Below are 445,460 nucleotides of genomic sequence, written 5' to 3' on the forward strand. Positions count from 1 at the left end.
CTCCCCGTCCGGCCAGCGGATGTCGAAGGCTGTGGACATCTGCGGATTCGCGGCGGACAGGCTCATGGCGGCATATGAGCCCCTCTTGCCTGCGCCGGTCAAACCGGCTTGAGGTGGTGTCCCCGGCGGCTGACCCAGGACCCTCCATGCCCCGAATCCTCTTCGCCGAAGACGACGACTCCCTGCGGGGCTTCCTCGCCCGCGCCCTCGAGCGCGCCGGGCACGAGGTCGAGGCCTGCGCCGACGGTGAGGAAGCGGCCGAGCATATCGACCGGGACTGGGACCTCCTGCTCACCGACATCGTCATGCCGGGCATGGACGGGATCGAGCTGGCCCGCCTGGCCGCCGAGCGCCATCCGGGCCTGCGCATCATGTTCATCACCGGCTTCGCCGCCGTGGCCCTCAAGGCCGAGGAGACCGCTCCGCCCGGCGCCCGGGTGCTGGCCAAGCCGGTCCACCTGCGCGAGCTCGTGGTGGAGGTGGAGCGCATGCTGGCCGCCTGAGCCGTGGCGATCGCGGTCTTTGGCCGCTTGCGCAGGGCCCGCCCCGCCGGTATATCCCCGCCTCCGCTTCCCGACCGGGAAGCCGACCCCGGACGTGTAGCTCAGCGGTAGAGCACCTCGTTGACATCGAGGGGGTCACAGGTTCGATCCCTGTCACGTCCACCATTTTTCCCGATTGCATCCGCTAGGGGCGCGCGCCCTCACCACCACTTCCGGTCCGCGAACAGGGCCTCGAAGTTGCGGTGGTAGAAGTTTTCCCGAAGCGGCTCGCCTGTCCCCGCCAGGGTCCGCTCGTAGCGGCCGATGGGATCGTCCGTGCCCTCGTGGTGCGGGTAGTCCGAGGCGAACATCAGCATGTCCGCCGCGCCGCTCGACAGGAGCCAGCCGATGTCCTCGCCGGCGAAGGGCGTGACCTTGACCTGGCGCTGCATGTACTCGGACGGCAGGAGGGTCAGGGCGGAGAAGTCCTGCCGGCGCCGGAAGGCGCGGAAGGACTGGTCCAGGTGCTTCAGGAAGGAGACCACCCAGGAGGCGCCCAGCTCGACCACGGCGACGCGCAGGCGGGGGAAGCGCTCGAGCACGCCGTCGAAGATCATGGCCGCCAGGAAGACCTGGGCCTCGAAGGGCATGCCCATGTAACTGACGGCGTCGGCGGGGGCGTCGCCATTGCGGTGGACCGGCGTCTCGCGGCCATTGTTGAAGACCGCCCTGGGCACGGGCTCGTAGGGCGCGCCGCGGGCCCCGATGTGCAGGGTGACGGCCAGGCCCAGGTCCTGGAGCCGCGCCCAGACCGGATCGTAGGCCGGATGGCTGAAGCCCATCCCGTCCGGGGGCGGCAGGGTGTCGACCAGCACCGCGGGCAGGCCGAGGGCGGCGATGGTCTCGACCTGGGCGAGGGCGGAGTCCGGGCCGTCGGCCAGGCGGAGATAGCCGACCCCGCCCATGCGCCGGTCTTCCGCGCAGAAGTCGGCGAGGCCCCGGTTCAGGGCCCGGATTCCGCCGGCCAGGACCTCGGGATCGCTCGCGGCGATCACCTGGTTGAAGGCCTCTGTCGGGAAGACGAGGTAGGCGCCAAAGCCCATCAGGTCGTTGGCTCGGCGGCGCTCGGCGGCGTCAAAGGCGCCCAGGCCATGCCAGCCCTTGAACTTCATGGACATGAATTCGGCCTCGGCCTCGGCCCGCAGGGTCGCATCGCCTCGGCGCGCCTCGGCGCGGGCGACCGCATCGGCGGCCAGGGCCCGGACCCGGGCGTCCTTGCCGGCGAAGGGGACGAGGCGGGGACGGATGTCGGGATCGGCGAAGGCCGGGAGCCAGTCCGCGTGCTCCATCATGTGGGTGTCGGCGTCGAGGATGAGCGGCCTGTGGGCGTAGGGCATGGGGTTTCCTCCAGCCTGGTCGCCTTCGACGGCGCCTGGGCGGCCATAGTGTTCCCCGAAATCCTGCGGCTTGAAAAGCCGGCGCTCAGGATTTCCGGGCGAGGGCCGCCACCGCCTCGGCCGCCCGGTCGAGTTCCGGGCCGGTGACGGCGGCGAGGTCGATGCGGCCCGCCTCCGGCCGTTGGTGCTGGCGCGAGGACCGCCGGTAGGCGGGGTCGTAGTGGGTCTCGACGAGGCCGAGGGCCACGGGCTCCAGGTCGCCGGCCTCGAGCAGGGCGCGCCATTCGGACAGGCGCCTGGCGCCGGGCTTGCTGGGCAGGCGGGAGAGCAGGGCCATCAGGGCCTCCACGTCCCCGGCGGTCTCGGCATAGACCCCGGCAAGGTAGGCGGCGCGGGCCTCGGGCGGGGCCTCCAGCCGGATCGAGGGGGCTCCGGTCATGGCGGTCCAGACGGCGGGGGCACCATGCGCTCGCCCACCTTGCTGGATTCCGCCTCGATCACCACGGGCCGGGACGGGTCGAGGGCCTCCAGGACGCCGAGGAGCCGGCTCTCGAACATCTTCTGGGCGGGCTGGGGCTGGCCCGGCAGGGCGCCCAGCAGGGAGCCCCGGTGTTCGGCCAGGCCTTCCAGGTCCAGCACCTGGACGCCCAGGGCCGGCAGGCGCCTCAGCACCTCGGTCTTGCCCGAGCCCGTGGGGCCGTCGAGCACCAGGGCGCTGAAGCCGGGTGGGGAATCGTAGAGCCGGGCCGTCACCTCCCGGCGATAGGTGCGGTAGCCGCCGGCCAGCACGCCGACCCGCCAGCCGACCTGTGACAGGATGTGGGCCATGGCGCCCGAACGCATGCCGCCCCGCCAGCAGTAGACCAGGGGCCGGAAACCGCCTGGCTGGTCGGCCAGGGCGCCGAGCAGGTGGGCGGAGATGTTGCGGGCGACGTAGGCGCCGCCGACCTTGCGCGCCAGGAAGCGCGACTTCTGGACATAGAGGGTCCCGACCTCCGCCCGCTCGGCGTTGTCGAGGACCGGCAGGTTCACCGCGCCCGGCACGTGGTCCTTGGCGAACTCGCCGGGGCTGCGCACGTCGATCACCATGTCGAAGCTCGCCCGTGTGGCGGCGTCGGCGGAGGCGACGGTCTCGGGTCCGCTCATCGGGCGGGCCTCGTCCGGCGCGAGGGGAAATGACGGTCGCAGGTCATGGGCCGCTGGTATACACCCGCCCCGGGACAGTCTGAACAGGAGGCTCGGGGCATGGCGGAATCCGCGACAGGGGCGCAGGGGCCGGTGCGCCTGACCAGCCTGGCCCATGGCGGCGGCTGCGGGTGCAAGATCGCGCCTGGCGTCCTGCAGCAGATCCTGGCCGGCGCCCCGGCCTCGGCGCCCTTCGCCAGCCTGATGGTGGGGACCGAGACCTCGGACGACGCGGCGGTCTGGCGGCTGAACGACGAACAGGCCCTGATCGCCACCACCGACTTCTTCATGCCCATGGTCGATGATCCCCGGGACTTCGGCCGGATCGCCGCCGCCAACGCCCTGTCCGACGTCTACGCCATGGGCGGCAGGCCCATCCTGGCCCTGGCGATCGTGGGCATGCCCATCAACGCCCTGCCGGTGGAGACCATCCGCGGGATCCTGGCCGGAGGGTCCGAGATCTGCGCCGAGGCGGGGATTCCCATCGCCGGCGGCCACTCCATCGACAGCGTCGAGCCCATCTATGGCCTGGTGGCCCTGGGCCTGGTCCACCCCGACCGGGTCATGACCAACCGCGCCGCCCGGGCGGGGGACGAACTGATCCTCGGCAAGGCCCTGGGGGTGGGCGTGCTGTCGGCGGCCTTCAAGCAGGGCCGGCTGGACGCGGAAGGCTACGCCGCCCTGGTGAGCTCGACCACCCGGCTCAACACCCCGGGGCCGGACCTGGCGGCCCTGGACGGGGTCCACGCCATGACCGACGTCACCGGCTTCGGCCTGCTCGGGCATGGGCTGGAGATGGCCCGGGGCGCGGGCCTCACCCTCCGGATCGATCCCCTGGCGCCCCACCTCCTGCCCGGCGCGGAAGCCCTGGCGCGGGACGGCGTGCGGACGGGCGCCAGCGTGCGGAACTGGGACAGCTACGGCGCGGACGTGGGGGGCGCGGAGGCCCTGGAGCCCTGGCGGCGGGACCTGCTGAGCGATCCCCAGACCAGCGGCGGCCTGCTGGTCGCCGTCGCGCCGGAGGCGGCTGCGGGGGTCCTGTCGCATCTGCGGTCGGCGGGTTTCGAAGCCGCGCGGGTGGGCAGGTTCGCCGAAGGGCCTGGACGGATCGTGCTGGCGCCGGGCGCCTGAGGCCTCAGCCGAGGTCGAGGACCTCGGCGATCCGGGGATCTGCGAGCACCTCCGCTGGCGCCCCGCACATCAGGATGCGCCCGGCCTCCATCACCACCAGCCGGTCCGCGAGACCGACCGCCTCTTCCAGGTCGTGGGTGACCAGCAGGACGGGCGGCCCCCCTGCGCTGCGCAGGGCGGCCAGCTCGTCGCGGACCTTCCGTCGGGTGCGGCGGTCCACCGCCGACAGGGGCTCGTCGAGGAGCAGGAGCGAGGGCCGGCGCGCCAGGGCCCGGGCGAGGGCCACCCTCTGCTGTTGCCCGCCCGAGAGGTTCGATGGCTTGCGGTCCTCGAGCCCGGGGAGGTCCAGGGCGGTCATCAGGCGCAGGGCCGCTGCGCGCCTTTCGTCCCGGGGCAGGTCGCCCATGGCCATCTCGACATTCCCCATGGCGGTCAGGTGCGGCAGCAGGGCGTAGGACTGGAAGACCAGGCCCGTGCGTCGCCTGTGCGGTGGGACGAAGATCCCGGCGGCGGTGTCCAGCCAGGTCTCGCCGGCGCAGATGATGCGCCCTTCGGCGGGCCGGACCAGGCCGGCGAGGATGCGCAGGAGGGTGGTCTTGCCGGCGCCGGAGGGCCCGGTGAGGGCCAGGACCTCGCCGGGCGCCAGCTCCAGGTCCGCCGCCACCCCGATGGGGCCGCCGCGACGGATCGACAGGCTGAGGGCGGTTTCACCGGTCATGGCGCGCCAGCCGGGAGCCGAGGGCCTGGACCGCGATGATCGCCGCCACGGAAACGGCGACGAGGGCCGCGGCCAGGACGCCTGCGCCCGCATCGTCGAAGGCCTGGACCTTGTCGTAGATGGCCAGGGCCGCCGTGCGGGTCTCGCCGGGGATGGACCCGCCGATCATCAGGACGACCCCGAACTCGCCCATGGTGTGGGCGAAGGTGAGTATGAAGCCGGTCAGGACGCCGGGCCAGGCCAGGGGCGCCTCGACGGTCCAGAAGGTGCGCCAGGGCCCCAGGCCGCTGACCCAGGCCGCCTCGCGCAGCTCGGGCCGGATCGCCTCGAAGGCCCGCAGGGCCGGCTGGACGGCGAAGGGCAGGTTGGCGACCAGGGAGGCGGCCACCAGTCCCTCGAAGCTGAAGACCAGGCCCTGGCCGAAGACGGAGGACCAGAGGCGGCCCAGGGGGGAGGCCTCGCCCAGGGCGGACAGCAGGTAGAAGCCCAGGACGGTGGGGGGCAGGACCAGGGGCAGGGCGATGAGCCCCTCCAGCACCGCCCGGCCCCGCCGGACCTGGAAGGCCAGGGCCCGGGCGATGAGGACGCCCATGGGCGTCAGGAGGCAGGCCGTCCAGAGGCTCAGCTTGAAGGACAGGGCGAAGGCGACGGCGTCCATGGTCAGCCGGCTCCCTCGGGGGCGAGGCCAAAGTCGCGCAGGACGGCCCGGGCCTCCCCTGAGCGCAGGAAGGCGAAGAAGGCGCGCGCCTCCCGCCCGGCCCCGCGCAACACCGCCGCGGTCTGCGCGAGGGGCGCGTAGAGGGCGGGATCGAGGCGGCCGTGGGCGCCCGCTCCGGCCAGCTCTGGGGTCAGGGCCAGGGACAGGGGGACCAGGCCCGCTTCCGCCCCGCCGGTCAGGGCGAACCGCGCCGCCTGGGCTGCGGAGTCCCCCAGCACCAGCCGGGGCTCGGCCAGGCCCCAGACGCCCAGCGCCCTGAGCGCCTCTCGCGCCGCCCGGCCGTAGGGGGCGTGGTCGGGGTTGGCGATGGCGAGCTTGCGCAGGCGTCCGTCCCTGAGGGCCCGGACCAGCTCGGCGCCGGCGCCCGTCGCCCGGACCGGAGACCCCTTGCGGGCATAGAGCACCAGGCGGCCGCGGCCATAGTCCATTCCAGGACCTTCCGCGCGGCCCGAGCGGACCAGCCGCTGGACGAGGCTGGCATCAGCGCTGAGGAAGACCTCGAAGGGGGCGCCGGCCTCGATCTGGCGGGTCAGGGCTCCCGAGGAGCCGAAGGTCAGGCGCACGGGGCCGCCCCCGGCGCGGCGGAACCGGCTGGCGATCAGGGGCAGGGCGCCGGTGAGGTCCGAGGCCGCAGCGATGAGGGGCCCCCCTGAGGCCCAGGCGCTGGACGGCGCCAGGGCAAGGAGGCCGGCCAGGGACCGCCGGGTGAGGGACACGCAGGAACTCCGGGGCGCGGGTGGAAGACGAGGGCCAAGGCTATTCGGCTTCCGGGTCCGGCGAAAGCATCCCCGAAAAGGGGCGCCCGCGGGCGTGAAATATACGACTAGCCCAACGCGACCCTACGTCACATAGTCGAGGCATTTCCGGTACGGGGAGTGCACTGAATTCTCCCTGACCGCCTGATCGGGAGCGAAACAGATGAAGTCCAGATATCTTGCAGGCGTTTCCCTGCTCGCCGCCAGCCTGGCCCTGGCCCCCGCAGCCTTCGCCGCGGACGCCGATACCCCCCCAAACACGGTCGAGGAGGTGGTCGTCACCGGCTCCTTCATCGCCGGCACGCCCGAGACCGGCGCCTTGCCGGTGGACGTGGTCGGCGCCGCTGAACTGGCCCAGCGCGGCTCGCCCAGCATGGTCCAGTTCATCAAGACCATTCCCTCTTCAGGCGCGGTGATCGGCGAGAACAACCGCTATGGCTCCGGCAGTGGCGGCGCCACCATCAACCTGCGCAACCTGAACTCCGCCTCCACCGGCGGGCGGACACTGGTCCTGCTCAACGGCCGCCGGGTCCCGGTCTCGCCCCAGATCATCAACAGTGTCGACGTCAACCTCCTGCCCATCGCCGCCATCGGCCGGGTCGAGGTGCTGAAGGACGGTGCGGCCGCCACCTACGGCTCCGACGCCATCGCCGGCGTGGTCAACTTCATTACCCGGACCGATCTCGACGGATTTGAGATTGGCGGGAACTACCAGCTCATCGATGGCTCTGACGGTGACTACGACGTCAGCCTCGCCTGGGGGCGCAAGGCGGATTCCTATGACATCCTGATTGCGGCGGGCTATCGCCACCGCTCGCAGCTGCCGATCCAGGAGCGCGACTGGGCCCTGCTCACCGGTCCGGAGGGCTACCTGGTCAACCCGCTGGGCGGATGGGCCGGCACCGGCAACCCTGGCCAGTACCAGTTCGCCGCCGCCGCACCGGTCGGGTCGGCCAACACGGGCTTCACCGCCGCCGCCTTTGCAGGCGCCCTGCCGGACATCGGCTGCGCGGCCAATGGCGGGGCTCCCTACATCCTGGGTTCGGCGGTGGTTTCCCCCACCTCCTGTAACTTCCAGTACTCGACCTTCGACCGTCTGGTGGAAGACGAGGACCACTGGCAGATCTTCGGCCAGCTGAACGCCGACCTGACCGACACCCTCTCGGCCCATGTCGAGGTGCTCTACGCCGGTCACGATACCCCTCAGCAGGGCTGGGCGGTGACAGGCCCCAACCAGTTCCCGGCGCCGATCCTGGCCTCGGGCGCCTCGCCGGGGGGCGGCGTTTCGCCGATCCCGGCCTCGGGTACGGGCGAGCAGTCGCGTTTCTACATTCCCTCGACCAACCCCGGTCTCGTCACCCTGCTGAGCCAGATCAACGGCGCCAACTGCAATGGCCCGGTCTTCCCCTACGGGATCGACGCGGCGTCCTGTGCGACCGGCCTGACCGCGGCCAGGGCGGGCGCGACCAACGCCGGCCTTTACGGCGTGGCCACCTCCAACACCGCCTGGCGGCCGATCGGCTTCGGGGGCAACGCCTCCGAGCCTGACAACCGCAGCCACTACAGCTACCGGATCGAGACCTGGCGCATCGCCGGGGGACTGAAGGGCGAGTTCGGCGAGGGCGTGCCCGTTCTCGGCGGGGTGAAGTGGGAGGCTTCGGCCACCTACCAGGAGCAGGATTACAACTACAACCTGGAAGACACTTCGGTGAACCGGCTCCAGCTCGGCCTGCGGGGCTACGGCTCGCGCGAGGGCAATGCCGACCAGTGCACCGCGGCCGAGACGGCGAACTTCACCACCAACGCGGGCAACGCCGCCCTGGGATGCTTCTATTTCAATCCCTTCGCCAACGCCTTCCAGCAGAGTACGTCGAACGTTGCGGCCAACCCCTTCTACGTGGCGAACTCGACGGTCCCGGGCTTCAACGAGGCGGCGGCCAACCGGTCCTCCGTCGTTGGCTGGATGATCGAGAAGCAGTTCAATGAGATCCAGTCCCGACTGTTCGCCGTCGACTTCGTCATGACGGGCGATACCGGACTCAAGCTCTGGGGAGAGGACGCCATCGCCTGGGCCGCCGGCGCACAGTGGCGTTATGACCGGGTGCAGCAGAACCCCGACGCCCTCTACAGCGCCCTGGCGACACCCTGTGTCGACAGCGCGCCCTTCGGCGACTCCATGCCGGCCTGCCCGACCACGTCGAACGGGCCCTTCCTGTTCAACGCCAACCTGCGGCCCTACGACGTCGAGCGGAAGATCAGCTCGGTCTTCGTCGAGACCCGGATCCCGGTGACCGACGACATCGAGGCCACCCTGGCGGCGCGGTACGAGAACTATGAGGGCCTGGGCTCCACCACCAACCCCAAGCTGGCCGTTCGCTGGCAGGCCCTGGACTGGCTGGCCTTCCGGGCCTCCCTGTCCGGCACCTACCGGGCGCCTCCGCCCACCATCACCACGTCCAACTTCACCCGCGGCCTGACCAACGCCAACGGGACCTACAGGGCCAACGACCTCTACGGGAACCCGGACCTCGACCCGGAGACAGCGACCACCTACGACTTCGGCCTGCTGTTCAAGTTCGCGAACTTCAGCGCCACGCTCGATTACTGGCAGTTCGACTTCAAGGATGGCCTCACTTCGGAGGCTACGGCCGACCTGATCACCCTGATGTTCCCGGCCAACTCCCAGACCGGCAACTGCGGCAACGCAGCCTATGCCGGGCTTCAGGCCCGGTTCACCTTCGACCAGGGCGTCTGCGGCCGCAGCAACATCCTTTCGTACCGGACCCAGTACATCAACGGCGGCCCGGTGAAGACCAAGGGGATCGACTTCCAGGCCAACCTCACCGTAGGCGAGGTGCTCGGCGGAGATCTCTCCGCCGGGGTCGACGGCACCTACCTGATGGACTTCGACGAGACGCCCTATTCGGTCGAGGGACTGCCGGTCGCCCAAGGTGTGATCAAGCGCGCGGGCACCTACCGGGCCTCGATCTTCACGGGCTACAACCGGATCCGTGGCAACGGCTTCATCAACTGGTCCTCTGGCAACCACAACCTGCGCTGGCAGACCCGTTACGTTTCCTCGACTGTCCAGATTGAGGCCACGCCGATCGCCATCGCCAACAACGTCAAGGGCCCGGTCAAGATCGACGAGTACTGGCAGAGCGACATCACCTACAAGGTCGAGCTGCCCTGGGAGACCACGGCGACCCTCTCGGTGATGAACGTCTTCGACGCCGATCCGTCCTTCGCCATCGGCACCCAGTACAACTACGATCCGGGCAGCGGAAACCCCCTGGGCCGGGTCATTTCCCTGGGCGTGAAGAAGCGGTTCTGATCCGCCGCCTTCCTCCGGAAACAGGAAAGGGCGCTCCCGCGGGAGCGCCCTTTTTTGGTCCGAGATCCCCTCCCGGGTGAAGCGTCAGGGCCTCGCCTTCCGGGGGAGGGCGGCGGCCTCCTCGGGGGTCAGCCGTGTGATGGCGCGAACCGGGCATCGGTCGATACCGACCGGGCCCCGAACGAGTACGGTGGCGTCCACCGGATCGCAGATGGAGGAAGAGCCGCGGCTGTCGATGGCGATGCGGCTCTCCCAGTCGAGGTCGGGGCAGCGGCCCATCATTTCGAGCCGGAAGACCTCCTTGCTGCGGACCCTCAGGTAAAGGGTCTTGTCGTCCGGTGCAGCGAAACCCCGGATGTCCCGGTTGAAGAAGCAGGCGCGCTCAGGCTTTGCGGCTTCGGCCTTGGCGGCCTCGGGCGGGCTGGAGGCGGGCGGGCTTGAGGCGGGCGAGGCGGACTGGCCCTGGGCGAAGGCGGCGCCTGCCACTCCGAGGGTAAGGGCTGCGGCCAGGATGAGCTTGGGGTTCATGCAGGGGCTCCTTCGATTTTCGTCGTTTCCTTACCATTCTCTCTTGGGCGGGATAATGGCGCCCTTCGGAACTCCCCGGTTACCGCAGGTTCTCGCGCCCCGGATCCAGGAGCGCCGCCAGGTCTGCGGGCAGGGGGGAGGGCGCGCCCAGGACCCTTGCAGCGACATGCTCGCCGAGGAGGGGGCTCCAGGTCAGTCCCCGCGATCCCAATCCGCCCAGGACGAAGAGGCCGAGGGCGCCGGGGATCCCGCCCGCCAGGGGCAGGTGATCCCGGGTGGTCGCCCGGACCCGGGCGCGACCGCCGAGAGGGCGGGCCTCCAGCGCGGCGGCGAGGGCCGGCCGCGCCTGGGCCAAGGTCTGCAGGTTGGCCTGATGGTCCGCCTCGGTGACTTCGGTCCCGGTCTCGCCGCGCCGGAAGGTGGCGCCGAAGAGGAAACCCTGCGCGGTCGGGGCAAGGTAGCCTCCCCAACCCGCGCCGCGCAGGAGCGCTGCGCCCCCGCCCTCGACCCAGCTCGCCTGTCCTCGCACCGGCAGGACCGGCGCCTCGGTCCAGAGCCCGGAAAGGTCGGCGCCGGTGGCCAGCACGACCCGCCCGAAGACCCGGGTCTCGCCGCCCGCCATCGTCAGGCGCCAGCCATCCGGGATCGGCGCCAGGCTCTCGACCCGTCCGGCAAGGGGGTCGGCGCACCAGGCGACCAGGACCTTGCGCGGGTCCAGGCTCAGGGCGCCGGGCTGGTCGAGGCCGGTCCGGTCGGTGGCCTCGCCCAGACGGGCGGAGGCTCCGGCGGGGTCCAGGACCTCCAGTACGCCCTCGGGAAACAGGTCTGAGCCGGCGATCCGGGCGAAGCGCGCCGGATCCCGCGCATTGGCCGCCAGCTGCAGCACCCCACGGGCAAGGATTGCATCCGGCAGGCCGGAATAGACGTCCAGCGCCCGCAGGAAGGCCTGGGCGGCCAGCCGCGCGACAGGGCCCAGGCCGGCATCGAGGCGCGGGGTGACAAGCCCCGCCGGATTTCCGGATGCGCCGGCGCCGGGCGCCCCGGCCTCGAACTGGACCGTCTCCACGCCCAGTGCCTCCAGGGCGCGCCTGACCGAGGCGCCGGCGATCCCCGCGCCGATCACCGCCACGGGGCCGGCGGGGGGCGGATCGCCGCCCGTCCCGGGCCGGCGGGCCTCAAGCCGCTCGCGCTTGCGGCCATGGCCTGGCGCCCGGCGAACCTCGAACCCGGCGGCCTCCAGCCCGCGCCGCACGGCGCCCGCCACGGTGAAGGTCCCTGCCTGCGCGCCCGGCGCCGACCGTGCGGCGACCGCCTGCAGGACTTCCTCGCGCCACATGGCGGGATTGAGGGCCGGGGCGAAGCCGTCGAGGAACCAGGCGTCTGCGCGACCCTCCCAGGCGGCCAGGGCCTCGCCGGCCTCCATGAGGGCGAGGTCCAGGACTGCGTGGACTTCGGGCAGCTCGATCCGGTGAAAGCCCCGCCGCGCCTCCGGCCACCGGTCGAGGAGAAGATTCGCGAGGGGGGCGAGCGCAGGCCAGGCGGCCAGCGCCCGGGCGGCGTCCGCCTTCGGCATGAGGTGGGCCTCGACGCTGAAGACGTGCAGCCTTCCCCCCGGCGGCCCCTCGCGCCGCCAGAGGTCCAGCAGGGCCAGGATGTTGAGCCCGGTCCCGAAGCCCAGTTCCCCGACCGTGAACTGTCGCCGCCCCGCCCAGGCGTCCGGCAGTCCGCAGCCCTCGAGAAACACCGTCCGGGCCTCCGACAGGCCGTCGTCGGCGCCGAAATAGGCATCGCCGTAAAGCACGGAGCGCGGGCGTCCGTCCTCGGTCCAGGCGATCGGCGAAGGGGTCGCGGTCATGGGTGGCGACCTAGTCCCGGCGCGGCTCCCCCTGCAAGGGCATCCTTGAGGGTGCGCGTCCCGCGCCGAGGGTTTACAAGGGCCGGCAGGGGAGACCGCCGTCCATGTCCAGCACCGTTCCGGCTTTCGATTTCCGCCGCCTGCGCTTCGACCTTCCCTCGGTCGGTGGATACGGGACGGCCATCGAGATGGGCCCCCCGGACCGGCCGGTGGACATCGTCTTCTCCCACGCCAATGGCTTCAACGCCCTGACCTACCGCTCTATCCTGGGCCCCCTGACCGACCGGCTGAGGATCGTCGCCGTCGACCAGCGCGGGCACGGCCTGTCCGGCCTGCCGCCCCGTCTCGAGGACCCGGCCCGCAACTGGTACGACCTGGTCCCGGACCTGAAGGCCGTCCTGGAGGTCCTCGACATCCGCGACGCCGTCCTGGGCGGTCATTCCATGGGCGGCACGATCAGCCTGATGGCGGCGGCCGAGAGCCCCGGGCGGGTGCGCGGGATCGCCCTGTTCGACCCGGTCATCATGCCGCCCGGCTTCGCCGCCGAGAACCAGAACCGTCCCCTGACCGGTGACAATCCCCTCCTGCAGGGCGCCCTGCGCCGACGGCCTGTGTTTCCCAGCCGGGAGGCCGTCCTCGCCTCCTACAGCGGCAAGGGCGCCTTCCGCGCCTGGACCCCCGACATGCTGGCGGACTACGTCGAGGACGGTTTCCACGACACGCCCACGGGCGAGGTCGAGCTGAACTGCCAGCCGGCGTGGGAGGCCTCGAACTTCGCCAGCCATGGCCATGACCCCTGGCCCTCCTTCCAGGCGGCGGCGGTCCCGATCCGGATCCTCAAGGCGGAGACGGGGTCGACCTGCCGCTCCGACGGCCACGAGGCGGCCCTGACCGCCGACGGGCGGATCCGCCTGGAGGTCATTCCGGGCACGACCCACTTCCTGCCCATGGAGCGGCCGGATCTTGTCCGTCAGACCCTGGCCGACCTGCTCTAGGCGCAAGGTTCGGGGACAGCGGAGAGGTCATTCACCCTTTCCGCCGCGCGGCGCGCGTCACCTCCCCCAAAGGCGAGCTCCGACCGGAGGCCGGTGAGGGGCCGTGATTGCTAGAGACCGATCCCGGCGATCGCCCGGCTTCGGAACTCCTCCTGGGCGGCTTCGGTGATGTTCACCACCTTTCGGGCGTCGAGGTCGAAGCTGATCACCACCGCCTCGGCGCTGGCCCAGGGCAGGCCGGTCACGGGATCCAGCATCCAGTGGAAGACCCGCCGGGTCCGGGCGTTGCAGTCTGCAAAACCTGAGCGGACCTCCAAATGGTCGCCGGCGACCGGCCAGCCGTGGTGGGCGACCCGGTACTCCAGGACGGCGCCGCCGATCCGCCGGGGCGGCTCGCCGGGCGCAGCCTCCGGCCCGGGCCGGGTCGGGCCGAACAGCCGGGCCACGCCGTCGGAAACCCTGCCGATGAACATCTCCGGCCGCATCCGGCCGAAGACGTCCAGCTCATCGGCGCGGACGGTCCCGAGGCCGATCCGGGTCATGCCGTTCGCCTCGGCGAAGGCGAGGCTGGCCCGGGTCTCCTGCAGGGGCGACAGGTCGATGCTGCGGGGGGCGGCGAAGTCCGGGACCTCGACGGCCAGCGGGGCGCAGGCGGCGCGGATCCGCCCTGGCCAGGGAAAGGGCCGCAGGTCCGAGGCGGTGGCGTGCTCGACCCGGATGCGGAAGGTGGCCGCCGGCGTTCCGTCGGCATGGCGCAGGATCACCAGGAGATCGGCGTCGGCCTCGCCCAGGGCGACCACGCCGCCTGAGGCCCACAGGCAGGCGCCCGCCGTCGCCTCGCGCAGGAAACGCATGTGCAGGTCCCGGATGAGCAGGGTGGCCCCGCCGCTACGGGCGAAGGCGTCGGGCATGCCCATCCTCCGCGATAGGCCAGCCAGGGCCTCCATCGCCTTGGTCACCCAGAAGCGGACGTTCAGGTGACCCATCTCGTCGCATTCCCAGGTGTTGACGCCGCCGCTCCACACCTCCACCGTTTCTTCCAAGACCGGCTCCCCTTCGCCGCGATCGCCCGATTCCCCGGAGGTTAGGCCCTGAAGCCCGAGGCGGCCAGTTCCCAGACCCGCAAGCCGCCCGCGCCGGGCGGCTTTACGCGCCTGGCCCACGCCCTGATCGCTGCGGCCGTCCTGGTGCTTCTGCCCAGCGGCCTGCAGATCTTCAACGCCCATCCGGCCCTCTACACGGGCGAGACCTCGCGCTTCGGCTCAGCCTGGATGGAGATCGGCTCGCGGGAACGGGGCGAGGATATCGAGGGCTACCTGCGGCTCGGCGGACGCGAGTTCACGACCACCGGCGTCCTGGGATGGTCCGGCGCCCCGGGTGAGCGGGAAAAGCGGGCCTTTCCCGCCTGGACGACCCTGCCGGGCTACCAGTCCCTGGCGACCGGGCGGAACTGGCACCTGGCGGCCGCCTGGGTCCTGGGCCTGGCCCTCGCCGGGTATCTGGCCGTGGGCCTTGCGGGCGGAAGGCTCTGGCGCACGCTCCTGCCGACGCCAGGCATGCTTGCGCCCAGGGCCATCCTGGCCGACCTCGTCGCCCACCTGAAGCTTCGGCCCCCGGCGCCGGAGGGGGGTTACAACCTCCTGCAGAGGCTGGCCTACCTCATTGTGGTCGCCTTCGTCCTGCCGGCGATGATCCTCTCGGGTCTCGCCATGTCCCCCGCCGTCCACGCCGCCGCGCCCTGGACGGGCGACATCTTTGGCGGTCGCCAGTCCGCCCGCTCGGCCCATTTCCTTGGAACGCTCATCCTGGTCCTGTTCTTCACCGCGCACATGGTCATGCTCCTCCTGAGCCAGCCCCTCCAGCGCCTGCGCACGATGACCCTCGGCCGCCGGGGGGACCCGTCATGAGCAGCTCGCGCCGCACCTGGCTGAAGGGGCTCGCCGCCACCGGGGCCGCCGCCCTTGCCTCGGCCTGCGACCGGATCGCCGGAGACCCCGCGGTGCGCGCGGGCCTAAGGGGCGCCGAGCGCCTCAACCACGGTCTTCACCGGGTGCTCTTCGACCGTCGAACCCTGGCGCGCGAGTATCCGGACAGCGCGATCTCGGCCGTCTTCCGCGCCAACGGTTCCATTGACCCGGGCGATCCGCTCTACCGGCGACTGGCCGCTGGCGGGTTTGCGGACTACCGCCTGGTGGTGGACGGCCTGGTCGAGCGGCCCCTGTCCCTGGATATCGCCTCCCTCCGGGCCCTGCCGTCCCGAAGCCAGGTCACCCGGCATGACTGTGTCGAGGGCTGGTCCGCCATCGCGCGCTGGACAGGGGCCCGGCTCGCCCCGGTCCTGGAGCAGGCGGGGCTGAAGCCGGAGGCTCGCTTCCTGGTCTTCCACTGTTTTGACACCCTGGACCCCGAGGCCGGCGCGGATGGCCGCTATTACGAGAGCATCGACCTGGTGGACGCCCTGCATCCCCAGACTCTGCTCGCCTACGAGATGAACGGCTCGCCCCTCAGCATCGCCCATGGCGCGCCGGTCCGGCTCCGGGTGGAGCGCCAGCTGGGCTACAAGCACGCCAAGTATGTCTCGCGGATCGAGGCCGTCGCCGACTTCAGCCACATCTCGGGCGGCAGGGGCGGCTTCTGGGAGGACCGCGGCTATGAGTGGTACGCGGGGATCTGATCGACCCCCGCGCCCGTGATCTCAGCCGGCCTTGGCGAACAGGTCCGCCCAGCGGCGCTTGCGGCGCGTCTTCCAGGAGCCCCGGTGCCAGGCGTCCGAGGCGATGAGCGGGACCACCGTGGTGGCCTCGGCGAACACCATCTGCTCCCAGGTCACGTCGACCTTGCCCCAGGAGCAGGCCTCCTTGAGGGTCGAGGACGAGCAGGCGCCATCGCGCACATCGGCCACGGTGATCTGGACCGCGTACTTGTGCATCTCGGCCTCGTGCCCAAGGATCTCCGCGCAGACCACCGTGTCCTGGGCGAAGTTCTTGGGCACTCCGCCGCCGACCATGAACAGGCCCGTCGTCCCCGCCGCCAGCTTGATGTCGGTCAGTTCGCGGAAGTCGGCGATGGCGTCGATGGTCAGGTAGGGCTTGCCCGCCTTCATGCGCTCGACCTGGTGCTTGACCAGGCCGAAGCCGGCCGAGGAGTCGGTGAAGGCCGGGCAGAAGATCGGGACGCCCTCGTGGAAGGCGGTCTCGATCAGGGAGGCGGGCTTGCGGGCGTTGCCGGCGGCCAGCCAGCGGCCCATCTCGTGGATGAACTCACGGCTGGAATAGGGCCGCGGCTCCAGCAGGTTGGCGATCTCGTAGATCGCCTCGTCGCACTTCTGGAGCTCTTCCTCGTCGATGTAGGTGTCGTAGATGCGGTCGATGTAGAGCTCGCGCAGGTCGCGGTCGTCCACGTTCGACTGGGCCTGATAGTGCCGGAAGCCCAGGGCCTCGAAGAAGTCCATGTCGATGATGGAGGCGCCCGTCGAGACGATGGCGTCGATCATCCCGTACTTCACCATGTCCCGGTAGATGTGCATGCAGCCGCCGGCGCTGGTCGAGCCCGCCAGGGTCAGCCAGGTCGAGCAGTCCGCATCCTCAAGGGACATGGACCAGATATCCGCGGCGCGGGCGGTGTCGCGGCTGGTGAAGCTCATGGCCCGCATGGCGTCGATCACCGGCCGGGCGTCGTACTGGTCGATGGCCACATGCTCGACCTTGGACGAGAGGAGCTCTTCCTTGCGGTTCGTGTTCGGGGTTTCAGCGTTCATTCTCTTCAGGTCTCCGGAGAGGTGAGCGCCCGTCGCAAAGGGAAGGGCGCGGTCGGGACGGAGCGACCGACCGCGCCAGGAAAGGGCGGCGCCTTGCGGCTACTTCTTGCGCCGCTTGCGGCCTCGGGCCTTGGACAGGCGGACCACGTTCTGGACCTCTGAGCGCGGCGACGGGATCGAGCGCCGGGCCAGGCCGAACATGGAGGCCGCCGGAGCGTCGTCACAGGCCACCGTCTCAATGGCGCCGAAGCCGTTGAACCGGGTGGCCATGGTCACGCCGTAGGCGCCCAGCATGCCGATCTCGATGAAGTCGCCTTCATTGACATCCTCGGGCAGCCAGAAGGGGCCGGGCATGTGATCGATGGCGTCGCAGGTCGGGCCGTAGAAGCGGAAGGGCCGCAGGGCGCCCTCCATTTCCCGGACCTCGCCGCCGGCCGACCGGATCGCCTTGACCGGGAAGGGCCAGCGGGCGTGCGCGGCGTCGAACAGGCCGCCGTAAGCGCCGTCGTTGAGGTAAAGGGCGTCGCCCTTGCGCAGCTCCACGCAGGTGAGGATGGAGGAGGCCTCGGCCACGAGGGCCCGCCCCGGCTCGCACCACAGCTCGGTGGTCTCGTGCACCATCATCTCGGCAAAGCCGCGCTGGATGGCGTCGAAATAGTCCTCCAGGGCCGGCGGGGTCATGCCGGGATAGATGGACGGGAAGCCGCCGCCGACATCGACCACATCCGCCAGGACGCCGGCGCGCACCAGGGCGCGCGAGGCCTGGGCCATGGCCGCGTTGTAGGCGGTAGGCCGCATGCACTGGCTTCCGACGTGGAAGGACACGCCCATCAGGTCCTGGGTCGCCCGGCGGGCGGCGAGCAGGAGCGAGGGCGCCTGGTGCTGGTCGACGCCGAACTTTCCGGCCAAGGAATAGGCCGCGCCCTCGGCCTGGACCGCCAGGCGGACGATCAGGTTCAGGTCCTTGGCGCCTTCGGTGACGGCGAGGATCTTCTCGAGCTCTTCCTGGGAGTCGAGGGCGAAGGTCCGCACGCCATGGTCGAAGTAGGCGGCGCGGATCGCCGCCCGGCTCTTGACCGGATGCATGAAGGCCAGCCGCGCATCAGGCGCATGCGCCCGCACGAGCTCGATCTCGGGAACCGAAGCCACGTCGAATGCGGAGACGCCGTTCGCCGCCAGGGCCTGGATGACCCACGGAGACGGATTCGCCTTCACCGCATAGAAGACGTCGCCCTTGAAATTGTCCTGGAACCAGCGCGCCGCTAGGGCCGCCGCAGCCGGTCGCGCAATTGCGACGGGATGCTCAGGCGACCGCTCACGGACCAGGTCCAGGGGCGTATGGTACGTCTGCACCTCACGCAACCCCCAACGGATTGTTGAACCCAATCCGGCGTTAGCAGCGCTTTTGAGGACATCGGGTCCGCCGGAGCGCGGTGCATTAGGGCCTGACGCCCCCCATGTAAAGTGACAATTTCCCCCTGATTTGCTTGCTTGGCGCTGCAGGCTGGACCGGCGCCGCCGTGGCGTGCGAAGAAGCGGCCGCAGGGGCCGCGGGGCGGCCCGCCTTGCGGACACGAGGACAAAGCCACGCATGGCCGACCAAGCGGTTCTGTCGATCCGGAACGTGTCGCGGACCTTCGGGACCCGCCGCGCCCTGGACGACGTTTCACTCGACGTCCGCCGGGGCGAGATGATCGCCCTGATCGGGCCGTCAGGGTCCGGGAAGTCGACCCTCCTGCGGTCGATCTCGGGGCTCCAGGTGATCGATCCCGGCGCGGGCGTCATCGAGGCCTTCGGAGCGCCTGTCCAGTCGGCGGGCCGCGTCTCTTCCCGCGTCCGTGAGGCGCGGATCCGGATCGGCTTCATCTTCCAGCAGTTCAACCTCGTCGGACGGCTGTCCCTCTTCACCAATGTCGCTCTTGGCTCGCTGGGGCGAATCCCCTTCGTCCGGGGAATGGTCGGCGCCTGGCCGGCCGAGACCTCCACCGCCGTCATGGCCGCCCTCGCCCGGGTCGGTGTCGCCGAGTATGCGGCCCAGAGGGCCAACACCCTGTCCGGCGGCCAGCAGCAGCGCGGGGCCATCGCCCGCGCCCTGGTCCAGAAGGCCAAGATCATCCTGGCCGACGAGCCCGTGGCCTCCCTTGACCCCGTTTCCGCCCGCAAGGTCATGGAGATCCTGCGCGACCTGAACCGCACGGACGGCCTGACCCTGGTGGTCACCCTGCACCAGGTCGACTACGCCATGCGGTACTGTGACCGTGTGGTCGCGCTCAAGGCCGGGCGCATCGTTTACGACGGTCCCGCCGAAGGGCTGGACAAGGACCGGCTCATCGACATCTACGGGCCGGAATTCGAGGACGTCTTCTGGGAAGGAGCCCCGAAATGAACCGCACCCTCCGGGACGGCGCCCTGAACCGCCGGGGCCTGCTCACCTTCGCCGGGGCCGCAGTACTGGCCGGCTGCACCCCCGCCAAGTCGCCCTCCACCGACGGCGCCGACGGCGTGCTGAAGTTCTCCATCGTCGCGCCCGAGAGCGCATCGAGCCTGGAATCCTTCTGGCGTCCGATCATCGCCGACATGGAGAAGGCCACCGGGCTGAAGATCGAACCCTACATCGGGGCCAACTACACCGCCCTGGTCGAGGCCATGCGCTTCAAGCAGACCCACTTCGGCTGGTTCACCAACCTGTCGGGCCTTGAGGCGATACGCCGGGCCAATGGCGAGGTCTTCGCCCGTACCTTCGATCCCGGCGGTGACGACGGCTACAACTCGGTGATCCTGGTCCCGGCCTCCAGCAAGACGACGCTTGAGGACATCCTGCGCTGCGACAAGACGCTGAACTTCGGGATCGGCGACGCCAAGTCCACGTCGGGCACCCTGGCGCCCAAGACCTACCTCTTCTCGCCCAAGGGCATCGATATCCAGACCTGCTTCAAGACCCTGAAGTCGGCCAATCACAACACCAACCTGGTCGGCGTCGCCAACGGCGTGCTGGACGCGGCCACGGGCAACACCACCAGCCTGCGCCTCCAGCGCGAGCGCGACATCGAGCGCAAGGCCAAGGGCGAGCCGACCCTCGGCGACAAGGTTCGCGTGGTCTGGACCTCCCCGCGCCTGCCCGAGGACCCCATTGTCTGGCGCAAGGACCTCGATCCGGCGATCAAGGAAAAGCTGCGCCAGTTCTTCCTCACCTACGCCCAGGGCGAGGGCCCTGAGGCCGAGCGCCAGAGGGGCCTGCTGGCCAAGATCTCCATCGGCGGCTTCAAGCCGGCCGACGACAACCATCTCCTCCGGGTCCGCGAGATGGAGGCCACCGAGAACGTCCTCCAGGCCGAGCGCGGGGGCGACCCCCGCCGGATCGCCGACGCCCGCAAGGCCCTGGACGCCGTCAAGGCCGAGGAGGCCGCCCTCCAGGCCCGCACCGGCCTGCCTGCAGACGCGACCTGATCCATGACCCAGACCGCGCAGGCCGTCCTCGCCCCGCCTTCCAAGCCCTTTGGACAGAGGGTGTTCGACATCGTCCTCTGGGGCGGGATCATCGTCCTCCTGATCGCCTCCTTCGGACCGGCGGAGATTTCCAAGTTCCCGCTCCTGTTCTCGAACTCCGAGAACATGCGCCAGTTCGCCTCCGGCTTCCTGAACCCCGACTTCTCCAACTGGCGCGACCTGGTCGAGAAGATGTGGCTGACCGTCCAGATGGCCATCTGGGGGACCTGCCTGGCCATCCTGTTCGCGGTGCCCCTGGGCCTGCTGGGCGCCCGGAACGTCACGCCGGCCTTCATCCAGTTGCCTGTCCGCCGGATGATGGACCTGATCCGCTCGGTGCCGGACCTCGTCATCGGCACCGCCTTCCTCGTGGCGGTGGGCCTGGGTCCCTTCGCCGGGGTCATGGCCCTGGCCCTCAACACTGGCGGCGTCCTGGCCAAGCTCTTCGCCGAGGCCGTCGAAGCCATCGACCGCGGTCCTGTCGAGGGCGTGCGGGCGACGGGCGCCGCCCGGCTTCAGGAAATCGTCTGGGGCGTCATTCCCCAGGTGGCGCCCCTGTGGACCTCCTACGCCCTCTACCGGTTCGAATCGAACAGCCGCAGCGCCACCGTGCTGGGCCTGATCGGCGCGGGCGGCATCGGCCAGATCCTTTTCGACAGCATGAACAGCTTCAACTACTCGCTGACGGCCGCCATATCGATCGTCATCGTTGCAGCCGTCACCCTGATCGACCTGCTCAGCCAGACCATCCGGGCGCGCCTCCTCTGAAGGGGGCCCCTTGGCGCGCAGTCCAGGTCATCGGACCTTGAAACTGGAGAAGGCCGGGAGTTGAAGCTGACAATCTCCCGGGTTCTCGGCCTTGCAGTCGCCGGCGTCATCCTCCTGGGTCCGTCCACCGGGATGGCCTCGAATGTCGCCCCTGGCGCCCCCGAAGTGCGGCTCAAGGGCCGACTGCTCGTGGATGGCGTCTGGCAGACGGCCTCATCGGCTGGGCCGGAGGACGACGATCACCTCGGCCTCATCCGTGTACGGCAGGCCTTCCTGGGGCTGGATGCAAAGTTCAATGATCGCCTGTCCCTGAGGTTCGAGGGCGGCGCCGCCAACAATGACGCCTTCGTCTGGGATGAGGCGGCGCTCGAGTACCGCCACTCTCCCGGGGTCCTGGTCACGGTGGGCAATCTCAAGGCCGCCGCACTCGAGAACCTCACATCGACCCGGTCGATCGCCTTTCTGGAGCGTGGTCCCTTCGGCGATCTCATCACCGACCCCTTCCTCGCGTCTGTCCAGGTGCGGGCGAACCGGGGTCCGCTGGCGGCGACCTTCGCGATCCAGGGTGAGAGCTTCAACAACCTCGGCCTGGACTTTGGCGGTGGTCCTTCGCCAGGAGCGACTGACAGGCTTGGGGCCACACTCCGGCTGGCCGGCGCGACGCCCACTGGGGACACGCGACGCCTTCATGTCGGGGCCTGGGCGCGTGTGCGGGACTTTGGAGGCGGCGCCGCCCGCGCCTACGCCGCCCGCCCGGGGACCTCTGCGGGAAGGGCAGGAGATTGGTTGGGAACGGGTCCCCTGGCGGACCGCGATTTCACCGTCGGGATCGAAGGGGCCTATCTGGCGGACAGGTTCTGGGTCCAGGGCGAAGCCGGGTACCTTAAGGCCGGCCGGGGAGGCTCCGCGCCTTCCGGAGCAGATCCCTGGATCCTTGCGGGCTATGTCTATGCGGGATGGAGCGTATCCGGCGAGCCGCGCGGCTACGATTCTGCTCGCGCCCTCGTCACCGCTCCGAGGATCAGCAACCCCCTTTCCAGGGGCGGCGCGGGCGCCGTCGACCTCCTTGTGCGCTACGACTTCGCTGACCTGACGGAGGTGGGTCGATCAGCGACAGGCGCAGAGGCGCTCGGGGCTGCTGGAAAGGCTGGGGTATACCAGGGGCTCACGCTCGGCGCGGTCTGGCGTCCGGAGCCCGGCTATCGGCTCCTCCTGAACCTTTCACAGGCGAGGGTGGTGAATGCGCCCCGCCAAGCTGACATCACCCTCCGCCTCCTCCAGATTCGCGCCCAGTACGATTTCTGAAGGCGGGTTTCAGCAAACTGTCATGTCGGCGAGGCAAGGTTGTCATTGGCGCAGGCGACGGGTGCGAGCGAAGGTTCAGCGCACGCTCAAGAGCCCAAACCGGGCGCTGAGTCTTTCGGAAGACCGGCGGCGTCCATTGGACGCCGCCGATTCTGCAGGGATCGGTGTTCTGGTGTGGCGTGTCCGGCGACGGAAGCGTGGTGAAGCCCCTCGCGACCGGCTAAAGGGAGTCTGAGCCCAGGCTCGCGACCCGTCGGGCCATGCCCTCAGCTTCGGATCCGGTCCAAACCCCTCGGGGACGTCTGGATCCGAGGTGAGCCGAAACAGGAGATTTTGAGTGAAGACGCCTCTTCCGATCAGGACCCTCGCCGCCGTCGCCGCAGGCGTCGGGCTGGCCGCCGGCCTCGGCGCCGCCCCCGCCCACGCGGCCCGCGACTATGTCTGGGCCGCCGGCTCCTCCACGGTTTTCCCCTTCGCCACCCGGGTGTCCGAACAGTTCGCCCGCAAGACCGGGATGAAGGCGCCCAAGGTCGAGAGCCTCGGCACTGGCGGCGGCATCAAGCTCTTCTGCTCCGGCGTGGGCGACGGCTTTCCCGACATCGCCACGGCCTCCCGCCGGATGAAGCGCTCCGAGTTCGACGCCTGCGCCGCCAAGGGCGTGAAGGACATCATCGAGTTGAAGATCGGCTTCGACGGCATCGTCGTCGCCGTGGACAAGCGGGCGCCCGACTACGCCTTCACGACCTCCGCCCTCTATCTCGGCCTCGCCGCCAAGGTGCTGCGTTACGGCCAGTACCAGGCGAATCCCTACAAGACCTGGCCCGAGGTCGGCGCCGGTCTGCCCAAGGGGCGGATCCAGGTCTACGGCCCGCCGCCGTCGTCTGGCACCCGCGACGCCTTCGTCGAGCTGGCCATCGAGGCCGGCGCCCTGAAGTATCCGGTGAACAAGGCCCTGAGGGACAAGGACGAGAAGCGCTTCAAGGAAATGGTCGATCCCCTCCGCAAGGACGGCTGGATCGACTCCGGCGAGAATGACAACGCCATCGTCCAGACCCTCACCAAGACCCCCGGCGCCCTGGGCGTCTTCGGCTGGTCCTTCCTCGAGGAGAACATGGACAAGGTGAAGGGCGCCTCTGTGAACGGCGTGAAGCCCTCGCTGGCCTCCATCTCGGACGGCACCTACCCCCTGGCGCGGTCACTCTTCGTCTACGTGAAGAAGTCGAACCTTGGCGTCACCAAGGGGCTGCGCGAATACATGTCCGAGTTCGTCTCCGACGCCGCCACCGGCAAGGGCGGCTACCTGAAGGATCGCGGCCTGATCCCGCTTCCCGCCGCCCAGCACGAGGCCAACAAGGCCGCCGTGCGCACCCTGACCCCCATGGCCCGACCCGCAGCCTGACCCGCCGCCGTCCGCCATTGGCGCCTGCGCCGCAGACTTCCGGGTCTGCGGCGCTCTTCTTTTTCGGAGACGGCTCCGGTCAGGTCTCTTCGCGCTGGCGGCGAAGCCGGGTCAGGCGACGAAGCCGGCGCCAGAAGCGGGTCTTCTCCGGCTCGGGCCAGGGCTGGAGGTTGCGTACGAAGTCCTCGGCGCAGGCGCGCCAGGAAAAGCCCTCGGCGAAGCGGCGCACCGCGCCCCGATCCAGCTTCAGCGCCTCCAGGCAGGCCTCCCTCAGCCCCTCGGTGGCGGTCAGGGCCAGGACCCCGGCGCCGGAGCCCGGGAGGATGTCGATGGGACCGGGCGCGGGATAGGCGGCGACGGGGGTCCCCGTGGCCATGGCCTCCAGGATGACCAGGCCGAAGGTGTCGGTCAGCGACGGAAAGACGAAGACATCGGCGCCGGCGAAGTGGGCGGCCAGGTCCTCCCCGAACCGCGCCCCGCGGAAGATCGCCCCGGGATACCGGGCCTCGAGCTCCTCGCGCTGGGGTCCGTCCCCGACCACCACCTTGGACCCCGGCAGGTCGAGGGCCAGGAAGGCCTCGATGTTCTTCTCCACGGCCACCCGGCCGACGGAAAGGAAGATCGGGCGCGGCAGGCCCTCGTAGACGTCGGGATCTCCGGACCGGCGCGGGCGGAACTGCTCCGTATCGACCCCCCGGGACCAGGCGGTGATGTTCCGGAACCCATGCTGCTCCAGCTCGTCGCGCATGGTGGGAGTGGCCACCATCAGGCGTCCGGAGGGCTTGTGGAACCAGCGCATGTAGGCGTAGCCGGCCGACAGGGGCAGGGGCAGGCGCGCTGAGACATACTCCGGGAATCGCGTGTGGTAGCTGGTGGTGAAGGGCAGCTTCCACTCCACGCAGATCCGCCGGGCGGCCAGGCCGATGGGCCCCTCGGTGGCGATATGGATGGCCTCGGGCTCGAAGGCCTTGAACCGCTCGCGGACCGGTTCGTAGGCCCCCACGGCGACCTTGATCTCGGGATAGGTGGGCAGGGGGAAGCTGCGGAACTGGTCCGGCGAGATCACATCGACCGTATGGCCCATGGCGCGCATCTCGGCGATCACCCGGGTCAGTGTGCGCACCACGCCGTTGACCTGGGGCTCCCAGGCGTCGGTGGCGATGAGGATCCGCATCGGCCTGCGGCCGTCGATCTCGGTCCGCACGCTCTCGCGCACCCGGCGCATGGACGGCTTGCGCGGCGGCAGGCCCTCGGTCTGGAGGCGGGTCCAGAAGGCGCCCATGAGGGCGTCACGCGTCGGGAAGTGGCGATAGACCGTCCGCTCCCCGACGCCGGCCATCCGGGCGATCTCGGCGAAGTTGGCCTCGTCGAGACGGCCCTCCTCTAGCAGACGCCCGGCGGCGTCGAGGATGCGTGTCTCTGTCTGGGCCTTCTGCTGGCCCCTGGAGAGACTTTCCGGCAGGTTCCTGAGCGTCGACATGGCAGAGCCATTGTCACCAAATCTGACGAAAGGTCAATGGTTTGGACTCAGGCGGCGAGGCCTGATGCAGGCTCGACCAGCCGGGGCGCCAGCTGGCGGCTGGGCTGAAGGCGCACTCGGCTCCAGTCCAGGAGGACCAACTCCCCATCCTCACGCTCGGCCACGGCGGTGCAGCTCTCCACCCAGTCGCCGTCGTTCACGTAGAGGATGTCGTCGAACCGCCGGATCTCGGCCTTGTGGATGTGACCGCAGATCACGCCGTCCACACCCCTCCGGCGGGCCTCCTCGGCGACCGCCTCCTCGTAGTTCTCGATGAACTGGACGGCGTTTTTCACCTTCAGCTTCAGGTAGGCCGAGAGGGACCAGTAGCCAAATCCAAAGCGCCGCCGCCAGCGGTTGAAGACCGTGTTCACCGTCAGGAGCGTCCGGTAGGACCAGTCGCCGACAAAGGCCAGCCAGCGGGCGTGGCGCAGCACCCCGTCGAACTCGTCGCCATGGGTCACCAGGAACCGCCGCCCGTCGGCGGTCTCGTGGATGGCGTCCCGCATGACCAGGACGTCGCCGAACCGGTGACCGATGAAGTCCCGCGCCGCCTCGTCGTGATTGCCGGGGACGTAGATGACCTTCACGCCCTTGCGGGCCAGCCTCAGGATCTTCTGGACCACGTCGTTGTGCGCCTGGGGCCAGTACCAGCCATTGCGCAGCTTCCAGCCGTCGATGATGTCGCCGACCAGGTAGAGGGTGTCGAACTCCGCCGTCTTGATGAAGTCGAGCAGGAGTTCCGCCTGGCACCCCTTGGTGCCCAGGTGTACGTCGGAAATGAAGACTGTCCGGTACCTGTGTTCGCCGTGCGGCATCATCTTGCGCCCCCCGGGTAGCCGTGTGTGACCGCTCGCTAGGCTGATTGCATGTCAGTCGGATGACGTCTGCGAAGACCGTTGCCATCTGGGCCTGCGGGCGACAGAAGCAAAGGCATGAAGCCGCCCGAGTCCGCCGCCCTCACCCTGCGATCCCAGCGGACCCGACAGAGGATCCTGGAACGCGTGGTCGAACTCCTGTCGGAGACCGGCCTGGCCTCAGCGACGCCTGCGGCCATCGCCGCCCGGGCCGGGGTCGCCCGCACCGCCTACCTCTACCATTTCCCGGACCGGTCCGCCCTGCTCGCGGCCCTGGTCCCGCATCTCCAGGAAGGCATGTCGCGCCTGTTCGACGCCGCCGGCCGCCCGCCGCCCGGCGTGGACGCCTCCGACCACGCCATCGACACCTACTGGGCCCTGCTGTTCGAGCCGCCTTTCCTGGCCTTCGCCGAGTTGAGGTCAGCGGCCCGCGCCGACGGTGAAGTCGCCACCGCCATCGAGGGTCTCCTGGCGGACTTTGACGCCGGCCGCCTGGGCGGACGCTTCGGCGCCGTCGCCCAGGCCGGAGAGGACCCCCGGTTCCAGACCAGCCGGGACCTGGGCCGTTTCCTGCTGGAAGGGCTCGCCCGGGGCGGCCTGTCCTACGACGCCGACAAGCGCCGCCGCCGGCTCATCGCCGTGGTCAAGCGCGCGGTCCACAGCCTGAACCGGAAGGGCGGGGTCCACGACCTCTGGCCGGGTTAGTTCCGGCGGCGCTCCGCCTCGGTCCATGCCCGGATCCGCGTCTCCAGCCTGTCCAGCGGCAGGGGTCCCGCCAGCAGGACGGCGTCGTGGAACCGTCGGATGTCGAAGCGGTCGCCGAGGTCACGCCGGGCTCCCTCGCGCAGGGCGACGATCCGCATCTCCCCGATCTTGTAGGCCAGGGCCTGGCCGGGCCAGGACACGTATCGCGCCAGCTCCACGTCGATGTTGAGGGGCGAAAGCGCGCTGTTCTGGGTGAAGCAGGCGCGGGCCTTATCCAGGCTCCATCCTTTCCAGTGGATTCCCGTGTCGGCCACGAGCCTGCAGGCGCGCCACATTTCGTAGGACAGGCGGCCGAACCGCTCCCAGGGGTCACGGTAGATCCCCATCTCCCCGCCCAGCTTTTCGGCATAGAGGCCCCAGCCTTCAGTAAAGGCGGTGACGTCGGCGTTGCGCCGGAACTCCGGGACGCCGGGCGCCTCCTCGGCCAGGGCGATCTGCAGGTGATGGCCCGGGACCGCCTCATGAAGGGTCAGGGCGGGCAGTTCGTAGAGGGGGCGCTGGTCAAGGTGCGAGGTGTTGACCATGTAGCCGCCGGACACCCCCCGGGCGGCCGAGCCGCCGAAGTAGCGCCCGGTGGTGTAGGTCGCCTCGATGTCCGCCGGCACCGGGCGGACGCCGTAGGTCAGCCTCGGCAGGGTGGCGAACCAGGCCGGCAGTTCATTGTCGATCCGCTTGGCGATCCGCGAGGCCTTCTCCAGCAATTCCTCCCGGCTTTGGGCGTAGAAGCGCGCGTCGGTGCGCAGCATGGCGAGGAAGGCCGGGAAGTCGCCCTTGAAGCCGGTCTCGGCCATCACCCCTTCCATCTCGCGGCGGATCCGGGCCACCTCGTCCAGGCCGATCTGGTGGATCTGGTCCGGCGTCAGGCTTGTGGTGGTGTGGTCGGCGACCAGCCAGCGGTAGTAGGCCTCGCCCCCCGGAAGGCTCCGGGCGGCCAGGCTCTTGCGGGCGGCGGGCAGGTACTCGGACTCGAGGAAGTCGACGTACCGGCGGCGGGCGGGCTGGACGCCCTCGCGCACGGCGACCTGGGCTTCCTTGAGGAGGGAGGTCCGCACGGGCTCCGGCATCGTGGTGGGCAGCCGTGACAGGGGCGTAAGGAGAGGATCGCCTTCCAGCGGCAGGTTCGCCATCCGGCGCGCCCGCTCCAGGACCTGGAGGACCGTGGACCGGGGCTGGGTGAATCCCGCCTTCACCCCCCGCCGCGCATTGGCGATGTGGGCGTCGTACCAGGTAGGCGCAGCCTTCAGGCGGGCGATCCACGCCCGTGCGTCGGCCTCCGAGCGTATGGGCAGGCCGCCGGCCACATAGCCGAGGGTCTGGTCGAAGCCCCCGTCCGAGCTGAAGGGCATGCGCGCCTCGTCGAAGCCCAGGCTGTCCAGCCGGCGGGAGAGGGTCCAGTCGAGGAAGTCGCGGTTGAGGGCGTCCTCGACCGCCAGGCCCGCCGCCGGCAGGCGCGCCAGCCGGTCCCGGAACGCAGACAGGGCCGCCTTGCGCCGGGCGTCGGCCGCAGGGCTCGGGTCGGGCAGGCGGGCCAGGGCCTCCCGGTCGCCCCGGCGACCGGCCTCGAAGGGATCATCACCCAGGGACCAGGCCTCATAGTCGGCGATCAGGGCGTCCAGGGCGGGCGAAGCCGCCCTGGCCGGACCCGCCATGGGGGCCAGGAGGAGCAGCCAGGCGCAGGTCAGTCCCCAAAGCGTCCTCATCCTGCAAGCCCTCCGCCGGCATTGTCCCGGCGTCCTTCCTACGCCCCTTGCCCGGGCGCGCCAATGCGGGCCATGGTTCGGCCGAGGGGGAGGGTTTTCCATGAGCTTCATCACGCGCCGCAGGGCCGTCGACCAGCGCCCGGCGGCCCAGGGCGACCACGAGCTTGCGCCGACCCTGCGCTGGCCGCACCTGGTCGCACTGGGGGTCGGCGCCATCGTCGGCACCGGCATCTACACCCTGACCGGCGTGGGCGCGGGCCTTGCGGGCCCGGGGGTCATCCTGTCCTTCGCCATCGCCGGCGTCGTCTGCATGCTGGCCGCCCTCTGTTATGCCGAGATGGCCTCCCTCATGCCCCATGCGGGCAGCGCCTATTCCTACTCCTACGCGGGCATGGGCGAGTTGGTCGCCTGGGTGATCGGCTGGAGCCTCATCCTCGAATACACCGTGGTCTGTTCCGCCGTGGCCGTGGGCTGGTCCGGCTACGCCCAGGGCTTTCTGGAGGCCCGCGGCCTTGTCCTGCCGCCCGGCCTGGCCAGCGGCCTCCTGACCGGCGAGGCGGGCGGCTTCATCAACCTGCCCGCCGTGCTGATCACCCTGGCCGTCGCCGGGGTCCTCCTCATCGGCGTGCGCGAGAGCGCCAACGCCAACATCGCCCTGGTGGTCCTGAAGCTGGCGGCCCTCGCCGCCTTTGTCGTCCTCACCCTGCCGGCCTTCGATCCGGCCCGGTTCAGCCCCTTCCTGCCCTTCGGCTTCGCCGCCCATACCGGACCCGATGGCGCGCCCCAGGGCGTCATGGCCGCCGCCGCCCTGATCTTCTTCGCCTTCTATGGCTTCGACGCCATCTCGACCGCCGCCGAGGAGGCCAAGAACCCTGGCCGGGACCTGACCCTGGGCATCATCGGCTCCATGGTCGCCTGCGCGGTGATCTACATGGCCGTGGCCGCTGCGGCCCTCGGCGCCTCGCCCTGGCAGGCCTTCTCGAAGAGCGACGAGCCCTTGGCCTTCATCCTTCGGTCGGGCGGGCATGAGCTGGCCGCCGTCCTGATCGCCGCCGCCGCCGTCATCGCCCTGCCCACCGTCATCATGGCCTTCATGTTCGGCCAGAGCCGGGTCTTCTTCGCCATGGCCCGGGACGGCCTCCTGCCCCGCGGCCTCGCCCGGGTCAGCCCCCGCGGCGCGCCAGTGCGGGTGACCCTGTTCACCGCAATCCTCGCCTCGGTCATCGCCGGCGCCGCGCCCCTCAAGCTGATCGCCGAGCTCGCCAACGCCGGCACACTGGCCGCCTTCGTCGCCACCGCCCTGTCCATGATGATCCTGCGGATGCAGCGCCCCGACCTGCCCCGGCCCTTCCGCACGCCGCTCTGGTGGATCGTCGGGCCCCTGGCCGCCGCGGGCTGCCTCTACCTCTTCTGGAGCCTGCCCGCCCTGACCCGCTGGCTCTTCCTGGGCTGGAACCTGGTGGGCCTGGCCGTCTACCTGGCCTGGAGCCGCCGGCACAGCGTGCTGGCGGGAAACTAGGGCCGCCGAACAAGGGCGTTGCCGCAGGAGCAGGACCCGGATGTCGTCGGACCCGAGTTTCGAATTGAACTCCGAAGGGCTGTTTCGGGCCCTGGAGTTGCTTGAAGGGCGGGGCGCTTCACGGGGCGCCTCCACCAGCTTGCCGAAGTCATTACCCCATGTGGGAATCGGCGAGAGGGAAGCCCTGGAGCGGCTTGCCCCAGGGGTTCTCGGCCGTGCGACCTATCTCGATGCAGGCCATGCGATGGCGCACATGGATCCGCCGACGCCATGGATCACCTGGGCCGTGGCGCTCTGGAGCGCCCGTCTCAATCAGAACCTGCTGCATCCTGCGACCGCCCCGTTTGCCAGGGAAGCCGAAGCGTGCGTCGTCGAATGGTTGGCGCCATTCTTCGGAATGAACGGCGGCCACATGACCGCCGGATCGAGCCTCGCCAATCTGACGGCCTTGTGGGCGGCGCGGGACCTGCGGGGCGTCAGGAAGGTGGTCGCCTCGTCGGCTTCCCACCTCAGCGTCCGCAAGGCTGCCCGGATCCTGGGTCTCGAATACGTAGAAGCGGCTGTTGATCCGCGCCACCGACTGGATCCGGCCACCCTGCCAGGTGACCTCTCCGACGCCTGCCTTGTCCTTACCGCCGGGACCACAAGCGTTGGGGCCGTGGATCCCCTGGCCGGTATCGACCGGGCCGGCTGGACGCATGTTGATGCGGCTTGGGCGGGCCCGCTGGCCCTGTCCGGTCGATACCGGAATCGTCTTTCCGGCGTCGACCAGGCCGACTCTGTCGCCGTGTCGGCGCACAAGTGGCTGTTTCAGCCGAAGGAGTCCGCGCTCGTCCTGTTCCGGGACACGGAAGCGGCCCACCACACCCTGGGCTTCGGTGGCGCCTACCTTGCGGCGCCGAATATTGGCGTCCAGGGGTCGCACGGCGCGGCGGGAACCTTGCTGCTGGCGACTCTTCTGGCGTGGGGACGCGAGGGCATGGCCGCGCGGATCGAACACTGCATGGACAACGCCAGTCGGCTGCAGGCCTTCATCAGCGCCCACCCAGGCCTTGAAGGCTTTCCGGATGGTGGAACGGGCGTGATCGTCTTCCGGCCCGCGTCCCGGAAAGTCGAGGCCTTCTCCGCCGCGCTTCCCCAAGGCCTTGCATCCCCGGCGAACCTCAACGGCGAGGCCTGGCTGAGATGCGTTGCCGCCAACCCCAACGCCGACATGGAAGGGATCCTGGCGGCGATTGACGAAGCGGGCCGGCGATGAGGGCGTCTTCGCCCAACACCAGGACAGGGTCGGCGATCCGGCCAGCCAGGGTCAGGTCGTGATGAAGATCCTGATGGTCGATGTCGACGGGGTCCTGGTGCGCTCGCATCCCGTGGGCTGGGCCAGGGACCTTGAGGCGGACCTGGGCCTTTCGCCTGCCGTCCTCCACGCCGAGTTCTTCGAGGTTCACTGGGCGGAGATCGCGGTCGGCAGGGCGAGCCTGCCCGCCCGCCTCGGCCCGGTTCTCGAACGGTGCGCGCCCCATCTGACCGCCCGCGAATTGATGGACTACTGGTTCCAGCACGATGCGGACCTGGACGCGGCCTTCCTCGCCCAGCTCGAGCCGCTCCGGAATACGGGGGTCGACCTCCACCTCGCCACCAACCAGGAGCACGAGCGCGCCGCCTTCCTCTGGAAGACCCTCGGCCTGCAGGACCATTTCACCGCCATGCACTATTCGGCGGATGTCGGCTGGGCCAAGCCCGATCCGGGCTTCTTCACCACGGTCGCCGCCCGGACGGCCCATGCGCCCGCAGACCTGACCCTGGTGGATGACCGGCCGGACAATGTCGCCGCCGCGCGCCAGGCCGGGTGGGGCGGCCTGCACTGGGACGGAGACCGGACCCTGGCGGACCTGCTGGCGGCGGGGGGCTAGGCCCGGCCGAGGATGTCGACGGTCACGCCCTCCGGTCCCCGCCGCAGGGCTGTGCGGACCCCGAAGGCGCGGGCCAGCACGTCGGGGACCAGGGCGACTTCCGGCGGTCCGTCTGCGAGGAGCTTGGCTCCCCCCAGCACCAGGATCCGGTCGGCGATCCGGGCCGCCAGGGTCAGGTCGTGCAGGGTCAGGACGACGCCGCAGCCTGCCCTCGCCCGCCGCACCAGGGTCGCGGCCGCGTCGATCTGGCAGCCGGGGTCGAGGCCCGCCAGGGGCTCGTCGGCCAGCAGCCAGTCGGGCTCTCCCGCCAGCACCCGGGCGATCATCACCCGGGCGCGCTCGCCGCCGGACAGGGTGGAGGCGTCCCGGTCCGCGAGGTCGGCGGCGCCGGCGTCGGCGAGGGCCGCCTCGATGATCCGGGCGTCCTCAGCCGACAGCCCCCGGGCGCCGATGTGCGGTACGCGGCCCAGGCCGACCAGGATCCGCACCTCCAGGGGCCAGGCGATCTCGGGCGTCTGGGGCAGGAAGCCGATCCGCCGGGCCCGGGCGGCGGGGGCGAGGGCGGCCAGGTCCGCGCCGTCCAGGAGGACCCTGCCGGAAGCGGGCCTGAGCAGGCCGCAGAGGCCGGCCAGGAGGGTGGACTTGCCCGCGCCGTTTGGGCCGAGGAGGACAGTGACCTCTCCCCGGTTCAGGGACAGGTCCAGCCCGGCCAGGATCTCCCGCCGGCCGCGCTCGAGGGTCAGTCCCTGGGCTTCCAGAACACCGCTCATCCCAGCCTCCGCCGCAGGGACAGGAGGAGGAAGAGGAAGAACGGGCCTCCCAGGCAGGCCATGGCCACGCCCAGCCGGACCTCTGCGGTGGAGGGGATGATCCGGACCGCCAGGTCCCCCGCCAGCACCACAGCCGCCCCGCCGAGGGCCGAGGGCCAGAGCAGGCCTGAGGGGCGGGCGCCCACCAGGTGGCGGAGCAGGTGGGGGGTGACGAGGCCCGCAAACCCGATCACCCCGGCCACCGCCACCCCGGCGCCGACCGCCAGGGCCGTCCCGGCGGCCAGCAGGACGCGGGTGCGCGACAGGTCGATCCCCAGGCTGGCGGCGCCCGCCTCGCCCAGGGTCAGGGCGTCCAGGGCCCTTCCGGTCAGGGCCAGGAGGACGAGCCCGGCGAGGATGAAGGGCCCGGCGAAGAGAAGGTCCTGGGGGCTGCGGTCGGCCAGGGAGCCCATCAGCCAGTCGATGATCCCGTTCACCGCCCAGGGGGTGGGAGCGAGCGACAGGGCCAGGGCGACGCCGGCGCCGGCGATGGTGTTCAGCACCACGCCCGCCAGCAGGAAGACGGTCATGGAGCTCGCCCCCCCGGAGAGGGCCAGGAGGAGCCCCACTCCCGCCAGGGCCCCGACCATGGCGGCCAGGGGCTGGAGCAGGGGAATGGCCAGGGGCAGCCAGAGGGTCAGGACGGCCCCCAGGGCCGCGCTGGCGGAGACCCCTAGCACCCCCGGATCGGCGAGGGGGTTGCGGGTGAAGCCTTGCAGGGCCGCGCCGGACAGGCCCAGGCCCGCCCCGATCAGCACGGCCAGGACGGTGCGCGGCAGGCGCAGCTGGAGAAGGATCGCCCAGAGGGGGTCCTGGGGGTGCGCCAGCATGTCCCCCAGGGGGAGGGGTGTGCGACCCACGATGAGGCTTGCGACCGACAGGGCCGCAACCAGGGCGATGAGGCCGATGATGACCATGCCCCGCCGGCTCATGCGCGCCGCTCCAGGGCCCGGTCGCGGATGGCGGCCAGCCGGCCCGCCGCCTCGATCAGGGAGGGGCCGCCGCAGAACAGCAGGCGCTCCGGGATCTCGGCGGTCAGGACCCGCTCGCCGAGCCGGTCGAGGGCCGGGTGGCGGGTGATGCGGTCCGGGCGTCCGGCCGGCCCGCCGCCCCCGGCGCGGACGAGGATCTCGGGCGGGGCGGTCAGCAGGGCCTCGACGGGCGCCGGGGTCCAGCCGGTCAGTCCCAGCCGGGCGGCGGCGTTGACGACGCCCAGGCGCCGCAGGAGGTCGTCCGGCAGGGAGCCCGGGCCCGCTGCAAGTCCTCCGGAGAGCAGGACCAGCATCTCCCGTCGCCGCCGTCCGGGCGCGGTCGCCGCCGCGAGGCCCGCCTCGATCCGGCCGGCCAGGGCCTCGCCCCGCGCGGGGCGTCCGACCCGGAGGGCGACCTGGCGAACCTGCGAAAGACTTTCCGCCACCGTGGCCGGAGCCCCGAAGGCGGCGACCTCGACACCCATTCTCTGCAGGGCGCGCCGGGTGGCGAGGGCGGTGTGGGTGCTGGCGAGCACGAGGTCCGGGCGCAGGAGGAGGACCTCCTCGGCGGTCTCGCTGGTCACCGGCAGGTTCGCGGCGACCAGTGCGATGGTCGAGGCCTCCGGGTTCCGGGACAGGCGGCTGATCCCGGCGATCTGGCGGCGGTCCGCCAGGTGAACCAGCAGGGCGTCGAGGCAGGGATTGAGGGAGACGATCCGCCGGGGCGCGGCGGGCGAGGCCCCCAGGCCGGCCGCCGCCGCCAGCCCCGCTGCGGCCTGACGCCGGCTCACCCCCATTGCATCCCGGTTGCCCATGATCAGAACCGCGCCCTCAGGCCCAGGGTCGCGACCCGCCCCGGGGCGCCGTAGCCCCGGACCGTCTCGGGCGATTCATCGGTGACGTCTTCGATCCGTCCGTATACAGAAAATACGGTTCCCAGCGGGAGCTCGGCGCGCAGGCCGACGGTCAGGCGGGACTTCAGGGGCGGGCCGCCCCACAGGTCGCTGAGACTTTCCCCGGCATAGTTCAGGGACAGGCCCAGCCGAAGGTCGCCGGCAAGGGTGCGGCTGACGTCCAGGGAAGCCATGTCCTTCGGGCGCCGCGCCAGGTCCTTGTCGGGGGCGCCGTCCTGGCCCTCCAGGCGCGCCCGGGTGCGGGTGTAACTGGCGTCGAGGTCGAACCCCCCGAGCTTGCCTGAGGCCGCCGCCTCCAGGCCGACGGCCTGGGTCCGGTCCAGGTTGGCGTAGTAGCCGTATCGGCCCCCGGCGCAGTTCGGGTCCCCGCCGCCCGAGCAGGTTGCGAAGTTGATCTGGTCCTCCGTACGCCGCCCGAACAGGGTGAGGGACACCAGGAGGCCCCCGGTCCTGTGTTCGAGGCCCAGGTCCCAGCCGACGGCGGTCTCAGGCTGCAGGCCTGCGTTCCCGTACTCGCTGTAGAGCTGGTAGAGGCTGGGCGCCCGGAAGCCCTGTCCCAGGCTGGCGCGCACGACGGTCGCCCCGCCGCCCGGACGCCAGGCCAGGGCCGCCTGTCCGGACCCATGGCGCCCGAAGGACTCATGCTGTTCGAGGCGCCCCGCCAGGGTCAGGGTCACGTCCGCCATCGGAGTTCCCAGGGCCTGGACGTAGGCGGAGTCGACCCCGGTGGAGCGGCTCAGGGGCTCAGGTTCCGGGTTCCAGGGCGAGGGGGAGGCGATACGCATCCGGCTGCGCTCGCTCTCGGCCCCGACGGTCAGTCGCCAGGCCGGGCTTAAGGTCGCCTCGCCCTGGTACTCCCAGCGCTCCACCCGGCCCTCGGCGCGGAAGGTCAGGTCGGTCACCGCCTGGTCGGGATCGTAGGTGCGCCGCCGGGTGTCGGTGACGGCCAGGCCCAGCCGGTTCTTCATCCGGCCCCCGGCCAGAGGGAAGGTCAGGCCCGCATAGCCCAGGGCCTCCCGGGTCCGACCCCGCTCACGGGTGTCGGCAAAGACGTAGGCCGGGGCGGGATAGCCGTCGAAGGTGTTGCGGGCGTCGGACCAAATGGCGCGGAGGTCCAGTTGCACCGCCTCCGAGAGGTCCGCCGTGATCCGGCCCGAGGCGCCGGTGCGGCGATATCCGTCGCGCTCGGTCCCGCTCCGGGCCGCCGAGACGCCGTCGGTGGAATAGGAGTCCGCCGCCAGCCGCCAGGCCAGGGCGCCGGACCCGCCGCCGACCCCGGCCCGCAGGTAGGCGGTCCCCAGCCCTCCAGCCTCGGCGGCGGCCTCGCCGGAGAACGTCCCCGGCGCCGGCAGGCCGGTTTCCAGGCTGACCACGCCCCCCATGGCCTGGCCGCCCCAGAGGGCCGACTGGACGCCCCGCAGGACCTCGATCCGCCGGATGTCGCCCACCAGCAGGTTGGCCGCATCGTAGGCGCCGCCGATGACCGAAGGATCGTTCAGCCGCACGCCGTCGATGACGAACAGGGTCTGCTCGGCCTCGGCGCCCCGGATCCGCACCGCCGTCACGCCGCCGGGGCCGCCATTGCGAGTCACCCCGACCCCGGGGGTGGTGGCGAGGAGATCGGAGACCACCAGGGCTTGTCGGTCCCGGATCGTCCCTTCGGGGATCACCGTGACGCTGCGACCGCTCTCGGAGGCGGCGACGGGCACGCGGTTGGCGACCACCACCACCGGCTCCACCGGCGTGTCCACCGCGGCGGCCAGGACAGCCGCCCCGGCCAGGCTTGCAAGACTCATCGCGCCCTCCTTCGAGCGACAGGCGACCGCGTGCGCGGCCGCAACAGGCGTTCCCGGTCCGAGAATGCGGACCGGTCATGACTGTCGCCGGTCGGGAGAGACCCCGTCCTCCAGGCGCACCCCGGCCCGTCGGATGACGACGGCGTCAGGCAGGTCTCCTGGCTCGCGGGTCACTGTCCCTTGCGCGTCGCCTTCCCGGCCCGGTTCCCGAAGGTTCCCGGCCAGTGGCCTCGTGACGCGCGGACTCGCCGCTTACAGTTGCGGGGGCAGCCCGGGCCTTGCACCCGAGTTCCCTTTTCATCTCCCTCTCGGGAGAACCTGACGCAGGGCGAGGGGTAGTCCGTGCCCCCGCGCGGGTCAACGCCCGGCGTCCGAAAGGGGTTGCGCGGTGCGCCCGCCGTGCGCCATCACCCTGCAGACAGTCCTTCCGGAGCCCCAGCATGACCTTCCGCGCGCCCCTGCAGAGCCTCGACCTGGCCCTCGCCGCCGCCGGGCTTCCGGACCTGATCGCCGCCGGCTACCCGGACCTGGACCCCGAGACGGTATCTGCCGTCCTCGACTCCGCCGCCGCCTTCGCCGAGGCCGAGCTCGCCCCCCTCAACCGTGACGGCGACCGGATCGGCGCCCGGTTCGAGAACGGCGTGGTCACGGGCGCACCGGGCTTCGCCCAGGCCTACAAGGCGTTTGCAGCCCAGGGCTGGAATTCCCTGGCGGCGGACCCGGAGTTCGGCGGCCAGGGCCTGCCCAAGGTGCTTGAACTGGCGGTCTTCGAGATGGTCCACGCCGCCAACATGGCCTTCGGCCTCTGCCCCATGCTGACCCAGGGGGCCATCGAGGCCCTGACCCTGCACGGGACCGAGCGCCAGAAGCGGATCGTCCTGCCGCGCCTCGTCTCGGGGGAATGGACGGGCACCATGAACCTCACCGAGCCCCAGGCCGGCACGGACCTGGCCGCGGTCACCGCCCGGGCCGAGCCCGACGGCGAGGGCGGCTACCGGATCACGGGCCAGAAGATCTACATCACCTGGGGCGACCATGACGCCGCCGAGAACATCTGCCACCTCGTCCTCGCCCGTCTGCCGGACGCCCCGCCCGGGGTGAAGGGCATCAGCCTCTTCCTCGCCCCCAAGCGCCTGATCGACGACGAGGGCCGCCTTGGCGCCGCCAACGCCCTCCGACCGGCCTCCATCGAGCACAAGCTGGGCATCCACGGCTCGCCCACCTGCGTCATGCTGTTCGAGGGCGCCCGGGCCGAACTGGTCGGCGAGGCGAACAACGGCCTCGCCCACATGTTCGTCATGATGAACGCCGCCCGCCTGCAGGTAGGCGTGCAGGGCGTCGCCATCGCCGAGCGCGCCCTCCAGCAGGCCCTGGCCTACGCCCAGGACCGGGTGCAGGGGCGTCCAGCCCTGGGCGGCGAGGCCATCTTCGGCCATCCCGACGTTCGCCGGAGCCTGGGCCTGATGCGCGCCAAGGTGGAGGCCGCCCGGGCCATATGCCTCCTGACCGGCGTGCTGGCCGACCAGGCGCGCTTCGCCCCTGACGACGCCGCCCGGGAGCTCGCCCGCGGCCGGCAGGAGCTCCTGACCCCCATCGCCAAGGCCTGGTCCACGGACATCGGCGTCGAGGTCGCCTCCATGGGGGTGCAGGTGCACGGCGGCATGGGCTTCATCGAGGAGACCGGCGCGGCCCAGCATTACCGCGACGCCCGCATCGCCCCGATCTACGAGGGCACCAACGGCGTCCAGGCCGTCGACCTGGCGGGTCGCAAGCTGTCCATGATGGGCGGCGCCCTGATGCCCGACCTCTGCGCCGAGATGGCCGCTGACGCCGCCGCCCTCGCCGGCGAGCCGGGGCTGGAAGGGGTGGGCCGCCGGCTGGCCGCAGGGGTCGCGGCTCTCTCCGCCGCCACGACCTGGATGCAGCAGAACCGGGGTGCGGACGCCCTGGCCGGCGCCACCGCCTTCCTGCGCCTGTCCGGGGATGTAATCGGCGGCTGGATGCTGGCGCGCCAGGCCGTCCTGGCCCGCACCCGCGCCCCGGCGCTGGCGGACTCCCGCGCCGCCCTCGCCCGCCTCTTCGCCGACCAGGTCCTGGCCCAGGCGCCCGGCGTCGCCGAAGGCGTCATGGCCGGCGGCGCCGACCTCGCCGCCCTGGACGCCGCGGCCCTGGCGGGCTGAGGGGGTCTGCAGAGCCGCCGTTGACCCCCTCCGTCCCGCTGCGCGGTCCACCTCCCCCTGATGGGGAGGAATGAGAGCGCTAATTGCTCCCCCAAGGGGGAACTCCGACCGAAGGTCGGTGAGGGGGTCAAACCCCCTCGCCGCAGACCCCTCCGGCCCGCTGCGCGGTCCACCTCCCCCTGATGGGGAGGAATGAAAGCGCTAATTGCTCCCCCAAGGGGGAGCTCCGACCGAAGGTCGGTGAGGGGGTCAAACCCCCTCGCCGCAGACCCCCTCCGGCCCGCTGCGCGGTCCACCTCCCCCTGGGGGGAGGAATGAGGGAGTCGTTCGACGCCCCGCGCCTAGAGCCTCAGCGGGGCGGCGTAGCCGGTCAGCTCCAGGTAGCCCCTGCCGCCCGGGATGCGTACGGCGCCTTCCCAGTAGACCGGACCCCCGGAGGGGCGGCTGTCCAGTTCCTGGTCGTCGAACAGGGGGGTGAGGGCCCACCGCCGCTCGCCCGCCGGGGTCATGAGGCGAACGGTGGGCGCCACGGGGTAGACCGCCCCGGTCCGCGGCGAGCGCCAGGTGCGGCCGCCCTCGAAGGCGACGGCGCCGTTGGGCGCGGTCCAGAGCCGGCCATCGGCGGACCTCAGCGAGCCCCCGGTCCAAAGGGCCCGTCCCCGGGCGTCGCGTACACGGAAGGCGGTCAGCGCCCCGCCGTCATCGAGGTTGATGCCGGCCCAGTCCCAGCCCACGGCCGCGGGATCGAGGAGGGTAGAGGACCATTCCCGGTCCAGCCAGGCCCGACCCCGGACCGGTCGCCGGCGCCCGTCGCGCTCGAGCACCCCTCCGACCTCCAGGTGGGGCAGGGTGTAGTACCAGCTGGCCTGGCCGGGCTGGGGGCCCTTCCGGCTGTAGCCCGCCTGCCCTTGCAGCAGGACCGGCTGGGTGGGGGTCAGGGCGAGGTCCAGGGTGAACCCTTCCCCACCGGCCAGGGCCTGCATGCGGCCCGAGGGTTCGCGGCGCAGGCGCCAGCCGTCGAGGACGATGTCCATGTCGCGCTCGGACGCCTCGGCCAGGCCGAAGCCCTGCCGGGCGATCCTCTGTCCGTGCAGGAGGCGGCCCACCTTGGGGTCCGACAGGGCGGCGTGGGCGAACAGGACCTGCCGGGGCGCGAAGCGGCTTGGATTGTCCTCGCCCAGGCCGGTCCGGGTGCGGAAGAAGGTGATCTGGAAGCCCAGCGGACCCTCCGACCCCTCCAGCCAGCCCGTGATGTACCACCACTCCGTCCGGAAGCCGGGATGGGCCCCGTGGTCGCGAGGGAAGACCAGCGGCCGACCGGGGACGACCGGGCTGAAGGCTGGCGCGGCCGCCGCCCCGGAGGCGGGCAGGGCCGCTGCGGCGCCGGCGCCGAGCAGGAGCCTTCGGGTCATCTGCTCCATGTCACCAGTCCTCCCGGACGGCTCGGACTGCGTCGGCGGACAGGGCGCTGCGCCCGGCCAGCAGGGCGGTGAGGGACGAGGCCAGGGTCAGGGCCAGGGCCAGGGCGAGGCCGCCCAGGAGGCCCCAGGGCCAACGGGTCTCCATGGTCCAGTTGAAGGACTGGGGGTTCACCACCTGGATCAGCACCTGCCCCATGGCTGCGCCGAGGGCAAGGCCGGCCACCGCCCCCACGGCGCCCAGGAAGGCGCCCTCCAGGGCCAGCATGGCCAGGATCTGGCCCCGCCCGGCGCCGACGTGGCGCAACATGCCGAACTCCCGTCGCCGGGCGAGGGTCTGGGCCGAGACCGTGGCGGCCACGCCCGCCACCCCCACGAGGACGGCGACGGCCTCCAGGGCGTAGGTCACCGCAAAGCTGCGATCGAAGATGCGAAGGGCGGCGCGGCGGATCTCCGCCGACGGCGCGACCTCGGTCTGGGCGGCGAGGTCCGGCGGCAGGGCCTTGCGAATCCGGCCGAGGACCTCCCCCTGGTCGGCGCCGGGCTGCAGGAACAGGCCCGCCTCGTTGGCCCCGGCGTCGCCGGTGATCCTCAGGTAGTCGGACCGCCGCAGGGCGACGGCCCCGAACTGGCGGCCATAGTCGCGCCAGACCCCGGCGACCTGAACCTTCACCGTGCGCCCCGCCAGGGGCAGGTCGAGGGTGTCGCCGGGCGACAGCCGGTAGAGGCGGGACAGGGGCTCGGAAATCCAGGCCGGAGTTGCACCTTCCGCCGCCCTGCGGGGAGCGCCGCGCCAGGGCAGGTCCGGCGTCCCCTCCGCCGGGGCGGGGACCGCCAGCAAGATGACGGGGGGGCGGTCGGCGGCGAGGCGCAGGGTCACGGATCGCCGCGCCTCCATCGACTTCACACCGGGCAGGGCGGCCAGGGCGGACTGGAGCGCGGGATCGAGGCCCGCCGTCTCGGCATCCGCCACCCGCAGGTAGACGTCGGCGGGCAGGATGGCCCCCAGCCAGTCATCCACCGAGCCCCGGAAGCTGGCGACCATCATGCCCATGGCGGCCATCAGGCTGGCGCTGGCCACCAGTCCGCAGAGGGCGACCGCGGCCTGGTCGGGGGCGCCGGCCAGCCTTGCGGCGGCCAGACGGACGGGAACCGGCGCCGCGATCCGGGTCAGGGGCGAGATCATCCGCCGGGCCAGCCAGGGCATGGCGGCGACCCCCGCCGCGAGGATCAGGGCGATGGAGGCGTAGCCCAGCAGGGGCAGGCCGGCGATGGGCGGTGCGAAGGCCGCCGCCAGGCCGGCGGCGCCGAGGGCGATGGCCGGGACGAGGGGCGGACTGCGGCCCGGATCGCCGGATTCCCCGGCGGATTTCAGCGCCTGGGCCGGCGGGATCCGGGCGGCGTCGAGGGCGGGCAGCAGGCTGCCCGCCAGGGCGACGGCCAGGCCCAGAGCTCCGTGCAGGAAGGCCCATCCCGGCGAGATGTCGAGGGCGGGCCGGCTTTCGCTGAAGAAGCCGCCGCCGAGGTCCCCCCCAGGAGGCTGAGGACCGCGCCCGCCAGGCCCGCCCCCGCCGCCAGCCCGAGGCCCGCCCCGAGGACGCCCAGGACCGCACCCTCGGCCAGGACCTGGAGGAAGAGGCCGCGCCGGGGCAGGCCCAGCACCTGCAGCAGGGCGAAGGCCGGTCGCCGGCGTGCGATGGACAGGGACTGGGCCGAGAAGACCAGGAAGCCGCCCGTCAGCAGGGCGACCATGGCCAACATGCCGAGATTGACCCGGTAGGCCCGGGAGAGATCGCCGCTCCTCCGGCTCTCGGCCTCGGGGGTGGAGAGCCGGGCGTCGGCGGGCAGGAGGGCGGCGACGGCGCGCTCGGCCTCACCCCGGCTCACCCCGGGGGCGATGCGGAGGTCCAGGCGGTTCAGCCGCCCGATTCGGTCGAAGGCCTGCTGGACGGCGGCGATGTCGCCCACAGCGAGCCGGCGTCCGGCCTCAACGGATGGCAGCCCGCCGGCGACGGGCAGGTCGATACGCCGCCCGCCCTCGCGCACCTCGAGGACCTTGCCGACGCCGCCGATCAGGGCCGGCGACAGCCAGACCGCATCCTCGCGCCCGGGACCCGCCGCAGCGCCGAATCCTGCGCCGGCGCCTGCGGCCAGGGCCGGTGTGACCCGGGCCGCCCGGAGGGGGTCGAGGCCAAGGACGGTGAGGCTGCGCCCGTCCGACGTTCGCGCAGCGATCTCCACGACAGGGCTCGCGGCGGAAAGCGCGGGAAGCCGGGCGATCCGGGGGTAGAGGGCCTCGTCGAAGCCCCGGGCCGAAACCGCCTCGACGCGAAGGTCCGCCCCGCCGCTGACGCTGCGGACGGCGGTGTCGAACTCCGCCAGGGCAGAGCGGTTGACGAGGTGGACGGCGAATCCGAGGGCGACCCCGACCGCGATGGCCAGGACCGCGACCAGGGTCCGCACCGGGTGGGCCCGCCATTCGCCGCGGACCATCCAGGACAGAAGGGTCCGCGGAAGCGCCGCGTCAGGCGGCACGGCGCGCCTCCAGGCCCTGCCGCCCGAGGAAGAGGGTGCGGTCCGCCGCCTCCGCCGCACGGGCCGAGTGGGTGACCAGGAGCACCGCCGCCCCGCGGGTCCGGGCGGCCTGGAGGAGGAGCCCGAGGCTCCGCTCCGCCGTCTCCGGATCGAGGTTGCCGGTGGGTTCGTCCGCCAGGATCAGTCCGGGCCTGTGGACCAGGGCGCGGGCGATGGCGGTGCGCTGGAGCTCGCCGCCGGACAGCCGCGAGGGCAGGTCCGACTCGCGCCCGCCCAGGCCGACCGCCGCCAGAATCTCCGCCGCCCGGGACAGGGCTTCGCCGGAAGGGGTCCCAGCCAACACAAGGGGCAGGGCGGTGTTCTGGGCCAGGGTCAGGTGCGGGAGGATGTGGAAGGCCTGGAAGACAAAGCCCAGGTTCTCGCGCCGAAGCCGGGTGCGCCCGGTCTCGTCCAGGCCCGAGAGCGCGCGTCCGGCGATCTCGATCTCGCCGGCGTCCGCCGAGTCCAGGCCGGCGATCAGGTTGAGCAGGGTCGACTTGCCGGCGCCGGATTCGCCCATCACCGCAGCGACCTCACCGGCGGCGAGGTCGAGGTCCAGGCCTTCGAAGAGGACCCGGCCTCCGGGAACGGACTTGGCGAGGCCTCGAATCCGGAGGGGCGGGGAGGTGGTCATGACCCTATCTAGGCCCGGCGCCGCCCGGGGGGAATATCCCGCCGCCGGGGTGCGCGACCCGCCCGGCCGGTGTAAGGGGCGGTCTGAGGAGATCGTCCATGCACCTGGCCCGCTTCCCCCGCGCCCGCTTCGCCCACCTTCCGACCCCGCTGGAGCCCCTGCTGCGCCTCAGCCAGGCCCTCGGCGGGCCGACCCTCTGGGTCAAGCGCGACGACTGCACCGGCCTGGCCGGCGGTGGCAACAAGACGCGAAAGCTGGAGTTCCTGGTGGGCGAGGCCCTGGACGCCGGCGCCGACACCCTGGTCACCCAGGGGGCGGTCCAGTCCAACCATGTCCGCCAGACTGCGGCGGCGGCGGCCCGTTTCGGGCTGGCCTGCGAGATCATCCTGGAGACCCGCGTCGCCACCCAGGCCGAAGACTACAACCTGTCGGGCAATGTTCTGCTGGACCGGCTGCTGGGCGGCGGCCTGAGGCGGGTCCCGGCGGGCAGCGACATGAACGCCGCCCTGGCCGAGGTCGCCGACGAGGTCCGCGCCCGAGGTGGGCGGCCCTATGTCATCCCCGGCGGTGGATCCAATGCGGTCGGGGCCCTTGGCTATGCCGAATGCGCCCGCGAGCTTGTGGCGCAGGCTGACGCCCAGGACCTGAAGATCGACCGGATCGTCACCGCCACCGGCAGCGCCGGCACCCACGCCGGCCTGGTCGCCGGCCTGGCGGTCATCGGCGCGGACATCCCTGTCCACGGGTTCGGGGTGCGGGCGCCGAAGGACCGGCAGGAGGCCAATGTCCACGCCCTGGCGGAGGCGACCGCCGACCTGCTGGGCTGTGGAGACCGCGTGAGGCGGGACATGACCGTCGCCGACTGCGACTATGTGGGCGAGGGGTACGGGATCGCCGACGAGGGCGTCTTCGAGGCCCTGCGCCTGGCGGCCCGCACCGAGGGCCTGCTGCTGGATCCGGTCTATACGGGCAAGGCCATGAAAGGCCTGGTCGATTACGCGCGTCGCGGCCGGTGGGCCGGCGAGACGGTGGTCTTCCTTCACACCGGCGGGGCCCAGGGCCTGGCCGGCTACACGTCCGTCCTGGAGGGGCATCTCGAATGAGCCGCGTTCTCGGCGTCCTGGGGGGCATGGGCCCCGCCGCCACCCTCGACTTCCTGGGCAAGCTCTTGGCCCTGACCCCGGCCCAGAAGGACCAGGATCACATCCGGGTCATCGTCGACATCAACCCGCAGGTGCCGGACCGCAACGATCCCTTCGCCCGGCCAGGGCCGGTCCTGGCCGAGATGGCGGGGGGTTTGCAGGGGGCTGGCGCCCAGGTCCTGGCCATCGCCTGCAACACGGCGCACGCCCATGCCGACCTGATCAGCCGGGCTTCGGGACTGCCCCTGGTGGACATGATCGAGACCGCCTCCCGGGCGGCCCGGGACTCCGGCGCCCGGAGGGCGGGGGTGCTGGGCACGAAGGACGCCGTGCGCCTTTACCACGAGTACATCGCCGCCCAGGGCATGGGCCTGGTGACCCTGTCGCGGGACGACCAGGCGCGGTTCATGGACCTGCTTGGCAAGATCAAGGCGGGGGATGTCGGGCCGGCGGTCCGTGAAGGCATGGCGGACCTCGCACGGGCGCTCGTGCGGGAAGGCGCCGAGGCGGTGATCGCCGGCTGCACGGAGGTTCCGCTGGTGATGGGCCCGGCCGACGCCGATGTTCCGTTCATCGACGCCGGCGAAGAGCTGGCCCGGCGCTGCGTCTCGGTCTGCCTGGGACTGGAGCCCCTGCCCCAGGGTCGCTGAGACCCCGCGTCAGGGCTTCAGCTTCTTCGGCAGGGCCTCGGCCTGTTCGGGGGTCAGCCGCTCGATCGACTTGAGGATGCAGCGGCGCGGGATCGGCCCGCCGACCCCGATGTTCAGGTCCATCGGCTTGCAGATCTGGCTGGAGGCGCCGAGCGGCTCAAGGATCAGCGGGTCGGAATTGGTCACCCCTGCGAAGCAGGAGCCGCTGAAGGTGAACTTGTACACCTCCTTGCGCCGCACCGAGTAGTAGAGGGTGTCGGGGGCGGCGATCCTGTGCCCACCCAGGTCGGTCAGCCGGAAACACGGCGAACTGGGTGTGCGGGGAGCGTCAGACTTCGGGGCGGAAGCCGCGAAGGCGGGCGTAAGGGCGGCGGTCACCAGGGCCGCGGAAACGGCGACGGCTCGGAAAATCATCTCAGGTCACACTCCCCTAGGGTCGTCGGCCATCCCCAGCCGCAGTCAAATCGCCTGCGGGGCCTTATCTCGTCAAGAGAAGGTGTTGTCGCGGCCCGTGTCCGCAGGGGCTGGCGGCCCGCCGATCCGCCGGGTTAGGAGGAGGGCATGACCGCCCATGTCTCCCCTGAAAGCCTGCCCGTCTGGCGCCTCGACGACCTCTATGCCGGCCGCGAGGATCCCCGGCTGGAGGCCGACCTCGCCGCCGCCGCCGCCGCCAACACCGATCTCCTGGAGCTGAAGGGCCGCCTGATCGCGGCCCGGGCGGACGCCGGTGTCCTCGGCGACCTGCTGGACCGGGGCGTCACGCACTACGAGGCGGCCACCAACGCCCTCTGGCGGGTGGGGGCTTATGCCGGGCTTGCGGCCTCCACCGCCCGAAGCGATCCGGACTGGGCCCGGTTCGAGGCCGACATCCGGGCGCGCTCGGCCGCCATCGGCGCCGATAGCCTGTTCTTCACCCTGGAGATCAACGAACTGGAGGACGCCGAGGTTCAGGCCGCCCTCGCCGCCGTTCCCGCCGCCGCGCGCTGGCGCCCCTGGCTTCGCCGGGTCCGCGCCTTCCGCCCGCACGAGCTGTCGCCGGACCTTGAGCGCATGCTGGTCGACCGGGGCCCGGCGGTGGCCAACTGGACCCGGCTGCACGACGAGACCCTGGCGCGGATGCAGGTGCGCGCCGGCCGTAGCCGCATGACCCTGCCTGAGGCCCTCAACGCCCTGTCCGACGCCGATCCGGCCCGGCGGCGGCGGGTGGCCGCGGGCCTGTCCACCGCACTGGGCGAGGCGGCGCCGACCCTGGGCCTGGTGCTCAACACCCTGGCCTTCGAGAAGCAGGTGGAGGACCGCTGGCGGCGCTATCCCGACCCCGCCGCCCCCCGGCACCTGGCCAACGAGGTGGACCCCGAGGCCGTCCAGGCCCTCGAGACGGCGGTGTCTGCGGGCTACGAGCGGGTCAGCCACAGGTACTACCGGCTGAAGGCGAAGCTGATGGGCCGCGCCGCCCTGGACCACTGGGACAGGAACGCGCCCCTGGACACCGGCGCGCCCCGTCTCTGGTCCTGGGCCGAGGCCCGCGAGGTGGTCGAGACCAGCTTCCGCGACCTGGCCCCGAAATTCGCCGACAGCGCCCGGGACCTCTTCGAGCAGCCCTGGATCGACGCCCGGCCCCGGGCCGGCAAGCAGTCAGGGGCCTACTCGCACCCGGTCATCGCCCCGCACCATCCCTATGTCTTCATGAACTACATGGGTGAGCGCCGGGACGTCCTGACCCTGGCGCACGAGCTGGGCCACGCCGTCCACCAGAGGCTGTGCTCGCCCCTGGGGACCCTGCTGGCCGACACTCCCCTGACCCTGGCGGAGACCGCCTCGATCTTCGGAGAGGGCCTGGTCTTCGAGCGCCTGCTGGCCGAGGCCGGGCCAAGGGAGCAGCTGGGCCTCCTGGCGGGACAGATCGAGGACGGCCTGAACACCGTGGTCCGGCAGATGGCCTTCCACCGGTTCGAGACCCGTTTCCACGCCGCCCGCCGCGACGGCGAGCTGTCCGCCGAGGCCATCGGCGGGCTCTGGCTGGAGGTTATGGGCGATAGCCTGGGCCCCGCCATCCGGCTGAACCCGGGCTATGAGCACTACTGGGGCTACATCAGCCACTTCGTGCACTCGCCCTTCTATGTCTACGCCTACGCCTTCGGCGACCTTCTGGTCCGGGCCCTGATGGAGAAGCGGCGCGAGGACCCGCAGGGCTTTGTCCCGCTCTACGAGGACCTGCTCGCCTCCGGCGGGGTGCGCACCTGCGTGGAGGCGCTGGCCCGGTTCGGCCTGGACCCCCGCGAGACGGAGTTCTGGGCGGCGGGCGTGCGCCAGCTCGAGCGCCGGGTCGACGCCTTCGAGGCCCTGGTGGGCTGACGCGCCGCGTTCCCCTCTGGAGGAGGAATCACAGCGCCAATCACGTTCCCAAGGCAGGCAATCCCCATCTCAGCAGACCCCCTCCGGCCCGCTGCGCGGTCCACCTCCCCCTTGGGGGAGGAATTAGAGCGCCAATTGCTCCCCAAAGGGGGAGCTCCCGGCGAAGCCGGGTGAGGGGGTCAATGGCCTCCCAGAAGACGCCCGCCGCTGACCCGCCTACCGGTGGCGATAGGCCGGGGGCAGGGGACCGCCGAGGTCCTTGTAGCGATCCCGCAGCTCGGTCTGGCGGGTTGTCAGGTCCTGGGCCTGGCCGCGGATGTAGACCGCCCTGGGCGTCGAGAGGGGCTCGAAGGGGTCGCCCGACCAGATCACCAGGTCGGCGTCCTTGCCCGGCTCCAGGCTTCCCGTACGGTCGCCCACCCCGAACATCCTCGCCGGGTTGATCGTCACCGCCGCCAGGGCCGCGTCCCAGGGCAGGCCCCAGGCCACAGCGGTCCCGGCGCCGTAGCGGGTCTCGCGGGCCCGGTGCGCGGCGCCTTCCGGGCCGGTGAAGGCCAGGGTCACGCCGGCGGCGTGCAGCCGGGCGGCGTTCTCCAGGGTGGCGCCCAGGATCTCGAAGCTCTCCGGCCGGTCGGTGATCGGATTGATGAGGACGGGCGCGCCCGCCCGGGCGATTTCCGCCGCCGCCATCCAGCCTTCTTCCGCGCCTTCGAGGATGAGCTTCAGCTTCTCTTCCCGGGCCAGTTTCAGGACGGCGCGGATGTCGGCCGCCCGGTGGACCCGGGCGATGAGCGGGGTGCGTCCCTGGGCCAGCGGGACCAGGGCCTCGAGATCGGCCTTGGACAGGCCAAGCTCTCGGTAGCTTCCCTTTTCCCAGGCGCCCCGGTTCGCGGCGTAGGCGCGGACGTCGGCCAGGACCGCCTTGAGGGCGGCGACCTGGGCGCCCCGCGCCCCGCCCGCCGACCGCGCCCCGGCCTTGCCGAAGGCTACGACCACACCGACGCCGCCGCGCACGACCATGTCCTCGCCACCATTCAGGCGGATGACGGCGCCCTGCCCGGCGAACAGGGTGTTGGGCCGCGGCCCGCCGCTTCCGCCGGAGGTCAGGCGGTCATCTTCCACGTCTCCGTCGTCCTCGTGATAATCCCAGCCGGCTCCTGCGGGCTGGGGCAGGACCACGGCGCTGGTGAGGCCGCCGGTCCGCGCCACGGGGATCAGGGTCGAGGCGGGATCCAGTCCCTCGCGGATATCAAAGGCTGCGCCGATCTGGGGATTGTCGACCGAAAGGTCATCGCCGAGGGCGCTGATCTCGACGGCGCCCAGCAGGCTGCCCGTCGCAAAGAGGCCGGGAGTCACCACGGCGCCGGAGGCGTCGATCACCCGGGCGCCTGCGGGCGGCGCGCCGCGACCGACCGAGACGATCTTGCCGTCCCGGATGACGACCACGCCCTGCTCCAGGGTCCCGGCTGGGCCGGCGGTGAGGATCCGGGCGCCGGTGATGGCGAGGGTCTCCGCCGCAGCCGGCAGGGCGGCGGCGAAGGCCAGGAGGGCGGCGATGGGGGCAAGACGGCGCATCAGCGGACTCCCTCGCCAGGTTGGCCAAGGTCGAAGTCCGATCTTGGCTGGTATCTCGGGTCCCGGCGGTCCCAGGCGAGGGCGCCGTCGATGAAGACTTTCTCGGTCCGGGCGTAGACCGAGAAGGGGTTCCTGTCCCAAAGGACGATGTCCGCCCGCTTGCCGGCCTCCAGGGTGCCGGTCTGGTCGAGGATGCCCAGGGCCTTGGCGGGGTTGGCGGTGATCCAGACCATGGCTTCGGCCTCGGTGATCTGCAGCCCGGCGGCGCGGCCGGCGGCCAGGGCGACCGCCGCCTCCTGGTTCAGCCGCTGGATCAGGTCGGGATCGTCGGACTTGATGATCGCGCAGGCGCCGGCGGCCTGCAGGAGGGGGACGTTCGCCTCCACGGAGTCGTACATTTCCAGCTTGGCGCCCCACCAGCCGGCCCAGGTGGCCGTGCAGATGCCATTGGCGGCCAGGATGTCGGCGATCTTGTAGGACTCCACCGCGTGGTGGAAGCTGGTGATGCGGTAGCCGAACTCCTTGGCGATATCGATCATGATCGCCATCTCATCGGCCCGGTAGCAGTGGTTCTGCACCAGGATCTCGCCCTTGAGGACAGCCGAGAGGGTGTCCATGCCGAGGTCGCGCCGGGGCGGTTCGGCCTTTTCGCCGCGCCCGATCTTGGCGCGATAGTCGTCCCACTTGCGTGTGTACTCGGCGGCCTCGATCCAGGCGGCGCGATAGCCGGCGACATTGCCCATCCGGGTGGAGGGCGCCCGCCCGCGGGAGCCGTAGACGCGCTTGGGGTTCTCGCCGCAGGCCATCTTGAGGGTGTAGGGCGCGCCCGGGAACTTCATGCCCTGGACGGTACGGGACGGCACGTTGCGCAGGGTCACCCCGCGACCACCGATCAGGTTGCCGGACCCGGGCAGGACCTGGACCGTGGTGACGCCGCCAATGCGCGCGGTATTGAATCCGGGGTCCTGGGGCCAGACCGAGTGTTCGGCCCAGACCTGTGGCGTGGTCGGATTGGTCAGTTCATTGCCGTCTGAGTGTGCGGCCACGGAGGGCGAAGCATAGACGCCCAGGTGGGAATGGGTGTCGATCAGGCCGGGTGTGACCCACTTGCCGCGGGCGTCCACGACCTGCAGGCCCTGCGGCGCCTCGAGGCCTTCGCCGACGGAGGCGATCTTGCCGGCCCGGACGATGACCGTGGCGTTCTCCAGGGCCTTGCCCGTCCCGGTGTAGGCCCGGGCGCCGACGATCGCGAAGTCCGTCGAGGGCAGGGGGCGGTAGGTCGAGGGGAAGGCGTCGGCCCGGGCTCCCGGATCCAGCCCGGCGGGCAGGGCGCGGGCGGGTTGGGGCTTCGAGGCCCCCTTCTCCGCAGCCCCGGCGCCAGGCGTCGAGGCGCAGGCCGATAGGGCCAGGGCGGCCAGGCTGGCCGCAAACACTCCGGATTTCAACATGACCCTCACCCCCGGGCGAACTTCAAGGCCGCCTATCAATCACGGGCGGCGCCCCGCGCCAAGCCGGAAGGCGCTTGCCATTTTCCGGGGGTCCTTTAGTCACCCGGTCGCTATGTCCGATGACCTGACAGAAGGCCAGACGGCCGTCGTGCCCGACGGCTTCGTGATCAACCTCTGGCAGCGCGGCTTTGGCCGCACGGTGGGGCCGTTCTATTCGTCCCGGGACACCTCGACCAACATCGAGGTCATGGCCTTCCGGGTCGAGGAGCATCACGCCAACGGCATGAACAACTGCCACGGCGGCATGCTGATGAGTTTCGCCGACATGGCCTGGGGCCGGGTCATCTCCAACCAGCGCGAGGTGGGCTGGGTCACCGTCCGGCTGGTGACCGACTTCATTTCGCCGGCGCTGATGGGGGACTGGGTCGAGGGGACCAGCGAGATCATCGCCGAGGATGGCGACATCTTCACCGTCGCAGGCCGGATCTGGTCGGGGGACCGGATGCTGATGACTGGCACTGGGGTTTACAAGGGAATCCGGTCGATCCGCCGCAAGGCGGGCTACCGGGAGGCGCAGGAGTAGGACATGGCCATCGATCCGGCGATCAAGGAAGGCGCGCCCGTCGGCTATTACGACGACCGTCCGATCCATACGGAGCCCGGGGCCCTGCCCCCCGAGGTCCAGGCGCCCCTGGCGCCGTTCCGGGGCCGCGAGCCGGACTCGCCGGACTGGTTCCGCAACGCCCTGGCCCAGGCCCCCGAGCGCAGCCACGTGGACTCCCTTGGCGCCCGGATCGAGATGCTGGTCTGGGGCCAGCGCGGCAAGCCCGGCCTCCTGCTGGTGCACGGCAACTCCGCCCATGCCGACTGGTGGAGCTTCATCGCTCCCTACCTCGCCCAGGACTTCCGGGTCGCCTCCATGTCCCTGGCCGGCATGGGGGACTCCGACTGGCGCGAGACCTACGCCTTCCAGGACTTCGCCGCCGACGCCGAGGCCGTCGCCCGGGCCGCGGGGCTCTACGACGCCGGCAAGCCGATCTACATCGGTCACTCCTTCGGCGGCTCCCAGGTGTTCTTCGCGGCCGCCAGCCATCCCGAGCGCATGCGCGCCGCCATCCTGGTGGACACCGGCTTTGGCGGCCCGCCGCCGGACTCCGCCGAAGGCAAGCGGATGGCCGAGCGCATGGCCGAACAGGCCCGCAACATTCCCACCGGCGATCGCGCCCAGCGCGTCTATCCGACCCTTGAGGAGGCGCTCTCGCGCTTCCGCCTGATGCCGCCCCAGGCGGCCGGCAACCTCTTCATCGCAGACTTCATCGCCCGTCGCTCGCTCAAGCCGGTCACCGGCCCAGACGGCCATGAGGGCTGGAGCTGGCGTTTCGATCCCAACATGTGGGCCAAGCTCGACCGCAGCGTCATGAGCGGCCTGATGGACGGTGGGCCGCCCAAGGTGGATCTCCCCCTGGTCCACATCTACGGCGATCGGTCGGCCATCATCAGCCGGCGGAAGGAGGGGGGAGCCTCGCCCCTTCCCCCGCACACCCTTGAGATCGCCATCCCCGACTCCGCCCACCACATCATGATCGACCAGCCGCTGGCCCTGATCTCCGCCCTGAGGGGTCTGTTATCTGTGTGGCCCGGGCCCGCTGCGGCCGGCTGACGCGCGCGCCGGGCTTGAGCGGCGCGGCGTGAGCGTGTAACCCCTGCCTGACCCTGGGTCCGAACGAGAGAGTCCCCAATGGCTTCCGAATATCACCGCGGCGAAATGGACATCAGCGAGCAGGTCGCCACCTACGGCGTCTTCATGTTCCTCACCAAGTGGGGGTCCCTGGCCATCGCCGCCCTCCTGGTCCTCTTCACGGTGTGGTTCTGCACCCCGGCCGGCTTCATTCCCGGCTTCATCTCGGCCCTGGTCCTGACGGTGATCGGCATCATCGCCCTCCGCGACAAGCCCGGCGCGGGTCACTAGGCCGGGGCTAACCGCGGTCCGTCAGACGGGCGCGCAATGGGAGGGCCGGTCCAAGCCATGGCCGTCATCGCCGTCATCCGCGAGACCCACCCCGGGGAGACCCGTGTTGCAGCCACGCCGGAAACCGTCCGCAAGCTGATCGCTGCGGGCTTCGAGGTCGCTGTCCAGTCGGGCGCCGGTCTTTCGGCCTCCTGTCCCGACGCTGACTACGCCGCCGCTGGCGCACGGCTTGCCGGATCCGCAGCCGACGCCGTCAAGGGCGCGGACATCCTCTTTGGGATCCGGACACCCTCCGCCGAGGCCCTGTCGGCCCTGAAGAAGGGCGCCATCGTCGCAGCCTCGCTGAACCCCCATCAGGATCGCGCAGGCCTCGAGGCCCTGGCCGCCCGGGGGGTGGACGCCTACGCCCTGGAGTTCATTCCCCGCATCACCCGGGCCCAGGTGATGGACGTCCTGTCCTCGCAGGCCAACCTTGCGGGTTATCGCGCCGTGATCGAGGCCAGCACCGCCTATGGCCGCGCCCTGCCGATGATGATGACCGCCGCCGGCACCATCGCCGCCGCCAAGGTCTTCGTGATGGGGGTCGGCGTCGCCGGCCTTCAGGCCATCGCCACGGCCCGCCGCCTCGGCGCCGTCGTCACCGCCACCGACGTCCGTCCCGCCACCAAGGAACAGGTGGAGTCCCTCGGCGCCAAGTTCATCGCCGTCGAGGACGACGAATTCCGCAACGCCCAGACCGCCGGCGGCTACGCCAAGGAAATGAGCGCCGAGTACCAGGCCAAGCAGGCCGAACTCGTCACGGGGCACATTGGCAAGCAGGACATCGTCATCACAACGGCCCTGATCCCGGGCCGGCCGGCGCCGCGCCTCGTCACGGCGGCCCAGGTCGCCGCCATGAAGCCGGGCTCGGTCCTGGTCGACCTCGCCGTCGAGCAGGGCGGCAATGTCGAGGGCGCCCGGGCCGGCGAGACGGTCGAGACCGCCAACGGCGCGAAGATCCTGGGTATTCCCAACCTCCCGGGAAGGGTCGCGGCTGACGCCTCGGCCCTCTTCGCCCGGAACCTCCTGGCCTTCTCGGGCCTGCTGCTCGACAAGGACGGGGCCCTGGCCCCGGACCTCGAAGACGAAATTCTCAAGGCCGCCCTGGTCGTCAGCGGCGGAAAGATCGTGCACCCGGCCCTCGCCGGGTCCTGACGGAGGCGCCCATGGACGTCGATCCCACAGTCTTCCGGCTGGCCATCTTCGTCCTGGCCATCTTCGTCGGCTACTACGTGGTCTGGAGCGTCACGCCGGCCCTCCACACGCCCCTGATGGCGGTGACCAACGCGGTGTCCTCTGTGATCATTGTCGGCGCCCTGCTGGCGGCGGCGGCCCAGGCCGCACCCGGCGCGGGCGCCGGCGCCGTCATGATCTCCAAGGGGGCGGGCGCCCTGGCGGCGGCCCTCGCCGCGGTCAACATCTTCGGGGGCTTCCTGGTCACCCAGCGGATGCTGGCCATGTACAAGAAGAAGGATCCGGTGAAGAAGGACGCCGCCAAGTGAGCGCCAACCTCGCCGCCATCCTCTACCTCGCCTCGGGCGTCCTCTTCATCCTCGCCCTGCGCGGGCTCTCCAGCCCGGTGACCAGCCAGGCGGGCAACCGCAACGGCATGATCGGCATGGCGCTGGCGGTGGGCGTGACCCTCGTCACCCTGTTCAGCCAGGGCAAGCTCGACGGACTGACCGTGGGCCTGATCCTGGCCGGGGTCGGGGTCGGCGGCGTCATCGGCGCGGTGATCGCGCGCCGGGTGGCCATGACCTCCATGCCGCAGCTGGTCGCAGCCTTCCACAGCCTGGTCGGCCTCGCCGCCTGCCTGGTCGCGGTGGCCGCCATCTACACCCCGGGCGCCTACGGCATCGGCGCCCCCGGCGCCATCCACGGCGTATCCCTGGTGGAGCTGTCCCTGGGCCTGGCCATCGGTGCGGTGACCTTCACCGGTTCGGTCATCGCCTTCGCCAAGCTGAACGGCAACATGTCGGGCGCGCCGATTCTGCTGCCCGCCCGCCACGTCCTGAACATCCTGATCGGTCTCGCCCTCGTCGCCCTGATCGGCGTGCTGGTGGTCAGCGGCGGCTCGGCCCTCTGGGCCTTCTGGGCCATTTTCGCCCTGGCCCTGATCCTCGGGATCACCCTGATCATTCCGATCGGCGGCGCGGACATGCCCGTCGTGGTGTCCATGCTGAACAGCTATTCGGGCTGGGCGGCGGCGGCCCTGGGCTTCACCCTCGAGAACGTCACCCTGATCATCACCGGCGCCCTCGTGGGCTCTTCAGGGGCGATCCTGTCCTACATCATGTGCAAGGCGATGAACCGCAGCTTCGTCTCGGTCATCCTGGGCGGCTTCGGCGCTGACGACAGTGCGGCGGCGGCCGGCGGCCGGGTGGAGACGCGCCCGGTCAAGCAGGGCTCGGCGGAAGACGCGGCCTTCATCATGAAGAACGCCTCCAAGGTGATCATCGTCCCGGGTTACGGCATGGCCGTCAGCCAGGCCCAGCACGCCCTGCGCGAAATGGCCGACAAGCTGAAGGAGGAGGGCGTCGATGTGAAGTACGCCATCCACCCCGTCGCTGGCCGCATGCCCGGGCACATGAACGTCCTGCTGGCCGAGGCCAATGTACCCTACGACGAGGTCTTCGAGCTCGAGGATATCAACGCCGAGTTCCCGACCGCGGACGTGGCCTTCGTCATCGGCGCCAACGACGTCACCAACCCCGCGGCCAAGACCGACCCCACCAGCGCCATCTACGGCATGCCCATCCTGGACGTCGAAAAGGCCCGGACGGTGCTGTTCGTGAAGCGCGGCATGAGCTCCGGCTACGCCGGCGTGGAGAACGAGCTCTTCTTCCGCGACAACACCATGATGCTGTTCGGCGACGCCAAGAAGATGGTCGAGGGCATCCTCAAGTCCCTCTGAGCCGGCGCGCAGGTCTCTGTCTTGCCGCCTTGGCCCAGCAGGTCCATGCTGCCTCCCATCAACAGGGAGGCAGGCCATGCGCAGTTTTGTAAGCGGGCTTTTGCTCGCATCGGTTGTTCTGGTTTCAGCTTGTTCCGGGCCCAAGGCTCCGGAGACTCCGGCGGCGCCCGCCGCCTTCACCATCCCCCTCAATCCCAACACCAACGGGGTGCTGGAATCCCGGTCCGCACGGATCACCCTGGGCAAGGGCCCCCAGGCCTATTCCGCGGACGTCGCCATGACCCCCAGCTGGTGGGTGGCCTCCGACGGCTTCAAGATCGTCTGGTTCTCCGGCATGAGCCAGACCAAGCGCTACTTCCAGTTCAGCGGGGAGACGCCCGGCGAGGCTGCGCGGCCCAAGCTGCTCAAGTCGCCCGAGGAGGCCGTCCGCGAAGTGAAGGTCGCCTTCGACGGCGGACCGCCGGTCGCCGTGCGACCCGAGGCGACACGGGCGGTCTTCAAGCCGCCACCTGGCGCAAAGGCCGTCACCTCGGTGGAAATCGCCTTCGGACCGGCCGATGCACCTGGCCTCTACGCCTGGAAGTCGCCCTCGCCATGAACCCGGAGGGATCGTGGTGACCGCCACCGGTGACGCCCCTCCGTCGCGGGGGGAATGGGTCCGCATCCGCGACCGGCGGCTGCGCATCGTCCGGGAGGGGCCCTGGGAAGGCGACTCCGGGCCTGGCCGCCTGGTGGTGATGGAGTGCGGGGCCTTTGGCTGCGCCCCGGACTGGCACCTGGTCCAGATGAAACTGTCTGACCTCGGCGTGCGCAGCCTGGCCTACGACCGGGCGGGCCTCGGCCTGTCGGACCCGGGCCCCGACCCCCGGCATGGGCGGGCGATCGCTGACGATCTCGAGGCGCTGCTCAGCCAACTCGGCGATCCCTCGCGCCTGGTCCTTGTCGGGCATTCCATGGCCGGCCTCTTCCTGAGGGTCCTCGCGCCCCGCCTGAACGATCGGCTGGATGGACTGGTGCTTGTGGACGCCGTGACGCCGGAGGCGGTCGATCATCCGGCCGCCGCCCGGATGATCGGCGGCTTCCGCAGCGCCATGTTCCTGCTGGACCGGGTCGCGGGCCTGGGCGTCATGCAGCCCTGGGCGATGGTTGCCGGCGACCGGATCGGCCTGCCGCCAGCGGTCTCGCTCGAGAAACGCCGGATCTACGCTTCAGCCTCCCACGCCCGGGCGTCGGCGCGTGAGGTGCAGCAATGGCTTCAGACTGCGGAACAGGGGCGGAGCGAAGGGCCCTTCGACCCTAACCTCCCCGTCGCCGTTGTGACGGCCGGGGCCGTGCTCCTGCCGCCGGAACTCCAGCGCATCCAGAACGCCCCGGCCGAGGCCTCCCGTTCGGGATACCTGGACCGGGTGGAAGGCGCCGGACACGCCAACCTTCTCGGACCCCGCTATGCGGAGCGGGTTGTCCGGGGCGTCCAGCACGTCCTGGCCTAGTCCCTGACGCCGGACTCCGAAGCGATTTCACCGCAGGCCGCCGCCAGGCGCGCCCGGGCCAGGCCGCGTAGGCGAACGCCTGAATCTTCCCCGGAGGCCAGCCGGGTTCCTGCCTCGGACACCACGGCCGGAAGGCCGCCGCGGAAGGTGGGGGGAACCTCCGCCAGCGTCGCCCGGGTCCTCGGTGGCAGGCTCGACATCCGGCCGGCGAGGCGCGTCACTGTCACCGGCCGGACCGCCTCGACCTCGAACCGGCCGTCCAGGACGCCGACCTCGCCGGCGCCCAGCGCCAGGTCAGGAACGCCTGCCCGCGCCATCTCCCCCGCCGTCCTTCCCCACAGGATGTCACGGGCGTCGGCCTGGACCTGGGCCCCGGCCAGGCTGGCCTGGACCTCCCCGGCGTCGACCAGCCGCAGGCGAAGGGCCTCCAGGGCTGCAGTACGGGCGGGGCGAACCCCGCCGCCGGCCGCCAGGCAGGCCGCGCCCAGCACTCGGCGGGCGGCATCGGGGCCCGCCTGCCGGAAGGCCTGTCGGTCAAGGGCGAGGCCGAAGGGTGTTGCGCGGACCTCGGACGTCAGGGCGGCGGCCCCGGAGGCATCATGGGCGACGCAGGCATCCGTCACCGCCCCCTGGAGGCGGGCGTGACGGGCCCGGCTGCGGGCGAAGCGGGGGTCTTCATTGGCCGGGTCCTCGATCCAGGTCTCGCCGGCTTCGGCCAGCCACTCGCGGATCTCCGCCCGCCCGACGGCGAGCATCGGTCGGAGCAGGAAGACGCCCCGACCCTCGGGCCAGGCGGGCGAAGGGCCCCATTCCCGGGGCGACGGAGTGGTTCCCCCTTCCGCCCGCATCAGGGCCGCCTCGGCAAGGTCATCGGCGGTATGGCCCATCAGGAGGACCCGGGCGCCCGCCGCGCGGGCGGCGTCGGCCAGCAGGGCGTGCCGCGCCCTGCGCGCGGCGGCGGGAAGCCCTGACGCCGGATAGGGACCCCGCCAGGCGAGCGCCCGGAAGCCGGCGCCCAGCCGGTCGGCGGCAGCGGCGCAGGCGGTGGTCCATTCGGCGGATCCGGGCTGGAGCCCGTGGTCGACGGTCAGGACCAGGAGGGGCCGGCCATGCCGCCGGGCCCAGCCGGCGGCGATCCGCGTCAGGGCCAGGGAGTCCCCGCCGCCGGACAGGGCGACGGCCAGGGGCGCGCCCGGACCGACGTCGAGCCGGGCGTCCAGCCGCCCCTCGACCCTTTCGTCGAGACCGGGGGTCAGGTCCCGCACTGGGACTGGGCGGCGACCGCCGCCGCCCGCTTGCGCGTGCCTTCCGGCGCGGTCGGATACCGGGCCGCAAGCTCGCCGAGGGCCTGGCAGGATTCCGAGGTCTTCCCGATCCGCCCAAGGGCCCTGGCGAGCTCCACCACCGCATCTGGCGCCCACCAGGTGGAGGGCCATCCCTTCAGGGCGGTGATGTAGTCTGCAGCGGCGTCGGCCCAGGCGGCCTGCTGTCCCCGGGCCCGGCCGCGAAGATAGGCGCCTTCCCCAGCCTTCGGGTCCTGGGGAGAGGCCGCAAGCCAGGCCGTGAGCGTGGCCTCCGCCCCCTGCGCATCTCCCGACTGGAGCTGCTTGCGCCCGCGGGTCAGGCCATCCTCTGCGGGGGTCGAGGGAGTCGCGGGGGTCGCCCGGACGGGCGCAGGGCTCGCTGCAGGCTGAGGGCCGGCGGCGGCCGGCGTCGGACCCCGTCCCGCTTCCAGGCCGGTCACCCGGTCCTGCAGGCCCTTGAGGTCGCCGCGGGCCAGGTCGGCGGCGCGGGTCGCCGCCTCAAGCTGGGCGTTGACGCCCTGGAGGGCTTTTTCAAGGTCCGCGACGCGCTCGGAAAGCTCCTTAAGGCGGACGTCCCGCGGATCTTCGGCGACAGGCGCCGCGCGAAGCTGGGACGGCTCCGCCAGGGCGAGGGCCAGGGCGAGCATCACCGGCGCTGAAAGCCACGGCGCGCGCATGGGACTAGCGCGCCCCTGCGACGATGGCGGTGCGCGCATTGCGGTTGCGGCGGAAGGCCTCGTCATCCGCACCCGGGTCGACGGGCCGCTCCTTGCCGAAGGAGACCGTCGAGATCCGCGAGGGCGAAACCCCGAGGCCGACAAGGTAATCGCGGACCGCCGTGGCCCGGCGCGAGCCCAGGGCCAGGTTGTACTCCCGGGTCCCACGCTCGTCGGCATTGCCCTCGATGCGGACCTGGACGGCCGGATAGCGGTTCAGCCAGGCGGCCTGGCGCTCCAGGATGGCCGCCGCCTCGTCGCGCACCTCGTACTGGTCCACCTCGAAGAAGATCCGGTCGGTGACATTGATCACGAAGTCCTGGACTGAACCCGGCAGGGCCCGGCCCGTAACGGCCGTCGCCGGCGCCACCGGCTGGATCGTCCCGGACCCGGCGGCGGCATTGGCGTCGGGGCCCGCAGCGGCCTCGGGCGTCGCCTTGGTCTCGGGCCCGGCCTTCGGGGTGGACTGGCAGCCCGCAAGGATCGCGGCGGCGGCCAGCAGGGGGGTCCAGCGCAGGACGGCGTTGCGGTTCATTCGGGTATCCTCTCGAGGCAGTTGGGAGGGGTCAGTTGATGAGGGGCGACCAGGCCGGGTCCGAGGCCCCGCCGGAATAGGGAGCCGGGTTCAGGATGCGGCCGGTGACGTCCACGGTCCAGAGGCGGGGTTCGCCTCCGGCAGCCTGCCGGCTGAACAGGATGACGCGCCCGTTCGGCGCCCAGGTCGGTCCTTCGTCCATGTAGCTGGAGGTCAGGGTTCGCTCATCCGACCCGTCGGGGCGCATGACGCCGATGTGGAACTGGCCGCCGCCCTGCCGGGTGAAGGCGACCAGGTCGCCCTTGGGGCTCCAGACCGGCGAGGTGTAGCGCCCTTCGCCGAAGGAGATCCGCCGGGCCCCGCCGCCGTCAGCGTCCATCACGTACAACTGGGGCGAGCCCCCGCGGTCGGAGTTGAAGACGATCCGCCGGCCGTCCGGCGAGAAGGCCGGCGAGGTGTCGATGGCCGGGTCCGAGGTCAGGCGGCGGCTCTGCCGGTTCACCAGGTTCATCACCCAGATGTCGGAATTGCCGTTCCGCTCCACGGCGAAGGCCACCTGGGACCCGTCGGGCGAAAAGCGCGGCGCAAAGACCATGCCCTGGAACTGGCCCAGGCTCTCCCGCCGGCCGGTCTCGAGGTTGAGCAGGTAGACCGATGAGCCCTCCGGCCGCAGGGCCATGTAGGTGATCTCCTGGCTGGACGCCGAGAAGCGGGGCGACAGGACAATCTCGGATCCGTCGGTGAGATAGCTGGGATTGGCGCCGTCCTGGTCCATCACCGCCAGCCTAAGCTTGCGGTCGAGGCGCCCGCCGGTCTCCGAGACAAAGACCACCCGGGTGTCGAAATAGCCATTTTCGCCTGTCAGTCGCTCGTAGACGGCGTCCGAGATCTTGTGCGCCACCCGGCGCCAATTCTCGGGCGTGGAGGTGAACTGGAGGCCCAGGAGCTGCTGGCCGGCCGGGATGTCCCAGAGGCGGAAGTCCACCTGCAGCCGTCCGTCCACCAGGCTTGCCTGCCCGTTGACCAGGGCCTGGGCGCCCAGGGTCTTCCAGGCTCCGAAATCCGGCTCCGTAGCGGCTTCGGTCTGCCGTCCCGCCGGGTCGATGGGGGCGAAGAGGCCCGAGCGGGCCAGGTTCTCGCTGATCACCCGGGCGATGTCGGCGCCCCTGTCGCCGCCAAAAGCAGGGACGGACAGGGGCAGGGGACGGATGTCGCCGCGGTTGACGTCCACCTCGATCTCGGCGCGAGCGGGCGCCGGGGCTGCGGCGAAACCGCCCAGGGCGAGGCCGGCGACGAGCAGGGCGAGGGCGGTCTTTCTCATGAACAGGCCTCCCGGGCGTTGAAGTTGACGGCGATCCTCTGGCCGGCGGGGCTGGCGAGGTCGGGGAAGGGGGCGGCCTGGTGGACTGCGCGGATGGCGCGCTCGGCCGCCGCGCGGGCCACGGCATTGTCCGACCGTTCCAGGCCGCCGGCCTCCACCGGGCCGGACAGGTCGCCGGCGGGCGACAGGCCGAAGCTGACCCGGACCCGGACGTCCCGGCCGCCCTCGACCCCGCAGTTGGGGTTCCAGAGTTTCTGGAGTTGGTCCTGGAGGCCCGCCAGGGCGGCGGCGCTGGGTCCCGACCTGGCCCCGCCCGAGGGCGCCGCGGGGCCGGGGCGGTTTCCGGTCAGTCGCGAGACCTGGCCGGCGAGGGCGTCGAGGTCCAGGCCTCCGGCCGGCCGGCGCGGCGTCGCGGCGGCGGGGGCGGTCGTCGCCGGGCGGGAGGCGGCCGAGGGTGCGGCTGGTGTCTTCTGGAGGGGCTGAGGCCGTGCGGCGGTCGTCGTTCTGGGGACGGGCGCCGGCGGTTCTGCAACCCGGCGCGCCGGGCTGGGCGCCGGCGTCGGGGTGGGAACGGGCGGCGGCGAGACGGGTTCAGCCGGGACCGCCTCCGCTGTCGCCGGTTCGGGGGGCGCCGGCGCTGCGGGAGGCCCCGCCGCAGCCGCCTGGGCGGCGGCCAGGTCCCCGGAGGTCGCGAGTCGCACGGTGACGGGCGGCCCCTCGCCCGCCGGATCGCCGGCAGGGGGACGGAGGAGGATCACGGCCGCCAGCACGCCCAGGTGCAGGAGCCCCGAGGCCAGGACAGCCGGACTGGGGCGCACGGAGGTGTTCACGGCGGCGGCGTCTCCGCCGGGACCGGACCGGCGGGCGGGCCGCCGGTGTCGGTGATCAGGCTGACGCTCTTGAAGCCGCGCACCGAGAGGGCCGCCATCACCCGCGCCACGTCGGCATAGGCCGCCCGGCCGTCGGCCCGGACGAAGACCTGGCGTTCGGCATTCCCGACGGCGGCGTCGCCCAGGGCCGGGCCAAGGGCCTCGAAGGCGACCTGCCGGTCCTGGACAAAGACGGACCCATCCGCCCGGATGGAGACCGCCAGGGGAGCCTCGGTCTCGCGGATCGCCCCGGCCTCGGTGCGGGGAAGTTCCAGGGGCACGCCTGCGGTCAGCAGGGGCGCCGAGATCATGAAGACGATCAGCAGGACCAGCATGACGTCCACCAGGGGCGTGACGTTGATCTCGGACAGGGCCGAGCGCCGGCTCCGGCCGTAGCGCCGCCGACGGCCGCCGCCGCCGGCCCCGGAAAAGGCGTCATGGGCGGAAAGGGCCATGGCTCAGACCTTCGAGGCCAGGCGCCGCTGGACGGCGGTGGAAAGGTCGTCGGCGAACCCCTCCAGCCGGGCGGCGTAGCGGCTGACCGCCGTGGAGAAGTGGTTGAAGGCGATATAGGCCGGAATGGCGGCGATAAGGCCCAGGGCGGTGGCGAAGAGCGCCTCGGCGATGCTGGGGGCCACGACGGCGAGGTTGGTGTTCTTCTGGACGGCGATGGCCTGGAAGCTGTGCATGATGCCCCACACCGTCCCGAACAGGCCGACGAAGGGAGAGGCGGTGGCCACGATGGCCAGGGCCGACAGGCCCGTCTCCACCCTGAGGGCCTCACGGGCGATGGCGGCGTCGAGGACCCGGTCGATCCGCTGCACGAGGAAGGCCGCCTGGCCTTCGGACACGGGCCCCTTGGCGCGGACCTCGCGCCACTCGAAAAGCGCCGCCTGGAGCATCCGGTGCAGGGCGTGCGGCGGGTTGTCGCCGGCCTCCAGGGCGATGTCCTCGAGGCTGCGACCCGAGGCGGCCTCCGCCTCGAAGGCGTCCGCCGCCCGGTTCAGGCCGCGCAGGCGCACCGCCTTGTCGAGGATCACCGCCCAGGACGCCAGCGAGGCGAGGCCCAGGAAGATCATCACCGACTTCACCACCCAGTCCGCCCGGGCGAACAGGGCGACGAAGGAGAAGGTCTCCGGCGTGATGGCGGCGGGCTCCATGATTGCTCCCGGTTGTGTCGTGTCAGGCCCAAATCGTATGTCTTCGACACCTGCTCGCGCAGGAGCATGGCGAAGATTGGGCCGCACCTAACCGAAGAGGGGCGCCAGTTTGGTTAACATTAGCTTCGAGGGCCGGGCCGGACGACCGGAAAGGTCGATGCAGGCGGCCTCCACGACGGCCTCGCAGAGCCGCTCCTCGCCCCGCCGGATGTGCTGGCGGAAGAACAGCCGCGGGCCGCGTATCCGTTCATAGAGGGTGCGGACTTCCAGCGCGTCGTCGATCCGCGCCGGCCGACGGAAGTCGATCTCCATCCGTACGACCGTGAAGGCCGTCGGGCGGTCGCCGTCGAGGAGGTCGGTGTGAGACACCCCCGCCGCCCGCAGGGCGTCGCTGCGGCCCCGCTCGAAATAGCGCAGGTAATTGGCGTGGTAGACGACGCCGGTGAAGTCGGTGTCCTCGTAGTAGATGCGGAACGGCAGGATATGCTCGCGCCCCTCGTACCGCCCGCTGGTCGGGACGTCGCGGTCGTCAGTCGGCATCGCCGTCTCCTTCGAAGAGCCCGGCCTGTCCGGCTGGAGGCGGCGAGGGCGGCGGGGTCAGGCCGAGGTGCTCGTAGGCCCGGGCGCAGGCGACCCGCCCCCGGGGCGTGCGCTGGATGAAGCCCTGCTGGAGCAGGTAGGGCTCGATGACGTCCTCGACCGCGTCCCGGGCCTCGGCGATGGCGTAGGCCAGGGTTTCCAGCCCGGCCGGGCCGCCGGCATAGTTCTCGATCAGGGCCTTGAGATAGCGGCGGTCCAGGCTGTCCAGGCCGGCGGGGTCCACCTCCAGCCGGGCCAGGGCCCGGGCGGCGGCGGCCTTGTCGATGGCGGCGGCGCCCTCGGCCTCGGCGAAGTCTCGCACCCGCCTCAGCAGACGCCCGGCCACCCGCGGCGTGCCCCGGGCCCGGGCGGCGATCTCGCCGGCGCCGTCTTCGGTCAGGTTGAGCCCCAGCCGCCCCGCCGCATGGGCCAGAACCTTCCTCAACTCGTCGGCGGAGTAGAACTCCAGCCGGATCGGGATGCCGAACCGGTCCCGCAGGGGGGTGGCCAGCATCCCGGCCCGGGTGGTCGCCGCCACGAGTGTAAAGGGGGAAAGGTCGATGCGGATCGACCGGGCCGCCGGCCCCTCGCCGATCATCAGGTCGAGGACATGGTCTTCCATGGCGGGATAGAGGATTTCCTCCACCGGCGCCGCCAGGCGGTGAATCTCGTCGATGAACAGGACGTCGCGCGGCTCGAGGTTGGTCAGTATGGCCGCCAGGTCGCCGGCCTTGGCCAGGACCGGCCCTGAGGTGGCGCGGAAGTTCACCCCCAGCTCCCGGGCGATGATCTGGGCCAGGGTGGTCTTGCCCAGGCCCGGCGGGCCGAAAAGCAGGACGTGGTCCATGGCCTCGCCCCGGCCGCGTGCGGCGTCGATGAAGATGGAGAGGTTCGACTTGGCGGCCGCCTGGCCGACGAATTCCGACAGGGTCTGGGGCCGCAGGGCGCGGTCGCCGGGCTCGGGCGGCCCGGGTTCCCCGGAGACCAGGCGGGTCACCGGCCCATCTCCTTCAGGCCCGCCCGGACGAGGTCGGAGACGGCGGCGTCAGGGCCTAGGGCCGCAGCGGCCTGGTCGACCAGCCGGCGGGCCTGCATCTCGGCCACGCCCAGGCCCATGAGGGCGGCCACGGCCTCGCCCGCCGCGGAGACGGGGGCGGGACCGGGCGCCGGCGCGGCGGCGACGCCGGCGGCGCTGAAGCTTGCCGAGCCGATGGGCTTGCCCTTCAGTTCCACCAGGATTCGCTGGGCCAGCTTGGGACCGACGCCGCTGGCGCGGCCCACCTGGGCCTTGTCCTCCCGGGCCACGGCCTCGGCGAGGGCGGCGGGGGGCAGGACGTCCAGCACGGCCAGGGCCGCCTTGGGCCCGACCCCCTGGACGGATTGCAGGAGGACGAAGGTGGCCCGCTCGTCGGCGTCGAGGAAGCCGTAGAGGCGGGGGCCGGCGCTTTCCGACCACTGGGTCTCGACCCTCAGGGCGACGGCCTCCCCGGCGGCGGGCAGGCGCGACAGGGTCCGGGCGCCGCAGCGCACGACCCAGCCGACCCCGCCCACATCGATCAGGGCCTCTTCCTCGGTGGTCTCCAGGACCCTGCCCGCCAGCCGCCCGATCATGCGGCAAGCCTTCCCCGGGTGCGGGCATGGGCGTGGGCCACGGCCACGGCCAGGGCGTCTGCGGCGTCCGCCGTGGCCCCGGCGGACCCGGGCAGGATGCGGGAGATCATGAAGGCGACCTGGTCCTTGTCGGCCGCCCCCGTTCCGACCACCGACTTCTTGACCAGCCGCGCGGCATACTCGGCCACCGGCAGGCCCGCCTTCGCCGGCGCCAGCAGGGCCGCCGCCCGGGCGTGGCCCAGCTTCAGGGCCGAGGCGGCGTTGTTGTTCATGAAGGTCTCCTCGATGGCCGCCTCGTCGGGTGACCAGTCGGCGACCACGGCGCTGATTCCCTCGAACAGGGCCAGGAGGCGCTCGGAGAAGGGGGCCTTCTCGTCCGGGGCGATCACCCCGTGCCCGAGGTGCGAGAGCCGGTTGCCCTCGACCCGGATCACGCCCCAGCCCGTTTTCCGGAGGCCGGGGTCCAGGCCGAGGATTCGGAGGGGAGCGGGACTCATGCGGCCTTCCCGGCGGTTGTTCGTGATGTGTTCCTAGGCGGGTTCGCGAGCGGAGGGAAGGGGGCGCTGCAATCCGCATCTCCAGCGCCGTCTGCCTGTTTCCTGGGCGGAATCGCGTTCGAACCGCGGCGGAAATGTGACACATGCAACAAAACTAGACGACAGCGCGCAGCTTCTCTAAGGAGCGCCCGCAGGAGTTTGTTAAGTCAAACTACGGACCGGGCGCGCTATTGCGCGCGCCTGTGTGCAATCCTTTCATGGAGTCTTTCGGGACATGGCTTTCAGGCACGCACTTTTGAGGACGACCGTCATCTCCGGTCTCGCCGCCCTGGCGTTTGCGCCGTCGGCGCTCGCACAGGAAGCGACTGACGTGGACGAACTGGTCGTCACCGGCTCGCGCATCAAGTCCAGCGCCTACACCTCGGCCTCGCCGATCCAGGTGATCACGGGCGAGACCCAGACCCTCCAGGGCCTGGTCGATACCGCCGAGGTCCTGCAGCGTTCGTCGCTCGCCTCCGGTTCGTTCCAGGTGAACAACCAGCTGACCGGTTTCGTCACCACCGGCGGTCCCGGCGTGAACACCATCAACCTCCGCGGCCTCGGCTCCAACCGGAACCTGGTCCTGCTGAACGGGCGCCGCGTCGGCCCCGCCGGCACCCGCGGCACGGTCGGCCCCGTCGACCTGAACGTCATCCCGCAGTCGGTTGTGAACCGTATCGAGATCCTGAAGGACGGCGCCTCGTCGATCTACGGCTCCGACGCCATCGCCGGCGTCACCAACATCATCACCAACGATCGGATCGACGGTGGTGAAGTCCAGATCTACGGCAACATGGGCGAGCAGCGCGGCGGGGAAACCTTCCGCATCAACGGCACCTGGGGCAAGACCTTCGACCGGGGCTACCTGAACATCTCGGGTGACTATTACGAGCAGAAGGTCCTGCGTCGCGAAGATCGTGACGACACGGCCTGCGCCGCCGACTACCTCGTCGACCCGGCCACCGGCCAGCGCGTCGACTACAAGAACACCGAGGGCGGCACCAAGTGCTACAACCTGTTCGCCAACACCCTGCGGACCGGATCCTTCGGCGACCTCGTCTACACCCTTCCGGGCATCACCTACCCGACCGCCGCCCAGGGTAACGCGGGTTCGAACGCCACCATCGCGGTGCCCGCCGGCTTTGCCCGGAGCGCCCGCGCCGGCTTCCCGCTGACCTATCCCTACGCCGAGCAGGAAGACCCGCTCTTTGGACGCGCCTCGATCCTCAGCCCGGTCAAGCGCTACACGATCTACGCCACCGCCGGGATCGACCTGACCCCGAACATCGAGGGCTATACCGAAGTCCTGCTGAACCGGCGCGAGTCGGCCCAGTACGGCGTGCGCCAGTTCTTCCCGTCCCTGGCCACCGCCTGGATCCTCGGCAACCCGAACAACCCCTATGGCGCAAGCCTCGGCAGCCAGCTGCCGATCATCCCGATGAAGTCCGACCGGGCCCAGACCGTCGACTACGCCCGGGTCCTTTTCGGCATGAAGGGTGACATCTCGGGCCTTGGGTTCCTGGATGGCTGGTCGTGGGACGCCTTCGTCCAGCATTCGCGTTCCGACGCCGACTACGGTGTGGACGTGATCTACAACGACCGCGTCCTGGCCGTGACCACCGGCGCCCTGGCCTGCGATCAGACGCGGATCACCATCTCGGGCGGGCAGTGCTCGTCTATCCCGACGGGCATTCCGCTGACCTCGCAGCGTGTCCTCGCCGGTAACTTCAACGCCGCGGAAAGCGCTTTCCTCTTCGGCTATGAGATCGGCAACACGGTCTACGAGCAGACCCAGTTTGAAGCCTCGATGACCGGCGACCTGTTCCAGCTGCCCGCGGGCGGCGTGGGCACCGCCATCGGCGTCAGCTACCGCAAGGACCGGATCGACGACCAGCCCGGCATCAATGAGCGCTCGGGCAACTTCTGGGGCTCCAGCTCCGCCGGCCGTACCCGCGGCGGCGACACGGTGAAGGAGGTCTTCGCCGAGTTCAACGTGCCGGTGCTGAGCGGCGTCCGTTTCGTGGAAGCCCTCGATCTGACCCTTTCGGGCCGTTACACCGACTACGAGAGCTACGGCTCCAACGAGACCTACAAGGTCGGCCTGAACTGGGCGATCGCCCCCTGGCTCAAGATCCGGGCTTCCGACGGCACCTCCTTCCGGGCGCCGGCGCTCTACGAACTGTACCTGGCCAACCAGACCAGCTTCCTGGGCCAGACCTCGGTCGATCCCTGCATCCGCTACGAGGAGAGCTCCAACGAGTTCATCCGCACCAACTGCGCGGCGGCCGGCGTTCCCCAGGGCTACACGGCGGCCGGCACCTCCAGCGCCACCATTGTCACCGGTGGCGGCGCCGGCGTCCTGGAGGCCGAAACCTCCAAGGCCCGCACCTTCGGCATCGTCTTCACGCCCAAGCAGTTCGACCTGTCGGTGGCGGTGGACTACTTCGAGATCGAGGTGAACGACGAGGTCCGCCAGTTCGGCGCCTCCAACATCACCTTCCAGTGCTATTCCCGCCAGGACTTCCCGAACAACCCGTACTGCGGCCTGATCACCCGGGCCACCGGAGCCACGCCGCAGATCACGACGATCAACAACAGCTATGTGAACGTCGCCAGCCAGAAGAACCGCGGCATCGACCTGAACATCCGCTACGTGAACGAGTTTGACTTCGGTCGCCTCCAGATCGAGGGCGAGTTCACCTGGCAGCTGGAAGACAAGACCCAGCTGCTCGGTTCCTCCACGGTCGAGGACTTCAACGGCACGACCTACGGCTATGACGGTCCGGACTTCACCGGTAACGTCAACGCCCGGTTCAGCAAGAACGACTGGACTGTCTTCTGGGGCATGAACATCATCGGCAAGGGGTCGGATACCGGCTACCTCGGCCGGGACGAGTTCCTGAGCACCCGTTACTCGACGACCTGCCGCAATTCGGCTGGCGCCGTGGCGCCCTGCACCACCCTGCTGGCTTCTGCGGCGACGGCGGGCGGCCTGACGGTGATCGGGACCCCGATCCTCTACAAGCAGTACACCGAGTTCTACATGACCCACGACCTGACCGTCCGGAAGCGGATGGACAAGTGGACCCTGCAGGGCGGTGTGCAGAACCTGTTCGACGAGCGTCCGCCCGCGGGCTCGGCCGGCCAGTTCCGGATCGGCACCGCCGCGCTCAACGGCTACGACATGGTGGGCCGCAGCGTGTTCCTGCGCGCCGGCTACAAGTGGTGATGACGGCCGGGGTCTGATCCCCGGCCACTTCGGGACTTTCGGGGCGGCGGACTTCGGTTCGCCGCCCTTTTTCTTTGCCCGGGATACGAGCCTAGGGCCGCCCGATCCCCGCGATCTGGTGGTCCGGCCCCTTCCGCACGACAAGGTCCGCCACCGGCCGTGCACGCACGATGTGCTGGCGCAGGTTGGGCAGGTTGACCCCTTCCCAGACCCGGCGCGCCAGGTCGGCGACGGCGTCGCGGTCCATGGTCCTGAAGCGGGCGTAGAAGGAGGCCGGGTCGTGCTCGGCCGCCTCCCAGAACCCCAGGAACCGGGCCACGTACCAGGCCTCCAGGTCGGCCTCTTCGGCATCGAGATAGAGCAGGAGATCCAGAGGGTCTTCCGGGGCCGGCGCCTCGGCGCGGAGATGCAGGTTCAGCCCCTCGGCGATCAGGATGTCCGGCCGGTCGATGCGGCGCGCGAGGGCCGGGTCGATGTCGTAGGTGACATGGCTGTGGACCGGAATCTCGATGGGCCCGGAGGGGATGGCCGCCAGGGCGGCCAGCATGCCGGGGGTGTCGAAGGTGTGCGGCCAGCCCTTGAGGTCGAGGGCGCCTTCGGCCTGAAGGACCGCATTGGGCTTGAGGAAGCCGTCGGTGGAAATGACCTCCACGGAGAGTCCGCGTTCGGACAGGCGCCCGGCCAGCCGGGTGGCGAGGGTGCTCTTGCCGGCCGACACGGCGCCGGTCAGGCCGGTCACGAGGGTCCTGCCCGCGGCCCTCGCGGCTTCGAGCCGGGCGGCGAGGTCGTCAATCCCCGGATCGGGCGTCATGCCCCCAGCCGGGTCCAGAAGCGGAAGTCCGAGAGGCCCTGGAAGACGAGATCGGTCGGCAGGCCCACCGCCCTCGCAAGGCTGACCGCCAGGCCGAACAGGACGGTGGAGGCCCCCGGCAGCAGCAGGAGGACGGCCAGGACGATCAGGGGCGCGACGGGTTCGATCCGGGACGCCGCGACCCGCACCCGGACAGGCAGGAAGGGCCTCAGCACGCCGAAGCCGTCAAATCCGGGCACGGGCAGGAGGTTCAGCACAACGGCGGTCGCCTGCAGGAAGGCGAGGAAGGCGATGGCCGCGGCCAGGGTCTGGTACGCCTCCCCGGCCGGCCAGAAGGCGAGGGGCAGGGACAGGGCGACCAGCACCAGGAAGGAGCCGGCGGGCCCCGCCAGGGAGGCCGCTGATCGCCAGAGGGGCCCGCGCATCAGGTCCTCCCGCAGCCAGACCGCCCCGCCCGGGAAGCCGATCCCGCCCAGGGCCAGGGCGATGAGCGGCCAGATCAAGGTGGTGTGCAGGTCGGCGTACTTGCGGGGATCGAAGCTCAGATAGCCCTTGTCCTCGACCGTGTGGTCGCCGCCAAGCCAGGCGATCCAGGCGTGGCCGAACTCGTGGACGGCCACCGCCAGGACCCATCCCAGCATGACGAAGATGAAGGTCAGCGGCGGCCAGTCCTGCGCCGTCATCAGCAGGGCCGTGACGAGGCACCCGAGGAGGATCAGGACGGCGGGGTTGCCGGATTTGGCGGCGGCGCGGGCCATGCCGGAGCTCCGTCAGGCCCCGAAGGCTTCGAGGTCGGCGTCGGAGATGTCGTAGTTCCCCCAGACGGTCTGGACGTCGTCATCGTCCTCCAGGCCGTCGATGAGCTTGAGCAGGGTCCCGACGGCGTCGCCCTCCACGGGGGTCAGGCTCTTGGGCCGCCAGGCCAGGCCGGTGGACTTGGCGGCGCCCAGCGCGGCCTCCAGGGCCGCCGCCACCTCGTTCAGCGCCTCGAAGGCGGCGAAGACCACGTGTTCCTCCTCGTCGGACTCCACGTCGTCGGCGCCGGCCTCGATGGCCGCCTCCATCATGGCGTCCTCGCCGCCGGCCGAGGCCGGATAGACGATGCGGCCCACCCGGTCGAACATGAAGGAGACCGATCCGGTCTCGCCCAGGTTGCCGCCGTGCTTGGAGAAGAGCGAGCGGACATTGGCCGCCGCCCGGTTGCGGTTGTCGGTCAGCACCTCGACGATGACGCCCACGCCGCCCGGGCCGAAGCCCTCGTAGCGGATCTCCTCGTAGGAGGCGGCGTCGGCGCCCGAGGCCTTCTTGATCGCCCGCTCAATGTTGTCCTTGGGCATGGACTCGGCCCGGGCGTTCGCCACCGCCAGGCGCAGGCGCGGGTTCATGGCCGGGTCGGGCATGCCGGTCTTGGCGGCGACGGTGATCTCGCGCGACAGCTTGGAGAACAGCTTCGACCGCTGGGCGTCGGCGCGGCCCTTGCGGTGCATGATGTTCTTGAACTTGGAATGTCCGGCCATGGGTCCCTGCGGGCAGAAGGCGATGCGAGGCGGTTTCTAGCCGCCCGCACTCCGCCTGACCAGTCCGGGTGCGGGGCGTCGGGCGTCAGCTGGGCCGCCGCTGACCCCCTCCGGCCCGCATTCGCGGTCCACCTCCCCCTTGGGGGAGGAATAAGAGCGCCAATTGCTCCCCCGAGGGGGAGCTCCCGGCGAAGCCGGGTGAGGGGGTCCGCTGAGCCGACCCCTACCGCCGCCGGACCACCGGATGGGAGGAGGACAGGCCGCCGTCCACCGCAATGGCCTGGCCGTTCACGTAGGAGGCGTCGTCGGAGGCCAGGAAGAGGCCGGCGTGGGCGATCTCCGAGGGCACGCCGTAGCGCGTCAGGGGGTTGAGCTGGCCGATCTTGGCCTCATTGCCGCGGGCGCGGGCGCCGTCGAAGATGGGCTTGGTCATGCCGGTCTCGATCAGGCCGGGACAGATGGCGTTCACGCGCACGCCCGTCCCGTAGAGGTCGTTGGCCGCCGTCTGGGCCAGGTTGATCACCCCGGCCTTGGAGGCTGAATAGGGCAGGCCGCCGGCGCCCGAGCGGATGCCGGCCACCGAGGCCGTCATGACAATGGAGCCCTGGCCCCGCGGGACCATCACCCGGCTGGCGTGCTTCACCGCCAGGAAGGGGCCGATCAGGTTGACCCGCAGGACCTCGGCCCAGTGGGCGGCGTCCTGGTCCTCGCGGGGGACCGCGCCGCCCGAGATGCCGGCGTTGGCCCAGATGGCGTCGAGGACGCCATGCTCGGCGACGGCCCGGTCCACCAGCCCGGCCACGAAGGCCTCCTCGCCGGCGTCGCCGACCAGGGCGACCACGGTCCCGCCGGCCTCTCTCACCTGCCGGGCGGTCTCCTCGGCGGTGTCGAACTTGTCGGCGATGACCAGCTTCGCGCCCTCGGCGGCGAACAGCAGTGAGGCGGCGCGGCCGATTCCCGAGCCGGCGCCGGTGATGATGACGGATTTTCCGGAAAGACGTCCCATGGTCAGGCTCCTTGAAGGGGTCAGCCGGCGCGGGCGGCGGCGGCGAGGATGGCGTCGGCGACAAGGCCGAAGAGGGCGGGGGGCAGGTCGTGGCCCATGCCCTCGATGATCCGGAGCTCCGCCCCGGGGATCTTGGCGGCGGTGTCCCGCCCGCCTTCGGCCGGCAGGAGGGGATCATCCGCCCCGTGCAGGACGACGGCGGGGGCGGTGATCCGCGCCAGGCGCGCAGAGCGGTCGCCCGTGGCGCCGACCGCCCGCATCTGGCGGCTTGACCCGGTCGGGTTCCAGGCGCGCTCAGCCTCGGCCCGGGCCCGCTCCGCCAGGGCGCCTTCGGGCCAGGGATAGGCGGGGCTGCCGATCACCAGGGCGTTCTCCACCGCCGCGGCGACGTGGGCCTCGGGGTCGGTGCGGAAGTCCGGCGTCGGCTGGGTCAGGACCGCCATGGCCCGTGGGGTCGCCTGCGGCAGGCCGGGCGCCGAGGAGGTGGACATGATGGAGGTCACGGACAGGGTGCGCCCGGCATGGTCGGCGGCGATGACCTGGCTGATCATGCCGCCCATGGAGACCCCCGCCACATGGGCGGCGGTGACCCCGGCGGCGTCCAGCACCGCCATGGCGTCGGCGGCCATGTCCTCCAGGGTGTAGGCGTCGCCTTCCCCGAACCAGGCGGACAGTCCGGTGTCCCGGTTGTCGAAGCGCAGGGCCCGGTAGCCGGCGTCGACCAGGAGGGCGCAGAAGGCCTCCGGCCAGCGGGTCATCTGCGAGCCCAGGCCGTTGACCAGCAGGATGGCCGGGGCGCCGGGATCGCCGAAGCTCTCCCAGCAGATCCGCACCTCGCCGTTCTTCGCAAAGGGCATCGGCGGCCTCGCCTCAGGGAACCAGGACGACCCGGCCGACGGCGGCGCGGCTCTCGATGTAGGCGTGGGCGGCGGCGGCCTCCGACAGGGGGAAGGTCCGGTCGATCACCACCTCCAGCTCGCCCCGGGCGGCGTCGTCGATCAGGCCCTGGATCATGTCATGGACCCGGTCGGTCATGATCTCGGCTCCGAGGAAGACCCCGGACAGTCCGCGGTTGCCGCCCATCATGGAGCCGACGTCCACCACCATGGGCTCGCGCCCTGCGGCGCCCACCATGGACACCCGGCCACGATAGGCGAGGCTGTTGATCGAGCCCTGCAGGGTGGAGCCGCCCACGGAGTCCACCACCACGTCGGCGCCGTGGTTGTCGGTCAGGCGACGGACCTCGCGAGGCACTTCGTTCACCCGGTAGTTGATCCCGGCCGTCATCCCCAACGGCTTGAGGCGCTCAAGGCGCTCGTCCGAGCTGGCGGTGGCCAGGATCATCTTCGCCCCCGCCCGGCGGGCCAGCTGGATGGCGGCGACGCCGACGCCCGAGGCGCCCGCCTGGACCAGGACGATCTCGCCCGCCTTCATCCGCCCGTACTCGAACAGACAGTCGTGGGCGGTGCCAAAGGTTACGGGGATGGCCGAGGCCTTGGCGATGTCGTAGCCCTCGGGAACGGGCCAGCAGTTGCGGGCCGGCACGCTGCGCAGGGCGGCGTGGCTGCCGAAATTGTTCACGGTGGCGACCTTCTGGCCGACCTTCAGGTGGGTGACCTCGGCGCCGACCTCGATGATCTCTCCGGCGGCCTGGTAGCCGACGATGTGGGGTTTTGTGACCAGGGGTCCGCCGAAGCGGTTCAGGGTGTCGCCGCCCTCGATGGCGATGGCCTCGACGCGGATGATGACGCCCTTGGGATGGCAGGCCGGATCGGGGACGTCCTCGTAGCGCAGGACCTCGGGTCCGCCGTTCTCGTAATAGACCGCCGCCTTCATGGGCCTGGCTCCTGGTTGTTGTCTCCCTGTCCTTCCGACTTGTCACGGGCCGGGATCGCGGGCAAGCCCGCAGGGGTGGGGACAGGAGAGGGAGGCGCCCATGGACCTGGCCAAGCCGCGCGTGGACATCGGCATGTCCACCAACAACCTCGACGCCGTGCTGGCCTTCTGGCAGGGCGAGGCAGGGGTCCCCTTCGATCACCTCCTGCCCATCCGGCGGGGCCAGAACCAGCACCGCCACGACGCCAACGGCTCGGTGCTCAAGATCAACGCCTATGCCGAACCGGTCCCGGCCGGGGAGCCCACCGGCTACCGCGAGCTCTTCCTGGCGCGGGAGGGCCTCGCCCAGCCCCGTCCCCTCGCCGATCCGGACGGCAACCGCGTGACCCTGGTCCCCCCCGGCTGGCGCGGGATCACCCAGGCCGGGATCCGCCTGGCGGTGCGCAGCCTCGCCGCCCATCGGGCCTTCTACGCCGGCGCCCTGGGCCTGGCAGAGGAAGCCTGGGAAGGCGGCGCGGCCTTCCGGGCGGGCGAGACCCTGCTCATCCTGGAGGAAGCCGCTGACGCTCCGTCGGACGCGACCATGCCGGGGACGGGCTGGCGCTACATCACCTTCCAGGTCTTCCGCGTCGACGCTGACCACGCCCGCGTCCTCGCCGCCGGCGGCCGCGAGGCCATGCCCCCGACCACCCTGGGGACGACGGCCCGGATCTCCATGGTCCGCGACCCCGACGGCAACTGGATCGAACTGTCCCAGCGCGCTTCCATCGTGGGGACGCTGGAGGCCGGATAGGCGCGCAGACGACGGCCCTTCAGCAGACCCCCTCCGGCCCGCATTCGCGGTCCACCTCCCCCTTGGGGGAGGAATGAAGACGTAATTGCTCCCCCAAGGGGGAGCTCCCGGCGAAGCCGGGTGAGGGGGTCAACGGCCGCTCAGCGGAATCACCTAGCCCGCGAAGGCGCACACCGCGGCGATGACCTGGTCCTGCACGTCGGGCTCCAGGTAGGGGTGCATGGGCAGACTGAGCACCTGGTCGCAGAGGGCCTCGGTGACGGGCAGGCCGCCGGGTGCGGGATAGCCGGCGTAGGGGCCCTGGCGATGCAGGGGCAGGGGATAGTAGACGGCGGTCGGGATCTCGGCGGCCCTCAGGTGGGCGGCGAGTCCATCGCGATCGGCGCACTTCACCGTGTACTGGGCCCAGGTGCTGCGGCCGCCGGGGATGACCACGGGGGTCTCAACCGCACCTTCCAGGCCCGCGGCGTAGCGGTCGGCCACCCGGTTCCGGGCCTCGATCTCGTCGGGGAAGATGGCCAGCTTCTGGAGCAGGATCGCCGCCTGCAGGGTGTCCATGCGGGCGTTCATGCCGATCCGCATGTTCAGGTACTTCGGGTCATGGTCGAAAGTCCGGCCCTCCACATCGGACTTCACCGCCTGGCCGTGCACCCGCAGGCTGACCAGCAGGTCGTGCAGCCGGGCGTCCTTGGTCAGGACCGCGCCGCCGTCGCCATAGGCGCCCAAGGGCTTGGCCGGGAAGAAGGAAGTGGTGGCGACGTCCGCCCAGTGGATGGGGTGATGGCCGTCGAGAGTGCAGCCGAATCCCTGTGCGGAGTCGGCGATCAGCTTCAGGCCATGCCGGCGGGCGATGTCCGCCAGGGCCGGATAGTCCGCCGGCTGGCCGAACAGGCAGACGGCCATGATGGCCCGGGGTGTCAGAACGCCCTCGGCCTTCACCGCGACGATCGCGGCCTCGAGCCGCTCCGGGTCCAGGGTGAAGGTATCCGGGCGGACGTCCACGAAGACCGGCGAGGCGCCGACCAGGGGCATGACCTCGGCCGTCGCGGCGAAGGTGAAGGAGGGGCAGAAGACGGCGTCGCCCGGCCCGATTCCCCAGGCCATCAGGGGCAGCTGCAGGGCCTCGGTCCCCGACCCGCAGGACAGGACAAAGGGCGCCTCGCCAAACTCGCCTAGGGCCTTTTCCAGCTCGGCGATCTCGGGACCCATGATCCAGGCGCCCGAGCGGACGACCTTGAGGATGGCGTCCTCGAGGGGCTGGCCCAGGCGCTGGCGCTGGGCCTGGAGGTCGATGAAGGGAATCGGCATGACGCACCCCAAACCGGAAACAGGCGGGCGCTTCTTAAGGGCGCCCGCCCGCATCCGCCAGACACGCTTGTTTTCGCATCGTTTCGGCGCCCGGGGGGGTCGCCTCAAATCTGCTTGGCGCGGCCTTCCCAGTAGGGCGCGCGGACCTTGTTGCGCTGGATCTTGCCCGCCGCCGACCGGGGCAGGTCGGTGACGAAGTCGAGGCTGCGCGGGACCTTGAACGAGGGCAGGGTGCGGCGGCCGAAATCCAGGATCTCGCGGGCGAGTTCCTCCGAGGGCGCGTAGCCTGGCTTCAGGAGGATGACCGCCTTCACCTGCTCGCCCCACTCGTCGTGGGGCACCCCCACTGTGGCGGAGTCGGCCACGGCGTCGTGCTTGATCAGCTCGTTGTCGACTTCCTGCGGGTAGATGTTGACCCCGCCGGAGATGATGGTCTCGGCGCTGCGGCCCGTGAGGAAGAGGTAGTCGTCCTCGTCGAAATAGCCGACGTCGCCCATGGTGAAGAAGCCGTCCACCCGGCTGGCGTTGGTCTTGGCTTCGTCCTTGTAATACGAGAAGCCGCCGCCCGGGGGCAGCTGGTGGTAGATGCCGCCAGCCTGGCCGTTAGGCAGGTCCTTGCCGTTCTCGTCCAGGATCCGGACCTGCAGGAGGGCCGGGCGCTTGCCGACGCTGCCCGGCTTCTTCAGCCATTCGTGGGAATCGATCGCGAAGCCCGCGCCGCCTTCGGAGCCGGCGTAGTACTCGGACAGGATGGGGCCGAACCACTCGATCATCGCGTGCTTGACCTCGGGCGGGCAGGGCGCGGCGCCGTGGACGATGTACTTCACGTGGTCGACCGGGTAGCGCGCCTTGACCTCGGCGGGCAGGGCCAGAAGCCGCTGGAACATGATGGGCACCAGGTGCAGGTGCGTCACCCTGCGCTCGTGGATCGCCTTCAGGACCTGCTCGGAGTCCCACTTGTCGATAAAGACCAGGGGCGCGCCGGCGCCCATGGCGGCGCGGACGTCGAAGGCCAGGGGTGCTGCGTGATAGGCGGGGCCGGCGCAGAGCTGGACCGAGGTCTCGCTGTCGTAACCGCGCATCAGGTACATGGCTGGCGGGGTCGCGATGGCGTTGGGCCGGTGCACGCCCTTGGGTCGCCCGGTGGTGCCCGAGGTGTACATCATGGCGTTGCCGAGGACCGGGTCGTCGATGTCGCTTCCGTCGAAGGCGTCGAGGGCGGCCTGGTAGGCCTCGAAACCGTCGATCGCGCCGTCGACCGCCAGCCTGACCAGGAGGTCCGGGCATTCGGCGGCGGCGGGGCCGACGGCGGCCACGCGGGCGTCGCCCACCAGGGCCTTCGCCTCGCAGTCGCGGATGATGTAGGCGATCTCCTCGGCGGTCAGGTGCCAGTTGACCGGGGTGATGCGGATCCCCGATCGCAGGGTGGCGGCAAGGACCTCGACGAACTCCACCCGGTTCGAGCAGACCAGGGCCAGGGAGTCGCCGGCCTTAAGGCCCCGGGCGCGCAGCAGGCGCGCCAGCTTGTTGGCGTTGGCGTTGACCTTGGCGAAGGTGTGGGGCGTGCCATCCGGGTCGTAGACGGCGATCTTTCCGGGGGTGCGGGCGGCCCAGCAGGCGGTGGTCATTCCGACCTGGCCGGCGGCTTCCAGGCGCGCCATGAACTCAGGGTTCAGCAAATCGTTCATTCAAATTCCTCCCTGGAGCGCCGCATTCTTTGGCGTGCGCCTCCAAACCCAAATCACAATCGTCGAGGCGCTGTTGGGGCGACCGGAGCCGCAATAGACCCCGCCCGGGAAAACTCCCGACCTTCAGGGGCCACAATAGACAGCGGGCGGCGCCGCCGACAACAGGTCGCGGCCCCTTCGGAAGATGTCAGGCGCCCCGGGGCGCCGCCCGGCGCCAGGCCAGGGCTCCGGCCGCGGAGGCCGTGGCCGAGGCGAAGGTTCCCCAGGCGATGTCGATGAGGCTGACGTGGACCGGCCAGACCGCCAGGGTGGCCTGGTTGGTCAGGTCGTAGGTTGCGTAGGCGAAGGCGCCCAGGGCGGCGCCCCGCAGGGCGGCGGCCCTCGGCCCGCCCCCGGCCAGGACGGCCGGCCGTACGGCCAGCAGGACCAGCCCGGTCACGTACATCAGGTAGAAGGCCCCGGCGGCGTCGAGCCTCAGGCCCGGCGCGAGCAGGGCGCCAAGGGCGGGCTTGTAGAGCCGCTCGAACATCTGGGTCAGCCAGAGGGCGTCCAGAACGCCGAAGGCTGCGCCGACGCCCAGCCAGGTCAGAACCCATCGCATGTCGAACCCTCCGGAAGATCAGGGGCGCAGGCTGCACCAGACCGGCCCCGGCGGCGAGTCCTCTCTTGCGCCGGGCCCTTGCATACCTCAGGTCTCTGGGGTCAATGGGGCCGCCGGAGCGCCCGGCCAGGTCTCCAGGAGCCTCCCCTTGCCCGACGTCGCCCCCGACGCCCCGCCCGCCCGCCGCATCGTCGTGATTGGCGGCGGAGTCGCCGGACTCTCCGCCGCCTGGCGGCTCGGGGAGGTCGCGCAGGTGACCGTGCTGGAGGCCGACGACCGGCTGGGCGGCCACGCCAACACCGTCAATGCGCCGGGCCCGCGCGGCGAGACGCCTGTGGATACGGGCTTCATTGTCTACAACGAGGACAACTACCCCAACTTCACCGCCCTACTGGCGCACCTGGGCGTCGCCAGCCAGCTGGCGGACATGGGCCTGTCGGTATCCCTCGACGACGGCGGCCTTGAGTACTCGTCCAACGCCCTCCTGGCGCAGAAGCGGAACCTGCTTCGCCCCCGGTTCTGGCGGATGGTCGCCGATATCCTGCGCTTCTACCGGCGGGCGCCCGACGACCTGAAACGCCTGGAGGGGACGGGAACCTCGCTGGACGACTATCTCCAGGGCGGTGGGTTCGGCCCGGCCTTCCGGGATGACCACCTCCTGCCCATGGCCGCGGCCATCTGGTCGACCCCGCTGGAACGGATCGGCGACTACCCGGCCGCCTCCCTCATCCGCTTCTTCCTGAACCACGGGATGATGACCGTGACCGGCCGCGGGCTCTGGCGGACCGTGACGGGCGGCAGCCGGTCCTATGTCCGCCCGCTGGTCGCCGCCACGCGGGCCGAGTTCCGCACCGGGGCAAGGGTCGCCGGCCTGTCCCGCTCGGCCGAAGGCGTCCGCGTCCGGCTGGCCGACGGCGGGACCCTCGACTTCGACGAGGCGGTCCTGGCGGTGCATGGCGACACCGCCCTGTCCCTCCTGGACGATCCCAGCCCGGAGGAGACCGCCCTTCTGGGCGCCTTCCGGTATGCTGCCAACCGGGTGATGCTGCATCGCGACCCGGCCCTGATGCCACGCCGCCGCGCCGCCTGGACGGCCTGGAACCACATCGGCTACAGCGACCGGCCGGGCGAAGGCCCGGTAACCTACTGGATGACCTACCTCCAGAGCCTGAAGGGTGCGGGCGACCTGTTCGTCACCCTCAACCCGCCCGAGGGCTTCCAGCCCCAGGGCCTGGTGGCCGATATCCCCTACCAGCATCCGCTCTATGACGGCGCCGCCATCCAGGCCCAGGCGAGGCTCTGGTCCCTGCAGGGGGTGAGGCGCACCTGGTTCTGCGGGTCCTATTTCGGGCACGGCTTCCACGAGGACGCCCTGCAGTCCGGGCTCGCCGTCGCCGAGGGGCTGGGCGCCCCGCGCCGGCCCTGGAGCGTGCCGAACGAATCCGGGCGAATCCACCTGCCCGCCCCGCAGGCGGGGACCTGACCTCCATGACTGCCTCGGGCATCTACGCCGGGGTCGTCACCCACGCCCGCCTGCGGCCGCGCCCTCACCGGCTGCGCTATCGCATCTTCATGCTTTTGCTCGACCTGGACGAGCTGCAGGGCCTGGACGCCCGCCTGAGGCGCTTCGCCGTGGGGCGGTTCGCCCTGACGGGATTCACGCCCAGGGACCACCTGGACCACACTGGCCGGGACCTGCGCGGCCAGGTGGAGGCCATCCTGGCGGACGCCGGGCTGGAGGGGGGCGGCCCTGTCCGGCTGCTGGCCATGCCGAGGATACTGGGCGGGGTCTTCAACCCCCTGACGGTCTGGTTCCTCCACCGCCGGGACGGCGCCCTGTCGGCGGTGCTGTACGAGGTCCGGAACACCTTCGGTGAGAGCCACAGCTACCTGATCCCCGCCGCCCCGGGAGACGCCGAGGTCCTGTCCCAGTCCATCGACAAGGGCTTCTACGTCTCGCCCTTCATGGACATGGACCTCACCTACGCTTTCCGGATCCGCCCGCCGGGCGAGAAGGTGGCGGTCTCGATCAATGTCTCCGACGGCGAGGGCCCCGTGCTGGCCGCCGCCTTTTCGGGTGAGCGGCGTGAGATGACCGACGCCAACCTGCTGTCCGCCTGGCTGCGGAATCCGATGACCAGCCTCGGCGTCCTGGCCGCCATACACTGGGAGGCGCTCTGGATGTGGCTGAAGGGAGAGCCCATCCGCCAGCGTCCGCCGCCGCCTGCGACCCCGGTCACCCTCGCCCCGGCGGCGGTCCAGGAGGCGTGACCTGGGTCCGGGCGTGAAGGTCCCGGCCATCCCCGCATTGAACCCGGGCTGATCCACCCCACCTCTACGCGGGTTCCGAGGGGCGTGGAGGCGAAGGTGGTCGATTGGGTTCTCGCGGTCATCGCCGCCGGCGGCCTCGCGGGCGTGGCCGCCCTCATGTTTGCGGAGAACCTGTTCCCGCCCATTCCCTCGGAGGTCATCCTGCCCTTGGCCGGATACGCCGCGGCCCGGGGAGATCTGCCCCTGGCCGGGGTGATCCTCGCCGCCACCCTCGGCGCCGTCGCCGGGGCCTCGGTCTGGAAGGCCGCCGGCCGCCGGATTCCCGAGGCCGGACTGCGGTCCTGGGTCGACCGGCATGGACGCTGGCTGGCCCTGGAGGTCCGCGACCTGGACAGGGCGAAGGCCTTTTTCCAGCGCTGGGGCGGCCTGGCCGTCTTCCTGGGCAGGCTGGCGCCGGGGATCCGGACCCTGATCTCCCTGCCTGCAGGGATCCTGCGCATGCCTTGGGGGCGCTTCCTGGCCTGGACTACCGCCGGGACCTTTCTCTGGACCCTCGCCCTGACCCTGGCCGGCGCCGCCCTCGCCTCCCGCCACGACCAGGTGGCGGCCTGGCTCGATCCCGTCACGGAGATCCTGCTGGGGCTGCTCCTCGCCGCCTACCTCTGGCGGGTGTTCCGGCGTAGCCGGCGCCGCGACGCGGCCTGACACCCCTTTCCACCGGCGCCTCCCCGTGCTTTGCAGGGAGAAGCGAGAGGGAGGACGGGCATGGCTTCGCGAAAGGGCGTCTGCCTTGTGGTCGGCGCCGGTGACGGACTGGGATCCGCGGTCGCGCGGGCCTTTGCGGCCGAGGGACTGACGATCTGCATCACCCGCCGCGCGCGCAACCTCGACCGGCTGGAGGCCCTGGCTGACGAGATCCGCGCCGCCGGCGGGGAGGCCCATGCCTTCGGTTGCGACGCCCGGGAGGAAGCCGAGGTGGTCGCCCTTTTCGACCGGATCGAGGCCGAGATCGGCCCGCTCGAGGTCGTCGTCTTCAACATCGGCGCCAATGTCCGCTTCCCCATCGTCGAGACCACCGCCCGGGTCTTCACCAAGGTCTGGGAAATGGCCTGCTTCGGCGGCTTCCTGGCGGGGCGCGAGGCGGCGCGGGTGATGGCGCCGCGCGGGCGCGGGACACTGATCTTCACGGGCGCGACGGCGTCCATCCGGGGGCGCGAGGGCTTCGCCGCCTTCGCCGCCGCCAAGGCCGGCCTGCGCGCCCTGGCCCAGAGCCTGGCCCGGGAGCTGGGCCCGCAGGGCGTGCATGTGGCCCACGTGGTGATCGATGGCGCCGTGGACGGAACCTTCATCCGGTCCATCCGCGGGGAGGTCGACGACCTCCTCGCCCGCGACAGCATCCTGAAGCCCGCCGACATCGCGGCCGCCTACCTCCAGTTGCACCGCCAGCCGCGCTCGGCCTGGACACACGAGATGGACCTCCGGCCCTGGTCGGAAACCTGGTAGGCCGGAGAGGAAACCGCCCATGACCCGCACCGTCGACTTCATCTTCGATTTCGGAAGCCCCAACGGCTACCTGTCCTGGAAGGTGCTGCCCGGGATCGCCGCCCGGACAGGGGCCAAGCTCAACCTGATCCCGTGCCTGCTGGGCGGGATCTTCAAGGCCACCGGCAACCAGTCCCCCGCCCAGGCCTTCGGGAGCATCCGGGGCAAGCTGGCGTACGAAAACCTGGAGACCCAGAGGTTCGTGGCCCGGCACGGCCTGACGGCCTACCGCTTCAACCCGCACTTCCCGGTCAACACCCTGCTGATCATGCGCGGCCTGGTGGCGGCGCGCCGCGCCGGTGTGGAGGACGCCTACCGCGAGGCCGTGCTGTCAGCCATGTGGGAGCAGGGCCTGAAGATGGACGACCCCGAGATTGTCGCCGGGGTGCTGGCGGGGGCGGGCCTGGACGCCCGGGCCCTGCTGGAGGCGACCCAGGACCCGGAGGTCAAGGCCGAACTGGTCGCGAACACCGAGGCGGCGGTGGCCCGCGGGGTCTTCGGGGTGCCAACCTACTTCGTCGGCGACGAGATGTTCTTCGGCAAGGAGAGGCTGGGCCAGGTGGAGGAAGAGCTCCTCAGGGCGCCGGCCTGACGGCGGCTTGCCAGGCCCGGGCCGAGGCCCGAGACTTGTCGCCATGCTGATCCGTCCCCGCCTCGTCCTTTCGCTGCTGGCCGTCCTCCTGTCGGGATCGCCCGCCATCGCCGCCGACCGCACCGATCCTGCGCGCCTGTCGGCCATCACCCGGGAACTGGCCTCGGACGCCTACGGCGGACGGGCGCCCGGGTCGCCCGGCGAGGGCCTCACCGTCGCCTACCTGGAGCGGGCCTTCCGGGACCTTGGCCTGGAACCCGGGGGCGAGGGCGGCGGCTATACCCAGGCCGTGCCCATGATCCGCACCCAGCTGGCGGCCGATGGTCGCTACGCGGTCGCGGCGCCCAAGGGCGAGGTCGTGCTGGCCCCCGGGCGCGACATCTCTGTGATCTCACTCCTGCCCGTTGACCGCGTGACGATCGATAAGGCCCCGATGGTCTTCGTCGGCTACGGGGTCACGGCCCCGGAACGGGGCTGGGATGACTTCAAGGGCGTCGACCTGAAGGGCAAGGTCGCCGTCTTCCTGATCAATGACCCGGATTTCGAGGCCGCCGCCTCCGATCCCGTCGCCGGCCGCTTCGGCGGCCGGGCGGCGACCTATTACGCCCGCTGGACCTACAAGTTCGAGGAGGCGGTCCGGCGGGGCGCCGTGGCGGCGCTGATCGTCCATCAGACCGAAGGCGCGGGCTACGGCTGGTCGACGGTTCTGGCGTCCGGCGGCGAGGGCTACGATGTCGCGCGGCGGGACCCCTCCGCCGATCGCCTGCCCCTGCAGGGGTGGCTCTCGGCCGAGGCCTCGATGCGGCTCTTCGCCGCCGCCGGACTCGACCTGGAGGCGCTGCGCCGCCAGGCCCGCACCTCAGGCTTCCAGCCCGTGGCGATGAAGGGCCTGTCCTTCTCGGCTTCGGTCGGGGTGACCTTCAGCCGCTTCGAGAGCCGCAATGTCATTGCCCGCCTGCCGGGGCGCAGCCGGCCGGCCGAGAGCGTCATGATCGCCGCCCACTGGGACGCCTATGGCGAGGGGCCTCCAGATGCGCGCGGGAGGCGTATCCGCCCCGGCGCGGTGGACGACGCCCTGGGCGTGGCCGGGGTGCTGGAGGCGGCGCGCCTGCTCTCCGCAGGGGGCCGGCCTGAGCGATCGGTCCTGTTCGCCCTCTGGACGGCGGAAGAGCGCGGCCTCCTGGGATCGGAGTACTTCGGGTCCCACCCCACGGCGTCCCTGGACAAGATGGCCGCCAACCTGACCCTCGACGTCCTCCAGACGGCGGGACCGGCCCGGGACGTCGTCCTGGTCGGCGCGGGGCAGTCGGAACTGGACGACCTCCTGGCAGAGGCTGCGCGACGCCAGAAGCGGACGGTCACGCCCGACGCCCGGCCCGAGCGGGCCCTGTTCTTCCGGGCCGATCACTTCAGCCTCGCCCGCCGGGGGGTTCCGGCCCTCCTGCTGATGGGGCTGGGCGGCGGCGCCGACCTGGTCCAGGGCGGCCGGGCCGCCGGCGACGCCTGGGTCACCCGCTACACGGACGACTGCTACCACAAGGCCTGCGACGCCTGGAGTGCGGACTGGGACCTCCGGGGCGCCGCCGCCGACGTCGACCTCGTTGTCGACATGACCCGTCGCCTTACCCGTCCCGGGGCCTGGCCGGACTGGCGTCCAGGCTCGGAATTCCGAGAGATCCGGGCGAAGACGGCGGCCTCCCGCCAGCGCTGAGGCTGTCGGACGTTGCGGAAACCCCTGATCAGGGCCATCTTTGCGCGCTGGCCGCGACTCCGCGGCGAACGACCGGAGCCTCCGACGTGAACTTCTCCCGCAAGACCCTTTCCCGCGCCCTGCTCGTCGCAGTCGCGCCCCTCTTCCTCGCCGCCTGCGGCGTGAACGCCATCCCGACCAAGGAAGAGGCGGCCAAGGCCCAGTGGGCGGAGGTCCAAAACCAGTACCAGCGCCGCGCCGACCTGATCCCCAACCTCGTCGAGACGGTGAAGGGCTACGCCGCCCAGGAGCGGAACACCCTGACCGAAGTCACCCAGGCCCGCGCCTCGGCGACCCAGGTCAAGGTGGATGCCGACACCCTGACCGATCCGGCCAAGTTCCAGGAATACTCCGCCGCCCAGGACAAGCTGTCGGGCGTGCTCGGCCGCCTCATGATGATCCAGGAGCGCTATCCGGACCTGAAGTCCAACCAGAACTTCCTGGCCCTGCAGTCCCAGCTTGAGGGTACCGAGAACCGGATCTCGATCGCGCGCCGCGACTACAACGAGGCCGTGCGGAACTACAACCTCGAGTTCAAGACCTTCCCGAACTGGTTCTGGACGGTCGTGCACCGCAACTCCAAGCCGATGCAGCTGTTCGCCGCGAATGAGGCCGCCCAGGCGGCGCCGACGGTGAGCTTCGCCCCGGCCGGACCCGCGCCGCAGGCGCCTGCGACCGCGCCTGCGCCGGCCCAATGATCCGGAACCGGGGCCCAGGACCGCTCCTCGTCGCGGTCCTGGCCCTCGTCGCCTTCGCCGGGGCCGCCCTGGCGGCCCCGACCTTCCCGCGCCTGACGGGACGGGTCGTCGATGAGGCCAACCTCCTGTCGCCTGAGGTGGAGCGGTCGCTGACCGCCCGTCTCAAGGCGCTGGAGGATTCCACCGGGCGCCAGATGGTGGTCGCCACCATTCCGGACCTCCAGGGCTATCCCATCGAGGACTACGGCTACCAGCTGGGCCGGGCGTGGGGGATCGGCGACGCCGAGCGCGACGACGGTGTCCTGCTGATCGTTGCGCCCAACGACCGCAAGGTAAGGATCGAGGTCGGCTACGGTCTCGAGCCCATCCTGACTGACAGCCTGACCTCGGTGATCGTCCAGACCCGGGTCCTTCCCGCCTTCCGGAGCGGGGACATGGAGGCGGGAATCGTCTCCGGCGCCGAGGCGGTGGCGGCCCAACTCGCCCTGCCGGAAGGCGAGGCGAAGGCCAATGTCCGCAAGGCCAGCGAGGCGGCCCAAAAGGGGGGCGGATCGCCCCTCGTCACCCTTCTTGTCCTGATTCTGATCTTCTGGGTCCTGGCCTCGGTCATGCGAGGCGGTGGGCGTTCCGCCCGGGCCTTCCGGCGATCCGGCCTTGGCGCTCCCGTCATCCTTCCGCCCATGGGCGGGGGTTGGCGCGGCGGCGACTGGGGCGGGGGCGGATTCGGCGGCGGAGGATTTGGCGGCGGCGGCGGCGGCTTCGGCGGCGGCGGATCTTCGGGGAGCTGGTGACATGCTGACGGAAGCCGAGCAGGAGCGCGTCGAGGCCGCCGTGGCCCGCGCAGAGGCGCAGACCCGCGGGGAAATCTTCTGCATCATCGCCCCGGACTGCGGCGACTACCGTGAGACGCCGCTGGCGGTCGCCGCCTTCGCCGCCCTGGCCGCGCCCGCCCTCCTGCTGGCGGGGGGCATCCAGGTCACCGTGCCCGGCCTGATCCAGGGCGGCTGGACAGCTGCAGCGGTGGGCGCCGCCGCCGGGGTGGCCGCCCGGGAGGCGGTCGTCGGCGTCATCCTCCTGCAGGTCTTCCTCTTCATCCTGGTCCTCATGCTCGCCTGGCTTCCGCCGGTGCGGAGGTTCCTGACTCCCGCGAGCCTCAAGCGGGACCGGGTGCGCCGGCGGGCCTACGAGCAGTTCCTCTCCAAGAACCTGCAGGCCACCCGGGAACGCACCGGCGTGCTTATCTTCGTCTCGGAGTGGGAGCACATGGCCGAGCTCATCGCCGACGAGGGCGTCGCCTCAAAGGTGGACCCGGCGGTCTGGGACCAGGCCATGGCGCGCCTGATCCAGGGCGTGAAGGAAGGGCGCGCCGCCGAGGGGTTCGAGGCGGCCGTGGAGATCTGCGGGGCCGTGCTCGCCGAGCATTTCCCGCCCCGGGAAGGCGACAATCCCAACGAACTTCCGGACCACGTGGTCGTGATCCGCTGAACGCGGTCTGGCGCCCGGGCCCTGCGCCGCCTACATCGGCCTAAGGGAGATCCTGGAGGACGGGCATGGCCTATTCATTGAGCGTCAACGGTCGGAGCCGGCGGGTCGACGTCGAGCCAGACACCCCTCTTCTCTGGGTCCTCCGCGACACCCTGGGAATCCTTGGCCCCAAGTTCGGCTGCGGCGTCGGCCAGTGCGGTGCGTGCACGGTCCACATCGATGGCGCACCCGTCCGCGCCTGCTCCCTGCCCGTGGAGGCGGTGGGCAAGGGCAAGGTCACCACCATCGAGGGGATCGGCCAGAGCGAGGTCGGGGCCCGGGTCCAGAAGGCCTGGTCCGAACTGGACGTCGCCCAGTGCGGTTACTGCCAGCCGGGCCAGATCATGTCGGCGACGGCCCTCCTTGCCGCCAATCCCCGGCCCAGCACCGAAGAGATCGACGCAGCCATGAACGGCAACATCTGCCGCTGCGCCACCTACATCCGGATCCGCGCCGCTGTGCGCCGTGCGTCCGGCCAGCCCGAGGAGGCCTGACCATGGCGGATGGCGCGCAGACCGGCGCTTCGCGGCGCGATGTGATCCAGCTGGCCGCCGCCGGCGGCGGCGGGCTTGTCCTGGGCTTCAGCCTGGCCGGGAAGGGTGAGGCCGCCGCCTCCGCCCCCTCGCGGCTGAACACCTACGTCACCGTCCGTCCCGACGGCTGGGTCGAGGTGGTGAGCAAGAATCCGGAGATCGGGCAGGGGGTGAAGACCTCCATGCCCATGATGATCGCCGAGGAACTGGACGCCGACTGGTCAAGGGTGCGGACCCTCCAGGCGGACTCCGACCCCGCCCTGTACGGCCGCCAGTTCGCCGGCGGCTCTATGTCGACGCCCCTGCACTGGGACGAACTGCGCCGGGTCGGAGCGGCCGGCCGCGCCCTTCTGGTGGCCGCCGCGGCCAAGGCCTGGGGTGTGGAGCCCGCGACCTGCACCACCGAGCCCGGGCGCGTGGTCCACAAGGCTTCGGGACGCTCGGCGGACTATGGGTCCCTGGCCACGGCCGCTGCGGCCCTGCCGACGCCGGATCCGCGCACCCTCAAGCTGAAGGACCCCAAGGACTTCCGGATCATCGGCCGGCCCATGGCCCAGGTCGATACACCTTCCATCGTCACGGGCAAGCCCCTGTTCGGGATCGACATGGTCCTGCCGGGCATGCTGTTCGCCACCTACGAGAAGGCCCCGGTCTTCGGCGCGGGTGTGGAGTCGGCCGACCTGGACGCCGCCCGGGCCGTGAAGGGCGTGCGCAAGGCCTTCATCGTCCAGGGCGCTGGTGCGCCGGAGGGCCTGTCCCCCGGCGTCGCCGTCGTGGCTGACAGCTGGTGGCGGGCCAGGAAGGGCCGCGAGAAGCTGAACATCCGCTGGAAGGCGCCTGCCGAGCCGGGCCTTTCGAGCGCGGACCTTGAGTCGCGCATGGCCGGGACCGCTCGCTGGAGCGTCGACCGGATCGAGCGTCACGACGGGGATGTCGACGCCGCCCTGAAGGGCGCCGCCAAGCGGATCGAGGCGGCCTATCACTATCCCTACATCGCCCACGCCCCCCTGGAGCCGCAGAACTGCACGGCGCACTTCAAGGATGGCCGGATGGAGATCTGGGCCCCGACCCAGAATCCGGAGTCCGGCCGGCAGCTGGTGGCCAAGATCCTGGGCCTGAAGCCCGAGGCCATAACCGTTCACATCGTCCGTTCGGGCGGCGGCTTCGGGCGCCGGCTGTCGAACGATTACATGGTCGAGGCCGCCTGGATCGCCCGTGAAGCCGGCGCGCCCGTCAAGCTGCTCTGGACGCGCGAAGACGACATGCGGCACGGTTTCTATCGTCCGGCGGGCTGGCACATGTTCGAGGGCGGGCTTGACGCGTCGGGCAAGGTCATCGCTTGGCACGACCACTTCCTGACCCCGGGCCAGGGCGTCCAGGTCGCCCGGTCCGCCGGCATGTCCGCCACGGAGTTCCCGGCCCGGTTCGTGCCCAACTTCCGTTACGGCCTGTCCATCCTTCCCAGTCCCGCGCCGACGGGCCCCCTGCGGGCGCCCGGCTCCAACGGCATCTCCTTCGCGGTCCAGGGCTTCATCGACGAGCTGGCGCATGCGGCGGGGGCCGATCCCCTGGAGTTCAGGCTCCGGCTCCTTGGCGACGCCGGCATGGTGGGAACCCCCGGGCGCGACGGCTATGACGCCGGGCGCATGCGGGGGGTCCTGAAGAAGGTGGCCGAGGTCTCCGGCTGGGGCCGGACGAAGATGGCGCCCGGTCAGGGCCAAGGCGTCGCCTTCCACTTCAGCCACCTGGGCTATTTCGCCGAGGTGGTGCAGGTGCGGGTGGCCAAGGACGGCCAGGTCAAGGTCGAGAAGGTCTGGGTAGCCGGCGACGTCGGCCGCCAGATCGTCAACCCGTCAGGCGCGATCAACCAGGTCCAGGGATCCGTGCTCGACGGTCTCTCCGGCGCCCTGGGGCAGGCCATCACCCTTGAGGGCGGCGCAGTGGTCCAGGGCAACTTCGACGACTACCGCCTGATGCGCATCTCCGAGGCTCCGCCGGTGGAGGTGCACTTCGTGCTCTCCGACAATCCGCCGACGGGCCTGGGCGAGCCCGCCCTGCCTCCGGCGCCTCCGGCCCTGTGCAACGCCATCTTTGCAGCGACGGGCAAGCGCGTCCGGCGGCTCCCGGTGGATCCGGCCCAGCTCGCCTCCGGCTGATCCCCCCCCGGCTGCCGTCCCGCTCAGCGCGGGATGTAGGTCCGCAGGACGTCCTCGATGATGCGTTCGAGCTGCTCGAGCGTATTGCAGGTCTTGGCCACGTGGCAGAACCGCTCATAGCGGTTCATCACGCTGTCGCCCTGGCTCCAGTAGCTGTCGGGCTCGGGGTTCAGCCAGATCACGGCGCGTGAGCGCTGCTGGATTGTCGCCAGGATGTCGAGGCGGGGATTGGCGTAGTTCGTCCGCGCGTCGCCCAGGATGATCACCGTGGTGTGCCGGTCGATACGGTCCAGGTGTTTCTCGGCGAAATCCTCCAGGGCGCGTCCATAATCGGTCTGCTGGAAGCCGATCTGCTTGAGCACCTCGAAGATGGCGGTCTCCACCGGGTGATCGTCGAGCACCTGGTTCACGCTGATCAGCCGCCCCGAGAAGGCGAAGGCGTCCAGGCGATCGACCACCTCGTTGAGGGAGTAGAGGAAGGTCAGCAGGAACTGGGCGGCGGCGGCCACCGACTTGGAGACGTCGCAGATGGCGACGATGGACGGCTTGTCGACCTTCTTGGTCTTGAAGACGATGTCGAAGGGCATGCCGCCGTAGCCCATGGACTTGCGAAGCGTCCGGCGGACATCCAGGTGGCCGGTCCAGGCGACGTTCCGGCGACGGGAGTAGCGGTCCGCCAGGCGCTTGGCCATGCGCTTGACCAGGGCCTGCATCATGGCGAGGTCGACAGGGTCGATGCCGCCCTCTGCGTTAAGCGCCTTGCGGGCCAGCATTTCCTCGCGGAGCATCTTGCCGCTGCCGGCGGCGTACAGTTCGTGCTGGCGCTCCACATAGGCCGCGGCCTGGGCCGCCAGGGCCTTGCGGGCGGCTTCGAGGCGGTCGGCCGCGGCTTCGCCCGGGCCGCCGAGGCGTCGCGCCGCCGCCAGGATCCGCTCGATCTCGGACAGGCCCATCTCCTCCAGCAGGCGACGGGTCAGGCGGGCCCTCTGGGTCGACAGGCGGATCTTCGAGACCTCCGCCCGTTCGGCGGCGGCCTCCATGGCCTGGGCCAGGGCCGCGCCGTCGCCGTCGAGAAGCATCCGGGCGAGGTCAGAGTCCTGCGCCTCCGGCGGCAGGCCCTCCAGGGGATCACTCCCGGCGCCGGCGGGGGGCGGGGCGGGGGCGACCGCGTCGCTGCGGCGGTCGAAGAAGGTGTCGAAGACGCTCTCGAACCGCGTCACCTCGTCGCCGGACTTGGCCAGGGTGGCGCACAGGGCGTCCCGGAAAAGCTCGCGATTGGCGAAACCCACGACCTCCACCGTCCGATGGGCGTCGATCGCCTCCGCCGGGGAGACCCGAACGTCCGCGGCCCGCAGGGCGCGGAAGAAGTCCTCGAGCGCCGCCTGCATCGGGGCCTCAGCCCGCCGCCTGGCGGACGAGCTCGGCGATCTGCGGCTCCACCGCGGCGATGTCCTGCTCGAACTTCAGGAGCACGTTCAGGGTGTCGCGGACCACCTCGCCCTCGAGGGCGCCGGCGTTGAGCAGGATCAGGGCCCGCGCCCAGTCCACCGTCTCGGAGATGGACGGCGACTTGCGCAGGTCCAGGCCTCGAAGGGACTGCACGAAGCTGACCAGCTGAGTGTTGAGGCGGGCCTCGATCCCCGGCACCCGGCTGGCCACGATCCTCTGCTCGAGGGCGGCGTCGGGCAGGGGGATGTGCAGGTGCAGGCAGCGCCGCTTCAGCGCATCGCCCAGGTCGCGGACATTGTTGGACGTCAGGAAGACGATCGGCGGGGTCTCGGCCTTCAGCACCCCGATCTCGGGGATGGAGACCTGGTAGGCCGACAGGACCTCCAGCAGGAAGGCCTCGAAGGCCTCATCCGACTTGTCGATCTCGTCGATGAGCAGGACGCACCCGGCCCGCTCCTGAAGGGCCTTCATCAGAGGCCGCGGCTCCAGGAAGGGCTCGGAGAAGAAGAGGTCCCCCATGCCGTGCAGCCGGTCCATGGCCGCGTCCATGTCGGGCGCGTCGGACAGGGCCACGCCCATCCGGTCCTTCAGGATCTGGGTGTAGAGGAGCTGCTTGCCGTACTTCCACTCGTAGAGGGCCTTGGACTCGTCCAGGCCCTCGTAGCACTGCATGCGGATCAGGGGCAGGCCGAGCAGGGCGGCGGTGGACAGGGCCAGCTCGGTCTTACCGACGCCCGCCGTACCCTCGACCAGGATGGGCTTCTGCAGCTTGACGGCCATGTACAGGGCCGTGGCGATCCTGCGGGAGGCGATGTAGCCGACCCCGGCCAGGCCGGAGACCAGGGACTCGACAGAGGCGAGGTGAGGCGACTGGGCGGCGTCGAAGGCCGCGTCCGGGGAAGAAGTCAAAGCATCAAACTTTCAGTCTCGACGGCGAATATCCGCCGGCGCGGAGAACAATGGCGGCAGCTTGCCCGGGCGGCGGGGGCGGGGGCAAGCGCCGAATGCGGGTCAGCCAAGCCCGTAAGGCCGGTAGGGCCCCAGGATCAGCTGCTCGAATACGCCCATGCCGCGGACCGGCGCCTCGCCAGGAAGCGTCAGGGTCACGTGCGACAGGGCCTGGATGTGCAGGTTCTCCGGGCTGAGGAAGTTCACCTTCGAAAGGTCAATGTCCTCGCGATCCACCGCCAGCTCGCCCTTGTAGCCGCCATGGCGCCATTCCGGGTGGCCATAGCCGATCCCACGCATGAGGAAGGTCAGGAAGGGCTGGAAGCTGACCTTCGCCGACCCCTGGGCCAGGGGGATGGAAAGGGTCGCGCTGGCGATGTGCCTGGTCCCCGGGATCATCACCACGTCCTCCATGGCCGCCTCGGAGGTGTGGCGTCCGCCACTCGGGCCGGCGCCGTCCGGCAGGATCACCGCCCGGGTGTTCCAGGGCTCGCCCTCGCTGTCGGCATTGACGTGGAAGAAGACGCTTCGGTCCTCGAAATTCAGGGGCGTCCACTGCCAGAAGAAGCTCGGGATGCGGTTGGGCACGATGGGCTGGGGGTCGGGGGCGCCGACCGGCCGGACGCCCCAGGAGCGGTCCCGCGTGCCCACCGAGCCTGGCGCAAGGGTGCGGCGCACGCCATCCACCTCTATCCAGCCGGACACCCGGACGTTCACGGTCAGGCGGGTGTAGTCCATGAAGGCCCGGGGGCCGTTACGGTAGACGAAGCGGGGCTCCTCGATGGGGAAGGTGCGGCCCTCGAAGGTGAGGTCGGCGGCGATGCCGTGGCTGGCCTCGACGACGACCCGCAGGACCTTCAGCGGTTCGACCACCTCGATCCGGATCGGGCCGGCCGAGATGTCCATGCGCTCCATGTTCAGGACCCGCGAGGCGTGCAGGCAGTGCTCGATCCCGTCACGGATCACCGAGAAGTGGGCGTCGGCGATGTTGAGGTGCGGATAGACCCCGAAGCCGATGGCGAAGAACTCGGTTCCGTCCGGCTGGTACCCGTTGAAGAAGTACCGGTCGTAGAAATTCCTGTCCGTTCCCGAGAAGGCGATGGGCTCTGGGGTCTGGTGGATTGGAAAATCGTCGCCTTTGGTCAGCATGGGCCCTCCCTGACGGGCCCTCGCCCGCCTATCTCTCGCTCCGGAAGCGCCGCTTGCGGGCGCCTTCCGACAGGCAGTATCAGTTGAAGCACAGCAAGGCGACACCCGGCGCAGGACCGCCGCCGGCGCCTTTGGAGGACGCAATGGCCCATGAAGACCTGAGGATACCGGACGAGTACGCCCAGACCCTCGTAGACCCTGTCGCCTATGCCGACGGACGGGTCTTCAGGACCTATGACTGGCTGCGGGCGAACCAGCCCCTGGGTCGGGCCGAGGTGGCCGGCGTGGATCCCTTCTGGGTGGTGACCCGTCATGCGGACATCCTGGAGATCAGCCGCCAGAACGACCTCTTCCTGAATGGCGACAAGTCCCCGACCCTCGTCAGCCAGGAAGCGGACGCCCGGATCCGCGAGATGATGGGCGGCAGCCCGCACCTGCTGCGCACCCTCATCCACATGGATGCGCCCGACCATCCCAAGTACCGCGCCCTGACCCAGGCCTGGTTCATGCCGCAGAACCTGCGGAGCCTTGAGGGGCGGATCCGCGAGATCGCCCGGGCGTCGGTGGAGAAGATGGCCGCCACCGGTGGGCGCTGCGACTTCGTCCGCGAGGTGGCGCTGCACTATCCCCTGCACGTGGTGATGGAGATCCTGGGCGTGCCGGAGGCGGACGAGCCGCGGATGCTCACCCTGACGCAGGAGCTCTTCGGCGCCGCCGACCCGGAGCTTGGCCGCGCCGCCCGCGGCGAGGACGAGTCCATCCCCGCGGCGGCGGGCGCCGAAGGCCGCCGGATGGACCTCGGCGTCATCACGGACTTCTTCAACTACTTCAACGCCCTGTCCGCCGACCGCCGGGCCACGCCCCGGCAGGACCTGGCCAGCGTGATCGCGAACGCCCAGATCGACGGGCGGCCGATCTCCGAGCTGGAGGCGATGAGCTATTACATCATCGTCGCCACGGCCGGCCATGACACGACCTCATCCTCCACCGCCGGCGCCTTCTGGGCCCTGGCGGAGCGGCCCGGGGAACTGGCCAAGCTGAAGGCGGACCCCTCTCTGATCTCCGGCCTGGTGGACGAGTCCATCCGCTGGACCACGCCGGTGAAGACCTTCATGCGCACGGTCGCCGCCGATACCGAGATCGGTGGCCGCGCCATGTCGAAGGGCGACTGGCTGATGCTCTGCTACGCCTCCGGAAACCGGGACGAGTCCGTCTTCCCGGATCCCCACGAGTTCCGGGTCGACCGCTCGCCCAACAAGCACCTGGCCTTCGGCTATGGCGCCCACCTGTGCCTGGGCCAGCACCTTGCGAAGATGGAGATGCGGATCCTCTGGGAAGAGCTGATCCCGCGGCTGAAGTCCCTGGAGCTCGACGGGACCCCGGCCATGAGCCAGGCGGTCTTCGTCAACGGCCCCAAGACCCTGCCCGTCCGCTTCGAACTGGCCTGAGGCGGTGACTTCGGCGGACCTCGCGCCCCGCCTGGCGGCCTACGCCGCCAGCCGCATGCCGGGGGCCGCCGGCGTGGAGGTCCGGGACCTGTCCCGGATCTCCGGCGGCGCCTCCCGCCAGACCTACCGCTTCCGGCTCGCCTGGACGGAAGCGGGCGAGCGCCGTGAGCGTCGCCTGATCCTGCGCCGGGACCCGCCGGCCAGCCTGATCGACACGGAGCGGCGGGTGGAGTTCGCCGCCTACAGCGCCTTCCACGGCTCCGAGGTCCCGGTGCCGGAGATGATCTGGCTGGAGGAAGGGACCGAGGCCCTCGACCAGCCCTTCTCCGTCGCCGAGGAGATCACCGGCTTCGAGGCGGCCCCCGCCTTGCTCTGGACGGAACCCTACCTCGCCTCGCACGAGGCGCTGGCCCGCACCAAGTGGACCATCCTCGGCGAGATCGCCCGGGCGGACCCCTTCGCCCTCGGCCTCGACGCGGTCATGCCGCCTCCGGAGCCGGCGGCCTGCGCCTTTCGGGAACTGGACATGTGGGAGAAGGTCCTGGACGAGGACCAGGCCGAGCCCTTGCCCATCACCCGTGCTGCGATCCGCTGGCTCAGGGCCAACCCGCCACCGGCCGCCCAGAAGATCGGCGTTGTCCATGGCGATTTCCGGACCGGCAACTTCCTCTACGACCGCCAGGGCGGGATACACGGCGTCCTCGACTGGGAGATGGCCCACCTGGGCGATCCGCTCGAGGACCTCGGCTGGAGCCTCAACCCGGTCTGGAACTTCAAGCGGAACCTGGCGGGAGGGCTGGTCCCGGACGCCGTCGCCATCGCCCACTGGGAGGCCGGCAGCGGCCTTACGGCCGACCCCGCCGCCGTGCACTGGTGGACCCTCTTCAACTGCGTGAAGGGCCAGGCGATCTGGATTTCCTCGGCCCGCGCCTGGATCGACGGCGGCAACCGCGAGCCGATCATGGTGCTGCCCGCCTGGGGCATGCAGAACGCCCAGGACCGCGCCATCCTCAAGGTCATGGATCGCCTGTGAAGCCCGAAGTTCCAGCCGTCCTCGCCGAACTCGCCGGCCTTGTCGCCCGCAACGCCGTCCCCGACGTCGATCCCGCAGAGCGCGCCGGCGCCCTCGGGCTCTCTGCGGCCCTGCTGGGCATGGCCGCCGAGGCCTGGGACGGGGCGGCCCAGAGGCTGGTCGAGGAGAACCGCGCCCTGCGCGCCCTGTTGTCCGCGGCCGGCGACCTGGCCGGGCGGGACGCCTGGCTGGCCGGTGGCGTCGACGACGACCTGAGGATCTCGGTCCTCTCGGCCGCGAATGCCCGCCTGCGCGCCGCCCTCGTCGACCTGCACGCCGCGGTGGAGCTCGATTCGTCTCCCGAGGCCCGGGTTCTCGAGGCGCAGATCTGGGATGAACTGCGCCGTTCCACCGAGCGCCGCCTGATGTCCGGCGCCTTGGCTTAGGGCCAGGCCTCCCGCCCGCTATCGACATCCCGACCCGGCTGGGCTTTCCTGTGCGCCCCGTCATTTCGCGGGGGTCCGCCCTTGGGTGGGCGCATCATCACAATACTGGCCGCCAATACTGGCCCGAGACGAAGGGGGACGAATTTCCGATGGCCCGAATCCTGCCTGAACCCACGCCGGAGACCCGGCATTTCTGGGAGGGGTGCCGCGATGGCGAGCTTCGCCTGCAGCGCTGCACGGACTGCAAGAACACCTATTTCCCGCCGCGGGCCTTCTGTCCCTCCTGCGCCTCGCGACAGGTCGAGGTCTACGCCGCCAGCGGCCGCGGCGTGCTGTGGTCCTACGTGATCAACCACCGCCCCCGCCAGGACATGGGGACAGAGCCCTACGCCATCGCCGTGGTGAAGCTTGAGGAAGGCCCGACGATGATGACCAACATCGTCGGCTGCCCGCAGACCCCCGAGGCCCTGGTCCTCGACATGCCCGTGAAGGTCCGCTTCGAGAAGCAGACCGATGACATCTCCCTGCCGCTCTTCGAGCCGGCCAAGTCCTGAGGCGGAACACGACCATGAAGCAGAATTCTGTTGCGGTCGTCGGCGCCGCCGAGACCACCAAGATGGGCAAGATTCCGGATGTGTCCGTGATCGGCCTCCACGCGGACGCCGCCCTGAACGCCATGGCGGACGCCGGCCTGAAGCCCTCGGACATCGATGGCGTCGCCACGGCCGGGATCTCCCCGGTTGAACTGGCCCACTACCTGGGCATCAAGCCGACCTATGCCGACGGCACCAGCGTGGGCGGATGCTCCTTCATGCTGCACGTCCGGCATGCGGCGGCGGCCATCAACGCCGGTCTGGCCAAGACCATCCTGATCACGCACGGCGAATCCGGCCGCAGCCGGGTGGGCGCAGGAGGCTTCGGCCGCGCGCCGTCCAGCCTGATGGGCCAGTTCGAGATGCCCTATGGCGTCACCAGCCCGCCGACCATGTTCACCGTCCCGGTCCTTCGCTACATGAAGACCTACGGCGTGACCGAGGAGGACCTGGCCAACGTGGCCGTGGTCCAGAGGGAATGGGCGGCCCTGAATCCCCGGGCCAGCTTCAAGGACCCGATCACCGTCAACGACGTCCTGAACTCGCCGATGATCGCCTGGCCCTTCCGGATGCTGATGTGCTGCCTGGTCACCGATGGCGGCGGCGCCCTCATCCTGACCAGCGCCGACCGGGCCAAGGACTTCCCGCAGAAGCCTGTCTACATCCTGGGCACGGGGGAAAGCGTCGAGACCCCCCTGGTCTCGCAGATGTACGACTTCACCTCGTCCACGGCCTTCAAGATCTCGGGCAAGAAGGCCTTTGAAGAGGCGGGCATCACCCACGCCGACGTCGATCACCTGATGATCTACGACGCCTTCGCCCACCTGCCGCTCTATGGTCTGGAGGACCTTGGGTTCTGCAAGCCTGGCGAGGCCAAGGACTTCATCCGCGAGCGCAACACCGCCATCGGCGGCAAGCTGCCCCTCAACACAAATGGCGGCGGGCTCTCCTACATGCACTCGGGCATGTACGGCATGTACGCCCTCCAGGAGAGCGTGCGGCAGATGCGCGGCACGGCGGCGGCACAGGTGAAGGACGCGAAGATCAGTATCGCCCATGGGGTCGGCGGCATGTTCGCCGCCTCGGGGACGATCGTCTTCACGAACGAAAAATAGAACCTGGAAAAGGACTTACCGCACTCATGCTGCATCTTGTGCTGCAGGGCCCGGGGTGCAGCATGAACGGGCGGATCCTCGCCGCCCTTGCGGCGGGGGTTCTCTTTCTGCTGGCGTTCGGACTTCCGGCGGAGGCCGCATCGCGGCCTCCGGACCTCGTGCTGGACGGCGCGGTTCGCCGGACGGATCACCAGACCTTCCGCGAGATTCCCTTCCGGGTTCCACCGGGGGTCGATCGTCTGCGCGTGGAGCTCTCGCACGACGGCGCGACGAACAAGACCGTCCTCGACCTTGGTGTCCGGGACCCCGAGCGGCTGCGTGGCTGGAGCGGCGGCGCACGGACGAGCTTCGAGATCGGCGAGTCGGGCGCCACGCCGGGCTATCTTGCCGGGCCCCTGCCGCCGGGTCGGTGGAAGATCCTCCTCGGCGCGCCCAATGTCCGTCCGGACGCCACGGCGCTCTACACCGTCCGGATCTGGTTCGGGCGGTCTGCGAAGGGACCGGATCCGGTGTTCAGCCCGCCCGTCCGGGAGGCCGCGGCCTGGTACCGGGGCGACCTGCACCTTCACACAGCCCATTCAGACGGCCGCTGCGCCTCGGTGACAGGGCGACCCGCCCCCTGTCCGGCCTTTCTCACCTTCCAGGCCGCCCGCGAAGCCGGCCTCGATTTCATCGCGCTCAGCGAGCACAACACGACCTCCCAGGCGGCCGTGGTCCAGGAACTGTCCGCCTATTTCGATGATCTCCTGGTCATCCCCGCCCGCGAGGTGACGACCTTCGAGGGGCACGCCAATGTCTATGGAACCTGGGCGCCGCTGGATTTCCGGATCGGACGGGGCGACGCCGCAGGCCTGAAGGCTCTGCTGGATGCGGCCGAAGCCGAGGGCGCCCTGGTGGCGCCCAACCATCCCGGCCTGCCCTCGGGTGAGATCTGCATGGGCTGCGGCTGGACCGCCGCGACCGACTGGTCGCGCATCCCGGCGCTTGAGGTCATCAGTGGCGGCGCCCCCGCCCTGGGAATGGACGGAGCCTTCTCGGGTCTGGCCCTCTGGGACCGGCTGCTCAGCCAGGGACTTCGGGTGACAGGGATCGCCGGTTCCGACACCCACGATCCCCTCCGGACCGATCCGGCGGCTCCGCGTATCGGAAGGCCGGCGACGGTGGTGTTTTCTGATGGACTCTCGACGCCTGGCGTCCTGGCCGGGATCCGGGCGGGTCGGGTCTTCATCGATCTTGCAGGCGATGCCTCCGGGGTCCGTCTGGACTATGCCGCGACGACGGCGGAGGGCGGTCGCGCGGTCATGGGCGGGCTCCTGTCCGCCCCGCAGGATTCCATGCTCGACGTCGAGGTGACCCTTGTCGGGTCGCCTGCGGGCGGCCGGCTCAGGTCGGCGGGTGGCGTCACGCCCATCGACCTGCCTGTCGCCGGATCCGTTGTCCTGCCCAGGATCAAGGTCCTGCCCGGGGCCCGCTGGTTCCGGTTCGAACTTGTGGGCGCAGATGGCCGCAGGCGACTGATCGGCAATCCGATCTATCTCACGCCGGGAGCGCCCAACTCCTGAAGAATTTGTTAATCTGGGCTTGCTAGCTCCCAAGGCCGGGCCTACCGGCCTTGGGGATCCCGAGGGGGGGATTCGGAGCGGTCATGGGATTTTCGTCGGACTCGCGCGCGCGTTTCAACCTGGAGCAGGTGTCCATCCTGCTCCTGGAGGAAACCCCGCTGGGCATGTCGGTGCTGGTCCAGATCATGAATGGGTTCGGCGGCCGCAAGCTTCATCGCTGCGACAGCGTCGAGAAGGCGCAGAAGATCGTCCGGGAAACCGAACTCGACCTTCTGATCGTTGACGCCATGGCGTCTGGCGGCGGCTATGATTTCGTCCACTGGCTCAGGAGCTCGGGGATCCGGCCGAACTGCTATGCGCCCGTCCTCCTGACAGCGGCGCACACGCCTGCAGCGGCGATCGTGAACGCTCGGGACTGTGGCGCACATATCGTCATGGCCAAGCCGCTCACGCCCAAGGCCGTGCTGGACCGCATCATCTGGGTCGCCCGTGCGGGGCGCAGGTTCGTTGAGAGCGACAAGTTTGTGGGACCAGACCGGCGCTTCAAGGACGCCGGGGTTCCGAAAGGCGTTGGGGCAGGGCGGCGGCGAGAGGATTCCGCCCAGGGAAGAGACTAGGGTTCTGTCCGAGATCTTTTTCGGTGGGCCCCGGAGCGTACAGGAAGGCTGGTATTGATGAGTGACTCCGCCAAGATTCATGTTCCGGACGTGCCCCTGGGGCGATTGATCCGAATGCCGGGCGGCAAGACGGCGGGCCAGGCGATCGCTGATGCCGAGCAGGGTCTCGCCTCGCTGCAGGGCGAAAGCATGGCGGAACTCAACCGCGTCCTGGTCAAGGCGGAAGAGCTCAACGCGAGGGCCGATGGCAAGTTTAACGCCCTGGTCGTGAACGCCTTCTATGACCTGATCAATGGCGCCATCGGCCTGCCGACCGCCGGAAAAGACCGGGCCATCGATACCATGCTGGTGAGCCTCGCCGACCTGCTGGACTATTATCGGACCTCCGGCGACTGGGACGACAAGTCCGTTCAGGTCCACCTTTCGACCTTCAAGCTCCTCCTGAGAACCGAAGGCATTCGCGACCCGGAAGGCACCGACATGATTCTCTCGGGCCTCAGGAAGGTTAGCCGGAAAGCCGCCAAGGGCTGATCGCCGGGTGGACCCTTCAGACGCGGCCTGCCAAGATCAGGGTGGTGCTTCCGGAGGCCACAGATGAAGACCCGCGCCGCCGTCGCCTTCGAGGCAAAACGCCCGCTCGAGATCGTCGAGGTCGACCTGGAAGGCCCGCGCGCCGGAGAGGTCCTGGTGGAGATCAGGGCGACCGGCGTCTGCCACACCGACGCCTACACCCTGGACGGGCTGGATTCCGAAGGCCTGTTCCCCTCCATCCTGGGCCATGAGGGCGCCGGGGTGGTGCTGGAGGTGGGCCCGGGTGTCACCAGTGTACGCCCCGGCGACCATGTCATCCCGCTCTACACGCCGGAATGCCGTCAGTGCAAAAGCTGCCTGTCGCGCAAGACCAACCTCTGCACGGCCATCCGCGCGACCCAGGGCAGGGGGGTGATGCCCGACGGCGCCAGCCGCTTTTCCTACAAGGGCCAGGCCATCGCCCACTACATGGGCTGCTCGACCTTCGCCAATCACACGGTCCTTCCGGAAATCGCCGTCGCGAAGATCCGGCCCGACGCCCCCTTCGACAAGGCCTGCTACATCGGGTGCGGCGTCACGACGGGGGTCGGCGCCGTGGTGAACACCGCCGGCGTGGAAGCCGGAGCCAACGTCATCGTCTTCGGCCTGGGCGGGATCGGCCTCAACGTCATCCAGGGCGCGCGCCTTGTGGGGGCCGGAAGGATCATCGGGGTCGACATCAACCCCGCCCGGGAGGCCTGGGGCCAGCGCTTCGGCATGACCGACTTCGTCAATCCCCGCGAGGTGGAGGGCGACCTTGTCCAGCACCTGGTGGCCCTGACCGACGGCGGCGCGGACTACACCTTCGACTGCACCGGCAACACCGACGTCATGCGTCAGGCGCTGGAGGCCTGCCATCGCGGCTGGGGCGAGAGCATCATCATCGGCGTCGCCGAGGCGGGCCGGGAGATCGCCACCCGTCCCTTCCAGCTGGTCACCGGGCGGGTCTGGAAGGGCACGGCCTTCGGCGGCGCCCGGGGCCGGACCGATGTGCCGAAGATCGTGGACTGGTACATGGAGGGGAAGATCCAGATCGACCCCATGATCACCCACGTCCTGCCGCTCGAGCGCATCAACGAGGCCTTCGACCTCATGCACGCCGGCGAAAGCATCCGCAGCGTCGTCGTTTTCTGACCGACGGCCAGAATCCAGTTTGGGAGGACCAGGATCCTCCGGGGGGAACACTCATGATCAAGACCCGCATCACCGACATGCTCGGCATCCAGTATCCCATCATCCAGGCGCCCATGGGATGGATCGCCCGCTCGGCCCTGGCCTCGGCCGTGTCCAACGCCGGCGGCATGGGGATCATCGAGACCTCGTCAGGCGACCTGCCCGCCGTCCGCGAGGAAATCCAGAAGATGAAGGGGCTCACGGACAAGCCCTTCGGCGTCAATATCGCCCAGGCCTATGTGCGCGACGCGGATATCGTCTCCTTCGTGGTCGACCAGGGTGTGAAGTTCGTGACCACCTCGGCCGGGGATCCCAACCGCTATTGCGCGGCCCTCAAGGAAGCGGGCCTGACCGTCTTCCACGTGGTCCCGTCCCTGGCGGCGGCGATCAAGGCCATCGAGGCGGGAGTGGACGGCCTGGTCGTCGAAGGCGGCGAGGGCGGCGGCTTCAAGAGCTCGCGCGAGGTCTCGACCATGGTTCTCCTGCCCCTGGTCTGCTCCAGGCTGGATGTGCCCATCGTGGCAGCGGGCGGAATCTCGGACGGTCGCGGGATGGCGGCGGCCTTCGCCCTGGGCGCCGAAGGGGTCCAGATGGGAACCCGCATGGTGTCGGCCGCCGAGAGCCCCGTGCACCAGAACTGGAAGTCCGCCATCGTTGAGGCGAAGGAGACGGACACCGTCTTCCTGAACCGCTTCGGGCCGGGACCGGCCTGCCGGGCCCTGCGCACCGAGAAGACCACCCTCCTGGAGAAGGAGCCAGGCGAGAACGGCGTCGCGCCCGAGTTCCGGCGGTCGCAGGAACTCTACTTCGGCGGCGACATGGAGGCCTCCATCGCCCTTTCGGGCCAGGTGGCGGGCCGCATCGATTCGGTGAAGCCGGTCGCCGAGATCATCTCCGAGATGGTCGGGGAGTTCGAATCCATCATGGACGGCCTCTCGGCGCGCTACGCCCGCGCCCGGGCCTGACCCCGGCCTGCCCCGGGGCGCCGGATCAGGCGGCCAGGGCGGCCATGGACGTGCGGGGGTCGGCATAGCTGGCCTCGTCCCACAGGGCGTCCCATTCGGCCCAGCGGGCGGAGGCCTCGCGCAGGCGGGCGTCGTCGCGCACCAGGACGATCTCGCCATGGGCCTCGTCCCAGACGACGGTCAGGTCGCAGAGCCGGAGGTCGGGCGGGTCCAGCCGGCCCTGGCGAACCAGCTCCTGCGCCATGGCTTGCGACAGCCTGAGCCGCAGGCGGCCTCCGGCGAGGCGCTCGGCCCGGTCGGCGTGGCGGATCACCGCCTCGATCATCTCGGGGGTGGCGGGGTGAAGCGGCCGTCGCGCATCGAAACGGAAGAGGGCGTCGGGACGGGCGGGGCGGATCGACTGGACATTCTGCATCTTGAGGACCTTTCCTGGGGCTCGCGCCTTGCGGTGAGGTCAGATTGCGCTGGCGCTGCGCCAGAAACGGTCGTAGGTTTTTGGTCTGTTCTCATTTTCGGGGCTGAGGATGCGACACGAGAAGGCGGCGAGGCTGCTTGAACTCGCCCGGCGGCTGGCCGCGTCCGCCGAGGGCCTGACCCTCGACGAGATGGCGGCGGCCATGCAGGTCTCGCGCCGGACGGTCGAGCGCATGCGCGACGCTGTCCGCGAGGCCTTTCCACAGATGGAGGATATCGCCGATCCGCCGACCCTGCGGTTCCGCATTCCCTCCGGGCTCGACGGCATCTTCCAGGCCCCGACGGCCGAGGAGTTCGCCGCCCTCCGGGCGGCGGCGGATCACTTCCGCCAGTCGGGCGCCACCGCCCGCGCCGGCGCCCTGGGCGCCCTGGAGTCCAAGGTGCTCTCGGCCATCCGGTCGGGGGTGCGCCGGCGGCTGGCGCCGGACATGGAGGCGCTCCTCGAGGCTGAGACCATGGCGGTGCATCCCGGCCCCCGGCCCTTCGAGGACGAGGCGGTGCTGGGCGCCGTGCGTGAGGCCATTGTCTCCCTGCAGAGGCTGAGGTTCCTCTACGATGGCGGCTCGACGCCGGGCCGGGAGCGCGAGGTGACCCCCTACGGTCTCCTGTTCGGCCGCTCCAACTACCTTGTCGCCGCCGAGACGGGCTCGGATGAGCCGCGCAACTGGCGCCTGGACCGGGTGCGGGACATCCGGGTGGTTCCCCTGCCGGGCGGGCGGCCCGCCGACTTCTCCCTGGCCGCCTACGCCGCGCGAAGCTTCGGCATCTACCAGGACGCCCTCGAGGACGTGGTCCTGCACATCCTGCCGCACGGGGCGGAGGAGGCCCTGGGCTGGCGCTTCCACGCCACCCAGACCCTCGAGCGTCAGGCGGACGGCTCGGTCATCGCCCGCTTCCGCGCGGCGGGCATGCGCGAGCTGGCCTGGCACCTCTTCAGCTGGGGCGACAAGGTCCGGATCCTCGCCCCGGAGCGCCTTCGCGCCCAGATGGCCGAGGAACTGGCCGCCGCGGTCCGGGCGCATGGGACGCCCTGAGGCGGGGGATCAGGCCTTCTTCAGCGCCGCCAGGACCGCCTCCGGACGGATCGGCAGGCGCCGCACCCTCGCCCCGACGGCGTTGAAGATGGCGTTGCCGATGGCCGGGCCCACGACGGTGGTCGCCGGTTCGCCCAGGCCCACGGGGACGTGGTCGCTGTCCACGAACTCGATCGAGAGATCGGGGACATCGCTCATCCGCAGGGGGCTGTAGGCGCCCAGGTTGGTCTCCTGGATCCGGCCGTCCCTGAAGGTCGCACCCTCGTGCAGGGCCAGGCTGAGGCCCCACAGGGCGGCGCCCTCCATCTGGGCCAGGGCGCCGTCCGGGTGGATGATGGCGCCGGCGTCCACGGCCAGGTGCAGTTTCTCGACCTTGACCTCACCCGTCTTGCGGTCGACCCGCACCCGGGCGGCGCAGGCCGTCCAGGTGGGCATGTCCCGCTCCTGGCCAAAGGAGGTGGCGAGGCCCAGGCCGACGCCGGCCGGAAGCTTGCCGCCCCAGCCTGCGGCCTTGGCGACCCGCGACAGGACGGCGGCCTGGCGCTTGGCTCCCCCCACGGAGTTGGGCGCAGAGCCCGCATTGCGCCCTGCGGCGTCCAGCATCTTCAGCCGGAAGGCGAGGGGGTCCTGGCCGGTGGCGTGCGCGGCCTCGTCCATGGCGCACTCGACCGCCCAGTTGGTCCAGCCCGGGCCCACCGAGCGCAGCCAGCCCGGTCGGAAGGCGCGGTTGGCCAGGTCGTTGGACAGGGCCCGCACCCGGTGGGCGCCGACGCTGTACCAGTGGTTGGCCCCATTGATCGCGAAGGGGTCAAAGGGCCGGTCGTTGGCCCCCTTGGGCATGAAGAACGGCGCCATCACTTCGGTCGGCCAGCCGGCGGCGGCGGCGTGGTCCATGGCGGTCACGCGGCCGCCCTCGCCGAACGCCATTCGCACCCTTTGCACCGAGGGCGAGCGGAAGCTGTCGAAGAGGGTGTCGTCCTCACGGGTGAAGACCAGCTTGACCGGCTTGCCCAGGGCCTTGGCCGCCAGGGCCGCCGGCACGGCGTAGTCCCCGTTCAGGCGTCGGCCGAAACCGCCCCCGAGCAGGTAGGTCTTCAGCACGATGCTGGCCTCGGGCCGGCCCAGGGCCTTGGCCAGTGTGGGCAGGATCAGGGACTGCCACTGGTTGCCCGTGTGGATCTCGAAGACGCCGTTGCGCTCGAAGGCCAGGGCGTTCAGCGGCTCCATCTGGAAGTGCAGGGCCGCGTCGGTCGTGTACTCCGCCTCGAGCTTCGACCTGGCCGAGGCGAAGGCCGCGTCGACGCCCGGGTCGGCCACCACGAGGGAGCCGGCGGACTCATCGGCGATCAGGGCGCGGCCCCTCGCCTCGAGGTCGGCGTCGGAGACCTTGGCCGTGGGCCCGTTCTCCCAGGCGACCTTGAGGGCCCGGACGGCCCGGTCGGCGGCGACGAAGCTGTCACCCAGGGCCAGGACCCAGCCGGGGACGGTGCCTGACGGGTCGTCCAGCACCAGGTGGCCGCGATAGCCGGGAACCGCCCTTGCGGCCGACTCGTCCACCGAGGTCACCTTGGACTCGTTTCGCGTCGGCGGCAGGACCGGCCGGGCGTAGACCATGCCGGCGATCTTCGCGTCGAGGCCGAACACGGCCGAGCCGTTGGTCTTGGCGGGAATGTCCCGCGCCTGGAACTCGCCGCCGATCAGGCGCCGCTCCGAGGTCGGCTTGATGGGCAGGGCGGCCAGCTCCTTGTCGGTGAAGCCCGCTCGCAGTCCTCCCTTCGCCACGATGTCGCCGTAGCTGACCGAACGCCTGCCAGCGAAGACCGCGCCCTTGCGGGCGATGCAGGACGAGGCCGGGACGCCCAGGATCCGGGCGCCGCCTTCGATCAGGGCGATGCGGCCCGCCGCGCCCGCCTGGCTCAGCATGGGATAGCTCTGCCAGACCGACCAGGACCCGCCGGTGACCATCAGGCCCCACTTGGGATCAGTGTCCACGTGGACGATGCGGACCTTGTCCCAGTCGGCCTCGAGCTCGTCGGCGACGATCCGGGCCAGGGCGGTGCCGACGTGCTGGCCCATCTCGGCCCGGACAACGTTCACTGTGACCATCCCCTGGGCGTCGATGGCGTACCAGAGGCTGGGCTCGAAGGCGGGGGCGCCTGAGTACGGGCCCAGGGAGACGGCGGCCTCGGCCGCCGCAGCGAAGCCGAAGGCCGCACCGGTTGCGCCGGCGGCGATCAGGAACCGGCGACGGCCGGGGTTCGGGAGCAGGGGGCGGTTCATGAGCGCACCTCCGCCTTGCGGGCCGCACCGCGTCCGGCGCCCTTGCGGGCGGCCAGCTTCACCGCCTTGCGGATGCGCACATAGGCCATGCACCGGCACAGGTTGCCGTTCATGGCGGTCTCGATCTCGGCGTCCGAGGGGTTGGGGTTGGCCGCCAGGAGGGCCGCCGCCTGCATGATCTGGCCGGACTGGCAGTAGCCGCACTGGGGCGCCTGGGCCTCGACCCAGGCCGCCTGCACAGGGTGGACCCCGCCGGCGCCAAGGCCCTCGATCGTCGTCACCGACAGGCCGTCGACGGCGCTGACTGGCGTAAGGCAGGCGCGGATGGCCTGGCCGTCCACGTGGACGGTGCAGGCGCCGCACTGGCCGACGCCGCAGCCGAACTTGGTCCCGGTCAGTCCCAGTTCATCGCGAAGCACCCAAAGAAGGGGCGCGTCATCTGGCCCGGAGGCCTCCACCTGCCGACCATTGACCTTGAACTTCGCCATGGCGAGAGCCCCTTTTCCTGAAGTTTCCTTCCCCAAGGGCAGGCTGCGCCCGGGCCGGGCGTCTGTCCAGTCCCCGGAGAGGAGTCAGGCCCCTATCAGCGCCCGATCAGCCCCCGATCAGCCCCTGAACAGGCCGACCAGGTCCCCGACCCAGGCCTTGACCGCGTCCTTCTTTTCCGTCGACGTGCGGCCGTGGCGCACCGCCACCAGGTCGAGATCAGGCGCCACGACGGTGAACTGGCCTTCGTGCCCGTTGGCCGAGAACGATCCGGGGCCTCCCAGGTCCAGCCACCAGTGCGCCCCGTACCGGCCATCGGTGACGCCCGCCTGCTGGAAGGTCGGGGTCCGGGCATAGTCCACCCAGCCCTCGGGCAGCAGGCGCCGGCCGTCCCAGACCCCGTCGCGCAGGTAGAGGAGACCAAAGCGGGCGAAGTCCCGCGCGCTTGCGAAGCAGAAGGACGAGCCGATGAAGGTCCCCGCAGGGTCGAACTTGGGGATCGGCGTCCTCATGCCCAGGGGCTCGAACAGCCTCTCCCGCATGAAGTCCCCGAAGTCGGCCCCCCGTCGCCCGAGGGCGTCCGAGAGGATCCGGCAGAGGATGTTGGTCGTGCCGGACGAATAGCTGAAGAAGGTCCCCGGGGGATGCGCCAGGGGCTGGCTGGCGGCATAGTGGGCCACGTTCGCTTTCCCCGATCCCCACATCATCTCGATTGTGTCCGAGGCCTTCCCGGGCTCGTAGACCTCGTCGAACTTCAGTCCGCTGGACATGCGCAGCAGCTGGTCGGTGTTGATGGCGCCCCGGGGATCGCCCGGCGTCCGCCATTCCGGAACCGGGGCCGGCGCCTGGATGTCCAGGAGGCCGTCGCCCACGGCGATCCCGAACAGGGCGTGGGTGAGGCTCTTGGCCATGGACCAGGAAAGACAGGTGGCGTCGGGTCCATGCTCGGGCCCGTACCGCTCGACAAGCAGTCGGCCGCCCTGGACCACCACCACGGCATGGGTCTCGTCGAAGTCCTTGAGACCATGCGCCAGGTGGGCCTCCAGGCGGCTCCTGTCCACATGTCCGGGAAGGTCCCCCGACGTCCAGTCCGACGTCGGCCAGGGGGTCCCCGCCGGCTGGGCGGGAAGCGGGAGGAGTCCGGCCATGGCGCTCACGCGACCAGGGCCCGGACTTCCTCGACCTCCTCGGGGGTCAGGATCCATTCCGCGCAGCGGGCGTTGGCCTGCACCTGTTCAGGGCTGGTCGCCCCGGCGATCACCGAACTGACAGCCCCATGGCCCAGCAGCCAGGCAAAGGCCAGGTCAAGGATCCGGCGTCCCCGCTGCTCCGCCCAGTGCTCAAGGGCCTCGAGCCGGTCGAAGTTGCGGTCGTTCAGGGCCGCCTCGCCTCGCTTGCCCCAGGCGGCCAGGCGGGTGCCCTGCCGGGGCGGCTCGCCGCGATGGTACTTGCCGGTCAGGAAGCCGCTGGCGAGGGGGAAGTAGGGCAGTAGGCCCAGGCCGAACCCTTCGCAGGCGGGCAGGACCTCACGCTCCACGCCCCGTTCCAGAAGGCTGAAATTGTTCTGGGCCGAGACGAAGCGCTCCAGCCCGCCGGTCCGCGAGGTCCAGTCGGCGTCGGCGATCTGCCAGCCCGTGAAGTTGGAGTTGCCGATGTAGAGCACCTTGCCGGCGCGGACGAGGTCATCGAGGGCCCGGAGGGTCTCCTCGATGGGGGTGTCCGGGTCGGGTACGTGCATCTGGTAGAGGTCGATGTGGTCGGTGTGCAGGCGCTTGAGGCTGTCCTCCACCGCCTTGACGATGTAGCGGCGGGCGCCGCCGCGCAAATAGGCGCCGTCGCCCATCGGGTTGGCGAACTTTGTGGCCAGGACCGCCCTCTCACGACGGCCCTTCAGCGCCTCTCCGAGGAAGACCTCGGACTTGGAGCCGCCGTAGATGTCGGCGGTGTCGAAGAAGTTGATGCCGGCGTCCAGGGCGGCGTCCACGACCATCCGCGTCTGGGCCTGGTCGATGCGCATGCCGAAGTTGTTGCAGCCCAGGCCGATGAGGCTGACCTTGAGCCCGCTGTTTCCAAGTCGTCTGAGCTGCATGGCGTCCTCCCGAGACCGTCCGAAGGGCCAAGCCTAGGTCAGGCCCGGGGGCTGCGCCAGAGGGGCCAGGGACGGAAGGGAGATCAGATCGCCCGCGCCAGCCTCAGGGTTTCGGCGTTCTCAGCGGCCGCCCGCCTGAGATTCACCGCCTCGAAATCGATGGCGGACTCGCGTTCAAACTCGCCGAAGGCGGGGGACTCTTCCTCGGTCTCGAGGGGAGCAAACCAGGGACGATAGTTCATCACGACCTCCCAATCCGGGTGCGGGACCCCAGTTAAGGGTCGTTAACCTTTTCCCGCCAAGGGGCCGCTGGGGACTCTCACGGACTCTTGAAGTCGGGGACGCCCATCGACCCTCCCGGGAATTTCAGGGTGCAGCGGCAAGACGGCTGGCCTTGCCCGTGATCCGCCCCTAAGAATGGAGTGAACGCCCGATGCGGGGCGGCGAAGGACCGGGATCCACGCGAGACTCCGGCCCCGTCACGCCGGGCGACCTGGGAGGAAACGGGTCTTGCAGCCAACGCGTACCGAGGGTCCCGACTACTATCACAAGGTGGTCGACTGCCAGTGGGCCTGCCCGGCCCACACGCCTGTACCGGAATACATCCGCCTGATCGCCGATGGCCGGTACGACGACGCCTACATGATCAACTGGAAGTCGAACGTCTTCCCAGGCGTTCTCGGCCGTACCTGCGACCGTCCCTGCGAGCCCGCCTGCCGGCGCGGCCGGGTCGAGGAGGAGCCGGTGGCCATCTGCCGGCTGAAGCGCGTCGCCGCCGACAACAAGTCCGATGTCGGGCCCCTGATGCCGCCGGTCGCCGCCAAGCGGAACGGCAAGCGCGTGGCCCTGGTCGGCGCCGGCCCCGCCTCTCTCACAGTGGCGCGTGACCTCGCCCCCCTGGGCTACGAGCTGGTCCTGTTCGACGGCGAGCCGCGCTCGGGCGGCATGATCCGCAGCCAGATCCCGCGCTTCCGCCTGCCCGAGGAAGTGATCGACGAGGAGGTCGGCTACGTCACCCGCCTCGGCGGTGTCGAGCTTCGCCTTGGCCAGCGCATCGAGAGCCTCAAGGGCCTCTTGTCCGAGGGCTTCGACGCGGTGTTCGTCGGGTCTGGCGCACCCCGCGGCCGCGACCTCGATATCCCGGGCCGCAAGGAAGCCGCCGCTAACGTCCATGTCGGCATCGACTGGCTCTCCAGCGTCTCCTTCGGCCACATCGAGAAGATCGGCCGGCGGGTCATCGTCCTGGGCGGCGGCAATACCGCCATGGACTGCTGCCGCACCTCGCGCCGCCTCGGCGGCCAGGAGGTCAAGGTCGTCGTCCGCTCGGGCTTCGAGGAGATGAAGGCCAGCCCCTGGGAAAAGGAGGACGCGATCCACGAGGATATCCCGATCCTCAACTTCCGCGTCCCCAAGGCCTTCACCCACGAGAACGGCCGCCTGACCGGCGTGACCTTCGAGATCGTCCGGGCGGAATTCGACGACAAGGGTCGCCGCAGCCTCGTGCCTTCGGGCGAGCCTGACGAGCACCACGAGTGCGACGATGTCCTGGTCGCCGTCGGACAGGAAAACGCCTTCCCCTGGATCGAGCGGGACATCGGCCTGGAATTTGACCGCTGGGACATGCCGGAAGTGAATCCGGTGACCTTCGAGTCCACCCGCAAGGGGGTCTTCTTCGGCGGCGACGCCGCCTTCGGGCCGAAGAACATCATCTGGGCCGTGGCGCATGGCCACGATGCGGCGGTCTCGATCCATCGCCACTGCATGGGCGAGGACGTCCATGACCGCCCGCCTCCGGGCTTCTCCCTTGTCTCCCAGAAGATGGGCATTCACGAGTGGAGCTACGACAACGACATCTCTCTGGATCTCCGGCACCGGGTGCCCATGCTCGACAAGGCCGAGGCCCTGAAGAACGTGCGGGTCGAGGTCGAGCTCGGCTTCGATTCCCGGCTTGGCTTCGCCGAGGCCCAGAGGTGCCTGAACTGCGACGTCCAGACGGTCTTTGCGGACAACCTCTGCATCGAGTGCGACGCCTGCGTCGACATCTGTCCGGTGGACTGCATCACCTTCACCGAGGACGGCGAGGAGGCGGACCTGCGGGCCCGCCTGAAGGCGCCGGCCGTCAACCTCGACCAGGACCTGCTGGTGTCCGGGGCCCTGGCCACCGGACGGGTCATGGTCAAGGACGAGGACGTCTGCCTGCACTGCGGCCTCTGCGCGGAGCGCTGCCCCACCGGCGCCTGGGACATGCAGAGGTTCACGCTTGAGATGACCCACGCCGACCAGATGGGAGGCGCCGCGTGACCGCCCCCCTCGCCGCCGTCAACGACTTCGTCGTCAAGTTCGCCAACGTCAACGGCTCCGGCTCGGCCAGCGCCAACTCCATGTTCGCCAAGGCCGTCCTGCGGATGGGCGTGCCGGTCGCCGTGCGCAACATCTTCCCGTCAAACATCCAGGGCCTGCCCACGTGGTTCGAGGTCCGGATAACCGAGGCCGGCCATCTCGGCCGCCGCGGCGGCGTCGACATGATGGTGGCCATGAATCCCCAGACCTGGGACCGGGACGTGGCCGAGATCGAGCCGGGCGGCTACCTGTTCTACGACTCGACCAAGCCCATGCCGCCGTCGAAATTCCGGCCGGACATCAACGTCATCGGCGTGCCGCTGACCGCCATCTGCAACGCCGCATACACGGTCGCGCGCGAGCGGCAGCTGTTCAAGAACATCATCTACGTGGGCGCCCTCGCCACCCTGCTGGGCATCGAGATCGGCGTGGTCGAGACCCTGCTGGCCGAGCAGTTCGAGGGCCGCGAGCGGCTGATCAAGGCCAATGTCGACGCCCTGCACATGGGCCGCGACTGGGTGAGCGACAACATGGGCCCCCTGGGCCTGCAGGTCCGTCGGGCCGACGCCGTGGGCGACCGGATCTTCATCGAGGGCAACCAGGCCGCCGGCCTGGGCGCGGTGTACGGCGGCGCCACGGTGTGCGCCTGGTATCCCATCACCCCCTCGACCTCCCTGGCCGAGGCCTTCACCAGCTATTGCCAGGAGCTGCGGGTCGATCCCCAGAGCGGCCAGGCCAACTTCGCCATCGTCCAGGCCGAGGACGAGATCGCCTCCATCGGCATGGTGATCGGAGCCGGCTGGAACGGCGCCCGCGCCTTCACGGCCACCTCCGGGCCGGGCGTCTCCCTGATGACCGAGTTCATCGGCCTGTCCTACTTCGCCGAGATCCCCGCGGTGATCTTCGACGTCCAGCGGGGCGGCCCCTCCACCGGCATGCCGACCCGCACCCAGCAGGCGGACCTGATCGGCGCCGCCTACGCCAGCCACGGCGACACCAAGCACCCCATGCTCCTGCCCATGGACCCGGGCGAGTGCTTCACCTTCGGAGCCCTGGCCTTCGACCTGGCCGACCGGCTCCAGACCACCGTCTTCGTCATGCTGGACCTCGACATGGGCATGAACGAGTGGCTGGTTGAACCCCTGAAGTGGGACGAGAGCCGCCGCATGGACCGCGGCAAGGTCATGACCTACGAGGAGCTGGAAGCTGGCCGCGACTTCGGCCGCTACCTTGACGTCGATGGCGACGGCATCCCCTTCCGCACCTATCCCGGCGTCCACCCGAACCGGGGCGGTTACTTCACCCGCGGCACCTCGCGGAACCCCTACGCCCGATATTCGGAGGAGGGGTCGGTCTATGTCGACAACGTCCAGCGCCTGCTGCGCAAGTTCGAGACCGCCAAGACCCTGATCCCTGCGCCGGTCCTGACCCGCGCCAGCCAGCCCACCCGCGACGGCGTGATCTATTACGGCTCCACCGGACCGGCCATGCACGAGGCTCTCGGGCTGTTCGAGGCCAAGGGCCGCCGGCTGGACGCCCTGCGCGTGCGTGGCTTCCCCTTCAACGCCGAGGTGGACGACTTCCTCGCCTCGCATGACCGAATCTTCGTGGTCGAGCAGAACCGCGACGCCCAGCTGCGGACCCTGCTGATGGCCGAGAATGGCGGCGATCCGGACCGGCTGATCCCGGTCCTGCACTTCGACGGCACGCCCATCACCGCCCGCTTCATAGTCTCCGCCATCTCCAGTCTCATGGACGCAACCCAGCCGCCGGGCTCGCGCCCGCTCCGGGAGGCCGCCGAATGACCTACATCGCCAAGCCCAAACTGCATCACCCCGCCCTCACGCCGAACGGCCTGGGCTTCCTGCGGCGCGACTACGAGGGTTCGGTCTCGACCCTCTGCGCCGGGTGCGGCCACGACTCCATTTCCGCCGCCATCATCCAGGCGGCCTATGAGCTCGACCTACCCCCCCACCGGGTGGCGAAGCTCTCGGGGATCGGCTGCTCGTCGAAGACGCCGGACTACTTCCTCGGCAATTCACACGGCTTCAACACCGTGCACGGCCGGATGCCGTCGGTGCTGACCGGCGCCAACCTGGCCAACCGGGAGCTGATCTACCTGGGGGTCTCCGGCGACGGCGACTCCGCCTCCATCGGCCTCGGCCAGTTCGCTCACGCCATCCGGCGCGGGGTGAACATGACCTACATCGTCGAGAACAATGGTGTGTACGGTCTCACCAAGGGCCAGTTCTCGGCCACCTCCGACCGCGGCTCCAAGTCCAAGAAGGGCGTGGTCAACCATGACGCCGCCATCGACATGGTCAGCCTCGCCCTCCAGCTGGGCGCCACCTTTGTCGCCCGCTCCTTCTCCGGCGACAAGGCCCAGCTGGTGCCCCTGATCAAGGCCGCCATCCGTCATCCCGGGCCGGCCTTCATCGACACGCTGAGCCCCTGCGTCCAGTTCAACAACCACGCAGGGTCCACCAAGAGCTACGACTATGTCCGCGAGCACAACGAGGCCGTGAACCGCCTCGACGTGATCGCCGACCGCAAGCCCATCGAGGTCGACTACGAGCCCGGCACGACCATTTCCGTGACCCAGCACGACGGTTCGGTCCTGTCCCTGCACAAGCTGGCCGACCATTATGACGCCACCGACCGGATCGCCGCCATGGCCTACCTGGCCGAACGGCAGGCCGCGGGTGAGATCGTCACGGGGCTTCTGTACCTGAACCCGGACCCCGGCGACCTGCACGGCGCCCTCGGCACGACGGAGCGTCCGCTGAACAGCCTCTCCGACGCCGATCTGGTGCCGGGGCAGGCGGCGCTCGACCGGATCAACGCCGGCCTGCGCTAGGGTTGGCCACAGACGGGGAGGGACAGGCATGCTCAGCTGGCGGATCGGCGAGGTGACGGTCACCCGCGTGGTCGAGATGGAAATGCCGGTCGTCCACAATCCCCTGCGGGCCTTCCTCGCCGAGGCGACGCCGGAGGCTCTGCGCGAAATCCCCTGGCTCTTTCCGCATTATGTGACGCCTGAGGGACACCTGCGCCTGTCCATCCACGCCCTGCTCGTCGAGGCGCCCGGCCTGCGGCTGGTGGTGGACACCTGCATCGGCAACGACCGTCCGCGGAGCCTTGTCGGCGGACAGGCCCTGTCCACGGACTTCCTGAAGTCCTTCGAGGCGACCGGCTGGACCCGCGACAGCGTCGACGCCGTCGTCTGCACCCACCTGCACGTGGACCATGTGGGCTGGAACACCATGAAGGAGGGCGACCGCTGGGTCCCGACCTTCCCGAAGGCCCGATACCTGATCGGGCGGCGGGAATACGACCACTGGAGCGCCGAGGGCGACGCCGAGCAGCAGGCGATCCTGTCGGACTCCATCCGTCCGGTCTTCGACGCGGGGCTCGTCGACCTGGTGGAGATGGACCACGTCATCTCCCCGGAGATCCGGCTGGTCCCGACCCCCGGCCACACGCCCGGCCATGTCAGCGTCCGGATCGAGTCCGGCGGCGAGGTGGGCCTGATCACCGGCGACATGGTCCACCATCCCTGCCAGATGGCCCACCCGGAGTGGTCGCCGCCCTTCGACAGTGATCCGGCGGCCTCCGCCGTGATGCGGCGTGAGGTCTTCGAGGGCGCCGCCGACCAGCCCATCCTGGTCATTGGCACCCACTTCGCCGCCCCCACTGCGGGGCATGTGCGCCGGGACGGGGACGCCTATCGCTTTGACGGGGCGCCCTCCGCTTCGCCGGAGGCCTGAGCGTCTGGCCCCCAGGCGCGGGTGGTCCCATATTCGCGGGGCGAATCGCGCGCAGGACGCGGGAGGCCTTCCATGAGCCAGGCCCTGGCCCACATTGACGGCAGGCCCATCGGGCCCGGCCAACCGCCTTACGTGGTGGCCGAGATGTCCGGCAATCACAATGGTGAGCTCGGCCGCGCCCTCGACCTGATCTCGGCGGCGGCGGACGCCGGGGCGGACGCGGTCAAGATCCAGACCTACACCGCCGACACCATCACCCTCGACCACGATGGCCCGGGCTTCCGGATCGAGGGCGGCCTCTGGGACGGCCGTCGCCTGCACGAGCTGTATGCCGAGGCGCACACCCCCTGGGACTGGCACGCGCCGATGTTCGAGCACGCCCGGAAGGCCGGGGTGACGCTCTTCTCCTCGCCCTTCGACTTCACCGCCGTGGACCTGCTGGAGAGCCTGGGCGCCCCCGCCTACAAGATCGCCTCCTTCGAGCTTGTGGACCTGCCCCTGATCCGGCGCTGCGCGGCGACGGGACGGCCCCTGGTCATGTCCACGGGCATGGCCTCGCCGGCGGAGATCGCAGAGGCGGTGGAGGCGGCGCGCGGGGCCGGGGCGAAGGACCTGATCGTCCTGCACTGCACCAGCGCCTATCCCGCCCCCATGTCCTCCATGAACCTCGCCACCCTGCCGGACATGGCCGCGCGGTTCGGGGTCCTGGCCGGCCTGTCCGACCACACCCTGGGCACGGCCGCGTCCGTGGCCGCGGTGGCGCTCGGGGCCTGTTTCATCGAAAAGCACTTCACCCTCAGCCGGGCTGACGGGGGCGTGGACTCCGCCTTCTCCCTCGAGCCGGCCGAGCTCGCCGAACTGGTCTCCAGCTGCCGGGGCGCCTGGGAGGCCCTGGGCGGGGTGGCCTATGGTCCCGGCGAGGCCGAGGCGGGAAACGCCGGCATGCGGCGCTCGCTCTATGTGAGCGCGTCCGTCCGCAAGGGCGAGGTCCTCACCGCCGCCAACATCCGGTCGGTCCGGCCGGGCCATGGCCTCGCGCCCCGGCATTACGACGCCGTCCTCGGCCGCCGGGCGACCCGCGACATTCCCTTCGGCGAGCCCCTCGACTGGTCGATGGTCGAAGGCGGCGAGGCCGGCTGAGGCGGTTCAGGCGTCGGCTTCCCGCCGCGCGAAGGGCAGGGCCAGGATGTCCGCCGAGGTGAAGGCCGGGTTCCCGGGATAGAGGGCGGCGTAGACCCGCTCCACGAAGGCGAAGTCCCCCGGCAGGTCCACCGTCCACCGGAACGCGCTGCGGTCCGGGGCCTGAACGAGGTCTCCCCGCCGGAAAGGCGCTTCAGGCCGGTAGAGCCAGGGCGTCACGTGCTCGCGGTCGTAGGCCGAGGCCGCCTCCGCCGCCGCCCGACGCAGGGCCTCCACCGTGAAGACCTCGACGTCCAGCCCGCGGGGGAAGGTCCGGACCTGGCCGTTGGAGGCATAGTCCAGGCCCCGCTCACGCCGCAGGGCGACGCAGGCGTCGATGACCGTGGGGTCCGCCAGGGGACAGTCGGCGGTCAGGCGCACCAGGTCGCCCTCAAGGCCGAGGACCTCCACCGCCTTCAGGAAACGGCCCAGGACGTCGTCCAGCGGGCCGCGGACGACCTCCACCCCCGCCCCGGCCAGGGTTTCCGCCAGCACGTCGTCCGACGGATCCTCGCTGGTCGCCACGACGATCCGGTCGAGTTCCCGGCAACGGCGCAGGCGTTCGATCTGGCGCAGGATCATGGGCTGGCCCAGCAGGGGCTTCAGGACCTTGCCAGGCAACCGGCTGGAACTCATCCGCGCCTGCAGAATCGCCGTGGTCACGCCCGCCTCCCGTGGTGTCGGGGACCATCAATAGACCCGCGGGGGGCCGGCGCAAGTCGCCCTCCGGCCGCGCACCCACCGCGACCTCGACCGCGACTCGGGTCTAGACTGGCCCGGCGAGGGAAGGGGATGGGACCCATGCTGGTGCTTCTGGGCGTGCTTCTGGTGGTGGCGGGCTTCGCCGTTGGCCTGAACCCCCTGCTGGTCGTCCTGGCCTCGGCCCTGGCCACGGGGCTTGCGGCAGGTCTGTCGCCCCTCGAGGTGCTGGCCGCCTTCGGCAAGGCCTTCAACGAAAACCGCTATGTCAGCGCCGCCTGGCTGATCCTGCCGGTGATCGGCGTGCTGGAGCGGTCTGGCCTGCAGGAGGCGGCGCGGGGCCTGATCGGGCGGCTGAAGACCGTCACCTTCGCCCGTCTCATGCTGGCCTACCTGCTCTTTCGCCAGGGGACGGCGGCCCTGGGCCTGGTCTCCATCGCCGGCCAGACCCAGACCATCCGCCCCATCATCGCCCCCATGGCCGAGGCGGCGCGGGCGACCGAGACGGGGGTCGAGGCCCTGTCCCCGGCCGAGACCCAGAGGGTCCGGGCCTTCGCGGCCGGCACGGACAACATCGGCCTCTTCTTCGGCGAGGACATCTTCCTGGCCATTGGCTCCATCCTGCTGATGGTCGGCTTCCTCGAGCAGAACGGGATCACGGTGGAGCCCCTGCACCTCTCGGTCTGGGCCATTCCCACCGCCATCGCCGCCTTCCTCGTGCACGGCGCCCGAATCCTCGTGTTCGGCCGAAGGACGCCGCGGTCATGATCGGTCTGACCCAGGTCTACGCCCTCGCGGGCCTCGTCTTCGCCGGCTTCGCCGTCCTCAGCCTGAGGGATGCGGCCAATCCTCGGCGGCTTCGCAACGCCCTGTTCTGGGGCCTCTTCGCCCTCTCCTTCCTAGCGGGAGACCGCCTGGGCGACCTGGGCAACGGCGTCCTCGTGCTGGTCATGGCCCTGACCGCCGCCCTGGGCCTCGGGCGCAGCGGGTCCGGGGCGGCGGATACCGAAGCCCGGGCGGCCTCGGCCCGGACCCATGGCCTGAGGCTCTTCTGGCCGGCCCTGCTGATCCCGGTCCTGGTCCTCGCGGGAAGCCTCGGCGTGCGCCATGGCGGGCCGGCCCTGGCCGCCCTGGTGGACCCGAAGCAGGCGACCCTCGTCTCGCTCAGTTTCGCGGCGGTGGTCGTTGCGGCCCTGTCGGTCCGCCTGTTCCGCCAGCCGGTCCTGTCGCCCCTTACCGAAGGTCTGCGCCTGGCCGACACAGTGGGCTGGATGGCCCTCCTGCCCCAGATGCTGGCGGCCCTGGGCGCCGTCTTCGCCCTGGCCGGCGTTGGCGCCGTGGTGGGCGAGACCGTCACCCGGGTCTTCTCCATGGACACCCGCCTGGCCGCCGTCGCGGTGTACTGCCTGGGCATGGCCGGCTTCACCGTCCTGATGGGCAACGCCTTCGCCGCCTTCCCTGTGATGACTGCGGGCGTGGCCCTGCCGGTCCTGGTCAAGGTCTACGGGGGCGACCCGGCGGCCATCTGCGCCATCGGCATGCTGTCGGGTTTCTGCGGGACCCTGCTGACGCCGCTGGCCGCCAACTTCAACCTCGCCCCCGCCGCCCTCCTTGACCTGGACGACCGTTTCGCCGTCATCCGGGCCCAGGCGCCCACGGCGCTTGTCCTCCTCGCCGTCAACACGGTCCTTATGCATGTCCTCGCCTTCCCGGCTCACCCCTGAGATCGCCGCCGGCTTCGCCCGGATCGCCCTGGGCCATGTCACCCGGCCCTGGCCCTACAAGCTGGACCAGGTCCTGAGCTCCGAGGCGGACCTGGCGGAACCCCGCCGCCTCCATCCCATCTTCTTCGGCAGCTTCGACTGGCACTCCTGCGTGCACGGCTACTGGCTGCTGGCCGCCGTCCGTCGCCGCTTCCCGGACCATCCGGTCGCCGCCGAGATCGACGCACGCTTTGCAGAGGCCTTCACGGAGCCGAACGTGGAAGGCGAGCGGGCCTTCCTGCGGCGGCCCATGTCACGGGGCTTCGAGCGGCCCTATGGCTGGGCCTGGCTCCTGAAGCTGCAGGCGGAGCTGACGGGCGCACCCGGCCCCTGGGCCGGCCGGCTGGCCCCCCTGGCGGCTGACTTCGCAGACCGCTTCCGCGCCCACCTGCCCCTGGCGACCTATCCCGTCCGGACGGGTGTGCACTCCTCCACCGCCTTCGCCGTCGCCCTGGCCCTCGACTACGCCCGCGTCGCCGGGGACCGGGACCTGGAGGCCCTCCTGAAGTCCAAGGCCCTGTCCTGGTACGGCCAGGACCGGGACTGCCAGGCCTGGGAGCCCTCGGGCGAGGACTTCCTTTCGCCCGCCCTGATGGAGGCCGAATGCCTGCGCCGGGTGCTGCCGGCCGAGGACTTCCGCGCCTGGTTCGCCGGCTTCCTGCCCCGGGCCGCCGCAGGGGAACCCGCCAGCCTCTTCACTCCCGCCAGCGTCAGTGACCGCAGCGACGGCAAGATCGCCCACCTCGATGGCCTCAACCTCAGTCGGGCCTGGTGCTGGCTCAGCCTCGCGGGCGCCCTCGATCCGGCGGATCCCGCCGCCCCGGCGGCCCTCGGCGCCGCTGAGCGGCACCTCGACGCCAGCCTGCCGCACGTGGCTGGCGACTACATGGGCGAGCACTGGCTGGCCAGCTTCGCCCTCCTGGCCCTCACGGCGGGGGAGGGGCGGTGAGCGAGGCCCCCCTCGAGACCGCCATCCGGCAGGGCATGGCCCTTCTGGCCGCCCGGCCAGACCTCGCCGAGGCCCAGGCCAATGAGATCCTGGCGGCCATCCCCGGGCACCCCGCAGGCCTGTTGATCCGCGCCTCGGCGCGCCGTCGGCTGGGTCGGGCCGCCGAGGCCCTGGCGGACCTGGAGCCCCTGGCCGCCGCCCAGGCGACCTGGCCCCCGGCCCACCTCGAGCTCGGCCTCGCCCGCGGCGAGACGGGGGATTCGAAGGGCGCCGTGGAAGCCCTTTCCCGCGCGGTCGCCCTGGACCCGGCTCTGGTCGAGGGCTGGACGGCCCTGGCGGTCCAGCATCGCCTGCTGGGTCATGCCCAGGCCGCAGGTCGCGCCGAGGCCCGGGCCCTCAGCGCGGCGACCCGGGACCCGGTCCTGCTTGAGGCCGGGGCGGCCCTCAACGAGGGCAAGCTGGCGGTGGCTGAGCATCTTTTGCGCGATCGCCTCCGGGCCCGCCCGGACGATCCGCCCGCCCTGCGCATGCTGGCCGAGACCGCCACGCGCCTGGGGCGTTACGAGGACGCAGAGGCCCTGCTCCGCCGTTGCCTCGAACTGACGCCGGGGTTCATTCCGGCCCGCCACAACCTGGCGGTGGCCCTCTACCGCCAGACCCGGGCGGCCGAGGCCCTGGCCGAGACTGAGGTCCTGCTGGAGGCGGATCCGCGCCACCCCGGCTATCGCAACCTGCAGGCCGCCGCCCTGGGCCAGCTGGGCGAGTACGACAGGGCCATCGCCGTCTTCGAAAACCTGCTCGCCGACTACCCGGTCCAGCCCAAGGGCTGGATGAGCTATGGCCACGCCCTCAAGACGGTGGGCCGGCAGGACGCCGCGGTCGCCGCCTACCGCCGGGCTCTCGCCCTGTCGCCCGGCCTGGGCGAGGCTTGGTGGAGCCTGGCCAACCTCAAGACCTTCCGGTTTGCGCCGCAGGACCTGGACGCCATGCGCCAGGCCCTCGCCGGCGGGGACCTCTCGGACGAGGACCGGTTCCACCTGGACTTCGCCCTCGGCAAGGCCCTGGAGGACGCGGGCCATGACGAGGAATCCTTCTCGGCCTACAGCCGAGGCAACGCCCTGCGCCGGGCCAGCCTTGACTACGACGCCGACGAGACGCACCGGCACGTCCTGCGCTCCCGGGCCCTGTTCACGCCGGAATTCTGGGCCGCAAGGCAAGGGTGGGGCTGCCCTTCGCCGGACCCGGTCTTCATACTCGGCCTGCCCCGCGCCGGCTCAACCCTGGTGGAGCAGATCCTGGCCAGCCATCCGGAGGTGGAGGGCACCATGGAACTGCCCGACATGCCGGCCCTCGCCAAGCGGCTGGGCGGGCGCACCCGCCGCGACCAGGACTCCGCCTATCCCGACGCCCTTGCCGACCTCGATGCGGACGCCTGCCGCACCCTGGGCGAGGAATACCTGGCCCGCACCGCCCCCCAGAGAAAGACCGGCCGGCCCTTCTTCATCGACAAGATGCCCAACAACTTCGCCCATGTGGGGCTGATCCGGCTGATCCTGCCGAACGCGAAGATCATCGACGCCCGGCGCCATCCGCTGGGCTGCTGCTTCTCGGGGTTCAAGCAGCACTTCGCCCGGGGGCAGGCCTTTACCTATGACCTGACGGACCTGGGCCGCTACTACGCCGACTATGTCGACCTGATGGCCCATTTCGACCAGGTCCTGCCCGGCGCCGTCCACCGGGTGATCTACGAGCGCATGGTGGCCGAGCCCGAAGCTGAGGTGCGGGCCCTGCTGGACTCTTGCGGCCTGGAATTCGACCCGGCCTGCCTGAGGTTCTACGAGAATGACCGCGCCGTTCGCACCGCCAGCTCCGAACAGGTCCGCCGGCCCATCTTTACCGAGGGCCTCGACCAGTGGCGGCGCTTCGAGCCCTGGCTCGGGCCGCTGAAGTCTGCACTCGGGTCCGTCCTGAACGCCTATCCTGAGGCGCCTGCGCCACAGGAAAGACCCTACGATCATTCGGGAGATTGACAGCCCGGGGCCTGCGGACGGTTAGTGCGGGTGACGATTCGTGACTGTCTGACAACAGGATCCGTACTTCCATGACCCGTGCGACGCCTCCCGCCCGCCTGACGGCCCTCCTCCTGGCCTCAACCATGCTGGCGGGCGCGCCCTCGGCCTTCGCGGCGGAGGACGAGGCCGCCTCCGTCGAGGAGCTCGTCGTCACCGCCCAGAAGCGGGCCGAGAACATCCAGGACGTCCCGGTGGCGGTGACGGCCCTGTCCACCCGCAAGCTCCAGGAGCTCCACGTCGAGAGCTTCGACGACTACGTGAAGTTCCTGCCCAGCGTCGCCTACCAAAGCTCGGCCCCGGGCTTCTCGACCGTCTACATGCGCGGCGTGGCCTCGGGTGGCGATGGCAACCACTCCGGCTCCATGCCCAGCGTCGGAACCTACCTCGACGAGCAGCCCATCACCTCCATCGGCGGAGCCCTGGACCTGCACGTCTACGACGTGGCCCGGGTCGAGGCCCTGGCCGGCCCTCAGGGAACCCTCTACGGCGCCAGCTCCCAGGCCGGCACCATCAAGATCGTCACCAACGCCGCCGATCCCACGGGCTTCGCCGCCGCCTACGACGTCGGGGCCAATACGGTCAGCGATGGCGGGCCCGGCTATTCCCTGGAGGGCATGGTCAACATTCCCCTCAACGACCGCATGGCCGTCCGCCTCGTCGCCTGGAACACCCATGACGGCGGCTATATCGACAATGTGAAGGGGACCCGGACCTATCCGACGTCCGGCGTCACGATCAACAACAACGCCCGCGCCAGGGACGACTACAACGAGGTCGACACCTGGGGGGTGCGCATCGCCGGCCTGGTGGACCTGAACGAGAACTGGACGATCCGGCCCACCTTCATGAGCCAGGACACCCGCTCCGACGGCATCTTCGCCTACGACCGGACCCAGGGGCCGATGAAGGTGACCCACTACCTGCCGGAGTCCGGCCACGACCGCTGGCACCAGGCGGCCCTGGCGGTCGAGGGGCGGATCGCCGACTTCGACCTTGTCGTCTCCTCGGCCTACATGGATCGCCGGATCGACTCCCAGTCGGACTACACCGACTACTCGTTCTTCTACGACACCCTCTTCGGCTCGGGCGCCTACATCACGGACGCGACGGGCAGGGTGATCGATCCGACCCAGCGGATCACCGGCCGGGACCACTTCACCCGGGTCTCCAACGAGATCCGGCTGTCTTCGCCGCAGGACCAGAGGGTCCGCTTCGTGGTGGGCGCCTTCCAGCAGCGCCAGACCCACTTCATCGAGCAGAACTACCAGATCACCGGCATCGGCCCGGACATCACGGTCACCGGCTGGCCCGACACCCTGTGGCTCACCGAGCAGCAGCGGATCGACCGCGACTACGCCGCATTCGGCGAGGCCTACGTCGACCTGACCGAGAAGCTGACCCTGACCCTGGGGATGCGGGCGTTCAAGACCGACAACTCCCTCGAAGGCTTCTTCGGCTTCAGTGATGGCTACTCGTCCCGCACCGGCGAAGCCGCCTGCTTCGCCCCTGGCAAGGTCGGCCGTGCGCCGTGCACCAACCTGGACAAGCGGGTCAAGGAGACCGGCCAGATCTACAAGATCAACCTCAACTACAAGTTGAGCGACGACAAGCTGGTCTACGCCACCTACTCCCAGGGCTTCCGGCCGGGCGGCATCAACCGGCGCGCGACGCTTGCGCCCTACGAGGCCGACTATCTCTACAACTACGAGCTGGGCTGGAAGACGGAGTGGGCGGACAATTCCATCCGCTGGAACGGCGCAGTCTTCTTCGAGACCTGGAAGGACTTCCAGTTCTCCTACCTGGGCGCCAACTCCTTCACCCAGATCCTCAACGCTGGCCAGGCCGAGATCAAGGGCGCGGAGACCGAGGTCAGCTGGGCGGCGCCCGTCCAGGGCCTCACGGTCACCGGAGGCGCCTCCTACACGGACGCCTACCTGACCGAGGCCTACTGCGGCACGACGGACGCCCAGGGCAAGCCGATCAAGACCTGCGCCGATCCCCAGGCGCCTTCGGGAACCGCCTTGCCGGTGACGCCCAAGCTCAAGGCCAACGCCCGGGTGCGGTACGAGTTCGACCTGTCGGGCTTCGAGGCCCACGTGCAGGCGGTCGGCCTCTACCAGAGCGAGGCTTGGCCGGACCTGCGGCTCGAGGAGCGCGGGATCCTGGGCCAGCAGGACGCCTTCGGGTCGGTGGATGTCGCGGCGGGCCTCGCCCGGGGCAACTGGCGGGCTGAACTGATCATCAGCAACCTCTTCGATGAGGTCGGCGACAAGTACCGCTACGCCCAGTGCACCCCCACGGTCTGTGGCGGACGGACCTACTCCGTCCCGATCCGTCCCAGGACGATCGGCCTGAGCTTCGGCCAGAAGTTCTAGGGTGTCGCCGGCGGGATCGCCGGCCGCGGCGGCTGCGGCCCTGCGGGAGGGACGGCTGGTCATTCTTCCGACCGAGACCGTCTATGGCCTGGCGGCGGATGCCGGGAACCCGCGCGCCGTGGCGGCCGTCTACGCGGCCAAGGGCCGCCCGGCCTTCAACCCGCTGATCGCCCATGTCGCCAGCGTGGAGGCCGCACGGGAGATCGCGGTCCTCAGCCCCGACGCGGAGATCCTGGCCGCCGCCTTCTGGCCGGGTCCCCTGACCCTGGTCCTGCCGGTCCAGCCGGGCGGGCGTGTCTGCGACCTGGCGCGGGCAGGGCTCGACACGGTCGCCGTGCGGGTTCCCGCCCACCCGCTCGCGCGGGCCGTTCTCGAAGCCTTCGGCGGACCGGTGGCGGCGCCCTCGGCCAACCGGTCAGGCCGGCCCAGCCCCACCACCCTCGCCGCGGCGATGGCCGAGACGGGGGATGAGGCGGCCATCGCCCTGGATGGCGGTCCCTGCGAGGTCGGGCTGGAGTCCACGGTCGTGTCCCTGCTGGACCAGCCCCGCCTTCTGCGACCCGGCCGGGTGACGCGGGGCGAGATCGAGACCCTCGTCGGGCCCCTGGCCGAGGCCGAGGCCGATGCGCGCCGCTCGCCGGGCCGGCTGACCCGCCATTACGCGCCGGAAGCCCCTGTCCGGCTGGAAGCTGACGGGCCTCGGCCCGGCGAGGCCTTCCTGGCCTTTGGGCCGGCCCCGGCTGGCGGCGAGGTGCTGAATCTCAGCCCGACGGGCGACCTCGTGGAAGCGGCGGCCAACCTCTTCAGCTTCCTGCGGGAGGCCGACCGGCGCGGCCCTTCGGGCATCGCCGTCGCGCCCATCCCCGAGGCCGGCCTGGGCGAGGCCATCAATGACCGTCTCCGCCGCGCGGCGGGCGCCATCGGCTGAGCGTGTCGCTCTGGCCTCGGCGGCGCCGAGCGCCTACCTTGCCGGGCATGACCACCAACCCTTCCGACGCCCTGCTGAGCCGGCTCAAGGCCCTTGTCGGGCCCGACGGCTGGACGGATGACCCGGACATCCTGGCGCCCCGCCTGGTGGAGTGGCGCGACCGATGGAGCGGGCGCACGCCCCTGATGCTGTCCCCGGCCACCCCGGAAGAGACCGCCGCCATTGTCAGCCTCTGCGCCGCCGAGGGCGCGCCCCTGACCCTCCAGGGCGGCAATACGGGCCTGGTGGGCGGCCAGATCCCGCAGGGCGAGATCCTGCTGTCCACTCGGCGGCTGCGCGCCATCCGCGACGTGGACCCGGTGGACGACGTCCTTGTGGCCGAGGCGGGCGTGACCCTGGCCGAGGTGCAGGCCGCCGCCGCCGCGGCGGGGCGGCGGTTCCCCCTGAGCCTGGCCTCCGAGGGGACTGCGACCCTGGGCGGCGTGATCTCCACCAATGCCGGCGGCGTCGCCGTGCTCCGCTTCGGGACCGCCCGCGACCTGGTGCTTGGCCTGGAAGCCGTGCTGCCGAACGGGGAGATCTGGCGCGGGCTGCGGCGGCTGCGCAAGGACAACACCGGCTACGACCTCAAGGGTCTGCTATCCGGGGCCGAAGGCACCCTGGGCGTGATCACGGCGGCCAGCGTCAAGCTCTTCCCCCAACCCGCCGGCCGGGCCGTGGCCATGGTCGGCCTCGACAGCCCCCAGGCGGCCCTGGACCTGCTCACCCGCGCCCGCCGGGCTGTCGACGCGGGCCTGGAGGCCTTCGAGCTCATGGCGCGCCAGGGCGTCGTCTTCGCCCTCAGGAACATCCCGGGCCAGAGGGACCCCCTGACGACAGACCCGCCCTGGCGGGTCCTGCTGGAAATCGCCTCTCCCGATCCCGAAGAGGCTGGACGGCGGATGGAGTCCCTGCTGGCCGAGGCCTGCGAACACGGCGTCGCCGGCGAGGCGGTGATCGCCGCCAGCGAGGCCCAGGCGGCGGACTTCTGGTCCCTGCGCGAGAACCAGTCCGCCGCCCAGAAGCCCGAGGGGGCGACCTGGAAGCACGACATCTCGGTGCCGGTCAGCCAGGTCCCGCGCTTCATCCACGAGGCCTCCGAGGCCATGGCCGCCTTCGCGCCGGGCTGCCGGATCAGCGCCTTCGGCCACGTGGGCGACGGCAACATCCACTTCGACGTCCTGCGCCCCGAGGGGGGTGACGATGCGCCCCACCGGGTCCGACGCGCCGAAGGACAGGCCCGCGTCCACGATATCGCCATCGCCCTGGGCGGTTCGGTCTCGGCCGAGCACGGCCTGGGCGTCATGAAGGCGGACGAGGCCCGTCGCCAGAAGGACCCCGCCGAGATCGCCCTGTTGTCCGCCATCCGGGTCGCCCTGGATCCGGGCCGCATCCTCAACCCGCGCGTGCTATTCTGAGAGTCGCACCATGCTGATCCTGCTTTCCCCCGCCAAGGCGATGGACTTCACGCCGCCCCCCGTACCGGCGCCCATGACCCGCCCGGTCCTGGAGGCCGAGACCGCCCGGCTGGCGGAATCCACGCGCCGTCTCTCCGTGGCCCAGCTCCGGGCCCTGATGGACCTGTCCGAAAAGCTGGCCGTGCTGAACCGCGAGCGCTTCCAGGCCTTCGATCCCCACGCCGAGGGCGCCCTGCAGGCGGCGTTCGCCTTCAACGGCGACGTCTATGCCGGCCTGAAGGCCCGCGAGCTGGAGCCGGAGGCCCTGGCCTGGGCCCAGGACCATGTCCGCATCCTCTCGGGCCTCTATGGCGTGCTGAAGCCCCTCGACGGCATCCAGCCCTACCGGCTGGAGATGGGTTCGCCCCTGCAGACCCGCCGCGGCAAGTCCCTCTACGCCTTTTGGGGCGACCGGCTTGGCCGGGCCCTGGCGGCGGAACTGGAAGGGCGCGCCGACCCCGTCGTCGTCAACGCCGCCTCGCAGGAATACGCCTCGGCCGTCGACCGCAAGGCCCTCCGGGCCCGGGTGGTGGAGGTCCGCTTCCTCGAGGAGAAGGACGGCCGCGCGAAGATCATCAGCTTCTTCGCCAAGCGCGCCCGGGGCGCCCTGGCCCGCTTCGCGATCGACAACCGCATCGAGCGCGCCGACGACCTGAGGGCCTTCGACCGCGACGGCTACCGTTTCCAGGCCGGGGACTCCTCGGCCGATCTCTGGGTCTTTTCCCGGCCCCAACCCGCGCCAGTCGGCGCCGACAAGGAGTAGGCCCATGGCCGTCGACTACAAGCTGGAAGGCCACGTGGCGGTCATCACCGGCTCCACTAGCGGCATCGGCCAGGCCCTCGCCTCGGCCCTGGCCGAGCAGGGGGTCAATGTGGTCCTCAATGGCCTCGGCGACCCGGCAAAGATCGAGGCGGATCGGCAGGCCCTCCAGGCCCGCACCAACGCCGCCGTCCGCTACCACCCCGCCGACATGACCCGCCCGGAGGAGATCAAGGACCTGATCGCCTACGCCGTGCGCGAGTTCGGGCGGCTGGACATCCTGGTCAACAACGCCGGCATCCAGCACGTGGCGGCGGTGGACGAGTTTCCCGAGGAAAAGTGGGACGCCCTGATCGCGGTGATCCTGACCTCCACCTTCCACGCCAGCCGGGCGGCCATTCCCATCATGAAGGCCCAGGGCCGGGGGCGGATCATCAACATCGCCTCGGCCCATGGCCTCGTGGCCTCGCCCTTCAAGGCGCCCTACGTGGCGGCCAAGTTCGGGGTGGTGGGCTTCACCAAGGGCCTGGCCGTGGAACTGGCCCGGACCGGAATCACCGCCAACGCCATCTGCCCGGGCTATGTGAAGACCCCCCTGATCGAGGCCCAGATCGTCGACCAGGCCAAGACGCGCGGCATTCCCGAGGACCGGGTGATGGAAGACGTCATCCTGGCCGCCCAGCCCACCAAGAAGTTCGTCGAGTACGAGCACCTGGCCGGCATGCTGCTCTATCTCGCCTCCGACGTCGGCGCCTCCGCGACGGGCGCGGCCCTGTCGGTGGATGGAGGCTGGACCGCAACCTGACGACGCAAGGTATCTTTTTAAAAAAGGTACCTTGTCACGACAGATACCTTGCGATAGACACCTCTTCATCAGAAGGAGGCATCTGTCTTGCCCGAAGCCGTACAGGTTCAGCTGAAGAGGGGGGTCCTGGAGCTTTGCGTCCTGGCCCTTCTCTCCCGCGCCGACGCCTACGCCTATGATATCGCCGCCCGCCTCGCGGTCGCGATCGACATGGGCGAAGGCACGATCTACCCCCTTATGCGCCGGATGCAGTCCGAAGGACTGGTCGACACCTACCTGGTCGAAAGCCCCTCCGGCCCCCCCGCAAATACTACCGGCTGACCCCCGCGGGTCGGACCAGCCTCGCCGCCCAAAAGGCCGAGTGGCTGTCCTTCTCCGCCTCCGTCGGCGAAATCCTTGGAGACGAAAAATGAGCCGTGAGCTCTTCCTGGGCCGGTTGAGGACCGGACTCGCCGGCCTGCCGCCGGAAACCATCGAGGACTATGTGGCCGACTACGCCGCCCACTTCGACGAGGGCGTCGCCGCCGGTCGCAGCGAGGCGAACGTCGCAGCCGGCCTCGGCGACCCCGCCCGCCTGGCGCGGGAGCTGAAGGCCGAGGTCGGCCTGAAGCGCTGGGAGGCGGAGCGGAACCCCTCCGCCGCCGCGACCGCGATCTTCGGCCTCCTGGGCCTGGGGGCGATCGACGTCCTGATCCTCCTGCCCATTCTCCTGCCGATCCTCGGCGTCCTGCTTGGCTTCGCCATCACCTCGGTGGTGGGCTTCGGGGCCGGAGCCTTCGTCTTCGTCAGCGGGGCCTTCTTCGACGCCGTCCGTGAGATCGCTGCTGTCATGTTCGCGGGTCTCGGGGTCATGGCCGGAGCCGTCTCGCTCGGCGCCCTAACGGCCCTGGTCACCGTGGGCCTGGTCAACGCCCTGGTCTGGTATGGCCGCCTGCACCTGAAGCTCCTGAAGCCGGCCCTCGAAGCTGGGGAGGCCCGCACGTGATCCGCACCCTCGCCATCATCGCCGCCGCCGGGTTCGTCCTCTGCCTCGGGGCCCTCTCGGCCGCTGTCGGCCTCGCCGGCGGCTCCAAGGGCCTGCACGACAAGATCACCCAGTTCGCCAAGGAAATGGATATCCAGATCGAGACCGAGGCGGGCGACGAGATCATCCTCGGCGTCGCCGAGGGGCCCAGCGTCACCCGCAAGCTGGCCTGGGACGGGACCGACACCCTGGAGATCGACGCCTTCGCCGACGTCACCTATGTCCAGGGCCCGGCCCGGACCGTCAGCCTGGAAGGTCCCGCCGCCCTCCTCGACAAGATCACGATCAAGGACGGCAGGATCGACTTTGAAGGCGGTCGCTGGAAGGGCGGCGCCCTGAAGGTGGTGATCGAGGCGCCTGGGGTCAGCCATTTCGACATGGGCGGCGTCCAGGACCTGAAGATCACCGGCTACGACCAGGATACGCTCGAGGTCAATCTCAGCGGCGCCGGTCGTGTCACGGCCACCGGCAAGACCCGCAAGGCGAGCCTGGCGATCTCCGGGACCGGCGCGGCCAACCTCGCCGCCCTGGAGATGGACGAGGCCGAGGTCGACCTCTCCGGCGCGGGCAAGGCCACCCTGGGCCCGAAGCAGTCCGCGAAGATCGACGTGTCCGGCATCGGCGAGGTCGAGCTCACCCGCCGGCCCGCCCAGCTGGAGCAGAATATCTCTGGCGCCGGTCGGGTCAGCCAGCCGGGTCTGCCCGGCTAGCGGACGAGACGATCCTTGGGGTGGAAGGGGGATCTGCATCAACCCTTCCGCCCCTCTGGTCGCCAGATCCCGTGCGGCCCTCCCGACACCTTCGCGCCCCACCGACCCCGGACTGGCTGCGAGCCCCCGGCGGTGACCTCATCCAGCTCGAATTTCCCGCGCTGTACTGCTGATCCGGCTTGACGCCCGACGCCGCCTTGCGGTCCTTCATTCCCGACACAACACAAGGGAGGATGACCCATGGCCTATCGGCCTTTTGATCTGACGGGAAAGGTGGCCCTGGTCACCGGCGGCAACGGCGGCATCGGCTTCGGCATGGTGGAGGCCCTGGCCCAGGCCGGGGCGGACGTGGTCATCTGGGGCTCCAACGGCAAGAAGAACGCCGCCGCCGCCGAGGCGCTGAAGGACGTAGGCGTGCGGGTGCTGACCCAGGTGGTGGACGTGGCCGACGAGAACGCCGTACGCGAGGGCATGGCCGAGGCGGTGCGCCAGATGGGCCGGATCGACACCGTAGTGGCCAACGCCGGCATCGGCGGCGGCGCCTCCTCCTTCGCCGATTTCCCCACCGAGACCTACCGGCGCGTGCTGGCGGTCAACCTGGACGGCGTCTTCTTCACCTTCCGCGAGGCCTGCAAGCACATGGTCGAGCGGGCCGACGGCGGCGACAAGGCGGGCGGGTCCCTGGTGGTGATCTCGTCCCTCTCGGCCTACGACGGCGCCCCGCGCAACGAGGCCTACGCCGCCACCAAGGGAGCGGTGATCTCCATGATCCGCGCCATCGCCGTGGAGCACGCCCGCTACGGCGTCCGCGCCAACGCCGTCCTGCCGGGCTGGATCGCCACCGACATGACCGCCGGGGCCCAGGGCAACGACAAGTTCAACGACGCGGTGATCCGCCGCGTGCCTGCGCGCCGCTGGGGCCAGCCCGCCGACTTCGGCGGCATCGCCGTCTACCTGTCCTCGGACGCCTCGGCCTTCCACACCGGCGACAGCTTCCTGATCGACGGCGGCTACGGGATCTTCTGACCCGGCGCCCGTCAGACCTTGTCGAGGGCCTGGAGGACGTCCTCCGCCAGGTCCTCGGCGTCTTCCAGGCCGACGCTCATCCGCACCCAGCCCTCGGTGAGGCCGATCTCCAGCCGCTCTGACTCCGACATGGAACGGTGGGTCGTGGTGCTGGGATGGGTGGCCATCGACTTGGCGTCGCCCAGGTTGTTCGAGATGTCGACGATGCCCAGGGCGTCGAGGAAGGCCCAGGCGCGCTCGCGGGTCCCGAGGTCGAAGGCCACGACGTTGCCGGGACCCGTCATCTGGCGGGCGATGAGGTTGGCCTGGGGATGGTCCGGCCGCCCCGGGAAGACCGTCCTGCGAACGGCAGTGTGACTGCATAACGCTTCGGTCACCCTCACGGCGTTGTCCGCCTGCCGGCGGACACGCAGGTCGAGGGTCTCCAGCCCCTTCAGCAGCACCCAGGAATTGAAGGGCGACAGGGCCGGGCCCGTGTGCCGCAGGATGTCGCGGTAGGCCTCGCCCATCAGCTCCGCCCCGCCGAGGATGGCGCCGCCCAGCACCCGGCCCTGACCGTCAATGTGCTTTGTGGCCGAGTAGACGACGATGTCCGCCCCCAGCTCCAGGGGCTTCTGGAAGACCGGGGTGGCGAAGACGTTGTCCACCACCAGCCGGGCGCCGGCCTGCCGGGCAAGGGCGGCCACCTCGGCGATGGGCGTCACCTCCAGCAGGGGATTGGCCGGGCTCTCCACCAGGAAGGCGCGGGTGTTGGGCCGGATGGCGTCGGCCCAGGCGGCGGGGTCCGTGGCGTCGACGAAGGTCACGTCGACCCCGAAACGCGGCATCCACTGGGAGAGGATCCACCGGCAGGAGCCGAACAGGGCGCGGCCTGCAACCACGTGGTCCCCGGCCCGGACGAGCCCCTGCAGGGCCACGTGTACGGCCGACATGCCCGAGGCCGTCGCCCGGCACATCTCCGCCCCCTCCAGCAGGGCGAGGCGGTCCTCGAACATCTGCGTCGTGGGGTTTCCGAAGCGCTGGTAGATGAAGCCGGGGTCCTCGCCGGAGAAGCGCCGGTCCGCCGCCGCGGCGCTGTCGTAGGCGAAGCTCTGGGTCAGGTAGAGGGCCTCGGAGATCTCGCCATAGGGCGAGCGCGCCATACCGCCGCGCACCATCCGGGTCTGGGGGCGCCAGTCCTTGGGGTCTTGGGTCATGGGCGGTCTCCGTGTCAGGAGCCCGCTTCAACCGCGACGGGCGCCGCAGGTCAAGCGGCGCGCCGGTTGGCCTTGCCATTCCCCGGCCGTGCGGCGAGTGTCCCCCCATGTCCGAGACGTCCGGCGCGGGGATTCTGCCCTGCCAGTCCCTTGAAGCCCTGATCGCCAGCGAGGCCATCGCCGCCGACCGGCCCTTCGATCCTGACCAGGTCCAGCCGGCCAGCCTGGACCTGCGCCTGGGCGTCCGGGCCTGGCGGGTGCGCGCCTCCTTCCTGCCGCGTCCCGGCCGCACCGTGGCCGACCGGCTGGCGGACGTGATGATGCACGAGATCGACCTGTCGGCCGGCGCCGTGCTGGAGCGGGGCTGCGTCTACATCGCCGAGCTGCAGGAGCGCCTGGCCCTGCCCAAGGGGGTCTCCGCCCGCGCCAACCCGAAGAGCTCCACCGGACGGGTCGACGTCTTCGTGCGCCTGCTCACCGATCACCAGCCGGCCTTTGACGACGTGGCCGACGGCTACCGGGGCCCGGCCTTCGTCGAGATCGCCCCCCAGACCTTCCCGGTCCTTGTCCGCGCCGGAACCCGCCTCAACCAGCTGCGCCTGAAGCGGGGGGACCCGCCGCGCCTGGCCACCCTCAGCGTGGGCGTCGACTTGGAGAGCGAGGCCGTCGCCGGTTTCCGCGCCCGCCGCCACGCCGGCGTGGTCGACATGGACCGGGTCGGCGGCCATGACCCCCGGGACTTCTGGGAGCCCCTGACGCCCCGCCGCGGCGAACTGCTGCTCGATCCCGGCGAGTTCTACATCCTGGCGTCCCGCGAGGCGGTGGAGATTCCCGTCCTGCAGGCGGCGGAAATGACCCCCATCGACCCTTCGGTGGGCGAGTTCCGGGTGCACTACGCCGGCTTCTTCGATCCGGGCTTCGGCGCCGCCGAGGCCGGGGCGACGGGCTCCCGGGGCGTGCTGGAGGTGCGCAGCCACGAGACGCCCTTCCTGCTGGAGCACGGCCAGACCGTGGCGCGCCTGGTCTTCGAGCCCCTGACCGAGAGGCCCTCGCGCCTGTATGGCGAGGGCGGAAGCCACTACCAGAGGCAGGGTCTCAAGCTCTCCAAGCACTTCCGGCCCTGGAGCTAGCCCCCCGGGCGTCTCAGAGCCGGTCCCGCACCGGCAGCTTCATGGTCGAGAACCGGTCGTCCAGGTGCTCGATCTCGAGGAAGCCCGAAGAGGCGCCAAAGGGCTTGTAGATCGAGAAGGTCTTGGCGATCCCCAGGGTGGCGGCGCTCTCCAGGGGCGAGACGAAGCTGCAGTCGCGGTCCAGCCAGTGGGGCTGGCTCATCCAGTAGGACAGCTGGTCGCGGGTGAGGGCGTAGAAGCCCGAGTGCGGGTTGCGCGCCCGCTGGAAAACGCCCTCCCGGCCGAAGGGCGAGCCGTACAGGGTCTCCTCATCCGTCACGTGGCGCTTCATGTCGGCGGCCAGGGCCGGCGCCAGGTCGCCGTCGATGTAGGTCTTCGGGGCGTGGCCCGCGGGGTTCAGCTCGACCCGGTTGGGCATGAGCACGCGACGGGGGCCGAAGGTGCGGTTGAACCAGACGATCTTGTCGACAAAGGCCGGGTCGTTGATCTTCAGGTCGTCCTCGCTGAAGACGAACAGGTCGTAGAGGTTGCGCCAGGCCGCGAAGAGGCCCTGGGCGGTGAAGCCCAGCATGCGCGGCTGGTCGAGGGTGTGCTTGGCCACCCGCACCCCCATGGCCGTGCAGAACTCCGGCGTCATCAGGTGTTTTTCGTTCGCCGTGGTCACGACGATATCCACGGTGTCCTCGGACCGTGGGCCCATGTGGAAGGACCGCGAGCCCACGTCCAGCATGGCGCTGGGGCCGAAGTGCGCCCGCCAGCTGCGGATCGCCGCCTCGACCGCCGCCTTGCGGTCCGCCTCGCGGCTGCCATCGGTGGAGGCGTGCCGGGGCTTGGCCTCGGCGGCGAAGTAGTGAGCCAGGATGACCAGGATGCGCATGGGACCCGCCGTATGAAGTCCCCTGTTACCTACAGGCCCCCGCGCCCGGGGGAAAGCCGCGGCCTTGAGCCCGGCCGCCGCCGGCTGTAAGGAGACGAGGCGCGCGGGCGTAGTTCAGAGGTAGAACGCAAGCTTCCCAAGCTTGATGTCGGGGGTTCGATTCCCCCCGCCCGCTCCAGTCCTCCCCACCGTTCGGAGCCAAGGTCGGCATGCCGATCGAACTGCCCCTCGCCGGCGTATCCACCTTCCTCGCCTTCCTGGATGCGGCCATCACCCATTTCGGGCTCAAGGGAGGGCGGGTCGAGGAATCGAACCCCGCCGTCCTCTGGGTCTACCAGCGGCTTCCACCGGCGCTGTTCATCGCCCTCTTCGCCCTGACCCACGGAGCGCTCTCCCTGGTCGGCTTCCACCTCTTCGGTCCTCCCGCCCAGTGGGGCTTGGCCGCGGCAGGCCTTGCCCCGGTGATCTGGAATATCTGGCTGCTCTTTCTGACCCGTAAGGCGGGCTAACCCGACCTGCCGGATCAGGGAGTGGGCGTCCGAACGGCCCTGAGGATCTCCGCCCAGGAGGCCAGCTTGAAGTTCTGGGCGTTGGGGGCGTTATCGCCGTCCTGGGCGATGAAGAGGCCGTCTGGATAGGCGCGGCTGAAGCGGCCCAGGGCCAGGGCTATGCCGTCGGTCTCCTCGGTGGAGCCCAGCTCGCCGCCGGAAATCCGGAAACGTCCTGCGGGCGTGAGCTCGGGCAGGCGATATAGGGCGTAGGCGTTGTCGCCCTGGCTGGAGACCACCAGCCAGCCCCCCGTGCGGCCTTCGGCCGCCAGGGCCAGGCCCTCGACATCCGGGACCAGCTGGACCCCGTCGGCGCGGATCGCCAGGCGACCCTCCGCTGGGGCGCCGGGCCGGGCGTCGAACACCCAGACCCCGGCCCTCTCCTCGCCGACGTATAGGGTGCGGGTGCGGTTATCGACCACGCAGCCCTCGGCCTGGGACGGAACCCCCAGCTTCCGGACGACTGTGCCGGATACCTTGTCGCGTCCCAGGTCCAGGCGGACCTGGACGACCTGCCCGTCCTTGAGCACCGAGAATGCGTGCACCTGTCGGTCGATCACGGCAAGGCAGACGCCATAGGCCTCACCCGCACCGCCCTCGGCCTGTCCCAGGGGCAGGAGGGCGCCGGTGCGGGTGTCCAGCCGGTAGACCTTCAGGAGGGCCCGGGCCGGATCATTGCGGTCGGAAGCCACGACCACCACGCCCCGTGCGCCCAGGTCGACAAGGTCGACATTGTTCACGCGGCCGGCCGGGTTGAAGTGAACGCTTTCCCCCGACAGGCGATAGACGTGCAGGCCCGCCTTCTTGTCGGTTCCGACGACCAGGCTCTTCTCCGGGTTCCTGGGATCCCGCCAGATAGCGGGATCGTCGGCGGCGTCGTCTGCCACGGTGCCGACCGGTACGGTCTGGCCCCGGGCCGGGACGCTGGCCGTCTGGGCCTGTACGCCCCCGGCGACGAGACCCGTCGCCAGAACGCCCAGAACCAGCCCCTTCAGCCGCGCCGTCATCATCAGAACGAGACCCGAACGCCGCCGGCATAGCGCCGCCCAAACCGCTCCCACTCGATGGTGTAGCTGTCGGTGAAGCCCGTTGGGATGCCGGTCGCCGTCAGGAGGTTGCCGGGCTCGGCGAAGCGCCGGCCGGGGTTGTTCAGGAGGTTGGTGGCGTCGAAGTAGAGCTCGACGTTCTTGTTCACCTCGTACCGGGCGGAGAAGTCCAGCTCGTCATCCTCGGCCCAGTAGGTGTCGCCGGCGTCCGCCAGGTCATCGGCGTAGCCGTCCAGCCATTCGGAGCGCTTCTGGTAGCTGAGGCGCAGGGATACCCCATACTTCTCGTAGTAGCCGCTGACGTTGTAGACTTGGTCAGAGGTCCCCGGCAGGCGCAGCTTGCGGGCCGGGATGGCGCCGATGGCGGGCTTGAGCACCTTGCTGTTGTTGAAGGTGGCGTTGGCGCTGAAGCCGAAGCCTCCCATCCATTCCGGAACGCCAAGGCCGTCCACCCAGGGGTCCAGCTGGAACTGGGCGGCCAGTTCCAGGCCCGCCAGGCTACCGTCGCCGCCGTTGGTGATGCCCGAGTAGAGATAGCCAGAGCGATCGATCCCATTGCTGTTCAGGGCGTCGGAGCCGAAGGTGCGGGTCTGGCGGTAGAGCACGTCCTCCACGCGCTTGAAGAAGACGCCGGCCATCAGGTAGCCCTGCGGCTCGACATACCACTCGAGGTAGGCGTCGAAGCCGTGGGCCAGCTCGGGCCGGACCGCCGGGTTGCCGCCCGAGATGCTCTGGTTGGCGTCGTTCACCGTCACGTTGGGACGCAGCTGGTCGTAGTCGGCCCGGGCCGCGCCGCTGTTGTAGGACAGGCGCAGCTTCTTGGTCTCGTCCAGGTTCACATTCACGTGGAGGCTGGGGAAGACCAGGGTGCGGTCGGATTCGGCCGTGATCGGGCCGGTCACACCGGCCACGGTCGCGACGGCGGTCCCCCGATTTTTCAGGTTCTCGACCCGAACGCCGCCGATGGCCGAGCCCCAGTCCCACTTCACCGTACCCATGGCGTAGCCGGCGTAGACCTGCTCGCGCACGTCGTAGATGTTCCCGGTCACCGGGTTGAAGGTGTAGGCCTTGCGCGCTGCGCCCGCCGCCGTGCGCATCTTGTCAGCGTCGAAGTAGCGGAAGGTGTAGTCCATCGGGATCTTGCCGAGGAAGGCCTGGTCCAGGGAAAAGGCGTTGTAGTCGGTGGGAATGCCGATGGCGGTGAACTGGGCGGCCTGGTTCAGGACCAGGTTCTTCTCGTCGACGACCTTGGTGCGCTGGTCAAACTGGAAGCCAACCCGGAAGGTGGCCTCGCCACCGAGGAACTCGGCCTCCTTGGCCACCGAGATCCGGCCCGTGTAGGCGGTGGTGGTGTCGACGGCGTCCAGGAGGGTCAGCGAGGTGAGGGGCTTGGTGAAGGTGTCGATGTTCGTCACCGGCGTTCCCGCCTGGTACCGCGTGGGGCTGGACAGCTGCAGGGTCGTCGACAGCAGCAGGCGCGACCGGTCGGGGTCAGAGAAGTCGTAGGCCACGGTCGGGCGCAGGGTGCGGGTGCTGGGGCTGTCCCAGGTCGTCTCGCCGACCACCGAGCGGTCGTCCTTGGACTCGGTGTAGTTGGCCAGCCAGTTCAGCGACCAGCCGTCTCCGAAGCCGTGATCCCCTTCCAGGGTGTTGGTGAAGATCGACTGCTCGAAGGCCCGCAGGGTCGAGCGCTGGCGAATGTCGATGCCGTAGACGGTCCCCTTCATCGGGGTGTTCCCGATGCAGATGTCGGCATAGCCCGTATTGGTCGGGGTCGGGTTGGGGGCGGTGGCGCAGGCATCGGTCAGGGGCTGCAGGTCCGACTGACGGTCGTCGAGGTCAAAGCGGTAGTTGTCCCGCATCTCGTCGTCGGTGAAGGTCGTGTAAATGGACCTCAGGGAGATGTGGTGGTCGCCCTGGCGCCAGTCCCCGCGGCCGGAGACCGACCAGTTCTTGCGGGTCAGGCGGTAGAGCTTGTTCTCGGCTTCATGCGCCCAGAAGCGGGTCAGGTTGCCGGGCCGCTGGTCCTGGGAGACCCGCTCGTAGTCGGTCTCGAAGTTGTCGGTCACCATGTCCCGCTGGAAGTATGAGGCGGAGACGACAAAGCCGACCTCGCCGTCGCCGAGGTCATAGCGGTTGGAGGCGACGCCGTAGGCTTCGTACTGGGGCTTGTCCCCCAGTTCGGCGATCCCATACCCCGCCTTGGCCCCGAGCTTCAGGCCGGGATAGTCGAAGGGCGAGCGGGTGATGATGTTGACATTGCCCGACACGGTCTCGCCCGGCATGTCCGGCGTCACGGCCTTGGACACGATGATCTGGGAGGCGATGGCCGACGGCACGGCGTCGAACCGGGCGTCGCGGCCTTCGGGACTGACGACGTTGATCCCGTCGAAGCTCAGGGTCGTCCAGTAGTTGGGCGCGCCGCGGAGGCTGACATAGCGGGCCTGGCCCTGGTCGCGCTCCACCGCCACGCCGGGCAGGCGGCTGGCGGCCTGGGCGATGTTCTGGTCCGGCAGGCGACCGACGCTGTCCGAGGCGGCGACCGCCACCAGGGAGTCCGAGGCCTTCTGGGTGCGCAGGGCCGCAGCTTCGGATTCCGCGATCGGCCGGGAGGCGGTGACGATGACCTCGCTGACGGCGCCGGCGTCCTGGGCCCGGGCGGCGAGGGGAGAGAGAAGGGCGGTGGTGCAGACCAGCGCAAGACGAAGCGCCGCCGGGCGGGAGATGAAGGTCATCGCAAGCATCCTGTCGGGTGGGGGGCGCTCTACGGCGCCATTCGTCCCCCGGATGCCCAAGCTTCTTGACGCCTGCGCGACAGATCCTTGACGGTTTGACTACAGCGGGTCTTGCGGCGAATCCGCCTACCCCATCGCCGCCTTCGACCCTGCCTCCACCTTGGCGCGCGGGATCAGGCGGATGGTGGAGGTGGCCTTGGCCAGGACCTCGCCGGCGGCGTTCAGGAGGCGGCCCTCGGCGAAGCAGGTCGACTTGCCGGCGCGCTCGATCCAGGCCTCGGCCAGGACGAGGCCCGGCCGGGCGGGTGCAAAGAAGCTGACCTTGAGCTCCAGGGACATGGGGGTCATGTCGCCGCCGCCCGCCATGGCGGCGTGGGCCATGGCCGCGTCGATCCAGCCGCAGATGAAGCCGCCCTGCACGACGCCGCCCGAATGGCACATGTGGACGCCGGCCAGGTACTCGATCGCCGCCCGGCCGGGCTCGAAGGTGACCAGCCGCTGCTGTCCGAGCGTCTTCTGGAGGTCCTGTAGGGGCGGGGCTTCGGGCATGGCGTTTCCCTCCGGATCATGCGTCAGGCCGACTTAATGCAGGACGCGGGGCGGGCCGTCGAGGGGGAGGCCCTGCGGCGTAACCTTCTCGCAACCTGGGGACGCTAGGCAGGAAGGCACGAAGCGAAATCCGGGCCGCGAATGGTTCCTCTCAGCCGCGAACTTGTTGTTCTGGTCATCGACGACAATGTCGGCATGCGCAGCATCATGACGGCTGTGCTCCGCGCCCTGGGCTTTTCGGAAATCCGGCTGGCCGACGACGCGATCGAGGCCCAGAAGATCATTCCCCACGTCAAGCCGGACCTGATCATCACCGACCTGAAGATGCCGATCCTCGACGGCGTGACCTTTGTCCGCAACCTACGCGCCGACGAGTCCAATCCCTTCAGCGAGGTCCCGATCATCGTCGCGACGGGCCATACCGAAGAAAAACACGTCAAGGCCTGCATCGCGGCCGGCGTGGACCAGTTCCTGGCCAAGCCCATCACCGGCCGGGCCCTGGCCGAGCGGATCACCCGGGCCCTGTCTCCGGACCGGCAGTTTGTCAGGGTCGGCGACTACAATGGCCCGCACCGCCCCATGGGGCGCAACTACCCATCCGCCGACGTCGAATAGTCGCCTCCGGTCTCAGGGCGTCGGCGCTTCGGGCATCAGGCCCTCGGACTTCAGCTGATCGTAGGCGGCCTTCTGCAGGCCCCTGGCCTGGGTGGGGGAGAGCCCCAGTTCGTAGGCCGCGACCTCCCGTTCGCCAAAGGTCCTGGGGTCCATGCCCGTGACGGCGCCGAAGATCACGAGGGCGCTGAGGTAATAGCCGGCCGCGCTGGCGTGGTACTGGTCCCATCCCCACAGGTCGACCTTGCCGAAGGCGACCCCATCGTAGGGGTTGGGGTCGGCGACGCCCGTCTCCATGGCCCGGTTCCAGGCCTCGCCCACGGGAAGCACCCCGCGGACAGACTTCGAGGCCGCCCGGGCCCGGTCGTAGCCCGCCCGGACGTCCCGGGCCATGGCGGCGATGGGCTTGCCCTTCCAGGGGCTGGGCTTGAGGTAGGTAAGGTCCGCCCGGGACCAGGTGGCCTGGTAATAGATCCTCGCGGAGGGATTCTTCTGGGCCAGGATGTCCGAGAGCTGGCGTCCGGACTCGATCAGCCGGGTCGGGTCCCCCGGGCGTTCAAGGTCCAGGGTGGACTGGCCCTGGAGGATGACCACGTCCCAGGGCCGGTCGATCAGGGGCATGCGGTTGGCGAGGTGCCAGTCGAAGTTCTTGCCGGGCGAGGTCTCGAGGCTGACCTTGTAGTCCAGCCGGGCCTGGGTGGTGAGCACCTTGAAGATGGCCGGAACGCCGCCGATGCCTTCCCGGTTCAGGTCGGTCACCTGTTCGGGACGGTAGCGGAGCACCGGGGAGGTCGCCCCGAAGGTGAAGCTGTTGCCGACGAAGAGGATGCTCTCGGCCCAGGCTGCGGTCGCGGCCAGGCTTAGGGCGAGGGCGGCGAGGACAGGGCGAACGGCGCGCATGGGGGTCTCCGGGATTGACGCTCCAAGAGACCATGTCCCCCGCCCTGCGGCAATTCGCCCGGCGCCAAAGAAAAAGGCCCCCCGGCGAGGTCGCCGGAGGGGCCCTGGAAGTCGGACCTGAGGTCCGGGATCAGTAGCCGTTGATCCGGGCGTAGCGGTCGCGGTGGTAGCTCTGGCTGCCGAAGGCCGCCTCGGCCGCGCGGGCGCGCTTCAGGTAGAAGCCCGAGTCATGGGCATCGGTCATGCCGATGCCGCCATGCATCTGGACCATCTCGTTGGACACCAGGTGGAAGACGTCGCCCATCTTGGCCTTGGACAGGGACACCAGCTCGGCGACGTCCGGGCTGTCGGCGTCGATGGCCTGGAGGGCCGCCTCGACGGCGCTGCGGGCCAGCTCGAGATCGGTGAACATCTTGGCGGCGCGGTGCTGCAGGGCCTGGAAGGAGCCGATCACCTGGCCGAACTGCACACGGACCTTGAGGTAGTCGAGGGTGGTCTCGAAGGCCTGGTTGGCCGAGCCGAGCATCTCGGCGGCCAGGGCCGCGCGCACGCGGTCCAGGGTCTTTTCCAGGACGTCCCAGCCCTTGTCGGCGGCGCCGAGGACGGCGTCGGCGCCCACTTCGACCTTGTCGAAGGTGATGTTGGCCGCGCCGCGGTTGTCAGCGAGGGCCAGGCGCTTGCGGCTCACGCCCTTGGCGTCGGCGGGGACCAGGAACAGGGTGATCCCGTCCTTGTCGCCCGGCTTGCCGGAGGTGCGGGCGGAGACCACCAGCAGGCTAGCGGCCAGGCCTTCGATCACGAAGGTCTTGGTCCCGCTCAGGCTGTAGCCGGCGCCGGACTTGGTCGCGGCCAGGGCGACCTTTTCCGGGGCGTGGTGGGGGCCTTCGTCCACCGCCAGGGCGCCGACGACCGTGCCTTCGGCGATCTTCGGCAGCCACTCGGACTTCTGGGCGTCAGAGCCGCCGAGGACCAGGGCCGAGGCGGCGCCCACGCCAGAGGCGATGAGCGGAGAGGCGGTCAGGGTCCGGCCCAGTTCCTCGAGGATGAGGCCCATGGACAGGTAGCCGAAGGCCGAGCCGCCGTACTCTTCCGGGATGATGACCCCGGCCCAGCCCATCTCGGCCATCTCGTTCCAGGCGTTTGCGTCGTATCCGATCTCGACGCCGGAATCGCGCATCTTGCGGAAGGCGGTGACCGGGCTCTTTTCCTGGGTCCAGCTCTTCGCGGCGTCGCGGAGCATGCTCTGTTCTTCGTTCAGAACGGCCATTTCAGATAATCCTTAATCTCGTCGTGTCGGTGGATGTCAGTTGTGCTGGGTAAGGTCGGGCAGGCCGAGGATGCGCTTGGAGATGATGTTGCTCTGCACCTCCTGGCTGCCGCCGTAGATCGTGAAGGCCTTGCCGCCCAGCCAGCCGCGGACGGCGCCGAGCTCCTCGGCCTTGAAGGCGTCGCCTTCCCAGCCGAGGCCCTGGTGGCCCATGATCTCGAGCGTGAGCTCGTGGCGCATCTGCATCCAGCTCGTGCCGGCGTTCTTCATGATCGAAGTCGCCGCGCTGGGGCCGGAATTGCCCTTGCTCTCCAGCATGGCGCGCACGGCGGTCTGCTGGAAGGAACGGCCCTCGATCTCGTGCTGGACGACGCGGGTGCGAAGGTCGGGGTCGGAGATCCGGCCCTGCTCGTCCACGCCGACATACTCGCGGGCCAGGTCCACCAGGGACCGTCCGCCCATGCCGCCGCCGCCGCCGGCGCCGGACAGGCCGCCGCGCTCGTGCTGGAGAAGGCGCTTGGCGATGGTCCAGCCGCCGTTCAGCGGCCCGACCAGGTTCTTCTTCTCGGCGCGGGCGTCGGTGAAGAAGGTCTCGCAGAAGGGCGAGTTGCCGGCGATCAGCTTGATCGGACGCACTTCGACGCCCGGCTGGTGCATGCTGAAGAGGACGAAGGAGATGCCTTCATGCTTCTTGGTGGTGTCGGTGCGCACCAGGCAGAAGCACCAGTCGGCGTACTGGGCGCCTGACGTCCAGATCTTCTGGCCGTTGATCAGGAAGTGGTCGCCCTTGTCCTCGGCCCGGGTCTGCAGGGCCGCGAGGTCCGAACCGGCGCCCGGCTCGGAGAAGCCCTGGCACCACTGGACGTCGCCGCGGCAGATCAGCGGGATGTGCTCCAGCTTCTGGTCCTCGGTGCCGTACTCGAGCAGGGTCGGGCCGAACATCATCACGCCCATGCCGCCGATCGGGTTGTAGGCCCCGGCGCGGCCGAACTCCTGCTGGATCACCCGGGCCTCAGCGGCCGAGAGTCCGCCGCCGCCGTATTGGGCCGGCCAGGTGGGGGTGCCCCAGCCCTTGGACCCGACCGCCTTGCGCCAGGCTTCCTGGGCCTCGGTCGGCTTGGAGCGCTCCTCGCGCATCATCGGGTTGGGCCGGCCCTTCAGCTCGGCGGGGAAATTGGCCTCGACCCACTCGCGAACTTCCTTGCGGAAGGCCTCGGGATCGCCGCCTCCAAAATCAGCCATGAAAAGTCTCCTTCAGAAATCGGGCTCAGCGCGACTGGGTCAGGTCGGGCAGGCCGAGGATGCGCTTGGAAATGATGTTGTTCTGGACCTCGTTGGAGCCGCCGTAGATCGAGCCGGCCTTGCCGGAAAGCCAGCCGCGGACCGCCGAGAGCTCGGCCGCCGCGAAGTCCTGGCCCTCCCAGCCGAGGCCCTGGTGACCCATGAATTCCAGGGTCAGCTCGGCCCGGTCCTGGGCGATCTTCATGTTGGCGTTCTTCATGATCGAGGTCGTGGCGCTGGGGCCGGAGTTGCCCTTGGCCTCCTGCGCCGCGCGGCGGACCGTGGCCTGCAAGGCGGCCTGGTCCATCTCGTTCATGACAATGCGGGTGCGCAGGTCCGGGTCGGCCAGGCGGCCCTGGTCGTCCTCGCCCACATACCTCTTGGCGACCTGGCCCAGGATGACCTTCTGGGCGGGACCGCGGCGGGCGCCGTCCATGCCGCTGCGCTCATGCTGGAGCAGGCGCTTGGCCACCGACCAGCCGCCGTTGAGCGGGCCGATCAGGTCGTCCTTGGGCACCTTCACGTCGGTGATGAAGGTTTCGCAGAAGGGCGAGTTGCCGGCGATCAGGCGGATCGGGCGGGCCTCGACGCCGGGCTGGCGCATGGAGAAGACCACGAAGGAGATGCCTTCATGCTTCTTGGTGGTGTCGGTGCGCACCAGGCAGAAGATCATGTCGGCCCACTGGGCGCCTGACGTCCAGATCTTCTGGCCGTTGACCAGGAAGTGGTCGCCCTTGTCCTCGGCCCGGGTCTGGAGCGAGGCCAGGTCCGATCCCGCGCCGGGCTCGGAGAAGCCCTGGCACCAGCGAATACGGCCGTGGACGATGTCGGGGATGTACTTCTGCTTCTGGGCCTCGGTGCCGTACTCCAGCAGGGTCGGGCCAAACATGCTGACGCCCATGCCGACGATGGGGTTCACGGCGCCGATGGCCGCCATCTCCTGCTGCAGCACCCGGGCCTGTTCGCGGGAAAGCCCGCCGCCGCCGTACTGGGCCGGCCAGGTCGGGACGCCCCAACCCTTGGCGCCCATGCGCTCCTTCCAGAGGGCGAAATCGCCCTTCGGCGGCTCGGGGGACATGACCATCGCCTCGAGCGCGGCGAGATCTTTGCGGAGGGAGGCGGGGAAATTCGCCTCAAGCCAGTCGCGGGCCTCGGCCCGGAAGGCGTCGAGTCCACTGTCGCCAAAATCGGCCATCAGAAATACTCCCTAAAATTCAATATCTTATCCCCAATCATACCATGCAGGCGCGGTTTCGCGAGTCGATTATTTCGGATCGGGCAGGCCCAGGACCCGCTTGGAGACCACGTTGAGGTTGATTTCCGATGTCCCGCCCTCGATCGAGTTCGCCTTGGCCCGCAGCCAGGTGCGGACGGCGGCCAGCTCGGGGGCGGAGTAGCCCTCGCCTTCCCATCCGAGGCCGGCCGTCCCGAGAGACTCGACGATCAGCTCGTTCCGCTCCTGGGCGATCTTGGCCCCGGCGTACTTCATGATCGAGGTGACCGCCGACGGGCCCTGGTTGGACTTGGACTCATCGGCCGCCCGGCGGACGGTCTGCTGGAAGGCCTGGGTCTCCATCAGGTGGTCGATGATCCGCCGGCGCAGGTCGGGATCGGCCAGGCGGCCGTCCTCATCGAGGCCGACATAGTCCAGGGCCGCCTCGCGGACGGTCAGGGCCGAGACCGGTGCGCCGATGGAGCCGCCGCCCAGGCCCGCGGAGATGTTGTCGCGCTCGAACTGGAGCAGGCGCTTGGCCACCGTCCAGCCGCCGTTGAGGGGGCCGAACAGCTGGTCCTTGGGGACCTTCACGTCGGTGAAGAAGGTCTCGCAGAAGGGCGAGGTGCCATTGATCAGCTTGATCGGGCGGACCTCCACCCCGGGGGTGCGCATGTCGATCAGGACGAAGGAGATGCCCTCGTGCTTCTTGGAGGTGTCGGTGCGCACCAGGCAGAAGCACCAGTCGGCGATGTTGGCGCCCGAGGTCCAGATCTTCTGGCCGTTCACCAGCCAGTGGTCGCCCTTGTCCTCGCAGCGGGTCTGAAGGGAGGCGAGGTCCGAGCCCGAACCCGGCTCTGAATAGCCCTGGCACCAGCGTACGGATCCGGTGACGATTCCCGGCATGTGCTGGCGCTTCAGGGTCTCGGTCCCGTACTCCAGGAGGGTGGGCCCGAACATCATCACGCCCATGCCGCCGATGGGGTTGCGGGCCCCGATCCGCGCCATCTCCTCGGCCAGGACCCGAGCCTTGGCGCGGGACAGGCCGCCGCCGCCATAAGCCGCCGGCCAGGTGGACACGCCCCACCCCTTGGCGCCGATGCGTTCGCGCCAGAGCCGGGCGTCATCGCTCTCCTTGCCGCCGCCCATGGCCGCCATCTGGGCCGCAGGGTCCGCCGCAAGGGCCTTGGGAAAGTTCTCGTCCAGCCAGGCCTTCGCCTCCGTCCGGAAGCCCTCGAGGTCTTCGCCGCCGAAATCCGCCATCTGTCCCGCCTTTCCTGAAAAACCGCGCGTCCGCCGACCCCTAGGCGGGGTCGGGAAGCCCGAGCACCCGCTTGGAGATCACGTTGAGGTTGACCTCGGAGCTGCCGCCCTCGATCGAGTTCGCCTTGGCTCGCAGCCAGCCGCGCACCGCACCGATTTCCTGGGGCGCATAGTCTTCGCCGGTCCAGCCCAGGCCCTGGCTGCCCATCATCTCGACCACCAGTTCCGAGCGCTCCTGGGCGAAGCTGGCCACTGCATACTTGATGATCGAGGTCGCCGCCGAGGGGCCGTTGGAGGCCTTAGCCTCCGCCTCGATGCGCCGGATCGTCTTGTAGAAGCAGTCGAAGTCCATCTTGTTCCGGGTGATCCGGGTGCGCAGGTCCGGATCGGAGAGGGCCCCGGTCTCGTCGGTCCCGACATAGTTGCGCGCCATGACGCCGAGGTCGCTGGCGGTCCCGCCCGCGCTTTCGCCCGGGCCAAAGCCGCCCGAGATGTTCTGGCGCTCGTACTGCAGGAGGCGCTTGGCGATCTGCCAGCCGCCGTTGACCTGGCCCACCAGGTTTTCCTTGGGGATCTTCACGTCGGTGAAGAAGGTCTCGCAGAAGGGGCTTTCGCCAGAGATCAGCTGGATGGGCCGGGTCTCGACCCCCGGCGACTTCATGTCGATGAGCACGAAGGAGATGCCCTCATGCTTCCTGGAGGTGTCGGTGCGCACCAGGCAGAAGCACCAGTCGGCCTTGTTGGCGTAGCTGGTCCAGATCTTCTGGCCGTTGATCAGCCAGTGGTCGCCCTTGTCCTCGCAGCGGGTCTGGAGGGAGGCCAGGTCCGAACCCGCGCCGGGCTCGGAATAGCCCTGGCACCAGCGGGCCTCGCCACGGATAATCCGCGGCAGGTGCTCCAGCTTCTGGGCCTCGTTGGCGTATTCCAGGAGGACCGGCCCCAGCATCCACAGGCCAAAGGAGGAAAGGGGGGTGCGATAGCGGCCGCGGGCCAGTTCCTGCTCGACGACCCGGGCCTCCTCGGGGGAAAGGCCGCCGCCACCGTAGGCCGCCGGCCAGGTCGGTGCGGTCCAGCCCCTCTCGGCGACCCGCCGCATCCAGACGATCTGGGGGTCCTCAGAGCCCAGGAAGGCGCGACCGCCCCAGATGGCTTCGGGGTCGGTCCGGGCGTCGGCTTTCCGCAGTTCGGCGGGATAGTTGGCCTCCAGCCAGTCGCGGACCTCTGTCCGGAAGGCCTCAAGGGTCTCGCCGCCGAAATCCGCCATGGGAAATCCTCCGCTCTCAACCGAAGCCCGCACCGGGCGCGCGACACATTAGCGGTCGGCCCGCCGGGAGCAAGACATTCGCGGGCTGGGTTTGATACGTCGGAGGTTGGAACCCATCTCTTAACCTTGGCAGACTAAATCACGGGTCCTGTTCCATGCTTCACAGGTTCGAGATGGCGTTGAGACGCGAGTTCAAGCCCGCCCTCCTTGCGGCCGCCCCCCTGGCGGGCGCCCTGCTGGTCATGGCGGCGGGGGCCATGCTCATCGCCTCCGGCGCCACGCCGTCGTCTCCGGAACGCTTCATGCGCCTGTCCCTGGCGCTTCCTTCGCCGGTGATCGAGATCAGCCACTTTGCTTCGAGCGTCCTCGGCCTTGTCCTGGTCATGCTTGCCTTCGGTCTCAGGGCGCGCCTGGACGCCGCCTGGGCGGCCAGCATCGCCGTCCTCTTCCTCACGGCGATCCTGTCCCTCTCCAAGGGCCTGATCTGGGAGGAGGGGCTGATCCTTGCGGCGATCGGGACCTTCCTGGCGCCCCTCCGCGCCGCCTTCCCCCGCAAGGCGGCCCTGTCGCAGATGGAGGTCTCGCCCGGCTGGCTCCTGTCGGCGGGCGCCGCCGTGGCGGGGGCGGGCCTGCTGGGCCTCTGGTTCTTCCGGCATGTCAGCTACGAGGACCAGCCCTTCTGGAGCACCATGGTCGACGGCGACGTCGCCCGGTCCATCCGGGCCTGGGCCGGTGCGGCCCTGGCCTTCCTCGGATTCGGCGTCTGGCGGCTTGTCGCCACCGCGGCGACCCCGAGGGTGATCGGCGAGGACGACCCCGACTTCGAGCGCGTGCGCGCCATCCTGGCGGCCTCCGAATCGGCTGAACCCCTGTCCAACCTGGCCCTGTTCGGGGACAAGCGGTTCCTGTTCTCGGAGTCCGGGCGCAGCTTCATGATGTTCGGCGTCCGGGGCCGATCCTGGATCGCCCTGGGCGGCCCCGTCGGCCAGCGCGACGAGCGCCTGGAACTCCTCTGGCGCTTCCGGGAGATGGCCGACGCCCACGCCGCCCGGCCGGGCCTGTATGGGATCGGGCCGGACGACCTGCAAGACGTCGTGGAGCTGGGCTTCTCCATCCAGAAGATCGGCGAATGTGCTCGCCTGCCGATCCAGGACTTCGCCTTCGAGGGACAGACCCGGGCCAAGATCCGCCGGGCCTGGCGCCAGGTGCGCGATGGCGGCGCCGAGTTCGAGGTCATCCCCCCGGGCGGCATAGACGCTATCCTGCCGGAACTCGCCGCCATCTCCGAGGAGTGGCTGGCCCGCCAGTCCGGCGGCGACAAGTCCTTCGCCCTGGGCGGCTTCAATCCAAGTTACCTGAGGGAGTTCCCGGTGGCGGTCGCCCGTTGGGAAGGCCGCATCGTCGCCTTCGCCAACCTCTGGCCCACCGCCAGTCGCGACGCCTTCTCCATTGACCTGATGCGCTACAACTGGGCGGCGCCCAAGCGCATCATGGACTTCCTCTTTGTCGAGCTGATCGGCTGGGGCCGGGAGCAGGGCTACGCCTATCTCGACTTCGGCAACGCCCCCCTGGCGGGGCTGGAGGACCGGCCGCTTGCGCCGGTCATGACCCGCGTCGGCCGCCTCATGTTCGACCTTGGCGAGGACGTCTACAACTTCCAGGGCGTGCGGAGCTACAAGGACAAGTTCCACCCTAACTGGGAGCCCCGCTACGCCGCCGCACCGGCCAAGTGGGCGATCGCCGTCCTCCTTGCAGACGTCAGTCTCCTGTCGTCTGGCGGGTTCGCCGGGCTCACGCGCCGCCCGAAGAAGTCCGAGGTTCCGGCGCCGAAGAAGGCCGAGCCCCCTGTCGAGCCCCTTGTGGCGGAGGCCCTAGCCGCCAGGGACCCCGCCCCTCGCACCGCCTGATCAGCGCCCCGGCGGTCCGGTGGTGACGCCGAAAAGATTCACCAGGTGGACCAGAAGGATCAGTGACGCCGTCGCCGCAGCGGCCATGAGCGGCCGCCAGGGGATCATCCGCGGTCCCTTCAGGAAGTCCGGAGGGCGGGCGCCGCGCCAGCCTGCAAACACCGTGAGGCCGAGACTCGCCGCCAGGGCCGCCAGGGTGGTCGGTAGGTCCATTTGCCGAATCTCCAGGCCGCGGCAGGCGCCGCGACAACTATCCACAAGGTGTCGAGCGACGGGGCGCCCAACGCGTTAACCCCGCGTTTACACCCGAAAGCCGGCTCGGTAGACCAGACCGTGGCGATTGGGAGAGCGATTCGCATGACGGCAGGGGCGCCATGGAGCGTCAAGGGTATCGACCCCAGGGCCCGCGAAGTCGCCAAGGAGCTTGCCGCCAGGGCGGGCATGACCCTCGGCGAGTGGCTCAACCGGTCGATCCTTGAGGGCGAGGCGCCGCCGCCGGCCGCGGGTCCCGCGCCGCGCCGCCCGGCCGTGCCCGACCCCCGCGACCCGTTTGACCGGCCCGAGGACGAACTGCGCCGTCTGGCCATGGTGCTTGACCGACTGGCCGACCGCCTTGACGGCTCAGAGGCCCGCACGGGCGCAGCGATCTCCAGCCTGGAATCCACCGTCCGCGCCACCCTGGGCCGCCTCGAGCAGGCCGTCGCCGCGCCCCCGCGCCCCGAGCCTCGCCCCGAGTCTCGTCCCGAGCCCCGCCAGGAATCCAGGACTGACCGGTACGAAGGCGTGCTTCGGGCGCTGGAGGGAGCCCTCGGGCGCCTGGCCTCGCAGATGCAGGAGGGAGAGGCGCGCACACGCGACACCCTCCAGGATTTCCGTCTCCGCCTCGAGCGCGCGGAATCCCGCCCGGCGCCCCCGCCCTCCGGCGTCGACCAGATCGCCTTCCGGGTGGGCGAGATCCAGGATCGCACCGCGGCGGCCATGAACACCCTTCGCGAGGCCTTTGACGGCCTCGACCAGCGGCTGGCCCATCTTGAGGCGTCGGCGGGCGAGGGGATCGAGGGTCGGCTGCGCGAGATGTCCTTCCGCCTGGGCGAGCGCCTCGACGCCGCCCGCGAGGAAATGTCCCGCGAGCTGTCCGAGACCTCGGGCCGGCGGATGTCCGAACTGGAACGGGCGCTCTCTGACCTTTCGGGCAAGGTGGCGAGGCTGGAGAGAGAGGCGTCGGGCCGCGCGCCCTCCTTGGCGCAGGCCCCGGCGCAGGACGCCGACCGTCGCCCCGCCGAAGAGGCGGAACGCATCAGCGAGATCCTTCGCAGCCGGCTCTCCCGGGCCGATCCGGACCAGGCGGCCTCGATCGCCCGGCTCGGGGACGAGATCACACGGATCGGCGACCGGCTGGGTGTCCGCCCTGAACCCGTGGCCGCCTCGCCGGAAACGGGGGAACCGGGCCTTTCGGGCGCCGAGGGGATCGCCCTTCGGATCCGCCAGAGCGAAGACCGGACGGCCCGCCTCCTCGAAGAGGCCCGCCAGAGGCTCGACGCCCATTTCCCTCCGCTCACCGCGTCCGTGGCCCCGGCGGATGGGGATCGGGCGACGGCGGACGCGCGTCTCCTGTCCCTGTTTGACGACGAGGATGAACCGGCCTCGACAGCCGGTCCTGCGGAAGGGGCCCGCGACCCTGAGCCCAGGCGTTCTGACCTGGATGGCCGCGGCGAGGACTGGCCCCTGGATCTCCTGGCCGAAGCCCGGGCGGCCAACGCCCGCAGCGCCGCTAGTGGGCAGGATCGTGCCGACGAGGCGACGGATGAGCCTGAGGCGCCTTCCCTTCCGGGGTTTGACCTGTCCTCGTCCCGACCTGCGCCGCGACCCGCCCTGCGACCCCGTCGCTTCGCCGGCCGGGACGGCCTCACCTCCCTGGCCGTTCTCTGCATTTCCGTCTCTCTGGTGGGCTACGGCGTCCTGAGTCTCTTCGAGGGAACGCCGGGCGAGGCCCCTCCCGCGGGGACCTCCCCAGCAGCATCCGCCCGCACCCAGCCGGGCGTCCTGGCGGCGACGCCGGCCCCAGCCGTACGCGCCGCGGTGGTCCTTGCGCCGGCGCCCGCCTCGGCGGCTCCGCCCCCGGGAACGCCAGCCGCGTCGACGGCGGCGTCGCGGGCTGCGCCGGCGGGGCTCGAGTCCCGGTTCCGCCGGGCAAGCGACGACCTCAAGGCTGGCCGGCCCGGCGCCGCCGCCGAAATCCGCGCCCTGGCCGAGGGAGGATACGCCCCGGCCATGCGGGTTCTTGCCGGCCTGGTCGAGCGGGGCGAGGCCGGCCAGGCCCGCGACCCTGGCCTTGCGCGATCCTGGCTTCGCCGCGCCGCCGAGTCCGGCGACCGGGTGTCCATGCACGCCTATAGCTACGACCTCATGAACGGAACCAACGGCCCCCGTGATCCTTCGGCCGCCGTGGGCTGGCTCCGCCGCGCGGCCGAGGCCGGCTTGGTGGACAGCCAGTTCAATCTCGGCGCCGTCTACGAGCGCGGCATGGGCGTGCCCCAGGACCTGCGCCAGGCCTTCATCTGGTACTCGCGCGCCGCGGATGGCGGGGATGGCGAGGCCCTTCGCCAGGTCGAGCGGCTGCGCCCCGTCCTCACGGCCTCGGCGTCGCGCTCGGTGGATGACGTGCGGATGGCCCAGAAAGCCCTGGGCCGGCTGGGATACTGGTCGGGACCGGTCGACGGGGACCTGACCCCCCAACTCCGGTCCGCCATCGAGGCCTACCAGAAGGACCAGAAGGCGCCCGCCACCGGTTTCCTTGACGACGCCACGCTCAAGCGCCTGGCCATGCTCGGCCGCTAGGGCCACCGCGGAGGACGGGGACGCTGGACGTCTATCTCCCCATCGCCGAAGTCTCAGTCAACGCTCCCCTCCTGGTCGCCGCGGGCGCCCTCGTGGGTTTCATCTCGGGCATGTTCGGCATCGGGGGCGGCTTCCTGATGACCCCCCTTCTGGTCTTCCTCGGCGTGCCCGCCCCTGTCGCGGTCGCCAGCATGGCGGGACATGTGGCGGCTTCCTCGACCTCCAGCGTCCTGGCCTATTCCGCCAGCCGGGGAGTCGACTTCCGGATGGGCGCCGTCCTGGCCGCCGGCGGGGCGGTCGGGTCCCTGGCCGGGGTCGAGGTCTTCCGCTGGCTCCGCCTGGCCGGACAGGCCGACCTCGCCGTCGCCCTGGCCTATCTCGTTTTCCTGGGCGTGATCGGGACCCTGATGCTGTGGGAGTCCGTGGGCGCCCTGGCCCGCCGGCGACGGGGCGATGCCGACCCTGCGCCGGCCCAGAAGCGTCCGGCCCTGCTCTACGGACTGCCCCTGAAGATGCGGTTCCCGCGCTCGCGCCTCTACATCAGCGTGCTGCCGCCCCTCGCCCTTGGCGCCTTCGTGGGCCTGCTGTCGGCTGTGATGGGCGTCGGCGGCGGCTTCATCCTCGTCCCGGCCATGATCTACCTGCTGCGCATGCCTGCAGGCGTGGTGGTGGGGACCAGCCTGTTCCAGATCATCCTGACCACCTCCCTGACCACCCTGCTCCAGGCGGGGCGCAACCAGACCGTGGACATCGTGCTGACCTGCCTCCTCGTCCTCGGCGGCGTCATCGGCGCCCAGCTGGGCGCCCGGGCCTCGGCGCGCTTCCGGCCTGAGGCCCTCCGGGTCCTGCTGGCCCTGATCATCCTGGCCATAGGCCTCTCCATGGGCCTGCGCCTGGTGCTGACCCCGGCCGATCCCTTTGTCCTCCTTTCGGCGGAGGGCTGACCATGGCCGACCTGCCGCCCGTCCAGCTCGCCGCCGACCTGACCAACGCGAACATCGAGGTCAACGCCGGCTATTCCGGCGCCAGCATCTCGGTCTTCGGCGCGGTCTTCGGGGCCTCAGGTACGCCTTCCGACGTCGTGGTCGTGGTCCGCGGGCCCGATCAACCCCTGTCCATCGCCCGGCGGGAACGGCGCGCCGGTCTCTGGCTCAATGGCGGCCCCCAGAAGGTCGAGGGCGCGCCGGGCTTCCATCTCACCGCCTCAAACCGGGACCTGGAGCGCATCGCAGGCCCCGGCGTCCTGCGGGCGGCGGGCGCCGGCCTCGGCAGCCTGCCGGTCTCCACGCCGGGCGGTGGGGATTTCACCCGCGCCGTCGTCCGCCTGAAGCAGGGAGAAGGCCTCTATGCCGAGGACCCTGCCGGGGTCGACTTCGTCGACCGGGGCCTCTTCCGCGCCCGCATCGAACTCCCCGTCTCGGCGCCGGTCGGACGCTACCGGGTCGACGTCATCCTGTTCCAGGGCGGCCAGGCCGTGACCCGCCGCAGCCGGGAGCTGACCATCGAGAAGGTTGGTATCGAGCGGCTCATCTCCGGTTTTGCCCACCAGCGTCCCTGGGCTTATGGTATGGTCTGCGTACTGATTGCGCTCGCCGCCGGCTGGGCGGCCTCCGCGGCCTTCAGGAGGGTGTGATGCCCGTGGCCCCTGCACCGGTCTTGATCCTGGCCCTCTTCGGCCTGGCTGGCTTTCCGCTGGCGGCGGGTACCTACGCCTTCGGGCCGGCTGACCTGCGATTCATGGCCATCCACATTCTCCTGACCTGGTCCGCCGTGGTCCTGGGGTTCCTGGGGGGCATCCGCTGGAGCCAGGAGTCCACGCGGGATCCGCCACGCTTCCTCAGGCTCGCCGGCGCCATGCTGCCGCCCCTGGCGGGCGGCGGGCTGCTGCTGGCGCGGGACTACCTGGCCGCCGACTGGATCATCGGCGGCTTCATCGCCGCCTACCTCGCCGCCTGGCTGTTCGACCGGGCGCCGGAGACCCTGTCGCGCTATCCCGCCCTGATGACCCTCCTGACCTTCTCCGCCTGCGTCTCCCTGGCCCTGGCCCTCGAGAAGGCCCTGCGCATCTAGCTCCGGTCCGGCCGCAGCGACCGGGCGCCGGCCGCGTGGACCCGGCTATCCCCCAGGGCCGCCACGATGGGCGGCCGAGCAAACAGGCCCGCAAAGGCGGGGTCCAGGACGTTCAGGCCTCCGGTGAAGGCCCCGTAGGCGGGCAGGACGGCCCGCTCGCCATCCGTCACCAAGCAACGGCGCCGGACCGCGCCCCTGAGCGTGGCGATGCGGGCGCAGGGGTGCAGGTGCCCCGCAATCTCGCCGGGCGCCGTTCCCGGGTGCGGCTCATGACGCAGGACCAGGTCGCCAAGGCGGACCTCGTCCGCCGCCTCGCCGGGAAGGTCTGCGTCGGGCTCCGGATCGTGATTGCCCGTGATCCAGACCAGGCTGGCGGACTGCGCCAGGGCCTCAAGCGCATCGCGGTCGGGGTCGGACATCCGCCGCGACGCCTCCCGGTCGTGGAAGGCGTCGCCCAGGAACAGGATCTGGCGCGGCGACTCCGCCAGCACGTCGAGGGCCAGGCGGCGCAGGGTCTCGCGGGTGTCGAGGGGCGGCAGGAGCTGGCCCCGACGGGCGAAGGCCGAGCCCTTCTCCAGGTGCAGGTCGGCGACGACCAGGACGGCGCGCGCAGTCAGCAACAGGGCGCCGGAGGGCAGGAGGCGCGTCGCCTCGCCCGCCAGGGTCAGGTCCATGGCCCCGCCTTCGGCCGCCCGCAGGCCCAGGATCTGTGCCGGGCTCATGGCAGGGCCTCGGCGATGAGCTCGCTTTCGGCCTCGGCCAGGATGGCGTCGCCCGCCTGGCCCGGCGAGCGCTCCTTGCCGATCTCCATCAGCATGGGCACGGCGAAGGGCGACAGGCGGTCCAGGGCCACATGGCGAATCCGTCCGGCCACCCGCGCCAGGAGGTCCCCCAGCCGGGCGGCGTCGATCATGCCGGCGGCGGCTTCCTCCCGGGCGCAGCGCAGGAGCAGGTGGTCCGGCTGGTGGCGTCGCAGGACGTCGTAGATCAGGTCGGTGGAGAAGGTGACCTGCCGTCCGGTCTTCCGGGGCTCGCCCGGGAACCGCCGCTCGATCAGGCCGGCGATGATGGCGCAGCCCTTGAAGGCCCGCTTCATCATGAAGCTCTCGGCCAGCCAGTCCTCAAGGTCGTCGCCCAGCATGTCCTGGGCGAACAGGTTGTCCATGTCGAGGCCGTCCAGGGGCTTCAGCGACCAGACGGCAAGGGCGTAGTCATTGCAGACAAAGCCCAGGGGCTGTGCCCCCGCCCGCTCCAGGCGACGGGTCAGCAGCATGGCCAGGGTGGTGTGGGCCAGTCGCCCCTCGAAGGGATAGGCCACCAGGAAGTGCCGGCGGCCCCGGGGAAAGGTCTCCACCAGCATCTCGTCCTCGGCGACGATCCGCGAGCGGCGGCGCTGGAGGTCGAGCCATTCGCGCACGTCCGGCGGCAGCCGGGCCCAGGCCGTCTCGTCGGACATCATCCGGCGGACCCGGGCGGCGAGGTAGCTGGACAGGGCGAACTTCGAGCCGCCCCATGAGGGCATGTTCGGATCCTCCGACCGCGCCGGCCGGACCAGGACGTCCATGCCGGTGATGGCCGCCAGGCTCCATACCTGCCCGGCGAAGACGAAGGTGTCGCCCGGGTCGAGCATCTCGAAATAGCCTTCCTCGATCTCCCCGATCTTGCGCCCGCCCACCAGCCGGGCGCCCTGGACCACACGCACCGAAAGGACGTCCGGCGACAGGATGGCCCCCAGGTTCAGCCGGTGCCGCCGGGCGGTCTCGGCGTTGCGCACCCGCCAGAGGCCGTCGGGTCCCTGCACCATCCGACGGAACCGGTCGTAGGACGACAGGGCGTAGCCGCCGGTCGCAGTCAGGTCGAGGGTGCGCGCGAAGTCCTCCGGCGACAGGTCGCGGTAGGGGCCGGCCCGCCGGACCTCGTCGAACAGGTCCGCCTCCGGGACCGGCTCGGCGCAGGCGCAACCCAACAGGTGCTGGGCCAGGACGTCGAGGGCGCCGGTGCGGGCCGGATCGCCGTCCAGCCGGTTCTCGGCGATGGCCTCCCGGGCGGCCTGGCACTCCAGGGTCTCGAACCGGTTGGCGGGCACGAAGAGGGCGCGGCTGGGCTCATCCAGGCGGTGGTTGGCCCGGCCGATCCTCTGCACCATCCGGCTGGCGCCCTTGGGCGAGGCCAGCTGGATCACCAGGTCCACGTCGCCCCAGTCTATGCCAAGGTCCAGGGTCGAGGTGCAGACCACCGCCTTCAGCTCGCCCCGGGCCATGGCGGCCTCGACCTTGCGCCTCTGCTCGGCGGCCAGGCTGCCGTGGTGCAGGGCGATGGGCAGGTTGTCCTCGTTCAGCTTCCAGAGCTCCTGGAAGGCGAATTCGGCCTGGAAACGGGTGTTGACGAAGACCAGGGCCGTCCGGGCCTCGCGGATAGCCTGGTAGACCTCGGCCATCGCGTGCTGGGCGGTGTGGCCCGCCCAGGGCGTCCGGCCCCCGGACAGGAGCAGATCCACCTGCGGGGCCGCGCCCGCTGGCCCGCGCACCAGGTCCACGGGGCGGTCGCCGTGCCCCAGCCAGCGCCGGATGACGTCCGGGTCGTCCACCGTGGCCGACAGGCCCACCCGCCGCGCCCGGGGCGCCAGGGCCGACAGCCGGGCCAGGCCCAGGGCCAGGAGGTCTCCCCGCTTGGAGGCGTGCAGGGCGTGGATCTCGTCGACGATGACGCAGGCCAGGTCCTCGAAATAGAGGCGCGAGCCTTCCCAGGCGCAGAACAGGGCCAGCTGCTCGGGCGTGGTGAGCAGGATGTCGGGGGGCCGCACCTTCTGCCTCTGGCGCCGGGCGATCCCGGTGTCGCCGGTCCGGCTCTCGGCGATGACGTCCAGCCCCATCTCGCGGATCGGCCGGGCGAGGTTGCGCTCGACGTCCACAGCCAGGGCCTTGAGCGGCGAGATGTAGAGGGTGTGGACCCCGCGCCGCGCCTCCCGCGGCCGCCCGGCCAGCTCCACCAGGGTGGGAAGGAAGCCGGCCAGGGTCTTTCCGCCCCCTGTCGGGGCGATCAGCAGGGCGTCACGGCCCGCCTGCGCCTGGGCGACCATCTCCAGCTGGTGGGCGCGCGGCGACCAGCCCTGGGCCGCGAACCAGTCGGCGAAACGGGAGGGCAGGCGAGGGGAATCCGCGGCGGCGTCGGCCATGCCGCGGTTCTAGCATGTTCCCCTTCCGTTTCGAGGGGCAAATACTGTCCTAGACAGGACACCCTAACCGGCGGACTAGGACAAAAGTGGAATTTGACTCACTCGCATAAGTCGAGTCAGGATGGTCTCATAGGCTAGGAGGAAGCAATGGCCGACGAGAACGATATCGCGCGTGGTATTGAGCAGATAGCGATAGCCAATGGCGGCCTCTGCACATATAAGCGGGCGTACAAAGAGATACCGAATTACGTGAATCTCAACGCGACGAACACTGCAGCATCAGCGACGCGCCCAGGTGAACAGATGTGGCATCAGCTCGTTCGCAACATCAAATCCCACGATACGACGCCCGGAAACTTCATCTACGCAGGGCGGCTTGTACACATCCCTAAAGTAGGCTTCCGTATTCCATGACACACTAACTGAACCGGTGCTTGTAGCCGGGTTTGAACCACTTCAGTTCCGTCCCGCTGGGTGCATCCTTGTCCCAGACGAACCAAGCGTATGCAGTGGTCCCGCTTCCTGCCTGGACAGCGCCTACCGGATAGAACGTGATCCGTTCCGAGAACACCCACACGCGACTCGGCGGCGTCTCCGAGAAGATGGTATTGGCGCGATTACTGCCTTCAAGGAAGGCTAACCGCAGCAAGAGCGCGAACTTGCGACGCGCCAGTCGAACACCGCTGCGCACGAATGCCTCGGCGGCATTGTAAGGCGGATTGGTTACGATGTTATCGGCGCACCAATCGGCTTTGATGAAATCTACGCCAGCCTCGCCATAGCCACGGTCATACAGATCGGAGCTATGAACCGAGCGCGCTGTCGTCTCCAGAACCTTCGACATTGCCCCGTTGCCGCAGGCGCTCTCCCAGATATCGCCGTCAAAACGCTCATTGTCGATCAAGGCGTGCGTAGCCCACGCTGGCGTTGGGAAAAAGTCAGGTCCGTCCAGATCGGCAAACCGCTTCATGGTCGGCTTGAATCCGCCGTTCAGGTTGTAAGTGGCGTCCGTCACGGCGAGCATCCTCAATCAAGTGGAAAAGGATAACAGAATCATAAACTTATAAAATGGTTAATAGGGAGCTATCATTGACCCACCCTCTGGCGAACCTAGCGCGTTAGCCCGGAAAGTAGGGCAATGCCGCCCCTCAGGCGTCCGCCAGGTTCTCGATCCGGGTCGCCCAGTAGTCGGCGTCATAGTCCGGGTCGCCGGTCAGGTAGCGCCAGAACCGGACCCGGTTCAGCAGCTCCAGCCGGCCCGTATCGTTCTCGTACCAGGGCTCCTGGGTCATGAGGATCTGCTCGACCGAGGGCGGCAGGGGGCCCTTGAGGTAGAAGATCGGGCGCTGGGCGTCCTGGGGCTTCAGGGTCGAGACGTCGAACTGGCGGACCTGGGAGCGCGAGGGATTGATGCGCACCTTGAACATGGTCCGGGTGCGGTCCGAGACGTTCACTCCGCCGCCATGCCAGATGCCCGAATGCAGGAAGAGCAGGGTCCCCCCCTCGCAGACCATGTGCTGCTGGCCGCGGATGTTCTGGTAGCGGGCGATGGCCGCTTCGCTGACCTTGCGCAGGTGGCTGCCGGGCAGGAAGCGCGTGCCGCCCATCTCCCGGGTCACGGCGTGCGGGTAGTACATGATCTGGATGTCGAAGGCCCGCCGGGGGTCGATGGTGGAGTCCTGGTGGTAGTGCTGGGACACGTTCTCGCCGCCGCTGGCCTCGTGGTAGGCGGGCGGGAAGGTCACGTGCAGGAAGTGGTGGTCGAAGACCGGGTCCTCGCCCACCAGGCTTCGGATGGCGCCGGCCACCCGGGGCAGGTCGAGGAGGCGCTTCAGGGCCGAGCCGTCGGGATAGGCCTGCGCCAGGGGCACGCCCGCCGGGGTCTGCGGCACGCCGGCCCGCGCCAGCATCTCGCCGTAGGTGCGCCTCATCTTCTGGCCGGGGCGGGGCGGATCGATGTCGCCCATCTCCTCCAGGAACTGGCGGTTGATCTCTTCCGGCACGACGCCGTCGAAGCGAAGGAACCCGCGGGCGGCGAAGCTGGCCATGGCCTCGGCGGGCAGCAGGGGCAGGTTGTTCATGCGCCGGTCTCCACGATCTGTTCGAACAGGAACTCGTACTTGAGGTAGGCGAGGTCGAACTCCTCGCCCTTGGCGTGGGGCAGCAGGGGCGAGACCTGGATCAGCCGCCAGCCATCGCGCAGGGCGTGCAGGCCGGTCGGATAGGGCGGGGCGTCCTCGTCGCCGGCCATGCGGCGGGTCTCTCCCGTCCCGTCCCACAGGGACCAGCCGACCACGACCGAATCCAGGGCCGAATTGGCCAGGTAAAGCGCCAGCACCTTCTGTCGCAGCATGCGTCCTCCCGCGTGGCGGCCAGCATGGTCAGGCCCGCGGCGCGAGTCCAGCCTTCAGCCCTCGCCGAGGAAGTCGCGGGTGGCCTCCAGGGCCTCCACCAGGGTGACGCGCTGCAGGACCACGCCCTCCGGCAGGGCGCCGAACAATCGGGTGGGGGTGGCGGAGTCCAGCATGACGAAGACCCCGCGATCGTCGGCCCGGCGGATCAGGCGGCCGAAGGCCTGGGCGATCCGGCCCCGGGCGATGGCGTCGTCCCAGCCGCTCCCGAAGCGGGCCCGGCGCGCCTTGTGCAGCAGGTCCGGCCGCGGCCAGGGCGCGCGGTCGAAGACCAGCAGGCGCAGGCTGCGGCCGGGCACGTCCACCCCGTCGCGCACCGCGTCCGTGCCGAGGAGGCAGGAATCGAGCTCGGCCCTGAAGATGTCCACCAGGGCGCCGACCTCCAGGGGGTCGACGTGCTGGGCGTAGAGGGACAGGCCCCGGTCACCCAGGGCGGCGGCGATCTGCTCATGGACGGCGCGGAGCCGGCGGATCGCGGTGAACAGGCCCAGCCCGCCGCCGCCCGCCGCCAGGAACAGCTCCCGCAGGGCGGCCCCGACCTGGCGGGCGTCGTTCTTGTTCACGTCCGTGACCACGAAGGCCCGGGCGCAGGCGGCGTAGTCGAAGGGTGAGGCGAGGCGCAGGTGGGCCGGCGGCGAGGCCAGCCGGCGGCCGCCCGATCTCAGCTCGGCCAGGTCGAAGGGATCCTCTGCGGCGCTGTCCGTCAGGGTGGCGGAGGTCACGAGCACCCCGTGCGCCGGCTCCAGCACGGTGCGGACCAGGGGCTCGGTGGGATCCACCCAGTGACGGCGGAAGGCGGCGTCGGCCAGCCGGCCGTTGATCACCACCCCCTCGAACCAGTCGACGAAGTCCGGATCCTCGCCCGCCACCTCGGCGTCCAGGGTGGACAGCATGCCGCGCCAGGCGGGCAGGGTCATTCGCGCCCGGCGGTCCAGGCCCCGCAGCACGCCCTCGATCCGGCCCCGTTCGGCGCCGGTAAGGGTCTCGGCGCCCTGGTCCAGCAGGTCCTCCAGCGTCCGCGTCAGGGCCAGCAGGGGGGCCTCGATGTCCGCCAGGGCCGAGGCGACCGCCCGTGCGGCGGCGATGGCCTCCGGAAGGGCCGGGCGAGCGGCGCAGGCGGGCGCCAGGTCGGTGGGCTCGGCGCGGGCCCGAAGCTGGACCGCCATGGCCGCCAGGAAGGCCTCGACGGGTCCCTGCGGCGCCTCGGGGTCTCCCGAGGACAGCCGGCCGCTCCAGCCTTCGGACGGCAGGCGGCCTGCGGCGTGGACCACGTCGTTCAGCGCCTGCCGGGCGGGACCGTCGGCGCCCACCAGGTCGGCCAGCCGCGCTTCCAGCCCGCGGCCCCGGCGGCCGCGCCGCTCGGAGCCCCGGATCCAGCGCCTCAGCTCGACCGTCTCCTGGCCCGACAGGGCCGTGGAGAAGGCCGCGTCGGCGGCGTCGAACAGGTGATGGCCCTCGTCGAACACCACCCGGCGAAGGCGGGTGGTCTCCGGATCGTCGGGCGCGCCGCGACCCGCCCGCGCGCCGTCGAAGGCCGCCTGGGACATGACCAGGGCGTGGTTGGCGATGACGATGTCAGCCCGGCGTGAGGCGCGGATGGCCTTCTCGACGAAACAGGTCCGGTAGTGCGCACAGCCGGCGTGGATGCACTCTCCCCGCCGGTCGACCAGGTTGCCCGCCGCCGCCTGCCCGGCGGGCGGGACGGCGAACAGGCCCGGCAGCCAGGCGGGGAAGTCGCCTCCGGTCATGTCCCCGTCCCGGCTGGTGCGGATCCAGCGCGCGGTGAGCCCCAGGCCGATCAGGTCCGCCGCGCCCAGCTGGGCGGTGTTCACCAGGTCCTGGAAGTTCAGGAGGCAGAGATAGTTCTCGCGGCCCTTGCGCACGACGGCCCGGCGCGCCCGCTCGGCCGGGTCGGGAAAGAGGACGGCGCTCTCGCGTTCGATCTGCCGCTGCAGGGCCCGGGTGTAGGTGGAGATCCACACCGAGGGGCCGTTCGCCTCGGCCCAGAGGGAGGCGGGGGCGAGGTAGCCCAGGGTCTTGCCGATCCCGGTTCCCGCCTCGGCGAGCAGCATGTTGGGTTCGTTCTCGCGGTCGCGCGGCCGAAAGACGAAGGCGGCCTCGCGGGCGTACTCGGCCTGGGCCGTACGGGCCTCGTCGAGGCCGGCTCGCTCCAGGAGTTCGCCCAGCCGGCGGACGGCGGCCTCAGGCGAGACCGGGACGCTTCCCGGATCGCCCGGCGGTCCTGGGTCCTCCCACTCCTCCAGCCGGGCCCAGACGTCGAGGCCCGAGCTGCGGAAGGCGTTGGAGACGGGGCGGGACCGCAGGGCGGCCACCACCGGCTCGCCCCAGGCCCAGCCCCCCCGGGCCAGGGTCTCGGCCACGGCCAGGGCCTCCTCGCGGGAGGGGGTGGGGGTCTCCGCGAGTTCGTCCAGCAACCTTTCGGCGACCCGGGCGAGGGCGATGGCCATGGCCTCGGGACCCAGGGGCTCGGGCTCTCCCAGGGCCAGGGCGAGGCCGGCGGCGGAGGGGGCGGTGAAGGCGCCCGGCCGGACGAAGGCGAAGAGCTCCAGCACGTCCAGCAGGCGTGGCGAGCGCGGCGGGGCGGCGGCGCCCAGCCGGCGGGCGGTGAGGGCCGCATGGGCCACGAGCAGCCGGTCCTGAGCGAACCGCTCCCGGGCCTCGGGCGGCGCCAGCCGGACGGCGCCCACGGCGCCGGTGAGGGCGGCCTTGGGGCCCGGCAGGACGACGAGGGCGGGGGGAAGGGTCACGGGGCCAGACCTAACCCAGGCCGGCGGGAAACGGAACGCGCCGTCGTGCGCCGTGGATCAGGCCTCGGCGCGGGAGAAGAGGCGGATGATCAGAACGCCGGCCAGGATCAGGGTGATCCCGGCCACGGCGGGAAAGTCCAGCTTCTGGCGGAAGCCGATCCAGCCGATGGCGGTGATGGCCAGGATGCCGACCCCCGACCAGAGGGCGTAGCCGATCCCCATGGGAATGGTTTTCTGGGCCTGGGACAGGCAGTAGAACGACAGGCCCACGAGGGCGATGGCCCCCGCCGAGGGCAGGGGACGGCTGAAGCCCTCGGAAAGCTTCAGCAGGCTGGTGCTGACGATCTCGGTGGCGATCGCTGCGCCCAGCCAGGCGTAGCCGCTCATGATCCCGCCGGTCCGGGAGGCGGCGCTGTGCGGTCGCGCCCGAAGTTGGGTTCGGCGCTTTCCTGGCCGGCGATGATGATCCCCCGGCGGATGTCCCGGGTCCGCGAGAAGAGCTCGAAGAGCTTGTCCCCCTCGCCCCAGCGGATAGCCCGCGACAGGGCCTGGAGGTCCTCGGTGAACCGGCCCAGGATCTCAAGCACCGCGTCCTTGTTGGCCAGGAAGATGTCGCGCCACATGGTCGGGTCGGAAGCGGCGATCCGGGTGAAATCGCGGAAACCGCCGGCGGAGTACTTCATCACCTCGGCCTGGGTCACCTCTTCCATGTCGGCGGCGGTGCCGACGATGTTGTAGGCGATCAGGTGGGGCAGGTGGCTGGTCACCGCGAGCACAAGGTCATGGTGGGCGGCGTCCATCACGTCGACCTGGGCGCCGAGGGCGGTCCAGAAGTCGCTCAGGCGGGCGACGGCTTCCTGGTAGGCAGGGGTTTCGTCTGCATCCGGGGTCAGGATCACCCAGCGGCCGCGGAACAGTTCGGCAAAGCCTGAGGCGGGTCCGGACTGCTCGGTCCCGGCGATCGGATGTCCGGGGACCAGGTGGATCGAAGCGGGAATCGCCGTGCGAAGGGCCTCGGCCACGCTGACCTTCACCGATCCGACGTCGGTGACGGTGGCGCCCGGCTTCAGGGCCGGCGCGGCGGCGGCGGCGGCTGGCCCCATGGCCTGGACGGGCACGGCGAAGACCACGAGGTCGGCGTCCCGGACCGCCTCGGCCACGTCGGCGGTGACGAGGTCGGCATAGCCCAGGGCGGCGATCTGCTCGCGATGTGCGGCGCTGGCGTCGGCGACGGCCACGGCGCGCACGGCTCCGGCCGCCCGCGCCGCGCGGATCACCGAGGACCCGATCAGGCCGCAGCCCACCACGGCCAGCTTCGGATAGATCACGGGCGCGGCCCCATGAAGTCCGCCAGGGCGTCAATCACGGCGCGGTTGTGTTCCTCGAGGCCGATGGTGATGCGCAGGTGGTCGGGCAGGCCATAGCCGGTCACCCGGCGCGGGATCAGGCCCCGGGCGCTGAGGAAGGCGTCGGCGTCGGCCGCTGTCCTGCCGGGGGTCTGGGGGAACCGGGCCAGGACGAAGTTGGCGCTTGAGGGGGTGGTCTCCAGTCCCAGCCCGCCAAGCTGCTGGGCCAGCCAGGGCCGCCAGGTGCGGACCAGCTCGAGGGAGCGCGCCTGGAAATCCTCGTCCGCAAGGGCGGCGATGGCCGCGCGCTGGCCGGGGATCGAGACGTTGAACGGCAGGCGGATGCGGTCGATCGCCTCGGCCATCTCCGCGGGCATGTATGCCCAGCCCACCCGCAGGGCGGCCAGGCCGTGCAGCTTGGAGAAGGTCCGCGTCATGATGACGTTCGAGGCGTTGCGGACCAGGTCGACCCCGTCCTCGAAGTCCGGGTCCTCGGCGAATTCGGCGTAGGCCCCGTCCAGGACCAGGACCACGTCGGCAGGGAGGGCGGCGTGCAGCCGGCGAATCTCCGAGCCGCCGACGACCGTGCCGGTGGGGTTGGCGGGGTTGGCGATCCAGACGACCCGCGTGCGCTCGTCGACGCAGTCGAGGACCTCGTCGACGTCGATCCGAAGGTCGACCTCGCGGGCCATGCGCACCTCGCCCCCCGCGGCGCGGGTGGCGATGGCGAAGGCGCCGAAGCCGTGCTCGCCCTGGACGGCGTTGTCGCCTGGCTGGATGAAGGTCTGGCCGATCAGCTGGAAGATCTCGTCCGACCCACAGCCGAAGAGCAGGTTCTCGGGCTCAAGTCCGTATCGGGCGCCGATGGCCTCGCGCAGGGCGTTGCAGCGTCCGTCCGGATAGAGGTGCAGCTCGTCGATGGCCGAGGCGAAGGCCTCCCGGGCTGCGGGGCTGGAGCCGAGGATATTCTCGTTGGCCGACAGCTTCAGCGGGTGCGCTACCCCTTCCACGGCGGCCTTGCCGGGAACGTAGGGCGAGATCTGAAGGATGCCGGGCTTGGGAAGGGGACGGTCGGTCATGGCGAGGCCTCAGAGGTCCAGGGGCGCCGAGGCGGCCCCGATTACGCCAGTCAGGCGTCCGGGCGCCCGGGCCAGGCGCTCGTCGTCCGACTGGTAATAGCCGACGAGCTCGAACAGGCGCAGGCCGCCGGCGTCGGCCATCAGTTCTGCGGCGACCCCGTCCTTGCTGAGGGTCTCGACCAGCCGGCCCGGCGGGCCGGGGGCGTCGGTGACCCAGTAGGTGCGGTCCCCGCCGGTCGGTCCGATCTCCACCTCGGCGGCGGCCAGGGCTGTCGGGCGTCCCCAGGCGTTCAGGCAGGGCAGGGCGGCGAAGACCCGCAGGGTCGGTTCGGCAAGCAGGCGGCCCCACCAGGGCGTGCGGGAGTCGAGGGCCAGGACCGCGACCCCACCCGGGGTGCGGGCGGCGGCGATGGCGTCCTCGGGACGGCTGGCGGTGGCGAAGGGCGGGGCGGCGCCAAACCGCATGCGGGCGGCTTCACGCACGCCTTCGGGCGTCTGTCCGCCGAAGACGGAGACGTGGTAGGGGCCCTGCCGCGACAGGCTGTCGCTCATCAGTTCGCGCCAGATGCGCACGATGAGGCTCGCCGGGGCGGCCTTGCGGGGACGGGCGAGCAGGTTGCGCAGCACCTCGGCCTCGCGCGGGGGGCGCAGGGCGAAACGCCCGCCCTCGCCCGCCGCCGCCTTGGCCGCCGCCACCTCGCTGGCGAGGGCTGCCCGCTCGTCGATCAGTTCGAGCAGCCGTCGGTCGACCACGTCCAGGCGCGCGCGCACGGCCTCGAGGGAGCGTGCGGTCGGCTTGGGGTCGGAGGCGTCCATGGAGGTCCCGGGCTCGTGGAGGCTTGGGCGATAGGCCATTGCGTCCGGCGGCGCAACACCGCGCCTATTGGCCGGGGCGGTAGGTTCGGGCCACATGACCCCGGATCTCATCCGGCCAGAAATAGACGGGTCGCAGGTCGCCGCTCAGGTAGCGGGGCGCCTGGTCGGTGAAGTGCCTGGAGGCGGGCGAGCTGGAGGCCCCGCCCGCAGTCACGGCCCGGGCCCGCACCCGCGGCCCGAACTCCACCACGGCCACGAAGCTGTTGCCGCTGGTCCCGTAGAGCCGCTTCTGGCCCTCCGGCCGGCGGGCGCCGAACGAGGCGAGGGCCCCCCAGCGCGCCGAGGGGAAGGGGGCCGCCAGGCTCGGCGCAGCGTCGCTGAAGGCCTGCTGGATTTCGCCGGTGCGGCGCTGGAAGCGGTTGACCTCGCCCCAGGGAACCCTGCGGCTCCCGAAGTCGGCCTGCAGGCGGTCGGAGGCTTCCGAGAGGGCCTCGAGCTTGCGGCGCGGCGGGATCCGGCTGGCCATGGCCTCCCATGTGCTCAGCCCCTCCTTCCGGGCGATCGCCTCGGCCTCGGGCCAGAGCAGGTCACCCCAGAAGACCGCCAGGGTCAGGGCCTCCGACTGGGCCGACCAGCGCCGGTTCCAGCCTCTCAGCAGGCGGATGTCGTCAGCCAGCTTCAGCCGCAGGGGCTCTGCGCCCGGGGCCGCGTCCCAGGCCGCCTCCAGCCCCGGAAGCAGCTGGTCGAAGGCCGGCAGGCGCGTGTTGAACGCGCCCTGGGCCAGGCTGTCGAGGGTGAAGGTCTGGCCCGCCTCGAGCAGCTGGACGGCGTTGGCGCCCCGGGGGTTGGGGCCCACCGTGTCCATGTAGCGGGGGAAGGCCTCGCGCCGCGGGCTTTCCGGCCCGGCCGCGGTCCAGGGCCAGTCATTGGTGTTGTAGACCCATCCGCCCTTCGGGGACTTGACCGCAGGCAGTTCGGACAGGGCGTGCAGCCCCTTCCAGTCCGTCGCCGGGTCCGACCCATTCACGGTCCCGGTGTAATCGAAGCGGTTGTCCCGCCTGGGAACAAACTGGGGGTGCAGGTAGGCGATCACCCCGTCGGCGTCGGCATAGAGGGTGTTGTTCGAGGAATTCCCCTGCAGGGCCGTCGCCTTCATGAATTCATCGAAGTTGCGGGCCCGGGTGCGCAGGAAGGACTGGCTGAGGGCCTCCACCGGCCGGTTCATCATGGCGAAGGCGACCCAGCGGTCCCCCGCCTTTCGGACGACAGGCCCATGGTGGGTGAAGTGCACCCGGAAGGTGCTGCGCACCAGGGCGCCCTGGGGGGTCCGCCAGTCCACGGGGAGGGTCCGGGTGATCACCGGCCGCTCCTCTGCGCCATATCGGTAGGTCAGCCTTCCGCCCCGGTTGATCACCTGGACCGAGAACTCGTCCACCGAGTCCACGCCACTGGAGGTGTGCATCCAGCCGACACGGGGGTTGAAACCTTGGTAGATGAAGAACTGGCCCCAGGTCGCGGCGCCGTAGACGTTGAGGCCGGCGTCCGAGGTCACCTGCTGCTCGGCCCGGAAGTAGAAGCTGGTGTGCGGGTTGATCAGCAGCAGCGGGCGTCCGCCCCAGGCCCGGGAGGGACCGATGGCGATGCCGTTGGAGCCGCGCGGCTCCTCAAGGCCGGCGGGCGCCGCGCTGGCCAGCACCCTCGGGCGGTCGGAGTACAACTCGGCGAGGTCGTCGAGGGAGATGCGCTCGATGTCGCCGCCGATGCTGCCCTCGGAGAAGCTCAGGGCCATCCAGGGCTCGAACCGCGTCAGGACCCGCGGGCGGGTCTGCGGGTGCATGGACAGGTAGTAGTTCAGGCCGTCCGCCCAGGCGTCCATCAGCTTGCGCAGCCAGGGCGGGCTCTTGGCGTACTGGGCCTTCAATGTTTCCGGGTCCGTGTAGAGGCGGGCCCGCAGGTCCTGCATCAGGGCGGCCTCGCCCTCGGCCTCGGAGAGCCGTCCCAGGGCGGTGAGGTAGTTGGTTTCAATGCGCGGGAAGTCATCCTCGGCCTGGGCGTAGATCATGCCGAAGACGGCGTCCGCATCGGTCTTGCCGCGGATGTGGGCGATCCCCCAGTCGTCCCGGACGATGGTGACCCGCCGGGTCGCCTCGCGCCAGCGCAGCATCTCCTTGGACGGGGTCGCCGACGCGGTGAGCCGCGTCCCTAGCGGCGGCGTCTCAGCGGCCGCCGCCGCCGGCTGGGCGAGGACCAGGGCGAGGGCCGGGACGAGGGTCAGGAACAGGCGGCGGAGCATGGCGGACACCTCAGGGAAGCAGGGGCGAGGCTAGGACCCGGGCCGCCGGGCGGCAAGACGCTTGCGCCCGTCCCGCGCCGCCGTCATGACAGGCGCGCCGCAAGGTGCATATCCGGGGAACCAAATGACTGAGCCGCGTTCAGAGACCCATGTCGACGTGATCATCGTGGGGGCCGGCCTGTCGGGGATCGGGGCCGCCCGCCACCTGAAGACCACCTGCCCGGACCGCAGCTTCATGATCCTGGAGGGCCGGGAGACGATTGGCGGAACCTGGGACCTGTTCCGCTACCCCGGCATCCGCTCGGATTCCGACATGTACACCCTGGGCTATTCCTTCCGGCCCTGGACCGAGGCCAAGGCCATTGCCGACGGTCCTTCCATCCTGCGCTACATCCGCGACACCGCGCGGGACGAGAAGGTGGAGGACCGGATCCGTTTCAGCCACAGGGTCACAGGCGCGGCCTGGTCCACTGCAGACGCCCTCTGGACGGTGTCGGTCGAGACGCCCTCGGGGCCGTCGGTCCTGACCTGCAGCTTCCTGTTCCTGTGCGGCGGCTACTATTCCTACAAGGGCGGCTACACTCCGGATTTCGCCGGCATGGAGCGGTTTGGCGGCCGCATCGTCCATCCCCAGGCCTGGCCGGAGGACATGGACTATGCCGGCAAGCGGGTGGTGGTGATCGGCTCCGGCGCGACCGCCGTGACCCTGGTCCCGGAGATGGCCAGGACGGCGGGCCACGTGACCATGTTGCAGAGGTCGCCCACCTACATCGTCGGGCGGCCCGGCGAGGACGCCCAGGCCCTGAAGCTGCGCCGCCTCCTCCCCGAGAAGATGGCCTATGGCCTGATCCGCTGGCGGAACGTTCTGATGGGCATGATCTTCTACCGCCTCGCCCGGCGGCGTCCCGACCGTGTGAAGACGGCGATCATCGACCAGGTCCGCCAGACCCTGGGGCCCGACTTCGACGTCGATACCCACTTCTCGCCCCGCTACAATCCTTGGGACCAGCGGCTTTGCCTGGCCCCGGACGGCGATTTCTTCCAGGCCCTGAAGGCTGGCTCCGCCTCGGTGGTCACCGACGAGGTCGCGACCTTCACCGAGACCGGCCTGAAGCTGAAGTCCGGGGCCGAGCTGGCCGCGGACATCGTCGTCACCGCCACCGGCCTCAAGCTCGAGGCCATGAACGGCCTCTCCCTGAGCGTCGACGGCGCACCCATCCGGCCCGCGGAGACCCTGAGCTACAAGGGCATGATGTACTCGAACGTCCCGAACCTGGCGTCGGCCTTCGGCTACACCAACGCCTCCTGGACGCTGAAGTGCGACCTGACCTGCGAGTATGTCTGCCGCCTGCTGAACCACATGCGCCGCAAGGGCCTTCGCCAGTGCACCCCGGTGCTGGAAGGCGAGACGCCGGAGACCGCCCCCTGGCTGGACTTCACCTCCGGCTATGTCCAGAGGTCGATCGGCGAGTTCCCGAAACAGGGGGTCACCGCCCCCTGGCGGCTCCACCAGAACTACGCCCTGGACCTGGCCGCCCTGCGGTTCTCGGGTCTTGAGGACGGCGTGATGCGCTTTTCCAACCCCGTCGCCCGGGCGCGCCAGGCGGCCTGACCTGGCTAACCGGCGAGCCGGACCTGGCCGCCGAAAAGGTCTAGATCCAGGCGTACGTCATCTCCGCCGGACTTGCCCATCAGGACGGCGGCCATTCCGCCCGCCGCTTCGACGGGGGACAGGACCCCGTGTCGGGCCAGGGTGACCAGGAGGCTCGGCGCCTTGGCGGCCGTCACGGAAAGGCGTCCTTCCAGACGGCCCTCGGGTCCCGCCTTCAGGCCCGGCGAAGCCAGGGACAGGCGGGCCGGTCCCGCCGTCACCCCGGCCTCGCGAAGTTCAAGGCGTCCGCCCTTGGCGCCCCAGGCCGCGAGGGCCGGGGCCGTGCCTGCGCCCCGCAGCGCCGAGGCGTGATCCAGTCGGGCGTCCACCGCTGCTGACACCGCGCCCCCGCCTCCCAGGTCGGCGAGCAGCCGCCCCGGGGTCGGGGCGCCATCCTCCAGCCTCAGGAAGAGCGCCGCCTGGTCGTCCGGGCCGGGCCGGACATGGAATTCGAGCCGCCCGGCCGAGGCCAGGGCGAAGGGCCGGGCGCCCGGTGCGGGCGAGAAGGTCAGCTTCAGGCCCTCCAGGGACAGCCGGGGTGGTCCGGACTTGGGCGCGACCAGGCTGGCGAGGAGCCTCTGGCCCTGGACCTCGACACCTCCGCCCTGGGGGCGCTGGAAGGTCAGGCCCTCCGGGGCCGCCGCCAGCCAGGACCGCGGCGCGTGCAGGAAGGCCTGGGTCTCAAGGCGGGGAATCCGGACCGAGGTCCCGCCGGTCGCGACCCGGAGGTCCGTAAGGTCAAGGTTCAAGCGGAAGGGGTAGCCGTACAGGCGCTTTGCCGACCACTCCACGGACACGCCTTGGGCGGCCAGCGACCGCACCCCGGCTTCCAGGCGCCGGTCGACCTCGCGGGCGGCGAGCCCCCAGGCGAGGCTCCAGCCGATCACGGCGATCCCGGCGATGACAAAGGGCCCCCAGAGGCCAAGGCGAAGGGGTTTGCGCGGGCCGGGCGGCTGGGGCATGGAGATGGGATCGGAAGGCGAGGGCATGCGGTCGGCGATGTCGGCGGGTTGTTGGGTGTTCGGTTACGGTTCGCTGATGTGGCGCCCGGGATTCGACTGGGTCGAGCGCCGTGCGGCCATACTACAGGGTCGGCGTCGCGCCTTCTGCATCTATTCCGTCCACCATCGCGGAACGCCTGAGCGGCCGGGCCTGGTGCTGGGTCTGACCCGGGGCGGCTCGGTGCGCGGGATCGCCTACCGGGTGCAGGAGGAACTCTGGCCCGAGGTGCGCGCCTACCTGCGCGAGCGCGAGCAGCCCACCGAGACCTACATCGAGGCCGAAGTGACCGTGCGGCTGGAGGCGGGGGCGCGGGTCTCCTGCCTGACCTTCCTGTCGGACACCGGCCACCCCCAGTGGGCCGGCAGCCTGTCTCCCGAGGTCCAAGCGGACCTGATCGCCGGGGGGCGTGGACTGTCCGGCCGCAACATCGACTACCTGGCGGACCTTGTGGCCCACCTCCGGGAGGCGGGAATCCGCGACCGGGGCATGGAGGCCCTCCTGTCCCGGGTCGAGGCGCTGGAGCGCGGCTAGAGGCCCTCGGCGAGCAGCCTGTCCGAGGCGGTCTCGATCCGCTCCTGCAGCAGGCGCATGAACTCCGCCCGCTTCAGGCCCGGTGGGATGGGCTCGAGGAACTCGTAGACGATCACGCCCGGACGCCGCAGGAAGCCATGCGCCGGCCAGTGGACGCCGGCGTTGGTGGCCACCGGATGCACGGGGACTTCCAGCTCGCGGTAGAGGCCCGCGACGCCGGGCTTGTAGTCCGGCGGGGCGCCGGGCGCCTTGCGGGTGCCCTCCGGAAAGATGACCAGCTGTCGGTCGCCCAGGCGGAACTGCTCCCGGGCGCGGCGGACCATGTCGCGCAGGGCGGTCGCCTGTCCCTGGCGATCGACGACGATCGACCCGATCTTCAGGGCGATCCACCCGAAGATCGGGATGATCAGGAGCTCTTTCTTGAAGACGAACAGAGAGCCCCGGAGCACCCCGAACTGGACGAAGACGTCCAACATGGTCTGGTGCTTGGGGGCGATCAGGCAGTCGCCCGTGGGTATATTCCCGACGCCCCGGATCTCGACTCGGATGCCGCAGATCACCCTGAGCAGCAGGTTCACCGACCGGCTCCAGAACCGCATTGCGGCCAGCATCCAGCTTCGCGGCGCGGCCAGCAAGGGGACCAGGGCGATCGCGTAGAGGACCGACCAGAGGTAGAAGACGACGGCGAAGAGGAAAGATCGGACAAAGATCAAGGGGTGGCCTTCCGGGGAGCGTCGCCGGCGGGTCCGAGGCGCCGGACCATCTCGCGACCGAGGACGGTCATGTACTTCGAGTACTCGCGGATCATCAACCGGGCGCCGGCCCGGCTGCGCCACCAGCGCCGGGCGTCGACCACTGGGGTGGCGGCGGCGTAGGGTTCCAGCCGGACGTCCGGCAGGGCGGACTTCAGCTCCAGCATGGCCCGGGGCATGTGGTAGTCCGCGGTCACGATGATCAGGCTGCGGAACCGCATGGCGCGGGCCCATTCCGCGGTCTCGCGGGCATTGCCGAGCGTGTTGGCTGCGGTGAAGCCGAGGTCGACGCAGCAGTCATAGAGCCGCCGCGCCGCCTTGCTGACCAGCCGGATGTCCTCACGGCTGGCCTCGCGGTTCACGCCCGAGACCAGGAGCCGGCGAGCGAGTCCCGCCTCGAGCACCGCCATCCCGCGGTCCAGCCGGGCGTTGGAGCCCGCCCCCGTCAGGACCACCACCCCGTCTGCAGGTGCGGGCAGGGGCGCCGGGGTCAGCCGGCTGACCCGGTCGGCGAAGGCGAACAGGCCCGCCGCCCAGATCAGGAACGCCACGAGAAGGGCGGAAAGGGTCCTCACGGCTCCAGCTCCTGGACCCGGCGGGCGGCGGTGGCGAAGGCGCTGACCAGGGCGACCAGCAGGGCGCCGGCCATGAGGGCTGCGAGGAGTCCCGCCTGGGCCGCCAGCCCGCCCGCTTCCGCCCCCGCGCCCGAGAAGGCCGCCGGCCTGGCGATGGCGGCGGCGACAAGGCCTCCCGCCAGCACGCCCACGGCGAGGTCGATCGCGACGGCGCCGCCGATCGGCGCCAAGCAGGAGAGCGGCGAGGCGCCCATCCGGATCCGGGCCCTGACGCCAGCCTCGCGCCGGCTCGCCTCGAAGCCCGCCGCAAGGACGCCGGCCGCCGCGAGCCCCGCCGCACAGAGCATCAGGGCGCCGATCAGGGGTGCGGCCAACCGGCTCCGCAACTCCTGCGCGGAACGGCGCCAGCCCTGGTGGTCGTCGACGACAGCGTCGATCCCGGCGGTGTTGAGGGCGTTTGCAAGGTCCTGCCGGCGGGCGGGCTGGCGCGGGTCCAGGTCGACAGCGATCAGCCGGGGCAGGGTCGCCAGGTCGGGTCCGCGGGCGCCGGCGGTCCAGGGGGCGAGAAGAGCCCCGACGCGCACGCGGTCCAGGGCTCGCGCCTCAGCCACGCCTGGCGTTCCGGCCAGCACCTCGGCGGCGCGGGCGGCGTCGGCGTCGGCGCCAGGGGCTGGGCGGAGGGCCACGGTCATCTCGCCGGCCAGGCGGGTCCGCCAGCCCTCGGTCCGATCCAGGGCGGCGTGTCCGGCAAGGCCGGCGAGGCCCGCCAGGGCGGTGAAGGCGGCGGCGAGGACCACTGTGGCCAGGCGGGGAGCGAGCCGACGCCTCATGCCCCAACCTCCCCGCGGGCTTCCGGGAGAGGGCGCCCGCGCACCAGCTCCATCCGGCGGGGCGCCGGCGCGAGGTTGGGATTGCGGCTGGCCAGGACCAGGGTCGCACCCTGGCGGTTCAGCTGCAGCAGAAGGCGAAGGACCCGCCGGGCCGCCTCGGGGCCCATCCAGCCGACGGGCTCGTCCGCCAGGATGATCTCGGGCCGGCCCGCCACGGCCCGCGCCACGGCCAGCCTTTGCTGCTCGTCATGGTCAAGGTCGCGGGGCAGGGCGTCCGCCCGGCTCCCCAGGCCCATCCAGTCCAGGAGTTCACGGGCGTCCCGGCGACGGGTCTCGGGCCTGACGCCGGCGATCTGCATGGGCAGGGCGGCGTTCTCCGCCACGGTCATGTCCTCGATGAGGTCCAGGTCCTGGAAGACCAGGCCCATCCTGCGCCGGAGGCGCGCCCGGCCTGCGCCGGTCAGCCGCCAGGGATTGAGGCCCAGCACCTCCACCCGTCCCGTCGCCGGCCTGAGGGTCAGCCCGGCCAGTCCCATAAGCAGGCTCTTGCCGGCGCCCGCCTCGCCGTGGACCAGCAGGAAGTCGCCCGGCGCAAGGTCAAGGTCCACGCCCTCCAGGCCCGGGACGCCGGCGCGCCGGGGCGCAGCCGCCCCGGCGAGGCGCAGGGCGGAGGCGGGGTTCGGGGCAAGGGGCGCGGCGTTCGGCAAGGCGGTCCCGGGAGGTTTGGCCGTCACCCTAGCACAGGGCGCGGGCGCCCTGCAGCCCAGGAGGCCGCAGCTGTGGAAGAGCGGTCGGGAGGGCTCGGCGGGCGGGCTGTGATCTGTTAACCTTGAAGGTGTATCCCTGTCCCTGGTGTCCCGGAACGGGGCGAAAGACGACGGCCCCGCGCGCTGAACCATGATCCTGACCTGCCCCAGATGCGCCGCCCGCTACGCCGTGGACTCCGACCAGATCCGGTCCGGCGGCCGCACGGTCCGGTGCGTCTCCTGCGGGAACAAGTGGAAGGCCCGTCCCGAGGACGGCGAGCCCGAACCCTGGGAAGCGCCGCGCGCGGCTCCCGCCCCCAAGGCGTCGCCGGAACCGCCGCCCGAATCCCCTCCGACCGAGCCCGAGCCGCCTCTGGCCGAGGAAGCCTTCCCGAACGTTGACCCGGTGATCCCGGCCCTCACCGCGACGCGGAAGCCGCCGCGGCGGACAGGGCCCCCTGCACCCCTGGTCTGGGCGGGGCTCGCTGCGATCCTGGCCCTGATCGCCCTGTGTCTCGCCCTGTTCCGGAACGAGGTGGTCCGCCTCTGGCCAAAGACCGCCGCCCTCTATGCTGCGGCGGGCATGTCCGTGAACGGGGTCGGCCTGCTGATCGAGAACGTCCGCCTGGCGCCGGCGGTCCAGAACGGCCAGGCCGTCCTGGGCGTCTCTGGCCGGATCCGCAACGAGCGCGACAATCCAACCCCCGCCGCGCCCCTCCAGGTGACCCTGTACGACGCGAGTGGGACGGAGCTGGCCCGGCTGGTCGCCAAGCCGGTCGACGCCATCCCGCCGCTGGAGAGCCGTTACTTCTCGGTCCTGGTCCGGAACCCGCCCCCCGGAGTCGCCGGAGTGGCGCTGGCCTTTGTCTCCCACCCGTCGGAACACAAGGCTGAGGCCGGGAAGGCCCAGGGTCCCGCACCCGCAGGGGCGCATGAAGCCCCGGCGTCCCACACTCCCGCCGCCCCGGCGGCGCAGGGTCCTTCGCCCAAGGCGCCCGCGGCTGGGGCGCCCGCGGCTGGGGCGCCCGCGCCTGAAGAGACCCAGGTTGCGCCTGCCGCCGCCGCCGTTGCTCACACCCCCGCCGCCCCGGCCCATGACTGAGGCGGCCGGGCCTGAGCGCCTGATTTCGGAAACCGAAGTCGCCCGCGCGGTCAACGACCTCGCCGACCGCCTGGCGCCCCGCCTCTCCCCGGACGCCGTGGTGGTCTGCCTCCTGACCGGCGGCCTGTGGTTCGCCGCCGACCTGACCCGGGCCCTCGCCGTCCGGGGCCGTCCCCTCGCCTTCGACGCTCTCTGGCTGACCGCCTATGGGGACAAGACCCGGCATTCGGGGATCACGACGGTCCTTGCGGGCCTCCGGCGTCCGGTCCTGGGCCGGCAGGTCCTGATCGTCGATGACGTCCTGGAGTCCGGCCTCTCCCTGGAGGCGGCCCGGCGCCTGGTCCAGGCGGCCGGCGCATCAGAGGTCCTTACCGCCGTCTTCGCCCTCAAGCCGGCTCCGACGCCCGGCCGCCGCCCGCCGGACGACTTCGCCTGGACGGCCCCGGACCGGTTCCTGGTCGGCTATGGCATGGATGCGGCGGGCGCCCACCGGACCCTGCCCTGGATCGGCGCCCTGCCTCAGGCCTGATCGAGCCAGGGCGGCCGGGTCTCGCGGGCCAGCATGTCGTCGTAGGTCGGCCGCGGGCGGACCACCGCCCATTCCGCACCCCGCACCAGGACTTCCGGAACCAGGAGCCGGCTGTTGTACTCGCTGGACATGGAGGCCCCGTAGGCTCCGGCGCTCATGAAGGCCACCAGGTCCCCGGCCTCGAGGGGCGGCAGTTCGCGGTCCCGGGTGAAGGTGTCGCCGGTCTCGCAGACCGGGCCGACCACGTCCGCGATGGCGGTCGGGCCGGACCTCGGCCGGACGGGCCGCAGGTCGTGGTAGGCGTCGTACATGGCCGGCCGGATCAGGTCGTTCATCGCCGCATCCAGCACCACGAACCGGCGTCCCTCGGGCCGGAGGTGGATGTGCAGGACCTCGGCCAGAAGGATCCCCGCGTTGGCGGCGATCACCCGGCCCGGCTCGAAGGCGAGGCCGACGTCCAGTCCCTTGGTCACCCGGGCGACCATCTCGGCGTAGTCGGCCGGAGAGGGGGGTTCCGGTTGGTTGAAGTAGGGCACGCCCAGGCCGCCCCCGAGGTCGAGCCGCCGCACCTCCAGGCCCCGGGCGCGAAGGCGCTCGACCAGCTCGCGCATGCGGCGGAAGGCGGCCTCCATGGGCTCCAGGGCGGTGATCTGGCTGCCGATGTGGCAGGTCAGGCCGACCGGCCGAAGCCAGGGGTCGGCGGCGGCCTCGGCGTACAGCCTCTCGGCCTCGGAGAAGGACACGCCGAACTTGTTGTCCGCCCCGCCCGTGGCGATCTTGGCGTGACCGCCCGCCGTGACGTCTGGGTTCACCCGGAAGGCGATCCGGGCCGGCTGGCCCAGCCCGCCGGCCACCCGGGCGATCAGCCGCATCTCGGGCTCGGACTCGACGTTGATCTCGGAAATGCCGGACTGCAGGGCGAAGGCGATCTCGCCCGCCTGCTTCCCCACCCCGGAAAAGACGATCCGCGAGGCGGGAACACCGGCCGCCAGGGCCCGGCGGATCTCGCCCTCCGAGACCGTGTCCGCCCCGGCGCCGAGACGCGCCAGGGTGGCCAGGACCGACAGGTTGGGATTGGCCTTCACGGCGTAGGCGACCAGGGGCGCGCCCCCATCCTCCCCCTTCAGGCCCGCCTCGCGGAGGGCCGAGGCCAGGACGTTGAAGTGCCGCTCCAGGGTGGCCGAGGAGTAGACATAGACGGGCGTGCCGACAGCCTTGGCGATCTGAGAGAGGGGAACCGCCTCGCAGTGAAGCTCGCCGTCGCGAAGCTCGAAATGGTTCATTGCGGGCGCGGTTCCGCCGCCTTGGCTGGCGGGGCGGCAAGGGGCGGCAGGGGCTCGGCGTTCCGGTCCCGCGGGTCGGCGGTGTGCAGGGTCTGGCCCGGCTCGGAACCGGCGTCGATGTCCCGGGCCTCGCCGGGGCGGGCCTCGGGGCGCTCCAGACGGCCCAGCTTTCCGCAGGCCGAGACTGCAGGCAGGGCCAGCAAAAGGCCAGAAATCAGCAGGATCCGGGCTCTCATGACAGTCTCTCCCGCCAGAGGGCGGCCTGCCGGCGCACCTGGTCGGGCGCCGTGCCGCCGAAACTGGTCCGGCTGGCGGCCGAGGCGGCGGGCGTCAGGACGTCGTAGACCGCCGGGGTGATCCCCGGGCTCAGCGCCTGCAACTCGGCCAGGGGCAGGCCGGGCAGGTCGACGCCCAGGGCCTCGGCCCGCTTCACGGCGGCGCCCGTCACGTGGTGGGCGTCCCGGAAGGGCATGTCGAGGGTCCGGACCAGCCAGTCGGCCAGATCCGTGGCCGTGGAGAAACCGGCGCCTGCGGCGGCGGCCATCCGCTCGGCGACGGGCTCCAGGTCCAGGACCATGCCGGTCATGGCCGCCAGGGACAGCTCCAGGGCGTCGAAGGCCTCGAAGGTCGGGACCTTGTCCTCCTGCATGTCCTTGGAATAGGCGAGCGGCAGCCCCTTCATCACCAGGGTCAGCTGGGTGAAGGATCCCATCAGCCGCCCGACCTTGGCGCGCACCAGCTCGGCGGCGTCGGGATTGCGCTTCTGCGGCATGATGGACGAGCCGGTGGAGAAGGCGTCCGACAGGCGCACGAAGCCGAACTGGGGCGTGGTCCAGATCACCAGCTCCTCGGCAAGGCGCGAGAGGTGGACGCCGCACAGGGTCGCCGCCGCCAGGGCTTCGAGGGCGAAGTCGCGGTCGGACACGCTGTCCAGCGAGTTGGCCGTCGGCCGGTCAAAGCCCAGGGCGCGGGCGGTGGCGTCCCGGTCGATGGGGAAGGGCGAACCGGCCAGTGCGGCGGCGCCCAGGGGGCATTCGTTCATCCGACGGCGGGCGTCGGCGAAGCGTCCGGCGTCCCGGCCGAACATCTCCACGTAGGCCATCAGGTGGTGGCCGAAGGTCACGGGCTGGGCGGGCTGCAGATGGGTGAAGCCCGGCATGAGGGTGTCGGCATGCTGTTCGGCGCGGTCCAGCAGGGCGCCCTGCAGGCGCTTCAGCTGGGCGACCGTCCGGTCGCAGGCGTCGCGGACCCAGAGCCGGAAGTCCACGGCCACCTGGTCATTGCGGCTGCGCGCCGTGTGCAGGCGTCCCGCCGCCGGCCCGATCAGCTCGCGCAGCCGGGCCTCCACGTTCATGTGGATGTCCTCGAACTCGTCCCGGAAGGGGAAGGTCCCGTCGCGGATCTCGGTGGCGATGGCGTCGAGACCGCCCTGGATGGCCGCCTCGTCCTCACTTGTAATCACGCCCTGCATGCGCAACATCGCGGCGTGGGCGCGGGAGCCGGCCAGATCCTGGTCAGCAAGCCGCCTGTCGAACCCGATGGAGACGTTGATCGCCTGCATCAGGTCCGCCGGACGGGTCGCGAATCGACCGCCCCACATGGCCTGGCCTCCCGGCGAGGCGGTGTTCGGATCGTCTGGGGAGTCTTCGGTCATCATGAGCCAGGAAAAGGAAGCGGGATCTCCCAGGCTGGGCGTCCTGAGGATCGCCCTCTGGTGCGCCGCCCTGGTCGGCGTCGCCGGGGTTCTCTACATCATCGCCCAGGCTTCCATAACCCCCCGGGCGAAGGGGGGGCTCACGGACCTCACCCGGGGCGAGATGTCCCGCCTGATCCTGCCCGCCGAGGCCGCGCCGGCGCCGGTGACCAGCTTCCTCGACGCCGAGGGCAAGCCCGTCCGCATCGGCGACTTCCGCGGCAAGGTGGTGGTGGTGAACCTCTGGGCGACCTGGTGCGCCCCCTGCGTGCTCGAAATGCCCACCCTGGCCAGGCTGGCCGAGGCCCAGAAGGGGCGGGACGTCGTGGTCCTGGCCATCTCCATTGACCGGGAGAAGGACGCCGACAAGGCCCGGGCCTTTATCGGCAAGAATGCGCCCCTCGCCTTCTACCACGACCCCAAGTCGAGCCTGCCCTTCTCGCTCAAGCCGCCGACGGCGGCCATGCCCACCACCCTGATTTTCGGTCGCGACGGCGTGGAGCGGGCGCGCATGCTGGGTGAGGCCGACTGGGCCGGGAAGGACGCGGCGGCCGTGCTCGACCGCCTGGTCGACGAGAAGTAGCCAAAGACGGTCGCGCCGACGGCCCAGGGAGGACTCCAAATGACTTCGCAGGATGACCGCACGCCGGTGCTCATCGGGGTGGGACAGGCCGCCGAGCGACCGACCGACGCCGACTACCGGGCCCTCTCTCCCGCCGACCTGGCCGGCGAGGCGGCCCGGGCCGCCCTGGCCGACGCCCAGGCCTCGGGCGACCTGGCCGGGGCCCTGGACGTCATCGTCGCCATCCGCCAGTTCGAGATCTCCTCGCCCGGCGCCAAGCCGCCTTTCGGCGCCTCCAACAATTTCCCCCGCTCAGTGGCCAGGCGCATCGGCGCCGACCCGGCCCGCGCCATCCTTGAGATCACCGGCGGACAGGGGCCCCAGCGCCTTGTTGGCGAGTTCTGCGAGGCCATCGTCCGCGGCGAGGCCGAGGCGGTCCTGCTGGTCGGTTCCGAGGCCATGTCCACCGTCCTGACCCTGAATGCGAAGGGCGAGACCCCGGACTGGTCCGAGACCGTAGAGGGCGCGGTGGAGGACCGCGGCTACGGGCTGGAGGGCATGTTCACGCCCTCGATCCTGAAGCACCGGATCACCGGCGCCATCCCCGCCTACGCCCTGTTCGAGAACGCCCGCCGCGCCCGCCTGGGCCTCGACCGGCCGACCTACGCCCGGAAGATGGGCGAGCTCTTCGCCCCCTTTACCCGGGTGGCCGCCGCCAACCCCTATTCCGCCTCTCCGGTGGAGAAGACCGCCGAGGAGCTAGTCACGGTCAGCGACAAGAACCGCATCGTCGCCGATCCCTTCACCCGCATGCTGGTGGCCCGGGACCAGGTGAACCAGGCCGCCGCCGTCATCCTGACCTCGGTGGGCAAGGCCCGCGCCCTCGGGGTGCCCGAGGACCGCTTCGTCTACCTGCACGGCCAGGGCGACGCCAACGAGCTGACCATCATGGAGCGGCCGGACCTGTCGGCCAGCCCCTCCGCCATCGCCGCCGGCCGCAAGGCCCTTGAGCTGGCGGGCAAGACCGTCGACGACATGGCGGTCTTCGACTTCTACTCCTGCTTCCCCATCGCCGTGTTCAACATGATCGACGGGCTGGGCATCGCCGCGGACGATCCGCGCGGCCTGACCCTGACCGGCGGCCTGCCCTATTTCGGCGGGGCGGGGAACAACTACTCCATGCACGCCATCGCCGAGGTCGTCCCGGCCCTGCGCCAGCGGCCGGGGGCGTTCGGTTTCATCGGCGCCAATGGCGGCATGCTCTCCAAGTACTCCGCCGGGGTCTATTCCACGACGCCCGCCGACTGGAGCCGGCCTGAGGCCCGCAGGGCCAAGATCCCCTACGACCCGGTCCCCGGGCTGGAGGTCGACACGGCGACGGGCGAGGCGACGGTGGAGACCTACACCACCACCACGACCCGCTCGGGGCCCGCCATCGTGGTCATCGCCCGCCTGCCGGACGGCCGCCGCGCCGCCGCCAACCAGGCCTCGGAGGCCGCCTTCGCGGAGCTGGCCGCGCGCGAGCCCATCGGCCGCCGGGTCCGCCTGGAGACCGACGCCGAGGGCTTCAACCGCTTCACCTTCATCGACTGAGGGCGTCGAGCTCCGACAGGCGCGCCCGGCTCCAGGGGCTGTCCGGCCGCTCGGCCAGGCGCTCCCGAACCAGGACCCGGGCAAAGCCGGTCTCGCCGCCGCGGAGGGCTGCGACCAGCAGGGTGCGCTGCCAGGCGTCGCGCTGGGCGTGGCTGCCGCCGAACACCGACAGGAGTCGCCGCACGGGCGCGAGGAAGGCGACGCTGACCGCGAAGTCCCCTTCCGCGAAGGCCAGCACGCCGCGCGCCGCCGCCAGCCCTGCTGCGCGGAGGGCCTGGGCGTTGGTCGCCGCCGGGTCCGGGCTTGCCGCCGCCTCGGCCATGCGATCCACGAGGGCCCGCGCCCGGTCCAGGCGACCCGCCCCGCAGTGGGCCAGCACGGCGTGCAGGTCGTTGAAGGCGTACCAGGCGCCCTCGTCCCTCAGCGCCCATTCGTCCGAAAGCCGGTCCCAGCGCCCGCCGGCGTCCACCCCGTCCAGCTTCAGCCGCCAGAGCAGGCCCGCCGAATCGATCAGGGTCATGGCCAGGGGATCCGGCCCCCCGTCCCAGACCGTCGCGTCGTACAGGGACAGGGCCCGCTCCGGCCCGTCGGTCTCCAGGGCGAAAAGGGCCGCGTGCCAGGCGGTGTGGACCTTCAGGAAGTGGTCATGCCCCCAGTGCGCCCGGCGCGCCTCCAGCAGGTCGAGCCCCGCCTGCGAGCGGCCCTGCATCTCCAGGGCGTGGACCAGGGCGTGCTGGGCCCAGACGTCCCGGGGCGCGCCGTCCAGGGCCTTCCGGGCGGCGCCCTCGGCGGCGGGGTAGTCGCCCAGCTCCTCCAGCCCGAAGGCCTGCATGCCCGACAGGTAGGGATAGGCCGGATCGCTGGGGTCCCAGGCCCCCAGGGCCTCGGTCGGCCGGCTGCGCAGGCGCTCGGCGTCCCCCAGGAAGAAATCCAGCTGGTGAGCGGCGTTCAGGGCGATGGGGTCGTTTGGCCAGGCCTCCAGCACGCCGTCCAGCCGCCGGCTCGCCCCGGCCCAGTCGCCGGCCGCCCAGGCGCGGATCACCCCTAGGTGGGCGGTCTCGCGGGCGTCGGCCGGCGCGATCTCGCCCATCCGCTTCACCGCGGCTGCGCCGGGTCCCCGCTCGGAGGACATCAGGCCCAGATAGGCCCCCAGCATCCGCGCCAGGGCGCAGTCCGGGTCGGCCGCGGCGGCCTTGAGGAAGCCCATGGCCTCGGGCTGCATGGCGTAGAGGGCGGCGACCGCCTCGCCCAGGGCCTCGACGGCCTTCGGGTCGCCCCGTGTCTCCAGTCCGAACCGGTCCTTCATGCCCGCGGGTCCCTCCAGAACCGGTTGATCTTGCCATGCGCCCGGCCCCGGTCCAGAGGAGATCGCCGCCCCGCATCGAGGTGCCCCATGCCCGAAGGCCCCGCCTTCTCCGAACAGACCCGCAGCGCCGCCCTGGCGCTGATCGCCCAGTACGGCGAAGACGCCGAGGTGATCGCCACCCTGCGTGCGGCCGAGTTCGCGGCCCTCGGCGACCGCAAGGGCCTGGCCGACTGGGACGACATCATCGCCTGCGTCGCCGCCATGCAGGCCGGCGGGACGGGCGGCGCGACCCTCAACTGAGGGCCGCGCCAGGCCGCATCAGTTCCCGTAGCGGAAGATCGGGTCGTCCAGGTCGATCTTCGGCAGCTCGTCCTTCTCGCGCCAGTAGTCCTGGCTGTGGCGCCATTCCGGCTTGTTTCCCGCCTTGGGCAGCAGGTGGCCGCCGCGCTGGAGGTAGCCGGGGTTGAAGTCCTCCGGGTCCATCCGGGGGCCCAGGGTCATGTCCTTGTCCTCGGGGCGCAGCTCGGGCGTCACCCGCTTCACGCCCTTCTTCTTCATGTGGCCCAGCAGCCGGCAGACGAAGTCGCCCAGCAGGTCCACCCGCAGGGTCCAGCTCGCGCGGAAATACCCGAACACCCAGACCAGGTTCGGCACGCCCGTGAACATCATGCCGCGGTAGGTGACGGTCTTGGACATGTCGAGGGGCTTGCCGTCTACGGTCATCTCGATGTCGCCCAGCACGCTGAGATGGAAGCCCGTGGCGGTGATGACCACGTCGGCCTCGATCACCTTTCCGGACTTCAGCTTCACGCCCTCCGGCACGAAGCGGTCGATCTCGTCGGTCACCACGCTGGCGTGGCCGTCGATCACCGCCTTGAAGAGGTCGCCCTCGGGGACAAAGGCGATCCGCTGGCTCCAGGGACGGTACTTGGGCGTGAAATGTTCCTGCACCGCCTCGTCGCCGAGGAAGGCGCGGACACCTGACAGGAGCTCGTTCCTGACGGTCTCGGGCTCCTCGAAGGAGCGCCGGGTGAACTCGCCGCCATCGAACAGGATCTTCCGTCGGACGATCTCGTGGATCCAGGTCTCGTCGATCTCCAGCTGGCGCAGGATGTCGGCCAGCTCGTTGGCGTTCCGCCCCGGGATGAAATAGGTCGGCGAGCGCTGCAGCATGGTGACGTGGGCGCACTTGCCGGCGATGGCGGGCACCAGGGTGGCCGCCGTGGCGCCCGAGCCGATGAGAAGAACCTTCTTGCCGGTCAGGTCCAGGTCCTGGGGCCAGTTCTGCGGATGCACGATCCGGCCCTTGAAGTCCTCCAGGCCTTCCCAGTCGGGGGTGTAGCCGACGTCATGGCGGTAATAGCCCTGGCACATCCACAGGAAGTTGCAGGTGAAGGTCACCGTCTCGTCGGTGTCGAGCCGCACCGCCTCCACCGTCCAGGTGTTGTCCAGGCTGGACCAGGCGGTCTTCACGATCTTGTGGCGATAGCGGATGTGACGGCCGATGTCGTTTTCCTCGATCACCTCGCCCATGTACTTCAGGATCTCCTCGGCCGAGGCGATCGGGGCGTTGACCCAGGGCTTGAAGCGGTAGCCGAAGGTGTAGAGGTCGCTGTCCGAGCGGATGCCGGGATACTTGTGGGTGCTCCAGGTGCCGCCAAAGGTCTCCTGGGTTTCCAGGATGACGTAGCTCGTCCCCGGCGTCTGGGTCTTCAGGTGATAGGCCGCTCCGATTCCGGAAATGCCGGCCCCGACCACCAGGACGTCGAAATGCTCGGTCTTGGTGGCCGCCCCTCGGCTCAGGGTTTGCGTCGCGCTCATGGTTTTCCTCACCTGTTCGAACCCGCTGTCCTGGGTCGGGGGCGTCCCCGGTCCCGGCATCCTGCCCCTGTTGGGGGGGGAGAGGGGACAGGGTGCGGTCCGGAGACGCAGGTCCAGCATGCAGACCATGCCGCAAGCCCCTCATTGATCAAGATCAATAAGGGCCTGGGCGAGAATGCAATGGGGGTTCAGCCCCTCAGGCGGGCGCCTGTCGCCTTCCCGGCCGCCGCGACGATCCGCGCCGAGAGGGCCTCGATGTCGGCCTCGGTCAGGGTCTGCTCGCGGGGCTGGACGCGCACCTCGACGGCAACCGACTTGAAGCCCTCCGGCACGCCGGGGCCCTGGTAGACGTCGAAGATCCGGGCCTCCGCCACCAGCGCCTTGTCCGCCGCCAGGATGGGCCGGACCAGGTCGCCCGCCGGCGTCGCTTCCGGCAGGAGGAAGGCGAAGTCCCGGGACAGGGGCATGAGGGGCGAGGGCTGGAAGGCCGGCCGGGTCTTGACGTCCCGCCGCTTGGGCTCGGGCAGGAGGTCCAGGTGGATCTCGAAGCCCAGGACGGGCCCCTCGACATCCAGGGCCTTGAGGGTCGCCGGGTGCAGTTCGCCGAACTCGGCGATGACGGTCTTCGGGCCCAGCTGGAGGCGGGCCGACCGGCCGGGGCTCCACCAGGGCGAGGACTGGCCCTGCACGACCTGCAGCGGCGGGGCGGCCAGTTCGGCCAGCAGGGCCTCAAGATCGCCCTTCAGGGCGAAGAGGGCGTCCTCGTCCCGCCCGTCCCAGCGCCGGGGCGCGTGCGGGGCCAGGACGGCGGCGATCACCGCAGACTGGTCCCCGGGCTGGTCGCCGCGATAGATCGGACCGATCTCGAAGAGGGCGGCGTCGGGATACCCGCGCCGGGCGTTGCGTCCCGCCGCCTCGACCAGGTTGGGCAGGACGGAGGGCCGCATGCAGTCCAGGTCCGCCGCGATGGGGTTGGACAGGACCAGCTCCGGCGCGCCGCCGCCGAAGTGCTCGGCGGTCGACCGCTTCATGAAGCTCCAGGTCACGGCCTCGGCGTAGCCGGCGGCGGCCAGCGCCCTCCGGGCCGTGCGCATCCGGCCCTGCCGGACGGTCAGGACGCCGCCGGGTGTGGGGGCATGGGCGGCAGGGGGGTGGACGGCAGGGCGCCATAGCCGGCGATCCGCGCCACCTCCTCGACCAGGTCGGCCTTGCCCTCGACGTCCCGGCGCCAGGACGGCGGGGCCACCCGGTCGCCCTCGAGCCCGAAGCCCAGGGCCTCCAGGATGGCGTCGATCCGCGCCCGGTCCAGCGAGAGGCCGGACAGGGCCTCGACATAGCCGCGGTCAAAGGTGAAGGCGTCCGGCCGGGCGGGCGCCTGGCCCGCCAGGATCGCCTCGGAGGGCTCGCCGCCGCAGATGTCGAGGATCAGGCGGGTGGCCAGCTCCAGCCCGGGCAGCAGGCTCTCCGGGTCCACGCCCCGGGCGAAGCGGTATTGGGCGTCCGAGGCGATCCCCAGGGTCCGCCCGGTCTGGGCGATCCGGATGGGGTCGAACCAGGCGCTCTCGATGAAGACGTCGGTCGTGGTTTCCGAGCATCCGGTGGAGGCGCCGCCCATCACGCCGCCCAGGCCAAGGGCGCCTGAGGCGTCGCCGATGACGCAGATCTCGGGTCCGGCGGCGTAGGTCTTCCCGTCGAGGGCCTCGACGGTCTCGCCCTGACGGCCCAGGCGCGCCTCGATCCAGCCGCCGGTCAGCCTGCCGGCGTCGTAGACGTGGAGGGGCCGCGCCCGGTCGAAGGTGATCAGGTTGGTGATGTCCACGAGGGCGCTGATCGGACGCAGGCCAATGGACTTCAGCTTCTGCTGCAGCCAGTCCGGCGAGGGGCCGTTGCGCACGCCGCGGATCAGCCGGCCGGCAAAGGCCGGACAGGCGCCGCTGTCGTCCAGCCGGATCTCGACCGGGCAGGGGAAGGCGCCGGGGACGGGGGCGATGGCGGGGGTCCTGATGGTCCCGAGGCCTGCGGCGGCCAGGTCCCGGGCGATGCCGTCCACGCCCAGCCAGTCGGGACGGTTGGGCGTGACCTCGAAGTCGACCACCGCCTCCAGGCCCAGGGCCTCTGCGGCCGGGGTCCCGACCACCAGGTCGCCATCCAGCTCCAGGATGCCGTCGGACTCCTCTGCGGTCTGCAGCTCGGCGGCCGAGCACAGCATGCCGTTGGACACCACGCCCCGGACCGGGCGGGCCTCCAGCACCACCCCGTTGGCCGGGATGCAGGCGCCGATGGGGGCATAGATGGTGGTCAGGCCGGCCCGGGCGTTGGGGGCCCCGCAGACGATTTCCTTGCGTCCATCGACCGTGTCCACCTGGCAGACCCGAAGGCGGTCGGCGTTGGGGTGCTGCACGGCCTCGACGATGCGCGCGACCGAGAAGTCGGCCAGGCGCGCGCCGGGATCGTCGACGTGCTCGACCTCCAGGCCGGCCATGGTCATGGCCTCGACGACCTGGTCGACGGTGGCGGCGGTGTCGAGGTGCTCGCGCAGCCAGGAAAGGGTGAACTTCATCGCAGTCCTCCTAGCTCAGGCCCGAGGCGGAATTCGGGGCGGCGAAGGCCGAGAAGCCATAGTGCGCCAGCCAGCGGCCATCGGCGGCGAACATGTCGCGCAGGTCGGGCATGCCGTACTTGAGCACCCCCAGGCGATCGACCCCACAGCCGAAGGCGAAACCCTGCCAGACGTCCGGGTCCAGTCCGCAGTTCCGCAGGACATTGGGATGCACCATCCCGCAGCCGAGGATCTCCAGCCAGTCGGCGCCCTCGCCGATCTTCACCTCGCCGCCGGAGCGATCGCACTGCACATCCATCTCGGCCGAGGGCTCGGTGAAGGGGAAGTGGTGGGGTCGGAAGCGGGTGGTCACCCGGTCGGTCTCGAAGAACCGGGCGATGAAGGTCTCGAGGGTCCACTTCAGGTGACCCATGTGGATGCCCTTGTCGATCACCAGGCCCTCGATCTGGTGGAACATGGGGGTGTGGGTCTGGTCGGAGTCCTGGCGGAAGGTGCGGCCGGGCACGATGATCCGGATCGGCGGCTCCTGGCCGCTGGCGATCCAGCCCGGCAGCTTCTCGTTCGTCCTGTGCATGACCCGCACCTGGACGGGCGAGGTGTGGGTGCGCAGGACCTTGCGCTCGCCGTTGGCGTCCGGCGGCAGGAAGAAGGTGTCGTGCATCTCCCGCGCCGGGTGCTTGGGCGGGAAGTTCAGGGCGGTGAAGTTGTTGAAGTCGGTCTCGATGTCCGGCCCCTCGGCGACGCCAAAGCCCATGTCGGCGAAGACCGCAATCATCTCGTCCATCACCTGCATGGTCGGGTGCACGCCGCCTCGGCGGCGAGGCGGGGCGGGCAGGGACAGGTCGACCCGGTCGGCGGCGAGGCGGGCCTCCAGCTCGGCCGCCTCCAGCTCGGCCTTGCGGGCCTCCAGGCGGGCGGCCAGCCGGTCGCGCATCTGGTTGATCTGGGGGCCGAGGACCTTGCGTTCCTCGAGGCTCACAGAGCCCAGGGTCCGGGCCAGGAGGGTGACGTTCCCGGACTTTCCCAGGATGGCTACCCGGGCCTCGTCCAGGGCGGCGAGGTCGGCGGCCGCCTCGATCCGGGCCAGGTTCGAGCTTTCCAGTTCGGCGATGTCAGTCATGCGCGTCGCTCAGCAGCAGAAGGGCTTCAGTGGGGAGGGGCGCCAGCAAAAAGCCCCCCGGGCGCGCCGGGGGGCTTCTGATTGCAGCGAAGCCGTGGGGCTCCGGGCGTCAGGCCAGGGCGGCGCGAACCTTGTCGGCGATGGCCTTGAAACCGACCGGGTCGTTGCCGGCGATATCCGCCAGCACCTTGCGGTCCATCTGGACCCCGGCCAGTTCAAGGCCGTGGATAAATCGGGCGTAGGTCATGCCTTCCAGGCGGGCCGCAGCGTTGATCCGCTGGATCCACAGGGACCGGAAGCTGCGCTTGCGCACCTTGCGGTCGCGGTAGGCGTACTGGCCAGCCTTGTCCACCGCGGCCTTGGCGGCGCGGATGGTGTTCTTGCGGCGGCCATAGAAGCCGGCGGCCTTCTCAAGAACCTTCTTGTGACGGGCGTGGGCGGTGACGCCCCTTTTCACACGTGCCATGCGTCAGGTCCTCCGATCAAAGGCCGTAGGGCAGGAAGATGCGGATGATCTTGGCGTCGGCCTCGGTCATCACCTTCGTGCCCCGGTTCTGGCGGATGTACTTGGCGTTGTGGCTGATGAGGCGGTGGCGCTTGCCCGCCACGCCGGCCTTGAGCTTGCCGGTCGCGGTGAGCTTGAAGCGCTTCTTCGCCCCCGACTTCGTCTTCAGTTTCGGCATTTCACGTCGGAACCTTCCGGCCCCGTCCTCTGGAGTATTGATGAGCCGCCCTGGCATGCCTTTGGCCAGGCGGCTCCGAAGGGGCGGGTGAGTACGCCAAAAGGGGCCAAGGGGCAAGCCCTCAGGGCGAGATCGCCCGTGCCCCGAATTCCTCCCCATCAGGGGGAGGTGGACCGCAAAGCGGGCCGGAGGGGGTCAGCTGAGCCGCCGTTGACCCCCTCACCCGGCTTCGCCGGGAGCTCCCCCTTGGGGGAGCAATTGCTTAGTCATTCCTCCCCATCAGGGGGAGGTGGACCGCGCAGCGGGCCGGAGGGGGTCTGCTGAGGCGCCATGGTCCCCTTGCCGCTGTCCCGACCGGCTCTACGCTCCGGTGGGCCTGGGCTCGTAGGTCCGCGACCTAGACTGAGAGCGCCGGCGCCCTGCGACTTGCGGAGATGGCCAGGAAGATGGCCGGGATGACGATCAGGGCGCCCATTATGAAGGGGCCGTTGATGTTGATGGGGAAGACGAGCCCCGCGCAGAAGGGGCCGACCACCCTGGCCAGGGCGCCGCAGGCGTTGTTTAGCCCCAGGATCTGGCCCTGCCGATGGGGGTCGGCGGTCCGCGTGATGATCGAGCCCACATTGGGGAAGGCCACCGACTGGCCGACGGCGGTCACGCACATCAGGACGATGGTTGCAGCGGTCCCGGTGGAGAAGACCTGAAGGCCTGCCCCCAGGACCGTCAGGGCCATGCCTACGGTCAGCATCCGCGCCTCGCCATAGCGTTCGGAGAGGGGACCGGTCAGGAACATCTGGGCGAAGGCCGCAGAGACGCCCACGAAGGCGAAGCAGACCCCGATGTCCCGGGGCGTCCAGCCGAACCGCTCGCTGGCCCAGAGGCCGAAGGTGGACTCGATCCCGGTGAAGGCGAAGCCCACGAGGAAGGTCAGGAGCATGAGCCGCCCCAGGACCGGGTTGTTCACGACGTCGCCGATGGCCGACCAGCGGTTGACCCGGTGCGCTCCGCCCTCGCGCCGGTGGTTGCTCTCGCGGATAAAGAGAATGATGGCCGCCACGCAGACGGCGGCCAGCCCCGAGGCCACGAAGAGGGGAATGCGGAAACCCGCCGGCCCGGCGTCGGGATGGGCCAGCAGGCCGCCCAGCGAGGGGCCGACGATCATGCCCACGTTCCAGGCTGCGCCCTGGTAGGCCATCTGCCGGGTGCGCTGCTCGGGCGGGGTGACGTCTGACAGGTAGCCCTGGATGACCGCGCCATTCCCGGCTGCGAGACCGCCGACCAGCCGGATCAGGAAGGCGGCCAGGATGTTGGGGGCGAAGGCCAGGGCGAGGTAGCACAGGCAGTTGCCCATGATGGTCGAGATCAGGATCGGCTTGCGCCCGTAGCGGTCGGACAGACGGCCCCAGAAGGGCTCGCCGAAGAAGGACCCGATCGAGTAGGCCGAGAAGATCAGGGCGATCTGCCAGGCCGGGGCGTCAAAGGACTTGGCGTAGAAGGGCAGCAGCGGGACGATGATCCCGAAGCCCAGCATGTTGATGAAGATCACCGCGATCAGGGCCATGGCCGCAAAGGGCGGCGTGGACTTCTGCTGGGTTGCGGACTCCGGCATGGCGCGGTTGTTAGGGCCGACCGACCGGAGGAGCAAGGGCGGGCGACGACGAATGCCGCCGCCGCCCGGTCAGGAGTCTATTTGGGCGCCAGGATCATGATCATCTGGCGGCCCTCCATGCGGGGCTCGTACTCGACCTTGGCGACGGGCTCGAAGTCGGCCTTCACCTGCTGGAGGAGCTTCATGCCCAGCTCGGGGTGCGCCAGTTCACGGCCACGGAAGCGGAGCGTCACTTTGACCTTGTCGCCTTCGCCGAAGAAGCGGTGCATCGAGCGCGCCTTGACCTCATAGTCATGGATGTCGATGTTCGGCCGCAGCTTGATCTCCTTGATCTCGACGACCTTCTGGCGCTTCCGGGCCTCGTTCTTCTTCTTCTGCTCCTGGAACTTGAACTTGCCATAGTCCAGGATCTTGCAGACGGGCGGGTCGGCGTTGGGAACGATCTCGACCAGATCGAGACCCGCCTCCTCGGCGGCCTCAAGGGCGGAGGAGGTGGGCATGACCCCCTGCTTCTCGCCATGCTGGTCGATCAGCAGGACCCGGGGAACGCGGATGTCTTCGTTGATGCGCGGACCGTCTTTGACGGGCGGCGCCTGCATGGGCCGGCGAATAGGCTTCTGCTCCTCGAGCTGTTGAAAGAGGCGTCGGCGGAGGAACCCCCCGCCGTAGGGGATATATGACCGTCCGGGCCCCGCCGATCAAGCGGAGCCTTGATCCGGCAGCAGGCGGTCGGCCGCCTGCTCCACCGTCCCGGCGTCCAGGGCGGCGAGGTCGTCGGCCTGGACGACGATCACATGACCCCTCGGGGCGGAGAGCGTCGGGTCCGACGCCCGCGAGAACAGCACGACCGTAGGGGCGCCCGCCGCCGCCGCCAGGTGCAGGGGGCCGGTATCGTTTCCCACCACCAGGGCGGCGCCCGCGCCGAACCGTGCGACGGTGGCGAAGTCGGTCCGGCCGGTCAGGTCCCGGGCCTGGGGCAGGTGCTTCTGGATCTCCCGGCCCAGGGCGCTTTCCTGGGGGCCGCCGATCACCAGGACGTCGAACCCGCGGTCGTGCATGCGCCGGGCCAGCCGCCCGTAGGCGTCCGCCGGCCAGCGCTTGTCCAGCCGGTGGGCCGAGCCGCCGGGGATCAGCAGGATGTAGGGCTTCTCCGGCCGCCGCCGCCGGTCGCGGGGCGTCCCGCCGATCCAGGACAGGTCCGGCGGGGGCGCCGACAGGGGCGAGGTCGGAGCGTCGGGCCAGATCCCCGCCGACTTCAGCTGGTCGGCCTGGCGCTCCAGGGTGTGCATCTGGTCCTTGCCCGGCGTGCGGTGGGGCAGGGCGCAGCCCCGGGCGACGCCGGACCATTCCGGGGGAAAGGGTCTCAGGAGGTGGAAGATCCGCTCCGACGCGGCAGAGGTCTGCAGGTCGTACACCCGGTCGTAGCGGGCGCCCTTGAGCCGCCGCCGGAGGGCCAGCCAGGCGCCGGGGCCCACGGGCCTCCCGTCGGTCTCGACCTCGTCGAAATAGGGACAGGCCCGGGCCAGGGCCTCGAAGGGCGGTGTGGTCAGGAGGGTGACCTGCGCCTTGGGGTGAGCCTCGCGGATGCGCTTCATGGCCGCCAGGGCCAGGACAAAGTCCCCCAGCGCCGACAGCTTGATCACCAGGACCTTGCGGATCTCGCGGCTCATTTCCCGTCTTCCCGCGACGACACGAGCTGCTCATACACCGCGAGCGTCGCCGCGCACATGGCGTCGTTGGAGTAGAGGCGCGTGGCGCGCTCCCGGGCGGCGGCGCCCAGGGTTTCCAGGCCCTCGCGCCCAAGGTCGATCGCCCCGGCCATGGCCGAGGCCCAGGCCGCCGTGTCCCCGGGCGGCGCCCGCCACCCCGTGCTTCCGGGCAGGACGGTCTCGGTCGTGCCGCCGTGGTCCGAGGCGATGACAGGCCGCCCCATCACCTGGGGCTCGACCGCGGCCCGCCCGAAGGATTCCGGAACAAGAGTGGGCAGCAGGGCGACGTCCGCCGCCAGGAAGGCCGCCGGCATGTCGTCGCAGTGCCCGACCAGCCGGACCACCCCCTCCAGGTCGGCGGCCCGTACAGCCGCCTCGAGGGACTGGCGAAAGGCGGTCCGGCCCTGGTCGTCGCCGGCGAAGATGACCCGCAGGTCCCGTCCCTCGCCCTTGAGCCGAGCAGTGGCGGCGATGATCGTCTCATGGCCCTTGATGGGCGTCAGCCGCCCGGCCAGCAGGAAGACCAGTGGGCCGTCGAAGGCGTCCGCCAGGCCCCAGGCCTGGCGCAGGGCCGCAATGCGCTCCGGGGCTATCCGGGCGGGGTCGAAGCGGGTGAGGTCCACGCCCCGGGGGATGGCGACGACCTTGTCGGGGGCGATCCCGTGCTCGGCCAGGACGTGGGCGCGGGTGTAGTCGGAATTGGCGATCACCCGGTCCACCCGGGTCATGACGGCGTTGTACCAGCGCTTCAGACGGCCCTTCGCCAGGTAGATGCCGTGATAGGTCGCCACCGTCGGCAGGCCCTCGGCCCGGGCGGCCCAAAGGGCCGGGAAGGCCGGCGCCCGGGACCGTACGTGGACGAGGCTCACCCCCTGCTTGCGGATCACCCGGCGCAGGGCCCCGGCGGTCTTCAGCATGACCAGGGGGTTCTTGCTCTGCATGGGCAGGCGGACCAGCTCGCCTCCCGCCGCGGCCAGGGCCGTCTCCATCCGTCCGCCCCGGCTGGCCACGAGGGCCCGGCCGCCGGCCGCGACGACGGCGCGGGCGACGTCGATCGTGGTCTGCTCGGCGCCGCCGGTCTCCAGCTCGGGGACCACCTGCAGCAGGGTGAAGTTCGCGGGAAGGCTCACCGCGTCCTGATAGCGCAGCCCTGCGCCCGGCGCTATGCAGGGGCCATGCAGGAGACATCCGGACACCTGGAACGCGAGGCGGGGGTTCCCCTGGCCTGGCGGGCCGTCGAGGGGCGGGGCCCCACGGTCGTCTGGCTGGGCGGCTTCAAGTCGGACATGACCGGGACCAAGGCCCAGGCCCTGGCCGACCAGGCTGTCGCCGCCGGCCGGGCCTTCCTGCGCTTCGACTATTCCGGGCACGGGGAGTCCGGCGGGGCCTTCACCGACGGCACGATCGGGTCCTGGCGGGCCGACGCCCTGGCGATGATCGATACCCTCACGACCGGCGACCTGGTCCTCGTGGGCTCGTCCATGGGCGGCTGGCTGGCCTGCCTCTGCGCCCTCGCACGGCCGGAGCGGGTGAAGGGCCTGGTCCTCGTCGCCCCCGCCGCTGACTTCCCCCAGGCCCTGATGGCCCCGGAAATGACCGAAGCCGACCGCGCCGCCCTGGCCCGGGACGGGGTCTGGATGCGGCCGTCCGAGTATGGCGACCCCTATCCCATCACCCGCCGTTTCCTTGAGGAGGCGGCGAACTGGAGCCTCCTGCCCGGGCCGGTGGGGATCGATCTGCCCGTGCGGATCCTGCAGGGCGGCGCCGACCCGGACGTGCCCTGGCGCCACGCCCTGGCCCTGGCCGAGGCCCTGATGGCTCAGGACCTGGTCTTCAGCCTGGTCCGCGATGGCGACCACCGCCTGTCCCGGCCGCAGGATATCGAACGGCTGCTGGCCTTCGTGGACGAGCTCTGCGGCTAGCTAGCCGCCCGCAGCGAGGATGGCCGCCAGGCCCTCGCGATAGGTGGGATGGGCGGGGCGCCAGCCCAGGGCGGCCTTGGCCCGGGCGTTGGCGACGCGCTTGCTCTCGGCCCAGAAGCGCCGCGCGGCGGGGGTCAGGGCGTCGAGGTCCAGGGGGGTCTCGGGCGGCGGCTCGGCGCCCAGCAGGCGGCAGGCCTCCAGGGTCACGTCGGCGGCGGGCGCCGGTTCATCGTCGCAAAGGTTGAAAACGCCGGTCCGGTCCGGCCTTTCCAGGGCGGCGGCGAGGCCGACGGCGATGTCGTCCACGTGGATCCGGCTGAACACCTGCCCCGGCGCCGTCATCCGGCGGGCGGTCCCGTCGCGCACCCGGTCCAGGGCCGAGCGGCCGGGGCCGTAGATGCCGGGAAGCCGGAAAACGGCCAGGGGCCGGCCTGTCGAGGCCCAGGCCGCCTCCGCCGCCACCCGCCGTCGGGAGGTCTCGGAGGCGGGGGCCGTGCGGCTGGTCTCGCGGACCCAGCGCCCGCCGCGGTCGCCGTAGACGCCAGTGGTGGAGAGGTAGCCGACCCAGCCCGGTCCGGACCCGGGGGCGAGGTGCGGAGCGAGGGCTTGGAAGCCTGGGCAGAGGCCGGTCTCCGGGTCGGGGGCGGCGGTGACGAGGAGGGCGTCGGCGCCTCTCAGGGCCGTCTCCAGGGCGTCGTGGTCGTGCACCGACACCGTCTCGACAGCGTCCCGCCAGGTGTCGGGGAGGGGGGTGCGCACCGTCGCGGTGATGTGCAGGTCACCGGGCGCCCGCGCGGCCAGGGCGCGGGCCGAATACCCGAAGCCGAAGACGAGGAGCCTCACGCCCCCAGGAGGTCCTTCAGCATCGCCCGGGCGCCCTCGGCCAGGTCGGGCCGCCTGAGGGCGTAGGCGACGTTCGCCCGCAGGAGCCCCAGCTTGTCGCCGCAGTCGTAGGTGGTCCCCTCGTACTCCAGGGCGTGGAAGGCCTGGTCGGCCATCAGGTCGGCCATGGCGTCGGTCAGCTGGATCTCGCCGCCGGCGCCCTTCCGGTGCCGGGCCAGGCGCTCGAAGATCTCCGGCTGCAGGACGTACCGACCGGAAATGAAAAGATTGGACGGCTCGGTCCCCGGCGCGGGCTTTTCGACCATACCGGTCATTCGGTTCAGCCGGCCCTTCTGTCCGTCGAGGGCGACGATGCCGTACTTGTGGGCCTGGCCCTCCGGCGCCGGCTCGACGACGACGATGTTGCCGCCGACCTGGTCGTAGGCCGCCGTCGCCTGGGCCAGGGCGCCCGGCTCGGCCATCATCAGCATGTCCGGCAGCATGACGGCGAAGGGCTCGTCGCCGATAATGTCGCGGGCGCACCAGACGGCGTGGCCCAGGCCCAGGGGCGCCATCTGGCGCACGAAGCTCATCTCGCCGGGCTTCGGCAGGTCGCGGCGGATGTCGGCCAGGATGTCCAGCTTGCCCTTGGCCTCCAGCTGGGCCTCGAGCTCGACGTGGTGGTCGAAATAGTCCTCGATGGCGCCCTTGCCGCGGCCGGTGACGAAGACGAAGTGCTCGATGCCCGCCGCCCGGCCCTCCTCGATGATGTAGGACAGGATCGGCCGGTCGACGACGTTCAGCATTTCCTTGGGCGTGACCTTGGCGCCGGGCAGCACCCGCGTGCCCAGCCCCGCCACCGGCAGCACCGCCTTGCGCACCTTGCCTGACATGGACGCCTCCGTTTCCGGTCCCTCCCTTAGTCGAGGGCGGCGGTTCCTTCCAGAACGATCGCGGCCCGGCCGCCGATCCAGGTCCCGTCGGCCTCCGCCGAGACGGTGATCCGGCCGGCCCGGCCCACGGCCGCGCCCTGGCTGGCGACATAGCGCGGCGGCAGGATCCCCTCGCCGATGAGCCAGAGGGCGAGGCCGGCGTTGAGGCTGCCCGTGACCGGGTCCTCGGGCACGGACAGGCTGGGGCAGAAGGCGCGCACCTCGAGCTGGGAGGCGCCGCCCGGCGGATAGAGGGCCGCGACCCCCAGCTCCAGGTCGCCCAGGGCCCCAAAGTCGGGGGTCAGGGACAGGACCCGCTCGGGGGACTCCAGCAGGACGGCGCACCAGCCCGGTCCGTTGTCGATCCAGCGCCCGGCCCGGATTGCGCCCTCGGGAATCCCCAGTCCACGGGCGATCTGCGCCGTCACCTGCGGCTCCAGGGGCCCGTCCTTCAGGAGGGGCGGGGCGGCGAAGGCGAGGTCCTCGCCATCGATCCGCACGGGCACCAGGCCCACCCCGCATTCCTGCACCACGCGCCCGGGCGTCCTCGGCTGGCCGCCGGCCGACAGCCAGGCCCGACAGGAACCGAGGGTCGGATGGCCGGCGAAGGGCAGCTCCCGTTCCGGGGTGAAGATCCGCACCCGGTAGTCGGCGCCGGGATCGGTCGGCGGCAGGAGGAAGGTGGTCTCGGACAGGTTCGTCCAGTTGGCGAAGGCCGCCATCTGGGCGTCGGTCAGGCCCTCGGCGCCATGGACCACCGCCAGGGGATTGCCGTTCAGCGGCCCCGAGGCGAAGACGTCGACCTGCTGGAAGCGACGGAGGGTCATGGGCGTTCCCGCGCCGCCAGGCGCCCGGCGACGAGGGCCGCGACGTCCGGGTCGTGGTGCGGGTCTTCGGGGTCAGCGAGGCCCCGGGCCGCGCCGTCCGCGTCCTGGGCCAGGCGGTTCTGGCTCATCTTCCACTTGCCGCGGATTTCGGTGATCTCGATCTCAAGGCCGACAATGCCCCGCAACATGGACTCGATGTAGTCGGCGGGGGCGTCCGACGGCGCCCAGGGCGCCGGTCGGCGGGACTCCTGCGCCGCCGTCAGGGCGGCGACGTGGGCCGCGAGCCAGTCGCGCTCGGGCCGCAGGGTCGGGACGCCGCGCACCTGGACCATCTCGTAGTTCCAGGTCGGGGTGACTCGCTCCGTCTCGGCCTTGGAGGGATACCAGGACGGGGTCACGTAGGCCTCCGCCCCCTGGAAGACCACCAGGCAGTCCGGGGTCCCGGCGAGGGCCTCCAGGTGGGGGTTGGGCCGGGCGAGGTGGCAGGTGAGCCGCAGCCGCCCCTCCGCCTCGGCGACCAGGAAGGGCAGGGGCGAGGCCATGGGCCCCTCCGGCCCGGCGGTGACCAGCAGGCCCAGGGGATGGCGGGCCACCAGGTCCCACAGGACCTCGGGGCGGGTCTCCTCGAAGACTTCCGGCAGGTACATGGCCGCCCCCTATTCCACCGTCACCGACTTGGCGAGGTTGCGGGGCTGGTCGACGTCGGCGCCCTTCTGGACGGCGACATAGTAGGCCAGCATCTGGATGGGGACGGCGTAGACCAGGGGGGCGACGATGTCGTCGCAGCCGGGGGCGACGATCAGGCGGACCCCGGCCGGGGCGCGGCGGGCGCCCTCCTCGTCCGTGATGAAGATGACCGGGCCGCCCCGGGCCATGACCTCTGCGGTGTTCGAGACGGTCTTCTCGAAGAGGGCGTCGGAGGGGGCCAGGACGATGACCGGGGTCGCCTCGTCGATCAGGGCGATGGGGCCGTGCTTCAGCTCGCCGGCGGGATAGCCCTCGGCATGGATGTAGCTGATCTCCTTGAGCTTCAGGGCGCCTTCGAGGGCCAGGGCCGACATCACGCCGCGGCCGAAGTAGAGGACGTCCCGGGCCTTGGCGAGTTCGGGCGCCAGGGCCCGGATCGGCTCCTCGAGGGCAAGGGCGGCCGAGATCAGGCGCGGCGCCTCCAGCAGCAGCCTGGTCAGCCGCGCCTCCTCGGCGGCGTCGATCCGGCCCTTGGCGGACGCGGCGGCCACGGCCAGGGCCGACAGGGCGGCCACCTGGCTGGTGAAGGCCTTGGTGGAGGCCACGCCGATCTCCGGCCCGGCATGGGTGGGCAGGAGGATGTCGGCCTCGCGGGCCATGGTGCTGGTGTGGACGTTGACCACGGCCGCCGTTGACAGGCCCTGCTCGCGGCACCAGCGCAGGGCGGCCAGGGTGTCGGCGGTCTCGCCGGACTGGGAGACGACGATGCACAGCGTGCCCTCGCGCACCGGCGGGGCGCGGTAGCGGAACTCGGAGGCGACATCGATGTCGACGGGGATCCGGGCCAGGGATTCGAACAGGTAGCGGCTGATCAGGCCGGCGTAATAGGCCGTGCCGCAGGCCACGATCTGGATCCGGTCGACACGGCTGAAATCCAGGCCGTCGGGCGCCCGGGCCCGGCCGGAGACCGGGTCGAGATAGGCCGACAGGGTGTGCTGGCAGGCGCCCGGCTGGTCATGGATCTCCTTCTCCATGAAGTGCCGGTAGTTGCCCTTCTCCACCAGGGCGGCGGCGGGAGGGATGATGCGGATCTGCCGGGTGACCGGCCGGCCTTCGGCGTCGAAGATCCGCGCCGTGGTCCTGTCGATGGCCACGTAGTCGCCCTCGTCGAGGTAGGCGATGCGGTTGGTCATCGGGCCGACCGCCAGGGCGTCGCTGCCCAGGTACATCTCGCCGTCGCCATAGCCGACCACCAGGGGGCTGCCCCGCCGGGCGCCCAGGATCAGCTCGTCCTCGCCGTCGATCAGGACCGCGAGGGCGAAGGCGCCCCGCAGGCGGTCGAGGGTCGACTTCAGGGCGTCGAGGGGGGCCAGGCCCTGCGCCAGGGCGCGGTCGATCAGGTGGGGGATGACCTCGGTGTCCGTCTCGCTCTCGAAGGTGCGGCCCTCGGCGGCCAGCTCGGCCTTCAGCTCGGCGAAGTTCTCGATGATGCCGTTATGAACCAGGGTCACCCGCCCCGCCCGTTGCGGGTGGGCGTTGGTCTCGGAGGGGGCGCCGTGGGTGGCCCAGCGGGTGTGGCCCACCCCGGTCAGGCCGTCGAGGGGCTGGTCCCGCAGAACATCCTCAAGGGCCCGGATCTTCCCCCGGGCCCGGCGACGGTCAACCCGGCCATCGGCGACCATGGCCACGCCGGCGGAATCATAGCCGCGGTATTCAAGCCGCCGCAGGGTCTCGATCAGTCGCTCCTGGACGGGCGCCCTGCCGACGATTCCGATGATGCCGCACATGGGCTGGTCCTCTCTTCCGGGGTCCCTTTCCGCCTGGCCCCTGGAGGGGCTAGACTGTGGGGACGGGCGGGGTTTAGCACCCGCGCCGACGGCGTCGACTAAATCCGGGTTTCGAATCGTTTCGGATCCGGTCCCCAATATGGCGAAAGCTTCGGAAGGCCCCATGAGCAAACGCGCCTTTTTCGGCACCGACGGTATCCGCGGCGAGGCCAACACCCACCCCATGACGGCCGAGGTGGCCCTGCGGGTCGGCCTTGCGGCGGGCAGGTTGTTCCGATCCCGCGAGGAGCGCCGCCACATGGTGGTGATCGGCAAGGACACCCGCCTGTCGGGCTACATGGTCGAGCCGGCCCTGGTGGCGGGCTTCACCAGCGCGGGCATGGACGTGCGCCTGCTGGGCCCCATGCCGACCCCCGGCGTGGCCATGATGACCCGCTCCCTGCGGGCCGACCTGGGCGTGATGATCTCGGCCTCGCACAATCCCTGGACCGACAACGGCATCAAGCTGTTCGGGCCCGACGGCTACAAGCTTTCGGACGCCCGGGAGCTGGAGATCGAGGCCCTGATGGGCCAGTCCCTGTCCGAGGACCTGGCGCCCGCCACGGCCCTGGGCCGGGCCGCCCGGGTGGACGACAGCCAGGCCCGCTATGTCGAGATCGCCAAGGCCACCTTCCCCCGCCGGCTGAGCCTGTCGGGCCTGCGCATCGTGATCGATTGCGCCAACGGCGCCGCCTACAAGGTCGCCCCCGCCGCCCTCTACGAGCTGGGCGCCGAGGTCATCCCCGTGGGCGTGGCGCCCAATGGCATGAACATCAACGAGGAGTGCGGCTCCACCCATCCCGAGGCCATGATCAAGGCGGTCAAGGAGTACCGGGCCGACATCGGGATCGCCCTGGACGGCGACGCCGACCGGCTGGCCATCTGCGACGAGAAGGGGCGGGTGGTCGACGGCGACCAGATCATGGCCCTGATCGCCGACAACTGGGCCCGGCGGAACCGGCTGGCCGGCGGCGGCGTGGTGGCCACGGTCATGTCCAACCTGGGCCTGGAGCGGTTCCTGGGCGAGCGCAACCTGCGGCTCGAGCGCACCGCCGTGGGCGACCGTTCGGTGATGATGCGGATGCGCGAGGGCGGCTACAACCTGGGCGGCGAGGCCTCGGGCCACATCATCCTGTCGGACTTCTCCACCACCGGGGACGGCCTCCTCGCCGCCCTGCAGGTGCTGGCCGTGCTGAAGGCCGGCGACCGGCCCATGAGCGCCCTGGCCCGCCAGTTCGAGCCGGCGCCCCAGAAGCTGGAGAACGTGCGCTTCACCTCGGGCAAGCCCCTGGAGTCCGAGGCGGTCAAGGCGGCCATCGCCGACGCCGAGCACAGGCTGGGCGCCGGCGGCCGCGTGCTGGTGCGCGCCTCCGGCACCGAGCCCCTGATCCGGGTCATGGCCGAGGGCGACGACGAGACCCTGGTCAGCCAGGTGGTGAGCGAGATCGCCGGGGCGGTCCGCAAGGCCGCCGCCTGATCGCCGCGGCGGAAGGGGCGCGCCCATGGACCCCGCCCTCGCCGGCTTCCTGATGGTGGCGGTCTTCACCGCCCTCATCATGTCCGGGCGGCTCGCGCCCGCCCCGGCCCTGATCCTGACCCCCCTGGCCTTCGGCCTGCTGGCCGGCCACGGGACAGACCTGGGGCCCATGGCGGTGGACGGCCTGCGCGAGGTGGCGCCGACCGGCGTCATGCTCCTTTTCGCCATCCTGACGTTCAGCGTCCTGACCGGGGCGGGCCTGTTCGATCCCCTGGTGCGCGCCATCGTACGCCGGGCGGGTGGCGACCCCCTCAAGGTCAGCCTGGGGGCGACGGCCCTGGCGGCGGTGATCTCCCTCGATGGGGACGGTTCGACGACCTACCTGATCACCTGCGCAGCCATGCTGCCCCTTTACCGGCGGCTGGGGATGAGGCCCCTGCACCTGGCCTGCCTGCTCATGCTGGTGAGCGGGGTGATGAACCTCTCGCCCTGGGGCGGGCCGACGGGCCGGGCGGCGGCGGCTCTGGGCCTGGACGTCTCGGCCGTCTTCCTCCCCCTGCTTCCGGCCATGGCCGCGGGGCTGGCGGCGGTCTTCGGACTGGCGACGGTGCTGGGCCTGTCGGAGCGCCGGCGACTGGGGGTGCTGGACCTGCGCGAGGCCGAGGCGGAGCCGGAGGCCGAGGCCGGGCGGGCCCCGCGCCTGCTCCAGATGCTGAACTTCCTGATCCTGGCGGCCCTGATGGCGGGCCTCATCGCCCCGGCCTTCGGGGTGAAGACCCTGCCCCTCCCGGTGCTGATGATGACGGCCTTCGCCCTCGCCCTGACCCTCAACCATCCCCGGCCCGCCGACCAGGCCGCCCAGGTCGCCGCCCACGCTCCGGCCGCCCTGTCCGTGGCCTCGCTGATCTTCGCTGCGGGTGTGCTGACCGGGGTGCTGAAGGGGACCGGCATGGTGGACGCCATGTCCTCAGCCCTGGTCGCCGCCATCCCCGAGGCCCTGGGCCCGCACCTGGCGCCGGCTGTCGCCGCGGCCAGCCTGCCGGGAACCTTCTTCCTGTCGAACGACGCCTTCTACTTCGGCATGCTGCCCGTGCTGGCCGAGGCCGGCGCCGTGCACGGGATCGCCCCCGCCGACATGGCCCGGGCGGCCCTGATGGGCCAGCCCTTCCACCTCCTGAGCCCCCTCGTCCCCTCCACCTGGCTGCTGGTGGGCCTCGCCCGCGTGGAGATGGGCGCCCACCAGAAGTTCACCGCCCTGCCGGCGGCGGGGGTGTGCCTGGCCATGGCCCTGGCGGCCATGGCGACGGGGGGGTTCTGAGGGGGTCAGGCTGCGTCGGCGATCCGGATTTCGAGTCGCAGTCCCGCCGCCGTCGCAAGGTTGACCAGGGCGTCGAGCGAGAACTTCCCAAGCTTTCCCCGGAGCAGGTCGTTCAGCCTGGGACGGGTGATCCCGAGCCGCGCGGCGGCGGCCTCCTGCGACAGGTTCCAGGATCGCACTCTCCGCGCCACGGCGGAGAGAATCTCGGCCCGCGCCTTGAGGTTCGCCGCTTCGGCCGGGGTGTCGGCGAGGGCGTCGAAGACGTTCTCGAAGGTCTGGATTTCCATCATCACCGTCTCCAGGCCCGCAGCCTTGCCGCTGCGAGGTCAAGGTCCTTCTGCGCCGTCTTCTGGGTCTTCTTCTGGAAGGCGTGCAGGACAAGGATACGATCCTCCAGCCTGGCCAGGTAGATCACCCTGAAGGCCCCCGAAGCGTCCCGAATGCGGATCTCCCGCACGCCGGGTCCAATCGTACCCATAGGCTTCCAGTCGTCGGGATCGAGACCCTGCTGCAACTGGTGCAACTGGAAGCCCGCAGTGGCCCGCGCCGACTCCGGGAATTCCCGAAGGCGCGAAAGGCTGTCTCCCAGAAAGACGACGGCTTTCACGAGATCAGTGTATCGAAAGCGATACTGGCCGGCAAGGGGACCTACGCCCGCCCCACCGACGCGTACCGGAATCCCAGGGCCCGGACGTCCGCCGGCTTGTAGATGTTGCGCAGGTCCACCAGCACGGGGGTGCGCATCAGGGTGCGGACGCGCTCGAGGTCGAGGGCGCGGAACTGGTCCCATTCGGTGATGATCACCAGGACGTCGGCGCCGTCGGCGGCGGCGTAGGCGTCGGGGCGGAAGTCGACACCGGGCAGGAGGTGGCGGGCCTCGGCCACGCCCTCGGGGTCGAAGGCCTGGATGCGGGCGCCCAGGGCCTGGAGGGCGGGGAGGATGTCCAGGGACGGGGCGTCGCGCATGTCGTCGGTGTTGGGCTTGAAGGTCAGGCCCAGGACGCCGACCGTGCGGCCGGCCAGGTCGCCGTCGACGGCGGCGGCCACCTTGGCGGCCATGGCCTTCTTGCGCGCGTCGTTGACGGCCACGGTGGTCTCGATGAGGCGGACGGGCGAGCCGGCGTCCGTGGCGGTGCGCACCAGGGCCAGGGTGTCCTTGGGAAAGCAGGAGCCGCCGTATCCGGGGCCGGCGTTGAGGAACTTGCCGCCGATGCGCTTGTCGAGGCCGATCCCCTTGGCCACCTGCTGGACGTCGGCGCCGACGGCCTCGCAGAGGTCGGCCATCTCGTTGATGAAGGTGATCTTCATGGCGAGGAAGGCGTTGCCGGCGTACTTGATCAGCTCGGAGGTGCGCCGGTCGGTGAACTGGATCGGCGTCTCGTTGAGGAAGAGGGGCCGGTAGAGCTCGGTCATGACCGGCCGGGCGCGCTCGTCGTTCAGGCCCACCACCACGCGGTCGGGGCGCTTGAAGTCGTCGATGGCCGCGCCCTCGCGCAGGAACTCGGGGTTGGAGACCACGGCGAACTCGGCGTCGGGGCGGCGCTCGCGGATGATGGCCTCGATCTCGTCGCCCGTGCCCACCGGGACGGTGGACTTGGTGACCACCACGGTGAAGCCGTCGATGAGGTCGGCGATCTCGGCCGCGGCGGCGTGGACGTAGGACAGGTCGGCGTGGCCGTCGCCCCGGCGCGAGGGGGTGCCCACGGCGATGAAGACCGCGTCTGCGGCGCGCACGGCCTCGGCCGCCTCGGTGGTGAAGGCCAGGCGCCCGGCCTGGACGTTGCGGGCGACCAGGGTGTCGAGGCCAGGCTCGTAGATGGGCATGCGCCCGGCCTTCAGGCCCTCGATCTTGCCGGCGTCCTTGTCGATGCAGGTGACCTGGTGGCCGAAGTCGGCGAAGCAGGCGCCCGAGACGAGGCCCACATAGCCCGTGCCGATCATGACGACGTGCATGGCGCTCAGATCTCCTGGTTGTAGGCGCCGATCTCGGGGCGCCGGGCGAGGCGGGGTTTGACCTCTTCGCGGAAGAGGGCGCGCATGTCGGCCTCGGAGCGGGTGCTCTCGACGACGACGACGATCTCGGGCTTGTTGGAGGAGGCGCGGACCAGGACCCAGGAGCCGTCCTCCAGGGCCACGCGGACGCCGTTGACGGTGATGACTTCGGTGATGGCGCGGCCGAGGATGCGGCCGCCGTCGCGGGCCAGGGCCTCGTATTCGGCGACGATCCCCTCGACCACGCCGTACTTGGCCTCGTCGGCGCAGTGGGGCGACATGGTCAGGCTGGTCCAGGCCTGGGGCAGGGCTTCCTTGAGTTGGGACAGGCTCTTGCCGGGATTGCGGTCGAGCATGCCCAGGATGGCGGCGGCGGCGGTGAGGCCGCAGTCGTAGCCGCGACCGAGAGGGGCGTTGAAGAAGAAGTGGCCGGACTTCTCGAAGCCGGCCAGGGCGCCGATCTCGGCGGTCTTGCGCTTGATGTAGCTGTGGCCGGTCTTCCAGTAGAGGGTCTGGGCGCCGTTGGCGGCCAGGACCGGGTCGGTGGCGAAGAGGCCGGTGGACTTCACGTCGACGATGAACCGGGCGTCCGGGTGCAGGCCTGACAGGTCGCGGGCCAGCATCAGGCCGATCTTGTCGGCGAAGATTTCCTCGCCCCGGTCGTCCACCACTCCGCAGCGGTCGCCGTCGCCGTCGAAGCCGAGGGCGAGGTCGGCGTCGAAGTCGCGCACCGCTTGGCCCATGGCCTTGAGCATTTCGTGGTCTTCGGGGTTGGGGTTGTAGCGCGGGAAGGACCAGTCGAGGTCGCAGTCCATCTCGTAGACGACCGCCACGCCCATGCGGCGCAGGGCCTCGGGGGCGAAGGCGCCGGCCGTGCCGTTGCCGCAGGCGCAGACCACCTTGAGCGGGCGGTTTACCCGGACCCGGGCGGAGACGTCGGCGATGTAGCGCTCCGCCATGCCGGGGACGTGGGTGAGGGTCCCGCCGGGGCGGGCGACGCCGAGACCGCCCAGGACGATCTCCTTCAGCCGGCCCATCTCGTCGGGGCCGAAGGTGAGGGGCGGGGAGACGCCCATCTTCACGCCCGTCCAGCCGTTCTCGTTGTGGCTGGCGGTGACCATGGCCACGGCGGGGGCCTCGAGGTCGAACTGGGCGAAATAGGCCATGGGCGAGAGGGCGAGGCCGATGTCCAGCACCTCGCAGCCGGCGGCCAGGAGGCCCAGGGTCAGGGCCTGCTTGATGGACTGGGAGTAAGACCGGAAGTCGTGGCCGACGACGATGCGCTTCTGGCCGAGCTCGTGGATGTAGGTTCCCAGGCCCAGGCCCAGGGCCTCGACGCCCAGGAGGTTGATCTCGGACCCGAACAGCCAGCGGGCGTCGTACTCCCGGAAACCCGTGGCCTTCACCAGGGGCAGGTTCTCGTGGTCGGGGGTCTGCGGGACGAGGTCGGCGCGGGGGAGAGGCGGCATCGGCGCTCCAGTTCGATTCCGCGCCGCTCTTACGCCTTCAGGCCGCCTGCGGCCAGTGCAGTGGGGTCACATCACCCCGGCGCGGAGCAGGTCGTGGACATGCAGTATGCCCACCGGCCGGCCCTCATCCAGGACGAAGAGGACATTCACGGCGGGGGGCGGGTCGGTCATCAGGGCCAGGGCTTCGGAGGCCAGCCGCCGGGGGCCGACCACCTTGTTCGGGCCCGGGGTCATGACCTCGCCCGCGGTGCGACCGATCAGGCCGTCCATGTGCCGGCGCAGGTCGCCGTCGGTGATAACGCCGAGCAGCCGGCCGTCGGCGCCCTGGACGCCGACGCAGCCGAACCGCTTTTCGGTCATGACCAGCAGGGCTTCGGCCATGGAGGCGTCGGGGCCGACGAGGGGAATCTGGTCGCCGGCGTGCATCAGGTCGCCCACCGTACGCAGCATGGCGCCCAGCTTGCCGCCCGGATGGAGGGTGCGGAAGTCGCCGGCGGTGAAGCCCCGCCGCTCCAGCAGGGCCACGGCCAGGGCGTCGCCCAGGGCGATCTGCAGGGTGGTGGAGGTGGTCGGCGCATTGACGTCGCCGGTCGCCTCCTCGGCGGTGGCCAGGGCCAGGACCACGTCTGCGGCCCGCCCGAGGGCGCTGTCTGAGGCGGCGGTCAGGGCGATCAGCGGGATCTCGAAGCGCCGGGAGTAGGCCAGGACGTCGGCCAGCTCGCGGTTCTCGCCCGACTTGGAGAGGGCCAGGATGACGTCGTCCCGGCTGATCATGCCCAGGTCGCCATGGCTGGCCTCGTTGGCGTGGACAAAGCTGGCGGGGGCGCCGGTCGAGGCGAAGGTGGCGGCGATCTTGCGGGCCACGTGGCCGGACTTGCCGATGCCGGTGCAGATGATCCGGCCCCTGGCGGCGGCCAGGATGTCGACGGCCCGGGCGAAGGCCTCGCCGAGGGCCCCGGCCTGGAGCTCCAGGGCGCCGGCGGCCTGTCGCAGGACCCGGCGGCCCGCCTCGATGTCCTGGTCGCTCATTTCGCGGGCTCCGCAGGCGGCGGCGGGGCGCCTTCGGTCGCAGCGCGGGCGGCGGCCACGGCCTCGCGCGCCTTCTGCAGGCGGGCGTTGTTGGCCTCGGCCTCGCGGCGCATGGCGGCCTGGACCTCGGGGCGCTGCTGGACAGGGACCGAGCCGAAGGGGCCGGGCGAGCGCGCGCCGAGACCCTGGGGCCAGACCATGGCCAGGGCGATGAGGGCGGCCGCGACCAGGGTCAGCCCGCCGAAGAAGAGGCGATCGCTCATGTCCCCCCTCATACCGACTCGCAGGCCCCGAGGCCACCGGCGCCCGCGCGGCGCCTTGACGCGCTTCCCCGCCGGCCCTAGCCCGACCCGGACATCCCGGACGGAGACCGCCATGCCCACCCTGATCCTGCTGCGACACGGCCAGAGCCAGTGGAACCTGGAGGACCGTTTCACCGGCTGGGTGGACGTGGACCTGACCGCCGAGGGCGAGGCCCAGGCCCGCAAGGGCGGCGAGCTGATCCGGGCGGCGGGCCTTCAGGTCGACCGGGCCTACACCTCCGTCCTGACCCGGGCGATCCGCACCCTCTGGCTGGCCCTGACGGCGGCGGGCCAGGTCTTCGTGCCCGAGACCAAGGACTGGCGCCTGAACGAGCGCCACTACGGCGGCCTGACGGGCCTCAACAAGACCGAGACCGCCGAGAAGCACGGCGCCGACCAGGTGCGGATCTGGCGGCGGTCCTACGACACCCCGCCCCCGCCCCTGGCGCCCGGCGGCGAGTGGGACTTCTCCCGCGACCGCCGCTACGCCGGCCTCGTCCTGCCGGACACCGAGAGCCTGAAGACCACCCTGGAGCGGGTGGAGCCCTACTGGACGGCAGAGATCGCCCCCCGGCTGGCGGCGGGCGAGACGGTGCTGGTGGCGGCCCACGGCAACTCGCTGCGGGCCATCGTCAAGCTGATCTACGGGCTGTCTGCAGACGGGATCATGGAGGTCGAGATCCCGACCTCGAATCCGCTGGTCATTGACCTCGACGCTGCGCTGAAGCCGCTCGCCGCGCGCTATCTCGACGCGGACCGGGCCCAGGCCCTGCCGAAGGCCCCTTGAGCCGCGAAGCCGAAATCGACGCCATGCGGCGAGCCATCGCCCTGGCGCGGCCGGGCGTGGGGCGGACGGGGGACAACCCCTCGGTCGGCTGCGTGATCCTGGGGCCGGAAGGAATCCTGGGCGAGGGCGCCACGGCCGAGGGCGGACGTCCCCATGCCGAGGAACTGGCCCTGGCGGCGGCGGGGGAGGCGGCCCGGGACGCGGTGGCCCTGGTGACCCTTGAGCCCTGCGCCCGGCGGTCCGGGGTGGGGATCGCCTGCACCGACCGGCTGATCGCCGCCGGCGTTCGGCGCGTGGTCATCGCCTGCGACGACGCTTCGGTCTTCGCCGCGGGTGACGGGTCGGCCCGCCTGCGGGCAGCGGGGATCGAGGTGGAGACCGGCCTCCTGGAGGCCGAGGCCCGGGCGCTCTACGCCGGCTACCGACCCGCCTCCTAAACCGCCCATTAATCGCCGGGCCCCACTGTGAACACTGAACCAGGGGACCCGCAGCCAGGGCATGTCTCTGCCGACCACCCATCTCCAGGATATCCCGCCGATGTCGCAGGCGGAGGTGGATGATGTCTGCCGCAAGCACGGCCGGTTCATCTCGGGGCTTCCGGGCGGCCTGCGGGGGAACCTGTCCTGGCGCGACCTGTCCGGACTGAAGCTTGCGGCCCGAGACCTGACCGGCGCCGACCTGACCGGCGCCCTGCTCTTCGGGTCCGACATGCGAGGCGCCAAGCTGGACAGCGCCAACCTCTATGGCGCCGACCTGCAGAACGCCGACCTGACCGGGGCCTCCCTTCGCCGGGCCGACCTTCGGGGCGCCTGCCTGCGGAACGCCAACCTGACCAGCACCGACCTCTTCGAGGCCGACCTTCGCGAAGGCGCCATGGCCCTGGGCGACCGCAAGCTGGGCCTGAGGATGGTGGAGCACGTTCACCGGACCGAGGATGACCAGGGCCCGAACCTGACGGGCGCCAACCTCGCCCGCTCCAAGCTGTCAGGCCTGGAGGCGGTTCGCGCCGACTTCACCGGCGCCGTGCTGCGGAGCGCCCGCCTGGTGCGGGCCCAGCTCAAGCACTGCGTCCTGACGGGGGCGGACCTTACCGGCGCCGACCTTGTCCAGGCGGATCTCAGGGGCGCCGACATGCGCGACGTGGTCCTCCTGGGCGCCAACACCCAGGCCTGGGACATCAGCAAGGCCGATCTCCGGGGCGCCCTGACCAATGACCCGACCGTCCAGGCCTCAGGCGAGGTTTCGCTGGACGTCCAGGTGCGCGAGCACGCCCGCTGGTGTTCCTCTGGTGGAGCGGCGGGGACGCCCTCCGTCTTCGATGGCGCAGACCTGCGGGGGCTGAAGAGCCTGAGGGGATTCAACCTCACAGCGGTTTCAGCCCGGCGGGCCGTCTTCTACGGGCTCGACATGGAGGGGATCCAGCTCCAGGGCGCGAGGCTCGAGGGGGCGGACCTGCGCGGCGTGAACCTGAGGCGGGCCGACCTGCGCGGCGCCCGCCTGACCGGGGTGATGATGTCGGGGGCCGACTTGCGGGGCGCCCGCCTGGAGCCCCTGGTGCTGGAGGGGGGAAGGCTGCTGCCCACCGACCTGACCTCGGCCGACCTGCGGCGGGTGAACTTCTCGGGCGCGGACCTGCGCTCGGCCATCCTGAACGACGTGGACCTGCGGCAGGCGACCCTGACGGACGCAAACCTCAAGGACGCCCAGATGGAATTCCGCGAGAGCTTCGGCCTCAAGGGGGCGCCTGGAAGCGGTCTCCGGGGCGGCGGCGCCTGATGCGGAAAGGGCGGCGCCCTGCGGCGCCGCCCCCCGTAACTCCAGTCAGTTGGCCGCCGGTCAGGCCGCCTTCTCGCCCTCGATAAGGGGGGCGGAGGCAGTGGCGATCTCAATGCGCCGGGGCTTCAGGGCCTCGGGCAGTTCACGGCGGAGGGAGATCGAGAGCAGGCCGTCGGCGAGGCCAGCCTCGGTCACGACGACATAGTCGGCCAGCTGGAAACGGCGCTCGAAGTCGCGCTCGGCAAGGCCGCGATGCAGGAACCGGCGCTCGGCGTCGTTGGCCGTCTTGCGACCCTGGACAGTGAGCAGGTTCTCCTTGACCTCGATGTTCAGTTCATCCGGCCGGAAGCCGGCGACCGCGATCTCGATGCGGTAGGCGTTCTCGTCGGTCCGCTCGATGTTGTAGGGCGGGTAGCCGGAGGCCTGGTCGACCGTGGCGGTCTCCAGGAGTTGGGCGAGGCGGTCAAAGCCGACCACGGAGCGATAGAGGGGGGAAAAGTCGATCGTGCGCATGTGCGTTCACATCCTTCTTGACGAAGCAAGGTTGCGTTTTGGGGTTCGGGACCTGTGCGCGCCGAAGCCTCGCACCGCCCGGAAGGCCCGGATGTCCGGCGCCTCCGGGCAAGACATGGGAAGGGCGGGGACGGGTTCAAGGCCCCGGCCTGCAGCCAGGAGGTTTCTTCGGGACGTTTCGTCGGGGCGTTTACAAGACCGCGCGGCGGCGGCATTGCAGGGGCGGACAAGGGGGGCCGGCCATGGACGGACTGACGGAACTGACAGACAAGGTGCGGGCGCATTTCAGCGCCGGCGGCGCCAGCCTGGACCATTCGATCCGGCTCGACCTGCGGGGCGAAGGCGTCATCCGGGTGGAGGGCGCGACGGTCAGCAATGCGCCGGACCCTGCGGACCTGGTGATCAGCGTGAGCCGCAAGGACCTCGAAGCCCTGGCCCAGGGGAAGCTCAACCCCATGACCGCCGCCATCACGGGCCGCCTGAAGGTGTCGGACATGGGCCTCGCCATGTCGCTCATGCCCCAGGTCAAGGCCCTGCTCGAAGCCCGCACAGGAGAGGCGTGACATGACCCAACCCGCTCCCCTCACGGCCCTGCCGGACGCGCCCATTCCGCCAGGCGGCGGCGCTGAGTGGTTCGAGGGGGACGGCGGCGCGCGGCTCCGGGCGGCGCTGTTCCGACCGGAAGGCCGCCCCCGGGGATCCGTCATCCTGTCGACCGGCCGCACCGAGGCCATCGAGAAGTACTTCGAGGTGGTGCGCGACCTGCAGCAGAGGGGCTTTGTCGTCCTGGTCAACGAATGGCGCGGCCAGGGTCTGTCGCACCGCGATCTTCCCAACCGGCGCAAGGGGCACGCCCGGGGGCTGGATCCCTTCATGGCCGATTACCGGGCCCTGCTGGTCGCCTTCGAGGCCCGGCTGCCCAAGCCCTGGATTGCCGTCGGACATTCCATGGGCGGGTGCCTGACCCTGGCCGCCCTGGCCCGCGGACAGGCCGCCAGGTTCTCGGGCGCCGTGCTCTGCGCGCCCATGCTGGGACTGCGCCTGCCGCGCTTCGCCCGTGTGCTGTTGGCCTTCCGGATGCTGACCGGCGCCGCCGGCGACTGGGCCCAGCCGCCGGGCGATCCCGCAGCCGAGCCCTTCGAAGGCAATGTCCTGACCCACGACCCGGTGCGGTACAAGCGGGGCAAGGACCTCGTGAAGGCCAATCCCGACCTTGTACTGTCATCGCCGACCTGGGGATGGCTGGACTTCGCCGTCCGCGCGACGGACTGGCTGGCGCGGCGGGAGAACCTGGCCGGGGTCGCCCCGCCAGTGATCATCGTCTCGGCGGCCCTGGACCGGCTGGTCAGCAACACCGCCCAGGCGACCGTCGCCAGCCTGCTGCCCCAGGGGCGCCTGGTCACGGTGGAGGGCGCCGAGCACGAGATCCTGATGGAGACAGATCCCCTGCGCGGCCAGTTCTGGACGCACTTCGACGCCCTTGCCGATCAGGTCGCGCCGAAAGACCAGGTCTAGTCTGCAGCGGATTTCAGGAGCGGCAGGGCCTCTTCCAGGCAGGCCCGGTCGCCGGCGATGGCGATCTGCCCTCCGTTCGGCCCGATCGGCCGGCCGGCCCAGTCCGTGACCACGCCGCCGGCTCCGGCCAGCAGGGGCGCCGCCGCCTCGATGTCCCAGCATTTGCAGGCGCGGGACTCCACCACCAGGTCGATCGTCCCCGCAGCGACCATGGCGTAGGCGTAGGCGTCGCAACCCAGCCGCGCCAATCGCGCTGCAGCGCGCACCCGGTCCCAGGCCGCCCGCTCATCGGCTTCGAAATAAGCGGTGGGGTCGGTGGAGGCGATGATCGCCTCCGAAAGCCCGAAGCAGGGGCGCACCCGAAGGGCCCGGCTGTCCCCACCCCGGACCAGCCGGGAGCCGGCCGGAGAGCCCAGGAAGACCTCGCCCAGGTAGGGCTGGCCAATGGAGGACAGGACCGGCTCGCCCCGCCAGCGAAGGCTGATGAGCGTGGTCCAGACAGGAAGCCCTGCGATGAAGGCGCGCGTGCCGTCGACGGGATCCAGGACCCAGACGAACTCTTGCTCGGGCCGGTCCTCGCCATACTCCTCGCCGATCACGCCATGTTCCGGGACGACCTCCGCAAGGCGCTGGCGGATCGCCGCCTCCGCGCCCCGGTCCGCCATGGTGACAGGATCGAACCCCGCCTCGCCGCCCTTGTCCTCGAGGCCATGATCGGACCGGAAGAGGGGAAGGATGGCGTCGGCGGAGACGCGGTTGAGATCGAGGAGGAGCTGTTCCAGCGCCTCGATGCGCTCAGGTGAGATCATGCCGCGTCTTATCCTCCTGGGGCGCGGAAAGTAAGGCGCCCCCATCGGAAATCACGAGCTCCGGCAGGTCCTCGAAGAAGTGGAGCAGTGGGGTCTGCATGGCGTGGGCGATCTTCCAGAGGCGGGAGGCGGCGATCCGGTTGGCGCCGCTCTCGTACTTCTGGATCTGCTGGAAGCGCACCCCACAGGCGAGGGCGAGCTGGTGCTGGGTCAATCCGAGCTGCCGGCGACGACGGCGGATCCTTTGGCCGATGTGGGCGTCGATGATGGCGTCAGGGGCCCGTGCGCTTGTGGTCATGATCCCGTTCTCAATCCCTGTCCCTGTCCCGACACCGCCACAGGGTTGTCCCAAAACGGGAATCTCCCGATCGCCTGCGCAAATCCTGCGCCAGTGTCCGGATTGCCGCCGGCGCAGGGCGCGGGGTAGGGTCAGGCGTGACGGACTCAGCGCGACCTTCCCGGCTTCAGGATCTCGTCTGGCGTCTCGAGGCCCTGGCCTTCGACGCCGTGACCTTCCTCGCCCGTCTCTTTCCAATCGACGCCGTGTCGGATTTCGGCGCGGGCCTGGTCGGCCTGCTCGGTCCCCTGACCTCCACGCACAGGGTGGCGGAAACCAACATCCGGATCGCCTTCCCCGACCTGCCGACGGCCGAGGTCGACAGGCTCCTCAAGGCGCAATGGCGGGCCCTTGGGCGATGGGCGGCGGAGTTCCCGATCCTCGACAAGATCATTGCCGATCCCTCCCGCGTGGAGGTGGTCAATGCCGGCCGCCTGGAGGCCATCGCCCGGAACCGCGAGAGCGTCGTGTTCATTTCGGGACACTTTTCGTCAATGGAGATCATGCCCGCCGTGATCATCCATGCGGGCGTCACCTGCCAGATCACCTATCGCGCAACCAACAATCCCCACGTCGACGCCCGCATCCGCAAGAGCCGGTTCCGATACGGCGTCCGCCTCTTCGCCCCCAAGGGCGGCGACGGCGCCCGGGAGCTCATCCGGGCCCTGTCGCGGGGGGAGTGCGTGGCGCTGATGAACGACCAGAAGTTCAACGGCGGCATCCTGGCGCCCCTTTTCGGGGTCGACTGCCATACGGCGCCCGGTCCCTCCAGCTTCGCCCTCCGGTTCGGGATCCCCCTGGTGCCCATGTCGGTGCAGAGGGTGGAGAAGGCGCGCTTCCGGGTCATCGTGCACGACGACATCCGCCTGGAGGACACCGGTGACCGCAACGCCGACATCGCCGCCGGGGTGCGGCGGGTGAACGCCTTCATGGAATCGCGAATCCGGGACCGGCCCGAGGAATGGTTCTGGGTCCACAAGCGCTGGCCCAATGAGGTCTATCGCCGGAGCCGGGACTGAACGGCGATCAGGCGGGTGCGCGCACGCCCAGCAGCAGCATGGGGTCAAGGCGCCGGTCCCGCCACTTCATCCGCCAGCAGAGGTGGGGCCCGGTCGCCCGTCCCTCGTGTCCGACGGCGCCGATGACCTGTCCGCGCGCCACCGTCTGCCCCTGCCGGACGCCGACCTTCGACTGATGCAGGTATGCGGTGACCAGTCCCTGGCCGTGGTCGATCATGGTCAGCCCGCCCTCATAGTGCAGGCCGGTCTCGGCGAAACATACCCGGCCCGGTGCAGGCGCCAGGATGGGGGTCCCATCGGGCGCCGCCAGGTCGGCCCCGTAGTGCGGGGGCATGGGCTCGCCATTCAGGATCCGCTGTCCGCCGAAGCGGCCGGACACCCTGTACTTCGCAAGGGGCGGCGAGAAGCCGCCGGAGAAGTCCTCGGTCGGCGCACGGCTGGCCCAGCCCTTGGTCTTGCGCTCGGCTTCGGCTACAATCCGCGCCAGCAGGGCCTCGCCCTGGGGCCTGACCTGTTGTGGGGGCAGGCCGTTGATCCTCTGGATGTCGAACCCGCCTGGCGCGACGGCCAGCATACGGGAGGTCGACCGCCCGTCGGTGTCCGCCACCGTGACCCGGACCTGCGCCGGGCTGTCCCGGTCCAGGCCGATGACGAAGAGGCCCGAGGCGGCGGCCTCGCCCATCGCTTCCCCGTCCAGCGAGATGCGCGCCCTCGGCGCCGTGCGCCCGATCAGGGTTCCACCCTGTCGCACCTGTCCGGAGAGGGCGAGGGGCGGGGCGCCTGCGCCCGCCGCCAGGGCGGGGCCCGCCCAGAGCCCGCCACTGGCCAGGGCGCCCAGGACGAGGCGTCGGTGCGGGACGCGGTTCAGGGGTTCAGCCCACGCCAGCGGGCCAGGGCCTCGGCCGGACCGGCATAGGCTTCCTGGTGCACGGCGCTCCAGTAGCGGAGGGCCTCCAGGGGAATCCGCACGCCGGAAATGGCGCACATGACAAAGCGTCCGGGACGCACGACGGTGAAGTCGCCGTCGCCGTAGTTGATCAGGGCCAGGTCCGGGCCACCGGTCTTGTCGGGCGCGTTCATGATCCCACTCTAGCGATCCGGGAGTCTGGCGAAAAGGCGCCCGATCAGAAGAGGTCGCCCTGGCGCGGCGCGCCCGCCGGCGGCTCGATCACCGCCCCGCGCTCGGTATCGGCGAAGACCAGGCGGACGGCCTCGCCGGCGGTCAGTCCTGCACCCTGGCGGACCAGGGTCCCATCCGCCCTGTGCACCCGGGCGAAGCCCCGGGACAGGGGCGCGCCGGGATCCGCCGATTTCAGCCGCGCCGTCAGGGCGGCCAGGCGCTCTTCGGACCGGGACAGGGACCGTTCCAGGGCCGGACGCATCCGCAAGGCCAGGGCGGAGAGGGTTTCCGAGCGGGCCTCCCGCGGGCGGGTGAGGAGCCCCGGCTGCAGCCGGCCGGAGATCCGGGCGAGTTGGGTCTCGTGCGCGCCGACGTTCCGGGTAAGGCCGGCCGAGAGGCGACTGCTCGCCATGCCCAGCCTCTGCTCGGCCAGCTCCACCAGGTCTGGCGCCCGGGCCAGGGTGCGTCCCAGGGCCTCCAGCCGCACCTTGCGTTCAGAGACGATCCGCCCGCCCGCCCGGTGCAGGCGGCCAGTGAGGTCCGTAAGGGTTCCCCGCAGTTCGGACAGGACCGGTGTGGCCATCTCGGCCGCCGCCGTGGGCGTGGGCGCCCGACGGTCGGAGACGAAGTCGATGAGGGTGGTGTCGGTCTCGTGGCCGACCGCCGAGACCAGCGGGATCCGGCTGGCGGCCACCGTCCGGGCGAGGGCCTCGTCGTTGAAGGGCCAGAGATCTTCCACCGAGCCGCCGCCCCGGGCGACGATCACCACGTCCGGCCTGGGCACGGGGCCGTCGGCGGGCAGGTCGTTGAAGCCGCGCACCGCGGCGGCCACCTGGGCGGCGGCGGCGTCTCCCTGCACGACCACCGGCCAGACCAGGACGTGGCAGGGCCAGCGGTCGCGGATGCGGTGAAGGATGTCGCGGATCACCGCCCCGGTGGGCGAGGTGACGACGCCGACCACGGCGGGCAGGGCGGGCAGGGGCTGTTTGCGGGACGCCTCGAACAGGCCCTCGGCCGCAAGCCGGGCCTTCAGCCGCTCCAGCTGGGCCAGGAGGGCCCCGGCCCCGGCGGCGGTCATGCTCTCGATGACGATCTGGTAGCGGGAGCCCTGGGGGTAGGTCGTGATCTTACCCGTGACGATCACTTCCAGGCCCTGTTCGGGCCGGACGGACAGGTTCCGCACGGAGCCCTTCCAGACCACCCCGTCGATCACCGCCCGCTCGTCCTTGAGGGACAGGTAGACGTGGCCGTTGGAGTGGTGCGTGACCTTGGAAAGCTCGCCCTTCAGCCGGACGAAGCCGTAGCGGTCCTCGAGGGTGCGCTTGAGGGCGAAGGCCAGCTCGGAGACCGAGTAGGCGCGCGCATTGTCCGAATCATCCGGCGCGGAATCTGGATCCAGTTCGCTCATGAACGGAAAGGGACGCGCCGGACGGCCGCAAGGCAAGCCCCAAGGCCGGCCCCCGGTCGCGACGCGCCCCCCATCCCCAACGGATGCCGGACCTAGATGTAGCGCCGCAGGCTGCGGGCCAGCTCATTGGCGCCCGAACGCTTCTTGGCCTGGGCCGGCTGGTAGGCCACCCGTGCATGCTCGACGCAGTAGGGGCTTTCGCTGGCCCGGCGACCACAGAAGGTGAAGTCGTCGCTGGAGGGATCGCCGATGGGCCACTTGCACATGTGCGCGCCCAGGGTCAGCACCGTGGCGGCGCCGGGGGCCTCCTCCACATAGCGGACGGGCGGCTGGGGCGCAGGCGCCGCGGCCGCCAGGGGCGGCGGGGCGATGCGGCGCGGCGCAGCCGGGGCCGCCGCCTGGCGGGCCGGGCGCGGCGCCTTGAACACCGGGCGCGCCGGCTTCGAGGGCGCTGCGCGACCGGAGAGGCCCAGCCTGTGCACTTTGCCGATCACCGCATTGCGGGTCACGCCGCCGAGTTGCTTGGCGATCTGGCTGGCGGACAGTCCGTCCTGCCAGAGTTTCTTGAGCAGCTCGACCCGCTCGTCGGTCCAACCCATGGTTTGCTCCACCATCCGGCCCGGCTTGAGCGCAAGGCGCCGCCGGGATCAATATGTTGTGCCGGAGCTTACGCCCAACCCTGTCCGGCCACCACATATCGTAACGGAAGCAGATCAGACCACAATCGGCGCCATGAAGTCCATCCACAGGAACTATATATGGATCGGGACTGTCAGATCGGGCAGGCGGCGACCTCGAGCTGGAGCAGGGCCAGGACCCGGCCGAAGCCGATGTACTGGCCGGCCATCATGGACAACTCCAGGAACTCCTGGTCGGTGAACAGGCGGCGCATGTTGGCGACGTCGTCATCGGAGATGTTGTGGTGGTCCACGGCCATCTTCTCGGCGAAGTGGATGGCGGCGCGCTCCCGGGCGCTGAAGCCGGACTCGTCGACCCGGTCCACCCCCGAGGCGGCCTCTTCCTCGCTGACCACCTCGGGCGCCATGCGCACGGTCTTGCAGAGGACGCAGCCATTCAGGGTGGCGATGCGCAGGCGGATCAGTTCCTTCAGTCGGGGCGGCAGGACGCCCGCGCCGCCGGTATGCCAGGGGTGGTAGAAGCCCTGGTAGGCCTGGACCAGGTCCTCGGCCGGGGCGAAGGCGCGGGCGAAGTGGCGGCCGAGCCAGTTTTCCTCGGGCGTCGCATCGTGGATGGCCTTCATGTAGGGCGGCAGGGCCTCGGGTTCGGTGAGGGGCAGGCGGGACATGGGCGGGACCTCCGGGTTTGCGCCCTTCAGGCTAGACCGCTGAGGCCGCCGCGCAAGTCTGACGAGACCGCTTGCCTCTCGCCGCGCGCAGGCGCAAACCAAGCCCATGAGCGATGCCGTCCTTCCCTCCGCGCCGCCGACGCCTCCCGAGCCCCGGGCTTACCGGGGCGTCAACTGGGCCGGGTTCCGCACCCTCTACCGCCGCGAGGTCATGCGGTTCTGGAAGGTCGGCATGCAGACCCTGGCTGCGCCGGTGGTCACCTCCCTGCTCTACATGATGGTTTTCGTCGTGGCCGCCCATGGCGCCCGTCCGCCGGTGCACGGATATGATTACGGCGCCTTTGTGGCCCCCGGCTTGGTCATGATGGCCATCCTGAACAACGCCTTCGCCAACTCGTCGTCGTCCCTGCTCCAGGCCAAGATGAACGGCCTGATCGGCGACTTCCTGACCCCGCCCCTGAGCCCGGTCGAGCATGTGGCTGCCTTCGGCCTGGGCGCGGCGACCCGCGGGGTCATGGTCGGCGCGGTGACGGCCGCCGTGATCGCGCCCTTCTCGCATCTCCCCATCAGCCACCCCTGGGCCATCCTCTACTTTGGACTGGGGGCGGCCCTCATCCTGGGCCTGCTGGGGATCATGGGCGGCCTCTGGAGCGAGAAGTTCGACAACATGGCGGTGGTGACCAACTTCATCATCATGCCCATGACCTTCCTGTCGGGCACCTTCTACCTGGTCGAGCGCCTGCCGGAGCCCTTCCGGACCCTCAGCCACTACAACCCGTTCTTCTACCTGATCGACGGGTTCCGGTACGGCTTCCTGGGCTATGCCGAGGGCTCGGTCCTGGCCGGGGCTGTGATGACGGCGGGCCTGGTGGTGGCCCTTGCAAGCGTCTGTCTCTGGATGTTCGACACCGGCTACAAGATCAAGAGTTGAGCCCGCAAACATTGACATTTCCGCCCTCCCGGCGGAGAAGTCGGCCCCTTCCGGTCCCCGTCGCCCCGCGGCGGGGACGTTACGTTTTGGAGGGTTCCCGATCGTGACCCAGAAGACGCAGCCCGAGGGCCTCAACGTTCCCGCCGACCACTTGATGGGTGTGTACAGCCGCACGCCCCTGGCGTTCGAGCGAGGCGAGGGCGTGCGTCTCTACACCACGGACGGTGAAGCCTACCTGGACGCCCTGGCGGGCATCGCCGTGAACGCCCTGGGCCACTCGCACCCCAAGCTCATCGCCGCCCTCAAGGCCCAGGCCGACAAGCTCTGGCACGTGTCCAACATCTTCACGATCCCGGAGCAGGTGAAGCTGGCCTCGGCCCTGACCGACAAGACCTTCGCCGACGTGGTCTTCTTCACCAACTCGGGGACCGAGGCCATCGAGTGCGCGATCAAGGCGGCCCGCAAGTTCCACTGGGCCCGCGGCCAGGAAGAGCGGATCGACATCATTGGCTTCGATGGCTCCTTCCACGGCCGCACGCTTGCGGCGGTGAACGCCTCGGGTAACGCCAGCTACCTCGAGGGCTTCGGACCCCGGATGCCTGGCTTCGTCCAGCTGAAGTTCGGTGACCACGAGGCCCTGAAGTCCGCGATCGCCTCGCCAACAACGGCGGCGGTCATCCTCGAGCCTGTCCAGGGCGAGGGCGGAGCCCGGGCGGTTCCTGACTCCTGCCTGCGCGAGCTGCGCGCCCTTTGCGACCAGCATGGGGTCCTTCTGATCCTCGACGAGGTCCAGTGCGGCTTTTCGCGGACTGGCAAGCTGTTCGCCCATGAGTGGGCCGGGATCGAGCCCGACATCATGGCCGTGGCCAAGGCCCTGGGCGGCGGTTTCCCGATCGGGGCCTGCCTGGCCACAGCCCGCGCCGCCTCGGGCATGACCCCCGGATCCCATGGCTCGACCTACGGAGGCAACCCCCTGGCCATGGCCGTGGGCCTGGCGGCGGTGGAGGAGCTGGCCTCGCCCGCCCTGCTCGACCATGTGGCCGAGGTCTCCGGCTACTTCACCCAGCAGCTGGAGGGGCTGAAGGCGCGCAATCCGGACGTGATCGAGGAAATCCGCGGCCGGGGCCTGCTGATCGGCCTGAAGCTGAAGACCCCTAACCGCGAGTTCATGCAGCACGCCCGGGACGAGAAGCTGCTGATCGCCGGCGGCGGCGACAACTGCGTGCGCCTCCTTCCGCCCCTGGTCATCTCGGTCGACGAGGTGCGCGAGGTGGTGGAGAAGCTCGACCGGGCCTGCGCCCGCGCCCGCGGGGCCTGAGGCGGCCATGTCTTCCCGCGAAGGCGACGCGACCCCGCCCGTGCGTCATTTCCTGGACCTCTGGTCCCTGGAGGCGACGACCCTGCGCCGTATCCTCGACGACGCCGCGGCCCGCAAGGCCGCGCGCGCCGGCTGGACCCAGGGCCGGGTCGACGCCGACGCCCCGGGCCGCGAGCGCACCCTGGCCATGATCTTCGAGAAGAACTCCACCCGGACGCGGTTCTCCTTTGATGCGGCCATGCGCCAGCTCGGCGGCGACGTGATCATCTCTACGGCCTCGGACATGCAGCTGGGCCGGGGCGAGACCATCGCCGACACCGCGCGGGTGCTGTCGCGCATGGTCGACGCCGTCATGTTGCGGTCGAACCGCCACACCGACCTGGAGGACCTGGCGGCCAACTGCGCCGTTCCGGTGATCAACGGCCTGTCGGACACCGGCCATCCCTGTCAGATCCTGGCGGACCTGATGACCTTCGAGGCCCATCGCGGCCCTGTGAGGGGAAAGACCCTGGCCTGGGTGGGCGACGGCAACAATGTCTGCGCCAGCTTCATCCACGCCGCGCCCCTGCTGGGCTATCGGCTGAACATCGCCTGCCCAGAGGGTTATTCGCCGGACCCGACGGACCTGGCCCGGGCCGCCGCCCTCCAGGGAGAGGTGTCGGTCACCCGCGACCCGCGCGAGGCCGTCGCCGGCGCCGACTGCGTCATCACCGACACCTGGGTCTCCATGGGCGATACCGACAAGGCCGAGCGCATGGCGGCCCTGGCGCCCTTCCAGGTCGATGAGGTCCTGATGGACCTGGCGCACCGGGACTCCGTCTTCCTGCACTGCCTGCCGGCCCACCGGGAGGAAGAGGTCACCTCGGCGGTGATCGACGGCCCGCGTTCGCGGATCTGGGAGGAGGCCGAGAACCGGATCCATGCCCAGAAGTCGATCCTGGCCTGGTGCTTCGGGGCGATATGAGTCGCCCGGTTTCCCTGGAGGCGGTCGATGACGACCGGGTCTTCCCCTTCCAGATCGAGGGCGAGGCCGTGCGCGGGCGGCTGGTCCGCCTGGGTCCGGCGGTGGACGAGATCCTGTCGGCCCACGCCTATCCGGACCCGGTCGCCAACCTCTTGGGCGAGACCTGCGCCCTGGCGGCCCTGGTGGGCTCCAACCTCAAGTTCGAGGGCCGGCTGATCGTCCAGGCCCAGGGGAATGGCCCCGTCCGCTACGTGGTCTGCGACTATGACACGGCCGGGTCGCTGCGGGGCTATTGCCGCTTCGACCCCGACGAGATCGCCGCCCTGGCCGCCGGCTTCCAGCGTCCGGGCGCGCGCACCCTGCTGGGCGACGGCCTCTTCATGATGACCGTGGACCAGGGCCCGGACATGGACCGCTACCAGGGCGTGACGGCCATCGAGGGCGAGACCCTGGCCCTCTGCGCCGAGCAGTACTTCGCCCAGTCGGAGCAGACCCCCACCCGCATCCGGCTGGCGGTGGGCCAGGCGGATTCCGGCGACGGCCCCCGCTGGCGCGCCGGCGGGGTGCTGATCCAGAACATCGCCGGGGATGACGCGCGCGGCTCCACCGAGGAGCCCTGGCGACGGACCGAGGCCCTGTTCGAGACCCTGGGCGAGGACGAGCTGATCGACCCCCTCCTGCCGGCCGGCGAGCTCCTGTTCCGGCTGTTCCACGAGGACGGCGTGCGGGTCTTCGAGCCCCAGCCCCTGAAGGCCGCCTGCCGCTGCTCGCAGGCGCGGATCCTGGGCCTCCTGGCCTCGTTCAGCGCCGAGGAGCGGGCGGACATGGTCGAGGCCGACGGCCGCATCCGGGTGTCCTGCGAATTCTGCTCCCGCGTCTACGAGGCCCTGCCGTCGGATCTGGACGGCCAAGGGGGCTGACGCCGGGGCGCCGGTTCCCACCCGCCGGTTTCGGCGCCATGCTGCCCTCCAACGACACGGGAGGACGCCATGACCCTGCACACCAAGCTCTGTGACCTTCTGGGGGTGAAGCACCCCGTCATGCTGGCCGGCATGGGCGGGGTCTCCTACGCCGAGCTCGCCGCGGCGGTGACCAATGCGGGGGGCTACGGCGTCCTCGGCATGGCCGGCCAGGGTCCGGACTTCATCCGCGAGCAGATGCACCGGGTGCGCACCCTCACCGACGGCCCCTTCGGCGTCGACCTGCTGGCGGCCTCGCCGGAAAGCCTGACCGCCGCCGTGGACGTGATCATCGAGGAGGGCGCCTCGTCCTTCGTCGCCGGCCTGGGCGTACCCATGCCGATCATGGAGAAGCTCAAGAAGGCGGGCCTGAAGGTCATGGTGGTTTGCGGGGCCGTGAAGCACGCCGTCAAGGCCGAGCAGGCGGGCTGCGACGCGGTGATCTGCCAGGGCGGCGAGGGCGGCGGGCACACCGGCCTGGTCGGCGGCCTGCCCCTCATCGCCCAGGCGGTGGAAGCGGTGAAGATTCCCGTGGTCGGCGCCGGCGGCATCTACGACGGCCGAGGCCTGGCCGCCGTGCTGGGACTGGGCGCGGTGGGGGTCTGGGTCGGCACCCGCTTCATCGCCTCGCCGGAGGCCCATGCGGGCGACCTCTACCGCCAGACGATCGTGGAGGCGTCGGACGAGGATTCCATCCGCACGCGCTGCTACTCAGGCAAGCCCATGCGGGTGCGCAAGAACCCCTATGTCGATGACTGGGAGAGCCGTCCGTCCGATATCCAGCCCTTCCCGATGCAGGCCATGCTCTCCAGCCAGGCCGGCGTGATGGGCGGCATCGGCGGCCAGATCGAGGGCCTGGATCCTGACCGGTCCTGCTTCGCCATGGGCCAGTCGGCCGGCGGGGTGCATGAGGTCCTGCCCGCAGCAGAGATCGTCGCGCAGATGGTCTCGGGTGCAGAGGCGGCGATCGACCGGATGACGGCCCTGCGGGCTGCGGGGGTGAAGGCGTGAGCGGCCGGCTGGAACGACGCGTCGCCTTGGTCACCGGCGGGGGTTCGGGCATCGGGGCGGCGACCTGCCGCGCCCTCGCGAAGGAAGGCGCCATGGTGGCGGTCACCGACCTGTCGCCCGAGGCGGCCCTGTCCGTCGCCGACGCCATCCAGGCCGCGGGCGGCCAGGCCAAGGCCTTCACCCACGACGTCACCTCTCCCGAGGACTGGGAGCGGGTGGTCGGCGAGGTGGACGCCGCCTTCGGGCGGCTCGACATCCTGGTCAACAACGCCGGCATGACCACCGTGGGCAACGAGCTGATGAGCCACAGCCTCGAGAACTGGCGAAGGACCCTGGCGGTCAACCTGGACGGGGTGTTTTACGGCCACCGCTACGCCGGACCCCTGATCCTGAAGGGCGGTCGCGGCGGCTCGGTGATCAACATCTCGTCCATCATGGGCAAGATCGCCACCCCCGGGGCGGCGGCCTACTGCGCCTCGAAGGGGGCGGTGCTCATGCTGACCAAGGCCGCCGCCCTGGAGTGGGCGCCCTTGGGAATCCGGGTGAACTCGGTCCACCCCGGGTATGTGGAGACGCCCCTCGTCCACAACATCCTGCGCGAGGTGGAAGACGGCAACGCCGTCCGCGAGACCCTGGTCCAGCAGCACGCCCTGGGCCGGCTGGCCGAACCCGCCGAGATCGCCAACGCCATCGTCTTCCTGGCCTCGGACGAGTCCAGCTTCATGACCGGCTCGGAGATGGTCGTGGATGGGGGATACACCGCGCGCTAGGCCGTTGACCCCCTCACCCGGCTTCGCCGGGAGCTCCCCCTTGGGGGAGCAATTGGCGCTGTCATTCCTCCCCATCAGGGGGAGGTGGACCGCGAATGCGGGCCGGAGGGGGTCAGCGGCGACGTGGATTGACCCCCTCACCGACCTTCGGTCGGCGCTCCCCCTCGGGGGAGCAATTGCGCTTGGGTGTTTCTCCGCGCAGCTTAGGCCGCCCTGCGGAAGGGCTGCCGTTTCCACTGGACCAGGGAGCGCCAGGCCCACTCGAAGGGGCCGTAGCGGAAGTGGGCCAGCCAGGGGCGGCTCCACAGGAGCATCAGGGCCCAGACGCCAGCCACCACCCAGAGCAGTTGGAACCGTGACAGGTGGCCGAACAGGCCCAGGCCGTAGCCGCAGAAGACCAGGCTCGTGATCACCGAGGTCATGAGGTAGTTGGTGAAGGCCATCCGCCCAGCCGCCTCCAGGCGCGAGACGAGGCCCCGCAGGACGCCCGCGCGGACAATCAGCAGCAGGACCGAGGCGTGGGCCAGGGCGATGAACGGCCGGGTGAGTGACTGCCAGACCAACAGTTCGTGGGTCCGGAGAGGCTCGAAGCCGGACTGGTGGATCAGCCAGGCCAGCATGGCTGTGAAGGGCGCGGCGCAGGCGTATCCGAAGAGGATCAGGATCAGGTAGGACCGGGTCGGCCAGCCGAGGGAGAAGAAGCCCATCCGGAACAGGCCCATGCCGATGAGCATCTGGCCCACCGCCTCCGGACCCGCGTCGAAGGGGATCGCCACCTGGAGCGCGAGGGCCACCGGGGCCCTTGCCTGCAGGGCCTCCAGGAACCCGCCCCGGAACAGGGCGGTCGCCTGCTCGGCGAACCCGGGCGGCGCAATGAAGCCCTGCGAGGCCTGGGCCCAGGCCTCGCGGATCGCCGGTCCGGCCCCGGGGGCCAGGGCCGCTGCCTGGAGCGCCTTCAGCTGTCCGGCGTCGGACATGTGCCAGGCGAACAGGGCGGCGAGCACGGCTCCGCCCAGGCCGATCAGCAGGCGCGCGTCGAGCCTGCGGAAGGGAAAGACCAGGGCCCCGGCCAGGGCGTAGGTGACCAGGATGTCGCCCAGGAAGAAGAAGTAGGCATGGATCATGCCGATCACGAACATCCAGAACAGCCGTCGGTAATGGGTCTGGACGGGCCCGAGGCCACCCCCGGCTTCCGCCCGGCCGGCGATCAGGACCGCCGAGGCCCCGAACAGCATGGTGAAGAGGGCGCGCATCTTGCCGTCGGTGAAGACGTTGTTGACCGCCCAGGTCCAGAGGTCGGCGCCGCTGGTCCCTCCGCCGTACACGGGATTGAGGTAGGCGTAGGCGGGCAGGGCCATGGCGACGATGTTCATGAGCAGGATGCCGAGGACGGCCATCCCCCGCACCACGTCGATCGACAGGATCCGGTCGCCGGACCCTTCAACGGTCCTCTCTGCAGGGGGCATGACCTCTTCCCTTCTTCCCGGGAAGCAGGCTCTGTCGCGCTGACTTCGCTGTCAATTCCCAGCTTTGTGAGGGCTCAGCCCTGCGGGCGTGACAGGAATCCGATCGGGTCCTGGATGAATTCGCCGAAGCCGGTCAGGCAGCCCTGCCAGACGCCGACATGCTCGCGCACCTCGTCGCGAGTCATGCGGCCGTTGAGGAGCGCCGCATACATCACGCTGGGCTCCCCCGACGGCGTCATGATCCCCCGACAGGTCAACTGGCTGCGGTTGTAGTCGTTGATCTGCGCCAGGTTCACGCCCTTGCGGGAAAAGGCGCTGAACAGGGCGATGGCCTTGCAGGCCGTGAAGGCCTCGTCGCAGCCGACCATCTGGGCCCCGAAGCCTCCGCCCGGCGTCGTGACCTTCATGAAGATCTGCCCCTGGTCCTTGCGGAGGATCTCAGCCTTGGCCTCCATGGCCCCGAGGACGGCGATGACGTCCGCCGGGCGGCGGGCGTCGAAGGCCGGGGCCTTGGCGGGTGCGGGCTTGGCCGTTGCCGCCTCTGCAGAGACGGGGGAAAGGGCGCACGCCGCCAGGGCCAGCGCCAGAACCCCCGTCGAGGCCGCACATGAACGGAACTTCCCGAACACGCTGTGGTGATCGGAGCCCTGCGCCAGTTCCCTTGTCATTCCCGGATCCCTAGATTCAATCGTGCCAAACGGAGGATGCCATGGCTGCCCTGCTTACGGTCGGACTTCTTGTTATTCTCGCCCTCGTGGTCGTCCTGTCGACCATCAAGATCGTGCCCCAGGGCCGGGAGTTCACGGTAGAGCGCTTCGGCCGCTACATGCGAACCCTCAAGCCGGGCATCAACATCCTGACTCCCTTCGTGGAGACGATTGGCGCCAAGATCAACATGATGGAGCAGGTCCTGGACGTGCCCCGCCAGGAGGTGATCACCAAGGACAATGTCACCGTCCAGGTCGACGCCATCGTCTTCATCCAGGTCATGGACGCCGCCTCTGCGGCCTACCGGGTGACCAACCTCGACTACGCCATCACCCAGCTTTCCATGACCAACCTGCGCACGGTGGTGGGGAACATGGAACTGGACGAGGTGCTGAGCCAGCGCGACCAGATCAACTCCCGGCTCCTGGCCGTCATCGACGAGGCCACCAGTCCCTGGGGCGTGAAGGTGGCGCGGATCGAGATCAAGGACCTGCTGCCGCCGCCGGACATCTCCAACGCCATGGCGCGCCAGATGAAGGCCGAGCGCGAGCGCCGGGCGGTGATCACCGAGGCGGACGGCGAGAAGCAGGCGGCGATCGCCCGGGCCGAGGGCGCCAAGCAGGCGGCCATCCTCGAGGCTGAGGGGCGGCGCGAGGCCGCCTTCCGGGACGCCGAGGCCCGGGAGCGCTCCGCCAGCGCCGAGGCCGAGGCGACGCGCATGGTCTCCGAGGCGATCTCGACGGGCGACGTCAACGCCATCAACTACTTCATCGCCCAGCGCTACGTGGACGCCTTCGCCAAGCTGGCCGAGAGCCCGCAACAGAAGACGGTGATCGTGCCCGCCGAAATGTCCGCCATGATTGGATCCCTCGCCGGGGTCTCGGAACTCGTCAACGGCGCCCGCGGCGGCGCCCGGGAGGGCTGACATGGGCGGCGTGATCGAACTCCTCGCCGCTCAGCCCTTCTGGTTCTGGGCGGGCCTGGCCGTGGCGCTCCTCGCCATCGAGGCGGGTACGGGCACGGGCTGGCTGCTCTGGCCCTCCGCCTCCGCGGGGGCCGTGGCCCTGCTCGCCTTCGTGCTGGATCCCGGCTGGACCGGGCAGGCGGCCTTCTTCGCCGTCCTGACCCTGGTCACGACCTTTGGCGCCCGCCGCTACTTCCCCCGGGGCGGAGCCGCGGCGTCCGGGGACATCAATGACACCTCCACCCGCCTGGTCGGCCAGGCGGCCCGGAGCGTGGAGGCCTTCCATCATGGCGAGGGACGGGTTTCCCTGGACGGCAAGGAATGGGCCGCACACCTGGAGGGCGGCGGCGCACTGGCCGCGGACGCCGAGGTGGAGGTCACGGGCGTCCGGGGTTCGATCCTCGAGGTCCGCCGCCGGCGCTGAGGGCCTCGAGGCTCAGGCGGAGATCGCGCAGGAAGGCAAGGCCGTCCCGCAGATAGTTGTCATTCAAATCAGTTTTCAGCCGGTCGGTTCCGGGGCGGAGGGCTGCGGCGGCGCTACGGGCCCGGTCGGCGCCCTCCGGGGTCATGAAGACCTGCTTGCGCCGCCCATCGCGGTCGTCCCCGACGATCCGGATCCATCCCAGGGCTTCCAGGCGCTGGAGCAGGTGCGTCACCGCACCCCGGGTCATTCGCAGCCTGTCGGCGATCTCCGCCGGAGACGCGCCGTCGCCAAAGCGCAGGAAATCCCGAAGGACTTCAAACTGTGTGTAGGACATGGGCTCAGGCAGCCTGGCCTCCACCGCCCGTCGAAGGGCGTCCTCGGCGGCTCCGAGTTCGTACAGGACCTCCAGGTGGGGGGGATCCGCAGACCGGGTCCGGATCGTCGCCGCGGGCATCTGGCCTCCAATGGTTGCATCGACAACTATCGGGTGCGCTGTGGTGCGTCGTCAAGCGTCGAAGGGCCCCTCGGTGAGTCCTCGCCGCGCGAGGGCGTCGGCGCGCTCGTTCAGTTCATGGCCGTTGTGGCCCTTGACCCAGCGCCACTGCACCTCATGCCTCTGTCGGGCCTCGTCCAGGCGGCGCCAGAGGTCCTCGTTCTTCACGGGCTTGCGGTCGGCGGTCTTCCAGCCCCTGGCCTTCCAGTTCCGCACCCATTCGGTGATGCCGGTCCTGAGGTACTGGCTGTCGGTGTGCAGTTCGATCCGGCAGGGCCGTTTCAGCGCCTCGAGGGCGCGGATCGCCGCCATCAGCTCCATCCGGTTGTTGGTGGTCGCCGGATCGCCGCCGAAGAGTTCCCGCTCATGGTCGCCCCAGAGGAGGACGGCCCCCCATCCCCCCGGCCCGGGATTCCCCGAGCAGGCGCCGTCCGTGTAGATCACGACGTCAGGGGTCATGCCGCGGGGCCGAAGAGCAGAAGGTCGGCGGATTCCCGGTGGACGGCGAGCTTGCGTTCGTACTCGAGGGGCGACTTCGGGCGCACCAGGGCGCCTTCGGGTACCGGCCCCCAGTCCGCCAGCCGTGTCAGGAAGAAGCGCATCGCCGCACCCCGGGCCAGGATGGGCAGGGCGGCGCGCTCGGCGGCGCTGAGGGGCCTGCGGGACTCGTAGCCGGCCACCAGGGCCCGGGCGCTGGTGACGTTGAAGCTGCCGTCCGCCTCAAAGCACCAGGCGTTGAGCGCGACGGCGATGTCGTAGGCCAACAGGTCGTTGCAGGCGAAGTAGAAGTCGATGGCGCCGGCGAAGGCCTCGCCCCGGAAGAAGACGTTGTCAGGGAAGAAGTCGGCGTGGATCACGCCTTCGGGCAGGCCGGAGGGCCAGGCGGCGTCGAGGGCGTCGAGGTCGGCCCGGATCGTGGCGGCGAGGCCGGGCTTCAGGGCCTCCGCCGCCGCCTCGAGGGGCGTGAAGAAGGGCCGCCAGGCCGCATGGCCCAGGGTGTTCTCGCGCGTCAGGGCGAAACCCTCCGCCGCCAGGTGCAGCCAGGCCAGGCCCGCGCCGGCTTCCCGACAGTGGGCGGCGTTGGGCCGGCGGACCGACAGGCCGGGCAGGAAGGTGACGATGGCCGCCGGCTTGCCCCGAACGACCTTCAGGGTCCGTCCCTGGCGGTCGGCGACAGGCGCCGCCCCGGGGAATCCGCGGGCGGCCAGCCAGGTCAGGAGGTCGAGGAAAAAGGGCAGGTCGTCGGCCCGGACCCGCTTTTCGTAGATGGTCAGGATGAACCGGCCAGTCTCGGTCTCGAGGAGGAAGTTCGAGTTCTCGACCCCTTCGGCCACCCCCTTCAGGGACAGGGGCGCGCCAATGTCGAAGTCGGCGAGCAGGGTCGCCAGTTCCTCGTCGGTGATGTCGGTGTAGACGGCCATGCGCCCGGATTGGGCGAGCCGCGAGGCCGGGTCAAGCCAGTTCGTCGAGGCGCCGGAAGCCGGAAATCCCAAGACCCGCTGGGTTCCCGGCGGATCGCTTCAAGCCAGCAGGGCCCGGGGCAGCTTGAAGCTGACGGTCTCGCGGGCGGCGCCGACCTCCTCGACGGTGACGGCGAAGGCGCTGGAGAGTTTGCGGATCACGCCCTGGACGAGGTCTTCGGGCGCCGAGGCGCCTGCGGTGACGCCCACGGTCCGGGCGCCTGCCAGCCAGGCAAGGTCCAGGTCGTCGGCATCGTCGATCAGGAAGGCCTTCGGGGCGCCGGCCCGGAGCCCCACCTCCACCAGCCGGACGGAATTGGAGGAGTTGGCCGAGCCGATCACCAGCAGCACGTCGCACTCGCCGGCGATGGATTTCACCGCCTCCTGGCGGTTGGTGGTCGCGTAGCAGATGTCGTCCCGGTGCGGCGCAGCCATGTCCGGGAATCGCGCTTTCAGCGCCTCGACGATCTCGGCCGTGTCATCCACCGACAGGGTGGTCTGGGTAACGTACGCCACGCCGCCGGCGCCTCCAGGGACGAAGGCCCGGGCGTCCTCAAGGGTCTCGATCAGCACGACCGCCCCCTCGGGCAACTGGCCCATGGTCCCGACCACCTCGGGATGGCCTGCGTGACCGATGAGAAGGACCTGGCGGCCGGCGGCGTAATGGCGAGCGGCCTCGACGTGCACCTTGGAGACGAGGGGGCAGGTGGCGTCCAGGAAGGTCATGCCCCTCGCCTTGGCGCCATCCGTGACCGAGCGCGGGCTGCCGTGGGCGGAGAACACCACCGGCCGGTCATCCGGGCATTCCTCGAGGGTCTCGACAAAAACGGCGCCCATGTCCCTGAGGCGGGAGACGACGTGGCGGTTATGGACGATCTCGTGGCGCACATAGACCGGCGCCCCGAAGCGCTCGAGGGTCGCCTCCACCACCTGGATGGCGCGGTCGACGCCCGCACAGAAGCCCCGCGGGGCGGCCAGTCGGACGGTCAGGACGGCGGGGGCGGCGGGGTCTGCGCTCATGACCTCTATCTAGGGTCTGACCGGCCGCGTTGCAGCCGTAATCTTTGTTCAGTATCAGAGGGCCTCGCCGCGCCTTCCGCGCGACGCCTGCCCGGACGACCCGATGCGCAAGAGCTCCCTGATCGCCGCCTTCCTCCTGGCCTGCGCCTTCGCCGTGCCGGCGACCGACGCCCTGGCCCAGTCCCGCCGGAATCCGGATGAGGAGCAGGCTGAAGCGGCGGCCCGCAAGCGCAAGCGCGACGCCGAGTTCGGCGACAACCAGGCGCCCCTGCCGCAGCTTCGCAACGCTGGGCCCTGTCCCTTCGTAAAGGTGCTCTACGACGCCGGCCGCTATGTCGAGTTCACCGGGGGGCGCGAGGCCTCGGCCGAGGTGGCCTGGTCGGGCGAGATCCAGAAGATTTCCGCCGGGTGCGAGTACCAGGACGACCAGCCCATCGCCGTGGCCATGGACGTCCTGTTCGCCGTCGGGAAGGGGCCCAAGGCCAGCGGCAACAGCAAGACCTATCGCTACTGGGTGGCCGTCACCCAGCGCAACCGCCTGGTCATCGACAAGGTCTACTTTGACCTGCCGGTCCGGTTCGAGCCTGGCCAGGACCGCCTTTACGCCATCGAGCGGATCGACGGGATCGTCATCCCCCGGGCGACCCTGACGACCTCCGGCTCCAACTTCGAGATCCTGGTCGGCTTCGACGTCACGCCGGCGATGGCCGAGTTCAACCGCCAGGGTAAGCGGTTCCGCCTCGACGCGGGCGCCCAGACCGCCGCCTCGGGAAGCCGGACCCCGAAATGATCGGACTGAGGGGCGCGATCGACCATCGCCTCGCCGAGGCGTTCCGGGCGCTTGACCTGCCGCCTGAACTGGCGCGTGCGACGCCGTCGGACCGCCCGGACCTGGCGGATTTCCAGTGCAATGGCGCCCTCGCCGCCGCCAAGCGGGTAGGACGCAATCCCCGGGAGATCGCGGCGGGAGTCGCTGAGGCCCTGGCCGCCGCCCCGGAGTTCGCCGGCGTGGAGATCGCGGGCCCCGGCTTCATCAACCTGCGCCTGTCTGACGCCGCCCTGTCCGCCCGCGCTGGCGAAATCGCCTCGGAGCCCCGGGTGGGCGCCCAGACCGTAGAGACGCCCCGGCGTGTGCTCATCGACTACGGCGGCCCCAATGTGGCCAAGCCGATGCACGTGGGCCACCTGCGCTCGTCCATCATCGGGGAATCCCTGAAGCGTCTCTACCGGTTCCGTGGCGACGAGACGGTGGGCGACGCCCACTTCGGCGACTGGGGCTACCAGATGGGCCTGTTGATCGGCGCGGCCATGGACGCCGACCCCTGGATCCGCGCCCTGGTGGAGGACCTCAACGCCGCCGGGACCGAGCTCTCGCCCGCAGCCGAGGCCGCCGCCTTCGCCGGCCTGGAGGCGCGCATCAGCCTCGCTGACCTCGACCGGATGTACCCGGAGGCCGCTGCCCTCGGGAAGACTGATGAGGCCTACCGCAACCGGGCCCGGCGGCTGACCGCCGAGCTCCAGTCCCGCCGGCCCGGCGCCCTGCTGCTCTGGCGGCACTTCGCCCGGGTGACCCAGGTCGCCCTGGCCCGGGACTTCCACGCCCTCGGCGTGGACTTCGACCTGTGGAAGGGCGAGAGCGACGCCGATCCCCTGATCCCGGAGATGGTCGCCGACCTGGAGGCCCGCGGCCTGCTGGAGGACGACCAGGGCGCGCGAATCGTCCGCGTGGGCCGCCAGGGGGACAAGCGGGACCTGCCGCCCCTGCTGGTGGTGTCCTCCGAGGGCTCGGCCATGTACGGGACGACGGACCTCGCCACCATCCTGGACCGCCGCCGGACCTTCGATCCGGAGCAGGTCCTCTATGTCGTCGACCAGCGCCAGGCCGACCATTTCGAGGTGGTCTTCCGGGCCGCCGTCCTGGCTGGCTACGCCGCCGAGGGCCAGCTGGAGCACATCGGCTTCGGCACCATGAACGGGACGGACGGCAAGCCCTTCAAGACCCGCGAGGGCGGGGTGCTGAAGCTGAACGACCTGATTGAGATGACCCGCGACCGGGCGCGCGACCGCCTGCGCGAGGCGGGCCTGGGCGCCGAGCTGGCTCCCGAAGCCTTCGAGGCGACGGCGCACCAGGTAGCCGTGGCGGCCCTGAAGTTCGCCGACCTGTCGAACTTCCGCGGAACTTCCTACGTCTTCGACCTCGACCGGTTCACCAGCTTCGAGGGCAAGACCGGCCCCTACCTCCTCTACCAGGCGGTGCGCATCAAGTCGGTCCTGCGGCGGGCGGCGGAGCAGGGGCTGCAACCCGGCGACATCCGCATCGAGGACCCGTCTGAGCGCGAACTGGCCCTGCTGCTCGACGCCTTCGACGACGCCCTTTCCGAGGCCTACGAGCGCCGGGCGCCGAACTTGGTCGCCGACCATGCCTACCGGCTGGCCCAGGCCTTCTCGCGCTTCTACGCGGCCTGTCCGATCCTCCCGGCCGAGGGGGAGGTGCGGGCCTCCCGCCTGGCCCTTGCCGGAGTGATCCTGCGGCAGCTGGAGCTCTGCCTGGATCTGCTCGGACTTTCGGCGCCCGAGCGCATGTAGCGCGCGCCAGAGGCCCCCTGCCTGTGGACAAGCCGCGGGGCGGGCGGCGACTCATTGACTCCCCTGGGGCCATCGCGCAGGGTCCGCTCGACTCTCGCGGGAGAGACCGGGTTCGCCCCGGAGCCGAAGGCGCAACCGCCCCGGAAACGCTCAGGCAAAAGGACCGCGAAGGCGAAGGAACGCTGGAAAGCAGCGCCGGGTCCGTCCCGTCGCTCGCCGAAGGAGCAAGGCCTGCCGGAGACCCTCCGGGACGGCTGAAATCTCTCAGGCGCCAAGGACAGCGGGGGCGAAGCGCATCGGCGGGTCCGGTGCGTGGTCGTCTTGTCGTCGCCGGGAGTCCTCATGAGCGAACCCGAACTCAAGCGCACGCCCTTGCATGGCGCCCACCTGTCTGCAGGCGCGCGCATGGCGGGCTTCGCCGGCTACGACATGCCCATCCAGTACCCCGACGGGGTCATGAAGGAGCACGCCTGGACGCGGACCTCCGCGGGCCTGTTCGACGTCTCGCACATGGGCCAGGCGCGGCTGTCCGGCGAGGGCTGGGCGGCGGCCTTTGAGGCCGTGACCCCCGGGGACTTCGCCGCCCTCAAGCCGGGGCGGCAGAAGTACTCCGTCCTGCTGAACAGCGAGGGCGGGATCCTCGATGACCTCATGGCCGCCCGTCCGGATGGCGAGGGCCTGTTCATCGTCGTCAACGGCGCCTGCAAGGATGAGGATTTCCGGTTCCTGGAGGCGCGCCTGCCCGCCGGGGTCCGCCTGACCCGCCTGGAGGACCGCGCCCTGCTCGCCTTGCAGGGGCCGAAGGCGGCGGCCGTGCTGGCGGCGCATGTCCCCGGCTGTGTGGACATGGCCTTCATGGACAGCGCGGCCATGACCGGTTTCGGCGGCGTAGACCTGATTGTCTCGCGGTCGGGCTACACCGGCGAGGACGGCTTCGAGATCTCCCTGCCGGCCGCCGAGGCCGCCCGGGCCTGGGACCTGCTGCTGGCCGACGACCGGGTCCGGCCCATCGGCCTGGGCGCACGGGACTCCCTGCGGCTCGAGGCGGGGCTTCCCCTCTATGGCCACGACGTAGATCCCTCGGTCAGCCCGGTGGAGGCTGACCTGTCCTTCGCCATCTCACCCTCGCGCCGGCGGCGCGGCGACTTCCCCGGTGCAGCGCGCATCCTGGGCGAGCTTTCCGGTGCGCCGTCCCGCGTGCGCATCGCCATGAAGGTGCTGGAAGGCGCCCCCGCCCGGGAAGGCGCCGTGATCGTCGACGCCGGCGGCTCAGAGGTTGGCGTCGTCACCTCCGGCGGCTTCTCGCCCACCCTGGGCCATCCCATCGCCATCGGCTTCGCCCCGCCCGCCCTCTGCGCCCCGGGCCAGAGGCTGGGCGTGGTGGTCCGCGGCCGCACCTGGCCGGTCGAGACCCTCGCCCTGCCCTTCGTCCCCCACCGCTATGTCCGCCGGCCCTGAAAGGACCTTTCCCATGCGCTTCACCAAGGACCATGAATGGGTCGCCCTGGACGGCGACGTCGCCACCATCGGCATCACCGCCTACGCCGCCGAGCAGTTGGGCGACGTGGTCTATGTCGAGACGCCGGAGCCCGGCCGCGCCCTGAAGGCCGGCGAAGGCATGGCGGTGGTCGAGAGCGTCAAGGCCGCCTCGGACGTCTACGCCCCCCTATCGGGCGAGGTGGTCGAGGCCAACGCCGACCTCGCCGGCGCGCCGGAGACGGTGAACGCCGAGCCTGAATCCGGCGGATGGTTTGCGCGGGTGCGCGTCGCCGACCGCGCCGAGTACGACGCCCTTATGGACCGCGACGCCTACGACGCCTTCCTGGAGACCCTCTGAGCCATGCGTTACCTGCCGCTGGACGAGGCGGACCGCCGCCACATGCTGGGTGTGATCGGCGCCCCCGACGTCGACGCCCTCTTTGCCGACGTTCCTGCGCCGGCCCGCCTCTCCGCCCCGGTCGACCTGCCCCGGCACGCCGGGGAGATCGAGGTCGAGCGCGAGCTCGCGGGCCTGGCGGCCCTGAACCGTCCTGCGGGGGCGGGACCCTTCTTCTGTGGGGCGGGCGCCTATCGGCACCATGTGCCGGCGACGGTGGACCACATCATCCAGCGGTCCGAGTTCCTGACCAGCTACACGCCCTACCAGCCCGAGATCGCCCAGGGCACCCTGCAGGTGCTGTTCGAGTTCCAGACCCAGGTCGCCGCCCTGACCGGCATGGAGGTGGCCAACGCCTCGCTCTACGACGGCTCCACGGCCTGCGCCGAGGCGGTGATGATGTCCCGGCGGGTCACCCGCCGGCGCAAGGCCGTGCTGTCGGGCGGCCTCCACCCCCACTATGCCGCGGTCACCCACACCATCGCCACGGCGGAGGGCATGGAGATCGCCCGCCGGCCGGCCGCCGTCGACGCCGAGGCGGACGTCCTGGCCGCCATCGATTCGGACACCGCCTGCGTGGTGGTCCAGACCCCCAACGTCTTCGGGACGGTGACGGACGTCACCGCCATCGCCGCGGCCGCCCACGCCGCCGGCGCCCTCCTGGTGGTGGTGACCACCGAGGCCGTGGCCCTGGGTCTCCTGAAGTCCCCGGGGGAGATGGGCGCCGACATCGCCGTGGCCGAGGGCCAGTCCCTGGGCGTCGGCCTGAACTTCGGCGGCCCCTATGTCGGCCTCTTCGCCTGCCGCGAGAAATTCGTCCGCCAGATGCCGGGCCGGCTCTGCGGCGAGACCGTGGACGCCGAGGGCCGACGGGGCTTTGTCCTGACCCTCTCGACCCGCGAGCAGCACATCCGCCGCGAGAAGGCGACCTCGAACATCTGCACCAACTCCGGGCTCTGCGCCCTGGCCTTCTCCATCCACATGACACTGCTGGGCGGAACCGGCCTGCGGCGCCTGGCCGAAGTCAACCACGGCCGCGCCCGGACCCTGGCCGGGGCCCTGGCCGGCGTGCCTGGCCTGGAGGTCCTGACGCCCCGCTTCTTCAACGAGGTCGCCGTGAGGGTTCCCGGCTCGGCCGCCGCCCTGGTGGAGGACCTGGCCGGGGAGGGGATCCTCGCCGGCGTGCCCTTCTCCCGCCTCGACCCCTCGGCGGGCCAGGACGATGTCCTGCTGCTCGCCGCCACTGAAACCACCTCGGCCGCCGACATCGACGCCCTGGTCGCCGCCCTGTCCCGGAGGATTCGCTGATGAGCCTCAATTCCGTCGGACGTCCCACCCGCCCCGCTACAGACGCCTCCGTCGCCGGGTTCGCCTCCCTGACCGGCGGGCGCGGCCTGTTGCAGGACGAGGCCCTGATCTTCGAGCGCGAGTCACGGAACGGGACCGGGGTGGACCTGCCTGCGCCTGACGCCGGCGCCGAGGACCTCGCGGGCCTGGTCCGCGCCGCGCCCCTCAGCCTTCCGGGCCTCTCCGAGCCCGAAACGGTCCGCCACTATGTCCGCCTGAGCCAGAAGAACCACGCCATCGACCTGGCCCTCTATCCGCTGGGCTCGTGCACCATGAAGCACAACCCCCGGCTGAACGAGAAGCTGGCCCGGCTGCCCGGCTTCGCAGACCTGCATCCCCTGGCCCCGGTCTCGGCGGTCCAAGGCGCCCTAGGCCTGATGGACCGGCTGTCCCACTGGCTGAAGACCCTGACCGGCATGCCCGCGGTGGCCCTGTCGCCCAAGGCGGGCGCGCATGGCGAGCTCTGCGGCCTGTTGGCCATCCGGGCGGCCCACGCCGCCGCCGGCCAGGTCCAGCGACGCCTGGTCCTGACCCCCACCTCCGCCCACGGCACCAACCCCGCCACGGCGGCCTTCGTCGGATACGAGGTGGTGGAGATCGGCCAGACGGCGGACGGTCGGGTCGACCTGGCCGATCTTGCCGCCAAGCTGAGCGATGAGGTGGCGGCCATCATGGTCACCAACCCCAACACCTGCGGCCTGTTCGAGCGGGACATCCTGGAGATCTCCCGCCTGACCCATGCGGCGGGCGCCTACTTCTACTGCGACGGGGCCAACTTCAACGCCATCGTCGGCCGGGTCCGCCCCGGCGACCTGGGCGTCGACGCCATGCACATCAACCTGCACAAGACCTTCTCCACTCCCCACGGCGGCGGCGGGCCAGGCTCCGGCCCGGTGGTCCTGTCGGCGGCCCTGGCGCCCTTCGCCCCGACCCCCTGGGTGGTCCATGGCCCCGAGGGGTTCCGACTGCTCGAGGAGGCGGGGGACGAAGCGGTCCAGGCCTTTGGCCGGATGACCGCCTTCCACGGCCAGATGGGCATGTATGTCCGCGCCTACGCCTACATGCTCAGCCACGGCGCCGACGGCCTGCGGCAGGCGGCCGAGGATGCGGTGCTGAACGCCAACTACATCAAGGCCCGGCTCTCCGGCGTGATGAGCGCGGCCTTCCCGGACGGGCCCTGCATGCATGAGGCCCTGTTCGACGACCGTTGGCTGGAGGGGACCGGGATCACCACCCTCGACTTCGCCAAGGCCATGATCGACGAGGGCTTCCACCCCATGACCATGTACTTCCCGCTGGTGGTGCACGGAGCCATGCTCATCGAGCCGACGGAGTCGGAGTCCCGCGCTGAGCTCGACCGCTTCTGCGACGCCCTCCTGGCCCTAGCCGGGGCGGCCCTCTCGGGGGATGTGGAGCGCTTCACGGCTGCGCCGCGCCTCGCGCCCCTGCGCCGGCTGGACGAGACCCTGGCCGCCCGCAAGCCGCGGCTGACCTGGCGTGCGCCCGAGCCGGGTGTGGCGCCGGCGCCGCTCGCCGCGGAATAGCAGCGGCGAGGCTCCGGGCCGCCCGCGGGTGCCTTTACGCGCCCCGGGCGCGACCCCATACGCTGTTGAAGTCCCCGGAGGGAGTGGTCCTCCGCGGGGTGTGATTTGGGGTCAGGCGACCGTGGAGCGTTCATCTCCGAACCCGCGCCTGCAGCGCGAGGGCGTCCAGCCGCTTCGGCCTGGGCTGGCCGTGTGGCGCAGGCGCCATTTTCCTGTCGCCCCTACACCCCATATCTCGTCTTACACGGAGACCCGGAGCCCTTCGGCCGTCTCGTCACAGCGGAACTGAGGACGTGTCCGAGGCCCCCAGGAAGAGATCGTCGGTCTATCGCGAGGCGGACGCCTTCGCGCGCGCCTTCCTCTCGGGCCTGGCGCGCACGGGCCTCACCGTAGGGGGGCTGATCCTGGTGGTCGCCGGGGTGGTCATCGCCCCGCTCCCCGGCCCCCTGGGCCTACCTGTGACGGTCATCGGCCTGATGATGGTCCTGAGGGGATCCTTCCGGGCCAAGCGGCAGTTCGTACGCTTCCAGAACCGGCATCCCAAGTTTGTCCGGCCCCTACGCCGGCTGCTCCGTCGGGACCCGGAAATCATCCCCTTCGCCTGGCAGCAGATGCTGCGGGTCGAGCGCCTGGTCCTGCCCAAGCGCTTCCGGTTCCTCGTCAGGACGCGAAAGAAGATGAAGGGCAAGCGGCGGACGCCGGACTAGGACCGCCCCCCGCCGATCCGGCGAAGCCGGGCGCCGGGCTTCATCAACGGCCCAGCAGACCCCCTATGTCACGCTACGCGCGCCACCTCCTCCTTGGGGGAGTAACTACCGGGGCCCTTTCTCCCCCGAGGAGGAGGTCCCGGCGGAGTCGGGCGAGGGGGTCAACGGCGTTTCAGGGCGTGGGAGCAACCCCTGCCCCCCGGCGGCGTCAGGCCAGCTTTTCGGCGATCAGCGGGATGGCGCGGTCGACCAGCGGGTCCGACTTGGCGCCCGAGAGGCGGTCCGCCAGGACCTGCTCGGCCATGCGGGCGGCGAAGTCGACGGCGGCGGCGCGAACCTCCGCCTCCGCCTGGGCTTCGGCGTTGGCGATCTTGCGCTCGGCCAGCTGCTGCCTGCGGGCGAGGGACTCTTCCAGCCGGGCCTTGGCGTCGGCCTCGTAGGCCCGGGCCTGTTCCTCGGCGGCGGCCAGCATATCACGGACCTGCTTCTCGGCCTCGGCGCGCTCGGCCTTCAGCTCGGCCAGCAGCCGCTCGGCCTCGGCGCGGATACGGGCGGCCTCGTCCAGGTCGTTCTGGATGGCGTCCCGCTTGGCGTCGAGTTGGCCAGCGACCATATGCGGCGCCTTGGCCACGAAGACGACGATGCCGAGGAAGATCAGTAGGCCGACAGCGATCCAGAACTCAGGCTTCGAAGGGTCGAAGGAGATGTGGAACGGGTTCATCAGGCGGCTCCCTTGGCGGCGGCGCGCAGGTCAGCGGCGGAAGCCGCAGTCCCCGTGAGGCGTTCCACCATGGCCCCGGCGGTCTCGACGGCGATGTCGCCGACATTGGCCATGGCCGAATCCCGGAGGCCCCTGATGCGGGTTTCGGCGGTCGCGAGTTGGTCGGCGATCCGGGCGTCCGCTTCCGCCTGGCGGGCGGCGAACTCAGCATTCGCCTTCGCCTTGGCCTCGGCGGCGACGGACCGGGCGCGAGCCCGGGCCTGTTCGATCTCGGACCGGGCCGCCGCCGCCTGGGCGTCGGCCTCGTCCTGGACCCGGCGGGCCTCGGCCACCGCAGAGGCGATGGTCTCAGCCCGGGTGTCCTGGACCCGGCGAAGGCGCGGGATGAAGACCCGGGCCATCAGGAAATAGAGGACGGAGAAGATCAGCAGGAGCCAGACGATCTGGCCGCCCCAGTACTGGAAATCGAATTGGGGCAGCCCACCGCCGCCGCCGTGTTCGGCGGGCGCGGTTCCGGCGTGCGCACCTTCCAGGGCCGCAGGCGCGGCGCCAGGGGCGAGTGGGGTCTCTTCGGCGGCCATCTGGCTACGACGTCCTCAGAATGCGGATACGCCGACAGGCCCTCGGGCCGGCCGGCGTCGCCGCAGGATCAGTTGAAGTCAGCTGAACAGGATCAGCAGGCCCAGCACGAAGGCCAGGATGCCCAGGGCTTCGGTGAGCGCCGCGCCGAGGATCAGGTTGGTGAACTGGCCACCGGCCGCCGACGGGTTGCGGGTGGCGCCCGACAGGAAGTTCCCGAAGATGGTGCCGACGCCGATGCCCGCGCCGATCATGCCGAGGGTCGCCAGACCCGCGCCGATGAACTTAGCCGCTTCCGCTTCCATGATTTTGGTCCTGCTTGAGTGTTGGAAAGGGGGTGAGGGATGGACCCGGAGATCAGTGGTGATCGCCGAGGTTGACCACGTCATTCAGGTAGACGCAGGTCAGAACCGCAAAGACGAAGGCCTGGAGGAAGGCCACGAGGAATTCGAGGGAGGTCAGGGCGACCACGCCCACCAGGGGCAGGACGGCGCCGACGACGCCCACGGCGCCCAGTCCCGCCAGGGCTGGGATGAAGCCGGCGAAGACCTTGAGGGCCACGTGGCCGCCAAGCATGTTGCCGAACAGTCGAAGGGCAAGGGTGACCGGCCGCAGGAAGAAGGAGATGATCTCGATCGGCGTCACCAGGAACAGCATGTACCAGGGCACGCCCGACGGCACGAACAGCTTGTACATGTTGGCGCCGTTGCGGATGAAGCCCACGACGAGCACGATCAGGAAGGTCAGCACCGCCAGCGTGGCCGTGACCGCCAGCTGGGAGGTGGCCGTGAAGGCCAGGAACAGACCCAGCATGTTCATCGACAGGACGAACAGGAAGATGGTGAAGACGTAGGGGAAGAACTTGCGGGACTCGTGCCCGATGATCCCGTGCGCCATGTCGTCAATATAGCTGAACAGGCCCTCGGCCATCAGCTGCATCCGGCCCGGCACGACGGCGGCGCGGCTGGTGGCGACGGCGAAAAAGGCGACGACCAGGCCCGCCGCGATCAGCATGGCCAGGATCGAATTGTTCAGGGAAAGGTCGACGAGAAGGCCGCCGGGCAGCTCCACCGTGGGCAGCTGAAGGCCCTTGTGGATCTCGAACTGTTCCATCGGGCTGGCCATGCCGCCTCGAGCTCCTTCAATCGTCCTCGTCCTCGGCGTCATCGGGCAGGTCCCTCGGGGGGCCCCAGTCCCGCGCCGCCTCGGCGCCGTAAATCCTGGCCGAACGCACGGCCAGCCAGATCGAGATGGCGAAGCCCCCCAGGACCCCGACAATCATTCCCCAGGGCGCCGAGCCGACCAGGAAGTCGACCACCGCCCCGAACCCAACGCCCACGAACACCCCGCCAAACAGCAGGGCCATGATGCGGTATCCATAGCCCGCCGCTTGGCTCCCATGGTCCGGAACCTCCCGGGTCGTACGCGCTTCGAGGGCGGCGGCCTGCTCGTCAAGCCGACGAATGGCCTCTTCCCTCGATGGATCCGATCCTGGCATGGGTCACACGGTCTGACGGCCCTGGCGCAAACCAGGACCCCGGGCTGGATTTCGGGCCGGAACCTATAGAAGCGGTTGCAGTGCGTCAAGGCTGGCGGGACCGGTTTTAAGTCCCTGAAAACAAAGAAAAAGAAGGGCTCGGGAAGCACCAGTCTCCCGGCCTTGTCCAGGCCCTCGGGGGATTCCCCCTCGCTGGCTACTCCGCCGCCAGGGCCTCGGCCTGCCGCAGGTCCACCGAAACCAGCTGCGAGACCCCACGTTCGGCCATGGTCACCCCGAAGAGCCGGTCCATCCGCGCCATGGTGACGGGGTTGTGGGTGATGGCGATGAAGCGGGTCCGGGTGCGCCGGCGCATCTCGTCCAGCATGTTGCAGAACCGGTCGACATTGGCGTCGTCCAGCGGCGCGTCCACCTCGTCCAGCACGCAGATCGGGGCCGGGTTGGCCAGGAAGACGGCGAAGATCAGGGCGCAGGCGGTCAGGGCCTGCTCGCCGCCGCTCATCAGGCTCATGGCGGCCAGCCGCTTGCCCGGCGGACAGGCGAAGATCTCGAGGCCGGCTTCGAGGGGGTCGTCGGACTCCACCAGGCGCAGCTCGGCCTGGCCGCCTTCGAAGAGGGCCTGGAACAGGGCCTGGAAATGGCCGTTGATCACCTCGAAGGCCGCCAGCAGGCGCTCTCGCCCCTCACCGTTGAGCTCGTCAATGCCCTGCCTCAGCCGGGCTATGGCCCCGGTCAGGTCCGCCTGTTCCGTGCGCAGGGTGTCCAGCCGCTCTGCGTACTCGCGGGCCTCTTCCTCGGCCCGCAGGTTCACCGCTCCCAGGGCCTCGCGCTGGCGCTCGAGATTGTAGAGGTGGGCCTCGACCCCGCCGGCCTCGGCGGGGATGGCGACGGCCTCGTCCGCCAGGGAGCGCGCCAGGTCCTCGGGTTCGACGCGGGCGGTCTCGCGGATCTGGCCGGCGATCTCGGCCAGCCGCTCGCGGGCGGACTCCAGCCGGGCGTCGAGGCCCGCCCGGCGCTCCCGCACCTCGGAGGCGGCGGCCTCGGCGGACCTCACAGCGCGGGTTGCTTCGGCCCGCTCGGCCTCGGCGGCCGCCAGGGAGTCGGAAGTGCCGGCCCGGCGGGCCTCCGCCTGGCCCAGCTCGGTCAGCAGGGCCTGCAGACGATCGGCGTGGGTGGCGGGCTTTTCCCGGGCGGCGTCCAGGCCGGCGACGGCCTTGGCGCGCTCCCCGGCCAGGCGATCCAGGCGCTGGGCGGCGGCGGCCGAACGGCGGCTCCAGTCTTCGCGGTCCTCAAGTGTCCGTTCCAGCTGGCGGCGGCGGCCATCGCGCTCGCGCACCTCGGCGTCCAGGGCGGCGCGCGCCTGGGCGGCGGCCTCCACGGCCGGACCGGTCAGGGCGCGGGCGGCCTCCAGGCGGGTTCGGGCGTCCCCGGCGTCGCCAGCTGCGGCGACCTCGGCCTCGGCGGCGGCGAGGACCGCCTCCGTCTCGGACATCTCGGCCTCAAAGCGCCGGATCAGGTCGTCCAGGGACTGCTTCTGGGCTTCGCGGCGCGCCGCCTCGCGATCATGACGCTCCCGCGCCTGGCGGGCCTGGGCCACGACCTGTTCTGCGGCGGCGGGGCGACGGCGGCCGTCCCGGACCCCGGCCTCTGCAACCGCAAGGGCGCTGGCCGCGGCGACGAGGGCGGCGGCGGCGGCTTCGGCCTCGGGGCGCTGGCCCGCCAGCAGGTCCTCCAGCTCGGCCAGCCGTCCGCGCTGGGCCATCCGGACGGCCGAGGCCCTGGGGGCGTCCGCCCGGGCGACAAAACCGTCCCACCGCCAGAGGTCTCCCTCGCGGGACACCAGCCGCACGCCCGGCGACAGGCTGGCGGCCAGACGATCACCGTCGCTGCGGTCCACCAGCCCGACCAGGGCGAGGCGGGCAGCCAGGGCCTGGGGCGCCTTCACCCGATCCGCCAGGGGTTCAGCGCCCGCGGGCAATGCAACCGGCGGCGTGGGGGCGCCCCTCCAGAAGGCGTTGGCCCTGGGGTCCAGCGCCGCGTCGAGGTCGTCGCCCAAGGCGGCGGCCAGCGCCGCCTCGAGGCCGCGCTCGGGCGTGATGCTATCGACAGCCGGGGCGAAGCCATCCTCGGCGGAATCCTTGAGAAGGCGCAATAGGCCCCGCGCCTCGGCCTCGGCGGCGTCGAGCCGGGTGCGAATCTCGCGGGCGGCGTCCTGGGCCTGGCCCTCGGCGCGGGCGGCTTCGGTCCGGGCCGCCTCAGCCGCCTCGAGGGCGGTGCGGGCTTCGGTGAGCTCGGCCTCGGCTGCGGCCAGGGCTTCGGCTGCGGCCTTCGCCTCCGGGCCCTCGGCGCCGCTCAGGGCCTCGCGCTCGCGAATGGCCTGCTCCAGGGCCCGGCGGGTCCGGGCCGCCCGGCTGCGGGCCTCTTCCGCGCGCGTCTCGGCGGCGCGGCGCTGGGCGGCCTCGGCGGCGACCTGGGCGGCCAGGGCCTCGACCTCGGCCTGGACACGGTCGCGCTCGACCTCCGCAAGGCGAAGGGCGGACTCCAGTTCGGGGCCCCGGGAGGGGGCGGCGGCGACCTCCGCCTCCAGGCGGCTGATCTCGGCGGCCAGGCGGGCCAGGGCCTCACCGGCGTCGGCCGTGATCTGGGTCTCGCGGGCCCGGTCGGCGTCAATACGGGCGATGTCGGCCTCCAGCCGGCGGACCTCCTCGGCCAGGGCCTCGGCCTCGCGCTCCAGCCGGTCGCGGTCGATGGCCAGCTTGTTCAGGACGGCCGCCGCCACGGTCTCGGCCTCCCGCAGGGCGGGCATGGCGGCCTCGGCCCGGGCCGAGCGGGCGCTGGCCGCCGCCGCCGCCCGCGCCGTGTCCTCGACCCCCCGGATCGCCTCTTCGGCCTCGGCGGACAGGCGGCGAACCGCCTCTCCGGCCTCGGCCCAGCGAGCGTAGAGCACGGCGGACTGGAGGGTGCGGATCTCGGCGGAGAGCCTGCGGTACCGCTCGGCGTTCCGGGCTTCCCGGCGCAGGCGGTTGAGGGCCGAGTCCAGCTCGCGGGCGATGTCGTCCAGCCGGGAGAGATTGGTCTCGGCCGCCCTTAGCCGCAGCTCCGCCTCATGCCGCCGGGTGTGGAGGCCGGAAACGCCGGCGGCCTCCTCCAGGATCATCCGCCGGTTCTGGGGCTTGGCCGCGATCAGCTCGGAGATCTGGCCCTGACGCACCAGGGCTGGCGAGTTGGAGCCCGTGGAGGCGTCTGCGAACAGCAGGTGGACATCGCGGGCCCGGACCTCACGACCGTTGATCCGGTAGGTGGAGCCTTCTCCCCGGTCGATCCGACGGACGACCTCCAGGACCGGGCTGTCATTGTAGGCGGCGGGCGCCCGGCGCTCGGCGTTGTCGATGGTCAGGACGACCTCGGCGTGGTTCCGCGACGAGCGCCCCCCGGACCCGGCGAAGATCACGTCGTCCATGCCGCCGGCCCGCATGGCCTTGGCGGAATTGGCGCCCATCACCCAGCGCAGGGCTTCCAGCAGGTTGGACTTCCCGCAGCCGTTCGGCCCGACAATGCCCGTGATTCCGGGCTCGATGCGCAGTTCCGTCGCATCGACGAAGGACTTGAAGCCGGAGAGCCTGAGCCGCTGGAACTGCACCTGGCCTGCCTGTCCCCCTACTTCGAGGCTTCGGCGACGGCCTTCTCGAGGGCCGCCAGGCTGATCTCGCCCTCGCCCACCGACTTGCCGTTGATGAAGAAGGCGGGGGTGCCGGTGATCCTGTCCTGCTTGATCGCCCGGTCGACGCGCGCGTTGAGGGCCTTGAGCGCCTCCTCGTCGGTGATGCAGGCGTTGAACTGCGCCTCGGTCAGGCCTGCGGACTGGGCGACGCGGAGCAGGACGCCGCGCATGTCGCCGGTCTGGAAGATCTCCTGCTGGCTGCGGAAGATCGCGTCCAGGACGGTGAAGTACTTGTCCTTGCCGGCGCAGCGCGCGGTCAGGAAGCCCGCCGCCGCCAGTTCGTTGGGCGGAGTGAGGAATTCCTTGAGGGTGTAGTGGACCTTGCCGGTGTCGATGTACTTGGTCTTGAACTCCGGGAAGACCGTGTTGTTGAAGGTCGCGCAGTGGGAGCAGCTGGCTGAGGCGTACTCGACCATCTTCACCGGCGCCTTGGGATCGCCCAGGGTCATGTCCTCGGCCGAAGGCGCGGGGCCGCGGCTGCAGGCGGCGAGGAGGAGGGCGCCCGCGAGGGCGGCCAGGGCGAGGGGACGGAACCGGGACATATCGCCTCCAGAATGGCTTTGTCGGGAAGTAGAGCCCGATTCTAGGGCTCCGGGGACGCCCGCCCAAGCCTGCTCAGGCAGGGTCGGTCCGGTTTCTGTGGACGGAGCGGCCAAGGTCGACCAGGGCGGCGCGCAGGCGGTCGGTGCGGGCCGGCGCGGCGGCGACGTCCAGGGCCGCCTCCACGGCGGCGTCGAGGGGCGGGGGCCGGCGGCGCGAAACCCCCTGTCGAAGGTTGGCGACCGGATTGCGCAGGGGCCCCTGCACCACCCTGAGCCGGCCCGCCGCTCCGGCGCCCAGGAAGAGGTTCACCCGGTCGAGGATCTCGGCGCTGCGGTGCTGGATGAGGGTGGCCGAGGGACCGGCGACCCGGATCTCAAGAACGCCAGGACCGCCGCCGCGGGGCGGCGAGAGCCGGACCGGCTCTGTCCGCCGGGCGAGGTCAGCCCCGACGATCTCGGTCCAGCGCGCGTGGAGCGCGCCCGGCCCCTGGCCGAAGCGGGCGTCCAGGGCCTTCAGGACCGGGGCAAGGCTGCGTCCCGCCGCCGGCGCCGCGCGCCGGGCCGGACGCGTCCGGCGGCGGGCGAGAATCTCCGCAGCTTCGGCGATGGAAGGCAGTCTGCGTCCAGGCATGGGACCACCCTAGACCCGACCCTCCTGCGCGGGGAGTCCCCTCAGGCGTTCCGTCCGGGGGAAACAGGCTCTAGGGTCCGGCCATGAACCCCGACCGCCTGCAGCGCCGCATACTCGACTGGTACCGGGCGAGCGCCCGGGACCTCCCCTGGCGCCGGCCGCCAGGCTCCAGCGCCCCCGTCGATCCCTACCGGATCTGGCTGTCCGAGGTGATGCTCCAGCAGACCACGGTGGCGCATGCGACACCCTACTTCCACGCCTTCCTCGGGCGCTGGCCCACCGTCACGGCCCTGGCCGACGCCGAGGACTCCGAGGTCATGGCCGCCTGGGCCGGGCTGGGCTACTACGCCCGGGCCCGCAACCTACTGGCCTGCGCCCGGGCGGTCCGCGACCGCTTCCAGGGGCGCTTCCCCGAAACCGAGGCGGGCCTGCTGGGCCTTCCCGGCGTGGGGCCCTACACGGCGGCGGCGGTGGCGGCGATCGCGTTCGGCGAGCCGGCCAATGTCGTTGACGGCAATGTCGAGCGCGTCATCTCCCGCCTCTACGCGGTCCAGGCTCCGCTGCCGGCGGCGCGCCCGCAGCTCCGGGAGCTCGCCGCCGGGCTGGTGGTCGCCGAGGCTCCGGCGGACTGGGCCCAGGCCCTGATGGATCTCGGGGCGACGGTCTGCCGGCCGCGCTCCCCGGCCTGCGGCCAGTGTCCCGCCGCGGGGGACTGCGCCGCCGAGGCCTCGGGCGATCCGGGAGCCTGGCCGCGGAAGGCCCCGCGCGGCGCTCGCCCGGCGCGCACTGGCGTCGCCTTCGTCCTGCGCCAGGCCGGGCGGATCGCCGTGGTGCAGCGGCCGCCCCGCGGGCTCCTGGGGGGGATGCTGGGCCTGCCCTCCACGGACTGGACCGAGGCCGGCCCCGACCCTGCGGCGATCACCGACGCCGCCCCCGCGGCGCTGGCCTGGCGGGACGCCGGGGCGGTGGAGCATGTCTTCACCCACTTCAGCCTGACGCTCACGGTGCTGTCCGCCGAGGGCGGGGCGCCCGGGCTCGAGTGGCTGCCTGAGACTTCCGCCGGCGACCTGCCCAGCGTCTTCCTCAAGGCGGTCCGACGGGCGCAGGGGATGTCCGGCGCGGAATGAACAGGGCCGTCAGGGCCAGGCCCGCCAGCGAGATGCAGATGGCCGACATCGGGATTCCAGGAACCCCCAGGGTCGCCAGGGCGAATCCGCCCACCGCCGATCCCAGGGCCTGACCCATCGAGTTGACCGAACCGTTCACCGCCATGGCCAGGGGCGCGCCCTGGCTGGTCTGGATGATCCGCGACGAGAGCACCGGCATCAGGGAGAAGAGCGAGGTCGAGGCCACGAAGATGGCGAGGGCCACGAGCAGCTGGCTTGGCAGGCCCGGCGGCGTCAGGTGGTGCGTGGCCGCCACGTGCAGGCTCATGGCGGTCAACTGGCCCAGGAAGCAGAGGATCAGCCACTCGCGGCCCTCGCCCCGGTCGCCCGCCCGTCCCCCGAGGGACAGGCCGACGATGGACCCCAGGCCAATGACCATCTGGAACAGGCCGACGCCCGCCCCGGTGACGCCGGCGCCCACCCGGACCACGGGGGCGATGAAGAGGTTCACCGTCATGTTGGCCGCGAAGGACAGGAAGGTCGCGGCGTAGAGGGGCGCGAGGGGGCTCAGCGTCAGGCGGGGCGCCCCCGAGACGGGCGAGGGCGGACGCACCGAGGGCATCAGGAACAGGACGCCCAGGAAGGCGATGCCGGTCAGGGCCGAAGCCAGGACGAAGGTCGAGCGCCAGCCGAAGTGTGCGCCCACGAAGCTTCCCAGCGGGATGCCGATGACGAAGGCCATGGTCATGCCGCCCATCACCATGGCCACCGCCGATCCCCGGCGCTCGGGCGGTACGAGGGCCGCGGCGGCGACGCTGGCCGCCGGCCCGGCGATGGCGGCGGAAAGTCCCACCAGGGTGCGCAGGACAAGAAGGGATTGGAACCCGGGCGCCGCGGCGCAGGCCAGGTTGGCCATGGCGCCGCAGCCAAGGGCCGTGACCAGCAGATGCCTGCGGTCCATCTTGCCCAGCAGCCAGGCGAGGGGAGGGCCCAGGAGGGCGGAGACCAGGACGTAGGAGGTCTGCAGCTGGCCCGCGACGGCGGTCGTCACGCCGAGGTCGCGCGCCATGGTCTCGAGCACGCCTGCAAAGATGAAGGCGGTCGACCCGAAGGCGAAGGTCGACAGGGTCAGGACCAGGATGCGCGGGTTCATCCGGCCAGCTTAGACCGGCTGATGCGGGCGGAAAGGAAAAACGCCGCCTGGGTCAGCCCGGCAGGCGGCTGCGGACCTGGGCGCGCAGGACGTCGATGGGCGTCAGGCCCTTGCCGGTCCGGAAGTGCCAGTAGGTCCAGCCGTTGCAGGCGGGCGCCGACTGGACCATGGCGCCCATCTTGTGAATTGAGCCGGTCAGGTCGCCCAGGGCCAGGGAACCGTCCGCGCGGACCCGGGCGGCGCGCTCGCCCCGCGGGCAATAGAGAACGTCGCCGGGACGCAGGAGGCCCGCCTCGAGGATCTGGCCGAAGGGCACCCGGGGCTCGGCGCGCCGCGAGCCCGTGACCTGGAGGTCTTCGGGCGCCACCGGCTGGACCCGGGCGATGCGCTCCCGCGCCAACTCGACGTACTCGGCCTCGCGCTCGATGCCGACATAGCGGCGTCCCAGCCGCCGCGCCGCCGCGCCGGTGGTGCCCGTGCCGAAGAAGGGGTCCAGCACGATGTCGCCCGGCTTGGTCGAGGCCAGCAGAACGCGATGCAGCAGGGCTTCGGGCTTCTGGGTCGGATGGGCCTTTGCGCCGGTCTCGTCCTTCAGGCGCTCCTCGCCCGTGCAGAGGGGGAAGGTCCAGTCCGAGCGCATCTGCAGCTCGTCGTTCGCCATCTTCATGGCGTCGTAGTTGAAGGTGTAGCGCTTGGCGCCCCGTCCCTTGGCCGCCCAGATCAGCGTCTCGTGGGCGTTGGTGAAACGCGCGCCCTTGAAGTTCGGCATGGGGTTGGTCTTGCGCCAGACCACGTCGTTGAGGATCCAGAAGCCGAGGTCCTGGAGGATCGTCCCGACCCGGAAGATGTTGTGGTAGCTGCCGATCACCCAGATGGCGCCGCCGTCCTTGAGGACGCGCCGGCACTCCGTCAGCCAGGCGCGGGTGAAGGCGTCGTAGGCGGCGAAGCTCTCGAACTGGTCCCAGTGGTCATCCACGGCGTCGACCCGCGAGTTGTCGGGACGCAGGAGGTCGCCGCCCAGTTGCAGGTTGTACGGGGGGTCCGCAAAGACCAGGTCCGCCGACCGGTCGGGCAGGCCCTTGAGGACCTCGATGCAGTCGCCCTGGATGATGGTGTCGGGGGTCACGCCCAGTCCTTAGCCCGCGGAGTCCGGAAAGTGAATCCTCGCCGTGCGTGGTTTAGGGACCGTTTCGAAACGTGGTGAACGAAAGATTAATCCCCGCCGCCCAGCAGGGCGCGGATCGGCGCGAAGGACCGGCGGTGGGCGGGGCAGGGCCCCAGCCGGCGCAGGGCCGCCACATGCTGCTCGGAGTGGTAGCCCTTGTGGGCGGCGAAACCGTATTCCGGCCAGTCCCGGTCGAGTTCCCGCATGACCCGGTCGCGGGCGGTCTTGGCCAGGATGGACGCCGCGGCGATCGACACGGAGAGGCTGTCGCCCTTGACGACCGGGCGGACTGTCGCGGGCAGGTCAAAGCGGTAGGATCCGTCCACCAGGATGAAGGCGGGCGCCGGGGACAGGGCCTCGACGGCCCGGCGCATCGCCAGCCCGGTCGCCTTCAGGATGTTCATCCCGTCGATCTCCTCGACGCTGGCGAAGCCGACAGCCCAGGCGACGGCGGCCGCCTTCACCTCGACCTCAAGGGCCTCCCTCCGGCGTTCGGTGAGCGCCTTGGAGTCGTCCAGGCCTTTGGGAATGCGCCCGGGGTCGAGGATCACCGCCGCCGCGCTCACCGGCCCGGCCCAGGGTCCCCGCCCGGCCTCGTCGACCCCGCAGACCGGCGCCGGCGATGCGGCCTCCAGGGCGTAGTCCGGACCCGGACCCCGACGGGTCACCCCCCCATCTCCAGGACGCCGGCGTGACGGTGGCAGGACACCAGGTGATCGTTCACCATGCCCACCGCCTGCATGAAGGCGTAGACGATTACCGGCCCGGTGAAGCGGAAGCCGCGGGCCTTCAGGGCGACGGAGATTTCCCGGCTGAGCGGGGTTTCCGCAGGCACGTCGGACAGTCGCTCCCGGAAGGGCTGGATTGGACGCCCGTCCGTGAAATTCCAGAGGAAGGTGGAGAAGTCCTCCCCGCGCTCCCGCATGTCGAGAAAGATCCGGGCGCCGGAGATGGCGGCGTCGATCTTGGCGGCCGAGCGGACGATGCCGGCGTCGCCCAGGAGGCGCGCGCGGTCGGCCTCGCCGAAGCGGGCCACGGCCTCGGGATCGAAGCCTGCAAAGGCGTTCCGGAACCCCTCCCGCTTGCGCAGGATGGTGACCCAGGCCAGCCCGGCCTGGAATCCGTCCAGCACCAGCTTCTCCCAGAGGGCCACAGGGTCGCGTTCGGGAACGCCCCACTCCTCGTCGTGGTAGGCCTCGTATAGGGCGTCGCCTTCCAGGCCGCGCCAGCCGCATCGAATCAAGCCGTCTGTCATGGTCGCAGCCTCGCAGGCCTCGGCCTTCACGGACAAGCCGTCCGCCTTACTCCTTACCCGGAATCAGCCGTCAGGAATGGGGGTGAACAGGCCTTCCATCGACGGTCAGGTCGCCTTCCAGCCGGTCCAGCCGGAGCAGGGCCAGGGCCAAGCCTTCCACGCCGGAACGGACTTCGCCAGCCCGGAGCGCCCCGTTCAGGACCTCAGCGCCGCGCGGGGGCGGGGGCCCCTCGAACCGGATGGGAACCAGCCGGGTCTTGACCTGTCCACGCCGCTTCATCCGGGAGGTGGTTTCCTGGCCGACGAAGCAGCCCTTCGAGAAGTCGATTCCCGCCACGAGATCGAGGTTGAGCTCGACGGGATAGTCCCTGTCGAAGTCGAAGTCCTCGGCGTCCCCAATGCCGAGCTCCAGGCGACGGCGTCGCCATTCCTCCGCTCCCGAATTCGGGACAGGCGGGGAAGCAGGCCCCCAGGCGCGCCAGGCAAGGCCCTCGCGCCGGGGATCGGGAACCCAGCCAGGTCCCGCCCCGGCGGGCGCCGTCGGCCAACTCGCCCAGACCTCGGCCTCGCCTGGCGTGATCTCCACCCGGGCGCGCAGCCGATAGATCTTCAGCCGCGCCACCAGTTCCTCCCGGCGAGCCCTGGCCACGTCCAGCCAGATCGCGCCGGGCCTGCCGACGATGAAGAGGTCGAAAAGAATCCGGCCCTGGGGCGTCAGGAGGGCGCCGTAACGCGCCTCGTCGTCGGCGAGACCTTCGACAGACTGGCTGACGAGGCCCTGGAGAAAGGTGACCCGGTCGTCGCCGGAAACTTCCACCACGGCCCGGTCGTGGAGTCGGACGCAGTTTGTCATCAGAAGACCCTCGCGCGGCTGGAGCCTAACCTAGCCTCCGATTATGTATCCGCAATGCCGCCCCCGCCCTTTCCGATTCTGTTCATCACCGCCACCCGGATCGGTGACGCGGTATTGTCGTCCGGACTCATCCGGCGACTTTCCGAAGAGGTTCCCGGCGCGCGGTTCACCATTGTCGCCGGGCCAGCCGCCGCGCCCCTGTTCGAGGACGTCCCCGGCCTCGAGGAGATCATCCGGTTCGAGAAGTCCCGGGATGGCGGCCACTGGATCCGGCTCTGGAACCAGGTGCGTCGACGGTCGTGGGGTCTTGTGGTCGACCTCAGGGGGTCGGCGATCAGCGGCCTGCTGAACCGCCGGAAGCGGGCGGTCTACAGGCGAAGCCCAGGCGTCCCGGTCCACAAGGTGATCGAAGCGGCGCGGGTCCTTGGCCTGCAGGAGGATCCACCCGCCCCCTACATTTATGTCGGCGAGGCCGCGGCGCGGAAGGCGGCGGGGCTGGTGGCCGGCGAGGGGCCCATCCTCGCCATGGGGCCCGCCGCGAACTGGGTCGGCAAGACCTGGCCTGTCGAGCGCTTCGCCCAGGTTGCGATCCAGCTCCTGGGCGCTGGCGGGCCTTTGGAGGGCGGACGCCTTATGGTGGCGGGCGGTCCCCAGGATGCGGGCGTTCTGCCCACCCTCCGGGCCGTGGCGCCCCGCGGCCGGTTCATCGACCTTGTCGGAAAGGTGGACCTCGTCACCCTTCACGCCGCCCTGGGCAGCGCCCGGCTCTTCATCGGCAACGACTCCGGCCTCATGCACCTTTCCGCGGCGGCCGGCGCGCCCACCCTGGGGCTCTTCGGTCCCTCGGACGAGCGGCTTTACGCCCCGTGGGGGCCAAGGGGCCGGGTCCTCAGGGGCGCTCGAAGCCTGGACCAGATCCGAACCCTGGATCCGGACCTCTCCCAGGCGATCTGCCACATGATGGACCTGTCGGTGGAAAGCGTCGTGGGCGCCGCAAAAAGGCTGGTTTTGGAGACCGGGTGAGGCGGCCCCAAGGTTCGGGCTCATGGGACCAGCGGCATTGCTCAGCCGGAGGGCGCGCTGCCGGCCATGGGCGCAGAAGCGGGACTCGGCGCCACGAATCGCTGGAAATCCCCTTCATCCGTTAGTTAACAACACGTTAGCTATTTACATTTGCCTTTTGTTTCGCAACGTGACCCTACGGTGAAATGTACTGCTGGCGGAATTCTCCGTCGGACGCAGGGTTCGGGAGTATCGTGTCAAGGTGGTCGATCAGGTTGTCGTTTCCGGATCGCCCGGTGAGGGCGTGGTGGGGACGCCCCGTGCCTGCAACCCTGCGCGCCTGACAACCCGCACCGGCAGTCGGCCCGGCCGGCTGAAAACCCTTCTGATGGCGGGGGTCTTCGCTGGCCTCTCCAGCTCCGCCTTCGCCGCCGGCGCGCCCGAACTGCCCAGTGGCGGCGTTTTCGTCGCCGGCTCCGGCGCCATCACCAATCCCTCATCCTCCGCCCTGCAGGTGCGGCAGTCCAGCGCCCGGGGCGTGATCGACTGGCGGTCCTTCTCCATTGGCCAGGGCGGCGTCGTCACCATCCTCAATGGCCAGGGCGCCACGCTGAACCGGGTGACCGGCGGCCAGATGTCCATCCTGAGGGGCGGCCTGACGGCCACGGGCTCGGTCTATCTCGTAAATCCGCAGGGCGTCGTCGTCGGCCCCGAAGGACGGATCCTGGCCGGGGGAACGATCGGCCTGTCGACCCGGGACATCAACACGTCGGCCTTCATGAGCGGCGGGTCCCTGACCGCGCGGGGCGAATCCGTGGGCGAGGTCAGCAACCTTGGCCGCATCCTCTCCCGCCGGGGCGATGTCTTCCTGATCGGCGCCTCCGTCTTCAACAGCGGGGACATTTCTGCGTCCAGCGGCGTCGCCGGGCTGGCGGCTGGGGACGAGGTCCTCATGGCGCCCGCCGATGGCGCCCGCGGCCTCTACGTCGCCGCCGGCGCCGGTCGTGGGGACGTCACCACCTCGGGGCGGATCGAGGCGGCGTCCGCCGCCCTCGTCTCGGCTGGAGGCTCTGTCTACACCCTTGCCGGGAACCGGACCGGATCGATCCAGGCGACCGGCGTGCGCAACGCCGGCGGCGAAGTCTGGCTCTCTGCGCCTGAGGGCGAGGTCAGGGTCGACGGCCGGGTCGAGGCCCGAAATGGCGGCCAGATCACGGTTTCAGGTCTGGATGTCGTCGTGGAATCCGGCGCCGTCCTCGACGCCTCGGGCGCGTCCGGCGGAACGGTGCTCGTCGGCGTGACGGCGCCCCAGACCGGACTGTCCCGCTCCACCACCATCGCCTCGGGCGCCACCATCCTTGCCGGCGGTCCTGCAGGCGGCGGCATGGTCGAAACCTCCGGCTACCTGATGACGATCGGCGACGCCGTGATCCGGGCAGGCGAAGGCGGCCAGTGGCTGGTGGACCCGGTCGACCTGACCATCGACGCCGCAGCGGCCTCCACCATCGTCTCGGCCCTCAATGGCGGGACCAATGTCACCCAGGTGACAGACGCAACGAGCGCGGCCGGGGCGGGCGTGCAGACCCCCGGCGAGGGCGACATCACGGTCGCCGCCCCGATCGCCTGGTCCGGCTCGGGTTCGCTCACGCTCAACGCCTACCGCGACGTCGTCGTTTCCTCCGCCATCACCGGCACGGGCAGCGGCGGCCTGTCGCTCATCGCCGGCCGCAACATCTCGACGACGGCGGCCGCCACCGCCTCGACCCTGAACTTCACCGCGGCGGCGGGATCGATCACCACCTCCGCTGCAGGCGCCCTCTCCGGACCCAACGGGGTGACGCTGAGTTCGCTCAACGCCATCAACCTCGGCGCGGGGGTCTCCAACGCGACCAGCGGGCAGATCCAGATCACCAACGCCTCGCAGATCTACCTCGGCGGACCGGTGGATGGGCGTGCGGTGACGATCAGCGCCAACGGAGCCACCCTCCAGAGCGGTGCATCGGCCACGATCACCGGCCTGAATGGCGTCTCCCTCTTCGCCAACACCGGGATGAACCTCGGCGCAGCGGTGACCAACACCCTGACAGGGTCGGGTACGCTGTCGATCACCAGCGGCGGCACGGTGAACCTGGGGCAGGTGGTCGGCCGGTCCGCCACCGTCCTAGCGACCAGCGGGTCCCTGAGCCTTGCGAGCCTGAACTCCGGGACCTCGGGCGCCGCCACCGTGTCGGCCTCGCATAACGTCACCGTCACCGGGAACATCACCTCGCAGGGCGCACTGGCCGTCACTGCGACGGGCGGCGCCGCCAGCGTCAATTCCATTACGGGAAGCTCGACCGTCACCGTAACGGCGGGCGGCGCCCTGTCGACCTCCGGGGCCGTCGCCGGCGTCGGCGGCGTGACCCTGCGCTCGGGCGGCGCCTCGACCCTCGGCGCTTCGGTGGCGAACACGGGTTCCGGCGCCCTGACCGTCAGCTCCGGCGCCGGCGTCACCGTCTCCGGCGCCGCCTCCGGCCCGACGGTGTCCATCTCCGCCAATGGCGGCGACCTGACCATCGGCGCATCGGGTTCCGTTTCGGGGACCAACGGCGTCACCCTGGGGACAACGGGGAACTTCATCAACAACCGCGGCGCGACGGGCGTCCAGTCCTCGGCCGGGCGCTGGCTGATCTACTCGACCAGCCCCACGACCAACACGCTCGGTTCGCTGGCCTTCGACTTCGTCCAGTACGCCGCGACCTATCCGGCTGACGGCGCCGGGGCGACCGCCCCCGCGCAGGGTTCGGGCAACGGCCTCCTTTACAGCCTCGCCCCGATCCTCTCCTTCGACCTGACCGGCACGATCTCCAAGACCTACGACGGCACGACGACGGCGACCCTGGTCCCGGCCAACCTGGTGGCTACGGGACTCGTCGGCTCTGACAGCCTGACGGTCACGGCGGCCTATACCACGGCGAACGCCGGCAACCAGATCGGGGTCACCGCCTCCGCGCCCGTCCTCACGAACGCCGGCAAGCCGGTCTACGGCTACAGCATCCCGACGCCGTCAGTGACCGCCTACATCGGGACCATCGCCCGCAAGTCCGTCACCGCCTCGATCGTGGGCAACCCCACCAAGATCTACAACAAGAGCACCCTCGCCAGCCTCAGTTCCGGGAACTTCCTGCTCAGCGGGTTCATCGCCGGGCAGGGCGCCACGGTCGTCTCGACAACGGGAGCGACCTACGACTCCAACCAGGCGGGCGCCCGCACGGTGACCGCCGGCCTGGAAGTGACCAGCTTCTCCGCGTCCGGCGGCACGAACCTCTCGAACTACGACCTCCCGACCCTCGCCACAGGCGCCGGCACGATCAACAAGGCGACCGTCCGGGTGGTCGGGGTGCTCTCGGGCAACAAGACCTACGACGGCACGACGACCGCCAGCCTCGACATCTCCCAGGCCCTTCTGTTCGGCGAAGTGGCCGGCGACGCCGTCTCCCTGGTGTCCGCTTCTGCGGCCGGCGCCTACGCCTCCGCCAATGTCGGCGCAGGGCAGGCCATCACAGTCACCGGCTTCGCCCTCACCGGCGCCTCGGCCGCCAACTACACCCTGGTCCAGCCCCAGGGCCTGAGCGGCAGCATCACGGCGCGCGGCCTCTCGATCGTCGGCCTGTCGGCGCAGAACAAGGTGTACGACGGGAATGCGACGGCCACGCTGAACCTGGCCGGCCTTACCCTGGGCGGTGTGATCGCCTCGGACGTCGGCCAGGTGAGCCTGTCCTCCGGCGGCGCCAGCGGTACTTTCGAGACGTCCAATGTCGGTGTCGCCCTGAGGGTGACGGCGACCGGGTTCGGGCTCACCGGCGCCAAGGCTGGCAACTATTCGATCGGCAACCTGACCCTCTACGCCAACATCACCCAGCGTCCGCTGACGGCGTCGATCACGGGCAATCCGACCAAGGTCTACAACGCGACCTCGACGGCGAACGTCGACACTTCCGCCTACTCGCTTTCGGGCTTCGTGGCGGGACAGGGCGCCACCCTGACGCCCAAGGCCACCGCCTATTATGACAGCGTGAACGCCGGCGCGCGGACGGTGAGCACCCTCATCGCCACGCCGGACATCATCGCCAACGCCGGCACCCTGCTCAGCAACTACATCCTGCCCACCACGGCCACCGGCGCGGGAACGATCACCAAGGCGGCGGTGACCTTCAACATCGTCGGAAACCCGACCAAGGTCTACGACGCCAACACGGTCGCGACCCTGTCGCCCTCCAACTTCCAGGCCGTCGGCCTGATGGCGGCGGACTCCCTGACGGTCACCCAGACCACCGGGACCTATGCCTCGGCGAACGCCGGCTCCTGGCTGGTGACGGCGGATCTGACGGGCAAGATCTCGGGCGCGGCCTCGCTGTTCAATAACTACACCTTCGCCACATCGGCGAGCGGCACCGGGTCCATCACCCGCGCGCCCCTCTCGGAGGGCGGCCCGGGGCCGATCTTCAATCTCAACGGCCAGCTCGTCGGCAACCCTACCAAGGTCTATGACGGGACCGACGTCATCACAGGCCTGACCTCGGCCAACTTCGTGCTCACGGGCCTCCAGGGCGCGGACACCATCCAGGTCGTGAAGACGACCGGCGTGTTCGAGAACGTGAATGCGGGCGTCCAGCGGGTCCGCGTCGACCTCAACAGCGATTCGGCGACGACGACGGACTATCTGGCGGGACCGGGCACCCTGCTCACGAACTATGTCCTGCCCTCGTCCCTGGCCGGCAATGGGACAATCACGCCCAAGCCGATTGCCATCAGCCTGACGGGTGATCCCACCAAGACCTACAACGGCAGCAATGTCGCGGTCCTGACCAGCGCCAACTACAGCTTCAGCGGCCTGGTGGGCTCGGACTCCATCGTCGTCGGACAGGCCGCCGAGGCCTTCTACGACTCCGCGAACGCTGGGGCGCGCAACGTCACTGTCACCCTCAAGGCGACGGACCTCCAAGGCGCAGGATCCACTCGGCTTTCCAACTACATCATCCCGGGGATGGTGACCGGATCGGGGACGATCCTGCAGGCGCCCCTCCGGGTCCTGTTCGCGCGCGCGAACGACAAGACCTACGACGGCACCAATGTCGGCAGCCTCGACCTCTCCCAGGCCATACTGTTCGGGGGCGTAACCGGTGACGTGGTGTCCCTGAACACGGGCGCCGCCACGGCGACTTTCGCGACCAGCAATGCAGGCTCGGGAATCGGGATCACGGTCGGCGGCCTCAGCCTCTCCGGGGCCAGCGCCGCCAACTACACCATCGTTCCGCTCACCAGCCTGACAGCCACGATCAACCGCCGAGGACTCAGCGTCTCGGGGGTCTTCGCGAACTCGCGGACCTACAATGCGACCACGGTCGCCACCCTGAACACGGCCGGCGCCGCCCTGAACGGCGTCCTGGCCGGGGATGTGGGGCAGGTCAGCCTGAACCTGTCGGGTGTGGGCGGAACCTTCCTCTCTCCCTTCGTCCGCAATGGGATCCCGGTGACCGCGTACGGCTTCGCCCTGAGCGGCGCCAAGTCCGACAACTACACCGTGGCCCAGCCGGGCGGACTGTCCGCCAACATCACGCCGGCGCCCCTGACGGCGACGGTGATCTCCACGCCGACCAAGACCTACGACGGGTCGACCTCCGTCAGCGTGCCGGTGGCCGGCATCACGGTCTCCGGCTTCTTCGGGACGGATGGCGCCACGGTCGGGCAGTATGCGGGCGCCGCCTTCGATTCCGCCGACGCCGCCGCCAGCGTCGGCCTCTCGGTGACCCTCCGGGCGCCCGACTTCGTCGCCACGGGGTCCACCGACCTCTCGAACTATCAGTTCCCCACCACCGCCCTCGGGACCGGGACGATCAACCGCGCCGCCCTGGCGGCCCTGGTGATCAACCGTCCCACCAAGGTCTATGACGGGGCGACAGGCGCGACCGTGTCGTCCGGGAACTTCCGGCTCATCGGCTTCGTCGGCGGGCAGGGCGCCAACGTCAACGCGACCTCCGGGACCTACAGCTCCCCGAACGCTGGCGACCGCACGGTTTCGGTCACCTTCGCCGGCGCCAGCGACTTCACAGCCAACGCGGGGACCAACCTCGCCAACTACATCCTGCCGGGTTCGGCCTCCGGGGCCGGGACGATCAGCCAGAAGGCGCTTTCGGTCTCCATCATCGGCAACCCCGCCAAGACCTACGATGGTACGACCGCCGCCACCTTTACCTCGGCCAACTTCTCGATCTCGGGCCTGGTCGGCTCCGACAGCTTCAACGTGACGAAGACGACGGGGACCTATGACAGCGCCGACGCCGGCGCGCGCACGGCCTCCGCAACCCTCGCCTCGGCGGACTTCTCGGCGGTGGGTGCGACTGTCGCGGGCAACTACACCTTCGCGACCAGCGCCTCAGGCGTTGGCCAGATCAACCCCAAGTTCCTTTCGATCACGCGGGTCGAGCGGGTCTACAACTCCCTGGATACCGTGGCGGGTTCGACCTTCACCCTCGCCGGGATCGTGGCGTCGGATGTCGGCGCCGTCGGGATCGACACCGCGCTGGTCACGGGCGCCTTCGACAACAAGAACGTCGGGACGGGGAAGGCCGTCGACCTCGGCGGGCTTGCCCTGACCGGGGCCCGGGCCTTCAACTACGGGCTGGCCGTGCCGGTGGCGGGCTCGCCCATCGGTGTCATCACCAGGGCGTCCCTGACCTTCTCTGGCCCGACCGCCGTCAGCCGCGTCTATGACGCGAGCCGGATCGCCCAGATCGACAACACTGCGCCCATCGTCTGGAGCGGCCTGTTCTCCGGCGACGTGGTGAACCTCGACAACATCCCGACCACCGGGCTGTTCGACACGAAGAACGTCGGGGTCAACAAGCCGGTCTCAGTCAGCGCCTACAGCATCACCGGGGCGGACGCCGGGAACTACAGCCTCGTCCAGCCTGCAGGACTGACGGCCACCATCACCCCGCTCAGCGGGGCCCTGTCGATCACCAGCGTGGTCAAGACCTACGATGGGTCGACGGCCCTTCCGTCCGCCAGCTCCGGATATACCTTGGCGGGCGCCCTGCCGGGCGATGTCGTCACGGTCGCCTCGGCGACGGGCGCCGGGTTCGCCTCAAAGGACGCCGCCACCGGCCTCAGCGTCACCATCGCCAGTGTCACCCTCGGCGGCGCCGACGGAGGCAACTACGTGGCCCCGACGGGTCCGGCGACGCCCAACACCATCGGGACGATCAACCGCAAGGCGCTCGCCGCTTCCGTCAGCGGGAATCCCACCAAGACCTATGACGGGACCACCACCGCCACCCTGACCTCCTCTGACTATTCGGTCAGCGGCTGGGTCGCCGGCGAAGGAGCCACGGTCACCAAGACCATCGGGACCTACAATTCGGCGAATGCAGGCTTCCCCTATACCGGCCGGACGGTGACGGTCTCCCTGGCGGGATCCGACTACACGCCCACCGGATCGACCCTCCTGTCCAACTACGTCCTGCCGACCACGGCTGCCGGCGGCGGCACGATCAACCGGGCGCTCCTGACGGTCAGCGGCGTGACCTCGTCGGACAAGATCTACGACGGGAACACCACTGCGGCGGTCAACAGCGGCGGAGCGGCCCTGGTCGGGGTTGTCGCCGGAGACGTTGGACAGGTCAGCCTGACCACGGCGTCTGCGACGGGAGCCTTCGCCAGCGCGAACACCGGGACCTGGACCGTCACCTTCGCGGGCTTCGGCCTGTCGGGCGCACAGGCCTCGAACTACACCCTGACCCAGCCGGCGTCGGTCACCCAGACCATCGCCACCAAGCTGGTCTCGGTGGCCTCGGTCACCAAGGTCTACAACCGCAGCACGGCGGCCACCCAGGCCTCGGGAGCGACCTACACCCTCTCGGGAGTCCTCGCCGCCGACGCCGCCCAGGTGGCCGTCAACGCCGGGACGGTGACGGGGAGCTATACTGCGGGCTGGGATGTCGGGACCGGCCTCGAGGTCGCCCTCGCCAACCTCGGCCTGACCGGCGCAAAGGCCGGCAACTATGCGATCGCCGCGACCCAGACCTCGAACATCGGGGTCATCACCCAGGCGCCGATCTACATCTCGGGGATGACGGTCACCACCCGGGCCTACAACGGGACGACCTTGGCGACCCTCGACACCTCCGGTGCGACCTTCACCGGCCAGTTCGCCGGCGACACCTTCGGGATCAAGTATCCGACCACCGGGACCTTCGCCTCGAAGGACGCCGGGACCCACGCCGTCACGCCGGGCACGCCGTTGTTCATCGTTCCGCCGATCCCGGGGACGGGGTTTGAGAACTACTACATCGTCAACCAGTCCGGCATGACGGGCGTCATCACGCCCGCGCCCCTGTCGATCTCGATCGTCGGCAATCCGACCAAGGTCTATGACGCAACCACCGCGGCGACCCTGGCGGCGGGCAACTACAGCCTGTCCGGCCTCGTGGGTTCGGAAACCTTCACGGTCAACCAGACCGCCGGGACCTACAGCTCGGCCGACGCCGGGTCGCGGACCGTGACAGCCAGCCTTTCGGCCGCCAACTTCACGGGCGCCAGCGGCGGGCTGATCGCCAACTACAGCTTCCCGGCGACAGCGACCGGGTCGGGGACCATCACCCCGAGGCCGGTTTCAGCGTCGATCTCCGGGGCGTCGCGCGCCTATGACGGGACCAATATCGCGACCCTGGCCCCTGGCAGTTTCAGCCTGTCCGGCTTTGTCGCCGGCCAGGGCGCCACCGTGACCCAGACGTCCGGCATATACAGCGGGTCCGATGTCGGGAGCTGGGGCATCAGCACTACCCTGGCCCCGGGCCAGTTCACGGCGAACGCCGGCACGAACTTCGCCAACTACATCCTGCCGATCTCGGCGACCGGGACCGGCGTCATCACGCCCAGGGCCTTGAGCGTCGCGATCATTGGCAACCCGACCAAGGTCTATGACGGCGCGACCGCCGCCGTCCTGTCGTCGGCGAACTACAGCCTCTCCGGCTTCATCAGCGGCCAGGGCGCCAGCGTCAACAAGGCGTCCGGGGTCTATGACCAGGCCAACGCCGGCGCCCGCACCGTAACCGCCTCCCTCGCCGCCGGCGACTTCTCGGCGAATGCGGGGACGAACCTTTCCAACTACACCCTCCCGGTCACCGCCAGCGGCGTCGGTACGATCAGCCAGAAGGCTCTGACGGCCTCCATCATCGGCAACCCGACCAAGGTCTATGACGGCGCGACCGGCGCGGTCCTGTCAGCGGCCAACTTCAGCCTCTCGGGCTTTGTCGCCGGCCAGGATGCAACCGTCACCAAGACTTCCGGCGTCTATGACCAGGCCAACGCCGGCGCCCGGACGGTGACGGCTTCCCTGGCGGCGGGGGACTTCTCGGCCGTCGGCGCCACCAACCTCGCCAACTATGTGCTTCCGGTGTCGGCCTCCGGCGTCGGGACGATCAGCCAGAAGACCCTGACCGCCTCCATCATCGGCAATCCAACAAAGGTCTATGACGCCACGACCGGAGCGGTCCTTGCGGCGGTCAATTACAGCCTCCTGGGTTTCGCCACCGGCGAGGGCGCGACGGTGACCCAGACCTCGGGAACCTATGCCTCGGCCGATGCCGGCTCTCGGAGCGTGACTGCGGCCCTGGCGGCCGGTGACTTCACCGCTGTCGGCGCCACGAACCTGTCCAACTATGTGCTTCCGGTATCGGCTGCCGGCGTCGGGACGATCAGCCAGAAGGCCCTGACGGCCTCCATCATCGGCAACCCGACCCGGGCGTATGACGGCACGACCGGCGCGGTCCTGTCAGCGGTCAACTTCAGCCTGTCGGGCTTTGTCGCCGGACAGGACGCAACCGTCACCAAGACCTCTGGCGCCTATGACCAGGCCAATGCCGGGACCCGGACGGTGACGGCCTCCCTGGCGGCGGGGGACTTCTCGGCTGTCGGCGCCACCAACCTCGCCAACTACACCCTACCCGCGACCGCCAGCGGTACGGGGAGCATCACGCAGAAGGTCATATCCGCGACGGTCATCGGCACGCCGACCAAGGCCTATGACGGCTCGACGTCCGCGACCCTTTCCGCCGCCAACTACAGCCTCACGGGTTTTGTCGCCGGAGAGGGCGCGACCGTGACACAGGCTTCCGGAACCTATGCCTCGGCCGATGCAGGCGCCCGGAACGTGACGGCGACCCTGGGCGCCGGGGACTTCACCGCGGTCGGCGGCGCCAATTTCGCCAACTATGTGCTCCCGACCAGCGCGGTCGGCGCCGGTGTGATCAACCCCCGCACCCTCAGCCTCAGCCTCATCGGCGTCCTGGGCAAGACTTACGACGGAACCGCCTCGGCGGTCCTTACGGCCGCGAACTTCAGCCTGACCGGATTCGTCGCGGGCCAGGGCGGGACGGTCTCCAAGACCTCAGGGACCTACGACTCAGCCAATGCGGGCGCCCGGACCCTGACCGTGAGCCTGGCGAGCAGTGACTACACCCTGAACGCCGGAACCCTGGCTTCGAACTATGTCCTGCCGACCAGCGCCTCCGCCGCGGCGACCATCGATCCCAGGACCTTGACCGCCTCCATCATCGGCAACCCGACCCGGGCGTATGACGGCGCGACAGCTGCGGTCCTGGCCTCGTCGAATTACAGCCTTTCGGGTTTTGTCGCCGGTCAGGGCGCCAGCGTCACCAAGACCTCCGGGGTCTATGACCAGGCCAACGCCGGCGCCCGCACCGTGACGGCCAGCCTCGCTGCAGGCGACTTCTCGGCGACGGGGGGAACCCTGCTTTCCAACTACCTCCTGCCTGTCTCTGCCGCCGGAGCCGGAACCATCAATCCCAAGGCTCTGACAGCCCTTGTGGTGGGTAACCCGACCAAGACCTATGACGGGACGACGGCCTCCGTGCTCGGAGGCTCCGACATCACTCTCATCGGCTTTGTCGCCGGAGAGGGCGGTTCGGTTTCCCGGGCGACGGGGTCCTATGACTCGGCGAACGCGGGCGCCCGCACGGTCACGGCGGGGCTGTCGGCGGTCGATATTGTCCTGTCCGGCGGCGCCAACCTGTCGAACTATATCCTGCCCACCTCGGCGACAGGGGTCGGGACCATCGATCCGAAGCGGCTGACCGCCTCGATCATCGGGAACCCGGTCAAGGTCTACGACGGAAACGCGGTCGCGACCCTGGTGGCGGCGGATATCAGCCTCGCAGGCTTCGTCGCGGGGCAGGGCGCAACCGTAACCCGCACGACCGGGAGCTACGATTCAGCGAACGCCGGTCAGCGCACGGTGACGACCAGCCTGAACCCGGCGGACATCTCCGCCAACGCGGGGACCCGCCTCGACAACTACATCCTGCCGGCCTCGGCCAGCGGGGTGGGCCGTATTGATCCGCGGTCCCTCACCCTCTCGGTATCCGGGGATTACTCCAAGACCTACGACGGGGTTCAGACGGTGGTCCTGACCTCGGGCTCCCTGGTCCTCAGCGGGTTTGCGCCGGGCGAGGGCGGAACGGTTTCGGCGGGCTCCGGCGTCTTCGACTCCGCAGACGCGGGCAGCCGCCAGCTCACGGTGACCGTGTCCCAGGGCGACTATGTCCTGACGGGCGGCGCAGTCGCTTCCAACTATATCCTGCCGACCTCCGCCTCCAGACAGGCGACCATCCAGCCCCGGGCCCTGACCCTGGAGCTGACGGGGCGGCCGACCAAGACCTACGACGCGACGGATCTCGCCACACTGACGGCGGCCGACTTCCGCCTCTCCGGCTTCGTCGCCGGCCAGGGCGCGACGGTCACCCAGACCCGCGGGACCTATGCCTCGGCGGACGCCGGGCAGAGGGCGGTCTCGGTGGTCCTCGGCGCGGGCGACTTTGCCGCACAGGCCGGGACCCGGCTCGCCAACTACGTCCTTCCGACCGCCGCCACCGGCGTGGGACAGATCAACCGGGCGACCCTGACCGCCTCGATCACGGGGAACCCCACCAAGACCTATGATGGAAACGCTACGGCGACGCTGGTTCCCGGCAACTACGTCCTGGCCGGGCTGGCCGCTGGCCAGACGGTGACGGTCACCCGCACGTCCGGCGCCTACGACTCGGCGGAGCCCGGTTCGAGGACGGTGACGGCGGGCCTGTCCGCCGGGGACTTCACCGCGGGCGGCGGCGTGTCCCTGGCCAACTACATCCTGCCCACCCTTGCGACCGGCCCCGGGACCATTGAGAAGGCGACCACGGGCGATCCCGTCAAGGACATCCTGATTGGTCTGGGCGTGCCAGAGAACGAAGCGGGCGCCACCTCCCAGCAGGCGGCCTTCGCCGGTGGGACGCCGAGGGTCTACATTCCCTTCCCCGCGCCCGGCGCGCTCTCGACGCTGCGCAACAATGGCATGGCGTCCCTCCCCGCGATCCTCCAGGGGCAGAGCGGACGGACCGCCAGCGGGCTCCAGGGCGGGTTGGCGACGGTGGATAGCGGAGCACCTGTGATCAACGTGCTGGACTCCATCCTTCTCCAGGGAGCCCGCAGCAAGAGCTGGACGATCTTCGTGCCCATGGCTCCCGGCGCCTCCGAAGTCGAGCCGGGAGACCAGTAGGCGTGTCCCGAATGAGCAGAGGCTCGCGCCTCGCCCCCTGTATGTCGGCGTTCCTCGTCGCAGCCGCCCTGACCCTGGTGGGGCAGGCGGCCATGGCGCAGAACTACCCCAGGGTGGCGCCGCGCCTTCCTGAGGGCGCCGAGACAGCTCCGGTCTCGCCACCCCGGCCCTCCGAGGCTGAGCGGGACCGCCGACCGCAGGACGCCGACCCTGTCCTGCTTTCGGTGCTGAAGGGCGTCGTGTTTGTGGATGGCCCCTTCAAGCTCAAGCGCGAGGGGCTGGCCCCTGACGCCGCGGGTGCGTCGGGCGTCGATACCGGCGGACTTGCAGATCTAGAGACCCCCGAGTTCCGGGCCCTTGTCGCCCCCTATGTCGGTCGTCCCTTTCGCCTGTCAGACCTCGACGAACTCCGCGAGGCGGCCCGCAGCTGGTACATTGAGCGTGGCAAGCCCTTCCTCGACGTGACGGCTCCGCCCCAGAACGTGACCTCAGGCGTGGTCCAGATTGTTGTCACCCAGTACCGGCTCGGTGAGGTGTCGGTCGCCGGGAACAAGCATTTCTCCGAAAAGGTGGTCCGTCGGCCCCTGACCCTGAAATCCGGTGAGTACCTCTATCTTCCGCGGATCGAGGAGGATCTGGACCGGCTGAACGAGAACCCCTTCCTGAGCGTCAACGCCGTCTTCCAGCCCGGCAAGGTCACGGGCGAGACCGACCTGATCCTTCAGGCTTCCGACCAGCGGCCCGTCCGCGTCTATGCCGGATACGACAACCGGGGCTATCGGCAACTCGGCCTCGACCAGATGGAATTGGGTGTGAACTGGGGCAACGCCTTCGGGGCGGGCCACATCCTCTCCTACCAGCACACGCGCTCCTTCACAGGTCGCTTCACGGCCCATTCCGCGAGCGGCGTTTTTGGCGTGGGGCCCAAGGACAAGCTGCTGATCTTCGGCAGCTACTCGACTGTCCGTCCACGGATCGCTGATGGTTTCAACAATGTGGGCCATTCCGGCCAGGCCAGCGCACGCGCATCCCGCGCCCTTCCCCCGATCGGGCGCGCCTCCGGAAACGTCCAGGGCGGTTACGACTTCAAGTTCACGGACAACAACCTTGAGTTCGCCGGGGTCGAGATCTTCGATTCCAAGCTCGAGGTTCACCAGTTCCCCATCACCGTCCTGCTCAACATCCCCGATAGCTTCGGCCAGACCAGCATCGCCAACGACCTGGTTATGAGCCCGGGTGACCTTTCGGACCGCAATACCGACGCCGCTTTCGACGCCCTGGTCCCGGGCGCCAAGGCCCGCTATGTCTATGACCGGTTGTCGGTCACGCGAACGACGCGGCTGCCCCGCAACATGACCTGGGTCGTCCGCGCTTCAGGCCAGGTCGCCAGCGGAAATCTTCCGAACAGTGAGCAAATCGGCGGCGGGGGCTCCGGCAGTGCGCGGGGGTATTACCCCGACACTGCCGTGGGCTCGAGCGGGGTGATCGTGAACACCGAACTGCGTTTCCCGCCCTTCAGTCACTCAGCCCTGATCGCCCCGAAGAGCCGGGTGGGCGACGCCCTCCAGGCCGGTCTCTTCTACGACTTCGTCGATATCCGCCAGGTAAAGGAAGTCGAGGGGGGCTCACCGCCCGCGAGGCTGGAGAGCGTGGGTTTCCTGCTGAACTATGAGGCGGCGAAGAGACTGGACCTGGCGATCGATGGCGGGGTGCAACTCCGCAAGGGACCGAACGAGGTTAAGAAGGGCGGCTATGTCGCCGTCTCGGTCACCCTGAGTTTCTGACCTGCCGACGGGAAGGGACGAGCGCGGATGACGGATTTGCGCGAAAGCTTCGCCGCCCGGGTTCGCTCCGGTCCTGACGGTTCCATCCCGGGCCCTGACGACGCCTTGGGCCCCGACCGCAGGGAAGCGGCCGATGTCGCCCACGCCGCCTTCGCCGCCCCCTGGCGCCTCCACGAGGTTCTGGACGGTTTCGCAAATCGTCGGAGTACGGAGCATCAGGTGGAGCTGGTTACTGATGCTGTCCCCGACCTTCCGGCCCTGCCGGTTCCCGAGGCGCTCTTCCAGGCGCTGTGGTCGATCATCGACGGCGCCGGCGGGGATCGTTCAGCCCTGGAGTTCACCCAGGCGACGGCCGCCCTCGGCGGCCATCTGGATCCTGGCTTCCAGGCCGCGCAGTTGGCGGTCAGTCGGGATTGGCCCGGCGTGGCGGAGGCCGCCGAACAGGGTTGGCCAGAACCCTTCACCCTGGCGCAGCTCGCAGCTGCTCCCAGCGGTTCCCTTGCAGCGACATTTCACCACCTGATCGTCGAGAACGGATTTGACCTGGAGGTGCTGGACCGTGACGCCCTGTCCCTCCGGGACCTCCCCGCACCCCTCGACTATCTCAACGCGCGGATCCTGCAGGTCCACGACCTCTGGCATCTGGTCGGCGGCTACCGGACCACGGGTCTGCACGAGATCGCCATTTCGGCCTTCCAGCTGGCCCAGTTCGGCCACGCCTATTCCGGCTTCGTGCTGGCTGTGACCCTGGCTTCGGCCTCCGCGGACCCGACCCGCTACATGGTGCTTTCGGGCGTCATCGCGGCGGCCTGGAGGCATGGACGCATGACGCCCCCTCTCCTGGGTGTCGACTGGCCCGCGCTCTGGGATCGCCCCCTGGAGGACGTACGCCGGGCCCTGGGCGTGGAAGCCTTTGAGTCCCCCTGGCCTGCGGACCTCTTTGAACGCGCCGCCTGACGCCGCGCTGTCGTCCCGGCGCCGTTGCCTCGGGCAGGCCGAGTCCCTACTTTCCCGACCGGGCGCGCGCAGGCGCCCGGAACCCAGCCCACGGAGGATTTTCCATGCTCGGCAGAATGCAGGACTGGCCGCTGACCGTTGACCGGATTCTGGATCACGCCAAGGCCTGGCATGGCGACCGCGAGATCGTCTCCCGCTCGGTCGAGGGGCCGATCGTCCGCACGACCTACGCCGAGGTCCACGGCCGGGCCAAAAGGATCTCCAATGCGCTGAAGGCCTTGGGCATCCAGCAGGGCGACCGGGTCGCCACCCTGGCCTGGAACACGGCCCGTCACCTGGAGGCCTGGTACGGCATCATGGGGATCGGCGCCGTCTGCCATACCCTGAACCCGCGCCTGTTCTCCGAGCAGCTGGTCTACATCATCAACCATGCCGAAGACCGGGTCATCTTCACCGACCTGACCTTCCTGCCGGTCCTCGCCCAGATCCGCGACCAGATCCCCACCGTGAAGCACTTCGTGGTCCTGACCGACGAGGCGCACATGACGGGCGAACTGCCCGGCGCCCTGGCCTACGAGACCCTGATCGACACCCATTCCGAGGACTGCGTCTGGGGCGGGTTCGACGAGAACAGCCCGGCGGGCCTCTGCTACACCTCCGGGACCACAGGCAACCCGAAGGGGGTCCTGTACTCCCACCGGTCGAACTTCCTGCACACCCTGGTGACCGCCGGCGTCGACGTCATGGGCCTGGGGGCGGTCGAGACCGTCCTTCCGGTGGTGCCCATGTTCCACGCCAACGCCTGGGGTATCGCCTTCTCCGCGCCCGCCGTGGGCGCCAAGCTGGTCATGCCGGGCCCGAAGCTCGACGGCGCCTCCGTCCATGAGCTGCTGGAGTCCGAGAAGGTCACCTTCTCGGCCGCCGTGCCCACGGTCTGGCAGATGTTGCTGACCCACCTGCGCCAGACCGGCGGCAAGCTCTCCACCCTCAAGCGGGTGGTCATCGGCGGCTCAGCCGTGCCCGAGGCCATCGTCCGTGGATTCCGCGACGAGTTCGGCGTCGACGTCACCCACGCCTGGGGCATGACCGAGACCTCGCCCCTGGGCACCCTGGCCAATCCTTCGGCCAAGGTCGCCGAGATGGACGACGAGACCCAGCTGAAGTTCAAGCTGAAGCAGGGCCGCCCGCCGATCTGCATCGACCTGAAGCTGGTGAATGACGAGGACCAGCGCCTTCCGCACGACGGCTCGACCTTCGGCCGGCTGATGGTCAAGGGCCCCTTTGTGGTCGGCCAGTACTTCAAGGGCGATGGTGGTGAGATCCTCGACACCGAGGGCTTCTTCGACACCGGTGACGTCGCGACCGTCGACGAGTACGGCTACATGCAGATCACCGACCGCTCGAAGGACGTCATCAAGTCCGGCGGCGAGTGGATCAGCTCCATCGAGATCGAGAACATCGCCGCCGGCCATCCTAAGGCCGAGCTGGCCGCCGTGATCGGCGTGGCCCACCCCAAGTGGGACGAGCGGCCCCTGCTGCTGGTGAAGCTCCGCCCCGGCGAGGCTGGAACCAAGGAGGAGTTCCTGAAGTTCCTCGAAGGCAAGATCGCCAAATGGTGGACCCCCGATGACGTCGTCTTCGTGGACGACATCCCCCTCGGCGCCACGGGCAAGATCGACAAGAAGCTGATCCGCCAGCGCATGGCCGACTACGTCCTGCCGACGGCCGGCTGACCCTGAGCCTGTCGCCGTCTTGACCTCGATCAAGGCGGCGGCGGCGCAGGCGGGGCAGGATGCCTGGGTCACGAGGAGTTTTCCCATGCCCCACATCCCCGCCGCCGAGCAGGCCTATCTGCTGACCGTCCTCTGCGCCTTCGCCGTCTTCATCCTGGCGCTGGGCAGCGTTTCGACCCGCATCATGCTGGATCGCAGGGATCCGCCCGCCAGGGGCTGACCGGCTTCGCCGGCGGCCCTCAGGGCCGCCTGTAGGTCGACGCCGGGCCGGGTTCGCCGTCGCAGGTCAGGACTCCCCGGCGCACCAGGTCGATGGCGTGGCCCAGCAGGGAGTTGGCCGCCGCCGGGTGCAGCCGCCGATCCACGGCGGCGTAGAGCTCCGGCACCATTTCGGCGATCCGGCCCACCCCCTTGTCCACACAGGCCAGGAACTGGGCCTCGCGGCCGCGTCGGTGCGCCGCATAGGCGGTGATGAAGGGCGCAACCTCGGTGATCGGCGGCCCATGGGTCGGCCAAAGGGTGTCGAACTTCCGGTCCGCCACCTTCTGCAGGCTGTCCATGTAGGCGGTCATGTCCCCGCCAGGCGGCGACACCACCGTCGTCGACCAGCCCATGATGTGGTCGCCGGAGAAGAGCGAATTCTCCTCATGCAGGGCGTAACAGATGTGGTTGAGGGTGTGGCCCGGGGTGGCGACCGCCTCCAGGGTCCAGCCTGGCCCCCGGATGATCTCGCCGCCGCGGATCACGATCTCGGGCCGGAAGCTCTCGTCCTCGTCCGCCTCCACCACGATCCCGTCTGCGGCGCCGATCCGGGATGGGGGGCAGCCGTGGATCCTCGCCCCGGTCCGGGCCTTCAGCGGGCCGGCGAGGGGAGAATGGTCCGAATGGTGGTGGGTGATCAGGATGTCGGTGATCGTCTCGCCCGCGGTGGCCGCCAGGATCGCTTCCAGGTGTTCTGGCAGGTCCGGGCCGGGGTCGATCACCGCCACCTGTCCCTTGCCGATGATGTAGGTGCCCGTGCCGAGGAAGGTGAAGGGGCCGGGGTTGTTCGCCACGACGCGGCGGATCAGGGGCGAGACCTGGTCACAGGCGCCGTACTCGAAGGTGATGTCCTTGACGAAGGGGATCATGGCCGGCCTCACATCGGCCGCGGCAGTGCGCCGGACAGGTCGTAGCCCGCCGCAGCCGCCAGGGCGACCAGGGCCTCCCGGTCATGGTCGCCGGCCCGCAGGGAGCCCAGGGCCCAGGCCGTGATCGATCGGGTCCCCGACCGGCAGTAGGCGAGGACCGGACCGGGCGCCTCGGACACCGCGGCGAAGACGGCGTCGGCCGTTGCGCCGTCCGGCATGCCCGCGAAGGGGATATGTACGAACTCCAGGCCCGCAGCCTGCGCCGCCGCCTTCATCTCCGCCCCGGTGGGTTGGCCGGGGCCCTCGCCGTCGGGACGATTGCAGACCACCCGGACAAAGCCCTGCGACGCAGCGGCGGCCAGGTCCTGCGGTGCGACCTGCGGGGAGACGGAGAGGCGTTCGGTGACGCGGTGGAACTCGGACATGGGCCTATTCTCCAGACGTCCCGCCGTCTGTGGGGGCGGGTGCGTTGACATCATCGGGGGGGGATGGAAGTTTCGCAATCCGCAGGCCCGCAAAAAGACCTCGTCACGGCTTCCCCCATGTTGCGCTTCATCGCCCGTCGACTGCTCGTGGCCGGGCCCACCCTGCTGGTGGTGATCACCCTGGCCTTCTTCATGATGCGCGCCGCACCCGGCGGGCCCTTTGACTCCGAGCGGAACCTGCCGCCGGCGGTGGAGCAGAACCTCAAGGCCCGCTACGGCCTCGACCGGCCGCTGACGGAGCAGTACCTGGCCTATCTGGGCGGCGTGCTGCGCGGCGACTTCGGGCCCTCGCTGAAGTACCCCGACAAGACCGTGGCCGACATCCTGAAGCAGAACGCCCCGGTCAGCCTCAGGCTCGGCCTCGCCTCGATGATCCTCGCCCTGGCGGTGGGGGTCTCGCTGGGCGTGCTGGCGGCCCTGCGGCGGAATGGCCTTGTCGATGTCGGCGCCATGGGCCTTGCCATACTGGGCGTCTGCGTGCCGACCTTCGTCACCGCGCCCCTGCTGATCCTGCTCTTCGGCTCGACCCTGCAGTGGCTGCCGAACGGCGGCTGGAACGGCGGGGCCCTGCCCAACATGATCCTGCCCGTCATCGTCCTGGCGCTTCCCCAGGCGGCCATACTGTCGCGCCTGACCCGGGCTGGGATGATCGAGGCCCTGGCCGCTGGCCACGTCCGCACCGCCCGGGCCCGGGGCCTGCCTGAAAGGGCGGTCGTCCTGCGCCACGCCCTGCGGCCCGCCCTGACGCCCCTGGTCAGCTATCTTGGCCCCGCCGCCGCCGGACTCCTGACGGGATCCCTGGTGGTGGAGAAGATCTTCAACCTTCCGGGCCTTGGGAAGTTCTTCGTCATCAGCGCCCTGCAGCGCGACTACACCGTGGTGATGGGCATGATCGTGATCTACGCCGGCCTCGTCCTGCTGTTGAACCTGCTGGGCGACCTGATGCTGGCCGTGGTCGATCCCCGGGTGCGCCTGACATGACCGACCTCGCCGCCAATCCCGCCTCCGCTGCGCGGGGCCGCAGCCTGACCGACGACGCCCTCGCCCGCCTGCGCGCCAACCGCGCCGCGACCTTGAGCCTGGCCGTCCTCGTCCTGATGACCCTCTTCGCCATCTTCGGGCCCATGCTCAGTCCCTGGCCCTATGACCAGGTGAACAAGGACCATGTCTGGGTCCCGCCCCTCACCGATGGCCACCTCCTGGGGACCGACGCCCTGGGGCGCGACCTTCTGGCGCGCCTCGCCATGGGCCTTCGCGTCTCCCTTGCCATCGGCCTGGTCGCCACCCTTGTCTCCCTGGTGATCGGCGTCGCCTGGGGGGCGACGGCGGGCTACATCGGGGGGGTGGTCGACGAGGCCATGATGCGGGTCGTCGACGTCCTCTACGCCTTGCCCTTCATCTTCTTTGTCATCCTGCTGATGGTGGCCTTCGGGTCGAACATCCTGCTGATCTTCGTGGCCATCGGCGCCGTGGAGTGGCTGACCATGAGCCGGATCGTCCGCGGGCAGACCCTTTCGCTGAAGCAGAAGGAATTCATAGAGGCGGCCCGCGCCGCCGGCCTCGGCCGGCTGGCCATCGTCGCCCGGCACATCATTCCCAACCTTCTGGGGCCGGTCGCGGTCTACGTCACCCTGACCATCCCGGCGGTGATCCTGGCTGAGAGCTTCCTGTCCTTCCTGGGCCTGGGCGTGCAGCCGCCCATGGCCTCGCTGGGCACCTTGATCTCGGCGGGCGCCCAGGACATGGAGATGGCCTGGTGGCTGCTGGTCTTCCCGGCCCTGGCCATGGCGGCGACCCTGGCCGCCTTCAACTTCATCGGCGACGGCCTGCGGGACGCCCTGGACCCCAAGGACCGCTGAGGGGGCCTATTCCTCGCGCCGGGCCCGGAAGGACCTTTGTCCGTCGACGCTCATGAGATAGCTGCCGAGGGCGGCGCTTCTGATGACGACCTTTGAGCCCGGCCGGGGCTCACGGCCGACACGCTCGGTGTCCGTCTGGCGCCAGGTTGAGCCGTTCTCCAGCGAAAGGACCCACTTCCCGTCACGGGACATCCGCGCTGCCGTCACGGAGGTTTCCACCTGACGGATCGGTTCCGCGTCTTCGGCGCGGCCCTGGCCAGAGGGGGCGAGGAAGGCGAGGGAGGGGAGGGAGAAACCGAAGGCCTGCCGGCGCACCTCCTCAACCTGTGCGCGGTCCACCACCACAACGGATCCGCCGGCCTGAGCCCTAGCAAGGGCCGCAGAACGCTCGTCGAAGCAGGCCAGTCGCGCCGCGCTGTCAGCGACCGCCCGGCATTCCAGAAGGCCGCCGAGGGCTCCCGAAGGGGCTGGCGATTCCGGTCGGGGCGCAGCGCGAACCTGGCCAGCAGCTGCAACGACGAGAAGGGCTGAAAGCACGCAGCCGCGGAAATGAGAGGGCATCAGAGAGTTCCTGCCGGAGTGAAGGCGTGATTTGCACCCTGCCAGCGGCCCATCGTCAATGCACTCTGGCCCGGCGGCGGGGACATCTGCGGCAGCCGCTCAACTGTGGCGCTTTTGCGACACGCGACGGACGCCTTGAGTAGGGATGGCCCTATCCGCGTTGACCATGGTGCAGAGCCTGTGAAATGAAGTCCACAAGACACAGCCCCTATTTGGGGCGAAGGTGTCTTTGCGTCTTGAAACCATTCCCGGTCTCGCCCCCAGGGCGGACCTGTCGGAGGACGAACCTTGAAGATGAAGTCCATGCGCGAGCGCCTGTTGGCGACGTCTATGATCTGCGGCGCGGCCCTGCTCGCCACTCAGGCCTACGCCCAGGGCGCAGCCAATTCCGTTTCTGAGGTCGTCGTTACCGGCTCGCGGATTCAGACCCCGGGCATCCAGTCCGCCAGCCCGATCGTGACGATCGGCTCTGAGCAGATCCGCCAGCAGCAGACCCCGGAAGCGGAAAAGATCCTCCGCCTCCTGCCGACCGCCGTCCCGGGTGACGGCGACGCGGTGAACAACGGCACCGCCGGCGTGACCACGGTCAACCTCCGCGGCTTGGGCGCCCAGCGCAACCTGGTGCTGCTGAACGGCAAGCGGATGACCCCGTACAACATCGACGGCGCCGTGGACCTCTCGCAGGTTCCGACCGCGATCCTGGAGCGCGTCGACGTCATCACCGGCGGCGCCTCCGCCGTGTACGGTTCCGACGCCATCTCCGGCGCCGTGAACTTCATCACCAAGACGGACTTCGAAGGCTTTGAAGCCGACGCCAACTACTCCCAGACGGGCGAAGGCGACGGCAAGATCGTCTCCACCGCCTTCACCGTCGGCGCTAACAGCGGCGACGGCCGCGGTAACGCCGTGGTCAGCGTCAACTACTCCAAGCGCGATGGCGTGCTCTTCGCGGCGCGTCCGCTCGGCCAGCTCGGCATCGTGACCGCCAACGGCGCCAACCTCGGCGCTTCGGCTCCGCCGGCTCCGCCCGCTGGCTGCGGCGGCCCGGGTTCGGTGGCGTCTGGCGGCTCGACCACCACGGTCCCGACCCGCACGCAGATCACCGGTGTCGGCACCACCGCTGGCCAGTTCCGTGAGGACGGCTCGCTGGGCGCGAACTGCTCGGTGTTCAACTTCAACCCCTTCAACTACTACCAGACCCCGCAGGAGCGCTGGGGCGGTTCGGCCTTCGCCACCTACCAGGTGACGGATAACGTCGAAGCCTACGCCAACCTGCTCTACTCCAAGACGGAAGTTCGCCAGCAGATCGCCCCCTCGGGCATCTTCGGCAACTCCTTCTTCGTTCCGCTGGGCAACCCCTTCCTGCAGGCCTCCGCCCGCAACACGCTGATCACCCAGGCAAACGCCGCCCGGGTCGCCGGCACCCTGCCCGGCACCAGCTGGCGTGACCTGAACGCCAATGGCGTCGTCGACGCCGCCGACGATCTCAGCCTCGTGATCCGTCGCCGTACCGGCGAACTGGGCGAGCGGTCCAGCACCTACCAGAACAACGCCTTCCAGTTTAACGCGGGCTTCCGTGGCCAACTGGGCGACTCCTGGGACTGGGAAGCCTTCGTTCAGCAGGGCCAGTCCGACCGGGTCAGCATCGCGGCCGGCTACACCAACGTCACCAACTTCGGCAATGCGCTGAACGCGGTCGTCGGCCCGGATGGCAAGCCGGTCTGCCGCTCGGGCGGCTCCTGCGTGCCCGTCAACGTTTTCGGCGGCTACGGCACCATCACGCCTGACATGGCGCGCTATGTCGGCGCCGTCGGCATCGAGAAGCAGAGCTACCGCCAGACGATCGTCGGGGGCTCGGTCAGCGGCTATGCCGACGCGATCAAGCTTCCGTCGGCCGCCCTTCCGGTGCAGTGGAGCTTCGGCGCCGAGTATCGTGAGGAAGTCGGTGAGACCGTTCCGGACGAATGCCTGAAGCTGGCCCCGGCCAGCTGCCTCGGCGGCGCCGGCGGCAACACCCTGCCCATCAAGGGCGGCTTTGACGTCTACGAAATCTTCGGCGAAACCATCATCCCGGTCTTCTCTGACCTGCCCTTCGCCAAGTCTCTGGAAGTCGAACTGGGCGGCCGTTTCTCGGACTACAACCCCTCCGGTTCGAACACGACCTGGAAGGCGGGCCTGAACTGGGAGCCGGTCGAAGGCCTCCGCGTCCGCGCCATGCAGCAGCGCGCCGTTCGCGCCCCGAACGTGGGTGAACTGGCGGCCCCGCTGGTGTCCGGCCTGCGGAACGCCGTCGTGGACCCCTGCTCGGTGGGCAACGCCTCGGCCCTGGCTGGCAACGCGACCCTCCGGGCTCGCTGCATCTCCACCGGGATGACGGCGGCCCAGGTCGGCACCGTCCAGGACATCGTCTCCGGCCAGATCAGCACCTTCGAGGGCACCAACCTCGCCAAGCTGCCGGGTCCGGAGTCGGCGGACACCACCACCGTCGGCTTCGTCTGGACGCCGGACTACATCCCGGTTGTGTCGCGGCCCTTCCTCTCGGTCGACTACTACAAGATCCGGGTTGAGGACTGGATCGGCACCTACTCCGCCCAGGAAGTCCTTGACGCCTGCTACCAGGGCGGCGTGACCGAGCAGTGCGCGAAGGTCATCCGTATCAACGGCGACCTGGCCTCTCCGGCCGCGGGTATCCAGCTCTTTGTCCAGAACCTCGACTATCTGGAAACCGAAGGCGTCGAACTGAACGCGGGCTTTGGCCTGGGTCTTGAGGACGTCGGCGGTTCCGAAAGCTGGGGTCGTCTGCAGTTCTCCCTCACGGCGAACTACTACATGGTCAACGAGTCCCGCTCGGATCCGACCCTGCCGAAGATCGAGTGCGTCGGGTACTACGGCACCTCCTGTGGTAACCCGACCCACCAGCTCCGCTGGGTGCAGCGCACCAACTGGGAATCCGGCGCCTTCTCGCTCGGCTACCAGTGGCGCTACCAGGACGAGGTCTCGATCGAAGAGACCCAGAAGTCCGGCACCTTCAGCAAGTTCCAGTCGATCAAGGCCTACAACTACCTCGACCTGAACGGCTCCTGGGCGATCAACGATGCGGTGCGCCTCAGCGCTTCCGTGCGGAACGTGTTCGAGGAAGAGCCCCCGATCGTTGGTAACGAGGCGGCCACCACCTCCGCCAACAGCGGCAACACCCTGCCCTCGAACTACGACACCCTGGGCCGGGTCTTCGCCGTGGGCCTGAACGTCCGGTTCTAATCCCGTCAGGGACGAGATCCATGGGGGGCGGCGGATTTCTCCGCCGCCCCCTTTTCTTTGTCTTCAGGAGCCGAGAGCATGGCGGTGATGGCGTGGGCTGATGCGGCTCGGGCTGCGGCGAGAATTGGCCGCTGGACGGAAGCCGAGACCCTCTGGCGGCAGGTCCTCGAGGCTGACGCCCGTCACCCGGAAGCCCTCTACAGCCTGGGCGTGCACGCGCTGCAGGCCGGTCGGACCGACGAGTCCGTCGATCTTCTTTCCCGAGCCTGCGAGGCCGCGCCCCAGGAGGCTACGGTCTGGGTCTTTCTCAGCACCGCCCTGCGGACCGCCGGGCGCCCTGACGAGGCCTGGGAGGCGATCCAGAGCGCCCTTGTCGCAGACCCTTATTCGCTTCCCGCACTTCTCTCCCGCGGAGGTCTGCTTGAGGACACCCAGGGACCCGCGGCGGCCCTGACCAGCTATCGCAACGCCCTGAAGGTGGCGCCGCCGTCACAGCACTGGCCGCCACATCTTCGCGGCCAACTGGAACATGCTTCCCAGGTCGTTGAGGCTGAAACCCGGGCCTACCAGGACTATCTTGTCCAAAGCCTCAGCGGCCTGATCGCCCAGGGAGCGCCGGCCGACCGGCCCAAGTGGCGCGAGGCCCTGTCGATATTGTCAGGGGCGAGCCGGCCCTACCTGTCCGATGCGAACCAGCTCTACATGCCGCGCCTGCCGGCCATCCCCTTCTTTGAACGCAGGCATTTTCCATGGATCGAGGCGCTGGAGAGCCATACCGACACGATCCGAAAGGAGCTCGAGGCGGCGCTGGCGAAATCAAGCGGCGCCTTCAACCCCTACATCACCTACGCGCCGGGCCAGCCCGTGAACCAGTGGGCTGAACTGAACCATTCGGATCGCTGGAGCACACTGGACCTCTGGAAAAGCGGGACGGCGGCGCCTGAGAACCAGAGGATCTGTCCGGCGACAACCCAAGCCCTGGCCGAGGTTGACCTGGCCCGGATCGAGGGGCTCTGCCCGAACGTCATGTTCTCCGCCCTTGCGCCGCGGACCCGGATTCCCCCGCACCATGGCGAGACGAACGCCCGGCTGATCGCCCACCTGCCCCTGGTTGTCCCGCCTGACTGCGAGTTCAGGGTCGGGTTCGACCGAATCCAGTGGCGGCCTGGCGAGGTCATCGTGTTCGACGACACCCTGGAACACGAAGCCTACAACGGAAGCGACCTCCTCAGGACCGTCCTGATCTTTGACGTCTGGAACCCGCTCCTGAGCGAAGACGACCGGGCCATCATCCTGGCCATGGCCGCCGCAGCGCGCACCTACAGGGCCGACTGAGCGACAGGCTCAGTTGATGGGCTGGGGCGTCCTCACGGCGGCGGCGCCCGCGGGCATGCGGCTCCAGGCCATCTCGTTCAGCAGAGCTTCAGCGCGGGGATCGCCCAGCACCCAGGCCGCGGCGGCCAGCATGCGGACGGAGGCGCCTGAAAGCCCAAAGAGGGCCTCGAACGCCTTGAGGGGCGTCACCTCCGTGGCCATCCACTTCAGCTCCAGCTCCTCATTGACGCCGGCGAGGGACCGCGCCCGGTCCACGGCGTCGTAGAAACCGCCGATCTGGTCGACCAGGCCGAGCTCCCGCGCCTGGGCGCCGGTCCAGACCCGACCGCGGGCGATGGCCTCGACCCGCTCGACGGGAAGACGGCGTCCCTCGGCCACCCGGCCGATGAAACGGGCGTAGATCTGGTCCATCCATCGGCCAAACGCCGCCCGCTGGGCGTCGGTCAGCCCCGAGCCAAGGGCGAAGGCGGAGGCGTAGTCCGAGCCCACCCCCACCTGGCGGAGGTCGACGCCGACCCGGGCGAGGGCCTCGCCCATGGCGATCTTGCCGCCGAAGACGCCGATGGAGCCGGTCAGGGTGGTCGGCTGGGCGACGATGGCCGAGGCGTTCGATGAGATCCAGTAGCCGCCCGAAGCGGCGTACGGGCCCATGGAAATGACCACCGGCTTACCCGCCGCCTTGGCGGACTCCACCGCGCGCCGGATCTGTTCCGATGCGGTGTCCGACCCGCCGGGCGAGCTGACCCTCAGCACGATGGCCTTGACGTCCTTGTCCTCCGTGGCGTCCTTCAGGGTCTGCTCAAGCACGTCGGAATAGATGGCGTCCTGCGCGGCGAAGGGATTGTTGGCGCCCCCGCCGCCGGTGACGATCCCGCCCTCTGCGGTCACGACCGCGATGGCCGCCCGCCCGGGCGGCGTCATCGCGCGGGCCGAGCGGGCATAGGCGCGCAGGTCCCGGAACTGGGCGTCCTTGCCGGCCCGGTCCGCCAGTTGCTTGCGGGCGGCGTCGAGATAATCCACCCGGTCAATCAGGTTCAGCTTCAGCGCCTCCTCGGCGCTCAGGGGGCCAGACTCGAGCGCCGCCTTCAGCGCCGCCGGAGTCTGCCGACGGTCCGCCGCCGCCCGGTTGAGGGCCGACCCGTAGATCGACTCCAGCATGGACTGCGTCGCCTCGCGGTGGGCCTCGGTGTAGTCCGAGTGCAGGTAGCCGTTGACGGCGTTCTTGAATTCCTTGCGCTGCTCGTAGTCCGCCTTGACGCCATACTTGTCGAAGAAGCGCTTCAGGAAGATGTCCTCCGACACCAGTCCGGTGGCCTGTAGGGAAGCGCCCGGCTGCATCCAGACCTGCCCGCCTGCAGCCGCCAGCATGTAGGTGGAGGGTGTGGCGCCCGCCGGATACACGCCCTGGCTGAAGACGATCACCGGCTTGCCGGTGCGCCGGAACCTTCGGAGGGAATCGGCGATCTCGTCCGCCATAGCAGGCTCGAGGCCCGTCTCGGGCAGACGGACCAGCAGCCCGCGGACATGGTCGTCGGTCTCGGCCCTCCGGAGGGTCGTGATGATCCGCATCACCGACAGGGTCGGCTGGCCGAAGCTTGCGAAGGGACTGGCGCTGTCCTGGTCCGTCAGGGATTCCCGGAGGTCAAGCTCCACCACGGTCCGCGCCGGGGTCGCGTCCGGCCGCGAGGCCCCGGCCGCGAGGACGATCAGCAGGAAGGGAATTCCGACCAGGAAGAGCAACAGGCCGGCGAAGACGCCGCACATGGTCAGGAGAAAGTGTTTCATTGCACGTCCGGGGAGGGATCAGGAAATCAGACCCTATCCCGGGACAGGCGGCGCGCCAATGGACCCCGCCGCGGTTCCGGACGGCCGTAAACCCTCAAAGGAACTGGGCGATCACGAAGACGCGCGTGAAGTCGCCGGCCCGGGCGTCGGCCTCGCGGACCCAGAAGTAGAGCCGTCCGCCCTGGATCCAATCGAAACCGGCGGCAGGGTCGCTGTCGACCTGGAGGAGCAGCCGCCAGTCGCGTGCAGCTTCAAGGTCTGCAGGGGTCGGTTCTTCCTCGCCGAGGTTTCGGATGTCCCCGTCCCGCGCCGTCGCGGCCGCGCACTGGATCTCCATCCCGTCCCACTGGAGGTTTCCCGGGTAGCCGCCGACCTGGTGGGCGGGTTCGGGCGACAGGAAGCCCAGGATGGCGGCGTCCAGGGTCCGCTCCTCGTCCCGGGTCAGGCTCTTCCAGTCGATGCCCACGCGCTCGTCGGCGAAGGAGGTCCTCGGCTGGAAGGTGAGCGGAAAGGGGGTGATCCGGCTGCGGGGCGCCAGGTCCTCGGGCAGGCCAAGAGGTGCAACCGCGCCGGTCTCCCAGCGGACGACGCAGGCCCCCGGCTGTTCCGGTTCGAAGTTCTGGGCGCGAAGACCCATGTCGAGGAAGACGTGAAGCCGCCCCTCGGCGGGCAGCCAGTCCGGGCCGCCCGCAGCACGAATCTCCACAAGGTCCATACGGGCCAGGTGGGCCATGGGGCGGCCGCCGAACCGGGGCCAGTCGCCGGCAATCTCCGGAGCCCCTCCGAACCGGGTCTGTCCCGCGCCGCCGGGAACCAGGTGAAGGCAGGGTCGGGCCTCAGCGTGGATCCTGTCCAGAATGGCCTGGACCCGTTCGGTGGGTGGAGGGGTCTCCCTTGGCTGGCGCGCGAAGAGGCCGCCGAAAAAGCTGAGTACGCCCGCCATGTTGAAGTCCTCCGGGATCTGGCTCCATCAACTCTGAGCTCCCACTTTGGTCGAAATACGACGGCGCGCCAGCTTCATCTCCCTCGCGAGGCCGGCTCACGGGTGTTCTCCAAAGCATCGCCTGTCCGCGCCGCAACCGCTGTGGGCGCGGCCTTCTGCCAGTCAGTTGTCCCGTACCAGATCCGCCGGATCGGGTCGTAGCGAGGCTTGCCCGCCCAACTTCCATGGAGTCGCCGGTGCACCTCCTTGGGAAGCACCTTCAGGAAGGCGTAGTGGTTCCTCCAGTCCTGGACAGAGCGCCCGATCCCGTTCAGCGGGATGGAATGGTGGATCTCCATCCCGGGGCCCGAGAGGCCCGCCCTCTGAATCTTCTTGGCAGAGGCGCCAGCTGTCACGGAGCCCTTCTTCAGGACGCCGATGCCCAGGCGGGCCGCCTTGACGCCCTTCGCGGCGGGACCCAAGGGGGTGAGGTCGGCGATGGCCATGGCCGTATTGAAGGCGGCGCCCCCAAGGTCGCCCTCCTGCAGGTCCGACGCCGCGTCCCAGGCGGGCCCCACAACCGGGATGAGGGACTCCAGGGCGTTTGGCTCACGGATCCTCGGTATTTCCTCCAGGATCCGAGGGGGCGCCTGGACGAGGTCCCGGGAAGGGCCGATGCCGAAGTCTTCAGCGTCTCGGAGCTGGCGGATTCGCGCCATTTCCAGGTCGTAGAGTTCGCCCTCCGGATCGGGAACATCCCGAGGCAGTCCCTTCGGCATTCTCGCCATCTGGCGTCTCCGTCTGAGTGGGTTCCGCCGTTTGGGCCTGGGGGCCTTGGCGGGGATGTTCCCGATCTCTCACGGAGTCCTCAGGGGGCAAAACAAAACAAGAACAAATCCGCCTGCACGAACGCTATCCCGCCGGGGCGCGCGGGAAAGGACCTGATGTGAAGGGAAATGGTCGGAGTGGCAGGATTTGAACCTGCGACCCCCGCGTCCCGAACGCGGTGCTCTACCAGACTGAGCCACACTCCGACTTGGGAGCCGGCTTATAGAGGACAGGTCGCCGGGCCGCAAGCGAGGCGGGGGCGTTGCATCCCGGCCGGCCTTGGGCTATTCGGACGCCCTCGCGCGCACCTCCTGCGTCGCCGTTCCTGCTGGGGAATGGTGTAATGGTAACACAGCGGTTTTTGGTACCGTCATTCTAGGTTCGAGTCCTAGTTCCCCAGCCACTTCCTTCCCCCAAGTGCTCGCCCTCCAGCCCCGGGCCTCGCCGTCAGGCGGGGCCGTGCGGAGACTGTCCGGCAGGATCATGGCCGGGGCGCGGCTCGGTCCACGGCCCAGAGGGCGAAGGCGTATTCCAGCGCCGTTTCCTTGAGGTCATCGAAGCGGCCGGAGGCGCCGGCGTGGCCGGCCTCCATGTTCATCTTGAGCAGGACGGGGCGGTCGCTCGTGGACGCCGGGCGCAGGCGCGCCACCCACTTGGCCGGCTCCCAGTAGGTCACCCTGGGGTCCGACAGGCCCCCTGTCGCCAGTATGGCCGGATAGGGCCGGGCCGCGATGTTGTCGTAGGGGCTGTAGGCGGCGATCTGGTCGTAGGCCGCCCGGTCGGTCAGGGGGTTCCCCCATTCCGGCCATTCGGGGGGCGTCAGGGGCAGGGAGGCGTCGCTCATGGTGTTCAGGGCGTCGACGAAGGGGACGGCGGCGACGATCCCGGCGAAGAGGTCCGGCCGCAGGTTGGCGACGGCGCCCATCAGGAGCCCGCCCGCCGACCCGCCATAGCCCACCGTACTGGCCGGCGCGCCGTAGCCCTGGCGGTGGAGGTGCTCGGCGCAGGCGATGAAGTCCGTGAAGGTGTTCATCTTGCGCTCACGGCGCCCGTCGAGGAACCAGCCCCACCCCTTTTCCGAGCCTCCGCGCACGCAGGCCCGAGCCCAGATCCAGCCCCGGTCCACCAGGCTGAGGGCGCGGATGGAGAAACTGGCCTCCTGGCTGATGCCGTAGCTGCCGTAGCCGTAAAGGAAGAGGGGCGCCGAGCCGTCGAGCTTCTGGCCCTTCCGCATCAGGACAAAGATGGGAACCTCGGTCCCGTCGGCGGCGCGGGCGTTCAGCCGGCGTGTCTCGTAGCGGGAGGGATCGTGGCCTGAGGGGATGTCCTGGGTCTTCACCACGGTCCGGGTGCGGGCCGCCATGTCGTAGTCCACCCAGCTGCGGGGGGTGGTCATGGAGTTGTAGACAAGGCGCAGGACGTCGGTGTCGTACTCGAGCCCCGGATCGAGATCGAGGGCGAAGGCCGGCTCGTCGAAGGCGACGGCGTGCTCCTCGCCCTGGGCGTTGCGGATGACGATCCGGTTGAGGGCGTCGGCCTTCTCAAGCCGCACCAGCCAGCGCTTGAAGGCCAGGACGCCCTCGATCAGAACCCCGGGCCGGTGGGGGACCATCTCGCGCCAGGCGGCGCGGCCGGGCGTCGCCTGCGGGGCGGTCACCAGCTTGAAGTCGACAGCCCCGTCCGCATTGGTGCGGATGACGAAGCGGTCGTTCCAGTGCTCGAGGTCGTAGAGCACCCCCTCCCGCCGCGGCTCAAGGGGAACCGGCGCGGCGGTGGGCTGGTCTGCCGGGATCAGCAGGACCTCACTGGTCTCCTGGTTGCCGCAGGAAATCAGGATGAAGCGATCGGAGGCGCTGCGGCGGACCCCGATGAAGAAGCCCTCGTCGCGCTCCGTGTAGACGAGGACATCGTCCGCGGCGGTCCCGCGCACCGGACGGCGATAGATCCGCGCCGGCCGGCCGTTGTCGTCGCGCCAGGTCCAGAACAGCCAGGCGCTGTCAGGGGAGAAGGTGAAGTCGCCGGTCGAACTCTCCACCGGGGAGGGAAGGATCTTGCCGGTCGCCAGGTCGCGGATACGGATGCGGTAGACCTCCGAGCCCTGCTCGTCGACCGCCCAGGCGTAGAGGCGATGGTCGGGCGAATGGCCCGCCGCCCCGACGCTGTAGAAGGCCTTGCCCTTCGCCTCGGCCTCCTCGTCCAGGAGGATCTCCTCCGCCCCGCCGGCCCGGGGGCGGCGGACATGCAGGGGGTGCTGGGCGCCGGCGGCGTAGCGGGTGGCGTAGGCAAAGGGACCGTCGGGCTCGGGCGCCGAGGCGTCGTCCTCGCGGATCCGGCCCTTCATCTCCTGGAACAGAGTCTCCTGGAGCGGCTCTGTCGGCGCCAGGACCGCCCGCATGTAGGCGTTCTCGGCCTCCAGGTGCTGGCGGATTTCCGCCTTGAGGACGGAAGGATCGCGCAGGACCTTCTGCCAGTCCGGATCCTTCATCCAGGCGTACTCATCCGTCCGGGTCCGGCCCAGCTGGGTGATCGTGACCGGGTCGCGGCGGGCGACAGGGGGCGCTGGGGAGGTCATCGGACGTTTGCTCCTTGGCGCCGCCGCCGTGGGGGTGGCGAAGGGCAGGGCGGCGGCCCCGGCAAGCCAGTCTCTGCGGTTCATGGCGCCTTTCCAGCGCGTGAGGGGTCCGGGGCGGCGCGGGGCCGCCCCGGGGACCGGCCTCAGCCGGCGTAGAGGATCGACATGGTCTCGGCCACGCAGGCGGGCTTGGACTCGCCCTCGATCTCGATCGTGCACTCGTTGCGGATCTGCACGCCGCCGGCCTTGGCCTCGACGCCGATCAGCTTCTGGCGCATGCGCACGCGCTTGCCGACGCGGACCATGTTGATGAAGCGGACCTTGTCGGAGCCGTAGTTGATGCCGCGGCTGACGCCCTTCACGGGCAGCATGCCGGCGCCGAGGAAGGGGATGAGCGACAGGGTCAGGTAGCCGTGGGCGATGGGGCCGCCCATCTCGCGGGTGGCGCGCTCGACGTCCACGTGGATCCACTGGTGGTCGCCGGTGGCCTCTGCGAACTGGTTGACCCGCTCCTGGCTGATTTCCACCCAGTCCGAGACGCCGACTTCCTGGCCGACGAGACCGGGCAGGTCCTTGATTTCCACGGGGTTCATGTCGCGCTCCCTCAAAATTGTTGCAATCGCGCCGCTAGCGATAGCATCCGCCGGCGACCGTGCAAGCGGGCTTTGCCCGGAGGGCGGGTCCGCCTTAAGGAAGGACGCCCTGCAGGAGCCTCCCGATGCAACGCGCGCTCAGCGTCAGCCGCATGACCGGCAATTCGTCCACCTTCCCCGACTGGTACCAGGCCATCGTCCGCGAAGCTGAGCTGGCCGAGGTCTCGCCGACCCGCGGAGCCATGATCATCAGGCCGTGGGGCTATGGCGTCTGGGAGCGGATCCAGCAGACCCTGGACCGGCGGATCAAGGAAACCGGCCACGAGAACTGCTACTTCCCCCTCTTCATCCCTCTCTCCTTCTTCGCCAAGGAGGCCGAGCACGTCGAGGGCTTCGCCAAGGAGATGGCGGTGGTTACCCACCACCGTCTCAAGCAGGTGGACGGCAAGCTGGCGCCCGACCCCGACGCCCGCCTGGAAGAGCCCCTGATCGTCCGGCCGACCTCCGAGACCATCATCGGCGACGCCTTCTCGCGCTGGATCAAGAGCCACCGGGACCTGCCCGTCCTTATCAACCAGTGGGCCAATGTCGTGCGCTGGGAGATGCGCACGCGCCTGTTCCTGCGCACCTCGGAATTCCTCTGGCAGGAGGGCCACACCGCCCACGCCACCGCCGAAGAGGGCAGGGAAGAGACCCTGAAGATGCTGGAGGTCTACCGCGAGTTTTCGGAGACCGTCCTGGCCATGCCCGTGGTCGCCGGCGAGAAGCCCGAGAACGAGCGTTTCCCCGGCGCCGACAAGACCTATTCCATCGAGGCCATGATGCAGGACGGCAAGGCCCTGCAGGCCGGGACCTCGCACGACCTGGGCACCCACTTCGCCGAGGCCCAGAACATCCGCTTCCAGAATTCGGCGGGCGAGCTGGTTCACTGCCACACGACCAGCTGGGGGGTTTCCACCCGGCTGATCGGCGGGGTGATCATGACCCACGGCGACGACGACGGCCTGCGCCTGCCCCCGGCCATCGCCCCCCGCCAGGTGGTGATCGTGCCCATGCTGAGGGACAAGCCCGAGGACGCCGAGGTCCTGGCGGCGGGCGAGGCCCTGGTGAAGGTCATGGGGCAGGTGATCGCCCTGGGCGAGCCCGTCCGAGCCCTCCTCGACGTCAAGGCGCAAAAATCTGCCGAGAAGCGCTGGAACTGGGTGCGCCGCGGCGCGCCGGTGATCATCGAGCTGGGCCCCCGCGACGTGGCCGGCGGGACCATCAGCTTCATGCGCCGGGACCGGCTGCGCGACGGCGACAAGGTGACCAGCCAGTCCATGAGCCGCGCGGACTTTCTCGCTGGGCTCCCGGCCCTGCTCGCCGAGATCCAGCAGGGGCTCTACGACGAGGCCAAGGCCAGGCTGGACGCCAACATCCGCACGGACATCGCCAGCTTCGACGAGATGGCCGCCTACTTCGGGGCCGCCGCCGCTGATGACGAGGACGCGACCGCCTTCCGCGGCTGGGTCCGCGCGCCCTGGGCCCGGCCGACCGGCGAGGAGCTTGAGGCCATAGAGCAGAAGCTGAAGGCCCTGCGCCTGACCCTGCGCAACGCCCCAATGGACCAGCCTGCGACCTTCGGGCCCTGCCTGTTCACGGGGCGGCCAGGGGTCGAGGAGATCCTGATCGGGCGGGCTTACTAGGGGCGAGTCGGCGGCTCAGCTGACCCCCTCCGCCGCGCTGCGCGGTCCACCTCCCCCTTGGGGGGAGGAATTAGAAAGCCATTGCTCCCCCAAGGGGGAGCTCCCGGCGAAGCCGGGTGAGGGGGTCAACGGCAGCTCAGCTGACCCCCTCCGGCCCGCATTCGCGGTCCACCTCCCCCTGGGGGGAGGAATTACGGAGCCCATGGCTCCCCCAAGGGGGAGCTCCCGGCGAAGCCGGGTGAGGGGGTCGACGGCCTCCCGGCTGACCCCCTCCGCCGAATGGCGTCAGACGATCTTCGAGCCTTCCTTGCCCCAGTAGGCGTCGCGGATCAGGCGCTTGTATAGCTTGCCCGTCGGGTGGCGGGGGAGCTCCTCCATGAAGTCGATGATCCGCGGGCACTTCACGTGGCTGATGTTGGCCCGGCAGAACTCGGCGATCTCGGCGCGGAAGGCGTCGTTGGCGTCGGCCCAGTCGGCGGGCTGGATCATCGCGGCGACCTGTTCGCCCATCTCCTCGTGCGGGGCGCCGACGACGGCCGCGTCGGTGATCTTCGGATGCGTGATCAGCAGGTTCTCGAGTTCCTGCGGATAGATGTTCACCCCACCGGAGATGATCATGAAGCTCTTGCGGTCGGTGAGGTAGAGGAAGCCCTCCTCGTCCACCCAGCCCACGTCGCCAAGTGTGGTCCAGCCGTGCTTGTTGGTGTTCTCGGCCACCTTGTCCGGAGCATTGTGATAGGCGAGCGGCGCCCCGCCGGCGAAATAGACCGTGCCTTCGGTGCGGGGCGGGACCTCCTCGCCATCCTCGCCGACGATCTTGACCTCGCCCATGACCGAGCGGCCGACCGTGCCCTTGTGGGCCAGCCAGTCCTCGGGCCCGACATAGCAGAAGCCGTTGCCCTCGGAGCCGGCGTAGTACTCGTGGACCACCTTGCCCCACCACTCGATCATCTGCTCCTTGACCGGGACGGGGCAGGGGGCGGCGGCGTGGACCGCCGAGCGGATGGACGAGACGTCGTACTTTGCGCGGACCTCGGCCGGCAGCTTGAGCATGCGTACGAAGTGGGTCGGCACCCACTGGCCGACGTCGATCCGGTAGCGCTCGATCAGGGCGAGGGCGGTCTCGGGGTCAAACTTCTCCATGACGACCACCGTTCCGCCCATGCGCTGGACGGACATGCACCAGCGCAGGGGGGCGGCGTGATAGAGCGGCGCCGGCGAGATGTAGATGCTGTCCGGCTTAAAGCCGAACAGGCCCTGGGCCATCATGGCCAGGGTGTTGGGCTCGTCGATGGGGGCGCCGGTCAGGGGGGGCTTGATGCCCTTGGGCCGGCCGGTGGTGCCCGATGAGTAGAGCATGTCGGCGCCGGCGGTCTGGTCGGCGATGGGCTCGGCGGGCATGGCGGCGCGCGCAGCCTCGAAGCTCTCGTAGGGCGCCCGCGGCTCGCCCACCATATAGAGCTTCACCCCCGGGATGAGGGCCGGGAGCTCGTCGATCACGGAGCCGACGCCGGCCGAGGTGATCAGCACCTTCGCCTCGCAGTCGCCCATGATGTACTCGATCTCGCCCGCGGACAGCTTGGACGAGATGCAGGTGAAGTAGAGGCCCGAGCGCTGGGCGGCCCAGGCGATCTCGAAGTACCGGGGATGGTTGTCGAGCATCAGGGCGATGACGTCGCCCGTCTTCAGGCCGAGGGACCGGAAGAGCTGGGCGCCCTGGTTCGAGCGGTCGTCCAGCTCGCGATAGGTGACGGTCTCCCCCGTGGCGCCCATGATGTAGGCGGCGCGATCCGGCTGGGTCCGGGCGTGGGTGGCGGGGTGCATGGTCATCCTCCTCGGTCGTCGCCCGGTCGCGGGCCGCCGGTCATCCGGCTTGCGGGACGCATATGCAGGTCTTGACGGAACGTCCGTCAAGGCCGACCGATGCGCCGGAAACGCCACGGAGACAAACGACCATGTCAAACTTCGAGACGATCCGCCTGGAAGTCGAGGACGGCATCGCCACCCTGACCCTGAACCGGCCGGACAAGCTGAACGCGTTCAATACGCAGATGATGCAGGAGATGATCGCGGCCTTCGACCAGACCGACGCCGACGACAGCGTCCGCGTAGTGATCGTGACGGGAGCGGGTCGGGCCTTCTGCGCGGGCGCCGACCTCTCCGCCGGCGGGGCGACTTTCGACTATTCGGCCCGGGGCGGCGAGGACAAGGCGGCCCGGACCATCGAAGGCGTCCAGCGGGATGGCGGCGGCCTCCTGACCCTTCGCATCTACGACAGCCTCAAGCCCGTGATCGCGGCGGTCAACGGCGCCGCAGTCGGGGTGGGCGTGACCATGCAGCTGGCCATGGACATCCGCATGGCCTCGACGGACGCGCGCTATGGCTTTGTCTTCTCCCGCCGCGGGATCAATCCCGAGGCCTGCTCGTCCTGGTTCCTGCCGCGCCTGGTCGGCGTCCAGACGGCCCTGGAATGGTGCTATTCGGGCCGCGTCTTCCCGGCCCAGGAGGCCCATGACCGGGGCCTCGTCCGGTCCCTCCACGCCCCCGAGGACCTCCTGCCCGCGGCCCGCGCCCTGGCCCGCGAGATCGCGGACAATACCGCTCCGGTCTCCATCGCCCTGACCCGCCAGCTCATCTGGCGGATGGCGGGAGCGAGCCACCCCATGGAAGCCCACATTGCTGACAGCCGGGGGATTCAGGCCCGGGGCGCCATGCCTGACGCCAAGGAAGGCGTCATGTCCTTCCTTGAAAAGCGCCTGCCGCAGTACCCGGACAAGGTCTCAACGGACCTCCCGGACATCTGGGATCAGTGGAGCGCACCCAAGTTTCGCTGAGTCCGATTCCCCCCGGTTGTTCAGCCGGGGGGAAACTCCAGTTGAGCCCTTGCGATGAATTCAGTCACAGAATGAACATGAAGGCCCTATTCCCGACAATATCGGTCGTTAAGCCTTGATTTGCTAGAGTCGCGCCGTTATGTGCGGGACATCCGCGCTCCGGCGCGTCTTTTTTCTCAATTTTGAAAGACAGGACCCTGTAATGGACGAAAAGACTGAAGTCATCGAGATGACGGCGGACATTGTCTCTGCCTATGTCGGCAACAACACCATCTCCGCCGCTGAGCTTCCGTCCCTGATTCAAAGCGTGCACCGGGCCCTCGCGGGCGTCACCGGGGGCGCTGAACCTGTCGAAGCCGCCCCGCGTGACCCGGCGGTTCCCGTTCGCCGCTCGATTACGCCCGACTTCATCATCTGCCTTGAGGATGGCCGCAAGTTCAAGTCGCTCAAGCGGCACCTGCGCACCAAGTACAGCATGAGCCCTGAGGAATATCGGGCCAAGTGGGGCCTCCCCAAGGACTACCCGATGGTCGCGCCCAACTACGCCAAGGCCCGCTCGGACCTGGCCAAGCAGATGGGCCTCGGCCAGGGTGGTCGCCAGGCCCCCCGCCGGCGCGGTAAGGCCTGATCCAGACCTCCGCTTCCGGCGGACGAAAGCCCGACCGCTCCGGCGGCCGGGCTTTTTCGTGACCCCTTCGAACTGAACACGCCCCGTTAACCAAATTTCGCTTGCCCGCGATTCGCGCATCAGGCCATAAACGATTCGTTATGAATCCAAGGGGTTGTTGGGGACTCTGAAGATGGTGTCGGAACTGGGCGTGTCCACTCAGGTGGAGGGCGCGCAAGAAGCGCTTTACGCCTACTGGGCGGGTCTGCGGAGGGGAGGGCGGCTGCCTTCCCGAGCCGACATCCGTCCGTGCGAGATCAAGTCCTTACTGCCCATGCTGAGCCTGACCGAGGTCAGCGGCGACAGCCGCTTCCGGATCCGTCTGGCCGGGACTGGCCTTTTTGGGGTCTATGGCGCCGAGATCACGGGGCGTACGCTTCCCGAGGTCTATGCAGGCGCCGCCGCCGAGTACTGGCGCCGGGAACTTGGCGCAATTGTCACCGACCGCCAGCCGGCCATCGGGGTCCATTCCCTGGGGTGGCGGGGCGCGCCCCACCTGTCCGTCCTCTGGATGCGCCTTCCGCTCGCCGCGAACGGCGAGGATGTCGACATGATCCTCGGCTACGACGTGGTCCTGGGCGGTGAACGCGCCGGCGGTTTCCTCTCGGGAATCCGGGCGGCCTGATCCGCAGGCCTCTCCGGCCTCAGGCGGCGGGGAGCCGGGCGCGGGCGTCCTTGCGAATCCGTTCCGCCATGGCGGCGAGGCCATTTGTCCTCTGGGAGGACAGGTTGCCAGACAAACCCAGCCGATCCAGCGCCGCTGCGGCGTCGAAGCCGGCGATCTCGGCCGGCTGAAGTCCCGAGACCAGGTACAGCAGCAGGGCGATCAGGCCCCGGACGATGTGGGCGTCGGAGTCGCCCCGGAAGACCAGGCCGCCGTCTTCCGCGGCCTCGGTCACCAGCCAGACCTGGCTGGCGCAGCCCCGGACCCGGTTCGCCTCCGTCCGCTCCGCATCGCTGAGGGGCGCGAGGCTACGCCCAAGATCGATCACGTGGCGATAGCGCTCTTCCCAGTCGCCCAGCAGGTCGAAGGTCTCGACAAGATCCTGAAGGCGGGCCTGGAGGGCGGCGGAGTCGGTCAAGGGCCTGGGTCCGGTGAGGGGGTTCAGGACACGTCCGAGCCGAGCCCCATTGCGGCTTGCTCTAGAGTGCGCCCAGCCAAAGGAAAACCCGGTTTCGCCATTCCGCGCCGGTCGAACGCGGTGCGACCGGTGGGCCCGGGGTTATCCACCGGGAATTCACAGGCTGGACTCCCAGGCGGACAGGGCGGGGGCTAGCCTGCCGTCATGGCAGCGAGTCGGCGTCAGGCGGCGGAACGACCGTCAGGACCACCGGAGACATCCTCCGCGACGGCCCTTCTTGGCCTCCTGCCCGGCCAGGTCCTTCAACTGGGGTCTACAGGTCGCATACTGGCGATCTGGGGGGCGGGCCTGGAAGGCGGTCCGGGGCCCCGGGTCGGAAACCGCTTCGCCGATCTCCTCCCTTTTGCGAGGCCTGGCGCGGTGGAGCAGGCCCTCGAACAGGCCCGAAGCGGCGGGGTCGCCCGCCTCAGGGCCTCGACGGAATCCGGGGGGTCGGACTGGCTTGCCATTGAACTGTTGCGGGGCCCGGACGGAGGTTTCGCCTGCCGGATGACGGACCTTCGCCTCCTGGCGCCCTGCGAGGCGGACCTCGAGGCTTCCCTGCAGGCATCCGAGGCGCGCAGCGCCGGAAAGTCGCGTTTCCTCGCTAGCCTGTCCCACGAGCTTCGCACGCCCCTGAACGCCATCATGGGCTTTGCAGACGCCATGCGTGAAGAAGTCCTGGGTCCGATGCCCCCGCGCTACAGGGGCTATGCTGAGCTGATCCACGAGTCCGGTGAGCTCCTTCTGGAACTCATCAGTGACGTGCTGGACATGTCCCGTGTCGAAGCCGAGAGGTTCGAGCTCCATACCGAGGTCTTCGATGCCCGGGAGGCCGCTACGGCCGTGATCCGGCTCATGCGTGGGCAGGTGGAGCGCGCGGGCCTGACCTTCGCCGCGCCGGACATGCGGGAGCGCATCGAGGTCCGGGCGGACCGCCGCGCCCTCAAGCAGATGGCGCTGAACCTTCTGTCCAACGCCGTTAAGGCCACCCCCCGGGAGGCCGGGTGACCCTGACCCTGAGGGGCGAGGGGGGCGACCTCGTCCTCGGCGTCACCGATACAGGCCGGGGCATCCTGCCCGGAGACCTCGCACGGCTGGGGCGGCCCTTCGAGCAGGCCGGCGCACCCGAACAGAAGGCTGCGGGGTCGGGCCTGGGACTCAGCCTCGTCAAGGCCCTGGCGGGGCTGCATGGCGGCGAACTCACCCTGAGGAGCCGGCCCTGGGAGGGAACCGAGGCGGAGGTCCGGCTGCCAGTGGTGGTCGAGGACCAGACCCAGCCGGAGCTGGACCTGTCCTGAGCGGCGGGGTTCAGCCCGGCCTGGCGGCGAGGAAGGCCCGTGCCGCGGCGAAGTCGCCCACCTCGACATACAGTCGCTGCGGCGGTCCCGAGGGGAAGACGAACTCCACCTGCACGGCTTCCCTTGGGTCCAGGTCGGCCAGGGCCGCCGCAGCCTGGGCGGGAAAGCGGAGGGCCCAGCCCGACCGGACGCCTGGCGGCAGAAGGTCTGCACCCGCAGGAGAGCGCGCCTCGGCTGTGTAGGTTTCGAAGGGACCCGCCCGCGGCAACCGGCGGGACAGGGGCAAGGTCCGAAGGCTTTCCCCCCGAGAGTCGATGTAGGCGCCGGAGGTCAGGCGGCGGTCCCGCATGATGATCCGGGCCGAGGCGGGCGAAGCGCCCCCGGGAAAACTCACCACCGCCATCAGGCTGTCCGCTCCGGTCCGCCCGGCGATGCCGAAGCGCATCTGGGCCGGGCCCTGGCGGACGTCCTGGGTCAGCCGCCAGAGCAGCTTCTGGGAACTCACCGAGCGATCGGCCTTCCAGCCGGAAATGTCTCCCGGGAAATCCTGCCGAACCAGGCGTGCATATCCCTCGAAGCCGCTGCGCACCCTTTGGGCTGCGACCGCGATGTCGCGGGAGTTACAGCCTGCAGCCCGCGCCCGGGACCGGGCCCGTTCACCCGTTGCCTGAACGTCCCGGTTGGAGACCCCCGACCGAAGGGCCGCGCCCCTGGCTTGCTCCCGGGTGGAGACCAGCGCTGATTGCACCTGGGGCGTGAAGAGGCCGCACAGGCTACCCGCCTCGGCCATCAGGCTGCGCTCATAGTAGAGGTCCACTGCGCTCGCCGCCGTCGCCATCGACGGGGCCAGCAGCCCGACAAGGACCGCCAGGATCGCGGGATTGAAGAGCGCTCGGGGATGGGGCATGGAAACCTTCCTTCCGGGGCCGGGCGGCATCGCCGCCGGATTCATCCTAGACCAGCGGCGGGACGCTTGAAATTCTCCACGGACATCTGGGTGGCCGCGCTCATCCGGCGGGCTGAACTGGGAGGAGGCTACGCCGTCGTTGTCCGCAAGGGCGACGCGCGGGCGGGTTCTGTTCTCGTGAAGGTCATCAATCGAACGGACAACAGTGTCCGGCTTTACGCCGAAGCGACCCGCGCAGACGGCGAGACAATCTGGATGCGTCCCTCAAGGGCCGAGACGGAGGCCGAACTCGACGCCTATGTGGAGCGTGCGCGCCGCATCGATCCTGATCTCTGGGTGGTGGAGGTCGAGGACCGGCAAGGTCGAAGTTTCCTGACCGAAGACGTCGAGGACGACTGAGGCGGACACTGGATTTCGCCGGGCTTTGGACCTAATTGACGCAAGGGCGGAACACGCTCGCCCTTCCCAGAATGGCTTAGCAGGACCTGCAGGGAGTCTCTGTCATGCTTTTCCTGATGAATGACTGGGTCATGCAGTTCGACCAGAAGGCCATGGTCCAGGACCTGATCGGCTTCAACGTGCGTGACATCACCTTTCCCCAGGTCCTGATCCTGGGGCAGGAACTCTACGCGGAAGAACCGCACCTCCACCTGCGCCAGCCGGAGCAGGCCCGCAAGCTGGCGGCATTCATCATGGCCAAGCAGCCTGACGTTAACGGCGTGCTCTTCATCCCGCCCCACCAGGGCTGCAACCCCAAGGATGTCACTGTCCGGTACTGCAATGTCGCCTTCGACATGCTGGCCCAACTCCTGAACGTGCAGGAAACCCACAAGAGTGGGGCCTGGGCGAACAGGGAAGTCTGGAACAAGCTGGGTCGTCCCGCCCGGGCCTGAGGCTTTTCGGCCGCGAGTCTGGCCCGGTGAATTGCGCCCGGGGCGCCCGCGGGCTACCTCCGGCGGATGAGCCAGTCCCCCGCCGCCGAGGCCGCCCGCCGCCGCACCTTCGCGATCATCTCCCACCCCGATGCGGGCAAGACGACCCTTACGGAGACCCTGCTCCTTTCCGGGGGCGCCATCCGCGCGGCCGGGCAGGTGCGCGCGCGCGGCGAGAACCGCCGGACCCGCTCTGACTGGATGAAGATCGAGCGCGAACGGGGCATCTCCGTCTCGGCCAGCGTCATGACCTTCGACCACGACGGCATGATGTTCAATCTGCTGGACACGCCCGGTCACGAGGACTTCTCGGAGGACACCTACCGGACCCTCACCGCCGCCGACGCCGCGGTCATGGTGCTGGACGCCGCCAAGGGCATAGAGCCCCAGACCCTGAAGCTGTTCGAGGTCTGCCGTCTCCGCGACATTCCCATCGTGACCTTCATCAACAAGATGGACCGGGAGGCGCAGGATCCTCTCGAGCTCCTGGACGAGATCGCGTCCAAGCTCGCCCTCGATCCCGCCCCCCTCTTCTGGCCAGCAGGCTCAGGCGGTCGCTTCAAGGGCATGCTGGACCTGAGGTCGCGACAGTTCCTGCCCTTCGAGAGGTCGGCGACCGAGCGGGAGCAGTCGGGCCACCCGCCCGCCGTGCCTGCCGACGGCGCCGCCATCGACGCCTACCTGTCTCCCGGGGAGAGGGACGAGCTGCTGGAGAGCACCGAGCTGGTCCTCGGCGCCTCGCCCGCCTTTGACCCCCAGTCCTTCCTCGAGGGCCACATGACGCCGGTCTTCTTCGGCTCGGCCCTTCGCAGGTTCGGGGTTGAGCAGCTGCTGGACGGCCTCGGGGCCTACGCGCCGCCGCCCCGTCCGGTCGCCGCCGTGCGGTCGGGGACCGAGACGCACGTGGCGCCCGGCGATGCGGAGGTCAGCGGCTTCGTCTTCAAGGTCCAGGCCAACATGGATCCCAACCACAGGGACCGGATCGCCTTCCTTCGCCTGTGCTCCGGGCGTTTCCAGCGCGGCATGAAGCTCAAGGTCCAGAACACCGGCAGGCAGCTTTCGGTGAACGCCCCGATCATGTTCTTCGCCTCCGACCGGGAGCTGGCCGAGGAAGGTTTCGCCGGCGACGTCATCGGCATCCCCAACCATGGCGTGCTGCGGGTGGGAGACAGCCTCTCGGAGAGCGGCGCCCTGCGCTTCGCCGGCCTGCCGAACTTCGCGCCCGAGATCCTGCAGCGTGTGCGGGTAAAGGACCCGCTGAAGGCCAAGCACCTGCGCCGGGCCCTCGAGGGCCTGGCGGAAGAGGGGGTGACCCAGCTGTTCCGGCCCCAGATCGGGTCTGACTTCATTGTCGGCGCCGTGGGCCAACTCCAGTTCGAGGTCATGGCCGACAGGCTGGCCAGCGAGTACCAGCTGGAAGTGGTCTTCGAGACCAGCCCCTATGCCGAGGCCCGTTGGGTCTCCGGGACCGACGCCGACCTGGAGGCCTTCTCCGCCGCCTATCGCACCGCGATGGCCGAGGACATCGACTCCCAGCCGGTCTTCCTCTCCAAGTCGGGATGGGAAACGGGATATGTGGCCGAGCGCTATCCGGCCCTCAGCTTCGCCCGGACCCGAGAGCGCGGCTGAGGGCGGGATGACGCCTCCGGTCCTCCTCTACGGCCAACCCCCGCCGGCCCTGTTCCGGGAGCCGGAGGGCGCGGTCCAGGTCTCGCCCCTGGATCCCGGAGGCGTAGACCTCGCCGAGACGCCCGAAGTCGCCTTCGCCTCGGCCCTCATCCTGGCGCCGCCTGGCCGCCTGGAACGAGAGTGGGTCCTGGCGAGGACCCTCCAGCTCCTGCCGCCGGGCGCACGGATCATCGCCCTCGCGCCGAATGACCGCGGCGGATCGCGCATCGCCCCCGCCCTCCGGGCCTTTGGCTGCGAGGTGACGGACGAACCGCGCCGGCGGCAACGGATCTGCCGGACCCTCCGGCCCGCGCATCCCGTCGGTCTGGACATCGCCTTGGAGGCCGGCGGCCCGCGGCTGGACCCGCGACTGGGACTCTGGACCCAGCCAGGTGTCTTCAGCTGGGACCGGCCGGATCCCGGCACGGCCCTCCTGCTCGGCGCGGCCCCTGCGCTCCGGGGGCGCGGGGCTGATCTGGGTTGCGGGATCGGCGTCCTCGCCCTTCACGCCCTTGAAAGCCCCGAGGTTTCCACCATCGAGCTCTGGGACCTCGACCGACGCGCCATCGCCTGCGCTCGCCGCAATGTCGCGGACGCCCGCGCCAGCTTCCACCATGGGGACGTGCGCCGGATGGCGCAGGGAGGCGGGGATCTCGACTTCGTAATCATGAATCCCCCATTCCACGACGGGGGCCGGGAGGATCGGGCCCTGGGGGCGGCCTTCATCTCCGTCGCCGCCCGGCGCCTGGGGCCTGGCGGGGTCTGCTGGCTGACCGCCAACCGACACCTGCCCTACGAGGCCACGCTTGCCGAAGCCTTTTCCAGCGTGCGCCTTCGCGCGGAGACGGGCGGCTTCAAGGTATACGAGGCGATCCGATGAGCCGTCCCCCCGCTGTCCGGCTTGACCGGCTCCTCGCCAACCTTGGCTACGGATCGCGGCGGGAGGTCCACGCCCTGGTCCGCGACCGCGCCATTGTCCTCGATGGCCAGGCGGTTTCCGACGCCGGCGCACGGATCTCCCTGACCCCGGACCTCCCAGAGCGCATGACGGTGAAGGGCGCGCCCCTTGATCCTCCAGCGCCCCTGGTCCTGATGATGCACAAGCCTGAAGGGGTGGTCTGCTCGCACCGGGAGCCTGGACGCAGCGTCTACGAGCTGCTGCCCTCCCGCTGGCGAAGCCGGACGCCCTCCCTCTCCAGCATCGGTCGGCTGGACAGGGACACAACGGGCCTTCTCCTGATCACGGATGACGGGGCCTTCCTTCATCGTGTCATTTCGCCACGCTCAAATGCGCCAAAACGATACATCGCGACCCTCAGGGATCCGCTGAGGGGTGACGAGGCGGAGATTTTCGGGCGGGGCGACCTGATGCTCGACGGCGAGGACCGCCCCCTGGCGCCGGCCCGGCTGGAGGTGCTTGGACCCTTTCTGGCCCAGCTGACCGTCACTGAGGGACGATATCATCAGGTCCGCCGCATGTTTTCGGCGGTCGGGAACCAGGTCCTGGGGCTTCACAGGGACCGGATCGGCGCCCTTGACCTGCCCGCAGATCTTCCGCCGGGAGCCTGGCGTCGTCTGGGTCCTGCGGACTGCGCCGCTGTCCTGTCCGGTGATGGTGAAGGCCCTCCAGCACCGGCATGATCTTTGCACGACTCCCCTGGCCTGCAGTCTTTCGGTCCGCTTCGGGACACTGCTGGCCGGGGATGGCGGATGTTCGGACTGAACCGTCAGGTCAGGAAGCTGATCGAAGAGCAGGGCGGCGCCCTGCGTGACGGGCTGAGCGCCGATGACATGTCCCTTGTCGAGGTCCTGCCTCTCGCCATGCTTCTCAAGGAGGCCTCGGAAGCGGACGACGCCGCCGGTCGCGCCTCTGGGCGCAAGCGGTCCCAGCTTCGCCTGGACGCCGCCATCCTCTGGCGGGAGGTCACTCGACGCAGCGGCGAGGTGAGGGCCCTGAGCCGCGCCGCCTTTTCAGCTGAGGGCGCCCTGGAGCTCTACGGCGTCCGGTCCGCCGGCTGGGCCCGCGCGCGCTGCGAGCAGGCCTTCGCCGCCCTGCTTGGCGCGGAGCTCTTCGGGGACAGCCGGCTGCTGGACTCCGCGGAGACCGCCTTCCGGGACAGCCTGTCCGGGCCCAGGCGCGGTCTTGTGGCGCCGCTGGCGGAGATCGGCCTTCTCGCCCTGTCCGGGCGTCGCGCCCTTGCGACGGGAGACGCCCAGGCCGCCCGGGTGGCCGCGGCCCGTTTCGCCCAGCCCATCGCCGACCTGAAGGCCATGTCCAGCCGGATCCGTGCCGCTCGAATGCTGTCTGTCGACGGCCACATCCTTCGCGCCGAGATGCTGTGTGAGTGGGGCTCGCGTCTGGCGGATGCGCCTCTGCTGCGCGCGTCGGTCCGCGACACCCTGTCTGCAGCCTCGGGGCTGACGCCGGATTTCGAACCCCTGACCATTGCCCGGATCGGCTTTGCCCGCGCCCGGGCCCAGATCGCCCTTGGCGAGGTCGAAGGCGATGCTGAGCCGGCCATCGCTGGCGTCAACCTGATGTCGTCCGTCCTGTCCGACCTCACCCTCGAGCACAGCCCTCTTGACCGGGCCCAGGGAGAGTACGTCCTTGGCCTTGGATACGAGGTCCTTGGAGATCTCGCTGGCGACGCGCGCAGTTTCGAGCGCGCCATCAGCGCCTTCGACCGGGCCCTGAGCATCACCTCCCGGCGGGATGGCCTTGTCCTCAGGGCGAAGGCCGCGGCGCATCGCGCACTCTGCCTGGCCCGGGCTGCGGAAATCTCAGGAGATGTCGCGGTCCTGAACTCCGCAGAGAAGGCCTTCCGGAAAGAACTGGCCAATGGCTTGGTGGTTCGCGACCGGGAGTCCTGGGCTCTTCTCCAGTTGAACCTCGCCCGTCTCCTGCTGGCTCGCCTGGAGATCACCCGCAAGGACCGCGGCGAGCGGGCGGGCGCCCGCGCCGCCCTCTCCTCGGCGCTGGATGTCCTGTCCGACCAAGGCTTGCGATCTCTCGGCCGGTCGGCCGTCAGGACCCTTGAGCTCGTCGACTCGGCGATGCGCGATACAGTCGGCATCAAGCCGGCGGCGGACTGAGCTCAGAGGAACAGGCTGTCCGGCCGGTGGCAGCTGGATCCCTGGGCGGCCCAGACCAGTCCTGCAGCGCTTCGGACCAGGGCCCAGAGCCAGATCGCGCCCACCGAGACTATGGCGACGATCAGGAAGGGAATTCCGATCAGGATGGCGGACAGCAGCGTCCCCCAGAAGATGGAGATCGCAGCGACGGTCCAGGCGGCGAGGCCGATCCAGAAGGTCTGGACCTGGAACCTGTAGTGGCTGGCGGCGACGGGGCCCGCAGTGCCCCCGGCCACGTGCGCCATGATGACGCCGACCAGGGCCGCCGGTGCAAATCCCAGGAGCGAGGCGACGTAGAGCCCGTAGATCACGATCACCAGGGCCAGGTTCTCATCCCGGGGAAGCGCCGTCGTGGATTCGGTCATGTCGCGGTTCTCTCGAGGACCAGCTCCACGCCCGCTGCATCCGCCTGCGGAGCGAGGGCCATGGGCTTCAGGACGCAAACCCTGACACGCTGCGCCGCGTCCTGTCCAATACAGGCTCCGGCCAGCCGCTCGGCGAAGGTTTCGACCAGGTCGATATGGCCCTCGGCGACGATCGCCTGCGCCGCGGCGACCACCGCTTCGTAGTTGAATGTGCCCTCAATCCCTTCGACCCGGTGCGGCGCCAGATCGACCTCAACATCGATCACGAGGGGCTGCGCGCGATTCTTCTCGTGATCGTAAACGCCGATGAAGGCGTCCAGCTTGAGCCCCCTGACGAGGACCTTCTGGCTGCGGATCAGGCGGTCGGGACCAGGCAAGGGTCAGTCCAGGTGCTGACCGCCGTCCACGGCGATCATCTGGCCGGTCACGCTGGTCGCGCCGATCAGGTAGGTCAGGGCCCGGCCGATATCGGCGGGATCGACGGCCCGTCCGAGGGGGGTGGACGCCGCCTCGGCCTCGAAGTCCGCGGGCGACTGGTCGGGGTTGGCCAGAACCGGGCCTGGACCGATGGCGTTGACCCGGATCCGGGGGGCCAGATCAATCGCCATCATGCGGGTGGCCGACCAGAGGGCGGCCTTGGAAAGCGTATAGGAGAAGTAGTCGGGACCGGGCGCCAGGACCCTCTGGTCAAGGATGTGGACGATCTGCCCCTGCAGGCCCTGGGCGGCCATGTCCCGCGAGAGCACCAGGGGCGCGCGGAGGTTGATGTCGAGATGCTCGTCCCAGGAGTTGCGCTCCAGCTGGTGGAAGGCGTCGTTCCTGAAGAGGGAGGCGCAGTTCACCAGCAGGGTGACGGGGCCGAGCTCAGCGACCACGCGGGCGACCAGGCCCGAGACGGCCCCCTCGTCGGCAAGGTCGCAGGCAAAGGCGGCGGACTCCCGACCCAGGGCCCTGACCTCGGCCACGGCCGCCCGGGCGTCATCATCCTCGCGGCGGCAATGGACGGCGACGTCGTAGCCGGCGGTGGCGCAGGCGCGGACGAGTTCCCTTCCAATCCTGCGGGGCCCGCCAGTGACCAGGGCCGTTCCGCGCTCGGAGCGGGGCACGGGCCTAGTCGAGCCGGCCCATGTCGATGATGTTCATCACGGCGAAGACGACGAAGAACGCGATCACGATGAAGAGGGGGCTCATTGGGCACTCCTTGCAGCAGGACGGGCTTTAGCGGGGGTCGCTGGACTTGTCGAGGCGGCCCGCCTGGGCACAGAGTGTCCGACGCCCTGCAGGAGCCCGCCATGCCGCTTTCCCCAATCGACACCTCCGCGTTCCAGAAGATCGCCGTGGGCATCGACCGCCCCGAGGACGTGGTGGTCAGCGCCGGGGGCCGGGTGTTCGCCTCTGATCACCAGTGCGCCGTGGCCGAGATCCTGCCGGATGGCGGCTTCGTGCGAATGGGGCCGAAGGGCGGCGCGCCGAATGGGATCAACATGGACCGTGAGGGGCGGATCCTGATCGCCAACTTCGGCATCTACGACCGGCAGGAGGGACCCCTCCAGCGCTTCGATCCGGCGACGGGTGTCCATGAAACCCTGGTCGCGGAGGTCGGTGGGCGGCGGCTGACCAGCGCCAACTATCCGGTCATGGACCGCGACGGGAACATCTGGTGCGCCAACTCCACCCATGCCGACACCTGGCCCCAGGCGCTGGACGGCCGGGCCGACGGGTTCGTGTTCGTCCTCAGGCCCGACGGGAGCTGCGAGATCGTGGCTGAGGGCCTGATGTTCCCCAACGGCCTGGCCCTGTCGGCGGACCACCGTCGCCTCTTCTGCGCCCAGACCTCCGCCGCCGATGTCCTGGCCTTCGATATCCTGCCTGGCGGCCGGCTGGGGCCCGGGGTCCGCTACGGGCCGGTTCTGGGACAACTTGCAGGTCGTGGCCTTCCGCCGGCCAAGGAAGAGGACCTGGGCTATACCGACGGGGTCGGTATGGACGCCGAGGGGAACCTGTGGGTCTGCCTGCCGGCGGCGAACAAGGTTGTCGCCATCACCCCGGCGGGAGAGAAGGTGACGGTGATCCACGATCCCTCCGGCGAGGTCGTCAACCATCCGACAAACGTCACCTGGGGCGGGGCGGACCTCCGGGACCTCTACATTGGCTCCATTCGGGCCGGCTATGTCCTGAAGGGCCGAAGCCCTGTCGCCGGCCTGGCCCTGGTTCACCAGACCTGACGCCGCGACTTCCGAGTCTGAATCCCCCTTCCACAGGGGCGCCCGATCACTATTGTAGGAAGACGAAGGCGCACGCGGGTTTCCCGGCGCCCCGCAAGAACCACATCCCGGAGGACGCCATGCGCGAGTACGTGAAATTCTACATCGACGGCCAGTGGGTCGATCCGGTCGAGCTGAAGACCCTCGACGTCATCAATCCCGCCACCGAGGGCGTCTGCGGCAAGATCGCCTTGGGCTCATCCAAGGACGTGGACAAGGCTGTCGCCGCCGCCAAGAAGGCCTTCAAGACCTGGTCCCAGACCACCCGTGAGGAGCGCCTCGATGTCCTGAACCGCATCCTGGCCGAGTACCAGAAGCGCTTCGGCGACCTCGCCGTGGCCGTGACCGAGGAAATGGGCGCGCCCGCCTCGCTGGCCCAGCGCGCCCAGGTGCCGATCGGCCTCGGCCACCTGTCGACCGCCATTAACGTCCTCAAGGACTTCAAGTTCGAGGAGCAGCGCGGCCCGACCCTGCTCGTGAAGGAGCCGATCGGCGTCTGCGGCTTCATCACCCCCTGGAACTGGCCCCTGAACCAGATCGTCTGCAAGGTGGCCCCGGCCATCGCGACCGGCTGCACCATGGTCCTGAAGCCGTCGGAAGTGGCGCCCTTCTCCGGGCACATCTTCGCCGAGATCATGCAGGCCGCGGGCGTTCCCGCCGGCGTGTTCAACCTGGTGCACGGCGACGGCCCGACCGTCGGCGCCGCCCTGTCGAGCCATCCGGACATCGACATGGTCTCCTTCACGGGCTCGACTCGTGCGGGCATCGAGGTGGCCCGCAACGCCGCCCCGACCGTCAAGCGCGTGGCCCAGGAGCTGGGCGGCAAGAGCCCGAATATCGTCCTGGATGACGACGCCTTCGCCAAGGGCGTGGCCCGCGGCGTGGCGACCATGATGACCAACTCCGGCCAGTCCTGTAACGCCCCGACCCGGATGCTGGTGCCGAAGACCCGCATGGACGAGGCCATCGCCGTCGCCCGCGAGGCCGCCTCCCAGGTGACCGTCGGCGATCCTAACGGCAACTCGCAGCTCGGCCCCGTGGTCTCGGAGGTCCAGTTCAACAAGATCCAGAAGCTGATCCAGGCCGGGATCGACGAGGGCGCGACCCTGGTGATCGGCGGCACGGGCCGGCCGGATGGCCTGGACAAGGGCTACTATGTGAAGCCCACCGTCTTCGCGAACGTCACCAACGACATGACCATTGCTGCGGAAGAGATCTTCGGACCCGTCCTGTCGATCCTCGGCTACGACTCCGTCGACCAGGCGATCGATATCGGCAACGACACCGAGTACGGCCTGGCCGCCTACGTCCAGTCGGCGGACCTCGACAAGGCCCGGAAGATCGCTTCCAAGCTGCGGGCGGGCCAGGTGTCCATCAATGGCGGGGGCGGCGACATGATGGCGCCCTTCGGCGGATACAAGATGAGCGGCAACGGGCGCGAGTGGGGCGACTACGGCTTCCACGAGTTCCTCGAGACCAAGGCCGTCCTGGGCTACGCCCCCCAGGCCGCAGAGTAAGGCCGGCGCCGCCCCGGGCTCTGGGTCCGGGGCGGCCGCTGCCTTCAAGACGACGACAAGCCCCGATCCCGCCGGACAGCGTCCCCATGCCTGACGTACCGAAAATCATCCTGCCCGACCTGTCCTGCAGCGCGGATGTGGTGCGTCATCACGCCCAGGTTCGCCCGGAGGCCGTCGCCCTGGTCTTCCAGGACGAGTCGATCACCTACGCCGAGTTGGATGCTCTGTCGTCGCGGTGCGCCAACGCCCTGATCGCCGCCGGCGTCCGCCCAGGCGACCGGGTGGGGACCCTGGCCAGGGGGAATGCAGACTTCTTCGTCCTCTGGTTCGGCTGCCTCAAGGCCGGCGCCTGTCTCAATCCCGTCAACTGGCGCCTGGCGTCCCCGGAGGTGGCCTTCATCCTGAAGGACGCCAGCTGCCGCTTGGCGGTGATCGGCGCCGACTATTCCGGGATGATCGAAGCCCTGGTCGCGGATCTCCCGGACCTCACCACCCGCATCCAGTTCGAGCCGGGACACACCGCCTGGCCGGGCTTCCGCGACTGGATCGGCGCCCATTCCGACGCCGATCCCCGGCGCACGGCCCAGCCGGACGATGACGTCATCCAGCTCTACACCTCCGGCACCACGGGCCTGCCCAAGGGCGTCCAGCTGACCGAGGCCAACTACGCCGCCTGTTTCCAGAGCGCCAGCACCGCCTGGGCCCTGATCGATCCGGGCGATTCCGTCCTCGTCTGCATGCCGCTGTTCCATGTGGCCGGCGCCAACCTCGGCATGCTTGGCCTGCTGATGGGCGGGCGCTGCATCATCATGCGCGAGGTCGACATCGGCCTGATGTTGCGCCTCTTCGGCGAGCATGGCGTCCGCCACGCCTTCCTCGCGCCGGCCATCATCAACATGGTGCTCCAGCACCCCGAGCAGGCGCAGGCTGACCTGTCGCGCCTCGACTATGTCTACTACGGCGCCTCGCCGATCTCGGAAGAGGTGCTGACCCAGGCCCAGGCGCGGTTCGGCTCCCGCTTCATGCAGCTCTACGGCCTCACCGAGACGATTGGCGGCGGCGCCTACCTGCCGCCGGAGGCCCACGATCCCGCCCTTGGCAAGCTCCGGTCCTGTGGCCGGCCTTCGCCGGGCTACGAGATCCGCATCCGCATCGACGGCCGCGACGCCGAGGTGGGCGAGGTGGGGGAGATCGAGATCCGGTCCCCGGGGGTCATGAAGGGCTACTGGAACCGTCCGGACGCTACGGCCCAGTCCATCGACGCAGAAGGCTGGTTCCGGTCCGGCGATGCGGGCTTCTTCGACGCTGACGGCTATCTCTTCATCCACGACCGGGTGAAGGACATGATCGTTTCCGGCGGGGAGAACGTCTATCCCGCCGAGGTCGAGAACGCCCTGATGTCCCATCCCGCGGTGGCCGACGCCGCGGTCATCGGCGTTCCGGACGACCGCTGGGGCGAGGCGGTGAAGGCCATCGTCGTACTGAAGCCCGGCGCAGCCGCCGGCCCCGAGGTGATCATCGCCCACTGCCGGAACCTCATCGCCGGCTACAAGGTGCCCAAGACCATCGACTTCATTAACGTCCTGCCGCGCAATCCCTCGGGCAAGGTCCTGCGGCGGGAGCTTCGCGAGCCCTACTGGCGGGGACGCGAGCGCCGGGTCGGCTGACCCCCAACGCCAGCAGGAGGCCGAACCATGGATCCGCATTTCAAGGCCATGCTGGAGGCGGAAGCCGCCGCTGCAGCCGGCCAGGAGGCCCCGCCTCTCGACAGCCTGCCGCCAGACATGGTCCGGGCCGGCTACGTCATGCAGCGCACCAGCCAGAATACCGGCGCGCCCAAGGATGTGGCGACCCGTGACCTTCAGGTCGACGGCGGAGCGGGTCCGGTCGGCGCGCGTCTGTACACCCCTGCCGGCGCCCCGGCGACGACGCCCGGCCTCGTCTATTTCCACGGCGGCGGTTTCGCCATCGGCAACCTGGAGACCCATGATGGGCACTGCCGGCGTCTGGCCGCCTACTCCGGCTGCCGGGTCCTGGCGATCGACTACCGCCTGGCGCCGGAGAATCCCTTCCCCGCCAGCCATGACGACTGCCTGGAAGCGACGAAGTGGGCCATCGACCACGCTTCCGATATCGGCTTCGATCCCACCCGCGTCGGGGTCGGCGGATGTTCGGCGGGCGGCAACCTCGCCGCCTCCATCGCCATTGACCTGAAGGCGGACCCGGCGCGTCGACTGGCCTTCCAGATGCTGCTCTACCCATACATCTGCCCTGAGACCGAGACCGAGAGCCGCAAGCGGATGGACGGCCCCCTTCTGACCAAGGCCGCAATCGACTGGTTCGTGAAGTGCCTGGCCGCCGAGGGACACCCGCAGATCGATCGCGTCATCCTCGGGTCGAAGGTCGACGTCTCGGCGACGCCTGCGGCCTATGTCGTGACGGCGGGTTACGACCCCCTGCAGGACGAGGGCCGAGACTACGCCCGGCGGCTCGAGGCGGCGGGCGTTCCGGTGCGGCATGTCCACTACCCGGACCTGCTGCACGACTTCTACATCATGGGAGACGTCTCTCCCGCGGTGGAAGCCGCGGCAAGGGAGGCGGCGGAAGCCATGAAGGCGGCCTTCTCCTGAACCCCGCCGGGGCGCACGCCCGGCGGGCGCTCAGTGGCCCGAGGGCGGCGGCCCCGTGAAGGAGGTCCCGAGCCTGTCCCTGACCCGCTGGCTCCAGGCCAGCACGGCCATGCCGACGGCGGCGGACAGGACCGAGCCCCCGATCACGCCCAGGCGCACGGCGCTCTGCGCCGTCGGGTCCTCGGAATCAAAGGCCAGGGCCCCGATGAACAGGCTCATGGTGAAGCCGACGCCACACAGGAGGGCGCAGCCGTAAAGCTCGGCCCAGTTCGCGTCGGTCGGTCGCCGGGCCAGCCCGAGCCGGATGGCCAGGGCGGAGGCGCCGAAGACACCGATCTGCTTGCCGACGAAGAGTCCGGCGGCGACGCCGAGGGCGATGGGGCTGAGCAGGTTGTCCGCCGAAAGGTCGCTGAAGGAAAATCCCGCCGCGGCGAAGGCGAAGACCGGCATGATCCCGTAGGCGACGTAAGGATGCAGGCCATCCATCATCTGCTTGAGCATCCCGCGTTCGCCCGGACGTCGCGGTTCGATGGGGATGGTCATGGCGGCGGCCACGCCGGCGATCGAGGCGTTGACCCCGCTTTCCAGGGTGAAGGCCCAGACCAGGAACGCCAGGACGGCGAAGAGAAGGTAGGGGGCCTGCCTCCAGCGCGCCGCCAGCGCCATGGCCCCGAGCATGACGCCTGCGCCCGTCAGGGCGAGAAGGTCGATGTGTTCGGTGAAAAGCGTGGCGATCAGCACCACGGCGCCGAGGTCGTCGGCGATGGCCAGGGTCAGCAGGAAGGTGCGCAGGGCGGGCGGCAGACGGGGGCCGGCGATCGCCAGGGCGGCCAGGGCGAAGGCGATGTCTGTCGCGACAGGCGCCGGCCAGCCTTCCACCGCGCCGCCAGGCCCCATGTTGAAGGCCAGATAGACCAGCGCTGGGGCGACCATTCCGCCCAGGGCGCCCAGCACCGGCAGGGCGAGCTTGCGGGGATTGGATAACTCACCGCGCAGGATCTCGTACTTGATCTCCAGTCCTACGACGAAGAAGAAGATCGTCATCAGGCCGTCCTTGATCCACTTCAGGACGGTCTTGGTGATCTCGATATCCCCGACCTGGAAGGTCAGGGGATGCTTGATCAGGCCAAAATAGCTCGCGGACCAGGGGGAGTTGGCCAGGAGGATGGCGAGGGCTGCGGCGAGGGCGAGGAAAATCCCCGAGGCGGCCTCGGTCTTCAGGAAATCGAGTGTGATCTTGCGGCTCATGGCCATCGGTTAACACGCGGGCAGAGATTGGCAAGGATCAGGTCTTGCGGCGGCGGCGCGGGGCGGTCATGTCGACCAGATGCCTGTCTCGCCAAACTATGTCCCCGATCCCCGTCTCCCGGCCCTCGGCGGCGACTTCGCCGATCCTGTCCGGGCGGCGGACTTCCCGGAACTGCGCCTGCGCTGGCGCAATACACGAGCGGCGGCGTCGGTGGGTCTGGACGACCTGACCGCACAGGAGTGGTCGGCCCACTTCGGACGGTTCGAGCCCCTCCCGGGTAATCTGGAGGCCCCACTGGCCCAGCGTTATCACGGCCACCAGTTCCGCGTTTACAACCCGGACCTCGGGGACGGCCGGGGCTTCACCTTCGCCCAGCTGCGCGAGGCGGGTTCGAGTCGGCTCCTGGACCTGGCCACCAAGGGATCCGGCGTCACGCCCTGGTCGCGCAGTGGGGACGGGCGTCTGACCCTCAAGGGCGGGGTGCGCGAGGTGCTTGCGGCGGGCATGCTTGAGGCCCTGGGCGTTCCCACCTCCCGCGCCTTCTCCCTTCTTGAAACGGGAGAAGCCCTGGTGCGGCAGGACGAACCGAGCCCCACGCGTTCGGCCGTCCTGGTCCGGCTCAGCCACAGCCACATCCGGTATGGAACCTTCCAGAGGCCGGCGGCCCTGGAGCGCCCGGACCTGGTCCGCAAGCTGGTCGACTACACCCTGGACCTCTACTTTCCCGGACGGATGGGCGAGGCCGATCCGGGCGCAGCCCTTTTGGACGAGGCCTGTCGGGGCGCCGCCCGCCTGACCGCCGCCTGGATGGCCGCGGGCTTCGTGCACGGGGTCCTCAACACCGACAACATGAACATCACCGGCGAGAGCTTCGACTACGGGCCCTACCGGTTCCTGCCGCACAGCGATCCCAACTTCGTCGCCGCCTACTTCGACCATGCGGGCCTCTACAGCTTTGGCCGACAGCCGGAAGCGGTCTTCTGGAACCTGCGCCAGCTGGCGGGATGTTTCCTGATGGCGGGTTCCCCCGAAGACGCGCTGGTGGAGGTCCTGAATGGCTTTGGAGACCTCTACCGGGAGGCGCTGGCCCGAGCGGTGGTGCGTCGCCTGGGCCTGTCCTTCCAGGGCGATGGGTCGGACGCCCGGCTGGTCAGCGCCGCCTTTGGCGCCCTGTCGGCGGGCGGGGCGGAGATCCGCTGGGAGCCCTTCTTCTTTGACTGGTTCTGCGGCGACGAGGCCCGGGCCCTGGCCGGACCCCGAGGAGAGGTCTACCGACGGCCAATGTTCGAAGATTTCCGCCGGGAGGTCGCCGCGGCGGAGCCGGACCGCCCCGAACGGCTGGACCATCCCTACTTCCGCCGCGAGGCGCCCACTGAACTCCTGATCGACAGGATCGAGGCGATCTGGGCGCCGATTTCAGGGGCCGATGACTGGGCCATCTTCTACTCCGCCATGTCGGAGATCGAGGAGGCCCGGACGGCCTGGGGGCTTCAGCCAGGCTGAGCGGCCGGGCGCGCCGCCCGCTGGGCCAGGATGACCCCCGTCAGGGCGATGGCCCCGCCCAGCATCTGGCCGGGCCCGAAGACCTCGCCGAACAGGAGCCAGCCAAGGACCGCCGCGACCACCGGCTGGACCAGGACGACGACCGAGGTGACCGAGGCGGGCAGCCGGCCCAGGGCCCAGGCGATGGACCCCTGTCCGGCCACGTGCATGACGCCAAGGCCGATGCAGGCCGCCCAGCCGCCTGGCGTCGCCGGCGTCAGCCTCTCACCCAGCAGGCCGGACGCCGCCAGCAGCAAGGGTGCGGCGGTGAGGCTGGACCAGAACATGACCTGGGCGGCGCCCCGGGTTCGCCGGGCCCTCTGCACCGCCAGGAAGTAGAGGGCGTACCAGACGGCCGTCATGGCCGAGAAGGCGTCGCCCAGGGCGGGGTTGGCCCCTGGCAGCCCCGGATCGCGGGCCAGTGTCATGAGACAGGCGCCGCCTACAGCCAGGGCGACCGCAGCCAGGAACAGGGGGCGCACCCGTTCGCGGAAGACCAGCCAGGCGACCCCTGTCACGATCACCGGCGTCAGGTTGGAGAGGATGGTCGCCTTGGCAACCGAGGTCAGGGCGATGCCGTAGTGCCAGAAGGCCAGGTCGAGGGCGAAGGCGATCCCTGCAAGCCCGAGCACCCATCCCGGCGGACCGATGCCTCCGCTTTCCCGTCGAGCGAGCAGCGCCAGGAGGGGCAGGGCGAAGAGCATACGCCACAGCCCGACTGCAGCGGGCCCCGCGTCCGCCAGGCGCACCAGGATGGGGGCGAGGCCGATGATGCAGGCGCCGACGACGAGTACGATCATGGCGGTGCGGCGTTCCCCGCCGCTGCTCTCAGCGATCTCCGTCAAGGTCGAGCTCCGCGATAAGCTGGTCCGGGCTGACGCCCTGTTCGCGAAGCGCCTGCAGGGTCTCCGCACGATCCCTCTTGGCGTAGCGCTTTCCATCGGGTCCGACCAGCAGCCGGTGGTGCCTGTAGACCGGTTCGGGCAGGCCCAGGAGGGCCTGGAGCAGTCTCTGCACCCCTGTGGCCGCAAAGAGGTCGCATCCGCGAACGACGTGCGTAACCTCCTGGTGGGCGTCGTCCACCACCACGGCGAGATGGTAGGCGACCCCTATGTCCTTGCGCGCCAGCACGATGTCGCCGGCCGCCTCCGGGCTCACCTTGCTCAGGCCGGTCTCGCTGAATGGCCCGGCGCCCGCTTCAAGGAAGGTGAGGGGCCCCGCCCGTCGCGACGCTTCCCGGACGTCGAGCCGCCATGCGAAGGCCTCGCCGGCGTCTAGGCGGCGCTGGACTTCGGCGTCCGGCAGGCGTTCGCCGAGGAAGACAGCCTCGTCCCCATGCGGTGCGCGGGTCATGGCTTCAGCCAGTTCCCGGCGAGTCCGGAAACACTGGTAGGTGAGCCCCGCCTCCGACAGCCGCGAAAGGGCCGCCTCGTAGGCTGCGGACCGGTCAGACTGTCGCAGGACCGGGCCATCCCACCCGACTCCCAGCCAGGTCAGGTCCTCGAGGATTCCCGCCTCAAATTCCGGCCGGCAACGGGTGCGGTCGATGTCCTCGATACGAAGCCGGAACCGTCCTCCGGCTGAATCCGCGGCCCGCCGCGCGGTGAGGGCCGAAAAGGCGTGCCCCCGGTGGAGGCGGCCCGTCGGGGAGGGGGCGAACCTGAAGACGGGTTTAGCCACCCGGAGTGTTCAGACGGCCCAGGCCGCCGGCTTGGGGCGAAAGATGTCGAGCTGGCTGAAGACGGCCCTAAGGAAGGCCTCCTCGCCGCCGAGATGGGTCTTCAGCGGTCCGAATTCCTTGAAGCCGCCCATTTCAGCGACTCCGTGGGCGGCGCACCAGACCGCGATGGCGGCGAGCTCCAGGCCCATTTCGTCCTCGGGGTCGAGACCGGACTCGACCAGGGTGTCGCAGACCAGCCTGTAGGCCCCATCGTCGCGCAGTTTCTCCGGCATGGTCTCGCGGTTCAGGCTGCACGCGAACATCACCCGGTAGATGGCGGTGTTCTGCCGCGCGAACTGGACATAGGCCACGCCCAGGGTCACCAGACGGTTCTGGTCCGGGCCCGCCTCAGCAAGGGCGGCGCGCATCTCGAGGCCGAGTTGGTCCCAGCCCTCGATCGCCAGGGCGTCCAGGAGTTCGCTCTTGTCGCGGAAGTGGTGGTAGGGCGCTGCAGGGCTGACCCCGGCTTCGCGGGCTACGGCCCTCAGCGAAAGGTCCGCCCCGCCCTCGACCTCCAGCAGCCGGCGCCCCGCCCCGACCAGGGCGCGGCGGAGGTCGCCATGGTGATAAGGGCGAGACTCTGCGACGGGCGCTTGTTCCATGAAATCTCAGTAATGGGGATCAAAAACCGGGGCAAGGCAATCTTGACAACGATCAGATACTTCTTATCTCGCAGGTGCAGCAAAAAACAGCCCCGCTCCCCCGGGGCTCCAACTTCGAGGTGTGTGTCATGTCTCTCGCTTATGTTGAACGTCTCATTGACCGTCTGACCCCGGCCTATCTCCTGGCCCTGAGCCTGACTGTCGCGGTGGCCTCTGTCGTTTCCCTTCTGGGCTGAGGTCTCTCCAGGACGTCTTAAGGGCCCCTTCGGGGGCCCTTTTTGTTTGTCTGCTCGGCCCTGCCGGCCGGTTGATGTGCTGCAGCGCAAAAAACGCAAATCGCATCTTTACAGCGTTCAGATATGTGCTATCTAAGCATTGTTCAAATCGTTCTCCCCGCGCCGATAGGCGCTCCAACTGAAGGTGTGTTTGTCATGACCCCGTCCTCCTGCCCCTCCAACGCCATTGAAACCCTGATCGACCGGGCCACCCCGATCTTCCTCCTGTCCCTCAGCCTCGTGGCGGCCGTTGGCAGCCTGCTGATCTCAGTCGGCTGAAGGGCCTCTTCCTCCTCGACTTCCTCCCACTGGGGGCCCCTTGCGGGCCCCCTTTTTTTGTCTTGCGACTGTCACTGGCCCGAGGAGCGGGAATCGCCGCCTAATCCCCCATAACCCCTGTGGAGGAGTGGCGACTTCCGGACCTTAACCTTCCGAAATGACTCCCGTGGCAAGGCAGGAGGCGCCGGCCATGCAGGTGCTTGACCGTGCGCCTTCAGGCTGGCCAGCCCTGGTCCTCAACGCGGATTTCCGTCCGCTGAGCTACTACCCCCTGTCCGTCTGGCCTTGGCAGGACGTGGTCAAGGCCGTCTTCCTCGAGCGGGTCGAGGTGATCTCCACCTACGAACAGGAGGTGCGCTCCCCCTCATTCGCCATGCGGCTGCCCTCGGTGGTCTGCCTCAAGGAATACGTCGCCCAGGACCGGCCGCCGGCCTTCACCCGCTTCAACGTCTTCCTGCGGGACGGCTTCGCCTGCGCCTACTGCCGGCGGGCCGAGGACCTGACCTTCGATCACGTCATCCCCAGGTCAAGGGGAGGGCGAACCAGTTGGGGCAACATCGTCACCGCCTGCTCGCGCTGCAACCTCGCCAAGGGCGGCCGCACCCCCGAGGAAGCCCGCATGTCCCTGCTGAGGCGGCCCGCCCGCCCGACGGCCTGGGAGCTTCAGGAACAGGGCCGCCGGTTCCCGCCCAACCACCTTCACCAGTCCTGGGTGGACTATCTCTACTGGGACGTGGAACTGGACCCCTGACGCGCCTTCAGCCGCCTGGCGAACGTCAGATCTTCTCGCTGATCCGGATGGCCGTCCGGCAACCGAGGCGGATTGCCGCCGCCAGGAGAGGATAACCCGGCGCCTCCCGGGCGCCTTCCTCGACAGCGAGATCGCGATGGGACAATTCCTCGTCCCTGAACTCCGAGAGCTCGTCGGCAAGGGCGGGCTCACGGTCGGCCAGTTCAGCCACCTGCCCGGCATAGTGCTCGCCGATCACCGTCTCCACCGCCTCCGTGCAGGCATGGGCCGCCTTCTCCCCGAGCAGGGCGGTCCCGACGCCCAGGGCGAAACCTGCGACCCTCCAGAGGGGGGTCATCAGGGTGGGGCGTACTCCCCGTTCCGCCAGCAGGGCCTCGAACCGGGCGAGGTGGCGGGCCTCATGGGCCTCCATCTCTTCCAGCTGGCCGGCGATCCGTGCCTTGCCGGGCGCTGAGCCGAGTACGGCCCGCTGCCCGCGATAGATGTGTACGGCGCCGAGTTCGCCCGCATGGTCGACCCGGAGGATCTCCGCCAGGCGGGCTGCGCCGGCGCCGGCGCCTGGCCGAAGTGGGGTGCGGTTCATGGCGCCCGCCGATCCATGCGCCAGGCCAGAAAGCCGAGGAAAGCCAGTCCCAGGGACACAAGGACATTCCATCCCGCCATGGACAGGCCCAGCAGCCTCCAGGCCGCCTCATCGCACGCTGGCGGTTTCACCTTCAGCGTCCCGTCCAGCAGGCCGGACATGTCGAGGTCTGAGACGGAACCCCCCGCGCCGGCGCAGGCCCCGGGGCCCGGCCACCACTTCCATTCCGCCCCGGCGTGATAGGCGGCGAGGCCGGCGCCGAAGAGGAAGATCCCGCCCAGTCCAAGGGCGAGCCAGGGCCTCAGCCGGCGACCCGGCGCAAGACGAAGGACCAGGAGACCCGCAAGGGCGAGGCCGCCGGCGACCCAGTAGACCTCCCGCTGCTTCAGGCAGAGGAGGCAGGGCGCATAACCGCCGAAGCGCTCGAAGGCGTGGGCGGTCGCGAGCATGGCCACGCTGGCCGCCAGGGCGAGGGCCGGCCAGGTCGCCGGGAGGCGGTCGCGGAGGGCCTGCGCGGTGCCTGGGGAAGATGTCGCCATGCCCGGCTTATCCCCTGAAAACCGCGCGGGTCCAAGGGGGGCTCACGTCAGGATCTTCCAGGCGATGAACGCCGCCGCCAGCAGGCCGCCGCCCGCCAGGACATACACCGTCATGCGACGCTCGAACTCCGCCAGCAGGGCTGGGCCGTAGAATTTGAGGATGGCGGCGGTCAGGAAGAAACGCGCGCCCCGGGTCACCACGGAGGCCCAGATGAAGGTGAAGAAGGAGAAATGGGCCAGTCCGGAGGCGATGGTGACCAGCTTGTAGGGCACGGGGGTCAACCCCTTGATCAGGATCACCGCCAGGCCCCACTGGCTGAACCAGGCTTGGAAGGCGTCTCGGCCCTCGGCGTGTCCCATCAGCTTCAGGAGAGCCAGGCCAAGGGGCTCCAGGTAGTAGCCGATGGCGTAGCCGAGGATCCCGCCGGCCACCGAGGCCGCCGTGCAGATGGCCGCATAGACGAAGGCCCTGTCCCGGCGCGCCAGGACCATGGGCGCCAGCATGACGTCCGGCGGGATCGGAAAGAATGAGCTTTCGGCGAAGGATACGGCGGCCAGGGCCCAGGGGGCTCGCCGGGACCCCGCGAGGGCCAGGACCTTCTGGTAGAGGCGGCGGAGCATGCTCTTCGACCTCAGCCCAGACCAAGGGCGGTCGCGCCCTGGTAGACCAGGAAGGCCGCGGCATAGGCGAGGGCCAGCATGTAGCCGAACATGACGGACGGCCAGAGCCACCCGCCTGTCTCGCGCTTCACCACGGCGAGGGTCGCCACGCACTGGGGCGCAAACACATACCAGGCCAGGAAGGCGAGGCCGGAGGCCAGCGACCATTGCCGGGCGAGGATGCCCGCCAGGGCTCCCTCTTCGCCGCCGACGGCGTAGATGGCGCCCAAGGCGGCCACTGCGACCTCCCGGGCCGCCATGCCGGGGATCAGGGCGACCACCATCTCCCAGCTGAAACCGATGGGCGCGAACAGCGGCTCCAGGAAGTGGCCCAGCCGGCCCGCGGCGCTGTAGGCGATGGCGGGCCCCTCGGCCCCTGCAGGAGGTGAGGGCCAGCTAGAAAGCGCCCAGACGAGGACCATGAGCGGCAGGATGATCCGACCAGCCCGGCTGATGAAGGCCCCCGCCTTCTGGCCCAGGTTGCGCAGGACATTGCCGGGCTCCGGGCGCTTGTAGTCCGGCAACTGCATCATGAAGGGCTCGGCTCCGCCCCTCCAGAACACCCTGCGGATCAGGAAGGCGACGATCAGGGCCGAGAGGATGCCGGCGGCGTAGAGGGCGAACATCACCAGGCCCTGGAGGCTCAGGAAGCCGCCCACCGTACGGTCGGGGATCAGGGCGCTGATGATAAGGGTGTAGACGGGGATGCGCGCCGAGCAGGTCATCAGGGGCGCGGTCAGGATGGTGGTCAGCCGGTCCCGCCGACTGTCGATGACCCGGGTCGACATGATGCCGGGAACCGCGCAGGCGAAGCTCGACAACAGGGGAATGAAGGCCCGCCCATGAAGGCCCGCCCCGCCCATGATCCGGTCCATCAGGAAGGCGGCCCTGGCCATGTAGCCCGTGTCCTCAAGCAGGAGGATGAACAGGAAGAGGATCACGATCTGCGGCAGGAAGACGAGGACGGATCCCACCCCGGCTATGAGGCCGTCGACGACCAGGCCGGTGATCCAGCCCGGGGGCAGGAGTCCTGTGGCGATACCCCCAAGGGCCGCGAAGCCCGCCTCGATCAGGTCCTGGGCCGGACCTGCCCAGGTGAAGACCGCCTGGAACATCAGGAACAGCAGGCCCAGCAGGACGGCGACACCGGCGATGGGGTGAAGCAGCAGGGCGTCCAGGCGTCCGGTCAGGGTGTCGGGCCGGCTCGGCGGCTTCACCGCGGCGCGCATCAGGTCACGCGCCCGGCGGTGGGCGTCGCGCACCTCTGCAGCGCTCGGCTCGCGCCAGCCTGAGTCCGACGGCGCCGGCACGGAGTCCGCCTGGGCGGCGGCCAGCGCCAGGAGGGCGTCCAGTCCCCGCTTCCGGGTCGCCACCGTGGCCGTGACCGGAACGCCGAGCCCGCGCGAAAGGGCCTCGAAGTCGATGGCGATGCCCTGTCGCTCGGCGATGTCGATCATGTTCAGCACGAAGACCAGGGGGCGTCCTGTCGACTTCAGTTCCAGGGCGAGCCGGAGCACGAGCCCGAGGTTGGTGGCGTCGGCGACGCAAAGGATCACGTCCGGAGCGGGCTCGTCCTTCAGCCGGCCCAGCACCGCATCCCGCGTCACCGCCTCGTCCGGGGAGCGGGCCCTCAGGGAATAGGTCCCCGGTAGGTCGACCAGTCGGACGCGCCGTCCGTCCGGCAGGTCCGCGACGCCCTCCTTCCGCTCGACCGTCACCCCGGCGTAGTTGGCGACCTTCTGGCGGCCGCCGGTCAGGGCGTTGAACAGGGCCGTCTTGCCGCAGTTCGGATTACCGACGAGGGCGAAGGTAGCGAAAGGGGTCGCGTTCACGCCGCTTCCCGCGCCAGGATGACGTTCATCGCCTCGCTGCGCCGGAGGGCGACGCGCATGTCATCCACCTTCACGGCGATGGGATCGCCGCCCAGCAGGCCCTCGTGCAGGACCGTGACCCGGGCGCCCTCGACGAAACCGAACTCCAGGAGGCGCAGCTCCAGCTCCTCGGGGTCAAGGGCGTCCACGCTCCGGACCTGTGCGGCCTGGACCTCGATGATCACCCCCCGGTCGCCGGGGCGCGCTTCGCCCAGCCGGAAGGCCGGTCTGTCGTCCGCCGTCCGGGCGTCGATGGGCATGGGCGATCTCCGGCGCGCGGCGGAAATTGAGAACGGTTTTCATCTGAACTTGCTCGCGGCAAGACGCAACCCCGACAGAAAACGGATGCGGGACGGCGGAGCAGGGGGTATCACCGGCTCGCACCCGCGGGCGTGGCGGAATTGGCAGACGCGCCGGACTCAAAATCCGGTTCCGCAAGGAGTGTCGGTTCGACCCCGACCGCCCGCACCAGTCGTTCCCGGGCCGGCCCCGCCGCCCCCCTGAAGAAAGGCAAGTCCGCGAATGAAGGTGCTGCGGAGCCTGCGCCTGCTCTATGTCCAGGTCCTGGTGGCGATCGTCCTCGGCATCCTTGTCGGATTCTGGTGGCCTGAGATCGGGGTGGCCCTGAAGCCGCTGGGCGACGCCTTCGTCAGGCTGATCAAGATGGTCATCGCCCCGGTGATCTTCTGCACCGTCGCGGCCGGCATCGCCCGCATGAGCGACATGAAGGCCTTTGGCCGGTTGGGCCTTCGCACCCTCATCTACTTCGAGGTGGTTTCCACCCTGGCCCTCGTGATTGGACTTGTCGTGGGCCGGGTCGTCCAGCCTGGCGCGGGGTTCAACGTCGATCCCGCCTCCCTCGATCCCTCAATCGCCGCGGGATATGTCGAGAAGGCTACGCATGGGGCCACCCTTTCTGAGTCGCTCCTGGCCGTCATTCCGGAGGCATTCTTTGGCGCCTTCGCGGAGGGAAACCTCCTGCAGGTCCTCCTTATCGCCATCCTGACCGGCTTCGCCTGCACCCGGCTTGGTGACTTCGGCCGGCAGGCCGCCGACGTCTTCGACAACATCTCGCACCTGTTCTTCGGCGTGATCCAGGTGGTGGTGAAGTTCGCCCCCGCCGGCGCCTTTGGCGCGATGGGATTCACCATCGGCAAGTTCGGCCTGGCGGCCCTGATCAAGCTGGGCGCCCTGGTGGCCACCTTCTACGCCACCTCGCTTGTTTTCGTGCTGGTCGTGCTGGGGCTGATCGCCGCCCTCGCCGGTTTCTCTATCCTGAAGTTCCTGCGCTACATCCGCGAGGAGCTGCTGATCGTCCTGGGGACCTCCTCCTCGGAGTCTGTCCTGCCCCAGATGATGCAGAAGCTTCAGCAACTGGGGGCGGGGAAAACCACGGTGGGTCTCGTCATCCCTACCGGCTACAGCTTCAACCTCGACGGCACCAACATCTACATGACCCTGGCGACCCTGTTCCTGGCCCAGGCCATGAACATACCCATCACCCTGGGGCAGGAGCTGACCCTACTGGGGGTCGCCATGCTGACCTCGAAGGGCGCCAGCGGCGTGACCGGCGCCGGCTTCATCACCCTGGCGGCCACCCTTGCAGTGGTTCCCGATATCCCGATCGCCGGCCTCGCCCTCCTTGTGGGCGTCGACCGGTTCATGAGCGAGTGCCGCGCCCTGACCAACCTGGTGGGGAATGGTGTCGCCGCCCTCGTGGTGGCCCGCTGGGAGGGCGATCTCGACCGCGACCGGCTCCGCGAAGAGCTCGACCGCGGTCCGCCCGCCGTCCCCGCCCGGGCATCCGCCGCGAGCGGGGCCGACTGATCGGCTTCAGGCGGCGGCGCTGGGCCGGGCCTTGGTGCGTTCGAACCAGGCGCGGATGTTGCCCGCCTCGTCCGGGATGGGCTGGCCGACCTGGGCGCCGAAGGCCAGGAAACCGAACAGCAGGATGTCGGCCAGGGTGAAGCGCTCGCCGGCCACCCAGGTCCGTCCGGCCAACAGGCCGTCCAGCCAGATCAGCCGGTCGCGGGCGATCTCCTTGAGTTCCTTGGCGCCGTCCGAACCCACCAGCTTGATCCGGTTGGCGAACAGGGCGCGACCTTCGGCGGCGCGGAAGCCATTGGCCATGGGCTCGCAGATATTCAGGTCGATGCGGCGCACCCACATGCGGGTCTCGGCTCGCTCTTCCGGGGTCGCCCCGATCAGCGCGGGCCCGGAGCCAACCTCCTCGAGGTACTCGCAGATGGCGGTGATCTCGGAGATGGTCTTGCCGTTGTCCAGTTCCAGCGCCGGAAGCTGGCCGGCGACGTTGACGGTCGAATTGAAGGGCGGCCGCCGGTTCTCGCCGCCCATGAGGTCGACTTCATGCTTCGGGATGTCCAGGCCCTTTTCGGCGATGAACATGCGCACGACGTGCGGATTGGGTCCGACGGAATTGTAGAGTTTCATCCTGGGTCTCCTGCCTTTGCCGCGATTAGCGGGACGCCGGACGAGCCCGTCAAGCCGGACCCTACGTCAACCTGACGGTGCTTGTCCGCCCCGCCCCGCCGCGCCTAGGCTGCGAGTGTTCAAGGGGAGCCACCGCATGACCGACCAGCCCATCCTTCTCGTCGATGACCCGGCGCCGCATATCCGCCGGCTGACGCTCAACCGCCCTGAAAAGCGCAACGCCCTCTCCAACGCCCTGCGCGGCGAGCTCTTCGCCGCCCTGGAGGCGGCAGACCAGGATCCGCAGGTGCGGGTCATCATCCTGCGCGGCGCCGGCCCCTGCTTTTCCTCGGGCTACGACCTCGCCGGGGTTGGCGCCCTGCCGTTCCATACGGCTGGCGGCCAGGGCCAGTGGGCCCGCCACGTGGTCGAGGGCTGCTTCCGCATGTGGGACATGGCCAAGCCGATCATCGCCCAGGTGCATGGGTGGTGCCTCGCCGGGGGGTCTGAACTCGCCGTCGCCTGCGATCTTGTCTACGTCGCCGAGGACGCGAAGATCGGCTACCCCGCCGTGCGCACCATGAGCCCGCCGGACAACATGTACCACGCCTGGATTGTCGGGATGCGCGCGGCCATGGAGCTGATGCTCACGGGCGACGCCTTCGATGGCCTTGAAGCGGTGCGGCTGGGCTTCGCCAACCGGGCCTTCAAGGCCGATGACCTGGAAGGCGAGGTCCTTGCCATGGCGGAGCGCATCGCCATGGTCGATCCCGAGCTCGCCCAGCTGAACAAGCGCCTGGTCCATCGCCAGATGGAGGCCATGGGCATGCGCGCCGGAATCCGGGCTGGCACCGATCTTCATGCGCTCGGCTGGCACACGCCCGCCAGCCGCACCTACATGGCGGAGCTGAGGCAGGGCGTGACCAAGGCTCTCAACACCCGGGACTCGGCCTTCGGCGACTATCGGACCGGCGACAAGGCGGGGGGCTGAGGTCCCCGCCGGATCAGAAGGCGTAGCGGTAGCCGAAGACCGGGCCAGCCAAGGTCAGGTCGGTCTTGAGCTTCCGGCCGGTCGCCTCGAGATTGTAGACCCGCACGCCGCCGTAGAGGCTCGAGGCCTCGTTCAGGCTGTAGTTGGCGGTGGCGATGGCCTGCCAGGTCTTGAGGTTGCCGCCGCCCAGGCCGGCGTAGTCCACATAGCCGGCGAGGGTCCAGTTCTCACCCGAGCGGACCTTGCCTCGGACGCCGATCATGGGCTGCCAGCCGTCCACCTCGTTCTCGGAGGTCACGCCGGGCTGCCCGGGGCGGCTGATGCCTGCCTTCAGCTTGAACTTGCTGTAGCGGGCGCCGCCAACGAGATCGATCGAACCGCGCTCGTGCTCATAAACCCGAGCGAAGCCGGCGACCGTCGCCTCGGTCGTCGAACCCGCGATCTTGCTGTTGATCACTGGCGTCCCGCCCAGCTCGACATCCGGCTTGACGGTGAACTTGACGTAGCCCACGTCGCCCATGACCCCGAAGCGGCCCTTCCGGGCCTCCGCCGTGCCCATGAAGGCGCCGGTCAGGTGACTGAGGATATCCTTGAAGGTGATCTCGATGTCCGCAGTCGGGCCATCAGGCGGCACCTGGCTGTCACCCACGACACCCGGTCCCCAGAGATAGGGAGAGACGGACACTTCCCAGTCATCGCTGGCCTGGGCGGCGCCCGCGGCGAGGAGAAGGGACAGGGCGGGCAAGGCTACGCGCAGAATCTTCATGGCGGTCTCCGGACGGTGCGGTCGTTGGCTCTGGGGGCGAATTCCCGAAGTGCCGTAGACCGATGTCCGTCGGTAGACTGTATGAAGTTAGACGATTGTGACCTGAGGTTATCGCTCGTCAGGCGGATACGACGGCCTTGGTCAGGCTCTTGGTCAGGATGCCGATCGCCGCCTCACGGTCGATCCGCTCGATCGCGGCGACCTCTCGGGCCATCCTGTCCAGGGCCGACTCATAGAGTTGCCGCTCGGAATAGGACTGCTCCGGCTGGTTCTCGGCCCGGTGCAGGTCGCGGACCACCTCGGCGATCGAGATCAGGTCGCCGGAATTGATCTTGGCCTCGTATTCCTGGGCGCGGCGCGACCACATGGTGCGCTTCACCCGGGCGCGGCCCTTCAGGGTGGTCAGGGCCTGGCTGACGACATTCCCCTCGGCCAGCGACCGAAGGCCCGAGACCTTGGCCTTGGCGGTAGGCACCCGGAGGGTCATCTTTTCGTGGTCGAAGGTGATCACGTAGACTTCAAGCGAATAGCCGGCGACTTCCTGGGTCTCGATCCCCTGGACCTGCCCGACGCCATGCGCCGGATAGACCACGTGATCGCCCACAGTGAACTGAAGACCGTCCTTGCTCATACAGTGATCCCCTCAACACACTTCCTGGCTCGCCAGCCTTCTCTTCCGCCCGGGACAAACCCTCCTGTCCCGCAAAGCGCGCGGGGCTGGAGCCTGTCTGTTTCCGGTGGCTTCCGGTCAGGACACCCTTCGCCTTCCAGGGGCGGAGGTCGACGGCGAGCGACGACTCGTGGACACAAAGACCCAGGCGGGAGTCCGCCAGAGACGCGCGGTCCTATCACAAAAGCGAAAACAAAGAAAGGCTTGCGCCGTGCGGGCCTCAGGAACCCTTGCCGGGCTGCTCGCTGAAATATTTCTCGAACTTGCCGGTTTCGCGTTCGAAGTCCGTGGCGTCCGCCGGCGGCTCGCCCTTGAGGGTGATGTTCGGCCAGACCTTGGCGTACTCGGTGTTGACGCGCAGCCACTTGCCGTCCGGGGTGTCCTCGGTGTCCGGCTTGATGGCGTCGACCGGGCACTCCGGCTCGCAGACCCCGCAGTCGATGCACTCGTCGGGGTTGATCACGAGGAAGTTCTCGCCCTCGTAGAAGCAGTCGACCGGACACACCTCCACGCAGTCCATGAACTTACATTTGATGCAGGGGTCCATGACGATGTAGGTCATCGCGGCTCTCAGGCTCCGGGCGCAGGTCGCTTCCGGCGCGGGTTCTCGCGGTCCGCGCGGGGGATGTCAATGCCGCCCGCCGTTCAGCGCGCCGGCGACAGTTTCAGGACCCGCTCCGTCGCCGCCTCCACCGCCTCCCGGCTGTAGACCAGGGGCAGGTAGCCGCCCTTCACCCAGACCGGGAAAAGGTCGCGGGCATGGGGGCTGTCCACATCCCCGGACTGGCCGGGCGTGTTGATGAACCGGCTGGCGTCCCAGTTCCCCACGTCCAGCACCATCCGGAAGGAGGCGCCCGACGTCACGCGGAAATCCTCGGCGCGCCAGGACGCCGCCAGGGGGGAAAGCGAGGTCCCGGCCATGGGGGCGGGCCCAACGCTCAGGCCTTCGCGGTCGCGGCCCTCGGCCAGGGGCGCCAGCACGTGGGTGAACTCCGCCTGGTGCAGGCGTCCCCAGGACCAGGACCCGGGGTCGGGGCCCATCCGGGCCTCGGCCTCGCGGGCGGCCGCCCCCAGGCTCTCCAGCAGCACGACCCTGCGGGCGCCGTCGGGATCCGGCCCCAGGGCCGAACCCGGCGCGTCCAGGAGGTCCATGACCGCCGCCTGGTCCCCGCCCCCGATCAGGCTGCGGACCTTTTCCGGCGCCGCCCGGCCCACCACGGCGGGTCCGAGGTGTTTGCCGGTCCAGATCAGGTAGACAGCCGCTGCTGCGCTGTCGGCGCTCGCCCTGCCGTCCCATCCGCGCAGGAGGTCCAGCGCCCGGGCGGTGAGGGGATCGTCCGATTTAAGGGGCGCCAGCAGCTTGAGCAGGCGTCGGGAAGTGATGTCGGCGGGGTCTGTCTGGAGGGCCATCGCCGCCTCGAGGCTGATCTTGCCGTCGGCGCCCAGGACCTCCTCGATCCGTTGGATGCGGGATGGGTTCGACCACTCGAACCCGACCTTCCGTTCGGCGACGGGGTATCCGGGGGGAAGGTTCATGGCGTTCGCCGTGGCGATGAAGCCTTCGGCCGGATCGACCCGGGAAGGCAGTTCGTCCTGTGAAAGGAAGCCGCGCCATTCATACTGTCCGTCTCCGGGAACGGGCAGCAGGCCGTCCCAATTGGGCCGGCCGGGGACAAGGCCGGCCGCCACCCAGCCGATCCGGCCGGTCACGTCAGCATAGACCTGGTTCTCGCTGGGCGTACCCCAGTTCGCCAGGGCGGCCTTGAACTCGGGCCAGGAGCGGGCGTTCATGTAACCGAGGGATCCGAAGTAGGCGCTCGCGCCGGGCTCTGCCCATACGGAACGCAGGGCGAAGGCCTTGCGCCCGGAGGGGTCGGCGAAGATCACCGGCCCGTGGCGGGTGAACCGGAGCTCCATCTCGCGCGACGCCTCTCCACGCACCTCGATGCGCTCGCGTACGGTCATCATCCGCGCCCATCCCTCTCCTGACCGGTAGAGGCCTGGGTCCTCGGGCGAGGTCTCATAGACGTAGAGGTCTTCCTGGTCGGCGTAGAAGATGGTGAGGCCGAAGGCGATCGTCCCGTTGTGGCCGATGGATACCCCTGGCAGGGCAGGCTCCCCGGCGCCGATCACCGACAGGCCTGGCGCTTCCAGGTGGGCGACATAGCGCAGGGAGGGCAGTCCATGGTCCCGGTGCGGGTCATTGGCCAGGATGGGTCGCCCGGTCGTCGTCTTTGACGGTGCGATGGTCCAGTTGTTCGACCCCTGGGAGTCGGGAAGCGGAGCCTCCGCAGCCAGGCGCCGGCGGGCGGAGTCGAACCGGACGCCGCGGGTGGCCAGGTTGTAGTCCTTCAAGACATCCGCCGGGATGGCGCAGGGATCGAGACCTTGGGGGACCGAGGGGGTCCAGTCCGGCTCCAGCTTCTTGAACAGGCGGTCCGCCCCGGGGCCGCCGGCGCAGAGGATCCGGGCCCGTGCGACCTCCATCCCGGCGTTCCGGGTCAGGCCGTGGCTGCGGATGCGGACGACGTCCTCCGGCGCCCAGCGGTCCGGCCTTGTGCCGGCGATCCGGAACTCCCGGGGCAGGGGGCGTCGGCCGTCCAGGATTTCATCCACGTAGGCGTTGATCCCGGCCACGAAGGCCTCGGTATCCGTCTTTGCCGAGGCTCCGTAGGCGGCCCACTCGGCAGCCATGTCGCCGCGGTACAGGAATAGCCGGGCGGCGCGGTCCTGTTCGGCGAAGTCCGGTCCGAAGTCCCGCGCCAGCAGGCCCAGCCCGCGCTTTCTCCAGAGGTCGATCTGCCACAGCCGGTCCCGGGCGGCGTTGTAGCCCTGCACGAAGAAGGCGTCCCGGGCCGACCGGGCGTAGATGTGAGGCACTCCCCAGCGGTCGATGCGGATCTCTGCGGGCGCCGACAGGCCGGCGATCTTTCGGGTCTCCACGGGCGGTTTCGCGGCAAGTGCCGACGCCCCGGGCGCCAGGACGGCTGCAGCGATCAGGACCCACAGCACCGCCAGTCTTCCCTTCATGTCTTCGCCTCCCCTTTCCCTAGACGCTAGGCGCCGGGGCGGGGCAGGGCAAGGGCTCAGGCGACGCCGGTATCCGGGGTCGCGGGTGTCTCCAACGCCCGGTAAAGGGTCCGGGCCTCCGCCGGCGGCCCCCGGCGCTCGCCGAGGGCCAGGACTTCCACGGCGGTCAGCCGTCCCCCGGCGGCGAAGACGAGGTGATCGCCGGCCCTTAGGGGACGGGCGCACTTGTCGATCCGGCTCTCCGCGCCCTCCCGGGTCAGCCGCACCCGGCCTTCATCCAGGAACCGGGCCGCCAGGCTCCGCGACTTGAAGAACCGCGCCCGCCAGAGCCAGACGTCCGCACGGACGGAATCCCCCCCGCTCATCCGGCGGCCCGGCCGGGCCGACGGGGGCGGCGCCCCTTGCGCGGCCCCCGTGTGCGCGCCGGCTTGCCTTCCAGGAGGCGAAGGGCGGCCAGGGCCGAGAAGGGCGAGGCGTCGGAGATGGGAGCCTGGGGCCGGGGCGCCGGCGCCTTCCGACGGCGCCAGAGGACAGGTGCGTCCGTACGGGGCTTCTCCAGGGGCGCAAAGCCCAGGGCCCGCAGGACCGCAAAGAGGTGATCGACCGGGCCGTCCAGGATCTGGGAGAGGGCGGGCGCGACCTCGACGCCCCGGGGGGTGGAGGGGGCGGCGCGCAGGGCGCCGTCCAGGGCTTCCAGCCGGCTCGCCTCCACCAGGAGGTCTCCGGCCCGCCTCAGGCCCGCGGCCGCAAGGACCGGCTTTGGCGCGGCGTCCTGCCCGCGGGCCAGGCGGCCGGGGCGGGGCGGCGGCCGTCCGGGAGCCAGGACCGCCCGCACGAGGTCCAGGGCCTCCGGCGAGGGCAGCTCGGGAAGGAAGACGGAAAAGGCGCCCAGGCGCACGCCAAGGGTGCGTAGGCTGCGACGCTCAGCCGGCGACAGGGCGGCGGCCTCCTCGCGCACCTCCGCCCGGTCGAGCAGGCCGCCGGCCTCCACCAGGCGCCAGGCCAGGCCCCGGGCCAGTCCCCGCAGCTGGTCCGTGCGCAGGGCCTGGTCCAGGCGGGCGAGGGGCGCGAGCCGGCGACCGGCCTCCGCCGCGAGCCAGGCCTCGATCCGCCGCAGCGCCCGCTCCCGCACCGGCGCCGGGCCAAGATCGCCGAACAGCCCGGCCCGGGGAGCAAAGAGCCCTCCGCCCTGCACGCCGGCGGCGGCCTCGCCGCGCCAAAGGATCCGCCCGCCAGGCTCCAGGGCGAAGGCCTCATCGGGTTCAGCGGCCATCCGCCCCAGGCGTCGGGCGATCTCCGGGGCGGCGGCGGAGTTCGCGGCGGCGCGCAGGGCCTTCTCTTCCAGGGCTGAACCCGCCCGCTCGGGGGTGAAGACCACGCCGGTCAGGCGGCCCACGACCTGACCCTCGACCGTCACCACCCCGTCCCGCGAGACGCCAGCCAGGATTTCGCCGGAACTCCGCAGGGTGCGCATCAGCACGCTGGTCCGCCGGTCCACGAACCGGGCGGTCAGCTTCTCATGCAGGGTGTCCGAGAGGCGGTCTTCCAGGACGCGGGTCCGGCCCTGCCATCCGGCGGGGTCGCTCAGCCAGCCGGGGCGGTTGGCGACATAGGCCAGGGTCCGTACGTTCGACAGGCGGGCCTGGAGGGTGTCGATCTCGCCCTCGGTGCGATCCAGGCGGCGGAACTGGTCGGACATCCAGTCCTCGGGGATCCGGCGTCCGTGGCTGGAGAGCCAGAAGAAGAACTCCCGCGCCAGGCGCAGGTGCTCCTCCAGGCCGGTCTTGCGGAAGTCCGGGGTCTGGCAGACGTCCCAGAGGTGAAGGAGGGCGCTGCGGTCCCGGCAGCGGTCGGCCACCCGCGGGTCGGCGGCCAGTTGGCGCAGGGTGATCTCGTCCAGGGCCTCAGCCGACAGGGACAGGCCCTCGCGCCCCGGCGCCTCGCCCAGGGATCGCAGCAGTTCCCCAAGGGAGGCGAAGTCGAGTCGGGGATTTCGCCACTCGGCCGCAGGCGCCGGATCGTACCGATGAGCCTCGACCTGGGCGACGAGGCCCGGGTCCATCTCCTCGCAGTCGCCTGTGACCCCGAAGGTCCCGTCCTTCCGGTAGCGGCCGGCGCGACCGGCGATCTGCCCGACCTCCTGGGGATGAAGCGGCCGGGTCCTGCGGCCGTCGAACTTGTGCAGGCCGGCGAAGGCGACGTGGTCCACGTCCATGTTCAGGCCCATGCCGATGGCGTCGGTGGCCACAAGGAAGTCCACTTCGCCCGACTGGTAGAGCTCGACCTGGGCGTTCCGCGTCCGGGGGGAGAGCGAGCCCATGACCACCGCCGCTCCGCCGCGCTGGCGGCGGATCAGTTCGGCGATGGCGTAGACCTGGTCTGCGGAGAAGGCGACTACGGCGGACCGGCGCGGCAGGCGGGTCAGCTTCTTCCCGCCTGCATAGGACAGGGTCGAGAACCGCTCCCGGCTGACGATCTCGGCGTCGGGCAGCAGGCGGCGGATCAGGGGCGCCATGGACAGCGAGCCCAGCAGGAGGGTCTCCGACCGGCCCCGGGCGTGCAGCAGGCGGTGGGTGAAGACGTGCCCGCGCTCGGGATCGGCGCAGAGCTGGATCTCGTCGACGGCCAGGAACTCCACCTCCCGGCTCAGGGGCATGGCCTCGACCGTACAGACGAAGTAGGCCGCCCGGGGCGGGATGATCTTTTCTTCGCCGGTGATCAGGGCGACCGCCCGGGCGCCCCTGGCCCTGACGATGCGGTCGTAGATTTCCCGTGCGAGCAGGCGAAGGGGCAGGCCGATCATGCCGGAGGCGTGACCCAGCATCCGCTCGACGGCGAAATGGGTCTTTCCCGTGTTGGTCGGGCCGAGGACCGCGACCAGGCGCGATGGCGCAGGACCCAGCGAACGCTCGCTCATCGCTTCAGGGTGGGGTGGGAATCGCAGCCCTGCAAGCGCCTGCCAGCCGCTTTCGGGCGGCGGAACACGAAAAGCCTTAACGGAGGAGGGCGGAGCGCACGAACGCGCATGAAACGAATCATGACCGAATCAGCGACACCGCGCGATTCGGATTTTGTTCCATACTAGTAATTGTAGCGGAAGGTCCGTTAACCACAAATGAAAAAACACAACCATCCACAATCTTCTGTCTGGGCGCCCGGGTTGAGGATGCGGGGTCGCGCACCTGCCGGCCCTCAGCCTTGACCTCCGCCGTCGGCTTGGCCTATATCGCCGCTCCCCCGGCGGCCGCGCGGTTTCCGGGCCTCTTTCTATCGGGATGAAGAACCCATGTCGCGCCGCTGTGAACTCTCTGGTGTCGGTCCGATGGTCGGCCACAACGTGAGCCACTCGAACGTCAAGACCAAGCGCCGCTTCCTGCCGGCCCTGGCGCCCGTGACCCTGCAGTCCGACGCCCTTGGTCAGACCTTCAAGCTGCGCATCACCAACGCCGTCCTGCGCACCCTGGACTTCAAGGGCGGGCTCGACGCCTACCTGGTCAAGGCCCGCGACGAGGACCTCTCGCCCCGCGCCCTCAAGATCAAGCGGCAGGTCAAGGCCAAGCTCGCCGAGCAGGCCGCCTGACGCCCGTCCCCATGGTGGGACCTGAAGGGGCCGCCCTCCGGGGCGGCCTTTTTCGTTTCCGACGCGTCCGGTGCGTTGACGCAGTTGCGCCCAGCCGCCTGATCTGGTCCATCAGCTGGCGAGCCGCCTGACCCAGGAGCCTTGGAATGAAGATCACCGCCGCCGTCGCCCGGCCCGGAAAGACGGGCTTCGACCTGGAGGCCCTGACCCTCGAGGATCCCCGCGACGATGAGGTGCGGGTCCGCATCGCCGGGGTGGGCCTGTGCCATACCGACCTGGTCTTCCGGCACGCCGGCGAGGCCGTCTATCCCCTGCCGGCCGTCTTCGGGCATGAGGGCTCGGGCGTCGTCGAGGCGGTGGGGAGTGCGGTCACCCGTTTCCGGCCCGGCGACCGGGTGGCGATCAGCTATCGCTCCTGCGGCGCCTGCGACCGATGCCATGACGGCGACGCCCCCTACTGCCGCACCATGCCCCTCCTGAACTACACCGGCGCCCGGACCGATGGCTCCCGAGCCCTGCATGACGGGGTGGGGGACGTCGCCTCCAACTTCTTCGGCCAGTCCTCCTTCGCCAGCCACGCCCTGACCTACGAGCGCAATCTCGTGAAGCTACCCGACGACGTGCCTCTGGAACTGATGGGGCCCCTCGGATGCGGGATCCAGACCGGCGCCGGCGGGGTGATGAACAGCCTGGCCGCCCGTGCGGGCTCCTCCATCCTGATCACCGGCGGCGGGTCGGTGGGCCTCAGCGCCGTCATGGGGGCGAAGATCCAGGACTGCGCGGTCATCATCGTGCTGGAGCCCATGGCCTCCCGGCGGGAACTGGCCCTCGAGCTGGGCGCCACCCACGTCCTCGATCCCGCTGCGACACCCGACCTCACGGCAGCCGTGCGCGCCATTACCCCCGTCGGGGTGGATTACGCCTTCGACACGACCGGCATCCCGGCGGTGCTGAACGCTGTCATGGCCGGTTGCCTGGGCTCGAAGAGCGTCTTCGGCATTGTCGGCGTCACCCCGCCGGGAACGCCGGCGCCGGGCGACATGGGGCAGATGATCACCTTTGGCCACACGGTGAAAGGCATCATCGAGGGCGACGCCGATCCGGGCGTCTTCATCCCCCAACTGGTTGAGCACTATCGCGCTGGCCAGCTGCCCTTTGACCGGATGATCAAGACCTATCCCCTGGCCGAGATCGACCGCGCCATCGCCGAGCAGCATCAGGGACTGTGCGTGAAGGCGGTCCTGATCCCCTAGACCGGCGGCTTATGGCTTCCAGTCGAAGGCGAGCAGCAGGGTCCTCTGCTCGGTCGAGAAGTTGTCGTCCGAGGCCAGCAGGAACCGGAGGCCGCCATCCTTCCCGGGCAGGACGTCCACGCCCTCGAAATTGTCCGTGGTCAGCGGCCGGGCCAGCTCAAGGCGGTCCACCTCCACTCCGGCGGCGTTGCGCAGGATGAGGGCGATGCGGGAGCCGCGAAGAGGGTCCCAGGCGCGGATCATGTAGGCCAGGCCGCCGCCTGGCAGGGGCGTCACCGCCACCAGGCCAAACTCGAAGGGCTTGGGAAGGGTTCCCAGAGATTGGCAGGGCTTACGCAGGGCGCAGGTCCAGAGTTCCCCGGACTCCTCGCCTCCGGCCAGCCAGGCGTCGGGTCCGCGGGCGGGATCTGCGGACAGGGCCTCAAGCCCGCCATTGGGCGGGAAGGCCGCCTCGGGGCTGTTCACCTGCCGCGGGGGCCGGCCGTCGGCGGGATACAGAAGGATGCGGTGTCGCTGCTCGAAACTGACGAGGCGGGAGCCGTCCTTGAGGAGAGCCAGGCCCTCGGCGTCGGCCTCCAGCTTGCCCCCCAGGGGACCGCCCTCCGGCGCCTGCAGGGGCGTGATGCGCGCCCTGTCCACGCCCGCGAGGCGGCCGCTTGCGTCAAGCCTCAATCGCGCCTCGAACAGGTCGCCCTCGTCCGTGACGCCCAGGATCCGGTTGTCCGGCAGCGCCCGGATGTCCGAGAGGCCGTGCAGCCGATTGCTGTCCGACGCAGTCAGGGCCAGGCCGCCGGCATAACGGAACCGTCCAAATTCAGTCCGGTCAGGCCGTGTGGGATCGGCCGCCACGGGTTCGGCGACGACGGTGACCCAGGGGCCCATCTGGACCGGACCCGTCGCCCGCACGGAGCGGTCGGCGCAGGCGGCGGCCAGGAGGGCGAGGGCGGCGATCAGCACCCTTCGCATCAAAGGACGGCCTTCCGGACTTCCTTGAAGGTCGAGCGCCGGGCGGCTCCGTCCGGGCCCTGGGTGTGGGGTGGGGGCGCCAGCAGGCCCGCCGTCCGCCGGTTCATCTTGCGGGGCTCCTCGTCGAACAGCTCGGCCAGCTGGTCGACGATGGCGCCCGCCAGCTGCTCGACGTCGACGATGGTCACCGCCCGGCGATAGTAGCGGGTGACATCATGCCCGATGCCGATGGCGATCAGCTGGACGGGGCTCTTGCCCTCGATCTCGGCGATCACCTCGCGAAGGTGCTTTTCCAGATAGTGGCCCGAGTTCACCGACAGGGTGGAGTCGTCCACCGGCGCCCCGTCGGAAATGACCATCAGGATCCGGCGCGCCTCGGACCGGCCGATCAGCCTCTGGTGTGCCCACATCAGGGCCTCGCCGTCGATGTTCTCCTTCAGGAGCCCCTCGCGCATCATCAGGCCCAGGTTGCGCCGGGCCCGCCGCCAGGGGGCGTCCGCGGCCTTGTAGATGATGTGCCGCAGGTCGTTCAGGCGGCCGGGCGCTGCGGGCTTGCCGGCCTTCAGCCAGTCCTCGCGGGAACTGCCGCCCTTCCAGGCCCGGGTGGTGAAGCCCAGGACCTCTGTCTTGACCCCGCAGCGCTCAAGGGTGCGCGCCAGGATGTCGGCGCAGACGGCGGCCACCATGATCGGCCGGCCGCGCATGGACCCGGAATTGTCGATGAGGATGCTGACCACCGTGTCGCGGAACTCGGTGTCCTCCTCCTCCTTGAAGGCCAGGGAGGCGGTCGGATCGACGATCACGCGGGTCAGGCGCGCCACGTCCAGGATCCCTTCCTCCAGGTCGAAGGTCCAGGAGCGGTTCTGTTGGGCCATCAGCTTGCGCTGGAGCTTGTTGGCCAGGCGCGAGACCACGGTCGAAAGGCTGGCCAGCTGTTGGTCAAGATAGGCGCGCAGCCGGGTCAGTTCCTCGGCCTCGCAGAGCTCCTCGGCGGCGACGACCTCGTCGTGGGCGGTGGTGAAGATCCGGTAGACGGGAACCTTGCCCTCGCCCTTGATCTCGGGACGGGCCGGCTGGTCGCCCTCGCCCATTTCCGGGGGCTCGTCCATGTCCTCGGCGTTGGGGTCCTCCATCGCCTCGGTGAGCTGGCTGTCGGCGTCCTCGCTTTCACTGTGGGTGCTCTCGCTGTCGTCCATCGAGGTCTGCTGGGGCGACTGGGCCTCGCCTTCGCCCTCTTCGCCCTGCTCGCTGGCCTCGGCCTCGCCCTCGTCGCCGTCCTCTTCCTGCTGGTCAGCCGGCTCGGGCGCGTCCGACAGGTCGTCGCCCATGGACAGGTCGCGCAGCAGGCTCCGGGCAAGGCGGGCAAAGGCCTTCTGGTCGCCGATGACCTCGCCCAGCTTGTCCAGGGTCTCGCTGCCGCGGGCCTCGATCTCGGCGCGGTACATGTCGACCAGGGGGCGGGCGTTGGCGGGCGGCTCCACCCCGGTCAGGCGCTCGCGCACCAGGAGGGAGACGATATCCGCCATGGGTGGGTTGGCCTGCGCCTCCACGGGGTTGAAGGGGCGGCGCGCCCAGGCGGCCTCGTGCATGGCCTTCAGGTTGGCCTTCACCCCGCCCAGGGCGTTGGCGCCCACGGCCTCGATCCGAGCCTGCTCAAGCGCGTCAAAGACGGGTTGGCCCTCGGCCGATCCCGGCCGGGTCCGGGCGTGGATGGCCGGGTCGTGCTGCGACATCCGAAGGGCCATCTGGTCGGCCAAGCCGCGGATCCGCGCCGCGTCGTCCGGGGTCAGGTCCCGGGGCGGGTGGGGCAGGACGGCCCGGTCCCCCTGGACCCCTGAAGCCTCGCCGGAATAGACGATCTCCAGGTCCGGATTCTGGGCGAGCGACCGCACCGCGTTGGCCAGGGCGCGCTTGAAGGGCTCGACGGGGCTTTCCGGGTTTCTGGACATGGCCGGGGTTCAGGGTCTCCTCAACTCAGAAACGGCGACCCGGTTCCCGGGCGTCGGTCTCCCGGTCAGGGCGCCTGCCGGGCTCAGCCGAGACGCGGGCGGGCGGTGCTTTCGGGCAGTTCCTGCCCAAAGGCGCGCTGGTAGAACTCGGCCACGGTGCCGCGCTCGAGCTCATCGCACTTGTTCAGGAAGGTCATGCGGAAGGCCAGGCCCAGGTCGCCGTCGAAGATCTCGGCGTTCTGCGCCCAGGTGATGACCGTCCGCGGGCTCATCACGGTCGAGATGTCGCCGTTGATGAAGGCGTTGCGGGTCATGTCCGCCACCCGGACCATGGCCGCGACCGTGCGACGGCCCTCGGCCGTGGCGTAGGCGGGGCACTTGGCCACCACGATGTCGGCCTCCACGTCGTGGGCCAGGTAGTTCAGGGTGGTCACGATCGACCAACGGTCCATCTGGCCCTGATTGATCTGCTGGGTGCCGTGATAGAGCCCCGTCGTGTCGCCCAGGCCGATGGTGTTGGTCGTGGCGAACAGGCGGAAGAAGCGGTTCGGCCGGATCACCCGGTTCTGGTCGAGGAGGGTCAGCTTGCCTTGCGCCTCCAGCACCCGCTGGATGACGAACATCACATCGGGTCGGCCCGCGTCGTATTCGTCGAACACCAGGGCGATAGGCCGCTGGATCGTCCAGGGCAGGATGCCTTCGCGGAACTCGGTGACCTGCTTGCCGTCCTTCAGGACGATGGCGTCCTTGCCGACCAGGTCGATCCGCGAGACGTGGCTGTCCAGGTTGACCCGGATGAGGGGCCAGTTGAGGCGCGCGGCAACCTGCTCGATGTGGGTGGACTTGCCCGTCCCGTGATAACCCTGCACCATGACCCGGCGATCATGTGCAAACCCGGCGCATATGGCCTTGGTGGTCTCCGGATCGAACCGATAGGCCGGATCGACGTCGGGGACGTGCGGGTCGCGCTCGCTGAAGGCGGGGACCATCATGTCGGAGTCGACGCCGAACGTCTCCCTCAGGGAGACGCTGCGGTCGGGAACGAGGGACAGGAGCTTTTCGTCCTGGGTATCGGCGAGAGAAGTCATGGCCCGGTTCGATTACAGGCTTACGCGCCCGATGCAAACCGGCTTTGATGGCGGCGTGACCCCGCAGCGAGAATGAGGGTCGGGAGGCGGTGATGAGCGCACAGGCGGAACGCAGCATCCGGGTTGCAGCCGAGCCCACGGGCTTTGGCGCACGTATCTCCGGACCAGACCTTTCCCAGCCCTTGCCAGAGGGCGTCCTGGCCGAGATCCACGAGGCTTGGGCCCGGCACTCGGTGGTCTGTTTCCCGGGCCAACCGCTGGGCCTCGACGCCCTTGAGGCCTTCACCCAGCAGATCGGCCCCTTCGGCAAGGACCCCTACATCGAGCCCATGCCCGGTCGGCCCAACGTCCTCGAACTGCGCCGCGAGCCGGACGAGAAGGCAAGCAACTTCGGAGCGGGATGGCATTCGGACTGGAGCTTCCTCGAGACTCCCCCGGCCGCCACCCTCCTGCGCGCCCAGACCATCCCGCCGGTCGGCGGCGACACCCTGTTCGTCGACGCCAGCCGGGCGTGGGACGCCCTCTCCGACGCCATGAAGGCCGTGCTGGCGCCCCTGCGGGCTGTCCACTCGGCCCGGCAGAGCTACGGCACCAAGGGGGTCTTCGCCCGCGACACCGAAGCCCGGACGATGAAGATCATCGTCTCGGAGGAGGCGGATGGCAGCCTGACCCATCCCCTGGTTCGGACCCATCCGGTGACGGGCCGCAAGGCTCTCTACATCAGCCCGGTCTACACCGTCGGGATCGAGGGCTTCACGCCGGAGGAGTCCAAGGCTCTCCTGGGCTTTCTTTTCGCGCACCTGACACAGGAAGAGTTCATCTACCGGCACCGCTGGACCGTGGGCGACCTTCTGATGTGGGACAACCGCTGCACCATGCACTTCGCCGAAGGTGGCTACGACGGCCACCTGAGGGTCATGCACCGTACGACGGTGCAGGGTGAGGTCCCGGCCTGACGCCGGGTTGGGGGAGGGGGACTGGGATGTTCAAGGGCGCCTTGAAGGTCTGGGTCTGGGCAGGCCTGGCGATCGCTGTCCTCTTCGGCGCCTACGTCGTCGCCGGCTACACGCTGGTCCCGGGTATCATCCGGTCCCAGGCGATCAAGTGGGCGGACGAGAAGCTGCAAAAGCGCCTCGCCCTCGGCGAAATCCGCTTTGATCCCTTCCGCCTCGCGGTCGACATCGAGGACATCGCCCTTCCAGCCGAAGCGCCCATGGTTAAGGTCGGGGCCCTTCGGGTAGACATCAGCTTCCTCTCGCTCTTCACCGGAACGCCCCGGTTCAACGAGATCGCTGTCAACCGACCGTGGGTCTCGGCCATCCTGCGGCCTGACGGCTCGCTGAACCTGGCGGAACTCGCGCCGCCGCCCTCCGATGGCCCCACCCCAAAGCTGGTGATCTCGGATCTCATCGTCGCCGGGGGCGAGGTGGCCTTCGCCGACCACAGGCATGCGCTGAAGCCCGACAAGGTGCTTCGGCCCCTCGGCTTCCGGCTCCGCGACTTCCGGACCTTCCCGGGCGAAGACGGCCGGTTTTCCCTGAACGCCCGCACCCTGCATGACGAGACCCTGGCCTGGAGCGGTACGGCCAGCCTCACGCCCGTAGGGTCGCGGGGCGAGATCGTCGTGAACAAGCTCCACGCCGTTTCCCTGTCCCGCTTCCTTGGCGATGAACTTCCACTCGGCCTGGGCGACGGACTCGCCGATGTCGCGGTGAACTACGACCTGTCCCTCACCGACGCGGGTGCGGGCCTGAAGGGGACCCTCAAGACCTTCAGTCTCAGAAACTTCGCCGCCGTCACCCGCGGCGACCTGCCGCCGGCCCAGTTGGCGGTCGGCCAGGTCGACCTGGCGCCTACCGCCTTCACGGTCTCGGCGCCCAGCAAGGGCGCCCCGGATCTCACTTTCCGCCTGCCCTCCGCCGACATCCGCGGCCTGTCCGTCCGGCCTCCGAAGGGCGGAGAGGGGGCGTCGCTGTCCCATGTCCAGGTTGGCGACGTTGCAGTGTCACTGGCCGGACAGTCCGTCTCGATCGGGTCCGTCCGGCTGGAAGGCCTTTCCGCCGCCGTCCTGCGAACCCCAAACGGTGACATCCGCGTAGCCGGCCTCGCCCCGCCCCCGCCTGCCAAGCCCCAGCCCAGGACGCCCCAGCCCGCGAAGCCTCCGGCCTCCAAGCCTTCAGCGCCGGCCTGGAAGGTCAGCCTGGGGCGGGTCGACCTCGCCGGGGGCGATGTCCGGATCACCGACCAGGCGGTCTCTCCCGCGGCCGCCTTCCGGCTCTCGCCCCTGAATGTCGGCCTGACCGGCGACCTTGCAACTCCCGGCGGCCCCCTCGGCGTCGAGGCCTCCACCCGCATCAACGGCTCGGCCAGCCTTTCGGCCCGGGGGAAGGTCAATCCCACCGCACCCTCCGCCCAGCTGGATGTCAACCTGGCCGCCCTGCCCCTGGCCTGGCTCAAGCCCTACCTGCCGGTACCCGCGGCCCTGGACATCCGCTCCGGGATGGCCAGCGCCCGGGGCGCCATCGCCTTCGATGGACGCCGCCCCGCCCAGCCGGACTTCAGCTGGAAGGGCTCCGCGGCCGTCGACGGGTTCGAGGTCTTCGAGACCCAGGCCCAGTCCCGGCTGGCGGCGTGGAATCGCTTTGCCCTCGAGGGCATGGACCTGACCCCGAGGGGTCTGCGCATCGCCTCTGGCCGGCTGAATGGCCTTGACGCCCGTCTCGAGGTGCTTCCGGACACTTCGCTGAACATCCGGGCCCTGCTGGAGGAGGACCCTGAGGCCAACGCCCGCGCCGAGACGCTCAAGGGCGCCGACCTGAAATCACTCAAGGGCAAGGCCCGCCGGGAGGAGCAGAAGCGCCTGGCCAAGGTGCGCCGCGAGGCCCTGGATGCCCGCGCCGCCAAGCGGGCTGAGGCCCGCAGCAATCGCGTCGAGCCCGACTTCCCCGTCACCCTCGATCGCCTGACCTTCGAGGCCGGCCGTCTTCAGTTCTCGGACTACTCGATCACCCCGAACTTCGCCGCCACCATCGACGCCCTCCGCGGCCGGGTGGACGGCATCAGCAACCGGCCGGGCCGGACCGCCAGCATCCAGCTGGACGGACAGGTGATCAGCCCCAACTCCCCCGTGGTCATCCGAGGGACCCTCGATCCCCTGGACGTGACCGACAGGACCGACATCTCGATGGCGTTCCGGAACATCGAGCTGCCGGTGTTCAACCCCTATTCCGGCCGCTACGCCGGCTACGCCATCGCCCGGGGCAAGCTCACCACGGAGCTGCACTACCGCATCGTCAATGACGCGCTGAACGCCGACCATCACGTTATCATCGACCAGCTGGAGTGGGGCGAGGCCACCAACAGCAAGGACAAGGTGCCCGTGCCGGTACGCCTGGCGACCTCCCTCCTGAAGGACAAGAATGGCGTGATCGACCTCACGGTCCCCGTCACGGGTTCGTTGGAGGACCCGAAGTTCAGGATCTGGCCGATTGTCTGGCAGGTGGTTCGCAACCTCTTCAGCAAGGCTGTCTCCTCTCCGTTCCAGGCCCTTGCGGCGTCTTTCCCCGGAGTCGAGGGCGCCCGGTATGTGGACTTCCAGCCCGGGTCGACCGCCCTTCGGGAGGGGCAGGGCGAGGCCTTTTCAGCCCTTGTCCCCGCCTTCGCCGACCGCCCGGCCCTCAGCCTCGACATCCCGGCCGGGCCCGGCCTCGACGCCGACGCCGAGGCCCTGGCCGAACGCGCCATGTCCGACCGGATGATGGCCCGGGATCTCAAGCGCCGGCCCGACGCCAGGTTTTCGGAGCTGGGCGTGGACGCCCGGTTCGACCGGCTGCGCGACCTGTACCGGGAGACCCTGGGCAAGGCGCCGGAGTTCCCGGAGACCGAGGCCCGGGGCGAAGCCCAGAAACTCGAGCGCATCGAGTGGATGACCGACGCCCTGCGTCCCAGGTTCGCCCCGGACGCAGGGGCCCTCGTCGAGCTGGGCCAGGCCCGCGCCCGGGCGGTAAGCGAGGCGGTCATCGCAGCTGGCCTCGATCCGTCCAGGGTCTTCGTGAATACGAACCTGGCGCCCACTTCGGATGGCGACCGGGTGCGGCTGGAGCTCTCAGTGCGCTGAACGCCGCCAGGGATTTCAGGCCAGCTTGGCCTTCCGCAGGACCTGGTAGGCGCGGATCGTCCGCTGCAGCTTGGCTTCGGCAGACCGGTCACCGCCGTTGGCGTCGGGGTGGCAGAGCTTCACCAGTTCGGTGTAGCGAGCCCGGATCCGGGCGGCGTCCGCGTCCTCGTCGAGGTCCAGGTCCGCCAGGGCGCTCCGCTCCAGCTTGCCTAGCCGTCGGAGGGGGGCCGCCTCGGCGGACCGGCCCTTGGTGGTCCGTCCGAATAGGTCGAAGGGGTCGCGGTAACCGTCTCCCGTGGCGAAGCCGTGTGCGGCCGCTGCGGCCTCCCTGGAGTTGCGCCCGGCCTTGAAGTCCCAAGTCGGCCGGTCGCCCAGGGCGCTCTGTTCCATCCGGGCCCGCACCTCGGACTCGCTCATGCCGGCGAAGAAGTTCCAGTTGCGGTTGTAGTCGGCGGCATGGGGCTGGCAGAACCAGTAGTGCTCGTTCAGGAGGTCCCGGCTCTTGGGCGCCCGGGCGCTGGCGGCGATCCGGCAGCCGGGATGGTCGCAGGCGCGCTCCCCGGGCTTCAGCGCATGGACATCAGCCTGGGCCGCCTCGTCGGCCGTAGGCGGCCGGACGCGGATGTCTACGAAGCGGGGTCTGTATTGAAACGCGCCGGCCATCCGCCAAGTATGAGAAGGTTGGGCAGGCTTTCAAGATTCGAAGGACGGGCATGGGACGGATCGCTGGAACGTTGCGGGAAAAGCTCAGCGTCGCCTTCGCGCCCGAGGAGCTCGAGGTCGAGGACGACTCCGCCCGGCATGCCGGGCATGCGGGGGCTACACCGGGGGGCGAAAGCCACTTCAACATCCGCATCCGGTCCGCCGCCTTCGCCGGCCAGTCCCGGGTGACCCGCCAACGCATGGTCTACCGGGTCCTCGCCGAGGAACTCGCCGGGCCCGTCCACGCCCTGTCCCTGACGGCCCTTGCGCCGGACGAGGCAAGGTAACAGTCTGTCGGCCTTGAACGGGGGGAACCTGAATTGCTGACCACCATCCGGGTGAACGGGGTCGACCGCGCGGCCGACGTCGACACGCGCACGAGCCTGCTCGATTTCCTGCGCGAGCGCCTCGACCTCAAGGGAACCAAGAAGGGCTGCGATCACGGCCAGTGCGGCGCCTGCACGGTGCTGGTGAACGGGGTCCGGATCAACGCCTGCCTGTCCCTCGCGGTCATGCATGAGGGCGACGAGGTCGTGACGGTCGAGGGGTTGGCGGAGGCTGAGGCCCTTCATCCCGTCCAGGCGGCCTTCCTGGCCGAGGACGCCTTCCAGTGCGGTTATTGCACCCCGGGACAGATCTGCTCGGCGGTGGGCCTGCTCTCCGAGATCGCCGCCGGACAGCCCAGCGAGGCGACGGCCGACCTCGCCGGGCCCGTGGTTCTCACCGACGCCGAGATCCGTGAGCGGATGAGCGGCAACATCTGTCGCTGCTCGGCCTATCCCCAGATCCTCGCCGCCGTGCGCCGCGCCGCCGGAGCCGCCGCATGAAGCCCTTCGCCTATGAGCGCGCCCGGGATGTCGACCACGCCCTCAGCCTGGTCGCAGCCAGCCCCGGGGCCCGGTTCCTGGCCGGGGGCACCAACCTCCTGGACCTGATGAAGCTGGAGATCGAGCAGCCGCCGCGGCTGATCGACGTGGGCCGCCTGCGCCTGGCCGATATCGCCGAGACCGCCGGAGGCGGCCTCCGCATCGGGGCCCTGGCCAGCAATACGGCCGTCGCCTCCGACCCGAGGGTCCGCCGCCGCTATCCGGCCCTGGCGCGGGCCATACTCGCCGGGGGCTCAGTCCAGCTGCGCAACAAGGCCACGGTGGGCGGCAACCTGATGCAGCGCACCCGCTGCCCCTATTTCATGGACGCCGCCAAGCCCTGCAACAAGCGTCTCCCGGGATCCGGCTGCAGCGCCATGGACGGCCTGTCGAGCACCCTGGCCCTCTTCGGGGCCAGCGAGATGTGCATCGCCGTCAGTCCTTCGGACATGAGCGTGGCCCTGGCCGCCTTCGACGCCGTGGCCGAGACGGTCCGGGCCGATGGGTCGGTCCAGCGCCGGCCGGTCGAGACCCTGCACCGCCTGCCGGACGAGGCGCCGCAGGTGGATACGGACCTCGCGCCCGATGAACTCATCCTGGCGGTCGAGCTGCCGCCCCCGCCCGAGGGGGGGCAGGCCTGGCGGAAGGTCAGGGCCCGGGCGTCCTACACCGGGGCCCTCGCCAGCGTCGCCGTCGCCGGCGACCGCGTGGCCCTGGGGGCGGTGGCTGCGCGCCCCTGGCGCGCCCGCACCGCCGAAACCGCCCTGGCCGACGGAGCCTCGCCCGCCGAGGCGGTCGGAGCCGAACTGGCCGCCGCCGTAGGGCAGGCGGGTCGAAAGTCCCTGGTGCGGCGCCTCGCCGCCGACGTGATCCGGCAGGCCCGGGAAGGGGTGGGCTCATGAGCACCGTTCGCGACTGGGCCGCGCCCAATCCCGTCACAGAGAACCGCACGGGCCTGATCGGCCGGCCCGTCGATCGCTATGAGGGACGTCTCAAGGTCACCGGGACGGCGCCTTACGCCTTCGAGGTGGAGACCCCCGCGCCCCCCCTCTACGGCCACATTGTCTCCTCGACCCTGGCCCGGGGTCGCATTGTCTCGATCGAGGTCTCGGCGGCCGAGGCCGCGCCCGGCGTTGTCCGGGTCTGGACCCACCTCAATGTTCCGGCCCAGGCGGCGCGGGGCGCACGGCTCAATCCGCGCAGCCAGAGAGCCTCAAATCCAGCCCTGGAATCGGACCGCGTCGAGCACTACGGCCAGTCCGTCGCCTTCGTCCTCGCCGATACGCCCGAGAACGCCCGGGCCGCCGGCGGCCTGGTGCGGATCGTCTATGAAGCCGAGCCGGCCGACCTCGACTTTTTGTCCAGCCTGGACCAGGCGGGTCCCGCCCCGGGCGAGGAAGACATGCGCGTCGGCGACTTCGAGGCGGGATACTCCGCCTCCGAGGTGACGGTCGACGCCACCTGGTTCAGCCCCCTGCAGAACCACGCCCAGATGGAGCCATGCGCCACCACCGCCTGGTGGGAAGGCGACAAGGTGGTGGTCCACACCTCCATCCAGATGGTCAAGGGCGGCCAGCACGCCCTGGCCGAGACCCTGGGAATCCCCTCAGACCGGGTCCGCCTCTTCACGCGCTACATCGGCGGCGGTTTCGGCGGGAAGGGCCAGTCCTACGACGACCTGACCCTGGCGGCCCTCGCCGCCCGCGAAGCCGGCCAGCCGGTCCGGGTCGCCTACACCCGCCAGCAGATGTTCCAGGCCACCATCCACCGGCCCGCCGTCCAGATGAGGGTCCGGCTTGGCGCCGACCGCTCCGGCCGGCTCAACGCCATGGCCCTGGAGGCGGTGACCCATTGCGCCCGCAACGCCCCCTTCGTGGAGCACGCCGCCAACTTCGCCCGCAACCTCTATGCGGCGCCGCACCGACTGACGGGGCACCGGCTGGTCCGCCTCGACATTCCCCACGCCGGAGCCATGCGCGCGCCGGGTGAGGCGCCGGGGATGCTGTCCCTGGAATGCGCCATGGACGAACTGGCCGAGACCCTGGGCCTTGACCCCATCGAGCTGCGTATCCGCAATGAGCCCCTGGCGGACCCGGAGACCGGCAAGCCCTTCTCCGTCCGCCAGCTCGTTCGCTGCATGCAGGAAGGCGCACAGCAGTTCGGCTGGGATCGCCGGAACCCGGCGCCCGGCGCCGTCCGGGACGGGCGCTGGTATGTCGGCATGGGCATGGCGACCGCCATCCGCGGCAACTTCCTGCTGCCCGCCAAGGCCGGGCTTCGCCTCACCGGCGACGGAATCGCGACCCTCACCCAGGGCATGACCGACATCGGCACCGGCACCTACACCATCCTGGCCCAGATCACGGGCGAGACCCTGGGCCTCACCCTTGACCAGGTCCGGGTCGAGTTGGGCGATTCCGACATGCCTCCGGCGCCCGGCTCGGGCGGCCAGTTCGGCGCCGCCACTGCAGGCTCCGCGGCCTTCGAGACGGGGATGGTCATGCGCCGCCGCCTGGCCGAGCTCGCCGCCGGGGACCCGACCTCGCCCCTCTATGGCGAGGACCCGACCCTGATGGACTTCGCCAACGGCAACATTGTCCTGGGTAACCGCAGCGAGAGCCTCGCCGCCCTGGCCGCCCGCGCCGGGCCTGAGGGGGTTTATGTGGAAGGCGGGATCTCTCCCGCCGCCGACGCCCGCGACTGGTCCCAGCACACCTACGGCGCCCAGTTCACCGAGGTCGGGGTCGACTCCGTCACTGGCGAGGTGCGCCTGCGCCGCATGTTCGGGGTCTTCGCCGCCGGTCGCATCCTCAACGCCAAGCTGGCCAAGAGCCAGATCACCGGCGGGATGATCTGGGGTGTCGGCGCGGCCCTCTCCGAGGCCAACCCGGTCGATCCGCGCTATGGCTCCTTCCTCCACCAGGACCTGGGGGGCTACCTCGCCCCGGTCCATGCGGACATCGTCAACCTCGACGCGGTCCTGCTGGACGAGGCCGACGACAAGGCCAACCCCATGGGGATCAAGGGCGTGGGCGAGCTGGGCATCTGTGGCGCGGGAGCAGCCATCGCCAACGCAGTCTACAATGCCTGCGGCGTACGCCTGCGCGACTACCCCCTGACCCCGGACAAGGTGCTGGCCGCCCTGGAGGCCAAGGGCCTCTGAGGACCAGCGCCATCCGGCGGGTCAGGCGGTCTCCGCGCCCTCAAGGGGGGGCGAGATCTTCAGGGCGGTGATGCGGTTGCGCACCCGCTTGACCACCTGGAAGCGGTGGCCGTGGAAGATGAAGGCCTGGCCGATCCTGGGGATGGCCTGAGCCTCGTGGATGACCAGGCCGGCCACGGTCACGGCGGGCTCGTCGGGCAGGTTCCAGTCCATGGCGCGGTTCAGGTCACGGACGGCCACCGACCCGGCCACCGACACCGACCCGTCCGGCTGACGGCGAAGGCCCTCGACGGTGTTGTCGTACTCGTCCTCGATCTCACCGACGATCTCCTCGAGGATGTCCTCCAGGGTCACCAGGCCCTGCAGGGCCCCGTACTCGTCGACCACCAGGGCGAAGTGGTTCTTCTGCTTGAGGAAGGCGTTCAGCTGATCCTTGAGGTTGGTGGTGTCCGGGATGAACCAGGGCTCGCGGCGGATCTTGTCCACCGACACCTTCGACATGTCGCCGTCCGCTTCCGAGATCGCCAGCAACAGGTCCTTGGCGTGCAGGATGCCGATGATGTTCTCGGGGTTGTCCCGGTAGAGGGGAATTCGGGTGTGGTCGCTCTTCAGGACGTGGGCGACCAGCTCCCGGACCGGCAGGTCGGCATCGACCATCGAGATCGACATTCGGTGCACCATGACCTGGCTGACATCCATCTCGGACAGGTCGAGGACCCCGCCCAGCATCCGCCGGTCCCGGGCCTCCACCAGGCCTTCGGAGTGGTGGTACTCCACCGCGCCGCGGATTTCCTCGTGCGCGGCCAGGACGTCCATCTCCATGCCCAGCTTGACGCCGAAAAGGCCCAGCGTCCGCCGGACAACCCACTGGATCGCCCAGATCATGGGGCCAAAGACCTTCACCATCACCAGGGTCGGCGCGGACAGGAAGCGGGCCACGTCGTCCGAGCGCAGGATGGCCAGGGTCTTGGGCAGGACCTCCGAGAACACGAGGACAAGGACGGTCATGATCCCCGTCGCCGCCGCCACGCCCCAGGCCCCGGGGATGGCCTGCGTCAGGACTTCCGTGGTGACTGCCGAGGCCAGGATGTTGATCAGGTTGTTGCCCAGGAGGACCGCCCCGATCATGGTCTCCTGGTCGGAGATCAGGCGGTTCACCCGCCCGGCCGCCCGGTCGCCTTCGCGCTCGAGTTGGTGCATCCGGGTGCGGCTCGCTCCCGTGAGCGCCGTCTCGGCGGCCGAAAACACCGCCGAGATGGCCAGGAGGCCGAAGATAACCGGGGTCAGGGCCAGGACGACGCCCCACATCAGACAGCTCCCTCAGAAACCAGGAAGGCGCGCATGCGGCCCGCGTCGAGGTCGCGCGCCACAAAGGCCTCACCCGCACGCCGGGCGAGGATGAAGGTGAGCCGGCCGCCCTCGGCCTTTTTGTCCTGGGCCATGTGGCGCAGGAGGTCGTCGGCGGCGAAGGTCCGCGCGCTAAGGTCCGACAGGCGGGCGGGCAGGCCCGCAGCGGCGACAGCGGCGACGGCCCGCTCTGCGTCCGCGGCAGGGCACAGGCCCTCTGCGGCCGAGTACCGGAAGGCCATGGCCGAGCCGAGGGCCACCGCCTCACCATGCAGCAGGGCCTCGCCGTAGCCGGTTTCGGCCTCCAGGGCGTGGCCGAAGGTGTGGCCGAGGTTCAGCAGGGCCCGGCGTCCGGCCTCACGCTCGTCGGCGATGACGATCTCGGCCTTCATCTCCACGGACCGCTCCACGGCCCGGGCCAGGGCTTCCGGGTCGCGGGACAGGACCGCACCGCCGTTGGCCTCCAGCCAGGCGAAGAAGTGTTCATCGCCCAGCAGGCCGTACTTCAGCACCTCGGCGTAGCCTGCGCGCATCTCCCGGTCGGAAAGGGTGCCCAGCACGTCGAGGTCTGCAAGGACCAGGCGCGGCTGGTGGAAGGCGCCGACCAGGTTCTTGCCGCGCGGAGTGTCGATGGCCGTCTTGCCCCCCACCGAGGAGTCCACCTGGGCCAGAAGGGTGGTGGGGATCTGCACGAAGTCGGCGCCGCGCTTGTAGATGGCGGCGGCGAAGCCGGCGAGGTCGCCGATCACCCCGCCTCCGAAGGCGACGATCAGGTCGCCCCGGTCCAACTCCAGGGCCAGCAGGGCGTCGCAGAGCGTCTCCAGCCCGGCGAAGCTCTTTGTGGGCTCGCCGGGGGGCAGTACGATGGGATGGACGGCCAGCCCGCCCCGCTCAAGTGCGGCGGTCAGTCGGGCGCCATGCAGTCCCCAGACGGTCTCGTCAGAGACGACGGCGACCCGGTCTCGACGCACGAAGGGGCGCAGGCGCTCTCCGGCCGTCTCCAGCAGTCCGGGGCCAATCAGCACCTCATAGCGGCGCTCGCCAAGCTCGACGGGAACGGAACGGGTCATGTGAGGGGGCGGGCCTGCCAGTCTGTCAGGGCGCGGATCACCTGGTCGACGGTGACCTGGTGCGGCGAATCCCCGGTCTCGACGGTGATGTCCGCCTCGCCGTAGGCCGGATAGCGCGCTTCCGCCTGCTCGGTCAGCACGGTCATCGGGTCCTTGCCGGTCAGCAAGGGGCGGTTGTCCTTGCGCGCCACCCGTCGGGCCAGGACGGGCAGGTCCGCCTTCAGCCAGACCGACACGCTCCGCGCCTTGATCAGGTTCCGGGTCTCGGGGTTCATGAAGGCCCCGCCGCCGGTGGCCAGGATGATGGGCGGCCCCTCCAGGAGACGGGCGATCACCCGTCGCTCTCCGTCACGGAAGGCGGGCTCTCCCAACTGCGCGAAGATTTCCGGGATGGAGCGGCCAGCGGCGACCTCGACCTCTTCATCGGCGTCGCGGAAGGGCAGGTCCAGGGCCTGGGCGAGGCGCTTGCCAACGCTGGACTTGCCCGAACCCATCAGTCCCACGAGGGTGATGGTCCGGGCGCGCAAGGGGTCTGACGGGTCCATGGGAAGTCTTGTTTCTACACCAAGCCTCCGGCAGGCGCTAGGATCAGGCTGATTTGGCGGGCCCGGGCGCCCGCAGGCGGGGATCATGAGCGGCGAGGGCTGGGCCGAGGCTTTCCTGGAGATGATGTCCGTCGAGCGGGCGGCGGCGGCCAACACCCTGCGCGCTTACGAGCGCGATCTCCTGGATGCTTCCGGCTTCCTCGCCGGGCGCGGCCTCTCCCTGGCCTCGGCCTCCGCTGGGGATGTCGAGGCCTACTTCGCTGATCTTGGGCGGCGCGGGCTGTCGCCCGCCACGGCCTCCCGGCGCCGGGCGGCGCTGCGCCAGTTCTACCGCTTCGTCCTGGCCGAGGGCTGGCGCCCCGACGATCCCTCCCGCCGGGTCGAGGCGCCCCGCCGCGGCAGGCCCCTTCCCAGGGTCCTCAGCCGCGAGGAGGCCGCCGCCCTTATCGCCGCCGCCGCCGCCCGGGACGAGGTGAAGGGCCTGCGCCTCGCCTGCATGATCGAGCTGGCCTACGCGGGCGGACTTCGGGTGTCCGAGCTCACCAGCCTTACCCTCGCCGCGGTCGCCCGCGACCCCGACTTCCTGATGATCCGCGGCAAGGGCGGCAAGGAGCGGCTCGCTCCCCTGAACGATGCCGCCCGGGCTGTCGTCCGCGCCTGGCGGGAGGTGAGGTCCAGGACACTGCCAAAGGGAGACACGGCCAATCCCTGGCTCTTCCCTTCCAGCGGCAGGGGCGGGCGGCTGACCCCGCGCCGGTTCGCCCAGCTGCTCGCAGAGGCGGCGGCCGGGGCCGGAATCGACCCCGACCGGGTCTCGCCCCACGTCCTCAGGCACGCCTTCGCCACCCACCTCCTGGAGGGCGGCGCCGACCTGCGCGTCGTCCAGACCCTGCTCGGCCACGCCGACATCGCCACCACCCAGATCTACACCCACGTGGCCGGGGACAGGCTGCGCGAGGTGGTCACCTCGGCCCACCCGCTCTCCGCCGCCCGCAAGCCCGGGCGCGAATCCGGCTTTTCCTGAGGCCCCCCACCCACTAGGTTCCCCCCACCGAAACAGGACGGGATTCCCGCCGCATGGCCGTTCATTATCTCGAGTTCGAGCGCCCCATCGCCGACCTCGAGGCCAAGATCGACGAGCTGTCCCGCCTGGCCGAGACCGCCGGCACGGATGACCTGACCCGCGAGATCGACGCCCTGCGTGACCGGGCCCGGCAGATGCGCAAGGACGCCTACGCCAACCTCGACGCCTGGCAGAAGACGCAGGTCGCCCGTCATCCCGAGCGGCCCCATTTCGTGGATTACTGCGCCGGGCTGATCGACGAGTTCGTCGAGCTGAAGGGCGACCGAAAGTTCGCCGACGACCAGGCCATCATGGGCGGCATCGGCCGGTTCCGCGGCCGCCCCGTCCTGGTCATGGGACATGAGAAGGGGCGGGACACCGTCACCCGGGTAAAGCACAACTTCGGCTATGCCCGGCCCGAGGGCTACCGCAAGGCCATCCGGCTCATGGAGCTGGCCGAGCGCTTCAACCTGCCGGTCATCAGCTTCGTCGACACCCCTGCGGCCTATCCGGGCGTGGGGTCCGAGGAACGCGGCGTCGCCGAGGCCATCGCCCGCTCTACCGAGAAGTGCCTGATGCTCCGGGTGCCCATGGTCGCCATCGTCACGGGCGAGGGCGGGTCGGGCGGCGCCCTGGGCATCGCCTGTGGCAACCGGGTCCTGATCCTCGAGCACGCCATCTATTCGGTCATCCCGCCCGAGGGGGCCAATTCCATCCTCTGGCGGGGCGCGCGCACCGCCGAGGAGGCCGCCAAGGCGATGAAGATCACCGCCGCCGATCTCCTGAAGATGAAGATCGTCGACCGGATCATCCCGGAACCCCCCGGCGGCGCCCACGCCGATCCCGCCGCGGCCCTGCGGATCGTCGGCGACGCCCTGGAAAAGGAACTCGACAGCCTCGAGGGCAAGAGCGTCGAGAAGCTCTTGAAGCAGAGGTCCGAGCGTTTCTACGCCATCGGCCGGACCGGCCTGAAGTAGGCGGAAATGCCGCTTGCCTGACCTTGGGTCCGGCGCTTCATTGTGCCTCCAAGAGGCGAAAGCCTGCGCCAAGGGGAGGACATCATGGCGATCAAGACGCGTTTCACCGAGCTTGTCGGTGTGGAGCACCCTGTCGTGCAGGGCGGCATGCAGTGGGTCGGCCGCGCCGAGCTCGTCGCCGCCGTGGCCAACGCCGGGGGCCTGGGCTTCATCACCGCCCTGACCCAGCCGACGCCGGACGCCCTGCGGGCCGAGATCGAGCGCTGCCGCAAGCTGACGGACAAGCCCTTTGGCGTGAACCTGACCATCCTGCCGGCGATCAACCCGCCGCCCTACGCCGAGTACCGGAAGGCGATCATCGAGAGCGGCGTGAAGATCGTCGAGACCGCGGGCAACAAGCCTCAGGAACACGTCGACGACTTCAAGGCCAACGGCGTCATTGTCGTGCACAAGTGCACCAGTGTCCGCCACGCCCTGTCCGCCGAGCGGATGGGCGTCGACGCCATCTCGATCGACGGCTTCGAGTGCGCCGGCCACCCGGGTGAGGATGATGTCCCCGGCCTGATCCTGATCCCCGCCGCCGCCGACAAGGTGAAGGTGCCGATGATCGCCTCCGGCGGCTTCGGGGACGCCCGCGGCCTGGTGGCCGCCCTGGCCCTCGGCGCCGAGGGCATCAACATGGGCACCCGCTTCATGTGCACGAAGGAAAGCCCGATCCACGAGAACGTGAAGCGCCAGATCGTCGAGAATGACGAGCGCGCCACCGACCTGATCTTCCGCACCATGCACAACACCTCGCGGGTCGCGCGCAACGACATCAGCCGCCAGGTGGTCGAGCTGGAGCGCTCGGGCGCCAAGTTCGAGGACGTGCGGGAGCTGGTGGCCGGCACCCGCGGCCGGGTGGTCTACGAGACCGGCGATCCCGACCACGGCATCTGGTCGGCCGGCCAGGTCCAGGGCCTGATCCACGACATCCCGACCTGCGCCGAGCTGGTCTCGCGCATCGTCACCGAGGCTGAGGCCATCATCAAAGGCCGCCTGGCCCGCTTCGTGGTCTGAGCCTCAGGCGATCCGGCGGAGGGCGGCGGCGATCTCGTCGACCGCTTCCGCTGAGGTCGCCCAGGAGCACATGAACCGCACGGAACCGTCGAGGAAGCGGTAGACGAACCAGCCCTCGGTCCTGAGGGCCTCCAGGCGCGCCTCGTCCATGTGGACAAAGACCCCGTTGGCCTCCACCGGGTGGGCGAGGGGGAAGGGACATGCGGCCGCCAGCCGGGCCGCCATGGCGTTGGCGTGCGCCGCCCGCCGGGCCCAGGCGCCGTCGGCCAGCATCCCCAGGAAGGGGGCCGCCAGGAAACGTCCCTTGGAGGCCAGCTGTCCCGACTGCTTGAGCCGGGCGTCGAAGCGCCGGGCCAGCGCCCGGTCGAAGATCACGATGGCCTCGCAGGGCGGCATGCCCGACTTGGCGCCGCCCAGGACCAGCAGGTCCACGCCCATCGGACCGATGGTGCGGACGTCGAAGCCGGCGGCGGCGGCGTTCGCCAGCCGGGCTCCGTCGAGGTGCACCCCAAGGCCGGAGGATTTCGCCCGCGCGCAGAGGGCCGCCAGGGCCTCGCCCGGATAGACCGCCCCGTACTCCGTCGCCTGGGTCAGGGAAAGGGCGGCGGGGGGCTGGCGGTGCGAGACTTCGGGCTCCGCCAGGACCGCCTCGAGGCCCGCCGGGTCGATCCGTCCCGAGGCGCCTTCCAGTCCCGTCAGGCCCACGCCATGTCCGAACAGGCCCGGCGCGCCGGTCTCGTCAGTCAGGACATGGGCGTGGCGATGCGCCAGCACGGCCTCGAAGGGGCGCGCCAGGGCGGCCAGGCAGATGGCGTTCGCGGCCGTTCCCGAGGCGACGAAGCGGACCTCGGCGTCTGTTTCCAGAAGTGCGCGGACGGCGTCGGCGGCGGCGGCGGTGACCGGGTCAGAGCCGTAGCCAGGCGTGAAGCCGGCCTCATTGGCCCGGACAAGGGCCTCCATCGCCTCCGGTGCGGCGGGCGCCGTGTTGTCAGAGGCGAAGTCATAGCGCGCCATGGCCGGGCTCAGCCCGCCTCGCGGGCCCAGGCCCTGACTTCGTCCACGTAGAGGTCAGGCTCCTCCATGGCTGCGAAATGCCCGCCCCGGGGCATCTCGCTCCACCGGACGATGTTGTAGGCCCGCTCGGCCCAGCTGCGCGGCGGGGCGGAATAGAGGGGCTCGCCCGGGAAGTTGGCGAAGGCCGTCGGAGTTTCGCAGCGCTCGCCCGGCTTGAAGGCGACCCCGCCCTCCTCGCCAAGGCCCCGGTAGTACCAGGCGCCGGTCGTGAAGCTGCCGGTCATCACGTAGATCATGATGTTGGTCAGCAGCTGGTCGCGGGAATAGGCTTGGTCGAGGGTCTTCACCGACAGGTCGGACCAGTCATGGAAGCGCTCGGCGATCCAGGCCGCCTGGCCCACGGGATTGCCCGCCGCCATCCAGGCGATGGACTGGGGCTTGGAGGCCTGCAGGCGGAAGTAGGCGCCCATGAGCTCCATCATCTGCCCCTGGCGGGTGATCCAGGCGATCTCGGCCTCAGACGTCGGACCGCCATTGGGCCGGAAGCCGATCATGTTGAGGTGGATGGCCCGGGCGTTGTCGCCGTGGTTGCGTCCCAGCCAGGAGGTGACGAGGCCGCCCCAGTCGCCGCCCTGGGCGAGATAGGAGCGATAGCCGAGGACCTCGGTCATCAGCTGGTTGAACAGGGCCGCCGTCGCCTTCTGGCCGATGGGGCGCCTGGGCTTGGACGAGAAGCCGAACCCTGGCAGGGACGGGATGACCAGGTCGAAGGCGTCCGCCGGGTCCCCGCCGAAGCGGCTGGGGAAGGCCAGCTTCTCGATGGCGCCCCAGAACTCGAAGTGCGAGCCCGGCCAGCCATGGGTGATGAGCAGGGGTCGCTTTCCCCCGGCCTCTCCCACCACGTGCAGGTAGTGCAGGTCAAAGTCCCCGACCTTCGCCGTGAACTGGGGGAACCGGTTCAGGTCGGCGACCGCGGCGCGCCAGTCGAAACCCTCGGTCCAGTAGGCGCAGAGCGACTTCAGCCAGGCGCCGTCGCAGCCATAGGCCCAGCCGTCCTCGACCTCTGGGGCGATTGGCCAGGGATAGGCCCGGACCTGGGCCAGGACGGCCTCGACCTCGGCCTCGGACCAGCGGACTTCAAAGGGGGTGGGCATGGCGAGTCTCCGGCTCTCTAGGGGCGGAGGCATCTCCACCGCCTGCCGGCGGCGAGGTCAAGGGGCGGCGTCGGCGATGGCGCCCAGGCAAGCCATGCGGTGGAGGCGCCGGCCCTCTGCCGGCGAGATCTGGCCCAGCAGGACCAGGCCGGCGAAGCCGTAGACGATGGCCCAAAAGACATGGCCGTAGTCCTCCGCCGATCCCTTCACCAGGCCGGCGTCGATCAGGCCCTGGACGTGGCGGACCTGGCAGGCGCGGGCCCTTTCGCCGGCGGCGAGCAGCCCCTCCGACGGCGGAGCCTCCATGTCCTTCAGGTCGAACATCAGGGCGTAGGCGCGAGAGTTGTCCACCGCGAAGTCGAGATAGGCCTCGCCCACGGCGATGGAGCGCGCGGCGGCGTCGCCCCCCGCGTCGAAGGCGGCCTCCAGGGCGTCGGCGAAGCGGTTGTAGGCGCTTGTCCTTACCGCATCGATGATCTCGTCCTTGTCCCGGAAGTACCGGTAGGGCGTCATCGGGCTGACCCCGAGGGCCGTGGCCAGCTGACGCATGGTCACCGCCTCGATGCCGTGCTCGGCAAAGAGTTCCTCGGCCGCAGCGCAGAGGCGGGCGCGGAAGTCGGCGACGTCGGCGTCGGAAAGGACCCGGGGCATTCTTCCATCCGCAGCATGGCAACCGCGGTCGGCGCCCTTGCGTCCGACCCCGGGAAGGGTCAACACTTTACATCGTAACTCGGCTGAGGCGCGACCCTGATGAGCGAAAAGAAGCGTGGCAACCCTTACCTGACCGGGAACTTCGCCCCAGTCCGCACCGAGGATGACTTCGACCTCGAGGTTGTCGGCGAGATTCCGGAGGGTCTGGCGGGCACGCTCTACCGCACCGGCGCCAATCCGCAGTTCGAGCCCCTGGATCCCAACTACCACTGGTTCACGGGCGACGGCATGGTCCACGCCTTCCGGGTGGGCGGCGGCAAGGTCACCTATCGGAACCGCTATGTCCGCACCCCGAAGTGGGAGCTGGAGCACCAGCACGGCCGGTCCCTGTTCGGTGGCTTCAATCCCATGCTGAGCGATCCCCTGGCCGCCGGCCAGGACAGCGGCGTGGCGAACACCAACATCCTTTTCCACGCCGGCCGCCTTCTGGCCCTGGAAGAGGGGCACATGCCCTTCGAGGTGGACCGCGACACCCTGGCCCCCTTGGGCTACGCCAGCGAGTACGCCGGGCGGGTCACCGCGCATCCCAAACTGGACCCGAAGACCGGGGAGATGGTCTGGTTCGGCTATGGCGTCGGACCCCACCCCTTCTCCACGACCATGAGCTACGGGGTTACCGACGCCTCCGGCAAGGTCGTCCAGCGGACGGACTTCGAGGCGCCCTACTCGGCCATGGTCCACGACTTCCTGGTCACCGAGAACTACGTCCTGTTCCCGGTCATGCCCCTCACCGGCAGCCTTGAGCGGGCCATGAAGGGCCTGCCCGGCTACGCCTGGGAACCGGGCAAGCCCTCCTATGTCGGCCTCATGAAGCGGGGCGAGGGGGTCTCGGCCATCCGCTGGTTCATGACCAAGCCAGGCTATGTCTTCCATCCCATGAACGCCCGGGAGGAGGGCGACCGGATCATCGCTGAGGTCTGCCTCTACGACGCCGCTCCCCTTTTCCCCCTGGCCGATGGCCGGCCAGGGGCCCGCAGCGGCGCCCGGCTGACCCGATGGGAATTCGACCTGACGGGCGCCACGGACCAGGTGAAGGAGACGGCCATCGACGACCTCGATTCCGAATTCCCGCGCCTGGATGAGCGCTTCGCCGGCCTGCCCTACCGTCACGGCTACTATGCGGCCGACACCACTGGCGCCAAGTCGGTCAAGATGAACGCCATCGCCCACATCGACCTGAAGTCCGGCGTTCGGAAGGTCTGCACCTTCGAGCCTGGCGACCAGGTCTCCGAGCCGGTCTTCACGCCCCGCTCCGCCACGGCGGCCGAGGGCGAGGGCTGGCTGACCACGGTGGTCTGGCGCGCCGCCGAGAACCGTTCCGACCTCGTCATCCTCGACGCCTCGGACGTCGACCGGGGTCCCGTGGCCCTGGCCAAGGTCCCTCGGCGGGTCCCCTTCGGTTTCCATGGGAACTGGGTGGACGCCTAGGCGGCCGGCTTCGTCCAACCGACACAGTTCCGGGCCAGACTGCGACTCCCGCAACTTCCAGGCCCGGAACCTCCATGTCCCCGATCCCCCCCACCCGTCGCCACGCCCTGGCGGGGCTGTCTGCCTCCGCCGTCGTCCTCGCGAGCCTGACGCCGGCGGGCGCCCAGGCGTCGCCGCCGGAAATCTTCCGGCACGGCGTGGCCAGTGGCGATCCGGATGCGACAAGCATCGTACTCTGGACCCGGGTCACCGCTTCCGGCCCTGTCGAGGTCGAGTGGGAACTGGCCGATGACCCGGCCTTCACCCGGCCCGTGCAGGGCGGTCGGGTGATCGCGGGTCCCGAGCGGGATTTCACGGTCAAGGTCCTGGCCTCCGGGCTGACGCCTGGCCGTCAGTACCACTACCGGTTCCGCGCCTTGGGCGAGGCTTCGCCCGCGGGACGCACCCTGACGCTTCCGACGGGACGGTTGGACCGGCTGGGCCTGGCCCTCGTGTCCTGCTCCAACTACGCCTTTGGCTTCTTCAACGCCTACGCGGCCATCGCCCGGGACGCGGCGGTGGACCTGGTGCTCCACACCGGCGACTACATCTACGAGTATGCCGGCGACGGCTGGGGGTCTGAGGCGGCCCAACGGATCGGCCGGGTCCACGAGCCGTCCCGCGAGATCCTCACCCTCTCCGACTACCGGATCCGTCACGCCCAGTACAAGACGGACGCCGGGTCCCGCGCCATGCTCGCGGCCAAGCCCCTGCTGTGCTGCTGGGATGATCACGAGAGCGCCAACAACCCCTGGACAGGGGGGGCCGAGAACCACCAGCCCGAGACGGAGGGGGACTGGGGTGCGCGCCGTGACGCCGCTCTACAGGCCTATTACGAGTGGATGCCGATCCGCGACCCGGCGCCGGGACGGACCCGCGCCCAGTTCTGGCGGACCTATGTCTTTGGCGACCTCGCCACGCTTTGCACCCTCGAGACCCGCCACACAGCCCGGGCTCAACAGATCGACTATGCCGACTGGCGCGACCAGGTGAAGAGCCGCCAGGACGCCGAAACGCTTGAACGCGAGACCATCGGAGCGCCCGGGCGCCGCCTGATCGGTCCGGACCAGGAAGCAGGCCTTGCCGCAGCCTGGCGCGCCTCCATTGCATCCGGGCAGCCCTGGCGGCTGGTCGGCAATCCCATGCCCATCGCCCGGACGCGGGTTCCGGATGTCGCCTCCCTGGGCCTCGTTGCGGGCGCCCGGGGACCTGCAGCCGAAGTGCTGGCCTGGAAGGGTCGATGGAACCTGCCCTTCTACCCGGACACCTGGGATGGCTATTCCTGGGCCCGCGAGCGCTTCTACGACTCCGCTCGTGACGCGGGCGCGACGGATCTCGTTTTCCTGACGGGAGACAGCCACAGCTTCTGGGCGAACCAGTTGGCCGATGGACAGGGCCGGGCTGCGGGCGTCGAGATCGGGACTTCAGGGGTCACCTCCCCGGGTGACTTCATCGAGAGTGGCTTTGGCCCGAAGGCTTCCGCCCGGCTCGACAAGGCCTTCGCCGACCACAACCCCGAGGTGCTTTGGACTGATGGCCTGCACCAGGGCTATGTCCGGGTCGAGCTAGGGCGTTCCGGTGGCCGCGCCATCTTCCTGTCCACCCCCGACCTGGCGCGGCCCGGCCACCGGGCTGAGGTCCTGGGAACCTGGCGCATTGATCGGGGGCCCTCTGGCCTGCGCCTTTCCCCCGCCTAGGGCGGGAATCGATTGACCTTGGGGAAGGGCTAATGGTGTCTTCAGTGTACTGCGAAACAGTGCGGTAACCGGCTGAGGGACACCGTTCCCCCGGGTGCTGGGGATTGGTGATGGGGGGAAGGATCATGGGAAGACTCTGGACCAGCCTGGTCCTCGCCTTGTTCCTCGCCGCCTGCGGCGGTGGCGGTGGCGGCGGAGGATCGACAGGTACGGGACCGGCGCCCATTCCGCCTCCGACCGAGGCTGAGGCCGGCCGGCTTCTCTCCCAAGCCACCTTCGGGGCCACCGACGCGGATATCGAGCAGGTGCGGGCCACGACCATCGAGGCCTGGATCCGGAGCCAGATCAGCGCGCCAGCCTCAACCCCGACCCACCAGGCCTTCCTGGAAACCCGCCTGGAGGAACTGAGGCAGACTACGCCGACGGCCCAGCTCTTTCCCGAACTCTTCTACGACTCCTGGTGGCGTACGGCTGTGAACAGCCCCGACCAGCTCCGCCAGAGGGTCGCCTTCGCCTATTCCCAGATCTTCGTCATCTCTGCGGGCTCCGATGTCATCGATCCCCGTGGCGCGGGGTCCTATTATGACATGCTGACGGCAAATGCCTTCGGCAACTACCGTGACCTGCTTCAGGCGGTGACCCTGCACCCCATGATGGGGCGATACCTGACCTACCTGGGTAATGTGAAGGAAGACGCCGCCGGGACCCGAACGCCGGACGAGAACTACGCCCGGGAAGTCATGCAGCTGATGACGATCGGCCTGTTCCAGCTGAACACGGATGGCACCCCCAAACTCGACCTCAACGGCAGGCCCGTCGCGGCCTATACCCAGGCGGACATTTCCGGCCTCGCCCGGGTCTTCACCGGCTGGTCCTGGTACAGCCCGACCCCGACCAACAACACCTTCTTCGGCGGTGCGCGGGATCCGGACTCAGCGATCCGGCCGATGATCCTCTACGCCCAGTATCACTCGACCTCGCAGAAGAGCTTCCTGGGGGTCACCATCCCCGCCTCGACGACGGTTGACGGGCCCGGCGACCTGAAAGTCGCCCTCGACACCCTGTTCAACCACCCCAATACGGGGCCGTTCATCTCGCGGCAGCTGATCCAGAGGCTGGTGACCAGCAATCCTTCGCCAACCTATGTCCAGCGTGTGGCGGGCGTATTCAACAACAACGGGGCGGGCGTGCGCGGCGACATGGCGGCCGTCATCACCGCCATCCTCATGGACCCGGAGGCGCGGTCGGCTTCGGTGGCCTCGGACCCGGCCTATGGCAAGCTGCGCGAACCGGTCCTTCGCATGACCCACATGCTCCGGGCCTTCAACAGCACCTCGACGACCGGCAAGTGGCAGGTCCGGTCGACCAGCGCCAGCACCTCGCTGGGGCAATCTCCCCTCAACGCCTCCTCGGTCTTCAACTTCTGGCGGCCGGGATATGTCCCGCCGGCGACGACGGCGCTCGGAGGACGGAGTTTGGCCGCCCCTGAGTTCCAGATCGTCAACGAGGTCACGAATGCGGGGTACGTGAACACCATCACCCAGGTGGTGAATACCGGCCTCGGAGTGAACAATGACGTTCGCCTTTCGACCTCCAACGAGATCCTGCTCGCCGAGAAGCCCGACCAGCTTGCGGATCGTCTCAACCGCGTGCTGCTGTCCGGACAGATGAGTGCGGCGCTACGCAAGCGCGTCATCGACTCCGTGAGTTCGTACGCCGTCTCGTCAACCGATGCGAACCAGGCGGCCCAGGCCCGGACCAACCGGGTCAAGGCCGCGCTCCTGATCGTCATGACCTCGCCCGAATACCTGGTCCAGAAATGAGGAGCCCCGTCTGATGCGCCACTCCCCTGCGTCCCGGCGGCATTTTCTGAAGATGATGGCCGCGGCGGCGCCCCTTGGGGTCGCCGCGCCCTTCGCCCTCCAGATGGCGACCCTGGGTTCGGCGGCGGCCCAGTCCGCCCCCACTGGCTACAAGGCCCTTGTCTGCATCTTCCTCTTCGGTGGGAACGACAGCCACAACATGGTCCTTGCGACCGACACGGACTCCTGGAACCGCTATTTCCTGGCCCGCAACACCGGCAATGACCCGATCGCCCTGATGCCGCCCGGCACGCCGGCGGCGGCGGTCGGCAGCGTCTCGCCGGTGACCGCTCGGACCGTGACCCGAAGCACGCCCGAGTTCCTGGGCGGGGTCCTGCCCATCACGCCCCAGACCCCGAACCCGATCCCCGCAGGGACAGCCGCCTCGACCCGTACCTTCGGCCTGCATCCGGCCATGGCGCCTCTCGTCCAGGGCGCCGCCAGTCCCTGGAACGCCGGCCGCCTGGCCGTGGTGGCCAATGTGGGGCCCCTTATCACCCCCACGACCAAGGCCCAGTACGTCGCGCGCAGCGTTCCCCTTCCCCTGAACCTGATGTCCCACAACGACCAGCAGTCAATCTGGCAGTCCGGGGCGGCCGAGGGGGCCCAGCGGGGCTGGGGCGGCCTGATGGCCGACACCATGCTGGCCCAGAATGGCTCCAACTCGGTCTTCACCGCGGTCTCGGCCAATGGAAACGCCGTCTTCCTGTCCGGCGCGACGGCGGTCCAGTACCAGATCTCGACGGCGGCCCAGCCCGCGATCCAGCCGACGGCGGCTGCGGCCAGTACGCTCTATGGCTCGGCCGTCGCCGCCCAGGCCCTCTCGGAGTCCATCCGCGACACCTCGGGCCTCAGCCTCTTCGCCCAGGACCACGCCGCCATGACCCGCCGGGCGATGGATTCGGCGCAGGCCCTGAACTCAGCCTTCGCCACCACCTCTGCGGCGGCCATCCCCGCGCCTTCCCCCTATGTGAACCCCGTCACCGGCCTGGTCGAGGCCAACACCCTGGCCACCCAGTTGATGACCGTCGCCCGTTCCGTGGCCGCGGCCCCGGTCCTTGGGGTGACCCGGCAGGTCTTCTTTGTCGGCCTGGGCGGCTTCGACACCCATGACCTGCAGAACCCCACCCATACCAACCTCCTCGGCAAGGTGGCGCACGCCATGGCCTATTTCGACGGGGTGCTGGGCAATGTCGGCGGACTGAACATGCGCGGGGCGGTGACCACCTTCACCATGTCCGACTTCAGCCGGACCTTCAGTTCGAATGGCGACGGCACCGACCACGCCTGGGGCGGACACCAGTTCATCATGGGCGGCGCAGTCCGGGGTCGGGACATGTTCGGCCAGTTCCCGACGGTCGGGGTCGACCGGACGGGCTTCAGCAATCCCAACATGAGCGGCAACATCCTGGTGCCGACGACCTCGGTCTACCAGCTGGGGGCGACCCTCGGGAAATGGTTCGGACTGACCGACGCCCAGTTGCTGACCATCTTCCCAAACCTCGGCAACTTCTCCCTTCGCGACCTCGGCTTCATGGCCTGACGTCAGGCGACCTTCGCCCGACGCCGCCGCCCGGCAAGTCGACCTGATAGTCTCCATGCCTCAGGTCGGGCTTCATGTAGTCCGTCGAGACATAGCTGGCGCCCGAGGCGAATGCGGCTTCCCGGCGGCCCGTTTCGCCGGTCCGGGCTTCCGCCGTGTCGGCGTCGGCCCGGGTGCGCACGATCATGCCCTGGCGACGGGCCTCGGCGATGCGCGCAGCGTCCTTCCCGGGATCATTCAGCGTGATGTAGGCGGCGTAGGGCGCGTCGAGCCTGTCGGTGTTCACGAACGCCGCGCGTCCCTCCAGCGAGGGCCGCCCGCGGCTGTAGAGCGCCACCTTGGCCGCCCCCTCGTCGATGGCGAAGAAGACCTTGCCCCGCGCCGCCCTGAGGGAGGGCCAGCCCCCGGCTTGGACCGCCGCCGCCAGGGTCGGGCGCTCGCCCCGGATCCCGTCCGGCGTGATCAGCCGACCATCCCCGAATACGGCCCGGACCTCCTCATCCACCTCGTCCATGCCAGCCGCATCAAAGGGCAGGAGGCGCGTCGCCCCCGGAACGCTGATCTGCTCGTCCTTCAGGTTCATCATGATCAGGATCGGCAGGTGGTCCGGATGCCGGGCTGACCAGGTGCGCACCTCCTCCAGGCAGGCCCGGAAGGTGGGGCAGACGCTGCGGTAGTCGATGTCCGGCACATGCATGACCTTCAGCCCCGGCTGGGCCATGGGCCCGGCGTCGTAGTCGCCGCCGCCCGCCATCCGGAGCCCCAGGGGTCGCGTCCACCGACCGCCTTCAGGGTCGCGCACCAGGTCCAGCTCCAGCTGCCGGGCGCCCGCCGCCAGCTGTTCGGTCAGGGCCGGATGGCTGTAGTCGAGGCTGTCGGCCGTCCTCGGGCTCATCGCCCTCAGCAGCTTCATCTCGGCCGGGGCGATGGCCTGCTTGTAGCTGTTGTGGGTTCCCACGACCTGCATGGCCGTCATGGGCAGGGCGTCGACCTCGGCCCGGGTGCATCCGGGTGCGCCTGAGGGTCGCTCCAGATCGCATCCGGCGGAAATGGAGAGTGCGGCCGCGAGCAGGGCGGTGATCATTGGGAGGCTCCTGGGACGTCCGGGGAGACTGGCCCGGAACCGTGACAGTTTGAAGAGGTGGGGCCCGGAGGTCCGGCGATCAGGGGGCGGGCGCCGCTGGCGCCTGCGTCGCGTCCAGGCTGGACTGGGTCGCTGCGAGCATCGCGTCCGTGATCCTCGGATCGAACCCCTGGAGTTCCTTCAGGCTCAGGAAACGGAACCTCGGATAGTTTGGATGCGCCACGAGGCCCGGGAAATGGGAGTCCAGCACGGCTCGGGTCGACGGACTTCCGGCCAGCAGGAAGATGGGGGTTGTCCCGACCGACGGCGGCGCCTGGGCGGCGGCGAGGGCTGCGTCGATCCGATCCAGGGTCTGATCCGTGATCCTCGGGTCCCTTTCCTGAAGTTGCTTCAGCGACATGCCGGAGAACCGCGGGTAGGCGGGATGCTTCGTGATGTTGGGCATGTAGGCCTCCATCACCAGCCGGGTCTCGGGCCGCCGTTCGAGGGTGGCGATGGGCGTGGTGGCCGTCGAGGCGCGGGGCAGGGCCAGGGCGGGGCCCTTGGCGGCCAGCAGCACGGCCAGTATGGCCAGCAGGAGTCTGCGCGTCATTCCATGCCCCCCGGACTTTTCGTCAGACTAACCTCATGGCCCGGGACCGCAACGGTCGCCGGGGTTAGTGCTCGCCCGCCGCCGCCAGGGCGTCGTAGCTGTAGAGGTCGTCCATCGTCGAACCCATGCCCAGGCCCGCCTGCATCGCGAGGTTGCGGGCCCAGCTGAAGGGTGGGCGCAGGTGGTAGATTGCAGCGTTCCGGCGCGATCCCGCCTGGATGGCGGCGGTCCTCGGACGGCGAAGGGCCTCATAGCGCTCCAGGGCTGCAGGAACCTCATTCACGGCGCGACCCGACAGGCAGGCGGCCAGGACGGCGGCGTCCTCGATGGCCATGCAGGCGCCCTGGGCCATGAAGGGCAGGGTGGGGTGGCAGGCATCGCCCAGCAGGGTCACAGCGCCGCGGCTCCATTTCGGCAGGGGATCCCGGTCGAAGAGGGCCCAGCGGAAGCAGGCGTCCTCCGGCGCAGCCTCGACGATCCGCCGCACCGTCGGGTGCCAGCCCGCGAAGTCCCGCCGAAGGTCCTCCGCCGTGCCCCGGCTGGACCAGGACTCTTCGCGCCAGTCGTCCCGCTCGACCACCCCGACGAAATTCACCAGGGTCCCGCCCCGGACGTAGTAGTGCACGAAGTGGGCGCCAGGCCCCATCCAGAGGCTGGCCACGGGCCCGATGCCGGCCTCCTTGAGCTTCTCGGCCGGGACCAGCCCCCGCCAGGCGACATTGCCCGTGAAGCGCGGCGCCGCCGGCCCGAACAGGGCCTGGCGGACGAGGCTACGGATGCCGTCGGCGCCCACCAAGACGTCCGCCTCCAGCCGCTCGCCAGAGGCCAGGACCAGAGCGGGCGTCCCGTCGCGGGGGCAGGCGGCGACCGCCTGGCCGAGGCGCAGGGTGATGCGCGGCTCGGCCTCGCAGGCCGCGCCGAGGACGGCGACAAGGTCCGCCCGATGCATGTGGAGGTAGGGAAAGCCGTACTTCTGCAGGGCGGCGTCGCCCAGGGGCGCCCGGCTGATCGTCTGGCCCCGCCGCCACCCCCGGGCCTCAACCGCTTCCGGCCGAAAGGCCTGGGCGGAGAGGCCGGCCTCAAGTCCCAGGCTGAAGAGCGCCCGGGAAGCGTTGGGCGAAACCTGCAGGCCCGCGCCGACTTCGCCAAGCGTTCCGGCCTGCTCGACCACGGTCACGGCGACGCCGGTCCGGGCAAGGGCCAGGGCCGTGGTCAGCCCGCCCACCCCGGCCCCGACGACCAGGGCGGTCAGGGGCGGTGGCGGGGCGGCGCCGGCCATCAGGCCTCCAGCAGGCTGCGCAACATCCAGGCGGTCTTCTCGTGGACGTTGATGCGCTGGGTCAGGACATCCGCGGTGGGCTGGTCGCGGGCGGCGTCGACCACCGGGAAGAGGTTTCGGGCCGTCCGGGCCGTGGCCTCCTGGGCGACCACCAGCTGTCGGACCATCTCGTTGGCGTCCGGCACGCCCTCGGGCTCATGGATCGAGGTCAGGCGCGCGAACTCGGCGTAGGTCCCCGGCGCGGGGAAGCCGAGGGCGCGGATGCGTTCGGCGATGACGTCAATGGCCGACCACTGCTCGGTGTACTGGCCCATGAACATGGCGTGCAGGCTGTTGAACTGCGGCCCGGTCACGTTCCAGTGGAAGTTATGGGTCATCAGGTAGAGGGTGTAGCTGTCCGCAAGCAGGGCCGAGAGGCCCTCGGCGATCCGGCGGCGCTCGGCCTCGGGGATCCCGATGTCGATGGGCGGGGGCGACATGGCGACGGGCATGGCGGGGTCTCCGGTTCGGTCGGTTTGGCCCGGCTGAGGTGGGGCCGCGGACGGGCCCTGTCAAATCGGGGCGCTGCGGACGGGGCCAGCCCGCCTCACTCCCCCTCGAAGCCGATGAAGACCGCCGCTTCGTCCACCGACTTGCGGTTTGAGACCACGGCGTTGGCGGGGAAGCTGTCATCGGGCCAGCCCATGGCGACGCAGATCATGATGACCTGGTCGTCGGGGATGCCGGCGTGCTCGCGCACCACGGGCGACTGCATGATGCCCTGGCTGTTGATCACGCAGCCCAGGCCCCGGGACCAGGCGGCGTTGACCAGGCAGTTGGTCACCGCGCCGCAGTCGAAGGGGCCGATGTCGCCGCCGTGGATCGACCGGTCGTAGGTGACCACGATGGAAACCGGGGCGTCGAACTGGCGGAAGCCCCGCAGCACCCAGTCCTGTCGCTTCGCCTTGTCCTCGCGCTCGATGTCCATGGCCGCGAACAGCTGCTTGGCGATCTCGATCTGACGTTCCCTGTGCACCCCGTCGTAGGCGCCGTGGCTGCGGAATTCGCGGGAGTCCGGCACGCCGGCCAGGTTGCGCTCGGTGTTTCCTGCGCGGATGGCGTCCAGGACCGGGCCCGAGACGACATAGAAGTTCCAGGGCTGGGTATTCAGCGAGGAGGGCGCGCGCATGGCCAGCTCCAGCACCTCGCGGATCACGGCCTTGGGCACCGGCTCCGGCTTGAAGCCGCGGATGCTCCGCCGGCCCTTCACAACCTCGTCGAACTGCATGTCGTCCTCTTTCCTGGGCCCTTCGGCCGTCAGATCCTGAAACCGTGGTCTTCGAGCCAGGCCTTAACCAGGCCGACGGCCTGGGCGCCCAGCTCGGGCTGGTCCTGGTAGTAGTGGCTTGCGCCTGCAATTTCATGGAAGCGCCGGTCCTCGTGGGCGACAGCGTCGAACAGCCGCTGGGCGTGGCTGGGCGTGCAGGCGTCATCGGCGCTGTTGTTGATCACCAGGACGGGCGCCTTCACCCGCGCCAGGCAGGCCGGGGCGTCGGCCCGGGCGTCGTCCAGGCTCCACTGCGAGAGCCAGCTGCGCAGGGTCGAGAATCGGGCGAGGCCGATGGGGCTCATGTTCACGATGCGGGGATCGCCCAGGTAACAGACGCCCGGCGCCCGATCGTTGGGGTCCACCGCCGGATCCAGCCAGCGGGGATCGGCCATGGTGCCATGGACCACGAAGCCGAACTCCTCATCCGGACGCCCTGTCTTTCGAAGGTGGTCCAGTTTCGCCTTCACCCAGGCGGTGATGCGGCGGTTCCGCGCCGTCTGGGCCTCCCGGTAGCGGGCCAGGAAGGCCTCGGAGTAGGGCGGGCGCACCACCTGGCCATATAGGTCCAGCTCGGGATCGCGCCGTTCGGGATCGACCTCGTCCTGGATCGAGGCGTCCAGCCACTCCGTCAGGGTCCCGTGCCGGGAAACATGGGCGGCCATCAGGATGATCCCGTCCGCCGGGACCAGGACTGCGTCCACCAGTGACAGGGGGTCTCCCGCCGGCGTGTGGGTGATGGAGGGCTGCTCGGCCTCGGCCTGGTAGAAGGCCGACAGGGCGCCGCCGCCGCTCCAGCCCAGAAGGATGATGTTAGCGTAGCCCAGCTTCTCCCGGGCGTGGCGCACCGCGGCGCCCAGGTCCAGGGCGACCTTCTCCATGATCAGGGCGTTGTCGACGCCCCGGTAGCGGCTGTCGGCGGCCAGGACGTGGACGCCGGCCTCGGCGAAGAGCCGCATGACCGGCAGGCCGCCGGTCCCGCCGATGGGATGCATGGTGACCAGGACCGTGTCGGAGGGCGTTTCCGGCCGGATCAGGGTGGCGCCCGTCGCCACCAGGCCCACGGCGCCGCCATAGGTGTCCTTGAAGGCGGAGGGATCGCGCGAGACGATGGTGATCGGCGTCCGGGTGACGGCCGGGCGTGCGCTCATTCCGCCGGGTCCGCCGCGAGTTTGCGCGCCGGCGGCTCGTTGTAGGAGGCCCGGGCCACATAGACCTCGTCAGGCATCTCCAGCAGCTTTTCGTAGAGCGCCGGCGGGTACTTCAGGTGCGGCTTTGCGGGATCGAAGGCCGGTTGCGGCGTCTCGGGCCTGGCGCCCGGGCCGGCGGGCGGGCTGCGGAAGGCGGCCAGCTCCTCTGCGGAGATGCCCGCCAGGGCGACGACCTCCGGGTCGATCCACTCGTCCGGGTCGGGCGGGTTCACCGAGGTGGAGATCTCCAGGTTCAGACCTTCGGGCCCGGCGAAATAGATCGACTGGCAGAAGCCATGGTCCACCGGCCCGAAGACCGGGACGCCGTTCTGGCGGATGCGGTTGCGGAAGGCCATGAGGTCTTCCATCGACTCCACGTTGAAGGCCACGTGCTGCATGGTCCCGGGTGCAGAGGCGCCGCCCCCATGGGCCGCGTGGCTGGAGCCCAGCTCGCTCTTGCCCTTGGCGTTGTCGGGCATGGCGACGAAGGCCACCGAGGCGTTGTCGTCCAGCTCCAGGAACCCGTGCCAGGCGCCCGGCACCCCGTGCATCCAGAACAGGGCGGTCAGCCGCATGCCCAGCACCTCGCTGAAGAAGGCGATCTGCCCCTTCATGTCGGTGGTGCTGAAGGCCAGGTGATGCAGTCCGCGAAGCCGGGGCATGAGGCGTCTCCTGTCGGGCCGGGTCTATTTCCGCCCACTCGTGGGAATGTCGCGGAACGCAACGTCCTTGTCGACGCGGATGTCGCCGGGCAGGCCCAGGACCCGCTCGCCGATAATGTTGCGCAGGATCTCGTCCGAACCGCCCTCGATGCGGGTGGCGGGCGAGCGCAGCAGCATCTGCTGGAACCGGGCGTTCATCGGCGAGGACTCATCCTGGATCGCGCCGGACTGCCCCTGGATGTCCAGGGCGAACATGGCCAGCTCCTGCATGGTGGCGCCGGCCACCAGCTTGCCGATGGAGTTCTCCGGACCCGGGGTCTGGCCCTTGGACAGGGCGGTGATGGCCCGCATGCCGGTGTACTTCAGTCCGGACTGCTTCACGGCGAACTGGGCCAGGCGCGAGCGGACCGAGGCGTCGTCCACCGCCGGCCGGCCGTCGATCTCCGCCTCCAGGCAGAACTCGAACAGCTCGGGGAAGCCCGTCGACATGCCCGAGCCGATGGAGAGGCGCTCGTTCATCAGGGTGGTCAGCGAGACCTCCCAGCCCTGGCCCACGGCGCCCAGGCGCTGGTCGTCCGGGATGCGCACGTCGGTGAAGTAGACCTCGTTGAAGCCCGACTGGCCATTGGCCTGCTTGATCGGCCGCACCTCGACGCCCGGGGTCGACATGCTCAGGAAGAACATGGTCAGGCCCTTGTGCTTGGGCGCATCCGGGTTGGTCCGGGTGATCAGCAGGCCCCACTGCGAGTGCTGGGCGCCGCTGGTCCAGATCTTCTGGCCGTTGATGATCCAGTCGCCGGAGCTGTCATCGGCCTTGACCGCGCTGGTGCGCAGGCCGGCCAGGTCCGAGCCCCCGGCGGGCTCGGAGAAGAGCTGGCACCAGATCTCCTCGCCCGAGGCCAGGGGCGGCAGGAGCCGGCGCTTGTGGTCCTCGGAGGCCCAGTCCATGACGGTCGGGCCGCACATGCCGTGGCCGATGATGAAGGGGCTGGAGAGGGAGCCGTAGATCCCTTCTTCCTGGCCCCAGATCACCCGCTCGATCGGGGTGCGGGCGGCGCCGCCGTATTCCTTGGGCCAGTGCAGGCAGGCCCAGCCGGCCTCGGCCTTCTTTTTCTGCCAGGCCTTGCTGGCCTCCATCGGGTCTTCGCTGTCGATGCCGCTGGAGGCGAAGCCGGCGCGCTTCAGCTCGGCTTCAAGGTGCTTGGGCGCATTGGCGTCGATCCAGGCGCGGGCTTCGGCGCGGAAGGCGGCTTCCTCGGGCGTGTCTTCGAAATCCATGGTCGGGACTCCTTCAGGCGGCTTGGGTGTTGGCGCCCTGCAGGCGCGTGATGAGCATGTCTTCCCAGGTCGAGAGCGACCCGAGGGCGAGGGCCAGCGCATTGGAGCGCCGGTAGAAGAGGTGGCAGTCAAAGGCCCAGGTGAAGCCCATGCCGCCGTGGACCTGGATGTTGTTCTTGGCGCAGTGCTGGAAGGCCTGGGTGGCCGAGACCCGCGCCGTGGCGGCGGCGACCGGCAGCTCCGAACTGCCCGAGGCCAGGGCCCAGGCGCCGTAGTAGCAGTTCGACCGGGCCAGGGTGGCCGAGACGTACATGTCCGCCAGCATGTGCTTGATGGCCTGGAAGGAGCCGATCTGCCGGCCGAAGGCCATGCGGTCCAGGGCGTAGTCCCGGGCCATCTCCAGGGCCCGGTCGGCGCCGCCCACCTGCTCGAAGGCCATCAGGATGGCGGCCCGGTCCATGACCTGGCTGGCGATGGCCCATCCCTCGCCCTCGCCGCCGAGGCGCTCGGCCGGGGCGCCGTCGAAGGCCAGGCGCGCCTGGCTGCGGGTGGGGTCGATGGAGGCCAGGGTCTCACGGGTCACGCCGGGACCGTTCAGGTCGACGACGAAGAGGCTGATGGCCGCCTCTCCCCGGCCGGCGCCCGAGCGGGCGGCGACGATGGCGAGGTCGGCGATGTCGCCGTCAGCCACGGGGGACTTGGCGCCAGTCAGCCGGCCATCGCGCGCGGCGGCGGCGACCTTGTCGGCGGTCATCCGGCCCTGGCCCTCGACGAAGGCGAAGGTCCCGACGGCCTCGCCGCTGGCGAGCCGGGGCAGCCAGGCCTTCTTCTGCGCCTCGGTACCCGCCTGCAGCAGGAATTCGGCGGCCAGGTAGATGGACGAGGCGACGGGCACGGGGGCGAGGGCCCGGCCCAGTTCCTCGGCGGCCAGGCAGAGCTCCAGGTGCGACAGGCCGACGCCGCCATAGGCCTCAGGGATGGCGACGCCCAGCACCCCCATCTCGCCCAGGCCGCGATAGAGCTCTCGGCTGAAGGGCTCGCCGCCCTCAAGCCCGCTGCGGACCACCGCCGGGGTGCACTTCTCGGACAGGAACCGGCGGATCTGGTCCTGCAGCTGCTTCTGGTCGTCGGAGAAATCGAGGTTCATGCGTCTTCCGTCCCGTGCGATCCCCGCTGGCGGGGGACTTTGAAGCCATTTCGAAAGGCTGACCCTACGCCAGTCAAGACCCGCCTGCGGTCGGTTTCCGACCTAGGCCTGGACGACCGGATAGAAGGGTTCCCCCCAATCCCGGCGCGGGTGGTCCATCATGATCTCGATGAATGCAGGAAGCAGGCGGCCGAGCAGGGCGGCGCCGTCCCGGACCTGATCGCGGTTCACCCGACCGTTCCAGGTGGCCCCGCCGTGCACAAGCTGGTTCCTGAGCACATAGAGGCGTTCAAAGATCGGACCCAGCACCTCCCGCGTTTCCTGCTTGCCCAGAAGTCTCAGGGTTTCCCGGCGGTCGTCCTCGAGCCGCGCGCGCCAGTCGGCGAATCCCGGCTCGCCATTGTGGTGCCGCCAGAAGTCCGGGAAGACGTAGGGATTGACCAGCAGCGTCCGGATCTCATTCGAGAACCGCGACCACAGTACGGCGTAGATGCGGCCCTTCTCGTCCAGGTCGACCAGCTTTCGGAAGAAGGCCTTGAAGCGCCCCTGTTCGCTGGAGAAGCTCTCGTCAATCCGTCTCGCATAGGCGGCGTTGAAGCCGATCCAGAGCAGGATGAAACGGGTGTCCTCGTCCTCGGTTTCCTGTTCGGCCCGGTCCAGCCAGCTCAGCGCCCGGTGTACCTTGAGGTCGATGGCGGTCGGCAGGTCAGCCCTCAGCGCCCGGTGTCGGGCCTTGATCTCGGCGTGCCGCCCCTCGGCGATCCGCCCGGGCGCCGCCTTCGCCGACTTTCCCGTCTTCTGTCCAGCCACCCCTAGGTCTCCTTCAGTCCGCCAGCGCCAGGATCCGGTCCACCACCCCCGCGAGCTTCTCGTCGATGACGTGGAGATAGGCCTTCCAGTCGTCCATGTGGCGCAGGTCCTCGGCCCCGTCCGACACGCCGCGCAGGCCCGCCAGGGGCACGCCGTGGGCCATGCAGGCGCGGGCGACGGCGAAGGTCTCCATGTCCACCATGTCGGCGTCGATGGCGTCGTAGGCGGCCCCCGAGATCACTGCCCCGCCCGTGGACAGGCGCACCGTCGGCAGGTCCGGCAGCAGCACCGTCAGCGGCAGCTCCCGGGGCAGGTCGAGGTAGGGCGTCAGTCCCGCAGGGATTCCCAGGGGCGAGGCGTCGATGTCGCGATAGCTCACGCTGGCCACCTGGTAGACCCCGGTCTGCTCAAGCGTCCGCGATCCGGCCGAGCCAAGGCACACGGCCACGTCCGGGGTCTGCCCGCTCGCCTCCAGCCTGGCCAGGGCGGCGCCGACCGCCAGCCCCGCCTCCACCGGCCCCACCCCCGTCATCAGGGGCGTGAAGCGGGCGCGCAGGGCCGGGCCGTACTCCGGCGGGGCGGCCATGATGAAGAGGATGCGGCGATTTCCGGACTGGACGAGCTTCATGCCCCCATCCTGCCCCGGATCGAGGGCGGCGTCAGCGCCCGCCGTGAGCCGGGCCCCCGAAGACGTCGCACAGGGTCTCCAGCACCCGCTCCGCCGCGGGGTCGGCAAGCCGGTAGAAGATGGTCTGGGCGTCCCGGCGCGTGGCCACGAGGTTCTCCGCCCGCATCCGCGCCAGGTGCTGGCTGGTGGCTGACGCCGTGAGGCCGACGCAGGCGGCCAGCTCCCCGACCGGCGCCTCTCCATCCGCAAGGCGGCAGAGCAGCTGCAGTCTCTGCTCATTGGCCATCAGCTTCAGGAGGCGCGCCGCCGCCCCCGCCCGGGCCTGGAGGTCGGCGATCCGAAATTGGGGCGCAAGGTCGGTCACGCCGTGTCTCCCTTGACGAGGGGTAATTCGTCATCGCGCAGGACGATGTAGATCGCCGGGATGACCAGAACAGTCAGCAGGGTGGAGGAGGCGAGGCCGAAGAGCAAGGAGATGGCCAGGCCCTGGAAGATCGGGTCGAACAGGATGACCGCCGCCCCGATCATCGCCGCCGCCGCCGTCAGGACGATAGGCCGGAACCGGATGGCGCCGGCCTCCAGAAGCACCTCCCGAAGCGACCGGCCCTCCCTTGGCGTGTGGCGGATGAAGTCCACCAGCAGGATCGAATTGCGAACGATGATCCCCGCCAGGGCGATGAAGCCGATCATCGACGTGGCTGTGAAGGGCGCGCGGAACAGGATGTGCCCGACCACGATCCCCACCAGGGTCAGGGGAATGGGGGTAAGGATCACCAGCGGCAGCTTGAAGCTTTTGAACTGCGCCACCACAAGGACATAGATACCCAGGATGGCGACGCCGAAGGCTGCGCCCATGTCCCGGAAGGTCACCCAGGTGATCTCCCACTCGCCATCCCAGAGTACGGTCGGCCGGGTTTCGTCGTCCGGCTGGTCATGGAGCCGGATGTCTGGCCTGGGAAGGTCCCCCCAGTCCGCCGACTTCAGCGCCTTGTCCACCGCCATGAGGCCGTAGATGGGCGCCTCGTAGGCGCCCGCCAGCTCCGCCATCACCATGTCGACGTCCCTTCCGTCGCGCCGGAATATGGCGGTGGAGCCCAGGGTCTGTTCGGCGCGGGTCACCTCGCCGAGCTCAACCAGCCGCCCGCCGGGACCATGGGCCACCGGAAGGGAGGCCAGCGACCCGCCCCAGGTCCGTGCGGACTGGGGCAGTCGTACGGCGATCTCCAGCGGGTCCCGTCCCTCGCCGCGGTGCGCGTAGCCGACCACCTGGCCGCCCAGGGCGGCGCCCAGGCTATCGTGGATTTCCCGCTCCTGGACTCCCAGGGCCTCCATCCGCTCCCGGTTGGTCGTGAGGGACAGGCGGGGGCGAGGCTGTCCCCAGCTGTCATCGATGTCGACGATGTAGGGCACGCTGGAGAAGGCCGCCTTGACCCGCTCGGCGGTCGCCCGGCGTTGGGCGGGATCGGCCCCGTAGACCTCCGCCAGAAGGGTTGCCATCACCGGCGGGCCGGGCGGCGCCTCGACCACCTTCAGGCTGGCGCCGGCCGGCAGGTCCAGCCCTGCGAGTCGGCGACGAAGGTCCAGGGCGACGGCGTGGCTGTTGCGCGACCGCTCCCCCTTGGGCTTCAGCGTGACCGACAGGTCGCCCTGTTCGGGCCGGTTGCGCAGGTAATAGTGCCGGACCAGGCCGTTGAAATTGAACGGCGAGGCGGTCCCCGCGTAGGCCTCGATGGCGGTGACCTCTTCAAGGCTGCGGGTCACAAGTGCGGCGTCGGCCAGGGCCCGTCCCGTGGCCTCGAGGGAGCTGCCCTCGGGCATGTCCAGCACCACCTGAAGCTCAGACTTGTTGTCGAAGGGCAGGAGCTTCACCGTCACGGTCTTGGTGGCGAACATGGCGCACGCCAGCAAGGTCGCCAGCCCCACACCGATCAGGAAGCGCCAGGCGCTGGCGCGGGTGGCGATGACCCTTCCGGCCATGCGCCTGTATAGGGCGCCCAGGCGGCCCTCGGCCTCGTGGCCATGGCCCCCCGGTTTGTCCGCCAGGACCTTCCGGGCGAAACGCACCACCAGCCAGGGCGCGATGACCACCGCCACGAAGAAGGAGAAGACCATGGCCGCCGAGGCGTTGACCGGGATCGGTGCCATATAGGGTCCCATCAGGCCTGAGACGAACAGCATGGGCAACAGGGCGGAGACCACGGTCAGTGTGGCGACCACAGTGGGATTGCCCACCTCGGCCACGGCCTCGACAGCGGCGTCGACCCGGCTCCTGCCGTCATTCATCGCCCAGTGCCGGGCGATGTTCTCGATCATCACGATCGCGTCGTCGACGAGGATTCCGATGGAGAAGATCAGGGCGAACAGGCTGACCCGGTTGATGGTGTAGCCCATGAGGTTCGAGGCGAAGAGGGTCAGCAGGATGGTCGTGGGGATCACCACGGCGGTGACACCGGCTTCCCGCCAGCCGATTGTAAGGCCGATCAGGACCACGATGGAGAGGGTCGCCAGCCCCAGGTGGAACAGGAGTTCATTGGCCTTCTCGTTGGCGGTCTCGCCGTAATCCCGGGTCACCGCGACCTCCAGGTTGGCTGGCAGCAGGCCCCCCTTCAGGCTCTCGACCCGCTGGTGGATGGCGTGGGAGACGACGACGGCGTTGGCGCCCTTGCGCTTGGCGATGGCGAGGCTGACCGCCGGGGCTTCCCGCCAAGCGCCGTCCACCGAGGCCATTCGCCAGACCCTCGCCTGGTCCTCGCGGGGCGCCTGGACGACGTTAGCGACATCCCGGACCAGAACCGGGGCGCCGCCCGCTGAGGTGACCGTGACCATGCCCGCCTCGGCGGCGCTGGACAGGGTCCGCCCTGCGGCCAAATCAATAGCCTGGCCGGCTTCGCGGAGGCTGCCGGCCGGAAAGCTGCGGTTCGCCTGCCTGAGGGCTTCGGTAAGGGCGCCAAGGGTGACCCCCCGGGCCGTCATCCGCGCCGGGTCGGGCTCAATCCGGATTTCCTCAGGCCGCCCACCGACGATGAAGGTCAGGCCGACGTCCTCGACCTTGGCGATCTCAGTCCGCAGCTTGCCGGCGATCTCGTACAGGGTCTGGTCTGTCCAGCGGGCCTCGTCGCCGGGCCGGGGCGTAAGGGTGAGCACCACGGTGGGGACGTCGTTGATGCCCCGGGTCTGGATCAGAGGCTCAGGTATACCGGCGGGGATCCGATCATAGTTGGCGCGGACCTTTTCATGGATGCGGACGGCGGCGGCGTCCGGGTCCACGCCCACCCGGAACCGGGCGGTCACCAGCACCTGGTCGTCATTGGCGAAGGTGTAGACGTGCTCCACGTCCGCCGCGCTCTTGACGATGGTCTCGAGGGGCTTTCCCACCAGTTCCACGGCGTCGGCCGCCTTGAGTCCGGGGGCGGCGACCAGGATGTCCACCATGGGCACGCTGATCTGAGGCTCCTCCTCCCGGGGAATGGAGACCAGGGCCAGGAGGCCGACCGCGATCGCCGCCAGCAGGAACAGGGGCGTGAGGGGTGAGGCGATGGTCGCCCGGGTCAGGGCGCCGGAGAGGCCGAGTTTCATCGAGTCGCTCCCGCCGGTGCGACGACGTCGCCAGCCTTCAGGCCGGACAGAATCTCGACCTCAGCCGCGGAAGGACCGGGCGCCGTCTGCACGGGGATCTCGCCGGCCGAACCGTCCGCCCGCACCAGGGCGACGTAGTCGATCCCGTATCGGGTCGCGACATGGCTGCGAGGAAGCACCAGGGCTTGACGCTGTCCCAGCGATACCCAGGCGCGCACCCGGCGGCCGACGGCGTCGACGGGCAGTCGGGGCGCGCTGACGTCCGCCGTGGTCTGGCCGCCACCGACGGAGGGATAGACCTCCGTGATGATCCCTTCCGAGGTCTGTCCGTCCAGGTCCTCCGGCGCCAGCCGGACGATGTCGCCCGGCTTAAGGGCGCGGGCCTGGGCTTCGGGCAGGGAGATGCGGATGACGGGTGGGCCCGCCGTGATGCGGGCCAGGCTCTGGCCGGCCGAGACCACTGAGCCGACCGGCGTGTCCGCCAGCAGCACCCGGCCGTCCGCCGGCGCCAATATAGCGCCCTGGGCGCCCAGTTCGGCGCTGGCGGCGCGCTGCGCCCTCGCCGCCGACAGCTGGGCGCGGGCCGCCTTGGCCTGCGCCTCCGCCTGGTCCAGCCTGGCCTGGGCGTAGACGCCCTGGTCAAAGAGGGTCCGGATCCGGCCAAGGTCGGCCTCCGCCCGGGCGGCTTCCGCCGATGCAGCCGCGGCCTGGGCGTCGTAGGCGCCCGTCAGGAGGCCGATCCGGTCATCCCGCACCAGGGCGATGGGCTGTCCCCGCCGGACGAGATCACCTTCCTTCACCGAAAGGCTGACCAGCAATCCGCCGATCCGCGACCTGGCCTCGGCCATGTCCCGGGTCGTCAGCTCGGCCGAGACCGGCTTCAGGTCCTGGACGGTCCGGAGCTGAAGGACCAGGCGTCCCTCCGCCGCCGCCCGGGCGGTGGGCGCCACCGGCGGCTGGCCGCCGCTGCAGGCCGCCAGCGCTAGGGCGACTGCCAGGCCCAACGCCGTCCTCAATGCGCGTGTCCTGCGCATCTCCGGAAGTTCAGCTGGGCCCCGCTCCTGGGCCTTGGGTCCGAACATCGCTGTCTCCATAAATGAGAAATTGCGTATATTCGAAAAAAGAGATATTCACAAGCCTCAACCCGTGTCCCGTAGAGAAATTGAAGGAACCTCCCATGACCCTCGACAAGGCTGTCCTCGTCTTCGCCGGCGCTGTGGTGCTGCTCAGCGTCCTGCTGTCGCGCTTTGTCCATCCCCTCTGGATCCTGCTGGCCGTCTTTGCCGGCCTGAACATGATCCAGGCCGCCTTCACCGGCTTCTGCCCGGCGGCGATGGCCTTCCGGAAGCTGGGCGTGAAGTCGGGCGTGGCCTTCCGCTGAGGCTGTCAGGCCCGGCGGCACCGCTCCGAGCAGTACTTCACCTCGTCCCAGACCTTCGCCCACTTCTTCCGCCAGGCGAAGGGGCGGCCGCAGACCGGGCAGGTCTTGGTCGGAAGGTCCGCCTTGCGGCGCGCCTTCACAGGCCCAGTTCCGCCAGGCAGGCCGTAGCGTCGGCGCGGATCTCCCGCCGGCGGTCCTCGCCCATGCGCTCCAGGGTGCGCACGGATTGCGCCATGCGGGGGTTGGAGGCGAACCGCGCCGCATGGCGGTCGATAAAGTCCCAGTAGAGCCGGTTGAAGGGACAGGCGCCCGGTCCGCTCCGCACCTTCACGTCGTAGGCGCAGCCGCCGCAATAGTCGGACATCCTGTGGATGTAGGACCCGCTGGCGGCATAGGGCTTGGAGCCCAGGAGCCCTCCGTCGGCGTACTGGCTCATGCCCAGGGTGTTGGGCGCCTCCACCCACTCGAAAGCGTCGGCATAGGCGCCCAGGTACCACTCATGCACGGCGTGGGGGTCCACCCCCGCCAGCAGGGCGAAGTTGCCGGTCACCATCAGCCTCTGGATGTGGTGGGCGTAGGCCAGGTCCAGGGTCTGGTCGATGGCGGCCTTCAGGCAGGCCATGTCCGTCCGACCCGTCCAGAAGAAGTCGGGCAGGGGGCGGCGCGCCTCCAGGGCGTTGCGGAAAATGTAGGCCGGGCCCTCCCGCCAGTAGACGCCCCGCACGTATTCCCGCCACCCGATCACCTGGCGGATGAAGCCCTCGGCGGCGTTCAGCGGGACGCGTCCCGCCCGCCAGGCCGCCTCCACCGCCATGCAGACCTCCAGGGGCTCCAGGAGGCCGATGTTCAGGTATGGCGAGAGCACCGCATGGTGCAGGTAGGGCGAGTTCGCCAGCATACCGTCCTGGTCGTCGCCGAAGCCGGGCAGGGTGGTCTCGACGAAATGGGCCAGGCTCGCCAGGGCCTGCTCCCGGGTCACAGCGAAGCGGAAGTCCTCCAGCCTGCCGAAGCCGTCCGGAAAGCGCTGCGCCACAAGATCCAGCACCCCGCGGGTCACGGCGTCGGGCGCATGCCGCAGGGGCTCGGGCAGGAAGAGCCCGCCGGCCGGCGGCGAGCGGTTCTCCGCATCGAAGTTCCAGCGCCCGCCCGCCGGGGCGTCGCCTTCCATGAGCAGGCCGGTCCGCCGCCGCATCTCGCGGTAGAAGAACTCCATGCGCAGGGCCTTGCGGCCTTCCGCCCAGGCCTCGAAATCGGCGTGGGAGGCGACGAAGCGGTCGTCCTCGAGCACGGTCACCGGAACGCCCAGGGAGGCGGCCCAGCCATCGGCCTCCAGGCGCAGGCGCCATTCCCCGGGCTCGGTCAGGAAGACGGCTGAAGCGCCATGGCGGCGCACCGCCCGCTCAAGTTCGCCGCCCAGGGTTCCGGTGTTGTCCCCATCGTCCAGCCGGACAAAGTCGACGGCCCAGCCCCCGGCCGCCAGTTCGGCGGCGAAGTGGCGCATGGCCGCCAGGACCAGGACGATCTTCTTGCGGTGATGGCGGACATAGGTCGCCTCGCCCATGACCTCCGCCATCAGCACCACCGTGCGCGCCGGGTCCCGCCCGCGCAGGGAGGAGACGCCAGCCGTCAGCTGGTCCCCGAGGATCAGGACGAGGTCGGTCATGGGGCGACTATGCCACGAAAGGCGAGAGGGGGAATCCTGCGGGGCAGGGGCCCTGCGGCCGGGTCTTTAGAGAAACTGAGGCTTCTCGCAAATAAACCCCACTTGTTTGGTAGGAAATAACTCTCGAAAGAGCGGAGGTCTTCAATCTGCATCCGGGGGTTCCCGTGCGTACTCTTATGTTGGGCGGCGTCGCCGCCCTGGGCCTGTCCATCCTGGCGCCGCCGCCAGCGGTCCGGGCGGAAACCTATGAATCTTTTGCAGAGTCTGTGGAGGACACCGGGCCCGGCGCCCTTGAGGAGGTGATCGTCACCGCCCGCCGACGGTCCGAAGCAGCCCAGGATATTCCTGTAGCGGTCTCGGTCCTGACCGCCTCCCGGATCGAGGATGCCGGCGTCTTTACGGTGGGCCGGCTCCAGCAGCTGGCGCCAAGCTTCCAGTATTTCTCGTCCAACCCCCGAAACACGACTGTCAACATTCGGGGTCTCGGGGTGCCCTTCGGCCTGACCAGCGACGGCTTCGAGCAGGGGGTCGGCGTCTATGTCGACGATGTCTATTTCGCCCGGGCGGCGGCGGCGACCTTCGACTTCCTCGATGTGGCCCAGGTGGAGGTCCTGCGCGGCCCGCAGGGGACCCTCTATGGCAAGAACACCACCGCCGGCGCCATCAACATCACGACGGAGTCGCCGACCTTCGCCTTCGAGGCCAAGGGGGAGGTCACCCTTGGCGACCTGGAGTTCCGGCAGGTGAAGGCGGCGGTCTCGGGACCCCTGACCGAGACTGTCGCGGGGCGTCTCGCCCTGTCCTCCACCGCCCGGCGCGGGACAATCTGGAACGTCAGGACGCAAACCTGGGTCAACAGCCAGGACAACCTGGGGCTTCGCGGCCAGCTCCTGATCCGCCCGAGGGCCGACCTCGATATCCTCCTCGCCGCGGACTACAGCGCCCAGGATCCTGAGTGCTGCGCCCAGATCTTCGTCCGGACGGGCGCCACCCAGCGCCCCCTGGCGCGCCAGTACGCCGCCCTGGCCGCCGTCCAGGGATACGCCGTTCCCAGCACCAACGCCTTCGACCGGATCACCGACGTCGACGCCAGCCTGAGCGCCGGCAACATCATCGGCGGGGCCTCGGCCCGGGTGAAGTGGGACGTCGGGCCCGGGACCCTGACCTCGGTCTCCGCCTGGCGCTTCTGGGACTGGAAGCCCGAGAACGACAGGGACTTCCTCGGCCTGTCCATCGTCCGAAGGTCCCAGAACCCCTCCCAACAGGACCAGTACCAGCAGGAGCTTCGTTACGATGGCTCCAGTGGCGATTTCGACTATGTCGCCGGGCTCTTCGCCTTCCATCAGCGCATCGACACCCAGGGGACGGAGGAGCAGGGCGCCAATGCAAGCCGCTGGACCCTCACCGGCGCCCTGGCGGCGAATCCCGCGGTCCTGGACGGCCTGGTCGCGCGCAACACCCAGTGGCTCACCAACACCAGCGCCGCCCTCTTCGGACAGGTCAGCTGGAGGGCGACCGAGGCCCTGACCCTGCAGCCCGGACTGCGCATCAACTACGACGAGAAGGAAGGCTACTACCAGCGGCGGGTCTTCGATGGGCAGGGAAATCCCGTTCTTTTCGGGCAGACCGATCCCATCAAGGTGGCGCAGCGGGGCGTATATGCGCCCCAGGAAAGCGCCCCGCGCTTCAGTGACTGGAACCTCAGCTACGATCTGACGGCCAGCTACCGGATCAACGGCGACGTCCTTGCCTACGCCACCTACGCCAAGGCCTTCAAGACCGGCGGGATCAACCAGAACGGCCTGCCCACGGATGCGGCGGGCAATCCCATCCTGGCGGCGGGGACCATCCGTCCCGAGGACGTGAATCACCTTGAGGCGGGGCTGAAGACCCGGTTCCCTGGCCTTGACGCCATCGTCAACCTGGCCCTCTTCCGCACCGAGATCCGGGACTACCAGGCCACCGTCACCAACGGCCAGCTGGGGGTGTTGCGCGGCTACCTCGCCAACGCCGGGCGGGTGCGCAGCCAGGGTGCGGAGATCGACGCCTCCATCGCTCCGACCGCCTTCTTCAGCGCCTACGTCAACGCCGCCTGGACGGACGCCAGCTATGTCCGCTTCGTCGACGCCCCCTGCCCGCCGGAGCTCTCGGGCGGCACGACGGCCGCCGCCGGGCAGGCGCCGAGCCCGCCGGGAACCCCGGGCGGGGTCAGCCCGGCCAACTGCGACATCTCCGGGGCCCGCCTTCCCGGAGTATCCGAGTGGTCCTTCACCTTTGGCGCCGAGACCCGCCGGCCTGTGGCGCTCTTCGGCCGGTAGGGAGAGGTCTATCTGGGCCTGGATGGATCCTGGAGGTCGGACTTCTCCTCCAGCGCCTCACCGTCGGCCTATACGAACGTCAAGGCCTACGGGCTGGCGGGCCTTCGCGCGGGGTTCCGGGCCCAGGAAGGCCTGGAGGTCTTCGCCTGGGTCCGCAATGCGCTCGACGCCGAGTACTACGAGTTCCTCGCTGTCGGTCCCGGCAATACCGGCCTCATCGCCGGCCAGCCCGGTGATCCGCGGACGGTGGGCCTGACCCTGCGCCTGTCCCGCTGAACCGGCGCCTCTACCAGGGCACGGTTAGGCCCTCGGCGTCGAAGAAGCCGCCGGTGGCCGAGGCGGGGAGGGCGTCGAGGACAGCCAGCAGCTTGCGCGCCGCTGTCTCCGGCGACTGGGCCCGGGCGTCCTCGCCCACGATGGGAGCCGACAGGCCGGTGGCCACGGTGCCGGGATGCAGGGCCACGCACAGGGCCTCGGGATTTCGCCGGGCCAGCTCGATGGCGGCGGTGTGCACCAGCTGGTTCAGCGCCGCCTTGGAGGCGCGGTAGGCGTACCAGCCCCCCAGGCGGTTGTCGCCAATGCTGCCCACGCGCGCCGACAGGGCGGCGAAGACGCAGCGGCCCCGTCGGGGCAGGCGTGGCGCCAGGTGCTTCATCACCAGGGCCGGCCCGGTGGCGTTGACGGCGAAGGCCAGGGCCATGGCCCCGGGGTCGATCCGCGACAGGCTCTTTTCCGGCGTGAGCCCCGCCCCGTGCAGGACGCCGGCGGCATGAATGACCAGCCTCAGCTCCCCGGCCGTTGCGGCCTGTCCGATGGCCTTGGCCACCGAGGCTTCATCCAGGAGGTCCAGGGGCGGTTCGCTGCGCCGTCCCAGGCCGATGACGCGGCTGAACCGCTCCGACGCCTCCAGTTCGCGGACAAGCGCCGAACCGATTCCGCCCTCGAACCCGATGACGAGGGCGACGGAGGCCGGCGAGGGCGGTTCAGGATCGGACAGGTCAGTCTCTCCGTGGAGGGGACATGCGGGCATGTGGACGCCGGGCCCCGCGACCGCAATACTCCCTCCATGCTCTCCCGGCGATCCCGCTACGCCCTGCGCGCCCTCATCCACCTCGCCCAGCGGGAAGAGGACGGCCCTGCCTCCATCGCCGAGATCGCCCGCCTGGCCTCGGCGCCGCGCAAGTTCCTGGAGGCCATCCTCCTGGACCTCAGGAACCACAACCTGCTGGTGTCCAGCCGGGGCCGGTCCGGGGGCTACCGGTTGGCGGCCTCAGCCGAGGCCATCAGCTTCGCTGATGTCATCCGCGTACTGGATGGACCTCTCGCCCTGGCCCCCTGCGCGTCGAAGACGGCCTATCGCCCCTGCGAGGCCTGTCCGGACGTTGCGACCTGCCCCGTCCATCCGGCCCTGGTCGCTGCCCGGGAGGCGGTGGCCTCCGTCCTGGAGGGCTGGACCCTGGCCCGGGCGGCCCGCGAGGCGCCGCCCTTTCAGATTTCCTGATCAGGCCCGGACTTTTAATCTATCGATCCGCTAGGAATTATCGGGCATGGGCCTTCCTTCCCGGAGGAGTGCGCCCTTGGAAGAGTTCCTGCTTTTCGCCCTGGTCGGCTTCCTGGCCCAGGCCGTCGACGGCGCCCTGGGCATGGCCTATGGCGTCGTGTCCTCAACGGTCCTGCTGAGCGTCGGCGTGCCCCCGGCGGCGGCCTCCGCCAGCGTCCACGCAGCGGAGGTCTTCACCACCGCGGCCTCGGCGGGCTCCCACGCCTGGCACCGTAACGTAAACTGGAAGCTGTTCGTCCCCCTCGCGATCGGAGGCTGCGTGGGCGGCGCCCTGGGCGCCTTCGTCCTCACCAGCATCGACGGGGCGATCCTGAAGCCCTGGATCACCGGCTACCTGGCCCTGATGGGCGGGGTGATCCTCTGGCGCGCCATCCGTGGCCCGGCGCCGCGCCTCTTTCCGGTGAAGTACAGCGGCCCCCTGGGCTTCTTCGGCGGCCTGTTCGACGCGATCGGCGGCGGCGGCTGGGGTCCGACCGTGGCCACCGCCATGGTCGGCGCCGGCGGCGATCCCCGCACCAGCATCGGCACCACCAACACCGCCGAGTTCCTCGTCACCTCGACCATCTCGGCGACCTTCCTGGCGACCCTGCTGACCGGACACTGGGCCGATGCAGGGGGCCTGTCAGACCACGCCACCGCGGTGGCGGGCCTGATCGCCGGAGGCCTGGTCTCCGCCCCCCTGGCCGGCCTCATGGTCAAGCTGGCGCCCCAGCGGATCCTGACGGGCGCCGTCGGCGTGCTCGTCGCCAGCCTCGCCGCCTACCAGGCCGCCCGCCTCGCCGGCTGGGTCTAGAGGACCAGCTTGTCGAAGTCGCTGGCGTCGTGGCGTTCCAGCAGCTGGCTCTCCGGCTTGCCGAAGGGCCGGTTCACGGCCCGTCCGCGCTTGGCCGCCGGCCGGGCGGCGATGGCGTCGGCCCAGCGGTTCACGTGGACGTACTCGTGCACCTGGAGGAACTCGCCCCCGCCATACATTTCGCCCTTGGCCATGCCTCCGTACCAGGGCCAGATGGCCATGTCGGCGATGGTGAAGTCCGGCCCGGCGATGTACTCGCTCTCCGCCAGCCGGCGGTCCAGCACGTCCATCTGGCGCTTCACCTCCATGGCGAACCGGTCGATGGCGTATTCGATCTTGAACGGGGCATAGGCGTAGAAGTGGCCGAAGCCGCCGCCCAGGTAGGGGGCGCTGCCCATCTGCCAGAACAGCCAGGACATGCACTCGGCGCGGGCGCCCGGCTCGGTGGGCAGGAAAGCGCCGAACTTCTCGGCCAGGTGCACCAGGATGGCGCCGGACTCAAAGACCCGGATCGGCTTGGGCCCGCTGCGGTCCAGGAGGGCGGGGATCTTCGAGTTCGGGTTGATGTCGACAAAGCCGCTGGAGAACTGGTCCCCCTCGTTGATACGGATCAGCCAGGCGTCATACTCGGCGCCGGAATGGCCCAGGGCCAGAAGCTCCTCCAGCATCACCGTCACCTTCACCCCGTTGGGCGTGCCCAGGGAGTAGAGCTGCATCGGGTGGCGCCCGACCGGCAGCTCCTTCTCGTGGGTTGCTCCCGCCACCGGCCGGTTGATGTTGGCGAAACGGCCGCCATTCTCGCGGTTCCAGGTCCAGATCTTCGGCGGGACGTATTCGGCGTCGGACATTCAGGCCTCCATGGCGCGGAGCATCCGCCCCCGCGGACGCCCTTCGGAGTCAGAATAGCGAGCCCGCCGGGTTTCCCAACGGGATTTTGCGCGGCCGGTCCGGGCGCCTATCTCCCGTGTCCACAGACCGGAGGAAACCCATGTCCCGATCCGCCCGCCCCAGCCGCCGCGCCCTGCTCGCCGCCGCGCCCCTGGCCGCCGCCGCTGCACCCGCCCTGGCGGCGGAGGTCCTGCCCGCGGGGGCGCTGAAGGGCCGAACGGTCCTGATCACCGGCGCCAGTTCGGGCTTTGGCCGCCTCACCGCCCTTCACCTCGCCGGTCTGGGCGCCCACGTCATCGCCTCGATGCGGAACCTCCAGAAGGGGCGCCGTCCCGAGGCGGCTTCGCTGAAAGCTGAGGCCAGCGGCCTGCCGGGTCGTCTCGACCTGGTGGAGATCGACGTCACCCGGCCGGACCAGGTGGTCTCCGGCGTCGCCGCGGCAGAGCGCCTCGCCGGCGGCGGCCTGGACGTCCTGGTCTCCAACGCCGGCATCGGACTCTCCGGTCCCCTGGAGCTGCATGACGAGGCGGCCCTCGAAGCCGAGTTCCAGACCAACCTCCTCGGCGGCCTGCGCATGGCCCGGGCCGTCCTGCCAGGCATGCGGGCCCGCAAGGCCGGCCTCATCCTGCCCGTCTCCTCCCAGCTTGGCCGGATCATCATGCCCAACATGGGCGGCTACTGCTCGGGCAAGTGGGGCCTGGAGGCCGCCTTCGAGGCCATGGCCTACGAGCTCGCCCCCCTCGGCGTCGAGGTCACCATCGTTCAACCCGGCGGCTACCCGACCCGGATCTGGGAGACCGGCTCCCGGGCGGTCGAGGCCATGATCGCCCGGAATGAACCCGAGCGCGTCCAGGCCTACGCCCAGCACATCGCCATGACCCGGGCCTCCATGACCGCCCCGCGCCGGTCGGATCCGATGGACGTGGCCCGCGCCATCGCCGGCCTCATCGCCCTGCCGGCCGGGGATCGCCCCCTGCGCCAACCGGTCCACCCGGACACCACCGTCACCACGGCCGTGAACAAGGCCCTGTCGGACGTCCAGGACCGGGTCCTCTCGCGGGGCCCCTACGCCGCCTGGCGAGCGGCGGTTTCTGGCTGAACCTGCGCTTTGAGGTTGCCTCCTGCGGCGGCGGCGCCAAACTCCGCCGCCAAAGAGGAACCCTCAGGACCGGTCAGGAGTACGACCCCATGACGCCCGCCGATGACGCCGCCCCCGTCCGCCCCCTCGACAAGGAAGCCCTGAAGACCAAGTACCGGGCCGAGCGCGACAAGCGCCTGCGCGCTGACGGCAACGACCAGTACATCCGGGTGGCCGGCGTCTTCTCCGGCTATCTCGACGATCCCTACACGCCCTTCCAGCCCCGCGAGCCCAAGACCGACCACGTGGAGTTCGCCTTCATCGGCGGCGGCTTCGCCGGCCTGGTCGCCGGCGCCCGCCTGGTCGAGGCCGGGATCACGGACGTGCGCATCATCGAGAAGGGCGGCGACTTCGGCGGCACCTGGTACTGGAACCGCTATCCGGGCGCCCAGTGCGACACCGCCTCAATGATCTACATGCCCCTCCTGGAGGAGACCGGGCACATCCCGCGGGAAAAGTACGCCCACGCTCCCGAGATCCTCGAGCAGTGCCAGCGCATCGGCCGCAAGTACAACCTCTACGACAACGCCCTCTTCCACACCGAGGTGAAGGACCTGACCTGGGACGAAGCGAACGACGTCTGGATCATCACCACCAACCGCGACGACCGCTTCACCGCCCGCTTCCTGGGCTCCGGCACCGGCCCTCTCCACGTGCCCAAGCTGCCGGGCATCCCGGGCATCGAGAGCTTCAAGGGGCACGCCTTCCACACCAGCCGGTGGGACTACGACTACACCGGCGGCGACCCCCTCGGCGCGCCGCTCTCTAAGCTGGGTGACAAGCGGGTCGCCATCATCGGCACGGGCGCCACGGCGGTGCAGTGCGTCCCGCACCTGGCGAGGGCCTGCAAGGAACTGCTGGTCTTCCAGCGCACACCATCCTCGGTGGACGTGCGCGCCAACGCCCCCATCGACCCGGAGTGGTTCGCCTCCATCGCCACCGCCGGCTGGCAGCAGCGCTGGCTGGAGAACTTCACCGAGAACCAGGCCGGCGGCGGCGCCGAGGAGGACCTGGTCCAGGACGGCTGGACTGACCTGTCTCGCCGCATCCGCGAGAAGATGAAGACCATCCCGAGGGAGCAGATGAGCCCCCAGGCCATGCTGGCGGCCTTCGAGGATTCCGACTTCGAGAAGATGGAAGAGATCCGGTCGCGGGTGGATTCCATCGTCGGCGACACGCAGACGGCCCAGAACCTCAAGGCCTGGTACCGCCAGCTCTGCAAGCGGCCGTGCTTCCACGACGCCTACCTGCAGGCCTTCAACGAACCCTCCACCCGGCTGATCGACACCGACGGCAAGGGCGTGGAGCGGATCACCGAGACCGGAGTCGTCGTGGCCGGGGTGGAGTATCCTGTCGACTGCATCATCTACGCCTCGGGCTTCGAAGTCGGCACCGACTACACCCGACGCACGGGCTTCGACCTGACCGGCGTGGATGGCCTGAAGCTGTCGCAGGCCTGGTCGGACGGCATGCGCTCCCTGCACGGCCTGCATGTCCGGGGCTTCCCCAACGCCTTCTTCGTCCAGCCGACCCAGGGCGCGAACCTGATCTCCAACGTGCCGCACAACCTGACGGATTCCGGGCGCACCATCGCCACGGTGGTGGCCGAGGCCAAGCGGCGGGGCGCCACGCGGGTAGAGGTCACGCAGGAGGCGCAGGACGCCTGGATCGCCCTGCTCCTGACCGGTCCCGGCCGGATGATGATGGGCTCCGCAGACTGCACCCCCGGCTACTACAACAACGAGGGCCAGGCGATGGGGCCGGGCGCGAAGTACAATGTCGGCTATCCCGCCGGCGCGAGCGCCTACTTCCGTTACATCGATGGCTGGCGGAAATCTGGGAAGTTCGAGGGCCTGGAATTCGCCTGAGGCTTCCTGCCTACCCGCTGGTCCCATGGTCCCGGAGTTCCTGATGCGCCTCTGCGCCGTCCTCGCCCTCGCCGCCGCCCTGGCCGGTCCCGCCGCCGCCGCGTCATCCCTGCAGGGGGATGGCGGCGTGCCTGACTTCTACGCCTGGTCGGGCAAGGTGAAGGGCAAGCCGGGAAAACTCCTGCGACAGGAGCCCCTGGCCCCGGCCCTGGTCCTCGACGGCGCCGCTTCCGGTGCGCGCATCCTCTACACTTCGACGGAGGGCCTGGGCGGCAAGGACAGGGTGGTGGTCTCCGGGGCCGTCTTCATTCCCAGGGGCGAGGCGCCCAAGGGGGGCTGGCCCCTCCTGGCCTGGGCGCACGGTACGGTGGGCGTGGCCGACGTCTGCGCCCCGTCCTTCGCCGGCCGCAGTCCGCGGGACAAGACCTACCTCGGCTATTGGCTGTCGAAAGGCTATGCTGTCGTGGCCAGCGACTACCAGGGCCTGGGTGTGGCCGGCGGCCATCCCTACCTCGCCACCCGGCCCTCGGCCTACAGCGTCCTGGACTCTGTCCGCGCGGTCCAAAAAGGGGGCTTCCCGGTCTCCCGGAGCGTGGTCCTCATCGGCCAGTCCCAGGGCGGCGGCGCGGCCTTCGCCACCGCCGGCTACGCCTCCTCCTACGCCCCCGAGCTCGACATCCGCGGCACGGTGGCCACCGGCACGCCCTATTTCTCGCCCGAGGCCCAGGCCGCGCTGCAGGCCGCCCGTCCCCGGGACGCCGTCGACCCGACCTTGGGCTACAACTTCCTGATCCACAGCCTGCTGGAGCAGATCGATCCCGGCTTCCGGGTCGAGGACTATGTCACCGACGCGGCCCTGCCCCTGGCGCGCTCCGTCGCCACCACCTGCTTTGGCGAGCTGGCCGGCGGCGTCATGCGCGGCGGCTGGACCTTCAACCGCGCCTACAAGGCCGACCCGGCCGACCGGATGCTCCCCGCCTACGCCCTTATGGGCTACCCGACCTTGAAGATCCCCACGCCCGTCTTCATGGGCACGGGGGGTTCCGACCGCGACGTCCCGCCCGGCATGCAGCTCAGCCTCGCCGCCGACGCCTGCAGGGCCGGGACGGTGATCCAGTCCCACGTCTATCCGGGGCTCGATCACTCCGGGGCCGTGAACGGTTCGACCCGGGAGTCCTCCGCCTTCGTGGAGGCGGTCTTCGCCGGCAAGCCGGTGGCGGGCAACTGCAAGTCCCTGCCGACTCCGCCCCCGGCCTGATCCACGAACCCGGGAGTTTACATGTCCGACGCCGCCCAAGCCGTCCGCGAGTTCATTGACGCCTGGCCCCGCCTGGACCCGGATGAACTGGCCGGCTGGTTCACCGAGGATGGCGTCTACCACAACATGCCCTCTGGCCCGGTCCAGGGCCGCGAGACCATCCGCGGCTTCATCGCCGGCTTCATCCGCCCCTGGGCGGAGACCCGCTGGGAGGTCGTCTCCCTCGTCGCCGACGGCGACACCGTGATCGCCGAGCGCATCGATCGCATCCGCGTCGGCGAGAAATGGATCGAGCTGCCCTGCTGCGGCGTCTTCCACCTCAGGGACGGGAGGATCGCCCTCTGGAGGGACTATTTCGACCTGCCCACCTACACCCGGGCCCTGGCGGGTTAGGGAACTTCACCCGTCCTCGCCCAATTGCTCCCCATCAGGGGGAGCTGTCAGCAAAGCTGACTGAGGGGGTCAACGGCTACTCAGCAGACCCCCTCCGGCCCGCTACGCGGTCCACCTCCCCCTTGGGGGAGGATTTAAGGCGCCAATTGCTCCCCATCAGGGGGAGCTCCGCGCGAAGCGCGGTGAGGGGGTCAGCTGAAGCGCCGCCGCCCCCCGCCTGGGTCCTCCGCCTCACCCCGCCAGCTGGGCCTTCCGCTCGCGCCGGCGGCGGGTCAGGACGTGCTCGGTGTAGCCGTTGGGCTGGGCGCGGCCCTCGAAGACCAGCTCCAGCGCCGCCTGGAAGGCCACGCTGTCCGGATGTCCGGCCATCGGGGAATAGGCCGCGTCGCCGGCGTTCTGGCCGTCCACCACCGCCGCCATGCGGGCGAAGGTCTCCCGGACCTGGGCCTCGGTGCAGACCCCATGGTGCAGCCAGTTGGCGATGTGCTGGCTGGAGATCCGCAGGGTGGCGCGGTCCTCCATGAGGCCGACGTCGTGGATGTCCGGCACCTTGGAGCAGCCGACGCCCTGGTCGATCCAGCGGACCACGTAGCCGAGGATGCCCTGGGCGTTGTTGTCCAGCTCCTGCTGCACCTCCCCTGGACTCCAGTTCGAGCGGGCGAGGGGCGGGGTCAGAAGGGCCTCGAGGCCCGTGCGCGGCCCGCCGGCCAGGCTGGCCTGGAGGGCCGGGACGTCCACCTCGTGGTAGTGCAGGGCGTGCAGGGTGGCGGCGGTGGGCGAGGGGACCCAGGCGGTGTTGGCGCCGGCCTTCGGGTGCCCGACCTTGGCGGCCAGCATGTCCTTCATCATGTCCGGCGCGGCCCACATGCCCTTGCCGATCTGCGCCCGGCCGGGGAAGCCGGCGGCGAGGCCGATCTCGACATTCCGCTTCTCGTAGGCGGCCAGCCACCCTTCGGCCTTCATGGCGTCCTTGCGGACCATGGGGCCGGCCTCCATGGCCGTGTGGATCTCGTCGCCCGTCCGATCCAGGAATCCGGTGTTGATGAAGACGATCCGGTCCTTCGCCGCGGCGATGCAGGCGGCGAGGTTGGCGCTGGTCCGGCGCTCCTCGTCCATGATGCCCATCTTCACCGTATTGCGGGCCAGACCCAGGGCGTCTTCCACCTGGTCGAACAGGCTCACCGCCAGGGCGACCTCGTCCGGCCCGTGCATCTTGGGCTTCACGACATAGACTGAGCCGGCGGGGCTGTTGCGGCGGGCGCCCTTCAGGTCGTGGAGGGCGGCGGCCACCGTGATCAGGGCGTCGACGGCGGACTCGTAGACCGGGGCCCCGTCCAGGGTGACCATGTCGGTCAGCATGTGGTGGCCGACATTGCGCACCAGCAGGAGCGAGCGACCGCGCAGCACGGCCTCGCCGCCGCCAGGAGCGGAGTAGCGCCGGTCCTCGTCGAGCCGGCGCGTCTCGGTGCGGCCGCCCTTCTCGAAGGCGGCGACCAGGTCGCCGCGCATCAGGCCCAGCCAGTTGCGGTAGACGCCCGTCTTGTCCTCGGCGTCGACGGCGGCGACGGAATCCTCGCAGTCCTGGATGGCGGTCAGGGCGGATTCCATCAGGACATCCGCCACCCCCGCAGCGTCGTCCTTGCCGACATTGTGGGTCCGGTCGACCTGGATCTCCAGGTGCAGGCCATTGTGCTTCAGGAGAACGGCCGAAGGCGCCTCGGACGCGCCCCGCCAGCCGGCCAGCTGCGACGGATCGGCCAGGGCCGCCTTTCCGCCCGAGGTCAGGGTCACGGACAGGGCGTCTCCGACGATGGCGTAGGTCGTGGCGTCGGCATGCGAGGCGCCGGCGAGGGGGGCGGCGCGGTCCAGCACGCCCCGGGCATAGGCGATCACCTTGGCGCCCCGTGCCGGGTCATATCCCTTGCCCCCCGTCGGCGGCTCCAGTGCGTCGGTGCCATAGAGGGCGTCGTAAAGGCTGCCCCAGCGGGCATTGGCGGCGTTCAGGGCGTACCGGCCGTTCGAAACGGGTACGACCAGCTGGGGTCCGGCGATGCTGGCGATCTCGGGGTCGACATTCGCGGTGCCGAGGGTGAAGGGGCCGGGCTCGGGCAGCAGATAGCCTATCCGGGTCAGGAAGTCGGTCTGGTCGGCGAGGTCGAAGGGCTGGCCCCTGCGCGCCTTCCACCAGGCGTCGATCTGGGCCTGCAGGGCGTCCCGCCGCTCGAGCAGGGCGCGGTTGCGCGGCTGGAAGTCCTTCAGGAGGGCCTCGAGGGCGGTCCAGAAGCGGGCCGGCTCCACGCCCGTCCCGGGCAGGAGTTCCTGTTCCACGAAGGCGTGGAGGAGGTCCGCGACGGCGAGGGAGGGGCTGACCTGCATGACATACCGACCTTTCAGAACCGGTCGCCAGCGGGCGTCCGGGCGCGGCTGCAAAGCCTGCCGCAGCGGCGCTGCCATACTCCGCGCAGGGCGGCGCTTCAATGGGGACAGGCGGCCTTAGGCGTCCGAGAAGCCGAAGGGGGCCAGGGTGCGCCGGAAGTCGTCGGGCAGGATCTGGCGGCCGATGGGCGGGGCCGAGCGGGCGGCGCATTCGGCCCGGTGGCAGAGCCGGCAGGTGACGCCGATCGGGGTGGCCTGGTCCGGCCCGCCGCCCCGGTGGTCCGCCGCATAGACCAGCCGGTGGGCGTGCTCATCGGCGCAGCCCAGGGCGATGGCCCGCTCGATCCGCGGGGCGCCGAACCCACCGCCGCCAGCGGTCACCGTCCTGGCGATGGAGAAGAACTTCTGGCCGTCCGGCAGCTCCAGCCACTGGGTGACGATCTGGCGAGGCGTGCGGAAGGCCTGGTGGACGCTCCAGAGGGGACAGCCGCCGCCATGCCGGGCGAAGGGAAAGCCCGCCCCGTCCAGCCGCTTCGAGACGTTCCCCGCCTCGTCGACCCGGATGAAGAAGAAGGGCACCCGCTCCTGCCCGGGCTTCTGCAGGGTGGTCAGCCGGTGGGCGGTCTGCTCGAAACTGGCGCCGAACTGCCGGCCCAGGGCCTCGACGTCGTAGCGCCGCGCCTCCGCCGCCCGGGCGAAGGCGGTGTAGGGCATGAGGAGGGCCGCCCCGGCATAGCTGGCCAGGGCGCGCCGGGTAAGGCGCTGGCCGCCCTCAGTCTCGAAAATCCCCTCGGCCAGGACCTCGCCGATCTCGGCCTCCAGTTCCAGGTAGGCGGTCTGCAGGGCCAGCTGGAAGGCCTGGCTGGCGCCGTCCAGGGTGTCGTCCAGAAGCACTTCACGCCGGTGCCGGTCCAGCCGGCGGGTGGCCCCGGTCATGACGTCCGGGGGCAGGCGGCGCACCCGCAGGCCATGGCGGGCCTTGAGGTGGCCGGCCAGGCCCTCGTTGGCGGCGACGGCCTGGGCGAGGCGTTCGGCGGCGTCGTCGAGCAGGGGGAAGCTGTTGCGACGGGCCGCCAGGAAGCGCCGGGACTCCGCCACCGGATCGGCAGCCTCCTCGCCGTCGCGCCCCTCGACCGTGCGGTCGGCCAGGGCCAGCTGCTCCTCGCGGTAGGCGGTGTAGAGGCGCAGGAAGGCCTCGGTCACGCCCGGGAAGTTGGCCGCCGCATCGGCGACCTCCAGGGCTTTCAGCTCGATGCCGCCGAACATGGGGTCGCGAAGGACCGACTGCAGGCGGGCGGAGTCGTCGCCGCTCTCCGCCGCCAGGGCCGCCACGTCCAGCCGGTAGGTCTGGGCCAGCCGCACCAGCATCTCGGCGCTTAGTGGCCTGTGGTTGCGCTCCAGGAGGGCGATGTAGGAGGCTGAGACCTCCAGGTCCTGGGCCATGTCGGACTGGGTCAGGCCAAGGTCGCGCCGCAGTCGCCGGAGGCTGGGGCCGACATAGAGGCGACGTTCGCTGGGCATGGGCGGAGCTCCCTCGAGAGTCGGAGCCTTACAACATTACAAGTCTACTCTGTAAAGTCTGACAGATCGACTTCACGGGGACTCGCGTCGGCGTCACGCCTGCGTCACACGGCGCGCTGCCGAAGGCCCCGTCTGGCGGGCGCCCGGCCAGCAAGGGATTTCAAGGCCATGTCGTACCAGGACGATATCCAGCAGGTCGAAAAGCTCATCCGCAGCAAGAAGGGCACGTGGGACGGCATCAGCGCCGAGTCCGTCGTGCGGATGCAGGTGCAGAACCGGTTCCGCACCGGCCTCGACATCGCCCGCTATACCGCCGCCATCATGCGCAAGGACATGGCCGCCTACGACGCCGACCCGGCCAACTACACCCAGTCCCTGGGCTGCTGGCACGGCTTCATCGGCCAGCAGAAGCTGATCTCCATCAAGAAGCACTTCGGCAACACCGACCGGAAGTACCTCTACCTGTCGGGCTGGATGGTCGCCGCCCTGCGCTCGGACTTCGGTCCCCTGCCGGACCAGTCCATGCACGAGAAGACCTCCGTGCCGGCCCTGATCGAGGAGCTCTACACCTTCCTCAAGCAGGCTGACGCCCGTGAGCTGGGCATGATGTTCCGCGACCTCGACGCCGCCCGCGCCGCCGGCGACAAGGCCAAGGAAGCCTCGATCCTCAAGGCGATTGACGGCTACCAGACCCATGTCGTGCCGATCATCGCCGACATCGACGCCGGCTTCGGCAACGCCGAGGCGACCTACCTCCTGGCCAAGAAGATGATCGAGGCGGGCGCCTGCGCCCTGCAGATCGAGAACCAGGTCTCCGACGAGAAGCAGTGCGGCCACCAGGACGGCAAGGTGACCGTCCCGCACGAGGACTTCCTCGCCAAGGTCCGCGCCTGCCGCTACGCCTTCATGGAGCTGGGGGTCGAGGACGGCATCATCGTCACTCGCACCGACAGCCTGGGCGCCGGCCTGACCAAGCAGATCGCCGTCAGCCATGCGCCCGGCGACATCGGCGACCAGTACAATTCCTTCCTCGACTGCGAGGAAGTGACCCCGGCCCAGTGCAATCCCGGCGACGTGCTGATCACCCGCGACGGCAAGCTGATGCGGCCCAAGCGCCTTCCCTCCAACCTCTTCCAGTTCCGGGAAGGCACCGGGGCGGACCGCTGCGTCCTCGACTCCATCACCTCGCTGCAGAACGGCGCGGACCTGCTCTGGATCGAGACCGAGAAGCCGCATGTCGAGCAGATCGCCAGCATGATGGACCGGATCCGCGAGGTCATCCCGAACGCCAAGCTGGTCTACAACAACTCGCCGTCCTTCAACTGGACCCTGAACTTCCGCCAGCAAATCTTCGACGCCTGGAAGAAGGACGGGAAGGACGTCTCGGCCTATGACCGCGACAAGCTGATGAGCGTCGACTACGACGGCACGGCCCTGGCCTACGAGGCGGACGAGAAGATCCGCACCTTCCAGGCCGACGGCGCGCGGCGGGCGGGGATCTTCCACCACCTCATCACCCTGCCGACCTACCACACCGCGGCCCTGTCCACGGACAACCTGGCCAAGGAATACTTCGGCGAGGCCGGCATGCTCGGCTATGTCCTGAACGTCCAGCGCCAGGAAATCCGCCAGGGCATCGCCTGCGTGAAGCACCAGAACATGTCCGGCTCGGACATCGGCGACGACCACAAGGAATACTTTGCCGGCGAGGCGGCCCTCAAGGCCTCGGGCGACGCCAACACCATGCACCAGTTCGCCTGACGGCGGACCGGGTCACCGGAACGGATCAGGGCCCCGGAGCAATCCGGGGCCCTTTTTCGTGGAGAAGATCAGCGGACCTTCACGAAGCGCAGGGTCATGCGGTCGCTCTCGCCGATGGCGTCGTAGCGGGCGCGGTCGAAGTCCGGGGCCGGTTGGGCGCCGGGGGCGGCGCTGCGGCGGACCGGGGGCAGGGTCCAGACGCCGAAGGGGTGATCCTTGGTGTCCTTCGGGTTGGCGTTGATCTCCGAGCGGGCGGCGAGGCGGAAGCCGGCGGCCTCTGCGGCGGAGATCACGGCAGCCTCGGAGACGTAGCCGTCGCGGCCGTCGGCGGCCATGGGCTTGGGATCGGCCCGGTGCTCCTCCACCGCCAGGATCCCGCCGGGCTTCAGCACGGCGTTGAAATCCTTCATGACCTTGGGGAGCATGCCCGGGGTCCACATCCAGTTGTGGATGTTGCGGGCGGTCAGGACTAGGTCGGCCGACCCGGGGGCGCCCAGCGGGCCTGAGGTCGCACCGAAGCCGACATACTCAACCTTTCCATAGCGCGCCGCATCAGCGAAGCGGGCCTCGAAGTCGGCCCGGCCCTTGCGCGCGCCGTCCGAGATCTTGGGATTGGCCAGGTCGGCCACGCCGGCGATGTAGCGGCCCTTGGTGGCGGCCGCATAGGGGGCCAGGATCTCGGTCCAGTAGCCGCCGCCAGGCGAGACCTCGATCACCGTCTGGCCGGGCTTCAGGCCCCAGAAGGTCAGGGAGTCAACGGGATGGCGGGCGCCGTCCCGGGCCCGGTCGGCGGCGGGGCGGGACTCTGAGGCCACGGCCTTCGCAAGGGCGGCGTCGGCGGCGAGGGCGCCAGGCGCTGAGGCGAGGACGAGGGCGGCGGCGGCCAGGCCGAGGGCCTGGCGTCGGGAGGCGGTCATGCGGGAGCTCCGTGGAAAAAGGGTGTCGTGACAGAGACTTGGGCGCGCCGGGCCAAACCGCAAGGGGTCAGCACCAGCTGGCCGCCCCGGCCGTCGGCTCGCGCAGGAGCCCCTCGATATTGGCCTCGATGATGCGGTAGCCGACATTGCCGTAGAGGGTCTGCCGGCCCTCGTTCAGCACCAGGCTGGGGCTGCCCTTGACGCCCAGGGCCTGGGCTTCCTGGTAGTCGGTAGAGAGGGCCGCGTGGGCCTCGCCGCGGTCCAGCCGGGCGTGGACGTCGGCCAGGTCGGCGCCCGCCTCCGCCAGCACCGCGTCCAGCACGGCGCGGCTTGCAATGTCCCGCCCCTGCTCGAAGAAAGCCTTGCGGGTCAGGGTGATGGCCCGGTCGCCCAGGCCTTCCGGGCCACCCTGAGCCTCCTGGGCCTGGACGGCCTTCAGGACCAGGTGGGCGGGCAGGGACGAGGCCGGCCGCACGCCGCGCCACAGGTCCGGATGCAGGCTCAGCTCCGGGAAGCCCTCGACCACATGGGCCAGGTGGGCGGCGAACCCCTCATGCCCCCCCTTGGACCCCCAGTTCACCTGCATCTTCAGCGCCGTATCGCCAAAGACGCTGCAGAACCGCTGGCGCACGCGGACGGCCTCGCCATGGGTGCGGCGCAGTTCGGCCAGGCGCAGCTCGCCGATCCAGGCCCAGACGCAGAGCACGTCGGAGAAGCAGGTGAGGTCGACGGTCTTCATGGGTTGGGGGCTCCGTCCCAGGAGGGTCCCCGCACTCTACCCCTCTGCGTCGCGCCGCGCACCCCCGGGCCAGCCCGGGCGCCGCCCGTCTGACCCCCGCCGGCGGCATGTCACTGACTCGACACAGGACCGCCACAAACCGGAAGTTATCCACAGCCTCGGCCGAACCTGCGGTAGAAGCCCCCTCCCGGCCCAAATAGCCCTTGCATCCACGTTCTGAAGGGCTGGGTGGCGTCCCGGCCCATGTGGCCGCGACTGCGGCGGACTTCGCGAGGATTTCCCATGATCAAGTCGACGTCGGCCAAGAGCCGCCTGACCCTTTCCTGCGGCGCCGCGGCCCTGACCGCCGCCCTGGCGCTTGGCGCGCCGGCCCTGGCCCAGGAGACGACCGTCGGGGAGGTGGTGGTCACCGCCCAGAAGCGCAGCGAGAACCTGCAGGACGTGCCCCTGTCGGTAGCCTCCGTCTCGGGCGAGCGCCTCCAGGGCTTGTTCGCGGCGGGCGACGACATCCTGACCCTGTCCTCCCGCGTGCCCTCACTCTATGCGGAGTCCTCGAACGGCCGGGTCGCCCCGCGCTTCTACATCCGCGGCCTCGGCAACGCCGACTTCGACCTGGCGGCCTCCCAGCCGGTCTCGGTCATCATGGACGACGTGGTGATGGAAAACGTCGTCCTGAAGAGCACGCCCCTGTTCGACCTGGACCGCGTGGAGGTGCTGCGCGGGCCCCAGGGCACCCTGTTCGGTCGCAACACCACCGCCGGCATCGTCAAGTTCGACACCATCCGTCCCAGCCAGAGCCTCGCGGCGCGCGGCACGGCGACCTATGGCAGCTACGGGACCCTTACCCTCGACGGCGGCGTCGGCGGCGCACTTGTCGACGGCCTGCTGGCGGCCCGCGCCTCCGTCCTGGTCCAGCGCCGCGACGACTGGATCGACAACGCCTTCACCAACAAGAACAACGCCCTGGGCGGCTATGAGGAGACGGCCTTCCGCCTCCAGCTGCTGCTCACCCCCACCGAGGACCTCAGCGCCCTCCTGGCCTTCCACAATCGCTCTCTGGACGGAACCTCGGCGGTGTTCCGGGCCAACATCCTGACCAAGGGCGGGAACAGCCTCAACGGCAACTACAAGCGCGACAAGGTCTTCTTCGACGGCGGTTCGGGGAACCCGCAGTCCTATGACGGCTCCGGCGCCTCCCTGAGGATCGAGTACAAGCTGCCCTTCGCCACCCTGACCTCGATCTCCGCCTATGAGACCACCAACGGCTTCAGCCGCGGCGACATCGACGGCGGCAACATGACCAACGGCCCCGGCTTCATCCCCTTCCCGTCCGACACCGCCGACGGCATCAAGGACCTCGACCAGGTGACCCAGGAAATCCGGTTGGCCAGCGACCTCGACGGTCCGCTCAGCTGGCAGGTGGGCGCCTACTACTTCGACTCCCGGATGGTGCTGCGCACCGATCCCGGCTTCGTGGCCCCCACCGAACTGCGCCACGAGAACACCTCCTGGGCCCTTTTCGGCCAGACCTCCTACCAGCTTGCCGAAGCGTGGAAGCTGACCGCCGGCCTGCGCTGGACCCGAGACGAGAAGTCCCTGACCAACATCGTCGCGCCGATCCCGTTTGCGAAGGTTGACGTCTCGGACGACCAGTTCAGCTGGGACCTGAGCGCCTTCTACACGGTCAGCGACACGGTCGGCCTCTACGGCCGGGTGGCCAGCGGCTTCCGCGGCCCGACCATCCAGGGCCGCGACGTGGCCTTCTTCGGCGCCCCCTCGGTGGCCCAGTCCGAGACCATCCTGTCCTGGGAGGCCGGCTTCAAGAGCGAGCTCTTCGATCGCCGCGTCCGCCTGAACGGCGCGGTGTTCACCTACACCGTCAATGACCCGCAGTTCACGGCGGTCGGCGGCGCTGGCAACATCGTGCAGTTGCTCAACGCCCAGGAGGGCCAGGCCGTGGGCTTCGAGGTCGACGGCGAGTGGGTGGTCAGCGAGAACCTCGTCCTGACCGCCGGCTACAGCTATGCCGACACCGAGATCCAGGACAACAAGCTGGCGGTGGGCGTCTGCGCCCAGTGCACGATCACCGACCCGGTGAACGCCCAGCAGCGCGCCCTTGTCAACGGCAACCCCTTCCCGAACGCGCCGGAATACATCTTCGACGTGACCGCGCGGTTCAACCTGCCCATCGGCAATGGCGGGGAGCTGTTCGCCTTCACCGACTGGAACGTCCAGGGCAAGACCAACCTGTTCCTCTATGAATCCAAGGAATTCTACTCCGACGGCAACTTCGAGGGCGGGCTGAAGATCGGCTATGCCCGCGAGGACGGCTCGTGGGAGGTGGCGCTGTTCGGCCGGAACATCACCGACGAGAGCAACATCAAGGGCGGCATCGACTTCAACAACAACACCGCCTTCGTGAACGAGCCCCGCGTCATCGGCGTCTCGCTGACGGCGCGCCTGCCGTAAGGCGGACGCAAACCTAGGACGACGGCGAGGGCCGGGGAGCGATCCCCGGCCCTTTCCACATCCGGCGCCCGGCCCGCCTTGCCCCCCCGTCCTGCGCCCGCCATCATGGCGCAAACACCGGGGGGAGGCCCGAGATGAGCGGCGAGAACGAGACCGTCACCTACCGCGTCGAGGACCATGTGGCGGTCATCACGCTGAACCGGCCCGAGCAGAGGAACGCCCTCAACTTCGACGCCTACGACCGGCTGGAGCGCGCCTTCCGCCAGGCCGTCCGGGACCCGGACGCCCGCTGCGTGATCGTGACCGGCGCCGACCCGGCCTTCTGCTCGGGCGACGACGTGCGCGAGATCATGGCCGGGCCCAAGCCCGCCATCCCGCCGCCCCCGACGGTGCGCCACGCCCCGACGCCGGCCGCCATGGCGGCCCTGGAGTGCGACAAGCCGGTGATCGCCGCCGTCAACGGGGCGGCGGTGGGCTGGGGCATGGAGCTGGCCCTCTACGCCGACATCCGCATCGCCAGCGAGAAGGCGAAGTTCGCCGAGCTGTTCATCAAGCGCGGCCTGACCTGCGACGTCGGCGGCTTCTACCGCCTGCCGGCCATCGTCGGCCCGGCCAAGGCCGCCGAGCTGCTCTTCACTGGAGACGTCATCGACGCCGACGAGGCCCTGCGCATCGGCCTGGTCCGCGAGGTCGCCCCGCACGCCGAGCTGATGGACCGCGCCCGGGCCCTGGCCGCCCGAATCGCCTGCAACCCGCCGCTGGCCCTGCGCTACATGAAGGAAGGCCTGCGCCGCGCCGCCTATGGCGATCCGCGCGAGCTGGGCGGCTGGGCCATCGAGACCATCCGCACCCTCATGAAGACCGAGGACCACCGCGAGGGCGTGGCCAGCTTCCTGGAAAAGCGGGCCCCGGTCTTCACGGGTCGGTAGGGGAAGGCGAAGCCGGGGGGAGGTCCGGATCGCCCGGACCCTCGCCGCCTTGGGGCGCCTCCGGCTGGGCGGCCGTCGAAGACGCCGTCGTCCGCCGGGAACCCCCTGGCCGAGTGAAGCCGACGATGTTTGCCGTGCGGCGGTAGAAGTCCTCAATCTCCTCCTCGCTGTACGGCGGCTCATGATAGGCGCCCCACGTCGTGACGATGCGAACCATATCAGGTCTCCTTGTTTGCGCCCGCAGGCGCCGCGTCGTTTCGCCACCGTTGCCGGAGAGGCCGGTTGGCAGGGCCCGATGCCCTTCTTGACGCCGGACGAGGGGTACATCGCCCAACGGCGCTCGGGTATCGCGGAATTCTGGACGGCGCATGAGTTTCTGTGGGCGGGGACAGGCGCCGCCGCCTGAGATTGCCCCCGCCGCCGCCGCCGTGGCACAGTGGCCGCCTCACAGCCGAGGAGGCCCCCCATGACGCTCACCGTGCAGAGGCGGTTCGTGACGCCGGAGCCGGACGAGACCCTGGAGGCGCTGGCGGCGCGGGCCCTGCCGGACCTGCCGCTCGAGGAAGCGATGGACCGGATCCGGGGCTGGAACCTGCACATCTTCGCCATGCGCAAGCCCCGCGGCCTCCTGCTGGGCGGGGACGTGGTCTTCGTGGAGCCGCCGCGGTCTTGAGCCAGTCGGGTGCAGGGGCGGGGGCGGGCGGCGAGGCCGTGGTGGTCGCGGCGGAGGTCTCCGCCGGTCATGACGGCGATGCTGAGCTGACCCTCAGCGTGCGGTTCGAGAACGGCGTCGTGGCGCCCGTGGTGCTGGACGCCGAGGCTGGCTTTGATGTGCTGGCCGGCTGCGGGGCGGCGGGGGCGGGCGACCTGGTCGGACGTCCCTGGCGGCAGGTGCTGAAGGGACTTTACGGAGCCGCGGGGCGTTGAGCGCCGCCCGGCCAGGACATCCGCGGCGAGCCAGTTGACCCCCTCCGGCCCGCTGCGCGGTCCACCTCCCCCTGGTGGGGAGGAATGACTGAGCCAATTGCTCCCCCGAGGGGGAGCTCCCGGCGGAGCCGGGTGAGGGGGTCAAACCCCCTTACCGTTGACCCCTTCCGGCCCGGTTCGCTGCCCTGACGTCGGGGCAGGGCGAGAGGAAGGGCTTGCCCGTCCGGGGTTTCGCGTCCGAGTATGTCCGAAGACACGGGAGAGGCGGCATGTATGACCTGGTGATCCGCAATGCGCGGGTGGTGGATGGCACGGGCGCGCCGGCCTTCCTCGGCGAAGTGGCCGTGAAGGACGGCAGGATCGCCGCCCTGGGGCCGAAGGTGGACGGTCCGGCCCGGGCCGAGCTGGACGCCGGCGGCAAGGCCGTGGCGCCGGGCTTCATCGACCCGCACACCCATTTCGACGTCCAGCTCCTCTGGGACGGGGCGGCCAAGCCCAGCCTGGAGCATGGCGTCACCTCGATCATCCCGGGCAACTGCTCGCTCTCCATGGCGCCCCTGAGGGCCGGCGACCGCCAGGCGGTCATCGGCATGTTCCAGCAGATCGAGGAACTGCCGCCCGAGGCCTTCACCATCGCCTTCGACTGGACCTGGGAGGACTGGGAAGGCTATCGGCGCGCCCTGGAGAAGGGGCTGGCCATCAATGTCGCCCCCCTGGTGGGGCACAGCGTCATCCGTGTCTGGGTGATGGGGCCTGAGGCCAACCAGCGCGCCGCCAGTCCGGACGAGATCAGCGCCATGCAGGGCGTGCTGCGCCAGTGCCTCGAGGCCGGGGCCATCGGCCTGTCCACCAGCTTCGTCGACGTGGACGAGAACGCCCGCCCGGTGCCCAGCCGCTTCGCCCAGTTCGCCGAGCTGGACGCCCTGTGCGCGGTGCTGGGTGAGTTCGGCCGGATGCTGCAGATCGTGCCGGAGTTCTACGACGCCGACATCACCATCGCTCGTATCGACCAGCTGGCCGAGCTGAGCCTGAAGCACGGCATCCCCACCACCTACTCGCCGGTGTTCGACAATCGCCAGACGCCGGCCAGCGTGGACCGGATCCTTAACCGCTCGGCCGAGCAGTTCGCCCGCGGCGCCCGGGTCTGGCCGCAGATGCAGACCCGGCCCATCGACATCAGCTTTTCCCTGCTGCGGCCCAGCCTGTTCTTCGCCCGCCTGCCCCGCTGGGTGCGGGTGCTGCGCCAGCCCCTGGAGGCGCGGATCGCCTCCCTGACCGACCCCGAGACGGTGGCGCGCATGGTGGAGGACGCCGGTCCCGACGGCGGCGAGCGCCTGATGGGCCGGCTTGTCGTGCGCGGCGGCGGAGAGGCCCCGGCCCACCTGGCGGGCAAGACCCTGAAGGAGATCGCCGACGCCCGCGGCCAGTCCTGCGCCCTGGCCCTGATCGAGGTGTCGCTGGAGCATGGACTGGACGTGGCCTTCCTGTCGGCCAATGGCGGCCACGACAACACCGACCGCATCGGCCCCCTGCTGGCCCGGCCCGACGTGCACATCGGCGCCGGCGACGGCGGGGCGCACCTGGCCTCGTTCGCCACCTACGGCGATACGGGCTACCTGTTCAGCGAGTTCGTGCGCGGCACGGGGGCCCTGACCCTGGAGCAGGCGGTGGCCAAGATCACCGGCGAGACCGCCGCCATCTGGGGCCTGAAGGACCGCGGCCTGCTCAAGCCCGGCCACGCCGCAGACATCGTGGTGTTCGACCCCGACCGCATCGCCCGCGGCGAGGAGCGCCCGATCTTCGACATGCCCGGAGAAGGCATGCGCTACACCCGCGACTCCGTGGGGGTGGAGGCTGTGCTGGTGAACGGCGAACTCGCCTGGACCCCGGCTGGCTACACCGACGCCAAGGCCGGTCGCATCTGCGAGATGGCCGGGTAGGGGGGCTGCGGCCCCCCGCACACTTCCTCTTCATGGTTTCGGGGGAGGATCGCCCCTGAACAGCCGCCTGCCCGGGGCGGGGCCCTTTGATCTGCGTCACGGCGCAGGGTCGGGGATTCCGGGGATAGGCTGACGACCCACGCCCCTTGGGGGCGCCGGACCGGAGGGGGATATGTCCGCAACGACTGCGCGGCTGGGCCGTGACGCCCTGATCGAGAAGTACGACGGCCGGGCGCCGCGCTACACCAGCTATCCGACGGCGGTGCAGTTCTCGGACGAGGTGACGCCCGAGATTTACGCCGACTGGCTGCAGGCCCTGCCGGACGACGAGGCGGTGTCGCTCTACATCCACGTGCCCTTCTGCTCGCGCCTGTGCTGGTACTGCGGGTGCAACACGCGGGCGGTGAACGGGCACGGGCCGGTGGCGGCCTATGTGGTCTACCTGGAGAAGGAGCTCCTGTCCCTGCACAAGGCCCTGGGCCGGCGGCGGCTGCGGGTCTCGTCCATCCACTTCGGCGGCGGCACGCCCAACATGCTGACGCCGGTGGAGGTGCGCTCGGTCCTGGGGGCCCTGTCGGGGGCCTTCCGCTTTGCCGGCAGCCTGGAGTTGGCGGCCGAACTCGACCCGGAGATCCTGACCAAGGAGTGGGTGACCACCGCCTGCGTCAACGGCCTGTCCCGCGCCAGCCTGGGGGTTCAGAACCTCGACCGCGAGGTGCAGGCGGCGGTGAACCGCCCCGAGTCCTTCGACCACATCGCCGACTGCGTGCGCTGGCTGCGTGACGGCGGGGTCAGCTCGATCAACATGGACCTGATGTACGGCCTGCCCCGCCAGACCGTGGCCAACACCCGGGCGACGGTGGACCAGCTGATGACCCTGCGGCCCGAGCGGATCTCCCTGTTCGGCTACGCCCACGTTCCGTGGATGAAGAGCCACCAGAAGCTGATCGACGAGAACGCCCTGCCTGGCGCCTCGGAACGCCTGGACCAGTTCGACGCGGCGGCCCGGCGGCTGGCCTCCGAGGGCTATGTCCAGATCGGCATGGACCACTTCGCCCTCCCCGAGGACGACCTCTGCAAGGCCCAGGCCGAGGGCCGGCTGCGCCGCAACTTCCAGGGCTACACGACGGATCCGGCGCAGGTCCTGCTGGGCCTTGGGCCGTCTTCCATCGGTAGCCTGCCGCAGGGCTTCGTGCAGAACGCCTCGCAGGAGATCGCCTGGCGCAAGGCCCTGGACCATGAGGGCCTGCCCGTGGCGCGTGGCGTGCGGCTGACCGCCGACGACCGTTTCCGCGGCGAGATCATCGAGCGGCTGATGTGCGACTTCGAGGTGGACCTGGGCGAGATCACCACCCGCTATGGCCGTAGCCCCCGCGACATCGTGCACGAGCTGTCGCGCCTCGAGGCCTTCGCCGCCGACGGCCTGGTCCGGAGCGAGGGCTCGCGCCTGAAGGTGACCGAGGCCGGCCGTCTGGTGGTCCGCAGCATCTGCGCCGTCTTCGACGTCTACTTCCGCGAGGCCGAGGGAAGGCACTCGCGGGCGCTGTAGGTCGGGACCTGGAGGGGAGCAGCTGAGCCGCCGTTGACCCCCTCAGTCAGCTTCGCTCCGGGCCGGAAGGGGCGACGGCCTGTCAGGCCGCAGCCTTCTCCTCGCCCCGCGCGGCCAGCCAGTAGAGCACCGGCGTGGCGATCCGGCTGAGCACGGTCGAGGACACCAGCCCCCCGATGATGGCGATGGCCAGGGGCGAGTAGAGGCCCGACCGCTCCAGCGCCAGAGGGATGAGGCCTCCGATGGCCGTGATGCTGGTCAGGAGGACCGGCAGGAAGCGCACCTCGCCGGCCCGCTCGATGGCCTCGCGCAGGGGGACGCCCTCGCGGCGCAGCTGCTCGGTGAAGTCGACGAGCAGGATCGAGTTTTTGATCTCGATCCCCATGAGGGCGATGATGCCGATCACCGCCGTGAAGGACAGGGAGTTCCCCGTCAGGGCCAGGGCCGAGACGGCGCCGAACAGGCCCAGGGGGATGATCCCGGCCACCACCAGGGCGCTCTTGAACCGGCCGAACTCCAGCACCAGCACGGCGAGGATGCCGAAGATGGCGACGGTGATGGCCGCCCCCAGGCCCGAGAAGCTCTCGGACTGGGCCTCGGCCTGCCCGCCAAAGCTGAGACGGTAGCCAGGCGGGATGGCCAGGTCCTTCAGGCGCGTCTCCACCTCGCCTCCGACCGCGGAGGCCAGGGCTCCGGGCTCCAGGAAGGCCGAGACGGTGACGGTGCGCTCACGGTCGAAGCGGTCGATCCGGGCTGGGCTGATCACCGGTCGGGGCGCCGCCAGGGCCGAGAGGGGCGTCGCCGCGCCCGAGGCGGTCGGCACGTAGACCGCTCCCAGGATCTCCAGGTCGTTGCGGTCGCCGGCGCCGACCCGGTCCATGGGCAGGCGCACCTTGACCGCATAGTCGTCGCCGTCGGCGTCGCGGAAGCGCGCGGCCTCCTCGCCGGTCAGGGCCAGGCGCACCACCCGGCGCGCGGCGCCGACGGGCACGCCCAGGGCGGCGGCCTTGGCCTCGTCCAGGCCCAGGTCGATGTCGGTGCGGTCGACGCCGAGGGGATTGCTGACGTCCCGCGCGCCGGGCGTGGCCTTGAGGATCTGCTCGATGCGCGCCGCGCCGGCCTTGAGGACGTCGAGGTTCTCCCCTGTGAAGCGCACCTCGATGGGCGCCTCGACCGGGGGGCCGTTCTCGAACAGGACCAGGGTGATGCGGGCGCCGGGATAGCGGGCGAAGGCCTCGCGCAGGCGGGCGACGACCTTCTCGCTTTCGCCGGGCCGCCAGGCCTTCAGTCCGACATAGACCTCGGCGTAGCTGGCGCTGCTTTCCCTCTGCTGCTGGTTGTAGAAGATCTGCGGATTGCCGCGCCCCAGGTTGCCGGCCCGCCAGGCGACTTCGGTCTCGCGGGCGAGGGCGCCCTCGACATACCGCAGGGCCTGGTCCGTCCTGGCCAGCGCCGTCCCGTCGGGCATCTCGATGCGCACCAGGAACTGCGGGGTCTCTGCCGGCGGGAAGAGGCTGGTGCCGATGGCCCGGGCCATGGGGATGGCGGTCAGGCACAGGCCGAGGATCACGGCCGTGGTCAGCACCGGACGGGCGAGGCCGACGTGCAGCACGGGGGCGTAGAACCTCTGGATCCCGTTGTTGACCGCGCGCAGCAGGGCGTTGCCCTCCGGGTCCTCATGGCGCGACAGGATGCGGCTGGCGAGGAAGGGAATGATGGTCAGGGCCACCAGGAGCGAGGCGGCGACGGTGACCAGGACGGTGACCGGCAGGGAACGGACATAAGACCCCGCCCCGCCGGGAAGGGCCATGAGGGGCAGGAAGGCCAGCATCAGGGCGGCGGTGCAGCCGATCACGGCGAGACTGATCTGCCGGGTCCCGTTGATGGCCGCGGAGACCCGGTCCTCGCCCTCGCGCATCCGCCGGGCGATGTTCTCGACCACCACGATGCTGTCGTCGACGAGCAGGCCAAGGGCCAGGACGAAGCCGGCGATGGACAGCTGGTTGAGGGTGAAGCCGAAGGCCTGGAGCAGGGCCAGGCCGATCAGCAGGGACAAGGGAATGGACATCATCACCACCACCCCCGCCCTGAAGCCGAGGGGCAGGAGGGTGATCAGGACCAGTCCCAGGGCGATGGCGAAGTCGCGGAACAGGTTGTTGAGGCGATGATCGACGTTCTCGGCCTGGAAGAAGGCCCGCTCCAGCTTCACGCCGGCGGGCAGGGTCTTTTCCTGCTCGTCCAGGGCGCGTCGGATCCCGGCGGTGATCTTGCCGACATCCTGGCCGTCCTTCTGGGTCACGGTGACGAAGACGGCGCGCTTGCCGTTGAACCGGGTCAGGTGGGTGGGCTCATCTTCGGCCCATTCGACCTTGGCCACGTCGCGGACCCGCACGACCTGGCCGCCCTGGCTGCGGACGGGGGTGTCGGCCACGGCCTCCAGGGTCTTGAAGGCCCCGCCGCTCTTGACGTTGAAGCGCCGGTCACCGGCCTGGACGGCGCCGACCGGCGCCTCTGCGCCCCGGGCCCGGAGCGCGTCCGCCACGGCGGAGGCGGGAAGCTGCAGCGCAGCCAGCCGGGGAAGGTCCAGCGAGACGCGCACCTCCGACGAGGGCGCGCCCCAGTAGCGGGCCTGCCGCACCCCGGGAACCCGGGCGAGGCGCTCCCGCAGGCGGTCGGCGGCCTTTTCCAGGCGGCGCATGGGCAGGGTGTCGCTGACCAGGGCGACCTGGACGATGGCGACCTCTGTGGTTCGGGCCCGGCGGACCTCCAGGCGGGCGAGACCGTCCGGGAGGGTCCCGCGCAGGGCGTTCACCTCGCGCACGACCTCGTCGTACTTGCGCTCGGGATCGACGTCGTAGCTGAACTCGACATCGACCACGCCCACGCCATCCTGGCTGGTCGAGCGGATCTGGCTCACCGAATCCAGCCCGTCGAGGGCCTGCTCGATGGGATCGACCACCAGCTGCTCCATCTCCGAGGGCTCGGCGCCGGGCAGGACCGCCTGGACGATGACGATGGGCAGGGGGAAGTGCGGGTCCTCGGACCGCGGGGTGGAGAAGAAGGCGTTGAGGCCCAGGGCCGCCAGCAGGGCGAAGGCGACGAGGGTGAACTGCCAGCGGCGGACCGCGAAGCCGGCCATGTCGAAGTTCATCGGACGGCGCCGGCCAGGGCGCGGGGATCGGCGACGCGCACCCGCTCCCCGTCGCTGATGAAGCCGCCGCCGGCGGTGATGACCCGCTCGCCGGGGGCCAGGCCGCGGACCCGGGCGTCGTCGCCCTCAAAGCCGAGGAAGACCACGGGCGTGCGGACGGCCCGGTCGCCCTTCAGCCGGAAGACATGCGCCTTGTCGCCGTTCGCCTCCAGGAGGGCCTCGGCGGGCACCCGTACGCTGCTGTCGCCTGTCGCGACGGCGGGGAAGGTCACCTTGGCGGTCAGGCCGCTCCGCAAATCGCGCCGGCCGGGAAGCTCCACCTCGACCGGGATGGCGCCGGTCCGCGGGTCGGCTCCCTGGCCGACCCGGACCACCCGTCCGGAAAGGACCTCGCCGGGCAGGGAGTCCACGGTCGCGGTCACCGGCTGGCCCGGGGCGATGCGGGGAATGTCCCGATCGGCGACCCCGGCGCGCAGGACAAGGGGGCTGGCGAGGTCGGCCAGGCGCACCACGGTCTGGCCGGGCTGGACCACCTCGCCGACCTGGGCGGCGCGCTCCAGAACCACGCCCCCGGCGGGGGCGACCAGCCTGGACCAGCGGCCGTCGAAGGCGGCGGCGTCATAGGCGGCCTGGGCGGCCTTCAGGGCGCTGCGGCGGTCCTCGACGCGCTGGTTGCTGACATAGCCCTGGGCGAAGAGGGCCTCGTCCCGGCGCAGGTCGCGGCGGGCCCGCTCCAGCTCGGACTCGGACTGGGTGACCCGGGCGTTGACCGCCGAGGGGTCGATCCGCGCCAGCACCTGGCCGGCGGCCACGGCGTCCCCGACATCCACCGACAGGGCCGTCATCACCCCGCCGACGCGGAAGGACAGGTTCATCTCCCGCTGGCGCTCCAGGGTCCCGGTGACGGTCAGGCCGCCACCCGCAAGGTCGGAGGCCGCGGCGGCGGTCTCCACCGATGGCGGCTGGGGCGCGGCGACAGGGTCCCGACCCCCGCAGGCGGCCAGCGCCAGGAGGCCGAGAAGGGCGAGGGCCCGGGGGGCGCCCGAAGACAGGCCGGAGGACACGATCGACATGGGATCCAGGACAACTGAACAGTGATTAGTTATCACTGATAACTTATCTGGCCTTGTCAACCCGGTTCGAGGAACCTAGGCCGAGCCATGCTCGTCTCCGCCGTTCGATCGCCGAGAAAGCCCCGTGGCCACGGGGGGGAGCGTCGCCAGGAAATCCTGGACGCGGCGCTCGCCCTCTATGCCGAGCGTGGGGTCCTGGGCGTCTCGACCCGGGAGATCGCCGCCGTGGTCGGGATCTCCCAACCGGCCATCTATGCCCATTTCCGCAGCCTGGACGCGCTCCGGATGGAGGTCTGCACCCAGGCCTTCGCCGAACTCCGGAGGCGCCAGGCGGCGCAGGGGGATGAAGACGGGCCGACCCGGGACGGCTTCCTGCGAACCTGCCGGACCTACATCGACTTCGGCCTGGAGCAACCGGACGCCTATCGCGTGGCCTTCATGCTGGAGAAGCCTGCGGCGGACCCGGACGTCGATGGGGACAGGGTCCTGGCCGCCGGCCTGGAGGCCTTTGGGGACTTCCGCCGGCGCATACAGCGGTTGGCGGCGGCGGGTCTGACCCGACCAGGCGAGGTGACTCTGCTGACCCAGTCCCTCTGGGCCGGGCTGCATGGCCTGGTCTCCCTGCTGATCGCCCGCCCGGACTTTCCCTGGGAGGAGCGCGAGACGCTGATCGCCCTCCACCTGGAACTGCTGGCGGACGGTCTCCTGCTGGAGGAGCGCGTCACCCCCCGCCGTTGATGTTGATCTTCTGGCCGTTGGCGTAGGGGTTGGCCGACGAGACCAGCCAGGTGACGGCGGCGGCGACGTCCTCGGGGGTGGAAACCCGACCGAAGGGCGAGCGGGCGTCCAGCTCGTGGATGTCGGCGAGGCCGGTGGTGGCCTTGGTCAGGCGCTTGCCCATCTCGGTGACCGTCAGGGACGGGGCGACGATGTTGCAGCGGATGCCATGGGCGCGCTCTTCCTTGGCGATGGTCAGGGCCAGGGCCTCCATCGCCGCCTTGGCCATGTTGTAGGGCCCGCCGCGGGCGGCCATGCCCATCGTGGCGACGGAGGAGATCATGATGATGTCGCCCCGGCCGCGGGTGCGCATCTGCGGGATCAGCAGCTTGCAGAGATAGTGCGGGCCGAAGGCGTGGACCCGGACCACCCGCTCCATCTCGGCGGGATCGGTGTCGGCCACCGACTGGCCGCGGCTGGCGATGCCGGCGTTGTTCACCAGGATGTCGACGCCCCCGAAGTCGCGGACCACGGCCTCGGCCATGGCGGCGTCCTGGTCAAAGTCCTCCACCGCGGCGGCATAGGTGCGCGCGGTCCGGCCCATGGCGCGGATCTCGGCGGCGGTCTCCTCGGCGGCGTCGGCGTCGGAGCGGTAGTTGACGGCGATGTCCGCCCCGGCCTCGGCCAGGAAGAGGGAGATGGCCCGGCCGATGCCCCGGCCCCCGCCGGTGACGAGGGCGACGCGCCCGGACAGATCGATTTGCATGGCCATGGGTCTCCTTCGAAGGCTTTTTCCTTCCTAGCCGAGGCGGTGTGCGGGGTCAGGGGGTTTCTTGCGGGCCATTAACTTGACAGGGGGCGCTGGCGTGCGAGGGAACGGCTGCTGGCTTTCGGGGGGATCGCAGGAATGACATCGGGGCGTGTGCGCGGAGTGTGGGGCCTGAAGGGCTGGGCGGCGGTGATCGGCGCCGTGGGGCTGTCCGTCGTGGCGGCGGGCCTGGCCGGCCCGGCGCCCCGGGCGGTGGCCAAGCCCCCGGGCTCCATGGAGTTCTGCAAGATCTATCCGAACGCCCACGTGTGCGCCGCCTCGCCGGTGGTGAACTGCACGACCTGCCACACCGTTCCCCCCGCCCGAAACCTGTTCGGCGAGCAGGTGGCGGCCAACCTCGCCCCCGGGGCGGCGCGGCCCCTTTCGGACGCCGACTATATCGCCGCACTGCCGGCGGCCCTGAAGGCCGTCGAGGCCCTGGACGCCGACGGAGACGGGGTCTCCAACCTGGCCGAACTGATCGCCGGCTCCCAGCCCGAGCTTTCCTCAAGCCAGCCGACCTCGGCGGGCTGCACCCCCGGCCAGGCCCGGACCGCCGCGGCCGGCCGCTGGAACACCTGTGGCTACGATCCGGCCCACGCCTATCGCAAGGTGACCCTGGACGTCTGTGGCCGCTCGCCCACCCGGGCCGAGACCGAGGCCTTCCGCCGCCTCCTGCCCAATGAGTCCGCCTGGCGCGGCGCCCTGTCCGACCGCCTCGACCAGTGCCTGCGCACCCCCTACTGGCTGGGGGTCAACGGCGTGCTCTGGAACCTGGCCAACGCCAAGATCAGCCCGGTGGACAGCATCAAGGCCGGTCCGCGGGCCGGCTCCATCCCGCTGGCCGACTATGAGTGGGACTATAACCTCTTCGCCTGGCTCAACACCGGTGACCGGGACGTCCGCGGCCTTCTGACCGGCCAGGACTTTGTGAAGCGGGTCAGCGACTCCCCGCCGACCTTCGAGCCCGTCCCCGAGGAGGGCATGCGCGGCCTGCGCCAGGCCGGACAGACCGTGCCCCGGGAAAAGCGCGCCGGCATGATCACCACCCGCTGGTTCACGACCGTGAACACCATGTTCACCCCCATCCCGCGGACCACGGCGGCGGCGGCCTATCGCCAGTACCTCGGCCTCGACCTTGCTCGGATGCAGGGCCTGCATCCGGCGGTCAGCGAGCCGGCGGACTACGACGCCAAGGGCGTGGCGGCGCCGGCCTGCGCCGTCTGCCACTCGACCCTGGATCCGCTGACCTATCCCTTCACCCGCTACGACGGGATCATCCGCAACAACTACAACCCCAACCGCCTGAAGAACTTCGTCCGCACGGACGGGCCCAGGGTGGTGGAGGCTCCTGAGGCCGGGGAGATCTTTGGCCAGAAGGTCGCCAACCTGATGGAGTGGAGCCAGGTGGCCGCCAACTCCGACGCCTTCGCCCAGAAGGTGGTCTGGGACTACTGGAAGCTGATGGTGGGCCGCGAGCCAGGTCCCGCCGACCAGACCGAGTTCACCCTGATGTGGAAGGGGCTGAAGGCGCAGGACAAGTTCAACTACCGGACCGAGCGCATGCTGCACGCCCTGGTCCTCACCGAAGCCTACGGGAGGCCGTAAATGCGCATCCTGACCCTGATCGCCCTGCTCGCCGCCCTGTTGGCGCCTGCCGCGCCCGCCCTGGCCCAGGGGCCGGCCCCCGCCTCGCCGGACCCGCGGATCAAGTTCAAGGACGGCGAGCGCTACCTTCGCGACCTGTCCGAGTCCCTGGAGATCCCCCGCAACGAGATCTGCCTTGAGCTGTCGCGGTACGACTGCGCCGACAAGGCCTTCCGTATTGTCCTGGGCGGCGTCGATCCCTACGAGATCCGCATCATGCAGCCCCTGGACCAGGCCTCCCTGGCCTCGCCCATCGCCTTTGACCGGGTGGCCCTGCAGGTCTGCTCCGGCCGGGTGGCGCGGGACAAGGCCGACCCGGCGACCGCCATCCTGTTCAAGCCCGCCGCGGGACGCCCGGACGCGGCCTGGCGTGAAGCGCTGGTCGATCGGCTGTACGACCGCATCCTTCGCCGCGATGCCGACGACGGCGAGCGCCAGCGCATGTCCGGCTTCCTCGAGGGCCTGGAAGCGCGCACCGGCCGGTCGCGGAAGGGCCAGGCCGACCAGACCGTCCTCGCCTGCTTCGCCCTGGCCTCCTCGGCCGAAGCCACCTTCTACTGAATCCGGAGCCGGGACATGACCCACAGAGCCTCGACCCCGACCGCCTCCCGCCGCGGTGTCCTCGCCGGCATGGCCGCCGGCCTCGCCGCGCCCGGCGCCGCCCTGGCCGCCGCCCGCCGCAAGGGGGAGGGCCCCGAGCCCCGCTTCCTGATCGTCCTGGGCGGAAGCGGCGGCTGCTCCATCGTCGATTCCTTCCTGGCTGTGCGGGAATCCGAGAGCCGGAATGGCAAGATCCTGAACGCCTGGCCGGACTCCCTGGTCCAGTCGCCGGGCGGCGGGCCCTTCCGGGCCATCGACTTCTCCAGCAAGACCATCGGCGCCATACCCGCCCCCTTCACGGCCAACCAGTCCGAGTTCGTGAAGCGGCACGCCTCCGACATGATGGTGGTGACCTACACCGGCACCAGCGTGAACCACGGGGTGGCCGAGCACCGGTCGGTGACCGGCAACGCCGCCTGGCGCGGCCGGACCCTGCAGGAGGCCACCGCCCTGACCTACGGCGCTGGCCGGCCGATCCCCAACGTCCACCTGATCAACGGCACTTCCTTCACCGATCGCGGTACGGATGATTCCCTCCCGTCTTCCGCCTACGGCGAGCGGGTGCCCGCCCCCAACCTCTGGCCCCTGTCCCTGGACGGCTACCGGGGCGTGAAGGACGCGCCCGACCGCAAGCTGTTCCAGGCCGCCCGCGACTTCCGGGATGGAGTCCTGGATCCCGAGTCGGAGTTCGCCAGCACCTTCGCCGCCTCCGATCGGCTGAAGCGCTGGTTCGAGCTGCGCGGCGCGCCCCTGAGGGACATCGAAGGCGCCGACCTGATCACCCAGCTGATGGTTCATCCGGACTCCGAGGACATGCCGCTCAGGTCCCACGGCCTGAAGTCCTCGCCCTTGGCCAAGAAGGTCCGCGAGGCCTTCCCCGCCTATGGCTTTGATCCCATCGAGAGCCAGGCGGCCCTGGCCTTCCTTCTGATCCGCTGCGGCGTCGCCTCCACCGTGACCCTCGGGCCGGAGAACTCGGCGGTCTTCAACAAGGGCGCGGCCCTGGGCCGGGGCGGCCTGTCGGCGGGCGACATGCGCAACACGCCCATCGCCTTCGACTTCTCGCACCAGGCGCACCGCGAGGTGCAGTCCCTGATGTGGAGCCGGGTCCTGAGCGTGGCCGACCGGCTGATCACCCTCCTCAAGAGCGAGGAACTGGCGGGGGGCAAGAGCTACTGGGACCACAGCCTCCTCTACGTGGCCACCGAGTTCGGCCGCAGCCGCAGCCGCCCCGAGGGCGCCATGACCTTCGGCTCGGGCCACGACCTGAACAACGGCGCCCTGATCGTTTCGCCCCTGGCGAACGGCGGCAAGATGCTGGGCGGCGTCGATCCGGACACCCTGATGACCTACGGCTTCGACCCTTTGAGCGGGCGGCCCGAGCCAGGTCGCCACATGACCGAGGCCGAGGTCTTCTCGGGAATCGTCCAGGCCCTGGGGATCGAGACCCCCGGAGCCGGCCTTCCCGACATGCGCGTCATGCGGCGGAAGGCCTGAGGTGGGCCGATCCGTCCGGGTCCGGCTGTTTATGGCCATTGGGCTCCTGGCCCTGGCCGGAGGCGCGGGCCTGCGTACGCCGGATCCGGGATTTCGTTACGCCGTCACGGGCCCGGGCCCTGTGGCTCTGAGCGCGGGTCCCGAGCCGGGGTCCGGACCGGCGGGAAGCCTGCCGGCGGGAACCTCCGGGCTGGTGCTCACGGGGCGGTGGGCCGAGGGGCCCGGCGGCGGGGTCTGGGAGGTCCTGGCTGCACCGGGCGACCGCCCGGCCTGGGCCCCTGCCGACCGGCTGGCGCCAGGCTCCGCAGATCCCTCGCCTGCGCCCCTGAAGTGCTCGGGGACCGAACCCTTCTGGGGGCTGGAGACCTCAGGCGGACGGGCGCGGATGAGCCGGCCCGGGCTGAAGGATCAGGACTTTCTCGCCGGCCCCCGGCGGGGCGCGACAGGCGATCCCCGGGTCTTCGTGCAGCGCCTGTCCGGGCCGGGAAGGACCCTCGGCCAGCTGGCGGTGGTCCGCCGTCCCGACGGCTGCTCGGACGGCATGTCGGACCTCCTCGCCCCCTACGAGGCGGTGGTCACGACCCCCTCTGGGGAGGTCCTGTCCGGATGTTGCCGGCGGGCAGGGGGCTGAAGGGGGTTTGACGGCGGCGAGGCAAGGGGATCAGCTAGCGGCCTGATCCCAGTCGGAGACCTTCCCGCCATGCCCGCCCCCGCCAACACCGAGTTCGACATCCGAGGCGTCAACCACATCGCCCTGGTCTGCCAGGACATGGCCCGTACGGTGGCGTTCTACCGCGACGTCCTGGGCATGCCCCTGGTCAAGACGATCGAGCTGCCGATGAAGTCGGGCCAGCACTTCTTCTTCGACATCGGCAATGGGGACTCCCTGGCCTTTTTCTGGTTCCCCGACGCCCCGGCGCACGCGCCGGGCGTGTCCTCGCCCCGGACCCTGCCGCACGAGGGGGGGCTCGTGACCGCCCATGGCTCCATGAACCACCTGGCCTTCAATGTGCCGGCCGAGAAATTCGACGCCTACGTGGAGCGGCTGAAGGCCAAGGGGATCGAGGTCTCGCCGGTCTTCAACCATGACGACTCGGCCTTCCAGATCAGCGCCGAGGTGACGGACGAGGTCTTTGTGCGCTCGGTCTACTTCTTCGATCCCGATGGGGTTTGCCTGGAGTTCGCCGCCTGGACCCGGCCCATGGGCCCGGCGGACGTGGAGCACGAGGCGGCCACGGCGGACGGCGGCCGCAGCCAGGGCCTGGTGCTGGACGCCGGCGGCGCCCCCATCCAGACCGCCCGGACGGGGGGCTGAGGCCATGCCCGTCCTGCGCCAGGTTCCCCGCGCCGAGGTCGGGTCGGACCTGATCCACCGCTACTACGACCTGCTGTTCGGCCCGGGCCGGGACCCGGTGGCCGAGCCGGGCACCGCCACAGGCACGCCGGGTGACTGGTGGACCGTCTTCGCCCTGGCGCCCGACATCTTCCGCCATGCGGTGGAGGGCTTTGGCGTCTACCGGCATCCCGACCGCAAGATCGATCCCGTCCTGCGCGAGCTGGGCCAGACCCGGGCCGGCTGGGCGCATGGCAGCCAGTTCGTCTTTTCCCAGCACTGCAAGTCCCTGCGGGGCCTGGGCGTGCCGGAGGAAAAGATCGGGGCGATTCCCGCCTGGGCGGTATCGGACGTCTTTGACGCGCGCGAGCGGGCCGTGCTGGCCTACGCCGACTGCCTCACCACGGGATCGGGCCGGACCCCTCCAGAGGTGTTCGAGGCCCTGCGCGCCTTTTGGGGCGACGAGGAGATTCTGGAGTTCACCTACATCACCGCCCTCTACGGCATGCACGCCATCATGACCCGGGCCCTCAGGCTGGAGTTCGACGACCGGGACGATCCCATCACCGAAGTCGCCGCCCCGGAGGGCTTCTCGGCCGCAGATTTCCTCAGCGCCCGTCCTGCGTCCCGCTGATGGGCTCCCGGGGCGATTGCCCCGCCCTGCGGGTGGCCCTAGACTTGGGCCAAGGTCGCTTCAGCCGGCCAGTCCTTCCGGAGGAAGCATGTCCAAGCCCGCCCTGATCGCGCTCGTCCTGGCCCTCGGCGCCGCTCCGGCCCTGGCCGCCCCGCCCTTCAAGGCGCCGCGCAACATGTATGCCCAGCCGGACCTGTCCGGGAACTGGAGCAACGCCTCCCTGACCCCCGAGACCCGGCCCCCAGCCCTCGGAACCCGCGCGACCTACACCGAGGAAGAGGTCCGGAAACTGGAGTCCCAGGCCGTCAGCGAGGTCGAGCGCGGCAATCAGAGCATCGATCCGGAGCAGGGGGCCCCTAAGGTCGGCGGTGAGATTCCTGCCGGCGTCCGGCCCGAGTTCGCCGCGGCCGGCGGCGCCGTGGGCGGCTACGACCGGGGCTGGCTGGAGCCGGGCTCCACCGTCATGCGGGTACGGGGCGAGCCGCGCACCTCCTTCCTGACCACGCCGGATGGGCAGGCGCCCAAGCGCAAGGCCGGCGCCCCGGCCCCGGCCGGCTTCAACGCCGCCATGTTCCAGCGGTCGGCGGACAATCCCGAGACCCGCGCCCTCGGCGAGCGCTGCATCCTGTCCTTCGGCCGCAACGCCGGCCCGCCCATGTTCCCGAACGGGTTCTACAACAACAACTACAAGATCGTTCAGGGCCCCGAGACGGTCGCCATCCTGGTGGAGATGGTCCACGACGTGCGGATGATCCGCCTGAACGGAACCCACCGTACGGACGGCATCCGGCCGATGATGGGTGATTCCATCGGCCGCTGGGACGGCGACACCCTGGTGGTCGAGACCGTCAACATCCCCGCACGCCAGGCCTATCGTGGCTCGTGGGAGAAGCTGAAGGTCACCGAGCGCTTCACCCGTGTGGCGAAGGACCGGGTCCACTACGCCTTCCAGGTCGAGGATCCCACCCTCTGGGATGCGCCCTGGGGCGGCGAGTACGAGTTCTCGGCCCTCAACGGCGAGATCTACGAATACGCCTGCCACGAGGGCAACTACGCCTTGCCGGGCATCCTCGCCGGCGCCCGGGCTGAAGAAGCCGAGGCCGCGGCCAAGGCGGCCGAGGCTGCGAAGGCGTCGGCCAAGCCCGCCAAGGGCGGCTGATCCGGCGGGGCTTCCGGCCCGGCGGAGATGGCGTTACCGTGACCTCGAAGGGCCGACGGGGCCCAAGGGGAGACGCAAGATGGCGGAGCGCAAGGCGGTTGTGGCGGGCAAGGCTCCCATTCCGGTCGAGGTCGAGGCCGGCAAGGCCTATTTCTGGTGCACCTGCGGCCTGTCGAAGAACCAACCCTTCTGCGACGGGGCTCACCTGCGCGAAGGCACGGACTTCCTGCCCCAGAAGTGGGAGGCCCCCGAGAGCCGCACCGTCTACTTCTGCGCCTGCAAGCAGACCAGCGGCGCCCCGCTCTGCGACGGGACGCACAACCGGCTCTGACCGGCCAGACGCATCACGCCTTCGCCGCCCCCCTCCCGGGTCCGGCCTGACCCACATGCTCCCGATCCGGAGACTATTCATGCGCGCCCTCATCCTCGCCGCCGCCCTCGCCGCCTCGGCCCTGCCGGCCCTCGCGGCTGACAAGCCGCCGCCGGCGGCCTCCGTCCTCTTCTGGTCGCAGGCGCAGAAGGAGGCGGGCTTCCCGAAGATGGAAGCTCACTTCCCGGTCAGCACGGCGGCGCGGGGCGAGAGGGTCCACGCCCTCCTGCCGGGCGCGCCCCTGTCAGTGAACGCGGTGGGCGGCCAGCCCTTCGACCTTGCAGCCTACATGACCTCGGAGAAGACCGCCGGCATCCTCGTCCTGCAGGACGGCAAGGTGCGCCTTGAGCGGTATGGCCTGGGCTATGGCCCGAACGGTCGCTGGACCTCGTTCTCGGTCGCCAAGTCGGTGACCTCCACCCTGGTCGGTGCGGCGGTGAAGGACGGCTACATCAAGAGCCTGGACGATAAGGTCACCCGCTACATTCCGGGCCTGCGCGGCAGCGCCTACGACCAGGTCAGCGTTCGCCAGCTCCTGACCATGACCTCGGGCGTCAAGTGGAACGAGGATTACACCGACCCCAACAGCGACGTGGCCCTCCTGTTCTCCACCCCGGCCGATCCGGGCCTGGATTCCACGGTCAGCTACATGCGCAAGCTGCCGCGGGAGGCCGCGCCGGGCGCCAAGTGGGTCTACAAGACCGGCGAGACCAACCTGATCGGGGTTCTGGTCACCTCGGCCACGGGCAAGTCCCTCTCGGCCTATCTCTCCGAGAAGATCTGGAAGCCTTACGGCATGGAGCAGGACGCCCTCTGGATGATCGACGAGCGGAGCCAGGAGGCCGGCGGCTGCTGCCTGTCCATGACCCTGCGCGACTACGGCCGGGTGGGTGAGTTCCTGCGCACCGGAGGGGCCGGCGCGGCGGGTCCGGTGCTCCCGGCGGGCTGGATCGCTGACGCCACCCGCGAGCACGCCGCCACGGGCGACCGGTTTGGCTATGGCTACCAGTGGTGGACGGAGCCCGTCGGCGTCTTCAACGGCCTGGGTATCTTCGGCCAACGCCTGCACGTGGACCCGGCCCGCAAGCTGGTGGTGGTGGTCTCCAGCGCCTGGCCCGAGGCGACCAATTCCGACCGGTCGGCCCGCCAGGACGCCCTGATCGCCGCCATCGCCGCCCAGCTCGACGCCGAGGCGAAGCCCTGACGGTCCTGCGACGCCGTTGACCCCCTCACCGGGCTTCGCCGGGAGCTCCCCCTGATGGGGAGCAATTCGCGCCCAATTCCTCCCCCAAGGGGGAGGTGGCCCGCGCAGCGGGACGGAGGGGGTCTGCTGAGACGCCGTTGACCCCCTCACCGGGCTTCGCCGGGAGCTCCCCCTGATGGGGAGCAATTGCTGGGTTGTTCCTCCCCCGAGGGGGAGGTGGCCCGCGCAGCGGGCCGGAGGGGGTCTGCTGAGCCGAAGTCGGCTCCTACAGGGCGGTGATCCGGCCGACGGCCGCGGCGTAGCTCTCCGTCCGGGCGGGCTCGTTCTCCTGCTGGATCCGGGTCAGGCCCAGCCCTTCGACGTCCGCGATGGTGGAGCGGTCGCGGGAGAGCTCGCCCATCCAGGCGTATTCGCCCCTGTCCATGGCCCGGCGCGCGTGGACGATGGCCCCGTTGGGATCGCCCGCCCGCCCGCTGCCGAAATACCCGTAGCCTTCGACCATGCTGTTGCTGGAGTGGGCTGAGTAGCCCAGGCGATAGAGCAGCTTCTCCGAAGCCTTCGCGAGAACCTCGGGGCGGACGCTCAGGAGAAAGGCCTCCTGCTGGCGCACCCAGGGCCGGACCACGGAATTGGTGAGGATGTAGCGCAGCCGGTCCGACCGGTTGACCGCCCCGGCGTGCAGGGTGCGGCCGTCCATCAGCATGATCGTGCCGGCGGGAGCCTCCAGGTTCACCGGGCGGGGCAGGGCGCCGTAGGTCTCGCCGTCGCGGCCATTGCTGCGGTGGGAGCCCGGAATGACCAGGGTGCCGCCGTTCACCTCGTCCACGTCCTGCAGGTAGGAGATGGTGTTCACCAGGGCGGGGGCGCCGCCGAGGTCGTAGGGGGCGGGGAAGGACTGGTCCCGGTGCAGGCCCTGCGGATGGCATCCCGGATAGGAGATGTTCGACAGGAAGCTGTAGTGCTGCCAGCCGGGCCCCATGAATTCGTCGATCAGGCGCTCGATCATGGGCCCGCCCTGGACCGCCTCCGGGTCATGCTCGAGACAGAGTCGAAAAATCTCGCCCTTGTTGACCAGCGACCAGACGTGCTGCTGGGCGGGGCTGAGGTAGGCCAGGCCAAGGTCCCGCTCGGCGGCGGCCTGGTCGACCACGCGCTCGCGGATCCGGGCGCACTGCTCGGCGGACAGGGCGTCGGCGACCAGGCAGTAGCCCCAGTCGTGGAAGTCGCGCCGGAGCTGGTCCATCTCGCGGGTCGGCCGGGGCAGGGGCTGGTCGCGCCAGTCCGGGTGCTTCCGCGCCACGGTGGTGTCGTAGTACCAGCCCTGGCCCCACTCGAGTTCCGACCTTGCGGAGGGGACCTTCGTCCAGGGATTGTGCCGGGCGATGGAAGCGTAGGGCTCGCCCGAGCGGAGGAAGTCCCGGTAGGGCAGGTAGGCGTCCTGCGAGGCCGCTTCGATGGCCTCTAGCGTGAATTCAACGGGGATCATGTCGTCTCCTCCGGACCCTTCAGGGCTTCTGGAGACGATTTGAACAACCGGTTGGCCAGGCTGTAAAGGCGGGGTCTCAGGCCCGGGCGGCGTCGACCGCCAGGGCGACCAGTTCGCCGGGCTCGGTCCAGTCGCCGGGGCGCGGCCCCAGCTGGGCCTGGACGATGCCGTGCAGGGCGCAGAGCAGCAGGTCAGCCCGCGCCCTTCCGCCCTCGCCGTCCAGCCCTTCCTCGAAATAGGGGGCCAAGGGCGCAAGGGGATCGCGCGGCCCGGTCCGCGGCGGGGCGGCCCCCTCCGGAAAGGCCACGCGGAACAGGGCGGGATGGTCCAGCCAGTGGGCGACCCACAGCCGGCAGAGAGTCTCCAGGGCCTGGGGGCGACGGGGCGACATGCCGCCCAGGGCGTCCACCAAGGCCTCGGCGGCCTCGACCAGGATGTCGGCCTGGAGGGCGGCCAGCAGGTCGGCCCGGGTGCGGAACCGCTTCTCCACGGTCAACTTCGGAACCCCTGCCTCCCGGGCGAGCCGGACGGTGGACAGGGCGCCGGCGCCCTCTTCCAGGGCGGTGCGTCGGGCGAGGGCCAGGAGCCGTCCGGAGAAGGCGGCCTCGTCCCCGTCGGTCAGCAGGGAGCGTCCCTGTGGCGGCGTCATCTGGTCCTCCCCCAACCCTTTCCGGAACGAGCCTAGCCCCTCGATTAAGGCCCGGACACATCTTCGTCGTCGGCGTGACGCCGGGGCAGGTCTTGCCCCTCTGGACCGGCGCGGTAAGCTTGCGCCAAATGCGCGCCGTATTCCCGGCGCCGACGGAGACAGGACCATGGCGGATTTCGGCGGCGACGTTGAACTCGAGGGTTTCCGCAAGGAAGCCCGCAGCTGGCTTGAAGCAAACTTTCCCGAGTCCCTGAAGGGCCAGGCCGGCGCGGCCCTCGCCTCGATGGAAGGGCCTGGGCCTGAAGGCGACATGAAGCTCTGGAAGGAGCGCATGGCCGACAAGCGCTGGGGCGCCCCGACCTGGCCAGCGGAATACGGCGGCGGCGGGCTGTCGCCGCAGGAGGCCCGCGTGCTGGCCCAGGAGATGGGCCGCGTCGGCGCCTACAACCCGATGGTCTTCGGCATGGGCGTCACCATGATCGGCCCGACCATCCTGGACTACGGCACCGAGGAGCAGAAGAAGACCCACATCCCGCCGATCGTTCGCGGCGAGGTGCGCTGGTGCGTCGGCTATTCCGAGCCCAACGCCGGTTCGGACCTGGCCTCCCTGCAGACCCGCTGCGAGGACAAGGGCGACCACTGGCTGATCAACGGCCAGAAGATCTGGACCTCCGGCGCCCAGTACTCCGACTGGTGCGGCGCCCTGGTCCGCACCGACCCGACGGTGAAGAAGCATGACGGCATCAGCTTCCTGCTGATCAACATGCGCCAGCCGGCCATCGAGACCCGACCGATCAAGCTGATCGCCGGCGCTTCGCCCTTCTGCGAGACCTTCTTCACCGACGCCGTGGCGCCCAAGGACGCCCTGTTGGGCAAGCTCAACGAGGGCTGGTCGGTGGGCAAGCGACTGCTGCAGCACGAGCGCGCCAGCCAGACCGGCGTGTCCATGGGCGGTCGGGCGACCCCGCTGGAGGACATCGCCCGCAAGTATGTGGGCGAGGACGGCAAGGGCCGGATCGCCGACAGCGACCTTCGCACCCGGATGATCCGCCACATCATGGACGCCCGGGTCCACAGCCTGACCCTGGCTCGCGCTGCGGCTGAGGCCAAGGGCGCCTCGGGCGCCACCAACGCAGCCTCCGTGCTCAAGAACTCGGCCACCAACGTGGCCCAGATCCGGCAGGAGATGGTGCTGGAGATCATGGGCCACCAGGGCCTGGGCTGGGAGGGCGACGCCTTTACCCACGCCGAGATCGAGGCTGTGCGCGGCTGGCTGTCCGGCCGTGCCATGTCGATCTATGGTGGCTCGGTGGAGGTGCAGAACAACATCATCTCCAAGCGTATCCTGGGCCTGCCGGACACCACCCAGTCGGCGTGAGGCGGGGCCTCCTTTTCGGGATCCTGGGCGCGGCGCTGGCGGTTTCGGCCGCCGGCGCCGGGCCGGGGCCTGCGCCCGCCCAACCCACCTCCGCCATCCTCCTGAAGGCAGAGGAGGGCGACCGCGCCTGCTACATGACGCTGAGGGATGACCGGGGCGCGACGGTCGAGGCCTATGCGGACTTCGCCATCTGTGAGCGTGCGCCGTCGCTCCTGGGGCGGAGGGTGGAGTTCACCTGGGAGATGCTCAACCTGCCGGCGCCCGACTGCGGGGCCGAGCCGGGGTGCCCCCGGTCAGTGCGGGTCCCCGTGGCCATGGGCGCGCGCCTTGCCGCCGCCCCAGCCCTGAAGGCCGGAAGCCTATGCACCCCCTCCGAGACGGTGGTTTTCGCCTGCCAGGCGGGCGCCCGCACGGTCTCGGTCTGCGCCGCGCCCGGTACGGGGGGCGACAGGGTCCAATACCGCATCGGCCGCCCCGGCGCGGCGCCGGAACTGGTGCTGCCCAAGGCGCCGGGCCGTCCCCGCGACGTCACTTCGGGGGATACCCTTATGTTCTCGGGTGGCGGCGGGGCCTGGCTGCGCTTCGCCAACGGCCCCTACGCCTACACGGTCTACAGCGCCATCGGCCGCTGGGGCCCCGGCGGCGCGCCGGCAGAGAAGGCCGGGGTCCTGGTCGAGAAGGCCGGCGGCCGGATCGCCAACCTGCGCTGTACAGCCGGCGAGGCGGCGCTGGACGCCGGCTGGATGTCCGCCGCCGGGGTGCGCCCGGACGCGCGGGGCTTCGACCTGCCCTGACGGGGCGGCTTTCGCTTGCAGTCGGCGGCGGGGCCGTTCATCCAGAGCGCCATGGACACCGCCCTGGCTCCCCTCCGTGACCCCCGCTACGCCCCCGCCCGGCTTGAGATCGAGGTGCGGCCCGACGGGACCCGGATCCTGTTCAACCCGACGCCGCTGGACGGGCCCTTCCCGACGGTGGCCGGGCCTCTCCTGCACTGGGCCGAGCGGGCGCCCGCCCGGACCTGGCTGGCGGAGCGGTCGGGCGAGGGCTGGCGCGAGGTCAGCTACAGCGAGGCCGCCGGGCGCATCGCCGCCCTGGCCGGCGGCCTGCGCGAGCGGGGGATCGGCGGGCCGCGGCCCCTGCTGATCCTGGCCCGCAATGGGATCGACCACGCCCTCATCAAGTACGCGGCCATGAGCCAGGGCATGCCGGTCGCCCCGGTCTCGCCCCAGTACGGACTGCCGGGCGCCAATCTCTCGCGCCTGGCCCAGGCGGTGGAGACCTTGAATCCGTCGGCCATCTACACCGAGGACGCGGCCCTGTTCGGCGAGGCCCTGGCGGCGCCCTTCCTGGCCGGCCTGCCGGTGATCGCCGGCCGCAACGCCCGGCCCGGGGATGTGTCCCTTGGCGACCTGGAGCGGGCCTCGCCGGCGGCCCCTTCGGCCCGGCCCGAGGACCATGCCAAGTACCTGCTGACCTCGGGCTCCACGGGACGTCCCAAGGCGGTGATTAACCTGCAGGAACGCATGGCCGCCAACGCCGCCCAGGTGGCCGCCTGCTTCGCCGACCCGGATCCGCCGGTGGTGGTCAACGCCGCGCCCTGGAGCCACAGCCTGGGCGCCAACGCCATCCTGCACATGGTGCTGCACCGGGGCGGGACCCTCTACATCGACGCCGGCCAGCCGGTGGAGGGCCGCTTCGGAGACACGGTGCGGAACCTCCGCGAAGTGGCGCCGACCTATCACAACATGGTCCCGGCGGGCTGGATGATGTTCGCCGGCGAGCTGGAGGCCGACCCGGACCTGGCCCGCAACTTCTTTTCCCGCGTCCGGCTGATGCAGTACGGCGGCGCCAACCTGGGGCAGGAGATCTGCGACCGCATCCAGGCCGTGGCGGTGCGCACGGTGGGCGAGCGGATCAGCTTCTCCTCGGGCTACGGCGCCACCGAGACCGGGCCGACGGCGGCCAATGTCCACTGGCCCAACACCCGAATGGGCCTGATGGGCCTGCCCCTGCCGGGCACGACGGTGAAGCTGGCGCCCCTGGCCGGCAAGCTGGAGTTCCGGGTCAAGGGGCCGCAGGTCACGACCGGTTACCTGGGCCAGCCCGAGCTTTCGGCGGCCAGCTTCGACGAGGAGGGCTTCTACCGCCTGGGCGATGCGGCCCGACTGGTGGACCCGGAGGACATCCGCAAGGGCCTGGCCTTTGACGGGCGCCTCTCCGAGAACTTCAAGCTGGCCAGCGGGACCTTCGTGAACGTCGGCGAGCTGCGCATTGCGGTGATTGGCGCCGTCGGCGACGCCGTGACCGACGCCATCGTCTGCGGCGAGGGCGAGTCGGGGGTGGGCCTGCTGTTCTATCCGCGTCCAGGCTACGCCCCTGAGGCGGTGATGGAAGCCGTGCGCACGGCGGTCGCGGCGCACAACGCCCGGGGCGGCGGCGGAGCGGGGCGGGTGGCCCGGGCCCTGGTCCTGCCGGACGGTCCCGACGCCAACGCCGGGGAGATCACCGACAAGGGCTACATCGCCCAGCCGGTGGCGCGGGCCTTGCGGGCCGCCTTCATCGGGCGGATGTTCGCAGGCGCGCCGGACCCCGGCGTGATGGTTTTCGAGACGGCCTGACGCAGAGGGCCACGACGGGCGGGGAGGCCCAGAGCACATGAACGGCGCCGACGCCCTGATGCGCACCCTGGTGGAAAACGGCGTGACCGCCTGCTTCGCCAACCCCGGCACCAGCGAGATGCAGTTCGTCAGCGCCCTGGACGGCCAGCCGGCCATGCGCCCGGTCCTGTGCCTGTTCGAGGGGGTGGCGACCGGCGCCGCCGACGGCTATGGCCGCATGGCCGGGACGCCCGCCTGCACCCTGCTGCACCTGGGCCCCGGCTATGGCAACGGCCTGGCCAACCTGCACAACGCGCGCCGGGCCTACACCCCCATTGTCAACGTGGTGGGCGACCACGCCACCTATCACCGCCAGTACGACGCGCCCCTGAACTCGGACATCCCGTCCATCGTCGCGGCCAACTCCCTGTGGGTGAAGTCGGCCGACAGCCCGGACGAGGTGGCCGCCGTGACCGCCGAGGCGATCACCGCCAGCCATGGCCCGCCCGCTGGCCCGGTCAGCCTGATCCTGCCGGCCGACGCCGCCTGGACCGAGACCTCGACGACCTTCGCCCCCGCCTCGCGCCCCGGCCCGAGGGCGCCGGACGGCGAGGCCGTGGAGGCCGCCGCCCGCGCGATCAAGGCCGCCAAGGCGCCCGTGGTCCTGATCGGCGGCGGCGCCTGCCTGGAGGCGGGCCTCGTCCAGGCCGCCCGTCTGCAGGCGGCGGGCGTGCGCGTCATGGCTGACACCTTCGTGGCCCGCCAGCCGCGCGGCGCCGGCGTCTTCGCCCCGGCCCGCATGCAGTACTTCGGCGAGGCCGCCCTTGAGGAACTGGCCGGGACCGACCTGATGGTCTTCGCCGGCACAACCCAGCCGGTGGCCTTCTTCGCCTATCCCGACCGGCCCAGCGTGCTGGTGCCCGAGGGCTGCGCCACCCTGTCCCTGGCGGACCGGGCGACGGACGCCGCAGCGGCCCTGCAGGCCCTGGCCGACGCCCTGGGCGCCCCGGCCTCTGGACCAGTCCAGCCCCTGAAGCGCCCGGCCAGCCCGGCCTCCGGGCCCCTGACGCCCCAGGCCTGTGGCGTAGCGGTGGCCCGCCACCTGCCCGAAGGCGCCATCCTGTGCGACGACGCGGTGACCTCAGGGGGTGGTGTCGCCGTGCCCTGCATGACCACGGTCCCGCATGAGGTCCTGGCCCTGACCGGCGGCGCCATCGGGATCGGCGGGCCCATGGCCATCGGGGCGGCGGTGGCCTGTCCGGACCGCAAGGTGGTGTCCCTGAACGGCGACGGGTCGGCCATGTACACGGTGCAGAGCCTCTGGACGATGGCCCGCGAGAAGCTGGACGTGACCGTGGTGGTCTTCGCCAACCACAGCTACCGCATCCTGAATATCGAGATGAGCCGGACCGGCGCCGGCCAGGCGGGCCCCTCGGCCCGCAAGCTGCTGGACCTGGGCGATCCCAACATCGACTGGGTGTCCCTGGCCCGCGGCCTGGGGGTGGAGGCCGTGCGCTGCGAGACCGGCGAGGCCTTCGAGGCCGCCTTCGCCAGCGCCATGTCCCAGCGTGGCCCGCGCTTCATCGAGGCGGCGATCTGAGATCCATCGCCGATGGTGCAACAAAAAGGGCCCGCGGGAGTGATCCCGCGGGCCCTCGTCGTTCCGGGGTGAGCCGGTGCTACTTGTTGCCGGGGAGGGCGCAGTCCCTGGAGAAGGCGCAGCCCACGGCGTTGATCGGCGTCAGGGGCTCGCTCTTGTACTCAAGGATGTAGCCCTTGAGGCCGTCGGCGCAGGCGGTCTCGAGGTAGGTCGTCCCGGCCGCGGTCTTGCCGACCACGCGGGTGGCCGAGACCTCGCACTCGTTCTTGCCCATCTTCTTCAGGTCCGCCGTGACAACCCGGTTGGAGGCTTCCGGCTTCGAGAACGAGCAGCGGTAGCCGACGATCGGCGCGCGGGCGCAGTCCACCACCTGGGTGGTCTCGGCCTTGGCCGTGAAGATGCCGACGGCGCCGTCAGGCCGGTTGCCGCAGGCCATCTCGACCACGTCCTTGCCGGGAGGCGAGGGGAAGGGGGCGTACTTGGAGACCTGGCAGTCGAAGCCAGCCTTCTTGGCCAGGTTCGAATAGAGCCCGGCCTGGGCGGTCTGGGCTTCCTTGGCGTCGGTCAGGGTGCAGCCGCCGAGCAGGGCCATGGCCTTCTCGCAGGAGGTGGCCTGGGCGAACTGGCCCTTCTCGACCTTGTAGATGTAGCCCTTTCCGTCCTGGCAGGACGCTTCGTAATAGCTGGCCCCGCCCTGGGACATGCCGATGTAGCGCCGGTCCTTGACCACGCAGCCATTGTTGGCGGCGGCGGCGTAACGGTCGACCACGGCCAGGCGGTAGGCGGCGTCGCGCAGGGTGCACTTGATGTTGCCGTCGCTGGCGTCGAAGACGAGGCAGTCGTTGGCCACCGCTGAGCCGTCCGGGTTGGCCGGAGCGTCGACCTGGAGGACGTAGCCCGCGCCGCCCTGGCAGGACACCTCGAGGAAGGTGTTCTTGGCGGTCTGGCCGATGCCGCGGGCGGCGTCCGGCGTGCAGCTCAGGCCAGCCTTGGTGAGAAGGGGCGCGAGGTCGGCGAGCGGGTTGGCGTTGCCGGGAAGCTTGCAGGGCAGGGACGGCGGCTTGCCATCCGGCTGGGTCGAGTTGGCCTCGATGCAGCTGAAGGCGGTGGGCTTCACGCCGGGAGGGGCCTGAAGGACGAATCCAACGCCGCGGTCGCAGTCGATCTCGTAGAAGCTGGTTTCAGCCTTGGTCTTCGGATCCTTCATCTTGCCGATCTGGCGGGCGTCCGTGACCTGACAGGCGATGCCGGCCGCCTGGGCGACGGCGGGGGCCTCGGCCATGCCCACGGTGCGCGCGGCGGCCAGGGCGGCCTCTTCCTTCTTGGAGGCCGAGACGGCTGCGACCGTTCCCATGGCCAGGGCCAGGGCCGCTGTGGCCAGGCCGATTGCGACGCGTTTCATGATGGGGTTCCCTCCGGGAATATCTGTTCCCAAGGCTCTTAATCCCATGCCGCCCGGAACGGCAAGGCGTCATGACCGGCAAACCCCTTCGCATGCCCCCGTGACGGTTTCTGGGCGGCCTCGCAGGGATTTGGGTTTGATCCCGGGCCGTCGAAGGCCGAGACTGGCGCCCAAGGAGTCCTGTTCATGCGCGATGGTTTCGAAGATCCGGTCCTGGAGGCCCACAAGGCGAAGATCACCTATCCCTTCCCGGGCGGTCCGGAGCAGGGCGAGGCGGTGGACGTCGCCCCCGGGGTGAAGTGGCTGAGGATGCCCCTGGGCGGGTCGCTGGCCTGGATCAATGTCTGGGCGATCCGCGAAGCGGGAGGCTGGGCCATCGTCGACACCGGCCTGGGGGGACAGGCGACCCGGGAGTCCTGGCGCAAGGCCCTGGCCGGTCCCCTGGAGGGCCTGCCGGTCACCCGGGTTTTCGTGACCCACATGCACCCCGACCACATCGGCATGTCCGGCTGGATGACTCGCAAGTTCGGATGCCGCCTCTGGATCACACGACTGGAATTCCTGATGTGCCGGTCCCTGTCGGCTGACACCGGCCGCGAGGCGCCCGACGACGCCTTGGTCTTCTACCGCGCGGCCGGGTGGGACGAGGAGGCCCTTGAGGATTACCGGGCCCGCTTCGGCGGCTTCGGAAAGAGCCTCCACGCCCTGCCGGACAGCTTCCATCGCCTGTCCGACGGCGACGTCGTCCCGATCGGCGACCATGACTGGAAGGTCGTGGTCGGCTCCGGCCACTCGCCGGAGCACGCCTGCCTCTGGTGCCCGGAGCTGAAGCTGATGATCAGCGGCGACCAGGTCCTGCCCAAGATCACCTCCAACGTCTCGGTCTTCCCGACGGAACCCGCCGGCGATCCCCTGACCGACTGGCTGACCTCCCTGGCGCGGATCCGCGGGATCGTGCCGGACGACGTCCTGGTCCTGCCGGCCCACAATGAGCCCTTCCATGGCCTGCATGCCCGGATCGACCACCTGATCGGCGGCCACGAGCGCAGCCTGACCCGGCTGCACAAGCTGCTGGAGGAGCCCAAGCGGGCCATAGACACCTTCCACATCCTCTTCCGGCGCAAGATCGACCGCTGGACCCTGGGCATGGCGACGGGCGAGAGCCTGGCCCACCTCAACTGCCTGCTGGCCCGAGGCCTTGCCGTCCGCACCCAGGATGAGGCCGGGGTGGACTGGTACCGTGCCGTCTGAGGCGATCCATGTCCGGCCAGCCGGGCCGGGGGATCTGGCGTCGATCCACCGGTTCATCCTGGACCTTGCGGCGTATGAGCGGCTTTCGCATGAGGTGGACGCCACCCGGGAAGGCCTGGCCCGGGACCTCTTCGGGCCCTCGCCGCGGGTCTTCTGCGACATCGCCGGCATCGACGGCGAGCCGGTTGGCTTCGCCCTCTGGTTCTACAACTACTCCACCTTCCGGGGACGGCACGGGATCTGGCTTGAGGACCTCTTCGTCAGGCCGGAGCACCGGGGAGCGGGGGCGGGCCTGGCCCTCCTGAAGGCCCTGGCCCGGCGCTGCCGGGAGGAGGGCCTGGCCCGTCTGGAATGGTCGGTGCTGGACTGGAACGCCCCGGCCATCGGCTTCTACGACTCGCTGGGCGCCCTTGCGATGGACGACTGGACGACCCGGCGGCTGACCGACGACGCCCTGGAGGCCCTGGCCCGATGAGCGATCCTCCCGTCACCGTGATCCGGGCGAGCCCTGCCGAAGAGGCCGACATCCGCCGCCGGGTGCGGGAGGTCGATCCCGCCAGCCTGGGCCCGGACCGGGTGATCGCCACACCGGCCCATGCCGCCTCCCTGGCGCGGATGCTGGCCGATCCCAGGGTCTCGGACCCCATTTACGACCTGCCCCGGCCGATCACCGAGGCCAGCGTCCGGGCCTGGATCGAGGCGACGGCGGCGGACCAGGCGCGAGGCGAGGCGGTGCTGATCCTGTCCCTCGACGAGGCGGGCGAGGTCGCCGGCTATTCCCGTTTCAGCGTCTGGCCGGACAGGTCCTCGGCCGAGATCGCCGGCGCGACCCGGGCCGACAGGCAGAACCGCGGCCAGGGGACGGCGGGTGCAGCCCGGTCCTTCGGCTGGATGTTCGAGGTTCTGGGCGTGCGCCTGGTCGGCCTGACGGCGGCCCTGGACAATGTCCGCTCGGCCCGGGTGATCGAGGCCGCCGGCTTCCGTCCCATGGGCGAGCGCGACAGCCGCCGTCCCGACGGGACCGTCCGCCGCTCGCTCTACTGGGAGATGACCGCCGACGAATGGCGCCGGGTCCGCGACTCCAGGGAAGCGCCTTCGTGATCCAGGAGCCAGGCCTTGCGCTCCAGCCCACCTGCATAGCCGGTCAGGGCGCCTGACCGGCCGATCACCCGGTGGCAGGGGATCAGCAGGGACACGGGGTTTGATCCGTTCGCCAGGCCCACCGCCCGGACCGCCTTTGGCGAGCCCACCTGAAGCGCGATGTCGAGATAGCTCCGGGTTGCGCCGGGGGGAGTGTCGCAGAGGGCCGTCCAGACCTGCTCCTGGAAGCGCGTCCCTGCAGTGGCGCAGTCGAGGCGGGCCAGGGCGTCCGGGGCGCCCTCGAAGTATCCCTCAAGGGCCTCGGTCACCCGGGAGGGCGCCTCGCCGGCCCGGAGGGCAAGGCCAGGGTAGAGGCGCGACATGCGCTGGCGGATCCGCGGGAGGCCGGAGCCGAAGTCCAGGCCCCGGATGATCCCGGCCTCGTCGAGGATCACCTCGATGCAGCCGAGGGGCGAGGCGACTTCCGAGACGCTCAGTCGGAGGGGCGCGGGGGCGTCGATCTTCATTGGGCAGGTCCTTTGCTTTGGGATGCGGCGTCCGCGTCCTTTGCCCAGAGGTGGGCGGCGGCGTAGGCCCGCCAGGGGCGCCAGGCCTCGGCCTGCGCCAGCAGGGCTTCCGGGGTGGGCCTGCGACCTTCCGGGTCTGCCGCCGCCCTCAGGAGGGCCAGGTCCGAGTGCGGGAAGGCGTCGGGCTCGCGCAGGGCGCGCATGGCGATGTACTGGGCGGTCCAGGCTCCGACCCCAGGTAGGGCCGTGAGCCTGCGGACGGCGCTTTCGAGGTCCTGGCCGGGGCCGAACAGCTGGCCGTCGTCCAGGGTCATGCGGGCGATGGCCGCCAGGGCCCGGCCCCGGGCCCGGGGCATGGGCAGGGACTCCGGGTCGAGGCCGGCGAGGCGCTCCGGTCCCGGGAACAGCCTGTCCAGGCCGAACCGGCGGGCCGGCTCGAAGTCGAGGCGAACGCCGTGGCGCTCCGCCAGTCGACCCGCCAGGCCCCGGGCGGCGACGACCGACACCTGCTGGCCGAGGATGGCCCTGACCGCCACTTCGAAGCCGTCCCAGGCGCCCGGCGCCCGAAGGCCCGGCCGCCGGGCGAGGAGCGGGCCAAGATCCGGATCCTTGCCCAGGTGCGCCAGGACGGGCTCAGGGTCGAGGGCGAGGTCGAATACCCGCCGCACCTGTGCCAGAACCCGGGGAAGGACGCGGAGGTCAGGAAACCAGAGGCTGGCCGACAGGTTGTCGCCCCGCCCGGGCTCGACCCGGACCACTCCGGCGACGCCCGCGACCGCCAGTGTCCGCACATATGCCTGGCCGTCGATCCGCTCGACACCCGCCACCTGCCGCTGGGCGAAGAAGTCCAGCATACGGGACCAGTCGTAGGGAGGCCGGTAGGCGAGCCGGAGGGTTACCCCATCGGCCAAGCCCGCCTCGGCGCCAGGGCGCCTGCGCAGGCTCGAGGGCGGATGGCCGCAGGCGGCCTGGAAGGCCTCGTTGAACCGCCGGATGCTGCCGAAGCCCGAGGCGAGGGCCACCTCGGACATGGCGAGGCCGGTCTCCAGGACCAGGCGCCGGGCCATGAGAAGCCGCCGTGTCTGGGCCACCGCGACCGGGGAGGCCCCGAGGTGTTCCTGGAAGAGCCGCCTGAGATGTCGTTCTCCAACGCCCAGGCGCCGGGTCAGGTCCTGGAGGCCGCCAGAGTCGAGGACCCCGAGGTCGATCAGGGCCAGGGCCCTGGAGACCGTGTTGGCCGTGCCGTTCCAGGCGCCGAGTTCCGGGGCGGTTTCCGGCCGGCAGCGCAGGCAGGGCCGGAAGCCCGCATGCTGGGCCGCCGCCGCGGAACCAAAGAAACGAACGTTCTCGGGCCTGGGCGTACGGGCCGGACAGACGGGCCGACAGTAGATTCCGGTTGTGGTGACACCCGCGAACAGCCGTCCGTCGAGACGGATGTCCCGGGTGGCGAAGGCGCGAAAACTGGCGGCGGGATCCAGGTCCATGGCCTCAGCCTGGTCTTGTCCCAGGCGAATGTCTGGCGGTTTTCGGACGCCGATACCGCTGTCGGAAGCCCCGGCCAGGCGTGAACCTGACCGGGGATGCCGAACTCAGGACGCCGGCTTGGCGGCGGCCGGCTGCGCGTTGTTGCCGCCCGGCAGGGGGCCGCGGTTCAGGTCGAAGAACTTGGGCGCCATCTTCGGCACGGCCTCGTCCAGGATGGTCTGGACCGTCCAGCCCTCTTCCTTGGTCACCGTCTCGACCGGACGGGGCTGGGAGTAGAGGATGATGTTCTCTCCCGAGGCGCCGAAGATCTGGCCCGACACGTGCGAGGCGGCCGGGGCCACCATGGCGACCGAGAAACGGGCCGGCTGGTCGGCGCGGATCTTCTCGGCCATCACGGCGCGGCGGGCGGCCGCGGCCTCGTCCTTGACCGGCACGGACTGGGTCATGCGGGTCCAGGCCACGGGCGCCAGGCAGTTGGAGCGCACGTTATTGCGGGCGCCCTCCATGGCGATGATCCGCGACAGGCCGGCGATGCCCATCTTGGCCGCGCCGTAATTGGCCTGGCCGACATTGCCGAACAGGCCCGAGGTCGAGGTGAAGAACATGTAGGCGCCGTCGTTCTGCTCGCGGAACAGCTCGATGGTGGCCCGGGCGACGTTGAAGGAGCCGCGCATGTGCACGTCGATGACGCGGTCCCAGTCGTCTTCGCTCATCTTGTGGAACATGACGTCGCGCAGGATGCCGGCCGGATTGATCACGGCGTGCAGGCCGCCAAAGGTGTCCCGCGCCTGCTCGACCATGCCCTGCACGGCCTTCATGCTGGTCACGCTCTCGGAGTTGGAGACCGCCTCGCCGCCCGCGGCGCGGATTTCCCGGGCCACCGCCTCGGCAGGACCGGCGTCGCCTTCGTCGCCGCCCTTCAGGCCGCCGCCCAGGTCGTTGACGACGACCTTGGCGCCCTCCTGGGCCGCAATCAGCGCGCAGTCGCGGCCAATGCCGTTGCCGCCGCCGGTGACCAGAACAACTTTTCCGTCAAGTGCGCCCATTGAAATGCCTCCCGATGAAAATGATCGCCGCGCCAGTTATTCGAGGCGGTCGGCCTTGCGCAAGTCAGGAAAGAGGCGGGCCCAGAGGCCGGTGGCCAGGACGGCGCCGACGCCGCCGAACACGGCGGCGCCTACCGGCCCCAGGAAACGGGCGACGACGCCGCTCTCGAACTCGCCCAGTTCATTCGAGGCGCCGATGAAGAGCGAGGACACGGCGGCGACCCGCCCTCGCATGGCGTCAGGCGTCACGATCTGCACCAGGGTCTGGCGGACATAGACGCTGAGCATGTCTGCGCCGCCCAGGACCGCCAGGGCGAAGACCGAGAGGGGCAGGGAGGTCGAGAGCCCGAAGACGATGGTGGCCAGGCCAAAGACCGCGACCCCGGCGAACATGACCGGCCCCGCCCGCCGGCGGATCGGGTGGCGCGCCAGATAGACCGCCACCAGGGTCGCGCCGATGGCCGGCCCGGCGCGCAGGAGGCCGAAGCCCTCGGGCCCGACGTGCAGGACGTCGCGGGCGAAGACGGGCAGGAGGGCCGTGGCCCCGCCCAGGAGGACGGCCACGAGGTCGAGGGAGATGGCGCCGAAGACGATCTTGTTCGTCCAGACATAGGCCAGCCCCTCCTTCATGAGAGCCCAGCGTGAGCCGGGATTGACCTCGGGCCGGGTGTTCCCCCGGATCCCCTGGATGCAGGCCAGGGCGAAGAGGTAGAGGCCGGCGGCCCCGGCGTAGGAGACTGCAGGGGACAGCGCCACCAGCAGGCCGCCAAGCGCCGGGCCGACGATCGAGGCGCCCTGCCAGGCCAGGGAGTTCAGGGCGATGGCCCGGGGCAGGAGGGAACGGGGCACCAGCATGGGGCCGAGAGCGGTGCCCGCCGGTCCCATGAAGGCCCGGCTGGCGCCGAAGGCGACGGCGACCGCGAGCAGGAAGGGCAGGGTGGCGAAGCCGAGGGTCGAGGCGGCCACCAGGGCCAGGGCGGTCAGGATCTCGCCGGCATAGCAGAGGCGGAGGATGGTCTTGCGGTCATAGCGGTCGGCGGCCTCGCCGGCGGGCAGGGCGAGCAGGAAGACCGGGATGAAGGCGGCGAGGCCGATCATTCCCACGAAGAAGGCCGACTGGGCGACACTCATCGTCTCGCGGGCGACGGCGTAGACCTGCCATCCCAGGGCCACGCTCTGGATCTGGACGCCGAGGGTCGACGCCACGCGGGACAGCCAGAATCGCAGATAGTCCGGCCGGCCCATCAGGGCGCGGAGGGACAGGTCTTCCGGGGTCAGGGACTCGCTCATCGCCGGGGCACCTTGGCCCGAAGGGCGACGCACGGCAACGTGGCGCCGGTCCGCGCCCGGACCCTTCCCTGGAGACCGCCATGCCCGGCTGGGTGATCGCCGTCCTGACAGAGCCTTCGGGCGAGGCGGCGCCGCGGCGGCTGTTCTTCGCAGTGGGTTTCGCCGACCAGGGACAGGCCGAGTGGAAGGCTGTGGACGCCGCCGCCGCCGAGGCGCCCCTGGCGTCCGGACCGCGGAACGGGATCGAGCCGGTCCGCGCCCTGGCTCCCCTGGCGGACGCGGCCATGCGGCGGAAGGGACTCCTGGACGGGGAGGTCCGGCCCCTCGGTGCGGCCTGGCCGCGGAACTGGCTTCCCGCCCCAGGCGGTTGACGCGGGAGGCCGCGGGTCCTAAACGCCCGGCCCTCGCGCCGGGAGCCGGCGCCGGGGGGAAACCATTGCTCCAGGCTGCGCCATCCGAGGTGACCCTGCGTCCCGAGACGCCCGGCGACGCCGCCGCGATCGAGGCGCTCCTCAACCACGCCTTCGGACCCGGCCGCTTCGTCAAGGTGTCCGAGAGGGTCCGTGAGTTCGCCCGCTTCCGGCCGGACCTGTCGTTCTGCGCCGAGACAGCCGACGGGATGGTGGGGGTCGTGCGTCTTTGGGACATCCGCATCGGCCCGACCCCGGCCCTGTTCCTGGGGCCCCTGGCGGTACACTCGGCGAGCCGGCTGGATGGCCTCGGCGGAAGGCTTGTCGAGCGGGCCGGCGCGTCGGCGGACGCCCTTGGCGAAGGGCCGATCCTGCTGGTGGGCGACCCGCCCTATTTCGCGCGGTTCGGCTATTCGGCGGAGGCGACCTCCGGCGTCCGCCTGCCCGGACCGGTGGATCCCCGGCGGGTCCTGGCCCGTGGGGCGAAGGGCCCCCTCACGGGGCCGGTTAGGGCCTGATCCCGGCCGAGGTTGAGCCGGGCCCCGCACGGGCCTACCTTCCGGGCATGTCCGAGACTCAGTCGAAATCCGGCCTGGAGGGCGTCGCCGCAGCTGCAAAGCAGGCGCCGGGGCGCGGCCTGCCGCCCGTCCACCTCTGGAATCCCGCCCATTGCGGCGAGATCGACATCGTCATCAAGCGCAACGGCCAGTGGTTCCACGAAGGCACGCCCATTGGCCGCGAGGCCCTGGTGCGCCTGTTCTCCACTGTCCTGAGGAAGGACCCCGACGGCTTCCACCTGGTCACGCCGGTGGAGAAGATGAAGATCACTGTCGAGGACGCCCCCTTCATCGCCGTGCGGGTCGACCGTGACGGCGAGGACCTGGTCTTCCAGACCAATGTCGGCGACGAAGTCCGGGCCGGCCCCGAGAACGCCCTGCGGGTGGAGACCGACCCCGACACCGGCGAGCCGCGCCCCTACCTGCATGTGCGGCGGGGCCTGGAGGCCCTGGTGGCCCGCCCGGTCTTCTACGAGCTGGTCGAGATGGCCGAGGAGGCTGCGGGACGGCTCGAGGTCCGGTCCGGCGGCGCGGCCTTCGACCTGGGCGCATCCGGGGACGGCGAGGCGTGAGTCCGCACCGGCTGGCGGCGCCCGGCGCCCGGCCCCTCCTCGAGGCCCGGCTGGCCGAACGCCTGGATCCCCTCGCGCACCGGACCGTGGACCAGATCAGCTCGGACTTCGATTTCGAGCCGGACCCCTATTTCCCGCCGTTGGACAGCCTGACCCCCGCCGCGGTCCTGGTGGGCCTGATCGAACGGCCGCAGGGATTTTCTGTCCTCCTGACCACCCGGCTGGACACCCTCAGGCGGCACGCCGGCCAGATCGCCTTTCCCGGCGGCCGCTGCGACGCCGGCGAGACGCCCTGGCAGGCCGCCTTGCGCGAGGCCGAGGAGGAGGTGGGCCTGGCGCCCGACTTCGTCTCGCCGGTCGGGCTCTCGACGCCCTATCGCACCGGGACAGGCTACCTGGTCACCCCCGTCGTGGCCTTCATCGAGGCGGGCTTCAGCCTCCAGCCCAATCCCGATGAGGTGGCGGACATCTTCGAGACGCCCTTCGGCTTCCTCATGGACGGCGCCAACCACGAGACCCACGAGCGCCGGCTGCCGGACGGGGGCATGCGGCGCTTCTACGCCATGACCCACGACGAGCGGTTCATCTGGGGCGCGACGGCGGGGATGCTGCGGATCCTGTCCCACCGGCTGTTCGGGGCGCCAGCGTGAGCCCCGCGCCCGAGAGACTGGAAGACGCCGCCTGGATCACCGATCCCGCCGCGGTCGCCGTCCTGGACGCCCTGGAGGCCGCCGGCGGTCCCGGCTGCGTCCGCTTTGTCGGCGGCTGCGTCCGAAACGCCGTCATGGGTCGTCCGATCGCCGACATCGACCTGGCCACCCGCCTTGAGCCGGAGGCGGTCGTGTCCGCCCTGAAGGCGGCGGGTCTGAAGGCGGTCCCCACAGGGCTGGACCACGGGACGGTGACGGCGGTCAGCGGTGGACGTGGCTTTGAGATCACCACGCTTCGGCGGGACGTGGAGACCGACGGCCGGCGGGCGGTCGTGGCCTTCACCTCCGACTGGGCCGAGGACGCGGCCCGCCGCGACTTCACCCTGAACGCCCTCTACGCCGACCGCGAGGGCTGGGTCTTCGACCCCACGGGCCAGGGCCTGGCCGCGGCCCGGGCAGGCCGCATCGTTTTTGTGGGCGAGGCCGACCGGCGGATCGCCGAGGACTGCCTTCGTATCCTGCGCTTCTTCCGGTTCCTGGCCGCCTATGGCCAGGGAGAGCCCGACGCCGAGGCCCTGGCCGCCTGCGAGGCCCGCGCTGACAGCCTGGCCAGCCTACCCGCCGAACGGGTGCTGAAGGAACTCCTGTCCCTGCTGGCCGCCCCGAATCCCCGCGAGGCCGTCCGCCTCATGGCCCGCACCGGGGTCCTGTCCCGGGTCCTGCCGGCCGCTGGCGACCTGTCGCGCCTGAATGGGCTCTGCGAGGTCGAGGCGCTTATGGGAGAGGGGCCCGACGCCCTCCTGCGCCTGGGGTCGCTGTTCCCTGAGACGCCCGCCGAGGTCGCCCGGGAGGCCGAGCGGCTGAGGCTTTCCGGCGCCCAGAGGGACCGGCTGATCGCCGCCGCCGGCCGGGAGCCGCGTCTGACCCCCTGGATGTCGTCCGCCGCCCTGCGCCGCGCCCTTCACCTGCTCGGGGCCGGCGTCGCGCAGGATCGCCTGAGGCTGGCCTGGGCCCGCGCGCCGCATGGCGCGTCGGCCGGGGACTGGCGGGGGCTGGTCGCCGAGGCCCGCGCCTGGAAGCCCCGGACCCTGGGACTCTCCGGCGCCGACGTCGTGGCGGCGGGCGCCCCGCCCGGACCCCGGGTCGGCGAGGCCCTGCGGCAGCTCGAGGCCTGGTGGATGGAGGCCGACTTCCCTGAGGGCCGCGAAGCCTTGCGCGCCCGCCTGGCCGCCATCCTGCGCGGCCTGGAGGACGGGAATTGAAGATCGCCATACTGGAGACCGGGGCGCCGCCCGGGGATCTCGCCGGCCGGTTCGGGGACTACCCGGAAATGTTCCGTCGCCTGCTGCTTGAGGACGGCGACCAGACGGAGACCTTCGACGTCGCCGCCGGCCGGCTTCCCGCCGACCCTTCCGCCTTCGACGCCTGCCTGGTGACGGGGTCGTCCGCCGGCGTCTACGACCCCCTGCCCTGGATCGCCCCGCTCAAGGCCTTCCTGAATGCGGCCTCGGGCCGAACCTCCCTGGTCGGGGTCTGCTTCGGCCACCAGGTCATGGCCGAGGCCTTCGGCGGCCGGGTGATCCAGTCTCCGAAGGGCTGGGGCGTGGGCCTGCACCGCTACACCGCTTCCGGAGAGGGATGGCTGTCGGGGCTGGACACGCTGGCGGTCGCCGCCTCGCACCAGGACCAGGTGGTCGAGGTTCCCGGAGGGGCCCGGGTGGTTGCAGGCAGCGACTTCACACCCTTGGGCGCCCTTTACTATCCCGACCGACGGGCGATCTCGATCCAGCTTCACCCCGAGTTCACCCCCGACTATGCCCGGGCCCTTGTCGAGGCTCGGCGGGGCAGCCGCTACACCGACGAACAGGCGGATGCGGCCCTGGCCAGCCACCAGGGCGCCAATGACCGGCTGGAGGTGGGGCGCCGGCTGCGCCGCTTCATCGAGGCCGGGGGCGCCTGATCAGGGCCAGATCACCTCGGGCGGCATGGAGGACAGGATGCTCTCGATGTTGCCGCCGGTCTTGAGGCCGAACATTGTGCCGCGGTCGTAGAGCAGGTTGAACTCCACATACCGGCCGCGGCGGATCAGCTGTTCGCGGCGGTCGGCCTCGGTCCAGGGCTCGTGCATCCGGCCCCGGGCGATCCGCGGATAGACGTCGAGAAAGGCCTCGCCCACGTCCTGCGTGAACTGGAAGTCCCGTTCCCAGTCTCCGGAATTGTGGTGGTCGTAGAAGATGCCGCCGATCCCCCGCGGCTCCTTGCGGTGGGGCAGGTAGAAGTACTCGTCGCACCGGGCCTTGAAGTCCGGGTACCAGGCCGGGTCGTGCTTGTCGCAGGCGCCCTTCAGGGCGGCGTGGAAGGTGACGGCGTCGGGTGCTTCCTGGCTTCGCTGCGAATCCAGGGTCGGGGTCAGGTCCGCCCCTCCGCCGAACCAGCCCGTCTGGGTGGCCAGAAAGCGGGTGTTCATGTGGACCGCCGGCACCTTGGGACTGCGCATGTGGGCGATCAGGCTGATCCCCGTCGCGGTGAAGCGGGGATCCTTGTCTGCGCCCGGCATGTTGGCCGCCATCTCGGGGGTGAAGGTCCCGTGCACCAGCGAGATGTGGCAGCCCATCTTCTCGATGAAGCGGCCGCCCCGCAGGAAGCCCATCACCCCGCCGCCGCCGGCCTCGCGCACCCAGGGCTTGAGCTCGAACTTCGCCGGCTCGCCGGGAAAGAGCTCGGCGGGGGCGTCGATCTCCAGCTGCTCGAAGGCGGCGACGATGCGATCGCGCAGGGCGTCGAACCAGGCGCGGGCGCGGGCGTTGCGGGAGTCGAGGACGGCGGGATCAATCATGGGCGGGAAAATCTTGCGGATGGAATGCGGGAAAGCGCCCGGTCTGACGAAGGGCCTCGGACAGGCCGATCGCCGCCGAGACGGTCAGGTTGAAGGATCGGCGCCCCCGGCTCAAGGGAATGATGACCCGGGCGTCGGCGGCGTCATGTACGAAATCCGGAACGCCGGAGCTTTCCCGTCCGAAGAGCAGGACATCGTCGGGCCTGAACGCGAAATCATGAAGGGGCGTGGCCCCACGCGTGGTGAAGAGCACGATCCGCCCCGGCGCCGCGATCCGGAAGGCGTCCCAGCCGGGATGCCGGACCACCTCGCCCGGATCCCCGTAATCCAGGGCCGCCCGGCGGATCGCCTTGTCCGACAAGGGAAAGCCGCAAGGCTCGATGACGTGCACCGGGGTGTCGAGACAGGCCCCCAGGCGGATGGCCGCGCCAAGGTTTTGCGGAATGTCCGGTTGAAAAAGCGCGAGCAGCATTCTAAGCGATCCAGCCACGGGCTGTGCGCGTCCTGAAGCGAATCAGCGGTTGGCCCTTCGCCTGTCGGCGGGGGGACGTCCGGGCCGGTTCGCAGCGGGTAGCGCCTCCAGTCTGGGGGACCCTTACCAGATCATCTGGCGGGGTCGAGGACGGACGGCGCCTTTGCGGCGCGGTCCCCAAGCGAAGGGTGGCTTCAAGGTGGCCGACAGCGTGGCGGGCGCGAACCCCGAACATGGCGCGGGTGGGGACGACCCCAGCCGTCGCGACTTCATTCACATCGCCGCGGTCGCCGCGGCGGCCGGCGCGGCGGCGACGGTGGCCTGGCCCCTCGTCGACCAGATGAACCCGGCCGGCGACACCCTGGCCCTGGCCTCGGTCGAGTTCGACCTGACGAAGGTCGAACTGGGCCAGTCGGTGACCATCAAGTGGCGCGGCAAGCCGCTGTTCATCCGGCATCGCACCGGCGCCGAGATCGCCGCGGCGATCAAGGACGACAAGGCCGACATGCGCGATCCGCAGACCGACGAGGAGCGCCACAAGCCCGGCAAGGCCGAGTGGCTGGTCCTGATCGGAACCTGCACCCACCTGGGCTGCGTGCCGACCTTCGGCGGCGGTGACTATGCCGGCTGGTTCTGCCCCTGCCATGGCTCGCACTACGATACCTCCGGGCGTATCCGTAAGGGCCCCGCGCCCCTGAACCTCGTGGTTCCGGACTACGCCTTCCTCTCCGACACCGTGGTGAAGGTGGGCTGACCGACATGAGCGGACATTCGAACTACGTTCCCAAGACCGGTTTCGAGCGCTGGCTCGACGCCCGGCTCCCCATCGCCCGGCTGGCCTACGACAGCATCGTGGACTTCCCGACGCCGAAGAACCTGAACTACTGGTACACCTTCGGCGGGATCCTGGCCCTCTGCCTCGGCATCCAGCTGGCCACCGGCATCGTCCTGGCCATGCACTACGTGCCGCATGTGGACCACGCCTTCGCCTCCATCGAGCGCATCATGCGCGACGTGAACTACGGCTGGCTCATCCGTTACATGCACTCCAACGGGGCCTCGATGTTCTTCATCGCGGTCTATGCCCACATGTTCCGCGGCCTCTATTACGGGTCGTACAAGGCGCCCCGGGAGGTGCTCTGGATTCTCGGCTGCGTGATCTACCTGCTGATGATGGCCACCGCCTTCATGGGCTACGTCCTGCCCTGGGGCCAGATGAGCTTCCACGGCGCAGTCGTGATCACCAACCTGTTCGGCGCCCTGCCCATTATCGGCGAGTCCATCACCACCTGGCTGTGGGGCGGCTTCGCGGTGGACAATGCGACCCTGAACCGCTTCTTCTCGCTGCACTACCTGATGCCGTTCATGATCGCCGGCGTGGTGGTCCTGCACGTCTGGGCCCTGCACGTGGTCGGGAACAACAACCCCACCGGCGTCCAGGTCCAGTCCAAGGCCGACACGGTTCCCTTCCACCCGTACTTCACGGTGAAGGATGGCTTCGCGATCGCCGTCTTCCTGGTGATGTTCGCGGCCTTCGTCTTCTTCAACCCGAACGCTCTGGGCCACCCGGACAACTACATCCCGGCCAACCCTCTGGTGACGCCCGCGCACATCGTTCCGGAATGGTACTTCCTGCCCTTCTACGCCATCCTGCGGGCCGTCCCGGACAAGCTGATGGGCGTGCTCCTCATGTTCGGCGCCATCGCGGTGCTGTTCATCCTGCCCTGGCTGGATACCGCGCGGGTCAGGTCCCTCCGCTATCGTCCGACGACCCGGATGTACTTCTTCATCTTCGTGGTCGCCTGCTTCGTGCTGGGCTTCTGTGGCGGCAAGTTGCCCGACGAGCATGTCATCCCGGGCCTCAAGACCTTCCAGCTGATCGACGCCGACCTGAACTCCATGGTCTGGCTGTCGAGGTTCGCAGCGGCCTACTACTTCGCCTACTTCCTGGTCATCCTGCCCTGGATGGGTCTCACCGAGACCCCGCTCCCGCAGCCGGAATCGATCAGCGAACCGGTCCTGTCGCATTCCGCCGCCACGCCCGCCGGCGCCGCGGCCTCGCCTGAGAAGAGGGGTTGAGCCTGATGCTTCGCAAAGGTCTCGCCATCGCCGTGCTCGGCCTCGCCCTCGTGGGCGGGCCGGCCCTGGCCGCCGGCTCCCAGAAGGAGCCCCGTACCGCCGACTGGAGCTTCAGCGGCCCCTTTGGCAAGTTCGACCGGGCCCAGCTCCAAAGGGGGTTCAAGGTCTATCGGGAGGTCTGTGCGGCCTGCCACTCCATGAACCTGATGTCGTTCCGGAACCTCGGCCAGAAGGGCGGTCCCTTCTATGATCCCAAGTATCCGAACCCGAACGACAATCCCTATGTGAAGACCATCGCCAAGGATTTCGAGGTCTCGGACATCGATCAGGAAACCGGGGATGTCGTGAAACGCCCGGCGACTCCGGCGGATCGTTTCCCGAACCCCTACCCGAATGAAGCTGCGGCCCGCGCGGGTAATGGCGGCGCCCTGCCGCCGGACTTCTCGACCATTTCCAAGGCGCGGATGGGCGGTCCGAACTACATCTACTCGCTTCTGTCTGGCTACTCGGCTCCGCCGGCTGGCCTCGAGGTGCCCAACGGCCAGTACTACAACCCCTACATGCTGGGGGATGTCTCGGCGTTCTGGAAGGGCAAGGGCCATGCGCCTCCCGGCGGCTTCATCGCCATGCCGCCCCAACTGGCGGCGGACAAGGTGACCTTCGACGACGGCACCAAGTCCACTATCGACCAGCAGGCCCTTGACGTCGCTGTCTTCCTGACCTGGGCGTCCGAGCCCAAGATGGAGGAGCGCAAGGCCTTCGGCGTCGGCGCCATGGTCTACCTGCTGATCCTGGCGGGCATCCTGTATGTCAGCTATCGCCGGATCTGGCGGAACGTCGCCCACTAGGGGTTGACCCGCGCGGAGTTCAGGGGCCGGTCGCCTTCGGGCGGCCGGCCCTTTCCGTTTGGAGACGCGCCCCTCAGGACGGGGCGACAGCCTCAGACGTTGAAGCGGAAGTTCATCACGTCGCCATCGTGGACGACGTACTCCTTGCCTTCGGAGCGAAACCGGCCAGCCTCGCGTGCGCCCGCTTCGCCCCGGAACTTCACATAGTCCTCGAAGGCGATGGTCTCGGCGCGGATGAAGCCCTTCTCGAAATCCGTATGGATCACCCCGGCCGCCTGGGGCGCAGTCGCGCCCAGGGGGATGGTCCAGGCCCGCGCTTCCTTGGGGCCCGCCGTGAAGTAGGTCTGCAGGCCCAGGAGGGCGTAGGCCTCGCGGATCAAGCGGTTGAGGCCCGGCTCGTGCAGGCCAAGGGTCTCGAGGAACTCGGCCCGCTCCTCGCGGTCCAGGAGCGCGATCTCGCTCTCGATCTGGGCCGAGATCACCACGGTCTTGGCGTTGTCCCGGGCGGCGCGTCCTGCGACCGTCTCGGAGAATGCGTTGCCAGAACTGGCGGAGGCCTCGTCGACATTGCAGACGTAGAGTGCGGGCTTGGAGGTCAGCAGCTGGAGCATGCGCCAGCCCTTCTCCTCGCCGGCCGGGACCTTGGCGGCGCGGGCCGGGCGGCCTTCCCGCAACTCGGCGAGGGCCAGGTTCATGAGGGCCAGGGTGGCGCCAGCCTCCTTGTCGCCGGTCTTGGCCCGCTTCTCGAGGTTGGAGACACGCTTCTCGAGGCTCTCGAGGTCCGCCAGCATGAGCTCGGTCTCGATGATGTCGAGGTCCGAGATCGGGTCGATGCGGCCCTCCACGTGCGTGATATCGTCATTGACGAAGCAGCGCGAGACGAAGGCCACGGCGTCGCAGTCGCGGATGTTGGCCAGGAACTGGTTGCCCAGGCCCTCGCCCTGGGCGGCGCCGCGCACAAGGCCCGCCACGTCCACGAAGTTCATCCGCGCCGGAATGATTTCTTTTGACCCCGCGATCTCCGCCAGGGCGTCCAGCCGCGACTCGGGTACGGCCACGTCGCCGACATTGGGCTCGATGGTGCAGAAGGGGTAGTTGGCCGCCTGGGCCGCCGCCGTCTGGGTGAGGGCGTTGAACAGGGTCGACTTGCCGACATTGGGCAGGCCGACGATGGCGACTTTCAGGGCCATGACGTGGAGAACTCCTCGGAACCGGAGGCGCGGCGACTAGCACGCGCCCGGGGATTGGTCACGCTGGATCGCCGGACTTTCGGGGATCCAGCTTTTCGGCGGGGGCGAGGCGCATGACTTCCGCCTGGAAGCGCTCGTCCTCACCGGCGGCGAGCAGGGGCGAGGCGTCGGCCACCGCCTCCAGGAGGGTGGAGACCCAGGCGACCTCGGTCTTGTGGAAATCGGAGAGGACGTACCCGTGGACCCGGTCCTTGTGGCCGGGATGCCCGACCCCCAGGCGCGCCCGCCGGAAGTCCGGGCCGACGTGGGCGGTGACGGAGCGGACGCCGTTGTTCCCCGCGGCCCCGCCGCCGGTCTTCATGCGGAACCGCCCGGCGGCCAGGTCGATCTCGTCGTAGAAGAGGACCAGGTCGGCCGGGGTCAGCTTGTAGAACTTCAGGGCCGCGGAAACCGAGCGTCCGCTGTCATTGTAGAAGGTCTGGGGTTTCAGGGTCAGGGCGCGCACGGGCCCGGAGGGGGTGTCGATAGTCCCCTCGCGGACCAGGCCCTGGAAGCGGCTGCGCTCAGGGCCAAAGCGCCAGCGTGAGGCGATGGCGTCCACCGCCCGGAATCCGATGTTGTGGCGGTTGCCGGCATAAGCCGGCCCCGGATTGCCCTGGCCCGCCAGGATCAGCACGGCGGGCCGTCAGCCGGGCCTCAGGCCTCGGCGCCTTCCGCGTTCGCGGCGGAGGTGGCCGCTGCAGAGCCGGCCACCGTGGCCACCACCGCGTCGCCGGCGGCGGCCGGGGTCGCGCCCGTGGGCAGCTTCAGCGAGCTGATGCGGATGGTCTCGCCGATATCCAGGCCGGTGAGGTCGTGAACGATCTCCTCGGGGATGTGGTCGGCGGAGCAGTTCAGCTCGATCTCGTGCAGGACGACATTGAGCGTGCCGCCGCGCTTCAGGCCCGGCGAGGCTTCCTGGTTGCGGAAATGAACAGGCACGGCGATCCGGATCTGCTGGTGCTCGTCGACCCGGTAGAGGTCGAAGTGCCAGGGCTCGTCGGTCACGGGGTGCATGTCCACGACCTTGGCGATGACCGGCTGGGTCTCCTCGCCATACTTCAGGGTCACCAGGTGGCCCAGCAGCTTGCCGGTGAAGAGCGCCTTGCGGAACTCATTGGACTTGACCGCGATGGCCACGGGATCCTTGGCGCCGCCGTACAGCACGCCGGGGACCTTGCCCTCGCGGCGGGTGGCGCGGGCGCCCCCGGTTCCGGTGCGTTCGCGGACTTCGACGTTCAGAATGATATCGGCCATGGCCCTGCCTCGAAACGAAGCCGCCGCGCGGACGCCGCGCGGCGACGGACGACCCGTAGGGGTCGAAAGGTGCGGCTGGATACACAAAACCCCGGCGGATTGCAACGGCCGAGCCGCCTCCGCCGGGCGCCTTACTTCTTCTTCGCCGCGGGCTTGCGCGCCGGGGCCGCAGCCTGGGTCGGCTTGTTCGGCCTCACCGTGGGAATGAAGCGGGGCTCGTAGGGTTCCTTCTGTCCGGACGCCTTGATGACGCACCTGCCGCTGTCCATCATGATGTGCTGTCCGAGGCAGAAGATGTCCTCGTAGTAGGGCTTCGAGACCGCCAGGCACTGGTTGGTGTTGAGCTTGGTCATGCGGGCGCAGCTGGCGATATTCGGGTCCTGCATGACGGCGTTGATATTCTCGTTCCGCAGGGCGCCAGCCTGTCCGAGGACGGCCATGGCCGCGACCGCGACCGAGCGGACGACGGACTGGCTGTACGGCGCCTCCACCGGGCCGCCGGCGGGGCGGCGAACGGCGGCATGGGCGCGCAGTTCGGACTCGCTCAGGCTGCTGTCGAAGAAGATGGCCGACAGGGACTTGGCGTTGGCCAGTCGCCCCGTCCGGTTCGCGACCTCGACCTTGGACCAGGCCTGCTTCTGGACATCGTAGGCCGACTGCTTGACGGCCTTGCCAGCGTCGTAAAGCCGTTGTCCATCCTCGGCCAGAACCAGCGCCACCCGGCTGGCGGCCTCGCCCGAGCCGCGGATGCCCAGGACATTGTAGGGGTTGGCCGCGAGGCTCTCCGCCAGCTGGGCCCGCTGGGCCTCACCGACGGCTTGGGCCCGGATCCCGGCGACGAAGGCGGGGTCTTCCAGCGCCACGATGGCGCCGTAGGCGATCGCGCCCTGCATGATCTGGCCGGATTCGATGGAGCTTCCCGCCTCGACCGCCTTGGAGACCATCTCGCCGTCGGAGAAGGACGGGGAGATCGAGGACGCGCGGTCGATGAAGTTACGGTAGGCGCCCGCCTGGTCGACGATCCGCGGCGCCAGGACGATCTCCGGCGGCTTGCTGGGCGCGACCGCCAGGGGTTTCTCGGGGCCGCACGCCGCGAGGACGAGGCCGGACAGGGTCAGGCTGGCCAGGATCGAGTGAATACGACGGACTTTGGGCATGGGTATCGCTCCCCGGGGCTTCCGCGGCGGGTCAGGCGGAGGTTTCGCGCCAATTATTCCCTGCTTTGCCGGCGGGGGCAAACCCGACGGATCAGTCAAAGAGCTTGGAAACGGATTCCTCGTTGGCGATCCGACGGATGGCCTCGCCGATCAGGGCGGCGCACGAGACCATGCGGATCTTCGAGGCGCCCGCCACCTGGGTCGTGGCCTCGATCGAGTCGGTGATCACCAGTTCCTTGAGAACCGACTTCTGCACCCGTTCGTAGGCCGCCCCCGAGAGGACGCCGTGGGTGACGTAGGCCGAGACCTCCACGGCGCCGGCGTCGATCAGGGACTGGGCGGCGTTGCACAGGGTGCCGGCGGAATCGACGATGTCGTCGAAGAGGATCAGGCGACGGCCCTCGACGTCGCCGATGATGTTGGCGACCTCGCTCTTGCCCGGCCCCGAGCGGCGCTTGTCGACAATGGCCAGTTCGGCGTTCAGGCGGCTCGCCACCGCCAGGGCGCGGACCACGCCGCCGACGTCCGGCGAGACGATCAGCAGGTCTTCTGTCTTCTGGTATTGCGCCTTGATGTCACTGGCCATCAGGGGCGCCGAGACCAGGTTGTCGGTGGGGATGTCGAAGAAGCCCTGGATCTGGCCGGAATGCAGGTCCATCGTCAGCACGCGGTCCGCGCCGGCCCGGGTGATGAGGTTGGCCACCAGCTTGGCTGAGATCGGGGTGCGCCCGCCGGTCTTCCGGTCCTGCCTCGCGTATCCGAAATAGGGCATGACCGCCGTGATCCGCCGCGCCGACGCCCGCTTGAGGGCGTCGATGCAGATCAGCAGTTCCATCAGGTTGTCGTTCGCCGGATAGCTGGTCGACTGGATGACGAAGACGTCCTCGCCCCGGACGTTCTCGTCGATCGCGACAAAGATTTCGTTGTCCGAGAAACGCTTCACCTGGGCCCGGGTCAGGGGCAGGTCGAGATGGGAGGCCATGGCCTCCGCCAGGGTCCGGTTGGAGTTGCCAGCCAGCAGCTTCATCGGGGACTCTCCGCCTCTTCTCGCCCTTCGGCGCTTGTAGGCAGGGCGGGGAAGGGGGGCAAGGCCCGGCGATGGGAAATCCGGCTTAGACCAGGGTGATCGCGGAAAGCAGGCGTCCGAAGTCGGGCTCGCCCCGGTGCAGGGCCCGGCGGTTGGAGAAGAAGCGATCGGCGTCGGCGCAGGTGTCGGCCCCGATCCACTCCGCCCCGGCCACGCCGGCCCGCTCCAGCCGAGACAGGGCGTAGGCGGGCAGGTCGAAGTAGAGGCGGTCGCCGTCGCCGGCCGAGAAGAAGGCCAGGCTGGAGGCGCGTTCGGCGACAACCTGTTCGCGGAACTCTGGCCCGACCTCGTAGGAGGTTGGCCCGATGCAGGGGCCGACGGCGGCGAGGATCCGGTCCGGTCGGGCGCCCAGTCCCGTCATGGCGGCCACTCCCGCCTCGATGACCCCTGCAAGGGCGCCGCGCCAGCCGGCGTGGACGGCGCAAACCACCCGGGCCTCGGGATCGGCCATCAGCACGGGCGCGCAGTCGGCGGCCAGGGCCCCGCAGAGCAGTCCGGGCGTACGCGTGGCCACGCCATCCCCCTGCGGCCGCGCCTCGCCGAACGGCTTGTCGGCGACGTGCACGACCGCCGAGTGGACCTGGTAGGCGATACTGAGGGCCTCGGGCGGCAGGCTGAAGTGAGCGGCGGCGCGGGCCTGGTTCTCATCCACGGCCCCGGGCTCGTCATCCGAGCCCCGGCCCAGGTTGAGGCTCTCGTAGATCCCCCGGGACACCCCGCCGCGGCGAGTGAAGAAGCCATGGCGCAGGCCGGCGACGTCCAGGCGGGCGGAGGTCAGGACTTCGACGGCTTCCGGGGTCATGGGGTGTCTCCAAACCCCGGCGGCCTGAGGCCGGGGGAATGTAGGGCGGCGGCCAGGAAGAGCTCGCCCATCTGGTCGGGGGCGGCCAGGCGCTCGACCTGGCGGCGGATCCGGGGCGCCGCGTCCGGTCGGGCGCGGGCCAGGGCCTCGGCCCTAGCCTCCAGGCCAAGGGCGCGCAGGAAGCGGCCCTGGCCGACAGGGCCGGCGGTCTCGATCCCCTCGCGACGGGCGGCGGCCAGGACCGAGGGAAAGTCAGCGTGGACCGTCAGGTCGGCCAGGCCCGGATGGGCGAGGGGGTCCTCGCGCCTGTGCCCCCGGACGGCCTGGAAGGTGTCGCCAAGCCCGGGCTCGGCGCGTCCATAATCCACCAGCAGGGCCGCCCCGCCATCGCGGGCGATGCGGGCGGCGATGTCCGAGCCCAGGGCCTCCTGGGCGGGGGAGTGCTCGAATACGGCGCCCTCGGGGGCGGAGCCCGGCGCGGCGACCAGGGGTGGCGCGGGCGCGAGGCCGAAGACGAGTTCGCCGCCTTCGACGCCGACGCGCCTTTCCATCCAGGCGCCGTCCCGGCGTTCCCACTGGCGGGTGGGCAGGCAGTCGAGGACCTCATTGGCGACCAGCAGGACCGGGGCTCCGCCAGGAATCTCGTCCAGGCGGTCCGCGTGCCGGGGCGCCGGGCCCAGCCTGGCCTTCTGGAGGCTGCGGAGGGGAAGTGATGGCTCCACCAGCCAGACCTCCGCTGCGTCGGCGAAGCCCGGCGCCATGCCGGCGGCGCGCAGGAGGTCGGACATCAGGGTCCCGTCGCCAGGCCCCATCTCCACCAGGCGGAAGGGGGAGGGCGCGCCCATCTGGCGCCAGAGCTCGACCATCCAGAGGCCGATGAGCTCGCCGAAGACCTGGCTGACCAGGGGGGCGGTGATGAAGTCACCCTCGGCGCTCAGGGCCGGCCGGACGGCGTAGTAGCCGTCCCTTGGATCATGCAGGCAGACGTGCATGTACTCGGCCACGCTCATCGGGCCGCCCGAGCGGATGCGGTCGGCGATCCGCGCCGCCAGGCTCACCGGGCGACGGCGCCCGGGCCAGCGGCCAGGCCGCGGCGGATCAGCCAGGCGCCGCCAAGCACCATGGGCAGGCTGAGGATCATCCCCATGGTCAGGCCCAGGGGGAAGGCGGGCATGTAGAAATCCGGTTCGCGGACCGTCTCCACGAGGATCCGCGCCAGGCCGTATCCCGCGAAGAAGAGGCCGGCCGTCACCCCGGGGCGTGACAGGAGGCCGGCGCGATGTGTCGCCCACCGCAGGACCAGGAACAGCAGGACGCCTTCGAGCGCGGCCTCGTAGAGCTGGCTGGGATGGCGCGGCTCCGGACCTGCGGCCGGAAAGACCATCGCCCAGGGCAGGTCGGTGGGACGGCCCCAGAGCTCGCCGTTGATGAAGTTGGCGATGCGTCCAAGGAAGAGCCCGATGGGGACTACCGCGCAGACCAGGTCGCCCAGGGAAAAGAGGTCCGGGCCCCGGCGCCGGACGAAGAGGCCGACGGCGACCAGTACGCCCAGGCAGCCGCCATGGAAGCTCATCCCGCCGTTCCAGACCCGGAGGATCTCCAGCGGATCCGAGAGGACCATGCCGGGGGTGTAGAAGAGGACGTGGCCAAGCCGCCCGCCGATGATGATCCCCAGGGTTATCCACAGGACCAGGTCCTCCAGTCCCGTCTTGTCCACTGGCGGTCCCAGTTCGCCCCACAGGGCGGGGCGGCTGATCATCGAGCCGGCGTAGCGCCAGGCGGCCAGGATGCCGATGATGTAGGCGAGGGCGTACCAGCGGATGGCCAGGGGCCCGATCTGGATCAGGACGGGGTCCATCTGCGGATAGGGCAGGGCCAAGGCGCACCTCCGGTTGACTACGGACCCAAGGTCTAGCGGAGAACCCCTTCGCTTTCACCCCTGCCGGGCCCATATTCAGGTCATGCAGACACAGAACCCCTTCCTCGACGAAATGGCCCGCCTCACCAACGCCGCGATGGGCCTGGCCCAGAGCGCAGGCGAAGAGGCCAGGGCCGCCTTCCGCTCGCAGGCCGACCGCTGGGTGGCGGAACTGGACCTCGTGCGCCGGGACGAGCTGGACGCCGTAAAGGCCGAGCTCGCCGCCCTCCGCGAGGAGGTGGCCGCCCTGCGCGCCGCCGCCCCTGCGAAGCCTGCGCGCAAGCCCGCGTCGAAATGATCCACAGCTCCGGGCCCAAACAGCCCTGATAAAGGGTGAATCCCGCTGTAGGGAATCTCCCGATCCGGATTAGCCTGCCTTCAAGAGATCGACGATTCGAGCTCAGCGAGGAGGCGACCGGCCCCATGGAATCCCCCCTGTCCGAGGACGAGGCCCTGTTCAGCCAGGACCCCCTGGACGTGGTCGAACATGTCCTTGAGGCCGAGAACCTGCGGTTCGACCGGACCGAGCGCGGCGACGTCGCCTTCACCCTGTCCGGCGGCTGGCGTGACTTTGGTCTCTGCTTCACCTGGCGGCCCGACGTCGACTGCCTGCAGGTCAGCCTGTCCCTCGACATGTGCGCCCCCGCGGCCCTCCGGGGCCAGGTCTACGAGTTGCTCGCTGGGGTCAACGCCCGCGCCAGCCTCGGCCTGTTCGAGATGCGTGACGACGGCGAGATCCTCTTCCGGTTCGGGACACCCCTGCTGCCGGGCGAGTATCCGGGTCTCGGACAGACCGCCGGCATGATCGACGTGGCCATGGAGGCGGCGGAACGCTTCTTTCCGGCCTTTGATTTCCTGATCCGTTGCGGCAAACCGCCGGCGGAAGCCCTCGCCGCGTGCATGTTCGAGACGGTGGGCGTGGCCTAAGCCGCTCCGTGGGGGCGGGACCGGAGGCGGGATGACCCCTGTTCTGATGCTCGGCGCCGGACGCCTGGGCGGCGCCCTGATCGAGGGCTGGAGCCGCTTCGGCGGGCCTGCGCCGTCGGACCTGCTGATCCTGGATCCTTCCCCTTCGCCGGCCGCCCTCGCCGCTGGCCAGGCCGGCGCCGCCCTGTCGCCCGGTCCGCGGGACTTCGCCCGCGCCGGCGTCATCCTCCTGGCCGTAAAGCCCCAGGTCTGGCGAGAGGCCGCTGCGGCGATCTCGCCGCACCTTGCTCCCGGGGCGGTGATCGTCTCGGTCGCCGCCGGTGTCCGCGCCGCCGACATCTCCTCAGCCTTCGGGGGGCGGAAGGTGGCCCGGGTCATGCCGACCACGGCGGTGGCGGTGGGCCGGGGCGTGGCCAGCCTCTACGGCGCCGATCCAGAGGCCATAGCCCGGGCCCGGGACCTCTTCGGCCCGGTCGCCACTGTTGTGGAGCTGGCCGAGGAAGAGCTCCTGCATGCGGCGACGGGAGTCTCCGGCTCGGCCCCGGCCTATTTCTACGCCTTCGTCGAGGCCCTGGAGGCCGCGGGCGCCGCCGCTGGCCTCCCCGCCGCCGCCTCGCGCGACCTGGCGCGGGCCACCATGGTGGGCGCGGCGGCCCTGCTGGACGCCAGCGGCGAAGACCCCGCCGAGCTGCGCCGCCAGGTCACCTCGCCCGGCGGCACCACCGAGGCCGCCCTTGCGATCCTGATGGGGCAGGCCGGCCTGGGCCCCCTGTTGAGGGACGCGGTCGCCGCCGCCGCCCGCCGATCCGAGGAACTGGGCGGCTAGTCGGCCTGGGTCCAGGTCTGGGCCTGGCAGATCACCGAGACGCACCCCTCTACCTTCAGGACGCCCTGGGATGAGAGGCTCATCTTCGAGGCATAGGTGCGCCCCGAATTGGGATCATAGATCTTGCCCCCGCCCCACTTCCCGGGACCTGCCGGGCTGAAATCTCGGATGATCTGGAGGCCGATGATTGGCCGCGATCGTAGGGCGGGATCGGGGTTGGCCGTGTCCCGCGCCGCCGCGGCGGAACCGCTGGCGCGGTCACGGGCCCAGACGATCTGGCCGCAGAGCTTCTGGCCACAGGGAGCAATCCGGACCTTGGCGCTGCGGTCCTGAGTGTACCAGGTCCCCACCGGCGACTGTGCAGCGGCTGCGGCCG

At 70.2% G+C, this 445,460-nt stretch carries 416 protein-coding genes, 5 tRNA genes, 3 pseudogenes and 3 riboswitches (2 of these 427 only partly in view); of the genes and pseudogenes, 204 read left to right on the forward strand and 220 right to left on the reverse strand.

Features of this window, described 5'->3' with window-relative positions:
• Positions 1–39, reverse strand: the start of a protein-coding gene (locus tag HYN04_RS01350; protein ID WP_241962649.1) for an N-formylglutamate amidohydrolase. It extends 804 nt beyond the left edge of the window; the window shows 39 of its 843 coding nt (coding positions 1–39); its start codon is at positions 37–39; its stop codon lies beyond the left edge, outside the window.
• Positions 40–146: 107 nt separating this feature from the next.
• Between HYN04_RS01350 and cpdR the strand changes: the two genes are divergently transcribed.
• Positions 147–503 carry a cell cycle two-component system response regulator CpdR gene (cpdR, locus tag HYN04_RS01355; RefSeq protein WP_110449099.1) on the forward strand — a complete coding sequence of 119 codons (357 nt, stop codon included), beginning with the start codon at positions 147–149 and terminating at the stop codon, positions 501–503.
• Positions 504–593: 90 nt separating this feature from the next.
• A tRNA-Val gene (locus tag HYN04_RS01360) sits at positions 594–668 on the forward strand.
• A gap of 35 nt (positions 669–703) precedes the next feature.
• Here HYN04_RS01360 and HYN04_RS01365 read toward each other — a convergent pair.
• The 3 genes from HYN04_RS01365 to mnmH all read right to left on the reverse strand — a co-directional run bounded on the left by HYN04_RS01365 (position 704) and on the right by mnmH (position 3,025).
• Positions 704–1,879 carry an amidohydrolase family protein gene (locus HYN04_RS01365; RefSeq protein WP_110449100.1) on the reverse strand — a complete coding sequence of 392 codons (1,176 nt, stop codon included), beginning with the start codon at positions 1,877–1,879 and terminating at the stop codon, positions 704–706.
• Between the two features lie 85 nt (positions 1,880–1,964).
• The gene (locus HYN04_RS13630; protein ID WP_241962650.1) at positions 1,965–2,318 is read right to left on the reverse strand and encodes a tRNA 2-selenouridine(34) synthase MnmH; all 354 of its coding nucleotides are present in this window, start codon (positions 2,316–2,318) and stop codon (positions 1,965–1,967) included.
• A complete protein-coding gene (gene mnmH, locus HYN04_RS01370) occupies positions 2,315–3,025 on the reverse strand; it encodes a tRNA 2-selenouridine(34) synthase MnmH (protein WP_241962651.1) in 711 nt (236 codons plus the stop codon). Before mnmH ends, HYN04_RS13630 begins: the two co-directional genes overlap by 4 nt.
• 99 nt (positions 3,026–3,124) lie before the next feature.
• Between mnmH and selD the strand changes: the two genes are divergently transcribed.
• Positions 3,125–4,195, forward strand: coding sequence for a selenide, water dikinase SelD (selD, locus tag HYN04_RS01375; protein WP_110449101.1), 1,071 nt, complete (start codon positions 3,125–3,127; stop codon positions 4,193–4,195).
• Between the two features lie 4 nt (positions 4,196–4,199).
• On the opposite strand, the gene HYN04_RS01380 is transcribed toward selD, so the two are convergent.
• The 3 genes from HYN04_RS01380 to modA are packed head-to-tail and all read right to left on the reverse strand — an operon-like array spanning position 4,200 to position 6,347.
• Positions 4,200–4,913: an ABC transporter ATP-binding protein gene (locus HYN04_RS01380; protein ID WP_110449102.1), complete on the reverse strand. Its 714-nt coding sequence runs from the start codon at positions 4,911–4,913 to the stop codon at positions 4,200–4,202.
• Positions 4,903–5,571, reverse strand: coding sequence for a molybdate ABC transporter permease subunit (modB, locus tag HYN04_RS01385; protein ID WP_110449103.1), 669 nt, complete (start codon positions 5,569–5,571; stop codon positions 4,903–4,905). Before modB ends, HYN04_RS01380 begins: the two co-directional genes overlap by 11 nt.
• A 2-nt stretch (positions 5,572–5,573) precedes the next feature.
• The gene (gene modA, locus HYN04_RS01390) at positions 5,574–6,347 is read right to left on the reverse strand and encodes a molybdate ABC transporter substrate-binding protein (RefSeq protein ID WP_110449104.1); all 774 of its coding nucleotides are present in this window, start codon (positions 6,345–6,347) and stop codon (positions 5,574–5,576) included.
• A gap of 202 nt (positions 6,348–6,549) precedes the next feature.
• Between modA and HYN04_RS01395 the strand changes: the two genes are divergently transcribed.
• A complete protein-coding gene (locus tag HYN04_RS01395) occupies positions 6,550–9,720 on the forward strand; it encodes a TonB-dependent receptor domain-containing protein (RefSeq protein ID WP_110449105.1) in 3,171 nt (1,056 codons plus the stop codon).
• A gap of 84 nt (positions 9,721–9,804) precedes the next feature.
• Here HYN04_RS01395 and HYN04_RS01400 read toward each other — a convergent pair whose 3' ends face one another.
• Together HYN04_RS01400 and mnmC1 are read right to left on the reverse strand one after the other, a co-directional pair.
• Entirely contained in the window at positions 9,805–10,248 is a 444-nt protein-coding gene (locus HYN04_RS01400) for a DUF6491 family protein (RefSeq protein ID WP_110449106.1), read from the reverse strand.
• A gap of 79 nt (positions 10,249–10,327) precedes the next feature.
• Positions 10,328–12,103, reverse strand: a complete 1,776-nt coding sequence (gene mnmC1, locus HYN04_RS01405; protein ID WP_110449107.1) for an FAD-dependent 5-carboxymethylaminomethyl-2-thiouridine(34) oxidoreductase MnmC1 — start codon at positions 12,101–12,103, stop codon at positions 10,328–10,330.
• A gap of 104 nt (positions 12,104–12,207) precedes the next feature.
• Here mnmC1 and HYN04_RS01410 point away from each other — a divergent pair, with 104 nt between their 5' ends.
• On the forward strand, positions 12,208–13,098 hold the full coding sequence (locus tag HYN04_RS01410) for an alpha/beta fold hydrolase (protein WP_110449108.1): 891 nt from the start codon (positions 12,208–12,210) through the stop codon (positions 13,096–13,098).
• 110 nt (positions 13,099–13,208) lie between these two features.
• Here HYN04_RS01410 and HYN04_RS01415 read toward each other — a convergent pair whose 3' ends face one another.
• Positions 13,209–14,141 (reverse strand): thioesterase family protein, encoded by a 933-nt coding sequence (locus HYN04_RS01415; RefSeq protein WP_110449109.1) that lies wholly within the window; start codon positions 14,139–14,141, stop codon positions 13,209–13,211.
• A gap of 144 nt (positions 14,142–14,285) precedes the next feature.
• Between HYN04_RS01415 and HYN04_RS01420 the strand changes: the two genes are divergently transcribed.
• Both HYN04_RS01420 and HYN04_RS01425 read left to right on the forward strand, forming a co-directional pair.
• Positions 14,286–15,005, forward strand: coding sequence for a cytochrome b/b6 domain-containing protein (locus HYN04_RS01420; RefSeq protein ID WP_241962652.1), 720 nt, complete (start codon positions 14,286–14,288; stop codon positions 15,003–15,005).
• Positions 15,002–15,772 (forward strand): molybdopterin-dependent oxidoreductase, encoded by a 771-nt coding sequence (locus HYN04_RS01425; RefSeq protein WP_110449111.1) that lies wholly within the window; start codon positions 15,002–15,004, stop codon positions 15,770–15,772. Before HYN04_RS01420 ends, HYN04_RS01425 begins: the two co-directional genes overlap by 4 nt.
• 21 nt (positions 15,773–15,793) lie before the next feature.
• Here HYN04_RS01425 and HYN04_RS01430 read toward each other — a convergent pair whose 3' ends face one another.
• Both HYN04_RS01430 and HYN04_RS01435 read right to left on the reverse strand, forming a co-directional pair.
• The gene (locus HYN04_RS01430) at positions 15,794–16,855 is read right to left on the reverse strand and encodes a 1,9-bis(guanidino)-5-aza-nonane synthase (RefSeq protein ID WP_110449112.1); all 1,062 of its coding nucleotides are present in this window, start codon (positions 16,853–16,855) and stop codon (positions 15,794–15,796) included.
• A 99-nt stretch (positions 16,856–16,954) separates the two neighbouring features.
• Entirely contained in the window at positions 16,955–18,208 is a 1,254-nt protein-coding gene (locus tag HYN04_RS01435; RefSeq protein WP_110449113.1) for a type III PLP-dependent enzyme, read from the reverse strand.
• Between the two features lie 238 nt (positions 18,209–18,446).
• On the opposite strand from HYN04_RS01435, the gene phnC reads away from it, so the two are divergent.
• The 5 genes from phnC to HYN04_RS01460 all read left to right on the forward strand — a co-directional run bounded on the left by phnC (position 18,447) and on the right by HYN04_RS01460 (position 23,813).
• Positions 18,447–19,241, forward strand: a complete 795-nt coding sequence (gene phnC / locus HYN04_RS01440) for a phosphonate ABC transporter ATP-binding protein (protein WP_110449114.1) — start codon at positions 18,447–18,449, stop codon at positions 19,239–19,241.
• Complete coding sequence (phnD, locus tag HYN04_RS01445) at positions 19,238–20,302, forward strand: phosphate/phosphite/phosphonate ABC transporter substrate-binding protein (RefSeq protein WP_110449115.1); 1,065 nt, start codon at positions 19,238–19,240, stop codon at positions 20,300–20,302. The genes phnC and phnD overlap by 4 nt, the downstream gene beginning before the upstream one ends.
• A 3-nt stretch (positions 20,303–20,305) precedes the next feature.
• Complete coding sequence (gene phnE / locus HYN04_RS01450) at positions 20,306–21,109, forward strand: phosphonate ABC transporter, permease protein PhnE (RefSeq protein WP_110449116.1); 804 nt, start codon at positions 20,306–20,308, stop codon at positions 21,107–21,109.
• A 60-nt stretch (positions 21,110–21,169) separates the two neighbouring features.
• Complete coding sequence (locus HYN04_RS01455; RefSeq protein ID WP_110449117.1) at positions 21,170–22,414, forward strand: porin; 1,245 nt, start codon at positions 21,170–21,172, stop codon at positions 22,412–22,414.
• A 337-nt stretch (positions 22,415–22,751) separates the two neighbouring features.
• The gene (locus HYN04_RS01460) at positions 22,752–23,813 is read left to right on the forward strand and encodes a substrate-binding domain-containing protein (protein WP_422385656.1); all 1,062 of its coding nucleotides are present in this window, start codon (positions 22,752–22,754) and stop codon (positions 23,811–23,813) included.
• Positions 23,814–23,892: 79 nt separating this feature from the next.
• Here the strand turns inward: HYN04_RS01460 and HYN04_RS01465 are convergent, their stop codons facing one another.
• From HYN04_RS01465 to HYN04_RS01470, 3 genes and pseudogenes are all read right to left on the reverse strand, one after another.
• Entirely contained in the window at positions 23,893–24,987 is a 1,095-nt protein-coding gene (locus HYN04_RS01465; protein WP_199286006.1) for a glycosyltransferase family 4 protein, read from the reverse strand.
• A gap of 159 nt (positions 24,988–25,146) precedes the next feature.
• A pseudogene (locus HYN04_RS13565) lies at positions 25,147–25,293 on the reverse strand (hypothetical protein); the annotation flags it as partial.
• 47 nt (positions 25,294–25,340) lie between these two features.
• Positions 25,341–26,153: a UDP-2,3-diacylglucosamine diphosphatase gene (locus HYN04_RS01470; RefSeq protein WP_110449119.1), complete on the reverse strand. Its 813-nt coding sequence runs from the start codon at positions 26,151–26,153 to the stop codon at positions 25,341–25,343.
• Positions 26,154–26,267: 114 nt separating this feature from the next.
• Between HYN04_RS01470 and HYN04_RS01475 the strand changes: the two genes are divergently transcribed.
• Positions 26,268–26,894: a TetR/AcrR family transcriptional regulator gene (locus HYN04_RS01475; protein WP_110449120.1), complete on the forward strand. Its 627-nt coding sequence runs from the start codon at positions 26,268–26,270 to the stop codon at positions 26,892–26,894.
• On the opposite strand, the gene HYN04_RS01480 is transcribed toward HYN04_RS01475, so the two are convergent.
• Complete coding sequence (locus HYN04_RS01480) at positions 26,891–28,654, reverse strand: DUF885 domain-containing protein (protein ID WP_110449121.1); 1,764 nt, start codon at positions 28,652–28,654, stop codon at positions 26,891–26,893. The two genes, HYN04_RS01475 and HYN04_RS01480, sit on opposite strands and share 4 nt — an antisense overlap.
• Positions 28,655–28,754: 100 nt before the next feature.
• Between HYN04_RS01480 and HYN04_RS01485 the strand changes: the two genes are divergently transcribed.
• Genes HYN04_RS01485 through HYN04_RS01495 form a run of 3 tightly spaced genes read left to right on the forward strand, consistent with a single transcriptional unit; the run spans position 28,755 to position 32,086 of the window.
• Positions 28,755–30,173: an amino acid permease gene (locus HYN04_RS01485; protein WP_110449122.1), complete on the forward strand. Its 1,419-nt coding sequence runs from the start codon at positions 28,755–28,757 to the stop codon at positions 30,171–30,173.
• Positions 30,174–30,213: 40 nt separating this feature from the next.
• Positions 30,214–31,431 carry a pyridoxal phosphate-dependent decarboxylase family protein gene (locus tag HYN04_RS01490; RefSeq protein ID WP_110449123.1) on the forward strand — a complete coding sequence of 406 codons (1,218 nt, stop codon included), beginning with the start codon at positions 30,214–30,216 and terminating at the stop codon, positions 31,429–31,431.
• A complete protein-coding gene (locus tag HYN04_RS01495; protein WP_199285978.1) occupies positions 31,409–32,086 on the forward strand; it encodes an HAD family hydrolase in 678 nt (225 codons plus the stop codon). Before HYN04_RS01490 ends, HYN04_RS01495 begins: the two co-directional genes overlap by 23 nt.
• Here HYN04_RS01495 and HYN04_RS01500 read toward each other — a convergent pair.
• Genes HYN04_RS01500 through HYN04_RS01515 form a run of 4 tightly spaced genes read right to left on the reverse strand, consistent with a single transcriptional unit; the run spans position 32,083 to position 36,576 of the window.
• Positions 32,083–32,856, reverse strand: a complete 774-nt coding sequence (locus HYN04_RS01500) for an ABC transporter ATP-binding protein (protein ID WP_110449124.1) — start codon at positions 32,854–32,856, stop codon at positions 32,083–32,085. The genes HYN04_RS01495 and HYN04_RS01500 overlap by 4 nt on opposite strands.
• Complete coding sequence (locus tag HYN04_RS01505; RefSeq protein WP_110449125.1) at positions 32,853–33,827, reverse strand: FecCD family ABC transporter permease; 975 nt, start codon at positions 33,825–33,827, stop codon at positions 32,853–32,855. Before HYN04_RS01505 ends, HYN04_RS01500 begins: the two co-directional genes overlap by 4 nt.
• Positions 33,824–34,663, reverse strand: coding sequence for an ABC transporter substrate-binding protein (locus HYN04_RS01510; protein ID WP_110451239.1), 840 nt, complete (start codon positions 34,661–34,663; stop codon positions 33,824–33,826). Before HYN04_RS01510 ends, HYN04_RS01505 begins: the two co-directional genes overlap by 4 nt.
• Positions 34,664–34,683: 20 nt before the next feature.
• Positions 34,684–36,576, reverse strand: coding sequence for a TonB-dependent receptor plug domain-containing protein (locus HYN04_RS01515; RefSeq protein WP_110449126.1), 1,893 nt, complete (start codon positions 36,574–36,576; stop codon positions 34,684–34,686).
• Positions 36,577–36,707: 131 nt separating this feature from the next.
• Positions 36,708–36,913: riboswitch (cobalamin riboswitch) on the reverse strand.
• Between the two features lie 103 nt (positions 36,914–37,016).
• Between HYN04_RS01515 and HYN04_RS01520 the strand changes: the two genes are divergently transcribed.
• Positions 37,017–38,756: an acyl-CoA dehydrogenase family protein gene (locus tag HYN04_RS01520; RefSeq protein WP_110449127.1), complete on the forward strand. Its 1,740-nt coding sequence runs from the start codon at positions 37,017–37,019 to the stop codon at positions 38,754–38,756.
• Between the two features lie 341 nt (positions 38,757–39,097).
• Here HYN04_RS01520 and HYN04_RS01525 read toward each other — a convergent pair whose 3' ends face one another.
• From HYN04_RS01525 to HYN04_RS01535, 4 genes are all read right to left on the reverse strand, one after another.
• Complete coding sequence (locus HYN04_RS01525; RefSeq protein ID WP_199285979.1) at positions 39,098–40,177, reverse strand: lipocalin-like domain-containing protein; 1,080 nt, start codon at positions 40,175–40,177, stop codon at positions 39,098–39,100.
• A gap of 1 nt (position 40,178) precedes the next feature.
• On the reverse strand, positions 40,179–41,381 hold the full coding sequence (locus tag HYN04_RS13570) for an FtsX-like permease family protein (RefSeq protein WP_199285980.1): 1,203 nt from the start codon (positions 41,379–41,381) through the stop codon (positions 40,179–40,181).
• A 164-nt stretch (positions 41,382–41,545) separates the two neighbouring features.
• A complete protein-coding gene (locus HYN04_RS13575) occupies positions 41,546–42,709 on the reverse strand; it encodes an FtsX-like permease family protein (protein ID WP_199285981.1) in 1,164 nt (387 codons plus the stop codon).
• Positions 42,699–43,382: an ABC transporter ATP-binding protein gene (locus HYN04_RS01535; protein ID WP_110449128.1), complete on the reverse strand. Its 684-nt coding sequence runs from the start codon at positions 43,380–43,382 to the stop codon at positions 42,699–42,701. The genes HYN04_RS13575 and HYN04_RS01535 overlap by 11 nt, the downstream gene beginning before the upstream one ends.
• A gap of 98 nt (positions 43,383–43,480) precedes the next feature.
• Between HYN04_RS01535 and cuyA the strand changes: the two genes are divergently transcribed.
• Both cuyA and cuyB read left to right on the forward strand, forming a co-directional pair.
• Positions 43,481–44,485 carry a D-cysteate sulfo-lyase gene (cuyA, locus tag HYN04_RS01540; protein ID WP_110449129.1) on the forward strand — a complete coding sequence of 335 codons (1,005 nt, stop codon included), beginning with the start codon at positions 43,481–43,483 and terminating at the stop codon, positions 44,483–44,485.
• Positions 44,482–45,174, forward strand: a complete 693-nt coding sequence (cuyB, locus tag HYN04_RS01545; protein WP_110449130.1) for a cysteate racemase — start codon at positions 44,482–44,484, stop codon at positions 45,172–45,174. The genes cuyA and cuyB overlap by 4 nt, the downstream gene beginning before the upstream one ends.
• A gap of 9 nt (positions 45,175–45,183) precedes the next feature.
• Here cuyB and HYN04_RS01550 read toward each other — a convergent pair whose 3' ends face one another.
• A complete protein-coding gene (locus tag HYN04_RS01550; protein ID WP_110449131.1) occupies positions 45,184–45,588 on the reverse strand; it encodes a DUF6491 family protein in 405 nt (134 codons plus the stop codon).
• Positions 45,589–45,735: 147 nt separating this feature from the next.
• On the opposite strand from HYN04_RS01550, the gene HYN04_RS01555 reads away from it, so the two are divergent.
• Positions 45,736–47,529 carry a M3 family oligoendopeptidase gene (locus tag HYN04_RS01555; RefSeq protein ID WP_110449132.1) on the forward strand — a complete coding sequence of 598 codons (1,794 nt, stop codon included), beginning with the start codon at positions 45,736–45,738 and terminating at the stop codon, positions 47,527–47,529.
• A 216-nt stretch (positions 47,530–47,745) separates the two neighbouring features.
• On the opposite strand, the gene HYN04_RS01560 is transcribed toward HYN04_RS01555, so the two are convergent.
• Positions 47,746–49,104 carry an amidohydrolase family protein gene (locus HYN04_RS01560; protein WP_110449133.1) on the reverse strand — a complete coding sequence of 453 codons (1,359 nt, stop codon included), beginning with the start codon at positions 49,102–49,104 and terminating at the stop codon, positions 47,746–47,748.
• Positions 49,104–50,552 carry an amidohydrolase gene (locus HYN04_RS01565; protein WP_110449134.1) on the reverse strand — a complete coding sequence of 483 codons (1,449 nt, stop codon included), beginning with the start codon at positions 50,550–50,552 and terminating at the stop codon, positions 49,104–49,106. Before HYN04_RS01565 ends, HYN04_RS01560 begins: the two co-directional genes overlap by 1 nt.
• Positions 50,553–50,664: 112 nt before the next feature.
• Between HYN04_RS01565 and HYN04_RS01570 the strand changes: the two genes are divergently transcribed.
• From HYN04_RS01570 to HYN04_RS01605, 8 genes are all read left to right on the forward strand, one after another.
• Positions 50,665–51,135, forward strand: coding sequence for a PaaI family thioesterase (locus tag HYN04_RS01570; RefSeq protein ID WP_110449135.1), 471 nt, complete (start codon positions 50,665–50,667; stop codon positions 51,133–51,135).
• 3 nt (positions 51,136–51,138) lie between these two features.
• Positions 51,139–52,212: an alpha/beta fold hydrolase gene (locus HYN04_RS01575; protein ID WP_110449136.1), complete on the forward strand. Its 1,074-nt coding sequence runs from the start codon at positions 51,139–51,141 to the stop codon at positions 52,210–52,212.
• Between the two features lie 78 nt (positions 52,213–52,290).
• Complete coding sequence (locus HYN04_RS01580; RefSeq protein WP_110449137.1) at positions 52,291–52,521, forward strand: aa3-type cytochrome c oxidase subunit IV; 231 nt, start codon at positions 52,291–52,293, stop codon at positions 52,519–52,521.
• A 57-nt stretch (positions 52,522–52,578) separates the two neighbouring features.
• Positions 52,579–53,715 carry a Re/Si-specific NAD(P)(+) transhydrogenase subunit alpha gene (locus HYN04_RS01585; RefSeq protein ID WP_110449138.1) on the forward strand — a complete coding sequence of 379 codons (1,137 nt, stop codon included), beginning with the start codon at positions 52,579–52,581 and terminating at the stop codon, positions 53,713–53,715.
• Between the two features lie 11 nt (positions 53,716–53,726).
• Positions 53,727–54,062: a proton-translocating transhydrogenase family protein gene (locus HYN04_RS01590; protein WP_110449139.1), complete on the forward strand. Its 336-nt coding sequence runs from the start codon at positions 53,727–53,729 to the stop codon at positions 54,060–54,062.
• The gene (locus tag HYN04_RS01595; protein WP_110449140.1) at positions 54,059–55,474 is read left to right on the forward strand and encodes an NAD(P)(+) transhydrogenase (Re/Si-specific) subunit beta; all 1,416 of its coding nucleotides are present in this window, start codon (positions 54,059–54,061) and stop codon (positions 55,472–55,474) included. The genes HYN04_RS01590 and HYN04_RS01595 overlap by 4 nt, the downstream gene beginning before the upstream one ends.
• Before the next feature lie 76 nt (positions 55,475–55,550).
• A complete protein-coding gene (locus HYN04_RS01600; RefSeq protein ID WP_162599504.1) occupies positions 55,551–56,072 on the forward strand; it encodes a hypothetical protein in 522 nt (173 codons plus the stop codon).
• Positions 56,073–56,088: 16 nt separating this feature from the next.
• Positions 56,089–56,964, forward strand: coding sequence for an alpha/beta hydrolase (locus tag HYN04_RS01605; RefSeq protein WP_162599505.1), 876 nt, complete (start codon positions 56,089–56,091; stop codon positions 56,962–56,964).
• On the opposite strand, the gene tilS is transcribed toward HYN04_RS01605, so the two are convergent.
• The 11 genes from tilS to ruvC form a co-directional block, all read right to left on the reverse strand.
• Positions 56,961–58,229 carry a tRNA lysidine(34) synthetase TilS gene (tilS, locus tag HYN04_RS01610; protein WP_162599506.1) on the reverse strand — a complete coding sequence of 423 codons (1,269 nt, stop codon included), beginning with the start codon at positions 58,227–58,229 and terminating at the stop codon, positions 56,961–56,963. The genes HYN04_RS01605 and tilS overlap by 4 nt on opposite strands.
• Entirely contained in the window at positions 58,217–58,945 is a 729-nt protein-coding gene (locus HYN04_RS13365; protein WP_162599507.1) for a tol-pal system YbgF family protein, read from the reverse strand. The genes tilS and HYN04_RS13365 overlap by 13 nt, the downstream gene beginning before the upstream one ends.
• Before the next feature lie 4 nt (positions 58,946–58,949).
• Positions 58,950–59,519, reverse strand: coding sequence for a peptidoglycan-associated lipoprotein Pal (gene pal, locus HYN04_RS01615; RefSeq protein WP_110449144.1), 570 nt, complete (start codon positions 59,517–59,519; stop codon positions 58,950–58,952).
• A 31-nt stretch (positions 59,520–59,550) separates the two neighbouring features.
• Entirely contained in the window at positions 59,551–60,840 is a 1,290-nt protein-coding gene (gene tolB / locus HYN04_RS01620; protein ID WP_110449145.1) for a Tol-Pal system beta propeller repeat protein TolB, read from the reverse strand.
• Positions 60,837–61,670, reverse strand: a complete 834-nt coding sequence (locus HYN04_RS01625; RefSeq protein WP_110449146.1) for an energy transducer TonB — start codon at positions 61,668–61,670, stop codon at positions 60,837–60,839. Before HYN04_RS01625 ends, tolB begins: the two co-directional genes overlap by 4 nt.
• The gene (locus tag HYN04_RS01630; RefSeq protein ID WP_110449147.1) at positions 61,667–62,164 is read right to left on the reverse strand and encodes an ExbD/TolR family protein; all 498 of its coding nucleotides are present in this window, start codon (positions 62,162–62,164) and stop codon (positions 61,667–61,669) included. Before HYN04_RS01630 ends, HYN04_RS01625 begins: the two co-directional genes overlap by 4 nt.
• A 3-nt stretch (positions 62,165–62,167) precedes the next feature.
• Positions 62,168–62,869 carry a protein TolQ gene (tolQ, locus tag HYN04_RS01635; RefSeq protein ID WP_110449148.1) on the reverse strand — a complete coding sequence of 234 codons (702 nt, stop codon included), beginning with the start codon at positions 62,867–62,869 and terminating at the stop codon, positions 62,168–62,170.
• 87 nt (positions 62,870–62,956) lie between these two features.
• A complete protein-coding gene (gene ybgC, locus HYN04_RS01640) occupies positions 62,957–63,409 on the reverse strand; it encodes a tol-pal system-associated acyl-CoA thioesterase (RefSeq protein ID WP_110449149.1) in 453 nt (150 codons plus the stop codon).
• Positions 63,399–64,445 carry a Holliday junction branch migration DNA helicase RuvB gene (gene ruvB, locus HYN04_RS01645; protein WP_110449150.1) on the reverse strand — a complete coding sequence of 349 codons (1,047 nt, stop codon included), beginning with the start codon at positions 64,443–64,445 and terminating at the stop codon, positions 63,399–63,401. Before ruvB ends, ybgC begins: the two co-directional genes overlap by 11 nt.
• Complete coding sequence (gene ruvA / locus HYN04_RS01650) at positions 64,442–65,059, reverse strand: Holliday junction branch migration protein RuvA (protein WP_110449151.1); 618 nt, start codon at positions 65,057–65,059, stop codon at positions 64,442–64,444. The genes ruvB and ruvA overlap by 4 nt, the downstream gene beginning before the upstream one ends.
• Positions 65,056–65,556, reverse strand: coding sequence for a crossover junction endodeoxyribonuclease RuvC (gene ruvC, locus HYN04_RS01655; RefSeq protein ID WP_110449152.1), 501 nt, complete (start codon positions 65,554–65,556; stop codon positions 65,056–65,058). Before ruvC ends, ruvA begins: the two co-directional genes overlap by 4 nt.
• Positions 65,557–65,830: 274 nt before the next feature.
• Here ruvC and HYN04_RS01660 point away from each other — a divergent pair, with 274 nt between their 5' ends.
• Positions 65,831–68,824, forward strand: coding sequence for a TonB-dependent receptor plug domain-containing protein (locus HYN04_RS01660; RefSeq protein ID WP_110449153.1), 2,994 nt, complete (start codon positions 65,831–65,833; stop codon positions 68,822–68,824).
• Positions 68,825–68,915: 91 nt separating this feature from the next.
• Here HYN04_RS01660 and HYN04_RS01665 read toward each other — a convergent pair whose 3' ends face one another.
• The 6 genes from HYN04_RS01665 to HYN04_RS01690 all read right to left on the reverse strand — a co-directional run bounded on the left by HYN04_RS01665 (position 68,916) and on the right by HYN04_RS01690 (position 73,994).
• The gene (locus HYN04_RS01665; protein ID WP_110449154.1) at positions 68,916–69,635 is read right to left on the reverse strand and encodes a type I pantothenate kinase; all 720 of its coding nucleotides are present in this window, start codon (positions 69,633–69,635) and stop codon (positions 68,916–68,918) included.
• On the reverse strand, positions 69,632–70,393 hold the full coding sequence (locus HYN04_RS01670) for a site-2 protease family protein (protein WP_110449155.1): 762 nt from the start codon (positions 70,391–70,393) through the stop codon (positions 69,632–69,634). Before HYN04_RS01670 ends, HYN04_RS01665 begins: the two co-directional genes overlap by 4 nt.
• A gap of 12 nt (positions 70,394–70,405) precedes the next feature.
• On the reverse strand, positions 70,406–71,152 hold the full coding sequence (locus tag HYN04_RS01675) for a YebC/PmpR family DNA-binding transcriptional regulator (RefSeq protein WP_110449156.1): 747 nt from the start codon (positions 71,150–71,152) through the stop codon (positions 70,406–70,408).
• 223 nt (positions 71,153–71,375) lie between these two features.
• Complete coding sequence (locus HYN04_RS01680) at positions 71,376–72,158, reverse strand: SDR family NAD(P)-dependent oxidoreductase (RefSeq protein ID WP_110449157.1); 783 nt, start codon at positions 72,156–72,158, stop codon at positions 71,376–71,378.
• 20 nt (positions 72,159–72,178) lie between these two features.
• Complete coding sequence (locus HYN04_RS01685) at positions 72,179–73,015, reverse strand: alpha/beta fold hydrolase (protein ID WP_110449158.1); 837 nt, start codon at positions 73,013–73,015, stop codon at positions 72,179–72,181.
• A 13-nt stretch (positions 73,016–73,028) separates the two neighbouring features.
• Positions 73,029–73,994: a quinone oxidoreductase family protein gene (locus tag HYN04_RS01690; RefSeq protein WP_110449159.1), complete on the reverse strand. Its 966-nt coding sequence runs from the start codon at positions 73,992–73,994 to the stop codon at positions 73,029–73,031.
• 100 nt (positions 73,995–74,094) lie between these two features.
• On the opposite strand from HYN04_RS01690, the gene HYN04_RS01695 reads away from it, so the two are divergent.
• A complete protein-coding gene (locus HYN04_RS01695) occupies positions 74,095–74,787 on the forward strand; it encodes a VOC family protein (protein ID WP_110449160.1) in 693 nt (230 codons plus the stop codon).
• 153 nt (positions 74,788–74,940) lie between these two features.
• Here HYN04_RS01695 and HYN04_RS01700 read toward each other — a convergent pair whose 3' ends face one another.
• The 3 genes from HYN04_RS01700 to HYN04_RS01710 form a co-directional block, all read right to left on the reverse strand.
• On the reverse strand, positions 74,941–76,095 hold the full coding sequence (locus HYN04_RS01700) for a DegT/DnrJ/EryC1/StrS family aminotransferase (RefSeq protein ID WP_110449161.1): 1,155 nt from the start codon (positions 76,093–76,095) through the stop codon (positions 74,941–74,943).
• A gap of 104 nt (positions 76,096–76,199) precedes the next feature.
• Entirely contained in the window at positions 76,200–77,783 is a 1,584-nt protein-coding gene (locus HYN04_RS01705) for an AMP-binding protein (RefSeq protein ID WP_241962653.1), read from the reverse strand.
• A gap of 187 nt (positions 77,784–77,970) precedes the next feature.
• Positions 77,971–78,384: a DUF2177 family protein gene (locus HYN04_RS01710; protein ID WP_110449162.1), complete on the reverse strand. Its 414-nt coding sequence runs from the start codon at positions 78,382–78,384 to the stop codon at positions 77,971–77,973.
• A gap of 148 nt (positions 78,385–78,532) precedes the next feature.
• On the opposite strand from HYN04_RS01710, the gene HYN04_RS01715 reads away from it, so the two are divergent.
• The 11 genes from HYN04_RS01715 to HYN04_RS01765 all read left to right on the forward strand — a co-directional run bounded on the left by HYN04_RS01715 (position 78,533) and on the right by HYN04_RS01765 (position 89,450).
• A complete protein-coding gene (locus HYN04_RS01715; RefSeq protein ID WP_241962654.1) occupies positions 78,533–79,867 on the forward strand; it encodes an NAD(P)/FAD-dependent oxidoreductase in 1,335 nt (444 codons plus the stop codon).
• Positions 79,868–79,872: 5 nt separating this feature from the next.
• Positions 79,873–80,655 carry a DUF1365 domain-containing protein gene (locus tag HYN04_RS01720; RefSeq protein WP_110449164.1) on the forward strand — a complete coding sequence of 261 codons (783 nt, stop codon included), beginning with the start codon at positions 79,873–79,875 and terminating at the stop codon, positions 80,653–80,655.
• Positions 80,656–80,751: 96 nt separating this feature from the next.
• Positions 80,752–81,360 (forward strand): DedA family protein, encoded by a 609-nt coding sequence (locus HYN04_RS01725; RefSeq protein ID WP_110449165.1) that lies wholly within the window; start codon positions 80,752–80,754, stop codon positions 81,358–81,360.
• Between the two features lie 60 nt (positions 81,361–81,420).
• The gene (locus HYN04_RS01730; RefSeq protein WP_110449166.1) at positions 81,421–82,158 is read left to right on the forward strand and encodes an SDR family NAD(P)-dependent oxidoreductase; all 738 of its coding nucleotides are present in this window, start codon (positions 81,421–81,423) and stop codon (positions 82,156–82,158) included.
• Positions 82,159–82,177: 19 nt separating this feature from the next.
• The gene (locus tag HYN04_RS01735) at positions 82,178–82,789 is read left to right on the forward strand and encodes a 2-hydroxychromene-2-carboxylate isomerase (protein ID WP_110449167.1); all 612 of its coding nucleotides are present in this window, start codon (positions 82,178–82,180) and stop codon (positions 82,787–82,789) included.
• A gap of 43 nt (positions 82,790–82,832) precedes the next feature.
• On the forward strand, positions 82,833–84,500 hold the full coding sequence (locus HYN04_RS01740) for a M28 family metallopeptidase (protein WP_110449168.1): 1,668 nt from the start codon (positions 82,833–82,835) through the stop codon (positions 84,498–84,500).
• 86 nt (positions 84,501–84,586) lie between these two features.
• A complete protein-coding gene (locus HYN04_RS01745) occupies positions 84,587–85,237 on the forward strand; it encodes a LemA family protein (RefSeq protein WP_110449169.1) in 651 nt (216 codons plus the stop codon).
• Positions 85,234–86,028 (forward strand): TPM domain-containing protein, encoded by a 795-nt coding sequence (locus HYN04_RS01750; protein ID WP_110449170.1) that lies wholly within the window; start codon positions 85,234–85,236, stop codon positions 86,026–86,028. The genes HYN04_RS01745 and HYN04_RS01750 overlap by 4 nt, the downstream gene beginning before the upstream one ends.
• A gap of 1 nt (position 86,029) precedes the next feature.
• Positions 86,030–86,722, forward strand: a complete 693-nt coding sequence (locus tag HYN04_RS01755) for a TPM domain-containing protein (RefSeq protein WP_110449171.1) — start codon at positions 86,030–86,032, stop codon at positions 86,720–86,722.
• 65 nt (positions 86,723–86,787) lie between these two features.
• A complete protein-coding gene (locus HYN04_RS01760; RefSeq protein WP_110449172.1) occupies positions 86,788–87,255 on the forward strand; it encodes a (2Fe-2S)-binding protein in 468 nt (155 codons plus the stop codon).
• Between the two features lie 2 nt (positions 87,256–87,257).
• Complete coding sequence (locus HYN04_RS01765; RefSeq protein WP_110449173.1) at positions 87,258–89,450, forward strand: xanthine dehydrogenase family protein molybdopterin-binding subunit; 2,193 nt, start codon at positions 87,258–87,260, stop codon at positions 89,448–89,450.
• Between the two features lie 23 nt (positions 89,451–89,473).
• Here the strand turns inward: HYN04_RS01765 and HYN04_RS01770 are convergent, their stop codons facing one another.
• The 3 genes from HYN04_RS01770 to HYN04_RS01780 form a co-directional block, all read right to left on the reverse strand.
• Positions 89,474–90,838 (reverse strand): VWA domain-containing protein, encoded by a 1,365-nt coding sequence (locus HYN04_RS01770; RefSeq protein WP_110449174.1) that lies wholly within the window; start codon positions 90,836–90,838, stop codon positions 89,474–89,476.
• Between the two features lie 7 nt (positions 90,839–90,845).
• Entirely contained in the window at positions 90,846–91,808 is a 963-nt protein-coding gene (locus HYN04_RS01775; protein ID WP_110449175.1) for an AAA family ATPase, read from the reverse strand.
• 102 nt (positions 91,809–91,910) lie between these two features.
• Positions 91,911–92,996: an Rv3169 family protein gene (locus HYN04_RS01780; protein ID WP_110449176.1), complete on the reverse strand. Its 1,086-nt coding sequence runs from the start codon at positions 92,994–92,996 to the stop codon at positions 91,911–91,913.
• A gap of 143 nt (positions 92,997–93,139) precedes the next feature.
• Between HYN04_RS01780 and HYN04_RS01785 the strand changes: the two genes are divergently transcribed.
• The 10 genes from HYN04_RS01785 (at position 93,140) to HYN04_RS01830 (ending at position 102,497) form a co-directional block, all read left to right on the forward strand.
• A complete protein-coding gene (locus HYN04_RS01785) occupies positions 93,140–94,444 on the forward strand; it encodes a cytochrome P450 (RefSeq protein WP_110449177.1) in 1,305 nt (434 codons plus the stop codon).
• 4 nt (positions 94,445–94,448) lie between these two features.
• Complete coding sequence (locus HYN04_RS01790; protein WP_241962655.1) at positions 94,449–95,477, forward strand: phosphotransferase family protein; 1,029 nt, start codon at positions 94,449–94,451, stop codon at positions 95,475–95,477.
• Positions 95,474–95,902 (forward strand): hypothetical protein, encoded by a 429-nt coding sequence (locus tag HYN04_RS01795; RefSeq protein ID WP_110449178.1) that lies wholly within the window; start codon positions 95,474–95,476, stop codon positions 95,900–95,902. The genes HYN04_RS01790 and HYN04_RS01795 overlap by 4 nt, the downstream gene beginning before the upstream one ends.
• Positions 95,903–96,051: 149 nt before the next feature.
• A complete protein-coding gene (locus HYN04_RS01800) occupies positions 96,052–96,456 on the forward strand; it encodes a Zn-ribbon domain-containing OB-fold protein (protein ID WP_110449179.1) in 405 nt (134 codons plus the stop codon).
• A 14-nt stretch (positions 96,457–96,470) separates the two neighbouring features.
• Positions 96,471–97,610: a thiolase C-terminal domain-containing protein gene (locus HYN04_RS01805; protein WP_110449180.1), complete on the forward strand. Its 1,140-nt coding sequence runs from the start codon at positions 96,471–96,473 to the stop codon at positions 97,608–97,610.
• 26 nt (positions 97,611–97,636) lie between these two features.
• Entirely contained in the window at positions 97,637–99,172 is a 1,536-nt protein-coding gene (locus tag HYN04_RS01810; protein WP_241962657.1) for a CehA/McbA family metallohydrolase, read from the forward strand.
• An 83-nt stretch (positions 99,173–99,255) separates the two neighbouring features.
• On the forward strand, positions 99,256–99,789 hold the full coding sequence (locus tag HYN04_RS01815) for a response regulator (RefSeq protein ID WP_110449181.1): 534 nt from the start codon (positions 99,256–99,258) through the stop codon (positions 99,787–99,789).
• Positions 99,790–99,903: 114 nt separating this feature from the next.
• On the forward strand, positions 99,904–100,320 hold the full coding sequence (locus HYN04_RS01820; RefSeq protein WP_110449182.1) for a hypothetical protein: 417 nt from the start codon (positions 99,904–99,906) through the stop codon (positions 100,318–100,320).
• Positions 100,321–100,383: 63 nt separating this feature from the next.
• On the forward strand, positions 100,384–101,493 hold the full coding sequence (locus HYN04_RS01825; protein WP_110449183.1) for an S-(hydroxymethyl)glutathione dehydrogenase/class III alcohol dehydrogenase: 1,110 nt from the start codon (positions 100,384–100,386) through the stop codon (positions 101,491–101,493).
• A gap of 53 nt (positions 101,494–101,546) precedes the next feature.
• The gene (locus HYN04_RS01830; RefSeq protein WP_110449184.1) at positions 101,547–102,497 is read left to right on the forward strand and encodes an NAD(P)H-dependent flavin oxidoreductase; all 951 of its coding nucleotides are present in this window, start codon (positions 101,547–101,549) and stop codon (positions 102,495–102,497) included.
• 25 nt (positions 102,498–102,522) lie between these two features.
• On the opposite strand, the gene HYN04_RS01835 is transcribed toward HYN04_RS01830, so the two are convergent.
• Complete coding sequence (locus tag HYN04_RS01835; protein ID WP_110449185.1) at positions 102,523–102,912, reverse strand: hypothetical protein; 390 nt, start codon at positions 102,910–102,912, stop codon at positions 102,523–102,525.
• Between the two features lie 109 nt (positions 102,913–103,021).
• On the opposite strand from HYN04_RS01835, the gene HYN04_RS01840 reads away from it, so the two are divergent.
• Complete coding sequence (locus tag HYN04_RS01840) at positions 103,022–104,005, forward strand: helix-turn-helix transcriptional regulator (RefSeq protein WP_110449186.1); 984 nt, start codon at positions 103,022–103,024, stop codon at positions 104,003–104,005.
• Between the two features lie 9 nt (positions 104,006–104,014).
• On the opposite strand, the gene HYN04_RS01845 is transcribed toward HYN04_RS01840, so the two are convergent.
• The 5 genes from HYN04_RS01845 to HYN04_RS13370 all read right to left on the reverse strand — a co-directional run bounded on the left by HYN04_RS01845 (position 104,015) and on the right by HYN04_RS13370 (position 109,102).
• Entirely contained in the window at positions 104,015–106,285 is a 2,271-nt protein-coding gene (locus HYN04_RS01845) for a xanthine dehydrogenase family protein molybdopterin-binding subunit (RefSeq protein ID WP_110449187.1), read from the reverse strand.
• Complete coding sequence (locus HYN04_RS01850; protein WP_110449188.1) at positions 106,282–106,773, reverse strand: (2Fe-2S)-binding protein; 492 nt, start codon at positions 106,771–106,773, stop codon at positions 106,282–106,284. Before HYN04_RS01850 ends, HYN04_RS01845 begins: the two co-directional genes overlap by 4 nt.
• A gap of 117 nt (positions 106,774–106,890) precedes the next feature.
• Complete coding sequence (locus tag HYN04_RS01855; RefSeq protein ID WP_199285982.1) at positions 106,891–107,919, reverse strand: serine hydrolase domain-containing protein; 1,029 nt, start codon at positions 107,917–107,919, stop codon at positions 106,891–106,893.
• A gap of 5 nt (positions 107,920–107,924) precedes the next feature.
• Entirely contained in the window at positions 107,925–108,860 is a 936-nt protein-coding gene (locus HYN04_RS01860; protein WP_110449190.1) for an aldo/keto reductase, read from the reverse strand.
• An 83-nt stretch (positions 108,861–108,943) separates the two neighbouring features.
• On the reverse strand, positions 108,944–109,102 hold the full coding sequence (locus HYN04_RS13370; RefSeq protein ID WP_162599508.1) for a hypothetical protein: 159 nt from the start codon (positions 109,100–109,102) through the stop codon (positions 108,944–108,946).
• A 268-nt stretch (positions 109,103–109,370) separates the two neighbouring features.
• Between HYN04_RS13370 and HYN04_RS01865 the strand changes: the two genes are divergently transcribed.
• From HYN04_RS01865 to pseI, 5 genes are all read left to right on the forward strand, one after another.
• A complete protein-coding gene (locus HYN04_RS01865) occupies positions 109,371–111,161 on the forward strand; it encodes an FAD-dependent oxidoreductase (RefSeq protein WP_110449191.1) in 1,791 nt (596 codons plus the stop codon).
• Complete coding sequence (locus HYN04_RS01870; protein WP_110449192.1) at positions 111,158–113,005, forward strand: 2-oxoacid:acceptor oxidoreductase subunit alpha; 1,848 nt, start codon at positions 111,158–111,160, stop codon at positions 113,003–113,005. Before HYN04_RS01865 ends, HYN04_RS01870 begins: the two co-directional genes overlap by 4 nt.
• Complete coding sequence (locus tag HYN04_RS01875; RefSeq protein WP_110449193.1) at positions 113,002–114,057, forward strand: 2-oxoacid:ferredoxin oxidoreductase subunit beta; 1,056 nt, start codon at positions 113,002–113,004, stop codon at positions 114,055–114,057. Before HYN04_RS01870 ends, HYN04_RS01875 begins: the two co-directional genes overlap by 4 nt.
• 28 nt (positions 114,058–114,085) lie before the next feature.
• Entirely contained in the window at positions 114,086–114,967 is an 882-nt protein-coding gene (locus tag HYN04_RS01880) for an MBL fold metallo-hydrolase (RefSeq protein WP_110449194.1), read from the forward strand.
• A gap of 72 nt (positions 114,968–115,039) precedes the next feature.
• Positions 115,040–116,107, forward strand: coding sequence for a pseudaminic acid synthase (gene pseI, locus HYN04_RS01885; RefSeq protein WP_110449195.1), 1,068 nt, complete (start codon positions 115,040–115,042; stop codon positions 116,105–116,107).
• Between the two features lie 6 nt (positions 116,108–116,113).
• Here pseI and HYN04_RS01890 read toward each other — a convergent pair whose 3' ends face one another.
• A complete protein-coding gene (locus tag HYN04_RS01890) occupies positions 116,114–116,809 on the reverse strand; it encodes a cytidylyltransferase domain-containing protein (protein ID WP_110449196.1) in 696 nt (231 codons plus the stop codon).
• 138 nt (positions 116,810–116,947) lie between these two features.
• Here HYN04_RS01890 and HYN04_RS01895 point away from each other — a divergent pair, with 138 nt between their 5' ends.
• From HYN04_RS01895 to HYN04_RS01955, 13 genes and pseudogenes are all read left to right on the forward strand, one after another.
• Positions 116,948–117,613 (forward strand): DUF969 domain-containing protein, encoded by a 666-nt coding sequence (locus tag HYN04_RS01895; protein ID WP_110449197.1) that lies wholly within the window; start codon positions 116,948–116,950, stop codon positions 117,611–117,613.
• On the forward strand, positions 117,610–118,569 hold the full coding sequence (locus HYN04_RS01900) for a DUF979 domain-containing protein (protein ID WP_110449198.1): 960 nt from the start codon (positions 117,610–117,612) through the stop codon (positions 118,567–118,569). The genes HYN04_RS01895 and HYN04_RS01900 overlap by 4 nt, the downstream gene beginning before the upstream one ends.
• Positions 118,541–119,557, forward strand: coding sequence for a DUF2891 domain-containing protein (locus HYN04_RS01905; RefSeq protein ID WP_110449199.1), 1,017 nt, complete (start codon positions 118,541–118,543; stop codon positions 119,555–119,557). Before HYN04_RS01900 ends, HYN04_RS01905 begins: the two co-directional genes overlap by 29 nt.
• Positions 119,558–119,592: 35 nt before the next feature.
• Positions 119,593–121,587, forward strand: coding sequence for a tetratricopeptide repeat-containing sulfotransferase family protein (locus HYN04_RS01910; protein ID WP_110451244.1), 1,995 nt, complete (start codon positions 119,593–119,595; stop codon positions 121,585–121,587).
• A 71-nt stretch (positions 121,588–121,658) separates the two neighbouring features.
• On the forward strand, positions 121,659–124,004 hold the full coding sequence (locus HYN04_RS01915) for a TonB-dependent receptor (RefSeq protein ID WP_110449200.1): 2,346 nt from the start codon (positions 121,659–121,661) through the stop codon (positions 124,002–124,004).
• Position 124,005: 1 nt separating this feature from the next.
• Positions 124,006–124,932, forward strand: a complete 927-nt coding sequence (locus tag HYN04_RS01920; RefSeq protein ID WP_241962659.1) for an L-threonylcarbamoyladenylate synthase — start codon at positions 124,006–124,008, stop codon at positions 124,930–124,932.
• Positions 124,933–124,979: 47 nt separating this feature from the next.
• Positions 124,980–126,389, forward strand: a complete 1,410-nt coding sequence (locus HYN04_RS01925) for an FAD-binding oxidoreductase (protein WP_110449201.1) — start codon at positions 124,980–124,982, stop codon at positions 126,387–126,389.
• A 10-nt stretch (positions 126,390–126,399) separates the two neighbouring features.
• On the forward strand, positions 126,400–127,191 hold the full coding sequence (gene yaaA / locus HYN04_RS01930) for a peroxide stress protein YaaA (RefSeq protein WP_110449202.1): 792 nt from the start codon (positions 126,400–126,402) through the stop codon (positions 127,189–127,191).
• Between the two features lie 4 nt (positions 127,192–127,195).
• Positions 127,196–127,993, forward strand: a complete 798-nt coding sequence (locus HYN04_RS01935; RefSeq protein WP_110449203.1) for a 3-hydroxybutyrate dehydrogenase — start codon at positions 127,196–127,198, stop codon at positions 127,991–127,993.
• Between the two features lie 87 nt (positions 127,994–128,080).
• Positions 128,081–128,406 (forward strand): annotated as a pseudogene (locus HYN04_RS01940) (PadR family transcriptional regulator).
• Positions 128,403–128,978 (forward strand): DUF1700 domain-containing protein, encoded by a 576-nt coding sequence (locus HYN04_RS01945; protein WP_110449204.1) that lies wholly within the window; start codon positions 128,403–128,405, stop codon positions 128,976–128,978. Before HYN04_RS01940 ends, HYN04_RS01945 begins: the two are co-directional and overlap by 4 nt.
• Positions 128,975–129,727: a GIN domain-containing protein gene (locus tag HYN04_RS01950; protein WP_110449205.1), complete on the forward strand. Its 753-nt coding sequence runs from the start codon at positions 128,975–128,977 to the stop codon at positions 129,725–129,727. The genes HYN04_RS01945 and HYN04_RS01950 overlap by 4 nt, the downstream gene beginning before the upstream one ends.
• 240 nt (positions 129,728–129,967) lie before the next feature.
• A complete protein-coding gene (locus HYN04_RS01955; protein WP_110449206.1) occupies positions 129,968–130,753 on the forward strand; it encodes an SDR family NAD(P)-dependent oxidoreductase in 786 nt (261 codons plus the stop codon).
• Positions 130,754–130,764: 11 nt separating this feature from the next.
• On the opposite strand, the gene metZ is transcribed toward HYN04_RS01955, so the two are convergent.
• The gene (gene metZ, locus HYN04_RS01960; protein ID WP_110449207.1) at positions 130,765–131,949 is read right to left on the reverse strand and encodes an O-succinylhomoserine sulfhydrylase; all 1,185 of its coding nucleotides are present in this window, start codon (positions 131,947–131,949) and stop codon (positions 130,765–130,767) included.
• Between the two features lie 107 nt (positions 131,950–132,056).
• Between metZ and HYN04_RS01965 the strand changes: the two genes are divergently transcribed.
• On the forward strand, positions 132,057–133,079 hold the full coding sequence (locus HYN04_RS01965; RefSeq protein ID WP_110449208.1) for a 2'-deoxycytidine 5'-triphosphate deaminase: 1,023 nt from the start codon (positions 132,057–132,059) through the stop codon (positions 133,077–133,079).
• A 13-nt stretch (positions 133,080–133,092) separates the two neighbouring features.
• Here HYN04_RS01965 and HYN04_RS01970 read toward each other — a convergent pair whose 3' ends face one another.
• Positions 133,093–133,956: a calcium-binding protein gene (locus HYN04_RS01970; RefSeq protein ID WP_110449209.1), complete on the reverse strand. Its 864-nt coding sequence runs from the start codon at positions 133,954–133,956 to the stop codon at positions 133,093–133,095.
• 103 nt (positions 133,957–134,059) lie between these two features.
• Here HYN04_RS01970 and HYN04_RS01975 point away from each other — a divergent pair.
• Positions 134,060–134,134, forward strand: a tRNA-Gly gene (locus HYN04_RS01975).
• Between the two features lie 31 nt (positions 134,135–134,165).
• The gene (locus HYN04_RS01980; protein ID WP_110449210.1) at positions 134,166–134,465 is read left to right on the forward strand and encodes a DUF5658 family protein; all 300 of its coding nucleotides are present in this window, start codon (positions 134,166–134,168) and stop codon (positions 134,463–134,465) included.
• 14 nt (positions 134,466–134,479) lie between these two features.
• Here HYN04_RS01980 and HYN04_RS01985 read toward each other — a convergent pair whose 3' ends face one another.
• From HYN04_RS01985 to HYN04_RS01995, 3 genes are all read right to left on the reverse strand, one after another.
• A complete protein-coding gene (locus HYN04_RS01985) occupies positions 134,480–135,514 on the reverse strand; it encodes a phytase (protein WP_199285983.1) in 1,035 nt (344 codons plus the stop codon).
• The gene (locus tag HYN04_RS01990; RefSeq protein ID WP_110449211.1) at positions 135,514–138,285 is read right to left on the reverse strand and encodes a TonB-dependent receptor; all 2,772 of its coding nucleotides are present in this window, start codon (positions 138,283–138,285) and stop codon (positions 135,514–135,516) included. The genes HYN04_RS01985 and HYN04_RS01990 overlap by 1 nt, the downstream gene beginning before the upstream one ends.
• Before the next feature lie 126 nt (positions 138,286–138,411).
• Positions 138,412–138,834 carry a PaaI family thioesterase gene (locus HYN04_RS01995; protein WP_110449212.1) on the reverse strand — a complete coding sequence of 141 codons (423 nt, stop codon included), beginning with the start codon at positions 138,832–138,834 and terminating at the stop codon, positions 138,412–138,414.
• A 141-nt stretch (positions 138,835–138,975) separates the two neighbouring features.
• Here HYN04_RS01995 and HYN04_RS02000 point away from each other — a divergent pair, with 141 nt between their 5' ends.
• On the forward strand, positions 138,976–139,449 hold the full coding sequence (locus tag HYN04_RS02000) for a response regulator (protein WP_110449213.1): 474 nt from the start codon (positions 138,976–138,978) through the stop codon (positions 139,447–139,449).
• Positions 139,450–139,461: 12 nt separating this feature from the next.
• On the opposite strand, the gene HYN04_RS02005 is transcribed toward HYN04_RS02000, so the two are convergent.
• The 6 genes from HYN04_RS02005 to HYN04_RS02030 all read right to left on the reverse strand — a co-directional run bounded on the left by HYN04_RS02005 (position 139,462) and on the right by HYN04_RS02030 (position 146,634).
• Positions 139,462–140,346: a PEP-CTERM sorting domain-containing protein gene (locus HYN04_RS02005; protein ID WP_110449214.1), complete on the reverse strand. Its 885-nt coding sequence runs from the start codon at positions 140,344–140,346 to the stop codon at positions 139,462–139,464.
• A gap of 130 nt (positions 140,347–140,476) precedes the next feature.
• On the reverse strand, positions 140,477–141,613 hold the full coding sequence (locus HYN04_RS02010) for an acyl-CoA dehydrogenase family protein (RefSeq protein ID WP_110449215.1): 1,137 nt from the start codon (positions 141,611–141,613) through the stop codon (positions 140,477–140,479).
• A gap of 36 nt (positions 141,614–141,649) precedes the next feature.
• Positions 141,650–142,855: an acyl-CoA dehydrogenase family protein gene (locus HYN04_RS02015; RefSeq protein ID WP_110449216.1), complete on the reverse strand. Its 1,206-nt coding sequence runs from the start codon at positions 142,853–142,855 to the stop codon at positions 141,650–141,652.
• Positions 142,856–142,880: 25 nt separating this feature from the next.
• Positions 142,881–144,089: an acyl-CoA dehydrogenase family protein gene (locus HYN04_RS02020; protein ID WP_110449217.1), complete on the reverse strand. Its 1,209-nt coding sequence runs from the start codon at positions 144,087–144,089 to the stop codon at positions 142,881–142,883.
• A 69-nt stretch (positions 144,090–144,158) separates the two neighbouring features.
• Positions 144,159–145,370, reverse strand: a complete 1,212-nt coding sequence (locus HYN04_RS02025; RefSeq protein WP_110449218.1) for an acyl-CoA dehydrogenase family protein — start codon at positions 145,368–145,370, stop codon at positions 144,159–144,161.
• Positions 145,371–145,410: 40 nt separating this feature from the next.
• Entirely contained in the window at positions 145,411–146,634 is a 1,224-nt protein-coding gene (locus tag HYN04_RS02030) for an acyl-CoA dehydrogenase family protein (RefSeq protein WP_110449219.1), read from the reverse strand.
• Between the two features lie 155 nt (positions 146,635–146,789).
• Between HYN04_RS02030 and HYN04_RS02035 the strand changes: the two genes are divergently transcribed.
• Positions 146,790–148,541, forward strand: coding sequence for a phosphatidylglycerol lysyltransferase domain-containing protein (locus HYN04_RS02035; RefSeq protein ID WP_241962660.1), 1,752 nt, complete (start codon positions 146,790–146,792; stop codon positions 148,539–148,541).
• Here HYN04_RS02035 and HYN04_RS02040 read toward each other — a convergent pair whose 3' ends face one another.
• The gene (locus tag HYN04_RS02040) at positions 148,542–148,754 is read right to left on the reverse strand and encodes a hypothetical protein (protein ID WP_110449220.1); all 213 of its coding nucleotides are present in this window, start codon (positions 148,752–148,754) and stop codon (positions 148,542–148,544) included.
• 144 nt (positions 148,755–148,898) lie between these two features.
• Here HYN04_RS02040 and HYN04_RS02045 point away from each other — a divergent pair, with 144 nt between their 5' ends.
• From HYN04_RS02045 to HYN04_RS02060, 4 genes are all read left to right on the forward strand, one after another.
• Complete coding sequence (locus HYN04_RS02045; RefSeq protein WP_110449221.1) at positions 148,899–151,379, forward strand: SEL1-like repeat protein; 2,481 nt, start codon at positions 148,899–148,901, stop codon at positions 151,377–151,379.
• Between the two features lie 92 nt (positions 151,380–151,471).
• Positions 151,472–152,323, forward strand: a complete 852-nt coding sequence (locus HYN04_RS02050; RefSeq protein WP_422385657.1) for a sulfite exporter TauE/SafE family protein — start codon at positions 151,472–151,474, stop codon at positions 152,321–152,323.
• 2 nt (positions 152,324–152,325) lie between these two features.
• On the forward strand, positions 152,326–153,012 hold the full coding sequence (locus tag HYN04_RS02055) for a TIGR02186 family protein (RefSeq protein WP_110449223.1): 687 nt from the start codon (positions 152,326–152,328) through the stop codon (positions 153,010–153,012).
• Positions 153,012–153,449 (forward strand): DUF3429 domain-containing protein, encoded by a 438-nt coding sequence (locus HYN04_RS02060; RefSeq protein WP_110449224.1) that lies wholly within the window; start codon positions 153,012–153,014, stop codon positions 153,447–153,449. Before HYN04_RS02055 ends, HYN04_RS02060 begins: the two co-directional genes overlap by 1 nt.
• Here the strand turns inward: HYN04_RS02060 and pdeM are convergent.
• Together pdeM and HYN04_RS02070 are read right to left on the reverse strand one after the other, a co-directional pair.
• Positions 153,446–154,171, reverse strand: a complete 726-nt coding sequence (gene pdeM, locus HYN04_RS02065) for a ligase-associated DNA damage response endonuclease PdeM (protein ID WP_110449225.1) — start codon at positions 154,169–154,171, stop codon at positions 153,446–153,448. The genes HYN04_RS02060 and pdeM overlap by 4 nt on opposite strands.
• Complete coding sequence (locus tag HYN04_RS02070; protein ID WP_110449226.1) at positions 154,168–156,624, reverse strand: ligase-associated DNA damage response DEXH box helicase; 2,457 nt, start codon at positions 156,622–156,624, stop codon at positions 154,168–154,170. The genes pdeM and HYN04_RS02070 overlap by 4 nt, the downstream gene beginning before the upstream one ends.
• A 147-nt stretch (positions 156,625–156,771) precedes the next feature.
• Here HYN04_RS02070 and HYN04_RS13375 point away from each other — a divergent pair, with 147 nt between their 5' ends.
• Complete coding sequence (locus HYN04_RS13375) at positions 156,772–157,038, forward strand: hypothetical protein (protein WP_162599509.1); 267 nt, start codon at positions 156,772–156,774, stop codon at positions 157,036–157,038.
• 4 nt (positions 157,039–157,042) lie between these two features.
• On the opposite strand, the gene HYN04_RS02075 is transcribed toward HYN04_RS13375, so the two are convergent.
• From HYN04_RS02075 to HYN04_RS02115, 9 genes are all read right to left on the reverse strand, one after another.
• Positions 157,043–157,639 carry a hypothetical protein gene (locus HYN04_RS02075; RefSeq protein ID WP_110451248.1) on the reverse strand — a complete coding sequence of 199 codons (597 nt, stop codon included), beginning with the start codon at positions 157,637–157,639 and terminating at the stop codon, positions 157,043–157,045.
• Between the two features lie 133 nt (positions 157,640–157,772).
• Positions 157,773–158,705: a phytanoyl-CoA dioxygenase family protein gene (locus HYN04_RS02080; protein ID WP_110449227.1), complete on the reverse strand. Its 933-nt coding sequence runs from the start codon at positions 158,703–158,705 to the stop codon at positions 157,773–157,775.
• Positions 158,702–158,977 carry a hypothetical protein gene (locus tag HYN04_RS02085; RefSeq protein WP_241962661.1) on the reverse strand — a complete coding sequence of 92 codons (276 nt, stop codon included), beginning with the start codon at positions 158,975–158,977 and terminating at the stop codon, positions 158,702–158,704. Before HYN04_RS02085 ends, HYN04_RS02080 begins: the two co-directional genes overlap by 4 nt.
• A 54-nt stretch (positions 158,978–159,031) precedes the next feature.
• The gene (locus tag HYN04_RS02090; protein ID WP_110449228.1) at positions 159,032–161,803 is read right to left on the reverse strand and encodes an ATP-dependent DNA helicase; all 2,772 of its coding nucleotides are present in this window, start codon (positions 161,801–161,803) and stop codon (positions 159,032–159,034) included.
• Between the two features lie 57 nt (positions 161,804–161,860).
• Positions 161,861–162,190, reverse strand: coding sequence for a DMT family transporter (locus tag HYN04_RS02095; protein WP_110449229.1), 330 nt, complete (start codon positions 162,188–162,190; stop codon positions 161,861–161,863).
• The gene (locus HYN04_RS02100) at positions 162,187–163,131 is read right to left on the reverse strand and encodes a prephenate/arogenate dehydrogenase family protein (protein WP_110449230.1); all 945 of its coding nucleotides are present in this window, start codon (positions 163,129–163,131) and stop codon (positions 162,187–162,189) included. Before HYN04_RS02100 ends, HYN04_RS02095 begins: the two co-directional genes overlap by 4 nt.
• A complete protein-coding gene (gene hisC / locus HYN04_RS02105) occupies positions 163,128–164,228 on the reverse strand; it encodes a histidinol-phosphate transaminase (protein WP_110449231.1) in 1,101 nt (366 codons plus the stop codon). The genes HYN04_RS02100 and hisC overlap by 4 nt, the downstream gene beginning before the upstream one ends.
• A 9-nt stretch (positions 164,229–164,237) precedes the next feature.
• On the reverse strand, positions 164,238–165,083 hold the full coding sequence (locus HYN04_RS02110; protein ID WP_241962664.1) for a chorismate mutase: 846 nt from the start codon (positions 165,081–165,083) through the stop codon (positions 164,238–164,240).
• Between the two features lie 25 nt (positions 165,084–165,108).
• Positions 165,109–167,337, reverse strand: coding sequence for a penicillin acylase family protein (locus HYN04_RS02115; protein ID WP_110449232.1), 2,229 nt, complete (start codon positions 167,335–167,337; stop codon positions 165,109–165,111).
• A gap of 124 nt (positions 167,338–167,461) precedes the next feature.
• Here HYN04_RS02115 and HYN04_RS02120 point away from each other — a divergent pair, with 124 nt between their 5' ends.
• The gene (locus HYN04_RS02120; RefSeq protein ID WP_110449233.1) at positions 167,462–168,949 is read left to right on the forward strand and encodes a flavin-containing monooxygenase; all 1,488 of its coding nucleotides are present in this window, start codon (positions 167,462–167,464) and stop codon (positions 168,947–168,949) included.
• 5 nt (positions 168,950–168,954) lie between these two features.
• Here HYN04_RS02120 and HYN04_RS02125 read toward each other — a convergent pair whose 3' ends face one another.
• Entirely contained in the window at positions 168,955–169,977 is a 1,023-nt protein-coding gene (locus tag HYN04_RS02125) for a DUF2125 domain-containing protein (RefSeq protein ID WP_110449234.1), read from the reverse strand.
• On the opposite strand from HYN04_RS02125, the gene HYN04_RS02130 reads away from it, so the two are divergent.
• Complete coding sequence (locus HYN04_RS02130) at positions 169,976–170,521, forward strand: gamma-glutamylcyclotransferase (RefSeq protein ID WP_241962666.1); 546 nt, start codon at positions 169,976–169,978, stop codon at positions 170,519–170,521. The genes HYN04_RS02125 and HYN04_RS02130 overlap by 2 nt on opposite strands.
• Here HYN04_RS02130 and HYN04_RS02135 read toward each other — a convergent pair.
• Genes HYN04_RS02135 through HYN04_RS02150 form a run of 4 tightly spaced genes read right to left on the reverse strand, consistent with a single transcriptional unit; the run spans position 170,518 to position 173,385 of the window.
• Positions 170,518–171,234, reverse strand: a complete 717-nt coding sequence (locus HYN04_RS02135) for a lysophospholipid acyltransferase family protein (protein WP_110449235.1) — start codon at positions 171,232–171,234, stop codon at positions 170,518–170,520. The genes HYN04_RS02130 and HYN04_RS02135 overlap by 4 nt on opposite strands.
• The gene (locus HYN04_RS02140) at positions 171,231–171,848 is read right to left on the reverse strand and encodes a YdcF family protein (RefSeq protein WP_110449236.1); all 618 of its coding nucleotides are present in this window, start codon (positions 171,846–171,848) and stop codon (positions 171,231–171,233) included. Before HYN04_RS02140 ends, HYN04_RS02135 begins: the two co-directional genes overlap by 4 nt.
• The gene (locus HYN04_RS02145) at positions 171,845–172,678 is read right to left on the reverse strand and encodes a cell division FtsX domain-containing protein (protein WP_110449237.1); all 834 of its coding nucleotides are present in this window, start codon (positions 172,676–172,678) and stop codon (positions 171,845–171,847) included. The genes HYN04_RS02140 and HYN04_RS02145 overlap by 4 nt, the downstream gene beginning before the upstream one ends.
• Positions 172,675–173,385: an ATP-binding cassette domain-containing protein gene (locus HYN04_RS02150; RefSeq protein ID WP_162599510.1), complete on the reverse strand. Its 711-nt coding sequence runs from the start codon at positions 173,383–173,385 to the stop codon at positions 172,675–172,677. Before HYN04_RS02150 ends, HYN04_RS02145 begins: the two co-directional genes overlap by 4 nt.
• A 190-nt stretch (positions 173,386–173,575) precedes the next feature.
• On the opposite strand from HYN04_RS02150, the gene HYN04_RS02155 reads away from it, so the two are divergent.
• Together HYN04_RS02155 and HYN04_RS02160 are read left to right on the forward strand one after the other, a co-directional pair.
• Complete coding sequence (locus HYN04_RS02155) at positions 173,576–174,526, forward strand: MJ0042-type zinc finger domain-containing protein (protein ID WP_110449239.1); 951 nt, start codon at positions 173,576–173,578, stop codon at positions 174,524–174,526.
• Positions 174,519–175,055: a phosphoribosyltransferase gene (locus HYN04_RS02160; RefSeq protein ID WP_110451252.1), complete on the forward strand. Its 537-nt coding sequence runs from the start codon at positions 174,519–174,521 to the stop codon at positions 175,053–175,055. The genes HYN04_RS02155 and HYN04_RS02160 overlap by 8 nt, the downstream gene beginning before the upstream one ends.
• Here the strand turns inward: HYN04_RS02160 and lysA are convergent.
• The 3 genes from lysA to argH are packed head-to-tail and all read right to left on the reverse strand — an operon-like array spanning position 175,046 to position 177,992.
• A complete protein-coding gene (lysA, locus tag HYN04_RS02165) occupies positions 175,046–176,338 on the reverse strand; it encodes a diaminopimelate decarboxylase (RefSeq protein ID WP_110449240.1) in 1,293 nt (430 codons plus the stop codon). The genes HYN04_RS02160 and lysA overlap by 10 nt on opposite strands.
• A complete protein-coding gene (locus HYN04_RS02170) occupies positions 176,335–176,574 on the reverse strand; it encodes a hypothetical protein (protein ID WP_110449241.1) in 240 nt (79 codons plus the stop codon). The genes lysA and HYN04_RS02170 overlap by 4 nt, the downstream gene beginning before the upstream one ends.
• Positions 176,571–177,992, reverse strand: a complete 1,422-nt coding sequence (argH, locus tag HYN04_RS02175) for an argininosuccinate lyase (protein ID WP_110451253.1) — start codon at positions 177,990–177,992, stop codon at positions 176,571–176,573. The genes HYN04_RS02170 and argH overlap by 4 nt, the downstream gene beginning before the upstream one ends.
• A gap of 1 nt (position 177,993) precedes the next feature.
• On the opposite strand from argH, the gene HYN04_RS02180 reads away from it, so the two are divergent.
• Together HYN04_RS02180 and HYN04_RS02185 are read left to right on the forward strand one after the other, a co-directional pair.
• The gene (locus HYN04_RS02180; protein ID WP_110449242.1) at positions 177,994–178,614 is read left to right on the forward strand and encodes a TlpA family protein disulfide reductase; all 621 of its coding nucleotides are present in this window, start codon (positions 177,994–177,996) and stop codon (positions 178,612–178,614) included.
• A 39-nt stretch (positions 178,615–178,653) separates the two neighbouring features.
• The gene (locus HYN04_RS02185) at positions 178,654–180,186 is read left to right on the forward strand and encodes an acetyl-CoA acetyltransferase (protein WP_110449243.1); all 1,533 of its coding nucleotides are present in this window, start codon (positions 178,654–178,656) and stop codon (positions 180,184–180,186) included.
• On the opposite strand, the gene HYN04_RS02190 is transcribed toward HYN04_RS02185, so the two are convergent.
• Complete coding sequence (locus HYN04_RS02190; RefSeq protein ID WP_110449244.1) at positions 180,176–181,492, reverse strand: tetratricopeptide repeat protein; 1,317 nt, start codon at positions 181,490–181,492, stop codon at positions 180,176–180,178. The two genes, HYN04_RS02185 and HYN04_RS02190, sit on opposite strands and share 11 nt — an antisense overlap.
• A gap of 87 nt (positions 181,493–181,579) precedes the next feature.
• On the opposite strand from HYN04_RS02190, the gene HYN04_RS02195 reads away from it, so the two are divergent.
• The gene (locus HYN04_RS02195; protein ID WP_110449245.1) at positions 181,580–181,792 is read left to right on the forward strand and encodes a hypothetical protein; all 213 of its coding nucleotides are present in this window, start codon (positions 181,580–181,582) and stop codon (positions 181,790–181,792) included.
• Between the two features lie 18 nt (positions 181,793–181,810).
• Here the strand turns inward: HYN04_RS02195 and HYN04_RS02200 are convergent, their stop codons facing one another.
• The 9 genes and pseudogenes from HYN04_RS02200 to HYN04_RS02240 all read right to left on the reverse strand — a co-directional run bounded on the left by HYN04_RS02200 (position 181,811) and on the right by HYN04_RS02240 (position 192,124).
• Positions 181,811–183,313: a flavin-containing monooxygenase gene (locus tag HYN04_RS02200; protein ID WP_110449246.1), complete on the reverse strand. Its 1,503-nt coding sequence runs from the start codon at positions 183,311–183,313 to the stop codon at positions 181,811–181,813.
• A 188-nt stretch (positions 183,314–183,501) separates the two neighbouring features.
• Positions 183,502–185,873: pseudogene (gene pheT / locus HYN04_RS02205) on the reverse strand (phenylalanine--tRNA ligase subunit beta).
• 10 nt (positions 185,874–185,883) lie between these two features.
• Positions 185,884–186,993 (reverse strand): phenylalanine--tRNA ligase subunit alpha, encoded by a 1,110-nt coding sequence (pheS, locus tag HYN04_RS02210; RefSeq protein ID WP_110449247.1) that lies wholly within the window; start codon positions 186,991–186,993, stop codon positions 185,884–185,886.
• 109 nt (positions 186,994–187,102) lie between these two features.
• A complete protein-coding gene (rplT, locus tag HYN04_RS02215; protein WP_110449248.1) occupies positions 187,103–187,459 on the reverse strand; it encodes a 50S ribosomal protein L20 in 357 nt (118 codons plus the stop codon).
• Positions 187,460–187,475: 16 nt separating this feature from the next.
• Positions 187,476–187,676, reverse strand: coding sequence for a 50S ribosomal protein L35 (gene rpmI / locus HYN04_RS02220; protein ID WP_110449249.1), 201 nt, complete (start codon positions 187,674–187,676; stop codon positions 187,476–187,478).
• Positions 187,677–188,073: 397 nt separating this feature from the next.
• The gene (locus HYN04_RS02225) at positions 188,074–189,285 is read right to left on the reverse strand and encodes an MFS transporter (protein ID WP_162599511.1); all 1,212 of its coding nucleotides are present in this window, start codon (positions 189,283–189,285) and stop codon (positions 188,074–188,076) included.
• A gap of 77 nt (positions 189,286–189,362) precedes the next feature.
• Entirely contained in the window at positions 189,363–189,884 is a 522-nt protein-coding gene (infC, locus tag HYN04_RS02230; RefSeq protein WP_110449251.1) for a translation initiation factor IF-3, read from the reverse strand.
• A 99-nt stretch (positions 189,885–189,983) separates the two neighbouring features.
• Positions 189,984–190,955 carry a glycosyltransferase family 9 protein gene (locus HYN04_RS02235; protein WP_110449252.1) on the reverse strand — a complete coding sequence of 324 codons (972 nt, stop codon included), beginning with the start codon at positions 190,953–190,955 and terminating at the stop codon, positions 189,984–189,986.
• Positions 190,952–192,124, reverse strand: a complete 1,173-nt coding sequence (locus HYN04_RS02240) for a glycosyltransferase family 4 protein (RefSeq protein ID WP_241962670.1) — start codon at positions 192,122–192,124, stop codon at positions 190,952–190,954. The genes HYN04_RS02235 and HYN04_RS02240 overlap by 4 nt, the downstream gene beginning before the upstream one ends.
• 45 nt (positions 192,125–192,169) lie before the next feature.
• On the opposite strand from HYN04_RS02240, the gene HYN04_RS02245 reads away from it, so the two are divergent.
• A complete protein-coding gene (locus HYN04_RS02245) occupies positions 192,170–192,916 on the forward strand; it encodes an alpha/beta fold hydrolase (protein WP_110449253.1) in 747 nt (248 codons plus the stop codon).
• Here HYN04_RS02245 and HYN04_RS02250 read toward each other — a convergent pair whose 3' ends face one another.
• From HYN04_RS02250 to glmS, 5 genes are read right to left on the reverse strand one after another with little or no spacing between them, the layout of a single operon-like run.
• A complete protein-coding gene (locus HYN04_RS02250; RefSeq protein WP_110449254.1) occupies positions 192,917–193,759 on the reverse strand; it encodes an SDR family oxidoreductase in 843 nt (280 codons plus the stop codon). It abuts the gene before it with no gap.
• The gene (locus HYN04_RS02255) at positions 193,756–194,631 is read right to left on the reverse strand and encodes a UTP--glucose-1-phosphate uridylyltransferase (RefSeq protein ID WP_110449255.1); all 876 of its coding nucleotides are present in this window, start codon (positions 194,629–194,631) and stop codon (positions 193,756–193,758) included. The genes HYN04_RS02250 and HYN04_RS02255 overlap by 4 nt, the downstream gene beginning before the upstream one ends.
• Positions 194,632–194,657: 26 nt before the next feature.
• Positions 194,658–195,497: a PhzF family phenazine biosynthesis protein gene (locus HYN04_RS02260; RefSeq protein WP_110449256.1), complete on the reverse strand. Its 840-nt coding sequence runs from the start codon at positions 195,495–195,497 to the stop codon at positions 194,658–194,660.
• Positions 195,494–196,144: an FMN-binding negative transcriptional regulator gene (locus tag HYN04_RS02265; protein ID WP_110449257.1), complete on the reverse strand. Its 651-nt coding sequence runs from the start codon at positions 196,142–196,144 to the stop codon at positions 195,494–195,496. The genes HYN04_RS02260 and HYN04_RS02265 overlap by 4 nt, the downstream gene beginning before the upstream one ends.
• A 9-nt stretch (positions 196,145–196,153) precedes the next feature.
• Positions 196,154–197,971, reverse strand: a complete 1,818-nt coding sequence (gene glmS / locus HYN04_RS02270; RefSeq protein WP_110449258.1) for a glutamine--fructose-6-phosphate transaminase (isomerizing) — start codon at positions 197,969–197,971, stop codon at positions 196,154–196,156.
• A gap of 163 nt (positions 197,972–198,134) precedes the next feature.
• Between glmS and glmM the strand changes: the two genes are divergently transcribed.
• Entirely contained in the window at positions 198,135–199,487 is a 1,353-nt protein-coding gene (glmM, locus tag HYN04_RS02275) for a phosphoglucosamine mutase (protein ID WP_110449259.1), read from the forward strand.
• A gap of 25 nt (positions 199,488–199,512) precedes the next feature.
• Entirely contained in the window at positions 199,513–200,805 is a 1,293-nt protein-coding gene (locus HYN04_RS02280) for a CitMHS family transporter (RefSeq protein ID WP_110449260.1), read from the forward strand.
• Positions 200,806–200,810: 5 nt separating this feature from the next.
• Here HYN04_RS02280 and HYN04_RS02285 read toward each other — a convergent pair whose 3' ends face one another.
• The 6 genes from HYN04_RS02285 to HYN04_RS02310 all read right to left on the reverse strand — a co-directional run bounded on the left by HYN04_RS02285 (position 200,811) and on the right by HYN04_RS02310 (position 205,558).
• Positions 200,811–201,095 (reverse strand): helix-turn-helix domain-containing protein, encoded by a 285-nt coding sequence (locus HYN04_RS02285; RefSeq protein WP_199285984.1) that lies wholly within the window; start codon positions 201,093–201,095, stop codon positions 200,811–200,813.
• Complete coding sequence (locus HYN04_RS02290) at positions 201,095–201,412, reverse strand: type II toxin-antitoxin system RelE/ParE family toxin (protein WP_110449261.1); 318 nt, start codon at positions 201,410–201,412, stop codon at positions 201,095–201,097. The genes HYN04_RS02285 and HYN04_RS02290 overlap by 1 nt, the downstream gene beginning before the upstream one ends.
• 41 nt (positions 201,413–201,453) lie before the next feature.
• Positions 201,454–202,758 carry a UDP-glucose dehydrogenase family protein gene (locus tag HYN04_RS02295; protein ID WP_110449262.1) on the reverse strand — a complete coding sequence of 435 codons (1,305 nt, stop codon included), beginning with the start codon at positions 202,756–202,758 and terminating at the stop codon, positions 201,454–201,456.
• Positions 202,759–202,763: 5 nt separating this feature from the next.
• Positions 202,764–204,266 (reverse strand): phosphomannomutase/phosphoglucomutase, encoded by a 1,503-nt coding sequence (locus tag HYN04_RS02300; RefSeq protein ID WP_110449263.1) that lies wholly within the window; start codon positions 204,264–204,266, stop codon positions 202,764–202,766.
• A gap of 66 nt (positions 204,267–204,332) precedes the next feature.
• A complete protein-coding gene (locus HYN04_RS02305; protein ID WP_110449264.1) occupies positions 204,333–205,295 on the reverse strand; it encodes a KpsF/GutQ family sugar-phosphate isomerase in 963 nt (320 codons plus the stop codon).
• A complete protein-coding gene (locus HYN04_RS02310; protein WP_110449265.1) occupies positions 205,292–205,558 on the reverse strand; it encodes a hypothetical protein in 267 nt (88 codons plus the stop codon). The genes HYN04_RS02305 and HYN04_RS02310 overlap by 4 nt, the downstream gene beginning before the upstream one ends.
• 112 nt (positions 205,559–205,670) lie before the next feature.
• On the opposite strand from HYN04_RS02310, the gene gpmA reads away from it, so the two are divergent.
• The 3 genes from gpmA to HYN04_RS02325 all read left to right on the forward strand — a co-directional run bounded on the left by gpmA (position 205,671) and on the right by HYN04_RS02325 (position 208,160).
• The gene (gene gpmA / locus HYN04_RS02315) at positions 205,671–206,384 is read left to right on the forward strand and encodes a 2,3-diphosphoglycerate-dependent phosphoglycerate mutase (RefSeq protein ID WP_110449266.1); all 714 of its coding nucleotides are present in this window, start codon (positions 205,671–205,673) and stop codon (positions 206,382–206,384) included.
• Positions 206,381–206,821 carry a bifunctional diaminohydroxyphosphoribosylaminopyrimidine deaminase/5-amino-6-(5-phosphoribosylamino)uracil reductase RibD gene (locus tag HYN04_RS02320; RefSeq protein ID WP_241962672.1) on the forward strand — a complete coding sequence of 147 codons (441 nt, stop codon included), beginning with the start codon at positions 206,381–206,383 and terminating at the stop codon, positions 206,819–206,821. Before gpmA ends, HYN04_RS02320 begins: the two co-directional genes overlap by 4 nt.
• Before the next feature lie 61 nt (positions 206,822–206,882).
• Positions 206,883–208,160, forward strand: coding sequence for a pentapeptide repeat-containing protein (locus tag HYN04_RS02325; protein ID WP_110449267.1), 1,278 nt, complete (start codon positions 206,883–206,885; stop codon positions 208,158–208,160).
• A gap of 60 nt (positions 208,161–208,220) precedes the next feature.
• Here the strand turns inward: HYN04_RS02325 and HYN04_RS02330 are convergent, their stop codons facing one another.
• A complete protein-coding gene (locus tag HYN04_RS02330; RefSeq protein ID WP_110449268.1) occupies positions 208,221–208,673 on the reverse strand; it encodes an Hsp20 family protein in 453 nt (150 codons plus the stop codon).
• Between the two features lie 242 nt (positions 208,674–208,915).
• Between HYN04_RS02330 and HYN04_RS02335 the strand changes: the two genes are divergently transcribed.
• Positions 208,916–209,236: an SCP2 sterol-binding domain-containing protein gene (locus HYN04_RS02335; RefSeq protein WP_110449269.1), complete on the forward strand. Its 321-nt coding sequence runs from the start codon at positions 208,916–208,918 to the stop codon at positions 209,234–209,236.
• A gap of 1 nt (position 209,237) precedes the next feature.
• Positions 209,238–210,188 carry an alpha/beta fold hydrolase gene (locus HYN04_RS02340; RefSeq protein ID WP_110449270.1) on the forward strand — a complete coding sequence of 317 codons (951 nt, stop codon included), beginning with the start codon at positions 209,238–209,240 and terminating at the stop codon, positions 210,186–210,188.
• Here HYN04_RS02340 and hisN read toward each other — a convergent pair.
• Both hisN and HYN04_RS02350 read right to left on the reverse strand, forming a co-directional pair.
• Entirely contained in the window at positions 210,185–210,997 is an 813-nt protein-coding gene (hisN, locus tag HYN04_RS02345; RefSeq protein WP_110449271.1) for a histidinol-phosphatase, read from the reverse strand. The two genes, HYN04_RS02340 and hisN, sit on opposite strands and share 4 nt — an antisense overlap.
• Positions 210,984–211,295, reverse strand: coding sequence for a helix-turn-helix domain-containing protein (locus HYN04_RS02350; protein WP_110449272.1), 312 nt, complete (start codon positions 211,293–211,295; stop codon positions 210,984–210,986). The genes hisN and HYN04_RS02350 overlap by 14 nt, the downstream gene beginning before the upstream one ends.
• A gap of 137 nt (positions 211,296–211,432) precedes the next feature.
• Between HYN04_RS02350 and HYN04_RS02355 the strand changes: the two genes are divergently transcribed.
• Positions 211,433–212,353, forward strand: a complete 921-nt coding sequence (locus HYN04_RS02355) for a lysophospholipid acyltransferase family protein (RefSeq protein WP_110449273.1) — start codon at positions 211,433–211,435, stop codon at positions 212,351–212,353.
• Between the two features lie 7 nt (positions 212,354–212,360).
• On the opposite strand, the gene HYN04_RS02360 is transcribed toward HYN04_RS02355, so the two are convergent.
• From HYN04_RS02360 to HYN04_RS02380, 5 genes are all read right to left on the reverse strand, one after another.
• On the reverse strand, positions 212,361–213,104 hold the full coding sequence (locus tag HYN04_RS02360; protein WP_241962673.1) for a M23 family metallopeptidase: 744 nt from the start codon (positions 213,102–213,104) through the stop codon (positions 212,361–212,363).
• Positions 213,105–213,217: 113 nt separating this feature from the next.
• Positions 213,218–213,433, reverse strand: a complete 216-nt coding sequence (locus HYN04_RS02365; RefSeq protein ID WP_110449274.1) for a DUF2093 domain-containing protein — start codon at positions 213,431–213,433, stop codon at positions 213,218–213,220.
• 44 nt (positions 213,434–213,477) lie between these two features.
• Positions 213,478–214,881: an exodeoxyribonuclease VII large subunit gene (gene xseA / locus HYN04_RS02370; protein ID WP_110449275.1), complete on the reverse strand. Its 1,404-nt coding sequence runs from the start codon at positions 214,879–214,881 to the stop codon at positions 213,478–213,480.
• A gap of 92 nt (positions 214,882–214,973) precedes the next feature.
• Positions 214,974–215,480, reverse strand: coding sequence for a cell cycle sigma 70 cofactor GcrA (gene gcrA, locus HYN04_RS02375; protein ID WP_110449276.1), 507 nt, complete (start codon positions 215,478–215,480; stop codon positions 214,974–214,976).
• 173 nt (positions 215,481–215,653) lie between these two features.
• A complete protein-coding gene (locus HYN04_RS02380; protein ID WP_162599512.1) occupies positions 215,654–216,187 on the reverse strand; it encodes a carboxymuconolactone decarboxylase family protein in 534 nt (177 codons plus the stop codon).
• A 106-nt stretch (positions 216,188–216,293) separates the two neighbouring features.
• Here HYN04_RS02380 and HYN04_RS02385 point away from each other — a divergent pair, with 106 nt between their 5' ends.
• The 6 genes from HYN04_RS02385 (at position 216,294) to HYN04_RS02410 (ending at position 222,140) form a co-directional block, all read left to right on the forward strand.
• The gene (locus HYN04_RS02385) at positions 216,294–217,118 is read left to right on the forward strand and encodes an ABC transporter permease (RefSeq protein ID WP_110449278.1); all 825 of its coding nucleotides are present in this window, start codon (positions 216,294–216,296) and stop codon (positions 217,116–217,118) included.
• Positions 217,119–217,272: 154 nt separating this feature from the next.
• Positions 217,273–218,436, forward strand: a complete 1,164-nt coding sequence (locus tag HYN04_RS02390) for an aspartate aminotransferase family protein (RefSeq protein ID WP_110451258.1) — start codon at positions 217,273–217,275, stop codon at positions 218,434–218,436.
• A gap of 7 nt (positions 218,437–218,443) precedes the next feature.
• Positions 218,444–219,400, forward strand: a complete 957-nt coding sequence (gene argF / locus HYN04_RS02395; protein ID WP_110449279.1) for an ornithine carbamoyltransferase — start codon at positions 218,444–218,446, stop codon at positions 219,398–219,400.
• Positions 219,397–220,320, forward strand: a complete 924-nt coding sequence (locus HYN04_RS02400) for an Hsp33 family molecular chaperone (RefSeq protein ID WP_110449280.1) — start codon at positions 219,397–219,399, stop codon at positions 220,318–220,320. Before argF ends, HYN04_RS02400 begins: the two co-directional genes overlap by 4 nt.
• Before the next feature lie 69 nt (positions 220,321–220,389).
• Complete coding sequence (locus HYN04_RS02405) at positions 220,390–221,370, forward strand: NAD(P)H-dependent flavin oxidoreductase (protein WP_110449281.1); 981 nt, start codon at positions 220,390–220,392, stop codon at positions 221,368–221,370.
• Positions 221,367–222,140 (forward strand): SDR family NAD(P)-dependent oxidoreductase, encoded by a 774-nt coding sequence (locus HYN04_RS02410; RefSeq protein ID WP_110449282.1) that lies wholly within the window; start codon positions 221,367–221,369, stop codon positions 222,138–222,140. The genes HYN04_RS02405 and HYN04_RS02410 overlap by 4 nt, the downstream gene beginning before the upstream one ends.
• A 203-nt stretch (positions 222,141–222,343) precedes the next feature.
• On the opposite strand, the gene HYN04_RS02415 is transcribed toward HYN04_RS02410, so the two are convergent.
• Entirely contained in the window at positions 222,344–223,606 is a 1,263-nt protein-coding gene (locus tag HYN04_RS02415; protein WP_110449283.1) for a DUF418 domain-containing protein, read from the reverse strand.
• 74 nt (positions 223,607–223,680) lie between these two features.
• Positions 223,681–224,274, reverse strand: coding sequence for a YbjN domain-containing protein (locus HYN04_RS02420; RefSeq protein ID WP_110449284.1), 594 nt, complete (start codon positions 224,272–224,274; stop codon positions 223,681–223,683).
• A 41-nt stretch (positions 224,275–224,315) separates the two neighbouring features.
• Here HYN04_RS02420 and HYN04_RS02425 point away from each other — a divergent pair, with 41 nt between their 5' ends.
• Both HYN04_RS02425 and HYN04_RS02430 read left to right on the forward strand, forming a co-directional pair.
• Positions 224,316–225,239 (forward strand): SPFH domain-containing protein, encoded by a 924-nt coding sequence (locus tag HYN04_RS02425; protein ID WP_110449285.1) that lies wholly within the window; start codon positions 224,316–224,318, stop codon positions 225,237–225,239.
• 1 nt (position 225,240) lies between these two features.
• Complete coding sequence (locus HYN04_RS02430; RefSeq protein WP_110449286.1) at positions 225,241–225,702, forward strand: NfeD family protein; 462 nt, start codon at positions 225,241–225,243, stop codon at positions 225,700–225,702.
• On the opposite strand, the gene HYN04_RS02435 is transcribed toward HYN04_RS02430, so the two are convergent.
• The 4 genes from HYN04_RS02435 to ispH form a co-directional block, all read right to left on the reverse strand.
• Positions 225,656–226,156, reverse strand: a complete 501-nt coding sequence (locus HYN04_RS02435; RefSeq protein ID WP_110449287.1) for a MarR family winged helix-turn-helix transcriptional regulator — start codon at positions 226,154–226,156, stop codon at positions 225,656–225,658. The genes HYN04_RS02430 and HYN04_RS02435 overlap by 47 nt on opposite strands.
• A 51-nt stretch (positions 226,157–226,207) precedes the next feature.
• Positions 226,208–226,654, reverse strand: coding sequence for a ribonuclease HI (rnhA, locus tag HYN04_RS02440; RefSeq protein ID WP_110449288.1), 447 nt, complete (start codon positions 226,652–226,654; stop codon positions 226,208–226,210).
• A complete protein-coding gene (gene thrB, locus HYN04_RS02445) occupies positions 226,651–227,616 on the reverse strand; it encodes a homoserine kinase (protein WP_110451259.1) in 966 nt (321 codons plus the stop codon). The genes rnhA and thrB overlap by 4 nt, the downstream gene beginning before the upstream one ends.
• A 99-nt stretch (positions 227,617–227,715) precedes the next feature.
• Positions 227,716–228,675 carry a 4-hydroxy-3-methylbut-2-enyl diphosphate reductase gene (gene ispH, locus HYN04_RS02450; RefSeq protein WP_110449289.1) on the reverse strand — a complete coding sequence of 320 codons (960 nt, stop codon included), beginning with the start codon at positions 228,673–228,675 and terminating at the stop codon, positions 227,716–227,718.
• A gap of 103 nt (positions 228,676–228,778) precedes the next feature.
• Between ispH and HYN04_RS02455 the strand changes: the two genes are divergently transcribed.
• The 7 genes from HYN04_RS02455 (at position 228,779) to HYN04_RS02485 (ending at position 236,735) form a co-directional block, all read left to right on the forward strand.
• Positions 228,779–229,465, forward strand: coding sequence for a Tat pathway signal sequence domain protein (locus tag HYN04_RS02455; RefSeq protein WP_110449290.1), 687 nt, complete (start codon positions 228,779–228,781; stop codon positions 229,463–229,465).
• Entirely contained in the window at positions 229,462–231,261 is a 1,800-nt protein-coding gene (locus HYN04_RS02460) for an arginine--tRNA ligase (RefSeq protein ID WP_110449291.1), read from the forward strand. The genes HYN04_RS02455 and HYN04_RS02460 overlap by 4 nt, the downstream gene beginning before the upstream one ends.
• An 87-nt stretch (positions 231,262–231,348) precedes the next feature.
• A riboswitch (glycine riboswitch) is annotated at positions 231,349–231,437 on the forward strand.
• A gap of 166 nt (positions 231,438–231,603) precedes the next feature.
• Positions 231,604–232,719 carry a glycine cleavage system aminomethyltransferase GcvT gene (gene gcvT, locus HYN04_RS02465; protein WP_110449292.1) on the forward strand — a complete coding sequence of 372 codons (1,116 nt, stop codon included), beginning with the start codon at positions 231,604–231,606 and terminating at the stop codon, positions 232,717–232,719.
• 13 nt (positions 232,720–232,732) lie between these two features.
• Entirely contained in the window at positions 232,733–233,098 is a 366-nt protein-coding gene (gene gcvH, locus HYN04_RS02470; RefSeq protein WP_110451260.1) for a glycine cleavage system protein GcvH, read from the forward strand.
• A 3-nt stretch (positions 233,099–233,101) separates the two neighbouring features.
• Positions 233,102–234,445: an aminomethyl-transferring glycine dehydrogenase subunit GcvPA gene (gene gcvPA, locus HYN04_RS02475; RefSeq protein ID WP_110449293.1), complete on the forward strand. Its 1,344-nt coding sequence runs from the start codon at positions 233,102–233,104 to the stop codon at positions 234,443–234,445.
• The gene (gene gcvPB, locus HYN04_RS02480; RefSeq protein WP_110449294.1) at positions 234,445–236,028 is read left to right on the forward strand and encodes an aminomethyl-transferring glycine dehydrogenase subunit GcvPB; all 1,584 of its coding nucleotides are present in this window, start codon (positions 234,445–234,447) and stop codon (positions 236,026–236,028) included. The genes gcvPA and gcvPB overlap by 1 nt, the downstream gene beginning before the upstream one ends.
• A 293-nt stretch (positions 236,029–236,321) precedes the next feature.
• A complete protein-coding gene (locus HYN04_RS02485) occupies positions 236,322–236,735 on the forward strand; it encodes a hypothetical protein (protein ID WP_110449295.1) in 414 nt (137 codons plus the stop codon).
• A gap of 208 nt (positions 236,736–236,943) precedes the next feature.
• Here the strand turns inward: HYN04_RS02485 and HYN04_RS02490 are convergent, their stop codons facing one another.
• The 8 genes from HYN04_RS02490 to HYN04_RS02525 form a co-directional block, all read right to left on the reverse strand.
• Positions 236,944–237,456 (reverse strand): F0F1 ATP synthase subunit B, encoded by a 513-nt coding sequence (locus tag HYN04_RS02490; RefSeq protein ID WP_110449296.1) that lies wholly within the window; start codon positions 237,454–237,456, stop codon positions 236,944–236,946.
• Positions 237,456–238,037, reverse strand: coding sequence for a F0F1 ATP synthase subunit B family protein (locus tag HYN04_RS02495; protein WP_110449297.1), 582 nt, complete (start codon positions 238,035–238,037; stop codon positions 237,456–237,458). The genes HYN04_RS02490 and HYN04_RS02495 overlap by 1 nt, the downstream gene beginning before the upstream one ends.
• A 78-nt stretch (positions 238,038–238,115) precedes the next feature.
• Entirely contained in the window at positions 238,116–238,340 is a 225-nt protein-coding gene (locus tag HYN04_RS02500) for a F0F1 ATP synthase subunit C (RefSeq protein WP_110449298.1), read from the reverse strand.
• A 52-nt stretch (positions 238,341–238,392) separates the two neighbouring features.
• Positions 238,393–239,160, reverse strand: coding sequence for a F0F1 ATP synthase subunit A (locus HYN04_RS02505; RefSeq protein WP_110449299.1), 768 nt, complete (start codon positions 239,158–239,160; stop codon positions 238,393–238,395).
• A gap of 16 nt (positions 239,161–239,176) precedes the next feature.
• Positions 239,177–239,533: a F0F1 ATP synthase assembly protein I gene (locus tag HYN04_RS13380; RefSeq protein ID WP_162599513.1), complete on the reverse strand. Its 357-nt coding sequence runs from the start codon at positions 239,531–239,533 to the stop codon at positions 239,177–239,179.
• Between the two features lie 196 nt (positions 239,534–239,729).
• Entirely contained in the window at positions 239,730–243,173 is a 3,444-nt protein-coding gene (locus tag HYN04_RS02515; protein WP_110449301.1) for an AAA family ATPase, read from the reverse strand.
• 17 nt (positions 243,174–243,190) lie between these two features.
• The gene (locus tag HYN04_RS02520) at positions 243,191–243,796 is read right to left on the reverse strand and encodes a DsbA family protein (RefSeq protein WP_110449302.1); all 606 of its coding nucleotides are present in this window, start codon (positions 243,794–243,796) and stop codon (positions 243,191–243,193) included.
• Positions 243,797–243,869: 73 nt separating this feature from the next.
• Positions 243,870–244,427, reverse strand: a complete 558-nt coding sequence (locus tag HYN04_RS02525; protein ID WP_110449303.1) for a DUF721 domain-containing protein — start codon at positions 244,425–244,427, stop codon at positions 243,870–243,872.
• An 83-nt stretch (positions 244,428–244,510) separates the two neighbouring features.
• On the opposite strand from HYN04_RS02525, the gene mutY reads away from it, so the two are divergent.
• Positions 244,511–245,554 carry an A/G-specific adenine glycosylase gene (gene mutY, locus HYN04_RS02530; RefSeq protein ID WP_110449304.1) on the forward strand — a complete coding sequence of 348 codons (1,044 nt, stop codon included), beginning with the start codon at positions 244,511–244,513 and terminating at the stop codon, positions 245,552–245,554.
• Here mutY and HYN04_RS02535 read toward each other — a convergent pair.
• The 5 genes from HYN04_RS02535 to ygfZ all read right to left on the reverse strand — a co-directional run bounded on the left by HYN04_RS02535 (position 245,511) and on the right by ygfZ (position 249,959).
• A complete protein-coding gene (locus HYN04_RS02535) occupies positions 245,511–246,686 on the reverse strand; it encodes an MFS transporter (RefSeq protein WP_110449305.1) in 1,176 nt (391 codons plus the stop codon). The genes mutY and HYN04_RS02535 overlap by 44 nt on opposite strands.
• A 52-nt stretch (positions 246,687–246,738) precedes the next feature.
• On the reverse strand, positions 246,739–247,818 hold the full coding sequence (locus HYN04_RS02540) for a site-specific DNA-methyltransferase (RefSeq protein ID WP_110449306.1): 1,080 nt from the start codon (positions 247,816–247,818) through the stop codon (positions 246,739–246,741).
• Positions 247,819–247,898: 80 nt separating this feature from the next.
• On the reverse strand, positions 247,899–248,519 hold the full coding sequence (locus tag HYN04_RS02545) for a ribonuclease HII (RefSeq protein WP_110449307.1): 621 nt from the start codon (positions 248,517–248,519) through the stop codon (positions 247,899–247,901).
• Positions 248,516–249,106 (reverse strand): DNA-3-methyladenine glycosylase I, encoded by a 591-nt coding sequence (locus HYN04_RS02550; RefSeq protein ID WP_110451261.1) that lies wholly within the window; start codon positions 249,104–249,106, stop codon positions 248,516–248,518. Before HYN04_RS02550 ends, HYN04_RS02545 begins: the two co-directional genes overlap by 4 nt.
• 70 nt (positions 249,107–249,176) lie before the next feature.
• Positions 249,177–249,959, reverse strand: a complete 783-nt coding sequence (ygfZ, locus tag HYN04_RS02555; RefSeq protein ID WP_110449308.1) for a CAF17-like 4Fe-4S cluster assembly/insertion protein YgfZ — start codon at positions 249,957–249,959, stop codon at positions 249,177–249,179.
• Positions 249,960–250,073: 114 nt separating this feature from the next.
• Between ygfZ and HYN04_RS02560 the strand changes: the two genes are divergently transcribed.
• From HYN04_RS02560 to HYN04_RS13735, 6 genes are all read left to right on the forward strand, one after another.
• Positions 250,074–250,982: a glycosyltransferase family 9 protein gene (locus HYN04_RS02560; protein WP_241962674.1), complete on the forward strand. Its 909-nt coding sequence runs from the start codon at positions 250,074–250,076 to the stop codon at positions 250,980–250,982.
• A 241-nt stretch (positions 250,983–251,223) separates the two neighbouring features.
• A complete protein-coding gene (locus HYN04_RS02565; protein ID WP_162599514.1) occupies positions 251,224–263,556 on the forward strand; it encodes a YDG domain-containing protein in 12,333 nt (4,110 codons plus the stop codon).
• 41 nt (positions 263,557–263,597) lie between these two features.
• Positions 263,598–265,340: a ShlB/FhaC/HecB family hemolysin secretion/activation protein gene (locus tag HYN04_RS02570; RefSeq protein WP_206749506.1), complete on the forward strand. Its 1,743-nt coding sequence runs from the start codon at positions 263,598–263,600 to the stop codon at positions 265,338–265,340.
• Positions 265,341–265,367: 27 nt separating this feature from the next.
• Positions 265,368–266,297 (forward strand): Coq4 family protein, encoded by a 930-nt coding sequence (locus HYN04_RS02575; RefSeq protein WP_110449312.1) that lies wholly within the window; start codon positions 265,368–265,370, stop codon positions 266,295–266,297.
• A gap of 104 nt (positions 266,298–266,401) precedes the next feature.
• A complete protein-coding gene (locus HYN04_RS02580) occupies positions 266,402–268,030 on the forward strand; it encodes a long-chain-fatty-acid--CoA ligase (RefSeq protein WP_110449313.1) in 1,629 nt (542 codons plus the stop codon).
• An 85-nt stretch (positions 268,031–268,115) separates the two neighbouring features.
• Positions 268,116–268,250, forward strand: a complete 135-nt coding sequence (locus tag HYN04_RS13735; RefSeq protein WP_277870400.1) for a hypothetical protein — start codon at positions 268,116–268,118, stop codon at positions 268,248–268,250.
• Between the two features lie 19 nt (positions 268,251–268,269).
• Here HYN04_RS13735 and HYN04_RS02585 read toward each other — a convergent pair whose 3' ends face one another.
• Complete coding sequence (locus HYN04_RS02585) at positions 268,270–269,160, reverse strand: MBL fold metallo-hydrolase (protein WP_110449314.1); 891 nt, start codon at positions 269,158–269,160, stop codon at positions 268,270–268,272.
• A gap of 8 nt (positions 269,161–269,168) precedes the next feature.
• The gene (locus HYN04_RS02590; protein ID WP_110449315.1) at positions 269,169–269,585 is read right to left on the reverse strand and encodes a protein tyrosine phosphatase family protein; all 417 of its coding nucleotides are present in this window, start codon (positions 269,583–269,585) and stop codon (positions 269,169–269,171) included.
• 117 nt (positions 269,586–269,702) lie between these two features.
• Between HYN04_RS02590 and HYN04_RS02595 the strand changes: the two genes are divergently transcribed.
• Both HYN04_RS02595 and HYN04_RS02600 read left to right on the forward strand, forming a co-directional pair.
• Positions 269,703–270,626: an ABC transporter permease subunit gene (locus HYN04_RS02595; protein WP_110449316.1), complete on the forward strand. Its 924-nt coding sequence runs from the start codon at positions 269,703–269,705 to the stop codon at positions 270,624–270,626.
• Entirely contained in the window at positions 270,623–271,504 is an 882-nt protein-coding gene (locus HYN04_RS02600; RefSeq protein WP_110449317.1) for an ABC transporter permease, read from the forward strand. The genes HYN04_RS02595 and HYN04_RS02600 overlap by 4 nt, the downstream gene beginning before the upstream one ends.
• Positions 271,505–271,510: 6 nt before the next feature.
• On the opposite strand, the gene HYN04_RS13385 is transcribed toward HYN04_RS02600, so the two are convergent.
• Positions 271,511–272,065: a hypothetical protein gene (locus tag HYN04_RS13385; RefSeq protein WP_162599515.1), complete on the reverse strand. Its 555-nt coding sequence runs from the start codon at positions 272,063–272,065 to the stop codon at positions 271,511–271,513.
• Between the two features lie 294 nt (positions 272,066–272,359).
• Here HYN04_RS13385 and HYN04_RS02610 point away from each other — a divergent pair, with 294 nt between their 5' ends.
• Both HYN04_RS02610 and HYN04_RS02615 read left to right on the forward strand, forming a co-directional pair.
• Positions 272,360–275,323 carry a TonB-dependent receptor plug domain-containing protein gene (locus tag HYN04_RS02610; protein WP_110451262.1) on the forward strand — a complete coding sequence of 988 codons (2,964 nt, stop codon included), beginning with the start codon at positions 272,360–272,362 and terminating at the stop codon, positions 275,321–275,323.
• Between the two features lie 78 nt (positions 275,324–275,401).
• Entirely contained in the window at positions 275,402–276,658 is a 1,257-nt protein-coding gene (locus HYN04_RS02615) for an aspartyl/asparaginyl beta-hydroxylase domain-containing protein (protein WP_110449319.1), read from the forward strand.
• Between the two features lie 9 nt (positions 276,659–276,667).
• Here HYN04_RS02615 and sppA read toward each other — a convergent pair whose 3' ends face one another.
• The 4 genes from sppA to HYN04_RS02635 all read right to left on the reverse strand — a co-directional run bounded on the left by sppA (position 276,668) and on the right by HYN04_RS02635 (position 280,399).
• On the reverse strand, positions 276,668–278,443 hold the full coding sequence (gene sppA / locus HYN04_RS02620) for a signal peptide peptidase SppA (RefSeq protein ID WP_110449320.1): 1,776 nt from the start codon (positions 278,441–278,443) through the stop codon (positions 276,668–276,670).
• A gap of 94 nt (positions 278,444–278,537) precedes the next feature.
• Positions 278,538–279,386 (reverse strand): DUF1963 domain-containing protein, encoded by an 849-nt coding sequence (locus HYN04_RS02625; protein ID WP_110449321.1) that lies wholly within the window; start codon positions 279,384–279,386, stop codon positions 278,538–278,540.
• A 74-nt stretch (positions 279,387–279,460) separates the two neighbouring features.
• A complete protein-coding gene (locus tag HYN04_RS02630) occupies positions 279,461–280,153 on the reverse strand; it encodes a hypothetical protein (protein ID WP_162599516.1) in 693 nt (230 codons plus the stop codon).
• A 169-nt stretch (positions 280,154–280,322) separates the two neighbouring features.
• A tRNA-Pro gene (locus HYN04_RS02635) sits at positions 280,323–280,399 on the reverse strand.
• 123 nt (positions 280,400–280,522) lie between these two features.
• On the opposite strand from HYN04_RS02635, the gene HYN04_RS02640 reads away from it, so the two are divergent.
• Positions 280,523–280,596, forward strand: a tRNA-Gln gene (locus tag HYN04_RS02640).
• A gap of 78 nt (positions 280,597–280,674) precedes the next feature.
• Here HYN04_RS02640 and HYN04_RS02645 read toward each other — a convergent pair.
• Together HYN04_RS02645 and HYN04_RS02650 are read right to left on the reverse strand one after the other, a co-directional pair.
• Positions 280,675–282,849, reverse strand: coding sequence for a S9 family peptidase (locus HYN04_RS02645; RefSeq protein WP_110449323.1), 2,175 nt, complete (start codon positions 282,847–282,849; stop codon positions 280,675–280,677).
• A gap of 59 nt (positions 282,850–282,908) precedes the next feature.
• Positions 282,909–283,358, reverse strand: a complete 450-nt coding sequence (locus tag HYN04_RS02650; RefSeq protein ID WP_110449324.1) for a MaoC family dehydratase — start codon at positions 283,356–283,358, stop codon at positions 282,909–282,911.
• 125 nt (positions 283,359–283,483) lie between these two features.
• Here HYN04_RS02650 and HYN04_RS02655 point away from each other — a divergent pair, with 125 nt between their 5' ends.
• Entirely contained in the window at positions 283,484–285,043 is a 1,560-nt protein-coding gene (locus HYN04_RS02655; RefSeq protein WP_110449325.1) for an aminoacyl--tRNA ligase-related protein, read from the forward strand.
• A gap of 285 nt (positions 285,044–285,328) precedes the next feature.
• Here HYN04_RS02655 and HYN04_RS02660 read toward each other — a convergent pair whose 3' ends face one another.
• Positions 285,329–286,867 (reverse strand): acyl-CoA synthetase, encoded by a 1,539-nt coding sequence (locus HYN04_RS02660; RefSeq protein WP_110449326.1) that lies wholly within the window; start codon positions 286,865–286,867, stop codon positions 285,329–285,331.
• A gap of 131 nt (positions 286,868–286,998) precedes the next feature.
• On the opposite strand from HYN04_RS02660, the gene HYN04_RS02665 reads away from it, so the two are divergent.
• From HYN04_RS02665 to mopJ, 3 genes are all read left to right on the forward strand, one after another.
• Positions 286,999–287,877: a crotonase/enoyl-CoA hydratase family protein gene (locus HYN04_RS02665; protein WP_110449327.1), complete on the forward strand. Its 879-nt coding sequence runs from the start codon at positions 286,999–287,001 to the stop codon at positions 287,875–287,877.
• Between the two features lie 202 nt (positions 287,878–288,079).
• Positions 288,080–288,505 carry a Ros/MucR family transcriptional regulator gene (locus HYN04_RS02670; RefSeq protein ID WP_110449328.1) on the forward strand — a complete coding sequence of 142 codons (426 nt, stop codon included), beginning with the start codon at positions 288,080–288,082 and terminating at the stop codon, positions 288,503–288,505.
• A 172-nt stretch (positions 288,506–288,677) separates the two neighbouring features.
• Positions 288,678–289,169: a motility/cell cycle regulatory protein MopJ gene (gene mopJ / locus HYN04_RS02675; protein WP_110449329.1), complete on the forward strand. Its 492-nt coding sequence runs from the start codon at positions 288,678–288,680 to the stop codon at positions 289,167–289,169.
• 19 nt (positions 289,170–289,188) lie between these two features.
• Here mopJ and HYN04_RS02680 read toward each other — a convergent pair whose 3' ends face one another.
• Positions 289,189–289,626 (reverse strand): SufE family protein, encoded by a 438-nt coding sequence (locus HYN04_RS02680; RefSeq protein ID WP_110449330.1) that lies wholly within the window; start codon positions 289,624–289,626, stop codon positions 289,189–289,191.
• A 549-nt stretch (positions 289,627–290,175) separates the two neighbouring features.
• On the opposite strand from HYN04_RS02680, the gene HYN04_RS13740 reads away from it, so the two are divergent.
• A complete protein-coding gene (locus tag HYN04_RS13740) occupies positions 290,176–290,676 on the forward strand; it encodes a sensor histidine kinase (protein ID WP_277870402.1) in 501 nt (166 codons plus the stop codon).
• Entirely contained in the window at positions 290,673–290,966 is a 294-nt protein-coding gene (locus HYN04_RS13745) for an ATP-binding protein (protein WP_277870403.1), read from the forward strand. Before HYN04_RS13740 ends, HYN04_RS13745 begins: the two co-directional genes overlap by 4 nt.
• Positions 290,967–290,976: 10 nt before the next feature.
• On the opposite strand, the gene HYN04_RS02690 is transcribed toward HYN04_RS13745, so the two are convergent.
• Entirely contained in the window at positions 290,977–291,873 is an 897-nt protein-coding gene (locus tag HYN04_RS02690) for a hypothetical protein (RefSeq protein WP_162599517.1), read from the reverse strand.
• A 66-nt stretch (positions 291,874–291,939) separates the two neighbouring features.
• Between HYN04_RS02690 and HYN04_RS02695 the strand changes: the two genes are divergently transcribed.
• The 6 genes from HYN04_RS02695 to HYN04_RS02720 all read left to right on the forward strand — a co-directional run bounded on the left by HYN04_RS02695 (position 291,940) and on the right by HYN04_RS02720 (position 297,566).
• Entirely contained in the window at positions 291,940–292,272 is a 333-nt protein-coding gene (locus HYN04_RS02695) for a DUF1491 family protein (protein WP_110449332.1), read from the forward strand.
• 104 nt (positions 292,273–292,376) lie between these two features.
• The gene (locus tag HYN04_RS02700) at positions 292,377–292,766 is read left to right on the forward strand and encodes a hypothetical protein (protein WP_110449333.1); all 390 of its coding nucleotides are present in this window, start codon (positions 292,377–292,379) and stop codon (positions 292,764–292,766) included.
• 66 nt (positions 292,767–292,832) lie between these two features.
• Positions 292,833–294,434 (forward strand): peptide chain release factor 3, encoded by a 1,602-nt coding sequence (locus HYN04_RS02705; protein WP_110449334.1) that lies wholly within the window; start codon positions 292,833–292,835, stop codon positions 294,432–294,434.
• A 7-nt stretch (positions 294,435–294,441) separates the two neighbouring features.
• The gene (locus HYN04_RS02710; protein WP_110449335.1) at positions 294,442–295,353 is read left to right on the forward strand and encodes a class I SAM-dependent methyltransferase; all 912 of its coding nucleotides are present in this window, start codon (positions 294,442–294,444) and stop codon (positions 295,351–295,353) included.
• Positions 295,350–296,114, forward strand: a complete 765-nt coding sequence (locus HYN04_RS02715; RefSeq protein ID WP_110449336.1) for a pseudouridine synthase — start codon at positions 295,350–295,352, stop codon at positions 296,112–296,114. Before HYN04_RS02710 ends, HYN04_RS02715 begins: the two co-directional genes overlap by 4 nt.
• A gap of 69 nt (positions 296,115–296,183) precedes the next feature.
• Entirely contained in the window at positions 296,184–297,566 is a 1,383-nt protein-coding gene (locus tag HYN04_RS02720; RefSeq protein WP_110449337.1) for a hypothetical protein, read from the forward strand.
• Between the two features lie 2 nt (positions 297,567–297,568).
• Here HYN04_RS02720 and HYN04_RS02725 read toward each other — a convergent pair whose 3' ends face one another.
• From HYN04_RS02725 to HYN04_RS02735, 3 genes are read right to left on the reverse strand one after another with little or no spacing between them, the layout of a single operon-like run.
• On the reverse strand, positions 297,569–297,970 hold the full coding sequence (locus HYN04_RS02725; RefSeq protein ID WP_110449338.1) for a hypothetical protein: 402 nt from the start codon (positions 297,968–297,970) through the stop codon (positions 297,569–297,571).
• Positions 297,967–298,347 carry a dihydroneopterin aldolase gene (folB, locus tag HYN04_RS02730; protein ID WP_110449339.1) on the reverse strand — a complete coding sequence of 127 codons (381 nt, stop codon included), beginning with the start codon at positions 298,345–298,347 and terminating at the stop codon, positions 297,967–297,969. The genes HYN04_RS02725 and folB overlap by 4 nt, the downstream gene beginning before the upstream one ends.
• A 3-nt stretch (positions 298,348–298,350) precedes the next feature.
• Positions 298,351–299,076, reverse strand: a complete 726-nt coding sequence (locus tag HYN04_RS02735) for an SDR family oxidoreductase (protein ID WP_110449340.1) — start codon at positions 299,074–299,076, stop codon at positions 298,351–298,353.
• Between the two features lie 186 nt (positions 299,077–299,262).
• Between HYN04_RS02735 and HYN04_RS02740 the strand changes: the two genes are divergently transcribed.
• The 4 genes from HYN04_RS02740 to HYN04_RS02755 all read left to right on the forward strand — a co-directional run bounded on the left by HYN04_RS02740 (position 299,263) and on the right by HYN04_RS02755 (position 304,381).
• Positions 299,263–300,195 (forward strand): SMP-30/gluconolactonase/LRE family protein, encoded by a 933-nt coding sequence (locus HYN04_RS02740; RefSeq protein WP_110449341.1) that lies wholly within the window; start codon positions 299,263–299,265, stop codon positions 300,193–300,195.
• Between the two features lie 119 nt (positions 300,196–300,314).
• Positions 300,315–301,751 carry an aldehyde dehydrogenase family protein gene (locus HYN04_RS02745; RefSeq protein WP_110449342.1) on the forward strand — a complete coding sequence of 479 codons (1,437 nt, stop codon included), beginning with the start codon at positions 300,315–300,317 and terminating at the stop codon, positions 301,749–301,751.
• An 86-nt stretch (positions 301,752–301,837) separates the two neighbouring features.
• On the forward strand, positions 301,838–303,418 hold the full coding sequence (locus tag HYN04_RS02750) for a long-chain-fatty-acid--CoA ligase (protein WP_199285986.1): 1,581 nt from the start codon (positions 301,838–301,840) through the stop codon (positions 303,416–303,418).
• A gap of 27 nt (positions 303,419–303,445) precedes the next feature.
• Positions 303,446–304,381 (forward strand): alpha/beta hydrolase, encoded by a 936-nt coding sequence (locus HYN04_RS02755; RefSeq protein WP_110449343.1) that lies wholly within the window; start codon positions 303,446–303,448, stop codon positions 304,379–304,381.
• Positions 304,382–304,411: 30 nt separating this feature from the next.
• On the opposite strand, the gene nhaA is transcribed toward HYN04_RS02755, so the two are convergent.
• A complete protein-coding gene (gene nhaA / locus HYN04_RS02760) occupies positions 304,412–305,629 on the reverse strand; it encodes a Na+/H+ antiporter NhaA (protein ID WP_110451264.1) in 1,218 nt (405 codons plus the stop codon).
• Positions 305,630–305,708: 79 nt separating this feature from the next.
• On the opposite strand from nhaA, the gene HYN04_RS02765 reads away from it, so the two are divergent.
• Complete coding sequence (locus HYN04_RS02765; RefSeq protein WP_110449344.1) at positions 305,709–307,133, forward strand: protein adenylyltransferase SelO; 1,425 nt, start codon at positions 305,709–305,711, stop codon at positions 307,131–307,133.
• Here HYN04_RS02765 and HYN04_RS02770 read toward each other — a convergent pair.
• From HYN04_RS02770 to HYN04_RS02780, 3 genes are read right to left on the reverse strand one after another with little or no spacing between them, the layout of a single operon-like run.
• On the reverse strand, positions 307,121–308,017 hold the full coding sequence (locus HYN04_RS02770) for a DMT family transporter (protein WP_241962676.1): 897 nt from the start codon (positions 308,015–308,017) through the stop codon (positions 307,121–307,123). The genes HYN04_RS02765 and HYN04_RS02770 overlap by 13 nt on opposite strands.
• Positions 308,001–308,852 carry a tRNA glutamyl-Q(34) synthetase GluQRS gene (gene gluQRS, locus HYN04_RS02775; protein WP_110449345.1) on the reverse strand — a complete coding sequence of 284 codons (852 nt, stop codon included), beginning with the start codon at positions 308,850–308,852 and terminating at the stop codon, positions 308,001–308,003. Before gluQRS ends, HYN04_RS02770 begins: the two co-directional genes overlap by 17 nt.
• Before the next feature lie 9 nt (positions 308,853–308,861).
• Positions 308,862–309,494, reverse strand: coding sequence for a TetR/AcrR family transcriptional regulator (locus HYN04_RS02780; protein ID WP_110449346.1), 633 nt, complete (start codon positions 309,492–309,494; stop codon positions 308,862–308,864).
• A 431-nt stretch (positions 309,495–309,925) separates the two neighbouring features.
• On the opposite strand from HYN04_RS02780, the gene HYN04_RS13750 reads away from it, so the two are divergent.
• Positions 309,926–310,048, forward strand: coding sequence for a hypothetical protein (locus HYN04_RS13750; RefSeq protein ID WP_277870404.1), 123 nt, complete (start codon positions 309,926–309,928; stop codon positions 310,046–310,048).
• Positions 310,049–310,238: 190 nt separating this feature from the next.
• A complete protein-coding gene (locus HYN04_RS02785; RefSeq protein ID WP_110449347.1) occupies positions 310,239–310,799 on the forward strand; it encodes an HNH endonuclease in 561 nt (186 codons plus the stop codon).
• 25 nt (positions 310,800–310,824) lie between these two features.
• Here the strand turns inward: HYN04_RS02785 and HYN04_RS02790 are convergent, their stop codons facing one another.
• From HYN04_RS02790 to HYN04_RS02810, 5 genes are read right to left on the reverse strand one after another with little or no spacing between them, the layout of a single operon-like run.
• Positions 310,825–311,382 carry a demethoxyubiquinone hydroxylase family protein gene (locus HYN04_RS02790; protein ID WP_110449348.1) on the reverse strand — a complete coding sequence of 186 codons (558 nt, stop codon included), beginning with the start codon at positions 311,380–311,382 and terminating at the stop codon, positions 310,825–310,827.
• A complete protein-coding gene (locus tag HYN04_RS02795; protein WP_110449349.1) occupies positions 311,379–311,921 on the reverse strand; it encodes a disulfide bond formation protein B in 543 nt (180 codons plus the stop codon). Before HYN04_RS02795 ends, HYN04_RS02790 begins: the two co-directional genes overlap by 4 nt.
• A 42-nt stretch (positions 311,922–311,963) precedes the next feature.
• On the reverse strand, positions 311,964–312,542 hold the full coding sequence (locus HYN04_RS02800) for a YqaA family protein (protein WP_110449350.1): 579 nt from the start codon (positions 312,540–312,542) through the stop codon (positions 311,964–311,966).
• An 11-nt stretch (positions 312,543–312,553) separates the two neighbouring features.
• A complete protein-coding gene (gene feoB, locus HYN04_RS02805; RefSeq protein ID WP_110449351.1) occupies positions 312,554–314,413 on the reverse strand; it encodes a ferrous iron transporter B in 1,860 nt (619 codons plus the stop codon).
• Positions 314,410–314,712: a FeoA family protein gene (locus HYN04_RS02810; RefSeq protein ID WP_110449352.1), complete on the reverse strand. Its 303-nt coding sequence runs from the start codon at positions 314,710–314,712 to the stop codon at positions 314,410–314,412. Before HYN04_RS02810 ends, feoB begins: the two co-directional genes overlap by 4 nt.
• A gap of 126 nt (positions 314,713–314,838) precedes the next feature.
• Between HYN04_RS02810 and HYN04_RS02815 the strand changes: the two genes are divergently transcribed.
• A tRNA-Leu gene (locus HYN04_RS02815) sits at positions 314,839–314,923 on the forward strand.
• 69 nt (positions 314,924–314,992) lie between these two features.
• Positions 314,993–316,279 (forward strand): dicarboxylate/amino acid:cation symporter, encoded by a 1,287-nt coding sequence (locus tag HYN04_RS02820; protein ID WP_162599666.1) that lies wholly within the window; start codon positions 314,993–314,995, stop codon positions 316,277–316,279.
• Between the two features lie 6 nt (positions 316,280–316,285).
• Here HYN04_RS02820 and HYN04_RS02825 read toward each other — a convergent pair whose 3' ends face one another.
• Positions 316,286–316,903, reverse strand: coding sequence for a glutathione S-transferase family protein (locus HYN04_RS02825; protein ID WP_110449353.1), 618 nt, complete (start codon positions 316,901–316,903; stop codon positions 316,286–316,288).
• A gap of 136 nt (positions 316,904–317,039) precedes the next feature.
• Here HYN04_RS02825 and HYN04_RS02830 point away from each other — a divergent pair, with 136 nt between their 5' ends.
• Positions 317,040–317,873: an enoyl-CoA hydratase-related protein gene (locus HYN04_RS02830; protein WP_110449354.1), complete on the forward strand. Its 834-nt coding sequence runs from the start codon at positions 317,040–317,042 to the stop codon at positions 317,871–317,873.
• A gap of 13 nt (positions 317,874–317,886) precedes the next feature.
• On the opposite strand, the gene HYN04_RS02835 is transcribed toward HYN04_RS02830, so the two are convergent.
• From HYN04_RS02835 to HYN04_RS02860, 6 genes are all read right to left on the reverse strand, one after another.
• Positions 317,887–318,639, reverse strand: coding sequence for a hypothetical protein (locus HYN04_RS02835; RefSeq protein ID WP_110449355.1), 753 nt, complete (start codon positions 318,637–318,639; stop codon positions 317,887–317,889).
• 118 nt (positions 318,640–318,757) lie between these two features.
• Positions 318,758–319,270 carry a CarD family transcriptional regulator gene (locus HYN04_RS02840; RefSeq protein WP_110449356.1) on the reverse strand — a complete coding sequence of 171 codons (513 nt, stop codon included), beginning with the start codon at positions 319,268–319,270 and terminating at the stop codon, positions 318,758–318,760.
• A gap of 259 nt (positions 319,271–319,529) precedes the next feature.
• Positions 319,530–319,871 (reverse strand): ferredoxin FdxA, encoded by a 342-nt coding sequence (fdxA, locus tag HYN04_RS02845; RefSeq protein WP_110449357.1) that lies wholly within the window; start codon positions 319,869–319,871, stop codon positions 319,530–319,532.
• 83 nt (positions 319,872–319,954) lie between these two features.
• On the reverse strand, positions 319,955–322,339 hold the full coding sequence (locus tag HYN04_RS02850; protein WP_110449358.1) for a penicillin acylase family protein: 2,385 nt from the start codon (positions 322,337–322,339) through the stop codon (positions 319,955–319,957).
• Between the two features lie 56 nt (positions 322,340–322,395).
• A complete protein-coding gene (locus tag HYN04_RS02855) occupies positions 322,396–322,704 on the reverse strand; it encodes an RNA-binding S4 domain-containing protein (RefSeq protein ID WP_110449359.1) in 309 nt (102 codons plus the stop codon).
• Positions 322,701–325,256, reverse strand: a complete 2,556-nt coding sequence (locus tag HYN04_RS02860; protein ID WP_110449360.1) for a helicase-related protein — start codon at positions 325,254–325,256, stop codon at positions 322,701–322,703. The genes HYN04_RS02855 and HYN04_RS02860 overlap by 4 nt, the downstream gene beginning before the upstream one ends.
• Positions 325,257–325,625: 369 nt before the next feature.
• Between HYN04_RS02860 and rpmB the strand changes: the two genes are divergently transcribed.
• Positions 325,626–325,919, forward strand: coding sequence for a 50S ribosomal protein L28 (gene rpmB / locus HYN04_RS02865; protein WP_110449361.1), 294 nt, complete (start codon positions 325,626–325,628; stop codon positions 325,917–325,919).
• A gap of 146 nt (positions 325,920–326,065) precedes the next feature.
• Positions 326,066–327,172, forward strand: a complete 1,107-nt coding sequence (locus HYN04_RS02870) for an NAD(P)-dependent alcohol dehydrogenase (RefSeq protein ID WP_110449362.1) — start codon at positions 326,066–326,068, stop codon at positions 327,170–327,172.
• 9 nt (positions 327,173–327,181) lie between these two features.
• Here the strand turns inward: HYN04_RS02870 and HYN04_RS02875 are convergent, their stop codons facing one another.
• From HYN04_RS02875 to cobS, 3 genes are all read right to left on the reverse strand, one after another.
• Entirely contained in the window at positions 327,182–328,138 is a 957-nt protein-coding gene (locus HYN04_RS02875) for an esterase-like activity of phytase family protein (protein ID WP_110449363.1), read from the reverse strand.
• On the reverse strand, positions 328,138–330,087 hold the full coding sequence (gene cobT / locus HYN04_RS02880; RefSeq protein WP_110449364.1) for a cobaltochelatase subunit CobT: 1,950 nt from the start codon (positions 330,085–330,087) through the stop codon (positions 328,138–328,140). The genes HYN04_RS02875 and cobT overlap by 1 nt, the downstream gene beginning before the upstream one ends.
• Positions 330,088–330,170: 83 nt before the next feature.
• A complete protein-coding gene (cobS, locus tag HYN04_RS02885; protein ID WP_110449365.1) occupies positions 330,171–331,175 on the reverse strand; it encodes a cobaltochelatase subunit CobS in 1,005 nt (334 codons plus the stop codon).
• 92 nt (positions 331,176–331,267) lie between these two features.
• Between cobS and HYN04_RS02890 the strand changes: the two genes are divergently transcribed.
• Together HYN04_RS02890 and HYN04_RS02895 are read left to right on the forward strand one after the other, a co-directional pair.
• On the forward strand, positions 331,268–332,131 hold the full coding sequence (locus tag HYN04_RS02890; protein WP_110449366.1) for a TauD/TfdA dioxygenase family protein: 864 nt from the start codon (positions 331,268–331,270) through the stop codon (positions 332,129–332,131).
• Positions 332,132–332,157: 26 nt separating this feature from the next.
• Positions 332,158–335,292 (forward strand): DUF748 domain-containing protein, encoded by a 3,135-nt coding sequence (locus tag HYN04_RS02895; protein ID WP_110449367.1) that lies wholly within the window; start codon positions 332,158–332,160, stop codon positions 335,290–335,292.
• A gap of 15 nt (positions 335,293–335,307) precedes the next feature.
• Here HYN04_RS02895 and HYN04_RS02900 read toward each other — a convergent pair whose 3' ends face one another.
• On the reverse strand, positions 335,308–335,955 hold the full coding sequence (locus HYN04_RS02900) for a DnaJ domain-containing protein (RefSeq protein WP_110449368.1): 648 nt from the start codon (positions 335,953–335,955) through the stop codon (positions 335,308–335,310).
• A 50-nt stretch (positions 335,956–336,005) separates the two neighbouring features.
• Here HYN04_RS02900 and HYN04_RS02905 point away from each other — a divergent pair, with 50 nt between their 5' ends.
• Genes HYN04_RS02905 through HYN04_RS02920 form a run of 4 tightly spaced genes read left to right on the forward strand, consistent with a single transcriptional unit; the run spans position 336,006 to position 340,023 of the window.
• A complete protein-coding gene (locus HYN04_RS02905; RefSeq protein WP_110449369.1) occupies positions 336,006–336,281 on the forward strand; it encodes a BolA family protein in 276 nt (91 codons plus the stop codon).
• A 33-nt stretch (positions 336,282–336,314) separates the two neighbouring features.
• Positions 336,315–336,821 (forward strand): 2Fe-2S iron-sulfur cluster-binding protein, encoded by a 507-nt coding sequence (locus tag HYN04_RS02910; RefSeq protein ID WP_110449370.1) that lies wholly within the window; start codon positions 336,315–336,317, stop codon positions 336,819–336,821.
• Positions 336,818–337,762 (forward strand): FAD binding domain-containing protein, encoded by a 945-nt coding sequence (locus tag HYN04_RS02915; RefSeq protein ID WP_110449371.1) that lies wholly within the window; start codon positions 336,818–336,820, stop codon positions 337,760–337,762. Before HYN04_RS02910 ends, HYN04_RS02915 begins: the two co-directional genes overlap by 4 nt.
• Positions 337,759–340,023: a xanthine dehydrogenase family protein molybdopterin-binding subunit gene (locus tag HYN04_RS02920; RefSeq protein WP_110449372.1), complete on the forward strand. Its 2,265-nt coding sequence runs from the start codon at positions 337,759–337,761 to the stop codon at positions 340,021–340,023. Before HYN04_RS02915 ends, HYN04_RS02920 begins: the two co-directional genes overlap by 4 nt.
• 21 nt (positions 340,024–340,044) lie before the next feature.
• Here the strand turns inward: HYN04_RS02920 and HYN04_RS02925 are convergent, their stop codons facing one another.
• Genes HYN04_RS02925 through HYN04_RS02935 form a run of 3 tightly spaced genes read right to left on the reverse strand, consistent with a single transcriptional unit; the run spans position 340,045 to position 342,985 of the window.
• Positions 340,045–341,331, reverse strand: coding sequence for an HlyC/CorC family transporter (locus HYN04_RS02925; RefSeq protein WP_110449373.1), 1,287 nt, complete (start codon positions 341,329–341,331; stop codon positions 340,045–340,047).
• Positions 341,331–342,440, reverse strand: coding sequence for a 3-dehydroquinate synthase (gene aroB, locus HYN04_RS02930; protein WP_110449374.1), 1,110 nt, complete (start codon positions 342,438–342,440; stop codon positions 341,331–341,333). Before aroB ends, HYN04_RS02925 begins: the two co-directional genes overlap by 1 nt.
• Positions 342,437–342,985, reverse strand: a complete 549-nt coding sequence (locus HYN04_RS02935) for a shikimate kinase (protein ID WP_110449375.1) — start codon at positions 342,983–342,985, stop codon at positions 342,437–342,439. Before HYN04_RS02935 ends, aroB begins: the two co-directional genes overlap by 4 nt.
• Before the next feature lie 82 nt (positions 342,986–343,067).
• Here HYN04_RS02935 and HYN04_RS02940 point away from each other — a divergent pair, with 82 nt between their 5' ends.
• The 3 genes from HYN04_RS02940 to HYN04_RS02950 all read left to right on the forward strand — a co-directional run bounded on the left by HYN04_RS02940 (position 343,068) and on the right by HYN04_RS02950 (position 346,084).
• The gene (locus HYN04_RS02940) at positions 343,068–344,009 is read left to right on the forward strand and encodes a site-specific tyrosine recombinase XerD (protein WP_241962710.1); all 942 of its coding nucleotides are present in this window, start codon (positions 343,068–343,070) and stop codon (positions 344,007–344,009) included.
• A gap of 53 nt (positions 344,010–344,062) precedes the next feature.
• Positions 344,063–345,025: an acetyl-CoA carboxylase carboxyltransferase subunit alpha gene (locus HYN04_RS02945; protein WP_110449377.1), complete on the forward strand. Its 963-nt coding sequence runs from the start codon at positions 344,063–344,065 to the stop codon at positions 345,023–345,025.
• A gap of 84 nt (positions 345,026–345,109) precedes the next feature.
• Positions 345,110–346,084, forward strand: a complete 975-nt coding sequence (locus HYN04_RS02950; protein ID WP_110449378.1) for an NAD(P)H-dependent flavin oxidoreductase — start codon at positions 345,110–345,112, stop codon at positions 346,082–346,084.
• 3 nt (positions 346,085–346,087) lie between these two features.
• Here HYN04_RS02950 and HYN04_RS02955 read toward each other — a convergent pair whose 3' ends face one another.
• The 3 genes from HYN04_RS02955 to HYN04_RS02965 are packed head-to-tail and all read right to left on the reverse strand — an operon-like array spanning position 346,088 to position 348,903.
• Positions 346,088–347,098 carry a beta-eliminating lyase-related protein gene (locus tag HYN04_RS02955; RefSeq protein ID WP_110449379.1) on the reverse strand — a complete coding sequence of 337 codons (1,011 nt, stop codon included), beginning with the start codon at positions 347,096–347,098 and terminating at the stop codon, positions 346,088–346,090.
• Between the two features lie 8 nt (positions 347,099–347,106).
• Positions 347,107–348,252 (reverse strand): epoxide hydrolase family protein, encoded by a 1,146-nt coding sequence (locus HYN04_RS02960; protein WP_110449380.1) that lies wholly within the window; start codon positions 348,250–348,252, stop codon positions 347,107–347,109.
• A gap of 57 nt (positions 348,253–348,309) precedes the next feature.
• Positions 348,310–348,903, reverse strand: a complete 594-nt coding sequence (locus HYN04_RS02965; RefSeq protein ID WP_110449381.1) for a TetR/AcrR family transcriptional regulator — start codon at positions 348,901–348,903, stop codon at positions 348,310–348,312.
• Between the two features lie 99 nt (positions 348,904–349,002).
• On the opposite strand from HYN04_RS02965, the gene HYN04_RS02970 reads away from it, so the two are divergent.
• The 4 genes from HYN04_RS02970 (at position 349,003) to HYN04_RS02985 (ending at position 355,532) form a co-directional block, all read left to right on the forward strand.
• Complete coding sequence (locus HYN04_RS02970; RefSeq protein ID WP_110449382.1) at positions 349,003–350,391, forward strand: carotenoid oxygenase family protein; 1,389 nt, start codon at positions 349,003–349,005, stop codon at positions 350,389–350,391.
• A gap of 74 nt (positions 350,392–350,465) precedes the next feature.
• Positions 350,466–352,127: an alkaline phosphatase D family protein gene (locus HYN04_RS02975; RefSeq protein ID WP_110449383.1), complete on the forward strand. Its 1,662-nt coding sequence runs from the start codon at positions 350,466–350,468 to the stop codon at positions 352,125–352,127.
• A 125-nt stretch (positions 352,128–352,252) separates the two neighbouring features.
• Positions 352,253–353,950, forward strand: coding sequence for a DUF1800 domain-containing protein (locus HYN04_RS02980; protein WP_241962677.1), 1,698 nt, complete (start codon positions 352,253–352,255; stop codon positions 353,948–353,950).
• Between the two features lie 13 nt (positions 353,951–353,963).
• A complete protein-coding gene (locus tag HYN04_RS02985) occupies positions 353,964–355,532 on the forward strand; it encodes a DUF1501 domain-containing protein (RefSeq protein WP_110449385.1) in 1,569 nt (522 codons plus the stop codon).
• On the opposite strand, the gene HYN04_RS02990 is transcribed toward HYN04_RS02985, so the two are convergent.
• From HYN04_RS02990 to HYN04_RS03055, 14 genes are all read right to left on the reverse strand, one after another.
• Positions 355,522–356,616, reverse strand: a complete 1,095-nt coding sequence (locus tag HYN04_RS02990; protein WP_110449386.1) for a phosphatidylinositol-specific phospholipase C1-like protein — start codon at positions 356,614–356,616, stop codon at positions 355,522–355,524. The genes HYN04_RS02985 and HYN04_RS02990 overlap by 11 nt on opposite strands.
• 79 nt (positions 356,617–356,695) lie before the next feature.
• A complete protein-coding gene (locus tag HYN04_RS02995) occupies positions 356,696–357,208 on the reverse strand; it encodes a hypothetical protein (protein WP_110449387.1) in 513 nt (170 codons plus the stop codon).
• A gap of 64 nt (positions 357,209–357,272) precedes the next feature.
• Positions 357,273–358,487 (reverse strand): FAD-dependent monooxygenase, encoded by a 1,215-nt coding sequence (locus HYN04_RS03000; RefSeq protein ID WP_110449388.1) that lies wholly within the window; start codon positions 358,485–358,487, stop codon positions 357,273–357,275.
• The gene (locus tag HYN04_RS03005) at positions 358,487–358,978 is read right to left on the reverse strand and encodes a Dps family protein (RefSeq protein WP_110449389.1); all 492 of its coding nucleotides are present in this window, start codon (positions 358,976–358,978) and stop codon (positions 358,487–358,489) included. Before HYN04_RS03005 ends, HYN04_RS03000 begins: the two co-directional genes overlap by 1 nt.
• A 95-nt stretch (positions 358,979–359,073) precedes the next feature.
• Positions 359,074–359,754, reverse strand: coding sequence for a nitroreductase (locus tag HYN04_RS03010; RefSeq protein WP_110449390.1), 681 nt, complete (start codon positions 359,752–359,754; stop codon positions 359,074–359,076).
• Positions 359,755–359,783: 29 nt separating this feature from the next.
• Positions 359,784–360,944, reverse strand: coding sequence for an alpha/beta hydrolase family protein (locus tag HYN04_RS03015; protein ID WP_110449391.1), 1,161 nt, complete (start codon positions 360,942–360,944; stop codon positions 359,784–359,786).
• Positions 360,941–361,645 (reverse strand): VOC family protein, encoded by a 705-nt coding sequence (locus tag HYN04_RS03020; protein WP_110449392.1) that lies wholly within the window; start codon positions 361,643–361,645, stop codon positions 360,941–360,943. The genes HYN04_RS03015 and HYN04_RS03020 overlap by 4 nt, the downstream gene beginning before the upstream one ends.
• A gap of 24 nt (positions 361,646–361,669) precedes the next feature.
• Positions 361,670–362,923, reverse strand: a complete 1,254-nt coding sequence (locus HYN04_RS03025) for an acyl-CoA dehydrogenase family protein (RefSeq protein ID WP_110449393.1) — start codon at positions 362,921–362,923, stop codon at positions 361,670–361,672.
• A 13-nt stretch (positions 362,924–362,936) separates the two neighbouring features.
• Positions 362,937–364,070, reverse strand: coding sequence for an acyl-CoA dehydrogenase family protein (locus HYN04_RS03030; protein ID WP_110449394.1), 1,134 nt, complete (start codon positions 364,068–364,070; stop codon positions 362,937–362,939).
• A gap of 102 nt (positions 364,071–364,172) precedes the next feature.
• Positions 364,173–364,880, reverse strand: coding sequence for a HEPN domain-containing protein (locus HYN04_RS03035; RefSeq protein WP_199285987.1), 708 nt, complete (start codon positions 364,878–364,880; stop codon positions 364,173–364,175).
• Between the two features lie 13 nt (positions 364,881–364,893).
• Positions 364,894–365,508: a 5'-methylthioadenosine/S-adenosylhomocysteine nucleosidase gene (locus tag HYN04_RS03040; protein ID WP_110449395.1), complete on the reverse strand. Its 615-nt coding sequence runs from the start codon at positions 365,506–365,508 to the stop codon at positions 364,894–364,896.
• Between the two features lie 31 nt (positions 365,509–365,539).
• The gene (locus tag HYN04_RS03045; RefSeq protein WP_162599518.1) at positions 365,540–365,872 is read right to left on the reverse strand and encodes an ArsR/SmtB family transcription factor; all 333 of its coding nucleotides are present in this window, start codon (positions 365,870–365,872) and stop codon (positions 365,540–365,542) included.
• A complete protein-coding gene (locus HYN04_RS03050) occupies positions 365,869–369,084 on the reverse strand; it encodes an efflux RND transporter permease subunit (RefSeq protein ID WP_110449396.1) in 3,216 nt (1,071 codons plus the stop codon). Before HYN04_RS03050 ends, HYN04_RS03045 begins: the two co-directional genes overlap by 4 nt.
• Positions 369,081–370,088, reverse strand: coding sequence for an efflux RND transporter periplasmic adaptor subunit (locus tag HYN04_RS03055; protein WP_241962678.1), 1,008 nt, complete (start codon positions 370,086–370,088; stop codon positions 369,081–369,083). The genes HYN04_RS03050 and HYN04_RS03055 overlap by 4 nt, the downstream gene beginning before the upstream one ends.
• A 173-nt stretch (positions 370,089–370,261) precedes the next feature.
• Here HYN04_RS03055 and HYN04_RS03060 point away from each other — a divergent pair, with 173 nt between their 5' ends.
• A complete protein-coding gene (locus HYN04_RS03060) occupies positions 370,262–370,465 on the forward strand; it encodes a YgaP family membrane protein (protein WP_110449397.1) in 204 nt (67 codons plus the stop codon).
• A gap of 5 nt (positions 370,466–370,470) precedes the next feature.
• On the opposite strand, the gene HYN04_RS03065 is transcribed toward HYN04_RS03060, so the two are convergent.
• Together HYN04_RS03065 and HYN04_RS03070 are read right to left on the reverse strand one after the other, a co-directional pair.
• Entirely contained in the window at positions 370,471–370,605 is a 135-nt protein-coding gene (locus HYN04_RS03065) for a DUF2256 domain-containing protein (RefSeq protein ID WP_110449398.1), read from the reverse strand.
• Complete coding sequence (locus tag HYN04_RS03070) at positions 370,602–372,128, reverse strand: cryptochrome/photolyase family protein (protein WP_110449399.1); 1,527 nt, start codon at positions 372,126–372,128, stop codon at positions 370,602–370,604. The genes HYN04_RS03065 and HYN04_RS03070 overlap by 4 nt, the downstream gene beginning before the upstream one ends.
• Positions 372,129–372,292: 164 nt before the next feature.
• Between HYN04_RS03070 and HYN04_RS03075 the strand changes: the two genes are divergently transcribed.
• A complete protein-coding gene (locus tag HYN04_RS03075) occupies positions 372,293–374,446 on the forward strand; it encodes a TonB-dependent receptor (protein ID WP_338418731.1) in 2,154 nt (717 codons plus the stop codon).
• A gap of 286 nt (positions 374,447–374,732) precedes the next feature.
• On the opposite strand, the gene HYN04_RS03080 is transcribed toward HYN04_RS03075, so the two are convergent.
• Positions 374,733–375,476, reverse strand: a complete 744-nt coding sequence (locus HYN04_RS03080; protein WP_110449400.1) for an SDR family NAD(P)-dependent oxidoreductase — start codon at positions 375,474–375,476, stop codon at positions 374,733–374,735.
• 36 nt (positions 375,477–375,512) lie between these two features.
• Between HYN04_RS03080 and HYN04_RS03085 the strand changes: the two genes are divergently transcribed.
• Together HYN04_RS03085 and HYN04_RS03090 are read left to right on the forward strand one after the other, a co-directional pair.
• Entirely contained in the window at positions 375,513–375,947 is a 435-nt protein-coding gene (locus HYN04_RS03085) for an RrF2 family transcriptional regulator (RefSeq protein ID WP_110451270.1), read from the forward strand.
• 76 nt (positions 375,948–376,023) lie between these two features.
• Positions 376,024–376,800 carry a sulfite exporter TauE/SafE family protein gene (locus HYN04_RS03090; RefSeq protein WP_110449401.1) on the forward strand — a complete coding sequence of 259 codons (777 nt, stop codon included), beginning with the start codon at positions 376,024–376,026 and terminating at the stop codon, positions 376,798–376,800.
• Here the strand turns inward: HYN04_RS03090 and yghU are convergent.
• On the reverse strand, positions 376,797–377,648 hold the full coding sequence (gene yghU / locus HYN04_RS03095; protein ID WP_110449402.1) for a glutathione-dependent disulfide-bond oxidoreductase: 852 nt from the start codon (positions 377,646–377,648) through the stop codon (positions 376,797–376,799). The genes HYN04_RS03090 and yghU overlap by 4 nt on opposite strands.
• A 140-nt stretch (positions 377,649–377,788) precedes the next feature.
• On the opposite strand from yghU, the gene HYN04_RS03100 reads away from it, so the two are divergent.
• From HYN04_RS03100 to HYN04_RS03115, 4 genes are all read left to right on the forward strand, one after another.
• A complete protein-coding gene (locus tag HYN04_RS03100; RefSeq protein ID WP_110449403.1) occupies positions 377,789–378,787 on the forward strand; it encodes an SDR family oxidoreductase in 999 nt (332 codons plus the stop codon).
• Positions 378,788–378,876: 89 nt separating this feature from the next.
• Positions 378,877–380,694 carry a flavin-containing monooxygenase gene (locus HYN04_RS03105; RefSeq protein ID WP_110449404.1) on the forward strand — a complete coding sequence of 606 codons (1,818 nt, stop codon included), beginning with the start codon at positions 378,877–378,879 and terminating at the stop codon, positions 380,692–380,694.
• Positions 380,695–380,737: 43 nt separating this feature from the next.
• Entirely contained in the window at positions 380,738–381,952 is a 1,215-nt protein-coding gene (locus HYN04_RS03110) for a lipase family protein (protein ID WP_110451271.1), read from the forward strand.
• Between the two features lie 21 nt (positions 381,953–381,973).
• Positions 381,974–382,345, forward strand: coding sequence for a limonene-1,2-epoxide hydrolase family protein (locus HYN04_RS03115; RefSeq protein ID WP_110449405.1), 372 nt, complete (start codon positions 381,974–381,976; stop codon positions 382,343–382,345).
• 231 nt (positions 382,346–382,576) lie between these two features.
• Here HYN04_RS03115 and HYN04_RS03120 read toward each other — a convergent pair whose 3' ends face one another.
• Both HYN04_RS03120 and HYN04_RS03125 read right to left on the reverse strand, forming a co-directional pair.
• Entirely contained in the window at positions 382,577–384,721 is a 2,145-nt protein-coding gene (locus HYN04_RS03120; RefSeq protein ID WP_110449406.1) for a malate synthase G, read from the reverse strand.
• 117 nt (positions 384,722–384,838) lie between these two features.
• Positions 384,839–386,242 (reverse strand): helix-turn-helix domain-containing protein, encoded by a 1,404-nt coding sequence (locus HYN04_RS03125; protein ID WP_110449407.1) that lies wholly within the window; start codon positions 386,240–386,242, stop codon positions 384,839–384,841.
• 168 nt (positions 386,243–386,410) lie between these two features.
• On the opposite strand from HYN04_RS03125, the gene HYN04_RS03130 reads away from it, so the two are divergent.
• Complete coding sequence (locus tag HYN04_RS03130; RefSeq protein ID WP_110449408.1) at positions 386,411–388,003, forward strand: isocitrate lyase; 1,593 nt, start codon at positions 386,411–386,413, stop codon at positions 388,001–388,003.
• Between the two features lie 68 nt (positions 388,004–388,071).
• Here HYN04_RS03130 and HYN04_RS03135 read toward each other — a convergent pair whose 3' ends face one another.
• Complete coding sequence (locus HYN04_RS03135; protein WP_110449409.1) at positions 388,072–388,920, reverse strand: class I SAM-dependent methyltransferase; 849 nt, start codon at positions 388,918–388,920, stop codon at positions 388,072–388,074.
• Positions 388,921–388,987: 67 nt separating this feature from the next.
• Positions 388,988–389,659, reverse strand: a complete 672-nt coding sequence (locus HYN04_RS03140) for a DsbA family oxidoreductase (RefSeq protein ID WP_110449410.1) — start codon at positions 389,657–389,659, stop codon at positions 388,988–388,990.
• A 282-nt stretch (positions 389,660–389,941) separates the two neighbouring features.
• Here HYN04_RS03140 and HYN04_RS03145 point away from each other — a divergent pair, with 282 nt between their 5' ends.
• From HYN04_RS03145 to hemN, 6 genes are all read left to right on the forward strand, one after another.
• The gene (locus HYN04_RS03145; protein WP_110449411.1) at positions 389,942–392,128 is read left to right on the forward strand and encodes a TonB-dependent receptor; all 2,187 of its coding nucleotides are present in this window, start codon (positions 389,942–389,944) and stop codon (positions 392,126–392,128) included.
• A gap of 134 nt (positions 392,129–392,262) precedes the next feature.
• Positions 392,263–393,057, forward strand: a complete 795-nt coding sequence (locus tag HYN04_RS03150; RefSeq protein ID WP_110449412.1) for an enoyl-CoA hydratase/isomerase family protein — start codon at positions 392,263–392,265, stop codon at positions 393,055–393,057.
• Between the two features lie 218 nt (positions 393,058–393,275).
• A riboswitch (SAM-I-IV-variant riboswitch) is annotated at positions 393,276–393,373 on the reverse strand.
• Positions 393,374–393,523: 150 nt separating this feature from the next.
• Positions 393,524–393,730 (forward strand): hypothetical protein, encoded by a 207-nt coding sequence (locus HYN04_RS03160; protein WP_110449414.1) that lies wholly within the window; start codon positions 393,524–393,526, stop codon positions 393,728–393,730.
• A complete protein-coding gene (locus HYN04_RS03165) occupies positions 393,727–393,984 on the forward strand; it encodes a hypothetical protein (RefSeq protein WP_110449415.1) in 258 nt (85 codons plus the stop codon). The genes HYN04_RS03160 and HYN04_RS03165 overlap by 4 nt, the downstream gene beginning before the upstream one ends.
• Before the next feature lie 269 nt (positions 393,985–394,253).
• The gene (locus tag HYN04_RS03170; protein WP_110449416.1) at positions 394,254–395,924 is read left to right on the forward strand and encodes an N-acyl-D-amino-acid deacylase family protein; all 1,671 of its coding nucleotides are present in this window, start codon (positions 394,254–394,256) and stop codon (positions 395,922–395,924) included.
• Between the two features lie 172 nt (positions 395,925–396,096).
• Positions 396,097–397,473 carry an oxygen-independent coproporphyrinogen III oxidase gene (gene hemN, locus HYN04_RS03175; RefSeq protein ID WP_110449417.1) on the forward strand — a complete coding sequence of 459 codons (1,377 nt, stop codon included), beginning with the start codon at positions 396,097–396,099 and terminating at the stop codon, positions 397,471–397,473.
• Positions 397,474–397,555: 82 nt separating this feature from the next.
• Here the strand turns inward: hemN and HYN04_RS03180 are convergent, their stop codons facing one another.
• Positions 397,556–400,624: an efflux RND transporter permease subunit gene (locus HYN04_RS03180; RefSeq protein WP_110449418.1), complete on the reverse strand. Its 3,069-nt coding sequence runs from the start codon at positions 400,622–400,624 to the stop codon at positions 397,556–397,558.
• Positions 400,621–401,697: an efflux RND transporter periplasmic adaptor subunit gene (locus HYN04_RS03185; RefSeq protein ID WP_110449419.1), complete on the reverse strand. Its 1,077-nt coding sequence runs from the start codon at positions 401,695–401,697 to the stop codon at positions 400,621–400,623. The genes HYN04_RS03180 and HYN04_RS03185 overlap by 4 nt, the downstream gene beginning before the upstream one ends.
• 87 nt (positions 401,698–401,784) lie before the next feature.
• Here HYN04_RS03185 and HYN04_RS03190 point away from each other — a divergent pair, with 87 nt between their 5' ends.
• The gene (locus HYN04_RS03190) at positions 401,785–402,435 is read left to right on the forward strand and encodes a TetR/AcrR family transcriptional regulator (protein WP_110449420.1); all 651 of its coding nucleotides are present in this window, start codon (positions 401,785–401,787) and stop codon (positions 402,433–402,435) included.
• On the opposite strand, the gene HYN04_RS03195 is transcribed toward HYN04_RS03190, so the two are convergent.
• Positions 402,419–403,180, reverse strand: coding sequence for an SDR family NAD(P)-dependent oxidoreductase (locus tag HYN04_RS03195; RefSeq protein ID WP_110451272.1), 762 nt, complete (start codon positions 403,178–403,180; stop codon positions 402,419–402,421). The genes HYN04_RS03190 and HYN04_RS03195 overlap by 17 nt on opposite strands.
• A 141-nt stretch (positions 403,181–403,321) precedes the next feature.
• Here HYN04_RS03195 and HYN04_RS03200 point away from each other — a divergent pair, with 141 nt between their 5' ends.
• The 9 genes from HYN04_RS03200 to HYN04_RS03240 all read left to right on the forward strand — a co-directional run bounded on the left by HYN04_RS03200 (position 403,322) and on the right by HYN04_RS03240 (position 411,666).
• On the forward strand, positions 403,322–404,830 hold the full coding sequence (locus tag HYN04_RS03200) for a hypothetical protein (protein WP_162599520.1): 1,509 nt from the start codon (positions 403,322–403,324) through the stop codon (positions 404,828–404,830).
• Positions 404,831–405,430, forward strand: coding sequence for a hypothetical protein (locus tag HYN04_RS03205; RefSeq protein WP_110449422.1), 600 nt, complete (start codon positions 404,831–404,833; stop codon positions 405,428–405,430).
• Positions 405,431–405,445: 15 nt separating this feature from the next.
• Positions 405,446–406,966, forward strand: coding sequence for a hypothetical protein (locus HYN04_RS03210; protein ID WP_110449423.1), 1,521 nt, complete (start codon positions 405,446–405,448; stop codon positions 406,964–406,966).
• A gap of 1 nt (position 406,967) precedes the next feature.
• Positions 406,968–407,597, forward strand: coding sequence for a COG3650 family protein (locus HYN04_RS03215; RefSeq protein ID WP_110449424.1), 630 nt, complete (start codon positions 406,968–406,970; stop codon positions 407,595–407,597).
• 69 nt (positions 407,598–407,666) lie between these two features.
• Positions 407,667–408,281 carry a VOC family protein gene (locus HYN04_RS03220; RefSeq protein ID WP_110449425.1) on the forward strand — a complete coding sequence of 205 codons (615 nt, stop codon included), beginning with the start codon at positions 407,667–407,669 and terminating at the stop codon, positions 408,279–408,281.
• A gap of 4 nt (positions 408,282–408,285) precedes the next feature.
• Entirely contained in the window at positions 408,286–408,933 is a 648-nt protein-coding gene (locus HYN04_RS03225) for a carboxymuconolactone decarboxylase family protein (RefSeq protein ID WP_110449426.1), read from the forward strand.
• Between the two features lie 88 nt (positions 408,934–409,021).
• Complete coding sequence (locus tag HYN04_RS03230) at positions 409,022–410,092, forward strand: hypothetical protein (protein ID WP_110449427.1); 1,071 nt, start codon at positions 409,022–409,024, stop codon at positions 410,090–410,092.
• Between the two features lie 79 nt (positions 410,093–410,171).
• Positions 410,172–410,423: a CDGSH iron-sulfur domain-containing protein gene (locus HYN04_RS03235; RefSeq protein WP_110449428.1), complete on the forward strand. Its 252-nt coding sequence runs from the start codon at positions 410,172–410,174 to the stop codon at positions 410,421–410,423.
• A 79-nt stretch (positions 410,424–410,502) separates the two neighbouring features.
• The gene (locus HYN04_RS03240) at positions 410,503–411,666 is read left to right on the forward strand and encodes a serine hydrolase domain-containing protein (protein WP_110449429.1); all 1,164 of its coding nucleotides are present in this window, start codon (positions 410,503–410,505) and stop codon (positions 411,664–411,666) included.
• A 265-nt stretch (positions 411,667–411,931) separates the two neighbouring features.
• On the opposite strand, the gene HYN04_RS03245 is transcribed toward HYN04_RS03240, so the two are convergent.
• Complete coding sequence (locus tag HYN04_RS03245) at positions 411,932–413,152, reverse strand: phytanoyl-CoA dioxygenase family protein (protein WP_110449430.1); 1,221 nt, start codon at positions 413,150–413,152, stop codon at positions 411,932–411,934.
• Positions 413,153–413,228: 76 nt separating this feature from the next.
• Positions 413,229–413,801: a TetR/AcrR family transcriptional regulator gene (locus HYN04_RS03250; protein WP_162599521.1), complete on the reverse strand. Its 573-nt coding sequence runs from the start codon at positions 413,799–413,801 to the stop codon at positions 413,229–413,231.
• A gap of 166 nt (positions 413,802–413,967) precedes the next feature.
• On the opposite strand from HYN04_RS03250, the gene HYN04_RS03255 reads away from it, so the two are divergent.
• From HYN04_RS03255 to HYN04_RS03270, 4 genes are read left to right on the forward strand one after another with little or no spacing between them, the layout of a single operon-like run.
• Positions 413,968–415,179: an acyl-CoA dehydrogenase family protein gene (locus tag HYN04_RS03255; RefSeq protein ID WP_110449432.1), complete on the forward strand. Its 1,212-nt coding sequence runs from the start codon at positions 413,968–413,970 to the stop codon at positions 415,177–415,179.
• Positions 415,176–415,973, forward strand: coding sequence for a hypothetical protein (locus HYN04_RS03260; protein ID WP_110449433.1), 798 nt, complete (start codon positions 415,176–415,178; stop codon positions 415,971–415,973). The genes HYN04_RS03255 and HYN04_RS03260 overlap by 4 nt, the downstream gene beginning before the upstream one ends.
• 51 nt (positions 415,974–416,024) lie before the next feature.
• The gene (locus HYN04_RS03265; RefSeq protein ID WP_110451273.1) at positions 416,025–417,797 is read left to right on the forward strand and encodes an AMP-binding protein; all 1,773 of its coding nucleotides are present in this window, start codon (positions 416,025–416,027) and stop codon (positions 417,795–417,797) included.
• 37 nt (positions 417,798–417,834) lie between these two features.
• Positions 417,835–419,376 carry an acetolactate synthase large subunit gene (locus tag HYN04_RS03270; protein WP_110449434.1) on the forward strand — a complete coding sequence of 514 codons (1,542 nt, stop codon included), beginning with the start codon at positions 417,835–417,837 and terminating at the stop codon, positions 419,374–419,376.
• Positions 419,377–419,455: 79 nt separating this feature from the next.
• Here the strand turns inward: HYN04_RS03270 and HYN04_RS03275 are convergent, their stop codons facing one another.
• Positions 419,456–420,778 carry a hypothetical protein gene (locus HYN04_RS03275; RefSeq protein ID WP_110449435.1) on the reverse strand — a complete coding sequence of 441 codons (1,323 nt, stop codon included), beginning with the start codon at positions 420,776–420,778 and terminating at the stop codon, positions 419,456–419,458.
• 186 nt (positions 420,779–420,964) lie between these two features.
• On the opposite strand from HYN04_RS03275, the gene HYN04_RS03280 reads away from it, so the two are divergent.
• The 3 genes from HYN04_RS03280 to HYN04_RS03290 are packed head-to-tail and all read left to right on the forward strand — an operon-like array spanning position 420,965 to position 423,130.
• Positions 420,965–422,029: an MBL fold metallo-hydrolase gene (locus HYN04_RS03280; protein ID WP_110449436.1), complete on the forward strand. Its 1,065-nt coding sequence runs from the start codon at positions 420,965–420,967 to the stop codon at positions 422,027–422,029.
• A complete protein-coding gene (locus HYN04_RS03285) occupies positions 422,019–422,504 on the forward strand; it encodes a GNAT family N-acetyltransferase (RefSeq protein WP_241962679.1) in 486 nt (161 codons plus the stop codon). The genes HYN04_RS03280 and HYN04_RS03285 overlap by 11 nt, the downstream gene beginning before the upstream one ends.
• Entirely contained in the window at positions 422,501–423,130 is a 630-nt protein-coding gene (locus tag HYN04_RS03290; protein WP_110449438.1) for a GNAT family N-acetyltransferase, read from the forward strand. The genes HYN04_RS03285 and HYN04_RS03290 overlap by 4 nt, the downstream gene beginning before the upstream one ends.
• On the opposite strand, the gene HYN04_RS13755 is transcribed toward HYN04_RS03290, so the two are convergent.
• The 4 genes from HYN04_RS13755 to HYN04_RS03310 form a co-directional block, all read right to left on the reverse strand.
• The gene (locus HYN04_RS13755; RefSeq protein WP_110449439.1) at positions 423,067–423,636 is read right to left on the reverse strand and encodes a methylated-DNA--[protein]-cysteine S-methyltransferase; all 570 of its coding nucleotides are present in this window, start codon (positions 423,634–423,636) and stop codon (positions 423,067–423,069) included. The genes HYN04_RS03290 and HYN04_RS13755 overlap by 64 nt on opposite strands.
• Entirely contained in the window at positions 423,633–425,120 is a 1,488-nt protein-coding gene (locus HYN04_RS03300) for a DNA-3-methyladenine glycosylase 2 family protein (protein ID WP_110449440.1), read from the reverse strand. Before HYN04_RS03300 ends, HYN04_RS13755 begins: the two co-directional genes overlap by 4 nt.
• A 105-nt stretch (positions 425,121–425,225) precedes the next feature.
• Complete coding sequence (locus HYN04_RS03305) at positions 425,226–426,167, reverse strand: SDR family NAD(P)-dependent oxidoreductase (protein WP_110449441.1); 942 nt, start codon at positions 426,165–426,167, stop codon at positions 425,226–425,228.
• A 36-nt stretch (positions 426,168–426,203) separates the two neighbouring features.
• The gene (locus HYN04_RS03310) at positions 426,204–427,457 is read right to left on the reverse strand and encodes an MFS transporter (RefSeq protein WP_110449442.1); all 1,254 of its coding nucleotides are present in this window, start codon (positions 427,455–427,457) and stop codon (positions 426,204–426,206) included.
• Positions 427,458–427,537: 80 nt separating this feature from the next.
• Between HYN04_RS03310 and HYN04_RS03315 the strand changes: the two genes are divergently transcribed.
• From HYN04_RS03315 to HYN04_RS03340, 6 genes are all read left to right on the forward strand, one after another.
• Complete coding sequence (locus tag HYN04_RS03315; RefSeq protein WP_110449443.1) at positions 427,538–427,828, forward strand: hypothetical protein; 291 nt, start codon at positions 427,538–427,540, stop codon at positions 427,826–427,828.
• 65 nt (positions 427,829–427,893) lie between these two features.
• Positions 427,894–428,385 carry a GNAT family N-acetyltransferase gene (locus HYN04_RS03320; protein WP_110449444.1) on the forward strand — a complete coding sequence of 164 codons (492 nt, stop codon included), beginning with the start codon at positions 427,894–427,896 and terminating at the stop codon, positions 428,383–428,385.
• Between the two features lie 47 nt (positions 428,386–428,432).
• Positions 428,433–428,996, forward strand: a complete 564-nt coding sequence (locus HYN04_RS03325) for a DUF1285 domain-containing protein (protein WP_110449445.1) — start codon at positions 428,433–428,435, stop codon at positions 428,994–428,996.
• Positions 428,993–429,646, forward strand: coding sequence for an NUDIX hydrolase (locus HYN04_RS03330; RefSeq protein ID WP_241962680.1), 654 nt, complete (start codon positions 428,993–428,995; stop codon positions 429,644–429,646). Before HYN04_RS03325 ends, HYN04_RS03330 begins: the two co-directional genes overlap by 4 nt.
• Complete coding sequence (locus HYN04_RS03335; RefSeq protein ID WP_199285988.1) at positions 429,643–430,908, forward strand: CCA tRNA nucleotidyltransferase; 1,266 nt, start codon at positions 429,643–429,645, stop codon at positions 430,906–430,908. Before HYN04_RS03330 ends, HYN04_RS03335 begins: the two co-directional genes overlap by 4 nt.
• A complete protein-coding gene (locus HYN04_RS03340; RefSeq protein WP_110449446.1) occupies positions 430,905–431,606 on the forward strand; it encodes a glutamine amidotransferase-related protein in 702 nt (233 codons plus the stop codon). Before HYN04_RS03335 ends, HYN04_RS03340 begins: the two co-directional genes overlap by 4 nt.
• Here HYN04_RS03340 and hemF read toward each other — a convergent pair whose 3' ends face one another.
• Positions 431,607–432,482, reverse strand: a complete 876-nt coding sequence (gene hemF, locus HYN04_RS03345) for an oxygen-dependent coproporphyrinogen oxidase (protein WP_110449447.1) — start codon at positions 432,480–432,482, stop codon at positions 431,607–431,609.
• Positions 432,475–432,954: a tRNA (cytidine(34)-2'-O)-methyltransferase gene (locus HYN04_RS03350; protein ID WP_110449448.1), complete on the reverse strand. Its 480-nt coding sequence runs from the start codon at positions 432,952–432,954 to the stop codon at positions 432,475–432,477. Before HYN04_RS03350 ends, hemF begins: the two co-directional genes overlap by 8 nt.
• A gap of 199 nt (positions 432,955–433,153) precedes the next feature.
• Here HYN04_RS03350 and petA point away from each other — a divergent pair, with 199 nt between their 5' ends.
• The 3 genes from petA to HYN04_RS03365 are packed head-to-tail and all read left to right on the forward strand — an operon-like array spanning position 433,154 to position 435,881.
• A complete protein-coding gene (gene petA / locus HYN04_RS03355) occupies positions 433,154–433,708 on the forward strand; it encodes a ubiquinol-cytochrome c reductase iron-sulfur subunit (RefSeq protein ID WP_110451276.1) in 555 nt (184 codons plus the stop codon).
• Positions 433,709–433,713: 5 nt separating this feature from the next.
• The gene (locus HYN04_RS03360) at positions 433,714–435,033 is read left to right on the forward strand and encodes a cytochrome b (RefSeq protein ID WP_110449449.1); all 1,320 of its coding nucleotides are present in this window, start codon (positions 433,714–433,716) and stop codon (positions 435,031–435,033) included.
• Positions 435,034–435,038: 5 nt separating this feature from the next.
• Complete coding sequence (locus tag HYN04_RS03365; protein WP_110451277.1) at positions 435,039–435,881, forward strand: cytochrome c1; 843 nt, start codon at positions 435,039–435,041, stop codon at positions 435,879–435,881.
• A gap of 92 nt (positions 435,882–435,973) precedes the next feature.
• On the opposite strand, the gene ychF is transcribed toward HYN04_RS03365, so the two are convergent.
• From ychF to lgt, 8 genes are all read right to left on the reverse strand, one after another.
• Complete coding sequence (gene ychF / locus HYN04_RS03370; protein ID WP_110449450.1) at positions 435,974–437,071, reverse strand: redox-regulated ATPase YchF; 1,098 nt, start codon at positions 437,069–437,071, stop codon at positions 435,974–435,976.
• A gap of 58 nt (positions 437,072–437,129) precedes the next feature.
• Entirely contained in the window at positions 437,130–437,747 is a 618-nt protein-coding gene (gene pth, locus HYN04_RS03375; protein WP_110449451.1) for an aminoacyl-tRNA hydrolase, read from the reverse strand.
• 20 nt (positions 437,748–437,767) lie between these two features.
• The gene (locus tag HYN04_RS03380) at positions 437,768–438,367 is read right to left on the reverse strand and encodes a 50S ribosomal protein L25/general stress protein Ctc (RefSeq protein WP_110449452.1); all 600 of its coding nucleotides are present in this window, start codon (positions 438,365–438,367) and stop codon (positions 437,768–437,770) included.
• 131 nt (positions 438,368–438,498) lie between these two features.
• The gene (locus HYN04_RS03385; protein WP_110449453.1) at positions 438,499–439,524 is read right to left on the reverse strand and encodes a hypothetical protein; all 1,026 of its coding nucleotides are present in this window, start codon (positions 439,522–439,524) and stop codon (positions 438,499–438,501) included.
• A gap of 91 nt (positions 439,525–439,615) precedes the next feature.
• On the reverse strand, positions 439,616–440,551 hold the full coding sequence (locus HYN04_RS03390) for a ribose-phosphate pyrophosphokinase (RefSeq protein WP_110449454.1): 936 nt from the start codon (positions 440,549–440,551) through the stop codon (positions 439,616–439,618).
• An 85-nt stretch (positions 440,552–440,636) separates the two neighbouring features.
• Positions 440,637–441,413 (reverse strand): peptidoglycan editing factor PgeF, encoded by a 777-nt coding sequence (gene pgeF / locus HYN04_RS03395; protein WP_110449455.1) that lies wholly within the window; start codon positions 441,411–441,413, stop codon positions 440,637–440,639.
• Positions 441,410–442,471 (reverse strand): class I SAM-dependent methyltransferase, encoded by a 1,062-nt coding sequence (locus tag HYN04_RS03400; protein ID WP_110449456.1) that lies wholly within the window; start codon positions 442,469–442,471, stop codon positions 441,410–441,412. Before HYN04_RS03400 ends, pgeF begins: the two co-directional genes overlap by 4 nt.
• Positions 442,468–443,286 carry a prolipoprotein diacylglyceryl transferase gene (lgt, locus tag HYN04_RS03405; RefSeq protein ID WP_110451278.1) on the reverse strand — a complete coding sequence of 273 codons (819 nt, stop codon included), beginning with the start codon at positions 443,284–443,286 and terminating at the stop codon, positions 442,468–442,470. Before lgt ends, HYN04_RS03400 begins: the two co-directional genes overlap by 4 nt.
• Before the next feature lie 88 nt (positions 443,287–443,374).
• Between lgt and HYN04_RS03410 the strand changes: the two genes are divergently transcribed.
• The 3 genes from HYN04_RS03410 (at position 443,375) to proC (ending at position 445,084) form a co-directional block, all read left to right on the forward strand.
• Positions 443,375–443,629, forward strand: coding sequence for an accessory factor UbiK family protein (locus HYN04_RS03410; protein ID WP_110449457.1), 255 nt, complete (start codon positions 443,375–443,377; stop codon positions 443,627–443,629).
• A 125-nt stretch (positions 443,630–443,754) separates the two neighbouring features.
• Positions 443,755–444,258: a type III secretion system chaperone family protein gene (locus HYN04_RS03415; RefSeq protein WP_110449458.1), complete on the forward strand. Its 504-nt coding sequence runs from the start codon at positions 443,755–443,757 to the stop codon at positions 444,256–444,258.
• A 31-nt stretch (positions 444,259–444,289) separates the two neighbouring features.
• Positions 444,290–445,084, forward strand: coding sequence for a pyrroline-5-carboxylate reductase (gene proC / locus HYN04_RS03420; RefSeq protein ID WP_110449459.1), 795 nt, complete (start codon positions 444,290–444,292; stop codon positions 445,082–445,084).
• Here proC and HYN04_RS03425 read toward each other — a convergent pair.
• A protein-coding gene (locus tag HYN04_RS03425; protein WP_110449460.1) for a DUF2147 domain-containing protein crosses the window boundary here: on the reverse strand, positions 445,081–445,460 show its 3' portion. The gene runs 88 nt beyond the window's last position; 380 of the gene's 468 nt are visible here — the last part of the coding sequence; its start codon lies off the right edge, out of view; it ends in the stop codon at positions 445,081–445,083. The two genes, proC and HYN04_RS03425, sit on opposite strands and share 4 nt — an antisense overlap.

Source organism: Phenylobacterium parvum (assembly GCF_003150835.1).
GTDB classification, from domain to species: domain Bacteria; phylum Pseudomonadota; class Alphaproteobacteria; order Caulobacterales; family Caulobacteraceae; genus Phenylobacterium; species Phenylobacterium parvum.

Excerpts from the sequence above, each read along its gene's own strand:
- HYN04_RS02610 (WP_110451262.1), top strand. The coding sequence starts at position 272,360 with ATGAAGTCCATGCGCGAGCGCCTGTTGGCGACGTCTATGATCTGCGGC.
- HYN04_RS02115 (WP_110449232.1), bottom strand. The coding sequence starts at position 167,337 with ATGCTCCGCCGCCTGTTCCTGACCCTCGTCCCGGCCCTCGCCCTGGTC.
- HYN04_RS02265 (WP_110449257.1), bottom strand. The coding sequence starts at position 196,144 with ATGTACCTGCCGGAAGTCTTCGAGGAGACCCGCCCCGAGGTCCTGTGG.
- HYN04_RS03365 (WP_110451277.1), top strand. The coding sequence starts at position 435,039 with ATGCTTCGCAAAGGTCTCGCCATCGCCGTGCTCGGCCTCGCCCTCGTG.
- HYN04_RS02160 (WP_110451252.1), top strand. The coding sequence starts at position 174,519 with ATGACTGAGGCGGCCGGGCCTGAGCGCCTGATTTCGGAAACCGAAGTC.
- HYN04_RS02155 (WP_110449239.1), top strand. The coding sequence starts at position 173,576 with ATGATCCTGACCTGCCCCAGATGCGCCGCCCGCTACGCCGTGGACTCC.
- rplT (WP_110449248.1), bottom strand. The coding sequence starts at position 187,459 with ATGGCACGTGTGAAAAGGGGCGTCACCGCCCACGCCCGTCACAAGAAG.
- HYN04_RS02590 (WP_110449315.1), bottom strand. The coding sequence starts at position 269,585 with ATGTCCGAGTTCCACCGCGTCACCGAACGCCTCTCCGTCTCCCCGCAG.
- HYN04_RS02655 (WP_110449325.1), top strand. The coding sequence starts at position 283,484 with ATGCAACGCGCGCTCAGCGTCAGCCGCATGACCGGCAATTCGTCCACC.
- HYN04_RS01430 (WP_110449112.1), bottom strand. The coding sequence starts at position 16,855 with ATGAACGCTGAAACCCCGAACACGAACCGCAAGGAAGAGCTCCTCTCG.
- HYN04_RS03145 (WP_110449411.1), top strand. The coding sequence starts at position 389,942 with ATGATCAAGTCGACGTCGGCCAAGAGCCGCCTGACCCTTTCCTGCGGC.
- HYN04_RS02245 (WP_110449253.1), top strand. The coding sequence starts at position 192,170 with ATGCAGGAGACATCCGGACACCTGGAACGCGAGGCGGGGGTTCCCCTG.
- HYN04_RS02750 (WP_199285986.1), top strand. The coding sequence starts at position 301,838 with ATGCCTGACGTACCGAAAATCATCCTGCCCGACCTGTCCTGCAGCGCG.
- HYN04_RS01805 (WP_110449180.1), top strand. The coding sequence starts at position 96,471 with ATGAAGCAGAATTCTGTTGCGGTCGTCGGCGCCGCCGAGACCACCAAG.
- HYN04_RS02625 (WP_110449321.1), bottom strand. The coding sequence starts at position 279,386 with ATGGCGGGCGTACTCAGCTTTTTCGGCGGCCTCTTCGCGCGCCAGCCA.
- HYN04_RS02850 (WP_110449358.1), bottom strand. The coding sequence starts at position 322,339 with ATGAAGGGAAGACTGGCGGTGCTGTGGGTCCTGATCGCTGCAGCCGTC.
- HYN04_RS03225 (WP_110449426.1), top strand. The coding sequence starts at position 408,286 with ATGCCCGTCCTGCGCCAGGTTCCCCGCGCCGAGGTCGGGTCGGACCTG.
- HYN04_RS02120 (WP_110449233.1), top strand. The coding sequence starts at position 167,462 with ATGACTGAGCCGCGTTCAGAGACCCATGTCGACGTGATCATCGTGGGG.
- HYN04_RS01990 (WP_110449211.1), bottom strand. The coding sequence starts at position 138,285 with ATGACCTTCATCTCCCGCCCGGCGGCGCTTCGTCTTGCGCTGGTCTGC.
- HYN04_RS03000 (WP_110449388.1), bottom strand. The coding sequence starts at position 358,487 with ATGGCCGGCGCCGCCCCGCCACCGCCCCTGACCGCCCTGGTCGTCGGG.
- hisN (WP_110449271.1), bottom strand. The coding sequence starts at position 210,997 with ATGATCTCACCTGAGCGCATCGAGGCGCTGGAACAGCTCCTCCTCGAT.
- HYN04_RS01600 (WP_162599504.1), top strand. The coding sequence starts at position 55,551 with ATGCGCAGTTTTGTAAGCGGGCTTTTGCTCGCATCGGTTGTTCTGGTT.
- HYN04_RS02525 (WP_110449303.1), bottom strand. The coding sequence starts at position 244,427 with ATGCCTGGACGCAGACTGCCTTCCATCGCCGAAGCTGCGGAGATTCTC.
- pal (WP_110449144.1), bottom strand. The coding sequence starts at position 59,519 with ATGAACCGCAACGCCGTCCTGCGCTGGACCCCCCTGCTGGCCGCCGCC.
- HYN04_RS02420 (WP_110449284.1), bottom strand. The coding sequence starts at position 224,274 with ATGACAAGGGAACTGGCGCAGGGCTCCGATCACCACAGCGTGTTCGGG.
- HYN04_RS01845 (WP_110449187.1), bottom strand. The coding sequence starts at position 106,285 with ATGAACCGCCCCCTGCTCCCGAACCCCGGCCGTCGCCGGTTCCTGATC.
- HYN04_RS02810 (WP_110449352.1), bottom strand. The coding sequence starts at position 314,712 with ATGCCCATCGACGCCCGGACGGCGGACGACAGACCGGCCTTCCGGCTG.
- HYN04_RS02765 (WP_110449344.1), top strand. The coding sequence starts at position 305,709 with ATGCCTGTCTCGCCAAACTATGTCCCCGATCCCCGTCTCCCGGCCCTC.
- hemF (WP_110449447.1), bottom strand. The coding sequence starts at position 432,482 with ATGATTGATCCCGCCGTCCTCGACTCCCGCAACGCCCGCGCCCGCGCC.
- glmS (WP_110449258.1), bottom strand. The coding sequence starts at position 197,971 with ATGTGCGGCATCATCGGAATCGTCGGCAGGGCGCCCGTCCAGGAGCGA.
- HYN04_RS02425 (WP_110449285.1), top strand. The coding sequence starts at position 224,316 with ATGGCTGCCCTGCTTACGGTCGGACTTCTTGTTATTCTCGCCCTCGTG.
- HYN04_RS02070 (WP_110449226.1), bottom strand. The coding sequence starts at position 156,624 with ATGGCCGACGCCGCCGCGGATTCCCCTCGCCTGCCCTCCCGTTTCGCC.
- HYN04_RS01755 (WP_110449171.1), top strand. The coding sequence starts at position 86,030 with ATGCTGACGGAAGCCGAGCAGGAGCGCGTCGAGGCCGCCGTGGCCCGC.
- HYN04_RS01705 (WP_241962653.1), bottom strand. The coding sequence starts at position 77,783 with ATGAACGATTTGCTGAACCCTGAGTTCATGGCGCGCCTGGAAGCCGCC.
- HYN04_RS02755 (WP_110449343.1), top strand. The coding sequence starts at position 303,446 with ATGGATCCGCATTTCAAGGCCATGCTGGAGGCGGAAGCCGCCGCTGCA.
- HYN04_RS02255 (WP_110449255.1), bottom strand. The coding sequence starts at position 194,631 with ATGTCAGGCAAGGTGCGCAAGGCGGTGCTGCCGGTGGCGGGGCTGGGC.
- HYN04_RS02890 (WP_110449366.1), top strand. The coding sequence starts at position 331,268 with ATGAGCGCACAGGCGGAACGCAGCATCCGGGTTGCAGCCGAGCCCACG.
- yaaA (WP_110449202.1), top strand. The coding sequence starts at position 126,400 with ATGCTGATCCTGCTTTCCCCCGCCAAGGCGATGGACTTCACGCCGCCC.
- HYN04_RS01575 (WP_110449136.1), top strand. The coding sequence starts at position 51,139 with ATGGCCATCGATCCGGCGATCAAGGAAGGCGCGCCCGTCGGCTATTAC.
- HYN04_RS02600 (WP_110449317.1), top strand. The coding sequence starts at position 270,623 with ATGACCGACCTCGCCGCCAATCCCGCCTCCGCTGCGCGGGGCCGCAGC.
- HYN04_RS03120 (WP_110449406.1), bottom strand. The coding sequence starts at position 384,721 with ATGCAGGTCAGCCCCTCCCTCGCCGTCGCGGACCTCCTCCACGCCTTC.
- HYN04_RS02745 (WP_110449342.1), top strand. The coding sequence starts at position 300,315 with ATGCGCGAGTACGTGAAATTCTACATCGACGGCCAGTGGGTCGATCCG.
- HYN04_RS02905 (WP_110449369.1), top strand. The coding sequence starts at position 336,006 with ATGGGACGGATCGCTGGAACGTTGCGGGAAAAGCTCAGCGTCGCCTTC.
- HYN04_RS02400 (WP_110449280.1), top strand. The coding sequence starts at position 219,397 with ATGAGTCGCCCGGTTTCCCTGGAGGCGGTCGATGACGACCGGGTCTTC.
- HYN04_RS03230 (WP_110449427.1), top strand. The coding sequence starts at position 409,022 with ATGTCCAAGCCCGCCCTGATCGCGCTCGTCCTGGCCCTCGGCGCCGCT.
- metZ (WP_110449207.1), bottom strand. The coding sequence starts at position 131,949 with ATGACCCAAGACCCCAAGGACTGGCGCCCCCAGACCCGGATGGTGCGC.
- fdxA (WP_110449357.1), bottom strand. The coding sequence starts at position 319,871 with ATGACCTACATCGTCATGGACCCCTGCATCAAATGTAAGTTCATGGAC.
- HYN04_RS02925 (WP_110449373.1), bottom strand. The coding sequence starts at position 341,331 with ATGTGGGGCGTCGTCCTGGCCCTGACCCCGGTTATCTTCGGCCTCCTG.
- ygfZ (WP_110449308.1), bottom strand. The coding sequence starts at position 249,959 with ATGACAAACTGCGTCCGACTCCACGACCGGGCCGTGGTGGAAGTTTCC.
- HYN04_RS03200 (WP_162599520.1), top strand. The coding sequence starts at position 403,322 with ATGACATCGGGGCGTGTGCGCGGAGTGTGGGGCCTGAAGGGCTGGGCG.
- HYN04_RS02900 (WP_110449368.1), bottom strand. The coding sequence starts at position 335,955 with ATGGCCGGCGCGTTTCAATACAGACCCCGCTTCGTAGACATCCGCGTC.
- HYN04_RS03170 (WP_110449416.1), top strand. The coding sequence starts at position 394,254 with ATGTATGACCTGGTGATCCGCAATGCGCGGGTGGTGGATGGCACGGGC.
- HYN04_RS03415 (WP_110449458.1), top strand. The coding sequence starts at position 443,755 with ATGGAATCCCCCCTGTCCGAGGACGAGGCCCTGTTCAGCCAGGACCCC.
- HYN04_RS01830 (WP_110449184.1), top strand. The coding sequence starts at position 101,547 with ATGATCAAGACCCGCATCACCGACATGCTCGGCATCCAGTATCCCATC.
- HYN04_RS01700 (WP_110449161.1), bottom strand. The coding sequence starts at position 76,095 with ATGCCGATTCCCTTCATCGACCTCCAGGCCCAGCGCCAGCGCCTGGGC.
- rpmI (WP_110449249.1), bottom strand. The coding sequence starts at position 187,676 with ATGCCGAAACTGAAGACGAAGTCGGGGGCGAAGAAGCGCTTCAAGCTC.
- HYN04_RS03210 (WP_110449423.1), top strand. The coding sequence starts at position 405,446 with ATGACCCACAGAGCCTCGACCCCGACCGCCTCCCGCCGCGGTGTCCTC.
- HYN04_RS01565 (WP_110449134.1), bottom strand. The coding sequence starts at position 50,552 with ATGTTGAAATCCGGAGTGTTTGCGGCCAGCCTGGCCGCCCTGGCCCTA.
- HYN04_RS01785 (WP_110449177.1), top strand. The coding sequence starts at position 93,140 with ATGGCCCATGAAGACCTGAGGATACCGGACGAGTACGCCCAGACCCTC.
- HYN04_RS01730 (WP_110449166.1), top strand. The coding sequence starts at position 81,421 with ATGGCTTCGCGAAAGGGCGTCTGCCTTGTGGTCGGCGCCGGTGACGGA.
- HYN04_RS01760 (WP_110449172.1), top strand. The coding sequence starts at position 86,788 with ATGGCCTATTCATTGAGCGTCAACGGTCGGAGCCGGCGGGTCGACGTC.
- HYN04_RS02455 (WP_110449290.1), top strand. The coding sequence starts at position 228,779 with ATGCGCAAGAGCTCCCTGATCGCCGCCTTCCTCCTGGCCTGCGCCTTC.
- modB (WP_110449103.1), bottom strand. The coding sequence starts at position 5,571 with ATGGACGCCGTCGCCTTCGCCCTGTCCTTCAAGCTGAGCCTCTGGACG.
- HYN04_RS03105 (WP_110449404.1), top strand. The coding sequence starts at position 378,877 with ATGACGCCCGCCGATGACGCCGCCCCCGTCCGCCCCCTCGACAAGGAA.
- HYN04_RS02650 (WP_110449324.1), bottom strand. The coding sequence starts at position 283,358 with ATGAACCCCGTGGAAATCAAGGACCTGCCCGGTCTCGTCGGCCAGGAA.
- HYN04_RS02020 (WP_110449217.1), bottom strand. The coding sequence starts at position 144,089 with ATGGCCGATTTTGGCGACAGTGGACTCGACGCCTTCCGGGCCGAGGCC.
- HYN04_RS01735 (WP_110449167.1), top strand. The coding sequence starts at position 82,178 with ATGACCCGCACCGTCGACTTCATCTTCGATTTCGGAAGCCCCAACGGC.
- HYN04_RS01935 (WP_110449203.1), top strand. The coding sequence starts at position 127,196 with ATGGCCGTCGACTACAAGCTGGAAGGCCACGTGGCGGTCATCACCGGC.
- HYN04_RS03140 (WP_110449410.1), bottom strand. The coding sequence starts at position 389,659 with ATGAAGACCGTCGACCTCACCTGCTTCTCCGACGTGCTCTGCGTCTGG.
- HYN04_RS02895 (WP_110449367.1), top strand. The coding sequence starts at position 332,158 with ATGTTCAAGGGCGCCTTGAAGGTCTGGGTCTGGGCAGGCCTGGCGATC.
- HYN04_RS13750 (WP_277870404.1), top strand. The coding sequence starts at position 309,926 with ATGACCCCGTCCTCCTGCCCCTCCAACGCCATTGAAACCCTGATCGAC.
- HYN04_RS02585 (WP_110449314.1), bottom strand. The coding sequence starts at position 269,160 with ATGATCCCCTTCGTCAAGGACATCACCTTCGAGTACGGCGCCTGTGAC.
- HYN04_RS13385 (WP_162599515.1), bottom strand. The coding sequence starts at position 272,065 with ATGCCCTCTCATTTCCGCGGCTGCGTGCTTTCAGCCCTTCTCGTCGTT.
- HYN04_RS01820 (WP_110449182.1), top strand. The coding sequence starts at position 99,904 with ATGCCGGGCGGCAAGACGGCGGGCCAGGCGATCGCTGATGCCGAGCAG.
- ybgC (WP_110449149.1), bottom strand. The coding sequence starts at position 63,409 with ATGCCGACTGACGACCGCGACGTCCCGACCAGCGGGCGGTACGAGGGG.
- HYN04_RS02060 (WP_110449224.1), top strand. The coding sequence starts at position 153,012 with ATGCCCGTGGCCCCTGCACCGGTCTTGATCCTGGCCCTCTTCGGCCTG.
- HYN04_RS02170 (WP_110449241.1), bottom strand. The coding sequence starts at position 176,574 with ATGAGAGCCCGGATCCTGCTGATTTCTGGCCTTTTGCTGGCCCTGCCT.
- HYN04_RS01925 (WP_110449201.1), top strand. The coding sequence starts at position 124,980 with ATGACCACCAACCCTTCCGACGCCCTGCTGAGCCGGCTCAAGGCCCTT.
- HYN04_RS02795 (WP_110449349.1), bottom strand. The coding sequence starts at position 311,921 with ATGGCGACATCTTCCCCAGGCACCGCGCAGGCCCTCCGCGACCGCCTC.
- HYN04_RS03135 (WP_110449409.1), bottom strand. The coding sequence starts at position 388,920 with ATGACCGCCTCCCGACGCCAGGCCCTCGGCCTGGCCGCCGCCGCCCTC.
- HYN04_RS02785 (WP_110449347.1), top strand. The coding sequence starts at position 310,239 with ATGCAGGTGCTTGACCGTGCGCCTTCAGGCTGGCCAGCCCTGGTCCTC.
- HYN04_RS01825 (WP_110449183.1), top strand. The coding sequence starts at position 100,384 with ATGAAGACCCGCGCCGCCGTCGCCTTCGAGGCAAAACGCCCGCTCGAG.
- xseA (WP_110449275.1), bottom strand. The coding sequence starts at position 214,881 with ATGAGCGAACTGGATCCAGATTCCGCGCCGGATGATTCGGACAATGCG.
- HYN04_RS02500 (WP_110449298.1), bottom strand. The coding sequence starts at position 238,340 with ATGGAAGCGGAAGCGGCTAAGTTCATCGGCGCGGGTCTGGCGACCCTC.
- HYN04_RS02390 (WP_110451258.1), top strand. The coding sequence starts at position 217,273 with ATGGGTGTGTACAGCCGCACGCCCCTGGCGTTCGAGCGAGGCGAGGGC.
- HYN04_RS01860 (WP_110449190.1), bottom strand. The coding sequence starts at position 108,860 with ATGCAGCTCAGACGACTTGGAAACAGCGGGCTCAAGGTCAGCCTCATC.
- HYN04_RS02950 (WP_110449378.1), top strand. The coding sequence starts at position 345,110 with ATGGCGATCAAGACGCGTTTCACCGAGCTTGTCGGTGTGGAGCACCCT.
- HYN04_RS01660 (WP_110449153.1), top strand. The coding sequence starts at position 65,831 with ATGGCTTTCAGGCACGCACTTTTGAGGACGACCGTCATCTCCGGTCTC.
- HYN04_RS02015 (WP_110449216.1), bottom strand. The coding sequence starts at position 142,855 with ATGGCTGATTTTGGAGGCGGCGATCCCGAGGCCTTCCGCAAGGAAGTT.
- HYN04_RS02040 (WP_110449220.1), bottom strand. The coding sequence starts at position 148,754 with ATGGACCTACCGACCACCCTGGCGGCCCTGGCGGCGAGTCTCGGCCTC.
- HYN04_RS02330 (WP_110449268.1), bottom strand. The coding sequence starts at position 208,673 with ATGCGCACGATCGACTTTTCCCCCCTCTATCGCTCCGTGGTCGGCTTT.
- HYN04_RS02295 (WP_110449262.1), bottom strand. The coding sequence starts at position 202,758 with ATGCACGTCGTCATGATCGGCACGGGCTATGTGGGCCTCGTCTCGGGC.
- HYN04_RS02030 (WP_110449219.1), bottom strand. The coding sequence starts at position 146,634 with ATGGCGGATTTCGGCGGCGAGACCCTTGAGGCCTTCCGGACAGAGGTC.
- HYN04_RS03110 (WP_110451271.1), top strand. The coding sequence starts at position 380,738 with ATGCGCCTCTGCGCCGTCCTCGCCCTCGCCGCCGCCCTGGCCGGTCCC.
- HYN04_RS02855 (WP_110449359.1), bottom strand. The coding sequence starts at position 322,704 with ATGAGCGGGGGGGATTCCGTCCGTGCGGACGTCTGGCTCTGGCGGGCG.
- HYN04_RS03290 (WP_110449438.1), top strand. The coding sequence starts at position 422,501 with ATGAGCGATCCTCCCGTCACCGTGATCCGGGCGAGCCCTGCCGAAGAG.
- HYN04_RS13755 (WP_110449439.1), bottom strand. The coding sequence starts at position 423,636 with ATGAAGATCGACGCCCCCGCGCCCCTCCGACTGAGCGTCTCGGAAGTC.
- HYN04_RS02300 (WP_110449263.1), bottom strand. The coding sequence starts at position 204,266 with ATGCCGCCTCTCCCCCGCGCCGACCTCGTCCCGCAGACCCCCGACCAC.
- HYN04_RS02965 (WP_110449381.1), bottom strand. The coding sequence starts at position 348,903 with ATGCCCCGGGTCCTTTCCGACGCCGACGTCGCCGACTTCCGCGCCCGC.
- HYN04_RS02080 (WP_110449227.1), bottom strand. The coding sequence starts at position 158,705 with ATGAACAACCTGCCCCTGCTGCCCGCCGAGGCCATGGCCAGCTTCGCC.
- HYN04_RS01670 (WP_110449155.1), bottom strand. The coding sequence starts at position 70,393 with ATGGCCCGCGCCGCCGCCAAATCCGGCAACCCCGCCGTCCTGATCCTC.
- HYN04_RS03270 (WP_110449434.1), top strand. The coding sequence starts at position 417,835 with ATGAACGGCGCCGACGCCCTGATGCGCACCCTGGTGGAAAACGGCGTG.
- HYN04_RS02935 (WP_110449375.1), bottom strand. The coding sequence starts at position 342,985 with ATGGACCCGTCAGACCCCTTGCGCGCCCGGACCATCACCCTCGTGGGA.
- mutY (WP_110449304.1), top strand. The coding sequence starts at position 244,511 with ATGAACCCCGACCGCCTGCAGCGCCGCATACTCGACTGGTACCGGGCG.
- HYN04_RS02260 (WP_110449256.1), bottom strand. The coding sequence starts at position 195,497 with ATGACCCTCCGTCGCTTCCAGCAGGTCGACGTCTTCGCCTCGGGGCCG.
- HYN04_RS02960 (WP_110449380.1), bottom strand. The coding sequence starts at position 348,252 with ATGCCCACCCCCTTTGAAGTCCGCTGGTCCGAGGCCGAGGTCGAGGCC.
- thrB (WP_110451259.1), bottom strand. The coding sequence starts at position 227,616 with ATGGCCGTCTACACCGACATCACCGACGAGGAACTGGCGACCCTGCTC.
- HYN04_RS01965 (WP_110449208.1), top strand. The coding sequence starts at position 132,057 with ATGTCCGAGACGTCCGGCGCGGGGATTCTGCCCTGCCAGTCCCTTGAA.
- HYN04_RS02045 (WP_110449221.1), top strand. The coding sequence starts at position 148,899 with ATGACGGCAGGGGCGCCATGGAGCGTCAAGGGTATCGACCCCAGGGCC.
- HYN04_RS01470 (WP_110449119.1), bottom strand. The coding sequence starts at position 26,153 with ATGATGCCGCACGGCGAACACAGGTACCGGACAGTCTTCATTTCCGAC.
- HYN04_RS02575 (WP_110449312.1), top strand. The coding sequence starts at position 265,368 with ATGACGGATTTGCGCGAAAGCTTCGCCGCCCGGGTTCGCTCCGGTCCT.
- HYN04_RS02705 (WP_110449334.1), top strand. The coding sequence starts at position 292,833 with ATGAGCCAGTCCCCCGCCGCCGAGGCCGCCCGCCGCCGCACCTTCGCG.
- gcvPB (WP_110449294.1), top strand. The coding sequence starts at position 234,445 with ATGAGCCTCAATTCCGTCGGACGTCCCACCCGCCCCGCTACAGACGCC.
- gcvT (WP_110449292.1), top strand. The coding sequence starts at position 231,604 with ATGAGCGAACCCGAACTCAAGCGCACGCCCTTGCATGGCGCCCACCTG.
- HYN04_RS01480 (WP_110449121.1), bottom strand. The coding sequence starts at position 28,654 with ATGAGGACGCTTTGGGGACTGACCTGCGCCTGGCTGCTCCTCCTGGCC.
- HYN04_RS02025 (WP_110449218.1), bottom strand. The coding sequence starts at position 145,370 with ATGGCGGATTTCGGCGGCGAAGACCTCGAGGGCTTCCGGACGGAGGCG.
- HYN04_RS03195 (WP_110451272.1), bottom strand. The coding sequence starts at position 403,180 with ATGCAAATCGATCTGTCCGGGCGCGTCGCCCTCGTCACCGGCGGGGGC.
- HYN04_RS01395 (WP_110449105.1), top strand. The coding sequence starts at position 6,550 with ATGAAGTCCAGATATCTTGCAGGCGTTTCCCTGCTCGCCGCCAGCCTG.
- HYN04_RS02915 (WP_110449371.1), top strand. The coding sequence starts at position 336,818 with ATGAAGCCCTTCGCCTATGAGCGCGCCCGGGATGTCGACCACGCCCTC.
- HYN04_RS01815 (WP_110449181.1), top strand. The coding sequence starts at position 99,256 with ATGGGATTTTCGTCGGACTCGCGCGCGCGTTTCAACCTGGAGCAGGTG.
- HYN04_RS02520 (WP_110449302.1), bottom strand. The coding sequence starts at position 243,796 with ATGTCCCGGTTCCGTCCCCTCGCCCTGGCCGCCCTCGCGGGCGCCCTC.
- HYN04_RS02505 (WP_110449299.1), bottom strand. The coding sequence starts at position 239,160 with ATGGCCAGCCCGATGGAACAGTTCGAGATCCACAAGGGCCTTCAGCTG.
- HYN04_RS02870 (WP_110449362.1), top strand. The coding sequence starts at position 326,066 with ATGAAGATCACCGCCGCCGTCGCCCGGCCCGGAAAGACGGGCTTCGAC.
- HYN04_RS01505 (WP_110449125.1), bottom strand. The coding sequence starts at position 33,827 with ATGAGCCGGCGGGGCATGGTCATCATCGGCCTCATCGCCCTGGTTGCG.
- HYN04_RS02415 (WP_110449283.1), bottom strand. The coding sequence starts at position 223,606 with ATGCCCCCTGCAGAGAGGACCGTTGAAGGGTCCGGCGACCGGATCCTG.
- HYN04_RS03085 (WP_110451270.1), top strand. The coding sequence starts at position 375,513 with ATGCTCTCCCGGCGATCCCGCTACGCCCTGCGCGCCCTCATCCACCTC.
- HYN04_RS01910 (WP_110451244.1), top strand. The coding sequence starts at position 119,593 with ATGGCCCTTCTGGCCGCCCGGCCAGACCTCGCCGAGGCCCAGGCCAAT.
- HYN04_RS01500 (WP_110449124.1), bottom strand. The coding sequence starts at position 32,856 with ATGAGCGGTGTTCTGGAAGCCCAGGGACTGACCCTCGAGCGCGGCCGG.
- HYN04_RS02385 (WP_110449278.1), top strand. The coding sequence starts at position 216,294 with ATGAGCGATGCCGTCCTTCCCTCCGCGCCGCCGACGCCTCCCGAGCCC.
- glmM (WP_110449259.1), top strand. The coding sequence starts at position 198,135 with ATGAGCAAACGCGCCTTTTTCGGCACCGACGGTATCCGCGGCGAGGCC.
- pdeM (WP_110449225.1), bottom strand. The coding sequence starts at position 154,171 with ATGAGCCCGGCACAGATCCTGGGCCTGCGGGCGGCCGAAGGCGGGGCC.
- HYN04_RS01945 (WP_110449204.1), top strand. The coding sequence starts at position 128,403 with ATGAGCCGTGAGCTCTTCCTGGGCCGGTTGAGGACCGGACTCGCCGGC.
- HYN04_RS03050 (WP_110449396.1), bottom strand. The coding sequence starts at position 369,084 with ATGAAACTCGGCCTCTCCGGCGCCCTGACCCGGGCGACCATCGCCTCA.
- HYN04_RS02995 (WP_110449387.1), bottom strand. The coding sequence starts at position 357,208 with ATGACGCGCAGACTCCTGCTGGCCATACTGGCCGTGCTGCTGGCCGCC.
- HYN04_RS03040 (WP_110449395.1), bottom strand. The coding sequence starts at position 365,508 with ATGAAGCTCGTCCAGTCCGGAAATCGCCGCATCCTCTTCATCATGGCC.
- HYN04_RS03310 (WP_110449442.1), bottom strand. The coding sequence starts at position 427,457 with ATGAGCGAGTCCCTGACCCCGGAAGACCTGTCCCTCCGCGCCCTGATG.
- HYN04_RS02780 (WP_110449346.1), bottom strand. The coding sequence starts at position 309,494 with ATGGAACAAGCGCCCGTCGCAGAGTCTCGCCCTTATCACCATGGCGAC.
- lysA (WP_110449240.1), bottom strand. The coding sequence starts at position 176,338 with ATGAACCATTTCGAGCTTCGCGACGGCGAGCTTCACTGCGAGGCGGTT.
- HYN04_RS01985 (WP_199285983.1), bottom strand. The coding sequence starts at position 135,514 with ATGATGACGGCGCGGCTGAAGGGGCTGGTTCTGGGCGTTCTGGCGACG.
- phnC (WP_110449114.1), top strand. The coding sequence starts at position 18,447 with ATGGCCGACCAAGCGGTTCTGTCGATCCGGAACGTGTCGCGGACCTTC.
- HYN04_RS02920 (WP_110449372.1), top strand. The coding sequence starts at position 337,759 with ATGAGCACCGTTCGCGACTGGGCCGCGCCCAATCCCGTCACAGAGAAC.
- HYN04_RS02495 (WP_110449297.1), bottom strand. The coding sequence starts at position 238,037 with ATGGCCGCCGAAGAGACCCCACTCGCCCCTGGCGCCGCGCCTGCGGCC.
- HYN04_RS02630 (WP_162599516.1), bottom strand. The coding sequence starts at position 280,153 with ATGGCGAGAATGCCGAAGGGACTGCCTCGGGATGTTCCCGATCCGGAG.
- HYN04_RS01665 (WP_110449154.1), bottom strand. The coding sequence starts at position 69,635 with ATGACGCCCGATCCGGGGATTGACGACCTCGCCGCCCGGCTCGAAGCC.
- HYN04_RS01525 (WP_199285979.1), bottom strand. The coding sequence starts at position 40,177 with ATGGAGCAGATGACCCGAAGGCTCCTGCTCGGCGCCGGCGCCGCAGCG.
- HYN04_RS02980 (WP_241962677.1), top strand. The coding sequence starts at position 352,253 with ATGGGAAGACTCTGGACCAGCCTGGTCCTCGCCTTGTTCCTCGCCGCC.
- HYN04_RS02825 (WP_110449353.1), bottom strand. The coding sequence starts at position 316,903 with ATGAAACTCTACAATTCCGTCGGACCCAATCCGCACGTCGTGCGCATG.
- HYN04_RS03265 (WP_110451273.1), top strand. The coding sequence starts at position 416,025 with ATGGACACCGCCCTGGCTCCCCTCCGTGACCCCCGCTACGCCCCCGCC.
- HYN04_RS13630 (WP_241962650.1), bottom strand. The coding sequence starts at position 2,318 with ATGACCGGAGCCCCCTCGATCCGGCTGGAGGCCCCGCCCGAGGCCCGC.
- HYN04_RS03100 (WP_110449403.1), top strand. The coding sequence starts at position 377,789 with ATGTCCCGATCCGCCCGCCCCAGCCGCCGCGCCCTGCTCGCCGCCGCG.
- HYN04_RS02185 (WP_110449243.1), top strand. The coding sequence starts at position 178,654 with ATGACTTCGCAGGATGACCGCACGCCGGTGCTCATCGGGGTGGGACAG.
- rpmB (WP_110449361.1), top strand. The coding sequence starts at position 325,626 with ATGTCGCGCCGCTGTGAACTCTCTGGTGTCGGTCCGATGGTCGGCCAC.
- HYN04_RS03250 (WP_162599521.1), bottom strand. The coding sequence starts at position 413,801 with ATGACGCCGCCACAGGGACGCTCCCTGCTGACCGACGGGGACGAGGCC.
- HYN04_RS02670 (WP_110449328.1), top strand. The coding sequence starts at position 288,080 with ATGGACGAAAAGACTGAAGTCATCGAGATGACGGCGGACATTGTCTCT.
- HYN04_RS01955 (WP_110449206.1), top strand. The coding sequence starts at position 129,968 with ATGGCCTATCGGCCTTTTGATCTGACGGGAAAGGTGGCCCTGGTCACC.
- HYN04_RS02110 (WP_241962664.1), bottom strand. The coding sequence starts at position 165,083 with ATGGCCTATCGCCCAAGCCTCCACGAGCCCGGGACCTCCATGGACGCC.
- pseI (WP_110449195.1), top strand. The coding sequence starts at position 115,040 with ATGAGCCAGGCCCTGGCCCACATTGACGGCAGGCCCATCGGGCCCGGC.
- argF (WP_110449279.1), top strand. The coding sequence starts at position 218,444 with ATGTCTTCCCGCGAAGGCGACGCGACCCCGCCCGTGCGTCATTTCCTG.
- HYN04_RS02200 (WP_110449246.1), bottom strand. The coding sequence starts at position 183,313 with ATGAGCGCGACGCAAACCCTGAGCCGAGGGGCGGCCACCAAGACCGAG.
- HYN04_RS03380 (WP_110449452.1), bottom strand. The coding sequence starts at position 438,367 with ATGGCCGATATCATTCTGAACGTCGAAGTCCGCGAACGCACCGGAACC.
- HYN04_RS02180 (WP_110449242.1), top strand. The coding sequence starts at position 177,994 with ATGAGCCAGGAAAAGGAAGCGGGATCTCCCAGGCTGGGCGTCCTGAGG.
- HYN04_RS03205 (WP_110449422.1), top strand. The coding sequence starts at position 404,831 with ATGCGCATCCTGACCCTGATCGCCCTGCTCGCCGCCCTGTTGGCGCCT.
- HYN04_RS02310 (WP_110449265.1), bottom strand. The coding sequence starts at position 205,558 with ATGAGCGATCGCCTCTTCTTCGGCGGGCTGACCCTGGTCGCGGCCGCC.
- HYN04_RS02380 (WP_162599512.1), bottom strand. The coding sequence starts at position 216,187 with ATGTCCCGCCTGCCCCTCACCGAACCCGAGGCCCTGCCGCCCTACATG.
- HYN04_RS02740 (WP_110449341.1), top strand. The coding sequence starts at position 299,263 with ATGCCGCTTTCCCCAATCGACACCTCCGCGTTCCAGAAGATCGCCGTG.
- HYN04_RS02830 (WP_110449354.1), top strand. The coding sequence starts at position 317,040 with ATGACCGACCAGCCCATCCTTCTCGTCGATGACCCGGCGCCGCATATC.
- HYN04_RS03275 (WP_110449435.1), bottom strand. The coding sequence starts at position 420,778 with ATGAAACGCGTCGCAATCGGCCTGGCCACAGCGGCCCTGGCCCTGGCC.
- HYN04_RS01520 (WP_110449127.1), top strand. The coding sequence starts at position 37,017 with ATGACCTTCCGCGCGCCCCTGCAGAGCCTCGACCTGGCCCTCGCCGCC.
- HYN04_RS01560 (WP_110449133.1), bottom strand. The coding sequence starts at position 49,104 with ATGCGCCGTCTTGCCCCCATCGCCGCCCTCCTGGCCTTCGCCGCCGCC.
- HYN04_RS02595 (WP_110449316.1), top strand. The coding sequence starts at position 269,703 with ATGTTGCGCTTCATCGCCCGTCGACTGCTCGTGGCCGGGCCCACCCTG.
- HYN04_RS01515 (WP_110449126.1), bottom strand. The coding sequence starts at position 36,576 with ATGAGTCTTGCAAGCCTGGCCGGGGCGGCTGTCCTGGCCGCCGCGGTG.
- HYN04_RS03305 (WP_110449441.1), bottom strand. The coding sequence starts at position 426,167 with ATGGGCGCACTTGACGGAAAAGTTGTTCTGGTCACCGGCGGCGGCAAC.
- mopJ (WP_110449329.1), top strand. The coding sequence starts at position 288,678 with ATGGTGTCGGAACTGGGCGTGTCCACTCAGGTGGAGGGCGCGCAAGAA.
- HYN04_RS02285 (WP_199285984.1), bottom strand. The coding sequence starts at position 201,095 with ATGATGGAAATCCAGACCTTCGAGAACGTCTTCGACGCCCTCGCCGAC.
- HYN04_RS03245 (WP_110449430.1), bottom strand. The coding sequence starts at position 413,152 with ATGATCCCCGTTGAATTCACGCTAGAGGCCATCGAAGCGGCCTCGCAG.
- HYN04_RS03185 (WP_110449419.1), bottom strand. The coding sequence starts at position 401,697 with ATGTCGATCGTGTCCTCCGGCCTGTCTTCGGGCGCCCCCCGGGCCCTC.
- gcvH (WP_110451260.1), top strand. The coding sequence starts at position 232,733 with ATGCGCTTCACCAAGGACCATGAATGGGTCGCCCTGGACGGCGACGTC.
- HYN04_RS02715 (WP_110449336.1), top strand. The coding sequence starts at position 295,350 with ATGAGCCGTCCCCCCGCTGTCCGGCTTGACCGGCTCCTCGCCAACCTT.
- HYN04_RS01900 (WP_110449198.1), top strand. The coding sequence starts at position 117,610 with ATGATCGGTCTGACCCAGGTCTACGCCCTCGCGGGCCTCGTCTTCGCC.
- HYN04_RS02840 (WP_110449356.1), bottom strand. The coding sequence starts at position 319,270 with ATGAGCAAGGACGGTCTTCAGTTCACTGTGGGCGATCACGTGGTCTAT.
- argH (WP_110451253.1), bottom strand. The coding sequence starts at position 177,992 with ATGACCGAAGACTCCCCAGACGATCCGAACACCGCCTCGCCGGGAGGC.
- HYN04_RS02325 (WP_110449267.1), top strand. The coding sequence starts at position 206,883 with ATGTCTCTGCCGACCACCCATCTCCAGGATATCCCGCCGATGTCGCAG.
- HYN04_RS01835 (WP_110449185.1), bottom strand. The coding sequence starts at position 102,912 with ATGCAGAATGTCCAGTCGATCCGCCCCGCCCGTCCCGACGCCCTCTTC.
- HYN04_RS01850 (WP_110449188.1), bottom strand. The coding sequence starts at position 106,773 with ATGGCGAAGTTCAAGGTCAATGGTCGGCAGGTGGAGGCCTCCGGGCCA.
- cuyA (WP_110449129.1), top strand. The coding sequence starts at position 43,481 with ATGCACCTGGCCCGCTTCCCCCGCGCCCGCTTCGCCCACCTTCCGACC.
- HYN04_RS01550 (WP_110449131.1), bottom strand. The coding sequence starts at position 45,588 with ATGATTTTCCGAGCCGTCGCCGTTTCCGCGGCCCTGGTGACCGCCGCC.
- HYN04_RS01840 (WP_110449186.1), top strand. The coding sequence starts at position 103,022 with ATGCGACACGAGAAGGCGGCGAGGCTGCTTGAACTCGCCCGGCGGCTG.
- HYN04_RS02985 (WP_110449385.1), top strand. The coding sequence starts at position 353,964 with ATGCGCCACTCCCCTGCGTCCCGGCGGCATTTTCTGAAGATGATGGCC.
- HYN04_RS03385 (WP_110449453.1), bottom strand. The coding sequence starts at position 439,524 with ATGCCCAAAGTCCGTCGTATTCACTCGATCCTGGCCAGCCTGACCCTG.
- HYN04_RS03060 (WP_110449397.1), top strand. The coding sequence starts at position 370,262 with ATGACCCTCGACAAGGCTGTCCTCGTCTTCGCCGGCGCTGTGGTGCTG.
- HYN04_RS03350 (WP_110449448.1), bottom strand. The coding sequence starts at position 432,954 with ATGCTGCTCGCGCTTTTTCAACCGGACATTCCGCAAAACCTTGGCGCG.
- HYN04_RS02005 (WP_110449214.1), bottom strand. The coding sequence starts at position 140,346 with ATGCGCGCCGTTCGCCCTGTCCTCGCCGCCCTCGCCCTAAGCCTGGCC.
- HYN04_RS02615 (WP_110449319.1), top strand. The coding sequence starts at position 275,402 with ATGGCGGTGATGGCGTGGGCTGATGCGGCTCGGGCTGCGGCGAGAATT.
- cuyB (WP_110449130.1), top strand. The coding sequence starts at position 44,482 with ATGAGCCGCGTTCTCGGCGTCCTGGGGGGCATGGGCCCCGCCGCCACC.
- aroB (WP_110449374.1), bottom strand. The coding sequence starts at position 342,440 with ATGACCCGTTCCGTTCCCGTCGAGCTTGGCGAGCGCCGCTATGAGGTG.
- HYN04_RS03240 (WP_110449429.1), top strand. The coding sequence starts at position 410,503 with ATGCGCGCCCTCATCCTCGCCGCCGCCCTCGCCGCCTCGGCCCTGCCG.
- HYN04_RS02690 (WP_162599517.1), bottom strand. The coding sequence starts at position 291,873 with ATGCCCCATCCCCGAGCGCTCTTCAATCCCGCGATCCTGGCGGTCCTT.
- HYN04_RS03315 (WP_110449443.1), top strand. The coding sequence starts at position 427,538 with ATGCCCGGCTGGGTGATCGCCGTCCTGACAGAGCCTTCGGGCGAGGCG.
- HYN04_RS03280 (WP_110449436.1), top strand. The coding sequence starts at position 420,965 with ATGCGCGATGGTTTCGAAGATCCGGTCCTGGAGGCCCACAAGGCGAAG.
- HYN04_RS03220 (WP_110449425.1), top strand. The coding sequence starts at position 407,667 with ATGCCCGCCCCCGCCAACACCGAGTTCGACATCCGAGGCGTCAACCAC.
- selD (WP_110449101.1), top strand. The coding sequence starts at position 3,125 with ATGGCGGAATCCGCGACAGGGGCGCAGGGGCCGGTGCGCCTGACCAGC.
- HYN04_RS02720 (WP_110449337.1), top strand. The coding sequence starts at position 296,184 with ATGTTCGGACTGAACCGTCAGGTCAGGAAGCTGATCGAAGAGCAGGGC.
- HYN04_RS02550 (WP_110451261.1), bottom strand. The coding sequence starts at position 249,106 with ATGACAGACGGCTTGATTCGATGCGGCTGGCGCGGCCTGGAAGGCGAC.
- HYN04_RS02405 (WP_110449281.1), top strand. The coding sequence starts at position 220,390 with ATGACCCTGCACACCAAGCTCTGTGACCTTCTGGGGGTGAAGCACCCC.
- HYN04_RS02350 (WP_110449272.1), bottom strand. The coding sequence starts at position 211,295 with ATGACCACAAGCGCACGGGCCCCTGACGCCATCATCGACGCCCACATC.
- hemN (WP_110449417.1), top strand. The coding sequence starts at position 396,097 with ATGTCCGCAACGACTGCGCGGCTGGGCCGTGACGCCCTGATCGAGAAG.
- HYN04_RS01580 (WP_110449137.1), top strand. The coding sequence starts at position 52,291 with ATGGCTTCCGAATATCACCGCGGCGAAATGGACATCAGCGAGCAGGTC.
- mnmH (WP_241962651.1), bottom strand. The coding sequence starts at position 3,025 with ATGAGCGGACCCGAGACCGTCGCCTCCGCCGACGCCGCCACACGGGCG.
- HYN04_RS03025 (WP_110449393.1), bottom strand. The coding sequence starts at position 362,923 with ATGGATTTCGAAGACACGCCCGAGGAAGCCGCCTTCCGCGCCGAAGCC.
- HYN04_RS03080 (WP_110449400.1), bottom strand. The coding sequence starts at position 375,476 with ATGCCCGCATGTCCCCTCCACGGAGAGACTGACCTGTCCGATCCTGAA.
- HYN04_RS02235 (WP_110449252.1), bottom strand. The coding sequence starts at position 190,955 with ATGAGCCGCGAGATCCGCAAGGTCCTGGTGATCAAGCTGTCGGCGCTG.
- HYN04_RS02945 (WP_110449377.1), top strand. The coding sequence starts at position 344,063 with ATGGCCGTTCATTATCTCGAGTTCGAGCGCCCCATCGCCGACCTCGAG.
- HYN04_RS13380 (WP_162599513.1), bottom strand. The coding sequence starts at position 239,533 with ATGCCAGGATCGGATCCATCGAGGGAAGAGGCCATTCGTCGGCTTGAC.
- HYN04_RS03235 (WP_110449428.1), top strand. The coding sequence starts at position 410,172 with ATGGCGGAGCGCAAGGCGGTTGTGGCGGGCAAGGCTCCCATTCCGGTC.
- HYN04_RS03030 (WP_110449394.1), bottom strand. The coding sequence starts at position 364,070 with ATGAACCTCGATTTCTCCGACGACCAGAAGCAGCTGCAGGACCAGATC.
- HYN04_RS02195 (WP_110449245.1), top strand. The coding sequence starts at position 181,580 with ATGCCCGAAGGCCCCGCCTTCTCCGAACAGACCCGCAGCGCCGCCCTG.
- HYN04_RS02035 (WP_241962660.1), top strand. The coding sequence starts at position 146,790 with ATGCTTCACAGGTTCGAGATGGCGTTGAGACGCGAGTTCAAGCCCGCC.
- HYN04_RS02460 (WP_110449291.1), top strand. The coding sequence starts at position 229,462 with ATGATCGGACTGAGGGGCGCGATCGACCATCGCCTCGCCGAGGCGTTC.
- HYN04_RS01690 (WP_110449159.1), bottom strand. The coding sequence starts at position 73,994 with ATGAAGGCGGCGGTCTATTACGAGAACGGCGGACCCGAGGTCCTGCGC.
- HYN04_RS01770 (WP_110449174.1), bottom strand. The coding sequence starts at position 90,838 with ATGCAGGCGGCGCTCGAGGACTTCTTCCGCGCCCTGCGGGCCGCGGAC.
- sppA (WP_110449320.1), bottom strand. The coding sequence starts at position 278,443 with ATGAAACACTTTCTCCTGACCATGTGCGGCGTCTTCGCCGGCCTGTTG.
- gpmA (WP_110449266.1), top strand. The coding sequence starts at position 205,671 with ATGCCCACCCTGATCCTGCTGCGACACGGCCAGAGCCAGTGGAACCTG.
- HYN04_RS03115 (WP_110449405.1), top strand. The coding sequence starts at position 381,974 with ATGTCCGACGCCGCCCAAGCCGTCCGCGAGTTCATTGACGCCTGGCCC.
- HYN04_RS01510 (WP_110451239.1), bottom strand. The coding sequence starts at position 34,663 with ATGGGGGTGAGCCGGCGTCAGGCCGCAGCGGGGCTGGCGGCGGCGGCC.
- HYN04_RS03390 (WP_110449454.1), bottom strand. The coding sequence starts at position 440,551 with ATGAAGCTGCTGGCTGGCAACTCCAACCGGACCCTGGCGGAGGCCATG.
- cobT (WP_110449364.1), bottom strand. The coding sequence starts at position 330,087 with ATGTCCAGAAACCCGGAAAGCCCCGTCGAGCCCTTCAAGCGCGCCCTG.
- HYN04_RS01680 (WP_110449157.1), bottom strand. The coding sequence starts at position 72,158 with ATGGGACGTCTTTCCGGAAAATCCGTCATCATCACCGGCGCCGGCTCG.
- HYN04_RS01855 (WP_199285982.1), bottom strand. The coding sequence starts at position 107,919 with ATGGCCGGACTCCTCCCGCTTCCCGCCCAGCCGGCGGGGACCCCCTGG.
- HYN04_RS01555 (WP_110449132.1), top strand. The coding sequence starts at position 45,736 with ATGACCGCCCATGTCTCCCCTGAAAGCCTGCCCGTCTGGCGCCTCGAC.
- infC (WP_110449251.1), bottom strand. The coding sequence starts at position 189,884 with ATGCAGGCGCCGCCCGTCAAAGACGGTCCGCGCATCAACGAAGACATC.
- HYN04_RS01465 (WP_199286006.1), bottom strand. The coding sequence starts at position 24,987 with ATGCGGATCCTCATCGCCACCGACGCCTGGGAGCCCCAGGTCAACGGC.
- HYN04_RS01630 (WP_110449147.1), bottom strand. The coding sequence starts at position 62,164 with ATGGCCCTTTCCGCCCATGACGCCTTTTCCGGGGCCGGCGGCGGCGGC.
- HYN04_RS03190 (WP_110449420.1), top strand. The coding sequence starts at position 401,785 with ATGCTCGTCTCCGCCGTTCGATCGCCGAGAAAGCCCCGTGGCCACGGG.
- HYN04_RS01410 (WP_110449108.1), top strand. The coding sequence starts at position 12,208 with ATGTCCAGCACCGTTCCGGCTTTCGATTTCCGCCGCCTGCGCTTCGAC.
- HYN04_RS01980 (WP_110449210.1), top strand. The coding sequence starts at position 134,166 with ATGCCGATCGAACTGCCCCTCGCCGGCGTATCCACCTTCCTCGCCTTC.
- HYN04_RS01895 (WP_110449197.1), top strand. The coding sequence starts at position 116,948 with ATGCTGGTGCTTCTGGGCGTGCTTCTGGTGGTGGCGGGCTTCGCCGTT.
- gcrA (WP_110449276.1), bottom strand. The coding sequence starts at position 215,480 with ATGGGTTGGACCGACGAGCGGGTCGAGCTGCTCAAGAAACTCTGGCAG.
- HYN04_RS01675 (WP_110449156.1), bottom strand. The coding sequence starts at position 71,152 with ATGGCCGGACATTCCAAGTTCAAGAACATCATGCACCGCAAGGGCCGC.
- HYN04_RS02645 (WP_110449323.1), bottom strand. The coding sequence starts at position 282,849 with ATGAACCGCAGAGACTGGCTTGCCGGGGCCGCCGCCCTGCCCTTCGCC.
- HYN04_RS13570 (WP_199285980.1), bottom strand. The coding sequence starts at position 41,381 with ATGCCCTGGCTGGCCCGGCGGATGATCTCGCCCCTGACCCGGATCGCG.
- hisC (WP_110449231.1), bottom strand. The coding sequence starts at position 164,228 with ATGACCGACCGTCCCCTTCCCAAGCCCGGCATCCTTCAGATCTCGCCC.
- HYN04_RS03180 (WP_110449418.1), bottom strand. The coding sequence starts at position 400,624 with ATGAACTTCGACATGGCCGGCTTCGCGGTCCGCCGCTGGCAGTTCACC.
- HYN04_RS02700 (WP_110449333.1), top strand. The coding sequence starts at position 292,377 with ATGCTTTTCCTGATGAATGACTGGGTCATGCAGTTCGACCAGAAGGCC.
- HYN04_RS01585 (WP_110449138.1), top strand. The coding sequence starts at position 52,579 with ATGGCCGTCATCGCCGTCATCCGCGAGACCCACCCCGGGGAGACCCGT.
- HYN04_RS01720 (WP_110449164.1), top strand. The coding sequence starts at position 79,873 with ATGACTGCCTCGGGCATCTACGCCGGGGTCGTCACCCACGCCCGCCTG.
- HYN04_RS02490 (WP_110449296.1), bottom strand. The coding sequence starts at position 237,456 with ATGAACCCGTTCCACATCTCCTTCGACCCTTCGAAGCCTGAGTTCTGG.
- HYN04_RS02190 (WP_110449244.1), bottom strand. The coding sequence starts at position 181,492 with ATGAAGGACCGGTTCGGACTGGAGACACGGGGCGACCCGAAGGCCGTC.
- HYN04_RS03125 (WP_110449407.1), bottom strand. The coding sequence starts at position 386,242 with ATGCCCAGCGAACGTCGCCTCTATGTCGGCCCCAGCCTCCGGCGACTG.
- HYN04_RS02665 (WP_110449327.1), top strand. The coding sequence starts at position 286,999 with ATGTCAAACTTCGAGACGATCCGCCTGGAAGTCGAGGACGGCATCGCC.
- HYN04_RS01750 (WP_110449170.1), top strand. The coding sequence starts at position 85,234 with ATGATCCGGAACCGGGGCCCAGGACCGCTCCTCGTCGCGGTCCTGGCC.
- HYN04_RS03130 (WP_110449408.1), top strand. The coding sequence starts at position 386,411 with ATGTCGTACCAGGACGATATCCAGCAGGTCGAAAAGCTCATCCGCAGC.
- HYN04_RS02975 (WP_110449383.1), top strand. The coding sequence starts at position 350,466 with ATGTCCCCGATCCCCCCCACCCGTCGCCACGCCCTGGCGGGGCTGTCT.
- HYN04_RS02435 (WP_110449287.1), bottom strand. The coding sequence starts at position 226,156 with ATGCCCGCGGCGACGATCCGGACCCGGTCTGCGGATCCCCCCCACCTG.
- tolQ (WP_110449148.1), bottom strand. The coding sequence starts at position 62,869 with ATGGAGCCCGCCGCCATCACGCCGGAGACCTTCTCCTTCGTCGCCCTG.
- HYN04_RS02955 (WP_110449379.1), bottom strand. The coding sequence starts at position 347,098 with ATGGCGCGCTATGACTTCGCCTCTGACAACACGGCGCCCGCCGCACCG.
- HYN04_RS03325 (WP_110449445.1), top strand. The coding sequence starts at position 428,433 with ATGTCCGAGACTCAGTCGAAATCCGGCCTGGAGGGCGTCGCCGCAGCT.
- HYN04_RS03010 (WP_110449390.1), bottom strand. The coding sequence starts at position 359,754 with ATGCAGTTCGACGAGGTTGTGAAGGGCCGGCGGAGCATCCGCGGCTTC.
- phnD (WP_110449115.1), top strand. The coding sequence starts at position 19,238 with ATGAACCGCACCCTCCGGGACGGCGCCCTGAACCGCCGGGGCCTGCTC.
- phnE (WP_110449116.1), top strand. The coding sequence starts at position 20,306 with ATGACCCAGACCGCGCAGGCCGTCCTCGCCCCGCCTTCCAAGCCCTTT.
- pgeF (WP_110449455.1), bottom strand. The coding sequence starts at position 441,413 with ATGACCCCGGAAGCCGTCGAAGTCCTGACCTCCGCCCGCCTGGACGTC.
- HYN04_RS02085 (WP_241962661.1), bottom strand. The coding sequence starts at position 158,977 with ATGCTGCGACAGAAGGTGCTGGCGCTTTACCTGGCCAATTCGGCCCTG.
- HYN04_RS02305 (WP_110449264.1), bottom strand. The coding sequence starts at position 205,295 with ATGAGCGACCAGGACATCGAGGCGGGCCGCCGGGTCCTGCGACAGGCC.
- HYN04_RS02990 (WP_110449386.1), bottom strand. The coding sequence starts at position 356,616 with ATGATCACCGCCCTGCTCGCGGCCGCACTCTCCATTTCCGCCGGATGC.
- HYN04_RS02095 (WP_110449229.1), bottom strand. The coding sequence starts at position 162,190 with ATGAGCGGCTACGCCTGGCTGGGCGCAGCGATCGCCACCGAGATCGTC.
- HYN04_RS02800 (WP_110449350.1), bottom strand. The coding sequence starts at position 312,542 with ATGCTCCGCCGCCTCTACCAGAAGGTCCTGGCCCTCGCGGGGTCCCGG.
- HYN04_RS02125 (WP_110449234.1), bottom strand. The coding sequence starts at position 169,977 with ATGCCCTCGCCTTCCGATCCCATCTCCATGCCCCAGCCGCCCGGCCCG.
- HYN04_RS02365 (WP_110449274.1), bottom strand. The coding sequence starts at position 213,433 with ATGAACGCGCCCGACAAGACCGGTGGCCCGGACCTGGCCCTGATCAAC.
- HYN04_RS02710 (WP_110449335.1), top strand. The coding sequence starts at position 294,442 with ATGACGCCTCCGGTCCTCCTCTACGGCCAACCCCCGCCGGCCCTGTTC.
- HYN04_RS03005 (WP_110449389.1), bottom strand. The coding sequence starts at position 358,978 with ATGCCCGTCGCCATGTCGCCCCCGCCCATCGACATCGGGATCCCCGAG.
- ispH (WP_110449289.1), bottom strand. The coding sequence starts at position 228,675 with ATGAGCGCAGACCCCGCCGCCCCCGCCGTCCTGACCGTCCGACTGGCC.
- HYN04_RS01590 (WP_110449139.1), top strand. The coding sequence starts at position 53,727 with ATGGACGTCGATCCCACAGTCTTCCGGCTGGCCATCTTCGTCCTGGCC.
- HYN04_RS01365 (WP_110449100.1), bottom strand. The coding sequence starts at position 1,879 with ATGCCCTACGCCCACAGGCCGCTCATCCTCGACGCCGACACCCACATG.
- HYN04_RS03160 (WP_110449414.1), top strand. The coding sequence starts at position 393,524 with ATGACGCTCACCGTGCAGAGGCGGTTCGTGACGCCGGAGCCGGACGAG.
- HYN04_RS03020 (WP_110449392.1), bottom strand. The coding sequence starts at position 361,645 with ATGCCCCGGCTTCGCGGACTGCATCACCTGGCCTTCAGCACCACCGAC.
- HYN04_RS01800 (WP_110449179.1), top strand. The coding sequence starts at position 96,052 with ATGGCCCGAATCCTGCCTGAACCCACGCCGGAGACCCGGCATTTCTGG.
- HYN04_RS02725 (WP_110449338.1), bottom strand. The coding sequence starts at position 297,970 with ATGACCGAATCCACGACGGCGCTTCCCCGGGATGAGAACCTGGCCCTG.
- HYN04_RS01970 (WP_110449209.1), bottom strand. The coding sequence starts at position 133,956 with ATGCGCATCCTGGTCATCCTGGCTCACTACTTCGCCGCCGAGGCCAAG.
- HYN04_RS01880 (WP_110449194.1), top strand. The coding sequence starts at position 114,086 with ATGCTCAGCTGGCGGATCGGCGAGGTGACGGTCACCCGCGTGGTCGAG.
- HYN04_RS02335 (WP_110449269.1), top strand. The coding sequence starts at position 208,916 with ATGGACGGACTGACGGAACTGACAGACAAGGTGCGGGCGCATTTCAGC.
- HYN04_RS01380 (WP_110449102.1), bottom strand. The coding sequence starts at position 4,913 with ATGACCGGTGAAACCGCCCTCAGCCTGTCGATCCGTCGCGGCGGCCCC.
- HYN04_RS13365 (WP_162599507.1), bottom strand. The coding sequence starts at position 58,945 with ATGCGCGCGCCGTGGCTTTCAGCGCCGGTGATGCTCGCCCTGGCCCTC.
- HYN04_RS02580 (WP_110449313.1), top strand. The coding sequence starts at position 266,402 with ATGCTCGGCAGAATGCAGGACTGGCCGCTGACCGTTGACCGGATTCTG.
- HYN04_RS02010 (WP_110449215.1), bottom strand. The coding sequence starts at position 141,613 with ATGGCCGTTCTGAACGAAGAACAGAGCATGCTCCGCGACGCCGCGAAG.
- HYN04_RS01810 (WP_241962657.1), top strand. The coding sequence starts at position 97,637 with ATGCTGCATCTTGTGCTGCAGGGCCCGGGGTGCAGCATGAACGGGCGG.
- HYN04_RS13375 (WP_162599509.1), top strand. The coding sequence starts at position 156,772 with ATGGCCGACGAGAACGATATCGCGCGTGGTATTGAGCAGATAGCGATA.
- HYN04_RS03360 (WP_110449449.1), top strand. The coding sequence starts at position 433,714 with ATGAGCGGACATTCGAACTACGTTCCCAAGACCGGTTTCGAGCGCTGG.
- HYN04_RS01740 (WP_110449168.1), top strand. The coding sequence starts at position 82,833 with ATGCTGATCCGTCCCCGCCTCGTCCTTTCGCTGCTGGCCGTCCTCCTG.
- HYN04_RS01425 (WP_110449111.1), top strand. The coding sequence starts at position 15,002 with ATGAGCAGCTCGCGCCGCACCTGGCTGAAGGGGCTCGCCGCCACCGGG.
- HYN04_RS01535 (WP_110449128.1), bottom strand. The coding sequence starts at position 43,382 with ATGACCACCTCCCCGCCCCTCCGGATTCGAGGCCTCGCCAAGTCCGTT.
- HYN04_RS02535 (WP_110449305.1), bottom strand. The coding sequence starts at position 246,686 with ATGAACCCGCGCATCCTGGTCCTGACCCTGTCGACCTTCGCCTTCGGG.
- mnmC1 (WP_110449107.1), bottom strand. The coding sequence starts at position 12,103 with ATGACCGCGACCCCTTCGCCGATCGCCTGGACCGAGGACGGACGCCCG.
- HYN04_RS02835 (WP_110449355.1), bottom strand. The coding sequence starts at position 318,639 with ATGAAGATTCTGCGCGTAGCCTTGCCCGCCCTGTCCCTTCTCCTCGCC.
- HYN04_RS02225 (WP_162599511.1), bottom strand. The coding sequence starts at position 189,285 with ATGCCGGAGTCCGCAACCCAGCAGAAGTCCACGCCGCCCTTTGCGGCC.
- HYN04_RS01570 (WP_110449135.1), top strand. The coding sequence starts at position 50,665 with ATGTCCGATGACCTGACAGAAGGCCAGACGGCCGTCGTGCCCGACGGC.
- ruvC (WP_110449152.1), bottom strand. The coding sequence starts at position 65,556 with ATGAGTCCCGCTCCCCTCCGAATCCTCGGCCTGGACCCCGGCCTCCGG.
- HYN04_RS03255 (WP_110449432.1), top strand. The coding sequence starts at position 413,968 with ATGGCGGATTTCGGCGGCGACGTTGAACTCGAGGGTTTCCGCAAGGAA.
- gcvPA (WP_110449293.1), top strand. The coding sequence starts at position 233,102 with ATGCGTTACCTGCCGCTGGACGAGGCGGACCGCCGCCACATGCTGGGT.
- HYN04_RS02570 (WP_206749506.1), top strand. The coding sequence starts at position 263,598 with ATGTCGGCGTTCCTCGTCGCAGCCGCCCTGACCCTGGTGGGGCAGGCG.
- HYN04_RS02000 (WP_110449213.1), top strand. The coding sequence starts at position 138,976 with ATGGTTCCTCTCAGCCGCGAACTTGTTGTTCTGGTCATCGACGACAAT.
- ruvA (WP_110449151.1), bottom strand. The coding sequence starts at position 65,059 with ATGATCGGGCGGCTGGCGGGCAGGGTCCTGGAGACCACCGAGGAAGAG.
- HYN04_RS01905 (WP_110449199.1), top strand. The coding sequence starts at position 118,541 with ATGTCCTCGCCTTCCCGGCTCACCCCTGAGATCGCCGCCGGCTTCGCC.
- pheS (WP_110449247.1), bottom strand. The coding sequence starts at position 186,993 with ATGACTGACATCGCCGAACTGGAAAGCTCGAACCTGGCCCGGATCGAG.
- HYN04_RS02340 (WP_110449270.1), top strand. The coding sequence starts at position 209,238 with ATGACCCAACCCGCTCCCCTCACGGCCCTGCCGGACGCGCCCATTCCG.
- HYN04_RS02055 (WP_110449223.1), top strand. The coding sequence starts at position 152,326 with ATGGCCGACCTGCCGCCCGTCCAGCTCGCCGCCGACCTGACCAACGCG.
- HYN04_RS01400 (WP_110449106.1), bottom strand. The coding sequence starts at position 10,248 with ATGAACCCCAAGCTCATCCTGGCCGCAGCCCTTACCCTCGGAGTGGCA.
- HYN04_RS01475 (WP_110449120.1), top strand. The coding sequence starts at position 26,268 with ATGAAGCCGCCCGAGTCCGCCGCCCTCACCCTGCGATCCCAGCGGACC.
- HYN04_RS01490 (WP_110449123.1), top strand. The coding sequence starts at position 30,214 with ATGTCGTCGGACCCGAGTTTCGAATTGAACTCCGAAGGGCTGTTTCGG.
- HYN04_RS01765 (WP_110449173.1), top strand. The coding sequence starts at position 87,258 with ATGGCGGATGGCGCGCAGACCGGCGCTTCGCGGCGCGATGTGATCCAG.
- HYN04_RS01695 (WP_110449160.1), top strand. The coding sequence starts at position 74,095 with ATGGACCTGGCCAAGCCGCGCGTGGACATCGGCATGTCCACCAACAAC.
- HYN04_RS13740 (WP_277870402.1), top strand. The coding sequence starts at position 290,176 with ATGACGGACCTTCGCCTCCTGGCGCCCTGCGAGGCGGACCTCGAGGCT.
- HYN04_RS03015 (WP_110449391.1), bottom strand. The coding sequence starts at position 360,944 with ATGAGCGCACGCCCGGCCGTCACCCGGACGCCGATCACCATCGTCTCG.
- proC (WP_110449459.1), top strand. The coding sequence starts at position 444,290 with ATGACCCCTGTTCTGATGCTCGGCGCCGGACGCCTGGGCGGCGCCCTG.
- HYN04_RS01995 (WP_110449212.1), bottom strand. The coding sequence starts at position 138,834 with ATGCCCGAAGCCCCGCCCCTACAGGACCTCCAGAAGACGCTCGGACAG.
- HYN04_RS03070 (WP_110449399.1), bottom strand. The coding sequence starts at position 372,128 with ATGACCGACCTCGTCCTGATCCTCGGGGACCAGCTGACGGCTGGCGTC.
- cobS (WP_110449365.1), bottom strand. The coding sequence starts at position 331,175 with ATGACTTCTCTCGCCGATACCCAGGACGAAAAGCTCCTGTCCCTCGTT.
- HYN04_RS01485 (WP_110449122.1), top strand. The coding sequence starts at position 28,755 with ATGAGCTTCATCACGCGCCGCAGGGCCGTCGACCAGCGCCCGGCGGCC.
- HYN04_RS02280 (WP_110449260.1), top strand. The coding sequence starts at position 199,513 with ATGGACCCCGCCCTCGCCGGCTTCCTGATGGTGGCGGTCTTCACCGCC.
- HYN04_RS03150 (WP_110449412.1), top strand. The coding sequence starts at position 392,263 with ATGAGCGGCGAGAACGAGACCGTCACCTACCGCGTCGAGGACCATGTG.
- HYN04_RS03300 (WP_110449440.1), bottom strand. The coding sequence starts at position 425,120 with ATGGACCTGGATCCCGCCGCCAGTTTTCGCGCCTTCGCCACCCGGGAC.
- tolB (WP_110449145.1), bottom strand. The coding sequence starts at position 60,840 with ATGAGAAAGACCGCCCTCGCCCTGCTCGTCGCCGGCCTCGCCCTGGGC.
- HYN04_RS01915 (WP_110449200.1), top strand. The coding sequence starts at position 121,659 with ATGACCCGTGCGACGCCTCCCGCCCGCCTGACGGCCCTCCTCCTGGCC.
- HYN04_RS01710 (WP_110449162.1), bottom strand. The coding sequence starts at position 78,384 with ATGCGATGGGTTCTGACCTGGCTGGGCGTCGGCGCAGCCTTCGGCGTT.
- HYN04_RS13370 (WP_162599508.1), bottom strand. The coding sequence starts at position 109,102 with ATGAACTATCGTCCCTGGTTTGCTCCCCTCGAGACCGAGGAAGAGTCC.
- HYN04_RS01685 (WP_110449158.1), bottom strand. The coding sequence starts at position 73,015 with ATGCCCTTTGCGAAGAACGGCGAGGTGCGGATCTGCTGGGAGAGCTTC.
- cpdR (WP_110449099.1), top strand. The coding sequence starts at position 147 with ATGCCCCGAATCCTCTTCGCCGAAGACGACGACTCCCTGCGGGGCTTC.
- HYN04_RS02875 (WP_110449363.1), bottom strand. The coding sequence starts at position 328,138 with ATGCGAAGGGTGCTGATCGCCGCCCTCGCCCTCCTGGCCGCCGCCTGC.
- HYN04_RS03410 (WP_110449457.1), top strand. The coding sequence starts at position 443,375 with ATGCAGACACAGAACCCCTTCCTCGACGAAATGGCCCGCCTCACCAAC.
- nhaA (WP_110451264.1), bottom strand. The coding sequence starts at position 305,629 with ATGAGCCGCAAGATCACACTCGATTTCCTGAAGACCGAGGCCGCCTCG.
- HYN04_RS02860 (WP_110449360.1), bottom strand. The coding sequence starts at position 325,256 with ATGAGCGAGCGTTCGCTGGGTCCTGCGCCATCGCGCCTGGTCGCGGTC.
- HYN04_RS02970 (WP_110449382.1), top strand. The coding sequence starts at position 349,003 with ATGAGCGAAAAGAAGCGTGGCAACCCTTACCTGACCGGGAACTTCGCC.
- HYN04_RS01780 (WP_110449176.1), bottom strand. The coding sequence starts at position 92,996 with ATGCTGACCAAAGGCGACGATTTTCCAATCCACCAGACCCCAGAGCCC.
- HYN04_RS02130 (WP_241962666.1), top strand. The coding sequence starts at position 169,976 with ATGCGGTCGGCGATGTCGGCGGGTTGTTGGGTGTTCGGTTACGGTTCG.
- HYN04_RS02660 (WP_110449326.1), bottom strand. The coding sequence starts at position 286,867 with ATGCACCCCGCCACCCACGCCCGGACCCAGCCGGATCGCGCCGCCTAC.
- ychF (WP_110449450.1), bottom strand. The coding sequence starts at position 437,071 with ATGGCCCTGAAAGTCGCCATCGTCGGCCTGCCCAATGTCGGCAAGTCG.
- HYN04_RS13735 (WP_277870400.1), top strand. The coding sequence starts at position 268,116 with ATGCCCCACATCCCCGCCGCCGAGCAGGCCTATCTGCTGACCGTCCTC.
- HYN04_RS02145 (WP_110449237.1), bottom strand. The coding sequence starts at position 172,678 with ATGAGGCGTCGGCTCGCTCCCCGCCTGGCCACAGTGGTCCTCGCCGCC.
- HYN04_RS01875 (WP_110449193.1), top strand. The coding sequence starts at position 113,002 with ATGACCTACATCGCCAAGCCCAAACTGCATCACCCCGCCCTCACGCCG.
- rnhA (WP_110449288.1), bottom strand. The coding sequence starts at position 226,654 with ATGACCCCTGACGTCGTGATCTACACGGACGGCGCCTGCTCGGGGAAT.
- HYN04_RS02430 (WP_110449286.1), top strand. The coding sequence starts at position 225,241 with ATGGGCGGCGTGATCGAACTCCTCGCCGCTCAGCCCTTCTGGTTCTGG.
- HYN04_RS02790 (WP_110449348.1), bottom strand. The coding sequence starts at position 311,382 with ATGAACCGCACCCCACTTCGGCCAGGCGCCGGCGCCGGCGCAGCCCGC.
- yghU (WP_110449402.1), bottom strand. The coding sequence starts at position 377,648 with ATGTCCGACGCCGAATACGTCCCGCCGAAGATCTGGACCTGGAACCGC.